Here is a 461,373-nt window from a genome sequence, read left to right as displayed (position 1 = left end):
CCAGATTCCGGCTTCCTTGGTCGACACGTCATGGGGCTTGCGCCCGATGAAGAAGTCGACGGCGATGAGGGCGCACAGACCAAAGATGGTCAGCGCCCAGAGGGTCCATGAAACGTCCACTGCGCCTCCGGCAGTTCGCTACGGCTACTGATCAGCGTCGTCGCTGCCGGAGGTCTCTTCCACCCGGGCGCACGGGATGCGCGCCTGGGCCGGCGCCCCGGGACCGGTCACAGTCCGTACTGACGGGCACGCCGCGTATGGGAGTACTCCCCTCCGCCCAAAGAACAGTACAGGGAACACCAAGGAAAGGTAAAGAGGAGGGTAAAGAACCCTCAAAACGCCAGGTCGGTGGATAGGGCCGGGTGAGTGGGTGGAAGGGCAGGCTGCTCAGCGGTGGCCGGTGCGGCGCGCGGCGGCCACCCGGTCCAGCACCTGTTCCAGGACGCGGCTGCCGGGCGGGGTCCTGAGCGGCTCGTACGTCCAGGCGTGGCCGACCCAGGGATCGGCCAGATGGTCGTCGGCGACCGGGGTGATCCGGAGCAGCGACCGCCACAGCGGGTCGAGCACCGGCCCGTACGCGGAGGCGTCCTCCCGGTCCGCGACCATCAGGAGATGGACCCCGACGGAGGGGCCCTCGTCGGCGAGGTAGCGCAGCTGGGTGACGGCCCGGTCGTCGAAGCCGTGCGGGAAGTCGTTGACGATCAGGAGCTGCTCGGCCGGGTCCAGGTCGGGCGGCAACGAGTCCGCGGCCCCGGCCCTGAGCGCCATCTGCACCAGGTCGACGCGCCGGGTGAGATGGGCGAGGACCGAGGACACTCCCCCGGGCCCGGCCGCGGGCGGGCCCGCCAGCACCCCGGAGGAGACCAGCGGGGCCAGTGCCGCGGCGGCGGAGCCCGCCGGGTCGATGACATGGACCGAGAACTCGTTGGCCGGGTAGACGGCCAGCAGCCGGGCCGCGTGCAGGACGGCGCTCTCCATGGCCAGCCGGCGCAGCTGGCCGGAATCGGTCAGCGCGGCGGCCTCGGAGGCCGTGCGGCCGCTGTCGATCCAGATCCCGCGCTCCAGCGGCAGCCGGACGAGCAGCGGAATGCGGATCCCGGTGGACTCCGGCAGATGCAGGTCACCGATCCGCAGCGCCATGGGGATCTCCATCGGGGCGCGGTAGCCGTGCCAGGAGGGGTTGTCCCAGCCCGCGTACGCGGCGGGCAGCGCGGGTTCCACCACGGCGGCCTCGGCGGCGAGCTGGGCGAGATCGCGGTCCAGTGCCTCGCGGGCCCGGCCGGTCAGCTCGTCGCGCTTGGCGCGGGCCTCTTCACGGGCCCGGTCGCCCGTGCCGCCGATCCGGCTGCGCGGGTCGGACAGGGTCCGCTCCAGCTCCTGGTCCATCCGGGACTCGGCGAAGTCGACGGCGCTGCGGTACGCGGCGACGGCCCGGGCCAGGTCCTCGAACATGCCCCAGACCTGGTTGTAGAGCCGCTCGTCCATGGACCAGCCGGTGGCGTCCCCGGCGACGGGGGCCGCGGGCCGGCCCGGCTCGGCGGGCGGCGCGGTGGGCGGAGGCGGCGGGGGCGCCGTGGACTGGCGGCGCGGGTGCGCGTAGTCGATGGGCCCGCCCGCGGTCGGAGTGGCGGGGGCGACGGGTGTGGCCGGCTGTGTGGCGGGGTCGTCCAGAGGATCGGGCTGAGGGGCGGGCTGGGGCCGCCCACCGCCCTGGGACGGCGGCTGGCCGCCGGCGTGTCTGACCCGGTCGCCCTCCGCGGTGCGGGGCGGGGCGGGCGCCACCGAGCGGGCCAGACCGCGGGCGACCGCTTCCTGGATCGACCGGGCCAGTTCGGCCGCACCGGACACCCCCTGGTCGGCGAGCATCGCGGCGAGACCGCCGGCGTAGCCCTGGCCGACCGCGCGGACCTTCCAGGCTCCCTGCCTGCGGTAGAGCTCCAGGGCGGCGACCGCGGACTCGGTGTCCAGTCCGGTCAGGGTGAAGGTGGCGATCTCGGCGCCGTCGAGTCCGGTGACCGCGACGAAGGGCGAGGCGACGGCTCCGAACCTGGTCGGGCCGCCCGCCTCCAGCGGAAGCGCCAGCAGCACCGTGACGCGGTGCACGGCCTCGGGCAGGGCGTCGAGGTCGACGGCCAGCCGGTGCTCCGCCGCGGCCTGCCTGGACACCTCCAGACCCGGCAGCTGCGGTGATCCGGGGTGGGCTATCCACTCGATCCCGTGCACCGTGCCGCTCTCGTCCCCGAGGGTGGCTCCGGCCACCACGGGGGCGCCGGCCGAAACCCGGATCTCCAGACGGGTCTGGGGCAAGGTGTGGTTCTGCCCCCGGACCAGCTCGGCCGTCATTGCCCTGTCCCCTCGACGAGTTACCGCTGCGCGTTGCGATGGCGTGCGCAGTACATGACGTGCGCGTAGTACATGACGTGCGTCATACGTGCCGTACGTGGTGCGTGACGGCGGTGGTGCGTGACGTGCGTGGTGCCGGGAGGTCCCGCGATGCGGTGCAGCTCCCGGCGGCCGATGCCGCCGGGAGCTGCGCGTACCGCTGCGGACCGTGGTCCGGCGCCGCCTACAGGTGCGGCAGGATCGCCGGCATCAGGTCCTGGAACGTGCGGCCGTTGGCCGGGGTGCCGATGGCGGTCATCTGCCAACCGCTCCCCGAGCGGTGCACCTTCGCCATGATCTGGGCGGTGTACTGCCCGCCGCCGTCCAGCGTGTAGCGGGCGAGCTCCTGGCCGTTGGTCTCGTCCACGATGCGGCAGAAGGCGTTCTGCACCTCCTGGAACGTCTGGCCGGTGAAGGAGTTCACCGTGAAGACGATCTGGTCGATGTGGACCGGCACGCGCTGGAGGTCGACCAGGATCGCCTCGTCGTCGCCGCCCGAGCCGGCGCCGCCGACCAGGTTGTCGCCGGTGTGCTTGACCGAGCCGTCATCGCTGACCAGGTGCCGGAAGAACACGACGTCGACCGGCTGCTTGTCGGCGAACAGGACCGCCGAGGCGTCCAGGTCGATCTCCCGGGTGCGCGAGCCGAACAGACCGCGGCGCGGAGCCGCCTGCCAGCCGAGCCCCATCCGTACCGCGGTCAGGGTCCCCCCGTCGCTCTTCTGCAGGCTGATGGCCTGACCCTTGGTCATATTGACCGTCACGCGCTGTCCCCTCTCCGCTGTCCCCGCAACCGTCCTTGCGCGGTTTTCCAGCACCCTACGCAGTCACGCCCGAGGCGCAGCCACTGCGGGCCGTTTTGTGTCGGTCCTGCAACACACCAGGTGCGGTGGGGTCAGGCCAGACCCGCCTCCCGCATCTGGCGCAACTCCTTCTTCAACTCCCCCACCTCGTCGCGCAGTCGGGCGGCCACCTCGAACTGCAGATCGGCGGCGGCCGCGCGCATCCGGTCGGTCATCTCCTCGATGATCCCGGCGAGCTCGGTGGCCGGACGGTCCGTGACCGCCGCCTTGTCCCCGGCCGCCTTTCCGGCCTTCCCGGCACCGGCCTTGACGCCGAGCGTGGGAACGGGGGCCTTGGCACCCTTCGCCTGCCGGTAGCCGGTGCCGAGCAGCTGCTCGGTGTCGACCTCCTCGCGGGCGATCGTCGCGACGATGTCGTTGATCTTCTTGCGCAGCGGCTGCGGGTCGAGTCCGCGCTCGGTGTTGTACGCGATCTGCTTCTCGCGGCGGCGGTTGGTCTCGTCGATGGCCTGCGCCATCGCCGGGGTGACCTTGTCCGCGTACATATGGACCTGCCCCGACACGTTACGAGCGGCGCGTCCGACGGTCTGGATCAGTGAGGTGGCCGAGCGCAGGAAGCCCTGCTTGTCCGCGTCGAGGATGGCCACGAGCGACACCTCGGGCAGGTCGAGGCCCTCGCGCAGGAGGTTGATCCCGACCAGGACGTCGTACTCGCCGGAGCGCAGCTCGCGCAGCAGCTCGATGCGGCGCAGGGTGTCGACGTCGCTGTGGAGGTAGCGGACCTGGATCCCGAGCTCCAGGAAGTAGTCGGTGAGGTCCTCCGACATCTTCTTGGTGAGGGTGGTGACCAGGACCCGCTCGTCCTTCTCGGTGCGCTTGCGGATCTCGTGCACCAGGTCGTCGATCTGGCCCTCGGTGGGCTTGACGACGATCTCCGGGTCGACGAGGCCGGTGGGGCGGATGATCTGCTCCACGAAGCCGTCGCCGCGGGAGAGCTCGTACTTGCCGGGGGTGGCGGAGAGGTAGACCGTCTGGTTGATCCGGCCGAGGAACTCCTCCCACTTCAGCGGGCGGTTGTCCAGGGCGGAGGGCAGCCGGAAGCCGTGGTCGACCAGGGTCCGCTTCCGGGAGGCGTCGCCCTCGTACATCGCGCCGATCTGCGGCACGGTCACGTGCGACTCGTCGAGGACGAGGAGGAAGTCCTCGGGGAAGTAGTCGAGGAGGGTGTGGGGGGCGGTGCCGGGATCGCGGTCGTCGAAGTGCAGCGAGTAGTTCTCGACGCCGGAGCAGGTGCCGATCTGGCGGAGCATCTCGATGTCGTACGTGGTGCGCATCCGCAGCCGCTGGGCCTCCAGCATCTTGCCCTGCTTCTCCAGCTCGGCGAGACGCTCCTCCAGCTCCTTCTCGATGCGGCCGACCGCCTTCTCCATGCGCTCGGGGCCCGCGACGTAGTGGCTGGCGGGGAAGACGTGCAGCGACCGGTCCTCGCTGATGATCTCGCCGGTGAGGGGGTGCAGGGTGGAGAGCGCCTCGATCTCGTCACCGAACATCTCGATGCGGACGGCGAGCTCCTCGTAGACCGGGAAGATCTCGATGGTGTCGCCACGCACCCGGAAGGTGCCCCGGGTGAACGCCAGGTCGTTGCGGGTGTACTGCATCTCGACGAAGCGGCGCAGCAGCTGGTCGCGGTCGATCTCGTCGCCCACCTTGAGCTGGACCATCCGGTCCACGTACTCCTGCGGGGTGCCGAGGCCGTAGATGCAGGAGACGGAGGCGACCACGACGACGTCACGCCGGGTGAGCAGCGAATTCGTCGCGGAGTGGCGCAGCCGCTCGACCTCCTCGTTGATCGAGGAGTCCTTCTCGATGTAGGTGTCCGACTGCGGGACGTACGCCTCGGGCTGGTAGTAGTCGTAGTACGAGACGAAGTACTCGACGGCGTTGTTCGGCAGGAGCTCGCGGAACTCGTTGGCCAGCTGGGCGGCGAGGGTCTTGTTCGGCGCCATCACCAGGGTGGGGCGCTGCAGCTTCTCGATCATCCAGGCGGTGGTCGCCGATTTTCCGGTGCCGGTCGCGCCGAGCAGCACGACGTCCTTCTCACCTGCACGGACGCGCCGCTCCAGCTCGGCGATGGCCGCCGGCTGGTCGCCGCTGGGCTGGTAGGGACTGACGACCTCGAAAGGCGCCACCGAACGTTCGATCTTCGAAACGGGCCGCATGCAACCACCGTACGACCCCCCACTGACAACGGGGCCGGGTCAGCGCCCGCGACGGCGCGCGGTCACCAGTCCCGGGGCTGTCCGGAGTCCTGGCGCTGGGAGTGGAACGAGGCCGGGTCGGCGTGCGTGCCGAACCGGGGGATCTGGCGCTGGGCCGGGATTCCGGGGGCCCGGACGCCGGGGGCGGCCACCGGGTCGTCCCAGTCCGGTGTGCCCATGACCACCAGCGGGTCGAACATGACGACGACGGCGGCGAGCACCAGGAAGCAGGCCGGTCCGATCAGCATCGGGACGAGGAGCGCGGTCGCGCTGTCGCCGGAGGTTCCGGTGTGGGCGGCCGGGTGCAGCTGGACCCTGAGGGCGGCCATCCCGGTGTAGTGCATTCCGCTCACCGCGATGCCCATCACGACGCTGGCGCCGAGGCTGGGCAGGAAGCCGTGGATGGAGACGGCGGCCCAGAGCGCGGCGGTCGAGGCGACCACGGCGATGACGACGGACAGCGAGACGGTGATCGTGTCGTACTCGAACTGCCCATCAAGTCGCATTCCGGCCATGCCGAGGTAATGCATGGAGGCCACACCGAGCCCGGTGATCGTTCCCCCTGTCACCAGTGCCATGGGGGTGGCGCCCCGGTACCCGACCAGGAAGATCCCGATGCCGACCATGACGATCGCGACGGCGAGGCTGGCGAAGGTGATCGGCCTGTCGTAGCCGATCGGCGCCTCCTCGACGGTGAAACCCACCATCGCGATGAAGTGCATCGTCCAGATCCCCGAGCCTATGGAGGTGGCCCCCAGTGCCAGCCAGCCCGCCTTGAAGGAACGCTCGGTGCGCAGCGACCGGGTGGTGCAGCGCAGACCCAGTGCCGCGCCGAGGCAGGCCATGAGAAACGCGGCCACGGGAGTGACCATCCCGTAGCCGAAACCGTTGATGGTGCCCTGCATGCTCGTACGCCCTTCGCAGAAGCCCGGGTTCGGATGACCCTAAGGCGCGAGGCCCGGCAATCAAACAGAAGATCTGCATTTTATCGACAGGGGTAGCGGCCCGTGACCCGGTCCCCGGGCCTCGTTCACATCGTGGCCATCCTTCGCCCGTCCCCCGTTCGAGGGCGGCTGGGACGCTCGGGCCGTCCGTAACTCTGACGCAAGGAGTTCACGTGTACGCAGGCACCGCAACCGCCTCCGTCGCTGCCGCCGCCCTGCTGGGTGCCGGCGCGCTGCTCATGCCGGTCACGACCGACGACGCACCGGCTGCGGGCACCGCCGCGGCCGGTCACCCCGGGACGGCGGCCCGCGCCGCGGCCCTCCGCGCGACGGCTGCCACCGGACCGGGCGTCCGTACGGCGGGTGACGTCGGCCGGGCCCGGACCGGGGCCCCGCTCGTCATCGCTCACCGGGGCGCGTCGGCCTACGCGCCCGAGAACACCCTGGCGGCCGTGGAAAAGGCGGACGTCCTGGGCTTCGACTGGGTGGAGAACGACGTCCAGCTCACCAGGGACGGCGTGCTGGTGGTCATGCACGACACCGGTCTGAAGAGGACGACGGATGCCGAGGAGGTGTTCCCCGGCCGCGCACCGTGGGCGGTCAAGGACTTCACGGCCGCCGAGATCGCCCGGCTGGACGCGGGCAGCTGGTTCGGCCCGCAGTACGCCGGGGCCCGGGTACCCACGCTCCGGCAGTACCTGGAGCGCATCGGGCGCAACCAGCAGAACCTGCTCCTGGAGATCAAGAGCCCCGAGATCTATCCGGGGATCGAGCGGGCGACCCTGGGCGTCCTGCGTCAGGAGGGGTGGCTGGACCGCGAGCACGTCCGCGGCCGCCTGGTGATCCAGAGCTTCGGCGCCGACAGCGTGCGCAGGGTGCACGAGCAGCGTCCGGACGTCGTGACGGGCTTCCTCGGCACCCCGGCGGTCGCCGACCTGCCGTCGTACGCGGCCTTCACCGACCGGATCAACCCGGCGTACGCCTCGGTCTCCGCCGACTACGTGGCGGCGGTGCACGCGCTGAAGGGCCCCCACGACAAGCGGCTCCAGGTCAACGCCTGGACGGTCAACGACGCGGAGAACGCGCTCCGGGTGGCCGGCCTCGGCGTGGACGGCATCATCACCAACGCTCCCGATGTGGTGCGCGAGGCCACGGGCTGACCGCCCGGGCCCCGGGGGCACCGGCCCGACGGCCGCCACCGGCCTCCCGTTGTCAGTGGCCGGCCGTACGGTGGTTCCCATGAACAGCGACGGGGTTGTCGAGTGGGCCGTGGTCGACAGTGACATCGGCCCGCTCATGCTGGCCGCGACCGAGGCCGGGCTGGTGACCGTGGTCTTCCACGCCCGGCCCGCGGTACGGGACAAGGCGCTGGACCGGTTGCGCACCCGGCTCGGCGTAGAGCCGGTGGAGTCGCCCGGCTCCGCCCGGCTCGCCGAGCCGATACGCCAGCTCACGGCGTACTTCGCGGGCACGCTGCGGGAGTTCTCGCTCGACCTGGACTGGTCGCTGACGGGCGGCTTCAACCGCCAGGTGCTCCGCGAGCTGGCCGCGGGCGTGCCCTACGGCGCGGTCGCGGGGTACGGGGACCTCGCCGACCGGGTCGGGCAGCCCGGGGCCGCCCAGGCCGTCGGCGCCGCCATGGGTTCCAACCCGCTGCCCCTGGTGGTCCCCTGCCACCGGGTGGTGGAGAGCGACGGCGGGCTCGGCGGATTCGGCGGCGGGCTGGAGACCAAACGGCAGCTGCTGGCGCTGGAGGGCGTGCTGCCCCAGCCGCTGTTCTGAACCCGGTCCGCACCCGCGCCCCGGCCCCGTAGCTCGCCGTACCCGGTCCCCTCGCGTCGCCGCACCGACCCCGTTTCGACCAGACGTGCCTACTGGCACACTGCGTCAGTGACCAACACCCTCGACGCCCCTGACACCCCCGGTGAGCACGGCTCCGCCGGAGGTGTCACCGCGGCCGGACTGCCCGCACTCCGGCGCAGGACGTCCGCCGTCCTCATCGCCGGCCAGATACTCGGCGGCCTCGGCGTGCCCGTCGGCATCGCCCTGGCCCCCGTGCTGGCGACCGAGGTCAGCGGCTCCGAGGCGCTGTCGGGTCTCGCCCCCACCGCGTCGGTGACCGGTACGGCGCTGCTGTCGCTGCCGCTGGCCGCGCTGATGACGTCGAGGGGCCGCCGCCCCGGGCTGGTGCTCGCGTATCTGATCGGCGCGTTCGGCGCCGGTCTCGTGGTGCTGGCGACCGTGCTGGAGAGCTTCCCCATGCTGCTGCTCGGCATGGCGGGGTTCGGTGCGGGATCCTCGGCGAACCTCCAGGCCCGGTTCGCCGCCGCCGATCTGGCCGAGCCGGAGCGGCGCGGCCGGGCGATCTCCACCGTCATCTGGGCCACCACGATCGGCTCGGTCCTCGGGCCCAACATCGCGGCACCCGCGGGCCGGGTCTTCCGGGGCACCGCCGTTTCGGAGACGGCGGGCCCGTTCGTCTGGGCGGCCGGGATCTTCCTGCTCGCCGCCCTCGTGATCGGGGTGCTGCTGCGGCCCGACCCGCTGCTCACGGCACGTGCCCTGGCCCCGCAGGAGAACCGGTCGGCCGGCGACCGTTCGCTGCGCGCGGGCCTCGCGGCCGTACGGGCGTCGCCGATGGCACGGCTCGCCCTGGTCACGGTGACCGTCTCGCACACCGCGATGGTCTCGATCATGGTGATGACCCCGGTCGACCTCGGCCACCACGGCGCGGACCTCCAACTGATCGGCCTGGTGATCAGTGGCCACATCGCCGGGATGTACGCGTTCTCGCCGGTGATGGGCTGGCTGTCGGACCGCATCGGCAGGCTCGCCGTCATCGGTCTCGCGGTCGGGCTGCTCTCCTGCGCCGCACTGCTCGCGGGGACCGCGGGCGCCTCACACGGCAGGACCGCGGCCGGCCTCTTCGTGCTCGGGCTCGGCTGGTCCGCGGGCCTGGTCGCCGGTTCCGCGCTGCTCACCGACTCCGTACCGCAGCCCGCCCGCGCGGCCGTACAGGGCCTGTCGGACCTGAGCATGAACGCGTCGGCGGGCATCGGCGGCGCGCTCGCCGGGGTCATCGTGTCCCAAGCGAGCTACGGCTGGCTGAACCTCACGGGCGCCTGTCTGCTGCTGCCGATGGCCGCGCTCGCGCTGCGCCGGTCCCTCACCCGCACCGCCACGGCCTGAACCGGGGGTCCGAGCGGCAGCCGCAGACCCCCTCGTCAAAGGGTTCGGAGAGGTTCAGAGGGTGATGTGGTACGCCTTGCGCAGCGTCTCGTGCACGGTCCACGTCGTACGGTCGCCCTCGCGCAGCACGCAGGCGTCGCCGGGTCCGATCTCCAGCGTGGCGCCGCCCTCGACCGCCACGGTCGCGCGGCCGCTGACGACCACGAACAGCTCGTTCGCCTCGGTGTCCGTGACGACTCCGGGCGTGATCTGCCAGATCCCGCGCAGCTGCTTGCCGTCCGTCGACTCCCACAGCACCTTGCCGGTGACCTCGGGGTCACCGGCCACGATCTGCTCGGGGTCGAGCGGTTCCGGTTCGAGCACGGCGTCGGGAATGTGCACGGAGAAGGAGGCGGAAGCTTGATCAAATGTGGTCATGGCCGGTCACCTTAGCGACCGCCTCGGGACGTCTCGCCACCAGGACGGGCTGAAAGAAGTCCGACTCGTCCGGCTCGTGCCACACGGGCTCCCGCAGCCCGGCCCGCGCGGTGAACTCGACGATCTGCGCCTGGGACAGCGCCCAGTACGAGGTGCGCCTCGTGCGCACTCCCCAGCGCTCCCCCGGCACCTCGCCGTCCGGCGTCTCGCCGGGCAGCAGCTGGAAGTGCTCCAGGTCGTAGCGCTCGCCGTCCGGCCTCCAGTGCCACAGCTGGAACGTGACCACCCGCCCGTCGGCGCCCTCCCTGACCTGCGGCGGCGTGGACGCCGGGCGCTCCCGGCGCAGCCGGTCGTACGGCCGGGTGGACAGCAGCAGCACCCCGCCGGGCCGCAGCACCCTTCGCATCTCGCCGAGCGCGGCCAGCACCGCCTGCGGGGTGAGCAGGTGCGGCAGGGAGTTGTCGGCGCACACGACGACATCGAACGAGCCGTCGCGGTACGGCAGCCGCGTCATGTCGGCGGCCGTGACACGCAGGTCCAGCCCCCGCGCGGCCGCCTCCTTCGCGGCGCGGGCCGCGGCCACGGGGCTCAGATCGCTGCCCGTGACCCGGTGTCCCCGGGCGGCCAGCCCCAGGGCCTGGGTCCCGATGCCGCAGGCGCAGTCCAGCACGTCGTACGCGAGGTCCCCGCCGCAGCGGTCCCTGCCGCCCGGGGCGGCCTCCTCGATCAGCGCCGACAGGGCGGCCGCCTGACGCGCGATGCTCGCCTCCCAGTCCGCGTACATCAGGTCGTATCCGGCGGCCAGGTCGTCGTAGAAATGCCGCACGGCGGAGACGGGACGATCCAGGGGGACGAGGTGATCCGTCGAAGGCTGCATGGGCCGACGCTAACGCGCGCCGGAACGGGAATCCGCCGGATACCCCCGACGCTCCCCGCCACGGTCGGGGCACGCGTTTGAAGGCGCCCCACCCGCGACAGAGATGTGGACATGTCACTCACTGCGCCGCTCGGCGCCGCTCCCCACGCGCCCGTCCTCTCCGCGGAGGTGCGGGCCGCGCTCGACGCGCACCGGCCCGTCGTCGCACTGGAGTCGACGATCATCGCCCACGGCCTGCCGCGGCCGCGCAACCTGCGGGTCGCCGAGGAGCTGGAGGAGATCGTGCGGTCGGCCGGTGCCGTGCCCGCCACCGTCGCCGTGCTGGACGGCCGGGCCCGGGTCGGCCTGGACAAGGCCCAGTTGGAGCGGGTCGCCGAGGACCCGGCGATGCGCAAGCTGGGGCACCGGGACCTCGCACCGGCGCTGGCGGCCGGAGCGAGCGGCGCGACGACGGTCTCCGCGACGGCGTTCCTGGCGGCGGGAGCGGGCCTGCGCGTCTTCGCGACCGGCGGGCTGGGCGGCGTGCACCGGGGCTGGACCGAGTCACAGGACGAGTCCGCGGACCTGAGGCTGCTCGCGGGCACCGGCATCACCGTGGTCTGCGCGGGTGTGAAGTCGATCCTGGACGTGCCCGCCACCCTCCAGCGCCTGGAGACCCTCGGGGTCGGAGTGCTCGGATACGGCACCGACCGGTTCCCCGGCTTCTACCTGAGCAGTTCGGGCGAACCGGTCGACTGGACCGTGCGGTCACCCGAAGAGGTCGCCGGGGTGATGCGGGCGCAGGACGCGCTCGGCGGCCCGCCGGCGGCACTGATCGTGGCCAATCCCGTACCGCAGGAGGAGCAGTTGGATCCGGTCCTGCACGACCGGGTGCTGGCGGAGGCGCTGGCGGCGTGCCGGGAGCGCGGCATCGCGGGGCAGGCCGTCACGCCGTTCCTGCTCGACCATCTGATGCGGGGCACCGGAGGGGCTTCGCTGGAGGCCAATCTGGCGGCCGTCCGCGGCAACGTGGCGCTCGCGGCACGGATCGCCACCGCCTGGAGCGCCCGGTGACCGGCGGTCTGCTCGTCATCGGGGACGTGGTCACGGACGTGGTGGCCCGGCACGGTGCGGCGCTGGTCCACGGTACGGACACGGCGGCCAGGATCCGGACCCGGCCGGGCGGGGCGGGCGCCAACACAGCCTGCTGGGCGGTGCGTTCGGGCTGCCGGGAGGTACGGCTGCTGGCCCGGGTCGGCGCCGACTCCGCGGCCTGGCACCGCGATGCGCTGCGGCGCGCGGGCGTGCGGGAGCTGCTGGCCGTGGACGACGCCGCGCCGACCGGCACGGTCGTCGCCCTGGTCGACTCCGCCGCGGAACGCACCTTCCTCACCGACAGCGGCGCGGTCCTGCGGCTGTCCCCCGACGACTGGTCGCCTTCGATGCTCGACGGCATCTCCCACCTGCACCTCTCCGGCTATCTGCTCTTCGCTCCGGCCAGCCGCGCGACGGCCCTGCTCGCGCTGCGGGAGGCCGGGCGGCGGAACATCCCGGTGAGCGTCGACCCGGCGTCGGCGGGGTTCCTCGCCGAGCTGGGCGTCGACCGGTTCCTGGAGCTGGTCGAGGACGTGGATCTCCTGCTGCCCAACGCGGACGAGGCCCGGCTGCTCACCGGGCTCCCGGAACCCGCGGACGCCGCGGCGAAGTTGAGCCTGCTGGTCCGCCAGGCCGTCGTCACGCTCGGCCGGGACGGCGTCCTGCTGGCGACCGCGGGTGCGGTGACCGGGCGGATCCCCGCGGAACCGGTGCGGGACCCGGTCGACTCCACCGGGGCGGGCGACGCGTTCACCGGTGGCTTCCTCGCGGCGCGGCTGGCGGGCCACGACGACACGGCGGCCGCGGCGGCGGGGTGCCGGGCGGGGGCGCAGGCCGTCATGACCGTCGGCGGACGGCCGACGCCGGACGGGGAGGGTGGATGAGACGGTGGATGAGGCGCCGGGAGTGACGCCGGACGGCCGTCGTCCTACCCGTCCTGCCGAAGTCCGGTCCAGGCGGGATGGCGCGGGTCATCGGCCCGGACGACCGCGTCCGCGCTCCCGGCGGGCGCCACCTCGTCCTCGTACCGGGCGAACGCCGGCAGGGTCCACTGCTCGTCCTCCTGCGTGCGCCGCCGCAGCGCGCCGGGCGACAGGCGCAGGTGAACGCTCAGGTCGAACGGGAACCAGTGCCCCAGCAGCAACGGCCCGTGCACGACCAGCACCCCGCCCTCGGGCAGCTGCCGGTAGGGGCTCCGCGTGGCCCGGTCGGTCACCGGATCCCAGAGATCGGGCAGCACCCGCCCGCTGCCCCCGGCCTCCAGCGGCCCGAACACCTCGCGCCACAGCGCTCCGGTGTCGAACCAGCTGCCGTAGTACGAGTCGGGGTCCCGTCTGCCGTACTCGTACCGCAGGCTGGCCGGGCGCAGGAACCCCGCGGTGGACAGCGGGAGCACGGCCCGGCCGCGCAGTCGCAGCGCCTGCGCGAGCGACTCGGCCAGCTCGCCGGTGCCGGCGGCCGGTGCCCCGTCGACGGCGATCTTGAGCCAGGGCCCTCCGTCGGCCGGTTTCAGCGCGTCGGCGTGCGCGGCCAGGGAGTCCGCCAGCCGTTCCCAGGTGATCGCTTCGAATCGCACGGATCCATCATCACCCCGGTCGCGGGGCCGGCCGGCGCCCCGCCTCAGCGCCGGCCGTCGTCGGACGGGTTCCGGGGCGTGCCCGGGGCGCGCGGGGGCGGTGGCGGAATCCGGTCGGCGAGGGCGAGGCGGCGTTCGTGCACCAGCCGCACACAGACGTGCAGCTCGGGCGGGGGCTCGATGCCGCATCTCCGGACGAGCACCACCGCCGCGACGGTGCGGTCAAGGACGGCGAGTTCGTCGACCTCCTCGCGTACGGCCTCGGGGAGGGCCTGCCACAGGACCGTGCTCCGGCAGTCGGAGGCCAGGTGCCTCACCCGCTCGGCGAGCGGGTTCAGGGCCGGTTCGCGCGCCGCGGCGGCGTCGGCCAGGCAGATGACGTCCGCGGCCCACTCCCCGGTGGCCGGGTCCGCCGCACCGATGCGCGCGAAGCCGCGCTCCAGCAGGCCCCGGGCGGTCTCCGGCTGTCCGCGCAGCACCGCTTTCACCGCGGCGACCCCGTTGGCGAGGGCGCTCGCGGGACGCGACCAGTCGTCGCCGCGCGCCGCCGGACCCTCCTGGCCGCAGCCGGGCAGGCCCGCTACGGAACGCGCGGTGATCTCCAGGTCCAGCCGCCAGAACAGCGGCAGGTCCTCGAAGTCGACGAAGAGCAGACGCCGTTCGCGGGAGTTGAGGAGGTCGGGGTCGGCCCGCACCGAGCGGACCGGACGGACCGCGCCGAGCACTTCCGGGACGGCGGCCACGCACGCGTCGAACTGCTCGTCGGGGACGGTCCACGCGAGGTCGATGTCGCTGTACGCGTCGGCCGTCCCCCGGGCGAGGGAGCCGCGCAGCTCCGCACGCGACCCAGGGCGGCTGCCGGCGAGCGCGTCCAGGACCTCCCGGGCCAGCGCGGCTCGGTGTGCCGGGTCGAGATCCCCGGGGTACTCCGTCCCGCTCACGGCCGGCCACCGCCGCTCCCCGACGCCCCACGAGCCCCAACCGCCCTGCCGTCCTCACCCTCCCCTTGAACCTCAGCCACCCCTCGGACCTCACCCGTTGCCGAAAATCCTCGCCTCAGCACGCATGCTCCCCTTACGGTCGTACTCATGGATCTCGCATTCGCCCGCGTGTTCGCCGCACAGTGGCAGGACGACTGGAACTCCCACGATCTCGAACGCATCCTGACGCACTATCACGAGGATGTGACCTTCAGCTCCCCCATGATCGCGCGGTTCACCGGGGACGCCTCCGGCACGGTCCGCGGCAAGGCCGAACTGCGCGCGTACTGGGCGCGCGGGCTGGAGCTGATCCCCGACCTCGCGTTCGAGGTGATGGACGTGCGGGCGGGCGTCGACACCCTGGTCATCGACTACCGGAACCAGATCGGCGGCCGGGTCTACGAGGTGCTGACCTTCCGCGACGGCCTGGTGAGCGCCGGCCTCGGCGCGTACGGGGAGACACTCGCCCGCTGACGGTCGGCGCCCGGTGGCGCGATGGCCGGCCGGGGCGCCAGAGGGCGGGTGCCGCGGACTACTTCTTCTTGCCGCAGTCCACCGCGTCGGCGTCGTCCGAGAGTTCACTGCCCACGGGCAGCAGATACGTCACCCACAGGACGACGGGCTCGGAGCCCAGGTTGCGCCCGATGTGGCGGTGCTTCGCCCCGGCCGGCTCGATGAAGGACGTACCCGCGGGCGTCACCTCGACCGAGCAGTCGTCCAGGGTGCGGGTCAGTGTGCCGGACTTGACGACGGCGATCAGCTGACCTCGGTGGGTGTGCCAGCCCGTGGAGCCGCCCGGCTCGACCGTGATCGTCCGGAAGGTGACGTCGGTACGCCCCTTCGGCGCCTTCACCTTCAGCTTGCCCACCGAGGTGCCCTTCGCGACGACGGTGCCGCTCACGCCGCTGCCGGGGGTGGCGACGGCCGCTGCCGGTACGAAGCCGAGCGCGGCCACACAGCCCACGATGACGAGCCCCTTCCCCACTCGCCCCAGCCGCCCCTGTCGTTCGCGCCGCTCCTGCTGCTCCTGTTCGTGCCGCTCCTGCGGTCTGCCGATCCTCACGGGCAACTCCTCTCGATCAGTGTCCCGGACATCCCAAATGCCCCGACACTACCCAGAAGTTGACCGGCTGAATCACGCCACTTCGACCGTCATGCGCCACGCAGCTCCGCGGCCAGCGGCCCGTCGCCCGACACCTCGATCCGCCCCTCCTTCACGGCCTCGGCGAACGTCAGCTCGCCGCGGCCCAGGGCGAGGCACAGCTCCGCGTCGAGGGCGATGCGTGCGTCGGCGCGGGCCGCGGGCCCGTCCCCGTACACCGGCTCACCTGCCACCGGCTCCCCCGTACGGACGTGGAACTCGCCCTCGTCGAGACGCACATCGACCACCCCGCCGGCGGCTCCCCCGGCCGCCCCCTCCAGCGCGCGCAGCAGCGGAAGGGCGAACCAGTGCGCCCGGACCGCGTCCGTGGGCCGCCGCTCCACGAGGGCGGGCGCCCCCCACTCGGCGAGCGCCGCGAGGACGGGCAGCAGCCCGTGTCCGCGCTCGGTGAGTTCGTACACCACGGCGGCGGCGGGCGGCGGCAGCTTGCGGCGGGTGACCAGCAGGCCCTGCTCCATGTCCCTGAGCCGGGACGCCAGGACGTCCGTGCTGACGCCGGGGAGGTCGGCGTGCAGATCGGTGTAGCGGCGGGGACCGGCCAGCAGTTCACGGACGATCAGCAGGGTCCACCGGTCGCCGACGGCGTCCAGCGCCCGGGCGCCGGCGCAGAACTGGTCGTAACTCCGGCGGCGGACCGGGCGGGTCGCGGGCTGTTGCTGACGTGGCATGCGACGCAGTCTAGACATGTTGTTGGACTTTCCAAGCCCGAGCTTGGTAAAACCAAGTATCGCAATCGGGTCGGGGAGGCACCGCATGGAATTCCGCCAGTCCAGCAAGCTCAACGAGGTCTGTTACGAGATCCGGGGCCCGGTCATCGAGCACGCCAACGCCCTGGAGGAGGCGGGCCACAGCGTGCTGCGGCTCAACACGGGCAATCCGGCACTGTTCGGCTTCGAGGCGCCGGAGGAGATCGTCCAGGACATGATCCGGATGCTGCCGCAGGCCCACGGCTACACGGACTCGCGCGGCATCCTGTCCGCCCGCCGGGCCGTGGCGCAGCGCTACCAGGCGATGGGGCTCACCGAGGTCGGTGTCGACGACATCTTCCTCGGCAACGGCGTCTCCGAGCTGATCTCGATGGCGGTGCAGGGGCTGCTGGAGGACGGTGACGAGGTGCTCATCCCGTCCCCCGACTACCCGCTGTGGACCGCGGTGACGACGCTGGCGGGCGGAAAGGCCGTGCACTACACCTGCGACGAGGCCTCGGACTGGAACCCCGATCTCGCCGACATGGCCGCGAAGATCACCGATCGGACCAGGGCCGTCGTGATCATCAACCCGAACAACCCGACCGGCGCCGTCTACCCGCGCGAGGTCCTCGACGGAATCCTCGATCTGGCCCGCAGGCACGGCCTGATGGTGTTCGCCGACGAGATCTACGACCAGATCCTCTACGACGACGCCGAGCACCACAGCGTCGCCGTCCTCGCCCCCGACCTGGTCTGCCTCACCTTCAGCGGGTTGTCGAAGACGTACCGCGTCGCCGGATTCCGTTCCGGCTGGATGGTGGTGTCGGGCCCGAAGCAGCATGCCCGCAGCTATCTGGAGGGGCTGACCATGCTCGCCTCCATGCGGCTGTGCCCCAACGCCCCGGCGCAGTACGCGATCCAGGCCGCGCTCGGCGGCCGCCAGTCGATCCGGGAGCTGGTGGTGCCCGGGGGCAGGCTGTACGAGCAGCGCAACCGCGCCTGGGAGAAGCTGAACGAGATCCCCGGGGTGTCCTGCGTGAAGCCGAAGGGGGCGCTGTACGCCTTCCCGCGCATCGACCCGAAGGTGCACCCGATCGTCGACGACGAGAAGTTCGTCCTGGACCTGCTGCTCCGCGAGAAGATCCAGGTCGTCCAGGGCACCGGCTTCAACTGGCCGCGGCCCGACCACTTCCGCATCCTGACCCTCCCGTACGCTGACGATCTTGATGCGGCGATCAGTCGCATCGGCCGATTCCTGACCGGCTACCGGCAGTGACCCCGGGCACTGGAGACGGCCAGGGACGGCCGAAGGCGGCCGACGACGACCGGAGACCGATCGTGAGCTGCTCCACCTGCCAGGTCCCCGTGCACACCCAGTTCGCCTCGTTCGACCTCGTCGGGCCGATCGTCGAGGGCGGACTCGACCCGGCCACCGACCCCGCCTGGGCGGATTCGGGCGCGAGTTCACCCGCGGAGTACGCGCGCTGGGCCGGGCATCTGTGCGGGATGACATGTCTGCGCATGGCTCTCGGCGCCGATGCCCCGCCGCTCTTCGCGCTACGGGACGGGGCCCTGGAGCACGGCGCGTACACGGAGGACGGCGACGGCGGGATCCGGGGCCTGGTGTACGCCCCGTTCGCCGCGTACGTACGGGAGAAGCACGGCCTGGACGCCACGGTCCACCGGCATCTCGCACCGGAGGAGATCCCGGCGCTGCTGGACGAGGGCCGGTCCGTCATGGCATCGGTGCACTACGGGATCCGCCACCCGCGGCGGCCGGCGCCGGGACGCGGCGGGCATCTGGTGCTCGTGACGTCCCGCACCGCCGACGGGACGGGCGTCCACTTCCACAACCCGTCCGGCACGACCGCCGGTACCCGCGCGGCGGAGCTGCCGCTGGCCGACTTCGAGCGCTTCTTCGCCGGGCGCGGGGTGTCCCTGCGCACGGCGGGCGACGCACCGGCCGCGGGCCCGGGAACGGGAGCGGGCCCGGGGGCGTAGCCGGCCCCCGAGCCCTGTGATTGCCGCCTGTACGGCACGCCGGCACTTTTAAAGGTCCCGTATCAGTTTTATGTCGCCGCGTCCTGCCTTTAGACGACCGCAGACCGAAGCTCCGCGGGCCGGAGTCGAACCGGCATCTCGACGCACACGGGCACGGGCCCGGTTGATCCGGCGATAGGCGGCGCATGCTGAGTCTGGAGCAAGAGTCTGAGATTGATCGCGGCCTGCCTCTGCCATTTGGGCTACCCCGGCCCGTGTCCGTACGGCACGTACGGACGTGTGGAAGTGCCGGGGGGAGGACTCGAACCTCCACTTGAACCGCGTCTTCACGACAAACTTCAGTTTCAGCTTTGCGCTCCTCGCGCACCCCGGCCGCGTCGACCGCCGCCGGGGATTCCATGGTCGGTCACCCGAAGAGGTAACCGAAGACCGCATCACCCACCCGCTGGTCCGTGACGTCCACGCCGTTGGCCTCCTCGCGGGCGAACTTGACGGCCTGCTGGAGCTTCTCCACCCGGTCGAGCAGTTCGTTGATCCGCCGCGCGGGCAGCGCCCCGGAGAACTTCACCGTCGTCCAGTAACCGATCGGGATGTCCTCGTAGTACACCTCGACCTGCGCCGGATGCTTGTCGGTGGCCTCCGCCTTCACGTGGTTGCGGGGCACCTTCTTCGTCCGCAGGGTCCGCACCGGCTCGGTCTTCCAGGAGTCGGTGGACGGGTCCTGGGCCCATGCCTCGGAGGCGTCGAGCACCGGGAGCTTGCGGACGAAGGTGTTGATGTCCGTGAGCTGCTTCTCCAGGAAGAGCAGGTACGACACCGGTACGCCGCTCACCAGGACGCGCCCGTCGACCGAGATGTCGGCGCGGGCCGCGCAGTTCGCCCAGTCCTTCGTGGCGGTCACGTCGAAGAGGCGGGTGAGGGTCGCCGCGGTCTCCCGCAGCACGTCCTCGGCCTTGATCTGCACCAGGGTCGACTCGGGCGGCAGCTGCTCGCCCTCCTCGTCCTTCGGCTGGTAGGTCCGGGAGATCCCGGCCAGCAGACCGGCCTTCTGGAGGCCGTGATGCGCCGCCGTCAGGTCCTGGTGAGCCTTGGACTTGACGCCCTTCTCCACTGCGATGATCTGATTGAGTTTCGCCACGTCCAGGAAGCTAGCAACAGCAACACGGGGCGCACCAGCGGTTTTTGTCCGCGCGGGAGGCGCCCGGCCGTTCCGGGTGCACGATGTGCGCCCGCCCGTTCGGGTGGTTTCCGTGCGGCGCCCCTGTTCCGCCGCCGTCCGGCGGGGGCCGCTTGCCACAGTGAGCCCCGCGCGTCCGCGCGCCTCCCCCGCACCCGGAACGAAGGGCTTCCCCATGCCTCGCCTCCCCCACACGACCTCCGCAGCCGGCCCGACAGCCGCCCCGGGCTCCTCCGACGCCTCCCCGGACGTCCGCCGCCGCCCGCGCCGGCGCGCCGCGCTCGCCGCCGCCGCGGCCGGCCTCGCGGTCCTGGCCGTGGGCACACCGGTCGCGTACGCCACGCTGGGCGCGGGCTCCCCCTCGGACGCCCGGCCGGCGACGGCGGCTCGCGGCAAGGACTACATCGAGACGCGGCTGTTCTTCGGCACCGAACGCCCGGACGGCGAACCCGATGTGACCGACCGGCAGTTCCTGGAGTTCATCGACGGCGAGGTCACTCCGCGCTTCCCCAACGGGCTGACCATCCAGGACGGCCGTGGTCAGTGGCGGGACTCCAACGGGGTCATCGAGCGCGAGCGCAGCTATGAACTGACCCTGCTCTACCCGGCGTCCGAGGCCCGGATGCGCGACCCGCAGATCGAGCGGATCCGCGACGCCTACGAGAAGGCGTACGCCCAGGACTCGGTGGCCCGCGTCGAGGAGCGCACGACTGCCGACTTCTGAGCCGCGCCCGCTGCCCGTCCGGTCCGGTGCGCTGCGGTGGCCGGGCCGTCGGGTACTGTGCCGCGGCCGGGTACCGGGACACCGGACTTCCATCAGCAGGGAGCACGCCGTATGGGCACACCGATACGTCACTTCACCGCGACGACCGAGCAGGGGCAGGCCTTCACGGTCAATCTGGAGCGGGACTTCCGGTACGACCCGTACCGCGACTTCCTCGTCTGCACGCACTGCGACTGGTCGCCTTCGCTCCTGACGACGCGGCAGATCATCGACATGGCCGGGGAGCACCTGGCGTCGGCCCACGGCGCCGGCCGGGGGCTGGGGCAGCAGGACAACGAGTCGTTCCGCAAGGCGCGGCTGATCGTGCTGCCGGTCGTCGCCGTGCTGCTGATCGGTCTGCTGATCTTCCTGAACAGCTGACCCACCGGCGGAGTCAGCCGCCGCTCAGCTCCAGGAGCGCACCCACCGGGTCGGAGTCCGGTGCGGCCCTCGGCCACCACTCGTCGGCGCCGGGGTCGGATTCGTAGCCGTACCACCGCCCGTCGTGGCCGAAGCGGAGCTGGAGCGCGCCGCCGGGGTGGGTGAGGTGGTTGCGCCACGGCTGGAAGCGCGGGAAGCCGGCCGCTGCGAGGGCCGGGCGGGCCCGGTCGAAGGGTCCTGCCGGGGGGTCCCACGGTGTCTCCAGGACGGCGAGCCCCTCGGGTCCGCCCTGGCGCCAGGCGGCGACGGCGCGGGCCAGGTCGGTGGTGTTGCGGCCGGTGGCGGACGCGAGCTCGCGGTAGAGGGCGCGGGTGGTGGCGGTGAGGCCGGCCGTGGGACGGGCCGCGGCGAGCCGGACCGCGTCCTGCCAGGCGGTGAGACCGGCGATCGGGTCGGCGCCGGTGGCGAGCAGCGCGTGGGCGCGGGCGGCCGCGTCGGTGGCGAGCTGGTCGAGGGCGAGCGGGTCCCGGGCGCCGGGGAACTCCGGGTACGAGGGCGGCTGGCCCGGATGCGGCTCCGTCGGGAACGGGGCGGGCAGCGGCGGCAGGAAGCGGTCGGCGAGCGCCTCCTGCGCGGGTACGGACGGAGCGGGGGGTGCGGCGGGCCGCTCCCGCGCGGAGTGTGAGGCGTTGCGACGGCCCAGGTCCTCCACGAGCTCCCGCTCGCCGCGGCCGCGCAGCAGCAGGAGGACGAACGGGTCGGCGTCCAGGAGCCGGGCCATCTGGTAGCAGAGCGCCGCCACGTGCTTGCAGGGCCAGCCGCGGTCGGGGCAGGAGCAGCCGGGGTCGAGGTCGTCGGCCGCGGGGAGCAGGGTGACTCCGGCGGCCGCCGCCGTGTCGGCCAGGGAGTGCGGCATCTCCTTGGCGAGGAGGGCGGCGAGATGGCCGGGGCGGGCGGCGACCGCGTCGAGGAAGGTGTCCCAGTCGGGGTCGGTGAGGGTGCGCAGGCGGAGCTCGGCGCGGTAGGGGCGGGGACGGCTGCCGTGGACGTAGGCGACGACGCGTCCCGGGGTGACGGTCACCGCGGCGACGTTCCCGCTGTCCGCGTACGCGCGTCCGCGGGCGAGCCTCGGCGGGTCCATCGACAGGGACTCCAGCGCGGCGACCCAGGCCCGGCCCCACCAGCTGTCCGCGAACGGTTCGTCGTCGCCGGAGGTGCGTGCGGGCACGGCCTCGAAGGTCCGTCGCAGGTCGTCGGGGCCGGGCCGGGAGCGGGCGACGGGCCGCGCGCCGGCGGAGCCGTGAGGACCGGAGGCGGCGTGGGGGCGGGGGCTCATGACGGCCTCCGGAGCGAGACGAGGTCGGCCAGGTCGCGGTCGCTGAGCTCGGTCAGCGCGGTCTCCCCGGTGCCGAGCACGGCGTCGGCCAGGGCGCGCTTGGCCTGGAGCATCTCGCCGATCCGGTCCTCGACGGTGCCTTCGGCGATAAGCCGGTGCACCTGGACGGGCTGGGTCTGCCCGATGCGGTAGGCGCGGTCCGTGGCCTGTTCCTCGACGGCCGGGTTCCACCAGCGGTCGTAGTGGATGACATGGGCGGCCCGGGTGAGGTTCAGCCCGGTGCCCGCCGCCTTGAGGGAGAGCAGGAACACCGGCACCTCGCCGGACTGGAAGCGGTCCACCATCCGTTCCCGTTCGGGCACCGGGGTACCGCCGTGCAGGAGCTGGGAGGGGATCGCGCGCGAGGTGAGGTGCGCGGAGAGCAGCCGGGCCATCGTCACGTACTGGGTGAAGATGAGCACCGAGCCGTCCTCGGCGAGGATCGTGTCGAGGAGTTCGTCGAGCAGGGCGAGCTTCCCGGAGCGGCCGGCGAGGCGGGTCGGCTCCTCCTTCAGATACTGCGCGGGGTGGTTGCAGATCTGTTTGAGGGAGGCCAGCAGCTTCATGATCAGGCCGCGCCTGGCGATGCCCTCCGACGCCTCGATGTACGCCATGGTCTCGCGCACCGTGGCCTCGTAGAGCGTGGCCTGCTCGCGGGTGAGGAAGACGGGGTGGTCGGTCTCCGTCTTGGGCGGCAGCTCGGGGGCGATGCCGGGGTCCGACTTCTTGCGGCGCAGCAGGAAGGGGCGGACCAGCCGGGAGAGGCGCTCCACCGCTTCGTCGTTGGCGATGCCGGCGGCCGTTCCGGTGTTCTCCACGATGCGGGCGTGGCGGGCCCGGAACGCCTTGAGGGGGCCGAGGAGTCCGGGGGTGGTCCAGTCGAGCAGCGCCCAGAGCTCGGAGAGGTTGTTCTCGACGGGGGTGCCGGTCAGGGCGACCCGGGCCGGGGACGGGATGGTGCGCAGCGCCTTCGCGGTGGAGGAGTGCGGGTTCTTGACGTGCTGCGCCTCGTCGGCGACGACCAGTCCCCAGCTGTGCGCGGCCAGTTCGGCCGCGCTGGAGCGCATCGTGCCGTACGTGGTGAGGACGAAGCCGCCGTCGGGTTCGGCGAGGCTGCGGTCGGTGCCGTGGAACCGCCGCACGGGGACGCCGGGCGCGAAGCGGTTGATCTCCCGGTGCCAGTTGCCCAGCAGGGACGCGGGGCAGATCACCAGGGTGGGCGCGGGATGCGCGCGGTGCAGATGGAGGGCGATGAGGGTGATCGTCTTGCCGAGGCCCATGTCGTCGGCGAGGCAGCCGCCGAGGCCCAGCGACGTCATCCGGTCCAGCCAGGCCAGGCCGCGCAGCTGGTAGTCGCGGAGGGTGGCGTCGAGGCCGGGCGGCGGTGCGATGAGGGTGTCGTCCTCGACGAGGCGGGCGCGCAGCGCGGCCAGCGCGCCGACCGGCACCGCCTCGACCTGCTCGCCGTCCACCTCGGCGCTGCCGGTCAGGGCGACGGCCAGGGCGTCCACCGGGTCGAGCAGGCCGAGTTCCCGCTTGCGGGCCTTGCGCACGAGCGCGGGGTCGACGACGACCCACTGGTCCCGCAGCCGCACCACGGGCCGGTGCGCCTCGGCGAGCACGTCCATCTCGGCCTCGGTCAGCCGCTGGTCGCCCAGCGACAGCTGCCAGTTGAAGGAGAAGAGCTGCTCGGCGTCGAAGAACGAGGTGCCGTCGGTGGCCGAGCCGGGGGCCGGCCGGACGACCGCCGCCGCGGTGAGGGAGCGGGCGAGCTCCCGGGGCCAGTGCACGCTGACTCCGGCTGCCGCCAGCCGTGCCCCTGCCGTGCCCAGCAGTTCCTGCAACTCGTCCTCGGTGAGGGCGAGTACGTCGGGGACGGGCTGGTCCAGCAGCCGTTCCAGCGGGGGCCAGACGCGGGCGGCGCGGCGCAGGGCGAGCACGGCGTCGATCCGGGCCCGGGGGCCGAAGGGTTCGCCCGCCGTGCCGTCCCAGAGCGCGGCCGCGTCGACGACGTAGGTGGGGTCGGCGAGGCTGTGCACCTGGGTGATGGCGGCGCCTGCGTGGCGCGCGCCGGCCGGCCCCTCGCCGCCGGGGGCGTCGTCCGTCCCGGCGGAGCGTTCCGTGTCGAAGAGCTCGTATGCCGAGAGGTCCAGGCGCAGCGACACCCGGACGCCCGCGTCCAGTCCGGCCGCGACCTCGACGGCCCACTCCCGGGCGCCGGGCAGGTGGCGGCCCTCCTGGGCGGCGAAGGGCGCGCCCATGGCGAAGGCGGCCGCGGGGGTGCGGGGCAGGCTGTCGGCGACCGCGTCCAGGTAGGCGGAGATCAGCGGCTCGGGGTCGGGGACCTGGAGGGGTGTCCGGTCCGGGAAGGGCGTCGCGTACCCCTCGGCGGGCATGGCCGCGGCGACGGCACGCAGATGCGCGACGTCCTCGGCGTCGCGCGGTCCGGCCCGCCAGGCGTCGTGGTCGTCGGCGGTCAGGCCGGGGAGCATCCGGCCGCGGGACACCAGATGGAGGGCGTGCAGGGTGGCGGCGCCCCAGCAGCGGGTGGCGGGGTGGGCGGACCGCAGGTGGCGGGCGCGGGCCAGCAGGGGCACGGCCTCGGCCGGCGGAACGAGCAGGGCGGGCACGGTGACGGCGGCGATGTCGTCCCCCTCGCCGTGGTGGCGCACAACCGTGATCTCGGCGGCCCGCACGCCTGTGCCGTCGGCCTCCACGGCCCCGGCGGCATCCCCCCGGTCGCCGGCGCCGGGCCCCCACACGTCGGCCGGGTCCGGCAGCGGGCGCCCTTCGGGGTCCCAGAACGCGATGCGGCCCTCGCGCGGGAGTGCGGCGGGCAGGAAGACGGCGGCACACCGCAGCAGACGGCCGACGGCCGCGTCCCGCGGTGGCGGTGCGATGCCCACGTCCATGCGCACGCCCCTCCCTTCCCGTCCGGCACCCTGCTGCCGGGCCTTCGCGTCCTCGGTCCTCCGCAGGTGGTCGTACCTGGTCAGCGCGGGAACCCTCTGACTCGCGAGTCTAGGCGGGGGCTCTGACAACGCGGACCGGCCGCCGCCGGGCCCGCAGCTCGTACGGGTCCGGCGGCGGCCGGCGGGCGGGGACGGCCGGGTCAGTGCCGGGCGAGCGGGGGCGTGGACTCCCTCGGTGCGGGCCCGGCGCCGTTGGGCGGCCGGGGCGGCTCGGGGGCGGGCCGCTCGGACCGCCGGTCGGCCGGGGGCTCCGGCTCCGGCGTCGGCGTCGGGGTCGGCGGTGACACGGGCGGATCCACCTGTGTCTGTGGCGGTCCCTGTGTCACCGACGGGGGCTCGGGCTGCGCTGTCTCAGCTGTCTGAACCGCCTGAGCCGGCTGCTGCGGTGCCGGCTGCTGGGCGCGTTCCAGGAAGCGGAGCAGCTCCACCGGGAACGGCAGCACCAGCGTGGAGTTCTTCTCCGCCGCCACCGCCACCACGGTCTGCAGCAGCCTCAGCTGCAGCGCGGCGGGCTGGGCGGACATCTCCGATGCCGCCTCGGCCAGCTTCTTGGACGCCTGGAGTTCCGCGTCCGCGTTGATGACCCGGGCCCGCCGCTCACGGTCCGCCTCCGCCTGCCGGGCCATGGAGCGTTTCATCGTCTCCGGCAGCGAGACGTCCTTGATCTCGACCCGGTCGATCTGCACGCCCCAGCCGACGGCGGGGCTGTCGATCATCAGCTCCAGGCCCTGGTTGAGCTTCTCCCGGTTGGAGAGCAGGTCGTCCAGGTCGCTCTTTCCGATGATCGAACGCAGCGACGTCTGCGCCATCTGCGAGACGGCGAAGCGGTAGTCCTCCACCTCGACGACGGCGCTCGCCGCGTCGACCACCTTGAAGTAGATGACCGCGTCCACCCGCACCGTGACGTTGTCCCGCGTGATGCCGTCCTGCGCCGGCACGGGCATGGTCACGATCTGCATGTTGACCTTGCGCAGCCGCTCGACGCCGGGGAGCACCATGGTGAATCCGGGCCCGCGCACGTCGTCGCGGAGCCGGCCGAGCCGGAGCACCACGCCCCGCTCGTACTGCTTGACGACCCGGGCGGCCGCCGCCGTGTACACGGCGCCTGCCGATACCGCCGCGACCGCTGCGATCAAGAGCTCCTGGACCATGACGGCCCCCTGCCAGCCGGAAGAACCGGAACATCTGCCTCACACCACATGAAGCGCTATTACCACGTTATGCCCCATTTGGACACCGGGCGAACCTCTCCTCGCCCACCCGCCCCCGCTCGTCCCCCGCCCGGCCGTCTCCCGGATGCCGGGCCTGCCGGGAGCGGGCAGGGTGACCAGCGTCAGCACGTCCCGCCGTGGCGTACGGGGAGGCGTGACGGCGTGCGTACGGATGAGCCGGACGAGACAGACGAGGACCCGCCCATGCCCGTGAACGACCACCGACGCCGCCGTCTCGGCATCGCCGCCGGGACCGCGCTCCTGACCCTCACCGTCGCAGGCTGCTCGGGCCTCGGCCGTACCGCCGTGGGTCCCGTCACCTACACGACCGAGCGGGATGCCGTGATCATGGTGAACAGCCCCTCGGTGAAGGGCTGTCACCGGCTGGCCCCCGCGGGTGCCAAGGAAGTGGCCAACGGCACCCTGATCGACATCATCCTGTACCGGACGAGGGACTGCACCGGTCCGGGTACGACGTACCTCGCGACCACGTTCTCGGACGTCAACGCACCCACGGCGCTGCCCTGGCGCAGCTTCAGCACCGTCCACTGAGCCGACGGGCGCGGGCACGCACCACACGCCCGCCCGCGCCCGCCTCACGCGCCGCGGCGGAACCGTGCGACCAGGGCCGCCGTGCCCTCCCGGCGGTCCCGTGCGATCAGGACCATCACCACGACGAGGACCGCGGGCATGACCGCGTTCGGCGGGTCGAGCAGGGTCAGCTGGACGACCGACGCCCCGGTCAGCAGCGCGCAGAAGGCGATTGCCGCCACTCCGGCGAGGAGCGGGATCAGCAGCGCGACCGCCCCGGCCGTCTCCAGTCCGCCGATGACGTACATCGCGGCGTGGCTCCAGCCCATCCGGCCGAAGGACTCGACGGCGGACTCATGGGCGATCAGCTTGGCGATTCCGCTGAAGCCCAGGAACAGGGCGAGTGCGTACCGCGCGACGTTGAGCGCGACGGCGCCCCGTCCGCGGCCGGCCGCGGACGCGCCGGACACGGGCCCGTCCGAGGCGGGCGCAGCAGCGGCGGGAACGGCGGCGGCCGGTGCGGAAGCGGCTCTGGCGTTCTGGGACATGACGGTCTCCTCGGGGAAGCGGTGCGCGGTGTCGCTCACACCAGTACAGACCGTGCCCCGGTCCGTAAGTCATCGCCCCGCCGGCCACCGATTGCCTTCACCGCGCGGCTACTTGGGCACGGCCAGTACCCAGATCCCGTCCTCGGTGAGGTAGCGCTCCACCCGCAGGCCCGCCGCGTCGAGATGGCCCTCGAACTGCTCCTTCGACATCGGCCGCGAGAGGAAGGTCTGCGTCCAGCGCGCGTCCGCGAACTCGTACTCGGCACGCACCGATTCAACCCCGTCCCCCACCGGTTCGGAGGAGAGGATCCGCGTCGTGTACCCGGCCGGGTGGACGCGCTCGCGCGGCACGTCGTGGTAGTCCTCGCCCTCGCGCTGGAAGAGCACCGATCCGCCGTCCCTCACGTATCTCCGGCAGGTGCGCAGCAGCCCGTCCCGCACCCGGTCGTCGCCCGAGTGCACCAGGAACGACGCCAGCATGACCACGTCGAAGGTCTCGTCACCGAGGTCCAGCGACTCGATGGGCCCGCACACCGTGCGTGCGCCGCGCACCCGTTCCAGCATCTGCGGCGACTCGTCCACCGCCGTGACGTCGAAGCCGCGCTCGATCAGGGGGTGCGTCACGCGGCCCACGCCGCAGCCCAGTTCCAGAATGCTCGATCCGGCGGGGACGGCCGCGGCGACGATGTCCGGCTCGTCGTTCACCGCCAGTCGCGAGTACAGCTCGACCGCGCAGCCGTCGGGCGTGATCGCGCCGGGCCCCGTCCCCGCATAACCCTCACGTACCACTCGTTCGCTCATGCCCTTCCGAACGAGCCGTCGGCTCCCCCCGTTCCCCGGCCCGCTGCCGAACGGCGGGCGACCAGGGCCGCGCTGAGGTGCTGGAGGTCCGTCGGGCGGGCCGGGAAGAGGCCGGTGAGACGGCCGATGCGGCGGACGCGGTAGTCGACGGTGTTGGGGTGGACGTGCAGCGCCGCCGCGGCAGCCCTGCGGTCCAGGCCGTGGGCGAGGTAGGTCTCCAGCGTGTGCAGCAGCTCCGGTTTCGCCTCCAGCGGGAGCAGCAGGCGTGCGAGCCCGTTCAGCGCCTCGCTTGGCCTGCTCAGCTGGTACTCCAGCAGGACGTCGGCGAGCCGGTACAGACCGGCGGGCCGGCCGGAGCGCGCGACGAGATCGACGATCTCGGCGTTACGGGCCACGGCGGCCGGCACCGCCGCCGGCTGGGCGGTCTCCGCGGCGGCGGTGACCGGTACCCCGGCGGCCCGGGTGGCCTCGGCGATCAGCTCGCCGAGCCCGCCGGGCCCGCTCCAGGGCGGCGGCTCCGCAACGGGCAGCAGGACGGTGCCGCCGGTCGCGTCGAGAGCGGTCAGCGCGGGCGTACCGGCGAACCGGTCCAGGGCCGTCCGGATGCGGCGGATCTTGCGGCGCGCGGCCACCCCCCGTCCGGGGCCGGGGGCCTGGCCCACCTCGTCGTCGTGCGGGGCGAGCGCGAGCGTCATCGTCAGATAGCGGGCCGCGGGGCGCAGACCCGTGCGCCGGGTGAAGCCCTCCAGGTCCTCGCCGGTCAGCAGGGCGGCCATCAGGGCGTGCCGGCCACCGTGTTCCTGGCTGTCGAGGATCTGCCGGGCCTCCAGATACGCGCCGCTCACCGCGGAGGTCAGCTGCTGCTGGACGACCATGATGCGGTTCATGATCTCCAGGACGACGGGGAGGTCGTCGGGGCCGGCGTCCTGAGCGGTCTCCTCCCAGCACATCGCGATGCCCACCTGGTACGCGGTGAGGATGGCGTCGAGCGGCACGCCCTCCTCGGCGCGCTGGGCCGCCGAGTCGCGCTGCTGGGCGAGTTCGGCGTCGGTGGCCGCCCTGCGGTGCTCGACGACGTCGGCGAAGAGCCGCAGATTGTGCTGGACGATGTCCGCGATGTCGCCCGCGATCTCCTCGTGGGGCAGCTCCGCGTAGACCGGCAGATCGCTGAGCAGCCGGGCGACGACGCGGCTCGTGAGGGCGGGGGCGCGGGCCCGCAGCTGGGCCGCCACCGGGCGGCCGCCGATGCACAGCGGCCGCTGCCCGACGGCCTTCCGGCCGGTGCGACCGCCCCCGACGGCGGTCCGCTCTTTGTCATGCGTCACAAAAGCCCCCGCGGAAGTCTGCGTTACCCACCAGTTAAACGACGGCGTTCGAGTCTGCATGATGACCGGCGACACCCGCCATGCCCCGCCTCGCCCCCACACCGGAGGTCGCCGTGAACTCGTCGTACAGCAACGCATTCTGTCGGACCGTCAGAGCCTCCGTCGCGGCGCTCGCGCTGGCCGGTCTGGCGGTCGGGACGAGTGCCTCCGGCGCCTGGGCGGCGGACGGCGGCACCACGTCGTACGTCGCGCTCGGCGACTCCATGGCCTCCGGCCCCCTCATCCCGGACATCACCGGCCCGGTGGCCTGCGGCCGTTCCACGCACAACTACCCGCACGAGCTGGCCGCGAGCATCGGCGCCTCGCTGCACGACGTCACCTGCAGCGGGGCCGCGTCCAAGCACATGACGGAGAAGCAGTCGCTCTCCCTGCTCGACATCCCGATGGGCTCGGCGCCGCCCCAGTTCGACGCCCTGCGCGCGGACACCGATCTGGTGACCCTGACGATCGGCGGCAACGACACCGGTCTGGTCGGCATCGCGCAGGACTGCATGCAGCTCGACCCGACCGCCACCCCGTGCAAGGACAAGCTGACCGAGGGCGGCGTGGACCAGGTGGCCCAGCGCATCGCCGAGTTCGCGCCCCGGCTGGCCACCGTCCTGGACGGCATCCACCAGCGTTCGCCGCAGGCCCGGGTGATCGTCACGGGCTACGGGCTCTACATCAAGCCGGGCGGCTGCTGGCCGCTGCAGCCGGTGCTCCCGGTGGACGCCGACTTCCTCCAGGGCAGCGTCGACCGGATGAACACCGTGATCGCCCAGCAGAGCGCGGCACACGGCGCCGAGTACATCGACCTCGCCACCCCGAGCAAGGGCCACGACTCCTGCCAGGCGCCGTCGGCCAAGTGGGTCGAGGGGTACGTGCCGACGGCCGCGGCCGCCCCGCTGCACCCCAACCGGCAGGGCGAGGAGAACTACGCCCGCATCATCGGCGCACACCTCCAGGGGAGCTGACCCGTGCGGCAGCGGCTCCTCAACGGACTGCTCGCGGCGGCGCTCGGTGCGGCCGCCCTCCTCGCCCCGCCCGCCCACGCGGCTCCGGCGGGCCACCACCCGCCGGAGCGGGGCTGTGATCCGCTGGCACCCGCCGAGTGCCTGCTGCCGTTCCCCAACGACTGGTACACCCGGCCGGACCCGGGCACCGACACGGGCCGCCGGGTGGACTTCGGCCCGGCCGGGCTGCCCCGCCCCGTGACCGGGCAGCCCGTCGACCCGGCCGCCTGGAACCGGTCCGACGGCTTCTCCCCCGGTTCCGCACTGATCGCCCAGGTGCCGGGCCTGGACCTGGCGGCGACCGGTGCGGCCCCGCTCACCGGCATCGGCCGCTCCCTGGACCGGGACGCGCCGGTCGTGCTCCTGGACACCACCACCGGTGAGCGGTGGCCGTACTGGGCCGAGCCGGACTCCAACGCCACCGACCCCGCGCGCCGGGCGCTGCTCATCCACCCGGCCCGCAGCCTCCACGACGGCCACCACTACGCCGTGGCCCTGCGCCGGCTCAAGGACGCGGCGGGCCGCACGATCCCGGCGGCCGCCCCGTTCGCCGCCGTCGCGGGCCGGCGGCTGCCCGCCCACGATCCGCTGCGCGCCCGCCAGGACCGGCTGCGCCCCGCCCTCGCCGCCCTGCGCCGGGCCGGGGTCACCACCCAGGACCTCCATCTGGCCTGGGACTTCACCGTCGCGTCCACCCGCAGCCTCACCGGCGACCTGTTCACCATCCGGGACGACGCGTTCCGCCGGCTCGGCAACCGCTCGCCCGGCTTCGCCGTCACCCAGGTCACCGACTTCACCGCCGGCCAGGACGCCCGGATCGCCCGCGAGGTCACCGGAGAGATCACCGTGCCGGGCTATCTCGCCCTGCCCGGCGGCCCGCCCGGCTCCGTCCTGCACCGCGACCGCGACGGCGTACCCCGCCGGCTCCCCCTCAGCACCCAGCTCGCCACGTTCCGCTGCGAGATCCCCCGCTCCGCCTTCCGCACCCCCTCCCACCCCTCCCTCTACGGGCACGGGCTGCTGGGCTCCCGCTCCGAGGTCGGCGCGGGCAACGTCAAGGACATGGCCGCCGAGCACGACTTCACCTTCTGCGCGACGGACTGGATCGGCATGGCCAAGGAGGACATCCCCGTCGTCCTCGGCGCGCTCGCCGACCCGAACCTCTTCCCCGCCGTGCCGGAGCGCAGCGAACAGGGCATGCTGAACGCCCTGTTCCTCGGCCGCGCCCTGATCCACCCCGAGGGGCTGGTCACCGACCCCGCGTTCCGCACCACAGACGGCCGCCCGCTCGTCGACACCCGGCACGGTCTCGCGTACGACGGGAACAGCCAGGGCGGCATCCTGGGCGGCGCGCTGGTCGCCGCCTCGCCCGACATCCGGCGCGGCGTCCTGGGCGTCACCGCCATGAACTACGGGCTGCTCCTCAACCGCAGCGCCGACTTCGCCCCCTTCCAGCAGGTCCTGGACCTGGCCTACCCGGACAAGCTGCGCCAGCAGCTCGTCCTCCAGCTGTTCCAGATGGTGTGGGACCGCGGTGAGACGAACGCGTACGCGAACCACCTCACCGACCACCACCAGGTGCTGATGCACATCGCCTACGGGGACCACCAGGTGGCGAACGCGGCGGCCGAGGTGGAGGCGCGCACGATCGGCGCCCGGCTGCTGTCGCCCGCGCTCGCCGACGGCCGGAGCCCGGACACCGTCCCGTACTGGGGCATCCGGCGCATCGGCCCCGGTCAACTGCCCTACCGGGGATCGGCGATGACCGTCTGGGACAGCGGCACCCCCACACCCCCGCTCACCAACACCCCGCCCGCCGGGCCCGATTACGGCCACGACCCGCACGAGGATCCCCGCAACTCGCCCGCCGCACGTCAGCAGAAGGCCACCTTCCTGACCACCGGGCGTGTCATCAATGTCTGCGGCACCGCCCCGTGCACCGCCACACCGACCTCCTGACGCCCCCTCCCCGCCGGGCACGACCTCCCGCGGGGGACAGACAAGGAGCACCATGCGTACGCACCGCATAGCCGGAGCCGCCGTCGCGGCCGCCCTTCTCGCCGGTACGGCACTGGCCCCGTCCGCGCTCGCCGCACCGCCCGCCGCCTCGGCCACCGCACAGGCCGCGGTCCCCTTCACCTCCGCCGGCGCCGTGCGCGCGGCCGACGGCGGCCACACCCTCTCCTGGGCCTCACCGGCCGCCTCGGTGACCGTCACCGCCGTCACCGGCCCCGACGCCACGACCGGGATCGCCCTGGGCACGGCGCCCGGCACCGGTTCGCTGACCGTCCCGGCGGGAACGCTCCCGGAGGCCGGGCGCTGGTACTTCCGGCTGGTCCCGGACGGCGGCAGCCCCCTGGTCGTCGCCGACCGCTCCCTCGGGCTGGCCTCGGCGCGCAACTTCCGTGACATCGGCGGCTACCGCACGGCGGACGGGCGCTGGGTGCGCTCCGGTCTGGTCTACCGCTCCAACAAGCTGAGCGGCCTCACCGACGCCGAGCAGCAGCGGCTGGTCTCCCAGCGCCTCACCCTCGACGTCGATCTGCGCAACGTCCAGGAGCGCAAGGACGACCCGGACCGGCTGCCCGCGGGTGTCGCGTACCAGGTCGCCGACGTCGTCTCGCTCAGCCACGGCATCCGGTTCCACGACTCGGCGCTGATGACACTGGCCGAGGCCATCGCGGCGGGCCTCTTCTCCGGTTCGTCCGACCTGGGCCAGTCCATCGGATACCCGTTCATGGTCAACTTCGTGGGCGCCGACTACGCCTTCCACGACCTGGTCACCGCCGTGGCCACGAACGGCTCCGGAGCCACGGTCTTCCACTGCAGCGCCGGCAAGGACCGCACGGGCTGGGGCACCGCCGTCCTGCTCACCCTGCTGGGGGTCCCCCGGGCGACCGTCGAGGCGGACTTCCTCGCCAGCAACCAGTACACCGGCGACCCGAAGGCCGTCGAACTGAGCTGGCTGCGCGCGGCGTTCGCCGAGGTCGACCACATCTACGGCGACTTCGACACGTACGTGCGCGAGGGGCTGAAGCTCGACGCGGCGACCGTTCAGACGCTGCGCGCCAAGCTGCTGACCGGCTGACGCGCACACCGGCTCAGCAGGCCGGGTAGCGGCCCTCCGGCCAGCTCACCGGGTGCGCGAACTCCAGGGACAGGTCGTCGGCCAGCTCGGCGATCACGGCCCGTCCCTCGGTGCGCACCAGCCAGGCCGGAGGGAGTCCCGTCTCGCCGTGGCGGGCGCCGAGCAGATTGCCGCAGACCGCGCCGGTGGAGTCGCTGTCGCCCGAGTGGTTGACCGAGAGCAGCAGGGACTCGGCGACCTGGCCGGCCTCGGGCAGGACCAGGGCGCAGTACACGGCGATGGCCAGGGCCTCCTCGGCCACCCAGCCCGCACCGAGCGACTCCACCTTCCCGGCGCTCGGCGCGCCCTGCGCGGCCAGGTCGACGGCGCCGCGCAGGGCAGCGGTCGTCTCCTCGTGCCCGGGGTGGCGGGCGAGCAGGTCCATGGCCCGCAGGACCGATCCCGGCAGGGAGTCGCCCGCCAGCAGATGGGCGACGATCGCCGCGAGCGCTCCGGCCGCGTAGGCACCGGTGGGGTGGCCGTGGGTGATCTGCGCGCACCGGGCGGCCAGCGCGAAGCCCCCGGCCGGGTCCTCGCCGGTCAGGCCGAAGGGGGCGGAGCGCATGACCGTGCCGCAGCCCTTGGAGTCCGTGTTCACCGGGCCCGGCACCCCGAGCGGGCCCTGCGGGTCGGGGGTGTGCGCGGAGGTGAGTCCGCTCAGGCAGGCGTTTCCGGGGGCCCGGCGCGCGTACAGCCAGGGCTGCTGCCTGAGCCATCCGGTCCGGACGAGGTCGCCCCCGTCACGGGCCGGCGGCGCGGGATGGTTCTGGGTGTCCAGCCAGCGCAGATAGGCGTGCTTCATGACCGCCGTCTCGGCACCGCCGATCCCCTTGGACATGGCCCGGGAGTGCGCCCTGATCAGTCCCTCGGCCGTGAAGAGCGTCATCTGGGTGTCGTCCGTGACGCGTCCGACGGCCCCGTCCTCGTCGGCGGTGAGCCCCTGGACGCCCTGCTCGCCGTGCGCGCGGCGGATGCCGGCGAGCGACAGGAACTCCACCGGGTTGCCCAGGGCGTCCCCGATCGCCCCGCCCAGCAGACACCCGCGGATCCGGGACCTGCGCACGGCCGCGTCCCCCGTTGCTGTGCCGTTCACGGCCCCGCCCCCACTCTTTGCCGTCGGATCGCCGCACGAGTGCCGTCGCGGGTCCATGCTGGTAGGTGAGGCGATCGCCATGCGTACCGGTAATGAGCCCATGACCGCCCGCAGCCCGCTGCGGATGCGGCTCTGGCTGAGTCTATGGGGCCTGGCCTGGGCCGTCTTCGGCCTGACGGCCTTCACTGTCACCGGCCGGCCGGGCTGGGCGGCGGCCTGCGGGGTGCTGCTGGTGCTGGTCCTGGTGGATCTGGCCGTGATCGTCCACCACCTGCGCCGGGGGCCGCACGGCCGGCCGGACCGCACGATCCCGCCGTACGCACCCGGTCCCGGCGGACGGGGACGTTACGGGCACTGAGCGCCGGACTCCGGACATGCGGGCCCGGCCGTAGGGGCCGGGCCCTCAGCCGTCCGCATCGAAGCGGGCCGCCTTCAGGTACTCCGGGTTCGGGTCGAGCGCCGCCGCCAGCCGGAAGTGGCGCGTGGCCCGCTCCGGGTGGCCGGACCGCTCGAAGGTGCGCGCGAGGGCGAAGTGCGCGAACGCGTTGTCCGGCTCCCGCTCCAGCACGAGCTCGAACTCAAGCTCGGCGGGGCGCAGTTGGGCGGCCGCGAAGAAGGCGCGGGCGCGCAGCAGCCGGGCAGCGGTGTTCTCCGGGTGGGAGGCGATCACCGAGTCGAGCAGTTGCACGGCACCCCGCGGGTCGCGCGCTGCCAGCAGCTGCTCGGCCGCGCGGAAGTCTATGACGTGGGTCTCCGGGTTCCTCTCGGGCACAGTCGCATCCTTCCCTCGTCCACCGCGGGGTGAACGTCGGCCCGGCCGCCGGAATTCCGGCCCCGGGGTCAGCCGGCCGCGGCCCGCCGTTCCAGTTCCGACCAGAGCGCGCGGACCTGCGGTTCCAGGGCCTCGACCGGTCCGTCGTTGTCGATGATCAGATCGGCCACCGCGCGCCGCTGCTCGCGGGTGGCCTGGGCCGCCATCCGGGCGCGCGCCTCCTGCTCCGTCATCCCGCGCAGCCGCACGAGGCGGTCGAGCTGGGTCTCCGGGGCGGCGTCGACCACGACGACCAGGTCGTAGAGGGGGGCGAGGCCGTTCTCCGTGAGGAGGGGCACGTCGTGGACGACGACGGAATCGGGTCCGGCGGCCCGTTCGAGTGCGGCGGAGCGGGCGCCCACCAGCGGGTGGACGATCGCGTTGAGAGCGGCCAGCCGCTCGCTGTCGGCGAAGACGACCGAGCCGAGCTTCGGCCGGTCCAGCGTGCCCTCGGGGGTCAGGATGCCGGTGCCGAACTCCTCGACGACGGCGTCGAGCCCGGGGGTTCCGGGCTCGACGACCTCACGGGCGATCCGGTCGGCGTCGACGAGGACGGCCCCGTAGCCGGTGAGCATCCGGGACACTTCGCTCTTGCCGGCGCCGATCCCACCGGTCAGACCCACTTTCAGCATGGGCGGCAGCCTAGTACCCGCCGCCCGGTGGTGCGGTGAGCGGGCCGACCGGTCTCAGCCGTCACCCTCGCGCTCGGCCAGGAACTTCTCGAATTCGAGGCCGATCTCGTCGGCGGACGGCAGGTCCACCGGTTCGGCGACCAGATTGCCGCGGGTCTCGGAGCCGGCGACCGCGTCGTACTGGTGCTCCAGGCCCTCGACCAGCGAGACGAGCTCCTCGTCGCCCTGGTCGATCTGGCGGTCGATCTCCGTCTGGGTGCGGTGCGCCTCGGTGCGCAGCGAGTGGGCGACGGTCGGCAGGACCAGTCCGGTCGCCGCCGTGATCGACTCCAGTGCGGTGAGCGCGGCGTCGGGGTAGGCGGAGCGGGCGACGTAGTGCGGCACATGGGCGGCGACACCGAGCACGTCGTGTCCGGCCTCCATCAGCCGGTACTCGACGAGGGCGGCGGCGGAGCCGGGCACCTGCGCCTCGTCGAACGGGCTGCGGTGGCCGGGCATGAGGTCGGTGCGGTTGCCGTGCGGGGTGACGCCGACCGGGCGGGTGTGCGGGACGCCCATCGGGATGCCGTGGAAGGTGACGGCGAGACGGACACCGAGCCGCTCCACGATCTGCTCGACGGCGGCGGCGAACCGCTCCCACTCCACGTCGGGCTCGGGCCCGGACAGCAGCAGGAAGGGCGCCCCGGTCGCGTCCTGGACCACCCGCACGTCCAGCGTCGGGGTCTCGTACGCCGACCAGCGGTCGCGCTTGAACGTCAGCAGCGGGCGCCGTGCGCGGTAGTCGACGAGGCGGTCGTGGTCGAACCGGGCCACGACCTGGTGGGGCAGCGATTCGAGCAGGCCGTCGACGATCTGCTCACCGGTCTCACCCGCGTCGATGTAGCCCTCGAAGTGGTAGAGCATGACCAGGCCGGCCGACTCCTGGGCGAGCGCCATGTCGACGACAGCCAGGCCCTTCGGCTCCCATTCGTACAAACTCTGCGGATCAGGCACGGTTACCGCTCCTCCTTGTGTTCCTGAAGAAGAACGTCCCGGGGGGCACGGGCATTCCCGCCCGTGCCCCTTCACATGGTGTTTACCCAAGTACCCGCGTATGCAGTGCGGTGACCGCCTTCCGTGCGGAGGTGAACGCTCCGTGCTGCCAGGCGTCCGCGTAGCTCAGGTAGTCACCGGCGAAGTAGACCCGTCCGGCCGCCCGGTTGAGCGGTGCGAAGACGGGGGCGTCGGGGCCGCCGGACAGCGAGTGCCAGGAGGCCTCGAGGTACGGGGTCTGGCGCCAGTGGTGGGAGAACGACGTGGCGAGTTCCGTGCGGTACTTCTCACCGTGGATCTTGACGCCCTGGGCGAGGGCCCGCGCCTCCCGCTCGCGCGGGGTGAGCGCGGCGTACGCGTCGGCGTTGGAGCCGGTGTTGTAGTAGCCGATGATGGTGCCGCGCCGGCCCTGGTGGCCGTAGGACGGGTACCAGATGTGGGCCAGGTCCATGTCGGTCTCGGTGATGCCGCCGTAGATCTGCTGGTCGCTCTCCCACCAGCGGCTGCGGTACTCCAGCCCGATCTTCCCGGCCGACGACGGCTTGCAGGCCTCCAGGGCCGTCTGGACGGCCGGGCCGAGGTTGTGGGCGGTCTTGGCCAGGATGTTGGGCGGCAGGGCGGCGACGCAGTAGTCCGCCTCGATGCTGCGGGTGCGGCCGGACTGCGTGTAGGTGACGGTGACGCCGTGGGCGGTGTCGGTGATCTCGGTGACGGCGGCGCCGGTACGGATCCGGCGCTCCCCGATCGCCCGGGTGAGCGCGGCGGGTATCCGGTCCATGCCGCCGACGGGCTGGAACATCAGCATCGCCTGGTCGTACTCGAACTCGAAGGCGAAGTACCGTCCGACGCCGCTGGCGAAGACCTCGGATGCGGTGGGTACGGACCCGAGCTCCTCGCCGGGGGTGCCGGCGGCCGCGGGGTCGACGCGGTAGCCGCGTCGGGGGCTGCCGGTGTAGTCGAGGGTGTCGCCGATGTCGCCGAAGTCCTTGAGGAAGTCGAGCAGCCGCTCCTGGTCGTCGGCGGTGATCTGCCGGTCGAGCGCGCCCTTGTCGGTGGCCTTGGAGAGGAGTTCGGCGACGTAGCCGTACACGTCGGCCTTGGCGGTGCGGTAGCGGACGGGGGCCTTCATCCCCGACTTCTCGTTGTAGATGTAGGCATTGGCGTTCACGTTGGTGAACACCTCGATGGGGACGCCGAGTTCGCGGCAGTAGTCGAGGGTGACCATCCACTGCGGGATCCGGCCGGGTCCGGCGTTCATGTACTGGCCGTCGGAGAACCGCGCGGTCTGCTTGACGCCGTGGATGTCGGTGGTGGAATCCCCGCCGCGTACGGTGAAGTTGCGGCCGCCCGTACGGCCGCGGGCCTCCAGGACCGTACAGTCGTAGCCCGCCTTGCCCAGCTCGTAGGCCGTGGCGAGACCGGCGATGCCGCCGCCCACGACGACGACCTTGGCCGCGGCCTTCCCCTTCAGGTGGAAGTCACCGCTGCTGGGGGCGCGGAAGGCGGGTTCGCGGCCTGCGGCCTGGGCGGTGGGGGCGAGGCCGAGCGCCCCCATGGTGGCGAACATCGCGCCCGCCCCGCCGGACAGACCGACGTTGCGGAGGAAGGTGCGGCGGCTCGCGGGCGAGTGGTGCGAAGCGTGAGTCATGTCCCGGCTCCCCTTCGGATCTTGAGGTTGCCGGGATCCTGGCAAGGGCGTGTTACGGGCCGTCAGCTATTCGTGTATCCCGCACGTTTCCCTGTGTTCACCCTGCCCGCAGCATCGACGCACATTGGTCCAGACCTTGACATGGCCCGACCTCGTCCCTACCGTCACTGGGCAGCAAGTTCAGACACTCGCCCCATATTCATGTACGAGAACGTCCTGAACCTCTCACGGGAAGGCACCCCCATGCGCACCCGCACGCTGCTCCCCGCCCTGCTGGCCACCGCGCTCGCCACCGGCGCGCTCACCCTCGCCTCCGCCCCGACGGCCGGTGCCGCGACGGTCATCGAGGTGAGCACCGCCGCCCAGCTCAAGTCGGCCCTCACCGCGGCCGCCCCCGGCGACACGATCCACCTCGCGGACGGCACGTACACCGGCAACTTCAAGGCCCTCGTCCCCGGCACCGCCTCCGCGCGCATCACCCTGACCGGCTCCTCCGGCGCGGTCCTCACGGCCGGCGGCGGCTACGGGCTGCACTTGAACGGCGCCTCGTACTGGACGGTGAAGGGCATCACCGTCACCGGCGGCCAGAAGGGCATCATGGCCGACGGTGCCAACGGCGTGATCATCGATGCGGTGACCGTGCACGACCTCGACATGGAGGGCGTCCACTTCCGCAAGTCCAGCAGCGACGGCGTCATCCGGAACTCACGGATCTACGACACCGGGCACGACGGCCGGGGCATGGGCGAGGGCGTCTACGTCGGCTCGGCGGGCGACCTCTCCGACCGCAGCGACCGGGTCCAGATCCTGGACAACACGATCGGACCGGACGTCGGCGGCGAGAACGTCGACATCAAGGAGGGCACGACCGGGGCCCGGATCATCGGCAACACCTTCGACGGGAGCGGGCTGACGGGCGCCAACTACGACGACTCCTGGGTCGACGTGAAGGGCAACGACGTCCTCGTCCAGGGCAACCACGGCTCCCGTACGACCAACAACGGCTACGAGACGCACACCCAGCAGAGCGGCTGGGGCTGCGGGACCGTCTTCCGGGACAACGCCTCGGACCTGTCCGGCTCCACGGGCGACAAGCGGATCGCGGTCAACGTCACGAACTACGGCGCGAGTTGCCCCACCACCGTCTACGCGAGCAACACGGTGACCGGCGGCAACGGCCTGACCAACATCGACGTCACCCCGTAACAGCCCGAACAGCCCGCCGCGGAAACGAGTGAGGCCCGCTCCCCGAAGGGAGCGGGCCTCACTTTCACCTACTGCAGCCGATGACCGGCCGGAGGGTCAGAGCGTCAGCTCTGGCCGCCCGCCAGCTTCTCGCGCAGGGCAGCCAGGGCCTCGTCCGACGCCAGGGCGCCGGAGTTGTCCGCGGACTCCGAGGAGTACGAGCCGCCGCCACCGCTGCCGCCCGAGGCAGCCGGAGCGCTGCCGGCCGGGGCGGCAGCGCCCTCGGCAGCAGCGGCCTCGTCGGCCTCGCGGGACTTGATGACCTGGGCCTGGTGCTGCTCGAAGCGCGTCTGCGCCTCGGCGTACTGCGTCTCCCAGACCTCGCGCTGAGCCTCGAAGCCCTCGAGCCAGTCGTTGGTCTCGGGGTCGAAGCCCTCGGGGTAGATGTAGTTGCCCTGGTCGTCGTACGACGCGGCCATGCCGTACAGGGTCGGGTCGAACTCGACCGAGGCCGGGTCGCCACCGAAGGACTCGTTGGCCTGCTTCAGCGAGAGGCTGATGCGACGACGCTCGAGGTCGATGTCGATGACCTTGACGAAGATCTCGTCGTTGACCTGGACGACCTGCTCCGGGATCTCCACGTGGCGCTCGGCCAGCTCGGAGATGTGGACCAGGCCCTCGATGCCCTCGTCGACGCGCACGAACGCACCGAACGGAACGAGCTTGGTGACCTTACCGGGAACGACCTGCCCGATCTGGTGCGTACGGGCGAACTGCTGCCACGGGTCTTCCTGCGTCGCCTTGAGCGACAGGGAGACGCGCTCGCGGTCCATGTCCACGTCGAGAACCTCGACGGTGACTTCCTGGCCGACCTCGACAACCTCGGAGGGGTGGTCGATGTGCTTCCAGGACAGCTCGGACACGTGCACGAGACCGTCGACGCCACCCAGGTCCACGAAGGCACCGAAGTTGACGATCGAGGAGACGACGCCGGAGCGGACCTGACCCTTCTGGAGGGTCGTGAGGAACGTCTGGCGGACCTCGGACTGGGTCTGCTCGAGCCAGGCACGGCGGGACAGGACCACGTTGTTGCGGTTCTTGTCCAGCTCGATGATCTTGGCCTCGAGCTCCTTGCCCACGTACGGCTGGAGGTCGCGGACGCGGCGCATCTCGACGAGCGACGCCGGCAGGAAGCCACGGAGGCCGATGTCGAGGATGAGACCACCCTTGACGACCTCGATGACGGTACCGGTGACGATGCCGTCTTCTTCCTTGATCTTCTCGATGGTGCCCCAGGCACGCTCGTACTGAGCGCGCTTCTTCGAGAGGATCAGGCGGCCTTCCTTGTCCTCCTTCTGGAGAACCAGGGCCTCGATCTCGTCGCCGACCTTGACGACCTCGTTCGGGTCGACGTCGTGCTTGATCGAGAGCTCGCGGCTCGGGATGACACCTTCGGTCTTGTAACCGATGTCGAGGAGAACCTCGTCCCGGTCAACCTTGACGATGACACCGTCAACGATGTCGCCGTCGTTGAAGTACTTGATCGTCTCGTCGATCGCCGCGAGGAACGCGTCCGCGTCGCCGATGTCGTTGACCGCAACCTGCGGAGTGGTGGCGGTGGTCTCGGTGCTGCTCGTCATGTGGGAAAGGGCTCCGGTACGGACAGTGAGTCGAAGTTACTGCTACGCCGTGAGCCCGTATCGCCTCTGCAGAAGCCGGACAGCCTGGGAAGCGCCGATCCCGAACCGGGAGGCGCCTCGTGAACCGAGGGGACATACATACAGATGCGAGCGCGGCCTGCTAGGTCTGAGGCGCGCAGGCTCGCAGCGCAACTTGTAGCATACGGGGGCAGCAGGGCAGGGTCAATGCGCGAAGGCGCACACCAAGGGCGGAACGACCCATACCCGGCACAACTCAGGTTCACCGAGGCCACATCGGCCCCGGAGATGTTCCGGACACACGGGTTCCGTACTCACGGATCCCCCCTGGTACGTACCGCGTACGACGGGGTGAAGGCAAACTACAACGACGGACACGATGAGCCAAGAGATCTACGCGGCCGAACCAGAGGCGACACGGCGCGGCGCCGGCGAGGCGGAGAGCAGCCGGGCCAGTCGCGGCTGGTGGGACCGCAATGCCGACGAGTACCAGAACGACCACGGCGGCTTCCTCGGCGACGACCGCTTCGTCTGGGGACCCGAGGGGCTCGACGAGGCGGACGCGGCCCTGCTGGGCCCGGCCGGTTCGCTGAAGGGCCTGGACGTCCTGGAGATCGGCGCCGGCGCGGCACAGTGCTCGCGCTGGCTGGCCGCCCGGGGTGCCCGGCCGGTCGCCCTCGACCTCTCCCACCGCCAGCTCCAGCACGCCCTGCGGATCGGCGGGGGCATCCCCCTGGTCGAGGCGGACGCCGGGGTGCTGCCGTTCCGCGACGGCTCCTTCGACCTGGCCTGCTCCGCGTACGGCGCGGTGCCGTTCGTCGCCGACCCGGTGCAGGTGTTCCGTGAGGTCCACCGGGTGCTGCGCCCCGGCGGCCGCTGGGTCTTCTCCGTCACGCATCCGGTCCGCTGGGCGTTCCCGGACGAGCCGGGGCCCGAGGGCCTGTCCGTCGCCGCCTCGTACTTCGACCGCACCCCTTATGTGGAGCAGGACGAGCGGGGCGACGCGGTGTACGTGGAGCACCACCGGACGCTCGGCGACCGGGTGCGGGACGTGGTGGCGGGCGGTTTCCGCCTGGTCGACCTGGTGGAACCGGAGTGGCCCGCCTGGAACAGCCAGGAGTGGGGCGGCTGGTCGCCGCTGCGCGGCAACCTGATCCCGGGCACCGCGATCTTCGTCTGCGTACGGGACTGACCGCCGTCCGGTGAACGGGCCGGGCCCCGCCCGTACGAGACTGGGGGCGTGATCCGCACCGACGCACTGGACCAGCTGCCCGTCCGCACCGCCGTGCCCGCGCTGCGGCAGGCGCTCGACGACCGCGGTGCCGCGGTGCTCTGCGCGCCGCCGGGCACCGGCAAGACGACGCTCGTCCCGCTGGTCCTGGCCGGTCTGACCGGCGACGGACCGGTGCGCCGGGTCGTGGTCGCCGAACCCCGGCGGATCGCCGCCCGGGCCGCGGCCCGGCGGATGGCGTGGCTGCTCGGCGAGCGGCCGGGCGAACGGGTCGGCTTCACGGTGCGCGGCGAGCGCGTGGTGGGTCCGCGGACCGTGGTCGAGGTGGTCACCACCGGGGTGCTGCTCCAGCGGCTCCAGCGCGACCAGGAGCTGGCGGGTGTCGACGCGGTGATCATCGACGAGTGCCACGAACGGCATCTGGACGCGGACACGGTGGCCGCGTTCCTCCTGGACGTGCGGGAGGCGATCCGTCCCGATCTGCGGCTGGTCGCCGCGTCGGCGACGACGGACGCGCAGGGCTGGGCCCGGCTGCTGGGCGACGCGCCGGTCGTCGAGGCGCAGGGGGTGTCGCACCCGGTGGAGGTGGTGTGGGCGCCGCCGCTGCGGCCGGTGCGGCCGCCGCACGGGATGCGTGTCGATCCGGCGCTGCTGGGCCATGTCGCCGCCGTGGTGCGGCGGGCGCTGGCGGAGCGGGACGGCGACGTGCTGTGCTTCCTGCCCGGCGTCGGTGAGATCGGCCGGGTGGCGGGGCAGCTGTCCGGGGTGGCCGCGGAGGTGCTCCAGGTCCACGGGCGGGCCCCGGCCGCCGTGCAGGACGCGGTGCTGGCCGGTTCGCCCGAGGGGCGGCGGGTGGTGCTGGCGACCTCGGTGGCGGAGTCCTCGCTGACGGTTCCGGGTGTGCGGACCGTCGTCGACTCGGGTCTGGCCCGGGAGCCGCGCACCGACCACGCGCGGGGGCTGAGCGCGCTGACGACGGTACGGGCCTCGCAGGCGGCGGGCCGGCAGCGGGCGGGCCGGGCCGGCCGGGAGGCGCCCGGGACGGTCTACCGCTGCTGGGAGCAGGCGGAGGACGGGCGGCTCGCCCGCTTCCCGTCCCCCGAGATCAAGGTGGCCGACCTGGCGGCGTTCGCCCTCCAGGCGGCCTGCTGGGGCGATCCGGACGCGACGGGGCTCGCCCTGCTCGACGCACCGCCGGCCGGTGCGATGGGCGCGGCCCGCGAGGTGCTGACGGCGGTCGGCGCGGTGGAGGCGGACGGGCGGGTCACCGGGCGGGGGGTCCGGATGTCCCGGCTGGGTCTGCACCCGCGGCTGGCCAGGGCGCTGCTGGACGGGGCGGCCGAGGTCGGCGGGCGCCGGGCCGCGGAGGTCGTGGCGCTGCTGAGCGAGGAGCCGCCGCGGGACTACGGGGACGACCTGGCCGCCGCGTTGCGCACCGCCCGGCTGGGCAAGGACGGTTATGCCGCCCGCTGGCGCCAGGAGGTGCGGCGGCTGTCCTCCTCCCTGAAGGACGCGGGTCACGGCGGGCCGGGTCCGGACGATGCCGCCGTGGGGCTGGTCGCCGCGCTGGCGTTTCCCGAGCGGGTGGCGCGGGCCCGGGGCGAGGGGGCGTTCCTGATGGCGTCCGGCACGGGCGCGGAACTGCGGGACGGCTCACGGCTGCGCAGCGCCCCGTGGCTGGCGGTCGCGGTCGCGGACCGTCCGGCGCACGCGGCCTCCGCGCAGGTGCGGCTCGCCGCCGTCATCGACGAGGACACGGCGCGGCTGGCGGCCGGGCATCTGCGGTTCGCGGGCGAGGAGGTGCGCTGGGACGGCCGGGACGTGGTGGCCCGACGGGTGGAGCGCCTGGGCGCCGTCGAACTGGCGACGCGCCCGCTGAAGCGGCCGGACCCCGCGCTGGTGCGCGAGGCCCTGGTGGAGGGGCTGCGCCGGGAGGGGCTCGGGCTGCTGCGCTGGAGCCGCGACACCGGGCAGCTGCGCGAGCGGCTGGCCTTTCTGCACCGGGAGCTCGGCGCGCCGTGGCCGGACGTCTCGGACGAGGCGCTGCTGGACCGTACCGAGCCGTGGCTGGAGCCCGAGCTGTCGCGGGCCCGGCGCCGCTCGGACCTGGCCGGGATCGACGCCGGGCAGGCGCTGCGCAGACTGCTGCCGTGGGCGACGGGTGAGGCGGCCCGGCTGGACGAACTGGCCCCGGAGCGGATCGAGGTGCCGAGCGGTTCGCGGATCAGGGTGGAGTACGGCGGTCCGCAGCCGGTGCTCGCGGTGAAGCTCCAGGAACTGTTCGGCCTCCAGGAGACCCCGCGGGTGGCGGGCGTCCCGGTGCTGGTGCACCTGCTCTCGCCCGCGGGCCGCCCTGCGGCGGTGACGGCGGATCTGGCGTCGTTCTGGCGGGAGGGCTACAAGGCGGTGCGGGCGGAGCTGCGCGGCCGCTATCCGCGGCATCCGTGGCCCGAGGACCCGACGACGGTGGCGGCGACCCGCTTCACGAAGGCGCGGCTCAAGCGGGAGTAGGGGCGGGTTCCGGTTCCTTGCGCCCGGCCGTCTCCGCCTCGTCCGGCCGCCGCGAGCGGGCCTCCAGCCACAGCGACAGGGCCAGCAGGAGGACGGCGAGGACGAGGAAGCCCCAGGGCAGGTACGAGGTCAGCAGCAGGACCAGCAGGCGCTGGGACTTGACCAGGTCGGTGATCGAGACGATGTAGTCCTCGCGCATCTTCACGTGCCCGGCGAACACGGTGACGGTGTCCTGGGACATGCCCATCGCCTTCGCGTTCCGCAGCTCCTCCTTGTGGACCTCCTCGCCGTTGACCGGCGCCCCGGTGACCGGGTCGACCCAGAACATCCGCTTGGTGGTGTACCAGCGGGTCATGCCGGTCTTGGCGATCTGCGCCGGGGTGATGCCCTTGATCGGCATCGTCTTCGGCATCGGGACCTTCGTCCACGGGATGGTCTGCTCGAAGTAGTAGACGTCCAGGCCGCGGAACTTCTGGGTGCCCTCGTAGTGGATGGGCGCGCTGGTGCGGGTCTGGGCGTCGAAGTACTCGTAGTCGCGCTTCTCGGTGAGGAAGGGCCACTTGAACTCGATGCCCTCGCGGCTGACCGGGTCCCCGTCGACCGACTCGCCGGTGGCGTGGACGGGGTCCTGGCTGTGGGCGTCGAAGATGTAGCGCTCGGGGATCTTGGAGACCATCTTGCCGTCGGGACCCTGGATGTAGGAGAGCGCGTCCCACACGACGACGTCGCGGCCGGCGCTGCGCTCGATCTTGTCGGACTCCTCCACATTGCCCTTGAGGGTCTGCACGATGGTGATCTTGTCGACCTTCTCGGACTTGAGCGTGCTGTAGTTGAGCAGGGTCGCGGGCTTCGCCTCCAGCACCGTCTCCTGGTACTGGTTCGGCGGTATCTTCGCCAGCCGCGGGAAGGCGTACCAGCGCAGCAGCGGTGACATCGCGGCGAAGAAGACGGCGAAGGCCAGGAGTACGAGGCTGGCTCGGCGGCGCATGGGGGTCCTCCCTCTGCATTCCGTGGTGCGGACGGCTAGTTCTTCGGACCCGGGACCGTGGTCAGCAGGGGTTTGGGTGAGGTCTCGCCGGGTGGGGCGCCGATCGCACTGATGGTGAGCACGAGGGCGAGGGCGGCGGCCAGTCCGATGGCGGCGGCGACTAGGGCACGCATGCTCGGCCTCCCGGAAGCACGGAACTGATGGGTCGTCAGGGCTGGGGCACCGTAGCAACCCGGACGCGAGATGAGAACACGTAGAACAGCCCCTTGGCCGGGTCCCGGCGAAGGGGCTGTTCGGGGCGTGTGGAGCCCTGGTGCGGACGGGTCAGGCGGCGGCGGGGGCCTCGACCGTCAGCTCGATGACGACCGAGCCGCCGCCCTCGGTGGTGAGGCGCAGCTTGTACGTGCCCGCGGCGCCGTCGGCGTAGATCTTCGGCAGGGTGACCGTGCCGTCGGCCCCGGTGGTGAGCGCGAGGGTGCGGACCGGGTCCCCCTCGTCGTCCGTGAAGTACGGGCCCTTGTCGTTCTCCGCCGGCTTCTCGTCGTCGGTGATCATGGTGGCGGTGACGGCGACCCGGTCGGCGGCCGCGCCCTTGAACGTCGCCTTGGCGGTGACGTCGGCGAAGGTCTGGCCCGCGACGGCGGTCAGCTTCGCGGTGCCCGTCCTGGCGATGGCGTCGGCCTGCCGGGCGGTGACGGCCGCCTGGTAGGTGACGGCGGGCAGCGAGGTGCCGGTGGCCGTCGCGCGCACGGTGAACGCACCGGTCTTCTCGCCCGCCTTCAGCACCGGCGCGGTAACGGTGCCGTCGGCCCCGGTGGCCAGGGTGACGGACTTCTTCCCGCCGTCGAACGCGGCGTCCGTGTCACCGGCGACGGTGAAGGTCACGGACACCTTGGCGAGCGGCTTGCCGAGGTTGCTCTTCGCCCGGGCCTTGATCCGCTCGGCGAACGCGTCGCCCGCCGTCGCGGTCAGCTCGCCGGTGCCCGCGTTCTGCACGGCGGCGAGGTCCGGGGTCGGCGTGGGCTCGGGCGTCGGCGTCGGGGTCGTCGGCGTCGTCGGACGGCCCGGGTCCGTGGGCGTGGGGCTCGGCTTCATCGGAGGCTTGGGGGTCGGCGTCGTCGGAGGCTTGGGGTTCGGCGTCGGCGATCCGGACGGCGAGGAGGACGGCGACGGGGAGCCGCCCGAGGTGCCGGGGCCGAGGTCCGGATGGGTCCCCGTGCCGGTCTCGGCCGGCAGGACACCGGTACCGTCCGGCACCTCGTGGGTGCCGCGGTTGTAGTAGTCGAACCAGGTGCGGACGGTACGCAGATACTCGTCCGAGTGGTTGTAGCTCAGGACCGCCCGGTCCAGGTCGGCGGCGAGCGACAGGTCGCGCGAGCCGGCGCAGAGGTAGCGCCCGGCGGCGAGCGCCGCGTCGTAGATGTTGTTCGGGTCCCTGCGGCCGTCGGCGTTGCCGTCCTGGCCCCAGGTCTCCCAGGTCGACGGGATGAACTGCATCGGGCCGACCGCCCGGTCGTGCGTCGAGTCGCCGTCGTAGACACCGTTGTCGGTGTCCTTGATCAGGGCGAAGCCCTGGCCGTTGAGGGCCGGTCCGAGGATCGGGGAGAACGTGGTGCCCTGCGCGTCGACGCGGCCGCCGCGGGCCTGGCCGGACTCCACCTTGCCGATCGCGGCGAGGAGCTGCCACGGCAGCCGGCAGGCGGCGTCCGTGCCCGCGATGGTCTGCTGGGCCTTCTTGTACGCCGCCAGGACCGAGGCCGGTATGCCCGATTCCGCACTGCCTGTCACGGGCAGATTGGTGGAGGTGCCCGGCTTGTTGGGCGTGTTCAGCGGCGGCAGGTCCGTGAAGTAGGGCGAGTTGCCCGACGCGGCGCCGTCGCCCGAGGGCGTCGATCCGGCGGCCGGCTGCTCGCCTCCCTCGGACGCCACCAGGGGTGAGCCGGGGGCCTGCGATGCGGAGAGTGCCGCCACAGCGGCGGCTGCCACGGCAGTCGTGGCCGCCCCTCTGCGAAGTCGGCGACCGAATTGCGCTGCCATAACGTGTGGGCCCTCCCCGTCGTCGGCTGTCCGCGCTCCCCTGCGCCTGGACTCAGGCGACCCTACGGCAACTTGTGCCGCCCGAACACAGCGGCCGTACCGCTTCTTACCGGTTTCTCACCTTCCGGTCCGCAAGTTGTCCAATGGGTGACGGGCCGGTGAAGACGGCTCCCGCATACTTCCCCCATGCCGTTCACGCTCAGCCACGCCGCCGCCGTCCTCCCCGGGATCCGCCGCAACGGAACCGGGCGCGGACCGCTCCTGGCCTCGGCCCTCGTCGCCGGCTCGTTCGCCCCCGACATGACGTACTACGCGGACACGGCGGTCCCGGGTGCCATGGAGTTCGGGCAGGTCACCCACGCGTGGTGGGGTGTGTTCACCGTCGACGTCGTGATCACCGCGGCGACCGTGGCGCTGTGGCTGCTGCTGCGCGAACCGCTCGTGGCACTGCTGCCCACGAGCCAACAGGGGCGCGTGCACACCTGGGTACGCGGCGAGCGGCGCACCCCGCGGGAGGGGCCGCGCGGTCTGCGGGACGGTGGCTGGTTCCTGGTGTCCGCCGTCATCGGGGCCGGGACGCACGTCGTCTGGGACGCGTTCACCCACCACGACCGGTGGGGGGTGCGGCTGGTGCCCGTACTGGACCGCGACGTGTCCGGATATCCGGTGTTCCAGCTGGTGCAGTACGGCAGTTCGGCCCTCGCGCTGACCGTGCTCGCGTGGTTCGCCGTGACGGGGCTGCGCCGGACCGGGAACCGGCCGGTGCCGGCGTCCGTACCGGTCCTGGACCGCGGGGCGCGGTGGTGGGCGGCCGCGGTCATCGGGCTGTGCGTCCTGCTGGGCACCGTGCACCGCTGCGCGCGCTGGTACGCCTACTTCGGGCACATCGACACACCGCTCGACATCATCCCGACCGCGTGCTTCGGCGCGGGGGCCGGGCTGGCGGCCGGACTCGTGCTGTACGCGGTGTGGATGCGGCTGCGGGGCCGGGGCACCGCGGCACCCTCACTCCCCGTCGCCGGCCGGGCCCGGGACACGAGCCGGACCGGCGACTGAGGACGGAGCGCCCGGCGACGGGCGCCCGCCCCGCATCGGGCCTCAGTGTGCGGCGGACTCCCAGTCCGTGCCCACGCCGACCGACACATCCAGCGGCGCCCGCAACTGCACCGCCGTCGCCATCTCGTGGCGCAGGATCTTCTCCACCTGCTCCCGCTCACCCGCGGCGATCTCCAGCACGATTTCGTCGTGGACCTGGAGCAGCATCCGTGACGTCAGCTTCGCCTCGGTGAGTGCCCGGTCGACGTGGAGCATGGCGACCTTCACGATGTCCGCGGCCGTGCCCTGGATCGGTGCGTTGAGCGCCATCCGCTCGGCCGTCTCGCGGCGCTGGCGGTTGTCGCTGTTGAGGTCCGGCAGATAGCGGCGGCGGCCGAAGACCGTCTCCGTGTAGCCGGTGGCCCGCGCCTCCTCCACCACGCGGTGCAGATAGTCGCGGACGCCGCCGAACCGCTCGAAGTAGGTGTCCATCAGGCCCCGGGCCTCGCCCGCCTCGATGTTCAGCTGCTGGGAGAGACCGAACGCGGACAGGCCGTACGCCAGCCCGTAGCTCATGGCCTTGATCTTGCGCCGCATCTCGGGGTCGACCGCGGTCTTCTCGACACCGAAGACCTGCGAGGCGACCGTGGTGTGCAGGTCCTCGCCGGAGGTGAACGCCTCGATCAGGCCCGCGTCCTCGGAGAGGTGCGCCATCACGCGCAGCTCGATCTGGCTGTAGTCCGCCGTCATCAGCGTCTCGAAGCCCTCGCCGACGACGAAGCCCCGGCGGATCGCCCGGCCCTCGTCGGTGCGGACGGGGATGTTCTGCAGGTTGGGGTCGGTGGAGGAGAGCCGGCCGGTCGCGGCCACGGTCTGGTTGAACGTGGTGTGGATCCGGCCGTCCGCGGCGATCGTCTTGACCAGGCCCTCGACCGTGACCCGCAGCTTCGCCTGCTCGCGGTGGCGCAGCATGATGACCGGCAGCTCGTGCTCGGTCTGCGCGGCCAGCCACGCCAGCGCGTCCGCGTCCGTCGTGTACCCGGTCTTCGTCTTCTTCGTCTTCGGCAGGCCCAGCTCGCCGAAGAGGACCTCCTGGAGCTGCTTGGGCGAACCGAGGTTGAACTCGCGGCCCACCGCGGCGTGCGCCTCCTTCACCGCCTGCTGCACGGCGCCCGCGAACTGCTGCTCCATGCCCTCCAGATGGGGCCGGTCCGCCGCGATGCCGTGCCGCTCCAGGCGGGCCAGCAGGATCGACGTCGGCAGCTCCATGTCGTGCAGCAGCTCGGCCGCGCCGACCTCCTTGAGCCGCGTCGTGAACGCGTCGCCGAGGTCGAGGACGGCACGGGCCTGCGTCATCAGGGCGTCGGCCTCGGCCTGGTCGTCCGCACCGAACGCCAGCTGGCCGTCGGACGCGGCCGCCGGGGCGAGCTCCCGGCCCAGGTACTCCACCGCCAGGGCGTCCAGCGCGAAGGAGCGCCGGCCCGGCTTGACCAGATACGCGGCGAGCGCGGTGTCCATCGACACGCCCTCGATCCGCCAGCCGTGCTCCGGGAAGACGCGCATCGCGCTCTTCGCGTTGTGCATGACCTTCGGCCGGGACGCGTCCGCGATCCAGGCGGCGAACGCCTGCTCGTCGGCCTCGTCGACCTGCGCCGGGTCGAACCAGGCGGCGGCCCCGCCGGCCGTGGCGAGCGCGATCTCCGTGACCGTGCCGCTGCCGAGCGCCCAGGTGTCCACCGTGGCGACGCCGAGCGGCTGCGCGCCGTGCTCGGCCAGCCACGGAGCGAGCTCGCCGGCCCCCAGCACCGCACCGTCCAGCTCGATGCCCGCGGCCGGAGCCGGGGCCTCGTCCTCCGCCTTGCCCGGGTCCACCGCGAGCAGCCGCTCACGCAGGCTCGGGTTGCGGATCTCCAGCACATCGAGCACCCCGGTGACCGCCGTGCGGTCGTAGGGGGCGCGCTCCAGATCGGCGGGGGTCTTCGGCAGTTCCACGTCGCGGACCATCTCGGTCAGCCGCCGGTTCAGCCGCACCGCGTCCAGGTGGTCGCGGAAATTCTGCCCGGCCTTCCCCTTGACCTCCTCGGCCCGGTCCACCAGCTCGTCGAACGAACCGAACTGGTTGATCCACTTCGCGGCCGTCTTCTCGCCGACCCCGGGGATGCCCGGAAGGTTGTCCGACGGGTCACCGCGCAGCGCCGCGAAGTCCGGGTACTGCTGCGGGGTGAGGCCGTACTTCTCCTCGACCTTCTCCGGAGTGAACCGCGTCAGCTCCGACACACCCTTGGTCGGGTACAGCACCGTCACGTTCTCCGTGATCAGCTGGAACGAGTCCCGGTCGCCCGTGACGATCAGGACCTCGAAACCGGCCGCCTCCGCCTGCGTGGCCAGCGTCGCGATGACATCGTCCGCCTCGAAGCCGTCGACCGCGAACCGGTCGGCGTGCATCGCGTCGAGCAGCTCCCCGATCAGCTCGACCTGGCCCTTGAACTCGTCCGGGGTCTTCGACCGGTTCGCCTTGTACTCCGGGAACTCCTGCGAGCGCCACGTCTTGCGCGACACGTCGAACGCCACCGCGAAGTGCGTCGGCGCCTCGTCACGCAGCGTGTTCGCGAGCATCGACGCGAAGCCGTAGACCGCGTTCGTCGGCTGCCCCGCCCCCGTCGTGAAATTCTCCGCAGGCAGCGCAAAGAACGCCCGGTACGCCAGGGAGTGCCCGTCCATCAGGAGCAGGCGCGGTCGGTTGTCTGCCGTCTTCTTCGATGCCGTCTCAGCCACACCCCGATCCTGCCACGTACCACTGACAATCCGGACCGGCCGCCGTCTCCGGCCGTCCTGCGGCGGCTCGCCGGGCGGCCCTCCCCCGCCGCGTGCCAGGATCGGAGACAAGGAATCACGCACCGCGGACCGCGCCCCGGCCCGCCGCAGGCCCGAAGGGGAGCACGATGGCCACCAAGCCGCCCACCGGAGACCCGGTCCAGGACGCACCGCAGGTCGCACCCGCCCCGCACGCCGCCGCCGGGCTGCCCGCCGTCGCCCACAGCCTGCGCATCGCCCAGCAGCAGATGGGCGTGCGCCGCACCGCGCAGACCCTCCTCAAGGTCAACCAGAAGGACGGCTTCGACTGCCCCGGCTGCGCCTGGCCCGAGGGCGACAAGCGGCACACCGCCGAGTTCTGCGAGAACGGCGCCAAGGCCGTCGCCGAGGAAGCCACGCTGCGCCGCGTCACCCCGGACTTCTTCGCCGCCCACCCGGTCGCCGATCTCGCCACCCGCAGCGGCTACTGGCTCGGCCAGCAGGGGCGTATCACGCAACCCATGTACCTGCCCGAGGGCGCCGACCGGTACGAGGCCGTGACCTGGGAGCGCGCCTTCGCCGTCATGGCCGAGGAGCTCGGCGCACTCGCCTCCCCCGACGAGGCCCTCTTCTACACCTCCGGGCGCACGAGCAACGAGGCCGCGTTCCTGCTCCAGCTGTTCGCCCGCGAATTCGGCACCAACAACCTCCCCGACTGCTCCAACATGTGCCACGAGTCCTCCGGCTCGGCCCTCACCGAGACGATCGGCGTCGGCAAGGGCTCCGTCTCCCTGGAGGACCTCCACCACGCCGACCTGATCATCGTCGCCGGGCAGAACCCGGGCACCAACCACCCCCGGATGCTCTCCGCCCTGGAGAAGGCCAAGTCCGCCGGAGCGAAGATCATCTCGGTGAACCCGCTGCCCGAGGCCGGCCTGGAACGCTTCAAGAACCCGCAGACCCCCGTCGGCATGATCAGGGGGGCGGCCCTCAACGACCTGTTCCTGCAGATACGCATAGGTGGCGACCAGGCACTCTTCCGGCTCCTCAACAAGATGATCCTCGCCGCCGAGGGAGCCGTCGACGAGACCTTCGTGGCCGAACACACCCACGGCTTCGAGGAGTTCGCCGCCGCGGCGGCCGAGGCGGACTGGGATCAGACCCTCACCGCCACCGGCCTCGAACGCGCCGCCATCGAGGAGGCCCTCGCCATGGTCCTCGCCTCCCGGCGCACCATCGTGTGCTGGGCCATGGGCCTCACCCAGCACAAGCACTCCGTGCCGACCATCCGGGAAGTCGTCAACTTCCTCCTGCTGCGCGGCAACATCGGCCGGCCCGGCGCCGGGGTCTGCCCCGTCCGCGGCCACTCCAACGTCCAGGGCGACCGCACCATGGGCATCTTCGAGAGGCCGTCGACGGCGTTCCTCGACGCCCTCGACAAGGAGTTCTCCATCACCTCACCGCGGCACCACGGCTACGACGTGGTCCGCTCCATCCAGGCCCTGCGCGACGGCGACGCCAAGGTCTTCTTCGCCATGGGCGGCAACTTCGTCGCCGCCACCCCCGACACCGACGTCACCGAGGCCGCGATGCGCACCGCACGCCTCACCGTCCACGTCTCGACGAAGCTCAACCGCTCCCACGCCGTCACCGGCACCCGGGCCCTGATCCTGCCCACCCTGGGCCGCACCGACAAGGACGTCCAGGCCGGCGGCAAGCAGTTCGTCACCGTCGAGGACTCCATGAGCAAGGTGCACGCCTCCCGCGGCAACCTCACCCCCGCGAGCCCCCACCTGCTCTCCGAGCCCGCCATCGTCGCCCGTCTCGCCCGCGCCGTGCTCGGACCCGGATCCGCCACCCCCTGGGAGGAGTTCGAGAAGGACTACGCGACGATCCGCGACCGCATCTCCCGCGTCGTCCCCGGCTTCGAGAACTTCAACCAACGCGTCGCGCACCCCGGCGGGTTCACCCTCCCCCACGCCCCCCGCGACTCCCGCCGCTTCCCCACCGCCACCGGCCGGGCCAACTTCACCGCCGCCCCCGTCGAGTTCCCCGAACTCCCCGAAGGCCGGCTCCTGTTGCAGACGCTGCGCTCCCACGACCAGTACAACACCACCATCTACGGCCTCGACGACCGCTACCGCGGCATCAAGGGCGGCCGCCGCGTCGTCCTCGTCAACCCGGACGACGCCGCCGCCCTGGGCCTCGCCGACGGCGCCTACGCCGACCTCGTCGGCGAATGGAAGGACGGGGTGGAACGGCGCGCCCCCGGCTTCCGCGTCGTCCACTACCCCACCGCCCGCGGCTGCGCCGCCGCCTACTACCCCGAGACCAATGTGCTCGTCCCCCTCGGCTCCACCGCGGACACCAGCAACACCCCCGCCAGCAAGTCCGTCGTGGTGCGGTTCGAGAACCTGCGCTGATCCCCGGAGACAGCCGCGCTAAGCGCCCGCTCAGCCGTCTGATATGAACAGGGAGCACAGCCAGGACCAGCGCACAGCACCGAACCACCGCAGAGAGACGGAGCCGGACCCATGGGCGAGCACACCACACCCACGTTCCCCCAGGAGATCATCGACGAGTACGCCACCCTCGGCGTCGACCTGCCCTCCCTCTTCTCCGCGGGCCACCTCGGCGAACGCATGGGCGTCACGATCACCGAGGCCTCCGCGGACCGCGTCGTCGCCACCATGCCCGTCGAGGGCAACACCCAGCCCTACGGACTCCTGCACGGCGGCGCCTCCGCCGTCCTCGCCGAGACCCTCGGCTCGGTGGGCGCCATGCTCCACGGCGGCCCCGCCAAGCTCGCCGTCGGCGTCGACCTGAACTGCACCCATCACCGAGGGGTACGGAACGGCCTCGTCACCGGCGTCGCCACCCCCGTACACCGCGGCCGCACCACCGCCACGTACGAGATCGTCATCACCGACGAACAGGACAAGCGGGTCTGCACCGCCCGCCTCACCTGCCTCCTGCGCGACGCCCCCAAGGCCGACGCCTCCTGACCCCGCGGCACCCGCACCACCCCCTGCCCGGCCGGATCCCCAATCCGGCCGGGCAGTGTCATATCCGGGCACAACCACCGCCACGCACACCGAACTTGCACAACCACCGCAGCCAACGCCCTTGACCACCAACCCCGTTCCGTGGCCCACTCATCAGCCACGCCCGCCTGCGCACCCACCACACCGCGTCGACCCCACCAGCCCGGCTGTAACACTGCGTAACAACCGCGCAATGTGCAGCCGCCCGGCACCCCACGCCCCACCCGGCCCCGCAGGCACCGGGCGCCCCGGCACGCCCTCCCGCACCGCCGCGCACCCCCCACCGGGCGACAGCACCAAGATCGCTCCAAGCCCCTTAGCAGAGCTGCGCGTTCTCAGCATGCGGTCACTTCACCGTCCGGCAGAAAGCCGTACATGTCCACACAGCCACCTCAAGCCTTGCTCAAGGGCATAACAAGACAGTCACATCCTGCTCCACTCCCATCCCCGACCCCCACCCATGCCCTTAGAGTCACCGCCAGTCACCGCGCCGCCGGGCGCGTCTGCAGCACGGCCCTGTACCAACCAGTACGGCCCGGCGAACGACACGGCACCTCAAGCAGAGGAGGCCGCGCCAGGGAAAGGACTTTTCGTGCGACACCGTTCTTTGCTCATCCTCACCACAGTGCTCACCACAGGAGCACTGACACTCACCGCCTGCGGGTCGCGCGACGACGACAAGAAGGACAGCAGCAGCGGCGACACCCAGACCGTCGTCATCGGCGTCGACGCCCCGCTGACCGGTGACCTCTCCGCCCTCGGCCTCGGCATCAAGAACTCCGCCGACCTCGCCGCCAAAACGGCGAACAAGGACAAGACGGTCCCGGGCATCAAGTTCGAGATCCAGCCGCTCGACGACCAGGCCCAGCCCTCCGTCGGCCAGCAGAACGCCACCAAGTTCATCGACAACAAGAGCGTTCTCGGCGTCGTCGGCCCGCTGAACTCCGGCGTCTCCCAGTCGATGCAGAAGCCGCTCAACGACGCCGGCCTCACCCAGGTCTCCCCCGCCAACACGGGCACCGAGCTGACCCAGGGCGACAACTGGAAGACCGGCGACAAGAAGCGCCCCTTCAAGACCTACTTCCGCACCGCCACCACGGACCAGATCCAGGGCGCCTTCGCCGCGAAGTACCTGTACAACAACGCGAAGATCAAGCAGGTCTACCTCATCGACGACCAGAAGCCCTACGGCGCCGGTCTCGCAGCCTCCTTCAAGGCGACGTTCACCGGACTCGGCGGCAAGATCGCCGGCTCCGACCACGTCAACCCCGACGACCGCGACTTCAACGCCGTCGTCACCAAGGTCAAGAAGTCCGGCGCCAAGGCCGTCTACTACGGCGGTGAGTACCCCGCCGGCGCCCCCCTGAGCCAGCAGCTCAAGGACAGCGTCCAGATCCCGCTCATGGGCGGCGACGGCATGTACAGCGCCGACTTCATCAAGCTCAACAAGAAGGCCCAGGGCGACATCGCCACCTCCGTCGGCAAGCCCGTCGAGGAGCTCGAGTCCGCCAAGAAGTTCATCGCGGACTACAAGACGGCCGGATACAAGGACGCCTACGAGGCCTACGGCGGCGGCACCTACGACGCCACCTGGTCGATCATCGAGGCCGTCAAGGCCGTCGTCGCGGCCAATGACGGCAAGCTCCCCGACGACGCCCGCACCAAGGTCCTCGACGCGATGAGCAAGGTCAACTTCGAAGGCGTCACCGGCCCCGTCTCGTTCGACGAGTTCGGCGACACCACGAACACCATGATGACCGCCTACCAGGTCGACGGCGGCAAGTGGGCGTCCAAGCTCAGCGAGGCCTACAAGCCGTAACAAGCTCCCGGTCACGCAACGACTGACACCAGACCGCGCGGGAGCGCTACGAGCGCTCCCGCGCGGTGCCATATCCGAACCACTCCACGGAGGCCCTGCGGTGCACGAACTGCCGCAACAGCTGGCCAATGGACTCATCCTCGGCGCGATGTACGGACTCATCGCGATCGGATACACGATGGTCTACGGAATCATCCAGCTCATCAACTTCGCCCACGGCGAGATCTTCATGATCGGAGGCTTCGGAGCTCTCACCGTGTACCTCTGGATGCCGGCCGGCTCCAACCTCCTCGCGATCGTCCCCCTCATGATCATCGGCGGCGTCATATGCTCCGTCGCCATCAGCGTCGCAGCCGAACGCTTCGCGTACCGGCCGCTGCGCACCGCTCCCCGGCTCGCCCCGCTGATCACCGCGATCGGACTCTCCCTCGCGCTCCAGCAGGCCATCTGGAAGTGGTACCCCAACGCCACCAAGGACCGCCCCTTCCCCCAGTTCAAGGGCGAAGCGTTCGACGTCTTCGGCGCCCACATCCAACGCGGTGACCTCTTCGTCCTCATCGCCGCACCCATCTGCATGATCGCGCTGGGCCTCTTCGTCTCCAAGACCCGCTCCGGCCGCGGCATGCAGGCGACCAGCCAGGACCCCGACACCGCCAAGCTCATGGGCATCAACACCGACCGCATCATCGTCATGGCCTTCGCCATCGGTGCCGCGTTCGCCGCCGTCGCCGCCGTCGCCTACGGGCTCAAGAACGGCCAGATCGGCTTCAAAATGGGCTTCCTCATGGGGCTCAAGGCCTTCACCGCAGCCGTACTCGGCGGCATCGGCAACATCTACGGCGCCATGCTCGGCGGAGTCGTACTCGGCGTCGCCGAATCCCTCGCCACCGGCTACATGAGCGACGTCCCCGGCATGGACCTCTTCGGCGGCGGCGCCTGGAAGGACGTATGGGCCTTCGTCCTCCTCATCGTCGTCCTCCTGCTGCGGCCCCAGGGCCTGCTCGGCGAACGCGTCGCGGATCGGGCGTGATACGGATGACCACCCAGAACACACACGTCCCCGCACCCGCCGCCCGCATCGCCACCCTCATCGGCGCCGCGGCAGCACTCGCCGGCACCTTCCTCCCCTGGACCTGGACCTCCGAGTTCCCCGGCGACCTCACCGTCACCGGCTACCCCGGCGGCCTCCAGATCCTCACCCTCACCGCCTCGGTCCTCACCCTCCTCTTCACCCTCAGCGGATACGGCATCCCGGGACTCCGCTGGCTCACCCCCGGCGGCACCAACAGCCCCGTCCGCCTCCTCGCCCTCGCCACCCTCGGCACCACCGGCTACACCATCGGTGCGATCGCCTACGAACTCGGCGGCGTGGTCAACCTCGAACCCGGAGCCTGGGTCAGCGGCATCGGCGCACTCATCGCCCTCCTCGCCGCCCTCGCCCTCCCCAGCGACGAGCCCCTCCCCGCCGACGAACCCCGGCCGGGCGCCTGGCAGCGCTTCCGCAACAGCCTCGCCGCACCCTCCGCCGGCCGTGCCAAGGCACTCCCCGGCTGGGTGGAGATCCTCATCATCACCGCGGCCTTCGGCGCCGCCCTCTACGTCTTCACCTTCGGCGTCGACATCCCCACCGAGGAATCCGAGGAGTTCATCGGCTTCCTCATCACCGCGGGCTTCGCGTTCACCGCGCTCACCCGGGCCGGACTCATCGCCCGCATCACCGCGCTGACCACGAAGCACCGCAACGTCACCCTCACCGCCGCCCTGGCCGCGGCCTTCTGCTTCCCCTTCACCCAGGACACCGCGGAATACGCCCTCATCGGCGCGAACATCCTCATCTTCGCCACCGTCGCACTGGGCCTCAACGTCGTCGTCGGCCTCGCCGGCCTCCTCGACCTCGGCTACGTCGCCTTCCTCGGCGTCGGCGCCTACACCGCGGCCCTCGTCTCCGGCGCACCCCTCTCCGCCATCGGCGTCCACTTCCCCTTCTGGGCCGCCGTCCTCACCGGAGCCGTCGTCTCCCTGATCTTCGGCGTCCTGATCGGCGCCCCGACCCTGCGGCTGCGCGGCGACTACCTCGCCATCGTCACCCTCGGCTTCGGAGAGATCTTCCGCGTCACCGTCAACAACCTCAACGGCAACAGCGGACCCGACCTCACCAACGGCTCCCAGGGCATCCCCAGCATCCCCGACCTCAACCTGTTCGGGATCGACTTCGGACTCAGCCACGACATCGGCCCCTTCACCCTCAGCAGGCCGGCCAACTACTACCTGCTGATGCTCGTCGTCACCGCCGTCGTCGTCCTCGTCTTCCGCCGCTCCGGGGACTCCCGCATCGGCCGCGCCTGGGTCGCCATCCGCGAGGACGAGACCGCAGCCACCGCCATGGGCATCAACGCCTTCCGGCTCAAGCTGCTCGCCTTCGCCCTCGGCGCCACCCTCGCCGGACTCGCCGGAACCGTCCAGGCCCACGTCAACTACACCGTGACGCCCGAGCAGTACCAGTTCGCCGGCTCCGTACCCCCGAACTCCGCCTTCCTCCTCGCCGCCGTCATCCTCGGCGGCATGGGAACCCTCAGCGGACCCTTCGTCGGCGCCGCGCTGCTCTACCTCATCCCGGCCAAACTGCAGTTCATGCAGGACTACCAGCTCTTCCTCTTCGGCATCGCGCTCATCCTCCTGATGCGCTTCCGCCCCGAAGGCCTGGTCGCCGACCGCAGGAAACAGCTCGAATTCCACGAGAACGACGAGCTCATCGACGTACCCGAACCACGGCAGTCCGAAGACAGCGGCGCCGGCATCGCCAAGGCGGGGGCGTGACCACCATGACCACCACCACGAAGACCGCGACCACCGTCCTGGACGCCAGCGGCGTCACCATGCGCTTCGGCGGACTCACCGCCGTACGCAACGTCGACCTCACCGTCAACGCAGGCGAAATCGTCGGACTCATCGGCCCCAACGGCGCCGGCAAGACCACCTTCTTCAACTGCCTCACCGGCCTCTACGTCCCCACCGAGGGCAAGGTCAGCTACAAGGGCACCGTCCTGCCGCCCAAGCCCCACCTCGTCACCAAGGCCGGCATCGCCCGCACCTTCCAGAACATCAGGCTCTTCGCCAACATGACCGTCCTGGAGAACGTCCTCGTCGGACGCCACACCAGGACCAAGGAAGGCCTCTGGTCCGCGCTCCTGCGCCTCCCCGGCTACACCAAGGCCGAGAACGGCAGCCGCGAACGCGCCATGGAACTCCTGGAGTTCATCGGCCTCCAGGACAAGGCCGACCACCTCGCGCGCAACCTCCCCTACGGAGACCAGCGCAAGCTGGAGATCGCCCGCGCCCTCGCCAGCGACCCCGGTCTCCTCCTCCTGGACGAGCCCACCGCCGGCATGAACCCCCAGGAGACCCGGGTCACCGAAGAGCTCATCTTCGCCATCCGGGACCAGGGCATCGCCGTCCTCGTCATCGAGCACGACATGCGCTTCATCTTCAACCTCAGCGACCGCGTCGCCTGCCTCGTCCAGGGCGAGAAACTCGTCGAAGGCACCGCCGAAGTCGTCCAGAGCGACGAACGCGTCATCGCCGCCTACCTCGGCACCCCCTTCGAAGGCGCCCCCGGCGCCGAAGAAGTCGCCGAGGTCGAAGCGGCCGAAGCAGTGGCGGGAACGGGCCCCGACACGACCGCCGCCACCACGAAGGACACCACCACCGAGGAGGAGGACACCCGATGACCGCACTGCTCGAGGTCGAGGACCTCCGCGTCGCCTACGGCAAGATCGAAGCCGTCAAGGGCATCTCCTTCACCGTCGACGCCGGCCAGGTGGTCACCCTCATCGGCACCAACGGCGCCGGCAAGACCACCACCCTGCGCACCCTCTCCGGACTGCTCAAGCCCCTCGGCGGCCGCATCCTCTTCGAGGGCAAACCACTCAGCAACATCCCCGCACACAAGATCGTCTCCCTCGGAATCGCCCACTCCCCCGAGGGCCGCCACATCTTCCCCCGGCTGACGATCACCGAGAACCTCCTCCTCGGCGCCTACCTCCGCAACGACAAGGCCGGCATCGAGAAGGACATCCAGCGCGCCTACGACCTCTTCCCCATCCTCGGGGAACGCCGGAAGCAGGCCGCCGGAACCCTCTCGGGCGGCGAACAGCAGATGCTCGCCATGGGACGCGCCCTCATGTCCCAGCCCAAACTGCTCATGCTCGACGAGCCCTCCATGGGCCTCTCCCCGATCATGATGCAGAAGATCATGGAGACCATCGTCGAGCTCAAGGCCGCGGGCACCACGATCCTGCTCGTCGAGCAGAACGCCCAGGCCGCCCTGTCCCTCGCGGACCAGGGCCACGTCATGGAGATCGGCAAGATCGTCCTCTCCGGCACCGGAGCGGACCTCCTCCACGACGAGTCCGTCCGCAAGGCGTACCTCGGCGAGGACTGACCGCGATACGAAGAAGGCCCGTGCCCCGGATGTCCGGGGTGCGGGCCTTCTCTGTGTACACGTACGAGCGCGGCTACTCCGCCGCCCGCTTCTTCTCCTCGGCGTCCTCGATCAACGCCTCCGCGAGCTGCTGCATCGACAGCCGCCGGTCCATCGACGTCTTCTGGATCCAGCGGAACGCGGCGGGCTCGGACAGCCCGTAGTCCGTCTGCAGAATGCTCTTCGCGCGGTCCACGAGCTTCCGCGTCTCCAGCCGCTGCGACAGGTCCGCGACCTCGCCCTCCAGCGCCTTCAGCTCCGCGAACCGCGACACCGCCATCTCGATGGCCGGCACCACGTCGCTCTTGCTGAACGGCTTCACGAGGTACGCCATCGCCCCGGCGTCCCGGGCCCGCTCGACGAGGTCGCGCTGCGAGAACGCGGTGAGCATCAGGACGGGCGCGATGGACTCCTCGGCGATCTTCTCGGCGGCGGAGATCCCGTCGAGGACCGGCATCTTCACATCGAGGATGACCAGATCCGGCTTGTGCTCCCGGGCCAGCTCGACAGCCTGCTGCCCGTCCCCGGCCTCACCGACGACCGAGTACCCCTCTTCTTCAAGCATCTCTTTGAGGTCGAGGCGGATGAGCGCCTCGTCCTCGGCGATGACGACGCGGGTCGTCAGCGGCGGGACGTGCGACTTGTCGTCGTCGGCGACGGGCTGGGGCGACTCGGGGGTGGTCACGGGGCTCCTTGGTTCAGGGCAGGTACAGCTCCCACGAGCCTACCTAGCTACGATATGGTGGCACTACGCAGGGCAGGGGACACCCTTCCTTTCCAAGGCCCCAGTACTCCAACTGGTTAGAGAGGCCGCTCTCAAACAGCGGACAGTGTGGGTTCGAATCCCACCTGGGGCACTTTTCCTTAGATTCCAAGGTTGAGCGAAAATGGCGTAGATTCACGTGATCGTGTGGCTGCAGGGCCGTTCCGGCCCTCGGGTGTAAAGATCCGTCCAAGCTCGGCCGTGTGTACGACCTTGAAACACGCAAGCACGCGCTGGCTCTCCTTGATCAGGGCTTCAGCCAGAACTCCGTAAGCAAGCAGACCGGCATTTCGCGAGCCGCAATCCGTTCCTGGCTCGCGCGAATAGAGCCCCTAGGCTACGACCGTGGCCGCGAATGCCCTCGATGTGGCGATACGCCCAGGCCCCCGGACACCCCTGCCGCCTACTCATACCTGCTCGGCCTTTACCTCGGCGACGGCTGCATCAGCGCAACCAAGCGAGGCGTGTACAGCCTCCGCATCGCATGCGCCGATGCCTGGCCCGGTCTCATCAACGCCTGCGTCGACGCCGTACAGATCACGCGACCGACCAACAAGGTATGTCTCGTGCCGAGTCAGGGCTGTCAGTACGTCACATCCTTCAGCAAGCACTGGCCCTGCTTCTTCCCTCAGCACGGGCCCGGCAAGAAGCACCATCGCGAAATCGCCCTCACCACCTGGCAGCAGGAAATTGTGGACGCACATCCTTGGGAGTTCATCCGAGGCCTCATCCACTCCGACGGTTGCCGGATCACGAACTGGACCACACGCGTAGTCGGCGGCGAGCAACGGCGCTACGAGTACCCCCGCTACTTCTTCACCAACCTTTCGACCGACATCCTGGGACTCTTCACCAGCACGCTCGACCAGGTCGGAGTCGAGTGGAAGAACACCAACGGGAAGAACATCTCCGTCGCCCGACGGGCATCCGTAGCGCTCATGGATGCACACGTCGGGCCGAAATACTGAGCGAGCCCCCTACTTCGGGCTGTCGTCCTCGCCGATGTGGTGCACGCGTACCAGGTTCGTCGAGCCCGCGACGCCCGGCGGGGAGCCTGCCGTGATGACGACCACGTCGCCCCTCCGGCAGCGGCCGATCTTCAGCAGTTCCTCGTCGACCTGCGCCACCATCGCGTCCGTCGAGTCCACGTGCGGCCCCAGGAACGTCTCCACGCCCCACGTGAGGTTCAGCTGGGAGCGGGTGGCCGGGTCCGGGGTGAAGGCGAGGAGCGGGATGGGTGAGCGGTAGCGGGAGAGGCGCTTGACCGTGTCGCCGCTCTGGGTGAAGGCGACCAGGAACTTCGCGCCGAGGAAGTCGCCCATCTCCGCTGCCGCGCGGGCGACCGCGCCGCCCTGGGTGCGGGGCTTGTTGCGGTCGGTGAGGGGCGGGAGGCCCTTCGCGAGGATGTCCTCCTCCGCCGCTTCGACGATGCGGGACATCGTGCGGACCGTCTCGATGGGGTACTTGCCGACGCTCGTCTCGCCGGAGAGCATCACCGCGTCCGTGCCGTCGATGACGGCGTTGGCGACGTCGGACGCCTCGGCGCGGGTGGGCCGGGAGTTGTCGATCATCGAGTCGAGCATCTGCGTCGCGACGATGACCGGCTTGGCGTTGCGCTTGGCCAGTTTGATCGCGCGCTTCTGGACGATCGGGACCTGCTCCAGGGGCATTTCGACGCCGAGGTCGCCGCGGGCGACCATGATGCCGTCGAAGGCGGCGACGATGTCGTCGATGTTCTCGACGGCCTGTGGCTTCTCGACCTTGGCGATGACGGGGAGGCGGCGGCCTTCCTCGTCCATGATGCGGTGGACGTCCTCGATGTCGCGTCCGCTGCGGACGAAGGAGAGGGCGATGATGTCGGCGCCGGTGCGCAGGGCCCAGCGGAGGTCTTCGATGTCCTTCTCGGAGAGGGCGGGGACGGAGACGGCGACGCCGGGGAGGTTGAGTCCCTTGTGGTCGGAGACCATGCCGCCCTCGATGACGGTGGTGTGGACGCGGGGGCCGTCGACCTGGGTGACTTCGAGGGTGACGCGGCCGTCGTCGATGAGGATGCGTTCGCCGGCGGTGACGTCGTGTGCGAGGCCGGTGTAGGTGGTGCCGCAGGTGTGGCGGTCGCCTTCCATCGGTTCGACGGTGATGGTGAAGTCGTCGCCGCGTTCAAGGAGTACGGGTCCTTCACGGAAGCGCCCGAGGCGGATCTTCGGGCCTTGAAGGTCGGCGAGGATGCCGACGCTGCGTCCGGCCTCGTCGGATGCTTTGCGTACGCGGTGGTAGCGCTCTTCGTGTTCGGCGTAGGTGCCGTGGCTGAGGTTGAGGCGGGCGATGTCCATTCCCGCCTCGACCAGGGCTTTGATCTGGTCGTATGTATCGGTGGCGGGTCCCAGGGTACAAACGATTTTGGCTCGGCGCATGGTTTGAGCCTAGACCTTACCTACGGGTAGTTAATTGGCTGCGCATGACTCCTCAACAACCTTTGGGTGAAGGGTTTTTGACAAGTGTTGAATTGTGCGGCGGGGTGCTCGGATGAGCATTCCGCCGGGGCGCTGGAGGCTGTCGGCGGCTGGTCATCGGATGGAAACCTGCCGGGGGTGTTGCCGGGGGCGGTGTGTGGGTGATTATCTACGCGCGTTGTCCGCGCGTGCGTGGGATCTACGCGCGTTGTGTACGGAGTGAACTGCGATGTGGGAGAGAACGAGATGCCGCTGAACCGAAGGACGTTCCTGGGTACGTCGGCCGCGGCCGGTGCGGGTGTGGCGATCGCCGGCGGGGCGGCGGCCCCGGCCGAGGCGCATGGTCACGGGCACGGCCACGGGCGTCCGCCGAAGCGGTACTCGTTCACCGTGATGGGGACGACGGATCTGCACGGGAACGCGTTCAACTGGGACTACTTCACGGACAAGGAGTTCGACGACAAGGACCACAACGACGTCGGTCTGGCGAAGATCTCGACGCTGGTGGACCAGGTGCGCCGGGAGAAGGGCCGCCACAACACCCTGATGATCGATGCGGGTGACACGATCCAGGGCACGCAGTTGTCGTACTACTACGCGAAGATCGATCCGATCACGGCGAAGCACGGTCCGGTGCATCCGATGGCGCAGGCGATGAACGCGATCGGGTACGACGCGGCGGCGCTGGGCAACCACGAGTTCAACTACGGCATTCCGGTGCTGCGGAAGTTCGAGGAGCAGTGTGATTTCCCGCTGCTGGGGGCGAACGCGCTGGACGCGAAGACGTTGCGGCCGGCGTTCGCGCCGTATGTGATCAAGAAGCTGCGTACGCCGCACGGCCGGGATGTGAAGGTGGCGATCCTGGGTCTGACCAACCCGGGGATCGCGATCTGGGACAAGGTGAACGTGGGCGGGAAGATGGTGTTCCCGGGTCTTGAGGAGCAGGCGGCGAAGTACGTGCCGCGGCTTCGTTCGATGGGTGCGGACGTGGTGATCGTGTCGGCGCACTCGGGGAACAGCGGGACGTCGTCGTACGGCGATCAGATTCCGTACGTGGAGAACGCGGCGGGTCTGGTGGCGGAGCAGGTGCCGGGGATCGACGCGATTCTGGTGGGTCATGCGCATCTGGAGATCCCCGAGTACTTCGTGGAGAACAAGGAGACCGGTAAGAAGGTCGTGCTGTCGGAGCCGTTGAAGTGGGGGCAGCGGCTGACGCTGTTCGACTTCGACCTGGTGTGGGAGAAGGGCCGTTGGGTGGTCGAGAAGGCCGGTTCCCAGGTGCTGAACTCCAACACGGTGGCGGAGGACCGGAAGATCACGAGGCTGCTGGCGGACGAGCACAAGAAGGTCGTGGCGTACGTCAACCAGGTGATCGGCACGTCGGCTGCGGCGATGACGACGGCCGAGGCGGCGTGGAAGGACGAGCCGATCATCGATCTGATCAACGTCGTCCAGACGGAGACGGTGAAGGCGGCGCTGGCGGGTGGCGAGTACGCGGCGCTGCCGGTGCTTTCGCAGGCCTCGTGCTTCTCGCGTACGGCGCAGATTCCTGCGGGGAATGTGACGATCAAGGATGCGGCGGGGCTGTATCCGTTCGAGAACACCCTTGAGGCGCGTTTGGTGACGGGTGCGCAGATCAAGGACTATCTGGAGTTCTCGGCGCGGTATTACGTGCAGACGGCGGCGGGTGCTCCGGTGGATCCGGAGAATCTGACGAACGCGGGCAGCACGCCGGACTACAACTATGACGCGGTGTCGGGGCTGACGTACGACATCGATATCGCGAAGCCGAATGGTTCGCGGATCGTGGGTCTGTCGTTCGAGGGGAAGGCGATTGATCCGGCGGCGCAGTTCGTGCTGGCGGTGAACAACTACCGGGCGAGCGGCGGGGGCAACTTCCCGCATGTGCCGGCTGCGAAGCAGCTGTGGGCGAATTCCGAGGAGATCCGGAACACGATCATCGCGTGGGTGCAGGCGAAGGGTTCGGTGGACGGTGCCGAGTTCGCTTCGGTGGACTGGCGTCTGACGCGGGACGGTACGCCGGTGTTCTAGCCGGGTGCGGGTCCGTGTGTGCGGGGCGGCCGCTCTCTTCCTTCGTGGGAGGGGGCGGCCGCCCTTCTCTGTGTGCGGGGTGGGTCAGTTGGTGCGGACGAGAGGGATGAGGGCGGGGTTCTGGGCCGGGATGTGGGGGTGGGGGGTGAGGCCGAAGGTGGTGAAGGCGGTGCGTTGCGGGAGGGGGTAGGGGGTGGTGCCGGTGAGGTTGTTGAGGATGGTGGCGCTGCGCCAGGCGGCGAGGCCGAGGTCGGGGGCGCCGACGCCGTGGGTGTGGCGTTCGGCGTTCTGTACGTAGATGTTGCCGGTGATGGTGGGGTCGAGGTCGAGGCGGTACTGGTCGTCGATGCGGGGGCGTCCGGCGGCGTCGCGGCGCAGGTGGGTGCCGAGGCTGCCGAGGATCTGGTCCAGGGGGCGTTCGCGGTAGCCGGTGGCGAGGACGACGGCGTCGGTGGTGAGGCGGGTGCGGGTGCCTTGCTGGGTGTGTTCGAGGTGGAGTTCGACGCGGGTGGTGGCGACGCGGCCCGCGGTGCGTACGGAGACGCCGGGGGTGAGGGTGGCGTCGGGCCAGCCGCCGTGGAGGGTGCGGCGGTAGAGCTCGTCGTGGATGGCGGTGATGGTGTCGTGGTCGATGCCCTTGTGGAGTTGCCATTGGTCGGGGACGAGTTGGTCGCGTACGGATTCGGGGAGTGCGTGGAAGTAGCGGGTGTAGTCGGGGGTGAAGTGTTCGAGGCCGAGTTTGGAGTACTCCATGGGGGCGAAGGCGGGGGTGCGGGCGAGCCAGTGGAGCTTTTCGCGGCCGGCGGGGCGGGCGCGGAGGAGGTCGAGGAAGATCTCGGCGCCGGACTGTCCGGAGCCGATGACGGTGATGTGTTCGGCGTCGAGGAGCTGCTGGCGGTGGTGGAGGTAGTCGGCGGAGTGGATGACGGGGACGGAGCCTGCGTCGGCGAGGGGTTTGAGGGGTTCGGGGATGTGGGGTTCGGTGCCGATGCCGAGGGCGATGTGGCGGGTGTGGGCGCGGCCGAGGGCTTCGGCTTCGCCGTCCTGGTCGAGCTGGGTGAAGTCGACTTCGAAGTGGGCGTGTTCGGGGTTCCAGCGGATGGCGTCGACCTGGTGGCTGAAGTGGAGGCTGGGGAGTTGCTGGCTGACCCAGCGGCAGTAGGCGTCGTATTCGGCGCGTTGGATGTGGAAGCGCTCGGCGAAGTAGAAGGGGAAGAGCCGGTCGCGGGTGCGTAGGTAGTTCAGGAGGGTCCAGGGGCTGGTGGGGTCGGCGAGGGTGACGAGGTCGGCGAGGAAGGGGACTTGGAGGCTGGCGCCGTCGATGAGGAGGCCGGGGTGCCAGTGGAAGGCGGGGCGCTGGTCGTAGAACGTGGCGGTGAGGGGTTCGCGGATGCCGTGGGCGAGGGCGGCGAGGGAGAGGTTGAAGGGGCCGATGCCGATCCCGACGAGGTCGTGCGGCTGGTCGGTCTGGGGGGTGGGCCGGTCGGACCGGGCTGGCCGGGCTGTCATCGGTTGGGGCTGCCTTCCGTGATGTCTGTGGCGAGGTGGGTGACGAGGCCGAGGAGTCGGTCGAGGTCGTCGGGGGTGGTGTGGGGGTTGAGGAGGGTGGCCTTGAGCCAGAGGCGGCCTTGGATGTGGGTGCGGCCGAGTACGGCGTGGCCCCGGTCGAGGAGGGTGCGGCGGATGGTGGCGACGGTGTGGTCGTCGGTGTCGGTGGGGCGGAAGAGGACGGTGCTGATGGTGGGGCGGTCGTAGAGGTCGAGGGCGGGGTTCTTGGTGATGAGGTCGGCGAGTCGGTGGGCGGCGGTGCAGGTGCGGTCGATGAGGTCGGCGAGTCCGGTGCGGCCGAGTGCCTGGAGGGTGACGGCGATCTTGAGTACGTCGGGGCGGCGGGTGGTGCGCAGGGATCGGCCGAGGAGGTCGGGGAGTCCGGCTTCGGTGTCGTCGTCGGCGTTGAGGTAGGGGGCGTGGTGGTGGAGGGCGTGGAGGTGGTGGCGGTCGGGGACGGCGAGGATGCCGGCTGATGCGGGTTGCCAGCCGAGTTTGTGGAGGTCGAGGGTGACGCTGTGGGCGCGGTCGAGGCCGGTGAGTTTGGTGCGGTGGGTGGGGCTGAGGAGGAGTGGTCCGCCGTAGGCGGCGTCGATGTGGAGTTCGGCGCCGTGGGTGTCGCAGAGGTCGGCGATGTCGGTGAGGGGGTCGATCTGGCCGGTGTCGGTGGTCCCTGCGGTGGCGGTGACGAGGAGCGGGCCGTGGCCCTGGTGGCGGGTGAGGGTGTCGCCGAGGGCGGTGAGGTCGATGGTTCCGTGGGGGGCGGGGACGGTGAGGGGTGTGGGGAGGCCGAGGAGCCAGGTGGCGCGGGTGATGCTGTGGTGGGCGTTGCTGCCGGTGATGGTCTGGATGGCGCCGTGGCGTTCGCGGGCGAGGAGCAGGGCGAGTTGGTTGGCTTCGGTGCCGCCGGTGGTGACGAGGGCGTCGGGTGCGGGGTGGCGGGGGTAGATCTCGGCGGCGAGGGCGGCGGTGGTGTCGGCTTCGAGGGCGGAGGCGGCGGGGGCCTGGTCCCAGGAGTCCATGGAGGGGTTGAGGGCGGAGGCGGCGAGGTCGGCTGCGGTGGCTAGGGCGAGGGGCGGTGTGTGGAGGTGGGCTGCGCAGAGCGGGTCCGCGGGGTCGGCCGCGCCTTCGGTGAGGGCGCCGATGAGGGTGGCGAGTGCGTGGTGGGCGCCGGTTCCGTGTTCGGGGATGACGGGGTCGAGGGCGGCGCGCAGCTGGGTGGTGACGGTGTCGGGTCCGCCCGCGGGGAGGGGGCCGTCGCGGCGGCGGGCGCCTTCTTGGAGGGCGGTGAGGACGGTGTCGATGAGGGGGCGCAGGGCGGTGGGTCCGGTGGTGGATCCGGCGAGGGGTGGGGTGGGCATGGCTGGCTGGCCCTTCGGGTGCACACGGGTGGACATGCCAGCTTGTCCGGGTTTCGGTGGGCGCGGCCGGTGAGCTCGGTGATCTGAACTCGAAAGGGGGATGGGCCGGCGCTTGGGGGTGTTGGCGTGGGGTGCGGGTGGTAGGGGTGCGCGGGCAGTTGGGTCGGGACGGGGAGCCGGACACGGAGTCGCATGGGAGGGGGCGGGTTCGGTTGCGGTCGTGCCCGGATACGGGTGTGCCCGGCCCGTCCTCGGGTGAGGGCGGGCCGGGCACGGGTGGTGCGGGTGGTGCGGGTGGTGCGGGGCCTCGGGTCAGTGGGCGGTGCGGACGGTGAGGGCGCGGCGCAGGTCGTCGATCTGGTCGGCGAGCTTGCGGTGCAGGGCGGGGATGAGGGCCCGGTCGGTGAGGGCCTGTTCGCCGAGGCGGAGGCTGTCTGTGTCGACGGCGTACGCGGGGAAGGCGTAGCGTCCGGCGGCTTCGGCGATGGCGGGGCCGCGGCGTACGGCGAGCGCGGTGGCGTCGGGGTAGTAGCGGGGCACGTACGAGGTGACGAGGTCGGTCTGTTCGGGCTGCCAGAAGCCTTGGGCGGTGGCGGTGAACAGGTAGTTGGACAGGGTGTCGTCGCCGAACATGGCGTTCCAGGCGGCGGCCTTGGCCTCGGGGGTGGGCAGGGCGGCGCGGCAGCGGGCGGCGCCTTCCTGGCCGGTGGCGCTGGGGTCGGCTTCGAGTGCGGCGGCGATGGCGGTTTCGTCGGTGGCGCCGAGGACGGCGAGGCGGGTGAGGATGCGCCAGCGCAGTTCGGGGTCGAGTTCGGGGCCGCCGGGGACGGTGCCGTCGGTGAGCCAGCCGTGGATGGTGTCGGGCTGGGTGGCGGCGGCGATGAAGTGGCGGACGGCGGTGAGGCGGAGTCCGGGGTGGCTGCCGTCCTCGGTGCGGCGGATCAGGTCGCGGGTGAGGGCGGTGAGGGTGGCGAGGGCGGCGGGCCGGTCCTCGGGGGTGACGTAGCGTGCGGCGACCTGGGTGTCGGCGAAGGCGAGTACGCCCTGGAGGAGGGCCAGGTCCGTCTCGTGCGGGAGGTGGGTGCGGGCCGTTTCGAGGTAGGTGGCGGGGGCGAGTTCGCCGTCGCGGACCATGTCGCGGGCGGCGTTCCACACGACGGCCCTGGTGAGGGCGTCGGGGATGCCGGAGAGGCTGTCCAGGACGGTGCGCCAGGAGTCCGGGTCGAGGCGGATCTTGGCGTAGGTGAGGTCGTTGTCGTTGAGGACGACGAGGGCGGGGCGGCGGCCGGGGCGGGTGACGGCGCCGTCCTGGGTGGCGTTCTCCTCGGTGGCGCTCTCCTGGGGGATGCCGATGTCGAAGCGGTCGCGCAGGACGAGCCGGTCGGGGCCGGACTGGGTGTCGATGGTGTGGTCGTAGGTGCCGACGGTGATGCGGTGGGGGCGGGTCCCGTGGTGGTCGACGGCGAGGGACCAGGTGGTGTCGGCCTCGTCGACGTGCGGGGTGAGGGTGTCGACTCCGGTGGTGCGCAGCCACTGGTCGGCCCAGGCGTGGACGTCGCGGTCGGTGGCGGAGGCGAGGTTGTCGATGAAGTCCGCGAGGGTGGCGTTGGCGAACCTGTGGCGGGCGAAGTGGGTGTTGATGCCCGCGAGGAAGTCCTTCTCGCCGAGCCAGGCGACGAGCTGGCGCAGGGCGGATGCGCCCTTGGCGTAGGAGATGCCGTCGAAGTTGAGCATCGCGGACGCGGTGTCGGGGACGGCGGCGGGGTCGGGTGCCACGGGGTGGGTGGAGGGGCGCTGGTCGGCGTCGTATCCCCAGCCCTTGCGGGCGACGCCGAAGTCGACCCAGGTGTCGGTGAAGCGTGTGGCTTCGGCGAGGGTCTGGTAGCCCATGTACTCGGCGAAGGACTCGTTGAGCCAGATGTCGTCCCACCAGGCGAGGGTGACGAGGTCGCCGAACCACATGTGGGCCATCTCGTGGGCGATGACCATGCCGCGGGTCTGGCGTTCGGTGTCGGTCACGGCCGAGCGGTAGACGAACTCGTCGCGGAAGGTGACGAGGCCGGGGTTCTCCATGGCGCCCGCGTTGAACTCGGGGACGAAGGCCTGGTCGTAGGAGTCGAACGGGTAGGGCTCGTCGAACTTCTCCTGGAACCGGTCGAAGCAGGCGCGGGTGATGTCGAGGATCTCGTCGGCGTCGTCGTCGAGGTGGGGGGCCAGGGAGCGGCGGCAGTGGATGCCGAAGGGCAGTCCGGCGTGTTCGGTGGTCACGGAGTGCCAGGGGCCGGCGGCGACGGCGACGAGATAGGTGGAGACCGGCGGGGTGGGGGCGAGGGCCCAGCGGCCTTCGCCGGTGTGCTCGGCGATGCCGTTGCCGAGGACGGTCCAGCCTTCGGGGGCGGTGACGGTGAGGGCGAAGACGGACTTGAGGTCGGGCTGGTCGAACGCGCCGAAGACGCGCTGGACGTCGTCCATGAAGAGCTGGGTGTAGACGTAGGTCTCGTCGTCGGTGGGGTCGGTGAAGCGGTGCATGCCTTCGCCGGTGCGGGAGTAGCGCATGGCGGCGTCGATGTGCAGTTCGTGGGGGCCTGCGGTGAGCGCGGTGAGGGGGAAGCGGTTCTCGTCGAGGTCCGCGGGGTCCAGTGCGTGTCCGTCGAGGCTGATGGAGCGCAAGGTGGCGGGCTTGATCTCGACGAAGGTGTCACCGTCGGCCAGGGCGGTGAACCGGATGACGGTTCGGGAGTCGAAGGTTTCCTCCCCCGCGGTCAGATCGAGGTCGATCGTGTACCGCTGTACGTCGAGGAACTGGGCTCGGGCCTGCGCTTCATCGCGCATCAGTACGGACATGGGGGCCATGCTGCCGTATGCGGGGTGCGGTGTGCAGGCGGGTTCTCGCTGGGCTGACGGGGGCCGACGTCGTCCTTTGAGGGCTAAGATTCTTGATGACGGTGTACCTGTACGGAGGAGTGCCCGGGATGGCGAAGAACCAGGCGTCCGCGGGGTCCGCGGCATCTGCGGGGCCGGCCGGGTCCGCGCCGCGGGAGGACGCGGTGGCGTCGATCGTGGCGGACTGGCGGCGGGAGCGGCCCGAGCTGGACACGGCTCCGCTGGAGGTGTTCGGCCGGCTGCACCGGGCGTTCCTGCGGTACAGCGCGGCGATCTCGCGGCCGGTGGAGCGCAAGGGGCTGTCGATGGCCGGGTTCGATGTGCTGACGGCGCTGCGCAGGGCGGGGGCGCCGTTCCGGCGTACGGCGGGTGAGCTGGCCGATTCCGGGCTGATCAGCTCGGCGGGGGTCACGTTGCGGATCGACCGTCTGGAGAAGGACGGGCTGATCCGGCGGGAGCGGGATCCGGAGGACCGCCGGGTGGTGCACTCGCGGCTGACGGACGAGGGGCTGTCGGTGATCGACGAACTGTTCTCGGAGCATCTGGACAACGAGCGGCGGATGCTGGCGGGGCTGACCGCGGCGGAGTGCGGGCAGTTGGCGGGGTTGCTGGAGAAGCTTGAGCGGTCTGTGCTGGCTGCGGAGTCGGGGGCGTAGCGGTTTGGCGGGGGCGGGCTTGGCGGGGGCGCTCCGCGGGGGCACCGGGGCCCCGGTGCGGGGGGTGTCCTCAATCGCCGGACGGGCTTGATTTGGGCACTGTTGCCCCGGGTGCACGTGTCCTCAATCGCCGGACGGGCTTGATTTTTGCCGGTGTCCGGCTTGAGCGTGCCGGTGGCGGGCTGTGCTGCCGGCGATTGAGGACCCGAGGCGGTCAGGCCTTCGTTGCCTGTGCTTCCGCCTCCGTGCGGTACATGCGGCGGACGCGGACCACGCCCAGGTCGTGCTGGTAGAGGTTCTCCGCCTGGTCGGCGTCCGTGCGCAGGTCCTCCAGCATGATGCGGTCCTGTTCGAGGACCTCCCAGTGGCGGTCCTCCAGGAGCGTCTTGTAGAGGAAGCGCCAGGTGTCGCGCTGCCAGTCCGTGACCTTGCGGTAGCGCCAGAAGAAGACGGCGCAGCGGTTCTCGTCGATGGGCGTGGCCATGCCGACGATGCCGAAGGGTCCGCCGGGGCCGGCGGTCGGCGGGTACGGGATGGTGAGGTCGACCCAGTCGACGCCGGTGCGGCAGAGTTCGACCCAGTCGAAGTTGACGCCGGTCTGGTCGGTCTTCTCGAAGAAGAAGCCGCGCTCGGTCTCCCGGATGCGGAAGCGTGCGGTGGTCTGGCCCTCGGCCATGCTGTGCGAGTCGCGGTGGAGAAACGATCCGTGCATGGGGTCGAGGAGGTTCTCCACCGCGTAGCGCCAGTTGACGTTCCACTCGGCGTAGCAGAGGAACGCGGAGGTGCCGGGGTCGGTGAGGGGTTCGGGAAGTACGAGCGGTGCCGGTTCGGGGTGCTCCTCGTCGCCGAAGTAGGCGAGGATGCCGCCGCCGGTCTCGATGACGTGCGGGGCGGCGACGAGCTGCTTGCCTTCGAGGTTGCAGCCGGGCAGGCCGGGGACGGCGGCGACGGTGCCGGTGCCGTCGACCTGGACGCCGTGGTACCAGCAGGCGATGCGGTCGCCGAGGTGCTTGCCGAGGGAGAGGCGGGCGCCGCGGTGGGGGCAGCGGTCCTCCAGCATGTGGAGGGTGCCGTCGGCACGGCGGAAGAGGACCCATTCCTCGCCGAGGAGGGTGAGGCGCTTCATGCCGCCCGCGGGGACGAAGCCGGAGGGGCAGACGGCGTACCACTGGTTGCGGATGCCGGTGGCGAAGAGCTTGTCGGCGGTGCGCCGGCCGGGGCGGGCGACCTCGGAGGGGCGGGTGGGGGTGCCCGGGTCCGCGGTGGTGGTGTCGGTGGTCATGATCGGCTCACGCTCCCAGTCGTCGCATCTCGTTGCGGAAGGTTTCCTCGGTCCACGGGGTGCCGTCGGGTGCGGGCAGGTCGCGGGCGTTGAGTCCGGCGACGAGGCCGGGCAGGTCGTGGGCTCCGCTGCCGAAGACCTCTTCGATCACCGCGGCGAGCTTCTTCTCGTACGGGGTGGGCTCGGTGGTGCGTGCCTGGTTCGGGTCGAGGTACTGCGGGGTGGTCGGGGTGGTCATGTCCGCATCCCTTCGGTAGGGGTTCGTTCGGAGGGGTTCAGAGGTCGAGTACGAGGCGGGGGGTCCGGGCGCGGGAGACGCAGAGCATCATCGAGGCGCCGGCTTCGCGTTCGGTGTCGGTGAGCAGGAAGTCGCGGTGGTCGGGGGTGCCTTCGAGGACCTTGGTCTCGCAGGTGCCGCAGATGCCGTCGCGGCAGGAGGAGGCGACGGGGATGCCCGCGCTCTCCAGTGCGTCGAGTGCGGAGGTGCCGGGAGCGACCTCGACGGTGCGTCCGGTGCGGGAGCAGACGAGGTCGAAGGCGCTGTCCGCGCCGTCGCGGGGTGCGGCGGCGGGTGCGGCGAAGCGTTCGGTGCGGGCGCCGGGGTGGCGTTCCTCGACGGCGGCGAGGAGGGGTTCGGGTCCGCAGCAGTAGACCTGGGTGCCGGGGGCGAGGTCGCCGAGGAGGGTGTCGAGGTCGAGGTGGCCGTGTTCGTCCTGCGGGACGAATTCGACTGTGCCGCCCGGGAGTCCGGCCAGTGCGGTGAGTTCGGCGCCGAAGGCCAGGGAGGTGCGGGTGCGGCCGCCGTGGACGAGGCGCCACGGGGTGCCGGTGCGGGCGGCCTCGCGGGCCATGGCGAGGAGCGGGGTGATGCCGATGCCGCCGGCGATGAAGAGGTAACCGGTGGCGTCGCCCGCCGGGTCGAGCTCGAAGTGGTTGCGGGGACCCTGGACATGGAGGGTCTGGCCGGGGCGGAGCTGGGTGTGGACGTGGGCGGAGCCGCCGCGGGAGGCGGGTTCGCGGAGGATGCCGATGCGCCAGCGGGTGGTGTCGTCGGGGTCGGAGCACAGGGAGTACTGGCGGATGTGTCCGCCGGTGTGCACGTCGATGTGGGCGCCGGGCCGCCAGGCGGGGAGCGGGTCGCCCGCGGGGTGGACGAGTTCGATGCTCAGGACTCCGTCGGCCTCCCAGGTCATGCGGTGGACGAGCAGGTCGAGCCGGGGTTCCTCGGCGGGCGTCATGACGGGTTGCCTCCTTCTCCTGAGGTATCGGTGGCGGTCGCGGGGAGCTTGACCGGCGGGGTGAACGGGGTGTTCATCGGGCCGAGCGCGGCGAGGTCGATCTCGACGAGGGTGGGGCCGGGGGACGCGGTGGCGGCCCTGATGACGGGTCCGGCGTCGGCTTCGGCGGCGATCCGGGCGTACGGGAGGCCGACGGCGGCGGCGAGGAGGGCGAAGTCGGGGGTGGTGAGGTCGACTCCGGAGCGGCGGGGGAAGTGGTTGTCCTGCATGTTGCGCAGGACGCCGTAGCCGCCGTCGTTGAAGACGAGGAGCGTGAGGTCGGGCTTCTCCTGGGCGAGGGTGAGGAGTTCGCCGAGGTGGACGGCGAGGCCGCCGTCGCCCGCGATGACGACGGTGGGGGTGGAGGGGCGGCCGAGTGCGGCGCCGATGCCCATGGCGAGGCCCTGTCCGATGCCGCCGCCGCGGGGGAACACGTTGGTGGCCGGGTCGGTGATCTCCAGGAGCCGGTTTCCCCAGGTGGAGGAGGGGATGGTGACGTCGCGGGCGATGACGGAGCCGGGCGGGCAGGCGTCGCGGATCGCGTCGTTGACGGCGGCCTGGGGTCCGATGGCGTGGCGCTGTGCGGTGCGGGCGTCGGTGCGGGCCCTGCGTACGCGGTCCGGCCAGCTCGTCTCCGTACCGCCGCTGGTGACGCGTCCCAGGAGTGCGGCGAGGACGGTGGCGGCGTCGCCGTGGAGGGCGCAGGTGGCGGGGTACACGCGGCCGGGGGCTGCCGGGTCCAGGTCCAGCTGGATGTGGACGGGCGGGAGTCCGAGGCTGTAGTCGGCGGTCTCGTTGGAGCGGAAGTGGGTGCCGATGGAGAGCAGGACGTCGGCCTCGGCGAGCAGGGCGCGGCCGGCGGGTGCGGTGGCGTAGTTGCCGAGGACGCGGTCGTCGGATTCGGGGACGGAGCCGCGGCCGGAGTTGGAGGTGACGAGTCCGGCGTTCAGTGCGTCGAGGAGCGCGGCGAGTTCGGGGCGGGCGCTGTTGGCTCCGCCGCCGGCCCAGACGAGGGGGCGGCGGGCGGCGGACAGCAGGGCGGCCGCTTCGTCGAGGAGTGCCGGGTCGGGCAGGGCGGGGACGGCCGGCTTCGGCACGGGGGTGCCGGTGAGCTGCTGGGGGGCGAACTGCAGGTCGATGGGCCATTCGACGCTGACCGGGCCGTGCGGTGCGGTGAGGGCGCGGGCCGCCGCGTCGCGGAGGATGTCGCCCGCGTCCACGGCGTCGGTGACGGTGACGGCGTGGGTGGAGACCGCGCGGAGCATGCCGAGCTGGTCCTTGGTCTCGTGGATGAAGCCGCGTCCGGAGCCGAGGTGTTCGCTGTCGATCTGTCCGGTGATGTGCAGGACGGGGGTGCCGGAGCTGAGGGACTCGATGAGGGAGCCCGCGGCGTTGCCCGCTCCCGTGCCGGTGCTGGTGAGGGCGCAGCCGAGGCTGCCGGTGGCGCGGGCGTAGCCGTCGGCGGCGTTGACCGCGGCGGCTTCGTGGCGGACGGGCACGAAGCGCAGGTCGCGGTCGACGGCTTCGACGAGCGGCAGGTTGTGCACGCTGACGATGCCGAACACCGTGTCGACGCCGAGTCCGCGCAGCGTCTCGACGAGCAGGTCGCCGCCGTTGGGTGGGGTCATGTCGGGTGCTCCTGGGTCTCTGGGACGGGGGGTTACGCGATGGCGCGGTTGACGCCGCCGCAGACGTCGACGGTGGTGCCGGTGATGTACGAGGCCCTGGGTGAGAGGAGGGCGGTGACGGCGTACGCGACTTCGCCGGCGTTGCCGAGGCGGCCGAGCGCGATGCCTCGGTCGGCGGCGAGGCCGGTCTGCCAGGCGGTGTAGTCGAGTGGGCTGCCGGAGGCGGCGTAGCGGCGTTCCCACTGTCCGGTGTCGATGAGGCCGAGGCAGACGGAGTTGACGCGGATGCCGTCGGGGGCGAGTTCCTTGGACAGGGAGGTGGAGAGGTTGAGGATGCCGGCGCGGGCGGCGCTGGTGGTCATCAGCGCCGTCTCGGGCTGTTTGGCGAGGACGGCGTTGATGTTGACGACGGAGGCGTGGCCGGCGGCGCGGAGGTGGGGCAGGGCGGCGTTGAGGGGGTTGAGGACGCCGAAGAACTTGAGTTCCAGTTCGTCGCGCCAGTCGTCGGCGGTGGTCTCGGCGAAGGGTTTCATCCGGGAGGCGCCGGCGTTGTTGACGAGGCCGTCCAGCCCGCCGAGGTGGTCGGCGGCGGCCTCGGTGAAGGCCTGTACGGCGGCTTCGTCGCGGACGTCGCAGGGGGCGTGGTAGAGCACGTCCGGGCCGGCGAGGCCGTCGAGGGCCCGGGCGAGGGCGTCGGCGCGGCGGCCGCAGGTGGCGACGTGGGCGCCCTCTTCCAGCAGCATGCGGATGGTGGCGAGGCCGACGCCGGAGCTGCCGCCGGTGACGAGGATGCGGTGGCCTTTCAGGCGGAGGTCCATGGGGTTCCTTGCGGGTTGGGGGCGGGGTGCGGGTGCGGGGGCTCCGCGGGGCACCGGAACCCCGGTGCGGGGGTGTCCTCAATCGCCGGACGGGCTTGAAGGTTGTGCCGGACCGGCTTGGAGGTTGCGCCGGACCGGCTTGGATGTGTGCCGGACCGGTTTCGTTTCTCACTGCATCGTGAAGCCGCCGTTGACCGCGAAGGTCTGGCCCGTGATGTAGCCGGATTCGTCGCCGATGAGGAAGGCGATCAGGCCGACCAGGTCGGCGGGTTGCTGCGGGCGGGAGATCGCCCGGTTCAGGCGGTACAGCTCGTGGCGTTCTGCGGGGATGTCCACGGCGGACTCCCCCTCCGTGAGGCCGGGGGCGACGGCGTTGACGGTGATGCCGAAGTCGCCGGTCTCGCGTGCCATGGCCCGGGTCAGGGAGATCACGGCGCCCTTGGAGGCGATGTAGTGGGCGAGCCGGGGCGATCCGTACAGGGCGGCGTCCGAGGCGAGGTTGACGATGCGTCCGCTGCCGTGGTCCCGCATGAGCGGGAGGAGGGCGCGGGCGACGAGCCAGGGGCCGCGGGCGTTGACCGTCATGATGCGGTCCCAGGCCTCGACGTCGATCTCGTGGAACGGTTTGCCGCCCACCGCGTTGGCGAGGCCGGCGTTGTTGACCAGTCCGTACAGCCTGCTGCCGTCCTCGGCGAGGGTGGCGGCCAGTGCGGCGGTGGAGGCCGGGTCGGCGACGTCGAGCGGGTGGAAGTCGGCGGTGATGCCCTCGGCGCGCAGTTCCTCGGCGGCCTGCGTGCCGGTCGTCGCGTCGAGTTCGGCGATGACGACGCGGTGGCCGTCGTTGCCGATCCGGCGGGCCGCGGCCAGTCCCAGGCCGCGGCCGGCGCCGGTGACGACGACCGTACGGGGGGTGTCGTCGGCGGCCATCAGTCGCGGGTGATGCCGTGCATCGGGGAGTGCTCGGGGTAGGTGGGGACCTGCGGCTTCCGGGTGCCGATGATGACGCAGAACAGGGCGTCGGTGTCGCCCTCGTTCTTCAGCGAACGGGCCACTCCGGCGGGGACGACGATCATGTCGCGGTAGCCGAGGGTGCGGTATTCGGCCTCGTCGGAGCCGCGGTGGATGCCGACCCTGACCTGGCCCTCCAGGACGAAGAAGGCCTCCTCGACGTCGTGGTGGGTGTGCTCGGGGCCTTCGGCGCCCGGCGGGAGCAGCATGTTGGAGAGGGTGAAGCCGCCGGACGGGAGGATGCGGTTGTCGTTCTCGTGGTTGCCGGTGGCGCCGGAGCCGACGTAGCGGATCTGGGCGCGCCGGTACTGGGCGCCGGCCTTCTCCTGGAAGGAGAGGGTGTTCCAGTCGGGTTCGCGGGAGTCCTTGGTGGCGATGAGGGAGTCGGTGAACTTCGCGAGGTCGCCGTCGGTCTCGTACGGGGTGTTGTCGATGGGCACGGGTGCTCCTCGGTTCGGTGGTGGGGGTTGGGGGTGGCGTCGTTACGCGGGGACGCGGGCGACGACGTGGAGGTGGGCGCGGACCCAGGCGTTGAAGGCCTCGGGGCGTTCCTGGTTGGCGAGGTGTCCGGCGCCGGAGAGGGTGACGTAGACGGACTTGGTGAGTCCGCCGGCGATGGCCTGTGACTCGTCGGTTCCGGTGACGGTGTCCTGTTCGCCGCACAGCACGAGGGCCGGTGCGGTGATGGCGGGCAGGTCGTCGGTGAGGTCGGCCTCGGCCATGGACGCGGCGGCGTATCCGTAGCCGGGGCTGCGGACGGAGGAGGCCATGGTGGCGACGACGCGTGCGACGAGCGCGGGGGGTGCGGCGGCGGAGACGAGGCGTGGTCCGCGGGCGGCGGCGAACGCCTCGGGGCCCTGGGCGGCCAGCTGTTCGGCGCGTCCGCGCATGGCCGTCGCCCTGTCCGGGTCGGTCCCGGAGCCCCGGCTGGAGTCGGCGACGACGAGCGAGGCGACGAGGTCCGGGTGGCGGGTGGCGAGGCGCAGCGCGATGACGCCGCCCCAGGAGACGCCGAGGACGTGGGCGGGGCCGCCGTGGGCGCGGATGAGGGCGGCCGCGGTGTCGGCGTAGCCGTCGAGGCCGGGGGCGTGGCCGGGGTCGGCGGAGTCCGCGTAGCCCGGGGCGTCCCAGGCCACGACCCTTACCTGGTCGGCGAGTTGGTCCAGTTGAGGGGCGAAGGCGGCGGACGAGGAGCCGATGCCGTGCAGGCAGAGGAGCAGCGGGGCGGCGGGGTCGCCGGCCTCCCGCGTGTGCACCCCGGCAACGGTGGCGGCGGTCACAGGATCTGTCCTGCCCGGCCGACGACGGCGCCGAGGCTGCGGAGCACGGCGTGCGGGACGACCTGGCTGGTGGCGGGGTTGGCTTCGTCGGGCCGGTGGGCGACCTCGAAGCGGTAGCTGCCGTGCGGTCCGGCCGCCTCGATGACGTGCCGGGTGAGGGTGGCGGCCGGGTCGGCGACGACGACGACCTCGACGAGTGCGGGGTCGCCGGTGGCGAGGGCGACGGACGCGGCGACGTTGGTCGACTTGGGGAACTTGACGGGTACGTCGCGTGCGGTGCCGCGCATCACCTCGACGGGTCCGGCGGCGGTCCGCAGCCGCTCGGTCAGTTCCGCGTCCATCCACGGCTGGTGGAGGGTGGCGGGAAGCTTGGTGGTGGTGAGGGTGACGGAGGTGAGGGGGCCGAGTCCGCGGACGGCCTGGAGGAGGTCGAGTCCGCCGACGGCTCCGCCGGTGAAGTAGACGCGTCCGGGTCCGGCGGCGCGCAGCCGGCCGGTGAGTTCGGGGTCGACGAGAGCGCCGGTGGAGGCGATCAGCAGGTCGGCGCCGCTGTTCAGGACGCGTTCGGCCCATTCCCGTACGACGGCCTGGCCCGCTGCTTCGACGATGAGGTCGCAGACGGTGAGGGCGTCCTCGAAGGACAGCTGGGGTGCGGGGGCGTCGACGAGGGGCCGGTTGTCGATGATGCAGGTGAGTTCGGCGCCGGGGATGTGTCCTTCGGCCAGTGCGGTGCCGACGACGCGTCCGATGGCTCCCCAGCCGACGAGGCCGATACGGCGCACGGGGCGGGCGGGGCGGGCGGAGGCGTCCGGCCGGGGGGTGAGGGTGGCGGTCATGCGGTCACCTCTTCCGGTGCGTCGGTGGGGGTGGTGGTGAGGGGGCCGGGGTCGGGTGTTCCGGCCATGTGGCGGCGGATTCCGGGCGAGGGCGGTCCGGCGGTTCCCCAGAGGTCGGAGAGGTCGGGGGTGCGGCGCCAGACCTTGGCGATCCAGGCGTCCTCGACGATCTGCGCGACCTCGGAGGTGTATTCGCAGACGAGTCCGGCGGGGTCGGTGAAGTAGGAGAAGGTGTTGTTGCCGGGGCCGTGCCGGCCGGGCCCCCACTGGGGGGTGATGCCGTGGTGGCGGAGGCGGCCTAGGCCGCGCATGAAGTGGTCGACGGATGTCATCTCGTACGCGACGTGGTTGAGGGAGGTCCACTCGGCCTGGTTGAACGCGATGCAGTGGTGGTCGGCGTTGCAGCGCAGGAACGCCATCTGGTGTTCGGACCAGTCGGAGACGCGCAGGCCGAGGACCGAGGTGTAGAAGGCGACGGCGGCGTCGATGTCCGTGGTGTTGAGGACGGTGTGGGTGACGCCGACGGGGACGGCGGCGTCCCGGCCGCGCGGGGTGACGGCGTGGGTCTGGGCGCTGAGTTCGATCAGCCGGCCCTCGGGGTCGGTGAAGCGGAGTCCGTAGCCGCCGCCGACCTGGTCGAGGGGTCCGGGTCCGGCGACCGGGACGATGGAGCGGGCCAGGAGCCGGCGGGCGGCCTCGTCGATCTCGGCGGGGGTGGCGACGGCGAAGGTGATGCGGCCGAGGCCGTTCTGCTCACCGCGGGCGAGGTGGAGGACGTGGTGCTCCTCGCCGGTGCCGCGCAGCCAGGTGGCGTCGTGTTCGCGTTCGACGGGTTCCAGGCCCCAGACCTCGGCGTAGAAGTCGGCGGACTCGGTGAGGGCGGGGGTGCGGAGCTCGACGGAGCGCAGGGCGCGCAGCCGGGCGACGGGTTCGGGCAGCGGGTGTGGGGTGTTCTCGTACGGCATGGGGGGCTCCGGCTTCTTCTCGCTCGGCTTCACTGGGCGGCCCAGGGCAGCGGGGTGGTGTCGGTGGCCCAGTAGAGGGACTTCTGCCGCTGGTAGCCGCGGACGAGGTCGCGGCCCTTCTCGGTACCGATCCCGCTGTCCTTCAGCCCGCCGAACGGGGTGGAGATGCTGAACTGCTTGTACGTGTTGATCCAGACGGTGCCCGCGTCGATGCGGCGGGCCAGGCGCCAGGCGCGGGCGTGGTCGCGGGTCCAGATGCCGCAGGCCAGTCCGTAGACGCTGTCGTTGGCCAGGCCGACGAGGTCGTCCTCGTCGTCGAAGGGCAGGGCGACCAGGACCGGGCCGAAGATCTCCTCCTGGCAGACGCGGGCGGTGTGGGGCAGGCCGTCCAGGACGGTGGGGAGGTAGTAGGCGCCGTCGCGGTAGCGCTCGCCTTCGGGGGCCGCTCCCCCGCAGCGGACGGTGGCGCCTTCCTCGCGGGCCAGGTCGACGTAGGCGGCGACGCCGTCGCGGTGCTTGTGGTGGACGAGGGGGGCGACCTGGGTGTCGGGGTCGGTGCCGGGTCCGACGCGCAGTTTCTCGGTGCGGGCGACGAGTTCGCCGAGGAACTCGTCGTAGCGGGAGCGGGCGACGAAGAGCCGGGAGCCGGCGATGCAGCTCTGTCCGGTGGAGGAGAAGACGCCGTACATGACGCCGGCGACGGCCTGTTCCAGGTCGGCGTCCTCCAGCACGATCGTCGGGGACTTGCCGCCGAGTTCGAGCGAGACGGGGATGAGCTTGTCGGCGGCGACGTGGGCGAGGGTGCGGCCGGTGGCGGTGCCGCCGGTGAAGGTGATCTTCCCGACGGCCGGGTGGCGGACGATCGCGTCGCCGATGACGCTGCCGCGGCCGGGCAGCACGGACAGCAGGGCGGTGGGCAGTGCGGCCTCGGTGAGGGCCTGGTGGACCAGCCGGCCCAGCGCGAGGGCGACGAGCGGGGTCCATTCGGCGGGCTTGAGGAGGACGGCGTTGCCCGCGGCGAGGGCGGGGGCGAGCTTCTGGGCGTCGCTGGCGATCGGCGAGTTCCAGGGGGTGATCGCGCCGATGACGCCGATGGGTTCGTGGACGCTCATCGTGACGTACGGGCCGCGGGACGGGGTGAGGGCGTCCTCGGCGGTCTCCAGGGCGGCGGCGGTGTAGCGGAAGGTGCCGGCGGCGCTCAGGACGAGGGCGCGGGTCTCGGTGCGGCACTTGCCGGTGTCGGCGGTCTGCAGGGCGGAGAGCCGGTCGGCGCTCTGCTCGACGAGGTCGGCGATCCGGTGGAGCAGCCGGGCGCGGAGGTGAGCGGGGAGGGTGCGCCAGGCAGGGTCGTGGGCGGCGCGGGCGGCTGCGGTGGCGGCCTCCTCGACGTCGTCGAGGGATGCGGCGTGCACGGTGGCGATGACCTGGCCGGTGGCCGGGTCGACCGTCTCGATGAGGGCGCCACGGCCCTGCCGCCACTGCCCCGCGACCAACACCTCGTCGGCAAGCATCAGTTGGCCTCCTGCGATCGAATCGGTTACCTCAGGCCTAAAAATCTAAGTGCTTAAGTAATTCCCCGCAAGCCCCCTCGGCAAAATCTCCTTTTGCCTCCGGAGGGGTTGACGGCCACCAGTCCCGGCCGGATAAAACTTAAGCACTTAAAAGCTAGGCACTTACAGAGGTCAGTGGGTGATCTCACGGGCTCACGAGCATCGGGCGGCCGTTCCCACCCGTACGCTCAGCTCATCCCCGTCCCCTCTGCGACCCCGTACACCTGGCTCCCCAACCGCTCCGGCCCCACGCGGAGCAGGAGGAACCCTGGATGAGCACCGACACCGCGCAGGGCGCCGAACCGGATCCCTTGCCGGCCGGCCCCACCGAAACCGCCCTCACCACCCGCGCCGGCATCGCCGCCCGCTTCGAGCGCCTGCCGCTCTCGCGCTGGCACGTCACCGTCCGCCTGATCGTGGGCGTCGTCACCTTCTTCGAGGCGTTCGACCAGCTGCTGATCGCCTACGCGCTGCCCGAGCTCCGCGACGAGTGGCACCTGACCACGGGTGACGCCACCGCGGTCCTCACGGTCGGCTCGGCCGGCATGCTCGTCGGCGCCCTGCTCTCGGGACGGCTCGCCGACCGCTACGGCCGGGTGAAGGTGATCGCGTACTGCGTGGCCGCGTCCGGTCTGGCGAGCCTGGCCCTCACCGCCTGCACCTCGCTCACCCCGTTCCTGGCCCTGCGCTTCCTCCAGGGGCTCGCGATCGGCGGCGAGGTGCCGGTGGCGGCCGCCTTCATCAGCGAGATCACCCGGAGCTTCAAGCGGGGCCGCTTCGTCCTGCTGTACGAACTCGTCTTCCCGGCCGGCCTCACCGTCGGCGCCCTGGTGGCGGCCTGGGTGGTCCCGGCGGCGGGCTGGCGCGTGATGTTCGCCGTCGCCGCCGTACCCGGGCTGCTGGCCTTCCTCGTCCAGCGCAGGGTGCCGGAGTCCCCGCGCTGGCTCGCGGACCGCGGCCGGCTCACGGAGGCCGACGCGGTGATGAGCGGGATCGAGGCGAAGGTGTCGGCGGCCACCGGGCAGCCCCTGCCCCCGCCGGTGGCCGCCCCGGCCGCGCCCGCCCCCTCACCCGCACCGGCCGCCGGGACCGCCACCCCCGCGGAACGCGCCGCGACGGGTGTGCGCGGCCTGTTCACCGGCCGCTACCGGCGCCGCACCCTGGTCGTCGGCGCGATCTGGTTCACCGGCTACTTCGTGAACTACGGCGTGACGTCCTGGCTGCCCAGCATCTACAAGGACGAGTACGGCCTCGGCCTCTCCGACGCCCTGCTCTACTCCACCGTGACCTCGGTCGCCGGACTGCTCGGCTGCCTGTTCGTCGCCCTCACCGTGGACGTGCTGGGCCGCCGCCGGATCTTCGCCGTCTGCCTCGGCGCCTCGGCCGCGCTCCTGCTCACCCTGGCGGCGCTCGGCGCCCACTCCCCCGTACAGGTCCTGATCTGGACCTCGCTGTCCGCGGTCGGCTTCTTCGGCTCCAACATCTGCCTCTACCTGTACACACCCGAGCTGTACCCGACCCGGATGCGCGCCCTCGGCTGCAGCGTCGGTGGCGCGGTCAACCGCCTCGGCGTGATCCTCGGCCCGATCCTGGTGGGCGTCGTCTACGCGGCGAACGACAGCGTCGTCGCCGTGTTCGTGATGCTCGGCGCGGTGGCCGTGATCGGCGCGGTGGTGGCGGGGACCCTGGCCGAGGAGACGGCCAACCGGCCACTGGAGGAGATCTCCCCCTGAGGCCCCCGGGCCGGGACCGCTACTCCCCCGCGCCGCCCGTCCTGCTCGCCGACTCCTCCGCGATCCGCTCGTGGTGGCGGATGACCTCGGCCACGATGAAGTTCAGCAGCTTCTCCGCGAACGCCGGGTCCAGGTGCGCGCTCTCGGCCAGCTGACGCAGCCGGGCGATCTGCCGGGACTCCCGGTCCGGATCGGCCGGCGGCAGCTGGTGGGCGGCCTTGAGGTGGCCGACCTGCTGGGTGCACTTGAAGCGCTCGGCCAGCATGTGGACGACTGCCGCGTCGATGTTGTCGATGCTCTCGCGCAGCCGGTTGAGTTCGGCGCCTACGGAATCGTCGATGTCGCTCGTGGTCATGGTCAGCGAGCTTAGACGCCGGGCTGCTGGATGATCGTCGGAGGGTGTTCCGGGTCCGGGACCCGGTCGCTCCAGCCGCCCGGCACACTGCGGCCCTGCTGCTCGCGGAAGCGGACCGGGGCCATGCCGACCCGGCGGGCGAACAGCCGGGAGAAGTACGCCGGATCGTCGTAGCCGACGCGCCGGGCGACCGCCGCGACCGGCAGGTCACCGGTGGCGAGGAGCTCCTTGGCGCGGCCGAGCCGGATGGTGAGGAGGTAGTCCTTCGGGCTGCAGCCCGCCCCCCGCCGCACCGCCGTGCGCAGTTCGGCGGGTGTCATGCCGTGCCGGGCCGCGTGCTCGGCGACGGACAGCGGCTGGAACGCGTCCCTGGCCAGGGCGTGCAGCACCGGGTCGCCGTCCGGGCCGACATCGGCCCTGGCCCGGCGCAGCGCGACGAGCAGTTCGTGGACGGCCGCGCCGGTCTCCACCTCCAGCAGCGGATTGCCGCGCCGGGCGGCCCGGACCATCCGGCCGATGGCGGCGCGCGGTGCCGCGGTGTCGGACAGCGGGACGAGGGGGCGGTCCGGTTCGATGTAGCCGAGCTCGGTGTACGTGGTGGTGGCGGGCCCGGTGAAGTCGACGAAGCTCTCGTCCCAGCCGGTGGCCGGGTCGGCGCCGTAGTGGTGCGGGGTGCCGGGGGTGAGCCAGATCAGGCTGGGCGCGGTGACGGGGACCCGGCGGCCGTCCGGCCCGGCGAACCATCCGCTGCCCGTGTGCACGACGACGGCCACGTGGTGGTCCAGGGTGCGGGGGCCGACGGTCGGCAGCGTGCCGTGCTGCAGGCCGACGCCCAGACAGACCAGGCCGAGGCGGTGGTGCAGCGGGCTCGGCGTGAAGAAGCGCATCCAGGTGTGGTACATCGGCCCTCGCTCCTGTCCGCTCCCGTGTGACGTGCGGCGTCGTGTGCTGTGTCCAAACAGCAGTGATCTTTGTCCATGGACCGGCCGCACGCCAGGGGGTGAGGCTGGCCCGTGACCTTCCTCCCGGGTTCGCCCGCTCCGTCACCCGTACCGCACACGGCCCGTACCGGGCCGCGGAGCGCGGCGTGGCCCGGGACCGCGCGCACAGGAGAGAACGAGCACGATGGCTGACTTCACCGTGGGGGACGACCACTTCCGGCTCGACGGGAAGCCCGTACGGCTGCTGTCGGGGGCCCTGCACTACTTCCGGGTGCACGAGGCGCAGTGGGACCACCGGCTGTCGATGCTGCGGGCGATGGGCCTGAACTGCGTCGAGACGTACGTGCCGTGGAACCTCCACGAGCCGCGGCCGGGCGAGTTCCGGGACGTCCCGGCGCTCGGCCGGTTCCTGGACGCGGCGCACCGGGCCGGTCTGTGGGCGATCGTCCGCCCGGGTCCGTACATCTGCGCGGAGTGGGAGAACGGCGGGCTGCCGGCCTGGGTGACCGGGCGGTTCGGCCGGCGGGTGCGGACCCGGGACGCCGGCTACCTGGACGCGGTGCGGCGTTGGTTCGACGAGCTGCTGCCGCAGGTGGCGGAGCGGCAGACCGGCCGCGGCGGTCCGGTGATCATGGTGCAGGCGGAGAACGAGTACGGCAGCTACGGCACCGACGCCGTCCATCTGCGCCAGGTGGCCGATCTGCTCGTCGCGCACGGGCTGAGCGTTCCGCTGTTCACCTCCGACGGGCCGGAGGACCACATGCTCACCGGTGGTTCGGTGCCCGGACTGCTCGCGACGGCGAACTTCGGGTCGGGGGCGCACGAGGCGTTCCGGGTGCTGCGCCGCCACCAGCCCGCAGGTCCGCTGATGTGCATGGAGTTCTGGTGCGGCTGGTTCGAGCACTGGGGTGCGCCGCCGGTCGTACGGGATCCGGCGCAGGCCGCCGGTGCGCTGCGGGAGATCCTGGAGTGCGGGGCCTCGGTGAACATCTACATGGCGCACGGGGGGACGAACTTCGGCGGCTGGGCGGGCGCCAACCGGGCCGGCCCGCTCCAGGACCAGGAGTTGCAGCCGACGGTGACGTCGTACGACTACGACGCGCCGGTCGACGAGTACGGACGGCCGACGGAGAAGTTCCGTCTGTTCCGTGAGGTCCTCGCGCAGTACGCGGACGGGCCGCTGCCCCCGCTGCCGCCGGAGCCCGTGGGGCTGACGCCGGTGCGGGCCGCGCTGACCGAGTGGGCACCGCTGCCCGCCGTGCTGGAGGCGCTGGGCGACGAGGAACGGGCGGAGTCCGGCGTGCCGCCCACGTTCGAGGAGTTGGGGGTGGACCGCGGTCTGGTGCGCTACCGGGTCGCCGTGCCGGGTCCGCGCCGCCCCTACACCCTGGGGATCTCGGGCCTGCGCGACCGGGCGGTGGTGTACGTGGACGGGGTCCGCAGGGGCGTCCTGAGCGAGGAGGACAGCACCCTGCCGGAGCCGGTGGCCGGGCCCGCCGATGTGGAGCTGTGGGTGGAGTCGCTGGGCCGGGTCAACTACGGGCCGCGCCTGGGCGAGCCGAAGGGGATCACCGGAGGTGTGCTGCACGAGCGCCAGTTCCTGCACGGGGTGCGGGCGCGGGCGCTGCGGCTCGACGCGTTCGACGAACCGGCCGCGGTGGCGGGTGTTCCGTTCGTGCCGGTCGACGGGTCCGGGGGGACGGGTCTGTACCGGGGCACGTTCGAGGCCGGGGACGTGTCGGGGACGGGGCACGCCGGGCTCGAACTGCCGGGCTGGACGCGTGGATTCGTCTGGGTGAACGGCTTCTGCCTCGGGCGGTACTGGGCGGCGGGCCCGCAGCGCACCCTGTACGTGCCGGGTCCCGTGCTGCGCGACGGGGTCAACGAGGTGTGGGTGCTGGAGCTGGAGGGTGCGGCGGCACCGTACGTGTCGCTGGGGCCGGGGGTGCCGGTGCGGGCGCCCGTGCGGGCGGCCCCGGACGCCTGACGCGTCCCGCCCGCCGCGGTCTACAGTGGTGCGGAGTCGAGCGCCACGGCGCGGGGGGGAGGGACATGTCGGACAGCCCCCACGGCAGCCCGGTGGTGCACGGTTTCCCGCATCTGGCCACCGTCCGCTCCGCGATCACCGCGCTGTACCGCCGCCTCTCCTACGACGGCGTGCACCGCTTCGCCCCGAGCCTCGCCCCCGCCGACGCGGCGTTCGCCGACGCGGACGACCTGCATCTCGGTGCGCAGCGGGTGGCGCGGGCGATGGTGCAGCACCTGCGGCTGCCGGATGCCCGGATGATCGTGGCGTTCCGTGCGATGGAGCATGCGGGAAGCGTCGAACTCGCGGCGGGGCCGGAGTACTTCATCGAGCTGAACGACCGGTTCCGCACCCATCGCCGGGACATCGGCGCCGCGTTGTCGCACGAGGTCATGCATGTGCTGCTGCACCGGCTCGGCCTGGAGTTCCCGGGCACCCGGGACAACGAGATCCTGACGGACACGGCGGCGGCCTATCTGGGGGCCGGCTGGCTGCTGCTGGACGCGTTCCGGGAGGACGCCACGTCCAGCCAGAAGCTCGGCTACCTCACCCCGGAGGAGTTCGGGTACGTGCTGGCCAAGCGGGCGCTCGCCTTCGACGAGGACCCGTCGCCGTGGTTCACCAGTCCGCAGGCGTACACGGCGTACACCAAGGGCCGGGCGCAGGCCCTGCGGGAGAGCACACAGCCGCCGCTGACGGCCGCGGGCTGGGCGGGCCGCCGCCGGTACGCCAAGGACCGGCGGTACGCGCAGGACCATCCGGGCGCGGTTACGGGCCCGGGGCCGGAGGTGCCGTACTCCTTCGAGTCCGGCGGGGACGGGCTGCGGGTCGCGTTCGCCTGCCCGACCTGCCACCAGCGCAACCGGGTTCCGGTGCGCGGCCGGGTGCGGGCGCGGTGCGCGCTGTGCAGGACCGTGCTGGACTGCACGACCTGAGAACGGCCCGCTCCGGGCAAGTGGCCTTGCCGCGCGGCGTATTACAGTCGAAATGTGACAGAAGATCCGATGGCGGCAGCAGCGGGCGGACACCGCCTGTTCGATGCGTTGTACGAGGGTGAGAACGCCGTCGTACGGCTGCTCCGCAGCGGTGTGTCCGCCGAGTCGGTGGACGAGGACGGTGCGAGCGCGCTCTATCTGGCGGCGGTGTCGGACCGTCCGGGGGTGGTGCGGCTGCTGCTCGCAGCGGGCGCGGACCCGGACCGGGCCTGTGGTCCGGAGGCGGGCGACCTGCCGCTGTGCGGGGCGGCGTGCGGCGGGCACACGGAGGTGGCCGAGGCACTGCTGGCGGCCGGTGCGCGGCCGGATCTGCGGGAACAGTTCGGGTTCACGGCGCTGCGCTGGGCGGTGGGGCTGGGTCACGCGCGGACCGCCGAGGTGCTGCTGGCGTACGGCGCCGATCCCTGTCTGCCGGGCCCCGAGGGCGAGTCGCCGCTGCTGCTGGCGGCCCGGCGGGGCTCCCTGCCGACGGTCCGCGCCCTGCTGAGGCATGGTGCGGGAGCGGTGGAGGGTGCCGTCGAGGAGGCGCTGGGCGAGGCGCGGCGCATGCTGGACACCGACCTGGAGCAGGAGATGCGGGCGGGTCTGCGGGAGTTGTACAGGGACGCGTACGACGTGGTGGTGCGCCGGACCGTGGTCGACGACGGGGAGACGCTGACCGTCGAACTCGTCCGCGAGGGCCGGCCGGCCGCCGGCCGGGACCAGCAGACGGGGCACGGTGCGATCGCCACGGTCCTGGAGGCGGAGCTGGGTGTGCGCGCTTCCTTCGAGGAACTGGCGCGACGGGCGCTGCGGTCCGGGGGCCCGGGGCTGGACAACTGGCAGGCATCGGCGGAGGCGCTGTGCGGGCGCGGCGACGAGGAGACCCGCCAGGCGGCGGCCGCGTGGTGTGCGAGCGGTGAGCCGTTGCTGCGGGAGTTCGGCGCGGAGGTGCTGGCGGGGCTGGATGCACGCCTTCCGGGGACGCTGCCCCCGGATGCCGGCTCCTCAGTCACCGGAGAGGCCTGATTCCAAGCCCGTCCGGTGTGCGAGGACGGAAGCGGCACGGCGGGCGAACCCGCGCGACGCTCCGTCCTCGCACACCGGACGGGCCGAAGACCCCGGTTACGCCGCGCGGCGTCCGCGCGAGGGCGCACCGCTGCGGCCGGTACCGCCCGAGCGGCCCGTGCCACCGGCACGACCCGCTCCGCCGGTGCCCTGCGCGCCGCCGCCACCGGCAGCACCCGCGCCGCCGGAGCCACCGCGGCGGCCACGGCCACGGCTGCCCGAGCGGAAGCCGCCACCGGTGCCCGTGCCCGCACCACCCGCGCCGGAGCGCGTGCGCGGCTTCGGCTGGGTGGGCTGCGGGACCTCGATCACGATCGCGACGCCGGACGGCTCGCGTGCCCCGGTGATCCGGGTGAGCTCCTCGTCGCTGGACTTGATCCGGGTGGTGCGCGGCGCGATGCCCGCGTCCTGCATCAGCCGGGTCATCTCCCGCTTCTCCTCGGGCAGCACCAGCGTGACGACGCTGCCGGACTCCCCGGCGCGCGCCGTGCGCCCGCCGCGGTGGAGGTAGTCCTTGTGGTCGGTGGGCGGGTCCACGTTGACGACCAGGTCGAGGTCGTCGACGTGGATGCCACGGGCCGCCACGTTCGTCGCGACGAGCGCGGTGACCTGGCCGTTCTTGAACTGGTCCAGGGTCCGGTTGCGCTGCGGCTGCGAACGGCCGCCGTGCAGCGCGGCAGCCCGTACGCCGCTGGCGAGCAGCCGCTTGGCGAAGCGGTCGGCGGCGCGCTTGGTGTCGACGAACATGATGACGCGGCCTTCACGGGCGGCGATCTTCGTGGCGACGGCCTTCTTGTCGGTCTCGTCGATCACGTGGAGCACGTGGTGCTCCATGGTGGTGACGGCACCGGCGGACGGGTCGACGGAGTGCACGACGGGGTCGGTCAGGAACATCTTGACCAGCCGGTCGATGTTCTTGTCCAGGGTGGCGGAGAACAGCATCCGCTGTCCGCCCTCCTCGACCTGCTTGAGCAGGGCGACGACCTGCGGCATGAAGCCCATGTCGGCCATCTGGTCGGCCTCGTCGAGGACCGTGATGGCGACGTCGTCCAGGCGGCAGTCGCCGCGCTCGATGAGGTCCTTGAGGCGGCCCGGCGTGGCGACGAGCACCTCGGCGCCGCGGCGCAGGGTGCCGGACTGCTTGCTGATCGACATGCCGCCGACGACGGTGGCCATCCGCAGGTTGACCGCGGTGGCGTACGGCGTCAGCGCGTCGGTGACCTGCTGCGCGAGCTCACGGGTCGGGACGAGGACGAGCGCCAGCGGTGCCTTCGGCTCGCAGCGGCGTCCGGCGGTGCGGGCCAGCAGCGCGAGGCCGAAGGCGAGGGTCTTGCCGGAGCCGGTGCGGCCGCGGCCGAGGATGTCCCGGCCGGCCAGCGAGTTCGGCAGGGTGGCGCCCTGGATCGGGAACGGGTCGGTGACGCCCTGCGCGGCAAGGGTTTTCAGCAGGGCGGCGGGCATGTCCAGCTCGGCGAACGCCTCGACGGCGGGCAGTGCGGGGGTCATGGTTTCGGGCAGGGCGAACTCACCCTGCGGCGGCGTGGCCCTGCGACGGGGTGACGCCTTGCCGGATCCCTTGCCGGAACCCTGTGCGGTTGCCTTTGCCTGGGCCGTGCCACGCCCCCTCGACGGGCGATTGCGGGCGGGACGGTCCTGACGTTCGGAGCGGGTCATACGGAATTGCCCTCCTGGGGGATTCCTGGGGAACTACGTGGGACTGCTGGGGACTGCTCAAGAATTCCGGGTCCGCGCGGATCTGCGGAGGTGACCGCTGCGCACGGAGCGCGGAGCTCTCTCGGGCACCCGGGGTGCTTCGTCGCACCCGGTGCGGGGCGCCGGTCCGGCGCCCGTCTTTGCGTTGCTTCCCAGGGACAGCACAAGCCGGGACCCGCACCTTCACGGTGCGGGCCCCGGCTGCGAGGTACGCGTCCGGCAATTAGGCCGGGACGATGTTCTCCGCCTGCGGGCCCTTCTGGCCCTGCGTGACGTCGAAGGAGACCTTCTGGCCCTCCTGGAGCTCACGGAAGCCCTGGGTGGCGATGTTGGAGTAGTGGGCGAAGACGTCGGCGCCGCCGCCGTCCTGCTCGATGAAGCCGAAGCCCTTTTCCGAGTTGAACCACTTCACGGTTCCAGTAGCCATGTCATTCTCCTAAAACAGGTGCAGTGCCGGAAATCCGCACTTTACGAATTCCAAGTCGCCGCATTGAGCCCCACCCGGAGAAAGCCGGAAAACAATAAAGCGCCTGAGGAAGCATTCCCGTCAGGCGCACATAAAGTTCATGGGTACCAAAACTGCAACCGGACCACCGTAGCACGATCTGCCGACCAGCGGTGGAACGCGCCACGCCGCCGGCCGGCGGATATCCGTGCGAACCCTTGGGGCGTCCGGCCCGGAGCCGTTCGGGGCGCGGGTGGATTTCCCGCCCCGGCCGGTTCAGCCGCGCAGGGCGATCCCGTCCAGGACCATCGAGAGGTACTGCCGGGCGATTTCCTCGGGGCTGTGCCGGCCGCCCGGCCGGTACCAGGAGGCGGCGACCCAGACGGTGTCGCGGACGAACCGGTAGGTGAGGCGGATGTCGAGGTCGGCGCGGAAGGTCCGGTCGGCGACGCCGCGCTCCAGGGTGCCGAGCCAGGCCTTCTCGAACCTCTGCTGGGACTCGACCAGGTAGTGGAACCGCGGCTGGGCCGCCAGGTGCCCGGACTCCTTCTGGTAGATGGCGACGGCGGCCCGGTGCCGGTCGATCTCGCGGAAGGACTCGGTGACGAGCGCCTCGATGGTCTCCCGGGGGCCGAGCCCGGCGCCGAGGACGGTGTCGTACCCCTCCCACAGTTCGTTCAGGAAGGTGGAGAGGATCTCGTCGAGCATCGATTCCTTGGAATCGAAGTGGTAGTAGAGGCTGCCCGCGAGCATGCCGGCCTCGTCCGCGATCCTGCGGACGGTGGTGGCGTTGTATCCCTGGGCGGCGAACACCTCGGCGGCCGTGGCGAGCAGTTCGCCGCGGCGCTCGGGCGAGGGGGTCGCCTGGGGCTTCTTCTTGGTAGGCACCCGCCCATTCTCCGCCCGGCGGGCGGCGCGGCGGACACCGCGTCGCCCGCCTCCCGCAGCGGTCAGGGCGCGGTGGACGCCGGCCCGTCGTCGTTGCCCCGGCGGATCGTGCGGAGCGGGTGACCCGGACGCCAGGTCCGGATGAGCAGGGTGTCGCCCCCTTCGAGCCCGATGCGCACCACCTCGGTCAGCTCGACCCGGAAGAGGTGGAAGGGTTCCGGCGGCTTCACCTCGGCGATGAAGCGGGCGAGCACCTCGGGGTCGGTCACCTCCACCGCGCGTCCCGAGATCCGCACGTCGCCGTCGGCCATCTCGGCGTCCGGGCCCGGGTTGGCCTGCACCGCGAAGCGGGGGTCGCGGCGCAGGTCCAGCGCCTTGCGCGAGTTCGGCATCATGCCGAGGAAGGGCTCGCCGAGCCGGAAGTCCACCTCCAGGCCGGTGACCCGCGGCGAGCCGTCGCTCCGGAGGGTCGCCAGGACGTGGTGCTTGTACTGCTCGAACCGCTGTCGCACGGTGTCGGCGAAGTCCGGCTCCGCCGACCGGAAATCTGCCCAGGAGGATGAGGTCATGGCTCCATGGAACCCGGGAAACCCGACATCTTCTGTCCGGATTCCGCGAGGACGGTGCGGACCACCCGATCGGATGCCCGGCGGGCAGCCCCCGGGGTACCGCCAGTACCGCTACCGGCCGCCGGTCTCGTCACCCGACAGGGTGACCAGCGCCGCGTATCCCTGCGTCCGCAGTACGCAGGACGCCTCCCTGCTCCGCAGCAGCACCGCGTCGTAACGGCCGAGCACGGTGTCCGTCCCGTCGACGACGGCGCCGTCCTCGATCGCCACGGCCAGCACCGCCCCGCCCTCCGGCGCCGCCAGCCGCAGGGTGCCGCGCACCACCGCCGTCTCCGCCCGGACCCGGTCACGGCGGTACATCACGTTGAGGTTCACGACCGGGCCCGCCAGGAGCCGGCCGTCGGTGTCCAGGTCGCCCGGGAAGTCGTGCGGCCAGTACGGCTCGTCGACGATGTGGTGCTCGCCGCCCACCATCAGGTCCATCCCGGCCCCCTCCACCACGGTCAGGGTGCGGTCGACGCCCGGGAACACGGAGAACGGCCCGTCCGCCGCCACGTCCGCCAGGCTGACCCGCCAGTCGAAGGCGCCGGTCGTGGCGCCGGGGGACGCGGCGATCTCCCGGGTGACGCCCCCGCCGTTCTTCCACGCCAGCGGTGTGCGGCCGGCCGCGCGCAGGATCCGGAAGGCCTCGGCGGTCATCAGGGGGCTCCGATCGTCGGGGGTGGGGGAACCCGAGCCTAAACCCGGGTGTGTACCCCTCCCCCGGGTTCGCTATCTTGATCGCCGCCGCCCCACCGGCTTCTTGTCCGTACACCGATGAAGGAGCCGGCCATGGAAGCCGCCGTCACCACGTGCTACCGCCACCCGTCGTACGAGACGTATGTGAGCTGCACCCGCTGTGAGCGCTTCATCTGCCCGGACTGCATGCGCGAGGCCGCCGTCGGCCACCACTGCGTGGAGTGCGTGAAGGAGGGGCGGCGCTCGGTGCGGCAGGCGCGCACGGTGTTCGGCGGCGCGGTGTCCCGGGACGCGGTGCCGCTCGTCACCTACGTGCTGATGGGCCTCAACATCCTGGCGTACCTGGGCGAGCTGGTCCGGCCGGGGATCGTCGACCGGTTCGCGATGACGGGTGCCGGGCTGACCGGCCCGGACGGCGCCCAGTACGTCTACGTGGACGGCGGATTCCCCGGATTCGACGTGACCGGTGTGGTCGACGGTGAGTGGTACCGGCTGCTGACGGGGGCCTTCCTGCATCTGCCGCCGGGCGAGTCCTCCTTCGGCTCGCTGCCGTTCGGCGTGCTGCACATCGCCTTCAACATGTACGCGCTGTGGAATCTGGGCCGGGTCGTCGAGGAACAGCTGGGGCGGGCCCGCTATCTGGCGCTGTACCTGCTGTCGGCGCTGGGCGGCTCGGTCCTGGTGTATCTGATCGCGCCGCTCGACTCCTCGGTGGGCGCGTCCGGTGCGGTCTTCGGTCTCGCCGCGTCGTTCTACGTCATCAGCCGGCGGCTGGGCCGGAACATGCAGGCGGTGAACCGGTTCCTGGCCGGGTTCCTGATCTGGATGGTGATCTCCGCGGGTTTCACCTCGTGGCAGGGGCATCTGGGCGGGCTGCTGACCGGTGCGCTGGTCACGGTCGTCTACGCGTACGCCCCGGCGCAGCGCCGCACGGCGGTCCAGGCCGCCGGGTGCGTGGTGCTGCTGGCCGTGCTGGTGCTGCTGGTGGTCCTCAAGACGTCGGCGCTGACGGGCTGAGCGGGGAGCGGTTCCGCGGTCTGACACGATGACCGCATGCGGAACGATCACTCCACGCCGCGGCCCGGCGGCGGGAGCGCGGCTGTGCTGTCATCCCTGGTCCGACGGCTGCACCCGCTCGACTGGCTGGCGGCCGGGCTGCTCCTGGCGGGACTGCTCGCCGCGGTGACCGGGCTGCTGCCCGCCGGCCCGGCGGCCGATCAGATGCGGCGGATCGGGCCGCTGCTGGCGTTCCTGGCCACCGTGATCGTGATGGCGGAGCTGGCGGGCCGGGCGCAGGTCTTCGATGTGGTGGCGGCCTGGGTGGCACGGGCCGGCCGGGGCCGTTACGCGCTGCTGTTCGGGCTGTGCGTGGCGTTCGCCTCGCTGACCACGATCACCCTGAACCTGGACACGACCGCGGTCCTGCTCACGCCGGTGATGCTGGCGCTGGGGACCCGGGTGGGCATCGCCGGGGTGCCGTTGGCGATGACGACGGTGTGGCTGGCCAACACGGCGAGTCTGCTGCTGCCGGTGTCGAACCTGACGAATCTGCTGGCCGCGGACCGGGTGGCGCTGTCGCCGGCCGGTCTGGCCTCGGTGATGTGGCTGCCCCAGCTGGCGGCGATCGGGGTGACGGCGCTCTGTCTGTGGGTGTTCTACTGGCGCCGCGGCCGGCGCGGGGCGGAGCGCTACACACCGCCCGCCCTGCCGGTGCCCGGCGATCCGGTGCTGCTGCGGATCTGCGCGGTGGCGTGCGTCGGGTTCCTGGTGGCGATCCTGGCGGTGGATGTGCCGCTGTGGTCGGCGTCGCTGGCCGCGATGGTGGTCGTGGTGGCGGCGTTCGCGGTGCGGCGCCGGGAGGAGCTGCGGCTGTCGCTGGTCCCGTGGCGGCTGCTGGTACTGGTCCCGGGGATGTTCCTGGTCGTGGAGACGGTCAACGCGCACGGGCTGCACGAACTGCTGGTGCGGGCGCTCGGCTCGGACAACGGCTTCCTGGGCATGCTGCGGTCGGCCGGGGTGGGTGCGGGGCTCGCCAACGTGCTGAACAACCTGCCTGCGTACGTGGCGGGCGAGGCGGTCATCCCGGCGGGGAACCACGACCAGCTGCTGGCCCTGCTGATCGGGGTCAACGCGGGTTCCGTCGTCACTCCGTGGGGTTCGCTGGCGACCCTGCTGTGGTTCGAGCGGTGCCGTCAGCAGGGGACGCGGATCGCGTTGGGGCGGTTCGTCCTGACGGGTCTGGTGCTGGCGGTGACGGCGACGGCGGCCGCCACCTGCGCGCTGGCTCTGGTCACCTGAGGCAGCTGGGAGACCTGAGGGGCCGGGGCCGTGAACCGGCCCGGGATGCGCCACGGCGCCTGCCGAATCGTCCGGTCGGGGACGGGCAGGCGCCGCGTTCAGTTCCGTACGCCGTTGTACGGGACGTCTTGTGTGCCGTGTCAGACCATCAGGGAACGGTCCGTCGGGCGGATCGGGGCCGGCAGTGCGCTGGCTCCGGTCAGGAAGCGGTCCACTCCGCGGGCCGCGGAGCGGCCCTCGGCGATGGCCCACACGATGAGGGACTGGCCGCGGCCGGCGTCACCGGCGACGAACACGCCGTCGACGTTGGTGGCGTAGTCGTCGTCACGGGCGACGTTGCCGCGGGCGTCGAGCTCCAGACCGAACTGCTGGACCAGGCCGTTGGCCTGGTCGGTGCCGGTGAAGCCCATCGCGAGGGTGACCAGCTGTGCGGGGATCGACCGCTCGGTGCCGGGCTTCTGCTCCAGCTTACCGTCCTTGAACTCCACCTCGACGAGGTGGAGGGCCTGGACGTTGCCGTCCTCGTCGCCCTCGAAGTGGGTGGTCGAGACGGAGTAGACCCGCTCGCCGCCCTCCTCGTGCGCGGAGGTGACCTTGTAGAGCATCGGGAAGGTCGGCCAGGGCTGGTTGGCGTTCCGGTCCTCGCCCGGGCGGGGCATGATCTCCAGCTGGGTGACGGAGGCCGCGCCCTGCCGGTGGGCGGTGCCGACGCAGTCGGCGCCGGTGTCGCCGCCGCCGATGACGACGACGTGCTTGCCCTCGGCGGTGATCGGGGAGACCGTCAGGTCGCCCTCCTGCACCTTGTTGGCGAGCGGCAGGTACTCCATCGCGAAGTGCACACCGTTCAGCTCACGGCCCGGGACGGGCAGGTCGCGGGAGACGGTGGCGCCGGCGGCGATGACGACGGCGTCGTAGCGGCGGCGCAGCTTCGCGGCGTCGACGTCCTTGCCGACCTCGACCTCGGTGCGGAACTTGGTGCCCTCCGCGCGCATCTGCTCGATGCGGCGGTTGATGTGCGACTTCTCCATCTTGAACTCGGGGATGCCGTACCGGAGGAGTCCCCCGATGCGGTCCGCGCGCTCGTAGACGGCGACCGTGTGGCCGGCCCGGGTCAGCTGCTGGGCGGCGGCGAGTCCGGCCGGGCCGGAGCCGATGACGGCGACGGTCTTGCCGGAGAGGCGCTCGGGCGGCTGCGGGGTCACGTCGCCGCGGTCCCACGCCTGGTCGATGATCGAGACCTCGACGTTCTTGATGGTGACGGCCGGCTGGTTGATGCCGAGCACGCACGCCGACTCGCACGGGGCCGGGCAGAGCCGCCCGGTGAACTCCGGGAAGTTGTTCGTGGCGTGCAGGCGCTCGGACGCGGCGGTCCAGTCCTCGCGGTAGGCGTAGTCGTTCCACTCGGGGATGAGGTTTCCGAGCGGACAGCCCTGGTGGCAGAACGGGATGCCGCAGTCCATGCAGCGGCCGGCCTGCTTGCTGATGATCGGGAGCAGCGAGCCCGGAACGTAGACCTCGTTCCAGTCCTTGACGCGCTCGCCGACGGGGCGGGTCGTGGCGACCTCGCGGCCGGTGGTCAGGAAGCCCTTGGGGTCAGCCATTGGTCGCCGCCTCCATCATCTTCTCGGTGGTCTCCTGCTCGGAGAGACCGGCGAGCTCAGCGGCGTCCTTGGCGGCGAGCACTGCCTTGTAGGTGGACGGGATGATCTTGCTGAAGCGGGACACGCCGCCAACTGCGCTGTCCCACTCGGCGAGGAGCTTCTCGGCGACCGTGGATCCGGTCTCCTCCTGGTGGCGGCGCACGACGTCGTGCAGCCACTGCTTGTCGCTGTCGGAGAGCTCCTCGACCGCGCCGAGGTTCCCGACGTTGACGTTGTCGCGGTCCAGGTCGATGACGTACGCCACGCCGCCCGACATGCCGGCCGCGAAGTTGCGTCCGGTCTCGCCGAGGACGACGGCGTGTCCGCCGGTCATGTACTCGCAGCCGTGGTCGCCCACGCCTTCCGAGACGACGGTGGCGCCGGAGTTGCGGACGCAGAACCGCTCACCGGTACGGCCGCGCAGGAACAGTTCGCCGCCGGTGGCGCCGTAGGCGATGGTGTTGCCCGCGATGGTGGAGTACTCGGCGAGGTGGTCGGCGCCGCGGTCCGGGCGGACGACGACGCGGCCGCCGGAGAGGCCCTTGCCGACGTAGTCGTTGGCGTCGCCCTCCAGGCGCAGCGTCACACCGCTGGGCAGGAAGGCGCCGAAGGACTGGCCCGCGGAACCGGTGAAGGTGATGTCGATGGTGTCCTGGGGCAGGCCCGCACCGCCGAACTTCTTCGTGACCTCGTGGCCGAGCATGGTGCCGACGGTCCGGTTGATGTTGCGGATCGCGATCTGCGCGCGGACCGGCTGGGCGGCCTCGGCGCTGTCGGCGTTCAGGGCGTCGGCGGCGAGCTTGATCAGCTCGTTGTCGAGGGCCTTGGCCAGACCGTGGTCCTGCTCGGCGATCTGGTGCCGGACGGCGCCTTCGGCCAGCTCGGGGACGTAGAACAGCGGGGCGAGGTCGAGGCCCTGGGCCTTCCAGTGCGTGATCGCACGGTCGGTGTCCAGCAGCTCGGCGTGGCCGACGGCCTCCTCGATCGTCCGGAAGCCGAGCTCGGCGAGGATCTCGCGGACTTCCTGGGCGATGAACTCGAAGAAGTTGACGATGTACTCGGCCTTGCCGGAGAACCGGTCGCGCAGGACCGGGTTCTGGGTGGCGATGCCGACCGGGCAGGTGTCGAGGTGGCAGACGCGCATCATGACGCAGCCGGAGACGACGAGCGGCGCGGTCGCGAAACCGAACTCCTCGGCGCCCAGCAGCGCGGCGATGACGACGTCGCGGCCGGTCTTGAGCTGGCCGTCGGTCTGCACGACGATGCGGTCGCGCAGGCCGTTGAGCAGCAGCGTCTGCTGGGTCTCGGCGAGGCCGAGCTCCCAGGGTCCGCCCGCGTGCTTCAGGGAGGTGAGCGGGGAGGCGCCCGTTCCGCCGTCGTGGCCGGAGATGAGGACGACGTCCGCGTGCGCCTTGGAGACACCGGCGGCGACCGTGCCGACACCGACCTCGGAGACCAGCTTCACGTGGATGCGGGCCGCCGGGTTGGCGTTCTTGAGGTCGTGGATCAGCTGAGCCAGGTCCTCGATGGAGTAGATGTCGTGGTGCGGCGGCGGGGAGATCAGACCGACGCCCGGGGTGGAGTGCCGGGTCTTGGCGACCCACGGGTAGACCTTGTGGCCGGGCAGCTGGCCGCCCTCGCCGGGCTTGGCGCCCTGCGCCATCTTGATCTGGATGTCGTCCGCGTTGACCAGGTACTCGCTGGTGACTCCGAAGCGGCCGGAGGCGACCTGCTTGATGGAGGAGCGGCGTGCCGGGTCGTAGAGCCGGTCGGCGTCCTCGCCGCCCTCGCCGGTGTTGGACTTGCCGCCCAGCTGGTTCATGGCGACGGCGAGGGTCTCGTGCGCCTCGCGGGAGATCGAGCCGTACGACATGGCGCCGGTGGAGAAGCGCTTGACGATGTCGGAGACGGACTCGACCTCGTCGATGTCGACGGCCTCGCGGTCCGAGGTGAAGCCGAAGAGTCCGCGCAGCGTCATCAGGCGCTCGGACTGCTCGTTCACCCGGCCCGTGTACTGCTTGAAGATGTCGTACCGGCGGTTGCGGGTGGCGTGCTGGAGGCGGAAGACCGTGTCCGGGTCGAACAGGTGCGGCTCGCCCTCGCGGCGCCACTGGTACTCGCCGCCGATCTCCAGCGCGCGGTGCGAGGCGGAGATGCCGGAGGCGGGGTAGCCCTTGGCGTGCCGGGCGGCGACCTCCTTGGCGACGACGTCGAGTCCGGCGCCGCCGATCTTGGTGGCGGTGCCGTTGAAGTACTGGTCGACGAAGTCCTCGTCGAGGCCGACGGCCTCGAAGACCTGGGCGCCGCGGTAGGAGGCGACGGTGGAGATGCCCATCTTGGACATGACCTTCAGGACGCCCTTGCCCAGCGCGTAGATCAGGTTGCGGATGGCCTGCTCGGACTCGATGCCCTCGATGAAGGTGCCGGCCCGGACCAGGTCCTCGACGGACTCCATGGCGAGGTACGGGTTGACCGCGGCGGCGCCGTAGCCGATCAGCAGCGCGACGTGGTGGACCTCGCGGACGTCACCGGCCTCGACCAGCAGGCCCACCTGGGTGCGCTGCTTGGTGCGGATGAGGTGGTGGTGGACGGCCGAGGTGAGCAGCAGCGACGGGATCGGCGCGTGCTCGGCGTCGGAGTGCCGGTCGGACAGGACGATCAGGCGGGCGCCGTCCTCGATGGCGGCGTCGACCTCGGTGCAGATCTCCTCGATCCGCGCGGCCAGCGCCTCACCGCCGCCGCCGACCCGGTAGAGACCGGAGAGCGTGGCGGCCTTCATGCCCGGCATGTCGCCGTCGGCGTTGATGTGTATGAGCTTGGCCAGCTCGTCGTTGTCGATCACCGGGAAGGGGAGCGTGACGCTGCGACAGGACGCGGCGGTCGGCTCCAGCAGGTTGCCCGACGGGCCCAGCGTGGAGTGCAGCGAGGTGACGAGCTCCTCGCGGATGGCGTCCAGCGGCGGGTTGGTGACCTGGGCGAACAGCTGGGTGAAGTAGTCGAAGAGCAGCCGGGGGCGCGCGGAGAGCGCGGCGATCGGCGAGTCGGTGCCCATGGAGCCGAGCGGCTCGCCGGCGGTGCGGGCCATCGGGGCGAGGAGGACGCGGAGCTCTTCCTCGGTGTAGCCGAAGGTCTGCTGGCGGCGGGTGACGGAGGCGTGCGTGTGCACGATGTGCTCCCGCTCGGGGAGGTCCTCCAGCTCGATCTCGCCCGTCTCCAGCCACTCCTGGTAGGGCTGCTCGGCGGCGAGGGACGCCTTGATCTCGTCGTCCTCGATGATGCGGTGCTCGGCGGTGTCGACGAGGAACATCTTGCCGGGCTGGAGGCGGCCCTTGCGGACGACCTTGGCGGGGTCGATGTCCAGGACGCCGACCTCGGAGGAGAGGACGACGAGGCCGTCGTCGGTGACCCAGTAGCGGCCGGGGCGCAGACCGTTGCGGTCGAGGACCGCGCCGACCTGGGTGCCGTCGGTGAAGGTGACGCAGGCCGGGCCGTCCCAGGGCTCCATCATCGTGGAGTGGTACTGGTAGAAGGCGCGCCGGGCCGGGTCCATCGAGGCGTGGTTCTCCCACGCCTCGGGCACCATCATCAGGACGGAGTGCGGCAGCGAGCGGCCGCCGAGGTGGAGCAGCTCCAGGACCTCGTCGAAGGAGGCCGAGTCGGAGGCGTCCGGGGTGCAGACGGGGAAGATCCGGTCCAGCTGCTCCGTACCGAAGAGGCTGGAGGCGAGCTGGGACTCGCGGGCCTTCATCCAGTTGCGGTTGCCCTTGACCGTGTTGATCTCGCCGTTGTGCGCGACGAAGCGGTACGGGTGGGCGAGCGGCCAGCTCGGGAAGGTGTTGGTGGAGAAGCGGGAGTGGACCAGCGCGACCGTGGTGGCGAAGCGGCGGTCGGAGAGGTCCGGGAAGAACGGCTCCAGCTGCCCGGTGGTGAGCATGCCCTTGTAGACGATCGTGCGGGCGGAGAGCGACGGGAAGTAGACCCCGGTCTCACGCTCGGCGCGCTTGCGCAGCACGAAGGCCTTGCGGTCCAGGACGATGCCGCTGCTCTCGCCGTCCGCGACGAAGAGCTGGCGGAACTCGGGCATGGTGGCGCGGGCGCCGTTGCCGAGGATGTCGGGGGTGACCGGGACCTCGCGCCAGCCGAGGACCTTGAGGCCTTCTTCGGCGGCGATCTTCTCAAGACTGCGGACGGCCTCGGTGGAGTCGTCCGCGGGCAGGAATGCGATGCCGACGGCGTAGGCACCGGCCTCGGGGAGGTCGAAGGGGACCTCTTCGCGGAGGAAGGCGTCCGGGACCTGGAGCAGGATTCCGGCTCCGTCACCGGAGTCGGGCTCGGATCCGGTGGCGCCTCGGTGTTCGAGGTTGCGCAGTACGGTCAGCGCCTGCTCGACCAGCTCGTGGCCGGCCACACCGGTCAGAGTGGCTACGAAACCGACACCACAGGCGTCGTGCTCGTTGCGGGGGTCGTACATCCCCTGCTGGGCGGGGCGACCGTCCATGGGCGACCAGGCGTCGGTGCGCATCGGCTCTCCCGTCGTCGTCGTGGCATATGCAGTGCCGAGGGACGACGTTGGCCCTCTGCGAAATTTCGTGCAGATTACATGATGGGACGCTTCTCAAGAAGCGGATAGCTCGTTCCAACATACGGACACCGTCGTGACGGTGAGGTGGGTCGCAGTCGGAGGATCGGCGCCCGGGAGACCGCAGAGAGCAGGCGTCGTTGCCTGCGGTGTCTACGGCTCATGCCCGGCGGCAAAGCAAACGAAACCGCCGGGTAACGACTACTTATGTGTAGCCCTGCATAGAGTCTCATTTTACGTCGCGTACGCCCGATCCGCCCAGTGGCGCTGATCAGGACGTACGTCACACGGATGGCACACACGTTACGGCCACGTGCACCGGAGGGTGCACGTGGCCGCGGGACATCGCCGCTCCGGGGCTCAGCCCCCGACGGCGACCCCGAACAGGGCGCCCAGGCCGTAGGTGATCGCGGCGGCGGCGCCGCCCAGCACCAGCTGCCGCAGCCCGCTGAACCACCAGCTGCGGGCGGTGACCCGGGCGACCACCGCGCCGCAGCCGAAGAGCCCGGCCAGGGCGAGCAGCACGGCCGGCCACATCGCGTCCGCGCCCAGCAGATACGGCAGCACCGGGAGCAGCGCGCCCAGCGCGAAGGCGCCGAACGAGGACACGGCGGCGACGAGCGGCGACGGCAGGTCCCCCGGGTCGATGCCCAGCTCCTCGCGGGCGTGGATCTCCAGGGCCTGCTCCGGGTCGCGCGACAGCTGCCGGGCGACCTCGCGGGCCAGCCCGGTCTCGACCCCGCGGGACTCGTAGAGCGCGGCGAGCTCCCGCTCCTCGTCCTTGGGGTGCTTGCGCAGCTCCCGCCGCTCGACGTCGAGCTCGGCCTCGACGAGCTCGCGCTGCGAGGCGACGGAGGTGTACTCGCCGGCCGCCATCGAGAAGGCGCCGGCGGCCAGTCCGGCCAGTCCGGTGATCACGATGGTGCGGTGCGAGACGTCCCCGCCCGCGACTCCGGTCATCAGGGCGAGGTTCGAGACGAGCCCGTCCATGGCACCGAACACCGCGGGGCGCAGCCAGCCGCCGTTCACATCCCGGTGGGTGTGGTTGTCCCGGTGCGCCTCGTGCAGTACGGCGTCGGTCTCGATGATGGACACAGCTCTCCCCTTCTCCGGCAGCGGATTTCACCCGCCCCGGCCCCTCGACACCCTCGAAAGTACGCACGAAAAACGGCTCCTGCCAGCAAGGCAGGCCGTACTTACCACCCTGTGTGACCAGGTAGGTACGGCTTGCCTTGCTGTCCGAAGGGCGTCATCCGAGTGGCCCTTTTGTAGTGATTACCGGCCTCTGTCGGGGCTCCGCGTGGCACAGATCCCACAGGTACGAGAACTGGCTCGGCACGAGCGAAGGGTCGACGCGATGGAGCTGATCGCAGGAAATCCGGCAGAGCGGCGGACGGACGGCGCGCGGGCGGCGGTGCGCGGGGCTCCGGGCCCTGCCGGCGTGGCCCGGGGCGGCGCCGCCGACCGGGCCAGGGGTGCGCTCCTGGGGCTCGCGGTCGGCGATGCGCTGGGCGCTCCGGCGGAGAACATGCGGCCCTCCGAGATCCGCCGCCGCTGGGGCCGGATCGAGGGCTTCGTGAGCGACGACCCGGCGGGGACGGACGACACGGAGTACGCGATCTTCTCCGGTCTGCTGCTGGCCCGGCACGGCTCCGCGCTGACCGTCACGCATGTCGAGCGGGCCTGGCACCTGTGGATCGCCGATCTGGACGAGGGACCGTTCCGCGGCGCCGGTTTCAGCGAACGGGGCACGCTGGAGAACCTGCGCCGGGGCCTGGCCGCCCCCATCTCCGCCCAGCACCGGCACGCCTGGAGCGACGGTCTCGCGATGCGGGCGGCGCCCTTCGGTGTCTTCGCGGCGGGCCGGCCGGCCGAGGCGGCCCGGCTGGTCGCGGTGGACGGCCGGGTCAGCCATGACGGCGAGGGCATCTACGGCGGCCAGGCGGTGGCGGCCGGGGTGGCGGCCGCGATGACCGGGGCCGGGGTCACCTCCATGATCGCCGCCGCGCTCTCCGTCGTACCGATGGACTCGTGGACGGCCCGTTCGCTGCGCCGGGCGGTGACGGCGGCGCAGCGCCCGTATCCCGACCGGCTGACGATGGAGCGGGCGGTGCGGTCGGCCGTCGTCGTGGGCGGATATCCGTGGACGGACCTGGCACCGGAGGCGGTGGGGCTGGCCTTCGGCGCGTTCGCGGCGGCACGCGGCGACTTCCGTACGGCGGTGCTGACCGCGGTCAACATGGGCCGCGACGCCGATACGACGGCAGCGGTGGCGGGCGCCCTGGCCGGCGCGCTGCACGGGGCGTCCGCCATCCCGCGCAACTGGGCGGACGCGATCGGCCCGGTCCGCGGCAGCTGCCTGCCGTCGATGCGCGGCTACCACGTGCTGGACATCGCGGAACTGCTGACACCGGACGAGACGGACGACCCTGCCGAGGACCCGGACGGGCCGGGGCCGGTGGCGGCGACGGACGGGGCGGACGGCCTGGGCGCGGACGGCGCCGGAACGGTGGCGGGACGATGACCACGGCGAACCGCACCTCCCCCACCACGCACCCCGGTGCCGCCGCTCCGGCCCGGGACTCCACCGGGCGCCGGGCCAGGATCGAGGGGCTGCTGCTCGGGCTGGCCGCCGGGGACGCCGCCGGGTGGCCGGCCGCGCGGCACCGGGCCGCCCGGATGCCGGAGTGGACCCGGCGGCTGACCCGCGAGCTGGACACCTTCGCCGAGCAGAACGCGACGACCACACTGCCGGTCCCCATCGCGCTCAACCAGCCGCCCGAGCCACTGCGGCTCGGCCCGTCCGACGACGCCGAATGGGCGGCGTTCGCCGCCGGGACGGTGCTCACCTCCGCGGCCGGAGCACTGCAGGACCTCTCCCCCGGGCGACGGATGCGGGCGGCCGTCGACGCGGCGTGGAACGCGCTGGCCGCCGAGGTCGCCGCGGCGGCCGCCCGGGCGCCCGAGGTGGAGTCGGCGGTGCTGCCGCTGCGGGCCCGGATCTCGGTGCGGGCCGGGCTCGGCAACCTCGCCGCGGGCCTCCGCCCGCCCGCGACCGGCCACGACAACCCGCACTACTTCGACGACGCGGCGTGCGTGCGGGCCGCCGTGCTGGCGGTGGTGCACCCCGGCGATCCCGGGGCTGCGGCCGACCTCGCGGAGTTCGACGCCCGCTACACGCAGGACGGCGACGGGGTGCACGGGGCGCGGGCGATGGCCGCCGCGATCGCCGAGGCGCTCGGCGGGGCGGACGTGGACACCGCGGTGAACGCCGCGCTCGACCAGCTCCCCGACGGCACCGAGATCGCCCGCAACGCCGCCCACGCGGTCCGGATCGCCCGGGACTTCGCCGGTGAGAAGGCCGGCGCGTTCGCCCTCGTCCCCGTGCTGGAGCATCAGATCGTCGACCACGTCTACAGCTACGGGATCGCCGCGGCCGAGACCGTCCCGGTCGCCCTCGCCCTGGCCACCGCGGCCCGCGGCGAGATCGCGCAGGCGGTGCCGTCGGCGGCCTGCCTCTCCCGGGTCGCGGACTCCGCGCCCGCGCTGGCCGGGGCGCTGACCGGGGCGCTCGGCTCCGTCGGCTCCGTGCCCGACGGCTGGCGCGAGGCGTGCCGCACCCTGGCGGGGTGTGCGCTGCCCCGTTTCGCGGGCACGGATCTGATCGAACTCGCCGGGCTGCTCGCAGACACGGAACCGGTGCCCCCGGGTGGACAATTCGGACATGACATCCACCGCGCCCACGGCGCCCACGAGGTCCGCACCCGCCACGACACCAGCGGCGCCCACCCTCGATGACCGGATCGCCGGCGCGCTCGTCGGCGCCGCCGTCGGCGACGCGCTCGGCGGTCCGGTCGAGGGCTACTCCCCGGAGCAGATCGTGGCGCGCCACGGCGGGCGGGTCACCGGTGTCGTCGGCCCCTGGGCCGGCGAGGACTGGCGCACCGCCCGCCCCGTCGCCCCGTACCACAAGGGCGACGGGCACGTCACCGACGACACCCTGATGACCCATGCGCTGGTCCGGGTGTACGGGAAGGTCCGCGGCCATCTCGACGCGTACTCCGTCGCCGACCACCTCGTGCCGGAGCTGATCTCGAACCCCCGCTGGATTCCGGAGCTGGAGGCGGAGGCGCTGCCGCTGCAGCGGATCTTCCTCGCCGAGAAGTGGATCGTCGCCCGGCTGCACTACGGCCACGTCGACCCGCGCGAGGCGGGCTCGGGGAACATCGTCAACTGCGGTGCGGCGATGTACATGGCGCCGGTCGGCCTGGTGAACGCGGCGGATCCGCGGGCCGCGTACGCCGAGGCGCTGGATGTCGCGGGCGCCCACCAGTCCAGCTACGGCAGGGAGGCGGCCGGTGTCTTCGCGGCCGCGGTGGCGGCGGCCTGCGTGCCGGGGGCGACGCCCGCGAGCGTCGTCGGGACGTGCCTGTCGCTCGCCAAGGACGGCACCCGGGCCGCGATCGAGGCGGTCTGCGAAACGGCCGCCGGTCACCGGGACTTCGAGACGGCCATCGTCCCGCTGCGGGAGGCCGTCGCCCCCTTCGACACGGTCGGCCCCGACTACCGCGCCCCCTCGCTCGGCGCCCGCCGCCCGTCCCGGCTGCACGCCATCGAGGAACTCCCCGTCGCCCTCGGGATGCTGCTGGTCGCGGACGGGGACTACCGGCAGTCGGTGCTCGGTTCGGTCAACTACGGGCGGGACTGCGACTCGATCGCCACGATGAGCGGCGCCATCGCGGGCGCGCTGCACGGCGAGCGGGCGGTCCCGGCGGACTGGGTGCGCACGGTCGGCGAGGCCAGCAGGCTCGATCTGCACGCCCCGGCACTCGACCTGGCGGACGTCGCCCGTGAGGTGTTCGCCCGGGACACTGCCGCCCGCCGCACCCACGAGGCCGCCTTCACCGCGCTGGCGGGCCGGCCGTGACCACCACGGTGCGCGCCACCTGGGTGCAGCCGGAGGACCTGGTCGGGCACGAGCTGCGGCAGGCGGCCGAGGACGGGCGGGACGCGCGGGACATCGAGCGCCGGTGGTACGAGGCCGGCGGCTCGCCCGCGCCGGACCGCGCGGGCGCCTCCGCTGCCCCGGCCCCGCCCGGGCTGCGCGCGGTCGCCGAGCACCTGCTGGACGAACTCGCCCTGCTGGAGAGCCCGCTGGCCGACGACGAACCGACCGGCATCGACGCGATCCGGGCCGCCTGCCCGCAGTGGCCGCGCCCCCGCACCGAACCTGCCGCCGTGGACCGCGAACGGCTGCACGCGGCCTGGCTGGGCCGGGCCGCGGGCTGTCTGCTGGGAAAACCGGTCGAGAAGCTGCCGCTCGAAGGCATCCGCGCCCTGGCCCGGGCCACCGGCAACTGGCCGCTGAGGACCTGGTTCACCGCCCGTGGCCTGCCCCCGGCCCTGGCCGCCACCTATCCCTGGAACCGGCGCTCCGCAGCCACCTCGCTGGCCGAGAACATCGACGGGATGCCGGAGGACGACGACCTCAACTACCCCCTGCTCACCGTGCTGCTGATCCAGCGCCACGGCCCCTCGTTCAGCACCGCGGATCTCGCCAGGCTCTGGCTGGAGGAGCTTCCGGCGGGCCGGACGTTCACCGCCGAGCGGATCGCGTACCGCAACCTGCTCGACGGTCTCGAACCACCGGACACCGCCCGCCACCGCAATCCGTTCCGGGAGTGGATCGGGGCGCAGATCCGGGCCGACGTGCACGGCTGGACCCACCCCGGCGACCCGGCCGCCGCGGCGGAACAGGCGCACCGCGACGCGGTCCTCACCCACACCGGGAACGGGGTGTACGGCGCGATGTTCACCGCGGCGGCGCTGGCCGAGGCCGCCGGCGGGGAGGCCGATGTGCACGGGTGCCTGGCCGCCGGCCTGCGGGTGGTGCCCGCGCACTCGCGGTTCGCGCGTGCCGTACGGGACGGGATCACCGCCGCCCGCCAGGAGCGGGACTTCGATACGGTCGTGGACCGGCTGCACGCGGCGTACGGCCGGTACCACTGGGTGCATGTGCTGCCCAACGCGGCCCTGCTCGCCGCCGCCCTGACCCACGCCGGCGGCGACTTCAGCGGCTCGGTCTGCCGGGCGGTGTCCGGCGGCTGGGACACCGACTCCAACGGGGCGACCGCCGGTTCGCTCGCCGGTCTGCTGGCCGGGCGGCCGGACGCGCTGCCCGAGCGGTGGACCACCCCGCTGAAGAACCGGCTCGCCACGTCCGTCCCCGGTTTCGACTCGGTCGGCTTCGACGCCCTCGCCGATCTGACCCACCGGCTCACCCACGAGGAGGCACTCCGCCCATGACCAGAGTCGCGGTGCTCGGCAGCACCAATATGGATCTTGTGGCCTACGTCGACCGGGCCCCGGAGCGCGGGGAGACCGTCACCGGAAGGGAGTTCCGCACCGTTCCCGGCGGCAAGGGCGCCAACCAGGCCGTCGCCGCCGCCCGCGCGGGCGGCGACGTGATGATGATCGGCGCGGTCGGCGACGACGAGTACGGCGCCCGGATGCGGGAGAACCTGGAGCACTCGGGCGTCGACACCGACCTGCTGCACACCGCCGCGGGACCCAGCGGCACCGCGCACATCGTGGTGGACGGCAAGGGCTCCAACGCGATCGTCGTCATCTCCGGCGCCAACGGCACCGTCACCGCGCTCGGACCGGGCGAGATCGCCGCGATCGCCGAGGCCGATCTGCTGCTGCTCCAGCTGGAACTGCCGATGTCCGCCGTGATCGAGGGGGCCAGGGCCGGTCACGCCCAGGGCGTGCGGACCGTCCTCACCCCCTCCCCCGTACAGGATCTGCCCGCCGAACTCCTCGACTGCGTCGACCTGCTGATCCCCAACGAGCACGAGGCGGCCGAACTGTCCGGGCAGTCCGAACCGCACGCGGCCGCCGAGGTCCTGCTCAGCCAGGTCCCGGCGGTCGTCATCACGCTCGGCGCCAAGGGCTGTCTGTACGCGGCGCGGGGCAGCCGGACCGTCCACTTCCCCGCCCCCGAGGTGACCGCCGTCGACACCACCGGCGCCGGGGACACCTTCGTCGGCACGCTCGCCGTGGCGATCGGCGAGGGCCGGCCGGTGCCGCAGGCCATCGCCTGGGCCTCGTCGGCCGCCGCGCTCTGCGTACAGAAGCCGGGCGCCTCGGTCGCCATGCCGTACCGCAGCGAAATCGACGCCGCATGAGCGCCCCGGGCGAGGCGCCCCTGACCGGGCTGCGCGTCCTCGATCTCGCCACGCTCTTCGCCGGCCCCCTCTGCGCCACCGTGCTGGGCGACTTCGGCGCCGACGTGATCAAGGTCGAGCATCCGGCCAAGCCCGATCCGTCCCGGGGGCACGGGCCGGCCAAGGACGGGATCGGCCTGTGGTGGAAGCTGCTCGGCCGCAACAAACGCAATCTGACCCTCGACCTGTCCTGCCCGGACGGCCGTGATCTCCTGCTGCGGCTCGCCGCCGACACCGATGTGATCATCGAGAACTTCCGGCCGGGCACGCTGGAGCGGTGGGGGCTCGGCCCGGCGGAGCTGCACGCGGTCAACCCGCGGCTGGTGCTGGTGCGGGTCACGGGCTTCGGTCAGTTCGGTCCGTACGCGCACCGGCCCGGCTTCGGCACGCTCGCGGAGGCGATGAGCGGGTTCGCGGCGATCACCGGGGAGCCGGACGGCCCGCCGACACTGCCGCCGTTCGGTCTGGCCGACTCGATCGCCGCGCTCGCCACGTCGTTCGCCGTGATGGCCGCGCTGGCCGGCCGGGACCGCACCGGCGAGGGCCAGGTCGTCGACATGGCGATCATCGAGCCGATCCTGACGGTGCTCGGCCCGCAGCCCCTCTGGTACGACCAGCTGGGGTACGTCCAGCCGCGCACCGGCAACCGTTCGCGCAACAACGCCCCGCGCAACACCTACCGCACCTCGGACGGCCAGTGGGTGGCCGTCTCCACCTCCGCGCAGTCCGTCGCGGAACGCGTGATGCGTCTGGTGGGGCGGGCGGAGCTGATCGACGAGCCGTGGTTCGCCTCGGGTGCCACCCGCGCCGAGCACAGCGACGAGCTCGACGAGGCGGTCGGCCACTGGATCTCCCGGCGCACCCGGGAGGAGGCGATCTCCGCGTTCGAGAAGGCGGAGGCGGCGATCGCGCCGATCCATGACGTCCGGGACGTGATGGAGGACCCGCAGTACCGGGCCCTGGACTCCATCACGGAGGTCGACGACCCGGAGCTGGGCCCGCTGCGGATGCAGAACGTCCTCTTCCGGCTGTCCGGGACGCCCGGGTCGATCCGCTGGGCGGGCCGGCCGCACGGGGCGGACACCGAGGAGATCCTCACCGGCCTCGGTCTGAGCGGCCCGGAGATCGCGGCCCTGCGGGCGGAGCGTGTCCTGTGACCGCCGAGACCCCGCTGACCTGGCTGTACGTCCCCGGCGACCGGCCGGACGTGGTCCGCAAGGCACGGGACTCGGGGGCGGACGTGGTGATCGTCGACCTGGAGGACGCGGTCGCCCCCGACCGCAAGGAGTACGCGCGGTCGGCCACCGCCGAACTGCTCTCCGCACCGGCCTCCCCCGCCGCGGCCCCGGTCCACGTCCGGGTCCACACGGAGGCGGACGTGCTGGCCCTGGCGGGGCTGCCGGGCCTCGCCGAGCTGCGGCTGCCGAAGATCACGCACGCGGCGTCCGTCCATCACATCGCGGCGCTCGCCCCCGGCGTCGCGCTCTGTCCGCTGCTGGAGTCGGCGCTCGGCATCGAGCACGCGTACACGGTGGCCGCCGCCCATCCCCAGGTGCGCTCCATCGCCCTGGGCGAGGCGGACCTGCGGGCCGATCTGGGGGTCCGGGACGACACGGGGCTGGACTGGTCGCGCAGCCGGGTGGTGGTCGCGGCCCGGGCGGCCGGTCTCGCCCCGCCCACCCAGTCGGTGTTCCCGGACGTCCGGGACCTGGACGGGCTGTGGACGTCCTGCGCCCACGGCCGGGCCCTCGGCTTCCTCGGCCGGGCGGCGATCCATCCCCGGCAGCTCCCGGTGATCGAGCGGGCGTTCCGGCCGACGCCGCAGGAGGTGGAGGCCGCGCACGAGATCGTCGAGGCGGCCCGGGAAGAGGCGGGCGCGCTGGCCCTGCCGGACGGCCGCTTCGTCGACGCGGCGGTGGTGGCCCAGGCCCACCGCACGCTGGCCCTGGCGGAATCGAGCCCGTCCGGCGATTGAGGGCACCTGGCGCCCGCGGGCAGCGCATGACGAGGGGCCGCCGAATCATTCGGCGGCCCCTCGAAGTGGTGGGTGCGGTCGGTGTCAGCCCTTGGCCGTCTCCGCCTCACCGTTCGTCTTCGGCGCGTCCTCCTCGGACGCGGACTCGACCGGCTTCACGTCGCCGGGCTCCCGGTCCTCGCCGGACTCCCCGTCTTCGGCGTCCCCGGCATCGGCCGCGTCCGTGGACACGGGCGTCTGGGGCGTCTCCGGCTCGACGATCTCCTCGCGGCCCGGCCTCACCCTCGCCGAGATCACGATGTACACCACCGCGAGCACGAACACGATCAGCGCGGTCCACACGTTCAGACGCAGGCCCAGGATGTGGTGGGCCTCGTCGACGCGCATGTACTCGATCCAGGCGCGGCCCGCGCAGTACGCGGCGACGTACAGCGCGAACGCCCGTCCGTGTCCGAGCTTGAAGCGGCGGTCGGCCCAGATCACCAGGAGCGCCACACCGATGCACCACAGCGACTCGTACAGGAACGTCGGGTGGTAGGTGCCGGCGACCCGGTTGGGGCCCTCGCTGATCTTCAGCGCCCACGGGACGTCGGTCTCCCGGCCGTACAGCTCCTGGTTGAACCAGTTGCCCCAGCGGCCGCAGGCCTGGGCCAGGGCGATTCCGGGGGCGAGCGCGTCGGCCCAGGCGGGCAGCGGGATCCCGCGGCGGCGGCAGCCGATCCAGGCACCGACCGCGCCGAGCGCGATCGCACCCCAGATACCGAGGCCGCCCTGCCAGATCTTGAAGGCGTCCACCCAGTTCTCACCGTCGCTGAAGTACAGCTGGTAGTCGGTGATGACGTGGTAGAGCCTTCCGCCGACGAGGCCGAAGGGCACGGCCCAGACGGCGATGTCGGCGACAGTGCCGGCTTTGCCGCCTCGGGCGACCCAGCGCTTGTTGCCGAACCAGACGGCGACGAAGACACCGATGATGATGCAGAACGCGTAGCCGCGGAGCGGGATCGGTCCGAGATCGATCACGCCGGTCGACGGGCTGGGGATGTAGGCAAGATTCATGGCATCGTCGACGCTACCCTGCCGGGCGGGACGTACGGCAACCCGCCCGACAACGTCTGGGTAACGAGCCGGTCATCGATTCCCCCGGGCGGGCGCCGCTCAGGAGCCCGACGGGGAGGGTGTGACGGTGCCCGGCTTCTTGCCCTTGTTGGCCTCGGCGACCCACTTCTTCAGGTTGGCGACGGTGATGGCCTCGTTCCCCTTCTTGGGGAAGATCGACTCGCCGTTGAGCAGGGCGGTGGGCGTGCCCTGGAATCCGCCGTTCTGGAATGCGGTGTTGGACTTCTGCACCCAGGCGTCGTGCTTGCCGTCCTCGACACAGCTGCGGAAGGCGGGCGTGTCGAGCCCGTCGACCTTCTTCGACAGGTCGATCAGCTTGCCGTTGTCACCGAAGGCGTCGTCGGACTCCTGCGGCTGATTGCGGTACAGGACGTCGTGGTAGGCGGGGAACTTGCCGACGTCCTGGGCGCAGGCCGCCGCGTTGGCCGCCCTGAGCGAGCCGCTGCCGCCGAGATTGCCGTCGATCAGCGTGGCGAAGTGGTAGTCGACCTTCAGCTGCCCGCTCTGCTCCAACTGGTGGATCGTGTCGCGGAACGCGTTCTCGAACTGGGCGCAGACCGGGCAGCGGAAGTCCTCCCAGACCGTGAGCGTGGACGGGGCGTCGTCCGCTCCCACCGGAATGGTCAGGCTGTCCTTGCCGGTAGCCCCGGACGGCGCGACGGCCGGACCTGACGCCTTGGCCTTGTCACCCTTGCCACCGGTGTTCGCCGCGATCACACCGACGACGGCGGCCAGCCCCAGCACCCCCACCACGGCCGCGGAGACGATCAGCGTGCGGCGGCGGCGCTCGCGCGCCCTCGCCTGCTCGCGCTGCTGGATCAGCCGGTCACGCGCGGCCCTTTTTCCCTCTTGGTTCTTCTCGCTCACACCCGCAGCAACGAACCGGGGAGGCACTCGCGTGCCTCCCCGGTCCCAGGTCCACCCATTCGGGTTACGCCCGGCGTCAGCGCTTTCGAACACCCTCGGCCAGATCGGCCGCCAGCGAGCGGACGGCCACGAGACCGGCCGCCTCGTCGGGGGCGTCGAGCATCCGCTTGACGAAGGCGGATCCGACGATGACGCCGTCGGCGAAGCCCGCCACCTCCGCGGCCTGCTCGGCGTTGGAGACGCCGAGGCCCACGCAGACCGGGATGCCGGTGGTGGCGCGGGTGCGCCGCACCAGGTCCTGGGCCTGTTCGCCGACCGAGGCGCGGGTGCCGGTGACGCCCATGAGCGACGCGGCGTACACGAAGCCGGAGCCGGCCGCCGTGATGGTGGCGAGCCGCTCGTCCTTGCTGCTGGGCGCGACGACGAACACGGTCGCGAGGCCGTGCTTGTCCGCGTGCTCGCGCCACAGCGCGGACTCCTGGACCGGCAGGTCGGGCAGGATGCACCCGGCGCCGCCCGCCGCGGCGAGCTCGGCGGTGAAGCGCTCGACGCCGTACCGGTCGATCGGGTTCCAGTACGTCATGACGAGGATCGGCGCGCCGGTCGCCTCGTGCGCCTCACGGACCGTGCGCATCACGTCGGCGATCCGCACGCCGCCGCGCAGCGCGATGTCGTCGGCGGTCTGGATGACGGGTCCGTCGAGCACCGGGTCGCTGTGCGGCAGCCCGACCTCGACGACGTCGGCGCCGCCCGCGACCACGGCCTTGACGGCCTCGATGGCGCCGTCCACGGTCGGGAAGCCGGCGGGCAGGTACGCGATCAGCGCGGCCCGGTCCTCGGCGCGGGCCGCGGCGAGCGTGGTGTTCAGCAGCTCGATGTTGCCGCTCACTTGGCGTCCCCCTCGATCTCCGCGATGTCGCTGTCCGCGGCGGCCTCGACCGCCGCGTCCGTGTCGTACAGCCCGAAGTAGCGGGCCGCCGTGTCCATGTCCTTGTCGCCGCGGCCGGACAGGTTGATCAGGATCAGTCCGTCCTTGCCGAGCTCCTTGCCGACCTCCAGGGCCCCGGCCAGCGCGTGGGCGCTCTCGATCGCCGGGATGATGCCCTCGGTGCGGGAGAGCAGGCGCAGCGCCTGCATGGCCGCGTCGTCGGTGACCGCGCGGTACTCGCCGCGGCCGACGTCCTTCAGGTAGGCGTGCTCCGGGCCGATGCCCGGGTAGTCCAGACCGGCCGAGATGGAGTACGGCTCGGTGATCTGGCCCTCGTCGTCCTGGAGGACGTAGCTGCGCGAGCCGTGCAGGATGCCGGGCTCGCCCGCGGTCAGGGTCGCCGCGTGCTCGCCGGTCTCCACGCCGTGTCCGGCGGGCTCGCAGCCGATGAGGCGGACGCCGGCGTCCGGGATGAAGGCGTGGAAGAGGCCGATGGCGTTGGAACCGCCGCCGACGCAGGCGACCGCGGCGTCCGGCAGCCGGCCGGCCTTCTCCAGGATCTGCCGCCTGGCCTCGACGCCGATCACGCGGTGGAAGTCGCGGACCATCGCCGGGAAGGGGTGCGGGCCCGCGACCGTACCGAAGAGGTAGTGGGTGCGGTCCACGTTGGCGACCCAGTCGCGGAACGCCTCGTTGATGGCGTCCTTGAGGGTGCGGGAGCCCGACTTCACGGCGATGACCTCGGCGCCGAGCATCCGCATGCGCGCCACGTTCAGCGCCTGGCGCTCGGTGTCGATCTCGCCCATGTAGATGGTGCATTCGAGGCCGAAGAGCGCGCAGGCGGTCGCGGTGGCGACGCCGTGCTGGCCGGCTCCGGTCTCGGCGATGACGCGGGTCTTGCCCATGCGCTTGGTGAGCAGCGCCTGGCCCAGCACGTTGTTGATCTTGTGCGAGCCGGTGTGGTTGAGGTCCTCGCGCTTGAGGAAGATCCGGGCGCCGCCCGCGTGCTCGGCGAAGCGCCGGACCTCGGTGAGGGCGCTGGGGCGGCCGGTGTAGTCGACCATGAGCGCGTTGAGCTCGGCGGCGAAGGCCGGGTCGGCCTTGGCCTTGTCGTACTCGACGGCGACCTCGTCCACGGCGGCGACGAGCGCCTCCGGGATGAACTTTCCGCCGTACGCGCCGAAGTACCCCTCGGCGCTGGGGATCAGACCCTCCGGGTCCGGAATGAAGAAGTCGGACGACATCTCGACGTGCTCCTCGGCATGGCAGTGGGTGGGTTCACCGTATGCGCCGTGAGCGGAGCGCCGCCGCGGCCGTGGCCGGGCGGTGCGGTCGTGCGGGTCCGCCGGTGGGGCGGGGACGACGGCCGGGGCTCGCTCTACTGCGCGGACCCCGTGCGCCATCGCATGCCGTTGACCTGGCCGGGCTCGTCGCCGATCACGTACCGCACCCGCCGGCCGTGCACGCGGCGGGCGGGTGCGCGGCAGCCGCGGGGGCGGCAGCCGCGTGCCAGCGGCGCGTGCGGGTCCCGCAGCTGCCGCGGACCGGCGGGGCGCAGGCCCGGCCGGGGGCGGAAGGCGGAACAGTCGGCGGACACGGGTGCGGTCAGCTCCGTCCGTGCCGGAGCGCCGGGTGGGCGCCGGCGGCGACCAGGTCGGCGACGGCGGACCGCGGGTCGCGGCCGGTGACCAGGGACTCGCCGACCAGCACGGAGTCCGCGCCGGCGTTGGCGTAGGCGATGAGGTCGTGCGGGCCGCGGACGCCGGACTCGGCGACCTTGATGATGTGGTCCGGGATCTCCGGGGCGACGCGCTCGAAGACGGAGCGGTCGACCTTGAGGTCCTTCAGGTTGCGCGCGTTGACGCCGATGATCCTGGCGCCGGCCTCCACCGCGCGCTCCGCCTCCTCCTCGTCGTGCGCCTCGACCAGCGGCGTCAGGCCGATGGACTCGGCACGCTCGATCAGGGAGACGAGCGCCTCCTGGTCGAGGGCGGCGACGATCAGCAGGGCCAGGTCGGCGCCGTACGCGCGCGCCTCCCACAGCTGGTACGAGGTGACGATGAAGTCCTTGCGCAGGACCGGGATGTCGACCTTGGCCCGGACGGCCTCCAGGTCGGCCAGCGATCCGCCGAAGCGACGCTCCTCGGTGAGGACCGAGATGACGGACGCACCGCCCGCCTCGTAGTCCGCGGCGAGCGCGGCCGGGTCGGCGATCGCGGCCAGGGCGCCCTTGGAGGGGCTGGAGCGCTTGACCTCGCAGATGACGGTCACGCCCTCGCCGCGCAGGGCGGCGACTCCGTCCTTCGCCTGGGGAGCGCGGGCCGCGCGTTCCTTGAGCTCGTCGAGGCTGACGCGCGCCTGCCGCTCCGCGAGGTCGGCGCGGACGCCGTCGATGATCTCGTCGAGCACACTCACGCGAGAGGCCCCCTTCCGGGACGTTGACAAGGGAACAGGATGAGACATCCCGATGGTATCCGCAGGAGGCCGATGGGCCCGCATCCGCCCACTGGATGTCCCACTACCTGGGCATTCACGGCGCGAGCGCCGATCCGAACGGCAGGTTCCGGACGACCGTGAAGATCAGCAGGACGGCACCGATCCCCCACCAGTGGACCGGTTTCGGTTCGAACCGCAGCGGCCGCCCGGAGGCCGCCCGGACCGCCCAGAGGACCCAGAGCACGGCGAAGGCCGCGTAGCCGATGACGGCGAGGGCGTTGGAGCCGAGCGCCGCCACGATGTCGCCGTGCGCGAAGGCGTGGGCACTGCGCAGCCCGCCGCAGCCGGGGCAGTAGATGCCGGTGAACCGGAGCAGCGGACACACCGGGTAGTGGCCCGGTTCGTTGGGGTCGACGGAGCCGACGTAGCCGAAGGCGCCGACGACGACGGCCAGGACGGCGGCCGGGGTGGCGATCCGCCGCAGCCGCGAGGCCGGGACGGGAGCGGGCGGGAAGACCGGCGGGAGGCCCTGGTGGCCGGGCACCGGCGCGGGGCCGGCCGACGGAGGGGCTGCGGGAGAAGGCGATGCGTCCACCCGGTGATTGTCGCCGCTGACGCGGAAAGGCGCAGCCCGGACCGGGCTGCGCCTCGCGCGTGCGTCCTCGGGACGGGTCAGGAGGTCTGCGCCTGACCGGCGCGGGCCCTGGCCGCCGCCAGTTCCGACGACTCCTTCGGCATGCCGAGGCCGGCGGCCTTCATGGCCAGGCCGACGATCCCGCCGACGAAGACGACGACGATTCCGGCCCAGAACCCGAGCGGGTTGGCCGCGACCATGAAGACGCCCGCGATGCAGAAGCCGATGAAGGCGATGATGACACCGGTCCAGGCGGCCGGGGTGTGTCCGTGGCTGCTGCCCGCCATGAGTTGCTCCTCGTTGATGTTGCGCTGTTGGTATCGCTCGGGGTCGCCGCGACCGTGCCGCTGTGGGCGCCGGAGTGCCGCGAGCTCACGGCCATTGTCCCGCACGTGCGGGTGCGGCGTGAGCGTGGGGGTCATGCCTCGCGCGTCGGGTCCTCGCCGCGGTCCAGGGCCTTCCACAGGTCCTCGGGCCGGTCGGGGTCCGGGGCGGCGCGGGGGGCCTTGCGGGGGCGCGGGGTGCCGTCGCGCTCGTACCGTCCGGACATCGTGGGCCAGCGGCTGCCGAAGCGCAGGGCGAGGAGTCCGGCCAGCAGGATCAGCAGGCCGCCGGCCGCGGTGATGTAGGGCCAGGCGGTGTGGCTGAGTGCGTGGATGGCGGCGGAGGTGTCACCGGTGGTCTGCGCGGCCTTCTCGTCGAGTGCGGCGCTGTCGGACGCGCCGATGTAGGCGCTCAGCGCGGCGCCGAGGCCGCTGAGGGCCAGCAGTCCTGCGACGGCGAGCCGGCCGGCGCCGCGGACGGCGAAGACGGCGACGAGGGCGGCCAGGCCGACTATGGCGAGGGCCGCGGGGAGGCCGGTGACGTCCTGCCCCTCGGCGCTCAGTGCCAGGGTGCCGCCGCCGACCGCGGCCTTGCCCTCGGCCCAGGTCTGGCCGGAGGCGAGCAGGACGACGGTGGCACCGGCGGCCCCGAGGAGCAGGCCGGCGGCCAGGCTTCGGCGGCTCCCCGCGCTGTCGGGCGCGGCGGCGGCTTCGGCACGGGGCTGGGGTACGGGGACAGCACTCACGTACTCCACTATCCCTTACGGCCCCGTGATGGCGGACCGCCCCCCGTGTGCCGGTCGTCTCACCGGATCGTCAGTGCCCGCCGAGCCGGTTGGCGGTGTGCACGGCGCGCAGCACCGCCGCGGCCTTGTTGCGGCACTCGGTGTCCTCGGCGACCGGGTCGGAGTCGGCGACGACGCCGGCCCCGGCCTGGACGTACGCGGTGCCGTCGCGCAGCAGCGCGGTGCGGATGGCGATGGCGGTGTCGGAGTCCCCGGCGAAGTCGAGGTAGCCGACGCAGCCGCCGTACAGCCCGCGGCGGGTGGGTTCGAGCTCCTCGATGATCTGCATCGCGCGCGGCTTGGGGGCGCCGGAGAGGGTGCCCGCGGGGAAGCACGCGGTGAGGACGTCGAAGGCGGTACGGCCCTCGGCGACGCGGCCGGTGACGGTGGACACGATGTGCATCACGTGGGAGTACCGCTCGATCGACATGAAGTCGACGACCTCGACGCTGCCCGGCTCGCAGACGCGCCCCAGGTCGTTGCGGCCGAGGTCGACGAGCATCAGGTGCTCGGCGCGTTCCTTCGGGTCGGCGAGGAGTTCGTCGGCGAGCGCCTGGTCCTCCTGCGGGGTGGCGCCGCGGTGCCGGGTGCCGGCGATCGGGTGGACCATCGCGCGGCCGTCCTCGACCTTGACGAGGGCCTCGGGGCTGGAGCCCGCGACGTCGAAGCCGTCGAAGCGGAAGAGGTACATGTACGGGGAGGGGTTGGTGGCGCGCAGCACCCGGTAGACGTCCAGCGCGCTCGCCGTGCACGGGGTCTCGAAGCGCTGGGAGGGGACGACCTGGAAGGCCTCGCCTGCCCGGATGCGCTCCTTCACGTCCTCGACGGCGTCCTGGTAGGCCTTGCCTCCCCACAGGGCGGTGTAGGGCGGGAGCTCGGAGGGCGGCAGGGCGGCGGGGGCGTTCTCGACCGGGCGGCGCAGGTCCCGCTCCATGGCGTCGAGCCGGGCGACGGCGTCGGCGTGGGCCTCGTCGACGCCGGTGGCCAGGTCGTTGTGGTTGATCGCGTTGGCGATCAGCAGGACGCTGCCGTCCCAGTGGTCGAGGACGGCGAGGTCGGAGGTGAGCAGCATCGTCAGCTCGGGGAGCTTCAGATCGTCGCCGCCGCTCTCGCCGATCTTCTCCAGCCGGCGCACGATGTCGTAGCCGAGGTAGCCGACCATGCCGCCGGTGAACGGCGGGAGCCCCGATTCCTGGTCGTGCGGGGTGTGCAGGGTCTCGATGGTGGCGCGCAGGGCCTGCAGCGGGTCGCCCTCGACGGGGACGCCGACCGGCGGGGTGCCGAGCCAGTGGGCCTCGCCGTCGCGGGTGGTGAGGGTGGCGGCGCTGCGTACGCCGATGAAGGAGTAGCGCGACCAGGTGCGGCCGTTCTCCGCGGATTCCAGGAGGAAGGTGCCGGTGCGCTCCCCCGCCAGCTTGCGGTAGAGACCGACCGGGGTGTCGCCGTCCGCGAGGAGCCGGCGGGTGACGGGGATGACGCGCCGGTCGACGGCCAGCTTGCGGAACGTGTCGAGATCCATGGCGGCTGACCCTACTGTCCGAGCGTGAGGACGTCGGCGTCGAAACAGGTGCGGTCGCCCGTGTGGCAGGCGGCGCCCGTCTGGTCGACCTTCACGAGGACCGTGTCGGCGTCGCAGTCCAGGGCGACGGACTTGACCTGCTGGATGTGGCCGGAGGTGTCGCCCTTCACCCAGTACTCCTGGCGGCTGCGCGACCAGTAGGTGCAGCGGCCGGTGGTGAGGGTGCGGTGCAGGGCCTCGTCGTCCATCCAGCCGAGCATCAGCACCTCGCCGGTGTCGTACTGCTGGGCGATGGCCGGGACCAGTCCGTCGGCACCGCGCTTGAGGCGGGCGGCGATGGCGGGGTCGAGGTCGCTGGCGGGCCGGGGGGTGCCGGGCGTGGGCGTGCTGGTCATCTGCCCATTGTGCCGTGGCTGCGGAGGGCTTCCGGGCGTGCGTCCACTGGGCGGACGGTGGACGGCGGTCGTACGCTGGCGGACATGTCGACCCATGCGAAGCGCGAACGACTTCTGCTCGCCGACCTGTTGGAGGCCGTGGGCCCGGAGGCCCCGACCCTCTGCCACGGCTGGAAGGCCCGTGATCTGGCGGCCCATGTGGTGGTGCGGGAGCGGCGGCCCGACGCGGCGGCCGGGACCCTCATCGGACCGCTGAGGAACCGCAGCGAGAGGGTCACCGCGGAATTCGCCGCGAAGCCGTACGAGGAACTGATCCAGCTCATCCGTACGGGTCCGCCGCGGATGTCCCCGTTCGGGCTGAAGCAGCTGGACGAGGCGGCGAACACGGTCGAGTTCTACGTGCACACGGAGGACGTCCGCCGGGCACAGCCGGACTGGTCGGCGCGGGAGCTGGACCCGGTCTTCGCCGACGTCCTGTGGTCGCGTACGGAGAAGGCGGCGCGGATGCTGGGCCGCAAGGCCCCGGTGGGGCTGGTGCTGCGCCGCCCGGACGGCCAGACGGCGGTGGCGCACAAGGGCACCCCGGTGGTGACGGTGACCGGTGAGCCGGGCGAGCTGCTGCTGTTCGCGTTCGGACGGCAGGACGCGGCGCGGGTGGAGCTGGAGGGCGAACAGGACGCGATCGGCCGGCTGACGACGGCGAAGCTGGGGATGTAGGGCCGGCCGCCCGGGGCGGCCTCAGCCCGGGAGTTCCGCGCGGCGCAGCCGGGTGAAGGCCAGGCCGCCCACCGCGCCCGCCCCGCACAGCACGGCGCTGGCGACGAAGACCGGTCCGGTGCCCCAGAGGGCGACGGCCGCGCCGGTGACGGGGTAGCTGAGCGGCGCGAGCGCGTGGGTGAAGAGCGTCGAGACCGAGGTGACCCGGCCCAGGTAGCCGGGGTCGGCGGCGGTCTGTGTGAGCGCGCCGCACAGGGCGCCGCCGAGGCCGGCGAAGAGTCCGATGAGGAACGCGACCCCCGCGGCGAGCGGCACGGACGGCGCGAACGCCAGGGCCCCGATGGCGACCGCGCCGACCAGCACGGTCAGGCACATGACGAGTCCGGCCCGGGGGACGCGGCCCCGCACGGTGAGCAGCAGGGCCGAGGCGCCCGCGCCGGCGCCGAAGGCGGCGACGACCCAGCCCATGCCGGACGCACCCCAGCCGCGTTCGTCGCTGAGCAGGATCAGGCCGAGGTTGAGGGGTCCGACGAAGCCGAGTTCGCTGACGGCGACGACGAGCATCAGCGGTCCGAGGAGGGGGTGGCGGCGGATGTAGCGCAGTCCGTCGGCCAGTTCGCGCCGGGCGGTGCCTGCGGGTGCCGCCTCGGCCTGGTCCGTCACGGGCAGCGGGCTGATGCGTACGGCCAGCAGCAGCGGCAGCGAGACGGCGAAGAGGACGCCCGCGGCGGCGAAGGCGAGGACGGGTCCGCCGAGGGCGACCGCGACGCCGCCGAGCGGGGCGCCCACCACGTTGGCGGTGCGGGTGGCGAGGCCGCGCAGTCCCTGGACCCGGGCGAGCTGGGAGGCGGCGGTGATCCGGGGCGGCAGGGCGCCGACGGCGGGCAGGAAGAGGGCGTCGACCGCGCCGAAGACGAGTGCGACGGCGATCAGCATCCACACCGTGGGCGACGTGAGGAGCAGGGTGCCGGCCAGGCCGAGGATGACGAGACAGCGGGCGGTGTCGCTGGCGACGACGACGCGGCGCGGCCCGAGCCGGTCGGCGAGCACTCCCCCGCCGAGCAGCAGGACGGCCCGGGGTATGGAGCCGGCGGCGAGCACCAGACCAGTCTGCGAGGCGCTGCCGGTACGGGCGGCGGCCCAGGCGAGGGCCATGTAGTAGACGCTGTCGCCGATCGTGGACGCCGTGTAGGCGCCGAGCCAGCGCAGGACGTTGCCGTCGCGGTGGGCGGGGCGTCCGGGGGCTTCGGTGGCGCTGAGGGTGACGGTCACGGGGCGTCCTCTCGGAGCAAGCCGGGGTCGGGCTGAAACGGTCAGGAACGGTCCGGGTCCGGGACGGTCAGGTCCGGAACGGTCAGGTCCGGAACGGGAAGCCGTACAGGTGCAGCGCGACGTTCTCGCGGTCCTCCGTGTCGCCCGCCTCGTCGCGGGTACGGCCCTGCTCCTCGTACCGGTTGATGACCGCGTGCAGTTCGCGTTCGAGCGCGGAGAGCTCGTCGGGGGTCAGCCGGGCCAGGTACTCCGAGGTGTAGGAGGCCTTGCGCCACTTCGCCGTCCAGGTGCGGTACGCGTCGAGGAAGCGGCGGTACATCTCGATGTGCTGGTCGAACGAGAGCCGGCTGACCGCGGTGTGGGTGGCGGCCTTCTCCGGCGCGTCGCTGAAGTCCTCGTCGTGGAAGCGCAGCCCCTTCGACGCGGCCTGCCACCAGCGCTCGCGGCCGTCCCTGCCCTCCCGGTCGGCCTCCTCGATCAGGCCGTGGTCGGCGAGCTTGCGCAGGTGGTAGCTGACGAGCGAGACCTGCTCGTCGACCTGCTCGGCGAGCTGGGAGGCGGTGGCCTGCCGGGCGATGTAGAGCGCGCGGTAGAGCTTCATCCGCAGGGGGTGCCCGAACGCCTTGAGCGTGCCGAGGTCGGACACCCGGCGTGATTCGTTGCTTGCCATGCCCTCCACGGTAGATAGGAAAGAAAACTTGCGCAATATCTATTGCGCAATAAAAGTTGCACGACGGGCCGAGCCCTCTGCCGCCGGCCGCTCCCGCCGCCCGGTACGGGACCCCAGGTACCCCAGGAGGAAGCCGGCCGGGATCGTGATCAGGCCCGGCGTCTGGAGCGGGAACCAGTGGAAGTCGCGGGACGGGAACAGCGCGATGGGGGTGCCGGAGAACGCGGGCGAGAACACCATCAGGACCGCGATCAGCGGCAGCGTGCCGTAGACCGTCCAGCGCACCCCGCGCGCGTCGAAGCCCGGCCGGAACAGTGCGTACAGCAGGACCGGCGGGAGTACGGAGGCGGCGGCCGCGAAGGAGAGCGAGAGCAGCACCTGCGGATTGCGCTCGTGGGTGTACGTCGACACGTAGACGGAGAGCGCGCCGACCAGCACGACGGCCAGCCGGGCGCGGAGGATCTCGCGCCCGGCGGACCGGTCGGAGCGGGCGGCCGTACGGGCCCGGGCCTTCGCCGCGAAGTCGCGGGCCAGGGACGAGGCGGCGGCCAGGGTGATGCCGGCCACGGCGGCCAGCGTGGTGGCGAACACCGCGCAGGCCACGAACGCGAACAGCAGGGACTCGCGCGGCCCGCCGGCGCCCGGGTCGAGCGCGCCGGTCACCAGCAGCAGCGCCGTGCCGCCCGCCGGGTCCGCGGCCTGGATGACCTTGTGGCCGAGCAGGGCGGCCGCGCCGAGGCCGACCACGACGACACCGGCGCACAGGAAGGCCACCGGGGCCGCCGCCCAGACGGTGGCGCGGCGCACGGTCCAGCTGTCGCGCATGGGGTGCAGCCGCATCATGATGTGCGGCATGCAGGCGGCGCCGAGGACCAGGGTGAGCTGGAAGCCGAGCAGGTCCAGGGTGCCGGAGAGGGTGTGGCCGAACTGCAGACCGGGGCGGGCGTACGCGCCGCCGGCCCCGCTGCCCTGCCGGGCGGCGTCGAACAGGGCGAACGGGTTCCAGCCGTAGCGGGCGAGCACCAGGCCGGCCAGCAGGGTCACCGCGGCCAGCACCACCGCGACCTTGACGATCTGGATGTAGCCGGTGCCGCGCATGCCGCCGACGGCGGAGTAGCAGACCATCAGGGCGCCGCTGGCGACGGTGCAGCTGGTGAGCGCGCCGTCCGGCAGCCCGAACATCGAGGTCATCACCCGCCCCGCGGTGGCGAGTTGCACCAGCAGCAGGGGCGTCAGGACGACCAGGGTGGTGATCCCCAGGGCGCGGCGTACGGTCGGGTCGCCGAGCCGGTCCGCGAGGAAGTCGCCGAGGGTGAACACGCCCTTGCGGCGCATCGGTTCGGCCAGGATCCGCATGACCAGGACCAGGGACGCGACCGTGGCGAGGGCGAAGAGGATGCCGTCGAAGCCGGCGAGCGCGACCGAGCCGGTCGTGGAGAGCAGGGTGGCGGCCGAGATGTAGTCGCCGGCGATGGCCAGTCCGCTCCCGGCCGGACCGAGGGCGGAGCCGCCGCCCGCGTAGAAGTGCTCCGGGTCGTCCTGGTCCGCGGCTGCCAGCCCGCACAGCAGCAGCGACACGGCGACGAAGCCGAGGAAGACGACGACGGCCAGCGACCGGGCGTCGAAGCCGCCGCTCACCGGCGCGCTCCCGGGGCCGGGGCGCAGGGGGCGGCGGGTGCGGGGGCGTTCGTGAGCGCGCGGGGTGCGTGGAGCGCGCGGGATTCCGGGGGCACGGGAGGCATGCCGGTTACGGCATCAGGTGCCCGGATCCGCGTACAGCGGGCGGGGCGGGTGCGCTGCGCGCGTACAGCGGGTGGCGGGGAGGACTGTGCGGGAGCACACGCGCCGGCCGCGCGTGCGCTCCCCCGTTCCCGGTCCGTGCTCTCGGCCCGCGTTCCCAGTCCGCGTGCCAGGCGCCCTCGTCCGCGGTCTCAGTCCGTGAGCAGGCGCCGTGCCGCCAGGGCGAGGGAGACCTCGACCGCGTCGGACGGGCGGGTCAGGCAGCGGCCGGTCAGCTGCTCGAACCGGCGCAGCCGGTTCAGGACGGTGTTGCGGTGGCAGTAGAGACGGGCTCCCGCGCGCTGCGCCGAACCGTCCGAGTCGAGCCATGCCGTGAGCGTCTCGATCAGCACGTCGCGGTCGGCGGGGTCCAGCCGGTCCAGCGGACCCAGGACCCGGGCGGCGAGCGCGGAGCCGAGTCCCGGGGACGAGACGACCAGGGCCGCGGGCAGCTGCTCGTCGAGCAGGACGACGCCGCCGCCGGCCGGGCAGGCCCGCAGCGCGGTCTCGGCGAGCCGGCGGGCGTCCCCGACCGCCGCCAGTCCTTCGACGGCGGAGCTGATCCCGACCCGGGCGCCCGGCGGGACGGACAGGCCGGCGGCCAACGCCGCCAGTTCCGCGTCCCCGTCGACCGCGCCGGCCGGCGCCTCGGGCCCTTCGCTCCCCCCGGCCGACGCGGTGCCGGCCGTGTCGGCGACCGGTGCGGCGGCCTCGGCCGCCCCCTCGCCCCAGGTCAGCGGGACGATCGCGAACTCCGCCTCCGGTCCCGGGTGCCAGAGCGCGTCCGTGCCGGCGGGCAGCGTCATCGGAGGGTGCGTGGTGCCGTGCGGGGCGCGGCGGGCGGTGGCGACCGCGAGCACCGCGTACCTGCCCTGCTCCGGCAGCCCCAGCATCGCCGCGGCCTCCGGCAGTTCGGCGATCTGCGCGGTGCCGTCCAGCAGCGCCGCCGTCATCAGGCGCTGGCGGTTCTCCCGCCGCCAGACCAGCCGGCGCTCCGTCTGCCGGTAGGCGTCGGCGACGACGCCGCAGTGCTCGTCCACGAAGTTCCAGACGTCCGCCGCGACATGCACCAGCAGCCGGATGTCCTCGGGGTGGCGGCGCGCGGTCTCGTCCACGAGGTCCTGCCAGACCATCGCACCGCCCATCCGGAAGGCGTGCAGGACCGCGTCGAGCGGCAGACCCTGCTCGGCCCTGACCTCACCGATACGCCGGGAGGTGCGGTGGGCGGCGTCCCGGAACTCGCGGGGCTGGATCAGCGACTGGACGTTGTGCCGCAGCGAGTGGTGCACCTCCTGCCAGATGTCCGCCGCGTCGGCCTCGATCGCCGAGCGGTAGGCGGGTTCCTGCTCGCGCAACGCCTCGACCAGCCGGTCCGTCAGCTCGGGCAGCGCCTCGACCAGCACCCGGGCGGCCCGGTGCAGTACGGCGACGGCCTCGCGATCGGCCAGTGAACGGAAGCGGCGCGGCATCGGCGCGACGGGTGGCGGCCCGTGCAGCGCCCTGACCCGTGAACGTACGACCTGCGGCATGGCGGCCTCCACCGGGATTCGGCCGGCTCCGGAAATCGGCCGGCTCCGGTTCGCCCAGCCCGGCATTGGGCATGAGCACACCGAATCATCCTGACGCCCGCAGAATGGCATACCGCCCAGTCGGTACCTAGGGGTCTGCGGCGTTCTTCTCATCACGGTCCTGCAACCTCCCGGCCCGGCCCCCGGCGCCGGACCCCTGCGGCCGCCCGGCGGTTCCTACCTGCCCAGCACCCTGGCCAGCTCCGTTCTCGACCGCACGCCGAGCGCGGCGAAGACATTGCGCAGGTGGTGGTCGACGGTCCGCGTGCTCACCGAGAGCCGCAGCGCCACCTCACGGTTGGTGGCCCCCTCGGCGACGCACCGGGCGATCCGCTGCTGCTGCGGGGTCAGCACGGCCAGCGGATCGGGTCCGCCGGCCGCGGCCGGCGCCTCCACGGCCTCGCCCGCGGCACGCAGTTCACCGCTCGCCCTGGCCTCCCAGGCGCGTGCGCCGCACCGTTCGAAGGCGACCAGGGCGTCCCGCAGCGGACCCCTGGCCTCCCGGGTGCGGCGGCGCCGGCGCAGCCAGGCCCCGTACAGCAGCTGGGTGCGGGCGTGCTCGAAGTCGCCGCCCGCGCGGTCGTGGTGGGCGAGCGCCTCCTCGTACCGTCCGGCCGCGTCGGCCGGTGCCGCCAGCAGGGCCCGGCAGCGGGCCAGCTGGGCGGGGGCCTGGGGGTCGGTGGTCCGGGTGGTCCAGACGGCGAACTCCGCGACGGCGTCGGCCACCGGGTCCCCTCCCCTGCCCCGGTCCGCCCGCCCGGCCAGGACGGACGCCTCGACGTAGCAGGGAACGGCGAGCATCCGGGTGGCGAAGTGCCCCCGCCGGGGGCCGGGCCTGACGAGCGGGTCGAGGCGGGCCGCAGCCTCGCCGGAGCGCCCCGCCGCCAGGTCCGCGCGGGCGAGCGCCCAGGAGGCGAGGGTCGCGGCCTGCGCGAGGCCGTGCGGTCCCGCCCCGGCCAGGGCCGCGTCCGCGTGGGTGGCGCAGGCCTCGGTCCCGTCCTCGACGGAGGCGGCGAGCGCGAGCACGGCGTGCAGGTGGGATGCGGTGTTGGGCTGCCCGGTACGCCGGGCGGCGTGCAGACCCTCCAGCGCGTGGGCGCGGGCGCGGGCATGGCGGCCGGCCCGGAGCTCGGCGTACGCCAGGTGCTCCAGCGCCTGCGGCAGCAGCGCCTCGGGCCCGGCGGCCCGGACGGCGGCCAGGGCCCGGGCCCCTGAGCGGCACGCCCCGTCGACATCGCCCACCACCAGGGCCGCCACCCCGCCGCGCAGCAGGACGGCGGGGTCGTGCGCCCGGCCGGTGGATTCGACGCAGCGGCGCAGCAGCGCCTGCCCTTCGGCGACGCGTCCGCGCAGCACGGCGCACATGCCGTCGCGGTACTGCACGAGGGCCGGATCGGCCGCGGAGGCCGGGATACGGGTCAGGGCGTCGAGGTACGCGAGGGCGTCGCCCATCGCCCAGGCGGCCTCGGCCGCGCCGAGGCGGGCGTCCAGGGCGCGCCGCGGGTCGTGCGGGGCGAGCAGCGCGGCGGCGGTGAGGAGGGCCTCGTGAGCGTCGGTCGCCGGTCCGTCGCGCAGGGCGAGCAGGCCGCGCACCAGGTGGGCGCCGTCGTGCGCGGGGCGCGCGCCGACCCGTGCCAGCAGTGCACGGGCCCTCCCGGCGTCGCCCGCCAGCCGGGTGTGCTCGGCCGCCGCCGCGTACCGGGCGGCCCGCACCGCCTCGTCGGTGGAGAGCCCGGCGGCGCGGGCGAGTGCGGCCGCCCGTTCGGCATGCTGCCGCGGCGCCACGGCCGCCGCCTCCAGCGCGTCGGCCAGCGCGTCATCGGGCCCCGCCGCGGCGCAGGCCCGCTGGACGAGCGCGGGCAGCAGGGCGGGCCCGGACGCCGGGCGCCGCGGAGAGGGAAACGGAAGCGGATGGGGATGTGCGGGAGGCAGTGCCTGAACCGGCGTCAGCAAGGTGGCGAGCAGGCCGTGCACCGCGCGGCGGCGCTGCGGGGAGGCGCGGTGCAGGACCGCCCGGCGCACCAGGGGATGGCTGAAGTGGACGCGCTCCCCCGCCCGTTGGAGCGCGCCCGCGGTCCCGGACGGGGTGAGCAGCGCGAGGTCGAGCGCGGCGGGACCGAGGCCGGCCGATACGGCGGCGCGGAGCAGGAGCGCACCATCGGTGCCGGCGCCCTCCGGCTCGTGCTCCTGCGCCGCGGCCGCGAGCAACAGGAGGGTGCGGGTGTCCGGGGGCAGCCCGTCGAGGCGGGCCGCGTGGGCGTCCAGGACGTCCTCCGCACCGGGCAGCGGCCAGGGCAGCGCGATGCGGCCGGCCAGGTGGTCGGGGGTGAGCCGGGCGGCGAGTCCGGCGAGCAGCCGGGGGTTGCCGGCCGCCTCCCGCAGCAACTCGCCGCGGACCACCGGGTCGACCTGGTCCGCGGCGCCGGCGGCCTCGGTGATCCGGTCCAGGAGCGCCGCCGCCGCATCGTCGTCGAGGGGGCCGAGCCGCAGCGCGGGCAGCCCCGCGAAGCTCGTCTCGTCCCCGGCACCGATCACCACCGCGACCCGGCTGCCCGCGCCGAGTCTGCGGGCGGCGAAGACGAGGGCGGCGCGCGATTCCTGATCCCAGCCGTGCGCGTCGTCCACCGACACCAACAGCGGACGTTCCGCGCCGAGTTCACGCAGCAGGACGAGCAGTTCGGTGGCGGTGATGCCGTCGCGCAGCACCCGGTCGGGCGACAGCGGGAGCGGGCCGGGCGCGGAACAGAGCAGGGCGTGCAGCCCGCTGTACGGCAGTCGCCGCTCGGCGGGAGCGGCGGTGGCGGACAGCACGGGGCCGGTGCGCCGCTCCCGGTGCGCGGCCACGGCCCTGTCCAGGAGCGCGGTGCGGCCGAAGCCGGGCAGCGCGGTCAGGACCAGCGCGCCGCCGTCACCGTGCCGCAGCCGCCCCAGGAGGGTTTCCAGGATGGCGAGTTCACCGCTGCGGCCGTACAGCCGGAGCGGACTGTGCACGGTCGTCGATGGAGTCACGACCGGCACGTTACTTCCGCGTAAACAACGTCGGAAGGTGTGCGTCCGCCCGCGCCCCGCCCCGGGCCCGTTGCGGGGCGCCGTCCCAAGGCGGGCGGGACTTGGCTGTGCACCGGCACAGTGCGGACCCGGTTGCGGGGGCGCCGCCCGTAGCGTCGTGCCATGACAGATGAATTCCGTACGGACGACGGTCTGACGCTGCGTTACTGGTCTTGGTCCCGGGGTCCCGGGTCCGGTCTGCCCCCGGTGATCCTGCTGCACGGTTTCGCCGCCGATGCCCGGCTGAACTGGGAGGGTCCGGGTGTGGTGGAGGCGCTGGTGTCGCGGGGCCGTCAGGTCATCGCGCCCGACGCCCGGGGCCACGGCGCCTCGGACAAGCCGCATGACGACGCGCTGTACGGCGAGGCGCTGATGGCCCGGGACGTCCGGCGGCTGATCGACCGCACGGGCGCCGGTGAGGTCCATCTGGCGGGTTACTCGATGGGCGCGGTCGTGGCGCTGCTCGCGGCGGCCGCCGACGAGCGGATCACCCGGCTGGTGGTCGGCGGGATCGGCGCGGGTGCGGTGGAGGTCGGCGGGCTGGACACCCGGGTCATGCCGCCGGAGCTGGTGGCGGCGGCGCTGACGGCCGATGACGCGGCCGACGCCCCCGAACGCACGCGGGCCTTCCGGGTCCTGGCCGACACGACGGGTGCCGACCGGCCGGCCCTGGCCGCGCAGATCCGCTCGGTGCACCGGGGCCCGCTGCCGCTGGACCGCATCCGGATACCGGTGCTGGTGCTCGCCGGTGCGGCCGATCCGCTGGCCGTACGGCCCGCAGTGCTGGCCGACGCCATCCCCGGGGCGCGGCTGGAGGTGCTGCCCGGCGACCATCTGACAGTCGTCCGGGACCCCGGATTCGCCGCCTCCGTCGCCGGGTTCCTCACCGAGGACGACTGAACGTCCCGGGGCGGGCCCCATGCCGAAGGGCCGGACCGCTGTGCGCGGTCCGGCCCTCATCGGGCGTCAGGGACTAGGAGGTGTGCGGGCAGTTGCCCCGCGACTCGGCGACCGTCAGGCTCACCGCCGGCAGCGGGCACAGGAACTGCTCGTAGCGGGTGTCGTTGTCGATGAAGCGCTTCAGCCACGAAATGCTGTACTTCGCGATCGTGGTGTTGGAGGAGTTCGGGGTGAAGTGCGTGGCCCCGCGCAGTTCCACGTACGCCTTGTCCAGGGTGCTCGGCAGCGACTGGTAGAAGGGCTCCGAGTGCGTGGCGACGGGGGCGATGGTGTCGCCGTCCGCGCCGAAGATCAGGGTGGGGGTGCGGACCTCGGGCCAGGTGGTGTCGAGGTTCCAGCCGGTCAGCGGGATCGCCGCCTTCAGCGAGGTACGGCTCTTCGCGGCCTCCAGGGTGCCGCCGCCGCCCATGGAGTGGCCCATGACACCGAGCCGGGAGGTGTCGATCCGGGTCCGCACCGAACTGGTCTTCGTCAGGTAGTCCAGCGCGGCCAGGAGCTGACGGCCGCGGCTGTCGGGCTGGTCCAGCGTGGTGTTGGTGTCGATGGTGAAGACGACGAAGCCCTGCGAGGCGAGCCGCGGTCCGAGCCAGGCGATGCTGGACTGGTAGGCGGTGAAGCCGGGCGAGATGGCGACCGCGCCGAAGGTGCCGTCCGTCGTGGACGTCGGGTAGTAGATGGTGCCGCCGCCGAAGCCGCTGACGCTCAGCGAGGAGACGCTGGTCTGCGAGACCGCGTACGAGCCGCGGCTCGCCTCGATGCTCGTGTTGCTGGGGGCCGGGCCGCGCTCGTAGGGGTTGTCGGCGGCCTGGGCGCCGGGGATCAGCGCGGTGCACAGGCCCGCGGTGGCGACGGCTGCGGCCAGCAGGCCCTTGACGACGCGGGAGCGGCTCTTGGACATCCGGTGGCGCGGGGAGATGTCGCCGGAGGGGAGGTGCTGCACGAGGGGGGATCCTCTCGGTCGTGGCGGGAGCCACGCCGGGCAGGGGCCGAGCCCCCGTCACCTGACACCGGGGTCGCTCGGGGTGCACCGCGTGGAACCGCCGTTGTTCTCTGGCGGTCGCCACTCTGGCGGTGCACCCCGGCGGCGCACATCGGCAACTTCACCGGTCCTCCGCCCGCGCGTCCTCAGCGGACCGGGTGACCGGCCTCCCGCAGAGCGCCCTTGACCTCGGAGATCCGCAGATCGCCGAAGTGGAAGACGGACGCGGCGAGGACCGCGTCGGCCCCGGCGTCGATGGCCGGGGCGAAGTCCGCGAGCCGGCCCGCGCCGCCGGAGGCGATGACGGGCACGCTCACGTGCTTGCGGACGGCGGCGATCATCTCGGTGTCGTAGCCGTCCTTGGTGCCGTCGGCGTCCATCGAGTTGAGCAGGATCTCGCCCGCGCCGAGTTCGGCTGCCCGGTGCGCCCATTCGACGGCGTCGATGCCGGTGCCCTTGCGGCCGCCGTGCGTGGTGACCTCGAAGGTGCCCGCCGGGGTGCGGCGGGCGTCCACGGACAGGACGAGCACCTGGCGGCCGAAGCGTTCGGCGATCTCCCGGATCAGCTCCGGCCGGGCGATGGCCGCGGTGTTGACGCCGACCTTGTCGGCGCCGGCCCGCAGCAGCTTGTCGACGTCGTCGGGGGTGCGGACACCGCCGCCGACGGTGAGCGGGATGAAGACCTGCTCGGCGGTGCGGCGCACCACGTCGTAGGTCGTCTCCCGGTCGCCGCTGGACGCGGTGATGTCGAGGAAGGTCAGCTCGTCGGCGCCCTCGGCGTCGTACAGCTTCGCCATCTCGACGGGGTCACCGGCGTCGCGCAGGTTCTGGAAGTTGACGCCCTTGACGACCCGGCCCTTGTCGACGTCGAGGCAGGGGATGACACGGACCGCGAGCGTCATCGCGCACCTGCCCGGTAGGCCTCGACCTCGACCTCGACGACCAGGCTCGGGTCGACGAGACCGGACACGATGAGCATGGAGGACGCGGGACGCACCGCGTCGAACAGCTCCTTGTGGGCGCGGCCGACCTCGTCGGTGTCCCGGGCGTGCGTGACGTACATCCGGGTACGGACGACGTCCTCGCGGCCGAGGCCGAGCTCCTTCAGCGCCTCGAAGGCGACCTGGAAGGAGGTGACGGTCTGCTCGTAGGGACCGCCGGCCGAGATCGCGCCGCCCACCACCGACGTGCAGCCGGCCACCAGCACCAGCCCGTTCGGCAGTTCGACGGCGCGGGAGTAACCGAACTTCTCCTCCCAGGGGGCGCCGGAGGAGATCCGGCGTACGGAGTCCGTCATACGGAGACCGCCTCCAGGGCCTCTTCGAGCGTGAACGCCTTCGCGTACAGCGCCTTGCCGACGATCGCGCCCTCGACGCCCGCCGGGACGAGCGAGGAGATGGCCCGCAGGTCGTCGAGCGAGGAGACGCCGCCGGAGGCGACGACGGGCTTGTCGGTGGCGGCGCAGACGTTCTTCAGGAGCTCCAGGTTGGGGCCCTGGAGCGTGCCGTCCTTGGCGATGTCGGTGACGACGTAGCGGGCGCAGCCCTCGGAGTCGAGGCGGGCGAGCGTCTCGTAGAGGTCGCCGCCGTCGCGGGTCCAGCCGCGGCCGCGCAGCGTGGTGCCGCGGACGTCGAGGCCGACCGCGATCTTGTCGCCGTGCTCGGCGATGACCTTGGCGACCCACTCCGGGGTCTCCAGGGCGGCGGTGCCGAGGTTGACGCGGCGGCAGCCGGTGGCGAGGGCGGCGGCGAGCGAGGCGTCGTCGCGGATGCCGCCGGAGAGCTCGACCTTGATGTCCATGGCGCCGGCGACCTCGGCGATGAGGGCGCGGTTGTCACCGGTGCCGAAGGCGGCGTCCAGGTCGACGAGGTGCAGCCACTCGGCGCCGGAGCGCTGCCAGGCGAGTGCGGCCTCCAGCGGGGAGCCGTAGGAGGTCTCGGAGCCGGACTCCCCGTGCACCAGGCGGACCGCCTGGCCGTCGCGGACGTCTACGGCGGGAAGCAGTTCAAGCTTCGGCATTACAGCGTCTCGATCCAGTTGGTCAGCAGCTGGGCGCCGGCATCGCCGGACTTCTCGGGGTGGAACTGGGTGGCCCACAGCGCGCCGTTCTCCACGGCCGCCACGAACCGTTCGCCGTGCGTGGCCCAAGTGACCTTGGGGGCGCGGATCTTGGCGTTGGTGACTTCGAGGGACCAGTCGTGCGCCGCGTAGGAGTGCACGAAGTAGTACCGGGCCTCGGGGTCGAGTCCGGCGAACAGCCGGGAGTCCCCGGGGGACTCGACGGTGTTCCAGCCCATGTGCGGGACGACGTCGGCCTTGAGCGGGCCGACCGTGCCGGGCCACTCGTCGAGCCCCTCGGTCTCCACGCCGTGCTCGATGCCGCGCTCGAAGAGGATCTGCATACCGACGCAGATGCCCATGACGGGGCGGCCGCCGGAGAGCCTGCGGCCGATGATCCATTCGCCGCGGGCCTTCCTCAGGCCCTCCATGCAGGCGGAGAACGCTCCGACGCCGGGCACCAGCAGCCCGTCGGCGTTCATCGCCGTGTCGAAGTCGCGGGTGATCTCGACGTCGGCGCCGACATGGGCGAGGGCGCGTTCGGCGGACCGCACGTTGCCGAAGCCGTAGTCGAAGACGACGACCTTCTTCTTGGTGTCCACGTTCCGCCCCTCAGTCCCAGAGTCCCTGGATCCGCATGACGCCCGCCACCAGGCACATCACGGACGCGATCGAGAGCAGCACGATGACGCCCTTGGGCATCCCCTGCTTCGAGAAGGAGTAGACCCCGCCGGCCAGGAAGAGACCGACCAGGATCAGGACGGTGTTGAGGCCGGTCACAGCGCGCCCTTCGTGGAGGGGAGGATGCCGGCCGCGCGCGGGTCGTGCTCGCTGGCGTAGCGCAGGGCCCGGGCGAGCGCCTTGAACTGGCACTCCACGATGTGGTGCGCGTTGCGCCCGTACGGGACGTGGACGTGCAGGGCGATCTGTGCCTGGGCGACGAAGGACTCCAGGATGTGCCGGGTCATCGTCGTGTCGTACTCGCCGATCATCGGCGCCATGTTCTCGGGCTCGGTGTGCACGAGGTAGGGGCGGCCGGAGAGGTCGACGGTGACCTGGGCGAGCGACTCGTCCAGCGGGACGGTGCAGTTGCCGAAGCGGTAGATGCCGACCTTGTCGCCGAGGGCCTGCTTGAAGGCGGCGCCGAGCGCGAGGGCGGTGTCCTCGATGGTGTGGTGCGAGTCGATGTGCAGGTCGCCGTCGGTCTTGACCGTGAGGTCGAACAGTCCGTGGCGGCCCAGCTGGTCGAGCATGTGGTCGTAGAACCCGACCCCGGTCGCGACATCGACCTTGCCGCTGCCGTCGAGGTTGATCTCGACGAGCACGGAGGTTTCTTTGGTGGTCCGCTCCACTCTTCCTACGCGGGCCTCGCGAGTCATGCGTCGTGCTCCTTCTTCAGTTCGCGTACCGCATCGAGGAACGCGTCGTTCTCTGCCGGGGTCCCCGCGGAGACCCGCAGCCGTCCCGGTACGCCGTTGTCCCGGACCAGGACGCCCCGGTCGAGGATGTACTGCCAGGCGGTGTGGCTGTCGGCGAAGCGGCCGAACTGGACGAAGTTGGCGTCCGAGTCGGTGACGTCGAAGCCGAGAGCGCGCAGCTCGGTGACGATCCGGTCGCGCTCGCCCTTGAGCTGCGCGACGTACCCGAGGAGCGTATCGGTGTGCTCCAGGGCGGCGAGCGCGGTGGCCTGGGTGACCGAGGACAGGTGGTACGGCAGCCGCACCAGCTGGACGGCGTCGACGACGGCCGGGTCCGCGGCGAGGTAGCCGAGCCGCAGCCCGGCGGCGCCGAACGCCTTGGACATGGTGCGGGAGAGCACCAGGTGCGGGCGGCCCTCGATCAGCGGGAGCAGCGAGGCGTGGTGGCTGAACTCGCCGTACGCCTCGTCGACCACGACCATCGACGGGCCCGCGGCCTGCGCGGCGTCGTACAGCGCGAGGACGGTCCCGGCGTCCACGGCGGTGCCGGTGGGGTTGTTGGGCGAGGTGATGAAGACGACGTCGGGGCGCTCCTGCGCGATGACCGCGCGGGCCGCGTCGACGTCGATGGTGAAGTCCTCGTTGCGCGGTCCGGAGATCCAGCCGGTGCCGGTGCCGCGGGCGATGAGGGCGTGCATCGAGTACGAGGGCTCGAAGCCGATGGCGGTACGGCCCGGCCCGCCGAAGGTCTGCAGCAGTTGCTGGAGCACCTCGTTGGAGCCGTTGGCCGCCCACACGTTGGCGCGGCCGACCTCGTGCCCGGCGGTGCGGGTGAGGTAGCGGGCGAGCTCGGTGCGGAGCTCGACGGCGTCCCGGTCGGGGTAGCGGTTGAGGTCGCGGGCGGCCTCGCGGACCCGTTCGGCGATCCGGTCGACCAGCGCCTCGGGGAGCGGGTAGGGGTTCTCGTTGGTGTTCAGCCGGACCGGTACGTCGAGCTGGGGGGCGCCGTACGGCGACTGGCCGCGCAGTTCGTCGCGGACGGGGAGGTCGTCGATGCGGGTGTTCCCGCGAGGGGTGTCGCTGTTCGTCACTGCTGCGGAACCTTCCACCCGAACCTGGCCTTGAGAGCGGCGCCGTGGGCGGGGAGGTCCTCCGCCTCGGCGAGGGTCACCACGTGGTGGGTGACCTCGGCGAGCGCGTCGCGCGTGTAGTCGACGATGTGGATGCCGCGCAGGAAGGACTGCACGGACAGGCCCGAGGAGTGGCAGGCGCAGCCGCCGGTGGGCAGGACGTGGTTGGAGCCGGCGCAGTAGTCGCCGAGGGAGACGGGCGACCAGGGGCCGACGAAGATCGCGCCGGCGTTACGGACCCGGCCGGCGACGGCCGCGGCGTCGGCGGTCTGGATCTCCAGGTGCTCGGCGGCGTACGCGTCGACGACCTTGAGGCCGTCCTCCAGGTCGTTGACCAGGACGATCGCGGACTGCCGGCCGGCCAGCGCGGGTTCGATCCGGTCGGTGACGTGCTTGGTCGCGGCGACCTGCGGCTTCAGCTCGGCCTCGGTGGCGGCGGCGAGCTCCTCGGAGTCGGTGACCAGCACCGCGGCGGCCATCGGGTCGTGCTCGGCCTGGCTGATCAGGTCGGCGGCGACGTGCACCGGGTCGGCGGTGCCGTCGGCGAGGATGGCGATCTCGGTGGGGCCGGCCTCGGCGTCGATGCCGATGCGGCCCTTCAGGAGACGCTTGGCGGCGGCGACGTAGATGTTGCCGGGGCCGGTGACGAGGTTCACCGGCAGGCAGTCCTCGGTGCCGTACGCGAACATCGCGACGGCCTGGGAGCCGCCGGCCGCGTACACCTCGTCGACACCGAGCAGCGCGCAGGCGGCCAGGATCGTCGGGTGCGGCAGTCCGCCGAACTCCTTCTGCGGCGGGGACGCGACGGCGATGCCCTCGACCCCCGCCTCCTGCGCCGGGACCACGTTCATCACGACGGACGACGGGTAGACCGAGCGCCCGCCCGGCACGTACAGCCCGACGCGCTCGACCGGCAGCCACTTCTCGGTGACGGTGCCGCCGGGGACGACCTGGGTGGTGTGCGTGGTGCGGCGCTGCTCGCGGTGGACGAGCCGGGCGCGGCGGATCGACTCCTCGAGGGCGGCGCGCACGGCGGGGTCGAGCGTCGTCAGGGCATCGGTGATCGCGCCGGCCGGGACCCGGACCGAGTCCAGCCGCACCCCGTCGAGCCTCTCCCCCCAGTCGATCACTGCCGCTGAGCCACGATGGCGTACGTCCTCGCAGATGGGCCGCACCGTCTCCAGGGCGGCTTCCACGTCGAACTCGGCACGGGGCAGCAGGTCGCGCAGGGCGCCGCCCTCGGGGAGGGCATCGCCGCGCAGATCGATTCGAGAGATCACACCGCAATTCTCGCAGACCGCCTCCGGCGCCCGGACGCCCGTATCACTGGCTGATACATGTCCCCGGTGTCACGGCTGACTATCAGCGTTCACACCGTCACTCAGAGGGAATAAAGGGATTACGGCTCCGAGCGGAAGGAGCGTCGGTGACCGAACCGCACGACGGGGAATTTCCGGACGGCCTCAGCCCGGCAGAGCTGGGCATGTGGCAGTCCTTCCGGACAGGCACCACCTACGACCTGCGCGCCCTCGACGGGGCGCGCGACGACCCCTTCGCCCCGTACGCCTGGGGCCCGGAACGCAGCGTCGAGGCCCGGGTGATGGCCCGGCTGCTGCTGAGCGGCCCGCCGCCCCGGCCCGGCCGGGTGGCCGCGCTGAAGCTCCGGGGGCTGCGGATCACGGGGAAGCTGGATCTCGCCGGCGGGCGCGTCGATCCGTACGTGGAGCTGACCGGCTGCCGCTTCGACGAGGAGGTGCTGCTGCCCGAGTGCCATTTCACGACGTTGCGGATGGTGGGGTGCGCGGTGCCGCGGCTGGAGGCGGCGCGGCTGCGCACCGAGGGCGATCTGCATCTGCCGCGGTGCCGGATCGAACGCGGGGTCCGGCTCACGGACGCCCAGATCGGCACGGACCTGCTGATCAACCAGATCGACCTCGGCTCCGACCGGCAGGGCCGGGCGCTCCTCGGTGACGGGCTCACGGTCGCCCAGGACCTCCAGGCCGAGATGATCGAGACGCTCGGCGAGCTGAGCCTGCGCGGGGCGAAGGTCGGCGGTTCGCTGAGCCTGCGCGGCAGCCGGCTCCGGGGGACACAGGGACGCCGCGCGCTGAACGCCCCGCAGCTGAGCGTGGAGCGGACGCTGTACATGAGCGAGGCGTGGGTCAGCGTCGACACCGGGAACCAGGGCACCACTCCCCCGTACGGCATCGTCAACTCCCCGACCCCGGCCCGCGGCACCCGCGCGCAGGTCTTCCGGTGCCGGGGCGGGGTGCGGCTGGACGACGGGCGGTTCGGCGACGCGGTGGACCTGCACAAGGCGGTCTTCGTGCTGGCCGGCCACGAGGAGCTGTCGCTGCGCCGGATAGTCGCCCCGGAACTGCGCTTCAATCCGGAACGCCCGGCACAGGGCCGGGTGGTGCTCAACGGCGCGAAGATCGTCACCCTGATCGACGTCTCGACCAGCTGGCCGGGCCCGGGCGGTCTGGCGATGGGCGGGTTCGTGTACGAGAACCTCGTCCCGTACGGGCACTTCCCGCTCTCCCGCCGGCTGGAGTGGGTGGCCGCGGCGACCCCCGAGTACGTGCCGGAGCCGTACGAACGGCTCGCCGCCGTGCTCCGCAGCAGCGGGGAGGACGCGGACGCCCGTGAGGTGCTGCTCGCCAAGCAGCGGCGGCGCCGCGAGACGCTGCCGCCCGCGGCGAAGCTCTGGGGCTTCCTCCAGGACTGGACGGTGGCGTACGGCTACCGGCCGGGTCGGGCCGCGGTGTGGATGGCGGTGCTGTGGGCGGCGGGTGCGGTGGGGTTCTCGCGGTACGAGCCGGCGTCGATCACGGGCACCGAGCATCCCGAGTGGAATCCGGCGCTGTACGCGCTGGATCTGCTGGTGCCGGTGATCAATCTCGGCCAGGACGGCTACTGGCGGCTGGAGGGCGGCTGGCAGTGGGCCGCGGCCGCCCTGGTCCTGCTGGGATGGATACTGGCCACCACCGTCGCGGCCGGCGCCTCACGGATGCTGCGGCGCGGCTGATCCCGGGCGGCCCGCCGACCGGCGGGTCATCCGGACCACGCCCCCTGACGCCCACGGGCCGGACGGCGCCGGACGAACCCCACGGGCACCGGTACCGAACACCCGTCACACCGCCGCACCTCTACCCCGGGAGCGACAGGAACAGGCCAGATTCCACGATTTCCTTTACTCTCTCTTGACCGTCTCCAGCGCAACCCATCCACTCGGCACCAAAGCTTCACAGCGCCCCTCTGGCGCCACCCCGGACCAGCGCTTTTCAATGGTCTGCACCATGCCTTTCCTCCGCGCTCTGCTACGTACGGCGCGCATGATCCGGCACACCCCGGAGCTGTCCTACGGGTTGCCCGCCGATCATGCGGTGATGCTCGACGCCCCCGACGAGCGGCTCTCGCCCGCGCTGGTGGCCGCGGCCCTCGGGGAGTACGAACCGGCCGCCAAGCTGTTGGCCACCACCCGGGACGCCGCCGAGTGGGAGAGCCGGGACCGCTATCTGAACCGGCTCGTCGCCTTCGCCCGCAACCGGGACGGCTGGCTGCGCAACTGGCTGGCCGCCGCCCCGCACGATCCCGACGCCACCCTCGTCAAGGCCCAGCTCGCCGTCGAACGGGCCTGGGAGTCGCCCGCCCGGGCCGAGCAGCTGCGCGCGGTCGGGCCGATGATCACGGCGGCGGCGGAGGGCGATCCGCGCGATCCGGTGCCCTGGCGCCTCGCGCTGGACCACGCCCGCGGCACGCATGCCACGCACACCACGTTCGAGACGCTGTGGGAACAGGCCCTGCAACGCTCCACGCACCACTACGGCTGCCATGTGGCGGCCCTCCAGTACCTCTCCGCCGCCTGGTACGGCTCGCACCGCGAGTGCTTCGACTTCGCCGAGCAGGCCGCCGAGGACTCGCTGCCCAGCTCCCTGGTGCAGGCGCTGCCGCTGCGGGCCGCGTTCGCGGTGCTGACCGCGGGGCCGGGGACCCGGAGCACCTCGGTGCAGGAGGAGCGCATCGACCGCGCGGCGGATCTGGCCGTCTCGCTGTCCGCCGCCTTCGCCCCGGGCGATCCGTGGCCGGCCGAGGTGCGCAATCTGCTCGCGTACGTGCTGGTGGCGCGGGGCCGCTGGGACGAGGCGCTGGAACAGTTCCGGCAGATCGGACCCCATGCGGCGTCCTTCCCGTGGGCGTCGGTGTCCGACGATCCGCTCGGCAGATTCCTCGACGCGCGGGACGGAGCACGGCTCCGGGTGGCCGCCGGGACGCCGCTCGGCCACCGGGCCGACCGAGGACGGCCCCACGGCCATTACGCTTGACCGTTGTGACCACCGCTCGCCTGCCTCTGTTCCCGCTGAACGCGGTGCTGTTTCCCGGCCTCGTGCTGCCGCTGAACGTCTTCGAGGAGCGTTATCGCGCCATGATGCGCGAGCTGCTGAAGACCGATGAGGACGAGCCGCGCCGCTTCGCCGTGGTCGCCGTCCGCGACGGCCGGGAGACCGCGCCGACCGCCGCGGGCATGCCGGACGCGGTGACCACCCCGGTCGAGCGCGGCCCGGCGGACGGCTTCGGCCCCGACCCCCTCCAGACGTTCCACCGGGTGGGCTGCGTCGCCGACGCGGCGAAGATCCGGGAGCGTTCGGACGGCAGCTTCGAGGTCCTGGCGACCGGCACCACCCGCGTCAAGCTCCTCTCCGTCGACTCGAGCGGCCCGTACCTCACGGCCGAGCTCGAAGAGCTGGAGGAGGAGCCGGGCGAGGAGGCGGGCGCACTCGCCGAGGGCGTCCTGCGGGCCTTCCGCAGCTACCAGAAGCGGCTGGCGAGCGCGAGCGAGCGCTCCCTGACGACGGGGGCGGACCTGCCCGACGACCCGTCGGTCGTCTCCTACCTGGTCGCCGCCGCCGCGGTCCTGGACATCCCGGCCAAGCAGCGCCTGCTCCAGGCCCCGGACACCGCGACCCGGCTCCGCGAGGAGCTGACGATCCTGCGTGCCGAGACCGCCGTCATCCGTCATCTCCCGTCGCTGCCCGCGGTGGAGCTGACCCGCGCCCCGACCCACCCCAACTGAGCGACCGGAGGGCCGCCGCGCCGTGGCGAAGAAGACGAAGAAGCAGTCCCAGACGGGAGGCACGCCCGCGACGGTCGCACTGACGGCGGCGGGCACCGCCTTCACCGTGCACGCGTACGAGCACGACCCGGCGTCGGCCTCCTACGGCGAGGAGGCGGCCGAGGCCCTGGGCGTCTCCCCCGACCGGGTGTTCAAGACCCTGGTCGCCGACGTGGACGGCCACCTGACGGTCGCCGTCGTCCCGGTCGCGGGCTCCCTGGACCTCAAGGCCCTGGCCGCGGCGGCCGGCGGCAAGCGGGCCACGATGGCGGACCCGGCGGCGGCGGAGCGCACCACGGGCTACGTCCGGGGCGGCATCTCCCCCCTGGGCCAGCGCAAGCGCCTCCCCACGGTCCTGGACGCGTCGGCGCGGTCCCACCCCACCATCTGCGTATCGGCGGGCCGCCGCGGCCTGGAGGTGGAACTGTCCCCCACGGACCTGGCCGCCCTGACGGACGCAACCTTCGCCCCGATCGGCCGCGCGTAGCCGTTCACGGCGGCACCGTTCCGTTGAGGACCGGTGGATCAGGAGCCGGACCAGCCCGAAAACCCGGCCCGTCCGGCGATTGAGGACCGGGGCCCGGGTCGGAGCCCCGGTTACGGGTAGGGGACGAGCCCCGCGCAGCGGCCCCGCTCACGCCCCCGTCGGCGGAGCGGGCGGCCCCGACTCGGGCGAGGACGACGGCGACGGCGCGGGCGCGTCCCCGGACGGCGCGGCCACAGGCGCGTGGTACACCCCCCACTCCGGCTCCGGATCCCGTGGCCCGAACATCGCCGTCAACCCCAGATGCACGGCCATCGCCGCCAGCGAGAACGCCAGCAGCGCCCCCTTCGCATGCAGTTCGAGCGGTGCGTCGAAGATCACGCCCTTGCCCACCTCACGCGCGTGGGCGACCACGTCGTCGGTCGGCCCCAGCCGGGTGCCCAGCTGCCACGCCAGGACCGAGCCGAGCACACCGCCCACCGCGAGCCCGGCGACGATCGCGATGCCGCCCCGCCGGTTGAACCAGAAGACCAGCGCAGCGGACACCGCGCCGAAGGCCAGCGCGAGGAGCACGAACGTACCGTCGGCACCGATCGCCTCCTCGCCCTCGCTGTCGCTGAGGAAGACGGCCGTGTCGTCGGAGACCAGCGGCACCCTCGGTGCCAGCCACAGCCAGAGCAGTCCGAGCGCCACACCGGCGACCGTCACGGCGACAGCGATCAGCGCCGCCCTGCGCAGTTCCGTGCGGAGTTCCCGCTCCTGCGGCGACTGCAGCAGGACTCCGGGGTGCGAACCCGTGGGGCTGCCGCCCTTCGGCGGCTTCTGCCACGGCTCGTGGGGCGAGGGCTGGTGCGGCGGCGTCAGAGGTGCTGTCACCGTGCCATCGTGCCAGGCGTCCCTGTGGCGCGCCTCACCGGACCGCTGCCCTGCGGTACGCCCAGGTCGCCACGGCCAGCGAGAGGACGCCCACGCCGGCGCAGACGGCGAGGTCGAGGGCGACGACGGCCCAGTCGGGGTGGGCGTCGAAGGACCGGGAGAGCGCCTCCACGCCGTACGTGGACGGCAGCAGGTCACGGGCCCAGCCGATCGGCTCCGGCAGCCGGGCCGCCGGGAGCACGCCCAGCAGCAGCGCCGCGGACATGCCGAGCTGCCCCAGGAGGGTCGCGAGCTCCTGCCGCGGCGCGAGCAGCCCGAGAGCGGCGCCGAGTCCGGAGAGGGCCGCCCCGGAGAGCGGGATCACCGCGACGAGCACCCACAGATGGGTCATCGGCAGCCCGAACAGCACACTGCCCGTCACGGCCGTGACGATCGTGCCGGGCACCGTGAAGGAGGCGTACGCCCCGGCCGCCCCGAGCACGACCGCGGCGGGCGGCACCGGCAGGGTGGCGTAGTGGTCGAGCCCGCCGCCCGCCCGCAGCTGCCCGAAGTACTGGGCGAGCAGGTTCAGCGCGACGAAGGCGACGACCAGGACGGTGGACCCGGCGACGACGGCCCGCGCCTCGGAACCCCCGTCCACGACCCCGCGCATCAGGACCATGATCCCGATGGACTGGAAGGTCGCCACGAAGAGCAGCGGGATGCGGGCGACCCTGGCCCGGGACAGCTGGGCGCGGTAGACCGCGGCGAGCGAGGGGAACAGCCGGGCCCGCGGCGCGAGGGGCGCGGCCACCGGGCCGCCCTGCCCGTCGCGGACGTCACCGGCCGGGCCGGACGGCCCACGGGACACGGTTGTCCCGGCGGGCCCGGCCTGCCCGGACACCGCTTCCGCAGGAACGATGCTCGTCACCTGGCGCTGCTCCTGTTCGGTCCCTGTCCGGCCGTGCACCCGCACCGGTCCGTCTCGGCCGCGTCGGCCCCCGCACTGATCCCGCTCATGACACTCATGACACTCATGACGCTCATGCCTTCACCAGCCCCTTGGTCGCGTCCCCGCCGAGCGCCAGGTAGACATCCTCCAGGCTGGGCGTCGCCAGGGTGAAGTCGTCGAGCGCGGCGAAGGCCGCGCCGCCGGTCACCGCGGCGACCGCGGCCCGTGCCTCGTCCGGCCCGAGCCGCAGCACCCAGCGGCGCCCGGACTCCTGCGCGGACGCCCGCAGCGCGGCCACCTCGGGGACGTCCAGCGGCGCCCGCTCGCGCCACACCAGCTCCACCCGGACCTCGCCCGCGACCCGCTCCTTGAGCCCGGACGGGGTGTCGCAGGCGATGACCCTGCCGCGTTCGATCACGGCGACCCGGTCGAGGACGGTCTCGGCCTCGATGACGTTGTGGGTGACCAGCAGCACCGTCGCGCCGCGCTCGGCGCGCCTGCGGTCGACGGCCGCCCAGACGGCGCGCCGGGCGACGGGATCCATCCCGGTCGTCGGCTCGTCGAGGATGAGCACCGGCCGCTCCCCGACCAGCGCGGCCGCGACACAGGCGAGCCGTCGCTGCCCGCCGGAGAGCTTCTTCAGCGGACGGCCGGCGATCTCGCCGAGGCCGAGTTCGTCGAGTACGGCGTCGCGTTCGGCGCGGGCCTCGCGTACCGGCAGGCCGCGCAGCCGCCCGGTGGTCTCGGCGGCGAGGGAGACGGTGAGCTCGTCGAGCGCGGTCGACTCCTGGCCGAGGTAGCCGATCAGCCGGGAGGCCCGCTCGGGGTGGCGCACGAGGTCGTGGCCCAGCATGTCGACGCTGCCGGAGTCGGGCCGCATCAGCCCGGTGAGCTGGCGCACGAGGGTGGATTTCCCGGCGCCGTTGGGGCCGAGCAGTCCGAAGATCTCACCGCGCCGGACGTCCAGGCTGATGCCGTCGGTGGCGCGTACCTCGGGAGTCGCGGGCGTGCCGCGCCGGCCCCGGGCCGCGGGGTAGGTCTTGACCAGATCACGCACCGCGCACACAGTGCCGTTCGCCGCCTGCGCCTGTGCTGTGCCCGTACTCACGAGGTACGAGGGTACGGGGTCCGGGCACCCGCATTACGCCCGGGGCCGCACCGATCGGACATCAACGCGGCAATCGCGGGCCGGGTTGAGCCCCCGGGTCCCGATGCGGCCTCAGTCCCCGGACGCCGCCGCTTTCTCCTGCTTCCCGGTGCCGGGCTTCTCCGCGGCGGGCCGTTCGGCGGCGCCCGGCGGGGTGTGCTCCGCCGCCGCCCGTACGTCGATCTCGCGCCAGAATCCCGCCCGGATCGCGTAGCGGTCGTGCTCGTCGATCTGGTCGTCCTTGTGGGCGAGCAGGCCGAATCGGGCGGCGTAGCGCAGAAGTTCGCCGTCGATGCGGTGCGGGATGCGGGGGTACATGGTGGACAGCTTCTGCAGGTGGACGGTCTCCGGCAGCCGCTCCATCCAGCGCCGGGCGAAGACCTGCCCCACCTCGAAGGGGTCGCCGCCGACCGTGGTGATGTCCTCCTCCCGGTCCGCCCAGCGCTGTTCGGCGCTGGTGAGCTGGGCGAGCGTCGGCAGGGACGCGGTCTCCGGAGGCTCGCCGAGGGGGCCGCCGCGCTCCACCCAGCCCCGGTCGGACGACCAGCGCAGGGTCGCACCCGCGGCGGGCGGCGCGGCGGGGTGGGCGGGGTGCTGGGCGGCCGGCTGGGCGCCGGGGCCGCGCAGCGTGCCCGCGAGGTCCTTCGGGGTCGGGACACCCCTGCCGCCGTGGCCGTTCGCGGCGTGTCCGGTGGCCTCGTCGGGCGGGGCGGACGTGCCGTTGCGGACGGCCTCGGCCTGCGCCTGGGCCTCCGAGGCCCGCTCGGCGGAGGCCGCGAGGGCCGCCTCGGGCAGCGGTGCGGAGAGGATCGCGGCGATCTCGGGGTTGCGCGGGGCGGGCGGCGGCGCGCACGGGCCGCCGGTCTCCTTGGCCTGTACCGCCCGGGTGATCCAGGCCCGGTCCAGCACCCGCCGCTCGTCGGCCTCGGCGACCAGGTCCTCGGACTGGTTGTAGTCGCCGTCGGCGGCCTGGACGGCCCAGAGGTGGACGGCGACGCCGTGTTCCTTGGCGGACATCAGGCCGGGCAGCAGATCGCCGTCGCCGGTCACCAGGACGACGTCCGAGCAGGCCCGGTTCCTGGCGAGCTCGGTGAGCTCGGCGTGCATCGCCGCGTCGACACCCTTCTGCGCCCAGCGCCCGTCACTGCGGGTGAGGGCTCCCAGCCGTACCGTCACCCGCGGCATGACGCGCAGCCGGCGGTGCTCGGGCTGCGGTACGCGGTCGGGGGCGCCGTCGAACCAGTAGATCCGCAGCAGGGGCTGTTCCGTATCGGCCTCGGCGCGCTCGCGCAGTCCCTGGATCAGGGCCGCGTGGTCGACGGTGATGCGGGAACGGGCGGGCTCTCCGGCCAGCAGGCTCGCGGCTGCGCCCAGCAGGTAGCCGGCGTCCACCAGGACGACGCAACGGTCCACGCGTTCCACCCTCTTCCAGGAATTCGGGAACGGTCCGGCGGGTCCGGTCATGGGTCGACCCGCTTACTCAGGGTTTCCTTCGAGTCTGCCCGACCACGCCGGGGTTAACGGCCGGAACTCGATCATCGGCGTGGCGGATCCGGAAAAGCGCGCATGATACCTCCTCGCTACGCACGGTAATGATCCAACATGCGATGTTTATCCGGTTATGTGAATCTGACAGCGGTCCTGGCCCCGAGAGTCCCCCTAGGAGGAACACCATGGCCAAGAACAAGAACCGCAAGCAGGGCAGCCAGCAGGACCGCGCTTCCGAGTCGGAGCGCGGTGCGCAGGAGGCGCGGTCGACGGCTTTCGAGTCGCAGAACCAGCCCCAGGCGCAGTCCCAGGGCAGCCCTGCCGATGTTGCGCGTAAGCATCAGCGGCGCTTCGGCCACAACTGACCGGACTTCTCCGGTACGGCCACAGGCCGGTAGCCGAGAGGGGCGCACCCGCTTTCGCGGGGCGCCCCTCTCGTGCGTGTGCGGACGGCCGCTCAGCCGGCCAGGCAGGACGGGCCGAGCAGCACCTTCAGGTCTCCGAAGAGCGCCGGGTCGGCCTTCACCCGGTGCCGGTCGAGCCGGAGCACCGTGGTCTTGCGGGGGCCCTGGAGCCTGATCCGTACCTCGGTGTCGCCGCGGTGGCTGCTGAGCACCTCGCCGAGCCGGCTGACCATGGGCGGGGTGATCTTGACCGTGGGGATGGTCAGCACCACGGGGGCGTTGGTGCCCGCGTTCGAGATGTCGGGGACCTGCATCTCCATGGCGACGAGGCGGGGCACGTCCTCGCGCTTGTCGAGGCGTCCCTTGACGAAGACGACGGTGTCCTCGACGAGCTGGGTGGAGACCAGCTGGTAGGTGGCGGGGAAGAACATGCACTCGATCGAGCCGGCCAGGTCCTCGACGGTGGCGATGGCCCAGGCGTTGCCCTGCTTGGTCATCTTGCGCTGGAGGCCGGAGATGATGCCGCCGATGGTGACGATCGCGCCGTCGCTGTGCTCGCCGCCGGTGAGCTGCGAGATCGCCGCGTCGGACTTGTCGCTCAGCACGTGCTCGATGCCGAAGAGCGGGTGGTCGGAGACGTAGAGCCCGAGCATCTCGCGCTCCTGGGCCAGCAGGTAGGACTTCTCCCACTCGATGTCGGAGAACTCCACGTCGAGCCCGAAGCCCGGCTCGTCGCTGTCCTCCTCGCCGCCGCCGAAGAGGTCGAACTGCCCCTCGGCCTCCTTGCGCTTGACCTGCACCACGTTGTCGATCATGGGCTCGTGGTGGGCGACGAGGCCCTTGCGGGTGTGGCCCATCTCGTCGAAGGCACCGGCCTTGATGAGCGATTCCACGGTCCGCTTGTTGCAGACGACCGCCTCGACCTTGTCGAGGAAGTCGGGGAAGGTGCTGTACTTCCCCTTCGCCTTGCGGCACCGGATGATCGAGTCGACGACGTTCTGGCCGACGTTACGGATGGCCGTCAGCCCGAACAGGATGACGTCGTCGCCCTGGGCGGCGAAGTTCGACTCGGACTCGTTGACGTTCGGCGGGAGCACCTTGATGCCCATGCGGCGGCACTCGTTGAGGTAGACCGCGGACTTGTCCTTGTCGTCCTTGACCGAGGTGAGCAGCGCCGCCATGTACTCGGCGGGGTAGTTCGCCTTCAGGTATCCGGTCCAGTAGGTGACCAGGCCGTACGCGGAGGAGTGCGCCTTGTTGAAGGCGTACCCGGCGAACGGGACCAGCACGTCCCACAGCGCCTTGATCGCGGCGTCGGAGAAGCCGTTCTTCTTGGCGCCCGCCTCGAAGAGGACGAAGTTCTTCGCCAGCTCGTCGGCCTTCTTCTTGCCCATCACTCGGCGCAGGATGTCGGCCTCGCCGAGCGAGTACCCGGCGACGATCTGGGCGGCCTTCTGCACCTGCTCCTGGTACACGATCAGGCCGTAGGTGAGGCCGAGGACCTCCTTGAGGGGCTCCTCCAGCTCCGGGTGGATCGGAGTGATCTCCTGGCGGGCGTTCTTGCGCTCGGCGTAGTTCGTGTGCGAGTTCATGCCCATCGGGCCCGGCCGGTACAGGGCCGAGACGGCGGAGATGTCCTCGAAGTTGTCGGGCTGCATCTGGCGCAGCAGGGAGCGCATCGGCCCGCCGTCGAACTGGAACACCCCGAGCGTGTCGCCCCGGCAGAGCAGTTCGTACGTCTTGGGGTCGTCCAGCGGCAGCGACAGCATCTCCAGGTCGATGCCCTTGTTGGCCTTCACCATCTTGATGGCGTCGTCCATGATCGTCAGGTTGCGCAGGCCCAGGAAGTCCATCTTGAGCAGGCCGAGCGACTCGCACTGGGGGTAGTCCCACTGTGTGATCGTCACGCCGTCGGTGTGCCGCACCCAGATCGGCGCGTGGTCGACGATCGGCTCGCTGGACATGATGACGCCTGCGGCGTGCACGCCCATCTGCCGGACCAGGCCCTCGACGCCCTTGGCGGTGTCGATGACCTTCTGGACGTCCGGCTCGTTCTCGTACATCCCCCGGATCTCGCCGGCCTCGCTGTAGCGCGGGTGCTTGGGGTCGGTGATGCCGTTGAGGTCGATGCCCTTGCCGAGGACATCGGCGGGCATGGCCTTGGTGAGCCGGTCACCCATGGCGTAGGGGTAGCCGAGGACGCGGGCGGAGTCCTTGATCGCGTTCTTGGCCTTGATCTTGCCGTAGGTGCCGATCATGGCGACCTTGTCGGCGCCGTACTTCTCGGTCACGTACCGGATCACCTCGACGCGCCTGCGCTCGTCGAAGTCGATGTCGACGTCGGGCATGGAGACGCGCTCGGGGTTGAGGAACCGCTCGAAGATCAGCCCGTGCTCGATCGGGTCGAGGTCGGTGATGCCCATCGCGTACGACACGATCGAACCGGCGGCGGAGCCTCGGCCGGGGCCGACCGCGATGCCGTTGTTCTTGGCCCACATGATGAAGTCGGCGACGACCAGGAAGTACCCCGGGAACCCCATCTGGATGATGATGTCCATCTCGTACTCGACCTGCTTCTGCCGGTCCTCGGGGACCCCGCCGGGGAAGCGGCGGTTCATCCCGACCCGGACCTCCTCCTGGAACCAGGTGATCTCCGTGAAGCCCTCGGGGATGTCGAACTTCGGCATCAGGTCGCGCTTCTCGAACATCCCGGTGGTGTCGATCTGCTGCGCGACCAGCAGGGTGTTGGCGCAGCCCTCCTGCCAGGCGTCCGAGGAGTCGACGGCGTACATCTCGTCCGTCGTCTTGAGGTAGTAGCCGGTGCCGTCGAAGCGGAAGCGGTCCGGGTCGGAGAGGTTCTTGCCGGTCTGGATGCAGAGCAGCGCGTCGTGGGCGGTCGCCTCGCTGGCGTAGGTGTAGTGCGAGTCGTTCGTCACGAGCGGCGGGATGTCCAGCTTCTTGCCGATTTCGAGGAGCCCGTCACGGACCCGGCGCTCGATCTCGATGCCGTGGTCCATCAGCTCCAGGAAGTACTTGCCCTCGCCGAAGATGTCCTTGTAGTCGGAGGCCGCCTGGACGGCCTCGTCGAACTGTCCGAGCCGCAGCCTGGTCTGCACCTCTCCGGAGGGGCAGCCGGTGGACGCGATCAGGCCCTCGGACCACTGGGAGATGGTCTCCTTGTCCATGCGCGGCCACTTCTGCAGCCAGCCCTCGGCGTAGGCGTCGGAGGACAGCTTGAAGAGGTTGTGCAGCCCCTTGGCGTTCGACGCCCAGATCGTCTTGTGGGTGTAACCGCCCGAACCGGAGACGTCGTCGCGCTTCTGGTGCGGCTGGCCCCACTGGATCTTCCGCTTGTGCTTGCGCGACTCCGGGGCGACGTACGCCTCGATCCCGATGATGGGCGTCACATTGGCCTTGGCGGCCGAGTGGAAGAAGTCGTACGCGCCGTGCAGGTTGCCGTGGTCGGTCATCGCGATATGGGACATGCCCATCTCGTTGCACGCCTCGAACATGTCCTTGAGCCGCGCGGCACCGTCCAGCAGCGAGTACTGGGTGTGGACGTGAAGGTGCGTGAAAGGCGGCTTGGTCACGGCGCTGTGCCTCCGGGGAACTGCGGATGTCGGCTGGGGGGACAGCGTGGAAGTCTACGTCTCCCGGGTCACGAGTGACGGGCACTCCGCGATACGGTCGCGCGTTGGAAGAGCGGGGACACCCGTCCCTTTTGTCATGTACGTCGTCATGCAGGCCAGGTACCAGGAGGCACCCAGAGATGTCGGACACGCAGACCGGCGCAGCGCAGCGCGGGGAGCAGATCCTCGAGGTCTTCGACACCGCTTTCGGTGAGCTGCTGGCCGCCGATCCGGCTGCCTTCCGGGTGAAGTTCCGGAAGATGGCGGGCTCGTCCTTCGCCTTCTACCGGGGCACGGCCTGCCTGTTCTACAACGACCTGGAGCGGGAGCGGCACGGCGGCCCGTATCTCGACGAGCGCACCGGCCGGGTGTGGATCCACGGCGATCTGCACGCGGAGAACTTCGGCACGTACATGGACGCCAACGGCCGGCTGGTCTTCAACGTGAACGACTTCGACGAGGCCTATGTGGGCCCGTTCACCTGGGACCTCAAGCGGTTCGCCGCCTCGGTCGCCCTGATCGGGTACGCGAAGGCGCTGGGTGACGACCAGATCACCGAGCTCGTCCGGATCTTCGCGGCGGCCTACCGCGAGCGGATCCACGCCCTGGCGACGGGCGCGAAGAACGACGAGGTGCCGCCCTTCACGCTGGACACCGCCGACGGCCCGCTGCTGGGCGCGCTGCGGGCCGCCCGCTCGATGACCCGGTTCTCGCTGCTGGACTCGATGACCGTGATCCGTGACTTCGAGCGCCGCTTCGCGGACGGCGGCGGCGCGATCGACCTGGACGCGGCGACGCGCTACAAGGTCCTGGCCGCGTTCGACGGCTATCTGGAGACGCTGCCGGAGTCGAGCCTGACCCGCCCCGACTCCTACCGGGTCAAGGACGTCGTCGGCCGGCGCGGGATCGGCATCGGATCGGCCGGGCTGCCCTCGTACAACATCCTTCTGGAGGGCAACAGCGACGCCCTGGAGAACGATGTGGTGATCTACCTCAAGCAGGCGCAGACCCCGGCGGTCTCCCGGCACATCACGGACGCCGCCGTGCGCGACTACTTCCAGCACGAGGGCCACCGCACGGTGATCTCGCAGCGGGCGCTGCAGGCGCACGCCGACCCGTGGCTCGGCTGGACCGAGCTGGACGGCGCCGGCCAGCTGGTCGCCGAGGTGTCGCCGTACGCGGTGGATCTGGACTGGTCCGACATCGACGAGCCCGAGGAGATCGCGGCGGTCGTCGCCGACCTCGGCCGGGCGACGGCGACGATGCACTCGGCGGCGGACGACGAGAGCGGCCACTCGCTGGTGCCGTTCTCCACCGAGCGGGCGATCGACGCGGCGATCGCGGCGGACGAGGAGGGCTTCGCGGACCTGCTGGTGGACTTCGCCCACAGTTACGGGGCCCGGGCGAGGGCGGACCACCAGATCTTCGTGGACCTCTTCCGCAACGGCCGGATCCCTGGGCTGTAAGCCTTCCCACAGACGAAGCGGCCCTTAGGGCTCGCCTACAGGTTCGCATGCGACACTCCTCGACGATGGACATATCCGGGACGCAGCTCAGAGTGGTGCGCGCGGCGCTTTTCACAGCGCTCGTCGTGACGCTCTCCGCTGCGTCCCATGTGCTGCTCTCCCGGGTCCCGCTGCCGCTGACCCTGGTCGCCGTGCTGGCGGGCGCCGTCTTCGCCGTGGCGTACGCGCTGGCCGGCCGGGAGCGCGGCTTCGGGGCGATCGCGGGGCTGCTGGTCCCGCTGGAGCTGGCCGCGGACACGGTCTTCACCACCGGACAGCACCTCTGTTACGGCGCTGCGGGCGGGCCGATCGCGGGTCCCCTGCGCTCGGTCGGTGTCGACGTGCTGTGCGGGGGCGGTGATGTCGGAGCGGGCGCGTCGCGGCTCGGCGGTGTCGGCGAGGTGGGCACCCCGCTGGCCTCGGTGACCGCGGGCGGCCACGGCGCCGCCGCCCTGCTGGCCTCCCCCGGCCCGCTTGTCCCCTGGCTGCTGCTGGCCGCCCATGTGTCGGTCGGGCTGCTCGCCGCCGCCTGGCTGCACCGCGGCGAGCTGGCGCTCGCGGGCCTGCTGGGCGCGTTCGCCCTGCTGGCGTTCCGGCCGCTGCTGATCGCGGTCGCCGTCGCGGGAACGGCCCGCCGCACCGCGGGCCGCGAGATCCGCACCGCGGGCCACGGCCCGCACCTCCTCGTCCACGCGCGCCTCCTCGTGCACTCCGTGGGACGGAGGGGACCGCCGAGCCGGGCCTGTGCCACCGCCTGAGCACGCGAGTCCCTGACGACGTACGACCACGCACCCCACGGAGAACCCACCATGAGCAAGCGCAACAGCCAGGCCAACAAGTCCGCCGCCCGCGAGCGGCTGCGCGCCGAGCGCGAGCGCCAGGCGAAGAAGGACAAGACCCGCCGGCAGGTCGTCGTCGGCGTCTCCGTCGTCGCCGTCCTCGCGATCGCCGCCGGCGTCGGTTACGGCGTGATGAAGCTGAACGAGCCCGACCACTGGGACGAGGCCAAGGACGCCAAGAACGTCACCGCCCCGAAGAACACCTCGGGCACGAACGGCACGACCGTCGTGGTCGGCAAGTCGACCGCCAAGAAGACCCTGGAGCTGTACGAGGACTCCCGCTGCCCGGTCTGCGCCTCGTTCGAGCAGACGGTCGGCGAGACGGTCCACAAGGACGTCGACGCAGGCAAGTACAAGATCAAGTACATCGGTGCCACGTTCATCGACGGCGCCAACTCGGCCAACGGTGAGGGCTCGAAGAACGCGCTGAGCGCCCTGGGCGCCGCGCTGAACGTGAGCCCCGAGGCGTTCCTCGACTACAAGTACGCGCTCTACTCCACGAAGTACCACCCCGAGGAGACGGACGACAAGTTCAAGGACGACTCGTACCTGATCAAGGTCGCCGACACGGTGGACGCGCTCAAGGGCAACGCCGCCTTCCAGAAGGACGTCAAGGACGGTACGTACGACTCCTGGGCGATGAAGATGTCCGCGACCTTCGACAAGAGCGGCGTCGAGGGCACCCCGACCCTGAAGATGGACGGCAAGACGCTGACCGGCTCGGACAAGAAGAACGCCCCGATGACGGTGGCGGACTTCAACAGCGCGATCACCGCCGCGCTGAAGGGCTGACAGCCGCCCGGCTCCGCGCGGAACGGGCGGGTGAACCCACCGGGTTCACCCGCCCGTTCGCGTCCGCGGCCCGCCCGGCCCGTCCGGATCCGGCCACGCCGGGCCGTGTTGACGGTGGATGACGGCCCTGTGTCGGGTGGCGTTCCGCACGGATCCAATGGGGACACACCGGTCTCCGGATGAACCCGGTAGATGACGTCCGCCTCCCAAACTCCGGAGCGGACAGCAGAATTTCTTCCCGTTGCACCGGTTTGCACCATGAATGATTGGGCCGGATCGCCCCTCGCCCACATATGACATGCCCACGTAATCTCCCCGGCGGCGGGTGAGGAAATCCCTCCCCCACACATCCGCTAGGAGTCCCTGTGCGCACTCTCGCTCGCATTTCTCCGCGTCTGCGTCACCACGCGATCGGCACCGCCGTCCTGGCCGGAACCCTGGCCCTGGCCCCCCTCACCGTCCCCTCCGGTGCCACCGCCGCGTCCGGGAAGGCCACTGCCACGTCCCTGTCCGCCGAGGCCTGCGCGGACGCCCCGGCCGGCGCCACCGCCCGCGAGTCCCGCCCCACGGGCCCGGAGCGCGCCTCGGACCCCAACGAGCTGACCACCGCCCAGGCCGCCGCCATCGACCGGCAGATGAAGCAGAGACTCACCGAGCGCCGGATCCCCGGCGCCGCGCTCGCCGCCGGTGCGACCGTCCCCGTCTACTTCCACGTCATCCACTCAGGCAGCACGGGCAAGCTCAGCGCCGCCGACATCAGCAGCCAGATGAGCGTGCTGAACGCCGCGTACAGCGGCTCGGGCACCGGCAACACCCCCACCGGCTTCCAGTTCTCGCTGGCCGGCACCGACTACACGGACAACGCGTCCTGGTACAACGTCTCCTCGGGCTCGTCGGCCGAGAGGTCGATGAAGACGGCCCTGCGCAAGGGCGGCAAGAACGCGCTCAACGTCTACACCGCCAACCTCGGCGGCGGGCTGCTCGGCTGGGCGACGTTCCCGAGCTCCTACAGCTCCAGCCCGTCCATGGACGGCGTGGTCATCCTGGACGCCTCGCTGCCGGGCGGTTCGGCCGCCAACTACGACGAGGGCGACACCGCGACGCACGAGGTCGGCCACTGGATGGGGCTCTACCACACCTTCCAGGGCGGCTGCGGCGGCAGCGGCGACTACGTCTCCGACACCCCCGCGGAGAAGAGCGCCGCGTTCGAGTGCCCGACCGGGCGCAACACCTGCACCGGCACCGGTGTGGACCCGATCCACAACTTCATGGACTACACCTACGACTCCTGCATGTACCAGTTCACCCCGGGCCAGGTGCAGCGGATGAGCGACAGCTGGACCGCGTACCGCGGCTGATCCCTTCCGCTCCCTTCCGCACGGACCGAGGGGCCCCGCGCACCGTTGTGTGCGCGGGGCCCCTCGCACACTCACAGCGTGGCGAGGAAGCCGATCGCGACCTTCCAGGCCAGCTCCGCCGACGCCTGGTCGAAGTCGGGCAGTTCGGCGTCGGTGAACAGGTGGCCCGCGCCCGGGTAGCGGTAGACCTCGACATCGGCACCGGTCCGCTGCATCTGCAGGTACCAGGAGTTCAGCCAGTCGTGCGTCTCGAACGGGTCCGGGTCGGCGACGTGCAGCTGCACGGGCAGCTCGTCCACCGAGGCGGTCTCCGCGATGTCCGACGTGCCGTGGAACAGCAGCAGTCCCCGCGCCTTCGCATCGCCGAGCGCGAGCGTCTGGGCGACCGACGCCCCCAGCGAGAAGCCCGCGTAGACCAGCCCGCGGTCGGAGTAGGGCGCCGCGGCCAGCACGGCCCGCTTCAGCAGCTCCTCCTTGCCCGTCTCCTCCTTGAAGGCCAGCCCGTCCTCGATGGTTTCGAAGGTGTGCCCGTCGAAGAGATCGGGCACGTGCACCTCATGCCCGGCGGCGCGCAGCCGGTCGGCGGCCGCATGCACCGCGGGGCGCAGTCCGTACGTCGAGTGGAAAAGCATGATGTTCATGAGGCCCATGGTGCCAGTTACGGTCGAGAGCATGGAGAGCGACAGCATGGAGAACGTACTGCGACCGCTGATCGTCCTCGGCGGCACCGCCGTGATCACGCTGGTGGCGGGCTGGCTGCTCGACCTGCTGCTCAGGCGCGCCGACGGCCGGCACCACGAGACGCCGTTGTGGGGCCTGCTGCGGCGCTGCCGGCTCCCGTTCCAGCTGACGCTGGGCGCGGCGCTGCTGCGGGCCACCTACCCCCACACCCGGCTCGACATGGTCCGCGAGCACCGGACGGGCATCGGCCAGGTGCTGACCCTGGTACTGATCGGGGCGTCGGCCTGGCTGGTGGTGCGGATCGCCGTCGCGGTGGTGGACTCGGTGTACGCGCGCTACGCGGCGAACACCCGGGACCCGGCACGGGTGCGGCGGGTCCGGACCCAGGTGACGCTGATCCAGCGGGTGGTCATCGCGATCGTGACGACCGTGGCGGTCGCCGCGATGCTGCTGACGTTCCCCGCCATGCAGACGGTCGGCACCTCGATGCTGGCCTCGGCCGGTGTCCTCGGCATCGTCGCCGGTGTCGCCGCCCAGTCCACGCTCGGCAATCTCTTCGCCGGCCTGCAGATCGCCTTCGGCGACATGGTGCGGATCGGCGACACGGTGGTGGTGGACGGGGAGTGGGGCACGATCGAGGAGATCACCCTGACCTTCCTCGCGGTGCGGACCTGGGACGAGCGGCGGATCACGATGCCGGTCTCGTACTTCACCAGCAAGCCCTTCGAGAACTGGTCGCGCGGCGGGGCCCAGATGACCGGCTCGGTCTTCTTCCACCTCGACCACGCGGCGCCCGTCGCCGCGATGCGCGAGCAGCTGCGGGACATCCTGGGCGAGTGCGCGGCGTGGGACGGCCGGGACTGGTCGCTGGCGGTCACCGACACCACACCCTCCACGATCCAGGTGCGCGCGGTGGTCACGGCGAAGGACGCGGACGACATCTGGACGGTGCGCTGCGCGGTCCGGGAGCAGCTGATCGGCTGGCTGCGCGACCACCATCCCTACGCGCTGCCGCGGATCGCCACGGCCCCCGCGGCGCTGCCGCCCGGTGACGCGTGGCCGGCCGTGCACGGCGCGGACGAGAAGCCCGCGGGCTGGGGCCGGGCGCCGCGTACCGGACGCGGCTGACCTTCCGCGCCGGGGCGGGTCAGCGCAGGCTGCGTACGTCCAGCTGCCGCAGCACCCGGTCGACGACCTCGGGGTCCGCGCCCGCCTCGCTGCGCGCGGAGAGCACCGCGTGGCGGGCGGCCGACATCATCTCGCGCTGGATGCGGCTGACCGCCTTGAACCGCTCGGCGCGCTGGGCGTACGCCTCGCGCCGCTCGTCGTCGACCATGTCGGGGCTGATCCGCGCCCCGACGTCGTAGGCCAGTCGCTGGAGGCGTTCCACGACGTCCTCGGGGAACTCCTCGACCTCCTGGATCTCCTTGAGCCGCTGCTTGGCCGCCTTGGCGGCCCGGATCGCGAGGTCCCGCTCCAGCGCCTCCTCGGCGTCGGTGTCCGCCTTCACCCGCAGCTTGCGCACCAGCCACGGCAGGGTCAGACCCTGGAAGACCAGCGTGACCATGATCACGGAGAAGGCGATGAAGACGATCTCGTCACGGCCGGGGAACGGCTTCCCGTCGTCCGTCTTCAGCGGGATCGCGAGTGCCAGCGCGACCGAGGCCACCCCGCGCATCCCCGCCCACCACATGACGACGGTCTCCCGCCAGCCGGTGGGGATCTCCTCGCTGACGTCGCGGCGGGTGTGCAGCCGCTTGGCCAGCCAGGTCGCGGGGAGGAGATAGAGCAGCCGGACGCCGACGACGACGGCGACGACGGCCAGGCCCCAGCCGGTCATCTCCAGCCTGCGGCCGTCGGCCGTCCCGAAGACGTTGTGCAGTTCGAGGCCGATCAGCCCGAAGGCGACACCGGTGACGAGGGTGTCGACGATCTCCCAGAACGTGCGGCCGGTGAGCCGGCCGAGCACGTCGTCGGCGTCGGCGGTGTACTCGGCGAGGAAGAGCGCGGTGGTCAGGACGGCGAGCACGCCGGAGCCCATCAGCTCCTCGGCGAGCACGTAGCTGACGAACGGCACCAGCAGGGTCAGGCCGACCTGGAGGGTGGCGTCGCCGAGCAGGCCCATGAGTTTGATGGTGAGCCAGCCGAGCGCGACGCCCACCGCGACGGCGACGACCGCGGACAGGATCAGCAGTCCGAACGCCTCGGGCAGCGAGAAGGTGCCGCTCACCGCCGCGGCGATGGCCACGTGGTAGAGCACGATCGCGGTGACGTCGTTGAACAGGCCCTCGCCCTCCAGGATGGAGACGAGGCGGCGGGGCAGTCCGACCGATCCCGCGACGGCGGTGGCCGCGACCGGGTCGGGCGGGGCGACGAGCGCGCCGAGCGCGACGGCGGCGGCGAGCGGCAGCCCGGGAACGATCGCGTTGGCCACCGCGGCCACGGCCGCCGTCGTCAGGAAGACGAGGGCGACGGCCAGCAGGAAGATCGGACGCTTGTTGGCGGTGAACTGCCGCCAGGAGGTGCGCTGCACGGAGGCGTAGAGCAGCGGCGGGAGCAGCGCGGGAAGAATGATCTCCGGCGGGATGTCCACGTTCGGCACGAAGCTGAGGAAGGCCATCCCGACCCCGGCGAGGGTCATCAGCACCGGTGCGGGAAGGCCGAGCCGTTCGCCGAGTGGCACGGTGACCACGGCTCCCAGGAGCAGCAGGAGCAGCAGTGCCATTTGGTCCACGGGGTGCCTTCCGGAGCGCTCCGGCCGGGCCCGGTCTCGGCACGGCCAAGGGCCCTCAGCCTGCCATGGGAGTCAGGTAACCCGTGGCCAGGGGGTGCGCCGGGGTGTCAGATCGTCCGGCGCATCGCCCGGTGCGCGATGCCCGCGTCCGGGAACTCGGGGCCGTAGGCCGCGTACCCGAGGCGCTCGTAGAAACCGAGCGCGTGCGTCTGGGCGTGCAGGTCGACGGCGGCCAGACCGAGCTCGCGGGCGGCGTCCTCGATGGCCCGCACCAGCGCCGCGCCGACCCCGAGGCCGCGCGCGCCGCTGGTCACCGCGAGCCGGCCGAGCGAACCGACGGTGAGGTCGCCGCCGGTCTTCGTCTCCGTGCCGGGGCCGTGCAGCAGCCGTCCGGTGCCCAGTGCCGTGCCGTCCTCGGCGACGGCTATGACGTGGACCGCGTGCGCGTCGTAGGAGTCGTACTCGATCTCCTCCGGCACGTTCTGCTCGCCGACGAAGACGTCCTTGCGGACCTGGAAGCAGGCGGCACGGTCCTGCTCACCGGTGACGGTCCGGGTGGTGTAGGCGATCATTCGCTCTCCGCCGCGATCCGGTCGAGGGCCTGCTGGAGGTCGTCCGGGTAGGTGCTGGAGAACTCCACCCAGCTGCCGTCCGCGGGGTGCTCGAAGCCGAGCCGGACCGCGTGCAGCCACTGCCGGGTCAGCCCCAGCCGCTTGGCCATGGTCGGGTCCGCGCCATAGGTGAGGTCGCCGACGCAGGGGTGGCGGTGGGCGGACATGTGCACCCGGATCTGGTGGGTGCGGCCGGTCTCCAGCTTGATGTCCAGGAGGCTGGCGGCGCGGTACGCCTCGATCAGGTCGTAGTGCGTCACCGACGGCTTGCCCTCGGCGACGACCGCCCACTTGTAGTCGTGCGTGGGGTGGCGGCCGATGGGGGCGTCGATGGTGCCGCTCATCGGGTCCGGGTGGCCCTGGACGAGCGCGTGGTACTTCTTGTCGACGATCCGGTCGCGGAACTGGGCCTTCAGCAGGGTGTAGGCGCGCTCGGACTTGGCGACGACCATCAGCCCCGAGGTGCCCACGTCCAGCCGGTGGACGATGCCCTGGCGCTCGGCGGCGCCCGACGTCGAGATCCGGTAGCCGGCGGCGGCGAGGCCGCCGATGACGGTGGTGCCGGTCCAGCCGGGGCTGGGGTGCGCGGCGACGCCGACCGGCTTCATGATGACGACGATGTCGTCGTCGTCGTGGACGATCTCCATGCCCTCGACGGGCTCGGCGACGATCTGCACCGGAGCGGGAGCCTGCGGCATCTCCACTTCCAGCCAGGCGCCGCCCCGCACCCGCTCGGACTTCCCGACGACCGAACCGTCCACCTGCACCTTCCCGGCGGCGGCCAGCTCGGCGGCCTTGGTGCGGGAGAAGCCGAACATGCGGGAAATGGCGGCGTCGACACGCTCGCCTTCCAGGCCATCGGGTACGGGCAGGGTTCGGATCTCGGGATGCGTACTCACCTGTCGAGTATGCCTTGCGCGTCCTAGTCCTTGTGCACGGTGCCGTCGGGGTCCAGGCCCTTGAAGGACAGCAGCACGATCAGGATGCCGCCGCAGACGATGGCGGAGTCCGCCAGGTTGAAGACGGCGAAGTGCGCGGGGGCGATGAAGTCCACCACCGCACCCTCGAAGACACCGGGCGCGCGGAAGATGCGGTCGGTGAGGTTGCCGAGGGCACCGCCGAGCAGCAGGCCGAGCGCGATCGCCCAGGGCAGGCTGTAGAGCTTGCGCGCGAGCCGGGCGATCACCACGATGACGGTCGCCGCGATGATCGTGAAGATGATCGTGAAGGCCTCGCCGAGGCCGAACGCGGCGCCCGCGTTACGGATCGCGTCGAGCTTCAGCCAGTCGCCGAAGATCTCGATGGGCTCCTGGTGCTCCAGCTTCGCCACCACGAGCATCTTGCTGCCGAGGTCCAGCAGGTAGGCGAGCACGGCGACGCAGAAGAGCAGGATGATCCGGCGCCGGCGGGTGGCCGGCGAACGGTCGACCGATGTCTCCGTCTCGCCGTCGTCCGCCACCGGACCGGCGTCCTGCCCGTCCGGCTCGACGGCGTCGGGGGACCCGCTCGCGCCGGCCCGGTCCGGCTCGGCTCCTTCGCGTCCCTCAGCCTCGGGGATGTCCGGCGTACCGATGATGCGCTCCGCCTCTGCCACGTGAGTCCCTCAACCTAGTTCCCGACGGAGAGGCTGTCGGGTGATCTGCGATCGGAAAGCGGACGCGGTCCGGTGCGTGCGGTTCCAAGGCGCCGAGATGTCCTGGCAGCGGAGCTACCGGGGCATTTCGGCAACGCGGGAAGCGTGCGTGCCAGGGCGTGGCCGCCCGATCGCGGATCACCCGACAGCCTCTGGGGACGAGGGTACGACACACCGGTGGGGATCAGCCGCGTCGCTCCTGCTTCTGTTTGTCCTCGACGCAGAGGGTGGCCCGGGGGAACGCCTGCATGCGCGCCTTGCCGATCGGATTGCCGCAGATCTCACAGAGTCCGTACGTGCCCGCGTCGAGGCGGGCCAGGGCCCGCTCGGTCTGCTCCAGCATCTCCTGGGCGTTGGCGGCGAGCGACATCTCGTGCTCGCGGGTGATGTTCTTGGTGCCGGTGTCCGCCTCGTCGTCCCCCGCCCCGTCGCCGGAGTCCCGCATCAGCCCGGCCAGCGCCAGGCCCGAGGCCTCCAGCTCGTTGCGCAGCCGGGTGATCTCGCCGGTCAGCTCGCTCCGGGCGGCCGAGACCTCCTCCGCCGTCCAGGGGTCCTCCCCCGGCCGTACGGCCAGCTCTCCCGGGGTCGTCGCCGCGGCCCGGGCCGGGGGCACGGGCGCGGCGCTCCTGCCGGTGGTCCGGGTCCTGGCCGCGCTCTTCTTGGCTACCACCGTGTGGGCTCCCGTCTGCTCGGCGGCCTCGGCCGCCCCCGTGGCCGCGGACGCGGCCTTCTTCGAAGCCTTGGCGGCCGTGGTCCGCCCGGCCGCGGCCTTCTTGGCCGCCGCCTTCTTGACCGTCTTCCCGGCCGTCTTCTTCGTGGTCCTCTTCGCGGCCCCGGCGGCCCCGGTGGTGCTCGCCGCCGCGTCCTCCGGCCCGGTCCCCGCGTTCGCGTCGGACGTCTTCTTCGCCACCATGGCCGCGGCCCCTTCACGCATTGTGATCTTGCTCGCGAGTCGTGCTGGGACGATAAGTCGACCCCAGCCCCGCGGCAACGGGGCACGCCGCCGCATGGTCCCTCCCCGTGTCCGGATCACTCCGCGCCTGAAACCGTTGTTCCCAGCTCCCCGCCGGGTAATCCGCCTTCCGGCCGCCCGCCGGAGGGTGCCGGGACCCGATGCGCCCCGTCTGGCCATTCGGGTCACTCCGGGGCCGCCGGAAATCCGGTCGGCCGCCGCGCCCCGCGGCCCGTACACTGGCCCCAGCGAGAGGCGTGGATGGGACGAGTAGCGTCGTACGCAGCCAGGAGCGACCCGGGGACGGTGGAAGCCCGGGGGCGAGCGCGTCGTGAAGATCACCCCGGAGCCGTCGGAAGAACGCCCGCCAGGGCCAGTAGAACCGGCATCGCACCCCAATGAGGGGGCCACGGGCGGCACGCCCGGGGCCAAGGAGGGTGGTACCGCGGGATCCGGCATCGGTTCTCGTCCCTCCGACGGAAGTGGAACACGTCCGCCGGAGGAAGCCCGCACATGACATCGCCGCAGTACCGCCAGGTACCCGCCCAGGTCGACCTGCCCGCGCTGGAGCACGCCGTGCTCGACTTCTGGCGCGAGAACAAGGTCTTCGACCGGAGCCTCGAACAGTCCGAGGGCCGCCCCGAGTGGGTCTTCTACGAGGGCCCGCCCACGGCCAACGGCATGCCGGGCGCCCACCACATCGAGGCCCGCGTCTTCAAGGACGTCTTCCCGCGCTTCCGCACCATGCAGGGCTACCACGTCGGCCGGAAGGCCGGCTGGGACTGTCACGGCCTGCCGGTCGAGCTCGCGGTCGAGAAGGAGCTGGGCTTCAACGGCAAGAAGGACATCGAGGCGTACGGCATCGCCGAGTTCAACGCCAAGTGCCGTGAGTCCGTGACCCGGCACACCGACGCCTTCACCGAGCTCACGACCCGGATGGGCTACTGGGTCGACCTCGACGACGCGTACCGCACGATGGACCCCGAGTACGTCGAGTCCGTGTGGTGGTCGCTGAAGGAGATCTTCAACAAGGGCCTGCTCACCCAGGACCACCGCGTCGCCCCGTGGTGCCCGCGCTGCGGCACCGGCCTCTCGGACCACGAGCTGGCGCAGGGGTACGAGACGGTCGTCGACCCGTCGGTCTTCGTGCGCTTCCCGCTCACCTCCGGCCCGCTGGCCGGCGAGGCGGCGCTCCTGGTGTGGACGACGACCCCCTGGACCCTGGTCTCCAACACGGCCGTCGCCGCACACCCCGAGGTCGAGTACGTCGTCGCGACGGACGGCCAGGAGAAGCTGGTCGTCGCCCGGCCGCTCGTCGAGAAGGCGCTGGGCGAGGGCTGGGAGCTGACCGGTGACTCCTTCACCGGCCGCGAGATGGAGCGCTGGACCTACGAGCGCCCGTTCACCCTGATCGACTTCCCGGCGCCCGCGCACTACGTCGTCAACGCCGAGTACGTGACGACCGAGGACGGTACGGGTCTGGTCCACCAGTCCCCCGCCTTCGGCGCCGACGACCTCCTGGTCTGCAAGGCGTACGGACTGCCGGTGGTCAACCCGGTCCGCCCCGACGGCACCTTCGAGGAGAACGTGCCGCTGGTCGGTGGCGTCTTCTTCAAGAAGGCCGACGAGGCGCTCACCGAGGACCTGGCCGCCCGCGGCAAGCTCTTCCGGCACGTCCCGTACGAGCACAGCTACCCGCACTGCTGGCGCTGCCACACGGCGCTGCTCTACTACGCGCAGCCGTCCTGGTACATCCGCACGACCGAGATCAAGGACCGGCTCCTCGCGGAGAACGAGAAGACCAACTGGTTCCCCGACTCGGTCAAGAACGGCCGCTTCGGCGACTGGCTGAACAACAACGTCGACTGGGCGCTGTCCCGGAACCGCTACTGGGGCACCCCGCTGCCGATCTGGCGCTGCGAGGACGACCACCTCACCTGCGTCGGCTCGCGCGCCGAGCTGACCGCCCTCACCGGCACCGACCTCTCCGGCCTGGACCCGCACCGGCCGTTCATCGACGAGATCACGTTCACCTGCACGCACGAGAACTGCCAGCTGGAGGCGTACCGCGTCCCCGAGGTCATCGACGCCTGGTACGACTCGGGCTCGATGCCGTTCGCGCAGTGGGGCTACCCGTACAAGAACAAGGAGATCTTCGAGAGCCGCTACCCGGCGCAGTTCATCTCGGAGGCCATCGACCAGACGCGCGGGTGGTTCTACACGCTGATGGCGGTCGGCACGCTCGTCTTCGACAAGTCCTCGTACGAGAACGTGGTGTGCCTGGGCCACATCCTGGCCGAGGACGGCCGGAAGATGTCCAAGCACCTGGGCAACACCCTCGAACCGATCCCGCTCATGGACCAGCACGGCGCCGACGCCGTCCGCTGGTTCATGGCGGCGGGCGGCTCCCCGTGGGCGGCGCGCCGGGTCGGCCACGGCACGATCCAGGAGGTCGTCCGCAAGACGCTCCTCACGTACTGGAACACGGTCGCCTTCCAGGCCCTGTACGCCCGTACGTCGAACTGGGCGCCCTCCGCGGCCGACCCGGCACCGGCGGACCGCACGGTCCTGGACCGCTGGCTGCTCAGCGAGCTGAACGCCCTGGTGGACCAGGTCACCACCGCGCTGGAGGGGTACGACACCCAGCGCGCCGGCAAGCTGCTGTCCGCGTTCGTCGACGACCTGTCCAACTGGTACGTGCGCCGCTCCCGCCGCCGCTTCTGGCAGGGCGACAAGGCGGCGCTGCGCACCCTGCACGAGGTCGTCGAGACGGTCACCCGGCTGATGGCCCCGCTGACCCCGTTCATCACCGAGCGGGTCTGGCAGGACCTCGTCACACCGGTCACCCCGGACGCGCCGTCGTCGGTCCACCTCTCCAGCTGGCCGAAGGCGGACCTGTCCGCGATCGACCCGGACCTGTCCACGCAGATGGCGCTGGTCCGCCGCCTGGTCGAGCTGGGACGCGCCACGCGTGCCGAGTCGGGCGTGAAGACCCGGCAGCCGCTGTCCCGCGCCCTGGTGGCGGCCTCGGGCTTCGAGAACCTCTCCCCGGAGCTGCACGCGCAGATCACCGAGGAGCTGAACGTCTCCTCGCTGGCCTCCCTGTCCGAGGTGGGCGGCTCGCTCGTCGACACGACGGCGAAGGCGAACTTCCGGGCGCTGGGCAAGCGGTTCGGCAAGGGCGTCCAGGCGGTGGCGAAGGCCGTCGCGAACGCGGACGCCGCGGCGCTCTCCCTCGCCCTGCGCGAGGGCACGGCGTCGGTCGAGGTCGACGGCGAGCAGGTCACGCTGGCTCCCGACGAGGTCATCATCACGGAGACCCCGCGCGAGGGCTGGTCGGTCGCGTCCGACTCGGGCGCGACGGTCGCGCTCGACCTGGAGATCACTCCGGAGCTGCGGCGTGCGGGCCTGGCCCGTGACGCGATCCGGCTGATCCAGGAGGCGCGCAAGAACAGCGGCCTGGACGTCGCGGACCGCATCGCCGTCCGCTGGACGTCCACCTCCCCCGCGACGGCCGAGGCCCTGACCGAGCACGCGTCCCTGATCGCGGACGAGGTCCTGGCCCTGGACTACGCGCAGGGCGAGGCGGACGCGGCGTACGGCGAGCCCTTCGAGGACGAGGGCCTGTCCCTGACGTTCCGCCTCCGCAAGACGGAGCGGTAGCCGCAGCACACGAAGGGCCCGGCCGGACACGTTCCGGCCGGGCCCTTCTGCGTCTCGGCCGCCAATCCAGCCCCGCCGGCGTTTGAGGCGCGGGGGTCCGGGGGCGGAGCCCCCGGTTACGGGAAGGGGCGGGCAGGGGACAGGCCCCGCGCAGCGGCCACCCACAACCCCACCGCACTCGCACCCGCCCACAGCAAAGGGCCGGGCCCCGGGGAATCCCCGGGGCCCGGCCCTCAGCCTGCCGACGGCTACGCGCTCAGCGAGCGCGAACCGCTCAGTTGTCGTCCTCGTCGATCAGGAACCCGCGCATCGGCGAAGGCGCCTGCTGCATCGGCTGCGGCGCCTGCGGCCGCACCGGTGCCATCGGCTGCGTCATCGCGGGCGACATCTGCTGCTGGCCACCGTAGGAGGGGCCACCGCCCATGGACGGGTTGCCGCCCATCTGCTGGTTGCCGTGACCGCCGTGGTTGCCACCCATGGTGTGACCCATCGCACCGGCACCGGCCGGGGCCAGCGAGGGCGACGGCGGCAGCGAGGCGGCAGCCGGCGTCCGCGGCGGAGCCAGCGAGTCGTCGGCCTGGGTCTCCAGCTGACGCAGCTGGCTCTCCAGGTAGGACTTCAGACGGGTCCGGTACTCGCGCTCGAAGCCACGCAGGTCCTCGACCTTGCGCTCCAGCGTCGCGCGGGCCGACTCCAGCGAGCCCATCGCCACGCGGTGCTTCTCCTGCGCGTCCCGCTCCAGGGCGTCAGCCTTGGCGCGCGCGTCGCGCTCCAGGCCCTCGGCACGGCTGCGCGCCTCGCCGACGATCTTGTTGGCCTCGGAACGGGCCTCCGCGATCGCCTGGTCGGCGGTCTGCTGCGCCAGGGACAGGACACGGGCGGCGCTGTCGCCACCGGGGCCCTGCTGCTGCATCTGCGGCGGCTGCTGCATCTGCTGCATCTGCTGCATCTGCTGCTGCTGGGGGTTGTGACCGCCCATGGGGCCGCCCATCGGGCCACCCTGCATCGGGCCGGGGCCGTGCGGGCCCTGCGGACCGGGGCCGTGCGGACCCTGGGGGCCGTGGCCGCTGGGACCGGCGGGCAGCTGCGGAGCACCACCGGGCAGCTGGGGCGGACCCATCTGCGGGGGCTGCTGCTGGACCGGCGGACCAGATATGGCGGCGGGCACGGGCGCACCGGGGCGATCCTGCTGCTCGGGCGGCTTGCGCATGCCCTGCTGCTGCTGGTTCTGCGCGGCGGCACGCGTGGCGGCGGCCAGCTTGGCGCGCAGGTCCTCGTTCTCACGGAGCAGGCGGGTCAGCTCGGACTCGACCTCGTCGAGGAAGGCATCGACCTCGTCCTCGTCGTAGCCTTCTCGAAGGCGGACCGTCGTGAACTGCTTGTTCCGCACGTCCTCGGGGGTCAGCGGCATCTCTTCTTCACCTCTACGTAGTCGTCGGCAGTCGGCAGGACCGTATCGCTCACAGCCTGGTCACGATGCTGATCAGGATGGAAACGATGATCATCAGAACGAAGAAGGACAGGTCGAGTGCCACGCCCCCGAGACGCAGCGGCGGAATGAACCGCCGCAGGAGCTTGAGCGGTGGATCGGTGACCGTGTAAGTGGCCTCAAGGACGACCACCATCGGCTTGCCCGGCTGCCATGAACGTGCGAACTGGAAGACGTAGTCCATGACCAGCCGGAAGATCAGCACGATGAGGAAACACATCAACGCGATGTAGACAACACTTTGTGCGACGCCCATCCTCGCGCTTCCCTCTCCCCTGGCTCTCGTAGCTCCGGCCTCGCGGCCGGGTTGTTCCCGGTGTCGTGTTCTCAGCTCTGGTTGAAGAATCCGCCCTCTGCGATGCGGGCCTTGTCCTCCGCCGTGACATCGACGTTAGCAGGCGACAACAGGAACACCTTCTGCGTCACTCGCTCAATGCTGCCATGGAGACCGAAGACAAGTCCCGCGGCAAAGTCGACAAGTCGCTTTGCGTCCGTATCGTCCATCTCCGTGAGATTCATGATCACCGGAGTGCCCTCACGGAAGTGTTCCCCGATGGTACGGGCCTCGTTGTAGGTCCTGGGGTGCAGCGTGGTGATGCGGTACGGCTCCCGCTCGGACACGACCTTGGGCATGATCACCGGTGCGTTCTTCTCCATGTTCGGACGTTCAGGTGTGATGGATGCCACGGGGGCGATCCGGGCGGGTCGCTCTCTTTCCGCCGGGATCTGAACCGGCTCCCGCTGCGCCGGAGGCTGTACCACTCGTACCGGTTCGTCCCGCTCCCGGTCACGCTCCACCTGATGCGCGGGCTGGTGCCGGCGCCGGTCGCGCTCGGGCTCCGGCTCGGGTTCGAATTCGTCGTCGGGGTCGAACCCCGGACCGTCGTACCCATCGTCCTCCACGAGGCCGAGGTAGACCGCCATCTTGCGCATCGCGCCGGCCATGCTCTGAGTCCTCCGCTCTGTGGTGGATCGGCATCTGTCACCAAGTGCCCGCGATCCACTGTGGCCTGCCCGCCATAGGCGGTAATGACCATATTTTCTGCTGTGGTCCGACTTGCTTGGCGACGTTACCCGAGCCCGGGTCGGACTCCGAGTACCGCAGTACCGACGCGCACATGTGTCGCTCCGGCCGCAACCGCGTCCTCGAGGTCCGCACTCATCCCTGCAGAGACCATGTTCGCAGCCGGATGGTTCCCGCGCAGCCGGGATGAGAATTCCATCAGCCGGTCGAACGCCGCCCGTTGCCTTCCGGCGAACGGTCCGGCCAGCGGGGCGACGGTCATCAGACCGTCGAGCCGCAGTCCGGGTGCGGACGCGACCGCGTCGGCCAACTCCTCGATCCCGTCGGGGGCGACACCGCCGCGCTCCCCCCGCTCTCCGCTCTCCGCGTCGAGCGCGACCTGGATGAGACACCCGAGTTCACGGCCGCCGCGGCCGGCCGCGGCCGAGAGCGCGGTCACCAGCTTCGTACGGTCCACCGACTGCACGACATCGGCATAACTCGCCACAGATCGCACCTTGTTCGTCTGCAACTGACCGACAAAGTGCCATGTGAGGGACAGATCCGCACAATCGGCGGCTTTGGGGGCGGCGTCCTGGTCACGATTCTCCGCGACATGGCGCACACCGAGTTCGTGCAGGATCCGCACATCGCTCGCGGGGTAGGTCTTGGTGACCACGATGAGGGTCACTTCTTCCCGATCGCGACCGACCGCGGCGCAGGCGGAGGAGATCCGTTCCTCCACGTGCGCCAGATTCGCGGAGAGTTGTTCCTTACGGTCCGTCATGCCCTATCCGTCCAGCCAGACATATCCAGCGAGCCGCCCGGTGGTGCGGTCGCGTCGGTACGAGAAGTGGTCGCCCGATTCGATGGTGCAGACGGACGACCTGTGCCGGTCGGTGACCCCGAGGTCCGCCAGCTGCGCGTGGACTCCGGCGGTGACGTCGACCGCCGGCGTTCCCCAGCTGGTCTCGGACCACGAGGCGGGGACGACGGCCGCGACCTCGTCCCGCATCTCGGCCGGCACCTCGTAGCACCGGCCGCAGACGGCCGGTCCGGTGCGGGCGACGATCCGCGAGGCCTCGGCGCCGAGCTCCACCATGGCCCCGATCACTGCGGGCACCACTCCGGCGACCAGTCCGGGCCGGCCCGCGTGTGCTGCTGCGACGATCCCGGCGACCGGGTCGGCGAGCAGTACGGGAGTGCAGTCGGCGGTGAGAACCGCGAGCGGGAGTCCGCGTCGCGCGGTCACCACCGCGTCCACGGCGGGAATCTCGCGGGCGTCACCCCAGGGTCCTTCGACCACGGCGACATCCCGGCCGTGCACCTGGTTCATCCAGACGACCTGTGCCGGATCGAGTCCGCGGGCCCGTGCGGCCCGCTCCCGGTTGGCGAGAACGGCGGCGGCGTCGTCGCCGACCGCGCCGCCGAGGTTGAGCTCCGCGTACGGAGCGGCGCTCACCCCTCCCCACCTGTCGGTGAAGGAGAAATGAGCGCCGCCGTCCGAAGGAACAGAATCCTCATGGCTCACTGAGTGGTGCGGGCCTATCACTTCAAGAAGTCCGGAACGTCCAGCTCTTCGGCCTGGGAGTCCTGGTAGGGACGGGCCGGCGGGACGTGCGGCGGGGTGACCGGGGGAAGGTGGCTCTCATGAGCGGCCGGCACCGGCTCCGACTGGACCGGCGGCTCCTCGCGCGGGGGCACCGAGCCCAGTCCGCCCGTCTGGCGCGCGGGCTCGGCGGCCCGGGCCGGCGTCGCCGGCTCCTCGCGCTTGGTGGAGTTCGCACCCAGGACGTTCTCCCGCCGGGCCGGCGGCTGTCCGCCGTCGAAGCCCGCCGCGATCACGGTGACCCGCACCTCGTCGCCCAGTGCGTCGTCGATGACCGCACCGAAGATGATGTTGGCCTCGGGGTGCGCCGCCTCGCTCACCAGCTGGGCGGCCTCGTTGATCTCGAAGAGACCGAGGTCGCTGCCGCCGGAGATGGAGAGCAGGACACCGCGGGCGCCGTCGATGGACGCCTCCAGGAGCGGCGAGGAGATCGCCATCTCCGCGGCGGCCACCGCGCGGTCGTCGCCGCGCGCCGAGCCGATGCCCATGAGCGCCGATCCGGCCTCGGACATGACCGACTTGACGTCGGCGAAGTCGAGGTTGATCAGACCCGGGGTGGTGATGAGGTCGGTGATGCCCTGGACACCCGAGAGCAGCACCTGGTCGGCCGACTTGAACGCGTCGAGCACGCTGACCTGACGGTCCGAGATGGACAGCAGCCGGTCATTGGGAATGACGATGAGGGTGTCGACCTCTTCGCGGAGTTCGGCGATGCCGTCCTCCGCCTGGTTCGCGCGACGCCGGCCCTCGAAGGTGAACGGGCGGGTGACCACGCCGATCGTCAGGGCGCCGAGCGAGCGCGCGATGTTGGCGACGACGGGTGCGCCACCGGTTCCGGTGCCACCACCCTCGCCTGCGGTGACGAAGACCATGTCGGCCCCCTTGAGGACCTCCTCGATCTCCTCACGGTGGTCCTCTGCCGCCTTGCGACCGACGGCCGGGTTCGCCCCGGCGCCGAGGCCACGGGTGAGTTCACGGCCGACGTCGAGCTTGACGTCGGCGTCGCTCATCAACAGGGCTTGCGCATCCGTGTTGATCGCGATGAACTCGACGCCCTTGAGACCGACCTCGATCATTCGGTTGATGGCATTGACACCACCGCCGCCGACACCGATGACCTTGATGACTGCGAGGTAGTTCTGCGGTGCTGCCACGTCGAAGGCCTCTCGCCTCGAGTTACGTGTCGTCGCTTGGCGGTAGTCCCGCCGCGACGACGGATGCCGATTGGGACGGTCCGAACGCCGACCCAAACCCTAACGTTGAAGTTTAGGGTTACCAGTGTGTCTGCTTCATGGACTCTTCCGAACAGGACACTAAGTCGACAAGTGGCGCACGTTCAACGAACACGCCGAACCTCCCGTTTTTCTTTTCACCCTATGTGATCACCCGTAGCGCTGACCAACCAGGGTGCTGGCCAGGCCGAATGTGCGTCAACTGCCCGACACCGCGGGTGCGGTGGGTGCACTCACGTCGAAGTGTCCCGCTTTGGGAGCGGCTTTCATGAGTGCGGTGAGGACTTTCGCCTTCACCGCACCTTCTTCGCTGCTCCCCCAGATCACCGTGCGGTCCCCGGTGAGTTCCAGGGAGACCGCATCGTACGAGGTGACCCGCACGACCTGGGTGTCCTTGGCGATCCCGACCGGAAGACCGCCCGCGACCCGGACCGCTTCCCGCACCAGCCGGTCACTGCCGAATCGGCGCAGGCTCGCGGACCGACCAGGGGTCAGTTCCAGCAGGGGTACGCGCCCGGGCACCTTGTCCACCGTGGCGAAGCGCACGCCTTTGGCGTCCACTTCAATGAACTTTGCGCCCTTTTTCACCAACAGGACCGGCTTTCGTTCGGTCACTTTAAGTCCGATGCCGTGCGGCCATGACCGTACGACATCCACCGAGTCGATACGAGGCAACTTCTGGCGCAATCTGCCGGCGATGGCGCCGGTGTCCACGGAGACGAGCGGAGCGCCCATCGGCACCGCCGCCGCGTTCTCCACCTCGGCCGGTGTCAGTACGTCGACCCCGGTGATCCGGACCTGTTCGGTGCGGAGCCAGGAGGAGCCGTAGAGCGCCCAGACGGCGCCGGAGCCGAGCAGCAGCACGGCCGCGGCGATCACGATCAGCAGGGTGCGCCGGGACATCCGGCGCCGCTGTTCGCTCGGCGGGCGGTCCGGGGTGTCCTCCTGCTGCCCTGCACCGCGCTGGGCGGTCGTCGGTCCGGCCACGCTCGCCTCCTTATGCCGGGTCCGGGGGCACCGCCCCCGGACCCGTGGGCCTCACGCGCCTCGGCGTGCGGCAATCGCCTCGTACACCATGCCGACCAGCAGATCGTCGGCGTCCCGGCGGCCGAACTCGGCGGCGGCGCGGGACATTTCGTACAGCCGGTGCGGATCCGACAGCACCGGAAGGACGTTGCCCTGCACCCACTCGGGGGTGAGCGCCGCGTCGTCCACCAGCAGACCGCCGCCGGCGTTGACCACCGGCTGGGCGTTGAGCCGCTGTTCGCCGTTGCCGATCGGCAGCGGGACGTAGGCGGCGGGCAGCCCGACGGCGGAGAGTTCGGCGACGGTCATCGCGCCCGCACGGCAGAGCATCATGTCGGCCGCCGCGTACGCGAGATCCATCCGGTCCACGTACGGTACCGGGATGTACGGCGGCATCCCGGGCATGTTGTCCACGCGCGGCATTTCGTTCTTCGGGCCGACCACGTGCAGGATCTGGATCCCGGAGCGCTGCAGCAGCGGCGCCACCCGCTGGACCACCTCGTTGAGGTGGCGGGCGCCCTGCGAGCCGCCGGAGACCAGCAGCGTCGGCAGGTTGGGGTCGAGCCCGAAGGCGGCACGCGCCTCGGGGCGGACCCGGGCCCGGTCCAGGGTGGCGATGGTGCGGCGCAGCGGGATGCCGATGTAGCGGGCACCGCGCAGCTTGCTGTCGGGGGTGGAGACGGCGACCCCGTGCGCGTACCGCGAACCGATCTTGTTGGCCAGGCCCGGCCGGGCATTGGCCTCGTGCACCACGATCGGCACTCCGGCGCGCTTGGCGGCGAGGTAGCCGGGCAGGGCCACGTAGCCGCCGAAGCCGACCACGCAGTCCGCCTTGGTGCGCTCCAGGATCTGCTCGGCCGCCTTGATGGTGCCGCGCAGCCGGCCCGGCACGGTGATGAGCTCAGGGGTGGGCTTGCGCGGCAGCGGCACGGCCGGGATCAGGGCGAGTTCGTACCCCCGCTCGGGTACGAGCCTGGTCTCGAGTCCGCGCTCCGTGCCGAGAGCGGTGATTCCCACGCTCGGGTCCTGCCTGCGCAGGGCGTCCGCGAGGGCAAGCGCGGGCTCGATGTGGCCGGCGGTCCCCCCACCGGCGAGTACGACATGCACCGAAATTCACCGCTCTCCGGACGGACGCTTCTTGACGCGCCGTCTCATCGTCTTCCATCTCACCCCGGGCCTCCGCATGGCCAGGGCCGCCTTCGCGGCGGGATCCGCTCGCGCGAACGCGATCAGCAGCCCGACAGCGAACATGGTCGGCAGCAGGGCCGAACCCCCGTAGGAGAACAGCGGAAGCGGGACACCGGCGATCGGCAGCAGGCCGAGCACCGCACCGATGTTGATCACGGCCTGGGCCGTGATCCAGGTGGTCACACCTCCCGCTGCGTACCTCACGAAGGGGTCCTCCGTGCGTCCGGCCACGCGGATACCCGCATAGCCTAGAGCCGCGAAGAGGGCGAGTACCGACAGCGTCCCCGCCAACCCCAGTTCCTCCCCGGTGATGGCGAAGATGAAGTCGGTGTGAGGTTCGGGGAGTTGGCCCCATTTCTCCACGCTTGCACCGAGCCCGGATCCGAACCATCCGCCGGACGCCAGCGCGTAGATGCCGTGCACGGCCTGCCAGCACGAGCCGCCCGGGCCCGGTTCGCTGGCTCCCATGCAGTCCAGCCGGGACATCCGGTTCGGACTGGTCTTGATCAGCAGGAAGGCGATCAGGCCGGCGGCGGCGAGCACGCCGGCGAACAGCCGGGTGGGCGCTCCGGCCAGCCAGAGCAGTCCGAAAAGGATCGCAGTGAGAATGATCGCAGTGCCCATGTCACCGCCGAGCATGATCAGCCCGAGCAGCATGAACGTGACCGGGACCAGCGGCACCAGCATGTGCTTCCACTGGTTCAGCAGCCGCTTGTCCTGTTTGCGGGCGAGCAGGTCGGCCCCCCACAGGACGAGGGCCAGCTTGCCGAACTCACTGGGCTGGAGCTGGAAGGGGCCGCCGAGGTAGAGCCAGTTCCGGTTGCCGTTGACCGACATCCCTATCCCCGGCACCTGGACCAGCACCATCAGGAAGACGGCGCCCATCAGCAGCGGGTAGGACAGCGCCCGGTGCAGCTTGACGGGCATCCGGGCGGCCATGGCCATCAGTCCGGCGCCGATGACGGCGGCGAGGAACTGCTTGCGGAAGAAGTACGTGCCCGGCTTGTCGAGCTCCAGCGCCTTGATCATCGAGGCGGAGTAGACCATCACGAGCCCGAGCACGGTGATCAGCAGCCCGGCGCCCAGGATCAGGTAGTACGCCGTCAGCGGGCGGTCCCAGGCCCGGCGTGCCTGCTCGTACAGCCGCCGCGCGCCTCCGCCCCGGGGGGAACGGGGGCTGCCGGAGGTCCTGGAGCGGGCCGCCGGGGGCCGCCTGGAGGCGGCGGCCGGCCGGACGCGCAGGGCGAGTCCGGCGGGGAGCGGTGCGCCCGCGGCCGCCAGGAGGGGTGGACGGAGCGCCCGGCTGATCGCCGAGGTCGCCCGTGAGCGGTCCCTGCCGCGTGCGGCAGAGCTCTCTTCGGCCGGCATGGTCCCTGTCCCCTCCACTGCTCGTGCCCGGGGCTTCGGTGCCGAGGGCCCGGGCCCCGGCGCGGTCGCGCGTACCCGGGTGTTCCGGGACCGTACGGCGTGGAGGCCGGGCCCGTCAGTCGTTCTCGGCGGCCTGTGCGCGGACGGCGTCCGCGAAGGCCTCGCCCCGCTTGTTGTAATTGACGAACATGTCCATCGAGGCACAGGCCGGGGCCATCAGTACGGTGTCTCCCGGCCGGGCGAGCCGTGCCGCCTCGCGGACCGCCTCGGACATCGCCCCAGTGTCGGTCCGGTCGAGGTCGGTCACCGGGACCTCGGGGGCGTGTCGCGCGAGGGCTTCGCGGATCAGGGCGCGGTCGGCGCCCATCAGCACGACGCCCCGCAGCCGCTTCGCGCACCCGGTCACCAGCTCGTCGAAGCTCGCGCCCTTGGCCAGCCCGCCGGCGATCCAGACGATGGAGTCGTAGGACGCCAGGGAGGCTTCGGCGGCGTGGGTGTTGGTGGCCTTGGAGTCGTCGATGTACGCCACCCCGGCGACGTCCGCGACGTGCTCGATGCGGTGCGGGTCGGGGCGGAAGGCCCGCAGCCCGTCGCGCACGGCGGCGGGCTCCACGCCGAAGGCGCGGGCCAGCGCCGCTGCCGCCAGCGCGTTGGCGATGTTGTGCGGGGCGGGCGGGTTCACGTCCGCGACCTCGGCGAGCTCCTGGGCCTGCTTCTGCCGGTTCGTCACGAAGGCGCGGTCGACGAGGATGCCGTCGACGACCCCGAGCTGGGAGGGCCCCGGGGTGCCGAGGGTGAAGCCGATCGCCCGGCAGCCCTCCTCGACGTCCGCCTCGCGCACCAGTTCCTCCGTGGCGGGGTCCGCCACGTTGTAGACGCAGGCGACGGTGTTGCCCTCGTAGATCCGGCCCTTGTCCGCGACGTACGCGGCCATGGAGCCGTGCCAGTCGAGGTGGTCCGGCGCCAGGTTGAGGACGGCTGCGGAGTGGGCGCGCAGCGAGGGCGACCAGTGCAGCTGGTAGCTGGAGAGCTCGACGGCCAGGACGTCGTACGTCTCCTCGCCGAGGACCGCGTCCAGCAGCGAGACCCCGATGTTGCCGACCGCGGCGGTGCGCAGCCCGGCCGCCTCCAGGATCGAGGCGAGCATCCGTACGGTCGTGGTCTTGCCGTTGGTGCCGGTGACCGCGAGCCAGGGGGCCGGTTCCCGGCCGTCCCGCCCACGCAGCCGCCAGGCGAGTTCGACGTCGCCCCAGATGGGGACGCCCGCCTCGGCGGCCGCGGTGAAGAGCGGCTTGTCGGGCTTCCAGCCCGGGGTGGTGACGATGAGCTCGGTGGACTCCGGCAGGGTGGCCCCGTCGCCGAGGCGCACGGTGATGCCCTGCGCCTCCAGCTCCGCGGCCTGGGTGCGCGAGCGCTCGTCGTCCCCGTCGTTGACCACGGTGACGACGGCGCCGAGGCCGTGCAGCACCCGGGCCGCCGGGATCCCGGAGACCCCGAGTCCGGCGACCGTGACGTGCTTGCCCTGCCAGTCCACGTTGCTCACTTCTTGGCTGCCCATCCTGCGTAGAAGAGGCCGAGGCCGACGATCACGCACATGCCCTGGATGATCCAGAAGCGGACCACGACAAGGACTTCGGACCACCCCTTGAGTTCGAAGTGGTGCTGCAGTGGCGCCATCCGGAAGACGCGCTTGCCGGTCATCTTGAACGAGCCGACCTGGATGACGACGGACATCGTGATCATCACGAAGAGGCCGCCGAGCACCGCCATCAGGAACTCGGTGCGGGAGCAGATCGCCAGACCGGCGAGCGCTCCGCCGAGGGCGAGCGAGCCGGTGTCGCCCATGAAGATCTTGGCGGGCGACGTGTTCCACCACAGGAAGCCGAAGCAGGAGCCCATCAGCGCGGAGGCCACGACCGCGAGGTCGAGCGGATCTCGCACTTCGAAGCAGGCGCTCGGGTTGGTGAGGGTGGCCGCGTTGGCGCAGGACTCCTGGAACTGCCAGAGCCCGATGAAGGTGTACGCGCCGAAGACCATCACGGACGCACCGGTGGCGAGGCCGTCCAGACCGTCCGTCAGGTTCACGCCGTTGGACATGGCGAGAATCATGAAGAGCGCCCAGAGCACGAACAGCACCGGGCCGATCGACCAGCCGAAGTCCTCGACGAACGAGAGCTTGGTGGAGGCGGGGGTGTTGCCGCGGGCGTCGGCGAACTGGAGCGAGAGCACCGCGAAGGCGATGCCGACGATCAGCTGGCCGGCCATCTTCGCCTTGGCGCGCAGGCCCAGCGAACGCTGCTTGACGATCTTGATGTAGTCGTCGAGGAAGCCGACGAGTCCCATGCCGGCCATCAGGAAGAGGACCAGCACACCGGAGAAGCGCATGTCCTCGCCGGTGATGACCTTCGCCAGCACGTACGCGATGATCGTCGCCAGGATGAAGGCGATGCCGCCCATCGTGGGCGTGCCCTTCTTCGATCCGTGGCTGCGCGGGCCGTCGTCCCGGATGAACTGCCCGTATCCCTTGCGGGCCAGCAGCTTGATCAGCAGCGGGGTACCGACCAGGGTCAGGAAGAGCCCGATGGCCCCCGCGAAGAGGATCTGCCTCATCGGCCGGCGACCTCGCCCTCGGTCGCGTTCTCCAGCAGTGCCGTAACGACCTGCTCCAGGCCGACCGACCGGGACGCCTTCACCAGCACGACGTCTCCCGGGCGCAGTTCACTGCGCAACAGGTCGACGGCAGCCTGTGCGTCGGACACATGCACCGACTCCTCACCCCACGAACCCTCGTTGTATGCGCCCAGTTGCAGCCAGGAGGCTTCTCTGCCCCCGACCGCGACGAGCTTGCTGACGTTGAGCCGGACGGCGAGCCGTCCGACCGCGTCGTGCTCGGTGAGCGAGGCGTCGCCGAGCTCGGCCATCTGGCCGAGCACCGCCCACGTACGACGCCCCTTCCCCATGGCGGCCAGCGCGCGGAGCGCGGCCTTCATGGATTCGGGGTTGGCGTTGTAGGCGTCATTGACGAACGTCACGCCGTCCGGACGCTCGGTGACCTCCATGCGCCAGCGGGAGAGGGTGCCCGCCTCGGAGAGCGCCACGGCGATCTCGTCTGCGGACAGGCCCAACTCATGGGCGACGGCGGCCGCGGCGAGCGCGTTCGACACGTGGTGCTCACCGTACAGGCGCATGGTCACATCGCTGCACCCGGTGGGTGTGTGGAGCCTGAACGCGGGGCGGCCGTCCTCGGTGAGCCGGACGTTCTCACCCCGTACGTCCGCATCCGCGGCTTCACCGAAGAACAGCACCCGGGCCTTGGTCCGGGAGGTCATCGCGCGGACGAGGGGGTCGTCGGCGTTGAGGACGGCGAGGCCGTCCTCGGGGAGGGACTCGACCATCTCGCCCTTGGCCTGGGCGATCTGCTCGCGGCCGCCGAACTCGCCGATGTGGGCGCTGCCGACGTTGAGGACGAGCCCGATCCGGGGCGGGACGAGTCCGGTGAGGTAACAGATGTCGCCGATGTACCGGGCGCCCATTTCGAGGACGAGGTGCTGGGTCTCCGCGGTGGCACGCAGCGCGGTGAGCGGCAGACCGATCTCGTTGTTGAGGTTGCCCGCCGGGTAGACGGTCGGCCCCTTGCGCTCCAGGAGCTGGGCGATGAGGTCCTTGGTGGAGGTCTTGCCGGCGGATCCGGTGAGCGCGACGACGGTGGTGCCGAGGCGGCCGACGACGGACCGGGAGAGGGCGCCGAGCGCCGCCACCACGTCGTCCACGACGATCGCGGGTACACCGACGGGGCGGGAGGCCAGGACGACGGCCGCACCGGCCTCGACGGCGCGCTGCGCGTAGTCGTGGCCGTCGACGCGTTCACCGGCGAAGGCGACGAAGAGGCTGCCTGGCTTCACCTCCCGGGAGTCGATGACGACTGGCCCGCTGACGATGACGGCCGGATCCGGTATGTCGTACGACTGCCCGCCGACGATTTCGGCGATCTCGGCGAGGGAAAGGGCGATCACTTGGTCATCCCTGACTGTTGTTCTCGTGGGTGGGGGCACGGTGGGTGGCGCTCTCGTGTCCCAGGGACCGCTCGATGGCCTCGCGCAGGACCACCCGGTCGTCGAAGGGGCGTACCACTCCGTGGATGTCCTGGCCCTGCTCGTGGCCCTTGCCGGCGATCAGTACGGTGTCGCCGGGTCCGGCGCGGCCGACCGCGGCGGCGATGGCGGCGGCCCGGTCGGCGTCCACCAGGACGTCACCGCGTTCGTGCACGGGCACTTCGGCGGCGCCCGCGAGCATGGCGGCGAGGATGCCGAGGGGGTCCTCGGAGCGGGGGTTGTCGGAGGTCAGTACGGCGGTGTCGGAGAGGCGCGCCGCGGCGGCGCCCATCGGGCCGCGTTTGGTGGTGTCGCGGTCCCCGCCGCAGCCGAGGACGATGTGGAGCTTGCCCTCGGTGACCTTCTGCAGGGAGCGCAGCACCGATTCGACGGCGTCGGTCTTGTGCGCGTAGTCGACGAGCGCGAGGTACGGCTGTCCGGCGTCGACCCGCTCCAGTCGGCCGGGCACCCCGGGCACGGCGGCGACGCCGTCCGCGGCGGTCTGCGGGTCGATGCCCGCGACGGCGAGGGTGACGATCGCCGCGAGGGTGTTGGCGACGTTGAACGGGCCGGGCAGCGGGGCCTTGGCGGTGGCCCGTTCGTCCTTGGGGCCGACGACGGTGAAGGTGGAGCCGAGCTGGCCCACCTCGACGTCCTCGGCGCGCCAGTCGGCGTCCGGGTGGCCCTCGGCGGAGAAGGTGGTGACCGGGACGGATGCCTCGGTGATCAGCCTGCGGCCGTACTCGTCGTCGAAGTTGACGACGCCCTGCCTGCTGCGCTGCGGGGTGAACAGCGACGCCTTGGCCTGGAAGTAGTCCTCCATGCCGGAGTGGAACTCCATGTGCTCCGGGCTGAGGTTGTTGAAGACGGCCACGTCGAAGACGCAGCCGTCGACCCGGCCGAGCACCAGGGCGTGGCTGGACACCTCCATGGTCACCGCGTCGACGCCGCGTTCGCGCATGACGGCGAACAGGGCCTGCAGATCGGTGGCTTCGGGGGTGGTCCGCTCGGACTTGATGCGCTCGTCGCCGATCCGCATCTCCACGGTGCCGATCAGCCCGGTGCTGCGTCCGGCGCCGCGGAAGCCGCCCTCGATGAGGTAGGCGGTGGTGGTCTTGCCGGAGGTTCCGGTGATGCCGATCTGGAGCAGGTCGGTGCCGGGGTGGCCGTAGATCTCGGTGGCGAGTTCGCCCATCCGGCCCCGCGGGTCCTCGGTGACCAGGACCGGGAGTCCGGTGGCCGCGGCGCGTTCGGCGCCCGCCGGGTCGGTGAGGATGGCGGCGGCGCCGAGGCCGGCCGCCTGGGCGGTGAAGTCGGCGCCGTGCAGGCGGGCGCCGGGCAGGGCCGCGTACACGTCTCCGGGGCGTACGGCCCGGGAGTCGTGGGTGATGCCGGTGACTTCGCCGGTGCCGGGCGGCTGGACTCCCAGCCGGGCTGCCAGCGTGACCAGGGAGGTCGGCCGCAGCCGATCCGGGCGGGGCGCTCCCGGGTAGTTCACAGGGGCGTCCTTCTGGGTGGTTCGGGACTGTTCAGCGTGGGGCACGGCGGTGAGCGTACCGGGCCCACCCGGCCTCTCGCGAAGTGAGGGGGCGGCGGTGCGGTCGTTCCCGTTCCGGTTCCCGGGGTCGGGGGTGATGGTTGTCACTGGTGGTCTCCGCGCGTTCACTCGCCGGGTTTGAAGGACACCGGCAGCCGGGCCGGCTTACTGCCGGAGGGTGCGGTCTGCAGCGTCTTCAGCGCGAACTCCATGACCTGCTTGTAGATGGGACCGCAGGTCTGGCCGCCGAAGTGGCTGCCCCTGGTGGGGTTCTGGATGGCGCAGTAGACGGTGATCTGGGGGTTGTCGGCGGGGGCGAAACCGGCGAAGGAGGCGGTGTAGCCGTGGTAGCCGCCGCGTACCGGATCGACTCGGTTGGCCGTACCCGTCTTGCCCGCGACCCGGTAGCCGGGGATCTTGGCCTTCGTTCCGGTGCCCTCCTGGTCGTCGACCACCGACTCCAGCATGGTGGCGAGCGTCTTTGCGGTCTTCTCGCTGACCACCCGGGTCTGGCCGGGGGCTTCGGTGGGGGTGAAGCGTCCGTCGGCGCCCTTGGTGCCGCGGATGAGCGTCGGTTCGATCCGGACTCCGCCGTTGGCGATCGTCGAGTAGATCGAGGCGGCCTGCATCGCGTTGAGCGAGAGGCCCTGCCCGAAGGGGATCGTGTACTGCTGCGAGGTCGACCAGTCCTGCGGCTTGGCGAGGATGCCGGGGGTCTCACCCGGGTAGCCGAGTCCGGTCGGTGAGCCGATGCCGAACTTGCGCAGGTAGGAGTAGAGCACCTTGTTGGCCGCGGCCTGGGTCTTCCCCAGCTGGCCGGTGGCCATGATGGTGCCGATGTTGCTGGACTTGGCGAGTACGCCGTTGAGCGTGAGGTACCAGGTGGCGTGGTCGACGTCGTCCTTGAAGAGCCGGTCGCCGCGGTGCAGCCGGTTGGGCACGGTGACATGGGTCCCGGGGGTGGCGGCGCCCTCCTCCAGCACGGCGGCCATGGACATGACCTTGCTGGTGGAGCCGGGCTCGTAGACGTCCTGGAGGGCCGCGTTGCCGAGCGAGGCGGCGTCGGCCTGCGAGAGGTCGTTGGGGTCGAAGCCCGGGGCGTTCGCCATGGCGAGGACCTCGCCGGTGCGGGTGTTCTGCACGATGACGTAGCCGCGGTCGGCCTTGGACTCCTTCACCTGGTCGGAGATGGCCTTCTGGGCCGCCCACTGGATGTCGCGGTCGATGGTCAGCTCGATGTCGGAGCCGGCGACGGCCGGAACCTCCTTGGTGCCCGCGGTGGGCACCCGGCGGCCGCCGGACTGGGCGTACTTGATGGTGCCGTCCTCGCCCGCGAGCTCCTTGTCCAGCTGCGATTCGAGGCCGCCCGCGCCCTTGCCCTCGGCGTTGACGTACCCCAGTATCCCGGCGGCGAGCCCGCCGTTGGGGTAGACCCGCTTGGTGGTGGACTCCTGGAAGACACCGGCCAGCACATTGGCGCCGGTGCCGCCGGCCGCCTCGTCCTTCTCGGCCTTCTCGGCGAAGACGGACTTGAGGTCCTTGATCTGCTTCCAGACCTGCGGGGTCTGGCGGCGGGCCAGGACCGTGTATCGGCTCTTGGGCTTCGACAGCTTCTTCGTCAGCTCGGCCGCGTCGACCCCCAGGATGGGCGAGAGCAGCGCGGCGGCCTGCTGGGGGGCGTCGGGCGCCTTGCTGTCGGCCGGGGTGAACATCTTGGGGTCGGCGGTGATGTCGTACGCGTCGACGCTGGTGGCCAGCGCGATGCCGCCGCGGTCGGTGATCTGGCCTCGCTCGGCGGCGACGGTGTAGCTGAGGTAGCGGTTCTGTTCGGCCTTGGCCGCGTACGCGTTGGCGTCGACGGCCTGGACCTGGAGGAGCCGCACGACGAACGCGATCATGACGAGCGTCAGCGCGAGGCTGACCAGCCGCAGCCGGGGCCGGGGGCTGCCGAGGCGCAGCGGACGGCCCGAGCGGCCGCGCGGGGTCCGGCCGCGCGGTGCGGCGGCGGGCCGTCGCCGTGGCTCGGGGCGGGCGGCGGACCGGGGGCGGCCGGAGCGGGCCCCCGCGTTGCGCGGGCGTGCCGGGCCGGGTACCCGACGGCGCGGTGGTTCCTGGGAAGGCACTGCGTCACCTGCCGGGGGTCGTGGAGGGCTGGACTGCCGGGGTACGCGGCTTCGCCGATGTGCCCGGCTTCGGCGTCGCGGTTCCGCTCGCGGACGCGCCGGGCTTCGCCGCGGGGGTACTCGGCCCGGTGGCGGCGGGCGTGGCGGTGGCGGTGGGCGAAGGGCTGGGGCCGGACGGGGTCGGTGAGGCGACCGGGGGCGGCTCGGGGGCCTCGGGCTTCGGCGGCGGCGCGGTGACCGGCGCGGCGCCGGCGGCCGAGGGCACGCCGCGGACCGTGCCGTCCGGGTCGAGGAAGGCGGGGCTGCCGCCGGGGACCATGCCCAGCTCCCGTGCCCGGCGGGCCAGGGCGTCGGGCTCGGACGCGCTGTCGACGTCGCGCTGGAGCGCCTGCTGGTCGTCGGTGAGTTCGGTGGTCCGCTTCCTCAGCTCGCTCAGCCGGAACGATCCTTCGTTGAGCGCGGAGTTCAGCAGCAGCAGGGTGATCAGACCACTGCCCAGGAGCAGGACGACCAGCAGGACGAACGGGGTCCGGGCCGCGGTGCTCGGCCCGGACGGCATCAGCCGGGTCAGCCGTGCCGCGCGCCCCTTCAGCCGGCCGTCCGGTTTGCTCACCGCGCCGCTCCGTCCCCGGGCCGGGTCCGTGACGTGTCCGGTCGCCGCCGGCTCATCGCTCCTCCTCGCGGATGCGCTGGGCGCCGCGCAGCCGGGCGGGGGCGGCGCGCCGGTTCTCGGCGACCTCCTCCTCGGTGGGCAGCTCCGCGCCGCGGGTCAGCAGCTTCAGCCGGGGCTGGTAGCGCTCGGGGACGACCGGCAGTCCGGGCGGCGCGGTGTTGGCGGCACCCGCCGCGAACACCTGCTTGACCAGGCGGTCCTCCAGCGAGTGGTAGGACAGCACGGCGATGCGGCCACCGACGGCGAGGCTCTTCACCGCGGCCGGGATCGCCCGCTCCAGCACGGTGAGCTCGCCGTTGACCTCGATGCGCAGCGCCTGGAAGGTGCGCTTGGCGGGGTTGCCGCCGGTGCGCTTGGCGGCCTGCGGCAGGGAGTCCCGGATCAGTTCGACGAGCCGGGCACTGTTGCTGAACGGCTCCTTCTCGCGTTCGCGGACGACCGCGGAGACGATCCGCTTGGCCTGCTTCTCCTCGCCGTACGCCCGCAGGATGCGGACCAGTTCGCCCGGCGGGTAGGTGTTGAGGACCTCGGCCGCGCCGATGCCGGTCGTCTGGTCCATCCGCATGTCGAGGGGGGCGTCCTGGGCGTAGGCGAATCCGCGGTCGGCCTCGTCCAGTTGCATGGAGGAGACGCCGAGGTCGAACAAGACGCCCTGGACCTTGGGGACGCCGAGCCGGGCGAGGACCTCGGGCAGTTCGTCGTAGACGGCGTGCACCAGGGTCGCCCGGTCGCCGTAGGGGGCGAGCCGTTCGCCCGAGAGGCGCAGCGCCTCCTTGTCCCGGTCGAGGGCGATCAGCCGGGCTTCGGGGAACGCGGAGAGCAGTGCCTCGCTGTGTCCGCCGAGGCCCAGGGTGCAGTCGACGACCACGGGCGGCTGCGGGCCCGGTGCTTCCAGAGCCGGGGCCAACAGGTCCAGGCACCGCTGGAGCATCACCGGGACGTGTCGGGTCTGGCTCATGCGCCCTCTCAGGCTCAGGTCCCGGGTGGCTGCACGTACGGCCTGGTCCCCGCCCGCTCGCGAAGGGGAGGTCCGCCGGCGCCGGGGAAGGGGCGTCAGCCGACCGGCGAGCGGGAGAGGGCCGGGCCGTACGTACGCCGCGCACACGGGGAAAACATCGGAATGTGCAGGGTGTCGGTAACTTCCCGTCACTTTAGTCCACCCTGCCATTCGATCGATTCCCGATCAATCAACCCGACAGCGCGTCGGCCCTCGCTTTGTTCACCCGAGCGGGTGACCGAGTGTGAGGCTTGTGGGTTACCTCACAACAAGCGCCGTTGACGTTCTTTGTCCCGTTCCACAGCACGCCCGCCCCGCCGACGAGGGATAACGTCGTATCCATGTCGACTTCTGCGCACACCCCTGCCACGGACCAGGCCCGCACCGGCGGCACCGTCACCGACCGGCTCGTCGAGTCGAACGTCCAGTACGCCTCCGAGTTCAGCGACCCCGGCATGGACGCCAAGCCGGTGCTCCGCGTCGCCGTCGTCGCCTGTATGGACGCCCGCCTCGACCTCCACAAGGCGCTCGGCCTGGCGCTCGGTGACTGTCACACCATCCGCAACGCGGGCGGCGTGGTCACCGACGACGTGATCCGGTCGCTGTCGATCAGCCAGCGGGCCCTCGGCACGCGCAGCGTGATACTGATCCACCACACCAACTGCGGCATGGAGTCCATCACCGAGGAGTTCCGCCAGGAGCTGGAGATGGAGGTCGGCCAGCGGCCGGCCTGGGCGGTGGAGGCGTACAGCGACGCGGACCAGGACGTGCGTCAGTCGATGCAGCGCGTGCGCACCTCGCCGTTCCTGCTGCACACCGACGACGTGCGCGGCTTCGTCTTCGACGTGACCACCGGACTGCTGCGCGAGATCCTTCCGGTTTCCTGACGCGAGGGCGCCGGACGAGCACATTCCGGCAGTGAAAATCCTCCCCGATCCGACATATCGGCCCCGGTTGTCCACAGGCGAGTGACACGAAGCGGTAACGGCAACAAGAATGCGGGTGTGACACCCCGTCGGACCCGTCCGACGCGGTGTCCGTGTTTCGGGGTGGGCCGGGCCGCACAAGGGCGCCGGCCCGTGACTGGGGAATCCCGTGCTCCTGGTGAGCGTGGGGCAGGGCCGAGGAGGGCCGGGTGACGACCTATGACGATCGAGCGAGCCTCACAGATCTGACCACCACAGCGGAGCGGGTGCGCAGGTCGGTGGAAGGTGTGATCGAGGGCAAGCCTGAGGTCGTACGCCTTTCGCTGACCGTGCTGCTCGCGGAGGGACACCTGCTGATCGAGGACGTCCCCGGAGTCGGCAAGACCATGCTGGCGAAGGCGCTGGCCCGGTCCATCGACTGTTCGGTGCGGCGCATCCAGTTCACACCGGACCTGCTGCCCTCGGACATCACCGGTGTGTCCATCTTCGATCAGCAGCGCCGCGACTTCGAGTTCAAACCGGGCGCGATCTTCGCCCAGATCGTGATCGGCGACGAGATCAACCGCGCCTCGCCCAAGACCCAGTCCGCGCTGCTGGAGTCGATGGAGGAGCGCCAGGTCACGATCGACGGGCACACCTACGAGCTGCCCGACCCGTTCATGGTCGTGGCGACGCAGAACCCGGTGGAGATGGAGGGCACGTATCCGCTGCCCGAGGCCCAGCGCGACCGGTTCATGGCCCGGGTGTCGATCGGCTATCCCAGCGCGGAGGCCGAGCTGCAGATGCTCGACGTGCACGGCGGCGTCTCGCCGCTGGACGACCTCCAGCCGGTGGCGCACGCGCACGACATCGTGAAGCTGATCGAGGCGGTCCGCACCGTCCACGTCGCCGACGCCGTCCGGCGGTACGCGGTGCAGCTCGTCGGAGCCACCCGCAGCCACCCCGACCTCCGGCTCGGCGCATCGCCGCGCGCCACGCTCCACCTGCTGCGCGCCGCCAAGGCGTCCGCCGCGCTGAGCGGCCGGGACTACTGCCTGCCGGACGATGTGCAGGAGCTGGCGGTCGCGGTGCTCGCGCACCGGCTGCTGCCCACCGCGCAGGCGCAGCTCAACCGCCGCACCGCCGAGCAGGTCGTGCTGGAGATCCTGCAGCAGACCCCGGTGCCCACGGCGTCGGGCGGCGCGGCCGCCCCGGTCCCGCAGCACCGGCCCGGCTCGGTGTACGGCGGCCGGCAGCAGCCCGGCGCACGGCGGCTCTGATGGCCGCCGGGGGGCCGACCGCGATGGACGACAGCGACGACAAGGGCGGTCTGCGGGCCGCCCTGGGCGGTCTGACCACCCGCGGCCGGTCCTTCCTCGCGGCCGGTGTCGCCGCCGCGGTCTGCGCGTATGTGCTGGGCCAGGCGGACCTGCTGCGGGTCGGCCTGCTGCTCGCGGTGCTGCCCCTGGTCTGTGTGGCGGTGCTCTTCCGGACCCGGTACCGGGTCGCGGGGACCCGGCGGCTCTCGCCGTCCCGGGTGCCCGCGGGCAGCGAGGCCCGGGTCCATCTGCGGATGGACAACGTCTCGCGGCTGCCCACCGGTCTGCTGATGCTCCAGGACCGGGTGCCGTACGTGCTCGGCCCGCGGCCCCGGTTCGTCCTGGACCGGGTGGAGGCGGGCGGGCGGCGCGAGGTGTCCTACCGGGTGCGGTCCGATCTGCGCGGGCGCTATCCGCTCGGTCCGCTGCAGCTGCGGCTGAGCGATCCGTTCGGGATGTGCGAGCTGACGCGTTCGTTCAGCGCCTACGACACCCTCGTCGTCATCCCGCGCACCGAGCCGCTGCCCCCGGTCCGCCTCGCGGGCGAGGCCTCCGGTTACGGCGAGGGCCGGCAGCGGTCGCTCGCGCTGGCCGGCGAGGACGACGTGATCCCGCGCGGCTACCGGCACGGCGACGACCTGCGACGCGTCCACTGGCGGTCCACCGCGCGCTACGGCGAGCTGATGGTGCGCCGCGAGGAGCAGCCGCAGCGGGCCAGGTGCACGGTGCTGCTGGACACCCGGCGGGTCGCCTACCAGGGCACCGGGCCCGACTCGGCCTTCGAGTGGGCCGTCTCCGGCGCGGCCTCCGCCCTGGTGCACATGCTGGAACGGGGCTTCGCGGTCCGCCTGCTGACGGACGACGGCACCGCGGTGCCGGGCGAGGGCGAGAGCGGTTTCGCCGGTTCGACCCAGGACTCGGCGGACTCGGCCGGACTGATGATGGACGCCCTCGCCGTGGTCGACCACTCCGACGGAGGCGGTCTCTCGCGCGCCTACGACGTGCTGCGCGGGGGCAACGAGGGCCTGCTGATCGCCTTCCTCGGCGAACTGGACGAGGAGCAGGCGGCGGTGGCGGCCCGGATGCGGCAGCGCAGCGGCGGGGCCGTCGCGTTCGTCCTGGACAGCACGGCCTGGGTGCACGGCGAATCGCCCGCCTCCCAGGCCGCCTCCGAGGAGCGGCTCCGTTCGCTGCGCGAGGCGGGCTGGACGGCGGTGCCGGTCCGGCCGGGCACGGACCTGGCCCGGCTCTGGCAGCAGGCGAGCCATCACGGTTCGCTGACCCAGTCCGCCGCGGTGGGCGGCACAACAGGCGGCACCACGGGTTTCTCCGGTGGTTGGTCATGAGGGGACGGTCATGAGCGGTCGTGGTCGGCTGGCGCTCGGCGCCTTTGCGGCGACGCTGATGGCGGCTTGTTCGATGCTGCCGCTGGTCGACCCGGTCACCTGGATCCTGCAGGCGTCGTTCCTGCTGGCCATCCAGTGCGGCGTGGGTGCGCTCGGCCGGCGGGTGCCGCTGCCGCGGCTGCTGACCGTCGGCGCGCAGGCGGTCGTCCTGGTGCTGCTGCTGACCGTGGCGTTCGCCCGCGAGCAGGCGCTCGCGGGCTTCGTCCCCGGTCCGCAGTCCGTGCAGCAGCTGGCGGACCTGCTGACGACGGGTGCGGACGACGTCGGGCGGTACACGATCCCGGCCCCGGACACGGCGGGCATCCGGCTGATGCTGGTCGGCGGCGTGCTGCTGGTGGGGCTCGCGGTGGACGCGCTGGCGGTCACGTTCCGCAGCGCCGCACCGGCCGGGCTGCCCCTGCTCGCGCTGTACTCCGTCGCCGCCGGGCTCTCCGACGGCAGCGCGGACTGGCTGTGGTTCCTGCTGGCCGCCTGCGGCTATCTGCTTCTCCTGCTGGCCGAGGGGCGCGACCGGCTCTCCCAGTGGGGGCGCGTCTTCGCCGGGACCAACAGGCCCCGGGACGGTCTGCCCTCGGGGATCGACGCCTCGGGCCGCGGGGCGCTCGCCCCGGTCCGCACGGGCCGCCGCATCGGGGCGCTCGCACTGGGAATCGCCCTGGTCGTACCCGCGGCCCTGCCCGCGCTCGACAGCGGACTGCTGACGGGGCCGGGCGCCGGTAACGGCAAGGGGGGCGGTGGCGGCACCATCTCCGCGGTGAACCCGCTGGTCTCGCTGCAGAACAACCTCAACCAGCCGGAGAACCGGGAGGTGATGTCGTACCGCACCAACTCGGACAGTGTGCAGGACTTCTACCTCCGGATCCTGGCCCTGGACCAGTTCAACGGGAACGAGTGGCGGGCCTCGACGCGCCGGCTGAAGGACGTGCCGAAGCGGCTCCCGACCCCGGCGGGTCTGGCACCGGACGTGGCCGTCACGGAGGTCCGGACGAACATCTCCGCGTCCTCCTCGTACCAGCAGACGTATCTGCCGCTCCCCTACCCGGCGACGGAGGTGAAGGTCGGCGGGCGCTGGCGGTACGAGCCCGAGGGCCGCACCCTCGTCGGTGACGACGGGGAGACGACCAAGGGTGCGCAGTACGAGGTCTCCAGCCTCGTGGTGCAGCCGACGGCCGGGCAGCTCGCGGGTGCGGGCGAGGCCCCGGCGGCCCTGCGCCGCGAGTACACCAAGGTGCCCGACTCCCTGCCGAAGGTGGTCAAGGAGACGGCCGAAGAGGTGACGAAGGGCGCAGCCAACGGCTACGAGCAGGCGGTGAAGCTGCAGAACTACTTCGCGTCGGAGGGCGGCTTCACGTACGACACCTCGGTGAATTCGGGTACCGGCAGTGCCGCGATCGGCCGCTTCCTGAAGGACAGGCGGGGCTTCTGCGTCCACTTCTCGTTCACGATGGCCGCGATGGCCCGGACGCTCGGGATTCCGGCCCGGGTCGCGGTGGGCTTCACGCCCGGGGCCGCGCAGTCGGACGGTTCGATGTCGGTGGGGCTGCGCGACGCGCACGCCTGGCCCGAGCTGTACTTCGAGGGCGTCGGCTGGACCCGCTTCGAGCCCACGCCGACGCGCGGCTCCACTCCGGCGTACACCCTGCCGGACGCACCGACCGGTGATGCCGCGGACCCGGCCCAGCCGGAGACGGGCGCATCGACGGCGGCCCCGGCCACACCGTCCGCCTCGGACAGCTGCCCCGCGCAGATGCGGCGGCAGGGTGAGTGCGGCAGCTCGGCGCTCCCGGGGGCCGTGACGCCCACGGACACGGGGACGCCCGCGGGCACCGTGCTCGGCTGGACACTGGTGGCCGTACTCGTCCTGCTGGTCCCGTTGCTGCCCATGTTCTGGCGCAGCCGGACACGGGCCCGCAGGCTGGGCTCCTCCACCGGGCGCACCCCCGCGGACGCGACCGCGAGAACGATGGCGGCGTGGCAGGAGATCACCGACACCGCGTGGGACCACGGCATCGATCCGGACGAGTCGCAGACGCCTCGGAAGGCGGCGGCACGGATGGTGCGGCTGGGGCGGCTCGACACCGAGGCGGCCGCGGCCGTGCACCGGGTGGCGGGCGCGGTGGAGCAGGTGCTCTACGCGCCGGAGCCGCGGCCGGTGTCGGGGCTCGCGGAGGACGCACAGGCGGTACGGGCGGGTCTGCGGCTCTCCGCCGACCGGTTCGCCCGGTTCCGCGCGGTCGTGGCACCGCGATCGGCCGTACGGGTGGTGTGGGCCCTCTCGGAGCGCCGGGCGGCCCTCGCCGGGAGGTGGCGGCTGCCGCAGCGGCCGGCTTGGCTGAGGCGCCCGTCCGGCCAGCAGGGCTGACACCTCACCCTTCGCGGGCAGGCCCTTCCCGGGGGCCTGCCCGCGATGCGTTCCGGCGCGGGACGGGCCGGCGGCAGGCCGCGCGGCACACGACACCCGACGCCCGGCTTCCGGCTTCCGGCGCCGCGGCGGCCCGACGGCGCCGGAGCGGACGGCCCGGCGCCCGGTGATCCGGGCACGCGTGAGGTGATCCGGGCACGCGTGAGGGGCGGCCGCAGAAATGCGGCCGCCCCTCACCCATAAGTGTTCCGAGCGCCTACTGGCCCTGCTCATCGCGGCGGCGCTGCCACCGTTGTTCGATCCGGTTCATCACGGACCGGCGCTGTTTGGGCTGTCGGCGTTCGCCCGCACCACCCGCGCGGACTGCTGCCTGTTGCTCGCCCGGCTTGGGCGCCTTGCGCCAGCCGGTGACCGCGAGCACCGCGCAGCCCAGCATGACGAGGAACCCGACCACGCTGATCCAGATCTGCTGTGCGACCATTCCGGCCATGAGGAGCGCGATTCCCACCAGGAAGCCAGCAACTGCCTGGTAGACCCGTCGCCGGGTGTATGTACGCAGCCCACTTCCCTCGAGCGCTGTCGCGAACTTGGGATCTTCGGCGTACAGCGCTCGCTCCATTTGCTCGAGCATTCGCTGCTCGTGCTCCGAGAGCGGCACGGAGTCCTCCTCGTCGTCGGCCGCCGGGGGGCGGCCGGTATGCGGCCCTTCCAGGATAGGCAGGGAATCGCCCCCGTGAAACCCGCCCTCTTTGTCAATCAGCCAGTCCGGGCCGCCACGACGGCTCAGCTGCTGAGGCGTTGATTCCCCAACCTCCGCTCCGTCATGCCGGATGGTGTCCCCCGATCATACGGGGCCAAGGCCCTGATCGGGGCTGCTGGGGCGTACTCCGTCTGCAGCTGCGTTGCTGATCAGCCGCGCTGCCGTCGCGATCCGGCCGGCGGCTCAGGCCCGCCTGGTGCCCAGGACGTGCAGCTGGGTGGCCACCGAGTGGAACGCGGGCTCTTCGGCGACCGCCGCCTCCAGCTTGAGCAGGGCCTCCATGGCGCCGGGTTCGGTGTCCACCAGGACACCGGGCACGAGGTCGGCGAAGACGCGCACGCCGTGGACGGCGCCGACCTCCACGTCCGCGCCCTCGACGAGTTCGGTGAGCTGCTGCGCCGTGTAGCGCCGCGGCACGGGGTCGCCCGCGCCCCAGCGGCCGTCCGGGTCGCTGAGCGCCTGCCGGGCCTCGGTGAAGTGGCCGGCGAGCGCCCGGGCCAGGACGGCGCCGCCGAGCCCGGCGGCGAGCAGGCTGAGGGCGCCGGACGGGCGGAGCGCCTCCACCGCGTTGCGCACGCCCTCGGCGGGGTCGTCCACGTACTCCAGGACTCCGTGGCAGAGCACCGCGTCGTAGCCACCGCGCTCGGCCACGTCGAACAGGCCGAGGATGTCGCCCTGGACTCCGCGGACCCGGTCGTCCACCCCGGCCTCGGCGGCGCGGCGCTCCAGCGCGAACAGCGCGTTGGGGCTGGGGTCGACGACGGTGACCCGGTGGCCGAGACGGGCGACGGGCACGGCGAAGTTGCCCGTGCCGCCGCCGGTGTCCAGTACGTCCAGGGCGTCCCTGCCGGTCGCCTTGGCCTGTCGGTCGAGAGCGTCCTTGAGGACTTCCCAGACCACGGCGGTACGGAGGGAGGCGCGGGGGCGCAGCTGGTCCGACACGGCAGTTGACTCCTCGGCACGGTGCCGCCGCTGACGGCGGAGCGTGAACGGCGCAGGTGATAGGTCCCGTCCACCCTATTGCCTCGCGCCGCCGTCCCCGTCATCCCGCATCGGGCCGCTCCCCGCGGGGCTGCGGGAGCACCGGCTGGAGCACCAGCAGCCGCTCCACCAGGCGGAGGAACATCGCCGCGTCCCGGAGCAGGTCGTCCGCGTCGCGCCGGCCGGCCGCGCCGGGGATGCCCGCCTCCGCGCGGGCCCGGCGGCGGGCGCCGGAGGCGAACAGGGCGCTCCACTCGGTGAGCTCGGGGGCTATCTCCGGCAGGACCTCCCAGGCACTGCGGATCTTCTCCCGCCGCCGCGGTGAGGTCTCGGGGCGTCCCCGGACGGCGAGCACCGCGGCGGCGGTGCGCAGCGCGGCGAGGTGGGCGGTGGCGTAGCGCTCGTTCGGCACGTCGAGAACAGCTGCCTCTTCGAGGCCGGCGCGGGCCTGGGCGAGGAGATCGAGAGCGGCGGGCGGCGCGGTGGTGCGCCTGAGTACGGGGTGGACGTCGTGCGCCGGACCGGTCGGTGAGGGGGCAGGGCCGTCTGCGCGGCGTCGCGGAGCGGCTGCTGCGGACGAGTGGGCCATGACAGAACCTCCTGTCTCGTAACGGCTTCGTGGCCGTCTGTATCCATCGTGACGGCCCCCACTGACAATCGGCCCCGATCCCCCTTTGACCTGGCCTTTTGCTTCGCTCGCAAGTTCGGGCTACCTTTTTGCACTGACCAGTCAGTTCAAAAGAAGGGGGAGGGTCTGTGGAGAGCGCGCACGGGGCGGCTGTCACCGCCGACGGCCTCGGCCTCAAGGGGCCGCGCGGCTGGGCCTTCCGGGAGGTGACGTTCAGCGTCTCCCCCGGGTCCCTGGTCGCGATCGAGGGCCCGTCCGGCTCGGGCCGCACCTGCCTGCTGCTCGCGCTCACCGGCCGGATGCGTGCCACCGAGGGCGAGGCGACGGCCGGCGGTCTGCGCCTGCCGCGCCGGGCCGCCGCCGTCCGCCGCATCGCGGCGCTGGGCCCGGTGCCCGGCGTCAGCGAACTGGACCCGGCGTTCACGGTCGCCGAGCACCTGCGGGAGCGCGCCCTGCTGCAACGCCGCTTCGACGCCTCGCTCCGCGCCCTGCTGCGACCGCGCCGCGAGCGCGTCGCCGCCGCCCGGGCCCGGATCGACGGGGCGCTGGAGGCCGCCGGGCTCGACCCCGCCGCCCTTCCCAAGGCCGAGCGGACCTCCGTACGCGATCTGGAGCGGCTGGAGGCGCTGCGGCTCTCCGTCGCCCTCGCCCTGATCGGCCGGCCGCGGCTGCTCGCGGTGGACGACGCCGACCTGAAGCTCTCCGACGCCGAACGCGCCGAGGCCTGGGAGCTGCTGCGCTCGCTCGCCGCCGGCGGCACGACCGTGCTGGCCGTGTGCAGCCAGGCTCCCGAGGACGCCGTCACCGTACGCACGGGCAGCACCGGGGCGACCGCCCCCACCGACACCGGGGAGCCCGCACCGCAGGCGGACCCCGCACACGAGGAAGGGACGGCCGATGCGCTCGCCGAGACTGGCCACGCTTGAGCTGAGGCGCTTCGGCAGGGGCAGGCTGCCGAGGGCCGCCCTCGCCGCCCTCCTGCTGCTGCCGCTGCTCTACGGCGCGCTGTACCTGTGGTCGTTCTGGGACCCGTACGGCCGCCTGGACCGCATCCCGGTCGCGCTGGTCAACGACGACAAGGGCGCCACCGCCGAGGGCAAGCGCCTCGCGGCCGGGGACGAGATCACCGGCAAGCTGCTCGACTCCAAGGTCTTCGAGTGGCACGAGGTGAGCGCCGCCGAGGCCCACGAGGGCGTCGAGGACGGTACGTACTACCTCTCGCTGACCATGCCGGCGGACTTCAGCAGGCGCATCGCCTCCAGCGCCGGCGACTCCCCCGAGACGGGCGCGCTCCAGGTGCGCACCAACGACGCGAACAACTACATCGTCGGCCAGATCTCCCGGACGGTGTTCTCCGAGGTCCGCACCGCCGCGTCGGCCAACGCGTCGCGGGGCTTCCTCGACCGGATCTTCATCAACTTCTCCGATCTCCACGACGCGACGGCCAAGGCGGCCAAGGGCGCGACCGATCTCAAGGGCGGCATCGGCAAGGCGAAGAAGGGCTCGAAGGACCTCGCGGACGGGCTGAAGGACGCGAAGGCCGGCAGCGGCCGGCTGGCCACCGGCATCGTCACGCTCGACAAGGGCGCGGGCGATCTGGAGACCGGCTCGCGCCAGGTCGCCGACGGCACCCAGCTGCTCGCCGACAAGGTCAACGGGGTGGCCGCCGACATCCGCCCGTTCCTGAAGGACAACGGCAAGACGATCGGCGACACGGCCCGGCTCGTCGCCGACTCCTCGCAGACCGTGCGGGACAACCTCGACCTGCTGGTGAAGGCGGCGCCCACCGCCGCCACCGCCGCCCACACGGCCTCCGACGACCTCGCCGACGTCCACCGCACCCGGTGCGTGGAGCAGCCGCTCCCCGACCCCACCGTCTGCGCCCCGCTGAAGCGGGCGGTGACGGCCGCGGCCGATGTCGCCGCGGTGGCCGACGACGTGAACGTCCTGGTCAGGAACCAGAACGGGGACCTCAAGAAGCTGCGCACCCAGCTGGCCACCCTCCAGAAGCAGGCGAACGCACTCGCCGACCGCTCGCCGCACCTGGACGAGGACCTGGAGAGCGCGGTCAAGAAGGTCAACGCGCTCAACACCGGCGCGCACAAGGTCGCCAAGGGCGCGGACAAGCTGCACACCGGCCTGGCCACGGCCAGAACGGGCTCCGCCGACCTGAACACCGGGGTCGGCGCCCTGAAGAAGGGCGCGACGAGCCTGGACAGCGGGATGGTCCGGCTCGGCGACGGCTCGGCGACGCTCGCCCAGGGGCTCACCGACGGCGTGGACAAGATCCCCGACTACGACAAGAAGGACCGCGACGCGCGCACGGGGGTCATGGCCGACCCCGTACAGCTGGCCTCGCAGTCGCTCCACGCGGCCCCCAACTACGGCACCGGCTTCGCCCCGTACTTCATCCCGCTGTCGCTCTGGGTCGGCGCGATGGTGGCGTACATGCTGATCCAGCCGCTCAACCGGCGCGCCCTGGCCGCCGGGGCGCCGGCCTGGCGGATCGCCTTCGCGGGCTGGCTGCCGGTGGCCGCGATCGGACTGCTCCAGGTGGCCGCGCTGATGTCCGTACTGCACTGGGGGCTCGGCCTGCAGATGACCCGCGCCACCGGGACGATCGGCTTCCTCGCCCTGGTCACCTGCTGCTTCGGCGCGATCGTGCAGTGGCTGAACGCCCGCTTCGGAGCCGCCGGACGCATCCTCGTCCTCGCCGTGCTGATGCTCCAGCTGACCTCGGCCGGGGGCACGTACCCCGTACAGACCAGCCCGGGCTTCTTCAACGCCATCCACCCCTACCTGCCGATGAGCTACGTCGTCGAGGGCCTGCGCCGGCTGATCACCGGCGGCGGACTCGGCCCGGTCTGGCAGGGCTGCGCTGTGCTCCTGGCCTTCACCGCGGGGGCGCTCGCGCTCACGGCCCTCTCCGCACGCCGCAGGCAGGTGTGGACGCTGGACCGCCTCCACCCGGAGCTGAGTCTGTGAGCTCTCCGGGACCTGTGAGAATCAGGAGCATGGAAAGCAGTAGCACCACGCGCCGCCAGGCCACCCGGCAGAAGCTCTACGAAGCCGCCGTGACCCTCATCGCCGAGAAGGGCTTCTCGGCGACCACGGTGGACGAGATCGCCGAGCGCGCCGGGGTCGCCAAGGGCACGGTCTACTACAACTTCAAGAGCAAGACGGAGCTCTTCGAGGAGCTGCTGCGCCACGGTGTCGGGCTGCTCACCTCCTCGCTGCGCTCGGCCGCGGAGGAGACCGACGAGCGCGGCGGCAGCCGGGTCGAGGCGCTGGACGCCATGATCCGCGCCGGTCTGGCCTTCATCGACCGCTATCCGGCCTTCACCCAGCTGTACGTGGCCGAGCTGTGGCGCACCAACCGCGCCTGGCAGGCCACCTTGCTGGTGGTGCGTCAGGAGGCCGTCGCCGTGGTCGAGGGAGTGCTCAGGGAAGGTGTCGCGGGCGGTGAGCTGAGCGAGGAGATCGACATCCCGCTGACGGCGGCCGCTCTGGTCGGCATGGTGCTGGTGGCGGCACTGGACTGGCAGGCGTTCCAGCCGGAGCGGTCGATCGACGACGTGCACTCGGCGCTGTCGCTGCTGCTGCACGGGCGGGTCAGCGGGCGCTGACACCGGCGGCCCCCCGTACGGCTCCCGGACGTGACGAAGGCACCGGCCGGACGGGGCTCGATCCCCCCGAGCCTCGTCCGACCGGCGCCTTCCGTGCTGCCGGAGAACCTCCCCCGTGACCCCGTGCGTTCCCCCGTGGTCCCGAGTCCTCCGCCGTGCACCCCCGTTGGGAAGAAGTGCCGCGCCCGCTCCGCCGCCCCGTGCCGGCGGTACCGGCGCAGCGCCCCTCCCGTGCTCCCCACTCTGCCGTTTGCGCAGGTCGCGGCCCATCCGCGTCCCTACTCATCTCACCCTCTAGGTACGGATACTCAGACCTGCGCACCCGAGCCCTCCCGCGCCCGTGCGCCACCTGGTTACGATCACGTCCGTGTCCGTACTCCCCCTGGTGTTCACGAGTGGCTGGGCGAGCGGGATCAACGCCTACGCGGTGGTCCTCCTGCTCGGCATCTTCGGTGCGACCGGTGTCACCGACGAGGTGCCGGCGTCGCTGCAGCGCACCGATGTGCTCGTCGTGGCCGGCGTGCTCTTCCTGTGCGAGGTGGTGGCCGACAAGATCCCGTACGTGGACTCGGTCTGGGACACGGCGCACACCGTCATCAGGCCGGTCGCCGGCGCCGTCGTGGCGGCGCTGCTGGCGGGCGACGACGGTTCGCTGCCGGAGCTCGCGGCCGGGGCCATCGGCGGTTCCACCGCGCTGATGAGCCATCTGGTGAAGGCCGGCACCAGGATGGCGGTCAACACCTCCCCCGAGCCGTTCAGCAACATCGCGGTGAGCGTCGCCGAGGACCTGGGCGTCGCCGGAATCATCACGTTCGCCATATTCCATCCGTGGATCGCGGCGGGCATCGCCGCGGTGCTGCTGGTCCTCGGCCTGGTGATACTGGTCTTCCTGGCCTCCCGGATCCGCCGTTTCCTGCGCCGCAGGGCGCAGCGGCGCGAGGAGAGGCGCCTCGCGGAATCCGTATCGCACCGGCCTGACGGCTGAGCTGTCCGAGGCGGCCGTTAAGGTCGCTGGCATGGCACGTATTGCGGTGATCGGCGCCGGGATGGGCGCGATGTCGGCGGCGGCCCGGCTGGCCGTGGCAGGCCACCGGGTGACGGTGTACGAGCGGTCGCAGAGTTACGGCGGCTCGCTCGGCCGCCATGCCCGCGACGGCTTCGCGTTCGACACCGGACCCGGTCTGCTCCATCTCCCCGCCGTCTACCGCGACCTGTTCGTGAAGACCGGCAAGGAGCCGCTGGAGCGCTGCGTCACCCTGACCCAGGTCGACCCGGCGAGCCGCCACGTCTTCGCGGACGGCACGGACGTGTCCCTGCCGAACGCCTCGCGGGCCGGCACCGTCGCGGCCCTGGACGCCGCGCTCGGCGGCGGCGCGGGGGGCAGCTGGGGCGCGTTCCTCGACCGGGCCAGGGACGCGTGGGACCGGTCGCGGCGGCCGCTGCTGGAGGAGCCGTTGCGCCCCGACTGGCAGGTGCTGGGCCGCGATCCGTATCCGGCGCCGGTGCGGCGCCGGCTGCTGCGCCCGGCGCTGCGCGCGGGCACGGTGGCGGAGATCGGTTCCTGGGAGCTGGCCGACCCCCGGCTGGCCGCCGTGCTGGACGGGTACGCGCTGTCGTACGGCCTGGATCCGCGGCGCGCCCCGGCGAGCGCGGCCCTGCTGCCGTACATGGAGGAGACGTTCGGCAGTTGGTACGTCTCCGGTGGCATGCGGGCGCTGGCGCAGGCGGTGTACGAGCGGTGCCTGGCCCGGAAGGTGGAGTTCGTCTTCGGCGCCGAGGTGGCCCGGGTCCTGGAGAAGGACGGCCGGGCGGCGGGCGTCGAGCTGACGGACGGGACGGTCGCGGAGGCCGCCCATGTGGTGCTGGGCGCCCGTCCGCGTCCGGGGCTGACGCCCGCTCAGGAGCTGTGGCGGGACGGTGATGTGACGGTGCAGCCGCGGGCGGAGGGTTCCGGGCCCACCGGCCGGTTCCTGGTGCTGCTGTCGCTGCGCGGCGCCCGGCCGGCCGGCGCCGCGCACCGGACGCTGGTGCATCCGGCGGACCGGACGGCCGAGCAGGAGGCGGTGTTCGGTGGCCGGCTCGCCGCGGATCCCACCGTGACGGTGCTGCGCCCCGACGATCCGTCGACCCGTCCCGACGACGCCCACGAGGCCGTGACGCTGACGGCGACGGTCGCCCCGCACGGCCCGGTGGACTGGACCGACGAGGCCGTGCGGACCCGTTACGCGGACACGCTGATCGACGTGGCGGGCGCGGCCGTGCCGGGCCTGCGGGAGCGGGTGCTGCGCATGGAGGTGCGCACGCCCGCGGAGACCGAGGCCGAGACCGGTGCGGAGGGCGGGGCCGTTCCGGCGCCCGCGCTGGCGGGCGCCGCGGGCGGCTTCCTCCACGCGGGCAACCGCACCCGGCTGCCCGGGCTGTTGCTGGCGGGCGGCTGGGCGCATCCGGGCGGCGGGCCCGCGCACGCGGGGATGTCCGGCTCGCTGGTCGCGGGGATCGTCGTCGAGGGGGACGGATTCCGCGGCTCGCAGTGAGACCGCGGACCCGGAGGGTTCAGTAGCGGTACTGGTCGTTGTAGCCCGTGTCGTAGCCGTTCGGGTACGGCGTCGGCTGGGCGGGCTGCTCCGGCGGCATCGGCGGGTACTGCTCGCCCTCGCGCTGCTGCGGCACCCAGACCCCGCCCGGCGGGGTGTCGGGGGCGTAGGGCTGGGACTGGGCCGGCTGCTGGGCGTACGGGTCGGCGAACTGCTGGCCGTTGCCGTAGCTGTCGTAGTTCTCGTCGTGCCCGTAGCCCCCGTACGTGCCGTACTGCTGCGTCCCCGCGGTGGTGCCGATGTACGGGTCGGAGTAGGCGGCGTACTGCTGCTGGTCCGTGCCGTAGTCGTACTGACCGGTGCCGGCGCCGGCGTAGGTGTCCTGGCCCGCTCCGGTGTACGGGGATTCCTGGCCCTGGGCCGGATACGCGGAGTAGTCGGTGTACGGGTCGTACGCGGCGTACTGCGGCTGCCCCTGGGGCTCGTGGTGCTGGTCCTGCTGCGGGCGGGGATCGGTGTAGATGCCGTACTGCCCGGTGTCGTCAGGCAGCGGCTCCGGCTCGTAGACCGCGGCCGGTCCGGACAGCGGTGCGGCCGCCGGCGGCGCCGGGGTCTCGTGGCCGTACTCCATCTCCAGGTCCGAGACCTGGAGCGTGGGCTCCCGCTCCGCGCCGGCGCGACGGCGGCGGCTCTCCCCGGGGCTGCCCCCTATGGCCCAGCCCGTCGAGAAGCCGCGGCGGAAGGAGAGCGTGACGTACGTCTGCCCCGTCGCGAAGGCGATCGCGCCGAGGGCGATGACGGGCACGGACGGCATCAGGACGCCGATGACCACACCGACGAAGCCGGTGAAGGCGAGCAGGCGCCAGCGCAGGCGTGCCTTGTACTGCAGCAGCACCTCACCGAGCAGCCACAGCGCAACGATGCCGAACGCGATGTAGAGGACCGTCCAGCCCATGCCCGCCCCCTTCTACGGCCACCGCCCCGGGGTGGTGGCGGGTACGGCCGGTCACGACTGCTTGTGCAGTCCGAGATTCTCGTAGATTTCGAGCGTCGCCGTCGAGTTGTTCAACGTGATGAAGTGCAGTCCGGGGACACCCTCGGAAAGCAGCTTCGCGCAGAACCGCGTTGCGAAGTCGATGCCAATGGAGCGTACAGCGGCGGGATCGTCCTTGGCGGCGAGGATGCGTTCTTTCAGGTCCGCGGGCAGGGTCGCGTTGCTGAGCTGGGCGAATCTCTCCAATTGCCGGACGCTGGTGAGGGGCATGACCTCGGGGATGACCGGGGTGTCGCAACCCGCAGCGACCACCCGGTCACGCATCCGGAGATAATTCTCCGGGTCGAAGAACATCTGCGTGATCGCGTAGTCCGCACCGGCGCGGCACTTGTCCACGAAATGCCGGATGTCGCTGTCCCAGTCGGCCGAGCGCGGATGCCGTTCGGGAAATGCCGCGACGCCGACACAGAAATCGCCGGATTCCTTGATCAGCCGGACGAGGTCCGCCGCGTACCGCACACCCTGCGCATGCTCGACCCACGGTCCCATCGGGTCGCCCGGCGGATCTCCGCGCACGGCGAGGATGTTCCGGATCCCGGCGTCCGCGTACTGGCCCACCATGTTGCGCAGCTCGGCGATGGAGTGGTTGACCGCCGTGAGGTGCGCGACCGGGGTGAGGGTGGACTCGGCCGCGATGTCCTGGGTCGCCTTCACCGTCCCGGCCCGGGTGGAGCCGCCGGCGCCGTAGGTCACGGAGACGAAGCTCGGCTGCACCGCCTCGACCCGGCGCAACGCGTTCCAGAGATTCCGCTCGCCCTTCTCGGTCTTGGGCGCCCAGAACTCGAACGAGTACGAGGTCTTGCCGGTCGCGAGCATCTCACGCACGGTGCGCGCGTGATCTGTCCTGGTGGAAGGTGTGCCAAGGGCCATACCGGCAGGTTAACCAGGGCACGGCGAGCACCCAACCGAACTGGGGCGATTTGGCTTGATTGCCCGAACTTTGTCCACGCTTCGGACACTCCTGTCCCGAACCGGCCGGTCGGGTTCCGGGTCAGGCGCCGGCGCGGTCCCGGATCCGGGCGGCCAGGTCCGCGGCCGCTGCGGCCGGATCGGCGGCCTCGGTGACGGCCCGCACGACGACGACCCGGCGTGCTCCGGCGTCCAGCACCTGGTCGAGGTTGCCCGCGTCGATCCCGCCGATGGCGAACCACGGGCGGGCGGGGGCGAGCGAGGCGGCGTACCGCACCAGGTCCAGGCCGGGGGCGTGCCGGCCGGGCTTGGTCGGGGTGGGCCAGCAGGGGCCGGTGCAGAAGTAGTCGACGCCGGGCTCGGCGACGGCCGCGTCGACCTCGGCCTCGGCGTGCGTGGAGCGGCCGATGACCACGTCCTGGCCGATGACGGCGCGGGCGGCCGGGACCGGCAGGTCGCCCTGGCCCAGGTGCAGCACATCGGATCCGATGGCGTGGGCGACGTCGGCCCGGTCGTTGACCGCGAGGAGCTTGCCGTGCCGCTTGCAGGCGTCGGCGAAGAGCGCGAGGTGTTCGAGCTCCTCTGCTGCCTCCATGCCCTTGTCGCGCAGCTGGATGATGTCGACACCGCCGGCGAGGACCGCGTCGAGGAACGCGGGCAGGTCACCCTGGCGCCGGCGGGCGTCCGTGCACAGGTAGAGCCGGGCGTCGGACAGCTGCGCGCGAGGCGTGGACATGGTGCGGTTCCCCCCGGGGAAGGCGATGGCGGTGGTTCGGTGGTGCGCACGGGGAATGCGGGCCGCGCGGCGCGGCCCGCATTCCCCGTGCGGCGGTCGGTCAGACGGCGAGCGCCTGGGCGCGGCGCTTCACCTCCGTGCCGCGATTCTCACTCAGTGCCTGCGCGGGCGTGCCCGGCAGGCTCGGGTCGGGTGTGAAGAGCCATTCCAGCATCTCCGCGTCGGAGTAGCCGTCGTCCCTCAGGAGCGTCAGGGTCCCCGAAAGGCCCTTGACCACCTTGTCGCCGTCGATGAAGGCGGCAGGCACCTGGAGCGCCCGGTTCTCACCACGGCGCACGGCGATGAGCTGGCCCTCCTTGACCAGCTGGCGCACGCGCGTCACCTCGACATCGAACATTTCGGCGATGTCGGGCAGGTGGAGCCAGGCGGGGACGAGAGCATCGATCTTTGCGTCAATCTCGGTCACGGGGACAAGCGTGCCATCCCGGACCGACAGTCGGTACCCGGGCCGACCGTACGGGGGTCGGACACCTGGTCAGAGCGTGGCCGATTTCAGCGGCACGGAGGGGTCGGCGACCCGCTCCGGGTCGAGTTCCGCCCCTGATTCGACGAGTTTGCGGCCCTGCGCGAGATCGCGCGGACGGCCGACCGCCAGTACGGCGACGAGCGCACCGGCGCGCAGCCAGCAGACCGACCACGCGGGGTCCGCCGGATCACCCCGCCACACCAGCGCGTCGGCCCCCGTGTGATGGCCCGCGTACTGGACGAAGCGGCCGAACTGCTCGGACCAGAAGTAGGGCACGGGGTCGTAGACGGGGGGCTGCCCCCCGTCCTCCCGGACGACGGCGGCGGCGACCGTGCGGGGGCCCTGGAGGGCGTTGTCCCAGTGGTGGACGAGCAGCCGTTCGCCGTACCGGGCCGAGGGGAAGGAGGCGCAGTCCCCGACCGCGTACACGTCGGGGAGCGAGGTGCGCAGCGACGCGTCGGCGGTCACCGATCCGTCCGGGCCGAGCGCGATACCCGATCCGGCCAGCCAGCCGGTCGCGGGCCGGGCTCCGATGCCGACGACGACCGCGTCGGCCGGGAGGGTGCGGCCGTCCGCGAGGGCGACCCGGCCGGGCTCGACGCGGGCGACCCGGGCGCCGGTGAGGAGCACGGCGCCGCTCTCGGTGTACCAGCCGGCCATCGGGGCGGCGACCTCGGCGGGCAGCGCGCCGGCGAGCGGGCGGTCCGCGGCCTCGACGACGGTGACGGCACAGCCGGCCGCCCGGGCGGCGGTGGCGAACTCGGCGCCGATCCAGCCGGCGCCGACGACCACGACGTCGTGCTGCCGTTCCAGGACCGGGCGCAGCCGGGCGGCGTCGTCCAGTGTGCGCAGGAGGTGGACGCCCGGGACGCCCTCGGAGCCGGGCAGCACCAGGGGTTCGGCGCCGGTGGCGACGACCAGGGCGTCGTACGGGACGGGCCCGTCCGGGGTGTCCAGTTCGTGGTCGGCCGCGCGCAGTGCCGTCACGTCGAGCCCGAGCCGCAGGGTGATGCCGAGCGCCTCGAAGTCGATGTCGAAGGCCGAGTCCTCGGCCTTGCCGAGGAGGACCGCCTTCGACAGCGGCGGCCGGTCGTACGGCTGGTGCGGTTCGGCGCCGATCAGCGTAACGGGGCCGGTGAAGCCCTGTTCGCGCAGGGCCACCGCGGTCTGCACGCCCGCCATGCCCGCTCCGGCGATCACGACGCGGCGGCCCGGCCGCGCTGCCTGCTGCTGTCCGGTCTGTTCGCTCACCTGTCCACCTTAATCACCTGACGGTCCGTCAGGCAGGTGGTTCCCGGATCGTCGCCCCGGACGCTCTCCCCGCGCCCGCGTCCACCGCGCCACGGCTCCCTTACCGGCCACGCGGGACGGGGTCTAGGGTGGCCCGTGCAAAGAACTCGCGGGAGCCCGGGCGCACCGGGCTGAGAGGGAGGCTGAACGGCCTCCGACCGTACGAACCTGATCCGGGTCATGCCGGCGAAGGGAGGGGCTGGACGCCCATGCGTATCCACCACACGAGCGGGTCCGACGTCCTCGTCATCGGGGGCGGCATCATCGGCCTGGTCACCGCCTGGCGGGCGGCGCAGCGCGGTCTTTCCACCGCCGTCGTCGATCCGGATCCGGGCGGCGGGGCCGCCCGGGTCGCGGCCGGCATGCTGGCCGCCGTCACCGAACTCCACTACGGCGAGGAGATGCTGCTCGGTCTCAACGTCGCCTCCGCCGTGCGCTACCCGTCGTTCGCGGCGGAGCTGGAGGCCGCGAGCGGACAGGACATCGGCTTCCGGACCTGCGGCACCCTGGCCGTCGCGCTGGACGCCGACGACCGCGCCCATCTGCGGGACCTGCACGCCCTGCAGCGGCGTTCGGGGCTGGAGTCCGAGTGGCTCACCGGCCGTGAGTGCCGCCGGCTGGAACCGATGCTGGCCCCGGGCGTACGGGGCGGGCTGCGGGTCGACGGCGACCATCAGGTCGACCCGCGCCGGCTGGCCGCCGCGCTGCTGACGGCGTGCGAGCGGGCCGGAGTCGTCTTCCACCGCCACCGGGCCGAGCGGCTCACGGTGGCGCGCGACCGGGCGACCGGAGCCGGGCTGGCCGACGGCACGCACCCGGCGGCCGATCAGGTCGTGCTCGCCGCGGGCAGTCTCAGCGGCCGGCTCGCGGGCGTGCCGGAGCACGTCCTGCCGCCGGTCCGCCCGGTGAAGGGCCAGGTGCTGCGGCTGACCGTACCCACCGCGTACGCCCCCTTCCTCTCCCGCACCGTGCGGGCCGTGGTCCGGGGCAGCCACGTCTATCTCGTACCGCGCGAGAACGGCGAGCTGGTCGTCGGCGCCACCAGCGAGGAGATGGGCTGGGACACCACCGTCACGGCGGGCGGCGTGTACGAGCTGCTGCGCGACGCCCACGAGCTGGTGCCGGGCATCACCGAGCTGCCGCTCACCGAGACGCGCGCCGGTCTGCGCCCCGCCTCCCCGGACAACGCCCCGCTGCTCGGCCGCACCGCCCTGCCCGGCCTCCATCTCGCCACCGGCCACCACCGCAACGGGGTGCTGCTCACCCCCGTCACCGGTGATGCCATGGCGCAGCTGCTGGCCGACGGCGAGCTGCCCGAGGTGGCCCGCCCCTTCTCCCCCGGCCGTTTCTCCCCCACCGCCGCCCCCGCACGTCAGGAGCAGCCCGCATGAGCGAGCCCGTCCCCCTCCCCGCCTCCGTCTCCGTGTCCGTGAACGGCGAGACCGTCGCCGTCGCGCCGGGCACCACGCTGGACGCCCTCGTCGCCTCGCTGACCGGTGCGCCGTCGGGCGTCGCGGCCGCCCTGAACGAGACCGTCGTACCGCGCGGCCAGTGGCCCGCGGCCGCGCTCGCCGACGGCGACCGGGTCGAGGTCCTGACCGCTGTCCAGGGAGGCTGACCGTGTCCGACGACCTCTTCACCCTCGGCGGCACCGTGTTCGGCTCGCGGCTGATCATGGGAACGGGCGGGGCGCCCAGCCTGGATGTGCTGGAGCGCTCGCTGACCGCCTCCGGCACCGAGCTGACCACCGTCGCGATGCGCCGGCTGGACCCGACCGTGCAGGGCTCCGTGCTCTCCGTCCTGGAGCGGCTCTCCATCCGGGTGCTGCCGAACACCGCGGGCTGCTTCACGGCCGGCGAGGCCGTGCTCACCGCCCGCCTCGCCCGCGAGGCGCTCGGCACCGACTGGGTCAAGCTGGAGGTGGTGGCCGACGAGCGCACCCTGCTGCCGGACCCCGTCGAGCTGCTGGACGCGGCGGAGACGCTGGTGGACGACGGCTTCACCGTGCTGCCCTACACGAACGACGACCCGGTGCTGGCCCGGAAGCTGGAGGACGTGGGGTGCGCGGCGGTCATGCCGCTCGGCTCCCCCATCGGCTCCGGTCTGGGCATCCGCAATCCGCACAACTTCCAGCTGATCGTCGAGCAGGCGCGGGTGCCGGTGATCCTGGACGCGGGCGCCGGCACCGCGTCGGACGCGGCGCTCGCCATGGAGCTGGGGTGTGCGGCCGTGATGCTGGCGTCCGCGGTGACCCGGGCCCAGGAACCCGAGCTGATGGCCGCCGCGATGCGCCATGCGGTGGAGGGCGGGCGGCTCGCGTACCGGGCGGGACGCATCCCGCGCCGGCACTTCGCGGAGGCGTCGTCACCGGCGGCGGGGCGTGCGGTGCTGGATCCGGAGCGCCCGGCGTTCTGAGCCGGGCGCCCGGCCGGTGCGTGAGGCGGATCTCATGGACCGGTCGCGGCCCGACCGGGGCCCGGGCCACGCCCCGGTCGGTGACGGCGGATCGCATGTCCCTGTCACGGCTCGGCTGCAGTACGGCCCCGGGATCGCCCCGGCCAGTCGGCCGTGTCCGCGGTGGCTCGTAGACTCGGCTGCGTGGATACGACCCTCCAGGACCCTCTCGTCGGGCAGCTGCTCGACGGCCGCTACCGCGTCGATGCCCGCATCGCCGTGGGCGGCATGGCCACGGTCTACCGGGCCATGGACACCCGGCTCGACCGGGTGCTCGCCCTCAAGGTGATGCATCCGGCGCTCGCGACCGACGCCTCGTTCGTCGAGCGCTTCATCCGCGAGGCCAAGTCGGTGGCCCGGCTGGCGCACCCCAACGTGGTCGCGGTCTTCGACCAGGGCGCGCAGGAGCAGTACGTCTACCTCGCGATGGAGTACGTCGCCGGCTGCACGCTGCGCGACGTGCTTCGCGAGCGGGGCGCCCTTCAGCCGCGGGCCGCGCTGGACATCCTGGAGCCGGTCCTCGCCGCGCTGGGCGCCGCCCACCGGGCGGGTTTCATCCACCGGGACATGAAGCCGGAGAACGTGCTGATCGGCGACGACGGCCGGGTCAAGGTCGCCGACTTCGGCCTGGTCCGGGCGGTCGGCTCGGTCACGGACACCACCGGCACCATCCTGGGCACGGTCTCCTATCTCGCCCCCGAGCAGATCGAGCACGGCACCACGGACACCCGCGCCGATGTGTACGCCTGCGGCGTCGTGCTGTACGAGATGCTCACGGGCGCCAAGCCGCACACCGGGGACTCCCCCGCGCAGGTCATCTACCAGCATCTCAACGAGGGCGTCCCGGCTCCCTCGGCCGTCGTCCCCGGACTCGCGCCCGGGCTCGACCACCTGGTGGCGAGCGCCACCGCCCGTGACCCCGAGGCCCGTCCGTTCGACGCGGTGGCGCTGCTCGCCGAGTCCCGCGTGGTCCGGTCCGGCCTCACCGACGCCCAGCTGGACGCGGTGCCGCCGCAGGCCGTGGCCGAGGTGCACGACGACGCCGAGGACCGTACCCGGGTGATCCCCCGGGTGCTGCCGCCCGGCCAGGGCACCGCGCACCACACCAGCCGGCTGGAGATGCCCCCGCCGCTGCCCCCGCAGCCGCCGGCCCGGCCGGGCCGGCGCGGGGCGCCGCGGCGCGGCGTCATCGCGGTGGTCCTGGCCCTGCTGCTGGTCCTGGGGGTCGGCGGTGGCGTCTGGTACATCAACGTCGGACAGTTCACCCGGGTCCCCTCCCTGCTGGGCCAGAGCCAGAAGGCGGCCGAGGGACGGCTCTCGGACGCCGGTCTGGAGCTGAAGGGCGTCCGGCGGGCCTACAGCGACACCGTCGACCGCGGTCAGGTGATCAGCAGCGACCCGAAGTCGGGTGCCAAGATCCGGGGCAACGGCTCGGTCGCGCTCGTCGTCTCGCGCGGGCCCGAGATCGTCCAGGTCCCCGACGTCGCGGGCATCGAGCTGTCCGACGCCAAGCGGCGGCTGGAGAAGGCGGGCCTGGCGCCCGGCATGATCACCAAGGAGTTCAGCGAGGACGCGGCGGCCGGTGAGGTGGTTCGTACGGACCCGGAGGCGGGCGCCGAGCGCCACCCGGACACCGCGGTCGCGATCGTGGTCTCCAAGGGCAGCCCGGTCGATGTCCCCGACGTCACCGGCGAGTCGGCCGACGACGCCACGGCGGAGCTGGAGGACGCCGGCCTCAAGGTCGTCGTCGCACCGGGCCGGGTCAGCTCCCCGGAGGACGAGGGCAACGTCGCCCGCCAGTCGGTCCCCGAGGGCACCGAGGCCGCCGAGGGCGACACCGTCACCCTGACCGTGTCCAGCGGCCCGCGGATGATCGACGTCCCGGACGTCACCGGCAAGGACGTCGACGACGCCCGCGGCGAGCTGGAGGACGCGGGCTTCGAGGTCAAGGTCGACCGCCCGTTCCTCTCCTTCAGCGACACCATCGCGAGCCAGTCCGTGGACGGCGGCGACCGGGCGCCCGAGGGCAGCACCATCACCATCAAGACCAAGGGGCTCTAGATCACCATGCGCAACCCTGTCGGCGGTCACGTCCCGGTGGCCGGCGGCCTCGCCAAGGTCGGGCTCCCCTACGCCCGCGGGATGGGCGCGGAGGCCGTCCAGGTCTTCGTCGCCAATCCGCGCGGCTGGGCGACCCCGGCCGGGAATCCGGCGCAGGACGAACAGTTCCGCACCGAGTGCGCCGCCGAGTCGATACCGGCGTACGTCCACGCCCCGTATCTGATCAACTTCGGCTCGCACACCCCGGCGACCGTCGAGAAGTCCGTGGAGTCGCTGCGCCACTCGCTGCGCCGGGCCCGCGAGATCGGCGCCCTGGGCGTCGTGGTGCACACCGGTTCGGCGACCAACGGCCGGCCGCGCGAGGAGGCGCTGGCCCAGGTGCGCACCCACATGCGGCCGCTGCTGGACGAGCTGACGCACGACGACGACCCGTTCCTGCTGCTGGAGTCGACCGCGGGCCAGGGTTTCTCGCTCTGCTCACGGACCTGGGACTTCGGACCGTACTTCGACGCGCTCGACGCCCACCCGAAGCTCGGCATCTGCCTCGACACCTGCCACATCTTCGCGGCGGGCCACGATCTGGCCGGGCCGGGCGGCATGAAGGAGACGCTGGACCTGCTGGTGGAGACGGTCGGCGAGGGCCGGCTGAAGCTGATCCACGCCAATGACTCCAAGGACGTGGCCGGGGCCCACAAGGACCGGCACGAGAACATCGGCGAGGGCCACATCGGCGAGGAGCCGTTCCGGGAGCTGTTCTCGCACCCGGCCACCGAGGGGGTGCCGCTGGTCATCGAGACCCCCGGCGGCACGGCGGGGCACGCGGCGGACGTGACCCGGCTGAAGGAGCTGCGCGGGCGGGACTGACCGGGCGGACACCCGTTGAGGAATACCCCAGGGGGGTATACGGTTCCTATGGTCGACAGGAACCGCTCCTCGGCATTGGGGGAACACCATGCAGGACCACGCAGAGCACGGGCAGCACACCGGTCACGCGGGCCACGGTGAGCACGGGGCCGGCGGCACGAGCTGGGCGACGGCCGCCCGGGCGACCCTCCACTGCCTCACGGGATGCGCCATCGGCGAGGTCCTCGGCATGGTGATCGGCACGGCGTTGGGCTGGGGCAACGTACCGACGATGGTCCTGGCGATCATCCTGGCGTTCTTCTTCGGCTACACACTGACCCTGCGGTCCGTCCTGAGGTCGGGCATCGACTTCGGGACCGCGTTCCGGATCGCCCTCGCGGCCGACACGCTCTCCATCGCGGTGATGGAGCTGATCGACAACGGGGTGATCGTCCTGTGGCCCGGCGCCATGGACGCGATACTCTCGGACGCCCTGTTCTGGGGAGCGCTCGCGATCTCGCTCGCCGTCGCGTTCGTCGTCACCACACCGGTGAACAAGTGGATGATCGGCCGCGGGAAGGGCCACGCGGTGGTGCACCGCTACCACCACTGAGCGAGCGCGGCGGGAGGTGCGGGGTCAGAGCTCGGGGCCGTCCCCGGGCTCCTCCTGGTAGGAGTAACGCTGCTCCCGCCAGGGATCGCCGATGTTGTGGTAGCCGCGCTCCTCCCAGAAACCCCGGCGGTCGGCGGTCATGTACTCGATGCCCCGGACCCACTTGGGGCCCTTCCAGGCGTACAGGTGCGGCACGAGGAGGCGGAGCGGGAAACCGTGTTCGGCGGTGAGCAGTTCGCCGCCCTTGTGGGTGGCGAACAGGGTCCGCCCTGAGGTGAAGTCGTCCAGCCGGAGGTTCGAGCTGAAGCCGTACTCCGCCCAGACCATCACATGGGTGACCTGGGGGGCGGGCGGTGCGAGAGCCACGACGTCACGGGCGAGCACCCCGCCCCATTCGGCGCCGAGCATGCTGAATTTGGTCACGCAGTGAAGATCGGCGACGACCGAGGAGAAAGGCAGTGCGGAGAATTCCTGATGGTTCCAGCAGTGCTTCTCGCCGTCGGCGGTGGCACCGAAGACCCGGAACTCCCAGCGGTCGGGCTTGAACTTGGGCACCGGACCGTAATGGGTAACCGGCCAGCCGCGCTGCAGTCGCTGTCCCGGCGGAAGCTCGGACTGCTCTGATGCGCGGTGTTCCCGGCTTTCCGGCTGACCCATGACTCCATGGTGACAGACAGGCAGGGGTGGTCATGACCAGGGCAGAGGCGATTCGGGCAACTCCTACTAAGCGTGCACTTACTGGACGACCACCGGGTGCGATGCGAGGATGCGGCCAACTTGCCCAGTTCACCGGTTGGAAGGAGCCTCTGCGATGCAGGGCGACCCCGAGGTCCTCGAGTTCCTGAACGAACAGCTGACCGCCGAATTGACTGCCATCAATCAATATTTTCTGCACGCGAAGATGCAGGACAACTTCGGCTGGACGAAGCTCGCGAAGTACACACGCGCCGAGTCCTTCGACGAGATGAAGCATGCCGAGATCCTGACCGACCGCATTCTCTTCCTCGACGGGCTGCCGAACTACCAGCGCCTTTTCCATGTACGGGTGGGCCAGACGGTCACCGAGATGTTCCAGGCGGACCGCCAGGTCGAGGTGGAGGCGATCGACCGCCTCAAGCGCGGCATCGAGCTGATGCGCACCAAGGGCGACATCACGTCCGCGAACATCTTCGAGTCGATCCTGGCGGACGAAGAGCACCACATCGACTATCTCGACACCCAGCTGGAACTGGTCGAGAAGCTCGGCGAGCCGCTCTACATCGCGCAGCTGATCGAGCAGCCGGAGAGCTGACCGGAGCCGGGCGGCGTCAGGCGGCGTCGGGAAGCGACAGCGACGCGGGAACGGGGCCGGTGCCGGTGGCGACGACCTGATCGGCATCGGGAACGGCGCCGGCCGTGAGACGGTCCGCGGTGCCCGGCGTCCGCTTCTGGTCCAGCAGATCACGACGCGGGCAGGCGCCGCGGCCGAGCATCGCCTGGATGGCGCGGACACAGCCGCCGCAGTCGGTCCCCGCCTTGCAGGCGGAGGCTATCTGGCGGGGCGTGCAGGCGCCCGCTTCCGCATGCTTCTTGACCTGCTGCTCCGTAACGCCGAAGCACGAGCAGACGTACATGCGGTTCACCTCCCGGCGGGATGGATCGTGGCTGCCGCCCCTTAATCGGTGAGGCTAACCTAACCTTACCCGCCGCTCAAGGCCCGCAAAAGCCCCGGAACGCACTGTGGGGCACGGATCACATCGATCCGTGCCCCACAGTCGTACGTGTGCTACCTGCCGTGATGCCTACTGGTCCCGGTACATCTCGGCGACCAGGAACGCGAGGTCCAGCGACTGGCTGCGGTTGAGCCGCGGGTCGCAGGCGGTCTCGTAGCGCTGGTGGAGATCGTCCACGAAGATCTCGTGGCCGCCGCCCACGCACTCGGTGACGTCGTCACCGGTGAGCTCGACGTGGATGCCGCCCGGGTGCGTGCCGAGGCCCTTGTGCACCTCGAAGAAGCCCTTGACCTCGTCCAGGACGTCGTCGAAGCGGCGGGTCTTGTGGCCGGACGCGGCCTCGAAGGTGTTGCCGTGCATCGGGTCGGTCACCCAGGCCACCGTCGCGCCGGACGCGGTGACCTTCTCGACCAGCTCGGGGAGCTTGTCGCGGACCTTGTCGGCGCCCATCCGGACGATGAAGGTCAGCCGGCCGGGCTCGCGCTCGGGGTCGAGGCGCTCGATGTAGCCGAGTGCCTCGTCGACGGTGGTCGTCGGGCCGAGCTTGATGCCGATGGGGTTGCGGATCTTCGAGGCGAACTCGATGTGCGCGCCGTCCATCTGGCGGGTGCGCTCACCGATCCACACCATGTGGCCCGAGGTGTCGTAGAGCTGGCCGGTGCGCGAGTCGGTGCGGGTGAGCGCCGACTCGTAGTCCAGCAGCAGGCCCTCGTGCGAGGAGTAGAACTCGACGGCCTTGAACTCGGCCGGGTCCGTGCCGCACGCCTTCATGAAGTTCAGCGCGTTGTCGATCTCGCGGGCCAAGGCCTCGTAGCGCTGGCCGGACGGGGACGACTTCACGAAGTCCTGGTTCCAGGCGTGCACCTGGCGCAGGTCGGCGTAACCGCCGGTGGTGAAGGCGCGGACGAGGTTCAGCGTGGAAGCGGATGCGTGGTACATCTGCTTCAGCCGGTCCGGGTCCGGGATGCGGTCGGCCTCGGTGAAGGCGAAGCCGTTGACGGAGTCGCCGCGGTAGGTCGGCAGCGTCACGCCGTCGCGGGTCTCGGTCGACTTGGAGCGCGGCTTGGAGTACTGACCGGCGATCCGGCCCACCTTGACGACGGGCACGGAGGCCGCGTAGGTGAGGACGGCGCTCATCTGGAGCAGCGTCTTCAGCTTGGCGCGGATGTGCTCGGCCGACACGGCGTCGAAGGCCTCGGCGCAGTCACCGCCCTGCAGCAGGAACGCCTCGCCCTTGGCGACGGCTCCCATGCGGGCGCGCAGCTGGTCGCACTCGCCGGCGAAGACGAGCGGCGGATACGACGCGAGGTCCGCGAGTACATCGCGCAGGGCCTCGGAGTCGGGGTACTCGGGCTGCTGCGCCGCGGGAAGGTCTCGCCAGGTGTTGCCACCGGCGACGGAGGTATTGGCGTTCACGGTCACGCCTCCACATTACGGGGTCGCGTCCACCGTTTTTCCGGGTGCTCAACGGATGAGACGGTCCCCGGCCCTGCCAGTGACGAGGACCACAACAGGGCCTGCTAGCCTCACGTCTTTCTGAATTGAACAAGTGGACCACAGGGGTGGGGCTTTGAAGCGGAATCACCGCAGGGACCTCAGGAAGAGACGACTGCTGTACGGGGTGGGGGCGGCGGTCGTGGCGACCGCCACGATCGGCACCCTGGCCATGGCCTCGCAGGACACCACCACCGCGGACGGCAAGCAGGTGTCCGCGGCGGGTGCGCTGCAGAAGCAGTTCGCGGACGCGGCGTCCGAGTTCGACGTCCCGCAGAGCGTGCTGATGGCGGTCTCGTACCGGCAGACGCTGTGGGAGAGCCACGACGGCGAGCCGAGCACGAGCGGCGCGTACAACGTGATGGGGCTGACCAGTGTGTCGCCCGACGACGTCGAGCAGCCGGACGACAAGGCACGTCTGGCGCACATGAACATGAGCGGCCGGCCGGAGTTCGAGAAGACCTTCGACGCCGCCAAGGCGCTGCGCAGCCTGCCGAAGAAGACCGTGGACACCGACGACCCGCGGCTGCACACCCTGGACGAGGCCGCCGGTCTCATCGACTCCGGCACGGACGCGGTCCGCAACGACACCGAGGAGAGCATCCGCGCGGGGGCGGCGCTGCTCGCCGAGTACCAGCGGGATGCGACGGACTCGCTGCCGGACGACGCGGCCCACTGGTATCCCGCGGTGGCGCGCTTCAGCCAGTCGCCGGACAAGAAGGGCGCCGACCTCTTCGCGAAGCGCGTCTTCGAGTCGATCAGGACGGGTGAGCAGGCGCTCACCCAGGACGGCCAGCAGGTCACGCTTCCCGCCGACCCCTCGGTCGAGCCGGTCAAGCCGTCGAACGTGCCGCTCGCCGCGACCTTCGCGAGCACCGCCGCGGTCCCGACGCCCGAATGCCCGGCCGGTCTGAACTGCAACTTCGTTCCCTCGAAGACGTCGAGCACGGGCAAGCGCAGTTACACGCCCGCCGTGCGGCCCGCGCAGGGCGTCGACATCCGGCAGATCGTGATCCACGACACCGAGGGCGACTACGCAACCTCGCTCAACACGCTCACGAGCCCGGACTCGGCCGTGAGCGCGAACTACCTCGTCCGCGCCTCGGACGGTCTGGTCACCCAGCTGGTCGAGAACAAGAACCTGGCGTGGCACGCGGGCAACTGGACCCTGAACATGCACACCATCGGGGTGGAGCACGAGGGCTACGCCATCAAGGCGGGCAGCTGGTACAGCGAGTCGCAGTACGAGTCCACCTCGGCCCTGGTGAAGTTCCTGGCGGACAAGTACGGCATCCCGCTGGACCGCGAGCACATCATCGGACACGACGATGTGCCCGTACAGCTCGACCGGAACAGCTCGGACACCCACTGGGACCCGGGACCGTTCTGGGACTGGAACCACTTCATGGACCTGATGGGCGCTCCGACGGGCGCCGGTGGCGCCGGCGGTCCCGTCAAGGCGGGTCAGCTGGTCCGTGTGGTGCCGCCGTTCACCACGGCCAACCAGCCCAAGCTGACGGTCGGCACCAAGGCGGTCACCACGCAGCCGGCCAACTTCGGCTACCTCTACACCTCGCCGTCGACGACCGCGACCACGCTGAGCGACCCGTACTTCTCGGCGCTCTGGAGCGAGGGCTCGAACTGGTCCAACAAGGTCCGCGCAGGCGGCACCTACGTCGTCGCCGAGGCGAAGACCGACTGGACGGCGATCTGGTACGGCGGGAAGAAGGGCTGGTTCCACAACCCCGGCGGCCAGTACACCGTGCCGCTCGCGTCCGCCCCCCGCCTGGTGAAGGCCAAGGCAGGTGTGACGGTCCGGATCTACGGACGCTCCTACCCGGAGACCGCCGCCTACACCGCCGCGGGCCTGGAGGCTCCGACGGACAACCCGGACTACCTGACCAAGTACACGCTCCCCGCCGGCCAGGCGTACGCGCAGGCGGGCCCGGAGGTGAAGGGCGACGACTGGTTCGGCTCCGCCCAGAAGAACGTCGTGGGCACCACCGGCTACCTTCCGATCCGCTACAACCACCGCATGGCGTGGGTGAAGGCGAGCGACGTCACGACCGGCACCAGTGTCGCCCCGGACGCCGGCACCAACCGGTACAACATCCTGGGCCGCGACTCCGCCGGTGTGCTCTGGCAGTACCAGGGCACCGGCAGCGCCACCACGCCGTTCTACGGCCGCTACCGGGTGGGTCCGGGCTGGCAGGGCTACAACGCCCTCACGGCGATGACCGCGCTGCGGGCCGACGGCACGGGCGACATGGTGGCCCGGGACACGAGCGGCTACCTCTGGTACTACCGGGGCGGCAGCAGCCCGAGCAAGCCGTTCATGACCCGGCTGAAGGTCGGCGGCGGCTGGGGTGTCTACAACGGCATGTGGGGCGCCCGCGATCTGAACGGTGACGGCAGGGCCGACCTGATCGCCCGCGACGCGTCCAACGTCCTCTGGTTCTACCAGGGCACCGGCGACCCGGCGAAGCCCTTCGCGACGAAGGCACGGGTCGGCGGCGGCTGGGGGGTCTACAACACCCTGGTCCCCACCGGTGACCTGACCGCGGACGGCAAGGCGGACCTGGTGGCCCGGGACAAGGACGGGGTGCTGTGGCTCTACAGGGGCACCGGCGACCCGGCCGCGCCGTACGCCGCGCGCAGCCAGGTCGGCAAGGGCTGGGGGGTCTTCAAGGACCTCCTCGGTCCGAGCGACCTGAACCGTGACGGCATCCCGGACCTGATCGCCCGGGACAGCGCGGGCGTGCTCTGGTACTACCGGTCCACGGGTGACCTGGCGAAGCCGTTCGCGCCGATGGCGAAGGTCGGCGGCGGCTGGGGCATCTACAACACGCTGGTCTGATCCTCGTCGGATCAGGCCGGTGAAGGGGTCCGGTCCGCCCGCTGGGCGGATCGGGCCCCTTCGTGCGTCGTGATGGGTTAGGGTTCGGGCATGTTCGCGCACTCGACCCGTAATTGGTGGTGGACCGCTCATCCGGCGGCCCACTGATCGCGCGTACACACCGACGCAGAGGCCGCCCGAGGGGCGGCCTTTTCCGTGTTGACGGGCCGTTCCTCCCAGCTGATTCACGTTGATTCCAGTGGAAGGAACACCACCGATGGCACCGCACGCGATCATCTCCAGACTCCTGGGCGACGACTGCCCGCCGTTCGCCCTGCTGCGCAGGCGCACCCCCGGTCACGACCACGACACCGTCGAGGTGCTGATCGGCCGGGTCCGGGAGGTGGACCGGCTCGCCGGGATCCCGGTGGGCGAGGCGCCCGCGCTCGCCCTGGTGCCGTTCCGGCAGATCGCCGAGCGCGGCTTCGACGTCCGCGACGACGGCACTCCGCTGTCCGTGCTCCTCGCGGACGAGACGTACACGATGACGCTCGACGAGGCGCTGGAGCTGCTCCCCCGCCATGCGGTGCGGGTCGAGGACGGTGCGTTCGACGTGTCCGACGAGGAGTACGCGGGGACGGTGCGGCGGGTCATCGAGGACGAGATCGGCCGTGGCGAGGGCGCGAACTTCGTCATCCGGCGCACCTTCCGCGGTGAGATCCCGGGGTTCGGCCGGGCGGACGCGCTGGCGTTGTTCCGGCGGCTGCTGGCCGGTGAGCGGGGCGCCTACTGGACGTTCGTCGTGCACACCGGGGACAGGACGCTTGTGGGGGCCAGCCCCGAGGTGCACGTCCGGATGTCCGGCGGGACGGTCGTGATGAACCCGATCAGCGGAACGTACCGCTACCCCGCCGAAGGGCCGACCGCCGAGAACCTGCTGGCCTTCCTCGGTGACCGCAAGGAGACCGAGGAGCTCTCCATGGTGGTCGACGAGGAGCTCAAGATGATGTGCACCGTCGGCGACATGGGCGGGGTGGTGATCGGTCCGCGGCTCAAGGAGATGGCCCATCTCGCGCACACGGAGTACGAGTTGCGCGGGCGTTCCTCGCTGGATGTGCGGGAGGTGCTGAAGGAGACCATGTTCGCGGCGACGGTCACCGGCTCCCCCGTGCAGAACGCCTGCCGGGTGATCGAGCGGTACGAGTCCGGCGGGCGCGGCTACTACGCGGGCGCGCTGGCGCTCCTGCGACGGGCCCCCGACGGCACGCAGACGCTGGACTCGCCGATCCTGATCCGGACCGCCGACATCTCGGCCGCCGGGGAGCTGCGGGTACCGGTCGGGGCGACGCTGGTGCGCCACTCGGACCCGGAGAGCGAGGTCGCCGAGACCCATGCGAAGGCGGCCGGTGTGCTGGCCGCGCTGGGTGTGCGGCCGGGCCGGCCGAAGGCCGAGGGGGCGCGGCCGCGGCTGGCCGACGACCCGCGGGTGCGGGCGGCCCTGGATGCCAGGCGGGACGGGCTGGCGCCCTTCTGGCTGCGGATGCAGGAGCGCACCGACACGCTGTCCGGCCATGCGCTGGTGATCGACGGCGAGGACACGTTCACCTCGATGCTGGGGCATCTGCTGCGCGCATCGGGTCTCGACGTGTCGGTGCGCCGCTACGACGAGCCGGGGCTGCGCGAGACCGTCCGGGCGCACGAGGGGCCCGTCGTGCTGGGCCCGGGGCCGGGCGATCCGGGCGACCGGACCGATCCGAAGATGGTCCTGCTGCGCGCGCTGGCCGCGGAGCTCGTCCGGGACCACCGGCACGGGCTGCTCGGGGTGTGCCTGGGCCATGAGCTGATCGCGGCGGAGCTGGGGCTGGAGATCGTCCGCAAGACCGTGCCGTACCAGGGGGCGCAGACCCGGATCGACCTGTTCGGACGCCCGGAGACCGTCGGCTTCTACAACAGCTTCACCGCGCGCTGCGACGAGGCTGCCGTCACCGAGCTGTCGGCGCACGGAATCGCGACGAGCCTGGACCCGGCGACCGGGGAGCTGCACGCGCTGCGCGGGCCCGGCTTCGCGTCGGTGCAGTTCCATCCGGAGTCGGTGCTGACGCTGCGCGGGGCGGCGATCGTCGGCGAGCTGCTGGCGGGGCTGCCGGTGCGCGGCTGAACCCGTCCGGTCCGGGCCCTGGCGTCGTCAGGTCCCGGACCGGGCCGGGACCAGGACGTTGTCGCTGCGGCGGCCCGCCAGGTAGTCGTCGACGTTCTGGACGGTGGCGCCGATGATCTGGCCCAGCGCGTCCTCGGTGTAGTACGCCTGGTGCGAGGTGACGAGCACGTTGGGGAAGGTGACGAGCCGGGCCAGGGTGTCGTCGTCGACGCCCTCCAGGGACTTGTCGAGGAAGAAGAGCCCGGCCTCCGCCTCGTACACGTCGAGTCCGACGCCCAGGAACCGGCCCGCCCGCAACTCCCCGACCAGGGCGGCGGTGTCGATGAGTCCGCCGCGGCTGGAGTTGATCAGGATCGCGTCGTCCCTCATGCGTGCCAGGGCGTCCCTGCCGATGATGTGGTGGGTCGAGGGCAGCAGCGGGACGTGCAGGCTGATCAGGTCGGACTCGGCGAGGAGCTGCTCCTTGTCGACGTACCGCATGCCGAGCTCGGTGCAGGCCGGGTTCTCGGCGACGTCCCAGCCGAGCAGATTCATGCCGAAGCCGTGGGCGATCCGGGTGAAGGCCTCGCCGATCTTGCCGGTGCCGATGACGCCGGCGGTGCGGCCGTGCATGTCCCGGCCGAGGAGCCCGTCGAGGCGGAAGTCGAAGTCCCGGGTGCGGGTGGTGGCGCGGACGACGCGGCGGTTGACCGCCATGGCGAGCGTCCAGGCGAATTCGGCGACGGAGTAGGGCGAGTACCAGGAGACCCGGGCGACCCGCAGGGCGAGGCGTTCGGCGACGTCCAGGTCGATGTTGTTGAAGCCGGTGGAGCGCTGGGCGATCATCTGGGTGCCGCCGGCGGCGAGGGACTGCAGGACCTTGCCGCCCAGGTCGGCGTTGACGCTGGTGGAGATGATCTCGTAGCCCGCCGCGATGGGTGCGGTGTCCTGGTTGAGGAAGACGTCCAGACAGCGCACCTCGTGCTTTCCGGCGAAGGCCTTCTCGATCAGCGGCTTCTCGTCGGACTGCACTCCGAATGCCAGGATTTCCACGACGTCTCCGTGACTGGTGCGGGCGAGGTGCGGGGCCCGCCCGCGCGCACCGGCGAGCGCGGGCGGCCCCGCGAGGCCGGTCATCGCGAATATATGTCCGCCGGGCCGGCCGCGCCGCTCAGCCGAAGAAGACCCCCACCTCCGCGTAGAGCGCCGGGTCGACCGTCTTGAGCCGGGCGGTCGCCTCGGCGATCGGCACCCGCACGATGTCCGTGCCGCGCAGGGCGACCATCTTCCCGAAGTCGCCGTCGCGCACCGCGTCGATGGCGTGCAGCCCGAAGCGGGTGGCCAGCCAGCGGTCGAAGGCACTGGGGGTGCCGCCGCGCTGGACATGGCCGAGCACGGTGGTCCTGGCCTCCTTGCCGGTGCGGTTCTCGATCTCCTTGGCCAGCCACTCACCGACACCGGAGAGCCGGACATGGCCGAAGGAGTCGTGCGAGGCGTCCTTGAGGACCAGTTCGCCGTGGGCGGGCATCGCCCCCTCGGCGACCACCACGATCGGCGCGTAGCTCGCCCGGAACCGGGAGGTCACCCAGGCGCAGACCTGGTCGATGTCGAAGCGCTGTTCCGGGATGAGGATGACGTTGGCGCCGCCGGCCAGCCCCGAGTGGAGCGCGATCCAGCCGGCGTGGCGGCCCATCACCTCGACGACGAGGACCCGCATATGGGACTCGGCCGTGGTGTGCAGCCGGTCGATGGCCTCGGTCGCGATGCCGACGGCGGTGTCGAAGCCGAAGGTGTAGTCGGTGGCGGACAGGTCGTTGTCGATGGTCTTGGGCACGCCGACGCAGGGGACGGCGTACGTGTCGGACAGGGTGGCCGCCACCCCGAGGGTGTCCTCGCCGCCGATCGTGACGAGCGCGTCGACCTCGTACTTGGCGAGGGTCTCGCGCACCCGGCGGACACCGTGCTCGGCGTTGAGCGGGTTGGTGCGCGAGGATCCGATGATGGTGCCGCCGCGCGGCAGGATGCCGCGCACCGCCGGGATGGAGAGCGGGACCGTCTCACCCTCCAGCACCCCGCGCCAGCCGTCCCGGAAGCCGATGAAGTCGTAGTCGTACTCCTGCACGCCCTTGCGGACGAGGGCGCGGATGACCGCGTTGAGCCCGGGGCAGTCGCCGCCCCCGGTCAGTACTCCGACCCGCATGGAAGCATCCCTTCGCCGAAGTGAGCTCACTCGGTTCCACGCTGAGACTGCCCGGCACATGAGGGGTGGAAGAAGGAGCGGGGCTGGGTGCGTGCAGCTGCAAGGCGGAGGAGTGAGCCATGGCAGAGCCATGGTGATTGACGACAACGCCGGAGGGGGTCCCCCCTGCTCGAGTGAAGCCGAGAGCTTGGGGGAGTGCGTGCCCAGCCCCGCGACGCCACCCCTCATGTGCCGGTCAGTCTAAGGGTGATCCAGGTCACAGAGGGATGGGTCGGACGGTCAATTCCCGTGCAATGTCCGGGTGTTGATCTCAGACGTCGTCGAGTCCGCGCTCGATGGCGTACCGCACGAGCTCCACCCGGTTGTGCAACTGGAGCTTGCCCAGGGTGTTCTGGACGTGGTTCTGCACGGTGCGGTGCGAGATGACGAGGCGCTCGGCGATCTGCTTGTACGAGAGTCCCTTGGCCACCAGCCGCAGCACCTCGGTCTCCCGGTCGGTGAGCTGCGGGGCCTTCGGCTCGTCCGAGGCGACGGGTGCGGGCTCGGAGGCCAGTCTGCGGTACTCGCCGAGGACGAGCCCGGCGAGGCCGGGGGTGAAGACCGGGTCGCCGACGGCGGTGGAGCGGACCGCGTCGGTCAGCTCCCGGGTGCTCGCCGACTTCAGCAGATAGCCGGTGGCACCGGACTTGACCGCCTCCAGGACGTCGGCGTGCTCGCCGCTCGCGGAGAGCACCAGGACCCGCAGTCCCGGCTGCGATCCGACGAGTTCCTTGCAGACCTGGACGCCCGGCATCCCGGGCAGGTTGAGGTCGAGGACCAGGACGTCGGGGGTGACGGCCCCGGCCCGGCGGACGGCCTGCGGGCCGTCGCCCGCCGTCGCCACCACGTCGAAGCCGGACTCGGCGAGGTCGCGGGCGACGGCGTCGCGCCACATCGGGTGGTCGTCGACGACCATCACCCTGATCGGCCGCTGCTGCCCGGCGTTCTCCTCGTGTGCTGCGCTCATCGGACTGAACCCGCCTTCCCCCGTGAAACCTTCGGAACCTTCAGTTCGACCTCGGTGCCCTGGCCGGGCACCGAGATCAGTTCTGCCGTGCCGCCCAGATCGCGCAGCCGCCCGCGGATGGAGAGGGCGACGCCGAGGCGGCCCTCGCCCTCGGCCTGGGCGAGCCGCCCGTCCGGGATGCCCGGTCCGTCGTCCCGGACCGTGACGATCACCTCGTCGGGCCAGTCCTCGACCAGGATCCACGCCTGGGCGCTCTCCCCCGCGTGCACCCGGACATTGTCCAGTGCCGCGCTGACGGCGGCCGCCAGTTCGCCGGCCGCCCCGGGCGCGAGCAGCACCGGGGCACCGGGCTCCGCGAAACTGACCCGGGAGCCGGCGTGCGGGGCGAGCAGGGCGCGCAGATCGGTCTCGGCCGGCACGTCGGCCTCGTCGTCGTCCGTCTCGACGGTCCGTACGACGGCGCCCTCGGCCGCGTCCTCGGAGAGCCGGGTGGGCGGTACCAGGCCGCTGGAGACCAGGGTGCGCAGGGCGACCTCCTGTTCCCCGGCCATCCGGCCCAGCTCGGCCGCCTCGCCGCCGAGCGCCGTGCCGCGGCGCTGCACCATCGCGAGGACCTGGAGCACGCTGTCGTGGATGTCCCGGGCAAGCCGTTCGCGCTCACGGGTGGCCGCCTCGATCTCCAGGGCGCGGGCGAGGGTGCGCTCACTGGCGCGGGCGACCTCGACGACGTACCCGATGGCGATGGAGGCGACCCAGACCAGCAGGACGTTGTGCAGGGTGTCGCGGCTGGGCTCGGCGCGCTCGATCAGGTTGGCGACGGCGACGAAGGTGGAGGCGAAGGCCGCCCACCGCCAGCCGCCCTTGATCGCGAAGGCGAGGACGGAGCCCGCGGTCCAGATGGACGGCAGGGTGGGGCCGTCCATGTGCTGGGCCTGGAAGTCGGCGAGCGGCGTGATGAGGATGCCGGTCAGCGCGAGCGTGAGGTCGGCGCCCAGGAAGCGCTTGGTGCAGGCGACCGCGCCCGCCACCTTCGGCAGGGTGGCGAGCGTCCAGACGGCCATGACCGTCAGGAAGACGACGGCCACCCACGGCCGCTCGTACTTCTCGCGGCCGAAGACCGCGAGCAGGATCGCGTAGAGCATCGTCAGGACGCGGTACGCGGTCAGGGCACGCCACAGCGGCTGCTCGACCGACATCCGCACGACCCGCACCCGTCTGGCCATCTTCTTCTCCCCCCGCCCCGGACTTCCGCGCGCGCTCAGGCGCCGCGGTCCCCGTCCGTCCCCCGCTGCTCGTCCCGGCCGCCGGACGCGGCCTGCTTCGCGGCCTCCGCCTGCCGCTTCGCCTCGTCCGCGAGCTGCCGCTTGGCGGCCGTCGCGTAGATGTCGACGTACTCCTGCCCGGACAGCTTCATGATCTCGTACATCACCTCGTCGGTGACCGAGCGCAGGATGAAGCGGTCGCCCTCCATGCCGTGGTAGCGGCTGAAGTCGAGCGGCTTGCCGATCCTGATCCCCGGGCGCATCAGCTTGGGCATCACCTGCCCGGGCGGCTGGATCTTCTCCGTGTCGATCATCGCGACGGGGATGACCGGGGCGCCGGTGGCGAGCGCCACCCGGGCGAGACCGCCGGGCTTGCCGCGGTACAGGCGGCCGTCGGGCGACCGGGTGCCCTCCGGGTAGATGCCGAAGAGCCCACCGCTCTCGATGACCTCGATACCGGCCTTGATCGCCGCCTCACCGGCCCCGCGGGCACCGGAGCGGTCCACCGGGAGCTGTCCCACGCCCTTGAAGAAGGCGGCCGTGAGCTTGCCCTTGACCCCGGGCGCGGTGAAGTACTCGGCCTTGGCGATGAAGGTGACCTTGCGGTCCAGGACGGCCGGCAGGAAGAAGGAGTCGGAGAACGACAGATGATTGCTCGCGAGGATCGCGGGTCCCTGCGCGGGAATGTTCTCCAGGCCCTCCACCCACGGCCTGAAGGCGAGCTTCAGAGACCCGCCGATGGAGAACTTCATAGCGCCGTAGATCAACTCGGGTGCCTCCTGTGTGCTGTCCGACAGACCTTAACCCGTGCGGTCGCCCGTGCTCCCCGTGACGGCCCTGGTCGGTGTCGGCCCGGTCGCGTACGGTGAAGTAATCCTTCTGCACTCCCCCCTTCCGCTCCCCTTCGAGCCTCACGAACAGGAGACCCCGGTGCCGGTCCTTCCTGGAGCCGAGCCGTTCCGCCACGAGGGCGGAGAGGTCGGCGTCCTCCTCTGTCACGGATTCACCGGTTCCCCGCAGTCGCTGCGCCCCTGGGCCGACTATCTGGCGGAGCGCGGACTCACGGTCTCGCTGCCGCTGCTGCCCGGGCACGGCACCCGCTGGGAGGACATGCAGGTGACCGGCTGGCAGGACTGGTACGCGGAGGTGGACCGGGCGCTGCGGGAGCTGCTGGAGCGGTGCGAGCAGGTCTTCGTCTTCGGCCTCTCCATGGGCGGCGCGCTGGCGCTGCGGCTCGCCGCGAAGCACGGTGACGGGGTCCGGGGTCTGGTGCTGGTCAACCCGGCCAACAAGGTGCACGGCCTGTCGGCGTACGCGCTGCCGGTCGCCCGGCACCTGGTGCGGACGACGAAGGGGCTGACGAGCGACATCGCGCTGGCGGGGTCCCACGAGGTGGGCTACGACCGGGTGCCTCTGCACGCGGCGCACTCGGTGCGGAAGTTCTTCCGGCTGGTCGACGCCGAGCTGCCCCAGGTGACCCAGCCGGTCCTGCTGCTGCACAGCCCGCAGGACCATGTGGTGCCGCCCGCCGACACCGCCCGGATCCTGAGCCGGGTGTCCTCGACGGACGTCGAGGAGATCCTGCTGGAACAGAGCTACCACGTCGCGACGTTGGACCACGATGCGGAGCGGATCTTCGACGAGAGCCACTCGTTCATCGGCCGCCTCGCTCCGAGCGTCGGAAAGAAGGGGAGCACGTCCGGTGGCTGAGCACGACGCGGAGCGCGCAGGCAGCGACGAGGAGCGCGAACCCCTCCCCGCCGGGGGAGCGGCCGTTCCCGACGAGGAGGGCGGTGCGCCGGCCCCCGAGGCGGCGGCCGGCCCCTCGGGCGCGGACGGAGAACGCCAGGTCGACGAGGACGCCGTCTGGCAGGCGATCGTCGCCGGGTACGGGGAGGAGCCGCCGGACCCGCCGGGGGCCCGCCCCTTCCGGTCGATCGAGGATCTCGCGCTCCCGGAGGAGGACACCGTCGCCCCGGACCCGGACAAGGGCCTCGGCAAGAGCCGGCCCAAGCCGCCGGAGAAGCCGCTCGGCAGTTCGGTGGTCTTCGCGCCGGGCGTCGGCGGCCCGCGCGACTACGAACCGGCCGAGCCCGCCGCGGGCGACATCGACGACGATGACGACAGCGGCGAGGGGCACTTCGTGCCGCCGGAGCCGCCGCCGTTGCCGGAGGCCGACGTCACGGCGAAGTTCGCCTGGCTCGCGGTGGTCGGCGGTCCGGTGCTGCTGCTGCTCGCGGTGCTGCTCCAGTGGGAGATGACGTGGTGGCTGACGACGGTCTGCGTCGGCGGCTTCCTGGGCGGTTTCGTGACGCTGGTGGCCCGGATGGAACACGACGACGAGGACGGCGACGACCCCGGCCGCGGCGCGGTGGTCTGAGCCGGGACGCTACGGCCGGGCCGCGGGCACCCGCAGCGCGGCCAGCACCGGCAGGTGGTCGGTCGCGGCCAGCAGGTCGGGCGGCCACACCCCGGGCAGTCCCGCCGGGACCCCGCAGCCGAGCACCTCGATGCCACCGGTCGCGAAGACCGCGTCGATCCGCCGCTGCGGTTCGTGCGGCGGAAAGGTGTGCTCGCCGCCCCGGGGACGTACCTCCCAGCAGTCCTGGAGCCGCCCGGCGAGCAGCCGGAAGGCGCGCCCGCTCGGTACGTCGTTGAGGTCACCGGCGACGACGACGTGCTCCACGTCCATCGCGTCCACCGTCTCCAGCAGCCGCTCCGCCTGGGCGAGGCGCTCCTGACGCTGCAGGCTCAGATGGCAGCTCAGCACCCCGATCCGGGTGCCCGCGATCCGGACCACCGCGGTGGCGAAGCCCCTGCGGTGCAGCCCCGGGGTGAGCGGCAGCAGGATGTCCTCGGTGCGCTCCACCGTGGCGCGCAGCGAGCAGAGCAGCAGCGGGCCGGCCGCGGTGGCGCCGCCGCCGAGGATCACCAGATCACTGGCGGCGGCCAGCCGGGCGGCGCGCTTGCGCCAGCGGAAGAAGCGCGGCGCCTCCTGGATGAGGACCAGGTCGGGTGCGCAGGCGCGGATGACGCGGACCAGCGCCGGGAAGTCGTCGCGCATCGAGCGGATGTTGTAGCTGAGCACTCTGACGACGGCCGAGCCGTCCTGCTCGGTACGGGAGTCTGGCAGCGACATCATGGCCATGCGGATCACGATACGACGGACGCCCGCCGCTCCCCGAGAGGGGCGCGACGGGCGTCCGTCATGTCCGTGGTGCCGGGTCGGTCAGCCCTGCCGGGCCAGGTCCGCCGCGCCCACCAGACCGGCCTTGCCGCCCAGTTGGGCCGCGAGCACCTGGGCGTGCGGGCGCCACTCGCCGCCGATCAGCCAGCGCCGGAACGACTTGCGGATCGGGTCGAGGACCAGTTCGCCCTCGTCCGACACGCCGCCGCCGACGATGAAGGCGGACGGGTCGAAGAGCGAGGCGAGGTCGGCCAGTCCGGCGCCGGCCCAGCGGGCCAGCTCACGGAAGGAGTCGACCGCCACCGGGCAGCCCTGCCGGGCGGCCTCGCTGATGTGCTTGCCCTCGATGCCCTCGACCGTGCCGTCACCGAGCGCCAGCAGGATCGTGGCGTTCTCGGGGGTGGCGTTGGCGCGCTGCTTCGCGTACCGCACGAGCGCCCGGCCGGAGGCGTACTGCTCCCAGCAGCCCTGGCTGCCGCAGCCGCAGAGCAGCCCGTCCGGGACGACCCGGATGTGGCCGAACTCGGCGGCCACGCCGAAGCGTCCGCGGCGCAGCTTGTTGCCGATGATGATGCCGCCGCCGAGGCCCGTGCCGAGCGTGATGCAGATGACGTCGTCATGGCCCTGACCGGCGCCGAAGCGGTACTCGCCCCAGGCCGCCGCGTTGGCGTCGTTCTCCACGACCACGGGGAGGCCGACGCGCTGCTCGACCTTGTCCTTCAGCGGCTCGTGCCGCCAGTTGATGTTCGGTGCGAACAGCACCGTGGCCCGCTTGTCGTCGACGTATCCGGCTGCGCCGATGCCGACCGCCTCGACGGGATGCCCCTCGCTCGCGCCGGACACCGCCGCCGCGATCGCGTCCACGATGCCTTCGGCCGTCGGCGGGGTCGGCACCTTGAAGGTCGAGAGGATGTGGCCCTCTTCGTCGACCACTCCAGCTGCGATCTTCGTGCCGCCGATATCGACGCCGATGGTGAGTCCCATGAATCCCTCAGTTTCGGTCGAGCCCCGCTGAGGCAACCGTACCCGAGGCCGGACCCCGCCCTGTCGTCGCCGGTCAGTCCAGGTCGATGTGTTCGCCGGCGCCGGGCCCCTCGTCACGGGGGTCGGTGGGGCCCTCCGCCTTCGTTTCCGTGCCTGCGGGGTCCCCCGCGCCCTGGGTCCAGCGACGTTCCTGACCCTCGACGGCGGAGCGGTAGGCGGCGAGCAGTTCACTGCCGGCCGCGGCGATGTGCTCGAAAACGTCCGGATTGCGTTCGATGACGGGCTCGACGGCGGACTTCGCCTGCTTGATGACCTGCTGCACGGCTCCCTGGGCCGCCACCCCGAACAGCGGCGACTGGAGGGAACCCAGCTTGTCGGCCACGGCGTCGACCAGCTTGCGCAGTTCCTCGGCGGCGGAGCCGGGCGGCGGGCCGTACTCGGCGCGGCGGCGGGCCTTCTCGGCGGCGAGGTCCTCGGCGCAGGCCTGCGCCCACGCGTCGTCGTCGGCGGGACGATCGGTGGCTTCGCTCATGGCGGACTCCTGCGACGTGGGTGACCGGCGGCCCGGCGTCCGGGACGCCTTCTACCGACGTTACCCGAACGGTGGTACGCCGTTCAGCCCGTCCTCGGCCACAGGCCGGGATCCGGCGTGAACCTGACCCGCAGCACACCGTCCGTGAGGGCCGCGCCGGAGACGGTGCAGCGGCGCAGGGCGGACTCCAGGGGCACGATGCGGTGGAAGGTTCCGACGGTGAGGAGCAGCTCGCTGCCGCGCCGGACGAGCTGGAGGTCCTTCTTGACGGCGCCGGGAAGCCGCAGGCACCAGACGAGTATCCCGTCGCCGCCGTCCGGCCCGTCCGGGGCGCCGGCCTCCTCGATCCACCAGGGGTCATCGGCGCGGCCGCCGCCGCGCGTGTCCGGTGCCAGGGACGGCGCGCCGTCCGTGCCGTCCAGGCCGGTGAGGTCGTCGGGGCCGTGCGGGTCGCGGCCCAGGTGCGGCACCAGGACCGAGGGGGCCTCGGCCGTCCATTCCTCGCGCCAGTGGCCGAGGCACTTCTCCTGCTGTGCGGCGAGCGCGGCGAACCAGGGGTCGGACGAGTGGCGGGGCAGCACCCGGTTGGCGACCACGGCATCGACGCGCAGCCCGTGCAGGGCGAGCCCGGTCCGGGCGGTGCGCAGGGCGTCCTCGGCCGCCGGGCCCGGTTCGGCGACCAGCCGGAGCGTGGTCGCACGGTCCTCGATCAGCTCCTGGACCTCGGCGAGTTCGGCGTCGCGCCGGGCGGCGGCCTCGTACAGCCACTGGGCGGGCATGGGCACCCCGGCCAGCTGGGCGAGCATGGGGCGCAGGGCGCGTGCGGCCTGGCGTTCCTGCGGCAGCAGCCGCCGCAGGTAGCGGCGCAGCTGCTCGGGCAGGGCCAGTACGGCGAGGGCTTCGCGCAGCGGCGGCAGGTCGACGACGAGGAGGTCGTACCCGGCGCGGGACCAGTCGCCCCGGGCGGCGCGGCGCAGCGCGTGCAGCAGGGCGAGTTCGGTGCTGCCGGGGAGTTCGGTGAGCTCCTCGCCGTCCATGCGGTTGCCGCCGAGCAGATCGAGCACGCCGGACAACTCGTCCTGGAGTGCGAGGAGTTCGCCGCGGAAGTGCTCGCCGGAGTCGATCCGGACGGATGACAGCGTGTCGTTGACGCGGGTGGGCGCGGTTTCGGCGGGGAAGCCGGGTATGGCGTCGGCGGAGAGCAGCAGCGTGCGGGCGCCGCTCCGGGCGCCGGCCAGGGCGGTGGCCGCCGCGACGGTGCTGCGGCCCGCGCCGCCGAGGCCGGTGACCAGGACCGTACGCACCCCGGTCAGGCCTTCGGGACGGACTCGACGCGCTTCTTGAGTCCGGCCAGGGCGCGGTCGATGATGACCTTCTCGGCCTTGCGCTTGATCATGCCGAGCATCGGGATCTTGACGTCGACGGTCAGCCGGTAGGTGACCTCGGTGCGGTCGCCGTCGCCGAGCGGCGCGAGGGCGTAGGAGCCGTCGATGGCGCGCAGCATCTGGGACTTGACCAGGGTCCAGCTGACCTCGTAGTCGCCGATCCAGGTGTACGCGAGGGTGTGGTCGTCCTTGATCGCGCCGGCGTCCAGGACGAGGCGGACCTTCTCGGCGCGGCCGCGGTCGTCGGTGCCGAGCACCTCGGCCTCCTTGACCTCGCCGGTCCACTCCGGATAGCGGTCGAAGTCGGCGATCACGCCCATGACGTCGGCCGGTGCCGCCTCGATCGTGATGCTCGAGCTGGTGTGTTCAGCCATCGCTGTGGCCCTCCAGTGCGGTGTACCGGTCGGTCGGCAGAGGCCTGCCGCCAGAAGGCTATCGCGTGCGCGCTGCGCCGGGTCGCAGGGTCCGGCCCGGGCAGGGGCGGGGGGTCACCACTCCAGGGCCCAGGGCCGGCCGGTCGAGGCGAAGTGGCCGACGTTGACGCACTCGGTGACGCCGATCCGCATCCGGCGGACCAGCGGCTGGTGGACGTGGCCGAAGACGGAGTAGCGGGGCCGGGTGCGGCGGATGGCGGCGAGCAGCGCCCGGCTGCCGCGCTCGAAGCGGCGCGCCACGGTGTCGTACGTCAGCTCGGGGACATCGGGCGGGATGTGCGTGCAGAGGACGTCGACCTCGCCCACCGCCTCGATCTTGGCGGCGTACTCCTCGTCGCTGATCTCGTACGGGGTGCGCATCGGGGTCCGCAGGCCGCCGCCGACGAAACCGAAGACCCGGCCGCCGATCTCGACGCGGTCGCCGTCCAGGACGGTGGTGCCGGGGCCGGCGTACTCGGGCCACAGGTCGGGGATGTCGACGTTGCCGTAGGTGGCGTACGTCGGGGCGGGCAGGGCGGCGAACATCTCGGCGTACTGCTTGCGCACGGCGGCGATGATCGCGGCGTTGCGGTCCAGGCCCGCCCACAGCTCCCGGCCGAAGTCCCGGGCCTCCTCGAAGCGGCGCTCGGTGCGCAGGGCGACGATGCGGTCGGCGTTCTCCACGCCGAACAGGTCGGGGAAGATGCCGCGCGAGTGGTCCGCGTAGTCGAGGAAGAGCACCAGGTCACCCAGACAGACGAGGGCGTCGGCGCCCTCCCCGGCGCGGGCGAGCGCCTCGGTGTTGCCGTGCACGTCACTGACCACGTGGATGCGGGTGCGCCGTCCGGCGCCGGCGTCCCTGCTGTTCGGTCCTGCTGCCATGACGATCACCCTAGAACTCCGGCGTCCACCTGGGTAGGGGCCGCCGGACCTGCGGTTACTTCCGAGTGCCGGCCGGGGTGCACTACTCTGCGCGCAAGGACCACCGATATGTGTGACGCATAAGACATCTGGCCTGAACCCCCTATCCGGAACCGAGTACCGGTGGGTAACGTCCGGGCAGTCCAGTCGTGCTCACCCCACTGAGCACCCGCCATTCTTGGACCGCGCCGGTGCGTCACACAGAGCCGTGGCACCGGAGCCCGATGAGGAGCAGCAGTCTTGCGCGAGTTCAGCCTTCCGGCCCTGTACGAGGTCCCCTCGGACGGCAACCTGACGGATCTCATCCGCCGCAATGCCGCTCAGCATCCCGACGTCGCGGTGATGAGCCGCAAAGTGGCAGGCGTCTGGACGGACGTCACCGCCACCCAGTTCCTGGCCGAGGTCAGAGCCGTCGCCAAGGGGCTGATGGCCGCCGGTGTCGAGCCCGGCGACCGGGTCGCCCTGCTCTCCCGCACCCGTTACGAGTGGGTGCTGCTCGACTTCGCGATCTGGAGCGCGGGCGCGGTCACCGTGCCGGTGTACGAGACCAGTTCCGCCGAGCAGATCCAGTGGATCCTCGGTGACTCCGGCGCCACCCTGTGCATCGTGGAGTCCGATGCGCACCAGGCGTCCGTGGTCTCGGTCCGGGCCGGTCTGCCCGGGCTGAAGGGCATCTGGCAGATCGAGGGCGACACCATCCGGCAGATGTCGGCGGCCGGCGAGGAGATCTCGGACGAGGCGCTCGACCTGCGGATGACGAGCGCCAAGGCCGACGACCCGGCCACCATCGTCTACACCTCCGGCACCACCGGCCGCCCCAAGGGCTGTGTGCTGACGCACCGCAGCTTCTTCGCGGAGTGCGGCAACGTGGTGGAGCGGCTCAAGCCCCTCTTCCGCACCGGCGAGTGCTCGGTACTGCTCTTCCTGCCCGCCGCGCACGTCTTCGGCCGGCTGGTCGAGGTCGCCTCCGTGATGGCGCCGATCAAGCTCGGCTGCGTACCGGACATCAAGAACCTCACCGATGAGCTGGCCGCTTTCCGGCCGACGCTGATCCTCGGTGTGCCGCGGGTCTTCGAGAAGGTCTACAACTCGGCCCGGGCCAAGGCGCAGGCCGACGGCAAGGGCAAGATCTTCGACAAGGCCGCGAACACCGCGATCGCCTACAGCCGCGCGCTGGGCACCCCGCAGGGGCCGTCGGTGGGCCTGAAGTTCAAGCACAAGGTGTTCGACCGGCTCGTCTACAGCAAGCTGCGGGCCGTGCTCGGCGGACGCGGTGAGTACGCGATCTCCGGCGGCGCGCCGCTGGGCGAGCGGCTCGGCCACTTCTACCGCGGCATCGGCTTCACCGTCCTGGAGGGCTACGGCCTGACCGAGACGTGCGCGGCCACCGCCTTCAACCCGTGGGACCGGCAGAAGATCGGTACGGTCGGCCAGCCGCTGCCTGGCTCCGTGGTGCGCATCGCCGACGACGGCGAGGTGCTGCTGCACGGCGAGCACCTGTTCTCCGGCTACTGGAACAACGAGACGGCGACCGCCGAGGCGCTGGCCGACGGCTGGTTCCACACCGGTGACATCGGCACGCTCGACGAGGACGGCTACCTCGCGATCACCGGCCGCAAGAAGGAGATCATCGTCACGGCGGGCGGCAAGAACGTCGCTCCCGCCGTGATCGAGGACCGCATCCGCGGGCACGCCCTCGTCGCGGAGTGCATGGTCGTCGGCGACGGGCGCCCGTTCGTGGGCGCCCTGGTGACGCTGGACGAGGAGTTCCTGGGCCACTGGGCCGAGGAGCACGGCAAGCCGGTCGGTTCGACGGCCCTGTCGCTGCGCGAGGACGCGGAGCTGCTGGCCGAGGTGCAGCGCGCGATCGACGACGGCAACGCCGCGGTGTCCAAGGCCGAGTCCGTACGCAAGTTCCGCATCCTGGCCGCCCAGTTCACCGAGGAGGCGGGCCACATCACGCCGTCGCTGAAGCTGAAGCGGAACGTGGTGGCGAAGGACTTCGCGGACGAGGTGGAGTCGATCTACCGCGCCTGATCCACTCGTGCACGGAGGGGCCCGCGCCGAGGGTGGCGCGGGCCCCTCCGTACGTTCAGAGCAGTTCCCGGAGCCTCTCCGCGAGCAGGTCCCAGCGCCACTTCTCCTCGACCCAGGCCCGGCCCCGCTCCCCCATCCGCTGCCGCAGCTCCGGGTCGCCGAGCAGCGCGACGATCCGCTCCGCCGACTCCTCGGCCGAGCCGCCGCGCACCACCCATCCCGTCTCGCCGTCGAGCACGGCGTCCGGGGCGCCGCCCGAGTCGCCCGCCACCACCGGCAGTCCGGTCGCGGACGCCTCCAGGTAGACGATGCCCAGGCCCTCCACGTCGAGGCCGCCGCGCCGGGTGCGGCACGGCATCGCGAAGACGTCACCGGCCCCGTAGTGCGCGGGCAGTTCCTCCCACGGCACCGGGCCGGTGAACCGCACCGAGTCCAGCACCCCGGTCTCCGCCGCCAGCTTCTCCAGCTCGCCGGCGTACGGTCCGCCGCCGACGATCAGCAGGACGGCGTCGGGCACCTCGGCCAGGATCGCCGGCATCGCGAGGATCAGGGTGTCCTGGCCCTTGCGGGGCACCAGCCGGGACACGCAGACGACGACGGGCCGGTCGGTGAGCCCGAGCCGGGCCCGGACCCGGTCGCCGCCGGAGTCCGGGTGGAAGGTCTTCTCGTCGACGCCGGGCGGCAGCTGCACCATGCGGGCCGCGGCCGCCGGGGTGAGCGCGGCGGCGATCCGGGAGCGGGTGTACTCGCCGAGGTAGGTGATCGTGTCGGTGCCCTCGCCGATCCGCCGCAGCAGCTGCCGGGAGGCGGGCAGCTGGGCCCAGCCGGCCTCGTGCCCGTGGGTGGTGGCGACCAGCCTGCGGGCACCGGCCCGGCGCAGCGCAGGGGCCATCAGCCCGAGCGGGGCGGCGGCGCCGAACCAGACGGAGGAGCAGCCGTGGGTCCGCAGCAGCTGCGCCGCGCGCCGGGTCACCCGCGGGGTCGGCAGCAGCATCGTCGTGCGGTCGCGGACCACGGTGAAGGGCTGCCCGGCGTCGAAGGCCGCGGTGGCCGCCGCGCCCTCGGCGCCGCGCTTCCAGGTGGAGGCGTAGACGACGACCTGTTCCGGGTCCAGCCGGAGCGCCATGTTGTGCAGGAACGCCTGGATGCCACCGGGGCGGGGCGGGAAGTCATTGGTCACGATCAAGGTCTTGTCCATCGCCGCCGACAGTACCGGGCGGCCGGGTGCGGGATTCCCCGCGACGCCACGCGGAGTCCCGGACCCGGTTCTGTGGCTCCCGCACAGACGGGCGGGGCATCATGGCCTGTCGTACCACTGGCGGACGGGCAAGGGCGGGTCATGACGGGTTCGAGCGGCACACGGACGAGTGCCTTCGCGGTGTGGGCGCTGACCAGGTCCGTGCTCCTGCTCTGCGTCGTGAAGGTGATCACGCTGCCCGGCCCGGACGTGACGAGCGACGTGTCGGTGATCTACCACGGCTGGTACGACGTGCTGAGGTCGGGCAGCTACCCGCAGTCCGACGTCACCTGGCAGTACCCGCCGGTCGCGGCGCTCGCCATCCTCTCCCCCGCCCTGCTGCCCTTCCTGGACTACGCGTCGGCCTTCTTCGTCCTCGCGTTCCTGTGCGACGCGCTGGTGCTGGGCCTGCTGCTGCACGCGGGCCGGGGCGCCGGCCGCAGGACGGCCGGGGCCTGGGTGTGGGTGGCGGGGGTGCCGCTGCTGGGGACGACCGCGTACGCCCGGTACGACGTGATGGTGACGGCCGTGGCCGTGGCGGCGCTGCTGGCCGGGGTCCGGCATCCGCGGGTGATGGGGGCGCTGGCCGCCTTCGGCGCGCTGCTGAAGGTGTGGCCCGCGCTGCTGCTCGCCGGTACCGCGCGCGGGCGGCGGACCCGGCTGGCGTGGGCGACGGCGGCCGGGGTGGCGGCCGGTCTGCTGCTGCTGTGCGCCGCGGCGGCGCCCGGCGCGCTGGCGTTCCTGGGTTTCCAGCGGGACCGGGGCACCGAGGTCGAGTCGCTGGGGGCCCTGGTCTTCCATGTGGCGCGGCAGTTCGGCTGGCAGGGCCGGGTGGAGCTGCACTACGGCTCGCTGGAGTTCCTGGGCCCGCACGTACCGCTGGTGAGCACCCTCGCGCTCGGGCTGAGCGTGGTCGCGTTCGGCTGGCTGCTGGTGTGGCGGCTGCGGGCGCGCACCTTCGGGGTGAGTACGCCGGCGGACGCGGCCTTCACCGCGGTGCTGCTGTTCACCACCACGAGCCGGGTGATCAGCCCCCAGTACATGCTGTGGCTGGTCGGCCTGGCCGCGGTCTGCCTGGTCTTCCGGGCGAGCCGGATGGCGCTGCCCGCCGTCCTGGTGCTGGTCGCGACGGGCGTCACGCAGCTGGAGTTCCCGCTCGGCTTCGTCCACGTGGTGACCAGTGACGCGACGGGCGTGACCCTGATGTTCCTGCGCAACGGGCTGCTGGTCGCGGCGACACTGCTCGCGTGCGGGCGGCTGTGGCGGGACACCGTGCGCGGCCCGGTCCGGGACGGTGCGCGGTCCGACGAGGTCACGGCGGCCGGCGCGGAGCCCGTCGCGCCCCCGTTCAGCCGAGCCGGCTCCGCAGATACTCCCGCCAGCGCGCCGTGAAGTCCTGCGGGGTCGTGCCCAGGACCTCGTGCAGGGCCTGCTCGACCGCCCCGTCCCGCCCGGAGTGCGCCCCCACGGCCCGGTAGAAGGCCAGCAGCTTGTCCTGGCCCCAGTGGCCCGCGATGAGCTCGCAGGCCAGCCAGCCGCCCTCGTAGGCCCTCGCGAGGCGGTCCGCGTCGCCGGCGAAGCCGAAGTCCTCGTCCGTGGGCAGGGCGGCGGGTACGTCGCCGCCGCGGACGGCGTCGGCCAGTTCGGGCGCGACCTCGGCGGCGGTGCGGCCCTGCGTCCGGTAGGCGGCCCAGTCGGCGAAGCCCTCGGAGAGCCAGACCGGGGTGGCGGCGGAGGTCCGGGTGCGGGTCGCCACATGGGTGGTCTCGTGGGTGAGGACGACGCGCTGTCCGAAGGCGCCGAGCATCGCGTACGCCTCCGGGTTGACGATCACCCGGTCGGCGGGGGCCTTGCCCGAACCGCCCGTCTCCCCGGTGGTGACGGCCGCTATGCCCCGGTAGTTCGCGGCGGGCGAGCCGAGCAGCTCCGCCATGTCCGCCACGGTGTCCGGCACCAGCACCACCACGCGCCCGGCCCAGTGGTCCGGCCAGGCCCCGGAGACGTCGGGCACCGCCCGGTCCGCGGTGGCCGCGATCCCGTCCAGCTCCGCCCGGGAGCGGCCGACGCCGAGCACCAGGCTGTGCGTGCCGCGCACGACGTCGATGTCGCCCTGCTGCCAGAGCTGTCGTCCGCCGCCGTCGGCGGCCCGGTCGGCGGTGATGTACCAGCGGCCGTCGGCCCGGTCCCGCTCCAGGTCGACGACCCGGTCGACGGAGACCGGCGCGCTGTCGTACCCCTTGATCCGGTAGCCGAGCCGGACGTCGGCGGTGGCCCGGTCGGCGCCGTGCGCGGCGAGACCGGTCAGCCGGTACGTCCAGGAGCCGAGCGGCACGTCCGCGAGGTGGCCGAGCTCCCGGCGCTGGGCGGTCCGCAGGGCCGTGGCGTCCGGATCGACGACGGCGGCGTAGGCCGCCGGGTCGTGGTGCAGCACGGCGGCCGCGCGGCGGTCCAGCGTGGCGCGGATGTCACGCGCGGCGGGGTCGGGGACCTCGTCGGCGGCCGGGGCGGTGCAGGCGGCCGCGCACAGCAGCACGGCGAGCACCGCGCCCGCCGCGCGCCGTCGTCCACCGCGCGCCCGCCCCGCGGTACGCCCCTGATCAGCCACATGACGAGGGTACGGTCAGACCCGGGTGACCGAGGAGACGGGCATCATGCCGACGGGGTCGTAGCGGACCGGGGCGCCCGGGTACGGGGCGTGGATGACCTGGCCGTTTCCGACGTACATGCCGATGTGGCTGGCGTCCGCGCGGTAGGCGACGAGGTCCCCGGGGCGGGCCTCGGAGAGCGGCACCATGTGACCGGCGTACCGCTGGGCCTGCGAGGTCCGCGGCAGACTCACCCCGGCCCGGGCGTACGCCCACTGCATCAGGCCGGAGCAGTCGAACCCCGAGGGTCCGTTCGCGCCCCAGACGTAGGGCCGGCCCAGCGCCTGCTGGACGGCCATGACGGCGGCGGCCGCCCGGGACGAGCCGGCGGGCAGACCTGCCACGGGTCCTGCGCTCCCGTCGTCGCGGCCGGTGCGCGAGGCCCGTTCGAGGGCTTCCCGGTCGGCGCCGGGCAGCGACTTCAGCACCTGCCTGGCCTGGACGAGCTTGCGCTCGACGGTGCGCTTGTGGCGGGTGACGGCCTCGCGGTTGCGCTCCAGGCCGGCGAGCGCGCGGGCGGCCTCCGCACGGGTCTGGGCGAGCACCCGCTGCGCCTTGCGGATCCGGTCCAGCGTGGTGGCGCGGTGTTCGTCGGCCCGGCCCAGGGCGGCGGCCGCGTCGAGGTAGCCGTCGGGGTCGGAGGAGAGCAGCAGCGCGAGCGAGGGGTCGATGCCGCCGGACCGGTACTGCTCGCGGGCGGCCGAACCCAGCTCCGCGCGCATCCCGTTGATGCGTTCCTGGCCCCGGGCGGCCCGGTCCTGGGCCCGGCTCACCTCGCCGCGCAGCCGGCCGACGTTCTCACCGGCCTTGTTGTACTGCTCGGTCGCCCGCTCGGCCTCGGCGTAGAGGCGGTCGACCCGGGCCCCGGCGGCCTGCCGGGTGTCGTGCGGCTCGGCGTTCGCGGTGGCCGCCCCGAGCGCCGCGGCGGCGGTCGCGGCGGCGGCCGACAGGACAGTGACCCGGACGCTCCGGCTGACGCCGGGCTGTGTGGAACGGCGATGGGACACCACAGGACGCCGTACTCCCTTCCGCTGTACGCAGACGTGCGCAGCCCCTGCCACCCGGGGCGGGCGGACCGACGCACGGGAGCTGCTCAGCAGGCAGACAGTAGTCGGGCGATCACGGAGCGGACAAAGACCGCGCCGGGCGGACAGGGGGCGCAAACGACGGCGCCCCGCCGGTGACCTGTGGTCTCCGGCGGGGCGGGGCGTCAGTACGGGGCGCGGGAATTCGCCCGTTCGGGCGTGATCAGATGCGCACCGCGGTCTGGTAGCTGCCGACCGTGTTCATCGACTCGTAGCGCACCGAGGCACCCGGCTTGGGCGCGTGCAGCACGGTGTTGTTGCCCGCGTAGAGGGCCACGTGCGAGGTGTTGCTGAAGAAGACCAGGTCGCCCGGCTTGAGCTGGCTGCGGGCGATCTGGGTGCCCTGGTTGATCTGGGTGTACGTGGTGCGGGTGATCTGGGCACCGGCCTGGGCGTAGGCCCACTGGGTCAGACCCGAGCAGTCGAAGGAGCCGGGGCCCGTGGCGCCGGAGACGTACGGCATGCCGACCCGGGTGCTGGCGGCCTGGAGGGCGGCCCCGCCCAGACCGGACGCGGGGGCCTCGTTGCCGAGGTCGACCCGGTCACCGGCGGCGCGGCTGGCGCGGAGGTCGTCCTGGCGCATCTTGGCGCGCTCGGCGGCGGTGAGGGTGTTGAGCACCTTCTGCGCCTCGGCGAGCTTGGCCTGCTGCTTCTTCTTCTTCTCGCCGAGCGTCTTGCGGACATCCGCGAGGTCGCTCAGCTTGTCCTGCGCCTCCTTGCGCTCCTGCGCGAGGGACCGCTGCTTCTCCTGGATCTTCGACAGCGACTCGGCCTGCTTGGCGGTCAACTGGTCGAGCGCGGAGGCCTGGTCGAGGAAGCTGTCCGGGTCCGACGCGAGGAAGAGCTGCACGGAGGGGTCGATGCCTCCGGAGCGGTACTGCGCGGCGGCGAGGGAACCGAGGCCGGAGCGGAGCGAGTTGAGATCCTGCTGACCGCGGGCGACCTTGTCCTGCAGCGCGTCGATCTGCTTCTCGAGCTTCTCCTGCTTCTCCTTGGCCCCGCTGTACTGCTCGGTGGCCTCCTCCGCCTCGTGGTAGAGCTTGTCGACCTTCGCCTTGACCTCGCTCTTGGTCGGCTTGGGGTCGGCGTGGGCGGCCTGGGAGGTCAGGGCCACGGCTGCGGCGGCAGTTGCGGTGAGCACGGTCACGCGGGTGCGGCTCGGCTGCTTGGGACGACGGTGGGACGCCACGAAGGCGAGCTCCTTCTTCCTCGAGCCGCCTACCGGGAAGTGGGGGAGGTGAGTCCCCGGCTCCGTGCACGTCACGGACTCGGCGGTTCCTTCGCTGCCACCCCGGATGGGTGATCAACCGTTCGAAGGTTCGAGGCCCGACCTTAGTGACCGTCTTGTGATCAGTTCAAATCCTCGCGGGAAAAATCTCGTCACACGAGGTACTTCTTTACTCACATCACACAGGGTGTAGCGGTGACTTGACGGTCCGTTCCGTGATGTCCGGAACGTCATGACAAGCCGGACTAGACGCGCGAAAGCCGCTTCAGGAGCAAGACGGACGCAACGGGCCTGGCCCCCGCCTTCGCCACTCCGTCGGCCACCTCGCGGTCGGTGGAGACCACCACGACGGGCCTTCCGGACGGTTCGGCACGGGCCAGTTGCCTGATGACCTCGTCGGCCGTGACACCCGGCTTGCTGAACAGCACCCGCACGCCGCGCGGCGGTGCGAGCAGCACCGGCGCCGCCAGTTCGGCCCCGTCGAAGACACAGGTCATCTCGGCGCCCGTCTGGGCCGCGAGCACCGAGAGGCCGCCCAGCAGCCGCAGCCGCTGCTTCTCCAGCGGCATCTGCGGATAGCCGGTCTTGGTCACGTTGTAGCCGTCCACGATCAGATGGGCCTGCGGCAGCGCGAGCAGTTGGTCGAGCAGTGCCGGGTCCGTCTCCGAAAGAGCCCTCGCGGCAATGTCCTTGGGCGACATCCGCCCCGGCTCGACCGCGTCCACGCTGTCCGCGGGCCGCATCGACGAGGGCGGCAGCGCCAGTTCGCGCCGCAGTCCGCCGGCCGCCTCGATGACCGTGTCGAGCAGCAGCCGCAGCCGCATGTCCTCGACCGAGCGCCCCTCCCTGGCGGCCCTGCGGCCCGCCTCGACGGACGCCTCCGCCTCACCGAGCCTCGCCCGCAGCCGCCGCGTCTCGCTCTCCGCCGCGGACACCTGGGCGGCCGCCTCGGCCCGCACGGCGTCGCTCTCGGCCTTGCCGCGGCGCAGCGCCGCCTCGCCGCGCTTCACCTCGTTGGCCGCGCTGCGCAGTTTGCGCTGGAGCGAATCGGCCTCCTTGCGGGCCGCCTCCAGCTCACCGCGGAGCCGTTCGGTGTCGCTCTTGGTCTGGGCGCGCGCCTGGGCGAGTTCCTCGCGCAGCCGCTCCAGTTCGAGCCGGCTCTCCTCGTCGGCGCGCTCGGCGTGGACCCGTTCGGCCTCCTCGCCCGCGGCGGCGACCAGCTTGACCCAGCCCGCGGGGCGCAGCACATAGGCCGCGGCGGCCACGTCGACGGGGTCGGCGGCGGCGGGCGGGGAGCCCGCCACGAGCGCGGCGGCCAGTTCCGGCTGGGACTCCGTCAGCCGTTCACCGATGCGCCGGCGGAAGGGCGCGTCGCCCTCCAGCGCGGCCGCCATCGCGTTGCCGGCGAACTTCGCCCGCCGGGTCGGGGTGAAGCGGGCGTACTGTCTGAGCTGAGCCGGGAGTTCGGAGACCGTGAGCCCGCCGAACGCGTCCGAGACCAGCGCGACGACCCGCCGCCGCACGCCTTCGGGCAGCGGGCGGTCGAGCGCCTCCACGGCATCGTCGGCCGCATCGGCCGACGCGGCGCCGCCAGCGGGCTGCTCCACCATCCGTCACCTCGTTTTATGTCCGCACGGCCCCGTCAGGAGTCGGCACCCGGCCTGTCGACTAGTTCGATCTGGTCCACCGCGTTGCACCAACGACACCGCACCGACTCGATGGTCTCACTGACGACCTCGCGTTCTTCGACACTGGACTCACCGGCCAGGTCGAGGTGCACGTACTCGACGACCTTGGACGAGCGCGTCACGTCGAACCGCGTCAGGTTTCCGCAGAGCGTGCAGCGCCAGCGGGTCCCGTCGGTCGGCTGGGGAACCGTCGTCATCGTTGTGTCCTCTTATCTCGAGCCGTGAGCCGCCGGACAAGGATCTCGCGGTGCGCCGTCGAACTGCGGATGTCCTGCTGCAACCCTACGGCCTCGGCGCATCCCACCGGCACGGCGAGGCGCTCTGTCCCGTTCCCTCCGCTTGCGTCATGCTCTGTTCATGATCGATCGGCGGGCTGCGGCCGGCAGAATCCTGCGGGCGGCCACCTCGGGCGGGCCGCCGGTGACGTACGCCCTCATCGCCCTGTGCTGCGTGGTCTTCGTGATCAGCCCGCTGTCCGGGTTCAACCCGGTCTACGGCAGCGCGGACGCCCTGCTCGCCGCGCAGGCCGGGTACTTCGAACGCTGGGGCGTGATCCCGAGCGAGCTGTGGGACGGGTCGGGGCACGCCGTGCTCACCCCGCTCACCGCCCTGTTCGTGCACGGCAGCTGGCTGCATCTGCTCGGCAACATGCTGTTCCTGTACGTGTTCGGGGCGATGGCCGAGGAACGGATGGGCCACACCGAGTTCGCCTTCTTCTACCTCGGCTGCGGCTATCTCGCCCTGCTCGCCTACGCGGCCGCGCACGCCACGTCCGACCAGACCCTCGTCGGCGCGTCGGGGGCGATCTCGGCGGTGCTGGGCGCCTTCCTCTACCTCTTCCCCCGGGCCCGGGTCACCAGCCTGTTCCCGTTCCTGCTGTTCCTGCCGCTGCGCTTCCCCGCCTGGATCGTGCTGGTCTTCTGGTTCGTCCTGCAGTGGCTGGCGGCCGAGGGCGCGGGCAGCGGGCCGGGCGTGGCCTACCTCGCCCACGTGGTCGGCTTCGCCACCGGGTTTCTCTATGCGTGGGGGCGCTACAGGCGTGAGGCCGGAGCCTTGCGCCGGGAGCAGGCCGGATAAGGGAGCGGGGTCCGGTGCGTGCAGCTGCAAGGCGCAGGAGGCACTGCGGAGCAGTGGCGACTGACGACAACGCCGCAGATGCGCGTGCCGGACCCCGCGAGCCCGGCACGCTCCCGGCGCAAGGCTCTAGAGTGAAGTCCCCAGCCACGGCCACCGAGGGAGAAAGCCAGCCGTGATCACCGCGATCGTGCTCATCAAAACCAGCGTGGACCGGATTCCCGAGATCGCCGAGGCCATCGCCGCGCTGGACAGCGTCAGCGAGGTCTTCTCGGTCACCGGTACCTACGACCTGATCGCCATGGTCCGGGTCTCCAAGCACGACGATCTCGCCGACGTCATCCCCGGCCGGATCAGCAAGATCCCCGGTGTCGAGGGGACCGACACACACGTCGCGTTCCGTACGTACTCCCAGCACGACCTGGAAGCCGCGTTCGCCATCGGCCTGGACGGCTAGCAGGGCAGCACTTCGGCCGGGCACGGACAGCTGTCCGTGCCCGGCCGAAGTGCTGTCCGCCTCAGACCTGCGCGGTGCCGCGGTCCGGGACGCAACGGCCGTCCTCGGTGCGGTACTTCCACTGGGCGCCCTCGCTGACCAGCTCGCGGACGGCGCGCAGGAAGCGCTCGATGTGCTCCTCCGGGGTACCGGCGCCGAAGCTGACGCGGATCGCGTTGAGGGACCGCTCGCCCGGCTCGGCCTCCGGCGCGCCGCACTCGCCGACGTCCTGCGGGTCGCTGCCGAGCAGGGTGCGCACCAGCGGGTGGGCGCAGAAGAGTCCGTCGCGCACCCCGATGCCGTACTCGGCGGAGAGTGCCGCGGCGAAGTGGGAGCTGTTCCAGCCCTCCACCACGAAGGAGATGACGCCGACCCGCGGGGCGTCGTCGCCGAACAGTGAGAGCACCTTGACCTCGGGGACCTCGGCGAGTCCGGCGCGGACCGCGCTGACGAGGTGCTGCTCGCGGGCGACCAGGCTGTCGAATCCGGCCTCGGTGAGCGCCTTGCAGGCGGAGGCGATGGAGTAGACGCCGATGACGTTGGGAGAGCCGGCCTCGTGGCGGGCGGCGGTGGTGTGCCACTCGACGTCCACTCCGCCGTCGGTGCGCCGCGCGACCTTGCGGGAGGCGCCGCCGCCGGCCAGGTAGGGCTCGGCGCTGCGCAGCCAGTCGGAGCGGCCGGCGAGGACGCCGGAGCCGAACGGCGCGTACAGCTTGTGGCCGGAGAAGGCGACCCAGTCGACGTCCAGCTCGGCGATGTCGACGGGGTGGTGCGGGGCGAGCTGCGCGGCGTCGAGGACGATCCGCGCGCCGTGGGCGTGCGCGGCGGCGGCGAGCTCCTTGACCGGCCACAGCTCACCGGTGACGTTGGAGGCGCCGGTGACGCACACCAGCGCGGGGCCGTACGGGTCACGGTCGGCGAGCGCCCGCTCCAGCGTGGCGACGGCCTGGGCCGGGGTGCGCGGGGCGTTCAGGTAGGTCACCCGGGCGTCGCGCCAGGGCAGCAGCGAGGCGTGGTGCTCGGTCTCGTACACGAAGACCTGGCAGTCGGCCGGCACGGCCGCGGCCAGCAGGTTGAGCGAGTCTGTGGTCGACCGGGTGAAGATCACCTGGTCGTCGGGGCGGCAGCCGAGGAACTCGGCGACGGTGACGCGGCTGGACTCGAAGAGGTCCGTGGAGAGCTGCGAGAGGTAGCCGGCGCCGCGGTGGACGCTGCCGTAGTACGGGGCGTAGGCGGCGACGTCGTCCCACACCCGCTGCAGGGCCGGGGCGCTGGCGGCGTAGTCGAGTGCGGCGTAGGTGACCTCACCGCCGGTGACCAGCGGGACCGTCACATCCTTGCCCAGAACGGGCAGCGGGGAACAAATGGACTGGTCGGCGGCAGCGGTGAAGACAGACATGACGAACTCCCGTAACAGGCAGGCGAAATCCGCGTGCCTGCGACGACGCGGCAGCACGGAGGGAAGAAAGAAGGGTGTGCGGAGGAGGGCCGAAAAGCCCTATCGCATTCGCTTGCTCACAAGAGGCTCCCTGAGGACCAGGACCCCACGGGTGGACATCTCACGATGTCGAGGGGTCCGCGCTTGCCGCAGACCTCGCTGCCTACGGCCTGGTCTTCACCCGGGGCACCCCGCCACGGACGGAGGGTTGCCGGACAGCGGGCCGGGGCCGTAGTCGCTGTCACTCATGACCTGCGCAGCATCTTGCCATACGTACGCAAACGCGCAAGGCGCAGTCCATGATCTGGACTGCGCCCTGCCTCACACTCCGTGCCCTCAGGCGTTGCTGGCCACGACCCAGCGCTCCAGCACCCGGCCCGCCGCGCCCGAGTCGATGGACTCGGCGGCCTTCACGATCCCGCCGGCGATCTGCTCGGCCAGCGTGCCCTCCCCCGGGTCCAGCGCGACCAGGGCCGCCGCCGAGTTGAGCAGGACGGCGTCCCGTACGGGCCCCGTCTCACCGGCGAGCAGCCGGCGGGCCACATCGGCGTTGTACGAGGCGTCGGCGCCGCGCAGCGCGTCCACCGGCACCAGCTCGAGACCGACGTCGCGCGGGTCGAACGCCTCCTCGCGCACCACGCCGTCCCGGGCGATCCAGACCCGGGAGGTCGCGGTGGTGGTCAGCTCGTCCAGGCCGTCGTCGCCGCGGAAGACCAGGGCGGAGTTGCCGCGCTCGGCGAGGACGCCCGCGACGATGGGCGCCATCCGCAGGTCGGCGACGCCGATCGCCTGCGACCGCACCTTGGCCGGGTTGGTGAGCGGGCCGAGGATGTTGAACGTGGTCGGCGCGCCGAGCTCCGCCCGGGCCTTCGCCGCGTACCGCAGTGCGGGGTGGAACTTGACCGCGAAGCAGAAGGTGATGCCCGCTTCCTCGGCCACCTCCACGACCCGCTGCGGGGGCAGTTCCAGGTTGACGCCGAGCTTGCCCAGGACGTCGGAGGAGCCGCTGGCCGACGACGAGGCGCGGTTGCCGTGCTTGACGACCTTGGCCCCGGTGCCCGCCACGACGATCGCCGACATGGTGGAGATGTTGACCGTCTTGGCCATGTCGCCGCCGGTGCCCACGATGTCGACGGTACGGCCGGGCACATGGATGGTGGTGGCGTGCTCGTACATCGCGCGGACCAGGCCGGCGACCTCCGTGACGGTCTCGCCCTTGGCCCGCAGCGCCACCGCGAATCCGGCGATCTGCACGTCGGTGGCCTCGCCGCTCATGATGCGGTCCATGGCCCAGGCGGTGTCGTCCTCGGTCAGGTCCTCGCCGCGCAGCAGGGGGGTCAGCACGCCGGGCCAGGAACGAGCCGCCACGCTGTCGCCGCCGACCGGGGTCACAACGTTCATGGTCCGCTCCTGGGGGGTCCACAGCCGATTAGGGGATGGGACCACCCTATCGAGCCCCAGGGGCAGCAAAGAGCCCCGTCCATCGAATGGACGGGGCTCCCGCTGTGGCGATCAGTTCAGGTGATCAGTGGTGGCCGTGGCCGCTGGTGATCTCCTTGTACTCCTCGGCGGTGGGCTTGGCGATCTGGTTGTTCTCGCCGTAGTAGCCCTTGCTGAGCTTGGCCCGCACCCTGGCGACCGGGGAGACCTTGCGCTCGACACCGTTCTCGTCGACCGTCGGGCCGATCTCGACCGGCTTGTACTGCTCGTGCGCGGTGAGCGTGTGCAGCTGCGCGGGCGAGAGCGGCTCGTGGACCTCGACGAACTCACCGTGCGGCAGGCGCTTGATGAGGCCGGACTCGCGTCCGTGCAGCACCTTCTCCTTGTCGCGGCGCTGAAGGCCGAGGCAGATCCGCTTCGTCACGATGAACGCGAGGACCGGGCCCACGAAGAAGAAGATCCGGACGAACCAGGAGATCGAGTTCAGCGACAGGTGGAAGTGCGTCGCCCAGAGGTCGTTACCACCGCCGACGAGGCCGACGAAGTAGACCGTGATCCAGGCGACACCGAAGGCCGTCCGGGTCGGGGCGTTGCGCGGGCGGTCCAGGATGTGGTGCTCGCGCTTGTCGCCGGTGACCCAGGACTCGATGAACGGGTACATCGCGATCGCACCCAGGATCACACCGAAGAGGACCAGCGGGATGAACACGCCCAGGACGAGCGTGTGACCCCAGAGGTTGATCTCCCAGCCGGGCATCACTCGGATCAGACCCTCGGCGAAGCCCATGTACCAGTCGGGCTGGGCGCCGGTGGACACCTGGTCCGGGCGGTACGGGCCGATGGCCCAGATCGGGTTGATCGAGGCGATGCCCGCGATGACGGCGATGACACCGAAGACCAGGAAGAAGAAGCCTCCGGCCTTCGCCATGTACACCGGCAGCAGCGGCATGCCCACGACGTTCTTGTTGGTCCGGCCGGGACCCGCGAACTGCGTGTGCTTGTGGTAGAAGACCAGGATCAGGTGGCCCACCAGCAGCCCGAGCATGATGCCCGGCAGCAGCAGGATGTGGATCGAGTAGAACCGGGCGACGAAGTCGCCGCCGGGGAACTCTCCGCCGAACAGGAACATCGAGATGTACGTGCCGACGATCGGCGTGGCCAGGATCGCGCCCTGGGTGAACCGGACACCGGTACCCGAGAGCAGGTCGTCCGGGAGCGAGTAGCCGGTGAAGCCGGTGAACATCCCGAGGACGAACAGCAGGAAGCCGAACATCCAGTTGATCTCGCGCGGCTTGCGGAACGCGCCCGTGAAGAAGACGCGCATCATGTGCACGAACATGCCGGCCAGGAAGATCAGCGCGGCCCAGTGGTGGATCTGCCGGACGAGCAGACCACCGCGGACGTCGAAGCTGATGTTCAGGGTCGAGGCGTAGGCCTCGGACATCCGGATGCCCTGCATGGGCTCGTACGGGCCGTGGTACACGACCTCGTTCATGCTCGGGTGGAAGAACAGCGTCAGATACACACCCGTGAGGATGATGATGATGAAGCTGTAGAGGCAGATCTCACCGAGCATGAAGGACCAGTGGTCCGGGAAGATCTTGCGCATGTTGGCCTTGGCCAGGGAGTAGATCCCGAGCCGGCCGTCCGCCCAGTCGGCAACCTTCTCACCGGCGGGCGCCTTGCGCTTCGTATCGGTCGCAGTACTCATCCGCGCTCCCAGAATGCAGGACCGACGGGCTCTTCGAAGTCACCGAGCGCCTCGAGGTTGCCCTCGCTGTTCACGCCGATCCGCAGCTGCGGGAGAGCGTGACCGGCCGGACCGAAGATGACGCGGGCGCCGTCGGAGAGGTCGAAGGTGGACTGGTGGCACGGGCAGAGCACGTGGTGCGTCTGCTGCTCGTACAGGCTGATCGGGCAGCCGACGTGGGTGCAGATCTTGGAGAAGGCCACGATTCCCTCGTGGGCCCACTCGCGCTCGCGCTTGTCCTTGATGTTGTCCGGCTCGATGCGGATGATCATCAGCGCGGCCTTGGCGATCTGCGTCTGGAAGTCGTGCGCGTCCTCCTCCAGGCCCTCCGGCATGGCGAAGGTCAGCGAACCGACGACGACGTCCTCGGGGCGCAGCGGCTCATTGGTGTTCATGTTGATGAGCTGCTTGCCCTTGGCCCACAGGGTCGAGCGGAGCTTCTTCTCCGGCAGCGGACCGAGGTCGCGCAGCAGCACCACACCGGCGAGCGGCACCAGGGCCAGCGCGCCGAACATGGTGTTGCGGATCAGCTTGCGCCGGCCGAACGCGGACTCCTCGGCGCCTGCCGCGAAGTCGGCGAGAACCTTCGCCTTGACCTCGGGCTCGGCCGAGATCGCGTGCCGCTCGTCGGCGACCTCCACGTCCGACATCAGGGTGCGCGCCCAGTGGACGGCGCCCGCGCCGATCGCGAAGAGCGCCACGCCCAGGGTCAGCCCCAGGGAGAAGTTGAGCGCGCTCACATGACCGAACGGGAAGATGTAGACGATCTTGTCGACCGGGAAGATGACGTAGGAGGCGATGAAGCCGACCGTCGCCAGCATGGACAGCGTGAACATGAACGCGACCGCGCGCTCGGACCGGTTGGCGGCCCGTTCGTCGATGTCCTGGATGCGCGGCTTGTGGGCCGGCAGCCCCGGGTCGGCGAACGGGTCGTCCGTACCCTCTACCGCGCCGTGCGCGGAATCCTGCTCTGCGGGCAGGTTCTCTTCTGGAATCTCTTGGCTACTCATGACTTCTTGGCCTTAGCGGTGTGGGCCGCGACCCAGATGGCAACTGCGATCAGTGCGCCGAGCCCGAAGATCCAGCCGAAGAGACCCTCGCTGACCGGACCGAGGCCGCCGAGCGAGAGCCCGCCGGGGCTCTCCGACTCGGCACCGTTCACGGTCTGGATGTACGCGATGATGTCCTTCTTCTGCTGATTGGGCATCGTCGAGTCGGGGAAGGACGGCATGCTCTGCGGGCCGGTCTGCATGGCCTCGTAGATGTGCTTCGGGTCCACGCCTTCGAGGCTGGGGGCGTACTTGCCCTTCGTCAGGGCACCGCCCTCGCCGGTGAAGTTGTGGCACTGCGCGCAGTTGGTGCGGAACAGGTCGCCACCCTTGGCGATGTCCGCACCGTCAGGGCTGACCTGGCTCTTGGTGGGGACGATCGGGCCGGCGCCGAGCGACGCGACGTACGCCGCGAGCTGGTCGATCTCGGCCTGGGTGTAGATGACCTTCTTCTTCGGTACCTGGGCGCCCGGCTGCTGTGCCGGCATACGGCCCGTACCGACCTGGAAGTCCACGGCGGCGGAGCCCACGCCGACAAGCTGGGGCCCGTCGGTGGTGCCCTGACCGCCGGTTCCGTGGCAGCTGGCGCAACCGACGGAGTACAGCTTCTTGCCCTCGTCGATGGCGAGGGACTGGGCGGTTTCGTCGGCCTGCGCCTTACTCGCGGGCGCAAACGCGGCGTACAGCCCCCCAGTAGCCGCAAGCGCGAGGAGTAGTACGACGACCGCCGCCAACGGATGGCGTCGTCGTGCGGAGAGCTTTTTCACGGATTACCCCGGTGTCAGGATCTTCTGCGTCGATGATGTGGTTCGGGCTCTGGCCCGGTTACTTGATCATGTAGATCGTGGCGAACAGGCCGATCCACACGACATCGACGAAGTGCCAGTAATAGGACACGACGATGGCTGCGGTCGCCTGCTCATGGGTGAACCTCTTGGCTGCGTATGTCCTGCCCAGAACGAGCAGGAAGGCGATGAGGCCGCCTGTCACGTGCAGACCGTGGAAGCCGGTGGTCAGGTAGAACACCGAGCCGTACGGGTCCGAGGACAGCGAGAGGCCGTCCTTCTTCACCAGCTCGGTGTACTCGAAGACCTGGCCTCCGATGAAGATCGAACCCATCACGAAGGTGATCACGAACCAGGCACGGAGCTTCTTCACATCGCCCCGCTCCGCGGCGAAGACGCCGAGCTGGCAGGTGAGTGAGGAGAGCACCAGGATCGTGGTGTTCGTCGCCGAGAACGGGAAGTTCAGGGCTGACGCCATTTCCTTCCAGTGATCCGCTCCGGTCACCGATCGCAGGGTGAAGTACATCGCGAAGAGGGCCGCGAAGAACATCAGCTCGGAACTCAACCAGATGATGGTTCCGACGCTGGTGAGGTTCGGCCGATTGACCGACGGGTGCGCGTGCCCGGTTTCTACTGTCGTTGCTGTCGCCACGACCGACATTATGTCGGTCGCTTATCCCGCCCTCACTCCGGGGGGTGCCGTTCGGTGTGTCAGAGGGGTGTGTCCTCCCCGAACGGCCCATGGATCCGCTGTCCCGGGCGATGCTGACAGCCCATCGGGCGGAGTACGATCCGCGCATCGGGCAGCCCTCACGCACCGGGGGCCCCGACAGCCCCGAAGACACGGATGTCACGGAGGAACCATGCAGCCGACCGCCACGGTCCTGGTCTACAGCGACAACGCACACACCCGTGAGCAGGTGAGGCTGGCAGCCGGGCGCAGGCCTGCCGCAGACGTGCCGCAGGTGGAGTTCCTGGAGTGCGCGACCCTGCCCGCCGTCCTGGACGCGCTGGAGCACGGAGGCGTCGACGTCTGCGTGTTGGACGGCGAGACGGCCCCGGCGGGCGGCATGGGGGTCTGCCGGCAGATCAAGGACGAGATCTTCCGCTGCCCGCCCGTGCTGCTGCTGATCGGGCGCCCCCAGGACGCCTGGCTGGCCACCTGGAGCCGCGCGGACGCCGCGGTGACCCTTCCGGTCGAACCGGTCGAGTTCGCGGACGCCCTGGCCGCCCTGCTGCGCAGCAGGCTCTCCGTGGGGGCCTGAGGCCCCTCCCGCCCGCCGTTCCGAGGCGCGGCGCACCCCCGGCCGTCAGACCTGGGGGCGCAGCCGCGCCGCCCGGACCGTGTCGACACGGTCCGGCGTGGCGTCGTTGTTGAGCGCGCTGCCCTTCTGCCACTTGGCCCAGGACAGGTTCCAGTCGCCGTAGCCGTTGTCGAACGGCGTCATGGTCTCGCCCTCGCTGCCGACGACCTTCACGATGTCGCCCTCGCGCACGGTGTTGAAGAACCACTCGGCCTCGCTGGTGCTCATCCCGGTGCAGCCGTGGCTGACGTTCGCGGATCCCTGTGATCCGGTGGACCACGGGGCCGCGTGCACGTACTCGCCGCTCCAGGTGACCCGTGTCGCGTAGTAGACCGGCAGGTCGTACGAGTCCTCCGAGCCCTCCGCGATGCCGATGGACTCCCCGCGCATACGTACGTAGTACTCCTTGCCCAGCACGACCTTGACGCCGTTGCGGGTGGAGAAGCCGGGCTTGCCGGTGGTCACCGGGATGGTGTTGATCACTTCGCCGTTGCGCAGCACCGTCATGGAGTGCTCCGAGGCGTCGGTGATGGCCTCGATGCGGTCGCCGGTAGTGATCTTCAACGCTTTCGCGGGGGCTCCGTAGAGCGCGTTGGTGACCTTGATGCCGGTCAGGTTGCTGCTGACCTCGATGCTGGCCTTCGCCGGCCAGTAGTCCTTGGGCCGGTAGTGCAGCGTCTTGTCGTCGACCCAGTACCAGGAACCGGTGACGGCGGGCGTGGAGCGCACCCTCAGGGCGCGCTCGACGGTGGCGCGGGAGGCCTTGTCGGTGACCGGGGCGCTGAGTTGCGCCGTGACGGGCTGTCCGACGCCGTAGGTGCCCGCCTGCGGGCCGAAGGTGACCTTCAGGAACTTCTTGGCCGCCGCGGTCGAGAAGGAGAGCGTACGGCTGCCTGGAGCCCCGTCGTCGTCCTCCATGCTGACCTTGACGGTGTACCGGGTCCCCGCGGCCAGCGGGGCGGTGGAGCGCCAGCGGTGGCCGTCGGCGTCGAGCTCGCCCGCCAGATGGCGTCCTTCGGTGTCCACGGCCGTCACATCGGTGATCCGGCCGTCGTCGCTGTCGACGCTGACTTCGAGCGGCTTGTCCGGGTCGACCTTCTCGGCGCCGTCGGAGGCGTTGGAGGAGATCTCGTCCGCCGCGTCGTACGGCTGTGCCGAGAGCGGATGGCTGCCGGACTCCCCGCAGGCGGCCGCCCCTGCCACCAGGGTCGCGGCCAGCAGAGTGCAGCTCACTACGGGACGGATACGCGGCGTGTGGTTCATGAACCCACGCTAAGAAGATTCATCCGTTTCAGCGCGCCGGGTGACTGCAAACGGGGGGCCCGCACTTCTCGTGGAAGTGCGGGCCCCCCGTCAGGTGGAGCGGTGTCACGGGTGGAGCGGTGTCACTGGGTGCGGTTCTCACCGCGGTAGTACTCGAAGACCCAGCCGAACAGACCGATCAGGATGACCGGGGCCGAGAAGTAGAGCAGCCACCAGCCGAAGACGACTCCCATGAAGGCGAGTGCGCCGCCGACCGCCAGCGAGAGCGGCTGCCAGCTGTGCGGGGAGAAGAACCCCACGTCGCCGGCCTCGTCCGCAACATCGGCTTCCTTGTTGTCCTGCGCCAGTGCGTCGACCCGCCTGGCCGTGAAGGCCAGGTAGAAGCCGATCATGACGCTCAGGCCGAAGGCCAGGACGAGCGCGGTGGTGCCGACCGGCTCCTTGGACCACACGCCGTAGGTGATGGCCATGACGAGGATGAACAGCGCCAGACCGAGGAACATCTTGCCCTGGACCTTCACTTGCCCGCCTCCTTGCCACCGGCGAGGGCCTTGTCACCCTCGGAGAGGTGATCGAGCTGCTCGAGCGCCGTGATCTCCGGGTGGTGCAGGTCGAACGCCGGGGATTCGGAACGGATCCGCGGCAGCGTGAGGAAGTTGTGCCGCGGCGGCGGGCAGGACGTCGCCCACTCCAGCGAACGGCCGTAGCCCCACGGGTCGTCGACCTCGACCTTCTTGCCGTACTTGGCGGTCTTCCACACGTTGTAGAAGAACGGCAGGATCGACAGGCCGAGCAGGAACGAGGAGATCGTCGAGATCGTGTTCAGCGCGGTGAAGCCGTCGGCGGCCAGGTAGTCCGCGTAACGACGCGGCATACCCTCGGCGCCCAGCCAGTGCTGCACCAGGAACGTGCCGTGGAAGCCGATGAACAGCGTCCAGAAGGTGATCTTCCCGAGCCGCTCGTCGAGCATCTTGCCGGTGAACTTCGGCCACCAGAAGTGGAATCCGGAGAACATCGCGAACACCACGGTGCCGAAGACGACGTAGTGGAAGTGCGCGACCACGAAGTACGAGTCCGAGACGTGGAAGTCCATCGGCGGCGAGGCCAGGATGACGCCGGTCAGACCACCGAAGGTGAAGGTGATCAGGAAGCCGACGGCCCAGAGCATCGGTGTCTCGAAGGACAGCGAGCCCTTCCACATCGTGCCGATCCAGTTGAAGAACTTCACCCCGGTGGGCACCGCGATGAGGAACGTCATGAAGGAGAAGAACGGCAGGAGCACGCCTCCGGTGACGTACATGTGGTGCGCCCACACGGTCACGGAGAGACCGGCGATGGAGATCGTCGCGGCCACCAGGCCGATGTATCCGAACATCGGCTTGCGGCTGAACACCGGGATCACTTCCGAAATGATCCCGAAGAAGGGCAAGGCGATGATGTACACCTCTGGATGTCCGAAGAACCAGAAGAGGTGTTGCCAGAGCAATGCCCCGCCGTTGGCCGCGTCGAATACATGCGCACCGAATTTACGGTCCGCCTCCAGCGCGAAGAGCGCCGCCGCCAGCACCGGGAAGGCCAGCAGGACCAGCACACCGGTCAGCAGGACGTTCCAGACGAAGATCGGCATGCGGAACATCGTCATGCCGGGGGCGCGCATGCAGATGATCGTGGTGATGAAGTTGACCGAGCCGAGGATCGTGCCGAAGCCGGAGAAGGCCAGACCCATGATCCACATGTCGGCACCGACACCCGGCGAGCGGACGGCGTCCGACAGCGGGGAGTAGGCGAACCAGCCGAAGTCGGCCGCACCCTGCGGGGTGAGGAAGCCGGCCACGGCGAGGATCGAGCCGAAGAGGTACAGCCAGTACGCGAACATGTTCAGCCGCGGGAACGCCACATCGGGCGCACCGATCTGCAGCGGCATGATCCAGTTCGCGAATCCGGCGAACAGCGGCGTCGCGAACATCAGCAGCATGATCGTGCCGTGCATCGTGAACGCCTGGTTGAACTGCTCGTTCGACATGATCTGCGTGCCGGGACGGGCCAGCTCGGCGCGCATGAAGAGCGCCATCAGTCCGCCGATGCAGAAGAACGCGAACGATGTGACCAGGTACATCGTGCCGATCGTCTTGTGGTCAGTGGTGGTCATCCACTTGATGACGACGTTTCCCGGCTGCTTGCGCCGGACCGGCAGCTCGTCCTCGTACGAGTCGTCTGCTGCCGCGGCACCCTGAGGTTCGTTGAGGATGCTCACAGTTTGTTCGTCTCCGCATTCCTGGCCGGGTCAGTCTGCTCGATACCGGCCGGCACGTAGCCCGTCTGGCCCTTCTTCGCCAGCTCCTTCAGGTGCGCCTGGTAGCGCTCCGGGGAGACGACCTTGACGTTGAAGAGCATCCGGGAGTGGTCGACGCCGCACAGTTCGGCGCACTTGCCCATGAAGGTGCCCTCCTGGTTGGGAGTCACCTCGAAGGAGTTGGTGTGGCCCGGGATGACGTCCTGCTTCATGAGGAACGGCACCACCCAGAAGGAGTGGATGACATCACGCGAAGTCAGGATGAAGCGGACCTTCTCCCCCTTGGGCAGCCACAGGGTGGGGCCGGGGTTGCCGTTCTGCGGGTTCCGGTCTCCCGGGACGCCGACGTCGTAGACGCCGTCCGCACCCTTCGGGAAGTCCTTGCGGAACCGGTCCGGGATGGCGTCGAGCTCCTTGGGGACCTCGTTGCCCGTGGCGGCGGAGCCGTCCACGTTCTCGATGTAGTTGAAGCCCCAGCTCCACTGGTAGCCGACCACGTTGACGGTGTGGGCGGGCTTCGGGGAGAGCTCGAGGAGCTTCGTCTCGTCGCGGGCGGTGAAGTAGAACAGCACCGAGACGATGATCAGAGGGACCACGGTGTACAGCGCCTCGATGGGCATGTTGTACCGGGTCTGCGGAGGTACCTCCACCTTGGTGCGGCTGCGCCGGTGGAAGATGACGCTCCACAGGATCAGGCCCCAGACCAGCACGCCCGTGGCGAGCGCTGCCGCCCACGAGCCCTGCCAGAGGGAAAGGATCCGTGGGGCCTCTTCCGTTACCGGCGTAGGCATACCAAGGCGGGGGAAGTCCTTGTATGTGCAACCGGTTGCGGTCGCCAGGATCAGTCCCGCAGTCAGCACCTGCGGCAGCTTCCGCCGCATCGGGCGCCGCGACGAGCGGTCGGAGCCGTTGGGACTCACGTAGCGCCTTCCCGAGAGTCTCGCCCGCACGGTCGGCGCGCCCGTCTCGTTTGTCGGTCGCCGCCCCTGACGCGGGCAGGGGTTTGGATGTTTATGCGGACCAAACCCTACTGGACGCTATTTGGGGTCGCGCGGGGAGGGTGCCCAACGCGCCGCCCGACTCCCCGAAGGGGTGGAATCCGGGGCTCCGGCCGCCATCTGACGCCCCCTCTCCCGACTGTCGGGGCAGCCGGTCCGGGGCCGGGGTCCGGGCCGGGCTAGCGTGGCCGGGTGCCCTACTTCGACACTGCGTCCGCCGCCCCGCTCCATCCCGTCGCCCGCCAGGCGCTGCATGCCGCGCTGGACGAGGGCTGGGCCGACCCCGCCCGGCTCTACCGCGAGGGACGGCGGGCCCGGCTGCTGCTGGACGCGGCCAGGGAGGCCGCCGCGGAGGCCGTCGGATGCCGTCCCGACGAGCTCACCTTCACCTCTTCGGGCACCCGCGCGGTGCACTCCGGAATTTCCGGAGCTCTCGCGGGGCGTCGGCGTGTCGGCCGCCATCTGGTGGTGTCGGCGGTCGAACACTCGTCGGTGCTCCATTCGGCCGCCGCCCACGAGGACCGGGGCGGGCAGGTCACCGAGGTGCCGGTGGACCGGGCGGGTGCGGTGGGTACGGAGGCGTACGCGTCGGCCCTGCGCGAGGACACCGCGCTGGCCTGTCTGCAGTCCGCCAACCACGAGGTCGGCACCGAGCAGCCGGTGGCCGAGGTGGCCGGGCTCTGCCGGGCGGCGGGGGTGCCGCTGCTGGTGGACGCCGCGCAGTCGCTGGGCTGGGGGCCGGTTCCGGACGGCTGGTCACTGCTGGCGGCGAGCGCCCACAAGTGGGGCGGCCCGGCCGGGGTCGGACTGCTCGCGGTGCGCAAGGGCGTCCGGTTCGCCGTCCGAGGTCCGGCCGACGAGCGGGAGTCGGGGCGGGCCGCCGGCTTCGAGAACATCCCGGCGATCGTGGCTGCGGCCGCGTCCCTGCGGGCGGTGCGGGCGGAGGCGACCGCGGAGTCGGCCCGGCTGCGGGCACTGGTGGACCGGATCAGGACCCGGGTGCCCGGACTGGTGCCCGATGTGGAGGTGGTCGGCGATCCGGTGCGGCGGCTGCCGCATCTGGTCACCTTCTCCTGTCTCTATGTCGACGGAGAGACCCTGCTCCATGAGCTGGACCGGGCCGGTTTCTCCGTTTCGTCCGGCTCGTCCTGCACGAGCAGCACGCTGACGCCGAGCCATGTGCTCAAGGCGATGGGCGTGCTCTCGGAGGGCAACGTCCGGGTGTCACTGCCCACGGGCACCACCGACGAGGACGTCGACCGCTTCCTGGCGGCGCTGCCCCCGGTGGTGGCAGCGGTACGGGAGAAGCTGGGCGCCCCCGCGGCGGCCGCCCCCTCCGCCGCCTCGGCGCCCTCCCTGGTGGTGGACGCGCTCGGGCGGCGCTGCCCGATTCCGGTGATCGAGCTCGCAAAGGTGATCGGAGAGGTACCGGTGGGCGGCACGGTGACCGTCCTGTCCGACGACGAGGCGGCGCGCCTGGACATTCCGGCCTGGTGCGCGATGCGGGAGCAGGAGTACGTGGGTGAGGAGCCGGCGGACCGGGGCTCGGCCTATGTGGTCCGCCGGCTGTCCTGACTACGCGAGGTGCGTGCGCACCTCGGCCGCGGCCTCGTGGCCGTACGCCTTGGTGAAGCGGTCCATGAAGCGGGTGCGGTGCAGGGTGTACTCCTGCGTGCCGACCGTCTCGATGACCAGGGTGGCGAGCATGCAGCCGACCTGCGCGGCCCGCTCGAGGCCGACGCCCCAGGCGAGTCCGGAGAGGAATCCGGCGCGGAAGGCGTCGCCGACGCCGGTCGGGTCGGCCTTGGTCTCCTCCTCCGCGCAGCCGACCTCGATCGGCTCGTCACCGGCGCGCTCGATCCGTACGCCCTGGGCGCCGAGGGTGGTGACCCGGTGGCCGACCCTGGAGAGGATCTCCGCGTCGGTCCAGCCGGTCTTGGACTCGATGAGCCCCTTCTCGTACTCGTTGGAGAAGAGGTACGTGGCGCCGTCGAGGAGGATCCGGATCTCGTCGCCGTCCATCCGGGCGATCTGCTGCGAGAAGTCCGCGGCGAACGGGATACCGCGGGTGCGGCACTCCTCGGTGTGGCGGAGCATGCCCTCCGGGTCGTCGGCGCCGATCGACACGAGGTCGAGGCCGCCCACCCGGTCGGCGACGGCCTTCAGCTCGATCAGCCGGGCCTCGCTCATGGCGCCCGTGTAGAAGGAGCCGATCTGGTTGTGGTCGGCGTCCGTCGTGCAGACGAAGCGGGCGGTGTGCAGGACCTCGGAGATCCGCACCGAACCCGTGTCGACGCCGTGGCGGTCGAGCCAGGCGCGGTACTCGTCGAAGTCGGAGCCCGCGGCGCCGACCAGGATGGGGGCGGTGCCGAGCAGCCCCATGCCGAAGCAGATGTTGGCGGCGACACCTCCCCGGCGGACGTCCAGGTTGTCGACCAGGAAGGAGAGCGAGACCGTGTGCAGCTGATCGGCGACCAGTTGGTCGGCGAATCGGCCGGGGAAGGTCATGAGGTGGTCGGTGGCGATGGAGCCGGTGACTGCGATACGCACGGGGAGACTGCTCCTGCGGAGGTCGAGGGAACGGTGTCCGTGTTCCCGGGTCGGCGTGACAGTTAACGCTACCGGTTCCTGCAGTCAGGCGAAGGGGGGAAAACTACCCGATAGTAGGGCTTTCCTCCTGAGGTCGGGGGTGCTTACGGTGCGGATATGTCGAACCACATCGCTACGCGCGAGTCCGAGACCACGCTGGCCGAGCTGCGCGGGGACTGCGCACGGATGGCTCCGCACTGGGTGGTACCCGCGAAGACCGCTCCCACCCCTGTGCCGCCCGCGCTGATCCACGGCGTGACCGTGCCGCCAGCCTCGGCCAGGCTGATCGACGCGACGGCGGAGTACGGCGGCTGAGACCGGCCGCCGGCGGTCCCCGGACCGGCCTCCTCCTCGCAACTGCCGCCCCGGGAGGGAACCGTGCGCGCCCGCGCCCCGTCCCAACGGTGTTCCGCATCAGCGGGACGGGCCCCGCAGGGTCCTGGCGTACGACGGCGAAGGAGCGAACCGGTGAGCACCGAGCGACCCGACAACGATGTGACCGGCAACCGGCGGCGGTCGCCGCTGGCCGTGGCTTCGGTGGCGGCGGCCGTACTTCTGGCCGGTGGCGGCGGCGCGTACTGGGCCATGGCGGCGGACGGCCATGGCGGCGGCGAGTACAGCGGCTCGGACGGTTCCGGCGCCACTCCCCCACCGCTCGCCCTGGACGAACGGGCGGACGGACCGGTCACGCCCTCGCCCCGGCCCTCCGCTCCGACGCAGGGCATCGCGCCGGGCGAGCCCGATCCGCACGGCGGGCGCATCGTCTACCGCGCCTCCGGCAAGCTTCCGGACGGCCCGGACCGGGCCGCGGTCCGGCGGCCGAGCGGGACCGTGTCGGCCGCCGAGGTGGCCCGGCTGGCGAAGGCACTGGGTGTGCAGGGCACCCCGCAGGCCGAGGGCACGTCCTGGAAGGTGGGCTCCGACGGGGACGGTTCGGGGCCGGTGCTGCGGGTGACCAAGCAGGCCCCCGGCACCTGGACGTTCGCCCGGTACGGCTCCGGCGGCACGGACAACTGCGAGAGCGAGAAGGTCTGTTCGAGCAAGCGGGTGGCGCCGGGCGGATCGGGCACGCCGGTGAGCGAGAAGGCCGCGAAGGCCGCCGCGGTCCCCGTACTGAAGGCGGTCGGCCAGGACGACGCCGCTCTCGACGCCCGCCAGCTGATGGGTTCTGTACGGGTGGTGAACGCCGACCCGGTGGTCGACGGGCTGCCGACGTCCGGCTGGGCGACCGGGATCCAGGTCGGCCCCGACGGTGAAGTGACTGGTGGCAGCGGGCAGTTGAAGGGCCTGGAGAAGGGCGCCGAATACCCGGTGATCAGCGCGGGCGAGGCGGTGAAGCAGCTGAACGCCAGCCGGCCGCCGAGCGGCGGGAACACCGGCGGCTGTGCGAGCCCCGCACCGCTGGAGGACGGCACGAAGTCGTCCGGCGTCAGCTGCGGCGCCCGGACCGGGGCGGAGACGCCCACGACGACGGTGACGGTCGACAAGGCGGCCTTCGGCCTGGCCGCCCGGTACGTGGAGGGCAAGCAGCTGCTCGTACCGTCCTGGATCTTCACGGTCCGGCCGGCCGCGGGCGGCACGGGCAGCACCGTGACCCAGGTGGCGGTGGACCCGGAGTTCCTGGCGGACACCCCGCCCGGGAAGACCCCGGACAACGGCGGAACGAAGACGTCCGGGCGCAAGGTCCTGTCGTACAGCGCCGACGGGCGGACCCTCTCGGTGACCTTCTGGGGCGGCGTCTGCAGCAAGTACACCGCGAGCGCGAGCGAGAACGGCTCCACGGTGTCCGTCTCGGTGACGGAGTCGAAGCCGGAGAAGGGCAAGGTCTGCGTCATGATCGCCAAGGAGCTGACCCGCAAGGTCACCCTGGATGAGCCGCTGGGCGAGCGGAAGGTCGTCGACGCGGCATCGGACGTCGCGGTGCCGCGCGCCTGACACGACGCGCCTGACTCGTACACGGCACCACGCGCACACGGCTACGGCGGCGGCCCCGGGATCGGAATCCCGGGGCCGCCGCCGTACGTTCGCTACCGCTTCCTCCGCGTTTAGCTGAAGGAGTCGCCGCAGGCGCAGGAACCCGTGGCGTTCGGGTTGTCGATCGTGAAGCCCTGCTTCTCGATGGTGTCCACGAAGTCGACGGAGGCGCCGCCCAGGTACGGGGCGCTCATCCGGTCGGTGACGACCTTGACGCCGTCGAAGTCCTTCACGACATCGCCGTCCAGCGAACGCTCATCGAAGAAGAGCTGGTAACGCAGGCCCGAGCAGCCGCCGGGCTGGACGGCGACGCGCAGTGCCAGGTCGTCGCGGCCTTCCTGCTCCAGCAGGCCCTTGACCTTGGCTGCGGCGGCGTCGGACAGGAGGATGCCGTCGCTCACGGTGGTGGTCTCGTCCGATACGGACATCTGCTTCTCTCCCGGGTTGTACGGAGACTGCTTGCCGACGTTGCAACCGTCGGGACCGCGGATTCATTCCGGGCCGAGCGCTTGCCTGTTCCATTCATGCTCGCACACCGGCCCGGCGGGCGGATGCGTCACATCGACGCTATCGGCATCGTCAAAGTGACGTGAACCGGTTATGATAGATAACGTCAATTCGACGAAAAGGCTCCTCCGCAGAGAAGAAAGGGTGCGTGACGTGACCACGGCCCACCCCGTCCAGGATCTCGATGTCCAGCCGACGCCCCTCGCCCTGCTCCTGCTCGGCCGCGACGCCGACCCCAAGAGCGAGCGTGGCGTCGAATGCCCCGGCGACCTGCCCTCCCCGTCCGACCCGGACCTGGTGGAGCGCGCCCGCGCGGCCAAGGAGAAGCTGGGGGAGAAGGTCTTCGTCCTCGGGCACCACTACCAGCGCGACGAGGTCATCCAGTTCGCGGATGTGACGGGAGACTCGTTCAAGCTCGCCCGCGACGCGGCGGCCCGGCCGGAGGCGGAGTACATCGTCTTCTGCGGTGTGCACTTCATGGCCGAGTCCGCGGACATCCTGACCACGGCCGACCAGAAGGTCGTGCTGCCGGACCTGGCGGCGGGCTGCTCGATGGCCGACATGGCCACCGCCGAGCAGGTCGCCGAGTGCTGGGACGTGCTCACCGAGGCCGGCGTCGCCGAGCAGGTCGTGCCCGTCTCGTACATGAACTCCTCCGCGGACATCAAGGCCTTCACCGGCCGCCACGGCGGCACGATCTGCACCTCGTCGAATGCGAAGCGCGCCCTGGAGTGGGCCTTCGAACAGGGCGAGAAGGTCCTGTTCCTCCCGGACCAGCACCTGGGCCGGAACACCGCCGTACGGGACATGGGGATGACCCTGGAGGACTGCGTCCTCTACAACCCGCACAAGCCGAACGGCGGCCTGACCGCCGAGGAGCTGCGCAACGCGAAGATGATCCTGTGGCGCGGGCACTGCTCGGTGCACGGGCGCTTCTCGGTGGAGTCCGTCAACGACGTGCGGGCCCGTATACCCGGGGTCAACGTGCTGGTGCACCCGGAGTGCAAGCACGAGGTCGTGGCGGCCGCGGACTACGTCGGCTCGACGGAGTACATCATCAAGGCCCTGGAGGCGGCCCCGGCCGGCTCGAAGTGGGCGATCGGCACGGAGCTGAACCTGGTGCGCCGGCTGGCCAACCGTTTCGCCGCGGAGGACAAGGAGATCGTCTTCCTCGACAAGACGGTCTGCTTCTGCTCGACGATGAACCGGATCGACCTGCCGCACCTGGTGTGGACGCTGGAGTCGCTGGCCGAGGGCAACCTCGTCAACCGGATCGAGGTCGACCCGGAGACCGAGAAGTACGCCAAGCTGGCGCTGGAGCGCATGCTGGCGCTGCCGTAGGCACAGCGGAAGGCCCCGGCACCGGATTCCGGTGCCGGGGCCTTCCGCATGCCCGGTCAGGCCTTCGCGGGCTCCGGCTCGTCGGAGGAGGTGGTCTCCTCCGATTCGGCCGGGGCCGGGATTCCGGCCTTCTTCGCCCGCTTCGCGGCCTTCTTCTTCGCGCGGCGCTCCTTGAAGAGCTCCACCATCGCGTACAGCGTCGGCACCAGGAGCAGCGTCAGCAGCGTCGAGGTGACCAGACCGCCGATGACCACGACGGCCAGCGGCTGCGAGATGAAGCCGCCCTCGCCGGTGACGCCGAGCGCCATCGGGAGGAGGGCGAAGATCGTCGCCAGTGCCGTCATCAGGATCGGGCGGAGCCGGTGACGGCCGCCCTCGACGATGGCGTCGACCACGGCCATGCCCTGGGCGCGGTACTGGTTGATCAGGTCGATCAGCACGATCGCGTTGGTCACCACGATGCCGATCAGCATCAGCATGCCGATCATCGCCGGGACGCCCATCGGGGTGCCCGTGATGAGGAGCAGGCCGATGGCGCCCGTGGCGGCGAACGGGATGGAGACCAGCAGGATCAGCGGCTGGACGAGCGACCGGAAGGTCGCGACCAGCAGCATGAAGACGATCGCGATGGCCGCCAGCATGGCCAGGCCCAGCTTCGTGAACGCGTCGTCCTGGTCCTGGGTGACGCCGCCGATGGTGGCGGTGGCGCCGTCCGGGAGATCCAGGGCGTCGATCTTCGTCTGGAGCGAGGTGCTGACCGCGCCGGTGTTGTCACCGGTGGGCTTGGCCGTGATCGTCGCGGCGCGCTGGCCGTCGATCCGGGTCATGGAGACCGGTCCGGGGACCAGCTGCACATCGGCGATGGACCCGAGCCTGACCGCTCCCAGCGGGAGGTTCTTCAGCTCCTCCATCGTGGTGGCCGGGTGGGCCGACTTGATGACGACGTCGCGCTCGGTATCGTCCATGATCGCCTTGCCGGACGGGGTGCCCCGTACGGCGGAGGCGACGGCCGCGCCCAGCGTGGCCTGGCTGTAACCGGCGTCGGCGGCCTTGGCGTTGGCCTTGACCGAGACGCGCGGGATGCTCTGCGCCAGGTCGCTCTGGACGTCGGTGACGTCCTTGAGCTCGGCCACCTCGGCGCGCACCTCTTCGGAGGCCTTCTTCAGGGTGTCCGCGTCGGCGGCCTTGACCACGACGCTGAGGTCCTGGCTGCCGAAGCCGTCGCCCGCGGCGATGGTGGTGTCCCCGATGCCGTCGAGCTTGGCCAGGGCCTCGTCGATGCGGTCCTGGGTGGCGTCGTAGTCGGCGGAGTCCTTCAGGGTGACCTGGTAGGACGCCTGGTTGGCGCCGGTGCCGCCGCCGAAGGCCGCCATGAAGCCGGACGATCCGACGGTGACCTGGTAGTCCTTGACGCCCTCGTCACCGGCGATGACCTTCTCGACCTTCTTGGCCGCCTCGTCGGCGGCCGCCAGGCTGGTGCCCGGGGTGAGCTCCTGCTTGATGGACAGGACCTCCTGCTCGCCCTGGTCGAAGAAGTTCGTCTTGAGCAGCGGGACCATGCCGAAGGTGCCGAACAGCACGGCGACGGCGATGACGATGCTGGTGATGCGGCGACGGGTGGCGAAGCGCAGCACCGGGACGTAGATCCGCTGGAGCCTGCTGCGGGCTTCCTTCTCCTCGGCCTCGCGGCGCGCCTTGTCCGGGTCCTCGGCGCTGCCCTTGGGGGCGCGCAGGAACCAGTACGACAGGACGGGGACGACGGTCAGCGAGACCAGCAGGGAGGCCAGCAGGGCCGCGGTGACGGTCAGCGAGAACGAGCCGAAGAGCTGGCCGACCATACCGCCGACCAGGCCGATGGGCAGGAAGACGGCGACGGTGGTGAGCGTGGAGGCGGTGACCGCGCCGGCCACCTCCTTCACCGCGGTGGTGATCGCCGACTGGCGCTCCTCGCCGTAGCCGAGGTGACGCTTGATGTTCTCCAGGACGACGATCGAGTCGTCGACGACCCGGCCGATCGCGATGGTCAGCGCGCCCAGGGTGAGCATGTTGAGCGACAGGTCACGGGTCCAGAGCACGATCAGCGCGAGGACCACGGAGAGCGGGATGGAGACCGCGGTGACCAGGGTCGAGCGCAGCGAGGCCAGGAAGACCAGGATCACGATGACCGCGAAGAGCAGGCCGAGCGCGCCCTCGGTGGTCAGACCCGAGATCGCCTTGGAGACGGCGGGGCCCTGGTCGGAGACGACGGTCAGCTCGGCGCCGGCGCCGAGGTCCTTGCGCAGGTCCGGGAGCTTGTCCTTGACGGCGTCCGAGATGGCGACGGCGCTGCCGTCCTTGTCCATCGTCGCCATGACGGCCAGGCTCGGCTTGCCGTTGGTGCGCGTGATGGAGACCGCGGTGGACGGCTCCTGCTTCACCGTGGCGATGTCACCGACCCGGACCGGCTTGCCGGGCTTGCCGGTCGCCGGGTCCTGCCCGGAGACCCGCAGGTCCTCGAACTGCTGGAGGGTGGTGAACGTGCCGCCGACCTGGACGGTGCGGCTCTTGCCGGCCTCGGAGAAGGAACCCGCCGGGACGGTCGCGCCGCCGGCCTGGAGCGCCTGGGCGAGCGAGGTCGCGTTCAGTCCGGCCGCCGCGAGCTTCTTGTCGTCGGGGGTGATGGAGACCTGGAGGTCCTGCACCCCGTCGACGGTGACCTGGCCGACGCCGTCGATGTCCTCCAGGGCGGGGACGACCGTGCGGTCCAGCTGGTCCGCGAGGGCCTGCTGGTCCTTGTCGGAGGTGACGGCGAGGACGACGGTCGGGATGTCGTCGGTCGAGCCCGCGATGACCTGCGGGTCCACATCGTCGGGCAGCTGGATGCGGGCGCGGTTCACCGCCTGCTGGATGTCCGCGACGAGCTGCTTGGTGCCCTCGTCGCCGAAGTCGAACGTCGCCATGATGACGGCGTTGCCCTCGCTGGCGGTGGAGGTCATTCCGGTGACGCCGTCGACGGCCTTGATCGAATTCTCGAGCGGTTCGACGACCTGCTTCTCGACCACATCGGGGGACGCACCCTGGTACGGGGCGAGCACCGACACCATCGGCAGTTCGATGGTGGGCAGCAGCTGCTGCTTGAGCTGCGGGATCGCGATCGCTCCGAATACGAGCGCGACGATCGAGATCAGCCCGATCAGGGCCCTTTGCGCGAGGCTGAATCTGGACAGCCAGGACATGGGTGGGTCTCTCTTCTGTGGCTTACGCGGCAGGTGGGCGGGTAACTCGGGGACAGACCCGGCCCACCTATACGATCGCCCATCGCCTGAGCCGAAGGCGTCGGTCCCAGGTCGCTTTCTTATGCCGCGCATACCGCAGGTGGAGTACGCCGCGGCTGCACCCTCACTCCACCCGTGGCCGAACCAGGCCCGATTCGTACGCAATTACGACCAGTTGGGCCCGGTCGCGGGCGCCCAGCTTTGCCATCGCCCTGTTGACATGGGTCTTGACGGTGAGCGGACTGACCACGAGCCGCTCGGCGATCTCGTCGTTGGACAGTCCGCCCGCGACGAGGACCAGCACCTCGCGTTCGCGGGTGGTGAGGGCATCCAGCCGTGCGGAGTACTCGGCGGCTCCCGGCCCGCCGTCGCCCGAACTCCCGCCCTGGGCGAGGAAGGTGGCGATCAGCCCCTTGGTCGCGGCGGGCGACAGCAGCGCCTCGCCGCCCGCGGCGATCCGGATGGCGTTGAGGAGTTCCTCCGGTTCCGCCCCCTTGCCGAGGAAGCCCGAGGCGCCGGCCCGCAGGGACTGCACCACGTACTCGTCCACCTCGAAGGTGGTGAGCATGACCACGCGCACATCCGCGAGTTCCGGGTCGGCGCTGATCATCCGGGTCGCGGTGAGACCGTCCGTGCCGGGCATCCGGATGTCCATCAGGACCACGTCGGCGCGGGTCGAGCGGGCCAGGTCCACGGCCTGCGCCCCGTCCGCCGCCTCGCCGACCACCTCCATGTCGGGCTCCGAGTCGACCAGGACGCGGAACGCGCTGCGCAGCAGCGCCTGGTCGTCGACGAGCAGGACCTTGATGGCCGCTGTCATGCGTGCTCCCCCGTCCGGTCCGCCGCGCCCGGATGGTCCGGCTCCCGCGCACGGGTCTTGAGGGGCAGGATCGCATGAACCCGGAAGCCGCCCCCGTAACGGGGTCCGGCGGTGAGGGTGCCGCCCAGTGCGGTGACCCGCTCGCGCATGCCGAGGAGGCCGTGGCCGCCGCCGGCCGGGTCGCCGGTGGCGCGGCCGGCCGTTCCGCGGCCGTTGTCCAGCACCATGACCTCGGCCGTGCCACCGACCCGTACGACGCTCACCTCGGCCTTGGCGCCGGGGCCCGCGTGCTTGCGCACATTGGTCAGCGCCTCCTGGATCACCCGGTAGGCGGCCAGGTCCACGGCGGCCGGCAGCGGCGGCTCGTCCTTCGCCGAGCAGGCCACCTCGACGGGCAGCCCGGCCCGTCGCACGGTCTCCACGAGCTCGTCGAGGACGGCGAGGCCCGGGGCGGGTTCGGTCGGCGCGGCCGGGTCGCCGGACTGGCGCAGCAGCCCCACGGTGGCCCGCAGTTCGTTGAGCGCGGAGCGGCTCGCCTCCCGGACGTGGGCGAGCGCCTCCTTGGCCTGGTCGGGGCGTTTGTCCATGACGTGGGCCGCGACCCCGGCCTGCACGTTGACCAGGGCGATGTGATGGGCGACGACGTCGTGCAGGTCGCGGGCGATGCGCAGCCGTTCCTCGGCCACCCGGCGCCTGGCCTCCTCTTCGCGGGTCCGTTCGGCCCGCTCGGCACGCTCCCTGATCGCGTCGACGAACGCGCGCCGGGAGCGGACCGCGTCGCCCGCCGCGGCCGCCATCCCGGTCCAGGCGAAGATCCCGAGGTTCTCCTGGCTGTACCAGGGGGCCGAGCCGAAGAACATCGCGGCCGCGGTGAGCGCGGCCATGGTGAGCAGCCCGACCCGCCAGGTCGTCGGCCGGTCGGTGCGGGCGGCGACGGTGCACAGCGCGATGACGGCGCTCATCACCACCGGGGCGGGCGGGTCCTCCACCACCAGCTCGACGACGGTCAGCACCCCGGTGGCGGCGAGCACGGCCATCGGCCTGCGGCGCCGCCAGACCAGGGCGAGGGCGCCGAGCACCATCAGGAACACGCTGCCGGGTTCGGGTGTGCGGGTGCCGAAGGTGGGCCCGTGGTGTGCGTTCGGATCGGCGAAGGAACCGATGAACATGGCCACGAACACGGCCAGGGCGAGCGCGCCGTCCAGCGCGAGGGGATGGTCGCGCAGCCAGTTCCGGATGCGCAGAACCCCGGTTCCGAGGGTGGTCACGTCAAGCTACGTTACGGCGTGTCGCGGGGATTCCGGTCCGCGCGGGCGGGAGATGCCGGGAGAACCGGTGTGGACCACACACAACTGTGCCCCCTGTCCGGCGGGGCCGGTCACGGGGCACGGTCGTGCGGGTGCTGGTGCTGCCGGTCGTCAGCCGGGAATCAGGCCGTCGTCGCTGAGCATGGCGCGGACCTCTTCGAGGGTCGCGTCGGGCGACGGCAGGATCAGCTCGGACGGCTCCAGGGAGTCGTCCGGCAAGGGTGTGCCGAGTTCGCGCACCCTGGCGAGGAGCGCGTGGAGCGTGGTGCGGAAGCCTGGTCCGTCACCGCTCTCCATTTCGGCGAGCAGTTCGTTGTCGAGTTTGTTGAGCTCGGCGAGATGACTGTCGGCCAGGACTGCCTGGCCCTCCCCCATGATCCGTACGATCATGACGCTGCCTTAATTCTTGTCGAACTTGTGCGGGGTCTGGGTCGGGGACTGCTGCTGGGCGGCGTCCTGCGGGCCGCCCTCGATGGCCTGCTTCGAGGGGGAGCCGCCGGCCAGTTCGGCCTTCATGCGCTGCAGCTCCAGCTCCACGTCCGAACCGCCGGAGATCCGGTCCAGCTCGGCGGTGAGGTCGTCCTTCGCCGTGCCGGTCGGGTCGTCCAGGGCGCCGGAGGCGAGCAGCTCGTCGATCGCGCCCGCGCGGGCCTGGAGCTGCTGGGTCTTGTCCTCGGCCCGCTGGATGGCCAGGCCGACGTCGCCCATCTCCTCGGAGATGCCGGAGAAGGCCTCGCCGATCCGGGTCTGCGCCTGGGCGGCCGTGTAGGTGGCCTTGATCGTCTCCTTCTTCGTACGGAAGGCGTCGACCTTGGCCTGCAGCCGCTGGGCCGCCAGAGTGAGCTTCTCCTCCTCGCCCTGCAGCGTGGTGTGCTGCGTCTCCAGGTCGGTGACCTGCTGCTGGAGGGCGGCGCGGCGCGACAGCGCCTCGCGGGCCAGGTCCTCGCGGCCGAGCGCGAGCGCCTTGCGGCCCTGGTCCTCCAGCTTGGACGTCTGGCCCTGCAGCTGGTTCAGCTGCAGCTCCAGGCGCTTGCGCGAGGTCGCCACATCGGCGACACCGCGGCGCACCTTCTGAAGCAGCTCCAGCTGCTTCTGGTACGAGTAATCGAGGGTCTCGCGCGGATCCTCGGCCCGGTCCAGGGCCTTGTTTGCCTTCGCGCGGAAGATCATCCCCATACGCTTCATGACACCGCTCATGGGCTTCGCGCGCCCCCTTCTGACTTAACGGGTCTCCAGCACTCCAACAGAACCCACAGTACGGGCCCTGCCTCTATTACCGCACTGTTCGAGCAAGGATGGGGTCCTCCCCAAGGACGACTGCCACCGGTGACCACTCCGGCCCAGGGAGTAGGTGAAGGTCAGGGAAACCGGTGGTGACGCCCGTATCGTCCCGCTCGCACACCAGCGAGGACGCAGGCCGTTGCCGGATCGTTCCCGGCCGGCCTGGGGTCGTGGCGATCGACCCCGTACCCTTGGGCCTTGTGTTCCGTAGCCGCTCCAAGGAAGAGAAGGCCCCCACCGACAAGGTGACGGCGGACCTCTCCAAGACGTCCCGCGACCCGCAGGCCCCCAAAGGTCGCCCCACCCCCAAGCGCAGCGACGCCCAGTCGCAGCGCCGCCGTGCCTCCAGTGGTGCGCCGACCGACCGCAAGGAGGCCATGAAGCGCCAGCGCGAAGCGCGCCGTGTCGACATGGCCAAGCAGCGCGAGGCGCTGGCCAGTGGCGACGAGCGCTATCTGCCGGCCCGCGACAAGGGTCCGGTCCGCCGCTTCGTCCGCGACTTCGTGGACTCGCGCTTCTGCATCGCGGAGTTCTTCCTGCCGCTCGCCGTGGTCATCCTGATCCTCAGCGTGATCCAGGTGCAGGGCATCCAGAACATCTCGCTGCTGCTCTGGCTCGGCGTGATCGTGCTGATCGTCATCGACTCGATCGGGCTCACGTTCCGGCTGCGCAAGCAGCTGAACGAGCGCTTCCCGGACACGCCCAAGCGTGGCGCGGTCGCCTACGGCCTGATGCGTACGCTCCAGATGCGCCGGCTCCGGCTGCCGAAGCCGCAGGTCAAGCGCGGAGAGCGGCCCTGAGTACGGATCTCTCCGGTCCGGCCGGCGGCGTGTCCGCCGGTCGGCCGGGTGATGCGGTCCCCGGTTTCGCCGGGGCTTCGCCGGCCTGGCTGAAGGGGCTCGGCGGACTGCGCAACACCGTCCGCCAGGAGCTGGTCGCCCGGCAGCTGGACGAGCAGATCGCGGCGCGCTTCCCGGTCGGGCAGCGGCTGCGGATCCTCGATGTCGGCATGGGCCAGGGCACCCAGGCGCTGCGCCTGGCCCGGGCCGGTCACACGGTCACGGGTCTCGAATCCGACGCCGAGATGCTGCGGGTCGCCCGCGAGGCGCTCGGCGGCGAGCCCGCCGGCATCCGTGAGCGGGTCCGGCTCATCGAGGGCAACGGCCAGGACACCGGGGTCCACTTCCTGCCCGGCAGTTTCGACGTGGTGCTCTGCCACGGCGTCCTGATGTACGTCCAGGAGCCCGACGCCATGGTGGCCGGTCTGGCCCGGATGCTCGCCCCGGGCGGACTGCTGTCGCTGCTCGTGCGGAACGCGGACGCGCTGGCGATGCGGCCCGGGACCGCCGGGGACTGGGAGGCGGCGCTGACCGCGTTCGACACGGACCGGTACACCAACCGCCTCGGGCTCTCCGTGCGCGCGGACCGGCTCGACGCCCTCACCGCGACGCTCGCCGGGATCGCCGCACCGCTGCGCGCCTGGTACGGGGTGCGGGTCTTCACGGACAACGTGAGCAACGACGCGGAACTGCCGTCGGCGGCGGAGCTGGAGCGGGTGCTGGCCGCGGAGGACCGGGCGGGACGCACGGATCCGTACCGCAGGGTGGCCGCGCTGCTGCACCTGTGCGGCGTGCGGGGCTGACACCGCCCCGCAGGACGGCCCTTCGGCCGGGGGCTCCCCGGGCGGGTGCGCCCGGCAGGCCGCCAATGGGGTTAAACGTAATAATCCGGACATGGATGCCTTTCACTCCCGCAGCCGTGTGCGCCGGCTGCTGCTGCCCCTGTCCGCAGGTGTCTGTGCGATCGCGCTGGTGAGCGGTTGCTCCGACTCGAATTCCCCAGCCTCCGACGCCTCCGCGACGAAGTCCGGTTCGACCCAGCAGGGCTCGGCCGCGAAGGCCACCGGTGATCTTCAGAGCGAATACCAGTCCGTCATCGAGGACGTGCTTCCCTCGGTGGTGCAGATCGACGCCTCGGACAGTCTCGGCTCCGGCATCGTCTACGACGCCAAGGGCCACATCGTCACCAACGCCCATGTCGTCGGCGACGAGAAGACCTTCAAGGTGACCGTGGCCACCGGCGAGAAGGTGCTGAGCGCCTCGCTGGTCGCCGCCTATCCCGAGCAGGATCTCGCGGTCATCAAGCTCGACGACGTCCCGGACGGGCTGAAGCCCGCGAAGTTCGGCGACTCGGAGAAGGTCGCGGTCGGCCAGATCGTGCTGGCGATGGGCTCGCCCCTTGGCCTGTCCAGCAGCGTCACCCAGGGCATCGTCTCGGCGCTCGGCCGGACCGTGAGCGAGACCCGCGCCGGCGGCGGCACGGGCGCGACCATCGCCAACATGGTGCAGACCTCGGCGGCGATCAACCCGGGCAACAGCGGCGGCGCCCTGGTGAACCTGGACAGCGAGGTCATCGGCATCCCGACGCTGGCGGCCACGGACCCCCAGATGGGTGACAGCGCGGCGCCTGGCATCGGCTTCGCCATCCCCGTCTCGATGGTGAAGACGGTCGCTGACCAGATCATCAAGAGCGGCAAGGTCACCGACTCCGGCCGGGCCGCGCTGAACATCACCGGCCGGACCGTCGTCGACGACAGCTACCAGCCGGCGGGGGTCGCGCTCGTCAGCGTGACGAAGGGCGGCGCCGCGGAGAAGGCGGGGCTGCGGGCCGGCGACATCATCACCAAGATCGGCAGCACTCCCGTCACCACGATCACCTCCCTCTCGGAGGCGCTGGCGTCGGACAAGCCGGGCCAGAAGGTCACCGTGACGTACCAGCGCGCCGGTGCGGACCGGACGGCCGAGGTCACGCTCGGCGAGATCTGACTCCCCGGCACACGGTCCGGACAACGCCGGGCGGGCCCTCTCGGGCCCGCCCGGCGTTCGTTCCGTTCAGCTCTGCTCGGCCTGGAGGCTCATCGGGCCGTAGATCTTCGTCGTGTCGTCGAAGAGCGTCGCCTGGTCCGCCCCGCCGTCGAGGAGTTCCTTCCAGTACTCACCGATCCAGGACTCCGCGTCACCCTGCGTCGTGAATTCGTCCGGCTGCAGGGCCGGCTCCGTCTCCGTACCGTCGGACTTCTCGAACCGCCACGTCCACGCCATGTCCGCCTCCTGGGTCACTTTGTTCCGTCCCGCAGCCTAGTGCTTACGACCAGCGCGGGAAGGGGCCCCGGCACCTCCGGTCACCCCCACGTCGCGCACCCGGTGCGGGGACGCGGGAGGATCGGGGCGTGGAACTGACTCTGCTCGGCACCGGAGCCCCCGACGGGCTGCCGCGGCCCGACTGCCCCTGCGCCGCCTGCGCCACCGCCCGCGGGGCGCGTGCGCGGGCCGCGACCGCTCTGCTGGTCGACGACGCGCTGCTGCTCGACCTCACCCCCGGGGCGGTGTTCGCCGCCGCCCGTGCGGGGCATTCACTCACCGGCGTACGGCAGGTGCTGCTCACCCATCCGCACGACGGCCCCGCCGTCGAGCTGCCCGCCGGGCTGCCCCCGGCCGGCCGGGTGCCGGACGGACGGGTGCTGACGCTGATCAGCGGACACCGGGTGCGGGCCGTTCCGATGGACGCGCCGGGCACCGGGTACGAGGTGACGTCACCGGAGGGCGAGCGGCTGCTCTACCTGCCGCCGGGCGCCGCTCCGGCAGGTCTCGCCGACCGGGTGGCGGAGGCGTACGACATGGTCGTCGGTGACGTCGTGGGACGGCCCGACGCGGTGGCCCGGCTGCGCGCCGTCGAGGCGGTCGGACCGGACACCGAGCTGATCGCCGTCCATCTGGACCACGACGCCCCGTCCGGCCCCGAGCTCGACCGCCGGCTCGCCGCCGCCGGGGCGCGGGCGGTGCCGGACGGCACGACGCTGACCGTCGGCGGGTACCACGCGGCGGCCGAGGTCCCCCGGCGCACGCTGGTGACCGGCGGCGCGCGGTCCGGCAAGTCCGTCGAGGCCGAGCGGCGGCTGGAGACGTACCCCGAGGTCGTGTACGTGGCGACCGGCGGCGGCCGGGAGGGCGACGCGGAGTGGGCGGCCCGGATCGGGCTGCACCGGGAGCGCAGACCGGCGGCCTGGCGCACCGAGGAGACCTGCGAGCCGGCGGAGCTGCTGGCATCGGACGGGCCGCCGCTGCTGATCGACTGCCTCTCGCTCTGGCTGACGGACGCGATGGACCGGGTGGATGCCTGGGACGACGAGGCCTGGGCAGGCGGAGGTGAGCGGGCGCTGCGGGAGCGGACCGCCGAGCTGGTGGCCGCGGTCCGCGGGACGCGGCGCACCGTCGTCGTGGTGACCAACGAGACCGGGTCGGGCGTGGTGCCCGCGACCGCCGCCGGCCGGCGCTTCCGGGACGAGCTGGGCCGGCTGAACGCCGCGGTCGCCGACGAGTGCGAGCAGGTGCTGCTGGTGGTCGCCGGGCAGGCGCTGACCCTGCGCGGCTGAGCGACCGCCCGCCGGAAGAAACGGAACGGAACAGGAGGAGCGGACATGGCACGTGTGCGGCCGATGCTGAACGGGGTGCCGGAGACCCTGCTGTGGACGTTGTACAACCGGGCGTACGAGGCGGGCCGGCCCTATCCGGTGCTGGACGACCCGATGGCGCTCGAGTTGCTGGCGAACCTGGACTATCCCTTCGAGGAGCGGTTCGGGGTGCCCGGCCCGTTCCACTCGCAGGCGCAGGGGCTGCGGTCGCGCTGCTTCGACCTGGCCGTGCAGGAGTACCTCGACGACCGGCCGCGGGCCACCGTGGTCGCGCTCGGAGACGGTCTGGAGACCGGGTTCTGGCGGGTGGACAACGGCCGGCTGGACTGGCTGAGCGTGGAGCTGCCCGAGGTCGCCACCCTGCGCCACACGCTGCTGCCGCCCTCGGACCGGCTGCGGACGCTGTCCGGGTCGGCGACGGACCTCTCCTGGCTGGACGAGATCGAGGACCCGGAGGGCCGGGGCGTGGTCGTCACGGCGCAGGGGCTGCTGATGTATCTGCGCCCCGCCGAGGTGCGCCGCGTACTGGCCGCCTGCGCCGAACGGCTGCCGGGCGGGATCCTCGTCCTGGACACGATGTCGAGGTGGCTCGCGAAGGGCACGGTGGCGGGCACCTCGAAGGTGGGCGCCATGACGATCCCGCCGATGCGCTGGGCGATGGACCCGGGTGAGCGCGGGAAGCTGCGCGGCGCGCATCCGGGCATCACCGAGGTGCGGGCGCTGCGTCTGCCGCGCGGGCGCGGCGCCATGGGCGAACTGATCCGGGTCCAGAACCTGCTCCCCGGGGTGCGGACCCTGACACCCGCGATGACCCTGCTGCGCTTCGGGGACCGGGCGGCGCACTGAGGGAGGGCCGGAAAACGCGGCAGGTACTGTTCCCGTCAAGAGGCTCCGAGGCCACCCGGCGGCCTCCGAGCCCGCGCCGGGCTCCCCGGCCACCCCACACGACCCGCGAGGCAGACCCCCGTGAATCTGGACGACTTCTCCGACCTGATCGAACGCCCCGACGGGGGTGTGCGGCGAGATGCCGAGGAACGCCGGGAGCGGTTCATCGTGCCGCCCGGCGCCCTCGGCCGCCTCGACGAACTGGGCGAATGGCTCTCGGCCGCGCAGCAGGCCGTGCCGGTCAGGGCGATCGAACAGCCGCGCGTGGTGCTCTTCGCCGGTGATCACGGGGTGGCGGAGCTGCGGGTGTCCGGCCGTGCGGCCGGCAGCGCGCACGAGCTGGTGCGGGCGACGCTGGACGGCTCGACGCCGCTCGCGGTGCTGGCCCGCAGGTTCTCCGTGCCCGTACGGATCGTCGACGCCGGTCTGGACTGCGATCCGCAGCTGCTGCCGGACGCGGTGGTGCGGACCCGGGTGCGGCGCGGCAGCGGCCGGATCGACGTCGAGGACGCGATGACAGCCGAGGAGGCCGAGCAGGCGGTGCGCCTCGGTATGGCGATCGCCGACGAGGAGGCCGACTCGGGCACCGATCTGGTGGTGCTCGGCGATCTGAGCGTCGGCGGTACGACGGCCGCGGCCACCCTGATCGCGGCGCTCTGCGGCACCGACGCCTCGGTGGTCACCGGGCGCGGCGGCACGGGGATCGACGACCTGGCCTGGATGCGCAAGTGCGCGGCGGTCCGTGACGCGCTGCGCCGGGCCCGTCCGGTCCTGGGCGACCAGCTGGAGCTGCTGGCCACGGTGGGCGGTGCCGATCTGGCGGCGATGACGGGGTTCCTGCTGCAGTGCGCGGTGCGCCGGCTGCCGGTGATCCTGGACGGCGTGGTCTCGGCGGCCGCGGCGCTGGTCGCGCAGCGGGCCGCGTTCCGGGCGCCGGACTGGTGGCTGGCGGGGCAGTTGAGCGGTGAGCCGGCGCAGGCGAAGGCGCTGGACCGGATGGCGCTCAACCCGCTGCTGGACCACGGCGTCATCGTCGGTGAAGGAAGCGGGGCACTGCTCGCCCTTCCGTTCGTCCAGGCCGCGGCCGCGCTGGCGGCGGAGCTGCCCGAACGCGCATCGGAGGACGACGCGGACGAGACGAAGGCCGCCGAGTACACCGACGACAGCGAGGAGGCGGCCGCCGGCGGAGGGGCCGCGGTGGCCGACCCGGCCTGATCCACCCCTGAGGGTCGAGGACTGCGGCCGCCCGGACACCGGCCGCAGGGCGCCTCCTCATGAAGCGCGATGCCCCATATGATCGCTTTTCATGGGAGAGGTCCGATTGGCCAGCGAGGAATCCGGGCGGGGCACCGCCCGGCCGCAGAGCACCGAACGGTCGCGACGCAGCGCGGCGTTCGCCATCTGGTACCTGCGCGTCGTGTCGTTCATCAATTTCCTGAGTGCCGTCTGGGTCACCTTCGGCCAGGACCTGCGCCGCCACAACACCGAGAACTACTTCACGCCCTATCTGCTCACCGCGGGCTTCTCGTCCGGGGTGGTCGCGCTGTTCCTCGCCGTCACGATGCGGCGGCGCAAACGGGCCGCGTGGATCGTGAACACGGTGCTGAGCGGACTCACACTGCTGCTCTTCGCCGCGGTGATCGGCTTTCCGGAGGTCCGCCGGTACCCGCAGAACTGGATCTCGCTGGCGCTGACCGCCGTCTTCGTCCTCGCCCTGGCCCTCGGCCGGCGCGAGTTCTACGCGAAGGGCGACCGGTCCAACCCGAAGCTGGCCGCGCTGGTGGCGGTCGGCGGACTGCTGGTCACCTCGCTGATCGCCGCCGGCCTGGTCACCGTCACCAACACCGCGCACGACGACTACCGTTCGACGTTCCTGGACCGCTGGCGCTACGGCGCGCTGCGCCTCGTCTCCGTCGCGGCGGACGACTCCCGGTTCCCCGGCATCTCCACTCCGGGCTGGGTCAACGTCGTCATCAACATCCTGTCCACCCTGCTGCTGATCGCCGTCGTGTACGCGGCCTTCCGCTCCCGCCGCGCGGTCGACCCGATCACGCCCGAGGACGAGACGGCGCTGCGCGCCCTGCTCGACAAGCACGGTGAGCGCGACTCGCTGGGCTACTTCGCGCTGCGCTGCGAGAAGAGCGTCATCTGGTCGCCGACCGGGAAGGCGGCCGTCACCTACCGGGTGGTCGGCGGGGTCTCGCTGGCCTCCGGCGACCCGATCGGCGACCCCGAGGCCTGGCCCGGGGCGATCGGCCCCTGGCTGGCCGAGGCCCGCGAGCACGGCTGGATCCCCGCGGTGATGGGGGCGAGCGAGGAGGGCGGCACGATCTACGCCCGGCACGGCCTCGACGCCCTGGAGCTGGGCGACGAGGCGATCGTGGAGACCGCCGACTTCACCCTGGAGGGGCGGGCGATGCGGACCGTCCGGCAGGCGTACAACCGGGTCAAGCGGGCCGGTTACGAGGTGACGGTGCGCCGGCACGCGGACATTCCCGGGGCCGAGATGGCCGAGTTGGTGCGGCGGGCCGACGACTGGCGCGACGGCGCGACCGAACGCGGCTTCTCGATGGCCCTGGGGCGGCTCGGCGACCCGGCCGACGGGCAGTGCGTGATGCTCGAATGCCGCGACACCGCCCCCGGCGACGACGGCGGTCCCGGGGAGCTGCGGGCCGTGCTGAGCTTCGTGCCCTGGGGGCCCAACGGCCTCTCCCTCGACCTGATGCGCCGTGACCGGGACGCCGAGAACGGACTGATGGAGTTCATGGTCATCGAACTCCTGCAACGGGCCGGGAAGATCGGCGTCACGCAGGTGTCGCTGAACTTCGCGATGTTCCGCTCGGTCTTCGAACGCGGCTCGCGGCTCGGCGCGGGACCGGTGCTCCGGCTGTGGCGTTCGCTGCTGAGCTTCTTCTCCCGCTGGTGGCAGATCGAGTCGCTGTACCGCGCCAACGCCAAGTACCGGCCGATCTGGGAGCCGCGCTACCTGCTCTTCGAGAAGAGCGCGGACCTGCTGCGCATCGGCGTCGCCGCGGGCCGCGCCGAAGGGTTCCTGGAGGCACCCGGGCTCCCCAAGTGGCTGCACCGCTCGCAGCTCGGACCGCGTGGATGAGAGCGGTGCGCGCGCTCGGCCGGGCGGCCCGCCGGGAGTGGGGTCCGCTGTGGACGACCGTGCGGACGGCACTCGCGGCCGACCGGCTGCGGGCCGTCCCGATGACGCTGGCCGCGGTCGCCCTGACGGCGCTGGTCCAGGTGGTGCAGAACCGGTCCTGGGGCTACGGGCCGGTGCAGACGCTGGGGTCGGTGCGCGCCGAGGACCCGCTGTGGGCGGCGCTGCTGCGCACCCCGCTGTCGCTGTTCGTCCCCGCGCTCGATCTGCCGGTGTGGGGTGCGCTGGCGCAGGTGCTGCTGGTGTTCGGGATCGCCGAGATCTGCCTCGGCCGGTGGCGGACGCTGCTGATCGCGTACGTCGCGACGCTCGCCGGAACGCTGTACGCGCGGATCGGCATCGCCGTCGGGCCGGACGGGTTCCTCGGCCGGCCCGGCTCCGACGCGCTGGTCGTCGACACGGGCCCCTCGGCGGCGGTGGTCGCCCTGGCCGTCTGCGTCTGCTGGGTGTACCGGGCCTGGTTCACCGGCGGTCTGGTGATCGCGGCGATGGTGGCCGAGATCGCCCTCAAGGACAACCTGGCGGGCAAGGAGCACCTGGCGGCCATCGCGGCGGCGCTCGCCCTGTGCGCGGCCCGGGCCCTGCGGGACGGGCGGCGGGCGCGGCACCGTCAGGGCTTGGGCGAGGGGGCCGGGACCCGGTCGGGTGCGCCGCCGATCAAGTCCTGAAACCTCCTTCGCGGTCCGGCCCAGCGGACGTCGTGGTGGTAGGCGCGCAGCACCGCCTTGGAGCGGGCCCGGTGCCGGTTGCGGTAGAACCGCTTCGCCCACATCGAGGTGGGCCGGGCCAGCCGGACCGCCCCGATGAGGGCGACGAACGGGACCAGGGTGCCGAGCACCGCCATCCGCGCCTTGCCCTTGAACAGGGCGATCAGCACGAAGCAGAAGTTGACGACGAGGGTGAGGACGACGCCGAGCCGGCCCTGTTGCTGATCGTCGCTCAGATCGTCCACGCCGAGCGGGGAGAACCCGCCGAGCACCAGCAGCACCAGGGCGGCGGTCAGGATCACCACCTCCACGCTCTGCCGGCCCTGCTCGGTCCAGTACACGTCGTCCATGTGCAGGATCAGGGCGAACTCGTCCAGCACCAGCCCCGCCCCCATCCCGAAGACCACCGCGCAGGCCCCGGCCGCGAAGCCGTGCTTGCCGCTGGCCACCGCGCCGAATCCGCCGACCACGCTCAGCACCACGCCCGGCACCACGTGATGGACATGGACCCCGCCCGGTGTGATGTTGCCGAACGGCCCCTTGCCGGCCCGGATCATCCGGGTGATGACCCGGGTGATCGCGAAGGTCAGCACGAAGGCGGTCAGCGCCAGGAGCAGGGGCAGCTTCCCCGGCTCGACGATGTTCCGGTCGAACCAGTGACCCATCCCACCCACTCCCGCTCCATCACTTATGCACGTCTATGTACGGCTTCGCCCAATCTATCGGCCGCGCCCAGCGATTAGCCTGCGCGCCGTGACCTCCCTGAACAGCCACGGCCTGCGTTTCGCCTTCGGCACCCTCACCGTGCTCCCCGTCCGTGTCACCCGCTGGGACCGCGGGACCGCCCGGGCCGGCATGCTGTGCGCCCCGCTGGCCGGCCTCGTCGTGGGGGCGCTCGCGGCGGTGCCGGGCAGCCTGTTGCTGCTGTCCGGCTCGGGGCCGCTGCTCGCCGCGGTCGCCTCGGCCGCGGTGCCGGCGGCCCTCACCCGGGGGCTGCACCTCGACGGACTCGCGGACACCGCCGACGGACTGGGCAGCGGCAAACCGGCCGACGACGCGCTGCGCATCATGAAGCAGTCGGACATTGGGCCATTCGGTGTGATCACCCTGGTGTTCGCCCTGCTCGCCCAGGTGGCGGTCCTTCAGCAGCTGTACGCCCGGGGCTGGGCCGAGGGCGCGGTCGCGGCCGCCGCGTCCGCGGTCGTCGCCCGGCTCGCCCTGACCCTGGCCGCCCGCCGCGGTGTCCCGGCGGCCCGCCCCGAGGGGCTCGGCGCCGCGGTCGCGGGCACGGTCCCGGCCGCCGGCGCGGCCGTGGCCGCGCTCGTGGTGGTGGCGGGCTGCGCGGGCGCAGGCGCGCTGTTCGGCGGGTACGGGGCGCTGCGCTACGCCCTGGCCGCCCTCGCCGCGCTCGCGGTGGCCCAGGGGCTGCTGCGGCACTGCGTGCGGCGGTTCGGCGGGGTGACCGGCGATGTGTTCGGAGCCCTGGCGGAGACGGCGGCCACGGTGACCCTGGTGGGACTGGCGCTCGGCTGAGCCGCCGCGAGGCCGTCCGGCGGACCGTCAGGCCCCCGCCGCCGGGCACCTCTCACGCCAGACGCCGAGCTCGTACTTCTTGAGCAGCGAGCTCAGCCCCAGCCGCCGGGACTGTGCGCAGAACCGCGCCACGGGCAGCTCGTACTCCACGTGGAAGACCGCCTTGCCCGCCTTCACGAACGGGGAGAGCTCCGCGCACTCCTCGTACTGGGCGCACTGCTCGTTGACCGCGAAGTCGAAGTCCCCGACGAGCTCGGGAATCTGCGGCAGGTCGTTCTTCAGACCGACCGCGAGGTGGTGGCGGTGGGCGATCCGGGCGACGAGCCGGTTGTAGCGCAGCTGGTCGGCGGCGGTCAGCGGGAAGCCGGTCCGGTTGCGGTAGCCGTCCATGTTGTCGGGCTCCACCGCGTCGAAGCCCTTCTTCGCGCACATGGCGATCCGGCTCTCCATCAGCGGCTCCAGGACGTCGGTGCGGCGGATGTCGAGCCAGCGCTCGCCCTTCCAGCCGTTGCCCTTGCCGAGGACCGCGGTGGGGAACCGCGCCGCGTCCGGGCGAAACTCCTCCCAGGCGCCGGTGGACAGGTAGCAGATGACCTTGCGCCCCTTGCGGTGCAGGGCCGCCACCTGGTCCGCCGCGTGGTCGAAGCCGTCGATGTCGTACACCGGCGCGTCCACCGTGGTGTCCAGCCGGCCGGAGAGCTGCCACTGCCAGTCGGTGCCCGGCGCGGGCTGCCAGCGCGCCCCGGCGGACGGGCCGGACGGGCCGGACGGCGGGGCGGGGCGGGGCGCCGACGTGCAGCCGGCCAGCATCACCAACAGAATCAGTACGGCGACGGACACCGCGGGCGGCCGTCCGGTCCCGTGCGTGGCCACCCGGTCGTGCATCGTTCCCCCTGTCCGCAGGACGTCGGCCAACGCCGTTGCGGTCGTGGTCCGTTCCCCCGGGACGATCTTCCCGGGGTGACAACGGTACGACCGCGCCGGTGCGCCGACGGCCCGCCGCCGTAATGGGGCAGCAAAGGCGCGCGTAGGCTCATTCCCGGCACATTGCGGCGGCGTCTACGATGCGCCGGGCACGGTCGGCCCGCCCTCTCAGCCAACACTGGCCAGCACGGCCCGTCACAGAACTCAACGGAAGCGAGATTTCACCACCGTGACTGCTCTCACTCTCAGCACTGCCGGTGCGGCGACGCTGCGCGCCGACGCGCTCGTCGTCGGCGTCGCCAAGGGCGCCGGCTCCAAGTCCGGTGACCTGGTCCTCGCACCGGGCGCCGAGGCCGTGGACAAGGCGTTCGACGGAAAGCTCGCCACCGTCCTGGCGACCCTGGGCGCCTCCGGTGCCGAGGGCGAACTCACCAAGCTCCCCGCGCCCGACGGCCTGAAGGTCCCGGTCGTCATCGCGGCCGGACTCGGCCCGGTCCCGGGGAAGGACGGCTCGTACGACGCCGAGGCGCTGCGCCGGGCCGCGGGCTCCGCCGCCCGCTCCCTCATCGGCGCCAAGAAGGCCGGCTTCGCCCTGCCCGTCGGCTCCGTCGAGGACGCCGCGGCCATCGCGGAGGGCGCGCTGCTGGGCGCGTACGCCTTCACCGCCTACCAGGGCGGCGAGAACAAGCTCGCCCCCAAGGGCGCCAAGGCCCAGGGCGCGAAGCAGCCGCTGGCCGAGGTCGCCCTGCTCGGCACCAAGCCGCGCGACAAGGCGTTCAAGGCCGCCGCCGAGCGCGCGGTCGCGCTGGTCGAGGAGATCAACCGCGCCCGCGACCTGATCAACACCCCGCCGAACGACCTGTACCCCGAGTCCTTCGCCGCCGTGGCCACGGCCGCCGGCAAGGAGCACGGCATCAAGGTGCAGGTCCTCGACGAGAAGGCACTCGTCAAGGGCGGCTACGGCGGCCTGCTGGGCGTCGGCCAGGGCTCGGCCCACGGCCCGCGCCTGGTGAAGCTCGCCTACACGCACCCCAAGGCGGAGAAGACCCTGGCCCTCGTGGGCAAGGGCATCACCTACGACTCGGGCGGCATCTCGCTGAAGCCGGCCGGCCACAACGAGACGATGAAGTGCGACATGAGCGGCGCCGCCGCCGTGTTCGCGACCGTCGTCGCGGCCGCCCGGATCGGCCTGCGGGTCAACGTCACCGGCTGGCTGGCGCTCGCGGAGAACATGCCCTCGGGCAACGCCACCCGCCCCGGTGACGTGCTTCACATGTACAGCGGCAAGACCGTCGAGGTCCTGAACACGGACGCCGAGGGCCGGCTCGTCCTCGCCGACGCGCTGACCCGCGCCTCGGAGGAGAACCCTGACGCGATCGTCGACGTGGCGACCCTGACCGGCGCGATGGTGCTGGCGCTGGGCAACCGCACGTTCGGCATCATGGCGAACGACGACGCCTTCCGTACCTCGATCCACGAGATCGCCGAAGAGGTCGGTGAGGCCTCCTGGCCGATGCCGCTCCCGGCGGACCTGCGCAAGGGCATGGACTCCCCGACCGCCGACATCGCCAACATGGGCGAGCGGATGGGCGGCGGCCTGGTGGCCGGTCTGTTCCTGCAGGAGTTCGTGGGCGAGGGCATCGCCTGGGCCCACCTGGACATCGCGGGCCCGGCCTTCCACGAGGGCGCGCCGTACGGCTACACACCGAAGGGCGGCACCGGATCCGCGGTCCGCACCCTGGTGAAGCTGGCGGAGCGCACCGCGGCCGGAGACCTCGGCTGAGGTCGTCGCTGACGTACGGCCCCGGGCATACGTCCGGGGCCGTACGTGTTCTCCCCACGGCACCGCCGCAGAGGTCGCAACGGTTTCGCTCTCGACGAAATCGGTACGTCCCTACGCAGCGGTAACCCGCTGGGACGGACGATCATCCGTCTCAGACACGGGCCCCGCGTCCCGCCCACCGTCAACAAGTGCGAAGATGGGTTCTCGGCAGGACAGGGCCCCCACCACAGGGCCGAAAGACAAAAGCGGCCGAACACCAGCCGACCGGCCGGTCACACCCCGATGACGGGGCCCGGCGTACGGCGCACATGCATGGAGGACGTGACGTGGCGAACGACGCCAGCACCGTTTTCGACCTAGTGATCCTCGGCGGTGGTAGCGGCGGTTATGCCGCGGCCCTGCGCGGAGCGCAGCTGGGCCTGGACGTCGCCCTGATCGAGAAGGGCAAGGTCGGCGGCACCTGCCTGCACAACGGCTGCATTCCCACGAAGGCCCTGCTGCACGCCGGCGAGATCGCCGACCAGGCGCGCGAGGCCGACCAGTTCGGTGTCAAGGCCACCTTCGAGGGCATCGACATGGCGGCCGTCCACAAGTACAAGGACGACGTGATCTCGGGCCTGTACAAGGGTCTGCAGGGTCTCATCGCCTCCCGCAAGGTGCACTACATCGAGGGTGAGGGACGTCTGTCCTCCGCGACCTCGGTGGATGTGAACGGCCAGCGCATCCAGGGCCGCCACGTGCTCCTGGCGACCGGCTCCGTGCCGAAGTCGCTCCCGGGCCTGGAGATCGACGGCAACCGCGTCATCTCCTCGGACCACGCGCTGAAGCTGGACCGCGTACCGAAGTCCGCGATCGTGCTGGGCGGCGGCGTCATCGGCGTCGAGTTCGCCTCGGCGTGGAAGTCCTTCGGCACCGACGTCACCATCGTCGAGGGCCTGAAGCACCTGGTCCCGGTCGAGGACGAGAACAGCTCGAAGCTTCTTGAGCGCGCTTTCCGCAAGCGCGGCATCAAGTTCAACCTCGGTACGTTCTTCCAGGGTGTCGAGTACACCCAGGACGGCGTCCGGGTGACCCTGGCCGACGGCAAGACCTTCGAGGCGGAGCTGCTGCTCGTCGCGATCGGCCGCGGCCCGGTCTCGCAGGGCCTCGGCTACGAGGAGGCGGGCGTCGCGATGGACCGCGGCTACGTCCTCGTCGACGAGTACATGCAGACGAACGTCCCGACCATCTCGGCCGTGGGCGACCTGGTCCCGACCCTTCAGCTGGCGCACGTCGGCTTCGCCGAGGGCATCCTCGTGGCGGAGCGTCTGGCCGGCATGAAGACCGTGCCGATCGACTACGACGGTGTCCCGAAGGTGACGTACTGCCACCCCGAGGTCGCCTCCGTCGGCATCACCGAGGCCAAGGCCAAGGAGCTCTACGGCGCGGACAAGGTCGTCGCGCTGAAGTACAACCTCGCGGGCAACGGCAAGAGCAAGATCCTCAAGACCGCGGGCGAGATCAAGCTCGTCCAGGTCAAGGACGGTGCCGTGGTCGGCGTCCACATGGTCGGTGACCGTATGGGCGAGCAGGTCGGCGAAGCCCAGCTGATCTACAACTGGGAGGCGCTGCCGGCCGAGGTCGCGCAGCTCATCCACGCCCACCCGACGCAGAACGAGGCGATGGGCGAGGCCCACCTGGCACTCGCCGGCAAGCCCCTGCACTCCCACGACTGACCAGTCGACCGGGCGCGACGACCGACCACTTCCGCATTTTCGTTAGGAGCAACTGAAACCATGTCGGTTTCCGTAACCCTTCCGGCGCTCGGCGAGAGCGTCACCGAGGGCACTGTCACCCGCTGGCTGAAGGCCGAGGGCGAGCGCGTCGAGGCCGACGAGCCGCTGCTCGAGGTGTCGACCGACAAGGTCGACACCGAGATCCCGGCCCCCGCCTCCGGCATCCTGGCCTCGATCAAGGTCGCCGAGGACGAGACCGTCGAGGTCGGCGCCGAGCTGGCCGTCATCGACGACGGCACCGGCTCCCCGGCCCCCGCCGAGGCTCCGGCCGCCGAGCCCGAGGCCGCCCCGGCCCCGGCGCCCGCCGCCGAGGCCCCCGCCGAGGCCCCGGCCCCCGCGGCCGAGGCTCCGGCCGCCGCCCCGGCCGGTGGTGCCTCCGGCACCGACGTCACCCTCCCTGCGCTCGGCGAGAGCGTCACCGAGGGCACCGTCACCCGCTGGCTGAAGGAGGTCGGCGAGGAGGTCACGGAGGACGAGCCCCTGCTCGAGGTCTCCACGGACAAGGTCGACACCGAGATCCCGGCCCCGGTCTCCGGCGTGCTGCTGGAGATCGTCGTCGCCGAGGACGAGACCGCCGAGGTCGGCGCCAAGCTCGCCGTCATCGGTGCTCCGGGTGCCGCCCCGGCCGCGGCTCCGGCCCCCGCCGCTCCGGCTCCGGCCGCAGCTCCGGCACCGGCCCCCGCCGCAGCTCCGGCACCGGCACCGGCTCCGGCAGCCCCCGCACCGGCCGCTCCGGCACCGGCTCCGGCGGCTCCCGCCGCGCCCGCCGCCGCTCCGGCACAGGCCGCTCCGGCGCCCGCCGCCGCAGCCCCGGCTCCGGTCACCCCGGCGGCCCCGGCCGCTCCGGCCGCGACCTCCGGTGACGACGGCGCGTACGTCACGCCGCTGGTCCGCAAGCTCGCCGCCGAGAACGGCGTCGACCTGGGCTCGGTCAAGGGCACCGGCGTCGGTGGCCGTATCCGCAAGCAGGATGTCGTCGCCGCCGCGGAGGCCGCCAAGGCCGCCGCTGCCGCCCCGGCACCCGCCGCCGCTCCGGCCGCCGCCTCCAAGGCGCCGAAGCTGGAGGCCTCCCCGCTGCGCGGTCAGACGGTCAAGATGACCCGCATGCGCAAGGTCATCGGCGACAACATGATGAAGGCGCTGCACTCGCAGGCCCAGCTGACCTCGGTCGTCGAGGTCGACGTCACGAAGCTGATGAAGCTGCGCAACAAGGCGAAGGACGGCTTCGCGGCCCGTGAGGGCGTCAAGCTCTCCCCGATGCCGTTCTACGTCAAGGCCGCCGCCCAGGCGCTGAAGGCCCACCCGGTCGTCAACGCCCGGATCAACGAGGACGAAGGCACGATCACGTACTTCGACTCGGAGAACATCGGCATCGCCGTGGACGCCGAAAAGGGTCTGATGACCCCGGTCATCAAGGGTGCGGGCGACCTCAACATCGCCGGTATCTCGAAGAAGACCGCCGAGCTGGCCGGCAAGGCCCGCGGTGGCGGTCTGACGCCGGACGACATGTCCGGTGCCACCTTCACCATCAGCAACACCGGTTCGCGCGGTGCGCTGTTCGACACCGTCATCGTGCCGCCGAACCAGGCAGCCATCCTGGGCATCGGCGCCACCGTCAAGCGTCCCGCGGTCATCGAGACCGAGGAGGGCACCGTCATCGGTGTCCGCGACATGACGTACCTCTCGCTCTCCTACGACCACCGTCTGGTGGACGGCGCGGACGCCGCCCGCTACCTGACCGCGGTCAAGGCGATCCTGGAGGCCGGTGAGTTCGAGGTCGAGCTCGGCCTCTGAGCACCGCGGCTGTAACCAGCCTCACCAGCGGCGCCCCCGTCCGGAACACTCCCGGGCGGGGGCGCCGCCGTATTGTCTAGACACCACCGGTCGCTCCGGCCGCCGAGTTGGTGCAGGCAGCACCGGTTTGCCCCGAAGGAGCCACTCATGACCCCGCCCGTCGTCCACTCGCTGCGCGAACAGATCCGCGAGCACATCGTGGACGGGATCGTCAGCGGGCGCTGGAAGCCGGGCGAGCGGATCGTGGAGCGGCGCATCGCCACCGAGCTGGAGGTCAGCCAGACGCCCGTGCGCGAGGCGCTGCGGGAGCTGGAGACGCTCCGGCTGATCGAGTCGGCACCCAACAAGGGCGTCCGGGTCCGCAACCTCACCGCGGCCGATCTGGAGGAGAGCTACCCGGTCCGGGCCGGCCTGGAGCAGATCGCGGCGGAACTCGCGGCCGACCGCCTCGGCGAGGACTGCTCGCTGCTCTCCCCGCACGTGACCGCGCTGTACGAGGCGGACCGGCTGGCCGACGGCGAGGCACAGGTGCGGCACACGGTCGGCTTCCACCGGGAGATGGTCCGGGCGGCCGGCAACGCGGTCCTGCTGCACACCTGGGAGGGGCTGGGCATCGAGGTGTTCACCGCGCTCTCGATCCGCTGGCTGGGCACGGTGCAGAAGTCGTACGCCGAGGAGCACGAGGCGCTCATCGAGGCGTTCCTGCGGAGGGACCCGGAGATCGGGGTGCTGGTGAAGGCGCACGTGCTCGGCTGCGCACCGCGCGCCTGAGACCGGCGCGCACCGCGGTGCGCATGTGTCGCGAGGGGCGCTCTCCTGTGCAGGTGGGCGCCCTTTTTGACCGATAAATCCCGTCACTCCGTGCCCCGTTTCACGGCACCGCATGCCACTTTCTTCATATCGAGAAGTTTTGCCTTTCATCCTTTGATCGATCATCGATCGGCGACTTACAGTTCACTCCGCGGGCCCACCGGCCCCATCGCCCTGTCCTGCCAGTCAGGGACTTCTCCACCCCCCTCCTCACCGGAAGGCGGCGATCATGACCGACCCCGTAGGAAAGCTTCCGAGCGAGCTCGACCAGCTCCCGGACCGCGACCCGGAGGAGACCGCTGAATGGGCGGCCTCCCTGGATGCCGTCACCAAGGCCGCGGGCCCGCACCGCGCCGCGTATCTGATGCGTCGCTCGCTCCAGCACGCCGAGGGCGCCGGTCTCGCGCTGCCCAAGCTGCTGGAGACCGATTACGTCAACTCCATCCCCACCGCCGCGGAGCCCGACTTCGACGGCGACCTGGAGATGGAGTCCCGGATCACCGCGTGGAACCGCTGGAACGCGGCCGCGATGGTCACCCGTGGCTCCCGCTTCGGCGTCGGCGGCCACATCGCCACCTTCGCCTCGGCGGCCTGGCTGTACGAGACCGGCTTCAACCACTTCTTCCGCGGCAAGGAGGGGGACGGCTCCGGCGACCAGCTCTACATCCAGGGCCACGCCTCCCCCGGCATCTACGCCCGCGCCTTCCTCGACGGCCGGCTCAGCGAGCAGCAGCTCGACAACTTCCGCCAGGAGGCGGGCGGCGACGGCCTGCCGTCCTACCCGCACCCGCGGCGGCTGCCCTGGCTGTGGGAGTTCCCCACCGTGTCGATGGGCCTCGGCCCGCTCTCGGCGATCTACCAGGCGCGCTTCAACCGCTACCTGGCCAACCGCAACATCAAGGACACGTCGAACTCGCACGTCTGGGCCTTCCTGGGCGACGGCGAGATGGACGAGCCCGAGTCGACCGCGGCCCTCGCCCTCGCGGCGCGCGAGCAGCTCGACAACCTGACCTTCGTCATCAACTGCAACCTGCAGCGCCTCGACGGTCCGGTCCGCGCCAACTTCCGGGTCGTCCAGGAGCTGGAGGGCGCCTTCCGCGGCGCCGGCTGGAACGTCGTCAAGACGCTCTGGGGCACCGCCTGGGACGAGCTGTTCCAGCTCGACACCACGGGTGCGCTGGTGCGCCGGCTCCGTGAGGTCCCGGACGCGCAGTTCCAGACGTACGCCACCCGCGACGTCGCCTACATCCGCCAGCACTTCTTCGGCACCGAGCCCGCGCTCGCCGAACTGGCGAAGCTGCTCACCGACGCGAAGATCGCCGAGTGCTTCCACACCTCGCGCGGCGGCCACGAGGCCCGCAAGGTGTACGCGGCGTACCGCGCGGCGCTGGCGCACAAGGGTGCTCCGACGGTGATCCTGGCGCAGACGGTGAAGGGCTACACGCTCGGCCCGGGCTTCGAGTCGCGCAACGCCAACCACCAGATGAAGAAGCTGGACGGCAAGCAGTTCCGCGCCATGCGCGACCTGCTGGACCTGCCGATCCCGGACTCGAAGCTGGACGAGGGCCTGGTGCCGTACGGCCACCCGGGCGCCGACTCCGCCGAGGTCCGCTACCTCCAGGAGCGCCGTGCCGCCCTCGGCGGTCCCGCCCCGGCCCGCCGGGTGCACGCCGTGGCGCTCCCGCAGCCCGAGGAGCGCGCGTTCGCCGCGCTGAAGAAGGGTTCCGGCAAGCAGGAGCTGGCCACCACGATGGCCTTCGTCCGCCTCGCCAAGGACCTGATGCGGGACAAGGAGACCGGCAAGCGCTGGGTTCCGATCGTCCCCGACGAGGCCCGCACCTTCGGCATGGAGGCGCTGTTCCCGTCGGCCGGCATCTACTCGCCGCTGGGCCAGACGTACGACCCGGTCGACCGCGACCAGCTGATGTACTACAAGGAAGCCAAGGACGGCCAGGTCCTCAACGAGGGCATCACCGAGGCCGGCGCCATGGCCGACTTCATCGCCGCCTCCACGTCGTACGCGACGCACGGCGAGCCGATGATCCCGTTCTACATCTTCTACTCGATGTTCGGCTGGCAGCGCACGGGCGACCAGTTCTGGCAGCTCGGAGACCAGCTCGGCCGCGGCTTCGTGGTCGGCGCCACGGCGGGCCGCACCACGCTGACCGGCGAGGGCCTCCAGCACGCGGACGGCCACTCGCACCTGATCGCGTCCACGAACCCGGCGTCGCTCAACTACGACCCGGCGTTCGCGTACGAGATCGCGGTGATCGTCCAGGACGGTCTGCGCCGGATGTACGGCCCCGAGGCCGAGAACGTCTTCTACTACCTGACGGTCTACAACGAGCCGAAGCCGCAGCCCGCGATGCCGGAAGGCATCGAGGAGGGCATCCTCAAGGGCCTCTACCGCTTCAAGGAGGGCACGCCCGCGAAGGCGGACGCGCCGCGCGCCCAGCTGCTGGCCTCGGGTACGGCGATCCACTGGGCCCTGGAGGCCCAGGAGCTGCTGGCCGCGGACTGGGGTGTCACGGCCGACGTCTGGTCCGCCACCTCGTGGGGCGAGCTGCGCCGGGACGCGCTGGAGTGCGACGAGGCGCTGCTCCGCGGTGAGCTGCGGACGCCGTACGTGACCCAGGCGCTGGAAGGCGCACCGGGTCCGGTCCTCGCGGTCAGCGACTGGATGCGCCAGGTGCCGGACCAGATCAGCCAGTGGGTGGAGCAGGACTGGACCTCGCTCGGCACGGACGGCTTCGGTATCTCCGACACCCGTGACGCGGCCCGCCGCCACTTCGGCGTCGACGCCCAGTCGATCGTGGTCGCGGCCCTGGCCCAGCTGGCCCGCCGCGGTGAGGTGCCGGCGTCTGCGGTCAAGGAGGCCCGGGAGCGGTACGGGCTCTGACGGCCCGGAGGACGGGGCGCGGTTCTCTCCCGCGCCCCGTCCTCCGCATGCATCTGCCCCACTCCGGCACCGGCTTTGTCCTCAAGCGCCGGACGGGCTTGATTTTGCACAACTGAGCGCTGTTCCTGTGCGGCTCGACGACCCGCGCCGCACCCACCCCCTGCCGCGGCCACAATGGCCGCATGCGCGCTGCCCGCCTCATCCGAATGGTGCTGCTCCTGCAGTCCCGTACCGCCATGACCGCCGCCGAGCTCGCCCATGAGCTCCAGGTGTCGGAGCGGACCGTCACCCGGGACGCCCAGGCGCTCTCCGAGGCCGGGATCCCCGTCTACGCGGAGCGGGGCCGTGCGGGCGGGTACCGGCTCGTCGGCGGTTACCGCACCGGGCTCACCGGGCTGGCCCGGGACGAGGCCGAGGCGCTCTTCCTCTCCGGTCTGCCCTCCGCCCTGCGCGAGATGGGTCTGGCCGACGCCGGTTCCGCCGCCCGGCTCAAGGTCTCGGCGGCCCTGCTGCCCTCCCTGCGGGACGCCTCCGCGGGCGCCGCCCGGCGCTTCCACCTGGACGCGCCCGGCTGGTACCAGGAGCCGGTCACTCCGGAGCTCCTGCCCGTCGTGGCCGAGGCCGTGTGGGACGACCGGACGGTCCGCGCCCGCTACCGGCGGGCCGGCCGTGACGCCGAGGTGGAGCGGGAGCTGGCACCGTACGGGCTCGTCCTCAAGGCCGGGGTCTGGTATCTGTGCGCCCGTGCGGAGGACGACTTCCGGGTCTACCGGATCGACCGCTTCACGGACGTGACCGTTTCGGACAGCCGGTTCGTCCGGGACGAGGGCTTCGACCTGCCCGCGTTCTGGGACGAGCGCGCGGCCCAGTTCGCCCGGTCGATCCTGCGGACCGAGGTGACGCTGCGGCTCTCGGAGGCCGGGGTGCGCCGGCTTCCGCACGCCGTGGACCGCGTCGCGGCCCAGGACGCGCTGGAGGGGGCCGGGCCGCCCGCGGCCGACGGCCGGGTGACGGTCACCCTGCCGGTCGAGTCCCTGGACGTCGCGTTCGGTCAGCTGCTGGCCCTGGGACCGGAGTTGGAGGTGCTGGAGCCGACCGCACTGCGTACCAGGTTCGCGGCTGCCGCCGAACGACTGCACCTGCTCTACCGCGACCCCCTGTAAGGCTTCATTTCGGTGTCTCCGCGTGCATCGCCCGCCGCCAGGGCAGATGCTGGACCCGTGATGGACGAGACGGAATTCTGGGAGCTCATCGACAGCACCCGCGAGGCCGCCGACGGCGACCCCGAGGACCATGCCGACCTGCTCGTCGAACGGCTGGTGCAGCTCGATCCCGATTCCGTGCTGGACTTCGCCCGGCACTTCGAGGCCCGCTACAACCGCGCGTACCGCTGGGACCTGTGGGCCGCCGCCAGTGTGCTGCTCGGCGGCGCGAGCGACGACGCCTTCGACTACTTCCGCTGCTGGCTGATCGGCCAGGGCCGTGAGCTCTTCGAGGGCGCGGTGCACGATCCGGACAGCCTGGCCGAACTCCTCGACGACTTCGACGAGGAGATGGACGGGGACGCGGAGGAGCTGGGCTACGCGGCCGACGAGGCGTACGAGCAGCTCACCGGGGTCGTCACGCCTGATCTCGGGCTGCCGCCGCAGGCCGCCGAGCCGGAGGGCACCCCCATCGGCTTCGAGGACGACGCGGCCCTGGCGGCGCGGCTGCCCGCGCTGTGGCAGCGGTTCGGCGCCGGTTGAGCCGCGGGCGGACCGGCCCCGGCCGCCGCCCCGGTCACGGGCCTAGCGGGCGGCCCATCATCACGTCGTCCACGTAACGCCCGCCGAGGAAGAACTCGCCGGGCAGGACGCCCTCGACGGCGAACCCCCGGTCCTCGTACAGCGCACGGGCGGGCGCGTTGTGCCCCAGCACCCGCAGGGTGATCCGGTTCGCGCCCTGGCGGCGCGCCGCCCGGCACGCGGCGTCCAGCAGCGTGCGGCCCAGCCCCCGGCCGCGCGCCCAGCCGGCCACGGCGAGCCCCTGTATCTGCCGGACGTGCGCGTTGCAGGCCAGTGGCGTGGGCGGCACGACGCGGACGTACCCGGCGACGACCGTCTCGCCCGCCGGGTTCACCGCTTCGGCCACCAGGACGTCCTGCGGCCGGTGCCGGTCGTCGAAGAACGGCTCGTACGGCGGCTGCGGGCGCGGCTGCACGGCGTGCAGCGTCGACCAGGTGCTCCGGTCGAGCTCCCCGAGGGCGGGGCCGTCGTCGAGGACCGCGGGGCGGACGAGGGGCAGGGGGAGGTCGGGGGACTCAGCCATGGCCGTCACTGTGCCACGCCCCGTACTCCGGGGGACATGGGGCAGGATGGGTCCCATGCCGCACTCCCGTATCGCTGTCACCGGATCGACCGGACTCATCGGAGCGGCGCTGGTGCGCTCGCTGCGGACCGACGGGCACGAGGTGGTCCGGCTCGTCCGGCGCCCGGCGCGGTCCGGCGACGAGGTGGAGTGGGACCCGAAGCGGGGCCATGTGGACGTGGCCGGACTGGTGGGCTGCGACGCCGTCGTCCATCTCGCTGGGGCCGGGGTGGGCGACCACCGCTGGACCGAGGCGTACAAGCGGGAGATCCGGGACAGCCGGGTGCTGGGCACGGCAGCGATCGCCGACGCCGTCGCCTCGCTCGACGTCCCGCCGAAGGTGCTGCTGTCCGGGTCCGCGATCGGCTTCTACGGCGACACCGGGGACCGGGCGGTCGACGAGGGCGCGCCGCCCGGTGACGGGTTCCTGCCGTCGGTGTGCGTGGAGTGGGAGGAGGCCACCGCCGCGGCCGAGGAGGCCGGGGTGCGGACCGTGCACGCCCGGACCGGGCTCGTCGTCGCCCGTGAGGGCGGCGCCTGGGGCCGGCTCTTCCCGCTGTTCCGCGCCGGGCTCGGCGGGCGGATGGGCAACGGGCGGCAGTACTGGAGCTTCATCGCGCTGCACGACCACATCGCGGCCCTGCGGCACATCCTCGACACCCCGGAGCTGTCCGGGGCGGTGAATCTGACCGGCCCCTCCCCCGTCACCAACGGCGAGGTGACGGCGGCGATGGGCCGGGTGCTGCGCCGGCCGACGCTGTTCACCGCTCCCGCGCCGGCGCTGCGGATCGCGCTCGGCGACTTCGCCGAGGACGTGCTGGGCAGTCAGCGGGTGCTGCCGGGGCGGCTGCTGGACTCGGGGTTCGCCTTCGCCTTCCCCGGGGTCGACGCCGCGATCCGCGCGGCCCTGCGCTGACCCGTACGCCCCGCCCCGCTCCACCGCCGTCCGACGCGGACAGCCGTGCGACCCCGTGCACCGGTGCTCCGGGACGCGCGCGACTGCGCGCGATCCCGCCACACTCCTAGCCTCATGGCGAACTCACGCATTCCGGTGGCCTGTTGAGGGCAAGAGCCTCCCACCAGTTGCGCCGACTCGGGGAGGGGCACGTGCTCAGCACGGCACACCACGCGGACGTCGTCATCATCGGGGCCGGGATAGCCGGCCTGTCAGCGGCCCACCGGCTGACCGGTGCGGGAGTGAGTGTCAGCGTCCTGGAGGCCGGCCCCCGGGTCGGCGGCCGGATGATGACCGACGAGGTGGACGGGTTCCGGCTCGATCACATCGGACCGCTCCTCACCACCTCGTATCCGGAGCTCTACGCGACGCCCGGACTCGAAGGACTCGTCCTGCGGAACTTCGATCCCGGCGTGCTGGTCCACAGCGAGGGCCGCCGCCACCGGACCGGGGAGGTCCGCGGCACCAGGGGCTCGCGCAGCGCGCGGGGCGCACTCAAGGCGGCACGCGCCCTCGCGAGCGCCCCCCGGTCACCGGCGGGCGGCGCCCTCACCGGGGCCATGGGCGGGGCGATCGACCAGGCCCGGCTCGGCGTGGCGCTGGCCCGGCTGGCGGCCGCGCCCCGGGCCCGCGTCCTGGCCCGGCCCGAACGGGCCGCGCTCGACGCCCTGTCCGGCCGCGGCCTGTCCGCACGGACGCTCAACGGCTTCGTGCGCCCGCTGCTCACCGCGCTCCTCAGCGACCCCGGGCTCATCACGTCGAGCCGGTGCGCCGACCTCGCCCTGCGTGGCTACGCGAGCGGCCGGCTCTGTGTCCCGGAGGGGGGGTCGGTCACGCTGCCCGACCTGCTCGCGGCGGCGCTGCCGCCCGGCACGGTACGGACGGGCGTGCACGTCACGGCGGCCGACATCACCTCGGTGCGCACCAAGGAGCACGGCGAACTGGGCTGCCGCTCCCTGCTGCTGGCGACCGGTGCGGGCGCCGCGGCCGAGCTGCTGCCCGGTCTGCGGGTGCCGCCCTTCCACCCGGTGACGGTGGTCCACCACACCGCCCCCGCTCCCCCGCCGACGGGCGCCTCGCTGCTGCTGGACGCCGACCGGTCGGGTCCGGTCGCGCACACCGCGGTGATGAGCGCGGTCGACCCGGCGCGCGCACCGCACGGCCGGACGCTGATCAGCTCGACGGTGCTCGGCACCCCGCCGACCGATCTGGACCGCACGGTCCGCGCCCAGCTGGCCGGGCTCTACGGCGTGCCCACCGACGACTGGGAGCTCCTGGCCGTCCACCACGATCCGGAGGCGGTGCCCGCGATGGTGTCCCCGCACGATCCGCAGCGGCCGGTCCGGCTGCTCGCGGGCCTGTACGTGTGCGGTGACCACCGCGACACCGGCACGGTCCAGGGCGCGCTGTCCTCGGGCGGCCGCGCCGCCGCGGCCATCCTCTCCGACCTGGGCGTACGGCCGGCCCCCGGCGATTCCGAAGTGCTTCGCGAGGCCGCCTGATCCGCGCGGTTCACCCCAGTGCGGCGACCCGCTCGCGGTAGCCGCGGACGGCGGCGGCGTCCCGGAAGGGTTCGAGCCGCCGCTCGAAGTCCCGTACGTACTCCGTGGCGCGCACCGACCGCATCTCGGCGGCCTGCTGGGCGGCCTCGGCGCCCAGCCGGCAGGCCTGGTCGAGCTCGCCGAGCCCGAGCCGGGCCGAGGCCAGCACGACCCGGCAGAACAGCCTGCTGCGGGCGTACGCGGGGGCGCGCAGTTGGAGCGAGCGCTCGGCGTGCTGGGCGGCGGCCCGGTACTGCTGGAGGTCGCGGTGGCAGTGCCCGAACTCGTCGGCCAGCTGGGCCTCGTCGAAGTAGCGCGCCCAGTGCGGCACCTCGTCGCCGGGGCGTGCGGCCTCCAGTGCGCGTTCGGCCCGGGCCAGCGAGGCCGTGCACGCCTTCGCCTCGCCGAGCACCCCGTGGCCGCGCGCCTCGACCGCGTGCAGCAGGGCGAGGACCGCGTGCGGGGCGGCCGAGCCGACGCCCTGCTGGGCCACCCGTGCCAGCTGCACCGCCTCCCGGCCATGCCCGAGGTAGACGGCCTGCCGGCTCATGGTGATCAGGACGAAGCTGCCGTAGGCCCGGTCGCCGGCGGCCTGCGCCAGCCGTAACGCCTGGACGAAGTAGCGCTGGGCGAGACCGTGGGCCGCGATGTCGTACGAGGTCCAGCCGGCGAGCCGGGTCAGGTCGGCCGCGGCGGCGAACAGCCGCCGCCCGGTGGCCTCCCCGTACGTGCCGCGCAGCATCGGCTCCGTCTCGTGCTCCAGGTACCGGACGAGGGCCTGCCTGGCGTGGCCGCCGCCGTAGGCGTTGTCGAGGGTGCGGAAGAGCTCGGCCACTGACCGCAGGGCGGCGACGTCGCCGCTGCCGACCTTCTGGCCGGATCCCCGCTCGGTCTGCCGCTGCCTGGGAACGCCCGGGCCGACGGGCCCGAGGGAGGCCGGCGCACCGGCCGGGGCGTGCGGTCCGGCGGGCCGGGACGGCACGGGCCCGCGCAGTCCGTGCCGGGCCCCGAGCGGGGCGCCGCCCTGCTCGGGCACCCCGGCGGCGATGGGACCGCTCCCGCTCTGCCCGGTCCCCGCGGTGCCGTACGCGCCGTGGGGACCGGGCGCCGTGCGCGGGCCGCCGGGCGCCCCGTACGCCCGGCCGGTCCTGGCCGCTCCGGCGCCCGCGACCGGTCCCGGGTCTCCTCCGCGGCCCACCCACTCGTCCGCCCGCCCGATCAGCCAGTCCCGGCTCGGGACGACGAGACCGGCCGGGGTGAAGGCGATCTTGCGCAGCTCCGCATGGCTGCCGGAGTCCTTGCGCCACAGTCCGCTGACGATGTCGACCGCCTCGGCGGGGGTGGCGGCGAACTCCAGCCCGGCGTAGACGGGCGCACAGGCGTCCAGCCCCAGGTCCTGGGCGGAGAGCCGGCGCCCCAGCCGCCGGGTGAAGACCTCGGCGATCAGCGCGGGGGTGGTGCCCCGTGGCTGCTGGCCGCGCAGCCAGCGGGTCACGGAGGTCTTGTCGTACCGCAGATCGAGGCCGTGTTCGAGGCCGAGCTGGTCCACCCGGCGGGCGAGGCCGGCGTTGGAGAAACCGGCTTCGGTGATGAGCGAGGCGAGTCGGCGGTTGGGGGTGCGCTGCGGAGGTCGATCCGACATCAGCTGTACGGTCTCCTGCCTTCGGGGCCGGGCGGGCAGGCCCTAGGGAACGGCGTGAATTTAGCGGCCTCCGGCCCTTCCTCAGCCACCTTCGCTTCACATTCATCCGATCGTGTGAGGATTGAGGATGGCGCTGACGGGAACCACCTGCCGGGCCCCCGCTCCGACGCCGGTCGTACAGTGGCCGGAGGCGCGATTCGGTGCATGGTGACGTGACGGCGGGGCATCCCCGGCCTCCGGCACCGCAAGTAGAGAGGCTGCTGTCGTGACTGAGCTTCGGTTCGTCCGTCTGGGATTCGGCGAGGAAGCCGTCGACTACCAGGAGGCCTGGCAGAAGCAGCGCGAGGTGCACGCGGCACGGTTCGAGGACACCGTCCCCGACACCTGCCTGCTGCTGGAGCACCCGCCCGTCTACACGGCCGGCCGGCGCACGGCCGACAGCGAGCGCCCGCTGGACGGCACCCCGGTCATCGACGTGGACCGCGGCGGCAAGATCACCTGGCACGGCCCGGGCCAGCTGGTCGGCTACCCGATCCAGAAGCTGCCGCGCCCGGTGGACGTCGTCGCACACGTCCGCAGGCTGGAGGAGGCGCTGATCCGCACGGCCGCCGAGTTCGGCGTGGAGACCAGCCGGGTCGAGGGCCGCAGCGGTGTCTGGGTGCTGGGCGACCCGGTCGAGCGGCGCCCGGCGGTCGGCGGGCTCTCGCTCGACTTCGACCCGCGGCTGCAGGACGAGGAGTTCGACCCCCGGCTGAACGGCCCGGAGTACGCCCCGTCCAACGCCGGCCAGCGCCGCGAGGACCGCAAGCTGGCCGCGATCGGCATCCGGGTCGCCAAGGGCGTGACCATGCACGGCTTCGCCCTCAACGTGAACCCGGACAACACCTCGTTCGACCGGATCGTGCCGTGCGGCATCCGGGACGCCGGCGTCACCTCGCTCGCGTACGAACTGGGCCGCGACCTCACCATCGCGCAGGTGCTCCCGGTCGCCGAGAAGCACCTCCGGGACGTGCTGGAGAACGCCGAACTCGCGCCGCGCGTCATCGAGCGCACGGCCGAGGCCGTGGCCACGGCATGACCCTCGGAGCACCCCTCCGGGAATAGGCCCTGCCGGCCACAGGTTGGGCAGACGTAAAGCCGTTTGAACTACGGGCGTACCCTGGTGTTCGCCGAAGAATCCAATGCAGCGAGAGCAAAGGGGAGTGCCGGAGTGTCCGCTGTCGCACCCGACGGGCGCAAGATGCTGCGCCTCGAGGTCCGGAACAGCCAGACCCCCATCGAGCGCAAGCCCGAGTGGATCAAGACCCGGGCGAAGATGGGCCCCGAGTACAACCAGCTGCAGAAACTCGTGAAGAGCGAGGGTCTGCACACGGTGTGCCAGGAGGCCGGCTGCCCCAACATCTTCGAGTGCTGGGAGGACCGCGAGGCCACGTTCCTCATCGGCGGTGACCAGTGCACCCGGCGCTGTGACTTCTGTCAGATCGACACGGGCAAGCCGCAGGAGCTGGACCGCGACGAGCCCCGCCGTGTCGGTGAGTCCGTCGTCACGATGGACCTGAACTACGCCACCATCACCGGCGTCGCGCGCGACGACCTGGAGGACGGCGGTGCCTGGCTGTACGCGGAGACCGTGCGCCAGATCCACGCGCAGACGGCGGAGCGGGAGGGCGGCTACACCAAGGTGGAGCTGCTGATCCCCGACTTCAACGCCGAGCCCGGGCAGCTCGCCGAGGTCTTCTCCTCGCGCCCCGAGGTGCTGGGTCACAACGTGGAGACGGTGCCGCGGATCTTCAAGCGGATCCGCCCCGGCTTCCGCTACGAGCGGTCCCTGGAGGTCATCACCCGCGCCCGCGAGGCCGGTCTGGTGACCAAGTCCAACCTGATCCTCGGCATGGGCGAGACCCGCGAGGAGGTCAGCCAGGCCCTCCGGGACCTGCACGACGCGGGCTGCGAGCTCATCACGATCACGCAGTACCTGCGGCCGACGCCGCGCCACCACCCCGTCGAGCGCTGGGTGAAGCCCCACGAGTTCGTGGAGCTGAAGGAGGAGGCCGACGCCATCGGCTACTCCGGCGTGATGTCCGGGCCGCTGGTCCGCTCCTCGTACCGCGCGGGGCGGCTGTTCCAGCAGGCGATGGAGCGGCGCGGCGCGGCCGCCCCGGCGCCCACCGCCTAGGAGCGTCCGTGTGAATCCGGGCACAAGAAGCTACTGAGCAGTAATGGCTGATCCGACGCGGCCCATGCGCTCCTCGCAGGTCGGAGGCGCGTATGGGCCGCGTCGGCGTGCGCGGCGCACGTATCAAGGATTCATTGGTGTTTGACCGACCGGTCATGCGCTGGTAACACCAAGCAGTGACCCTGGATACACGCAGCGCAGTGGCTCTTCCCGCCGCTGCCGCTCCTGCGTCCCGTATCCAGTCCGCGCAGCACACCCCGCCCGCCGGCACCGCCCGGTGAGCGCATCCGTTCCGAGGGGACTTCCACGATGCAGGCCGTGCCGGTACGCGCCACCGCCCTTCCGTCCGTCACCGACGCCCTCCGCGCCGTCGAGTCGCTGCTGCTGAGCAGCGGCCAGCGCACGGCCCGCCGGAACGCCTGGACGGCCGTCCTCGAGGACCGCCGCCGGGCCAAGGACCGGGTCGAGTCCGAGTACGTACTGGAGGCCGTGGCCGACCACCGTTCCTAGGCCACGTAAACTTCATTGCATGGCGAGGAAGGCAAACACCACTGAAGGCGCGGACAGCGCCGAGAACGCGGGGCGGCTCAAGCAGATCGCCCTGACCTACAAGATGACCAGGCGGACCGACTCCAAGATCGGTCTTGTCGTCGCGGGTGTGGGAATCGTCACCTTCGGTGTCCTCCTCGCGATCGGTTTCTTGATCGACCACCCGATCTACGTGGGCATTCTGGGCTTCGTGCTCGCCCTCCTCGCGATGGCGATCGTCTTCGGGCGACGTGCGGAGCGGGCGGCCTTCGGGCAGATGGAGGGACAGCCCGGTGCCGCGGCGGCGGTGCTGGACCGCGTGGGCCGCGGCTGGACCACGACGCCGGCGGTCGCGATGAACCGCAGCCAGGACGTCGTCCACCGGGCCGTGGGCAAGGCGGGCATCGTGCTGGTGGCCGAGGGCAACCCGAACCGGGTGAAGGGCCTGCTGGCGGCCGAGAAGAAGAAGATGGCCCGCATCGTGATCGACGTACCCGTGCACGACATCATCGTCGGCAATGACGAGGGTCAGGTGCCGCTCAAGAAGGTGCGCACCAAGATGCTGAAGCTGCCGCGCGTCCTGACCGGCCCGCAGGTGACGGCCGCCAACGACCGGCTGCGCGCGATGGGCGACCTGATGAGCAACATGCCGCTGCCGAAGGGCCCGATGCCGAAGGGCATGCGGATGCCGCGCGGCGGAAAGATGCGCTGACCCGGACGCCGGGCGGACCGGGAGTACGAACGAAGAGGGCGGGTCGCGAACCACAGGGTTCGCGACCCGCCCTCTTGCTGTGCGCCGCGGCCGGTCCAGTACGGACGGGGGCGCGGAGCCGAACTCAGCTGCGGACCTGGACGGCGCGGGCCACCCGGTCGTGCAGTCCGCGGCCGTCGCGGTCCCAGACCAGGGCCGGGATCACCAGGCACAGCAGCACGCTGCGCGCCAGGACCCGTCCGGCCCCCAGGCGCCCGCCGCCCTCGGCGACCACCTTGATGCCCAGGAGACGCTTGCCGGGCGTGCAGCCGATGGTGCCGACGGTGAGCACACTCAGTACGAGGAAGATGCCGAGCGCCCAGTTGCCGGCCGCCTGCTGGTCACCGCGAGCGAACAGCCCGTATGCGATCAGCATGCACAGCGCCCAGTCGACGAAGATCGCGCCGAAGCGGCGGCCGAGGGGCGCCATGGCCCCGGGTCCCTGCTCGGGCAGCCCGAGCCGCTTTCCGCGGTAGCCGAAGTCGGCGCCCATCTCCTCGGCGGCCGCACGCGGCCCGGAGAGCCACGATCCGATTGCTTGCCTGTTGTCCACCCGACCACGGTACTGCGCCCGCCTCCGGAGCCTGCCGTCCGGGGCCCGCCACCACCCCGGACACCGCACCGAAACCGGTCCGGAATCCGCCCGGAACGGGCCGTCGCGGCCCCCACGAGGTGCCGGTCACACCCGGCTCGGTTAACTTCGGCGAAACAAATGGGTCATGCTTGAGAAATCCGGTCTGCCTATGGTCGGGTCCAGCGTGTGCCACCGCACTGGCCACACAACGAGCTGCAACCCCGTCCCGCCCGGGCCGGGAGTAGGAGGAGTTGGATGTTCCAGAACGCCGACGACGTGAAGAAGTACATCGCCGACGAAGACGTCAAGTTCATCGACGTCCGGTTCTGCGACCTGCCCGGTGTGATGCAGCACTTCACCATCCCGGCGGCGGCCTTCGACCCGACCGAGGAGCTCGCCTTCGACGGCTCGTCGATCCGAGGCTTCCAGGCCATCCACGAGTCCGACATGGCGCTCCGCGCGGACCTGTCGACCGCCCGTGTCGACCCGTTCCGCCGCGACAAGACCGTCAACATCAACTTCTTCATCCACGACCCGATCACCGGCGAGCAGTACAGCCGTGACCCGCGCAACGTGGCCAAGAAGGCCGAGGCGTACCTCGCCTCCACCGGCATCGCCGACACCGCGTACTTCGGCCCCGAGGCCGAGTTCTACGTGTTCGACAACGTCCGCTTCCAGACCTCGGCGAACGAGTCGTTCTACCACATCGACTCCGAGGCGGGCGCCTGGAACACCGGGTCGACGGAGAACAACCGCGGCTACAAGGTCCGCTACAAGGGCGGTTACTTCCCGACCCCGCCGGTCGACCACTTCGCCGACCTGCGTGCCGAGATCTCCCTGGAGCTGGACAAGAACGGCCTCCAGGTCGAGCGCCAGCACCACGAGGTCGGCACCGCCGGCCAGGCCGAGATCAACTACAAGTTCAACACGCTGCTCGCCGCGGCCGACGACCTGATGCTCTTCAAGTACATCGTGAAGAACGTCGCCTGGCGCAACGGCAAGACCGCGACCTTCATGCCGAAGCCGATCTTCGGCGACAACGGCTCGGGCATGCACGTCCACCAGTCCCTGTGGGCCGGCGGCGACCCGCTGTTCTACGACGAGCAGGGCTACGCGGGCCTCTCGGACATGGCGCGCTACTACATCGGCGGCATCCTGAAGCACGCCCCGTCGCTGCTGGCGTTCACCAACCCGACGGTGAACTCCTACCACCGCCTGGTCCCCGGCTTCGAGGCCCCGGTCAACATGGTCTACTCGCAGCGCAACCGCTCCGCCGCGATGCGCATCCCGATCACGGGCTCCAACCCGAAGGCCAAGCGCGTCGAGTTCCGCGCCCCGGACCCGTCGTCCAACCCGTACCTCGCCTTCTCGGCCCTCCTGATGGCCGGCCTGGACGGCGTGAAGAACAAGATCGAGCCGGCCGAGCCGATCGACAAGGACCTCTACGAGCTGGCTCCCGAGGAGCACGCCAACGTCCAGCAGGTCCCGACGTCCCTCCCGGCCGTCCTGGACGCCCTGGAGGCGGACCACGAGTACCTCCTCGCGGGCGGCGTCTTCACGTCCGACCTGATCGAGACGTGGGTCGACTTCAAGCGGACGAACGAGATCGCCCCGATCCAGCTGCGCCCGCACCCGCACGAGTTCGAGCTGTACTTCGACCTCTAAGCCGCGAGGCCACGAGGCCGGGCGGACCTGGCGTTCGTTCCACTGCCACGGTGCCACCTGCGCACATATGCCGGAGGGCCGTTACCCCGACGCCGGGGTGACGGCCCTCCGGCATGTCCGCACCCCGGGCCCGGCCGGGACCACGGGTCTACCCCCGCGCCGCCCCCTCACCGAGCGGCTTGGCGTACCAGTGCTCCGCCTTGCCGTGTCCGTCGTAGGGGCCGGTCTCCCGGTAGCCGTGCGCCGTGTACAGGGCCCGCGCCTCGGTGAGTTCGGTGTTGGTCTCGCACACGATGCGGGAGGCGCCCAGCCTGCGCGCCGCCGCCTCGACGGCGCGGAGCAGGCCGCGCCCCAGGCCCGCCCCGCGTCCTGCCGGGCGTACGAACATGCGCTTCAGCTCCGCTGTCGCCGGGACGCCCGGCAGCAGCCGGACCCCGGCGTATCCGAGGATCTCGCCGCCGGCGTCACGGGCGACGAGGAACGTGCCGTCCGGCGGGCCGAGACCGCTGTGCGGATCCTCGTCGATCACCCGCCGGAGCTCCCCCTCCGTGACCGGGCGGCCCAGCACCCGCAGTCCCATCTCGCGGAAGTACTGCGCCATCAGCTCGTCCACACCCGTGCCGGTGACGGGTTCCTTCGTCGATCGTCCACGCAGGCATGCACGTCATGGTCCGAGCCTCGCCCGCGGTTGTCCACAGGCCGGCGCGGTCAGTGCCGCAGCGCCTTGCCGACTTCGATACTGACGTCCCCGTCGAGCTTGCGGTTGCTGCGGGCCGTCGCGTCCTTGGTGCCCTTGGAGGCCACGTCGTCGACCGTCACCACGACCGTGTCGAGCAGATTGCCGTTCGGGTCCTTGAAGTTGACCTGCACCGCGTAGGTCTGCTTCGAGCCGGTGCTGTTCGTCACGGTGATCTTCGAGGTGACGTGGCCGTCCTTGTCGGTGGCCGGGGCGCCCGCCTTCACGTCGCCGCCCGCGTTCACGCCGTCCTTGAAGTCGTTCAGCTTGTCGCCGGCTGCGGCCGTCGCCGATGCGACCACGTCGGCGCCCTGCGAGGCCACCGACGCGGCCGCCGACGCCGCCTTGGACACCGTGCTGGACGCGCTGTCCCCGTCGTCCGAGCAGGCCGTCGCCGCCGTTGCCAGGGCCATCGCCACCAGCACCGCGCTCGCGCCCCGTACGCCTCGACTCGTCATCGTGCCTCCCAGCACTCGTCCGTCGCCCCAAGTCAAGGCGGCGGCGGGTGGGGGCGCATGCGGTGTAGGCCGGACGGGTGAGCGGGCCGGGCGGTGGGGTCGCGGAGCGGGGGCGGACGGCCGAGGCTGGGGGGATGACCGAGCAGGCTGCGCACGACGAACCGGCCCCGACGGCCCCGCAGCCACCGCCGCCGCGGCGGCGGCTGTGGCCGTGGGTGGTGCTGCTGATCCTCGTGCTGCTCGCCCTCGCCGCCGGTGCCGTCTCCGCGGTGCTGTCCCGTGAGGTCGCGGCCGAGGGCTCGCGGACCGTGCACATCCGGTACGAGGTCACGGGCGCGGCCGAGGACGTGACGCTCACGTACAGCACCTGGCGGGACGAGGAGCTGTCGACCGGGCGGCTGACCCTGCGGAGTCTGCCGTGGGCCGGGGAGCTGGACACCAAGGGCTTCATGAGCGGTGGTTCGTTCGTCGTCCGGCTCGGGAAGTCGGGTGGCGAGGTGGCCTGTTCGGTGACGGTGGACGACGGCACCCGGCGCACCGCCAGGGCCTCCGGCGCGTTCGCCACCGCCGCGTGCGACGGGTTCTGAGACGCGGCCGCGCCCCCGGTCGTCCGGGGGCGCGGCCCTGGGCGGCAGGGGTGGGTGTCAGCGGCCGTAGCGGATGAGCGCGCGGACCATGCGGCAGGTGGTGTCGGACGGCGGGTGGATGCCGAGGCGCTCGGCGGTCGTGCTTATCCGGGCGTTGCTCGCGGTCGACGGGTAGTAGACGCCCGTGTCGAGCAGGGCGATCGCCAGCCGCATCGCCTTCAGCCGGCGATTGTGGGAGACGTACCACTCACGGGGACGGCCGGCGGGGAGCGGCTTCTTCTTCAGGGGTGTGTGGAGCGGCTTGGTCGTGACTGCGGCAACGGCCATTGGCAACCTCCTGGCGCGGTGGTGGAACCCTCACGAACTACCCCCATTTTACTGCCCCCCACTGACAATCGCCCCTGGCCAGAGGGGTTTTCGGGGGTCCATCCCGTACCTTTGGCCCCATGGAGATCTGGATCAATCCCGCCTGTTCCAAGTGCCGCAGCGCGGTGCGGCTGCTCGACGCGGAGGGCGCCGACTACACCGTCCGCCGCTACCTGGAGGACGTGCCGTCGCCGGACGAGATCCGGGCCGTGCTCGACCGGCTGGGTCTTGAGCCGTGGGACATCACGCGCACACAGGAGGCGGACGCGAAGGAGCTGGGTCTCGGGGAGTGGCCGCGCGACGCGGACGCCCGGGAGCGGTGGATCGCCGCGCTCGCCGGCCACCCGAAACTGATCCAGCGCCCGATCATCACCGCCGAGGACGGCACGGCCGTGGTCGCGCGCACGGATGAGGCGGTCCGGGACGCCCTGGGGCGCTGAGCCGAGGGGTCAGAGGGGGCTCGCGGACGCGTCCTAGCGGGCCGGGCCGTCGAGGAACCGCAGCATCCTGCGGTTCAGCTCGCCCGCCGCCGGTTCGTGCAGCGGCAGCGCGTGGTGCGAGACGCCGGGCAGTACGACCGTCTCGGCCCGCGGCAGCAGCCGCTTCACCGCGGTGGCGACCCGGGGCGTGTCCTGGGCGCGGCTCTCTTCGGCGAGCAGGATCAGGGCCGGTACGCCGAGGGCGCGCAGGGCGTCGGCCGACGGGCGGGGTCCGGTGACCGGCCGGACCGCCGGGAGGCCCGCCGCCGCCTCGCGCAGTCGCAGCCAGGCCGGGTCCAGCGGGGCGTGGCCCGTCTCCCAGGCGAGGAAGGCGCGCGTGCGGGCGGCGTCGGGACGCAGCAGCATCGGGAGCGCGTGCAGAAGGTAGCCGGGACGGAAGCCGGCGAAGCAGCCGGTCGGGTCGACGAGGACCAGCTTCCGGAGCCGGTGAGGTGCGTGCAGGGCGTACTGGAGGGCGATCCAGCCGCCGTAGGAGTGGCCGCACAGGGCGGCGGGTCCGGCGTCGAGGGCGTCCAGGACCGCGTCGAGCCAGCCGTGCAGATCCGCCGGGGTCCGGATCGGGCGCTCCCCCACCGTGCTGCGGCCCGGCTCGCCCACCAGGTCGACGGCGTGGACCCGGTGGCTGCGGCCCAGGCTCGCGGCCTGGGCGTACCAGACGGTGGAGGTCGCGCCCCCGCCGGGGAGCAGGAGCAGCGGCGGGGCGTCCTCGGGACCGCAGCTGTTGAGGTGGGTGGTGCCGTACGGGGTGGAGACCGCTGTCGAGGCCGTGCCGGCGGGCCACTCGGTGGCCAGGATCTCGTCGTAGGCCGTGCGGAAGGCGTCGGAGGCGGACACGGACGCGGTGCGTTTCATGGGGTGCTCCCTGAGCTCCGTACCTCTGCATATTATCTCGCTGAGCGAGATAATAGAGCGAGGAGCCGCACATGAGCGAGCAGGGGACCGAGATGGAGATCATCCATCTGCTGCGCAGGGTCACGGTCGAATTCGGTCTGCGCCAGGCCGAGTTCGCGGCCCGGCACGGTATGCATCCCACCGATGTGCGGGCCCTGGTCTGTCTGCTCGACGCCGAGCGCGGCGGGACCGGTTTCACGGCCGGCCGGCTCGGCGCCGAGCTGGGGCTCAATTCGGCCGGGACCACGTCGCTCATCGACCGGCTGGAGCGCCTGGGCCATCTGACGCGTACCCGCGACCCCGAGGACGGGCGGCGGGTGCTGCTGGGCGTGACCCCGCAGGCGGTGGAGCTGGGGTGGGCGGCGTTCGGGCCGATGATCGGGAGCGCGGTGGCGCTGCTGCGGGAGTTCGACCCGGGCGAGGCCGCCGCCGTGCGGCGGTTCCTGCACGGCTTCCACGCCGCGGTGTCGGAGCCGGGGCGGGAGTGACACTCCCGGCCCGGCTCGGCCCCGGGGCCTACGCCCCCGCCTGTGCCTCGGCCTCCGCGAGCAGTTCGGTCAGCCGGAGGCCGAACCGTACGTCGCAGGGGTGCGCCTCCCCCGTGCGCACCGATTCGATCAGCGCGTCCACCGCTGCCCGGAACGCGCCGACGGCGCCGTCCCACCGGGGCAGTCCGACGACGCCGTGCTCGCCCCGGAGCGCGATGCCCACGCCGGCCGCGGCCGCGGGTGCGGCCAGGGTCAGAGTGACCGTGCTGGAGGCGCCGGAGGTGTGGCGCAGGACGAGGTGGTGGGTGTCGGCGGGGCCGCGGGCCGCGGTCAGGGAGGTGACGTCGCCCAGTACCGGGATGAGGACCGAGAGCGCGTGCGGGCCGACGTCCCAGAGGCCGCCCTTCTCGTGGCGCCAGGGGGACGCGGCGTACTCACTGTCGGCGCCGGGGGCCCACAGGGCGCCGATCCACTCGGCGTGGGCGGTGAACCAGCCGCCCGCCGCGTGCTGTTCGGTGATCCAGGCGGCGGTCTCCGGTGCGAAGCGCAGGGTGCAGAAGACGATCGAGCCGACCCGGGCCTGTTCGGCCGCCTCGGCCACCTGACGGGCGCCCTCGACGGTGGTGGCCACCGGCTTGTCCATCAGCAGGTGGCAGCCGGCCGCCGCGGCGCGGGCGGCCAGGGGGGCCTGGACGTCCGGCGGCAGCGCGAACGCGACGGCGTCGCTCGTGGCGAAGAGCTCGTCGAGCCCGGCGTCGCCGGTGTACGCCTCGGTGCCGTGCGCGGCGGCCAGCTCCCCGGCGGCCTCGGCACGGCGGCCCCACACCCCGCTCAGCACGGCGCCGGGGTGGGCGGCGAGGGCGGGGGCCTGGGTGTTACGGGCCCAGGGGCCCGTACCGACCAGGCCGATGCGCAGGGGGGTCACGGATGTCGTCATGGGACCAGTGTGCCCGGTGCGGCACCGGGGCCGTTCGAATCCGGTGGCGGGGCGTGCGGGCGGGCGGTTACGTTGGCGGGGCCGGCCGCGGGACTCCGGTGCGACTTCCGGGACTTGCCTCTGAAGCAAATATTTCGCTGCTCGCGCCCCCATTCCCCGGCCGGCTTCCGCCTGCGCGTACCGCCTCGCGGACACCACGGGGGATTCATCATGACGACCGAGACCTTCGCCGAGGACGTGCTCCTCTTCGTCAACGCGGCGGTCACCGCGACCGGCCAGCGCGAGTTCCACTCGGCCGCGGGCCGGCAGCAGCTCTCGCTGGACTTCCTGCACGAGTACGTACGGGTCAACTACCGCCGGGTGTACGCCGCCTCACTGGCCCTGGACATCAACGACCACAACGCCGTGCGCATCGTGCAGGGGCTGCTGGAGTACGCCTCCGAGGCCTCGCCGGCGGAGAAGCGCGCCGAGGGCCGGCTGATCGCCGCCCGGCTGGCGAAGCTGCCGCCGCAGCGGGTCTACCGGCTCTTCCGCGGGCTGCGCGCGGCCAAGGTCAACAACCGGCGCACCCGCGCGATCATGCGGGACTGGCTGGCCGCCCGGCCCGATCCGGCGCACGACGCGGTGAAGTACCGCGCGGGGCTGAGGACCGCGGTGCGCCACGCCCATCTCCCGCTCGACGACGGCGCCGCTCCGGCCGGTGAGCTGGGCGCCTTCCTCTTCCGGCCGGGGAAGCTGCCGCGCTACCGGCACGGGCTGCTCGACGCCTGGCGCCGCGCGCACTACGAGCAGGGCGCCGTCGCCGAGCTGCCGTTCACCGTCGCCGAGGGCTTCGCCGCCCGGCACGGCATGAAGCGTGCCGCGTTCCTGGAGCGGATGGCACCCCGGATGACGCGGCTGGAGCGGCTGCGCACGCAGGGGCAGCGGGGCGGGGCCGCCCCGCAGGAGCGTGCGGCGGGCACCGATCTGACCGTGATGCCGCTGACCCGGCTCGCGCTGTACGTCCTCTCCCTCGACGCGCCCGCACGTCTGCGTCACCGCGACGAGCTGACGCTCGCCCTGCGCACCGCCGCCCGCCGCGCGGCGGGCCCGCACGCCGGGAGGTGGGGGCGGGTCGCCGCCGTGCTCGACGACAGCTACTCCTCGTCCGGCTCGGGCGAGAAGCGGCGCCGGCCGCTCGCCGTGGCGCTGGCCTGCCACTTCCTGCTGGAGGCACTCGCCGCGCCCGGCGCGTACGCCCCGCTGTGGACCAGCGGTGCGCGGGATCCGCTGCTGGTCAGGCCATGGGGGCCGACCCCGCTCGGCCTGCGGGTGCTGGACGCGCTGGAGCACGGTCCGGAGCGGCTGGTCATCGTCTCGGACGGCTGGGACAACGCCCCGCCGGGACTCGCGGGCGAGGTGCTGCGGGTGTGGCGGACCAGGCTCGATCCCGGCCGGAGCACCTCTGTGGTGCATGTGAACCCTGTATACGACGCGGACGGTTTCGACGTCCGGCGGCTGTCGCCGGGGGTGCCGACGGCCGGAATCCGGGACGCGGAGGACCTGCCGGCACTGGTGGAGATCGCGCAGTTCTCCGAGGGGCGCACCGGCCCCGCCGAGCTGTACGCGTACCTGGACCGGCAGGTCGCCCGGTTCGTGACCGCCGCCCCTTCGGGAGGACCGCTGTGAACAGGCTCGAACTGACCGGTCTCACCACCGGCCCGTCGCAGGTGTGGGGCGGCATCCGGCTCGTCCCTCTGGTCCGCGAGGCCCCCGTGGCCGGGCTCCGGCTGGGGCGGGAGGTCTACGAGGGGTACGGGAGCGGTGTGGTGGAGGTGGGTCCGCGGACGCACTACACCTCGTACATCCCGCACGGACTCGTCGCGGACTGGTCGGGCGAGGGCACGGACAGTGCCGCGTACGGGACGCAGCTGGCCGGCCGGGACGGGACCGGCTCCCCCGGCTCCCCGCCCAGGACGCTCACGCTGCCGCGCCACCGCCACCACCGGCTGGCCAAGCGGCAGCCCGGGAACCGGCTGCGCTTCCTGCCGCAGCACCTGGCGATGGAGGGTTATCTCGCGCTGCACTTCGGCGGGCCGTCGACCGCCTGGGAGGAGTGGTCGCGCCAGGCGCTGCGCGACGGGCTGTCGCCGCGCGAGGAGGACGCGTACCTGGGATGGTCGGTGCGCGGACTCGGCGACGCGCTGCGGACGTTCGAGATCCATCCCGGCCAGTGCGGGGTGATGGTGTACGCGGCCGACGCGCTCGCCGCCGCCTTCGTGGTGCCGCACCCCGACGACTACCGGCTGCTGCACCCGACGCTCGTCCAGGACCTGTACGGGGAGCTGGTCCACCAGTACGCGATGTACGGGGCGCCGGTCGCCGCGTTCGGGGCCCGGATCGCGGACGGCCCCCATATGACGCTCGCCGGTCTCCGGGCCGCCGCGCGGGGGCAGGAGCGGGCGTGGAGCGAGGCGCACGACACGCTCTTCGCCCGGGAGCTGCTGGACACCTCGTACGGCTTCGACCGGGTGTACCGGATGGGGTCGTTCACGCTGTGGCGGTTCCTGCCGCCGTTCCTGCGCAACGGGGGCGGGCAGCACATCGGCGAGACGATCACCGACCACAAGGGCCGGGTCGCCTATCTGAAGACGTTCCGGCTGTCCGAGGCGCAGATCAGGCGCGGTCACCTGCTCCGGCGGCTCGCCGACGCGGACTGGGAGCTGTCGCGTGCGGCCGTGGCCCTGGGCACCGGCGAGACGGAGCTGACGCGGCGGATCCGGGACGCCGGCTTCGAGTCGCTGCTGCGGGACCGAGGCCGGTAGGGCGCCCCACGACCGGCCCGTCTTCCGCAGGAAACCTCGGTAACACGGGGTTCACACGAGGGCAACGGTCGGGAAATCGCGTCTTGCGAAGCTGCGCTGCATAGACCGCAGCACCCCCAAAGGATGGCTTCCGTGACGTTCAAGGCTGAGTACATCTGGATCGACGGCACCGAGCCGACCGCCAAGCTCCGTTCCAAGACGAAGATCATGCCCGGTACCCCGTCGTCCGACGTGGCGGAGCTGCCCATCTGGGGCTTCGACGGGTCGAGCACCAACCAGGCCGAGGGCCACGCCTCCGACCGGGTGCTGAAGCCGGTCTTCACCTGCCCGGACCCGATCCGCGGCGGTGACGACGTCCTCGTGCTGTGCGAGGTCTTCCACATCGACATGACCCCGCACGAGACCAACACGCGGGCCGAGCTGCGTCCGGTCGCCGAGCAGTTCGCCGGCCAGGAGCCGATCTTCGGCATCGAGCAGGAGTACACCTTCTTCGACGGCCACCGGCCGCTCGGCTTCCCCGAGGGCGGCTTCCCGGCCGCGCAGGGCGGCTACTACTGCGGCGTCGGCGCGGACGAGATCTTCGGCCGTGAGATCGTCGAGAAGCACCTCGACAACTGCCTGAAGGCCGGTCTGGCCATCTCCGGCATCAACGCCGAGGTCATGCCCGGGCAGTGGGAGTTCCAGGTCGGACCGGTCTCGCCGCTGGAGGTCTCCGACCACCTGTGGATCGCGCGCTGGCTGCTGTACCGCACCGCCGAGGACTTCAACGTCTCCGCGACGCTGGACCCGAAGCCGGTCAAGGGCGACTGGAACGGGGCGGGCGCGCACACCAACTTCTCCACGAAGGCGATGCGCGAGGGCTACGAGGCGATCATCACCGCGGCCGAGTCGCTCGGTGAGGGCTCGAAGCCGATGGACCACGTCAAGAACTACGGCGCGGGCATCGACGACCGGCTGACCGGTCTGCACGAGACCGCCCCGTGGAACGAGTACAGCTACGGCGTCTCCAACCGCGGCGCCTCGGTCCGTATCCCGTGGCAGGTCGAGCAGGACCAGAAGGGCTACATCGAGGACCGCCGCCCGAACGCCAACGTCGACCCGTACGTCGTCACGCGGCTGATCGTCGACACCTGCTGCACCGCGCTGGAGAAGGCCGACCAGGTCTGATCCCGCCGCACCGTCCGTACGAAGGGCGCCCTCCGCTCGGCCGGTGGGCGCCCTTCGGCGTGCCCGGGGCGCGCTGCGTCCCCAAATCACCGGGTCCGAGGGCGGGTTGAGGGGCCGGGGTGAGGAACGTAACGCAAAAGGTCCGTATCGACGGGTGAGAGAGGACTGCTCGACCGTCGTGTTCTCTGGTTCAATGGGGGCATGGCCAGCATCCAGCACACCTCGACAGGTCGCAGCGACCTCGAGCCTTTCTGGCCTTCCCGTCAGCACCACGACTTCGACCGGGTGTGTTGCCGCGCGTTGAACGCGCTGGCCCTCTAAAGCCGCTCACCCCGGTCTTCGGTCCGCGCGCACGAAGCAAGTCCGTCCACAGACGACTCCCTCGCGCGAAAGAGCTGACCCTCATGGCGAACACTCGTACCTTCTCCGCCGCAGCCGCTGCCACCGCAGCGCCGTCGGCGACCGCTGCGGCCGCCTCCGCCCGTCCCCTGTCCCCCAACCGGCACCGGCTCCGGGCCGTTGATCCGGACGAGGTCGTCCAGCCGGCCGATGTCTCCGCGTTCCTGACCCCGGGCGCCACCTGGCTGCCCGCGCCCCAGCACACGGTGCCGGCGCTGCCGGGCCGGCCTCCGATGGTCGGATACCTGGTGCTCGTCCCGGCCGACCAGCAGCCGGCCCTCGCGGCCGCGGCCGCCGGGGTCGCCAGGGCCGGCCGGTTCGAGGTGCCGGAGACCCTGGACGACCGGGGTGCCGGTCCGGTCCGGATCGACTCCGTCCAGCGCACCGCCGCGGTGAACGGGAACACGCTCGACCTGACCTACCTGGAGTTCGAGCTCCTCGCCCATCTGGTGGCGCACCCGCACCGGGTGCACACCCGCGACCAGCTGGTCACCACGGTCTGGGGGTACGGGCACGTGGGCGACGGGCGCACCGTCGACGTCCATGTCGCCCGGCTGCGCCGCAAGCTGGGCGTCGAGCACCGCCGGTCGATCCAGACGGTGCGGCGCGTCGGTTACAAGTACGCACCCTGAGACGGGCCGGAGGGGCCCTGTTCCGGCACGTTCCGGAACAGGGCCCCTCCGTGTGTCCGGGGTCAGCCGTGCAGGCCCGTCCCCACCGGGGCGGCCGCGGGAGCGGGCGCCTGCTCCGGCTCCTCGTGGTCCAGGCTCGGCAGCCGGGACAGTCCGCGCGGGGTCCGCCAGTTCCGCTCGCCCAGCAGCGCCATCACGGAGGGCAGCAGGACCATCCGTACGATCGTGGCGTCCAGCAGCACCGCGACGGCCAGGCCGACGCCCATCTGCTGCATGTCCTGCATGGACAGCGTCCCGAAGACCGAGAACACCGCCACCATGATCACGGCCGCTCCGGTCACCGCACCGGCCGTGCGCCGGATGCCCTCGTCGATCGCGGCCCGGGTGGAGAGCCCGCGGCCGTGGGCCTCGCGGATCCGGGAGACCACGAACACGTGGTAGTCCATCGAGAGTCCGAACAGGACGACGAGGACGAACAGCGGCATCCAGGACTCGATCGCGCCGACCCCCTCCGAGCCGATCAGCGAGGCACCCCAGCCGTGCTGGAAGACCGCGGTCATCACGCCGTACGCGGCGGCCACCGAGAGCAGGTTGAGCAGGATCGCGGTGACGGCGATGACGTAGCTGCGGAAGCAGAACAGCATCAGCAGGAAGGTCACCGCGGTGATGAAGAGGAAGACGGGCAGGATGCCGGCCTTCAGCTGGTCGTTGAAGTCCGTGGACCCGGCCACCTCACCGGTCACGTACGCGTGGGCGCCCGTCCCTTCGAACGCGGCCGGCAGCTTCTTGTCGCGCAGTTCGGTCAGATCGTCCTCGCCGCGCGGCATCGGGATCTCGATCTCGGCGACGTTCTGCGCCCGGTGGACGGTCACCTGGTCGAAGCCGGCGAGTGCCTTGCGCACACCGGGTGCCTCGATGTCGTCCGCCTCGACGACGACCTGGGCCGGGGCCGGGCCGCCGGGGAAGGTGTCGCTGATGTGCCGGTAGGCGACCGAGAGCTGGGAGTCGGAGCCGAACTGCTTCTCCAGGCCCAGTTCCTCGGTCTTCATGCCGAGCGCGGGCGCGGCCAGCACGAGCAGGACGACCGCGGAGACGGCGGCGAAGAACTTCGGCCTGGCCAGGACCGGCCGCAGGAGCTTGCCGGCGAGGCGGCCGCTCTCCTTCTTGCCGCGCTTGTTGCGCCGGTTCAGCAGCGGTACGCGTCCGGCGTCGATCCGGTCGCCCAGCCAGGAGAGCAGCGCGGGCAGCACGGTCACGGAGCCCATCATGGCGATGAAGACCACGATGATCGTGGCGATGGCGAAGCCCTTGAACAGCAGCAGTCCGGACAGGAACATGCCGGCCATCGCGACCATGACGGTCAGCCCGGACACCAGCACGGACCGGCCGCTGGTCGCCGCGGCGATCCGCAGCGCCGTCTCCGCGTCGCGCCCCGCGGCCCGCTCGTCCCGCTCGCGCCGCAGGTAGAAGAGGCAGTAGTCGACGCCGACGGCGAAGCCCATCAGGAACATCACGGAGTACGTGGTCTGGAAGAGGTGCAGTTGGTGGCTGGCGAGCGACAGCAGACCGAAGGCGGCCATGCACGCGGTCAGGGCGAGCCCGACGGGCAGCAGCGCCGCGACGACGGCGCCGAAGGCGACCAGCAGGATGCCCAGGGCCAGGGGTACGGCGGTGAACTCGGCCTTCTGGAAGTCGTCGGTCAGCAGGTCACCGAGCCACTTCCCGGCACTGGCGTCCCCGAACTGGTGGACGGTGACGTCCGTCCGTTCCTTCTGCACCCCGGACACGGCGTCCAGGACGGGCTGCACCCGGTCGGACGCGGTGGCCGCCTCGCCCTTCATCTCGAAGGTGATCAGGGCGTCCTTGCCGTCCTCGGAGGCGACCGGCTTCGCGAGGCCGGTCACCTCACCGGTCTTCCCGAGGGCCGTGGTCAGCTGCTGGGCCGCGGTCCGCCAGCCGTCCGGCTCGGCCGACGACACCATGACCATCTCGCCCGCCCGGTGGCTGAGGCCGGCGTCGGAGAGGATCTGCTCGGCGCGGGCCGAGTCGCCGGCGCCGTTCTCCGCGTCGGTCATCTCGACCATGCCGGACGCACCGCCGATGCCCGCTGCGAGCACGACGAAGAGCAGCCAGCCGAGAATGGCCGTCTTGCGATGGTGTGCGCTCCACACACCGATGCGTGCCGCGAGATTACGCCTCATGGCGTGTTCGCCCCCTGTGTTGGACGTTGGACTGGACACCCATGAATCTAGGAATCCGGGGCCCGCCGCCCCAGCCGCCGAAGCCCCCTCTTCCCGCGACGTAGGGCGAGGTCGCGGGGGTGGTGCTGGGTACACCCCGCCCGGGTGGCGAAACGGCTGCCGCCGCGGTCGCGGGAGAGGACAGACTGGGCGGGAACCGGGGCTGACACGAGCACCGGCAAGGGAAGAGGGACCGATATGAACAGGCCGACCGGACGGACAAGGGCCGCGCTGCTGGCCGCTGGGCGCGGGCTGGTGCTGTCGATCACCGCGTTGGCGGGGTCGGTCACGCTGTTCGTGCTGACGCTGGTCTCCATGGCCCTCATCCCGCTGGGTATCGGTCTCGTCACCACCCCCCAGATGCTGGCGGCGGTCCGCAAGCACGCCAACCAGCGGCGGCTGCTGGCCATCACCTGGTCGGACGTCCGCATCCCGGTCCCGTACCGGCCGCTGCCGAAGGATGTCCGCAGCGGTTTCACCGGGCAGGTGGAGCGGACCACGCTGATGCTGAAGGACCCGGCGACCTGGCGGGACATGCAGTGGCTGCTGGCCGATATGACGGCCGGCTCCGTGGTGGCGTTGCTGGCAGCAACGCTGATGATCTACCCGGTGGAGGGCTTCGTCCTGGCGGCCGGGCTGTGGCGGGTCTTCAGGGACGACACGTACTGGTACGCGTTCGTGCCGGTCGACAGCCAGGCGACGGCGCTCGTGGCCGCCGCGACCGGCGTGGCGTTCTTCGCGGTCGGTGTGGCGCTGAGCGAGCGGCTGCTGCGGACCCACTTCGTGATCGCGCGCTCGCTGCTGGCTCCGACGCACGAGCAGGAACTGGCCCTGCGCATCGACCGGCTGACCGAGACCCGGCACGAGGCGGTCGACACCGCCGCCTCGGAACTGCGCCGCATCGAGCGGGATCTGCACGACGGGGCGCAGGCCCGGCTGGTCGCCATGGGCATGAACCTGGGCACCATCGAGGCGCTGATCGAGAAGGACCCGGCGCAGGCGAAGAAGCTGCTTGCGACGGCCCGCGAGTCGTCGGCGGAGGCGCTCACGGAACTGCGCGACCTGGTGCGGGGCATCCATCCGCCGGTTCTCGCCGAGCGTGGGCTCGGGGACGCGGTCAAGGCGCTGGCGCTGCGGCTGCCCATCCGGACCGAGGTCGATGTGGAGCTGAGCGGGCGTGCGGACGCCCCGGTCGAGTCGGCCGCGTACTTCGCGGTCAGTGAGCTCCTGACGAACGCGGCGAAGCACTCGGGCGCCGACAGGATCTGGGTGGACGTGCACGACGCCGACGGGCATCTGCGGATCTCCGTCACGGACAACGGAAAGGGCGGCGCCGAGACCGGAACGGGCTCGGGCCTGAGCGGAGTCGAACGCCGACTCGGTACATTCGACGGCATCATGGCCGTCAGCAGCCCCGCGGGCGGTCCCACCATGGTGACCATGGAGATCCCTTGCGAGTTGTCCTAGCCGAAGATCTCTTCCTGCTGCGCGACGGCCTGGTCCGCATGCTGGAGGCGTACGACTTCGAGATCGCGGCCGCCGTCGAGACCGGGCCCGAACTCACCAGAGCCCTCGCCGAGTTGAAGCCGGACGTCGCTGTCGTCGACGTCCGGCTTCCGCCGTCCCACACGGACGAGGGGCTGCAGTGCGCGCTGGCCGCCCGGCGGGCCAGACCCGGCCTGCCGGTGCTCGTGCTCTCCCAGCACGTCGAGCAGTTGTACGCGCGCGAGCTGCTGGCGGACGGCAACGGTGCCATCGGTTATCTGCTCAAGGACCGGGTCTTCGACGCCGACCAGTTCATCGACGCGGTGCGCCGGGTCGCCGCCGGCGGCACCGCGATGGACCCGCAGGTCATCTCGCAGCTGCTGTCGCGGCGTTCGCAGGACAAGCCGATGGGCGGGCTGACGCCGCGCGAGCGGGAGGTCATGGAGCTGATGGCCCAGGGCCGTTCGAACGCGGCGATCGCCTCGCAGATGGTGATCACGGAGCGGGCGGTGGCCAAGCACACCTCGAACATCTTCGGGAAGCTCGGCCTGCCGCCGTCCGACGACGACAACCGCCGCGTTCTGGCCGTACTCGCCTACCTGGACCGCGGTTAGCGCGCGGTGGTGAGGTGCAGGGTGGTGGCGCCCAGGTGCGGCTTCGCCCTGGATTCCAGCACCTTGACCCGGACCGCGCCGGCCGTGACGGCCGCGGGCAGCGGCAGGATCCGCTCGTGCCCGATGGTGGTGCCCTCCGCGATCCGCTGCCACGTTCCGTCGATCCGGGCCTCGACCGCGAACTTCTCCACCCGCTGTCCGTGCCGGATGTCCTCGCGGACGGCGACCCGGTCGAAGGTGTACGGGCCGGGGCCCTGCTTGCGCACGTCGGCGCCGTAGACCCGGCGCACGTCGGCGCCGTAGGCGGTCAGGGACGCGACGTCAGCGGCGGCGATCCGGCCGTCCGGCGCGGGCGGGACGTTGAGCAGGAGCGAGGCGTTGCGGCCGACGCTCTTCTCGTACAGGTCCATCAGCTGCGCGGGGGTCTTGGGCTTCTCGTCGGGGTGGTAGAACCAGCCGGGCCGGTTGGAGACGTCGGCCTCGGCCGGGTACCACTGGAGGTAGTTGATGCCCGGTTCGAGGAGCCTGCCCCTGGACCCGATGTCGGGGTCGGTGGAGTCGTTGGGGAGGCTGCCGAGGCCCGTCCACGGGTCGGTGACGTGCGGGGTGACGCTCCACTCGGTCTCCCGGGCGACGCCTGACTCGTTCCCTACCCAGCGGACGCCCTGCGGGCCCTGGAAGACGACGGTGTTCGGCGACAGCGCCTTGACCATGTCGAACCACTGCTTGACGTCGTACTTCTGGGTGATGCCGGAGCCGGACCAGGGGTTGGCGCCGTCCAGCCAGAGTTCCTCGACCGGGCCGTACTGGGTGAAGATCTCGTACAGCTGGTTCAGGTAGTACGCGTCGTAGTCGTCGGCCTTCACCTTGAAGGTGGGCAGCTTGCCGCTCCGCACCCGGGCGGCGCGGTCGTCACCGGGGACGAGGGTGGGGATGGTGCGCTCGGTGACGGCGCTGCCGTTGCCGAAGCGGCCTTGGCCGGCCGGGGCGCGGTCGCCGTCCTCCAGCGCCATCCGCTCGGGCAGGCTCAGCGGCTTGCCCTCGGCCTGCTTGGCGCGGATGGTCTCGACCCACTCGGCGTGCCAGGCGTGCGGGAGTTCGGCGCCGTCGGAGGGCGAGAGGTAGAGGCCGACCTTGAGGCCCGCCTTGCGGGCGGCCTTCACATAGGCGGCGACGACATCGGGGCTGCCGGGGCTGAGGGCGACCGAGTGATCGGTGTAGCGGCTCGGGTAGAGGACGAACCCGTCGTGGTGCTTGACCGTGAGCATGACCTGTTCGACGCCCGCGGCCTTGTAGGCGCGCATCCACTGGTCGGCGTCGATGCTCTTCGGCGCGAAGAGCTTCTCGTCCTCCGTGCCGGAACCCCACTCGCGGCCGGTGAAGGTGTTCATCCCGAAGTGCGTGAAGGCGGTGACCTCCCGCTGCTGCCAGGCGAGCTGTCCCGGTGTGGGGACGATGTTCGCCGCCTTCTCGATGATCCGGCCGGGGCTGTCGCAGGACTCGACGGTCATCTGCGAAGCGGGTCTCACGGGCGCGCCGCACGGAGCGGCCGACGGTCCGGTCCGGGCGTCCGCGGACTGCTGCGCCGTGGCCTGTACGGGGACGAGCGCGGCGGCCGCCGCCAGTGCGAGCGCGCTGAGCACATGGGTGCGTCGTGCCATGGTTCCCTCCCATTCCCGACCACGAGTGGTCGGATCTCTTGGGTGCCGACGCGTGCATGGTGCCGCAATGAGTGGCCCACGGGAAGGGTGTGCGCTACATACGTCCTATCTCTCGCCGCTAAAGTCCAAGCCCGGTCGCACCGTTCAGCCGTTGAACCAGGCGGCCATGTCGAGCCGGAAGGCGTCCGGTCCCGCCATGGCGCGCAGGTCGGCCTCCATGGCGCGGACGCGCTCGGCCCCGAGCACCCGCATCCACTCGGCGCGCAGCCGGTCGAAGCCCTCGGCGGACCGGACCAGCATGTCGACGCCGCGCGGGGACAGCCGGACCAGCTTGCGGCGGCCGTCCTGCGGATCGTCGAGGCGTTCGACGTATCCGAGGGCTTCGAGCTTCTCGACGGTCTTCCCGGCGGCCTGTTTGGACACCCCCAGCCGCCGGCCGATCTCACTGGCGGTCGACCCGCCCCGGCCCACCGCCTGGAGCGCGTACCCGTACGCGGGACGCATGTCGGGGTGACCCTGCTCGGCCAGTTCGCGGTGCAGGCCGTCGATGACCGAACGGAATCCGGCGAAGAGCAGCAGGGGCAGCTCGAAGCCCGCCCCGTCATCGGCGGGGGCACCGTCCGCACGCTCAGCCATTGCGAAACTCGACAACCTGGTTTACCTTTTCGTCAATCACGTTGTCGAGTTTATCGCGAGAGGCCAGCCATGTCCGCCACCGCATTCCCCGATCTCACCCCCGCGTCCGCCCCCGCCGCCGCCCGTCCCGCCATGGCGGCCGTCGCCGAGAAGCAGGGCTACCTGCCCACCGCGGTTGCCCGGCTCGCCTCGTCCCCCGAGGTGCTCAACGGCTTCCTGAGGATGAGCGCGCTCTTCGAGTCGACGACCCTGGACCCGCTCTCCCGCGAGGTCCTGATCATGACGGTGGCGGTCCGCAACGGCTGCCACATCTGCGTGGCCATGCACACCGCGAAGCTCACCGCCCTCGCGGCCGACGCCGGCCTCATCACCGCACTCCGCGACGGCACCGGCCCGCTCCCGGACGAACGGCTGGAGGCCGTCCGGCAGTTCACCCTCGCCGTCATCGCGACGAGCGGGGCCGTCGACGAGGCGACGCTCCAGTCCTTCCGCTCGCACGGGTACACCTCCCGCAATGCGCTGGAAGTGGTCCTGGGTATCGGCACCTACACCCTGTCGACCCTGGCCAACCGGATGACGGATGCCCCGATCGATCCCCAACTCGCGCAGTTCGCCTGATACTTGCCGACCAAAGATTCCGTGGCCCGTTGAACGGGACGCGGACCGGCGCCGTATGGAACGTCACGCTTCTCCCCCGCGAAGCCTGAGGAGTCCGAGGAGTTCCATGGGACGCACATCGCGCAAGAAACGCTCCACCCTGGCCAACCGGGCGATCATCGCCTCGGCCGCACTGATCCTGGGCGGGGGTGGGCTGGCCGCGGTCAACGTCTACGCCTCTGCGGGCGAGGGCTCGTCCGGCCCGTCCCACGGCAGGAACTGGCAGCCGGTCCGGCAGGCGTCGACCATCGACTGCCCCGAGGTGGTCAACGAGATCCCCGAGGTTCCCGGTCCGGCCCGGGCGGAGGTCGACCGTGAACTGGCCGCCATGGACACCCAGATCACCGACGCCTACCGGGAGTTCGCCGACCGCAGGGACAGCATGGCCCGGGATCCCGACCTCGCCCGGAACGCCGTGCTCGACCCGCTGAAGGCCCGGCGCACCGCCAGCATCGACCGCATCGTCACCGCGATCGGCCGCAGCGGCCAGCGCCCGCGGGGGCTCGGCTCACTGGCCCCGTGCAGCATGCGCGCGGACGACGAACCGCAGGCCCCCGGGCAGGAGGCGTCCCAGGACCCGTCACAGAAACCATCCCAGGACCCGTCGCAGAACCCCGGGAGCGACGGGCCCGACGACGGCCAGGGTCAGGACCAAGGACAAGACCAGGGCCAAGGTCAGGGACAGGGACAGACCGGCAACGGTCCCGAGGACTCCGACTTCGTCGACATCCGGTCCGTCCAGCCGAACGTCGACCGGCCGGCCCGGCTCCGCGGCGCCTCGCGCGGCACCTTCACCACCGAGTGCGGGCGCAACCAGAACGGGAAGTTCAACCCGGACAACGTCATCGCCGCGCCCGGCGTCAGCAACGGCGCCCACCACATGCACGACTACGTGGGCAACCAGGCCACCGACGCCTTCTCCGGCGACGACGACCTGGCGGCCGGTGACACCACCTGCCGCAACCAGGGCGACCGGTCGACGTACTACTGGCCCGTGCTCCGGCTTCAGGACGGCACGGCGGAGAACGACGCGGACGCCGACGGCGGCGGCAGGGACCAGAACACTGGGGCGATCCAGACGCCGTCCCAGGTCACGCTGAAGTTCGCCGGGAACCCCACCGGGAAGGTCACGGCCATGCCGCGCTTCCTGCGCATCATCACCGGCGACGCCAAGGCGCTCACCAACGGCGACGCCAATGCCAACGCCTCCTGGAGCTGCACCGGATTCGAGGACCGGCAGCTGAAGGACAAGTACCCGATCTGCCCGGAGGGCAGCCAGGTCGTGCGGTCCTTCGCCTTCCAGAGCTGCTGGGACGGACAGAACACCGACAGCGCGAACCACCGCACGCATGTGGCGTTCGCGCAGGACGACGGGCGGTGCCAGGACGGCTTCAAGGCCATTCCGCAACTGGTCCAGCGCATCGTGTACGACGTGCCGCCGGGGCCGGGATTCGCCGTCGACTCCTTCCCGGAGCAGTTGCACAAGCCGGTCACCGATCACGGTGACTTCATCAACGTCTTCGACGACAAGCTGATGCGGAAGGTGGTGAGCTGCATCAACGACGGGCGCAAGTGCCGCTGAGGGCCACCTCGCCGGTGTACCGCCCTCCCGGCTCCCCCCGCCTGCGCGGTCAGCTCCCGCGGTGACCGGAGTGTTCCGTCTCGCTCCCCCCACTGCCACCACTTCCCGAGTGGTGCGGCGAGGCGGTCTCCACCGTCCCCCCGAGCCGGCCGCGCAGTGCCGCGATCACCGTGGCGTCCGAGACGGCCACCCATCTGCGGCCGACCAGGTACGCGCCGCCGTAGTCGTTGGCCTCGTTGATCCACTCCCGCTGGCCGCGGTCGGTGGCGAAGGTGGCGAGGACGTACCGTCCGTCGTCCGTGGTGCAGTTGGCCTGCCGCAGCTCCTGGGCGTCGGTCTGGAGCTTCGGCTCGCAGTGGGCCCGGGCGGCGAGTTCCTCCAGGGTGCCGGTGGCGGTCGGCGGGATCTTCGTCCCGTCGCCGTCATCGGTGCATCCCGCGAGCAGGGCCAGACCGGCGCAGCCGGCCACGACGGCGGCGAGGCACCGCGCGTCCCGTATCCTTCGCGTCCCGCGCCGCATCACCATCCGGCCATCGTGCCGCGTCGGTGCACGTCCTGGCAGCCGAACGGGAGAAGGCCGGGATCGCCCCGGGCGGGGCAGGCCGTCGGCACTCCCCGGAGTGACCATCGCACGATTCGCTCGTTCTGCTGAATGTGCGCCCACTGCCAGAGGTACCGTCAGCCGTCGCCCCGGTCGATGCGGAGCACGGGGCCGCGCTGCTCGAGCACTACCCGCGGCTGGTCCGGCTCGGCTATCTGGTCCTGCCGCAGACGCCGAGCCGCGGCCGGCGCGTCCTGGCCGCCCACGCCCTGGCGCAGCGGTCGCTCCAGGCGGCCCGCCGGGCCGGGCTCCCGGACGCCGGCTCCGTCCCGCCGCCCCGCCGTCCCGGACGCGCTGCGGTGGCCGATCCCGGCTACGCGTACGTCCGGTTGCAGGTACTGCGCGGCGCGCTGGCCGCAGGGCGGCCGTTACGTCTGCGGGCCCGGCCGCACCGTGCCCAGTTGCCGCCCCTCCTTCCGCTGGTGTGGGGTCTCCGGCTGTTCCCGCACTCGGGCGGTGCCGATGAAATCGCCCTGGAGGAACGGCTTTCGGAGCTGAGCGGTGCGGGGCGTGCCGCGTTCGTGCTGCGGGGTCTGGAGGGGCTGGCGGACGGGGAGGTCCGGCGGGAGCTGGCGGATGCGGGGGTGGCCGATCCGCATGCGGCGCTGACGGAGGCGGACGGGGTGCGGGCGCCGTACGCGCTGCTGGGCTCGCCCGGGTTCGACCCGTGCTCGTTGCAGGCCCGGCCGCCGGATCTGCCGCGCCGCCGCAGATACGCCCGCGCGGCGCTGGCCGCCGTCGCAGCGCTGTTCGTGTGCGGGGCGCTGCTGGGTCTGCCCGGCGACGGCCTGGGCCGCGGCAGCCTGACCGCCCCGCCCTACGCACTCAACCCGGCCGCCGAACAGGCCCTGGACCCGGCAGCGCTGCGGGTGGTGCCGGCGACGTTCTGGGAGCGTTCGCCGCGCACCGACTTCACCGCCTGGCCCACCCGGGGCGACCGCACCGAGGACACCCGGCTGCTGCGGCGGGCGCTGACGGTGTGGGCGCGGCCCGGCGGCGGTGTGCGGACGTCGGCGACGCCGCGGACCCCGGTGGGACCGCCGATGGGGGCGCCGCAGCTGCTGTACGCGGGCGAGGTCGGGGCTTCGGCGGTCGTGCTGTTCCACGACGGGCTGCGCGTCGTGCGGTACGCGGAGGCGCGCAACGCCGATCCCGCGGAGGGGGCGGCCCTCGACTTCGCCCGGGTCGACGGGGCGGACGTCACCTCGGCGGGCGCCCTGGTCGTGGACCGGGCCCGGGACGGGGTCCGCTATCTGACCGCTCCCTGGGTGCGGCAGGTGCGGGTCCGGGATCTGCTCGCGCCGCAGCGGGCGCCGCACGCGCTGCACCGCTCCTCCGACGGGGTGACCGGCCCGCTGGCGGACCCGGCGGCCGGCTCCGGCTGCCGGTCCTGGACGGCACTCGAACTGTCCGACGCCACGGCGGTGCGGCTGGTGACGGATCTCGGTGAACTCGCCCCGGCCCGGCTGACCTCGGGCCCGCCGGCGACACCGCACGACGTCTCGGGGCACGCGGAGCACGAGAGCTGGGCGCGGACCGCCTGCCTGCTGAAGGCGGTGCGCTCGCACGGTGTGCGGACGGTCAACTCCTGGACGTACGCGACGCAGTCGCTGCCCGAGGGCGGCGGTGCGGCCCAGTGGCTGTGCACCCGGGCGGAGACCTGGCGGGGCACCGGGAGCCGGGTCCTCGCCCAGTTCCAGGCCCCGTCCGCGCGGCCGCCCGGCAGCAGGCCGCCCGGGGCGGTCGCGGCGCGCGCCGAGGACTCCCCGGCGTGCGGGGCGCGTACGCCCCGGGTGCTGGCGGGCGTGCTGTGGAAGTCGCACGGCGGCCGGTGGTACGTACTCGCGGCGGGCAGCCGTCAGTTCACCTCGCTGACCACCTCGGGCGGGGTGGCGGGCCGCGCGCGGGGGCGGCTGCTCGCGGTGCCGGCCCGGGCGGGCGACCGGGCGCAGCTGAACGGGCGGCTGGCGGACGGCAGCCGGGTCGGGGCGCTGCACTGAACGTGGCCGAGCGGATGCCGCGGGGGCGGCCGGGGAGTCGTCCGGGATTTTCGTCGCACGCCCCTGTTCCCCGGGCTTACCCCTCAGTACATTGACAACATGTCTAACACGCAGCCAGCGGCGGTCGCGTCGGAGTGGACCCCGCTCAAGGCCCGCCGGGTCTCCTTCGCCTGGGACAGGACGCCCCTGCACTGGGTACCCGGCGACCCGTTCACCACGCACACCATCAACGTGCTCCATCTGCTGCTCCCGGCGGGGGAACGCTGGTTCATCCACGTCTACCGCCAGGTGCTCCCGTACATCCACGACGAGCAACTGCGCCAGGACGTCATCGGGTTCATCGGGCAGGAGGCGATGCACTCCCAGGCCCACGACGACGTGCTGCCGCACCTGCGGGAGCTCGGGCTCGACCCGACGCCGTACACCGCGCAGATCGACTGGTTCTTCGAGAAGCTGCTCGGCGACCGGACGCTGCCGCCCGGCAGGGCGCGCAAGTGGTGGCTGATGGAACGGGTGGCGACGATCGCGGCGATCGAGCACTACACCGCGTTCCTCGGCGACTGGATCCTGAACGCCGACGCACTGGACCGGCGGGGCGCCGATCCCACCATGCTGGACCTGCTGCGCTGGCACGGCGCGGAGGAGGTCGAGCACCGCTCGGTCGCCTTCGACGTGTTCATGCACGTCGACGGCGGTTACCGGCGGCGGGTGCGGACCTGGGCGACGGCGTTCTCCGCGCTGGCCTTCCTCTGGCAGCGCGGCGCCCGGTTCTTCATGGAGAACGACCCGAGCCTGCTGGACGGCAAGGCGTCCTTCGGGCAGTTCTACCGCAGCGGCCGCCGCGGCACCCTGCCCAGCACCCCGTCGATGCTGCGGTCCATCCCGCGCTACCTGAGCCGCGGTTACCACCCCTCGCAGGAGGGCAGCACGGCGCAGGCCGTCGACTATCTCGCCCGTTCGCCCGCCGCGGTCGCGGCCGAGGCCCGTACGACGGAAGCCCGTTGACCATGCCGCGTTCCCTCCCTCTCCCCCTCCCCCGGCTGCGTACCGTCGTCGTGGTGGCCGGTGCCGCGCTGCTCGCCAGGCGGGCGATGCGCCGGCGCATCGAGGCGTCCCCGCTGTGGCCGCTGCCCGCGCTCGACGAGCCCGTCTCCGGCCATGCGCAACGCCGTTCCACCACCGGACGGCGGCTGCTGGTCACCGAGCGGACCGAGCCCGCGGACGGTGTCGTGCGGCTCCGTCTGGAGGGCCCGGACCTGCCGTCCTGGCAGCCGGGCGCGCATCTGGACCTGGTGCTGCCGTCCGGTCTGGTCCGCCAGTACTCGCTGTGCGGCGACCCGGCCGACACCGGCGCGTACACGGTGGCGACCCGGCTGGCCGAGGACGGCCGCGGCGGCTCCCGCGAGGTGCACGCCCTGCTCCACGAGGGCCAGGAGGTCGAGGTGCGCGGCCCGCGCAACCGTTTCCCGCTGGCCGACGCCCCCGCGTACCTCCTCGTCGCGGGCGGGATCGGCATCACCCCGATCCTGCCGATGCTGCACGCTCTCGCCGCTTCCGGCGCCGACTGGCGGCTGCTGTACGGGGGCCGCAGCCGGGCGACCATGCCGTTCCTGGCGGAGATCGAGGAGCTGGGCGCCGACGGCGGCCGGGTCACGGTCGTCCCGCAGGACGAGGCGGGCCACCCCGACATCGCGGCGGCCCTCGCGGACACGGCCGAGGGCACGGCGGTCCACTGCTGCGGTCCGGAGCCCCTGATGGACGCGGTCGCCGCGGCGCTGCCGCCCGGCCGCACCCTGCACCTGGAGCGGTTCGCCGCGACGGGCCCGGACGCGGCGGGTTCGCCGCCCTTCGAGGTGGAGCTGCGCCGCTCGGGCCGCACGGTCCCGGTCGCGGCCGGCCAGTCGGTGCTCGCCGCGGTGCGCGCGGAGCTTCCGCATGTGGCGTACTCCTGCGAACAGGGCTTCTGCGGTACGTGCCAACAGCGCGTCCTGGAGGGCGACATCGAGCACCGTGACGATCTCCTGTCGGACGCGGAGCGGCGCGACGCGATGCTGATCTGCGTGTCACGGTGCCGGGGCGAGCGGCTGGTGCTGGACCTCTAGACGGACGCCGGACCTGCCGGTCGGTACCCTGTTCCACATGACGACCGGGGTGCGGCGCAGGATGGGCGTCGAGGAGCGCAGACAGCAGCTGATCGGTGTCGCGCTGGAGTTGTTCAGTCACCGGTCCCCGGACGAGGTGTCGATCGACGAGATCGCCGCCGCCGCCGGGATCTCCCGGCCGCTGGTCTACCACTACTTCCCGGGCAAGCAGAGCCTGTACGAGGCCGCGCTGCGCCGGGCCGCCGACGAGTTGGCGGCCCGGTTCCTGGAACCCCGCGAAGGCCCGCTGGGCGCACGGCTGTTGCGGGTGATGCAGCGGTTCTTCGACTTCGTCGACGACCACGGGCCCGGCTTCGCCGCGCTGATGCGGGGCGGACCCGCGGTGGGCTCCTCGACGGCGAACGCGATGATCGACGGAGTGCGCCAGGCGGCCTGCGAACAGATCCTGGCCCACCTCGGTGTCGAGGAACCCCCGGCCCGGCTGGAGCTGGTGGTCAGGTCCTGGGTCTCGCTCGCCGAGTCGACGGCGCTGATCTGGCTGGACGGGCGGCGCATCCCGCGGGCCGAGCTGGAGATGCAGCTCGTCCACGACTTCGCGGCGCTGGCCGCGGTGAGCGCCGCGTACAACGAGGAGATGGCCGGTGTCGTGCTGCGGGTCCTCGCGCAGGAGCCGGCCGACGGGCCGTTCGGAGAGCTGCTGACGCGGCTCTCCTCGCTGGCACCCGCCGTGCCGGCCGTGCCCCCGCAGCGGCTGCGGTAGCGCGGCGCCCTCCCCCGGGTCTCAGTTCTTGCGGTAGGACGGGTCGAGGTCGCGGGTCTCGGCCGAGAGGTGGAGCGTCAGCCCGTCGGCCGGCCGGATGTGCGCGGCCAGCAGCTCCACCACGGACTCGGTGAGCTGCGCCCGGACCTCGGGGGTGCGGCCGGGCAGCAGCGCGATGTCGACGTGCACGATCGCGTCGCCGGCGGGGGCGTCCGCGACCACCGTCTCCTCGACCCGGCGGAAGCGGGTCTTGCAGGCGGCGATCTTGGTGGTGACGGTCTCGGCGATCAGCGGGTGCAGCGCGCCCGCGAAGCCGGGACGGTCGAAGGTGTCGTCGAGCTCGGCGGAGTAGTCGACGGTGATCTGCGGCATGGCGGGCTCCTGAACAGGCGTGGAAGGCTTGGTGGCCCCCACCCTTCCCGCACGGGGGAACACGCACAAGCGGGATTCACCAGGGGCTGTCCCGCAATCCCTGGCGGGCGCACGGAATGGCGGGACAGCCCTCAGGCGAGAAGTTCGCCGTGGAGGGCGAGGGCGAGGCCCGCCTCCGCGCTGTCGGCTCGGCCCCGTTCGAAGGCGCGCCGGTACGCGGCGTCGCCGATGGCCGCGCGTGCCTGGCGTTCGCAGGCCTCGCGCAGCGGGCCCAGCTCCGGGGTGCCGCGCTGGGGGTGGCCGACCATCCGCCAGTAGACCTGCCCGGTGCCGTACACCCGGGCGGCGTGGGCACCCTCGCCCTGAGCGGCGAGCGCGGCGGCCAGGAGGTCCAGGCCGAGCGCGATGCCGAAGCTGTCGCGGAGCCGGTGCTTGCCCGTGAGCATCGACCGGGCGTGCGCGGCGGCCGCCTCGGCACGGTCCTGGAGCAGGGCGATCAGGGCGAGCTGGTAGTCGACGTAACTGAGCGTCCAGCACTCGTCCTTGGCCTCGCAGGCAGCGCGCAGGACGACGGCCGCCTCGGCCGCCTCGTCCAGCCGGCCCAGTCCGGTGAGGGCGAAGACGGTGATCAGGTGGCAGCGCAGCCGGTAGGCGGATTCGAGCGGGGTGCCGGCCCCGGTGGTGCCCAGCACCCGGTCGACCTCGTGCAGCCCCTTGTCCGGCTCGCCGGTCATCAGATGGGTGAGCCCGCGCAGATAGGCGGCGGCCAGGACGCCTTCGTCGGTCCCGTCGTCGGCGGCGGCCCGGACGCACTCCTCGCCGATCCGCTCGGCGGCCGGGTAGTCGCCCTGGAGCATCACGCAGATGCCGAGCACCCACAGGACGCGGGTGCGGTGGGGGCCGGCGGCCGGTCCGGCGTCCAGGGCGCGCTGCGCGTAGCCCCGGGTCTGCGGGAGGTGGCCGCAGCAGCACCAGAAGAAGCCGATCCGGCCGGCCATCTCCTGAGCCGCGGAGGTGTCGTGGGCGAGGAGGTGGTCCAGGGCGGCGCACAGGTCGGCGTGCGACTCGGCGATGCGGTGGTACCAGAGGATCTGGTCGTCGCCGGTCCAGCCCGCGTGGGCGTTGCGGGCCAGCTGGAGGAAGCAGGCCGCGTGCCGGTCGGCGGCCGCGCGCTCCTCGCCGAGTTCGGCGAGCCACATCCGGCCGTACTCGCGCAGGGTGTCCAGCATGCGGTGGCGTACGCCGTCGTGGGCGACGACCGACTTGGCGACCAGCCCGCGCAGCGCTGTCCGTACGCCGTCGGCGGTGAGCGGTCCCCCGGTGCAGACGGCGACGGCCGTGTCGGCGTCGAAGTCGCCGCGCAGCACGACGAGCCGGGCCCAGAGCAGCCGTTCCTTCGGGGTGCACAGTTCGTGGGACCAGCCGATGGTGGTGCGCAGGGTGCGGTGGCGCGGCGGCCGGAGCGTGGCGTCGGCGAACATGTCGAGGCGCGAGCCGAGCCGGGTGGCGATCTCCTCGGCGCTGCGGCGCCCGACGGCCGCGGCGGCGAGCTCGATGGCGAGGGGGATGCCTTCGAGGCGGCGGCAGATCTCGGCGGCGGCCGTGGCGGTGCCCGGTTCGTCGAGGGTGCCGGGGGCGGCGGCCTCGGCCCGGTCCCGGAACAGGGCGAGGGCGTCGGCGGTGCCCTCCACGGGCAGCGGCTCCACCTCGACGAGCTGTTCGCCCTTCATGTCCAGGGGCTGCCGGCTGGTGACGAGGACGGTGAGTCCCGGCGAGGTGGTGAGGATCTCGCCGAGGAGGTGCGCGCAGGCGGGGCGCAGATGTTCGCAGGAGTCCAGGACGAGCAGGAGGTGTTTGTCGGCGAGCCATTCGCACAGCACGTCGATGGGCATCCGCAGGGTGTGGTCGCTGAGGCCGACGGCGTCGGAGACGGTGGCGAGGAGCAGTTCGTCTCCGTGGAGGGGGGCGAGGTCGGCCCAGCGGACGCCGTCGCGGTATCCGGCGTCCGCGCGCCCGGCCGCGCGGACGGCCAGCCGGGTCTTGCCGACCCCGCCGGTGCCGGTGAGGGTGGTCAGCCGGCTCGTGGCGAGGGCGTGTTCGATCCGGTCGAGCTCCGCCTCCCGTCCGACGAAGCTGGTGGTCTCCTCGGGGATGTTGCTCAACATCGTCACCGTCGCTGAACAGGTGGAGGCCGGCCCCGGCCCCCGTGCCCCGTACGGCACCCGCCGGCGACGGCCGACGCGGGGTGCGTACGGGGCGGGGGGCCGGGACCGGCCGGGTGGAGTGGGAGGGCGCGCCCGGGAGGGTGGTGCTGCGGCTCTCCCCGGCGGCTGCCCCTACGGTAGTCCCGTTGCGGGTCAGCGCAGCGAGAACACTGCCACCGTCCGTCCCGGAACGGTGAAGCTTCCCGAACTCCTCTCGTACGTCGACTTCTTGACGGTAAGATCCGCGCCCGCCGCCTGGACGGGGTGCAGGGCGTAGTACTTCCCGGCCAGGGCGGCGACCTTCTGGGTGGTGGCTCCGGGGGCGGCGTTGAGGACGACGACCAGCCTGCCGAGCCGCATGGTGATCACGCCCGGGGTCTCGTCCTTGCCGGAGAGCGGGAAGGAGAGGGTGGACTGCACCTGGCCGGCGGTGGAGAGGCCGAAGTCCTTCTCCGTGGCGCGGATGGTGAGCAGGTCCTGGTACGCGGCCGAAGCACCGTCGATCTGTGCGCAGCCGGGGCTGATCGCGGCGTTGGCCAGCAGCGGCCTGGCGTAGGGCCACTTGGCCTGGTTGTCGGCTGCGGGCGGCAGTCCGCGGCCGAAGCCGTTGCCCGCGCGGCAGTCCCAGTGCAGGGCGTTGAACCAGTCGCCGCTGTCGAAGGAGTTGCGGTCCAGGGACTTGGAGCGCAGCAGGTCCGTGCCGGCCTGGGAGAGCGAGGGACCCTGGGAGAGGGTGGCCGTCGCCATGGCCAGGACCTGCATCCGGGCCCGGTCGGCTGCCGAGGTGCCCGCCGGGAGCTTGAAGGCGAGGGTGTCGTACAGCGTCTCGTTGTCGTGGGCGTCGGAGTAGGCGAGGGCGTCACCGGGGGCGGCGGCGTATCCGGCCGGGGCTCCGTTGTAGTCGACGCCCGAGCCCTTGACCGTGGTGCCGGAGGAGTCGGTGAAGGTGTAGCCGGCGAGGTTGCCGGTGAGTCCGACCTTGATCAGGTCCTGGTAGTGGAGCAGCCGGGCCTTCTGCTCGGCCTCGGTGCCGTTGTGGGTGGAGGTGTTGGGGTCGGTGTAGAGGCCGGTGGCGAAGCCCTGCACGCCGGGGTCCTCGTCGAACGGGGAGCCGCCGCGCACGGCGTCGCGGGCCCGGTCGGAGAAGGTGGCGATGCCGGTGCCGGCCATGTTCTTCTGCGTGGCCTGGACGAAGCGGGCGTCGTCGGCGATCTCTCCGAAGTTCCAGCCCTCCCCGTACAGGATGATCTTCTTCCCGTCGACGCCGTCCCTGGCGACGGTCAGCGCGTCGAGTGCCTTGCGGACGGCCAGGATGTTGGCCTTGGGGTGGTGGCCCATCAGGTCGAAGCGGAAGCCGTCGACCTTGTACTCCTTGGCCCAGGTGACGATGGAGTCGACGACGAGCTTGCCCATCATGGTGTTCTCGGGCGCGGTGTTGGCACAGCAGGTGGAGGTGGCGACCGTGCCGTCCTCCAGGAGCCGCTGGTAGTAGCCGGGCACGATCCGGTCGAGGACGGACTTGCCGTCCTGGCCGGAGGCGACGGTGTGGTTGTAGACGACGTCCATGACGGTCCGCAGCCCGGCGCCGTTCAGCCCCTGCACCATCTGCCGGAACTCGACGGTGCGCTGGGTGCCGTCGGGGTCGGAGGCGTAGGAGCCCTCGGGGACGGTGTAGTGCAGCGGGTCGTAGCCCCAGTTGAAGGCGTCCTTCGCGGCGGCCTTCGCCACGCAGGCCTGCTGCTCCTCGGAGTCGGGGGCGTAGACGGACAGGTCACAGGCGGGCTTCTGCTGGTCCTTCTTCTTCTCGGGGATGGTGCCGATGTCGAAGGCGGGCAGCAGGTGGACGTAGTTGGTGCCGGAGTCGGCGAGCTCCTTGAGGTGCTTCATCCCGTCGGAGCGGGTGTCGGTGAAGGCCAGGTACTCACCGGGGTGCTTGGAGGTGGGGTCCGCGATGGAGAAGTCGCGGATCTGGAGTTCCTGGATCTGTGCGTCGCGCAGCGGCACGGCGGCGGGCTTGCGCAGCCCGTCCCAGCCCCTGGGCGCGAGCCTGCCGTCGTCGAGGTCGACCACGAGGCTCCGGGCGGAGTCGGTGGTCAGGGCGGTGGAGTAGGGGTCGGTGACCTTGTTGGTGACGAGCTTCTGGACGGTGGGCGCGAAGACGTCCACGGCGTACCGGTAGGGCTTGCCGTTCCAGCTCTTCTTCCCGGTGACGGACCAGACGCCGGTGCGGTCGTCGCGCCGCATCGGGACGGTCCTCCCGTCGAGTTCCAGGGAGACGGTGCGGGCGGTGGGCGCCCAGACGGACAGGGTGGGGGTGCCGTGCCGGAAGACCGGGCCGAGGGAGGCGCCGGCCGCCTTCGTCCCGTAGAGGTCGTCGAGCACGCCGGCGCTCTGGACGCCGGTGGCGGCGAGCAGGGCACCGTTGGCGGCACGCTGGGTGGCGATCAGCTGGCCGCGCAGGGCCTCGCGGACCCTGTCCCGGTCACGGGCGTCGACGGTGAAGGCGGGGTAGTCCTTGAGGTGCGGGTACTTCGCCTTCTGCGCGTCGGTCAGTGCGGAGGGGCTGAGCCGCAGCCACTGGCCCTCGTCGGAGAGTGCGCCGTCGACGACGGAGATCCCGCCGTCCGACGCGTAGACGAGCTGCTGGCTGGTGGCCTCGGTGGCCTTCACCTTCCAGACGACGGTGTCGGAGTCGATCCACTGCGCCTCGGCCTTGGTGAGGTCGGGGGTGGGGACTCCGCCCGTCTGCGGGAGCAGATAGCCGGCCGTGCCGCCGAGCATCCAGACCTCGTGGCCGTAGCTCGCGATGTCGAGTGACTGGTCGCTGGGCAGGTCCTTCTCGTCACCGCGGTGCAGGATGTAGCTGAGCGAGGTGGCCCCGTCGGCGAGCGGGACCTCGAAGGTGACGCCGGAGGCGTCCTTCTTCACCGGCTGGAGCGGCTTGGACCAGTCGGTCGGTTCCTTGGCGCCGGTCCACGTGTGCAGGCCCCAGCCGTCGTAGTCGCCGTCGGCCCGGTAGTAGTGCAGGACGGCCTTGGTGGTGTCGGGTGCGGGGTAGGCGCCGTCGGGGGCGGTGTCGGCCTGGCCGTCCTTGCCCTGCTCGATCCAGACCTGTCCGGTCTTCGCGAGGTCGACGGTGCGCTCCGCTCCGTCTGCCGTACCGGCCTTCTCGACGGTGTACGGAACCGAGGAAGCGCCCTCCGGCACCTTGATCCAGGCGAAGGCGCCGTAGGCGTCCCGCCCGGTGAAGGCGGCGGTGGTGTCGCCGGACCTGGCCTGCCAGCCGTCGTAGTCGCCGTCGGCGCGCTTGTAGTGGACGACTGCGTAGTCGCGTTCGACGGCGACGGGCTTCGCCGGGGCGGGGGCCTGTCCGGCGGCCGACGCGGCGAGCGCGCTCGCGGTGCGTCCGGTGCGGTCGACGACGACGGCCTTGTAGCGCAGCGGTGTGCCGGCGGCGACGGTGTCACCGATGGTCTGGGTGACCTTGTACGGGGCGTGGTCGGCGGTGCCGAGCGTGGTCCACCTGCCGTTGCCGGTCTGGGCGGCGAAGACGACCCGGTTGAGGGAGCCGCCGTCCACGTCGGCACTGATCTCGACGGTGCCGGTGGCTCCGGCGGCCGGTGCCTTCAGCGTGAGGGAGGGCTTGGCCACGGGGCCGCCCAGCGGCTTCTCGGCGCGCAGCACGATGCTGGACAGAGCCGGCACGGTGACGGTGATCCTCTTGTCGGCGCCGCTGCGGACCGTGCCGGAACCGCCGTACAGCGTACGGAAGTTCATTCCGGCGGATTCGGTGGACAGCTCGACGGTCCTCGCCGCGGTGCCGTTGTTGGTGGCGACGACGTACTCGTTGCCGCGCTCGGGGTCCGTACGGGAGAAGGCGTAGACGGAGCCCTCGGCGTAGCGCTCGGTCTGGACGCCGTCGCGCAGCGCCGGGTTCTTCGCGGTCAGCTCGGAGAGCGCGGCGATGGACCGGTAGAGCGGGTGACTTGTGTCGTACGCGTCGGAGGCGTGCGTGCGGTCGGTGCCGAGCTCGTCGTCGTCGAGGTAGTCCGCGGTCTTCGAGGCGAACATCGTCTGGCGGGCGTCCTTGTCGCCGCCCGCGCCGGTGAAGCCCTGCTCGTCGCCGTAGTAGACGACGGGGTTGCCGCGGCTGAGGAACATCAGCTCGTTGGCGAGCTCGGCGCGCTTGACCAGCTCCGCGTCGTCGGCCTTCGGGTTGTCCTGCTTGAGGAAGGTCCCGATGCGGCCCATGTCGTGGTTGCCGAGGAAGGTCACCTGCTCGTAGGCGTTGGCCTTGTCGGTGGTGTACCGGTAGTCGTCGCCGAAGACGGCGGCGAGCTTCGAGGCCGGGGCACCCTGCGAGGCGTACTGGCGGGCCGCTTCCTGGAAGGGGAAGTCGAGCGTCGCGTCCAGCCGCCCCTGGGTGACGTAGGGGGACGTGATCGCGGTGTCGGCGGAGTAGACCTCGCCGAACATGAAGAAGTCCTCGCGGCCGTGCTTGGCCGCGTAGGTGTCGAGCGCGGTCGCCCACTGGGTCCAGAAGTCCATGTCGACGTGCTTGACGGTGTCGATCCGGAAGCCGTCGATGTCGAAGTCGCGGACCCACTTCTCATAGATCTTCTCCATGCCGGAGACGACCTCGGGACGCTCGGTCCACAGGTCGTCGAGCCCGGAGAAGTCGCCGTACGTGGTGGACTCGCCGGCATAGGTCGAGTCGCCGCGGTTGTGGTACATCGTCGGGTCGTTGAGCCAGGACGGCGTCTTGCCGCCGGTCGTGACCGGCTTGTACGGGAAGGAGTCGGCGTCCGTCTTCGCCATGCCGGCGGCGTCGTCGAAGGGCCGGCCGTTCCGGTCGAGATACGGGTAGGCGCCCTTGGGCTTGTAGCCGTAGGTCTTCTCGGCGTAGTCGACGGTGTCGGCGGTGTGGTTGGTGATGACGTCGAAGAAGACCTTCATGCCCTTGCGGTGGGCCTGGTCGATCAGCTTCGTCAGGTCGGCGTTGGTCCCGAAGTGCGGGTCGACCTGGGTGAAGTCGGTGATCCAGTAGCCGTGGTAGCCGGCCGACGCGTCCTTGCCGGTGCCCTGGACGGGGCGGTTCCTGAAGATCGGGGCCAGCCAGATGGCGGTGGTGCCGAGCCCCTTGATGTAGTCGAGGCGGCTGGTCATCCCCTTGAGGTCGCCGCCCTGGTAGAACCCCTTGTCGGTGGGGTCGTACCCGGTCTCCAGCCGCGAGCCGGTCAGCCCGCCTCTGTCGTTGCCGGTGTCGCCGTTGGCGAACCGGTCGGGCATGACGAAGTAGAACTGCTCGCGGGTCAGGTCGTGGCGGCCGGGCGTGGCTGCCAGCTTCGCGTCCGACGGCGCGGCGGGCGGCCGGGCCGCGGCGGCGGGCAGCGCGGGCACGAGGGCCGCGCACAGGGCGGCCGCGACGACGGCGACGGCCGTTCTTCTCGCGGGCACGCGCGGGGACGGACGTATCACTCGGGCTCTCCTCGAAGGGGTGTGCGGGTACGGGGCCGGACGGGCCGGTGAGGGCCCGTCCGGTGGGTGGCGCCGAGGGGGTCAGCCGCGCCAGACATCCGCGGTCAGGGCGACCTTGCCGGAGGCCGGCACGGTGGCCGTGCGGTTGGCTCCGCTCTCCCAGGTGACGTTGCCGTTCGCGTCCTTGCGGACGTACTTGTACTCGAACGTCGTACCGGCGGGCAGGCTCACGTCGAGCTTCCAGACGGGGTACGTGGCCGGGTCGAGCTTCGGTGCGGACGCCGGGTTCCAGTTGCCGAGGGCGGACTGGTTGCCGGTGACGTAGATGTTCTGGCCGGGCTGGGTGGTGGCGTTGACGCCGAACGAGGCGCCGGACGTGCCCGTACCGGGGTCGGTCGGGTCCGTCGGTCCGGTGCCGCCGCCGGTGCAGGTGCGGGCGCCCGTCTGGAGGGCGAGGGCGGTGTTGGCGCCGAGCGTGGCGGTGAACTGGCCGGAGCCGTTGACCGTGACGCCGTTGCCGGACTGGATGTCGCAGTAGTCGCCGGCGGGCAGCGAGGTCTGGAACGTACGGGTCAGCGAGGAGCCCTCGTGGTTGATCGCGACGTACGCCTTGGAACCGCGGCCGAAGGCGATCTGGTCGCCGCCGTTGTCCCACCAGTTGGTGACGGCCTCACCGCGGGCGGTGTTGCGGAGGCCGACCATGGAGGCGATCTCGCGCCAGGCGTGCTGGCACTTCCAGCCGTCGCTGTAACAGGCGTTCACCGTGCCGCCGCCGGGCGGACCGGCGTCCTTGTCGGACCACTCGTAGCCGGAGTGGACGTCGGGCGAGCCGTAGGGCCAGGCCAGCATGAACACGCTGGCGAGCGTGTAGTCGGCGCCGTCCTTGTAGTTCAGCGTCTCGCCGTTGCGCTCGGTGTCGTGGTTGTCGACGAACACCGCGGCCTTCGAGGAGGACATGAAGCCCCAGCCCTCGCCGAAGTTCTTCAGGTTGGCGAGGTTCTCGTTCTTGAAGACCTGCTTGAGGCTGCGGGCGTAGCGGAACTCCTGGACGTCGCCGGTGCCGGCGTACTCGTCGGGCGAGACGGCCTCGCCACCGCCGTAGATCGCCTCCTGCTTCCAGTAGACCCCGGAGTTGCTCAGCCGGGACTTGATGTTGGCGAGGTCACCGGCGGGGATGTGCTTGGCCGCGTCGATGCGGAATCCGTCGACGCCGAGCGAGAGCAGGTCGTTGAGGTATCCGGCGATCTTTCCGCGGACGTAGTCCTCACCGGTGTCCAGGTCGGCGAGGCCGACGAGTTCGCAGTTCTGGACGTTGGCGCGGTCGCCGTAGTTGTTGATCTGCGACTGGCAGTCGTTCATGTCGTTGACCGAGTACAGGCCGGGGTAGTCGTACTTGCTGTACGAGGACCCGCCCGTGCCCGTGCCGGAACCGGCCGACATGTGGTTGATGACCGAGTCGGCCACGACCTTGACGCCCGCGCTGTGGCAGGTGCTGACCATGTTCGCGAACGAGGTGCGGTCGCCGAGCCGTCCGGCGATCCTGTAGCTGACCGGCTGGTACGAGGTCCACCACTGGCCGCCCTGGATGTGCTCCTGCGGCGGGGAGACCTGTACGAAGCCGTAGCCGGCCGGGCCGAGGGAGTCGGTGCACGCCTTGGCCACCGAGTCGAACTTCCACTCGAAGAGCACGGCGGTGACGTCCTTGGAACCCGGAGCGGAGGCCTGCGCGTTCGTGGCGGGGACCACGAGGGCGGCGGCGCCCGCTATCAGCGCGAGCGCTGCAGACAGGGGTCTGCGTGCCATGTCTTTCCTCCTGCGGTGGGGGAAATGCGGGTGACGGTGACGAGGCCTCTCACGGCAACGCGCCCTGCCCTCAAGGCTCCTGAATGTTCTTGCTGCAAGAATGCAAAACTTGCCGCGGGGAGACCGTACGAGCCCGCCGAGTCCCGGTCAACCCTTTGGACATGAGCTGCTCACATCCGCGAAATACCGCAGATTTCTTCCTGCAAGGTCTTACGCAAGACATTGCAGCGCTGTTACGTTTCTCCCGACTCCGGTCCGGTCGGCCGGGGGTCCCGATGCCTCGGGCCCCACGCGCCCGGCCGGCCGGGCCGGTCACGTACAAGAGGGGCACCTGGGGGTCACACTCCCCGCCGACCCGTCCGGGTCGACTCCCGGTGCCCCTCCTGCACGCCCGGGCCCGGTCCGGGGGCGCCCGCACGCACGGCGAGGCCCCGGATCCCCCCTCCGGACCCAGGACCTCGCCGTTCTTCCCTCTCCCGCTCCCCCGCGGGTACGCCTCAGGCGCTGCGCAGAGCCGCCGTGGACCCCCGTACCACCAGCTCCGGCTGGAAGACGTACTCCGTGCGCTGCACGGGACTTCCGCCGATCTCCTCCAGCAGGGCGCCCACCGCGGCCGCCGCCATCGCCTGGACGGGCTGGCGGACCGTGGTCAGCGGCGGGTCGGTGAACGCGATGAGCTGCGAGTCGTCGAAGCCGACCACGGACACGTCGCGCGGGACGTCGAGTCCGCGGTCCCGGGCGGCCCGCACCACGCCCAGCGCCATCAGGTCGCTGCCGCAGACGATGCCCGTGCACCCCTGGTCGAGCAGCGCGCCGGCCGCCACCTGGCCGCCCTCGACGCTGAACAGCGTCGAGCACACCAGGAGTTCGGCCTCGCTCCGGTCGAGGCCCAGCAGCGAGACCGCGGCGTCCACGAACCCGTCCCGCTTGCGGCGGGAGGGCACGTAGCGCTGCGGTCCGATGGCCAGGCCCACCCGGCGGTGGCCGAGTTCGGCGAGGTGGCCCACGGCCATCCGTACGGCAGCGTTGTCATCGGGCGAGACGAACGGGGCGCTGATCCGCTCGTTGTAGCCGTTGATCAGGACGAACGGCACGCCGCGGTCGGTCAGCGCGGCGTAGCGCGCCGGGTCGGCCGAGGTGTCGGCGTGCAGTCCGGAGAGGAACACGATGCCGCCGACGCCGCGTTCGACGAGCTGCTCGACGAGCTCGTCCTCGGTGGCGCCGCCGGGCAGCTGGGTGCAGAGCACCGGCGTGTAGCCGTGCCCGGCCAGGACCTGCTCCACGGACTGCGCGAACGCCGGGAAGATCGGGTTGGTGAGCTCGGGCGTCACCAGTCCGATCAGCCCGGCGCTGCGCTGCCGCAGTCGTACCGGACGTTCGTAGCCCAGGATGTCGAGCGCCGCGAGCACCCGCTGACGCGTGGTGTCCGCGACGCCCGGCTTGCCGTTGAGCACCCGGCTGACGGTCGCCTCGCTGACCGAGGCCTGCCCGGCGATGTCCGAGAGCCTCAGCGCGGTGCCGGCCCTGGGCGGGGGGACGGTCACACCGTCCACCACACCGTGGTGTCGGCGGGCAGCTCGGCCTCGGCACCGTCGGTGTGGACCGGGGTGCTGGACAGCAGGACGCTGCCGCGTACGGGGATGCGGACCGGGGCGCCCGTCGTGTTCACGGTGCAGACGAAGCCGGGGCGGGCGAAGACCAGGACGCCCTCGGGGGCGTCGAGCCACTCCACCGCGGTGCCGGCGCCGAGCCCGGGGTGCACCCGGCGGGCGGCGAGCGCGGCACGGTACAGCTCCAGGGTGGAGCCGGCCTCGCCGGTCTGCGCCTCGATGCTGAGCTCGCCCCAGCCGGCGGGCTGCGGCAGCCAGCTGCCGCCGTCGCCGAAGCCGTGGCTGCTGCCCTCGCGGGTCCACGGGATCGGCACCCGGCAGCCGTCGCGGAAGCCGTCCTGGCCCTCGGCCCGGAAGAACGACGGGTCCTGGCGGGCCTCGTCGGGCAGGTCGGTGACGTCGGGCAGGCCGAGCTCCTCGCCCTGGTAGACGTAGGCGGAGCCGGGCAGCGCCAGCATCAGCAGGCTGGCCGCACGGGCCCGGCGCAGGCCCAGTTCGCGGTCGCCCGCGGTCCGGATCTGGGTGCCGAGGCCGGGCGGGTTGGCGAACCGGGTGGCGTGCCGGGTGACGTCGTGGTTGGAGAGCACCCAGGTGGTGGGGGCGCCGACCGGACGCATGGCGTTCAGCGAGGTGTCGATGACGGTGCGCAGCTCGGCGGCGTCCCAGGCGGTCGCCAGGTACTGGAAGTTGAAGGCCTGGTGCATCTCGTCGGGGCGCACGTAGTTGGCGGTGCGCTCGACGGTCGGGGTCCAGGCCTCGGCGACCGCGATCCGCCCGCCCGTCGCCCGCCGCCGCCCCTCTGACGAAGGCCCTTCGGGCCCCATCGCATCGGGGTACTCGTCGAGGATGGTGCGCCAGCTGCGGTAGATCTCGTGCACACCGTCCTGGTCGAAGAACGGCATGACGTCGTTCCCGAGCAGCTTCAGCTGGTCGTGCGTGCCCAGGTCCGGGAGCCCCTCGGCCTTGACCAGGCCGTGGGCGACGTCGACGCGGAAGCCGTCGACGCCCATGTCGAGCCAGAAGCGCAGGATCGAGCGGAACTCGTCGGCGACGGCGGGGTGTTCCCAGTTGAAGTCGGGCTGCTCGGGCGCGAAGAGGTGGAGGTACCACTCGCCGGGGGTGCCGTCCGGGTCGGTGGTCCGGGTCCAGGCCGGTCCGCCGAAGATGGACTCCCAGTCGTTGGGCGGGAGTTCGCCGTCGGCGCCCTTGCCGGCGCGGAAGTGGTAGCGCTCGCGCAGGGCGGAGCCGGGGCCCTCGGTGAGCGCGCGCTTGAACCACTCGTGCTGGTCGGACGAGTGGTTGGGCACCAGGTCGACGATGATCCGCAGGCCCAGGTCGTGGGCGTCCCTGATCAGGGCGTCGGCGTCCAGCAGGGTGCCGAACATCGGGTCGATGGCCCGGTAGTCGGCGACGTCGTAGCCCGCGTCGGCCTGCGGGGAGGCGTAGAAGGGGCTGAGCCACACCGCGTCGACGCCGAGGTCCTTGAGGTACGGGAGCCGGGCGGTGACGCCTGCGAGATCGCCCATGCCGTCGCCGTTGCCGTCGGCGAAGCTGCGCGGATAGACCTGGTAGATCACCGCGTCCTGCCACCAGCCGGTGCGGTGGCCCGGGGCGCCGTCGGACGTGCCGGTGGAGGGGGCAGCGAGGTGCTGGGTCATGTCGTCCCTGGGGTGTCTGGGTGGGGAGTGGCGCCGGGACCGGGTCGGGATGCCGGCGCCACCGTGACTGGTGCGTGCGGGTCGTGCTGCTGCGGGTGGCCGTCAGCCCTTGACGGCTCCGGCGGACATGCCGGTGACGAGGTGCTTCTGCGCGAACAGGAAGACCAGGGCCGCGGGTATCGCGATGAGCACGGACGCGGCGGTCATCGGACCCCACTGCGCCCCGTACTGGTTGACGAACAGCTGCAGTCCGCCCGCGAGCGTGAGGTTGTCCTCGCCCACCATGAAGGCGGAGGCGTACGCCACCTCGCCCCAGGCGGTGATGAAGGAGTAGAACGCGGTGACGGCGAGGCCCGGCTTGGCCAGCGGCAGGATGAGCCGCCAGAACGTGCCGAACGGGGTGAGGCCGTCGACCTGGCCGGACTCGTCGATCTCGCGCGGGATGGTGTCGAAGAAGCCCTTCATCATCCAGGCGCAGAACGGCACCGAGATGGTGAGGTAGGTGATGACCAGACCGGCGGGCTTGTTGAGCAGCCCCATGCCCGCCATGATGTTGTAGATCGGCACGATGAGGACGGCGACCGGGAACATCTGGGTGATCAGCAGCGTCCACATCAGTCCGCGCTTGCCGGGGAAGCGGAAGCGGCTGACCGCGTAGCCGGTGGAGGCGGAGACGATCACGCCGATCAGAGTCGTGAGACCGGCGACGACCACCGAGTTGCCGAACCAGGTCAGGAACTTCGTGTTCTGGAGCAGGTTCGTGTAGTTCTCGAACGTCGTCTCTTTGAAGAAGTCCGTGGTGGTCGCGAACGCGGCGGGCTTCAGCGAGGTGAGCAGGACCCAGAGCACGGGGAAGACCGCGATCACGGACGCGACGATCAGCGTCAGGTGCAGTGCGGTGGAGGCCAGCGGTGAACGCTCGCCGCGCCGCCGGACCTTGGGCGCGGAGTGCCGCGCGGCGGGGGTGGGTGCGGTGGTGGTCACCAGTCGTCTCCCTGGGTGCGGAGGACTCGCCGGTACACGGTGGCGAAGAGCAGCAGGAGTACGAGGATCAGCACGCCCCAGGTGGAGGACTGCGCGAAGTCGCGCGGGCTGATCTCGAAGGAGAACTTGTACGCCTGGGTGACCAGGATCTGGGTGGCCTCGCCGGGTCCGCCGCGGGTCAGCAGGTAGATCACCGGGAACATGTTGAAGGTCCAGATGGTGGAGAGCAGGATCACCGTCGTGGAGACGGGCCGCAGTCCGGGCAGCGTGATGTGGCGGAAGCGCTGCCAGGCGGTGGCGCCGTCCATCTCGGCGGCCTCGTAGTGCTCGCTGGGTATGGACTGGAGCCCGCCGAGGAGGGCGACCATCATGAACGGCACACCGAGCCACACGTTGACGGCGATGACGGAGATCTTCGCCCAGGTGGGGTCGTCGAGCCAGGCGATGCCGTCGAAACCGCCGCCGGAGAGGATCTTGTTGAGCAGCCCGCGGTCCTCGTTGTAGAGGAAGCGCCAGGCGAAGACGGAGACGAAGCCGGGGATGGCCCAGGGCAGGATGAGGGCCATCCGGTAGGCGGAGCGGCCGGCGATCCTGCGGTTGAGGATGTTCGCGAGCGCCATGCCGAGGGCGAAGGTGATGGCCACGCAGGAGACCGTCCACACCAGGGTCCACCCGAGCGTGCCGAGGAACTGGTCACCGGTGAGCGCGGCGGTGTAGTTGTCCAGGCCCACGAACTCGTACGTGGCGGGCATGTGGTTGACACCGATGGACCGCGCGACGTTGCGCTCGTTGGCGTCCGTCAGCGACAGGTAGATGCCGCGGACCAGCGGGTACCCGATGATCACGCCGATCACGACGACGACCGGGGCCACCATCGTCCAGGCGTACCAGTGCGTCGACAGAGCCCGCCGGAGCCTGCTCGGCGGCGGGGGGTTGCCAGTACCGCGGCTCCGGCCGCGGGCGACGTCGTCGCCCGCGGCCTTCGCCACCGACTGGCTGGTGTGGACAGCCATCAGCCGGCCTGCCTTCCTGGGTTACTTCCAGCCCTTGAGGAGCTTGCGGTAGGAGTCGCCGGTCGTCTTGACGGCCTTCTCCGGGGAGGTCTGGCCGGTGAGGACCTTGGTGTACTCGGTGACGAGCGGGGCGAAGAGGCTGCCGGTCTCCGGGATCCAGGGACGCTCGACGGCGGACTCGACGACCGGCTTGAAGAAGCCGACGATCTCGTTGTCGACCACGGCCTCCTCGGCGTAGGCCGAGGTACGGGTCGGCAGGAGGTTGAGCTCCTTGGTGACCTGGGCCTGGGTCTTGACGGAGGTCATGTAGTCGACGAAGGCGTAGGAGGCGTCGAGGTTCTTGGAACCGGCGTAGACGGCCAGGTTGTGACCGCCCTGCGGGGCGCCCTGCGCGGCGGAGCCGGCCGGGACCGGGGCGACGCCCAGGTTGGCCTTGTCCTTGAACTCCTTGCCGGCGTACGTGTCGGCGACGGCCCACGGGCCGTTGATCATCATCGCCACGTCGCCGTCCTTGAAGGACGACTGCATGTTCTCCCAGCCGTCCGTCGCGTCGGTCTTGGCGGTGCCGGAGTCGACGAGGTCCTTGACGACCTTCATGGCCTTGACGCCGGCCGCGTTGTCGATGGTGACGGACTTGTTGGAGGCGTCGACCATGTCGCCGCCCTCGCCGTACAGGAAGGACAGGAACCAGTACGCGTCGTCGCCGCGCAGGTACAGACCGGTCTTGCCGGTCTTGTCCTTGATCTTCTTGGAGACGGTCTTCAGCTCGTCGATCGACTTCGGGACCTCGACGCCGGCCTCCTTGAAGATCTTCTTGTTGTAGAAGATGCCCATGGAGTCGATGACCTGCGGCACCGCGTACGTCTTGCCGTCGTACTTGGTGGACGCGGCGGCCTGCTTCAGGAAGTCGTCCTGCTTCACGAGCGCGGCGGTTCCGTCGAGCGGGGCCAGGTAACCCAGGTCCGCGAACTCGGGCGTCCAGGCGACCTCGGAGCGGATCACGTCGGGGGCGCCGGAGCCGGACTGGGCGGCGTTCTTGAACTTGTTCTGCGCATCACCGAAGGGAACGTTGACGTACTTGACGTCGACCTTCGGGTGCTCCTTCTCGAAGCCCTCGGCGATCTTCTTGAAGACCTTGTCCTCGCTGCCCGCCGTGGAGGTGTCCCACCAGGTGACGGTGCCGGAGAGCTCGCCCGAGCCCTTGGAGGTGCCGTTGGAACTGTCGTCGTCGCTGCCGCAGGCGGTCGCCGCGAGCGCCAGGGCCGCGACCAGGGCGGTGGCCGTTATGCCACGTCGCATCTGAACTCCTTCAACTGCCGTACCGCTCCGTCGCGGCGCCGGGTCGACGTGAACGTAACAAGGATGAAAGACGGCCGAAAGAGTTTGCGGAAGATTTCTGCAAGCTCCGGCGATCGTTACATTCGCGTGTCCTCACGGTTGCCGTCAAGCCTCTTGACGGGAGCCCCCACACCCTGGCAATAGCAGGCCACCACCCATGATTCCGCAGTGTGACGATCCGACCGCGGCCCGCGGATCCGCCTCGCAAGACCTTGCAAGTTGTTGCTGCGGGGTGGTGAAGGCCGCCCCCTCCGGCCGCCCGGCCGGGGCCGCACCCGGGCACCCCCGCCCGAATCCTGTGCATGGTGGGCAATCCGACCCACTCCCGGTACAGTCCATTCCCATGACCGCACGGCTTGCCGATATCGCAACTCAGGCGGGGGTCAGCGAAGCTACGGTCAGCCGTGTACTGAACGGCAAGCCCGGTGTTGCTGCGGCCACCCGCGAATCCGTCCTCGCCGCGCTCGACGTCCTGGGCTACGAACGGCCCGTTCGGCTGCGCCGGCGCAGCGCGGGCCTGGTCGGCCTGATCACGCCCGAGCTGGAGAACCCCATCTTCCCGGCGCTCGCCCAGGTCATCGGCCAGGCGCTGACGCGACAGGGATACACCCCGGTGCTGGCGACCCAGACCCCCGGCGGCTCCACCGAGGACGAGCTCACGGAGATGCTGGTCGACCGCGGCGTCTCCGGGATCATCTTCGTCTCCGGACTGCACGCCGACACCTCGGCCGACATGCAGCGCTACGAACAACTGCGCGCCCAGGGTGTCCCCTTCGTCCTGGTCAACGGCTTCTCCCCCAAGGTGCAGGCGCCGTTCATCTCCCCGGACGACCGGGCCGCGATGCGGCTGGCGGTGACGCACCTGGTGTCGCTGGGCCACACCCGGATCGGCCTGGCGGTCGGCCCGAAGCGCTTCGTGCCCGTGCTCCGCAAGATCGAGGGCTTCCACGCCACGATGCAGGAGCAGTTGAAACTCACGGCGGACGAGGTCGAGGAGCTGATCCAGCACTCGCTGTACACGCTGGAGGGCGGCCAGGCCGCCGCCTCGGCGCTGATGGAGCGGGGCTGCACGGCCGTGGTGTGCGCGAGCGACATGATGGCGCTCGGTGCGATCCGCGCCGCCCGCCGGCTCTCCCGGGACGTACCGCGGGACCTGTCGGTCGTCGGCTACGACGACTCCCCGCTCATAGCGTTCACCGATCCGCCGCTGACCACGATCCGGCAGCCGGTGACGGCGATGGGCCAGGCCGCGGTGCGCACGCTCCTGGAGGAGATCGGCGGCACACCCGCCCCGCACAGCGAGTTCGTCTTCATGCCGGAGCTGGTCGTCCGCGGCTCGACGGCTGCGGGACCCGGCCCTGACGCGGCCTCCGGCGCTCCGGCCGTTCCAGGATCCCACGCGCGTTCGTAACCCGCAGGACGTGCAGCCCGCCCCCGACCGGAGGATCATCGGGCGGAGGGGGCAAATCTGGCAGACTCTGTGCCTATGGGTGAATTGAGCGTGAAACGACAGGAAGGCCGCACGGAGGCCACCCCGTCACCCATCGTGAACGAGGCGGCTCCCCAGGCGAACACACGGCAGCAGGGCGGCGGGAACCGGGTCGGCAGACTGCTCGACCGGGGCCTGGCGGGACTGCGGTCCCCGAGGTCGCCCCGGCGGCCCCGCATCTGGTTCGAAATCCTGCTGATCGCGGTCAGTTACTGGCTGTACTCACTGGTGCGCAACGCCGTACCCGAGCAGAAGGCCGCGGCGCTCTCCAACGCCGACTGGCTCTGGTCGGTCGAACGGTTCCTGGGCATCGCCTTCGAGCAGTCGGTCAACCACGCGGTCAACTCGGTGACATGGCTGATCGTGTCGATGAACTACTACTACGCGACACTGCACTTCGTCGTCACCATCGGGGTGCTCATCTGGCTGTTCCGACGCCACCCGGGCCGCTACGCACCCGCCCGGCTGGCGCTGTTCGCGACCACGGCGGTGGCGTTGCTCGGTTACTACCTGTATCCGCTGGCCCCGCCCAGGCTGATGAACGGCGGCCACTTCATCGACACGGTCATGGTCCACCAGACCTGGGGTTCGATGGCGTCGGGCAACTTCAAGCAGATGTCGAACCAGTACGCGGCGATGCCGTCGATGCACATCGGCTGGTCGCTGTGGTGCGGCCTGACCGTCTTCGCACTGGCCTCCGCCCCGTGGGCGCGCATCCTGGGCCTGGTCTACCCGACCGTGACCCTGCTCGTGATCGTGTCGACGGCGAACCACTTCTGGCTGGACGCGGTGGGCGGCATGGCGTGCCTGGCCTTCGGTTACGCGGTGACGTACGCCTGGTACGGAGCGCTGCCGCACCACCTGCCGAAGCTGATCCCCCCGAAACCGGCCCGCCGCCCCCGCCTGGCCGCGGTGACCAGGCGCCCGCGCTTCCACCAGAAGGCAGCGGCCGCCTCAAGCCCGTCGGGCGACTGAGGAGCGGGGCCGGGGAGGAAATCAAGCCCCTCCGGCAGGGCGGAAATCAAGCCCCTCCGGCGATTGAGGAGCGGGGCCCGGGGCAGAGCCCCGAAACCCCGGCGCACCCGCACCCGCACAGCGCCACCCCAGGAACCCGGCCCCGCAAGGGGCCCCCTCACGCCGCCCCGTAGAACCGCTCGTCCACCACCGCCCGGGCCCGCCGCGTGATCCGCCGGTAGTCGTCCAGCATGTCCCCGACATGCCCGGGCTCGTACCCCAGATACCGCCCCACCGCGGTCAGCTCGCGCGGCCCGGAGGGGAACGTGTCGCCCGGCCGTCCGCGCACCAGCATCACCGCGTTGCGGACCCGCGTCGCCAGTACCCACGCCTCGTCCAGCGTCTGCGCGTCCTCCCCGGAGATCAGCTCCGCCGCGCACGCCGCCGCCAGCGCCTCCCTCGTTCGGGTGGTCCGCAGGCCCGGCTCCGCCCAGCCGTGCTGCATCTGCATCAGCTGGACCGTCCACTCGACGTCGCTGAGCCCGCCCCGCCCCAGCTTCGTGTGGAGGGTCGCGTCCGCCCCGCGGGGCATCCGTTCGGACTCCATCCGGGCCTTGAGCCGTCGGATCTCACGGACGGCGTCCTCGCCCAGCCCCTCCACCGGATACCGCAGCGGGTCGATCAGGCCGATGAACTCGCGGCCCAGGTCCGCGTCGCCGGCCATCGGCTGGGCGCGCAGCAGGGCTTGGCTCTCCCAGCCCAGCGACCAGCGCCGGTAGTACGCCTCGTACGACTTCAGCGTGCGCACCATCGGCCCGGTCTTGCCCTCGGGGCGCAGATCGGCGTCGATGATCAGCGGCGGGTCCGCGGTGGGCAGCTGGAGCAGCCTGCGCATCTCGGCGACCACCCGGTTCGCGGCCCGGCCGGCCTCCTGCTCGTCGACGCCCTCGCGGGGCGCGTGCACGAACAGGACGTCCGCGTCGGAGCCGTATCCGAGCTCGTGGCCGCCGAAGCGGCCCATGCCGATCACCGCGAACCGGGTGGGCAGGGTGTCGCCCCACTCGGCGCGGACGGCGGCGCGCAGCGCCCCGGCGATCGTGACGGCGTTCAGGTCGGTGACGGCGGTGCCGACCCGGTCGACGAGCGCCCCGGGGTCGGGTTCGGCGGGGCTCTCCTCGGTGCCGTAGGAGCCGATGAGGTCCGCGGACGTCGTACGGAACAGTTCGCGCCGGCGCACTCCTCGCACCACCGCCACCGCCGATTCGGCGTCCTCGGCCCGCCCCACAGCGGCCAGTACCTCCTGCTCCAGGGCGTCCCGGCCGCGCGGCTTCAGCCCCTGCGGGTCGCCGAGGATCGCGACCGCCTCGGGGGCGCGCAGCAGCAGGTCGGGGGCGAGCCGGCCCGCGGACAGGACACGTGCCAGATTCTCCGCCGCCGCGCCCTCGTCGCGGAGCAGCCGCAGGTACCACGGGGTCTTGCCGAGCGCGTCGGACACCTTGCGGAAGCCGAGCAGCCCGGCGTCCGGGTCCGCGGAGTCGGCGAACCAGCCGAGCAGCACCGGCAGCAGGGTGCGCTGGATGGCTGCCTTGCGGGAGACCCCGGACGACAGCGCCTCCAGGTGACGCAGGGCGGCCGCCGGGTCCTCGTATCCGAGGGCTTCGAGCCGGTGCGCGGCGGCCTTGGTGCTGAGCCGGGACTCACCGGGCGCGAGCTGGGCGACGGCGTCCAGCAGCGGCCGGTAGAACAGCTTCTCGTGCAGCCGCCGCACGACGGACGCGTGCCGCTTCCAGGCCTGGTTCAGCTCGGCGATGGGGTCGGTGCGCATACCGAGGGAGCGGCCGAGCCGGCGCAGGTCCGGCTCGTCCTCCGGCACCAGGTGGGTGCGGCGCAGCCGGTAGAGCTGGATGCGGTGCTCCATCTCGCGCAGGAAGCGGTAGGCGTCGTCCAGCTGGGAGGCGTCCACCCGTCCCACGTAGCCGCCCTCGGCGAGCGCGCCCAGGGCCTCCAGGGTCGATCCGCTGCGCAGGGTGGTGTCGCTGCGGCCGTGCACGAGCTGGAGCAGCTGGACGGCGAACTCGACGTCCCGCAGCCCGCCGGGGCCGAGCTTGATCTCGCGCTCGACGCGGTCGGCGGGGATGGTGTCGACGACGCGGCGGCGCATCTTCTGCACGTCGGGGACGAAGTTGTCGCGGTCCGCGGCCTGCCACACGAGGGGCGAGACGGCCTCGACGTACTCGGCGCCCAGCTCGGGGTCGCCGGCCACCGGCCGGGCCTTGAGGAGCGCCTGGAACTCCCAGGTCTTGGCCCAGCGCTGGTAGTAGGCGAGGTGCGAGCTGAGCGTGCGCACCAGCGGCCCGTTGCGGCCCTCCGGCCGGAGGTTGGCGTCCACGGGCCAGATGGTGCCCTCGACGGTCGTGTCGGCGCAGACCCGCATCATGTGGGCGGCCAGCCGGGTGGCCGCCTGGACGGCCCCGTTCTCCGCGGCGTCGTCGAGAGGTTCCGCGACGAAGATGACGTCGACGTCGGAGACGTAGTTCAGCTCGTGGCCGCCGCACTTGCCCATGGCGATGACGGCGAGGCGGCACTGCGCGGCGTCGGCGGGCGCTGCCGTGCGGGCGATGGCGAGCGCGGCCCGGAGCGTCGCGGTGGCCAGGTCGGCGAGCTCGGCGGCGGTCTCGGCGACGTCCGTCGTCCCGCACACGTCGCGTGCCGCTATCGACAGCAGGCAGCGGCGGTAGGCGACGCGCAGCGAGTCCGGATCGTCGGCCCCGGCCAGCTCGCGTTCGAATTCGGGGACGCCGGGATGGAGATCGGCCGCCTCGTACGTGACGAGGGCCTGCCAGTCGCGCGGGTGCCGGGCCAGGTGGTCACCCAGTGCCTCGGACGCGCCGAGAACGCCGAGGAGCCGGTCCCGCAGGGGCTTGGCGGTGACGAGCGTGTCCAGCAGGATCTGCCGCTCGTCGGCCTCCTCCGCCTCGACGAGCCGCACGACGCCGCGCAGCGCCAGGTCGGGGTCGGCGGTGGCCCCGAGGGCTTCGAGGAGGACGGGGTCGGAGCGTACGGAGGACAGATCCGGCAGGTCGAGGAGCCGCTCGGCGGCGGACGGGTCGGTGAAACCGTGCCGCAGCAGTCGGGTGAAAGTGCTGCTCCTGCGCCCCGGCAACGTCGTCATTCCGCGCTCTCCTGCTCGCCGCCCGATCACCTGCCACTTCTACGAGCCTAGCCGCGCACCGATGAATACGGAGCGGGTGCGCAGTCCGTACTTCGCAGGCAGCATCGCTTTCAGGACCGACCAGGAGGACCGACCATGTCCGCACCCGAGCCCGTCGCCGAGCTGGACCCCCGCTACAGCAGCCCGGGGGCGGCACCCGGCGCCTGGGAGGACGCGCGGCGGCTGCTGTCCGGTGCCGAGCTGTACTGGCTGAGCACGGTCCGCCCGGACGGCCGCCCGCACGTCACCCCGCTGATCGGTGTCTGGTGGCAGGGCGCGCTGCACTTCTGCACGGGCGCCGACGAACGCAAGGCCCGCAACCTGGCGGCCAACGACGAGGTGGTCCTGACGACCGGGACCAATTCCTGGTCGGCGGGGTACGACGTGGTCGTCGAGGGCCGGGCGGAGCGGGTGGCCGACGGGGAGGCGCTGGCCCGGCTGGCGCAGGTGTGGGAGGAGAAGTACGGGCCGGACTGGCGCTTCGACGTGGCCGACGGCGTGTTCGTGGGTGCGCAGGGCAACCGGGCCGAGGTCTTCGCGGTGTCCCCGCGCACGGTGTTCGGTTTCGGCAAGGGCGACCCGTTCACGCAGACCCGGTGGCGCTTCGTCTGAGCGGGCGGTCCGAACGGGCCCGGTGCACGGGCCCGTTCGGGTTCCCGGCTCAGGAGGCCGGCAGGGTTCCGATGACGACGGTGGCGTACAGCTCGTCGGAGGTGACGACGCGCGGGACCAGTCCGCTGCCGCGCACGGTCTCCTCGGCCCGTGCCGCCTGCCGTTCGCTGGTCTCCACCAGCAGACTGCCGCCGGGGGCCAGCCACCGCGGCGCCTCGGCGGCCACCCGGCGCAGCACGTCGAGGCCGTCGCCGCCCCCGTCGAGGGCGACGAGCGGCTCGTGGACGCGGGCCTCGGCGGGCAGCAGGGCTACGTCGCCGGTCGGTACGTACGGCACATTGGCGAGGAGCACGTCGACGCGTCCGCGCAGGGCGCCGGGCAGCGGGTCGAAGAGGTCTCCCTCGTAGACCCGGCCGAGGCCGCCGACGTTGCGGCGGGCGCAGCGCACCGCGGCGGGTTCGACGTCGGCGGCGTGGAGTTCGACCCCGTCCAGGGCGGCGGCGAGCGCGGCGCCGAGCGCGCCGGAGCCGCAGCAGAGGTCGACGACGACGGCCGGGCTCGAGGCCAGTGCCACGGCCTGGTGGATCAGGAACTCGGTGCGGCGGCGGGGAACGAAGACACCGGGGTCGACGGCGATCCGCAGTCCGCTGAACTCGGCCCAGCCGAGGACGTGTTCCAGGGGGTGGCCGCAGACGCGCCGTTCCACCATGGCGGCGAGTTCGGCGGGGCGGTCCGCGGTGGCGGCGATGAGCTCCGCCTCGTCCTCGGCGAAGACACAGCCGGCGGAGCGGAGGGTGGTGACGAGGGAGGAGAGGGCGAGCGGTGACAGGGGGACCGGCATGGAGCGGAGCCTTTCGGGAAACGCCGAGGGGTGCTCCGCGACCGGTTACGTCCGGCCGGCCACGCGATCGTGGGAGGGGAGCACCCGGCCTGATACAGCGGTAATGGGTCCCACCTCCTTCGGTACGTCCCCGTGCGGGGAAGCGAAGACTACCTCAGCCCGGCTCCGGGCCCCTTCCGGCCGCGCTCAGCGCTTCCGGGGCCGCCAGTCGTTGCCGCCGTCGATGAGGCGGTTGTGGACGGCGATCGAGGTGTTGGCGGCCCTGATGTCGCGGATCTCCGCGCTGTGGTGGCGCTCGATCTGCTGGCCGTCGAAGTTCTCCGTCCGGCGCCGCCGTTCCTTCAGCGTCAGCTTCACGACCAGGAAGACGATCGTGGTGAACAGCAGTCCGAGCACAACGAGAACCTCGGTCATCGGTCGTCCCCCGTCCACGGTCCGCTCCGACAATGGCGGCCGTACCGCCATTGTCGGTGACGTGACAGGTCCGGTCCAGCGCATTGACGAGGCGGTGTGCTGCTCGGACCGGCGGATAATGGCTGCCATGGAACGCCCTGTGGGACTGCGGGAACGCAAGAAGGAAGCCACCCGGCAGGCCGTGCACGAAGCGGCCCTGCGGCTGACCGTCGAGCACGGCTTCGACCAGGTCACGGTGGAGGCCGTGGCGGACGCGGCCGGGATCTCCCGCAGAACGTTCTCCAACTACTTCACGGGCAAGGAGGACGCCCTGCTGCACGGCGAGGAGCAGCAGATCGGGGAGCTGGTGCGGGCCGTGCGCGAGCGGCCGGCCGAGGAGAGCGCCTGGACGGCGCTGCGGGCGGCCGTGCGGCAGTTCGGCGAGCGGGTCGCGCCCCCGGAGCGCGAGTGGGCCGTCCGGACCCGGCTCGCCATGCGCCATCCTTCGCTGCTGGCCCGCCAGCTCGCCAACCACGCCGCACTGGAGCGCGATCTGGCCGAGGCGGTGGCGGCCCGTCCGAACGGTTCCGGGGAGCCGGTCCGCCCGCTGGTCCTGGCGGCGGCGTTCCTCTCCTCGCTGCGGATCGCGATGCGGATGTGGATCGAGGAGGATCTGGCGCGGGAGCCCGCCGAGGTGATCGACGAGATCCTGGACGAGATGGGCCGGAGCTTCGCCTGAGAGCGGACACCCGGCGGCCGCCCTCACTCTCCCCTCACTCTCCCGTGGCCGCCTCCTCCGTCTCCGCCTCCGTCGGCACGCAGAGCACGGGCACGGTCGACAGGTGCAGGAGCTTGTGCGGGGTGGAGCCGAGCAGGGCTCCGCGGATCGGGCTCTCGCCCCAGCTGCCCACCACGATGACGCGCCCTCCGTGCCGCGCGGCGGCCTCGATCAGGGCCTGGGCCGGGGCGCGGTCGATCACCTCGACGGTGGCCGGCACGCCCGCCTCTCCGGCCGCGGCGAGCGCCCGCTCCAGGCCCGAGCGCCCGGCCTGGCGGACGGCGTCGTAGGCGGCCCGGTACTCCTCGCCGGTGGGACCGGGCGGCGCCGCCCCGTAGACCAGGACGAGGGGTTCGCCGTAGGCGGCGGCCACCTCGATCGCGATGCGCAGGGCCCGGGCCGCGCCGGGCGACTCGTCGTAGCCGAGGACGACGGACATCTCAGCGCTCCTCACCGTGCACGAGGCGGGGGTCGACCACACCGCGCCGTTCGTTCCAGAACACCGACGACCGCAGCCGCCACACCACCATGAGCACCACACCGATCAGGCTGATGCCGATACCGATGACGAGAGGCGGGCCGAGGCCGAACCACGAGGTGCCGCTGTAGGAGTTCGCCGGGTCGGACATGTCGATGACGGACCGCACGAGCAGCCAGGTCAGCAGCCCGGAGCCGACCACCGGGCCGAGGCCGATGAGCAGGAAGCTCCGTACGCTCTCGGTCAGATGGCGGCGGTAGTAGACCGCGCAGGCCACCCCGGTCAGGGCGTAGTAGAAGGCGATCAGCAGGGACAGGGCCGTCAGCGAGTCGAAGAGGGCGTTCTCGCTGATCTGGTTGACGACGAGGTACCAGGCGATGGCGATGCCGGCCACCCACCAGGTGCTCACGTCGGGGGTCCGGAACCGCGGGCTGATGCGGGCGAAGTGCGCGGGCAGGGCGTGCCGGCGGGCCATCGAGAGCGCGGTGCGGGAGGCCGGGATGATGGTGGTCTGGGTCGAGGCGAGCGCGGAGGTGGCGACCGCGAGCAGCACGATCCAGTCCCAGCCGCCCATGACCTCGCGGGCGAGCAGGGCGAAGACGAACTCCTCCTCGCCGGCGTTCTCGGCCAGATAGGCCGTTCCGGCGAAGGCGACGACCGCGAAGCCGACGGACAGGTACGTCACCAGCAGGATGACGGTGGACCACACACCGGCCTTGCCGGGCGCGGTCGCGGAGTCCTCGACCTCCTCGGTGAGGTTGACGGCGGACTCCCACCCCCAGTAGATGAACACGCCGAGCAGCAGGCCGCTGGTGAGGGCCGCGCCGCCGGCGCCGAAGGGGTTGAGCCACCCGGCCGACGGGTGGATGGAGTCGAACGAGGTCGTGCCCGCGTACACGCGGTAGAGCGCGACGACGACGAAGGCGAGCAGGAAGGCGACCTGGGCCAGGATCAGCACGTTCTGCACCTTGGCCGAGAGTTCGGTGCCGATGACGCACAGGCCCGTCATCACGATGATCAGCAGCACGGTGAGCAGCTGCCGTACGAAGGTGTTGTCGGCCCAGCTGTCGAGGCCGACGGCCAGCAGACCGAAGCTGACGGCGACGTCCGCGAGGGACCCCACCACGAGCACCCCGGTCATCGTGATGGCCCATCCCCCCAGCCATCCGGTCCACGGGCCCATCGCACGCGTCACCCAGGAGAACGTCGTCCCGCAGTCCTGGTCGACCTTGTTCAGGTAGTAGAAGGCCGAGGCGATGAAGAGCATCGGCACGAAGGAGGCGAAGAGCACTCCGGGTGCGTAGATGCCGACGAGCGCGACGATCGGCCCGATGACGGCCGCCACGGAGTAGGCCGGGGAGGTGGCGTTCAGCCCGATGACGAGCGCGTCGACGAAGCCGATCGCGTTGGCCTTCAGTGTCGCCGGCCGCGCCGGTCCGGCAAGGTCCTCTGCCATGCGCCCTCGCTACGGTCACGGGCCCGGAAGAATGTGGAATGTGCGTTTCTCATGCTATTGAGGCGATTCCGGGTGCGCACATTCGACAGGCCCGCCGTTCAGCGGATGTACGCACCACGGATCACTGCTCGCGCAGGCCCCACGGTGCGCCGTACTCGGTCAGCAGGTCGAGGAACGGGCGCGGCGGCATGGCTTCGGGCCCGAGCACCCCGCTGCCGCTCCACACCCCGCTCGCGACGAGTTCGAGGGCGGCCACCGGGTTGATCGCGGTCTGCCAGACGACGGCCTGGGAGCCGTACTCCCGCATCGACCACTGGTTGTCGACGACGTGGTAGAGGTAGACCTCGCGCGCCCGCCCGTCCTTGCGGCCCTTCACCCAGGTCCCCGCGCAGGTCTTCCCGTGCATCCGCTCGCCGAGTCCGGCCGGGTCGGGCAGACAGGCGGCGACCACGTCACGCGGCGAGACGGCGGCCCGTCCGATGTCGCTCGGTACGGACACGGGGTCGGTCCGGTCGAGTCCGAGCATGTGGAGCGTGCGGAGCACCCCGATGAACTCGTCGCCGAGCCCGTACTTGAAGGTGACCTTCCGGGCCTTCAGCCACCGCGGCACGAGCAGCACCTCCTCGTGCTCCACGTTGACGCACTCCACGGGGCCGATGCCGTCGGGGAAGTCGAAGACCTCCGGCTCGCTGAAGGGGGCCGTGGTGTACCAGCCGCGCTCCTGCTCGTAGACGACCGGTGGGTTCAGGCACTCCTCGATGGTGGTCCAGATGCTGAAGGACGGGGCGAAGTCGTAGCCGTCCACGGTCAGGTTCGCCCCGTCCCGGATGCCGATCTCGTCGATCTCGTCGAAGAGTTCGTCGGAGGCGTACCGGGCGAACACGTCGGAGAGCCCGGGCTCCACCCCCATGCCCACGAGCGCGAGCCGTCCGGCGGCCTCCCACTCCGCGGCCCGTTCGAACTGGGCGTCCCCGAGCTTGACCCCGCACTCCTCGTACGGACGGGAGGGGTGCGGCCGGGACAGGGACATGGCCATGTCGAGATAGTGCGCGCCATGTCCGAGAGCGGCCTCGAACAGGGGCATCACGAAGCGGGGGTCGGTGGCGTTGAGCAGGACGTCGCAGCGGTGCTCGTCGAGGGCCGCCGCCACCGCCGCCCGGTCCGATGCGTCCAGCCGGACGGCGCCGAACCGGTCGCCCCGCTCCCCCAGCGCCGCGACGGCGCTCTCGGCCCGTCCGAGGTCGTAGTCGGCGACCGTCATGTGGGCGAAGAACGGACGGCGGGCCGCGATCCTGGTGATCGCCGTGCCGACACCGCCCGCTCCGACCAGGAGGACACGCATGGGACACCACTCCTTCGGTCCGGCGGAGTGGGGACGCTAGCAGCCCAGGGGCACGGGGGCGCGCAACCGGCCGGGGGTGTCCGGAACACCGCCGCCCGAACCGCTCAGCTCGCCGTCTCCCCGATCACCGGGCAGTGGGTGCCGGTGTAGATGGTCGGCATGCAGCGGTTGCAGTGGATGCACAGCGAACGGGTGGCGGTGTCCCCGCCGATGCGGTGCAGCAGGTCCGGCTCGCGCAGCAGGGCGCGGGCCATCGCGACGAACTCGAAGCCCTCGGCCATGGCGCGGTCCATGCCCTGCCGGTCGGTGACCCCGCCGAGGAGGATCAGCGGGAGCCGGAGCGCGGCGCGGAACTGCCGGGCGGCGTCGAGCAGGTAGAGCGGCCGGTAGGGGTACGTACGGAAGAAGCGGCCGCCGACCGCGCGGATGGCGAGGCGTTGCGGGAACGGGAAGGTGGCCGCGAACGCGCGGACGGGGGCGTCGCCGCGGAAGAGGTACATCGGGTTCAGCAGGGAACTGCCCGCGGTCAGTTCGAGGGCGTCGACGCTGCCCTCCTCCTCCAGCCAGCGGGCGACCTGGAGGCTGTCGTCCAGGGTGAGACCGCCGCGCACCCCGTCCTTCATGTTCAGCTTGGCGGTGATGGCGATCCGGTCGCCCAGCGCCTCGCGCACCGCGCGCGTGACACCGAGCGCCACGGCGGCCCGGGCACGCAGGGAGCCCCCGAAGGCGTCGGTGCGGCTGTTCAGACGGGGGCTGAGGAAGGCGCCCGCGAGGTAGTTGTGCCCGAGATGGATCTCCACCGCGTCGAACCCGGCCTCGGCCGCCAGCAGCGCCGCGTCGGCGTGGGCCCGGACGACCCGGTCGATGTCCTCGGCGGTGGCGGCCTTGTTGCGCCGCATGCTGAGGGCGTTGAATCCGGCCGTCGGCGCGAGGGAGGCCGCCTTGTTGGAACGCCCGTCGGCCACCGGCCCGGCATGCCCCAGCTGCGCACAGACGGCGGCCCCGGTCCCGTGCACCGCCGCCGTCAGCCGGCGCAGCCCCGGCAGCGCCTCGGGCCGCATCCACAGCTGACGCCGCTCGGTACGCCCCTCCGGCGACACCGCGCAGTAGGCGACGGTGGTCATGCCGACGCCGCCCTCGGCGGGGCGCAGGTGGTAGTCGATGAGCTCCTGGGTGACCAGCGCATCGGGGGTGACGCCCTCGAAGGTCGCGGCCTTGATCACCCGGTTGCGCAGCCGCAACGGCCCCAGCCGCCCCGGCCCCAGCACATCCGGCCCACACCCGGCCGTCGCCTCCGCACTCCCCGCCACTCCCGGTCCGTCCGCCATGGCGCGCAGCATCGCAGAGAACTGACGAATAGTCAGTAACAGGGACGACGGGGAACCGGACAGACGTGTGGCCCCTGCCCGGGTCGGTCCGGGGAAGGGGGGCAGGTCAGACCGTGGGGTGTTCGGTCGGCAGGGGGGCGCGTACGAACTGAGTACATCGCTCGTCGCAAGCACGCATCGCGTGGAAATTCCTCCGTGCTTCAGTGAGGCTCAGCCGGCCGTTGGGGCCGCCCCGAACTCGGTCCGCATCGTGGTCGTCCTGCCCGTCGTCCTCCCAGAAGCACACCGGGCAGATCTCGAAGTTGCCGCGTTCGCCGAGCGTCAGGGAGCCGCAGCAGGGACAGGGGTGCGGACCGTCCTCGGCCTTCCCGTGGATGTTGAGGAACGGAGTGTTCATCACGGCATCCTGCCTGGCATCGCCGTTGATCGCGAGGGAATTGGTGCGGGCTGCCCAGCCGGCGGAGCCATGAGCTCTGGAGTCACGGCGCTTCCGGAAGTTGACGGCTGACCAGCGGTAATGGGATGCCAGGGCGAAGCCTCGGGCTATCCATGACACCGCCGTTCTGCCCGGCGCCGTGCATGCCGGACGACACGGCCTGGTTCGGTTACGGACGATGGTGGGCAGCACGCTCGGTACCGGGCTCCAGCGCCCGGGACAGGGTCACGTAGACCGGGTACTCAGGGTCGCCCACCTCCATGAGCGCGACCTGATCGACTTCGTGCCGGGCGAAACGATGCAGGTACTGCAAGAAGAGTTCCAGCTCATCGCCGGAGAGCGGTCTTGCCTGCGGACTCTCGCCTCAGCACCTGCTCGTAGTCGCACAGTTGGACACTCAGCCCGTACCTCTAGAGGCCACGCAGGCCCTCATACAGCTCGTCGTAGGCAGACCAGCAGTCAATGCTTCCGTCGTCATACAGACTGCCCATGTACCAGTCATCGTCGTCGACGGGCTTCACAAGGCACAGGCTGTGGAAACCGAGAACGATCTCTGCCTTCATCGTCTCGTCGGCTCCGGCGACGTCGACCCACTTCACGGTCCGGTTTGGATCCAGGACGACAGCTTCCCGGTCGCCGGATACATCGCGGATCCGCTGAAGAGTCCACCCTGGTGGCAGCTGTGCGTCCGTCATCAGAAAAACACCTCCACCCGGTGTACCTGAGTCGCGCGTCCCGGCCTGACGGCCCCCGGACGGCCCAAAGCTGATCATGACTGCGGGCGAGGCACCCAGTGCTGGATCGGGCGCCCCGCCCGCGTTGTGCCGTCTACGTCGCCGACCTGCGCCTACAGCACCGGCAGCAGGTTCTTCAGCTCGAAGGCCGTGACCTCGCTGCGGTACTCCTCCCACTCCTGCTTCTTGTTGCGCAGGAAGAAGTCGAAGACGTGCTCGCCGAGGGTCTCGGCGACCAGTTCGCTCTTCTCCATCAGGGAGATCGCCTCGCCGAGGTTCTGCGGCAGGGGCTCGATGCCCATCGCGCGGCGCTCGGCATCCGACAGGGCCCAGACGTCGTCGTCGGCGCCGGCCGGGAGTTCGTAGCCCTCCTCGATGCCCTTGAGGCCCGCGGCGAGGAGCACCGCGTAGGTGAGGTAGGGGTTGGCGCCGGAGTCGATGGAGCGGACCTCGACGCGGGCCGAGCCGGTCTTGCCGGGCTTGTACATCGGGACGCGGATCAGCGCGGAACGGTTGTTGTGGCCCCAGCAGATGTACGACGGGGCCTCGCCGCCGGCGCCCGCGGCGCGGGAGGAGCCGCCCCAGATGCGCTTGTAGGAGTTGACCCACTGGTTGGTCACCGCGGAGATCTCCGCGGCGTGCTTGAGCAGGCCCGCGATGAAGGAGCGGCCGACCTTGGAGAGCTGGTACTCGGCGCCGGACTCGTAGAACGCGTTGCGGTCGCCCTCGAAGAGGGAGAGGTGGGTGTGCATGCCCGAGCCGGGGTACTCCGAGAACGGCTTCGGCATGAACGTCGCCTGCACGCCCTGCTCCAGCGCGACCTGCTTCATGACCAGGCGGAACGTCATGATGTTGTCGGCGGTCGACAGCGCGTCCGCGTACCGCAGGTCGATCTCCTGCTGGCCGGGAGCGCCCTCGTGGTGGCTGAACTCGACCGAGATGCCCATGGATTCGAGCATGGTGATCGCCTGGCGGCGGAAGTCCATGCCGACGTTCTGCGGGGTGTGGTCGAAGTAGCCGGAGCTGTCGGCCGGGGTCGGCCGGCTGCCGTCGACCGGCTTGTCCTTCAGCAGGAAGAACTCGATCTCCGGGTGGGTGTAGAAGGTGAAACCCAGGTCGGAGGTCTTGGCCAGGATGCGCTTGAGCACGTAGCGCGGGTCGGCGAAGGAGGGCGAGCCGTCCGGCATCAGGATGTCGCAGAACATCCGGGCCGTGCCGGGGGCCTCCGCGCGCCAGGGCAGGATCTGGAACGTACCCGGATCCGGCTTGGCGATCATGTCCGACTCGTACACCCGGGCGAAGCCCTCGATGGCCGAGCCGTCGAAGCCGATTCCCTCGTCAAACGCCTGTTCCAGCTCGGCAGGGGCCACGGCCACGGACTTGAGGTAACCCAGCACGTCGGTGAACCACAGCCGGACGAACCGGATGTCGCGCTCCTCGAGTGTCCTGAGGACGAATTCCTGCTGCTTGTCCATAGCCACATCCTTGCAGTTCAGACGGTCCGTGCACCACCGCCGGGGGTAGGGGAGGCACTCCAGTATCACGACCCCGGATTTCACCCAGATTACGCACCCGACGTGAGATGGAGCACTCGGCCACCCACTACGATCGTCGGCCATGGCGTGCAAGGGGTGCGGCGGCCTCGCAACTGCCCCGCGCACACCGCCTTCCCGACCCGTTCCGCCCCTCATCGACCCTTCGCAGAAGGACCCACGACATGAGCTTCGACCGCAGGACCCGCATAGAGCAGATGCGCAACGCCGACCGCGCGCGAGACCGCCGCACCCGGGTGCTGGTCATAAGCCTCAGCGCCGTCGTCGTCGCAGGTCTCGTCACCTTCGGTACGTACACGCTGCTCGACAGGTCAGAGGCCTCGGCGGACCAGAAGGCCGCGGACGCCAAGGACGCGAAGCAGTCCGGGACGGAGGAGGAGCAGCCGGCCGACGGGCCGGTCAAGGGCGAGAAGACGTGGGACGCGAAGAAGCTGACCCGCAACCACGTCACCGAGACCGTCTCGTACCCGATGAAGCCTCCGGTCGGCGGTGACCACAGCCCCGTCTGGATGAACTGCGACGGCGAGGTATACAAAAAGGCGATCCCGGACATGAACGCCGTGCACGCGCTGGAGCACGGTTCGGTGTGGGTGACCTACACGGACAAGGCCTCGGCCGCCGACGTGGACAAGCTCGCCGAGCGGGTCGCGAAGACCCCGTACTCGCTGATGAGCCCGTACAAGGACCAGGATGGCACCCTCATGCTGAGCGCCTGGGGCAAGCAGGTCACGGTGGACAGTGCCGACGACCCCAGGGTGGCGCAGTTCTTCGCGAAGTACGTGCAGGGCCCGCAGACTCCCGAGCCGGGTGCCGCGTGCACCGGCGGGCTGGCGGCTCCGTGACCGTGACGCAAGGTGGCCGGCGCGTGCGGTGGGCGGCGGGTTCCGCCGTCGCGCTCGCGGTGCTGTTCGCGGGGGCGGCGACGGTCGCCTCGGCGCGGGACGAGGGGGCGGGCCACCACACCGCCGCCCCCGCCGCGGCGACTCCGGCGTCAGCCTCCGCGGACGCCGGGTTCGCCCGGGACATGGCGGTCCACCACCAGCAGGCCGTGGAGATGTCCTTCATCGTGCGTGACCGCACGGAGAACGAGGACGTGCGCCGGCTCGCGTACGACATCGCCAACACGCAGGCCAATCAGCGGGGCATGCTGCTCGGCTGGCTGGACCTGTGGGAGCTGCCGAAGGCGGCCACCGGGCAGGAGCCGATGGCCTGGATGGCCGGCGGCGGGCACGAGGGCCACGACATGGCCGGGATGCCGGGCATGGACGGGGGCGGTTACCGAGCCCATGACGGGGCCCTCATGCCCGGCATGGCGACCCGGACCGAACTCGCGGCACTGCGCCGGGCGAGTGGCAGGCAGGCAGAGATCCTCTACCTCCAGCTGATGACCGACCACCACAAGGGCGGTGTCGACATGGCCCGCGGCTGCGCGGAGCTGTGCACCGTGAAGGTGGAGAAGCGGCTGGCCCGGGGCATGGTCGAGGCCCAGCGGTCCGAGCTGGACGTGATGGCCGGGATGCTGGCGGAACGCGGGTCCGCGCCGCGGTCCTGACACCCGTACGCCGCTTTGCGCCGGAAGGTTCCCTTTCCTCGCAGATACACCCGAATGGGTGATAGCGGTCGCGTACTCCGAACGGGCCCATGACGATGGGTTCGCTCGGGGTCTTACGGCAGTGCCCATCGGCACGCAGGAGGAGTCCCCATGACCACCGCCAAGGACATCATGCACACCGGCGCCACCTGGATCCCGGCACACGAGACCCTCGACCGCGCCGCCCAGATGATGCGCGACCACAAGGTGGGCGCGCTGCCCATCTCCGAGAACGGCGATCAGGACCGGATGATCGGCATCCTCACGGACCGCGACATCGTGGTCGGCTGCGTGGCCATGGGCCGGGATCCGTCGAAGACGACCGCCGGCGACCTCGCCCAGGGCACGCCGCGGTGGATCGACGCGGAGGCCGGTGTGGAGGCGGTGCTGGAGGAGATGCAGAGCCACCAGATCCGGCGGCTGCCGGTGGTCGAGAACAAGAAGCTGATCGGCATGATCAGCGAGGCCGATCTGGCCCAGCACCTCTCCGACGACCAGATCGCCGGCTGGGCGGAGAAGGTCTACTCCCGAAGCTGACCGCGCACCGCCGGTGCGACCGGTACGACGGCCCGTCCTCCCGCCGCGCGCGGGGTGACGGGCCATCGCCGTTCATATACCCGGTGGGGGTAGGGTGGCCGGCATGTCCGGGACGAGGAGTGCGACCTGCGGGCGGCTGCTGCTGTTCGCCGCGCTGCTCTTCGGGATCTTCACCATGCACACCGTCGGGCACCCGGCGGAGCACACCGGTCCGGTTCCATCTGTGCGGATGTCGCACCCGATGGCCGGGACGACGGCCGACGGGGCGCACACCGCCGCGGACCGCCTCCCGGCGGTGGCCGCGGGGCACGGGCATCCCGCGCCGGCCCACGGCATGGATCCGATGTCCGTCTGCCTGGCCGTGCTGGGCAGCTGGGGGCTCTGGGGGCTCGCCCTGCTCACCACGCTGCTGGTGGCACGCCGGTCCGCCGCCGGGTCCCCCGGATCCGCCGCCGCCCGCGCACCGCGGATGCCGCGGCCCCCTCCCCCGCCCAGACCTCGCAAGGCCGTCCTCACCGGTCTGTCGGTGCTGCGGATATAGGCGGGCGTTCAGCGCCCCCCGTCCGTCCTCAGCACACCGACACATCCTTGAGGTGCACTCAGTCATGCCCGCACAGCACACCCGACGCGCCGTGCTCGGCGCTTCCCTCGCCGTTGCCGGTACGGGAGTTCTCGCCGCCTGCGCAGGCCGCGGCGACACCCCGGACCACTCCGCCATGGACCACGGCGCCCCCTCCGGCACCGCCGCCCCCGAGGGATACGTCTCCCCCGGCGGCCCCGAGGTCGCGGCGGCCGAGAAGCGGCGGGGCGCCGGCCCCGAGCGCAAGGTCGCCCTGACCGCCACCGCGTCCCGGCTCGACCTGGGCGGCGGGCGCACCGTCAGCTCCTGGGCTTACGGGGACCGGCTTCCCGGACAGGAGATCCGGGTCACCGCGGGCGACACGCTCGCCCTCACCCTCGCCAACCACCTGCCGCAGGCGACCTCCCTGCACTGGCACGGGCTCGCCCTGCGCAACGACATGGACGGGGTGCCGGGACTGACCCAGCGCGCCGTCGAGCCGGGCGCCGGCTTCGCCTACCGGTTCGCGGTGCCGGACCCCGGCACGTACTGGGTGCACCCGCACTCGGGCGTCCAGCTGGACCGCGGCCTGTACGCGCCGCTGATCGTGGAGGACCCGAAGGAGCCCCTGAGTTACGACAAGGAGTGGGTCGTCGTCCTCGACGACTGGCTCGACGGGGTGGACGGCTCGACCCCCGACGCGGTGCTCAGGGAGCTCACCGGCGGCAGCGGCCACAGCGGGCACGCCATGCCCGCGCCGTCCTCGTCCGGCGACGGCGGCCCGTCCCGCATGCTGATGGGCGCCACCAGCGAACTGCTGGGCGGCGACGCGGGCGACGTCGGCTATCCGTACTACCTGGTCAACGGCCGTACGCCCCAGGACCCCAGCGCCTTCACGGCCCGGCCGGGCGACCGGATCCGGCTGCGGATCATCAACGCGGGCGGCGACACCGCCTTCCGCATCGCGCTCGGCGGCCACCGGATGACGGTGACGCACACCGACGGCTTCCCCGTCCGGCACACCGCGACGGACGCCCTGCTGCTGGGGATGGGCGAGCGGTACGACGTGCTGGTCACCGCCGGCGACGGGGTGTTCCCGCTGACCGCGCTGGCCGAGGGCAAGGACGCCACCGCGCTGGCCCTGCTGCGGACCAGGAGCGGCGCGGCACCCGGCGCGGCCGTGCGGCCGAAGGAGCTGGACGGTGAGCTGGTGACGGCTGACCGGCTGGTCCCGGACCGGTCCGTGGCGCTGTCCGGCCGCACGCCCGACCGGACGGTGCGGATCAGGCTGACCGGTTCCATGGCGGCGTACGACTGGGCCTTCGACGGGAAGCCGTACACCGCCGACCAGCGCCATCCGGTGCAGGCCGGTGAGCGGGTCAGGATCGAGTTCCGGAACACGACCGCGATGTGGCATCCCGTCCATCTGCACGGGCACACCTTCGCGCTGGCGGGCAGCGCGTCCGGGGCCCGCAAGGACACCGCGATCGTGCTGCCCCGGCAGACGCTCACGGTCGACCTCGACGCGGACAACCCGGGCCTGTGGATGCTGCACTGCCACAACCTGTACCACGCGGAGGCGGGCATGATGACGGTCCTCGGCTACCGCCGCTGACCGTCCGCCCGGCGGGCCCGGAAGGGTGCCGGAGATCCTGACCGGGCTCGCGGCAGAGATCTCCGGCACCCTCCCAGCACTTTTCGCGCGGGCCCGCCAGGACATCGCGTCAGTCAGACGATTACACTGGGCGGCGTGCCTCAACTACGCCTCGCACTGAATCAGATCGACTCGACCGTCGGCGATCTCGCCGGGAACAGCGAGTCGATCGTCCACTGGACCCGGCACGCCGCCGAACAGGGCGCCCATCTGGTGGCGTTCCCCGAGATGGTGCTGACCGGTTACCCCGTCGAGGACCTGGCCCTGCGGTCGTCCTTCGTCGAGGCGTCGCGGGACGCGCTGCGCGCGCTCGCCGCCCGCCTGGACGCGGAGGGCTTCGGGGACATCCCGGTCGTCGTCGGTTACCTCGACCGTTCCGAGTTCCCCGCGCCCCGCTACGGCCAGCCCGCCGGGTCCCCGCGGAACGCCGCCGCGGTGCTGCACCGCGGGCAGATCGCGCTGAACTTCGCCAAGCACCACCTGCCCAACTACGGCGTCTTCGACGAGTTCCGGTACTTCGTGCCCGGCGACTCGATGCCCGTCGTGCGGGTGCACGGCGTGGATGTGGCGCTCGCGATCTGCGAGGACCTCTGGCAGGACGGCGGCCGGGTTCCGGCCGCGCGCGCCGCCGGAGCGGGTCTGCTGCTGTCGGTCAACGCCTCGCCGTACGAGCGGGACAAGGACGACACCCGCCTCGAACTGGTCCGCAAGCGGGCCCAGGAGGCCGGCTGCACGACCGCGTACCTCGCGATGATCGGCGGCCAGGACGAGCTGGTCTTCGACGGGGACTCGATCGTCGTCGACAAGCAGGGCGAGGTCATCGCCCGTGCACCGCAGTTCGCCGAGGGCAGCGTGATCCTGGACCTCGACCTGCCGGCCGCCTCGCCCGAGGCGCCGGCGGGCGTGGTGAACGACGGGCTGCGGATCGACCACGTGGTCCTCTCCGAGAAGCCGCTGCCGCCGTACGAGGCGGAGCTGGCCGGAGGGTACGCGGACCGGCTCGACGACGACGAGGAGCTGTACTCGGCTCTCGTGGTGGGCCTGCGGGCGTACGCGGCGAAGAACGGCTTCAGCAGTGTGCTGATCGGGCTCTCCGGCGGGATCGACTCCGCGCTGGTCGCGGCCATCGCCTGCGACGCGCTCGGCGCACCGAACGTGTACGGCATCTCGATGCCGTCGAAGTACTCCTCGGACCACTCCAAGGGCGACGCGGCCGAGCTGGCGCGGCGTACCGGGCTGAACTTCCGGACCGTACCGATCAAGCCGATGTTCGACGCGTACATGGGGTCGCTGGGGCTCACCGGTCTCGCCGAGGAGAACCTGCAGTCGCGGCTGCGCGGCACGATGCTGATGGCCGTGTCCAACCAGGAGGGCCAGATCGTCCTGGCGCCGGGCAACAAGTCGGAGCTGGCGGTCGGTTACTCGACGCTGTACGGCGACTCCGTCGGCGCGTACGGGCCGATCAAGGACGTCTACAAGACGTCGGTCTTCCGGCTGGCGAAGTGGCGCAACCGGGCCGCCGAGGAGCGCGGGCAGACCCCGCCGATCCCGGAGGCGTCCATCACCAAGCCGCCCAGCGCCGAGCTGCGGCCGGGTCAGGTCGACACGGACTCGCTGCCCGACTACGACGTGCTGGACCGGATCCTGGAGATGTACGTCGACCGGGACCAGGGGCTGGACGCGATCGTCGCGGCCGGGTTCGACGAGGCGCTGGTGGCGAAGACGCTGCGGATGGTGGACACCGCGGAGTACAAGCGGCGGCAGTACCCGCCGGGGACGAAGATCTCGCCCAAGGGCTTCGGGAAGGACCGGCGGCTGCCGATCACGAACCGGTGGCGCGAGTCCGGCTGACGCCGGGGGGCGGTGTATGGCCGCGGGCCCGTCCGGCCGAGGGTTTGTCCTCAATCGCCGGACGGGCTTGATTTGCAGGGCGTGGGCTCGGTTCTGCCGGGGCGTGGGCCCGATGCGGCCCGGTCAGTGGGCGTCCGCCGCGGACTTCCGCGGGGCGGGTTCGGACGCCCGGGCCACCACCCTCGACGGGGTGCGCTCCCGGTCCAGGACGCCCGCCGTGACCGCGACCGCGAGTCCCGCCACGGCCAGGACCGCGCCGACCAGGGCCGGGGAGGTCCAGCCCCAGCCTGCCGCGATGGCCACACCGCCCAGCCACGCACCGCCCGCGTTGGCCAGGTTGAACGCGGAGTGGTTGGAGGCGGACGCCAGGGTCGGGGCGTCCTTCGCCTTGTTCATGACGAGCATCTGCAGCGGCGTGGTCGTCATGAAGCCGACCCCGCCCAGCAGCACCACCATCACCAGAGCGGCCCACTGCACATGGGCGGCGAACGGGAAGACGGCCAGGATCACGGCGAGCGCGCCCAGTGACCCGTACAGCGTGGGGCGCAGCGCCCGGTCCGTGAGCGGGCCCGCGGCGAGTGCGCCGAGGGTCATGCCGATCCCGAAGAGCGCCAGCACCAGGGTGACGGAGGACTCCCCGAAGCCCATCGCCTCGGTCGTCATCGCCGAGAGGTAGGAGTACACGGCGAAGACCCCGGCGAAGCCGAAGACCGCGGTCAGGAGTCCGAGGAGGACCTGGCGGTTGCCGAGGGCGCGCAGTTCGTGGCGCACGTTCTGGTGGGCCTCGACGGGGATCGGGGGGACGAGGCGGGCGAGCGCGGCCATCGCGCACAGCCCGATGACCGCGACCACGAGGAACGTGGCCCGCCAGCCGAGGTGCTGGCCGAGCAGCGTGGCGGCCGGGACTCCGACGATGTTGGCGACGGTCAGGCCGAGGAACATCGTCGCCACGGCGCGCGCCTGGCGCCCCTCGGCGACCAGCCGGGCGGCGACGACGGCCCCGACGCCGAAGAACGCGCCGTGCGGCAGCCCGGCGAGCAGCCGTCCGGCGAGCAGCCAGCCGAAGCCGGGGGCCAGCGCGGAGGCGAGGTTGCCGACGGTGAAGAGCGCCATCAGCAGCAGGAGCATCCGTTTCCGCGGGAGCCGGGAGCCGACGGCGGTGAGCAGCGGGGCGCCGAGCACCACGCCGATCGCGTACGCCGAGACGAGGTAGCCCGCGGTGGGGACGGAGGTGCCCAGATCGTCCGCGACGTTGGGCAGCAGGCCCATCATCACGAATTCCGTAGTACCGATGCCGAAGGCGCTCACCGCGAGTGCGAGCAGTGCCAGTGGCATGAAGAGAGACCTTTCCGAAGTGGGCCCCGTGCGCTCCGGCCCGGCGGGCCTTCGGGAGCGGGAGGGCAGGAGGGAACGCGGCCGTACGCGCGCCGGCGCGGGCCGGCCGGGGCCGGATCGCACGGCGGCGGACCGGCTTCTTCGCCGGCGGCCTTGTTCCCGATCGGAACAAATTCTCTCAGACGAAGTGCGCCCGGAGGTAAACGGACCGTTTCGTCAGAGTTTGACGCGGGCGGCGATCGGAAGATGGTCGCTGTCCGTGGCCGGGAGCGTCCAGGACGACATGGGCTCGACGCCCTTCACCATGATCTGGTCGATCCGGGCCATCGGGAACGACGCCGGCCAGCTGAACCCGAAGCCGTCACCGGCCGCGCCCTGGGTGGAGCGCATCTGGGAGGTGACCGCGTTGAGCGAGCGGTCGTTCATGGTGCCGTTGAGGTCGCCGAGCAGGGCGACCCGCTCCAGCGGCTCGTCGGAGATGGCCTCGCCGAGGGCGTCCGCGCTCTGGTCCCGCTGGCTGGCGGTGAATCCGGCGTGCAGCTTGACCCGTACCGAGGGCAGATGCGCGACGTAGAAGGCGATCGGTCCCTCGGGCGTGGTGACGGTGGTCCGCATGGCGCGGACCCAGCCCATCTTGATGTCCACCGGGCGGGTGTCGCTGATCGGGTACTTGCTCCACAGTCCGACGGTCCCCTGCACCGAGTGGTACGGGAAGCGGTCGGCGAGCGCCGATTCGTACCGGGCCACCTGGCCGCCGGGGAGCTCCTGGAGCGCGATGACGTCGGCCCCGGAGCCGGCGACCTGCTGGGCGGTGCCGGCCGGGTCGGGGTTGTCCGCGTTGACGTTGTGGGTGGCGATGGTGAGGTCGCCGCCGCTGCCCGACTTGTCGTTGAGCAGCAGCCCGCCGAAGAGGTTGAACCAGACCACGACCGGCAGCAGCAGGGCGATCAGCGCGGTCGCCGAGCGGCGCACCAGGCCCAGGACCAGCAGCAGCGGGACGAAGACGGCGCACCACGGCAGGAACGTCTCGGTGAGGCTGCCCAGGTTGCCGATGGTGTTCGGGATCTGCGCGTGCAGGAGCATCACGAGGGTCAGCACGAGCGAGCAGCCGGCCAGGACGATGCCGCGCCGCCAGATGCCCCGGTCCCGGGTGAGTCTGTCGCGCAGGTCCTGGAAACGGGAGCCGGAGCGCTGCGGTTCCGCGCCGCCGTTTCCGGTGTCCGTCCTGTACGCCTGAACCATCGCGCTGTCCTCACTGCCTTGCCGTACACATCGCCGCGCCTCACGACCCTAGGCGATGGGCGATGCCTTTCCGGCCGTCGGCGACGACCGTACTGCCACGAGGACGACCCGGACGGTACGGCGGGTTCCGGCCAGGGGTGGTTCGGGGGTGCTTGTGACAGAACGATCACATCCGACCGGGCCCGGGCGCGTCAGCCGCGGCCGGTGCCCTCACCGGGCGGTGCGGCGCCGTGGCGGGGCCCGAGGCCCTCGACCAGCAGGCGGACGATGCGGTCGGCGAGGTCCTCGGGCAGCGGCGCGTCCGGCCGGTGGATGGTGCGTACGAGCATGGGGCCGAGGAACAGGTCGTCCATCAGCTCCACGTCCGTGTCGCCCCGCAGTTCCCCCGCCGTGACGGCCCGGCCGACGGCGGCGAGCATCGCGGCCCTGCGGGGTGCGATCACGGTGCACTGGTACTCGGCCCACAGCCGGGGGTGGCTCTTCATCTGCGCGAAGACGTTGTGCAGCAGGACCGAGGAGCGCTGGGCGAGACCGCGGGTGCGCATCGACTCCAGCAGGACCCGCAGGTCACCGAGGCCGCCGGTGCCGGAGACCTCGGGTTCCGGGGGCTCGATGTCGCGCAGGACGTCGACGAAGAGCTCCTCCTTGTCGGCCCAGCGGCGGTAGATGGTGGCCTTGCCGACCCCGGCGGTACGGGCGATCCGCTCGATGGAGAGGCCGGCGAGGGGTTCGCCGGCCTCCAGGAGTGCGACGACGGCGTCCAGGATGGCCCGCTCGGCCGCCGCGCTGCGCGGGCGGCCGCGGCGGGGCTCCGACTCGTCGCCGGGGCGGGGTTCCTGGTCCCGGTCGCCGGGGACCCGGGGGTCCCGCTCCCGGCCGTCGCGGGCCCCCCGGTCCTGCTCGCCGGGGGCCCGGCCGTCCCGGTCCGGTGCCTGAGCCTGCACGTGAAACCACCTTTCGCCGCCCCCGATTCTCGCCGACGCGGGCGACGCCCGCCGCCGGCCGTGTGCGGCCGCCGGTCTCAGCGCGCGGCACGCGCGGGAACCGCCTCCTCCTCCTGGGCGGGCGGCTGCCCGGCGGGCGGCCTGCCCGGCAGGAACAGCGCGACCACGATCGCTCCGACGAGGGCGACGCACGCCGAGCCGATCGCCGTGACGTGCATGGCGCTCAGGAAGGCGTCGTGCGCGGCGGCGACCAGCGGGGTGCCGGCCGGGCCCATCTTCTCCGCGACACCGAGTGTCGCCTCGATCGACTCCCCGGCCACGTCCCTGGCCGCGGCCGGGACCGCGTCGAGGTGACCCTCGATGTCGCCGCGGTAGACGGTGGACAGCACCGAGCCGAGGACGGCGATCCCGAGGGCGCCGCCGACCTGCCGGAACGTGTTGTTGACGGCCGAGCCGGAGCCGGCCTTCTCGCGGGGCAGCGCCTGCATCACGGCGACGGTGACGGGCGGCATCACATGGGCCATGCCCGTGCCCTGGACGAAGAAGACCACGCACATCACCCACACCGGGGTGGTGGCGTCGAACAGGACGAACGCGGCCAGTCCGCCGGCGACCAGCAGCATGCCGACGGTGCACACGGCACGGGCGCCGAACCGCTCGACGACGAGCCGGGCGCGCGGGGCGAAGATCATCTGCGCGACGGCCAGCGGCAGGATCAGCAGCCCGGACTGCAGGGCGCTCCAGCCGCGCACGCTCTGCATGTAGAAGGCGGAGAAGAACGTCACGCCCATGAGGGCGAAGAAGACCAGCGCGATGGCGGCGACGGCGGCGGAGAAGGCCGGCTTGCGGAAGTACGAGACGTCGATGGCCGGGCTGCTGCTGCGCTTCTCGTGCAGGACGAAGACGACGAGGACGGCCAGGCCGCCGATGACCGGCAGCAGCACGGAGGCGTCGGTGAAGTCGGCGAGCTCGCCGCCGCGGATGATGCCGTATACCAGCAGCACCAGGCCGATGATGGAGAGCACCACGCCGACCGGGTCGAGCCGGCCCGGCTTCGGGTCCCTGGAGTCCGGTACGAGGATCACCATCGCGATCAGCGCGACGACCACGACGGGCACGTTGACCAGGAAGATCGAGCCCCACCAGAAGTGTTCCAGGAGCAGCCCGCCGGTGATCGGGCCGATCGCGATGCCGAGGCCGACGCTGCCGGCCCAGATGCCGATGGCCTTGGGCTGCTCGTCGCGTTCGAAGACGTTCATCAGGACGGCGAGGGTGGCCGGCATCACGAAGGCGGCCCCGAAGCCCATCACGGCGCGCCAGGTGATGAGTTCACCGGGCGATCCCGACATGGCGGCGAGGGCGGAGCCCAGGCCGAACAGGACGATGCCGAAGAGCAGGACCTTCTTGCGGCCGATGCGGTCGCCGAGCAGGCCCGCGGTGAAGAGCAGCCCGGCGAAGACGAGGGTGTAGGAGTTGATGGCCCACTCCAGCTCGCTCTGGGTGGCTCCCAGACCGGTGGGCGAGGGCGAGGCGATCGTCTTGACCGCGACATTCAGGATCGAGTTGTCGAGCACCACGATGAGCAGGCTGAACATCAGAACAGCGAGGATCGCCCAGCGGCGGCGGTGGACCGCCTCGGGGACCTGGGGCACGGCGACGGGAGCGCCGGACGGTATGGACATGCCGAGAGCCTAACGCCATTTCGATACGAGACCGTCTCGTATTGGAAAGTCTTTACCGGGCCTGTACGGCACCCGGTGCCAGGCCGGTGCGCGGGCCCACTTCCCGTGAACGGCTCCGGGATGCCACCATGGAAGCGATCCGGGGACGCCGTCAGGGCGCCTCGAGATGACGAAGGAGCCGTTGGCAATGTCGCTTCAGGCTGCGCACAACCAGTCCGCCACACCCCCCGCGGGAGCCCCGTCCGACAGCAGCAAGGCGCTGTACGGAGGAAAGAGCAACCGCCGGGTCACCGTCCACGACATCGCCGCCGCCACCGAGCGCGGCGAGAAGTGGCCCATGCTCACCGCCTACGACGCGATGACCGCGTCCGTCTTCGACGAGGCCGGCATCCCGGTCATGCTCGTCGGCGACTCCATGGGCAACTGTCACCTCGGCTACGAGTCCACCGTGCCCGTCACGATGGACGAGATCGCCATCCTGTCCGCCGCCGTCGTCCGGGGCACCCGGCGTGCCCTGATCGTCGCCGACCTGCCCTTCGGCTCCTACCAGGAGAGCCCCGTCCAGGCCCTGCGCAACGCCACCCGGCTGATCAAGGAGTCCGGCGTCGGCGCGGTCAAGCTGGAGGGCGGCGAGCGCAGCCACGAGCAGATCAGGCTCCTGGTCGACGCCGGCATCCCGGTCATGGCGCACATCGGCCTGACCCCGCAGTCCGTGAACGCGATGGGCTACCGGGTGCAGGGCCGCGGCGAGGAGGCCGCCCAGCAGATGCTGCGCGACGCCAAGGCCGTGCAGGACGCGGGCGCGTTCGCCGTCGTCCTGGAGCTCGTACCGGCCGAACTGGCCGCCGAGGTCACCCGCACCCTGCACATCCCGACCATCGGCATCGGCGCCGGTCCGGACACCGACGCCCAGGTGCTGGTCTACACCGACATGGTCGGTCTGACCGGCGGCAAGGTGCCGCGCTTCACCAAGCAGTACGCCAACCTGCGCCAGGTCCTGGGCGACGCGGCGAAGGCATACGCGGACGAGGTCGTCGGCGGCACCTTCCCGGCGCCGGAGCACACCTTCCACTAGTGCCGTGAGGGGCACCAGGCCCTGAGGTCGCACGGCCCGACGACCACTGCCGCACCACCGACAGCCCGCCGACTTCCCCCATCGGCGGGCTGTCGCACTGCTGTCGGCGGACTGTCGGCGGGTTGTCGGTGGCGCCTGGTCTGATGGTGGACATGACGCGAATCGACAAGAACCCCAGCAGCGGCGGCAACGCCGTCGAGGTACGGGGGCTGGTCAAGCACTACGGCTCGACCAAAGCTCTGGACGGCGTGGACCTCGATGTGCGCGAGGGCACCGTCCTCGGCGTGCTCGGCCCCAACGGCGCCGGCAAGACCACCCTCGTCCGCTGCCTGTCCACCCTGATCCAGCCGGACGCCGGACACGCGATCGTGGCGGGCTACGACGTGGTGAAGCAGCCCCGCGCGCTGCGCCGCACCATCGGCCTGACCGGCCAGTACGCCTCGGTCGACGAGAAGCTCTCCGGCTGGGAGAACCTCTACATGATCGGGCGGCTGCTCGATCTCCCCCGCAAGAAGGCCCGTTCGCGCGCCGACGAACTGCTGGAGCGCTTCTCGCTCACCGACGCGGCGAGGAAGGCCGCGATGGAGTACTCCGGCGGCATGCGGCGCCGGCTCGACCTGGCCGCCTCCATGATCGGCAGCCCGGCCGTCCTGTACCTGGACGAACCGACGACGGGGCTCGACCCCCGTACCCGCAACGAGGTCTGGGACGAGGTGCAGCGCATGGTCGCGGAGGGGGCGACCGTGCTGCTCACCACCCAGTACATGGAAGAGGCCGAACAGCTCGCCAACGAGCTCACCGTCATCGACCAAGGCAGGATCATCGCCCGCGGCGGTGTCGACGAGCTGAAGGCCAAGGTAGGCGGCCGCACCCTGCAGATCCGCCCCGCCGACCCGGCGGACCTGGCCCCGATGGCGCAGGCGCTGCGGGAGACCGGTCTCGACGGCGTCGCGGGCGCCCAGGCGGTCCCGGACGAGGGGCTGCTGTTCGTCCCGATCCTCAGCGACGAGCAGCTCACCGCCGTCATCGGCCTGCTCGGCACCCGGGGCTTCGCACTGGCGCACGTCGCCACCGCACTGCCCAGCCTGGACGAGGTGTTCCTCGCCATCACCGGCGACAAGGCCCACGTCACCGACACGACTCCCCAGGAGGTCGCGGCATGAGCACCACGACTCTGACGCCCACCCCCACCAGTACCGCCCCGTCCGCCCCGGCCGGGAAGATCCACGACGAGGGCCGGATCGGACTGCGGAACAACCTGCGCCACATCGGGGCGCTGGTGCGGCGCAACCTGCTCCAGATCAAGAAGGATCCGGAGTCGATGTTCGACGCGCTCCTGATGCCGGTCATCTTCACGCTGCTGTTCGTCTACGTCTTCGGCGGCTCGGTCGGCGGCAGCATGGGCGGCGGCCGGCAGGAGTACCTGAACTACCTGATCCCCGGTCTGATGGCGATGATGGGCATGAACATCGCCATGGCGGTCGGCTCCGGTGTCAACGACGACTTCCGCAAGGGCGTCATGGACCGGTTCCGCACGATGCCGATCGCCCGTTCCTCGGTGCTCATCGCGAAGATCGTGGTCGAGCTCGGCCGCATGATGGTCGCCACGCTCATCCTGCTGGGCATGGGCTTCGCCCTCGGCATGGAGCTCCAGGAGTCGGTGCTGGGCCTGATCGGGGCGATCGCCCTGTCGGCCGCCTTCGGCGCCGCCATCATGTGGATCTTCATCCTGCTCGGACTGACGCTGAAGACCTCTCAGGCTGTCCAGGGAATGGGGATGCTCGTGCTGATGCCTCTCCAGTTCGGCTCCTCGATCTTCGCCCCGACGAAGACGATGCCCGGCTGGCTCCAGACCTTCACCGACTACAACCCGCTGTCCAACCTGGCCGACGCCGCGCGCGCCCTGATGATGGGCGGGCCGCTGGCCCACTCGGTCTGGGTGACGCTCGGCTGGACCGTGGTCATCACCGCGGTGACGGCACCGCTCGCGGTGGCCAAGTTCCGCAAGAAGTCCTGACCGGACGGTCAGTTCCGGTACGCGTCGACGAGGGCGGCGGCCTCCTCCAGGGAGAGGCCGCCGCCCTCGGCGTACGCCGCCTCGTAGCCGGTGTCCCCGAGCACGGCACGGGCCAGCTCCTCGGCACGGGCGAAGTTCTCCCGTTCCATGGACGTCAGGAAGTGCCCCTCGGGCAGCAGCTCCCGGCCGGCGGCCAGCAGTCGCGCGGCGACGGCCGCCCCGCGCTCCTCGCCGAGCCCGCCCAGCGCCCAGGCCAGGGTGACCAGATGGATCACGGCCATCTGCGGCGCCACCATCTGCGTCAGCGGGTCACCCAGGCGGGCCAGCGCCTGCCTGCCCTGCGCCAGCGCGCCGGCGTACTCACCGTCCTGGTTGTCCAGCCAGGCCAGACCGCCGATCACGAAGCCCTCGAAGATCGCCATCGTCTGGGACTTGAACTCGTCGAGCAGCACCGCGAACTGCTCGCGCGCCTCGGCGGTACGGCCGCTGCGGCCCAGCCACATGGCCAGGAAGAGCCGCGCCGCCGGTCTCGCCTCGTGCCCCGTGTGCCGCCCGTCGGCGAGCACCTCGCGCAGGATCTCCTCACCCTCCGGACCGCGGCCGAGCTCGGTGAGCACGGCGGCGTACCGGGTGCGGAGCACCGACACCTGGGCCAGGGCGCCGAGCTTCTCCGCGTAGCCGATCGCGGCCTGGTAGTCCTCGGCCGCGCGGGGGTAGTCGCCCGTCTTCTCGTTCGCCTCGCCGCGGGAGGAGAGCGCCTCGGCCATCCCCCAGTCGTCGCCGAGACGGCCGAAGATCTCCAGGCTCTCGTCGGCGTCCACATGGGCCGCGCCCGCCCAGTCGGGGCGGTTGGCCAGCACGTTGGCACGCATCTGGAGTGCCGCGGCGAGTTCCCACTCGAAGGCGAACTCCCTTGCGGCGCGGACCGTTTCGTCCAGGAGGTGACGCAGGTCCTGCACGCCTCCGGTGAGCATGACGGCGAAGAACCACAGCGATGCGGGGCTCCGGCAGGTCTGCGGCTGGCCGGCCCGGTAGGTCGCGGCGATCCCCCGCAGCCGCTCCATGCTGGCCTCGTTCGTCCACTCGTCCATCGCGTGGTCCATGCTGACCAGCTGGACCAGCGCCACCTGGCGCCTGGCCTCCTGGAGCAGTTCGGGTCCCATCGGCGGGGGCGCGTCGGTGCAGCGCTCGTGGATCGAGGGCGCGGGCCGCACGGGCGTGGCGAACGGGTCGGGCCCGAGGGCCGCGGTGGCGTCCGCCCAGTGCAGCGCGTCGCTGCGCAGATTGCGGATCTGCCAGTACCAGGACAGCGAGATCACCATGCACAGCGCCTCCTGCTCGTCGCGGGCGGCGACGGCGTGCCGCAGCGCGGTGCGCAGGTTCTCGTACTCCCGGCGCAGGAGCTCGATGGCGGCCCGCTGTCCGGGGCCGCGGAGCAACGGGTCGGTGGTACGGGCCAGTTCCCGGAAGTACACCTGGTGGCGGCGCTCGACGTCCTCCCGCTCCCCGGACTCCTCCAGCCGCTGCGCCGCGTACTCGCCGACGGTCTCCAGCAGCCGGTAGCACATCGCGCCGTCCGCCGTCGGTGCAGCCACGACCAGGGACTTGTCGACGAGGGAGCCGAGCAGCCCGGCGACCTCGTGCGCCTGCTCCGGTCCGTACGCGCAGACCGCCTCGGCCGCTTCGAGGGTGCAGCCGCCGGCGAAGACGGAGAGCCTGCGCAGGGTGCTGCGCTCCTCCTCGGCGAGGAGGTCCCAGGACCAGTCGACGACGGCCCGCAGGGTCTGCTGGCGCGGGAGCACGGTGCGGCTGCCGTTGGTCAGCAGCCGGAACCGGTCGTCGAGCCGCTCGGCGATCTGGTGCGGGGTGAGCATCCGCAGCCGGGCGGCGGCGAGTTCGATGGCGAGCGGCAGGCCGTCCAGCCGGCGGCAGATCTCGGCGGTGGCCACCGCGGTCGCCCCGTCGGCGTCGACCCGGAAGCCGGGCAGGGCGGCGGCGCCGCGCTCGGCCAGCAGGCGCAGGGCCGTCGGGGCGGGCAGCGGCTCGACGGGCCGGACGAACTCGCCGGGCACACCGAGGGGTTCGCGACTGGTGGCGAGGACGGTGAGACCCGGGCAACGGGCCAGCAGGTGGTCGGCTAGGGCGGCGGCGGCCCCGATCAGATGCTCGCAGTTGTCCAGGAGCAGCAGCATGCGGCGGCGGGAGCAGTACTCGGTGAGGCGGGCGAGCGGTTCGCCGGCGCCCCGTTCGGCGGCCCGGAGCTCCTCGGCGCCGGCGCCGCGCAGCACGGTCTCCCGGGCACCGAGTGCCCCGAGCACCGCCTCCGGCACCGCGTCGGGATCGTCGACGGGCGCGAGCTCGGCCAGCCAGACCCCGTCCGGCCACACCGCCGGGTCGACGGACTCGGCGGCCTCCTGGGAGAGCCGGGTCTTCCCGGCCCCGCCCGGCCCGAGCAGGGTGACCAGCCGGGCCCGGGAGAGGTCGCCGCGCAGCGCGTCGATGTCGCTCTCGCGTCCGACGAAGCTGGTGAGCCTGGCCCGGAGGTTGCCCTGGCGGACGACGGGGGCGGGAGCGACGGGGGCCGGCCGCGGGGCGGTGCGGGGCGGTTCCTGGCGGAGCAGTTCGGCGTGCAGCGCGCTGAGCGCGGGCCCGGGATCGGTGCCGAGGCGGTCGGCGAGGACGGTGCGCACCTCGTCGTACGCGGCCAGGGCCTGGGCGGTGCGTCCCGCGTCGCGCAGGGCCCGCAGCCGCAGTGCCTGGAGGGGTTCGTCGAGGGGGTGCTCGCCGCAGAGCGCGGCCAGCTCCGGCAGCACCTCGTCGGCCCGGCCGAGCGCGAGCGCCGCGGTGATCCTGGCCCGGCGGGCGTCGAGCCGGCGGGCCGTCCAGCGCGTCGCGACGGTGTGGCGGTCGGGGAGGTCGGCGAGGACCGGTCCGCGCCACAGGCCCAGCGCGTCGTCGAGGACGCTCAGGGCCTTGGCCGGATCGCCCGCCTCCAGCGCCCGGGTCCCCTCCCCCGCGAGCCGCTCGAACCGGTACAGGTCGATGCTGTCCGGTTCGGCGGCCAGCCGGTAGCCGCTGTCCGCCGACGCGACCTCGGCATGGCCGAGTATCCGCCGCAGCCGGCCCACGAGGGCCTGCAGGGCGCCCGGCGCGTCGGCGGGCGGCTCCCCGTCCCACACCTCGTCGACGAGCACCGCGACGGGCACCGTCCGGCCGGGGCGCAGCGCGAGCACGGCGAGCAGGGCGCGCAACCGCGCCCCGCCGATGGCGACGGCCGTGCCGTCGTCGCGGAGTGCCTGGGTGGTACCGAGGATGCCGTAGCGCACGCGCCCATTGTCCGTGACGGGGGCCGTGCCCCGCACCGGCGCCCGGCCGGTCCCGTCCGTCCCGTTCCCCGCCCTGTCGCTCATCCCCCCACCCTTCACGGAACCACCGGCCGGATGCGAGACGTTTGTCCCGTGTCGCCTGTACGGTCGGGGCTCGCCGCCCGCCCGCTCCCGCCCTTCCCGAAGCCACCAGGAGCCCGCCGATGACCACCGCAACAGCCCGCAGCGACCGGCGGATCAGCCCGGTGTTCCTCGGCATCGCCGCCGTGACGGCGGTGTCCGGCTGGGCGGTGTGGACGGACTTCGCCGAGCAGCCGGGCTTCGCCACGTTCCTCTTCGTCACGGCGGCCTGGGTCGTCTCGCTCTGTCTCCACGAGTACGCCCACGCCAGGACGGCGCTGCACAGCGGCGACATCTCCATCGGCGCCAAGGGATACCTGACCCTCAACCCGCTGAAGTACACCCATGCGCTGCTGAGCATCGTGCTGCCCGTGCTGTTCGTGATCATGGGCGGTATCGGGCTGCCGGGTGGCGCGGTCTTCATCGAGCGGGGCCGGATCCGCGGCCGCTGGAGGCACAGCCTGATCTCTGCGGCGGGGCCCCTCACCAACGTCCTGTTCGCGCTCGTGTGCACCGCGCCGTTCTGGCTGGACGCGCTGGACGGCGTCCCGGTCGCCTTCCGGTACGCCCTGGCCTTCCTGGCGCTGCTCCAGGTGACGGCCGCGATCCTGAACTCGGTGCCGGTGCCGGGGCTCGACGGTTACGGGGTGATCGAGCCGTGGCTCTCGCACTCGGTCCGGCGCGCGGTGGAGCCGATCGCACCGTTCGGGCTGATCGCGGTCTTCGCCCTGCTGTGGGTCCCCGAGGTGCACGCGGCGTTCTTCGACGCGATCGACGCGCTGCTGCGGTCGCTGGGCGTCAGCGAGTTCGAGACGTACTGCGGTCTCGACGCCTACCGCTTCTGGCAGACGGCGAACCCGGTGTGTGCGATGAACGGGTAGCTCTAGGCGCTCCGCGCGGGCCGGGCGGCGCGCTGACGGCGTACGTAGTACCAGGCCATGTTGGACGAGAGCCCGACCAGCAGCACCCAGACGATCCCGATGAGCCAGCTGCCCTGCACGAAGGAGATCACGGCGGCCGCGACGGCGAGGACGCAGACGGCGATGGCGTAGAGAGCGAGGCGGGGCATGGGGGTGGCTCCTGTCGGGGGGTGGTGCGCGGTCCCGTCCAGTGTCCCCCATGCCTCCGGCCGCTCCGAGCAGGGTGCCGCGCCGGCTCAGACGTCGGTGGTGCGCAGTCCGGCGTGTGCCTTGTAGCGGCGGTTGACGGAGATCAGGTTGGCGACGAGCGACTCGACCTGGTGGGCGTTGCGGAGCCGGCCCGCGAAGATGCCGCGCATCCCGGGGATGCGGCCGGCCAGGGCCTGGACGGTGTCGGTGTCGGCGCGGGCCTCGCCCAGCACCAGGACGTCGGTGTCGATCTCCTCGATCGTCTCGTCCTGGAGCAGCACGGCCGAGAGGTGGTGGAAGGCGGCGGTGACGCGGGACTCCGGGAGCAGGGCGGCGGCCTGCTCGGCGGCGCTGCCCTCCTCGGGCTTCAGGGCGTAGGCGCCCTTCTTGTCGAAGCCGAGCGGGTTGACGCAGTCGATGACGAGCTTGCCGGCGAGCTCGTCGCGCAGGGACTCCAGGGTCTTGGCGTGCCCGTCCCACGGCACGGCCACGATCACGACGTCGCTGTCGCGCGCGCACGCGGCGTTGTCGGCCCCCCGGACGCCGTGGCCCAGCTCGTCGGCGGCGGCCTGCGCCCGGTCGGCCGCACGGGATCCGATGATCACGTCCTGGCCCGCGCGGGCGAACCGGTAGGCGAGTCCGCGGCCCTGCGGGCCGGTGCCGCCGAGCACACCGATGGTCAGACCGGACACGTCGGGGAGGTCCCAGGGGTCCTTGGCAGGGGGCTTGGGCGCGCTGCCGCTGTCATTCGTAGTCATGGCCCCGACACTACTGCCAGGTACGGGGAGCGGGGGCGGTCTCTCCCGGCCGGTGGGACGGGTCGCCCCATGGGTCCCGTTCGGGTGGTTCCGCCGGCGTTCGCCGGTGCCGGGGACGGGGTTGGTGCATGATGCCGGGCCATGGATGCCGTACGTGTGGCGCTGCTGCGTGAGGTGCTGGCCGGGACCCAGTGGCCGGCGGCCACCCGCCGGTTCGCGGGGGCACTGCGCTCGTCCGTCGTGCCGCACGGCGGGGGGCTGCTGCTGGTGGGGACCGAGGCGTACGAGCCGTGGCACCTGGCGGCCCATCTGGTCGACGAGTCCACCTGGTCGGGGCTGCCCGAGCTGACGCCGACGCTGGTACGCCACCGGGTGGAGCCGGGCGACCCGGCGCACCTGGCCGTGGGGCTCGGCCGGATCGAGACGGCCGGGCGGGGCGAGACGCTGCTCGTGGTGGTGCCGGAGCGGCCGGGCGAGGGGCTGCTGGAGCGGGTGCACGACGCCCGCCGGGCGGGGGCGACGGTGCTCTCGCTGGACAACGGCGATCCGGAGGTGCGGGGGCTCGCCCACGAGGCCCTGTCCGTGACGGGCGGCGACGACGTGGACCTGGACACCGTCCAGCACCTGGTCAGCGCGGCGGCCGGGGAGAACAGCGCGCCCGTGCCGCGCGGCCGGCTGCGCTTCCGGGACCGGCTGTCCCGGCTCGCCGACCAGCTGACCGCGCCGCCCCCGCCGCGGTGGTAGCGGGGCGGGCCCCGCCGTGTGACGCGTCCGCCCTCACCTGGTGAAACGTATTTGCTCCCGGCCGGTGTCACGGCGGAGCATGGCTCCTCGTGACCCCTCGCCCCTCCCTCGCCGCCAGAGTCGCCGCGCTGCTCCCCGATCTCTCGCCCTGGCGTTCCTCGGCGGACTTCCGTCTGCTGTGGGTGCAGGGGATCGTCACCTACTTCGGCAGTTTCATGGCGCTGATCGCGCTGCCGCTCCAGATCAAGGACCTGACCGGGTCGCCGCTCGCCGTGGGCGCGATGGGTGCGGTCGAGCTGGTGCCCCTGGTCGTGTTCGGGCTCTACGGCGGTGCGCTCGCCGACGCGGCCGACCGCCGAAAGGTCATTCTGGCCACCGAGGCGGGGCTCGGCCTGCTCGCGCTCGTCCTGCTGGTGAACGCGGCCCTGCCCGACCCGATGCTCTGGCCGCTCTACGTGGTGGCCGGCGGGGTCTCCGCGCTCGCCGGGCTCCAGCGGCCCGCGCTCGACTCGCTGATGGCCCGCATCGTGCCGCACGACCAGCTGGGCGCAGCCGCCGCGCTGAACTCGCTGCGCTGGCAGGCCGGCGCGATCCTGGGCCCGGCGCTGGCCGGCCTGGTGGTGGCGTACGCCGGGCACGCCACGGCGTACGCGGTCACCGTGGTCACGTTCGCCGTCTCCGTGGTGCTCTGCCGCAGGCTCGCGCCCGCCCCGCCCGCGGAGAAGGGGACGAAGCCGTCCCTGCGGGGCATCGCGGAGGGCGCGCGCTACGCGTGGAGCCGGCCGGTGCTGCTGGGGACGTACGCGATCGACATGGCGGCGATGTTCTTCGCCTTCCCGAACACGATCTTCCCGTTCCTCGCCGACGAGCTGGACGCGGAGTGGTCGCTGGGACTGATGTACGCGGCGGGCTCGGTCGGCTCCCTCGTGCTCGGCCTGACCAGCGGCTGGACCGCACGGGTGCGCCGGCACGGACTGTTCGTGGTGTTCGGTGCGGCCGTCTGGGGGCTGGCGATCGCGGCGGCCGGCTGGTTCGGCGACATCTGGCTGGTGCTGATCTGCCTGACGGTCGCCGGCGCGGGCGACATGCTCAGCGGCCTCGGCCGCTCGACCATCTGGAACCAGACGATCCCGGAGGAGCTGCGGGGCCGGCTGGCGGGCATCGAGGTGCTCTCGTACAGCGTGGGCCCGCAGCTGGGCCAGGTGCGGGCCGGCGGCATGGCGGGGTGGACGGGGACCCGTACCGCGGTGTGGAGCGGCGGTGTGGCGTGCGTGGCCTCGGTGGCGCTGCTGGCCGCCGCACTGCCGAAGCTGCTGACGTACGACTCGGAGACCGACGAGGACGCGCTGCGCCGACGGGCGCAGAGCGAGGAGACGCTGCGGGCGGCGGCGCCGACGGGCTGAGCCCGGGGCGCTCGCGCCCCGGACCCGTCAGCCCTCAGCCGTTCGTGTCCTCGTCCGGCCCCTGGCGGTCGTGCCACTTCGGGTCGGTCTCCCACTCCAGGTTCCTGGCCTGTGCCGTCTCCATGGCGTGCTGCGCCTCCTGGCGGGAGGTGTACGGGCCGAAGCGGTCCTTGGCCGGGCACTCGGGGCCCTCCTCGACCTTCTTGTGCTCCAGGCAGTAGAACCACTCGCCCGGCTTGCCGACCGTGCGCTTCTTGAACAGGGCCATCTCCGGCTCCTTTCCTTGATGCCATGCTGCCCCAGGCGCGCTGGTTAGACTCGCTGGCATGTCTGGCCAGTCGCTGCTTGTACCAGGGGAGCTCACTCCCGTCCGTTCCGTGCCCGGAAACATCCGGCGCCCCGAGTATGTCGGCAAGCCGGCCCCGACGCCGTACACCGGCCCGGAGGTCCAGGACGCCGACACCGTCGAGCGCATGCGCATCGCGGGACGCATCGCCGCGCAGGCGATGGGCGAGGCCGCGAAGCACATCGCGCCGGGGGTCACGACGGACGAACTCGACCGGGTCGCGCACGAGTTCATGTGCGACCACGGCGCCTACCCGTCGACGCTGGGCTACCGCGGTTTCCCCAAGTCGCTGTGCACCTCGCTCAACGAGGTCATCTGCCACGGCATTCCGGACTCCACGGTGCTGCGCGACGGCGACATCGTGAACCTCGACGTGACGGCGTACATCAACGGTGTGCACGGCGACAACAACGCCACCTACCTCTGCGGCGACGTGGACGAGGAGTCGCGGCTGCTCGTGGAGCGCACCGAGGAGTCGCTGCGGCGGGCGATCAAGGCGGTGCGGCCGGGCCGCCAGGTCAATGTGATCGGCCGGGTCATCGAGTCGTACGCCAAGCGCTTCGGATACGGGGTGGTGCGGGACTTCACGGGGCACGGGATCAACTCCTCGTTCCACTCCGGGCTGATCATCCCGCACTACGACAGCCCGCACGCCACCACCGTGATGCAGCCCGGCATGACGTTCACCATCGAGCCGATGCTGACGCTCGGGTCCCACGACTACGACATGTGGGACGACGGCTGGACCGTGGTGACGAAGGACCGCAAGCGCACCGCCCAGTTCGAGCACACGCTGGTGGTGACGGAGACGGGCGCCGACGTCCTCACGCTCCCGTAGCCCCTCCCCTTCATCCTGACGGCCGCCTCTCACCGGGGCGGCCGTTCTCGTTTCTCCGGCCGTCTCCCGGGCAGTTTTTACCGACAGGCCGTCGGGAAGCAGTTGACTTAGGTAAGCCTAAGTAGGAAGATCGAGCCATCGGCACACGCTGCGGCGGACAACCTCGGCAGGCCGATATTTCCGTCTCTTTCTGGACTTCCCGTCCCCCTCGGTCCCCGGAGGCCCGCCTTGGACGCAACCGTCACCGCCACGCCCTTCTCGACGCTGATCCGTACCGCGTCGCACGAGCAGCACACCGAGGCCGAGACCTCGACCTTCATGAGCGATCTGCTCGGCGGGCGGCTCGGCGTGGACGCGTACACGCGCTACACCGAGCAGCTGTGGTTCGTGTACCGGGCACTGGAGGACGGCGCCCGGGCGCTGGCGGCGGACCCGGTCGCCGGGCCGTTCATACAGTCCGAGCTGATGCGCACCGCCGAGCTGGAGCGCGATCTGGCGCATCTGCGGGGCGCCGACTGGCGTACGGGCCTGGAGCCGCTGCCGGCGACGGCCGCGTACGCCGGCCGGGTCGCCGAGTGCGCCCGCGACTGGCCCGCCGGGTACATCGCGCACCACTACACCCGCTACCTCGGCGACCTCTCCGGCGGGCAGATCATCCGCGACAAGGCGGAGAAGACCTGGGGCTTCGCGCGCAAGGGCGACGGGGTGCGGTTCTACGTCTTCGAGCAGATCGACAACCCCGCCTCCTTCAAGCGGGGTTACCGCGAGCTGCTGGACGCGGTGAACGCGGACGATCTGGAGAAGCAGCGGATCGTGGACGAGTGCAAGCGGGCGTTCGCGCTGAACACCGAGGTGTTCCGGGAGCTGGGCGAGGTGTTCCCGCTCAGCGCGTAGTCCTTGGCGGTCGGCGGCGGGGTGCCCGGGCTCGGGTGCTCCGCCGCTTCGTCGTGTCCTCAGTCGCCGGGCGGGCTCGGTCCTGCCGTTGCGGGCCCGATGCCGCCGGCCGGTCAGCCCTGAGCCGCCAGCACGACCCGGCCGCCGATCTCCACCGCGCCGTCCGGAGCCGGGGCCGTGAGGATCTGGGAGCCGCGCCCCTGCCTGATGTTCAGGGCGCGGCCCAGCTGCGCGCTGAGCAGCAGCGCCGCCGCCCCCGTCGCCTCGTCCTCCACGATCCCGTCGTCCCGGCGCGGGAACGCCCGCGCCCGCACCCGGCCCGCCGCCTCGTCCTCCCAGGCCCAGGCGTAGAGCCAGCCCTCGCCGGGCGGCGGGGCCGGCAGCGCGTCGACCTCGGCGACCGAGGCGTACCGCTGGAGCGTGCGCGGCGGCGCCCACTCGGGGCGGGCGGTGATCCAGCTGAACTCGCCGTCCTGGCGGGCGAAGACCTCCCCCACCTCCAGTTCCAGGATCTCCAGGTCCAGCAGCCAGGCGGCGCCGACCACGGGGTGCCCGGCGAACGGCAGGCGGAGCCCAGGGGTGTAGATGTCCAGCCGGCCGCGTTCGGGGTCGTCCACGAACACGGTCTCGCTGAAGCCGAGCTGACGGGCGAGTTGCTGCCGGGACGCCTCGTCCGGGTGGTCGCGCCCGTCGCGTACGACTCCGAGGGCGTTGCCGTGCCGGCCGTCGGGGCCGCAGAACACGCGCAGGACGTCGATGCCTCTGCCGGCGGGTACGTCGTAGTCGCTCACGTCCGCATTCAAGCACCGCCCGGGTGCCTGCCCGTCGGAGGGCAGGCACCCGGGCGGTGGTGTCGCGCGGTGGGGCGGGTCAGACGGTGCGGCGACGGCGGGCCACGACGACCGCTCCGGCGCCGGCCGCCACGATGACGCCCGATGCGGCGATGAGCGCGCCGGCCGGGAGGCCGGCGCCGGTGGAGGCCAGGGCGCCCGAGCCGCCGACCGTGCCGCCGCCGCCCACGGAACCGCCGGCGGCCGAACCGGAGGTGGTGGACGAGCCGCCCGTCGAGCCGCCGGTGGACGGGAGTTCGGCGTTCTTGTCGAGGGCGACCGCGACGGTCAGCGCGTCGAGCCGCTCACCCGCCGGGTACATCCCGCCGAAGGCCTTGGTGCCGTCGGCGGTCAGGGTCGCGGGCACGGCCGAGAGCGTCACCACGCCGTTCCTGGCGGTGAGTCCGCCGGCGGGCAGCTTGAGGTCGGCGACGGCCAGACCGGTGTAGGTGGCGACCTTCTTCGTCGCACGGTCCTTGGTGGACACGTCGGCGATGAGCCTGCCCTTGGTTCCGTCCGCCTGGATCTCCAGGTTGGTGAGGGACAGGTCGAGGGTGTACGCACCGTCCTCCTCGTGCCCGAGGAAGCGGACCTTGCCGTCGAACAGGGCGCTCAGGGTCTGCTTGCCGGCGTCGAAGCGGCCGGTGGCGTCGGGGAAGCGGTACCCGTTGCCGGACGCGGTGGCGCCGGCCGTCGTCTCGGCCTTGCCGTGGGCGATGGGGCCCGTGACGTACGAACGGAAGGACGCCTTGACGCCCCAGTCCAGGGTGCCGTCGACGATCGCGCCCGGGTCGGCGGCCGGCTTGTCGGTCGCCGTGGTGCTCGGGCTCGGCTTCGGTGCGGACTCCGTCGGCTTGGCGGTCGGCTTCGTGGTGGGCTTCTCGGTCGGCTTCTCCGTGGGCTTTTCGGTCGGCTTCTCCGTCGGCTTCTCGGTCGGCTTCTCGGTCGGCTTCTCCGTGGGGGCGGCGACCGCCTTCACGGTGAGCGTGGCGGGGTCGAGCACCTCGCCTTCCTTGTACTGGCCGTTGAAGGCCGCGGAGCCCGCCTTCGTCAGCTTCGCCGGGATGTCCTTGAAGACCATCGTGCCGCCCGCGCCCTGCCCCGGCCGGACGGCCGACAGGTCGAGGTCGGCGACCGCCACGTCGTTCGCGGTGCCCTGCGGGGTCGCCACGTCGGCGGTGATCGCGCCGCCCTTGCCGGCCGTGGAGAGCTTGACGTCCGAGAGCGTGATGTCCAGGACGCCGCCGTGCGCCGAGAAGTTGACGCCGCCCTGGAAGGCGGTGTCGGTGCCGTGCGTGGTCATGTCGTACGTGCCCTTGCCGTTGACAAAGGTGAACACACCGTTGCCCGCGGCCTGGGTGGCGCCGTCCTTGACCGTGATCTTTCCGGCGGCGCCGATGTACTTGCGGAAGGACTCCTTGAAGCCCCAGTCCAGCGTGCCGTCCTTCAGCTCCATCTCCGGAGCGGCAGCGGCGCCCTGCGGGGACGATTCGGCCGCGAGTGCCGGGAGGGCGAAGGCGGCGCCGAGGGCGGCGGCCGTGGTTACGGCTGCGGCGAGGGCTATGGGGCGGCGGGTGGCTGCCATGGTCGGGGGTCTCCTCAGGAATGAACAGGGATCAACGGGGGTGGTGTGGGGGGAGGGAGGGGGGGTGCGGGGGTCAGGAAGCAGGGGGCGTCGTGGAGCGGTTGCGGCGTACGAGGAAGAGCACGCCGGCCGCTGCCGCGGCGAGCACACCGGCGCCGCCGAGGGTCACGTACAGCCAGCTGTGCGAGGTGTCGTCCGCCACCGTGGCCGCGGCCACGGTGGTCTTCGCCGGAGCGGTGCCCGACGGCTCCGCCGAGGGGACGGGTTCGCTGCCCAGGTCGGGGAGGGCGGGCAGCTTCGCCGCCGCTTCGACGGCCACGGCGAGCGAGACCGGGTCCATCGCGGTGCCCGCCTTGTAGAGGGAGCCGAAGGCCTTGGCGCCCTCCGCGGTCAGGGTGGCGGGAGCCTCTGTGAGGACCGCGAGGCCGTTCGTCGGGGCGAAGTCCTCGGCGGTGAAGGTGATGAGGGGTACGGCCCTGCGGGTGTCGCCGTCGCTCCGGACGTCGGCGCTGAGCGTGCCCCGGCCCGCCTTCAGCCCGACCGCGAACCGGGAGAGCGTCAGATCGAGGCCGTGCGCCCCGGCGAAGCGGACACTGCCCGCGAAGTCCGCCGCCAGGGCCTGCTTCTCCGGGTCGTACGTGCCCGTGCCCTTCGGGAAACGGAAGAGTGCTCCGCCGTCCTGGGCGCCTCCGGCCAGGGTCCACTTCCCCCGGCCGATCGAGCCGGTGACGTACTCGCGGAAGGTGCGGCGCACGCCCCAGTCGACGGCGGCGTCCTCGATGCGGCCCGCGGTCTCCTTCGGCTTCGCGCTGCTCTTCGGCTGCCCGGGAGAGGTCGAGGCGGCGGGCTTTCCCGCCGGGGCCGAGGTGTCCACGGAGAGGCTGACCGCGTCCAGCGGGGTGCCTGCCGTGTAGTAGCCGGCGAAGGACCTGGCGCCCTGTGAGGTCAGCGTCGCCGGGACGTTGTTGAGGGCCACGGGGGTGGCCCCGCCCCTCATGTCGATCCCGGACAGGCCGAGCGTGGCCAGCGGGACCTGGGCGGCGGAGGTGACGCGACCGGTCCCCCGGTCCTTGCTGACCATGTCCGCGTACACCGTGCCGCTGCCGCCCTGGATCCGGACGGTGGGACGGCTGATGGTGAGGTCCAGTTCGTTGCCGCCGTCGGGCTTCTTGTGCCCGGTGAAGTGCACACCGCCCGAGAAGCCGGCCCGGAAGGCGCCGCTCGCCGGATCGTAGGAACCGGTCGCGGAGTGGAAGCGGAACTGGCTGCCGCCGACCGTGGCGGCGCCGCCCGTCAGGCTCCAACTGCCTTGCGCGATGGGGCCCGTGACGTAGCTCTGGAACGAGGACTTGATGCCCCAGTCCAGGCGGCCGCCCTGCACCGTACGGTTCGCCGCTTGCGCGGTGGCCGCCGGGAGCAGGGCTCCCAGCAGGACCGCGAGAAGCGCGACGGCGAGCGCGCGGGCAGGTCGGTACGGCGGCATGGACCCCTCCGAGGTCTAGAAGATGAGGTAAGGCTAACCTAAGGTATGTACATCTTGTGTCGGTACCCCTTTCCGTCACATTTCTCGCAATCTCCCATCAACTGCACGCCGCAGAACGACAGGACGGTGCCCAGTGCGCATCTCGCAGGACGTCGCCCCACCGGGCCGGGACACCGCGCGACCGGGACGCCGGCGCACCGGCGCCCTGACGGCAGCCCTCGCCCTGGCCTCGGCCCTGGTACTGGCCGGCTGCGGGGACACCGGGGCTCCCGTGGCGAGGACGGCGGGCGCCGGGACCCCGGCGGCCGCGGACACCGACCGGATCGAGCCGCTGACCGGCACGCCCGCACCGCGGCTGCCCGTCACGGTGACGTCGGCGGACGGGAAGCGGACCACGATCACCTCGGCGGACCGGATCGTGCCGCTGACCGGCAGCCTGAGCGAGATCGTCTTCACGCTCGGCCTCGGAAAGCAGGTCGTGGCCCGCGACATCACCGCCACCTTCGAACAGGCGGCGAAGCTCCCCGTGGTGACCCGGGCCCATGACGTGTCGGCGGAGAGCGTCCTGTCGCTGCGGCCCACCGTCGTCCTCGCCGACACCACGACCGGACCGGCCGAGGCCATCGGCCAGATCCGGGACGCCGGCATTCCGCTCGTGGTCGTCGAACCGGCCAAGGAACTCTCCGACGTCGGCCGCCGGATCGACACGGTGGCCGCAGCCCTCGGCGTACCGGAGTCCGGCGACGAGCTCACCGAGCGCACCCGGGACCGTATCGACGCCGTACGGAAGTCCGTCCCCGCACCGGCCGGCGGCGCCGGGAGGCCGCGCGTCGCCTTCCTCTATCTGCGCGGCTCCGCCTCCGTCTATCTGCTGGGCGGCCGGGAGTCCGGGGCGAGTTCGCTGCTCGAAGCGGCGGGCGCCGTGGACGCGGGCAAGGCGTCCGGGCTGAAGAAGGACTTCACCGCCATCACCAGCGAAGCCCTGGCCAAGGCGGCGCCCGACGCGATCCTCGTGATGACGAAGGGGCTCGACTCGGTCGGCGGCGTCGACGGGCTGGTGAAGATTCCGGGCGTCGCCGAGACCCCGGCCGGGATGGACCGGCGGATCGTCTCGGTCGACGACGGAGTGCTGCTGAACTACGGGCCGCGCACCGACCGGGTGCTGAGCGAACTGGTCGCCCAGCTCTACCCCGGGGACGGTGCGGCCAAGTGACCACCGCACACGAGGCATCCGCCGGCCGGGCGGTCCCCCGCGCGCGCCGCTCCACGGCCGTCACCCTGACCGCCGGACTGCTCGCCGCCCTGGTCGTGTGCTGCCTGCTGTCCGCCGGGCTCGGCGCGTACAGCATCCCGCTCGGCGACGTCCTCGGCTCCGTCCAGCACCGGATCGGGCTGGGCGGTCACGCCCTGGACCGGGTCGGCGAGAGCGTCCTGTGGAACGTACGGCTGCCGAGGGTCGTCCTCGCGCTGCTGGTCGGCGCCTCGCTCGGCTGCGCGGGGGCACTGATGCAGGGCGTGTTCGGCAATCCGCTCGCCGAGCCCGGCGTCATCGGGATCTCCGCGGGGGCGGCGGTCGGCGCGGTCGCCTCGATCGCGCTGGGGCTGAGCTTCTTCGGCAACTGGACCATCACCGTCTGCGCGTTCGTCGCCGGACTGCTCACCGTCCTGCTGGTGTACGCGCTGTCGCGGTCGGGCGGCCGGACGGAGGTGGTGACGCTGATCCTCACCGGCATCGCCGTCAACGCCTTCGCGGGCGCCCTGATCGGCCTGTTCATCTTCTTCGCCGACAACGCGCAGATCACCCAGATCACCTTCTGGCAGCTCGGCTCACTGGCCCAGGCCACCTGGCCCAAGGTGCTGGCCGTGCTGCCGTGCGCGGTCCTCGGCCTCGTCATCGCTCCGTTCTATGCCCGGAAGCTGGACCTGCTGGCGCTCGGCGAGCGGCCCGCCCGGCACCTCGGGGTCGACGTCGAACGGCTGCGCATGGTGCTGGTGCTCGTGGTGGCGCTGCTGACCGCCGCCGCTGTGGCGGTCGCCGGGATCATCTCGTTCGTGGGACTGCTGGTGCCGCACCTGCTGCGGATGGCGAACGGTCCCGGCCACCGCTTCCTGGTGCCCGGCAGCGCGCTGGGCGGCGCGCTGGTGCTCGTCGCCGGCGACCTCGCTGCCCGGACCGTCGCCGACCCGGCCGAGCTGCCGCTCGGCGTACTGACCGCGCTCTTCGGCAGCCCGTTCTTCTTCTGGCTGCTGCGCAGGACCCGTCGCAAGCAAGGTGGTTGGGCATGAGGACGCTGCGGAACCTCTTCGCGGTACGGGGGCGGACCCTGCCCGTGCCCGTCTCCCCCGGCGACCCGCTCGCCGAGGCGCGCGGGCTGCGGGTCCGCCTGGGCGGGCGGCAGGTGCTCGGCTCCATCGACCTGACGGCCCACGCGGGCGAGGTGCTGGCGCTCGTCGGCCCGAACGGGGCCGGCAAGTCGACCCTGCTGGCCGCGCTCGCCGCCGACCTGCCCGCCCAGGGCGGGGAGGTACGGATCGACGGGCGCCCGGTCACCGCCTGGTCCGCGCCCGAACTGGCCCTGCGCCGGGCCGTGCTGCCGCAGTCCGCCGCGCTCTCCTTCCCGTTCCCCGTGGAGGACGTCGTCCGGATGGGGCGGGCGCCCTGGGCCGGGACGGACCGGGCGGACGAGGACGACCCCGCGGTCCGCGCGGCGATGGCCGCCACCGAGGTCACCGAGTTCGCCGCGCGCCCCTTCTCCGCGCTCTCCGGCGGCGAGCGGGCCCGGGTCGCGCTGGCCCGGGTGCTGGCGCAGCGCGCCCCGCTGCTGCTGCTCGACGAGCCGACGGCCGCGCTCGACCTGCGCCACCAGGAACTGGTGCTGCGGATCTGCCGGGAGCGCGCCGCCGCCGGGGACGCGGTCGTCGTCGTCCTGCACGATCTGGGGCTCGCGGCCGCGTACGCGGACCGGACCGCGGTGCTGCACGACGGGCGGATCTCGGTGGCGGGCCCGCCGGCCGAGGTGTTCACGAGCGCGATGCTCAGCGGGGTCTACCGGCAGCCCGTCGAGGTGTTCCCGCATCCGCGGACCGGGGTGCCCCTCGTCGTGCCGGACCGGGCCTCTTGACCCTCGCTTGACCCGTTACGGGTTCGCTCATGGGTCGACCGTGATCCCCCCGTTCCTGTGCGTCCCCAGTGAGAGTTGAATCACTGCACGGAGGGGTATCGGTCAGGTAAGCCTCGGTTAAGTTAGGTCCGCCTCACCCGGCTCCGTCCGGCCGCGTTTCCGCTCTCCCCTCATCCCCATCCTCCTCCTTCGTCCTCATGTGGAGCCCGTATGCGAGCCGTTCGTTTCTCCGTCGTCACCGCTGCCGCCACCGTGGCCGCTCTGACCGCTGTCACGGGCTGCGCCGAGAAGAGCGACGGCAAGGGCGAGGGCGCCGTCCAGGTCGTCGCCAAGGACGACTCCTGCGACGTGTCGAAGACGAAGCTGCCGGCCGGTCACGTCGAACTGGCCGTCCAGAACAAGGGCTCCAAGGTCACCGAGGTCTACGTCCTGTTCCCGGACGACCGCATCGTGGCCGAGCGGGAGAACATCGGCCCGGGCACCAAGGCCACCATCACGGCCGAGATCAAGGCCGGTTCGTACGAGATCGCCTGCAAGCCCGGTATGAAGGGCCACGGCATCCGGCAGAAGATCGAGGTCAGCGGCGGCAAGGCGGCCAAGCGCAGCCCCGAGATGGACAAGGCCGTCGCCGCCTACCGCACCTACGTCCAGGCGCAGGCCGACGAGACCCTGCCGAAGGTCAAGGTCTTCACGGACGCCGTCGCCGCCGGCGACCTGGAGGCCGCGAAGAAGGCGTACGCCGACTCCCGGATCGGCTGGGAGCGCACCGAGCCGGTCGCCGAGTCCTTCGGTGACATCGACCCGAAGGTCGACGTCCGCGCGGACGGCCTGGAGGACGGCCAGAAGTGGACCGGCTGGCACCGCCTGGAGAAGGCGCTGTGGCAGGACAAGAAGCTGGGCGCCGAGGAGAAGGCCCTCGCGCCGACCCTCCACAAGGACCTGCTCGACTGGCAGAAGCGGGTCGGCACGGCGGACATCACCCCGACCTCGATGGCCAACGGTGCCAAGGAGCTCCTCGACGAGGTGGCGACCGGCAAGGTGACCGGCGAGGAGGAGCGCTACAGCCACACCGACCTGGTCGACTTCAAGGCCAACGTCGAGGGCGCGGAGCAGTCCTACCAGCTGCTGAAGCCGATCGCGTCGAAGAACGACGCGGCGCTGACCGCCACCCTGGACAAGCGGTTCGCGGCTCTGAACACGCTGCTCGACAAGTACCGCGAGGACAAGAGCTCCTACGCCTTCACCTCGTACGAGAAGGTCGGCAAGGCGGACCGCAAGGAGCTGTCCGACGCGGTCAACGCGCTGGCCGAGCCGCTCTCCCGGCTCGCCGCAGCGGTGACGAAGTAACCGGCCGGAAAGAGGTCCCGGGCATGTCCGAGCAGGATCAGCAGCCGACCGGCGACGCCGCCGGGACCCCCGGCCGTGCCCCCTCGCGGCGGGCGCTGCTCGGCTGGGGCGGCGCCGGGCTCGCGCTCGGTGCCGCGGTGGCCGGCGGTACCGCGGCCGCGGTGCGGTCCGGGGACACCGCCGTGACCGCCGCGGACAGCGGCGCCGCGGTGCCGTTCCACGGGGCGCACCAGGCCGGGATCGCCACCGCCGTCCAGGACCGGCTGCACTTCGCCGCGTTCGACGTCACGACGGAGGACCGGGCCGAACTGGTCGCGCTGCTCAAGGAGTGGACCCGGGCGGCCGAGCGGATGACGGCCGGGCACGCGGTCGGCGACGGCGCCTACGGGGGCCTGGCCGAGGCGCCGCCGGACGATACGGGCGAGGCGCTCGGCCTCAGGCCGTCCCGGCTGACGCTGACCGTCGGCTTCGGCCCGTCCCTGTTCGCGAAGGGCCGCTTCGGCCTGGAGGACCGGCGCCCCGGCGCGCTCGTCGACCTGCCGAAGTTCCCGGGCGACAACCTCGACCGGGCCCGCAGCGGCGGCGACCTGTGTGTCCAGGCCTGTGCGGACGACCCGCAGGTGGCGGTGCACGCCATCCGCAACCTCGCCAGGATCGGCATGGGCCGCACCGCGATCCGCTGGTCCCAGCTGGGCTTCGGCAAGACCTCGTCGACGACGCCCGACGCCCAGACCCCGCGCAACATGATGGGCTTCAAGGACGGCACCCGGAACATCTCCGGCACCGACACCGCGGCCCTGGACCGGCACGTGTGGGCCGACGGGAAGGACGCCGGCTGGATGGCCGGGGGTTCGTACCTGGTGGCCCGGCGCATCCGGATGCACATCGAGACCTGGGACCGGACCGGACTGCAGGAGCAGGAGGACGTCTTCGGCCGCGACAAGGGCGAGGGCGCCCCGGTCGGAAAGGCGAAGGAACGCGACGAGCCGTTCCTGAAGGCGATGCTGCCGACCGCCCATGTACGCCTCGCGCACCCCGACACCAACGACGGGGCGACGATCCTGCGGCGCGGCTACTCCTTCACCGACGGCACGGACGGCCTGGGCCGGCTCGACGCCGGGCTGTTCTTCCTCGCCTACCAGCGCGACACCCGCACGGCGTTCGTACCGCTGCAGCGGCGCCTGGCGGCACACGACGCACTCAACGAGTACATCCAGCACGTGGGTTCGGCGCACTTCGCCGTCCCGCCGGGCGTCCGGGACACGGACGACTGGTGGGGCCGGGCGCTGTTCTCGTAACGGGACTCGAAGCGGAAAGGGAACCGAGACGTGTTCAGTAACTACCTGATCGGCCTGCGCGAAGGGCTCGAAGCCAGCCTGGTCGTCTGCATTCTCATCGCGTACCTGGTGAAGACCGGCAACCGGAGCAGGCTGCTGCCGATCTGGATCGGTGTCGCCATCGCCGTCGTCGTCAGCCTGGCCTTCGGCGCCGGTCTCGAATTCGGTTCGCAGGAGATGACGTTCAAGGCCCAGGAGGCGCTGGGCGGTTCGCTGTCGGTCCTCTCGGTGGGCCTGGTCACCTGGATGGTCTTCTGGATGCGGCGCACCGCCCGGCACCTGAAGGCGGAGCTGCACGGCAAGCTCGACGCGGCGCTCGCGATGGGGACCGGTGCGCTGGTCGCCACGGCGTTGCTGGCGGTGGGCCGGGAGGGGCTGGAGACCTCGCTGTTCGTGTGGCGTGCGGTGCACGCGGCGGACGACGGCTGGCATCCGATGATCGGCGCGCTGCTCGGCATCCTGTCGGCCGTGGTGCTGGGCTGGCTGTTCTACCGCGGTGCGCTGCAGATCAACCTCGCGAAGTTCTTCACCTGGACCGGCGGCATGCTGGTGGTCGTCGCGGCGGGTGTACTCGCCTACGGAGTCCACGACTTGCAGGAGGCGGAGTTCATCGGCGGGCTGCAGAACCGGGCGTTCGACATCAGCGCCACGATTCCGCCGGACAGCTGGTACGGCACGCTGCTGAAGGGGACGTTCAACTTCCAGCCGGATCCGACCGTTCTCCAGATCACGGTGTGGGCGCTGTATCTGATCCCCACCCTCGCGCTGTTCCTGTCCCCGGTAGGGTTCGGACGGTCAGTGGGGGCGACGGATCAGAAGGCGCGGAAAGCAACGGATGAAAAGCCTGAGGCCGGTTCGGCTGGCGACGGGGCTCGCGGCAGCGACGGTGCTGAGCATGACGGCGAGCGGGTGCGTGACGGTGCACGGCGAGCTGGAAGTCGTCCCGGCGGCGACGCGGTCTGAGGCCGCGCAGGCCCTGAAGAACTTCACCGCCGCGTACAACGCGGCGGACAAGGCCTACGACCCCGCGCTGGACGAGGACGAGGTCACCGGTGCGCTCGGCGCGGTCAACCAGGCGGGTCTGCGGGCCCGGCAGAAGAACAATCCGGACGGCAACGCGAACCACCGGCCGCTGGAGCTGACCGACGCCACCTACGTCATCCCCGAGAAGGCGGGCTGGCCGCGGTGGTTCCTCGCGGACACCGACTCCAACCGTGACCAGGACGGCGGGAAGCTGGACACCCGCTGGCTGTTCGCCTTCGTCAAGTCCGGCCCCGGCCAGGGCTGGAAGGCCGCCTATCTCGCGGTCGTCGCCCCGTCCCGGATCCCCGACTTCGCTAAGGACGACGAGGGCCGGGCGAAGCCGGTGGCGGCGGACGGGCCCGGACTGGCGGTCGCCCCGAAGGACCTGGGCGCGCAGTACACGGGCTACCTGCAAAAGGGGACGCCGGACGCGTTCGCCCCCGGCACGGCCACCTCGGTCTGGCGCCAGAGCCGGCTGAACACGCGGCGGGCGGGTTTCTCGTACCAGTACATCGACCAGCCGCTGAACAGCGGCCTGTTCGCGCCGCTCGCCCTGGAGACGGACGACGGCGGCGCACTGGTCTTCTTCAGCAGCAAGCACTTCGAGCAGCAGACCGCGGCGCAAGGGCTGCGCCCGACGGTCAGCCGGGACGTCGAGGCGCTGCTGACCGGTGAGGTGCGGAGCACGCTCACCAAGGAGCGGATCTCGGGCCAGCTGGTGTACGTCCCGAAGAAGGGCGCAGGCACGGGCAAGGTGATCATGCTGAACCGGCTGCCGGGCCTGACGTCGGCCAAGGGTTCCTAGCAGCGGGCGGACGCACCGCGCCGACGGCGCCGGTCCGGCAGCACCGGGCGTGCGGGCGGAAGGCCCCGGACGCCCGGTCCGGGGCTCCCGCACGATCGCGGCGGGACGTCCCCTACCGGCTCAGCGGCCAGGCCACCGAGTCGTGGTCGACGTCGCTCTGCTCCGCGGAGCCCACGAACCGCGCACAGGCGTCCGTCAGGGTCTCCAGCAGCGTCAGCGGGTCGGGCAGCGGGTTCTCCGGCCCCCGCACCCAGCTGACGTCGAGTTCACCCGGGAGCATGGCCGGCGGCAGCAGCACGTAGCTGCCGCGGCAGTGCCAGCGCAGTCCTGGGTGCTCGTCCATCGTCTCGGGGTGGCAGTCCAGCTCGCACGGCCACCACTCGTCCTCGTCCTCCGGCGTACCGCGCGTCGCGGTGAAGAAGAGCATCCGGTCGTCGCCGGAGCGGGCCACCGGGCCCACGTCGATTCCGGCGGCGAGGAGCCGCTCCAGCGCCTGGGTGCCGGCCGAGAGCGGGACGTCGAGCACGTCGTGGATCATGCCGGTGGCCGTGATGAAGTTGGCCTGCGGCTGGCTGAGGGCCCAGCGCTCGATCTGTGCCCGGTCGGTGGTGGACTGGGTCTGCCAGGCGAAGGAGACCGGGTGCCTGGCCGGGGTGGGACAGCCGATGCGTTCGCACGAACATCGGTAGCCGACCGGGTGGGCGGCGGGCGCGATCGGCATCCCGGCCTCGGCGACAGCCAGGAGCAGCGCCTCCCGTGCGGTGCCGTCGACATCGCCCTGCTGCGGTTTGGGCCGTCGGCGCAGCCAGTGGGAAAACCTGCTCTCCGAGCCGCGACCGCGACTGAAATCGGCGCCCATCTATCCCCTTACCTCAGCGTTGCCCCTGCCCATGGTCCCACCATCCTGCGCTTCGGGTGGCCAGAGTCCTGAAGCGGGGTACGACCACCGATGGCCTCAGCTGACCGCTATCGCACTGTTTGTCGGGAAATGGCGGCCGAATTTCCGGTGATCGGAGCCCCTGGAAGGGGGCGGCCGGCGCCCGTGCACCCCACCGGGGGGCCGGATCTCACACAGCTGTACGGAACCACCCGATCGGTTCACTGCGCCGCGGCCCGGGACGGCGCACCATGGGCTTCACGCACACACCCGTGCGACGCACCGGCCGCAGCGGCCACCAATGCCGCCGCGACGATTCGTGAGGAGCCCTCATTGCCCACACGTCACCCCGCCGCCGCCCCTCATGAGGGCGCTTCGCGCCGCACCCCCGGCCGTCGGTCCACACCCCGCCGCTACCTGATGTGCGCCCCGGCGCACTTCAAGGTGACGTATTCCATCAATCCCTGGATGGACCCCACCAAGCCGGTCGACCTCCCGCTGGCCCAGACCCAGTGGGAGGACCTGCGCGACCGCTACCGCGCCCTCGGCCACACTGTCGAGCTCCTGGAGCCCCGCCCCGACCTGCCGGACATGGTCTTCGCCGCCAACGGGGCCACCGTCATCGACGGCCGGGTGCTGGGCGCCCGCTTCGCCTACCAGGAACGCTTCCCCGAGGCGGCCGCCCACCGCGACTGGTTCCGGAGCCACGGCTTCACCGAGATCCACGAGCCCGACCACGTCAACGAGGGCGAGGGCGACTTCGCGGTGACCTCCTCGTACGTCCTGGCGGGGCGCGGCTTCCGGTCCAGCCCGCTCTCGCACGACGAGGCGCAGGAGTTCTTCGGGCGGCCGGTGATCGGCCTCGATCTGGTCGATCCGCGCTACTACCACCTGGACACGGCGCTGAGCGTGCTCGACGACGCGGCCGACGAGATCATGTACTACCCGGGCGCCTTCTCGCCGGGCAGCCGGGCCGTGCTGGCCCGGCTCTTCCCGGACGCGCTGATCGCGAGCGAGGCGGACGCGGCCGCGTTCGGGCTGAACGCGGTGAGTGACGGGCTGCACGTGCTGCTGCCGCAGGCCGCCACGGGTCTGTTCGACCCGCTGCGGGACCGCGGCTTCGAGCCGGTGCCGATGGACCTCGGCGAGCTGCTCAAGGGCGGCGGCAGCGTGAAGTGCTGCACCCAGGAGCTGCGCGGCTAGCCGCGGGCCGGATCAGGGGCCCGAGGGCTCCTGGTCCGGGTCCTGCGGGGGCGGCCAGGCGTCGCCCCAGTCGATGTCCCGGGCGGCGCGGTAGAGCGCGCCGTGCCGCTTGGTGACCGTGGCCCGCCGCAGGCCCTCGTCGCGGGTGCACAGCTCCAGCAGCACCTGGCCCTTGCGGATCTGCGGCCGGCGGGTGATCCGTTCCGCCACGGGCCGCGGGGTGAAGCGGGTGGCCACCACGTAGCTGAACTTCTCGTCCTCGTACGGCAGCGAGCCGCCCTTCACCTTCCGGTGCAGCGAGGAGCGGCTGACCCGGGCCGAGAAGTGGCACCAGTCGGTGCCCGGCTCGATCGGGCAGGCGTCGCTGTGCGGGCACGGGGCGGCGACGGTGAGCCCGGCGGCGGTCAGCCGGTCCCGGGCCTCGATGATGCGCGCGTAGCCGTCGGGGGTGCCCGCTTCGACGACCACGACGGCCTGCGCGGCGCGGGCCGCGTCGTCGACGAGCGCGGTGCGGGCCTGCGGGGTGAGCTCGTTGAGCACGTAGGAGACGGTCACCAGGTCGGTGGCGCCGAGGGCGAGGTCCTGGCCGATCCGGGCCCGCTGCCACTCGGCGGCCCGCAGCCCGGGGATGCCGGAGACCCCGGCCAGCTCGCGGCCCAGCGCGAGGGCGGGCTCGGCCCAGTCCAGGACGGTGGTCCGCGGTCCCTCCCAGGCCCCGGCGACCGCCCAGCTCGCCGCGCCGGTGCCGCCACCGACGTCGGTGTGGGTGGCCGGTGCCCAGTCCGGGGCGGCCTCGCGCAGGGCGTCGAGGGCGGACCGTACCGCCTCGAAGGTCGCGGGCATCCGGTACGCGGCGTACGCGGCGACGTCCGAGCGGTCCCGGAGCACCGGGGTGTCGGTGGGAATGGTCCCCCGGTAGTGGGCGATGAGCCGGTCGACGGCCTGGGTGGCCTGCCTGGGCGGCAGCCCGTCCAGGAGTCCGGCGAGGGCCGCGCGCAGGGCGTTCGCGGTGGGGAGGGTGGCGTTCACCGACGAATTGTAGGCGGACGCGGACGGCCCGGGGCCCGGCACGGAATCGGGACGGAACGGCTACGGAACCGAACGGCGAAGCCACTACGACCAGTTGCTACGCTGACCGGCGCGAGGTCGCGTCATGTTCATCGGGGGGACCATGAGACTGCAGTTCGGGCGCCTGGCTCCGGTCGGCGGAGGGACAGTGAGGCAGCGAGTCGTGCGCCTGGCCCTGGTCGGCGGGGTGCTGGTGCTGGCCCTGCTCCTCCTGCTGTCCACCTGCGGCGGCGGTGGCGGGAGCGGCAAGAAGGACGACGCCAAGCCGAAGAAGCCCAAGCGGACGAGTGCGGGTCCGGCGACGCAGCTGACCGTTCCGGCGGCGTACACCACACAGCGCGGCTGGGAGCTCATCGGCACCTCGCCCGACTACGCGCTGTCCCGGACGACGGGGCGGCTGGCCTATCTGGTGCGGACCGCGGAGGGCGAGTACCAGCTGCGGACCATCGACTCGGAGACCGGGCGGGCCGGCTGGAGCGGGGACGCCTGGCGCCCGCCGGCCGCGACGCACTTCCCGAAGCTGCTCACCGTCACCACGGACGACCAGGAGTACTTCGTGACCTGGGCGTACGGAAAGGTCGGCGAGGACGCTCCGGCGCCCGCCGACCGGATCGTCTCCCTCGACGTGTACACCGTGGAGGACGGCAGCCGGCAGCGCGTCGAGGTGCCGTGGAGGTCGGTGCCGACCGTCAACGTGACCGGCCCCGGCATCGTGATCGGCGACGGCGGGTCCACGAGCGTGGTGGTGGACCCGGCGACCGGCCGGGTCTCCAAGGTCCCCGCCAAGGCGCTGAAGTACCCCAAGGGCTGCGCGTCCTGCAAGCAGCTCACCGAGGTACGCGGACTGACCTCGAAGGGCCTGCTGGTGAGCGGGTCCCGGGAGTTCTGGGTGCAGGGCGGCTGGTTCAGCCGGAACGTGGCGCCCAAGGGCACCGACCGGCAGAGCGGCATCCCGACCTCCGTGGCGCCCGGGGTGGTGCTGGCGAGGTGGCAGCTCGCGAAGGGCTCGAAGCTCGCCGCGACCCATGAGCTGTGGGCGGTGCACGACGCGGAGACGGGCAAGGCGCTGGTCTCCGTGCAGTGCCACAAGCCGGCGATCGCGCCGGGGCAGTACCCGCAGGCCGTCGTCTCCCCGTCGGGCGACTACCTGGTGGCCGGGAACCTCGCCTTCGACCTGGAGAACGGCAAGGGCTTCTGCTTCGAGGACACCGAGGGCTCGAAGACGCTCGCGCTGGCGTCCGTGACCGACGACGGAACGGCGTACGGGGCGACGAACGTGCGCAACGCGGCGGACGCGCTGGCCGGCGGCGGCTTCCCGGTCGAGGCGCAGATCTCGGCGGGGACGGCGGACCCGCTGGCCCCGAACGTGCGGATGCCCGGCGCCGAGGGCGCCGAGGGGGTCGGCCTGTTCCGCTGGACCGACGACAAGGACCGGCTGCACCTGATCGGCTACCCGCGGGAGGACTGACCTCCCGCGGCGGGAGCCGCGCGGCCTCAGATCCGCGCGGCCACCTGCTGCCAGGGGCGGCACATCGCCAGGAAGCAGACCAGCGCGCCCACGGCGCAGACCAGCTGCACGACGGCCATGGGTACGGCCGTGGCCTCCCCCGCGATCCCGACGAGCGGCGAGGCGACGGCGCCGATCAGGAACGAGGACGTGCCGAGCAGTGCGGAGGCGGAGCCGGCGGCGTGCTTGGTGCGCATCAGCGCCTGGGCGTTGGTGTTCGGCATCGCCAGGCCCATCGCCGACATCAGCACGAACAGTCCGGTCGCCACCGGGAAGAGCCCGACGTCCCCGAAGACCCCGGACGTCATCAGCAGGAGCGCCGTCGCGGCCAGCACGATGACGCCGAGCCCGAAGCCGAGCGCCTTGTCGAGGCTGATCCGGCCGACGAGGATCTTGCCGTTGATCTGGCCCACGGCGATCAGTCCGACGGAGTTGATGCCGAAGAGCAGGCTGAAGGTCTGCGGCGAGGCACCGTAGATCTCCTGGACGACGAACGGGGACGCGCTCACGTAGGCGAAGAGCGCGGCGAAGGCGAGGCTGCCCGCGATCATGTAGCCGCTGAAGACGCGGTCGGCGAGCAGGGCGCGCATGGTGCGCAGGGCGTCGCCGATGCCGCCGGTGTGGCGTTCGGAGGGCGGCAGGGTCTCGTGCAGCCACTTCCAGACGACCAGGGTGAGCAGGACGCCGACCACGGTGAGGACGGCGAAGATGCCGCGCCAGTCGGTGATCCGCAGGACCTGGCCGCCGATGACCGGGGCGATGACCGGCGCGACGCCGGAGATCAGCATCAGCGTCGAGAAGAACCTGGCCATGTCCACGCCGTCGTACAGGTCGCGCACCACGGCGCGGGCGATGACGATGCCTGCGGCGCCCGCGAGGCCCTGGACGAGGCGGAAGCCGATGAGGAGTTCGGCGGTCGGGGCGAAGACGCAGATCGCGGTGGCGAGGACGTAGACGACCATGCCGAGCAGCAGCGGGCGGCGCCGGCCCCAGCGGTCGCTCATCGGTCCGACGACGACCTGGCCGAGCGCCATACCGGTGAGGCAGGCGGTGAGGGTGAGCTGGACCGTCGACGCGGGTGCGTGCAGCGCGTCGGTGACGGCGGGGAGCGCCGGGAGGTACATGTCCATGGAGAGCGGCGGCAGCGCGGTCAGTCCGCCGAGGACCAGGGTGACGAGGAGTCCGGTGCGCCGGGCCGCGGTGGTGGCGGCGGGTCCGGGTGGAGGGGTGGCGGGCCTGCCGGGAAGTCCGGCCCCGGCCGCGGTGTGGGTGGTGGGTATCTGCTGGGCCCGGCTGACGCCGCTCTCCGGCATTCTCATCTCCATAGTTGTTGAATCCGCCTCTATGCTCTCAGCTCAGCCGGAATGGTCGATACCTTTTTGGGAGCGTGCATGAGCAGGACTGTCCGTTGGGGCGTGCTGGCGACCGGTGGGATCGCGGCGACGTTCACCGCCGACCTGCAGGCGATGCCCGATGCGGAGGTGGTGGCCGTGGCCTCCCGTACGGACGCCTCGGCGAAGGCGTTCGCGGAGCGGTTCGGGATACCGAAGGCGTACGGGAGCTGGGCCGGGCTCGTCGCCGACGAGGACGTCGACGTGGTGTACGTGGCCACGCCGCACTCCGCGCACCGGGAGGCGGCCGGGCTCGCCCTGGAGGCCGGCAAGCACGTGCTGTGCGAGAAGGCGTTCACCATCAACGAGCGCGAGGCGCGGGAGCTGGTGGAGCTCGCCCGGGACCGCGGTCTGTTCCTGATGGAGGCGATGTGGACGTACTGCAACCCGGTCATCCGGCGGATGACGGAGCTGGTGCGGGACGGGGCGATCGGCGAGATCCGGACCGTGCAGGCCGACTTCGGCTTCGCGGGTGACTTCGGTCCCGAGCACCGGCTGCGCGATCCCGCGCTGGGCGGCGGCGCCCTGCTGGACCTCGGGGTGTACCCGGTGTCGTTCGCGCAGCTGCTGCTGGGTGAGCCGGACCGGGTGCAGGCCGATGCGCTGCTGTCGCCGGAGGGTGTCGACCTGAACACCGGGATGCTGCTGGGCTGGGAGTCGGGCGCGACCGCGCTGCTGTCCTGCTCGCTGGTCGGACACCATCCGACGGCCGCCACGGTCATCGGGACGGCCGGGCGGATCGACTTCCCGGAGGGCTTCTTCTATCCGCGGGGCTTCGTGCTGCACCGGGCGGGCGGCGAGCCCGAGGAGATCACCTCGGGGCCCGGGCCGCAGGGCCTGACGGGGATGCAGTTCGAGGCGGCCGAGGTGATGCGGGCGGTCCGGGCGGGCGAGACGGAGTCGCCGCTGGTGCCGCTGGACGGTTCGCTGGCGGTCATGCGGACGCTCGACGCGGTACGTGAGCGCGTCGGCGTCCGCTACCCCGTGGACGGCGCGGTGCGGTAGGGCCTGGGGCCCCTCGCGGTCAGGCCGGGTTGAGGCCCTGGTCGCCCACCTCCGTGACGAACGAGGCCGCGGTCGTCACGGGGGCGCCGGGCGTGGTGACGGCGGACACCGTGCGGTAGTCGGCGCGTGCCCGGCGCTCCTGGAGGGTGACGACGGCGTAGCCGCGGCGGCCGTTGTAGAACTTCATGTGCGGGTTGGCGGTCGTGAGGTTCGACCAGTTCGCGGGCTTCTCCGATCCGTCCTTGCCGCTGGCGACGGACGTCGCGACGATCTCGGTGCCGACGGTGCGGGACGAGGGGTCGTCGAAGTCCTGCTTCAGGTCGAAGGCGTAGCCGACGTGCACATCGCCGGTGAGGACCATCAGGTTGTCCACCCCGGTGGCCTCGGCGCCCCGCAGGATCCGGTCGCGGGACGCCGGGTAGCCGTCCCAGGAGTCCATGGAGAGCTTGTAGGCGTCGGTGGGGACGTCGCGCCGCTGGGCGAAGGTGACCTGCTGCGGGACGACGTTCCAGGTGGCCCGCGAGTGGCGCCAGCCGTCGATCAGCCAGCGCTCCTGGGCGGCTCCGGTCAGGGTGCGCGAGGGGTCCTCGGACTCGGGCCCGGGGGTCTGCCAGCCGTCGCCGTACGCCTGGTCGCTGCGGTACTGGCGGGTGTCGAGGATGTCGAACTGGGCGAGCCGGCCGAACTGCAGGCGCCGGTAGAGCTTCATGTCCGGGCCGTGCGGCTGCTGCGGGGTGCGCAGCGGCTGGTTCTCCCAGTACGCGCGGTAGGCGGCGGCCCGGCGGATCAGGAACTCCTCGGGCGGCACGCTGTTCTCGGGGGTGTCGCCGGCGTAGTTGTTCTCGGTCTCGTGGTCGTCCCAGGTGACGACGAAGGGGTGCGCGGCGTGGGCGGCGCGCAGGTCGGGGTCGGACTTGTAGAGGGCGTACCGCAGCCGGTAGTCCTCCAGCGTGGTCGTCTCCCGGTTGAAGAGGGCGGGCAGGGTGCGGTCGGTGTAGTTGCGGGCCCCGCCGGTCGCGGTGACGGCGTACTCGTAGAGGTAGTCACCGAGGTGGAAGACGACGTCGACGTCCTCCTGGGCGAGGTGCTTGTACGCGGTGAAGTAGCCGTCGTGGTAGGCCTGGCAGGAGACGGCGGCCAGGCTCAGTTCGCGCTTGTGCGCGCCGGGGGCGGGCGCGGTGCGGGTCCGGCCGACCGGGCTGGTCCACTGCCCGGCGCGGAAGCGGTAGTAGAGGACCCGGTCCGAGTCGAGGCCTCTGACCTCCACGTGGACGCTGTGGTGGAACTCCGGGTGGGCGAGGGCGGTGCCGCGCCGGACGATGCGCTGGAAGCGCTCGTCGCGGGCGAGCTCCCAGCGCACCTCGATCCGGGCGGCGGGCAGTCCGCTGTCGGGCTCGAACGGGCGGGGCGCGAGCCGCGTCCACAGCAGGACGGAGTCGGGCAGCGGGTCACCGGATGCGACGCCCAGGGTGAACGGGTCGTCGCCGATCTGCCGGCCGTCGAGCTCGGCGGCGCTCGCCGATCCCGCGGCCGGCAGTCCGACCGAGAAGGCGAGTGCGGCGGCGGCTCCGGTGACGGTGAGAAAGCGGCGGCGGCCGGTGTGCCGGGCCGCGTCGCGCAGCTCCTGCTGGTGCGATGAGTACGTCATCTGTCCCTCCCCTGACTGGTGATGTGGGGGAAGTCCACCGGGCCGGCACATCGGGCGGTTGTCGTGCTCGCGTCGCACGGGCGTCGCCTGGATGAGGAATGCGGCAGGAATGGATCCCCAGGGGCAAACACCGCGTATGCGGCCAAAACCATGATCATTAAGACCGGGGGTGCCGCCTCAGGGAATCGCCGGTACCGTGCACGGAAATCACCCCCCGGGGACGTGAACCCCCCGTCCGGACGCACGATTTGACCCCGGCGCGCCCACCGGCACCGGGGCCGGGGGCCGCTGGGCGTACGCTGCCGCACCATGAGCAACAAACTGTTGAACTCCACGACGAAGGCGGCCGTGGTCACGGGCGCGGGCTCCGGGATCGGCCGGGCGGTGGCGCTCGCCCTGAGCGGCGCCGGCTGGTCGGTGGCGCTCGCGGGCCGCCGCCCCGGGCCGCTCACCGAGACCGCCGCGCTGGCCGGACCGGACGCCCGGGTGATCACCGTCCCCGCCGACGTGTCGCGCCCGGACGACGTGGACGCCCTCTTCTCCGCCGTACGGGAGTGCTTCGGCCGCCTCGACCTGCTCTTCAACAACGCGGGCACCTTCGGGCCCCGCTCCGTGCCGGTCGAGGACCTCGGCTACGACGACTGGCGCACGGTGGTCGACGTGAACCTGACGGGGGCGTTCCTGTGCGCGCAGGCGGCGTACCGGCAGATGAAGGAACAGGATCCGCAGGGCGGGCGGATCATCAACAACGGCTCGGTCTCCGCGCACGCGCCGCGCCCGCACTCGGTCGCCTACACCGCGACCAAGCACGCCATCACCGGCCTGACGAAGTCGCTCTCGCTTGACGGGCGCCCGTACCGGATCGCCTGCGGACAGATCGACATCGGCAACGCCGCGACCGAGATGACCGAACGGATGCAGACCGGCATCCTCCAGGCCAACGGCGAACTGGCCGTGGAGCCGGTGATGGCCGCCGCGGACGTGGCCAGGACGGTGGTCCACATGGCGGATCTGCCGCTGGAGGCCAACATCCCGTTCATGACGGTGATGGCGACGGCGATGCCGTACGTGGGCCGGGGCTGACGGATCCGGGCCGGAACCGACTCCGAGCGACCACAACTGACCGGCCCTCACACCGGAAACGACCGATACCCGCCGGACCGGCGCCCCACCCGGTCCGGCAAGCGCGTGCTGCCCTTATGCTCACAGTTCTTCACCGGAACTCCACACAAGGAACACAGCATGCGCATACGCACCGCGGTGCCCCTCGCCTTCGCCGTCACCACCGCCCTCACGGGCTCCCTGCTCCTCGCCACCCCGGCCTCGGCCGCGAAGCACCAGGGCGGGGTGCACCTGGGGAAAATCCAGTACGACAGCCCCGGCAAGGACACCCGGTCCACCACCTCGCTCAACGCCGAATGGGTGGAGATCCACAACAACACCAAGGCGAAGGTGCAGCTCAAGGGCTACCGGCTGAAGGACAACACCGGATACACCTACACCTTCCCCTCCTACGCCGTCGGCGCCGGCAGGACCGTCCGGGTCCACACCGGCAAGGCGAAGAACAGCTCGGGCCACGTGTACTGGAACCGCGGCTCGTACGTGTGGAACAACACCGGTGACAAGGCGCGGCTGATCAAGCCGAATGGCAAGCTCCTCGACTCCTGCTCCTGGACGAAGGCGAGCAAGGGCACCAGGAACTGCCACTGACCCGCCCGCCGCGGTCCGCGGGCATCCGGGTCCCGCCCGGTGAGGGGGCGGGCGGGACCAGGGGGGAATGCCCCGGACCGCGGCACGGTTGTGCCGCACATGACTGAGCTTCCCGAGACCGCGATCCTGCGCTACACCGCCTTCTCCAGCGACCCGGAGGGCGGCAATCCGGCCGGGGTCGTGCTGGACGCGTCCGCTCTGGACGACGCGGGCATGCTCGCCGTCGCGGCGGAACTCGGCTACAGCGAGTCGGCGTTCCTGACCGGTCCGGCCGAGGCGTCGGCGCCCGGCGCGCGCGGCTATTTGATCCGCTACTTCAGCCCGAAGGCCGAGGTTCCCTTCTGCGGACACGCCACCGTGGCGACCGCGCTGGCGCTCGCCGAGCGGGACGGCCCCGGCGACCTGGAGTTCAGCACCGCCGCCGGACCGGTGCCGGTGACCGTCGCCCGCGAGGGCGCCGAACTGCGGGCGACCCTCACCAGCGTGGAGCCGCACGTCACCGAGGTCGCCCCGGAGGACGTGACGGAGGCGCTGGCCGCCCTGGACTGGCCGGCCGCCGACCTCGACCCGGCACTGCCGCCCCGGATCGCCTACGCGGGCGCCCGCCATCTGGTGCTGGCCGCCGCGACCCGTGAGCGGCTGGCCGCGCTCTCCTACGACTTCGCACGCCTCGAAGCGCTCATGCACCGGCTGGACCTGACCACGCTCCAGCTGGTGTGGCGGGCCTCGGAGACCGTCTTCCACGTCCGCGACCCGTTCCCGGTCGGCGGTGTGGTCGAGGACCCCGCGACGGGAGCCGCGGCGGCCGCCTTCGGCGCGTACCTGCGCGCCCTGTCCCAGGTCCCGGAGACCGCGGGACTGACGCTGCACCAGGGGGAGGACATGGGCCGCCCCGGCACCCTGACCGTCACCCTGCGCGCGGGCGACGCCCGGGTACGGGTGAGCGGTACCGGCACCGCGATCCCGGCACCGGCCGGCGCCTGACGGCCCGCCGCGGCCGGCCTCAGCGGGCGAGGAACTCCCGGTACCAGGGGGCGTGCGCGGCGAAGGACGTGCGGAAGTCCGGGCCCGGGGGGCAGCCGAGGTCCCGGCCGACGCGTCCGTCGGCGAACCAGTGGTCCACGGTGAGCATCTCGAAGTGGTGCTTGGCGTACGGCACACCGGCCAGCCGCGCACGGGCCTCGTCCAGCCCGATCTCCGTACCGGCCCAGGGCAGTCCGAGCTCGCCCAGCACCGTCGACAGCAGCTCGGAACAGGTCACCGGGTCGGGGTGATTGACGTGGTAGACACCGGCCGGGGCCTCGGGTGCGAGCGCCGCCCCGAGCAGGGCACGGCCCAGGGTCTCCACATCGATCAGCGAATGGCGCGCGTCGCAGCCGGCCGGGGCGGCCGACAGGTACCGCAACAGGGCGACCAGCCCGGGAATCGCCCACCGGTCCCCCGGCCCGTGGACGATGTGCGGGCGGAGCACCGCTCCCCCGGCCGCCAGGACGTGCTTCTCGCCGGCGGCCCGGGTGAGGCTTATGGCGGAGGCCGGGGCGGGCTCGGCCTCGCCGGGGAGCAGCGCAGCGAAGGGGCCGCGGCCGTAGACGGCCGCGGTGCCGAGCTGGATGATCCGGCCGGCTCCGGCGCGCACGGCCTCGTCGACCAGGCCACGGGTGCCGTGGTCGTTGACGGTGCGGGCGGTGGGTTCGTCCGAGCCGACCTGGGCGGCGCAGTGGATCACGGCGTCGACGCCGTCGCAGCTGCCGCGCAGCGACGCGGGGTCGGCGAGATCCCCGTACACGGTCTCGAAGCCGGACCCGGGTGCCGTCGTGGCGGGGACGTCCGGCGCGGTCCGGTGGGTCATCAGGCGCAGCCGGACGCCGGGCGTCGCGAGGGCGGCGGAGACCACCCGGCTGCCGATGAAGCCGGCTGCTCCGGTGATGAGGATGCGAGGGGTCATGAGAGGTCGCTCCGGGCGTCGCCGGCGCCGGCCCGGTGGGGGTCCGGCGCGCGGAGGGTGCAGGTGAAAGCGGGTTCGCCGTCCTGGACGGCCCGTATGAGTACGCCGGCGGGCGATTCCTCGTCGGCGGGGAGCGGGGTGGCCTCGATCAGGCAGGGGCGGTCCAGCTCCACGTACTGCAGGAAGTCGGCCTGCATCTCGGTGGGCAGGAAGGTCCGGCCGGGGGCGATGGCGTGTGCGGCCTGCCGGGCCGCCTCCAGCAGGAGGATGCCCGGCACATGGTCGTTGGGGCGGCCGAAGAGTGTCGGATGCCGGGTGTCGAGCCGCAGCAGCCAGGTGCCGGGATCGGGGGCGGGTGCGAGGACGACGTCCCGTTCGGAGGTCCTGCCGACCGTGCTCGGGGCGACGGCGGGCAGGAGGGGTATCGGGGTGCCGAGCACGGCGGCGCGGTGGCCGCGCATCCGCTGGTAGACCCCGGCCGATGTGCAGCTGATCCGGCCGCCGCCGGAGGCGAGTACGGTGCCGTGGCGGTGCAGGAGGAGTTCGAGGTGCATGGAGCCGAGGCTCCGGCCGCGGCGGCGGATCCGGGAACAGGACACGTCCACCGTGATGTCCCAGGGGTCGTCGCCCAGCTCCAGCCGTCCGGACACGGAGGTGTACCGCAGCTCCCACATCACGAAGGCGTCGCCGACCGGCACCCCGAACTGGTCGTGGGCGATCAGCATCGTCGTCTGCCGCATGGTCTCCGCTATGAGCAGCGGGTCCTGGTGGCGTCCGTCGACGGGGCTGAAGAACCGGTGGTCCCGCGGCCAGTGGGCCGACACCGAGAACTGTGTGTCGGTGAGCCGGGTCAGGCCGGTGGGAAAGACGTCCTGCCGGTCGGTCCGGTGGACCAGCTGTCTCAGCCGGTCGGGTGAGCCGCCTCTGGCGCCGGGCTCCTCCGCACCCGCGACGGGGGCGGCCCCCTGTCCTGCGGCGGCGGAGGCCTCGTCACGGCCGGTGCCCGCGGAGTGACCGGCGTGCTCGGCGCTCTCCACCGACATCGAAGCGCTGCGTGAGGTGAGCTGAACCATGAAGTTCCCCCAAGTGGATCCGAGTCAAGGGGCCGAGCCGCCCCGCAGTAAGATACTGACAGCCCCGTTTTTCTTTCCAGCCAACCCCCTGTGGCCACGACCACGCCACCACTAGAGAGAAGCTGATGGCACAGCAGGCGCGCGCGATCCAAACCCGCCGGTCGATCCTGGTGGCGGCCGCCGACGTGTTCGACGAGCGCGGCTACAGCAGTGCCACGCTGAGCGAGATCCTGGCGCGTGCGGGGGTGACCAAGGGCGCGCTGTACTTCCACTTCGCCTCGAAGGAGGATCTCGCGCTCGGGGTGATGGACATCCAGCTGCACAGCGATCCGCTGCCGCCGCAGCTGACGAAGCTCCAGGAGCTGGTGGACCAGGGCATGCTCCTCGCCTACCGGCTGCGCCATGAGCCCCTGGTCCGCGCTAGCGTCGGCCTGGCCATGGACCAGGCCGTGGAAGGCCTCGACCGGGGTACGCCGTTCCGTGGCTGGATCGACCGGCTCGAACACCTGCTGATAGCGGCCAAGGGCCAGGGCGAGCTGCTGCCGCACGTCGATCCGGGCGAGGCCGCCGAGATGCTGGCCGGTGCGTTCTCCGGCATCCAGGTGATGTCCCAGGTCCTGTCCAACCGCGAGGACCTGGGCCGGCGGATCTCGGTCCTGCTGCATTACGTACTGCCGAGCCTGTCCACGCCGGCCGTCCTGGCCACGCTGGACATGGCCGAAGACCGCGGTGAGCGTCTGCTCCGGAGCCTCGAAACCGTACCGAGCCAGGTCGGCGCCCCCAACTGACCCACCCGGCGGGCCTCCTGACGACCCGAAACCAAACCGGACGGTCCGCAACCACTCGTCCGCCCGGACCGGCCACGGCCGTCTCCAAGACCGTTCCCCGGTCCGGTGCCGACCCCATCCGCCCTCCGCTCCGTATTGTCGGTTCCCCACCGTCAGCCGTCCGGCAGGAGCAGCCGATGTCCGTCCGTCGTGTCGTCCCCAACATCCCGGCCGGCCCCGCCGACGCTACCGCCGACGCCCCCGCGGCGCTGCGGGCCAGCGCCGACTTCTACGGGCTCCTGGGCTTCGAGGAGGTCATGAACCACGGCTGGATCATGACCCTCGCCTCGCCCTCCCACCCCACGGCCCAGATCAGCGTCATGACCGCCGACCTGACCGGTCCCGTCACCCCGGATCTGAGCGTGGAGGTGGAGGACGTGGACGCCGCGTACACCGCGATGACGGACAGCGGCGCGGAGATCGTGTACGGCCCGCGCGACGAGGAGTGGGGCGTGCGCCGCTTCTTCGTACGGGATCCCAACGGGCGCGTCATCAACGTGCTGAGCCACCGGCACTCCTGAGCCGGCCGGCTCTCTCACGGGGCTACTGCCGCTGCGGCTCCGGTTCCGCCGCGTCGACCGCGGCCAGCCAGGCGTCGGCGATCAGCCGGTGCCCGAGCGGACTCGGGTGGACTCCGTCGCGCGCCAGCTCCACGGCCTCCCGCTCCTGCGCCGCACGGTTCAGGACGTGGTCCGCGCGGACCACGTCGGCCCCGTGGGCCAGGGCGGCCCGGAGGACGGCGTCGGTGCGCGGCGCCAGGTCCTCGAACCAGCCCTCCTGCTCCGGGGTGACCGGCAGCAGGAACGGGGTGATGACGACGAGCCGCGCGGAGAGCTGTTCCGCGGTGTCCGCGAGCAGCCCGCCGAGGCACGCCTCGAACGCGTCGACCGGGCTGGGGAGCCCGCTGTCGTAGTACCGCCAGGTGTCGTTGATGCCGATCTTGACCGTGACCACGGTGGGCCGGAGTCCTATGCAGTCGGTGGCCCAGCGGGATTCGAGGTCGTACACGCGGTTGCCGCTGATCCCCCGGTTGATCACGCGGGGAGCGGTGGCGGTTCCGCCCTGCGCACGCTCCCGCAGGGTCTGCGCGACCGCGTCGACGTATCCGTTGCCGAGCGAGGCGGAGTCCGCCCGGTCGCGGCCCGCGTCGGTGATGGAGTCACCGATGAACAGGAGTGTGTCGGAACCCTTGATGTGCATGTCTGCCGTCCTGGCGTCGAAATGGACCGGTCCGGGGGCCCGTGACGAGCCGCACCCCCGGGTGAGCAGTCAACTACACGCGCCGGGGAGATCCTTGTGGCCGGGGCGGGTCTGCTCCTCGTCCGCCAGTTGGTAGCCGTCCGCCTGCGAGCGGAACATGTGCGCGTACTTTCCGTCCAGGTCGAGAAGGGCGGAGTGCGTGCCTTCCTCCACCACCCGGCCCTGCTCCAGGACCAGGATCCGGTCCGCGTCGCGGACGGTGTTGAGCCGGTGGGAGATGAGCAGGCTGCTCCGCCCCCGCCGGTGTTCCCGGAGTCCGAGGTGGATCTCGCGCTCGGCGACCGGGTCCAGCCCGGAGGAGGGTTCGTCGAGGATCAGCAGGTCGGCATCGGTCCGCAGAAGTGCCCTGGCCAGGGCGACGCGCTGCCATTGGCCTCCGGACAGGAGCACACCCGTCCTGTCCGGAGCCGGGTCCGGTTCCGGCTCCGGGGGTGCGGAGCGTGACAGGCGGCGTCGCCCGCGGCCCACCGTGGTGGTCGGGGCGGGCTCGGGCAGGTGCATCCGGCTGAGCCAGGTGTCGTATCCGTGGGGCAGCGCGTGGAGGACGGTGTCGATGCCGGCCCGGTCGGCCGCCCTGCGCAGCCTCGGCCGGTCCCCGGCAGCGCCGAGGTCGCCGATGGCGATGTTGTCGGCGGCGGACATGTCGTACGCCATGAAGTCCTGGAACACCACGCCGATGCGGCGCCGCAGCGAGGTCAGGTCGACGGCCGACAGGTCGGTGTCGTTCCAGGTGACCTCGCCCCGCGTCGGCCGGTAGAGACCGGCCATGAGTTTGACGAGCGTGGACTTGCCCGCGCCGTTCAGGCCCACGAGGGCCACGGACTCGCCGGGGCGGATCTCCAGGTCCACTCCGCGCAGGACCCATTCATGGCTGGGGTGGTAGCGGAACCAGACGTCGCGAAGGGCGATGCCCTCGGTGAGGGGCGGCGCCTCGCACAGATCACCGGCCGGTGCCGGGCCCGGACCGACCAGCTCGCTGTAGTGGCCGAAGAGTGTCAGGGACTGGCTGATGGTGCCGTAGACCCCGGTCAGTGAGGAGATGGTCAGCTGGACGGTGGCGAGTGCCGCGGTGACGATCGCCAGCTGCCCGATGCTCCCCCGCCCCGTGTCGATCAGGTGCACGGCGATGGCGATCGAGACCCCGGCAAGGCCTGCCGACAGCAGGGCGAGGGCGGATTCGACCCGAAGGACGGTCCGGTCCACGCGTCGCTCACCCGCTTGGGCCGATCCCAGGTCGCCGAGCATCCGCTCCCGGAAGAACCGGCCGAGTCCGTACAGGCGGATCTCCTTCGCGGCCCGCACGTCGGTCAGCAGGGCCGCGTGGAAGATCTGGCGCCGGAGGAAGGGAGTGACCAGCTGCGCCATGTCGCTCCGCCGGCGGCCCAGCTTCACCTGGGCGTAGAGCGCCGGGAGGGTGGCGGAGAGCACCAGAAGAGCGATGAGCGGGGAGAAGGCCCACAGGACGGCGACGAATCCTCCGACGGTCAGCATGCTCTGCACCGTGCCGAGCACCATGCCGGCCACGAGCTGGGGACTGGTCTGGCTGGCCTGTCTGGCGAGTTGCAGACGGTCCTGGAAGGCGGGGTCCTCCAGCTCGGCGAGTCCTTGCGCACGGCTGACCGCGGTGAAGAGTTCGGTCTGCGTGTGGAGGGTGACCAGCCGGTCCGCCTCCCTGTCGCCGTACTGAGCGGTCTGCGCCGCGATCGCGACCACTGCCCCGGTGACCGAGAGGACGGTGACGGACACCCAGAGCGGAGGACCCCCGTGGCGTCCCAGCTGGTCCAGGATCGCCTTGGCCGCCCAGGCGGTGACCACGGGTGCGGCGCCGGACAGCACGGCGGTGAGGAGCAGAAGCGCGGCCGGACCGGGTGCGGCACGCAGATACAGCAGGCAGGAGCTGCGGAGCAGGCGAAGGGCGGAAGGGGCGGAGGCCGCGCGTGCGGTACGCAACCGTGGCCCGGCTCCGCCCGGAAGGCGGCCGCCGGGGCTCTCGGTTCGCGTGCTCCTGGAACGCCGGTTCTTCGGGTGCGGGCTCGTGGCCCGGAGGTCGTGGGCGGTCAAGGGTCTCAGTCCGCCCGCAGGGGCAGCGGCAGGGAGTCGAGATCCTGCAGCTCCGCGGCCAGGGTGCCGTCCTCGCCCGTCAGCCAGTAGGTCGGGGTCGCGTCGACCTGGCAGGCGGTCATGAACGCGAGCGCGTTCTCGCCGGTGAGCAGGGTCCCGACGGGCGAGAGGAGTTTGCGCAGGCCACGCGCGTCCGCGCCGTCGTCCAGCAGCACCAGGAGCACCTGCGTGCCGGAACTCTCCAACTCGGCCGCACGCAGAGCCAGTTCCGGAGCGTGGTCCACGCAGGCCGAGCAGGTCGTGGAAAGGAACGCGATCAGGGTGCGTCGCCCGCGGAGGAAGTCCGGGGTCAGCGAGGTGCCGTCATCGGCCATGACGTCGAAGGCGGGCACGGGGCTGCCGATCGCCGGGCCGCCTCCTGAGGCAGGGTCCACGGGCATGCCGAGGAGGCGGAGCCGGCGTATCACCGCGGTGCTCACGGCGAGGTTGAGCAGGCAGAGCAGACCGAGTACGACGACAGCGGCCGTCAGGACAGTCATGGCGGAAATCTCCTCCGGATGGGCAGGAACGGTCGGGGGTGAAGCCGGGGGCGGCAAGCCGGCTGAGGGGGATGGCGGCGCGATCGCCCGGCAGCGTGGACGCGCGCCGGTCGGGCGTACGTCAGGCCGGGCCCGCCAGCAGCTCCGTGAGGTCGTCCCACAGGACCACGACCCAGCTGAGCGCGGCCGCGGCCACGAGGGCGACGAGCAGGGCCGGGGCGGGGTGACGAACCACGCCGTCCGCGTATGTGCCGGCCAGGCCCAGGCAGGCCACCACCACGAGCACTCCGTTGCGCAGGAGTTGCGCCCCACGGACGGGCGCGCGGGAGCTGCCGAAACAGTGACAGGCCACCTGTGTCCCCCGCCGCACGGCCCGGGCCAGCACGAGGCTGAAGACCAGCAGCAGGGCGAGCGCCCCCATGAGGGCCGTGGCGGCGGTGGCCGGCGCGAGCAGCAGCACGGCCAGCGCGCCTTCGGCCGCCGGCACCGCCGTCAGGAGCGGCGACGACGGCCCGAAGGCGATCACCCTGGATGCGAGCGGGCCCCCAAGAGCCACCGCGGCTTCACGGAACTCCCCGTACGCCCGCGGGGACCGGACCTTGGCCGCGGCGGAGAGCGCGAAGACCATCGCCAGGACCAGACGGGCCTCCAACTGCGCCCAGAACCACACGGCTGACACGATGCCTCCGTTCGCGCCGGATACTGTCGAAGGCGCGTGGGGGGCGAATTGCGGTCGCCCCCCACGCGCTGCCGATTCGACGCGGTCCCGTACTACCGCGTCAGCGTGTCAGCCGCTGCTCAGGGGCAGGTGGCCGACTGGTAGGGCGCCCCGCTGATGCTGACCCGGCACTGCCGTGCGCTGCCGGTACAGGCGTTGCGCTGCTGCAGGACGTAGGTCGAGCTGGCGAAGATCGTCTTCCATGGGTCCCAGCAGGCTGCGGACGCCTTCGCGGCCGGCAGGACTGCCCGCAGGATCCGGTCGCCCACCCGGTCGAACGTGCGAAGCATGCAAACTCCTCAGGTCGGTTGATCCGTGGTCCCGGTGCACACCGCGGACGCATCACGGCAGCGGGTGAACCGGCCTTGCAGTTGTGCAATTACTCATCGAGCCCTGCAACCCTGCGTGCATTCGACGCAAAAAAACAAGCACTTAATGAAAGGATCATGAATTCTGGATCCCAGGGCATCACATATCGCCAACTGGGGCGCATAACAGGCACGTTGATCCGATAGGTGCGTGCATCGTATTGACGCTCCCGGACTCCCGGTGTGAACATCTCCTCCCGTCAGGCACAAGCGACTGCCCGGCTTCGGCCTGCGACGGACGCGGCACCGGGGGGGCGGCCGCCGATCCAGCCAGGGGGAGCTCGTGTGGCACACGGTCAGGGCACAGATCGGATTCCGGTCCGGACGGGCGGTGGCACTGCTCGTCGCACTGGTCGTGGCGGTCACCTCCTTCACCGTGCTGACCGCGACCGCGGGCCGTCAGCGCCTTGAGGTCCGGGGCACGGTGGCAGCGAACTCCCGTGGCGCGTACGACCTGTTGGTGCGGCCACCCGGAGCGCGGTCCCGGCTCGAAACACAGCAGAAGCTGGTTTCGGCCACAGCGCTGAGCGACCTCCAGGGAGGCATCAGCCAGGAGCAGTGGCAGCGGATCCTGAAGGTCCCGGGGGTTCAGGTCGCGGCACCCGTCGCCGTCGTCGGCTACATGCCGTCGACCGTCTATCTGCCGGTCGACGTATCGAAGTTCGTCCGCCCGGGCGGGAAGGCCCAGCTCTGGCGCCTGAAGCCGGAGCTGATCTCCGAGCGGGGCCTGACGACGGTCCCGGCCGAGAGCTCCTACCTCTACGTGACGCCGCAGCGGCTCGATCACCCGAAGAGCGAACAGGGCGGAAGCGGGAAGGGCACGGAGCTGAGCGGGCAGATCGATCTGGTCGGCGCGGACGGGGAACGGCGGCAGGTCTGCAGCGTGGCGACGGGGAACGACCCGAAGACCAATCGGGCCGAGGGCCTGGTCCCCGCCTGCGGGTCCACCCACGCGCGCAACAACGTCAACCAGCCCGGCGCGGCCAGTCCGAAGGCCACCGGGACGGGCATCGACCCCCCGGCCGGCATCGGCTACGTCACGTGGCGCTTCCCGTATCTGGTGGCGGCGGTGGATCCGGTCCAGGAGGCCCGCCTGGTGGGCCTGGACAAGGCGGTCCTGGAGGGCTCGTACTTCGCACCGGACCAGAAGACGGCGGTCGTCGAGCGCGACGGTTCGCGGTTCGCGGACGTCCCGGTGCTGCTGGCCGACCGGTCCCCGGTCGAGGAGAAGCTGCGCGTCGAGGTCGAGGAACTCTCCCCCGAGGCGGCCGAACACATCTCCTCGGGAGAGAACTCGGGCACCCTGGCCCGGTCGCTGCCCGGCGCTCCCGCCCTGCGCAGCCACAGCGTGGAGTTCACGTCCGACGCCGCGTACGAGGCCATGAGCCGCGGGCTCGGCCAGCAGGACCTGTCACCGGGAAAGCCGTTCGCCTGGAGCAACCTGAGCTACTTCCTCAGCGCCTCCCCGGTCACCTACGCCTCCTCCGGCGACCAGTTGGCCGCCCGCTCCGTCCGGCAGGGCCCCATGCAGGAACCTGACCTGGGGGAGGGCGAGCTGGGCGACGGATCCGATCTCGGGGACACGGCCTTGCGGTCGCTGGACCAGCACGTCTCGCACATGTACGTGGGCAGCAACACCACCGATGAGCCCATGCCCCTGATCAAGCCGATCGGCCGTTTCGATCCCGACCGGCTCACGGCCGGACAGAGCCGCTTCGGTGCGGTGCCGCTGGAGACGTTCTTCCCTCCGCAGGCCGAAGGCGCCGACGCGGCCTCCAAGGCGGCGCTCAAGGGCAAGCCGCTGCTGCCCAACGGCAACGTCGCGGGTCTCCTGTCGGTCGCCCCCTCCATGATCACCACGCTCTCCTCCCTGCCGCTCTTCCACGACCCCAGGCAGTTCAGCGGGATCGACCGCCAGGGTGGCGTGAACACCTCCAAGCCGATCAGCGTGATCCGCGTCAGGCTGGACGGCACCCTCGGCACCGACGCCCTCTCCCGCGAACGGGTACGGCTGGCCGCGGAACAGATCCGGACCCGCACCGGGCTGGCCGTCGACATCACCATGGGCTCCTCACCGACCGCCGTCGACGTCGTCAACCCGGCCGGCAAGTTCGGACGCCCCGAGCTGACTCTTCGCCAGATGTGGTCCCGCAAGGGGGTGGCCACCGCGATCGCCGACGCGGTGGACCGCAAGTCCCTCGTCCTGTTCGTGCTGGTCCTCGCGGTGTGCGCGTTGTTCGTCACGGGGGCCACGTCCGCGGCGGTGCGGTCCCGCCGCACCGAGCTGGGGGTGCTGGCCTGTGTGGGCTGGCCGGCCCGGAAGCTGTTCGCGCTGATCCTGGCCGAGGTGGTCACGATCGGTGCGGTGGCCGGGCTGGCCGGAGCCGCACTGGCCGTGCCGGCGGGGGCCCTGGCAGGGGTGGAGGTGCAGTGGTCGCGGGCGCTCCTCGCGATTCCGGCGGCGGTGGTGCTGGCCGCTCTGGCCTCGCTGTGGCCGGCCCTGCAGTCCGCGCGCTCCCACCCGGGTGAGGCGATACGCCCCTCGGTGAGCGCGCGCGCCCACCGTACGAAGGTCACCGGCGTCTCCAGCCTCGCCTGGGCCAACGTACGCCGGGTGCCCGGGCGGACGGCGCTCGGCGCGACGGCGCTGGCCGGCGGGGTGGCGGCGCTGGTGATCCTCATCGGGATCGGCGCCGCGTTCGAGGGGGAGGTCGCCGGCTCCCTGCTCGGGAACGCCGTCACGGTCCAGGTGCGCACGACCGACTACGTCGCCGCCGCGATCACGGCCTTCCTCGGCGCAGCGAGCGTGGCCGACGTCCTCTACACCAACATCCGTGACCGCGCGGCCGAGTACGCCCTGCTGCGGGCCACCGGCTGGCCGGACGGCTCCCTCACCCGGCTGGTGCTCAGCGAGGCGGCCCTCACGGCCACCGCCGGGGCGGTGGCCGGCGCCGGACTCGCGCTCTGCGCCTGCTCGGCGCTGACCGGCGGGTACAGCCCGGTACTCGGATGGGTCGCCGGAGCCGTGGCCGGTGCGGCGGTCCTGACCACCGTCGCCTGTGCGGCGCTGCCCGCGCGGACACTCCGGACGGGTTCGACAGCACAGACGCTGGCGGAGGAGGAGTGACGGGGTCACCGCACGGATCCGCACGGCAGGTCCCCCGCTCGTGCCGGGAACCCGGAGCCGTAGTGCCGGCCGGTGAGGACCAGGCCGTGGTCCCGGGCATGCGGCCCGCCGATCCGTACCGCGGCCGCCGCCGCACAGCGCCACCCGGAACCGTCCTCCCGGCATCGGCCGCGCCGCGGGAGGACGCGATCAGGTCCGCCGCCCCCGCCGCACGGCCGGACACCGGGGACGAGCCACGGAGCCACCGAGGAGAACAGCAGTGAGATTCCGCAACCCGAAGACCCGGACCACCACTCCCCCGGCGGCCGCGAGCGCCCCGGGAGCCGTGATCACCGCCGAATCCGTCCTGAAGGTGTTCGGATCCGGTACGGCCGACCCGGTCACCGCCGTCGATCACGTCTCGCTCACGCTGGAGGCGGGCAGCAGTGTGGCGCTCATCGGGCCGAGCGGGTCGGGCAAGTCGACCCTGCTGCACCTGCTCGGCGCGATCGAGGCCGCCGACGGCGGGAGCATCACGGTCGGCGGCACCGAGATCACGGCAGCCGGACGGGCCGAACTCACCCGCTACAGGGCGGGCATCGGCTTCGTCTTCCAGCGCTTCCACCTCCTGCCCGCGCTGACCGCCCGGGACAACGTGGTCGCCCCCGTACTGCCCTACCGCAGCCGCGCTTCCGCACTGGGACGGGCCGGCGAACTCCTCGCCGCCGTCGGCCTGGCAGGCCGTGAGGACCGGCTGCCGTCGCAGCTCTCGGGCGGCCAGCAGCAACGCGTGGCCATAGCCCGCGCCCTGATCAACCAGCCGGCCCTGCTGCTGGCCGACGAACCCACCGGCAACCTCGACTCCGCCACGGGCACGGAGATCATCGAACTGCTCCTGCGCCTCAACACCGAACAGGGCACCACCCTCGTCCTGGCCACCCACGACATGAGCATCGCCGCACGCTGCGGGCGCGTCGTAAGCATGCGGGACGGCCGGGTCCTGGAGGACCGCCTCACCACCCCGGCCCCCGTGCCGGAGCATGAGCCGGAACACCCGGCAGGACCGGCCCTACGGCCATGACCCGGGCCGCCGCCACCCCATGGATCCTGGGCGGGGCGATCGCCCTCCTGGCGGCGGCCCGCTCGTCGCTGCTTCTGATCACGGTCGAGGGCATCAGCATGGAGCCCTCCTACGCCGACGGGGACGTACTGCTCATGGTGCGCCGCCCGTTGGCCCGGCCGCGGCGGGGGCAGGCGGTCGTCCTGCGGGAACCAGCGGGGGACGGTGTGGCAGCACCAGGGGCGGCCGGCAGCGGATACGCCGTCAAACGACTGGCCTCCACGTCCGGCCAGCCGGCCCCCGCGGGAACCGCCGGTGTCGGCCACCGGATGCCGGTGCCGGCCGGTCACGTGGCGGTACTCGGCGACAACGCGTCGCGCAGCACGGATTCCCGCGAGTGGGGCGTGCTGCGGAACGACCAGGTGGTGGGCGTGATCCTGGGGCGAGTACGGAGGGGCGGCAAAGGGGCAGGACCCGGAGCCCGTTGAAACCGGGCGGGTCGGTTGCCGGTCCGGCGTCGTAGTCTGTTCGCATGCCCATTCCCCCTGCACCCGCCACACCTGCGCGCTCGCTGGCCGCGGTGAACGCGGACATCCGTGCGCTGTGGGCTCGTGGCGGCCGCCTGTCGCCGGAGGGGCGGCGGGAGTACGAGAGGCTGCTTGCCGAGTGGGCGGCCGTGGTCCGCGGCGACGCGGCCGAGGCGGCGTAGCGCTGGCGCGTGATGCCCGCAGACAGCCGCCCGCGGCGCTGTGACCGGGAGGATCCGCCCGGCCGGCGGGTGCCGGACGCTGTGGCGCCGACCGCCTCCGTGACCGGATCAGGCGGCCAAGCGGCAGACGAGTCGGGCTGTACGCCGGGTTCTGTCGCCCGGTCGCCTCGCGGCGGCCGGGGAGACGGCCATCCATCTAGGACCGGCATTGCTGCCGGTCTCGTGCGGTCTACCCGCGAACTCGGGCGGGCCGCCCTCGAACGTTCGCGCAGGGCCGTCTCGCGACGGCCCCTCTTGACCTTGCTCCGGGTGGGGTTTACCTAGCCGCCTGAGTCACCTCAGGCGCTGGTGGTCTCTTACACCACCGTTTCACCCTTACCGGGGACCGAAGTCCCAGGCGGTCTGTTTTCTGTGGCACTGTCCCGCGGGTCACCCCGGGTGGCCGTTAGCCATCACCCTGCCCTGTGGAGCCCGGACGTTCCTCGGGAGGATCCGAAGATCCTCACGCGGCCGTCCGCCCGGCTCGTCTGCCGTGGCGCCCATGCTACCCGTCCGCCGGGGGCCGCCCGACAGGGCGATCCGGCGGCTCAGACGAACGCGTCGGTCTCCAGGTCCAGCGCGAAGGGCGCCGGCAGACGGACGGCCTTGCCGAACGGGACCGTGCAGTGCTGGCGGTAGTCGTCCCCCTGCGGGTCGCTGAACAGCGTGACCGAGGACTCCTCGCGGTCGACCAGCAGGTGGAGGGGGACGGGTCCCCGGGCGTAGCAGTGCCGCTTGCCGGTGCGGTCGGCAGCCGGCTTGGACGAGGTGACCTCGACGACCAGGGCCACGCATTCGCACGGCATCCAGGGGTCCGCTCCGCGGTACAGGCGCAGTCCGGTGGGGGCGAAGGTGCCGTCGGGGATGACGTGGTTCTTGGGACACCCCCCGCCACTGCGCAGCTTCAGCCCCTTGTTCCCGGAGAAGTCCATATCCGTCCGGGCATGCCTGATCACCTGCTTCATGATCATGCTGATGCAGTCCTCATGATCCCCGTCCGGCGGCGGCGTCACGACGATCTCCCCCTCGATCAGCTCGGCCCGGAAGCCCTCCGGCGTGTCCAGCGCCAGGAAGCCCTCAAGCAGGACGTCCGCCTGCGAGAGCGGTTCGTGCGGCATGGCAGACATGTCACGCCCCTTCCTCGGTCGCTCGCCGGAATGGGACATCGGGGAAGCCGCCGTCCGTGAGAGGGGAGTGGTTCCCCCGATCGTGGCACAGGACCGCGCGCAGTCGTCAGAGGCGGACCGGAGCGAAGGCCGCGATGCCCGCCGTCCAGGCCGCCGCGACGTCGGCGTCCGTGGGGAAGCGGCCGTTGAGCTCCATCACGACCATCCCGTGGGCGAAGGCCCAGGCCGCCCTGGCGCGCCCCTCGTCACCGTCCAGGGCGCGGAAGAGCGGGGCGGCGGCGCGGTCCTCCAGGTCCTGCGGGAGGGGGTGGCCGGTGGTGAGGCGGTAGAGGTGGGGGTGGGCCAGGGCATGGGCGCGGTAGGCGGTGGCCAGGGCGGGGAAGGAGCCGGGGGCCGCGGCCTCGGCTGCTTCGAGCACCCCGGCGGTCTCCCGGAGCATGGCGTCGGCCAGGGCGCTCACCACGGACGACTTGTCCGGGAAGTGCTTGTAGAGGGAGGGCGCGGTGATGCCCACGCAGCCCGCGAGGCGGCGCATCGTGAGGGCGTCGGGGCCCTCCTGTTCGAGCAGGCTGCGGGCGGCGGCGAGGATCTGGCGGGCGCGTTCGGTGGACGGCGGGGCCGCGAGATCGGTCATGCCGGTCCTCCCTTCCTGCGGGGCACACGGTGCGGGGCCGAAGGCGTGATCGTACGAGACGGGGGCCGGGGTGGTGGGGACCAGGGCAGCGCGGGCGTCGCCTTGACCTTGTCGCAGCGTCAGGGTTTCTACTGGGGCCATGCGCATCGGAGAGATCGCCGCGCTCGTCGGGCTCACCCCGAGGGCCGTGCGGCACTACCACCGGATCGGCCTGCTGGCCGAACCCGCCCGCCGGGCCAACGGCTACCGCTCGTACACCGTGCGCGACGCCGTGCTCCTGGCCCGGATCCGGCGGCTGACCGAGCTGGGGCTCGGGCTGGACGAGGTGCGCGAGGTGCTGGCCGAGGACGCGGGGCGGGCCCTCCGGGACGTCCTGCGGGAGCTGGACGCCGATCTGGCGCGGCAGGAGCGGGAGATCCGGGAGCGACGGTTGCGGCTGGCCCGGTTGCTGGAGGGGCCGGTGACCGGGGCCGGTCCGGTGTCGCCCGCCCTGGCCGAACTGCTGGCCGCCGGGCCCGTCACCGACTCCCCGGCCGCGGCCAAGGACCGGGAGCACCTGGAGCTGCTGGACTCGGCCGTCGGTGACAGCGGGATCTTCGCCGTGCTGCACACGCTGGCCGCCGATCCGGCGGTCCTCGGGCTGTACGAGGAACTGGACGCGCTCGAGACGGCGGCCGTCGACGATCCGCGCATCGCGCCGCTGGCCGGCCGGATGGTCGCGCTGATGCCCCCGGAGGTGCTGGCGGCGATCCCGGACTCCGGTCCCGTGCGGACGGGGTTCGAGGAGGCGCTGCTGGCGGACTACCCGCCCGCGCAGGCCGAGGTGGTGCGCCGGGTGATGACCGCGCTGGCGGAACACATGGAGACGAGGGGGAGGACGGAGCCGTGAGAGGGATGCGAGGGGCGCGGTTCGTGGCCGCGGCGGTGCTGCCCGCCGAACTGGTGCTGGCGGGATGCCTGGTGGCCGGGGTACGGATACCGGGCGCGGTCCTGGCCGGTGCGGAGGGGATCGTTCTGGTGGCCTTCGCGCTGGAGGCCGTCGTGCTGGGACGGCTGTGGCGTGCGGGCCGGCGGGGTGGTGCCGGGCGGCGGGAGGCGCTGGGCGGGGCCCTGCGGGCCGTCGTCCCGGTGGCGGTGCGCCGGCTCGTCGCACACGAGCTGCGGGCCCTGCACAGTCTGGGGCTGTGGGCGCTGCGTCGTCGCCACGCCGTACCGGACACGGCGCTCGCCGTCCCGTACACCGGGCCGCAGACCGCGATGATGTACGGCCTGGTCTTCGTCTCCGTGGTGGAGACGGTGATGCTGGCCCTGCTGATCCCGTGGCCGGCGGTGCACCGGATTCTGCTCGTCGTGGATGTGTACGGGGTGCTGCTGGTCCTCGCGATGCACGCCGCCTGTGTGACCCGGCCCCATGTCGTGGGCGCCGACGGCTCGCTGCGGCTCCGCTACGGCGCGCTCTTCGATCTCCGCATCCCCGCCGCGTCGATCGCCGCCGCCCGGGTGGAGCGGCGCTTCCCCGAGGGCCGGCTCGCCCAGCTCCGCCCGGACGGCGTGCTCGATCTCGGGGTCGGCTCGCAGACGACGGTGACGGTGGAACTGACCGCGCCGCTCGGCTTCGTACGTCCGCTCGGCGGGCGCGGGCGGGCGAACGCGGTCCGCTTCCACGCCGATGACCCGCGCGCCGCGGTGGCCGCGCTCACGCGGGGGCGAACAGCACCTTCGACGAGCCAGGGTCCGCCTGGGTGAGCCGGACCCGCAGCCGCTCCCCCAGCGGGAGCGGCGCGGTGCCGCCCTCGATGCGGGCGACGATCGCCGGGTCGTCGATGTGGATGGTTCCGGTGGTCGGCTCCTGCTCCCTGACGTCCACCACGTACGCGTCGAAGACCGCGCCGATCCGGTCCTTGAGCAGCGCCGCCTCGACGAGGTCCACGCACTCGCGCTCCACCGTGTTGGCCCGCCGCGTGCCGTCCGCCATCTCCTTGGGCAGGGCGGGCAGCGCGGCCCGTACCCACTCGGGCGCTTCGCGGTCCGCCGCGGCCGCGACGCACAGTTCGGCCGCGTACCGGTCGACGAGGCGGCGCAGCGGCGCGGTGCAGTGGGTGTAGAGCTCGGCGACGGCCGCGTGCACGGCGGGGGTGGGCAGGTCGCCGTTCTCGAAGACGGTGTACCCGGCGCCGCGCAGCAGCGTGGTGCACTCCTGGAGGAACGCCGCGTGGTCGGCGCGCTCCGGGTCGAGCGAGCGGACGACCTGCGCGTACGGGACGTGGTGCGGCCAGTCGATGTGCAGCGCCTCGGCCGAGCGGCGCAGCCGGGCCACGGCGCCGTCGGGGGCGACCGGGAGCGTCCGCAGGATGCCGGTCCCGGACTCGGTCATCAGGCGGGCCGCCGCCATGCCGGTGAGCAGGGAGATCTGGGCGTTCCAGCCGTCGGCGGGCAGCGGGGCGCGGTATTCGAGGCCATAGTTGCCGTCGTGCTCGACGATCTCCTGCTCGGGCACGTTGAGGGAGATGCCGCCGCGGGCCAGTTCCTGTTCCTCGCGGAGCGTGCCGATGTCCCTGAGCAGGGCGAGGGACTCCTCGGCGGTGCCCGCGTCGATCTGCCGCTGCACGCCCGCGTAGTCGAGCTTGGCGCGGCTGCGGACGAGGGCCCGGCGCACCCGGGTGGTAACGGCGCGGCCCTCGGCGTCGAGGTCGATCTCCCAGAGCACGGCGGGGCGGGTCTCCCCCGGCAGCAGGCTGGCGGCGCCCTCGGAGAGCGATTCGGGGTGGAGCGGCACCTTGCCGTCGGGGAAGTAGAGCGTGGTGACCCGGCGGTGGGCCTCGGTGTCGAGCGCGCCGCCGGGGCGGACGAAGGCGGCGACGTCGGCGATGGCGTAGTGCACGCGGTAGCCGTGGGGGCGGCGTTCCAGGTGCATCGCCTGGTCGAGGTCGGTGGAGGTGGGCGGGTCGATGGTGAGGAACGGCAGCTCGGTGGCGTCCTCGTGCCCGGAGACGACCGGGTTCCGCACCGCGTCGGCCGCCTCCGCGAGCACGTCGGCGGGGAAGCCGTCGGGGAGCTCCAGTCCGGTGCGCAGCGCGCGCAGAGCCGTCCGCAGCGGGGTGTCGGCTGCGCCGGTCATATGGAGATGGCGGCGGGGCATGGACCGAGCGTATGACCGGGCGGGGCGGGCGGCATCCCGGGTGGCGGAGGGGCGGGGCGGTGCCTCCCCGTACGCTGGCGGCCAGGGGTTCGCACGGGTCCTGCCGGTACGGCCGCCGGGACCGTGCGCAGGCCGGGGCCCCTTTTCCGTACGTACGAAGGAGAACCGCCGTGCTCGTGCTGTTGCCGCCCTCCGAAGGAAAGGCCGCCTCGGGGCGCGGAGCGCCGCTGAAGCCCGAGTCGCTGTCGCTGCCCGGTCTGGCCGCGGCGCGGGCCGCCGTGCTGGACGAGCTGGTGGAGCTGTGCGCGGCCGACGAGGAGAAGGCCCGCGAGGTGCTGGGGCTCAGCGAGGGGCTGCGCGGCGAGATCGCGAAGAACGTGGAGCTGCGGACGGCGGGGACGCGTCCGGCCGGGGAGATCTACACCGGTGTGCTGTACGACGCGCTGGATCTGGCGTCGCTGGACACGGCCGCCCGCCGCCGCGCCGCGAAGTCGCTGCTGGTCTTCTCGGGGCTGTGGGGCGCGGTGCGGGTGGGTGACCGCATCCCGTCGTACCGCTGCTCGATGGGGGTGAAGCTGCCGGGGCTCGGTGCCCTGGGGGCGTTCTGGCGTACGCGGATGGCGGAGGTCATGCCGGAGGCGGCCGGGGACGGTCTGGTGCTGGATCTGCGGTCGTCCGCGTACGCGGCGGCGTGGAAGCCGAAGGGCGAGGTGGCGGAGCGCACGGCGAGCGTGCGGGTGCTGCACTCCCAGCTGGTGAACGGGGTGGAGAAGCGGTCGGTGGTCAGCCACTTCAACAAGGCGACGAAGGGGCGGCTGGTCCGCGATCTGCTGCAGGCGGGCGCCCGGCCGAAGGGGCCCGCGGAGCTGGTGACGGCCCTGGGGGACCTCGGTTACGTGGTGGAGGCCCAGGCGCCCGCCCGGCCCGGGCGGGCGTGGGAGCTCGACGTGGTGGTGACGGAGATCCACTGACACCGGAATTCGGGTCGCATTGCAACATGTGCAACGCTCGTTGCGCATCATGCGGTGTTCGCGGCAGGATGAGGTCATGACCTCATCCGTGCTGGATCTTGCCCCCGTCGTACCCGTCGTCGTCCTGGAGGACGCCGCCGACGCGGTGCCGCTCGCCCGGGCCCTGGTCGCGGGCGGACTCCCGGCGATCGAGGTGACGCTGCGGACCGCCGCCGCCCTGGACGCGATCAAGGCGATCGCGGCGGAGGTCCCGGACGCGGTCGTCGGCGCCGGCACGGTGATCTCGGCGCGCAACGTCGCCGACACCGTGGCCGCGGGCGCCAGGTTCCTGGTGAGCCCGGGCTGGACGGACGCGCTGCTGGACGCGATGAAGGCGTCGGGGGTGCCGTTCCTGCCGGGTGTCTCGACGACGTCCGAGGTCGTCGCCCTGCTGGAGCGCGGGGTCACCGAGATGAAGTTCTTCCCGGCCGAGGCGGCGGGCGGCACGGCCTATCTGAAGGCCCTGTCCGCCCCGCTCCCGCAGGCCCGCTTCTGCCCGACCGGCGGCATCTCGCTCGCCTCGGCGCCCTCCTACCTGGCCCTGCCGAACGTCGGCTGCGTGGGCGGCAGTTGGATGGTGCCCGGCGACGCGGTGGCGGCCCGGGACTGGGCCCGGGTGGAGCGGCTGGCCGCCGAGGCCGCGGCGCTGCGCGGCTGACGTAACGGCGGGCGACGGCCCGCCGCGGGACCGGGCGGCAATCGGCCGGACTTCTCATGCATGCTCCCCGGCAGCCGGGGCACGAGACCTATCAGGGACGTGACCCGGACTCCGGGACACCCGGGTTCCGCCAGGCAATCCCCCGGCCCGGCGGAACCGCCCCGGCCCCATCGGCCCTCCCCCCGGCCGATGGGGCCGAGTGCTGTCCGGGGGCAGGACCCGGGCGGCGCGGGCGTGCCGGGCGCCGCCGGGCAGGCGGGACCTTCAGAGCACGCGCTAGCGCAGGTGGGACGTGTCGTTCAGCAGCCGTACGGAGGCGTTGCCGTCCGCGTAGTAGGCAACGGCCGACACGGACGCCGCCGAGAGCTCCATCCGGAACAGCGACTCGGGCGGGGCGCCGAGGGCAAGCCGGACCAGGGTCTTGATGGGCGTGACGTGCGTGACCACCAGGACCGTGCGGCCCGCGTAGCGGGAGACGAGGCGGTCGCGGGTGGCGGCGACCCGGCGGGCGACCTCGGCGAAGCTCTCGCCGCCGCCGGTCGGGGCCGCCTTCGCGGAGGCGAGCCAGGCGTCCAGATCGGCGCCGTACCGCTCCCTGACCTCACCGAAAGTCAGGCCCTCCCAGGCCCCGAAGTCCGTCTCGCGCAGCCCGTCCTCGATCCGGACCTCCAGACCCAGCCGGGCCGCGACCGCGCCCGCCGTCTCGCGGCAGCGCCGCAGCGGGGAGCAGACGATCTCCTGCACCGTGCCGCGGGCGGCGAAGGCCTCGGCCGCGTGGGCGGCCTGCTCGCGGCCGGTGGCGGAGAGTTCGGGGTCGGTGCCGCCGCTGCCGGAGAACCGCTTCTCCGGAGTGAGGGCGGTCTCACCGTGGCGCAGCAGCACGAAGGTGGCGGGCGCGCCCAGATCGGGGGCGGCACCCCAGCCGACCTGCGGGGTCCCGGCGGCGGACTGCGGGGCCTCGGCGGCCGGCCGGTTCAGTGCGGCCCTGGCCCTCGCCGCTCCGGCCGCCGCGTCGCCGGGCGGCCCGGAGACCGGCGGCAGGGCGGCGGCCACCGAGGACCTCGGGGTGTCGAGTGCCGCCGTCGAGGACGACGGCTCCCACTGCCGGCCGCGCTTGCCCGCGTCCATCGCCTCGTTGGCGAGCCGGTCCGCGTGCTTGTTCTTCTCGCGCGGGATCCACTCGTAGGTGACGGCGGACGCCGGCAGGATGCGTGCCGCCTCCGCCGCGAGCGGCTTCATGTCCGGGTGCTTGATCTTCCAGCGGCCCGACATCTGCTCCACGACGAGCTTGGAGTCCATCCGGACGTGCACCCGCGGCCCGCTGTCGCCCGAGGCGTCCGGCACCAGTGCCTTCGCGGCGCGGAGTCCGGCGATGAGGCCCTTGTACTCGGCGACGTTGTTCGTCGCGACGCCGATGTACTCGGCGGCCTCGGCCAGGGTCTCCCCCGTCGCCGGGTCGATGACGACCGCGCCGTAACCGGCGGGCCCCGGGTTGCCCCGGGAGCCGCCGTCGGCCTCGACGACGAACTGGCGCGGCTGCGTCATTACAGACCCGAGTCCGAGGTGCGGACCAGGATGCGGTGGCAGTTCTCGCAGCGCAGCACCGTGTCGGGGGACGCGGCCTTCACGTCGTTGACCTCGGTGATGTTCAGCTCCAGACGGCAGCCCTCGCAGCGGCGCTGGTAGAGGCGGGCGGCGCCCACCCCGCCCTGCTGGGCGCGGAGCTTGTCGTACAGCTTGAGCAGGTCGGCGGGGACGGAGCCGGCGACGACCTCGCGCTCCTTGGTGACCGTGGCGGTCTCCGTGTCGAGCTCCTGGGTCGCGGCGTCCCGGCGCGCGGTCGCGTCGTCGACCTTGGCCTGCACGGCGGAGACCCGGTCGGTCAGCTCGGCGACGCGCTCCTGCGCGGACTCGCGGCGCTCCATGACCTCCAGGACGACGTCCTCCAGGTCGCCCTGGCGCTTGGCGAGGGAGACGATCTCGCGCTGGAGGCTCTCCAGGTCCTTGGGCGAGGTGACCGCGCCCGAGTCCAGCCGCTGCTGGTCGCGGGCGGCGCGCTGGCGCACCTGGTCGACGTCCTGCTCCGCCTTGGTCTGCTCGCGGGCGGTGTCGCTCTCCTCGGTCGTGGAGGCGACGAGGAGGTCGCGGAGCTGGGCGAGGTCGGCCGTGAGCGACTCGATCTCGGCGTGCTCGGGCAGGGAGTTGCGCCGGTGCGCGAGCTGGGAGAGGCGCTGGTCGAGGGCCTGGACGTCGAGGAGTCGGATCTGGTCGGCGGGCGCGGCGTTCAGTTGGGGGCTCCAGAAGAGTGGTGGGTGGTCCAGGGGTCGGTGACCTGCTTCGAGACATGGACCCGCAGGTCCCATCCGTGGCGGTCGGAAATCGCGTCGAGCTGTGCCGCGGCCTGCTCGCACCACGGCCATTCGGTGGCCCAGTGTGCGGCATCGACCAGGCCGAGCGGCGAGTGCTGGACGGCCTCGGAGGCCGGGTGGTGGCGCAGGTCGGCGGTGAGGAAGGCGTCCACGCCCGCCGCGCGCACCGCGTCGAAGAGGCTGTCGCCCGATCCGCCGCTCACCGCGACGGTGCGGACCAGCGCCTCCGGGTCGCCCGCGAGGCGGATGCCCTGCGCGGTGGCGGGCAGCCGGGCGGCGGCGCGGGCGGCGAACGCGCCGAGGGTCTCGGGGTGGTCGAGTGTGCAGATCCGTCCGAGGCCGCGGCGGCCGGCGGGGTCCGTGGGGTCCGGGACGAGGGGCCGCTCGACGCGCAGGTCGAGGGCGCCGGCCAGGGCGTCGGAGACGCCGGGGTCCGCGGAGTCGGCGTTGGTGTGCGCGACGTGCAGCGCGATGTCGTGCTTGATGAGGGTGTGCACGACCCGGCCCTTGAAGGTGCCGGCCTCGACCGTCGTCGTACCGCGCAGATAGAGCGGGTGGTGGGTGACGATCAGCTGGGCGCCGATCTTCATCGCCTCGTCGGCGACCGCCCGGACGGGGTCGACGGCGAGGAGCACCCGGCGGACCTCGGCGTCCGGATCACCGCAGACGGTGCCGACCGCGTCCCATCCTTCGGCCCGCTCGGGCGGCCACAGGGCGTCGAGCTCGGCGATGACTTCAGACAGACGGGGCACGGAGGAAAGGCTACCTGCCCTCCGTGCCCCGCAGGCCATGGCGGCCCGACCCGTGGGGACGGAGGGAGGGCAGGTCATGAATCGTTACGTCACGAGGTCCGCGCGGGGGCGCCGCCGGACCCGTGAGGGGGCGGTCACTTCACGAGATCGGCGCGGAGGTCGTCGAGGACCAGGTTCGCGGCCGTGACACCGAGGCCGAGGTACCAGGTCTCGTCGGAGACGTTCTTCGCCCGGCCCTCCTTGACGGCCTTCAGGTTCTTCCACAGCGGGTTGGCCTGGGTGGTGTCGCGCTTGGTCGCCTTCACGGCGCCGTACACACCGGTGAAGATCCAGTCGGCGTCCGCCTCGTCGATCTTCTCCGGGCTGATCTCCGCCGCGAGGTCGTTGATCTGCTGGTTCCTGGGCCGCGGCAGACCGGCGTCCTCGAGGATGGTGCCGATGAAGGAGGCCTTGGCGTAGAGGCGGATCCTGTCCGGCAGGTAGCGGACCATGGAGACGGTCGGCTTCTTCGGGCCGATGTCCTCGCCGAGCTTCTTCGCGTTGGCCTCGTAGGCGCCGAGCTCCGACTTCGCCTTGGCGGTCTTGTCGAGCGCCGCGGCGTTGAGGAGGTAGTTCTCCTTCCAGGTGAAGCCCGGGCGGATGGAGAACACGGTCGGCGCGATCTTGGACAGCTCGTCGTACTTGTCGGCGGCGCGCAGCTGGCTGCCGAGGATCAGGTCCGGCTTCAGACCGGCGATCGCCTCAAGGTTGAGGTTGTTGATCGTGCCGACGTTCTTGGGGTCGCCCGCGTCCTTCTTCAGGTACGACGGGATCGCCGCGTCGCCCTCGGAGGGGGCGTAGCCCACCGGCTTCACACCCAGCGAGACGACGTTGTCGAACTCGCCGACGTCCAGCACGACGACCCGCTTCGGGGCCGCCTTGAGCTCGGTCTTGCCCATGGCGTGCGTGAGGGTGCGGGGGAACGTGCCCGCCGGGGCGTCGGTGCCGTAGGCCGCGGTCTTCTCCGCCGCGTCGCCGAAGTCCTTGCCGCCCGTCGCGACGGCGGCCTTCTTGTCCCCGCCGGCCCCCTCCTTGCCCGAGGCTCCGGACGCACCGTCGTCGCTCCCGCAGGCCGAGAGGGACAGGGCGGCCACAACGGCCAGACCGACTGCGGCGGTGCCGCGGCGTCGAAGGGACATCACTTGCTCCAGTCGAGGGTCACACAGGTAACGCTTAGGAATGCCTAACCTTAGGCACCCCCCTCCTCGCGGAGCACAACCACCCCCTCCCCCTCAGGCGAATCCGGGCATCACCACCCTTATGTGTGAAGTGGTGAGTCTCGTGTTGTTCGGCAGGAAGTGCGAAAACTAGCTTCGGTTGCCGGAGGTGATGAGTCGATGACTGCCTGTGCCATCGAGGACGGGACCGCTGAGGCGGCCGGAACCGGCGAGACGGTGGAGCCGGAGTCCGACGAGCCGGACGGGGCCGCGACGGCCCCGGACCCGGCCGGGGGCCCTGCCCATCCGGTGGAGCCGCCCATGCCGGTGGAGCCGCCCGGCGAGCCGCCGGAGCAAGTCCCTGCTGAAACGGTCCTGCCCACGTTCACGCTCACTGCCGACGGCGCTTACGGCGCCCGTCTCGCGACCGCCCGCGGCGCGGACGCCCGGACGGCCTGGTTCGCCGAGCGCTGGACCCTGGACGGCCCCGAGCCGTACGCCGTGCCGCTGCCGATGGACCAGCCGGAGGAAGCCGGCTCGCGGGTGGTGCCGCTGGCCGACGGCCGGGTGCTCATCCAGCGCCGGGCCGACGGCCGGCACTCCTTCTCGCTGCTCTATCCGACGGGCCCCGGCACCGGCGAACTCCCGCTGGGCGCGGTCGAATGCGACGGGCTGACCCTGCTGCCGCCGTCACCGGACGGCCGCAGCGTGTACGCCCTGTCGACCGGTCCCTACTCCACCGGGCTCTGGCTGGTGGCGGGCGGCGCGTTCGGTCCGGAACACCTCGCGGACCTCCCGGGGCACTGTTCCGGCGGGGTCTGGCTGGACCGGGCGGGCCGGCTGCTGGCCCTGGACCGGGAGCCCGCGGGCGGCGGACCGGTGAAGGCGGTCGCGGTGGACCTGGGGCGGGGCGCGGAGATGACGCCGCTGCTCCAGATCGCGCCGGACAGTGACGACCGCCTGCTGCTCGCCGACCCGGACAGCGGTCTGCTGCTGATCCGTTCGGACGCACCGGGGCACGACCGGATCGGCTGGGGGGTGCTGGGCAGTTGTCTGCCGGTGCGTTTCCCCGAGTGCCTGCGGCTGCCGGACGCCGCGGTGACGCCGTTCGCGGTGCAGCCGGGGCAGATGCTGATGCCGGAGAGCTGCGCGGTGGCGCTGCGGATCGACGCGGCGGCGGGCAGCTGGGCCGGGATCTGGCGCCCGTCGGACCGCCGGCTGCACCAGCTCGCCGCGCCCGAGGGCTGGCTGGCCGGCAGCGGGGTCTGGTCGCGCGACGGCGTACTCAAACTGCCGTACGCGGACGGGGAGACGGACTGCGCGGTGGCGCTCCTGACGGTCCCGGCCGACCTGGGCGCGGCCGGGGAAGCGGCTCCTGCGGCCTGCGCGGAAAGCGGTACGCAACCCTCCGCGGCCGGGGCGCCTCCTCCTGTGTGCAGACCCGTTCCGCTGGGGCAGGCGCCTCTCGTGGGACGTACGGCGTCTGACTAGAGTTGGGCCGGGGATCTCACGCGATCGCACCCCGCGGTCGCCGACGGTGACCGTTCGCGGGCGGCGGTGGCGTGAGGGTCCCGGATACACACGTAAGCGATAGCAACGGGGTGACTTCCCAGATGTCTGAGGCGCGAACCGACACGACCCAGACGCAGCCGCCGGGGGCGGACGCGGAACGGGCCGAAGCCGGCGGCTCCGGAAAACACCGAGGGGGTGTGGCGGCGGACGACTCGGCAGCACAGCCGATCGGCCGCCACCGCCGCCCCTCGGAAGGGGGCGGCAGGGCGGCCTGACCGCCGCCCGGAATCGACGAACGAGGGAGCGGAGGGCCCCCGCAGCCGACCGGCTGCGGGGGCCCTTCGCTGCGTGCGGCGGGCGCTGCGGCTCAGCCCCGCTTCAGGCCGAGCACCTCCGCCGCCGCGAACGTCTCGTTGGGCGGCCGGTCCGCGTAGTACGGGGTGATCAGCTCGTCCAGCTCGTCGAAGGAGAACGTCTCCTTCGCCGCGTCGAACTTCGCCGCCACCTTGGGGCGTTCGACGATCGCGACCATTCCGCCGTGCACCACGAGCAGTTGCCCGTTGACCTTCGCTGCCGCCGGGGAGGCCAGGTAGCCGACGAGCGGCGAGACGTGTTCGGGCGCGAGCGCGTCGAGCCGGCCGTCCTGCGGCTCCTCGAAGCCCGCGAAGACGTCCTCGGTCATCCGGGTCCTGGCGCGCGGGCAGATGGCGTTGGCGGTCACGCCGTACTTGGCCAGCGCCAGCGCGGTGGACGTGGTCAGCCCGACGATGCCGCCCTTGGCCGCCGCGTAGTTGGGCTGTCCCGCCGAACCGGCCAGGAAGGCCTCCGACGAGGTGTTGACGATCCGGCCGTAGACCGGTCCGCCGGACTCCTTGGAGCGGGACCGCCAGTGCGCGGCGGCGAAGTGTGTGGTGTTGAAGTGGCCCTTGAGGTGCACCCGCAGGACCGAGTCCCACTCGTCCTCGGTCATCGAGAAGATCATCCGGTCGCGCAGGATGCCCGCGTTGTTGACCAGGACGTCGAGCTTGCCGTAGGTGCTGACGGCCAGTTCGACCAGCGCGCGGGCCTGCTCGTGGTCGGAGACGTCGCCGAGGTGCGCGACCGCCCGGCCGCCGGCCGCCCGGATCTCCTCGGCGACCTCCTCCGCGGGGGCGGCCGACGCCTCGCCCGAGCCGTCGCGGCCGGGCTGCCCGTAGTCGTTGACGACGACGGCCGCGCCGAGCCGCGCCAGTTCCAGCGCTTCGGCCCGGCCGAGGCCGCGGCCGGCTCCGGTGACGATCGCGGACAGTCCGTCCAGGGGAAGTGACATCGGATCTCGGGGTCCTCTCGGGAGGGGGTGGGGCTGCGCGGCGGGGTCAGAGCTCGATGCAGGTGCGCAGCGACTCGCCGGTCCGCATCTGGTCGAGGGCGTCGTTGATCCCGTCGAGCCGCACCCGGTGGGTGATCATCGATTCGAGGTCGATGCGGCCGGCCCGCCAGAGCGCGATGGCCCGCTCGTACGACCGGAGCACGTCCCCGCCGCCGTACATGGAGGGCAGGATCCGCTTCTCGTCGAAGAACAGCTCGAACATGTTGACCTGGAAGTTGTCGTCCATGGCGCCCGCGCCGACGATGCAGAGGGTGCCGCCGCGCCGGGTGTTCTCGTACGCGGTGCGGGCCGTGACCGACTTGCCGACGACCTCGAAGACGTAGTCGAAGCCCTCGCCCGCGGTGATCCGCGCCCTGGCGTCGGCGAACGCGTCGGGCGAAACCGCCTCGGTCGCGCCGAACCGCAGCGCGGCCTCGCGCCGGGAGGCCACCGGGTCCACGGCGACGATCTGGGCGGCGCCCTGCACCCTGGCCCCCTGGATCGCCGAGATGCCGACGCCGCCGCAGCCGATCACCGCGACCGACGAACCGGCCTCGACCTGGGCGGTGTTGATGGCGGCGCCGAGTCCGGTGGTGACCCCGCAGCCGATCAGCGCGGCGATCTCGAAGGGCACGTCGTCGGGGATCGGCACCGCGCAGTCCGCGCCGACGACGACCTCCTCGGTGAAGGTGCCGGTGCCGGCGAAGCCGAAGACATCACCGCCGGGACGCTTGAAGTTGGGGGTGCCCGCGTTCATGAATCCGGCCAGGCACAGATGTGTCTGGCCGCGCTTGCAGGACGGACAGACACCGCAGGCGGGCAGCCAGCAGACCAGCACCCGGTCGCCCGCGCTGAGCCCGGTCACCCCGTCGCCGACGTCGATGACCTCGCCGGCGCCCTCGTGGCCGGGGACGAAGGGGGCGGGCTGCGGCAGCACCCCGTTCATCGCGGAGAGGTCGGAGTGGCACAGGCCGGTGGCCCGGATGCGGAGCCTGACCTTGCCGGGGCCGAAGCCCACCGCCTCGACGTCGTCGAGTACTTCGAGTTTGTCCTGGCCTGTCTCGTGCAGTACGGCTGCGCGCATGGTGCGGCTCCCCTCACGGGCCTGTGGTGCTCTTGAATTCGGTTCGGATTCGGTTCAGGAGTGCTCGACGAAGGTGTCCCCGAGGACCACGGCGTCGTCCCGTTCCGCGGCCCTCACCTCGACGCGGACCTGGTTCGGCGCGGTCCACATCTCGATGCGGAGGGTCTCGCCGGGGAAGACGACCCCGGCGAACCGGGTGCGGTAGGAGCGGACACGGCTCGCGTCGCCGCCGAGCACCGTGTCGGTGACGGCCTTGAGCGTCATCCCGTAGGTGCACAGACCGTGCAGGATCGGCCGGTCGAAGCCGGCCAGCGCGGCGAACTCGGGGTCGGCGTGGAGCGGGTTCCAGTCCCCGGACAGGCGGTACAGCAGCGCCTGGTCCGGCCGGACCGGCCGCTCCACCAGATGGTCGCCCGGGACGGCCGGACAGTCCGTCCGCCCGGACGGGCCGCGCTCGCCCCCGAAACCGCCCTCGCCGCGCACGAAGATCTGGGAGTCGCTGGTCCACAGCGGACCGTCCTCGTCCGCGGCCTCGCTCCGCAGCACCAGCACGGCCGCCTTGACCTTGTCGTACACCGCGGCGACCTTCGTGGTCTGTACGGCGCTGCCCCGCACCGGGAGCGGACGGTGCACCCGCACGCTCTGCCCGCCGTGCAGGACGGCCGCGAGGTCGACGTCGACGCCGGGCGAGGAGAGTCCCCCGGCCATCCCCGCGCCGGCGCCCGCGACGGTGGCGAAGGAGGGCAGCACCTGGAGCCGGGACTCCAGCGTGTACCGCAGCTCACCGGCGTCCACGGCGGGGTCGGCCAGGTCGGGGCGGGCGCCGGCGCCGATCCCGAGGTGGTAGAGCTGGACGTCCTTGTGGTCCCAGCTGATGTTGCTGGTCCGGGGTTCGGCAGCGAGAGCTTTTTCGGCATCAATGGGCATGGGGAAGCTGCTCCTCGACGGTGGAAGACCTCGGCGCGGCCGTCCGCACCGTCGGCCGCACCGAGGTCGTGCGGGGACCGGAGACCACGCCCGTTCTAGAACGCGTTCTAGCCGGTTGGCCCTATGTATAACGCAGGGCCCAGCAGTTGGGAAGACTGCTGACGTCTCGTCAGATTCCTTGCCGGGCTGCCCGTTCACCCCGTTCCCCGGCCTCCGCGGGCCATGACATTTGTCATCACCGAGTCCGTACATGCGCATCTGCCGGGGCGCGCTCACGCTCCGTAGCGTGATCCTCATGAAGCAGACGACGGGGAAGCAGCGGACGACAGGGAACGAGACGGCGGTGGACTTCAGCGGGGTGGTGAAGTCCTTCGGCCGGGCCGGGGCGAGTGTGCGGGCCGTGGACGGGATCGACCTGACCGTGGCACGGGGCGAGACGGTCGCCCTCCTCGGGCGCAACGGCGCCGGAAAGTCCACGGCGATCAGCCTGCTGCTCGGGCTGAACGAGCCGGACGCCGGCACGGTCCGGGTGTTCGGCCGCACCCCCGACCGGGCGGTGGGCGCCGGCCTGGTCGGTGCCATGCTCCAGGACGGCCGCCCCATCCAGCGGGTGACCGTCCGGGAACTGATCGCCTTCGTGGCCTCCACCTACCCGAAGCCGCTGCCGGTCGCCGACGCGCTGGAGCTGGCGGGGGTCGCGGAGTACGCGGACCGGCGGATCGACAAGCTCTCCGGCGGCCAGATCCAGCGCGTCCGGTTCGCCGTCGCGCTGGCCGGCAGTCCGGAACTGATCGTGCTGGACGAGCCGACCGCCGCCCTGGACGTGGAGGGGCGGCGCGCGTTCTGGGACTCCATGCGGGCCTATGCCCGGCGCGGCAACACCGTGCTCTTCTCCACGCACTACCTGGAGGAGGCCGACGAGAACGCCGACCGGATCGTCGTCATCGACCGGGGCCGGATCGTCGCGGACGGCAGCGGCGAGACCATCAAGGCCGCGGCCGGCCACAGCAAGGTCTCCTTCGACCTCGCGGGCCGGCCCACCGCGGGCCTGGAGCTGCTGCCCGGTGTCGTCACCGTCGAGGTGACCGGCGACCGCGCGGTGCTGCACACGGACGACTCCGACGCCACCGTCGTGGAGCTCGCCCGGCTCGGCCTGGTCCGGGACCTCCAGATCTCCCTGGCCACGCTGGAGGCCGCGTTCCTCTCCCTCACCTCCCCCGGGGCCACCGCCCCGGGGACCACGCACCAGGACGCGAAGGAGTCCGTCTGATGTTCCGCTACATCATGCTCGAGATCCGCCGGACCCTGCGCGACGCCACCTTCCTCATCTTCGGTGCCGGAATGCCCGTGATGATGTACCTGATCTTCACGAACATCGGCGGCGACGACGGATCCGACGGCTGGAAGACCAGCTCGATGGTCGGCATGGCCGCGTACGGGGCGCTCGGCTCGGCCATGGCGATCGGCACGGGCGTCTCGTCCGACAAGTCCCTCGGCTGGCTCCAGCAGTTGCGGGTCACTCCGCTCTCCCCGACGCACGCGGTCGTGGGCCGTGCGGTCAGCGGCTCGGTGACCGTGCTGCCGACGATCCTGACGGTGCTGCTGGCCGGCGGACTGCTCAACGGCGTACGGATGGCGGCCTGGCAGTGGATCGTCCTGGTCCTGCTGCTCTGGCTCGGCGCGCTGCCCTTCACCCTGCTCGGCCTGGGCAACGGCTTCCGGCTCACCCCGCAGGGCACCGGAGTGGTCAACGTCGCCTGTCTGATGGGATTCGGCGTGGTCGGCGGGCTGTGGTTCCCGCTGGAGATGCTGCCCGAGTGGCTGCGGTCCATCGGCAGGTTCACCCCGGCCAACCGGTTCGCCGACCTGGGCTGGGCGACCACCGAGGGCCACGCACCGGGCGCCACGACCCTCCTCGTGCTCTCTTCGTGGCTCCTCCTGTTCGGCATGTACGCCGTGATCTCGTACCGTCGGTCCGCGAGGACCGTGTGACGGGAGCGAACATGCCAGCGAACGGACGACAGGCGCGGAAGGAACGGCGCCGGATGCGGAAGGAGGGGCGGCACCCCGGCCCGCCGGGGCCGTACGCCCTGCTGCCCTGGCTGCTGATGGGCCTGGGCTCCTTCTCCAACCTCTTCCAGGGCGAGACCCCCAACCCCTGGATCGGCGGAATCGGACTCCTCGCCTTCAACTCCCTCTACATCTCCGTGGTGTTCCGGGGATTCGTCAAGGAGAAGCGCGAAAGCCCGGTGTCGTACGTCCTGCTGGGCGCGATGGCCGCCATCACCTTCGGCCTGGCGATCGGTTACGGCGGCAGCTGGCTGCTCTACTTCCCGCTGCTCTCACTGGCCTGCGGGACGATCCTGCGCCACCGCCTGCTCGCCGTCGGACTGCTCGGCCTCGCCGTGGCGGCCTGCCTGATCGCGGTGTGGCGCGACGACAGCACGTCGACGCCGTGGACGCTGGGGTACGGGACGTTCATCTCCGGCGCGGTGACGGCCGCGATCCTCACCCTGTCGGAGACCGTGATGGAACTGCGCTCCACCCGGCAGGAACTGGCCCGTACCGCCGTCGAGAAGGAGCGGCTGCGCTTCTCCCGCGACCTGCACGACCTGCTGGGCCACACGCTCTCGGTGATCGTCGTCAAGTCGGAGGCGGCGCGCAGGCTGGCGCCGCGCGACATGGACGCGGCCCTCCTCCAGGTCGCCGACATCGAATCGGTCGGACGCCAGGCACTCACCGAGATCCGCGAGGCGGTCACCGGCTACCGCGAGGGCAGCCTGGCCACCGAACTCGACCGGGCCAGGTCCGCCCTGACCGCCGCCGGCATGGAACCCTCCGTCCGCCGCTCGGGCCCCCCGCTCGCCCCGCAGACGGAGGCGCTGCTGGGCTGGGTGGTACGGGAGGCCGTCACCAACGTCGTCCGCCACTCCACGGCCACTGCCTGCACGTTCGTCGTCGACGGCACCGCCGACCGGGTCCGCCTGACGGTCACCGACGACGGCCGCACCCCGGCCCCGCCGCCCACCCCCGGCATCGGCGGCACCGGCCTGAAGGGCCTCGCCGAACGCCTCGCCACGGCCGGCGGCTCACTGGAGGCGGGCCCCGCCCCCTCGGGCGGCTTCGTGGTCACGGCCGAACTCCCGGCGGACGCACCGGGGGAAGCGGACGGCGACGGGGGACCGGCCCCTACCCTGACCCTGTGAACGAGATGCCGCAGGACCACCGCCCGACCCACTCCGTACGCGTCCTGCTCGCCGAGGACCAGGGCATGATGCGCGGCGCGCTCGCCCTGCTGCTCGGTCTGGAGCCCGACATCGAGGTGGTGGCCCAGGTCGGCGCGGGCGACGAGATCGTGGCCGCCGCGCTGACGTCGCGGCCCGATGTGGCGCTCCTCGACATCGAACTCCCGGGCCGCAGCGGCCTGGACGCGGCCGCCGATCTGCGTGAGGAGGTGCCGGACTGCCGGGTGCTGATCCTCACCACCTTCGGCCGGCCCGGCTATCTGCGGCGTGCGATGGAGGCCGGCGCGGCGGGGTTCCTGGTCAAGGACGGACCGGTCGAGGATCTCGCGGAGGCGATCCGCCGGGTGCTGCGCGGGGAGACCGTCATCGACCCGGCCCTGGCCGCCGCGGCCCTGAGCGCGGGCCCGAGCCCACTGACCGCGCGGGAGCGCGATGCGCTGGTCGCGTCGGTGGACGGCGCGACGGTCGCCGACATCGCGCAGAAGCTGCACCTGTCGGAGTCGACGGTCCGCAACTACCTGTCGTCGGCGATCGGGAAGACGGGCACCCGCAACCGGATGGAGGCGGTCCGGGCCGCGCGGCAGCAAGGCTGGCTCTGAGGTTCGACCGCTCGTCGTCCGATGTCGCACGGGGCCGGCGGATCTCGATGGTGACCCAATGCATCGATCACGTAACCGAGTTGAACAAGCTCGTGTTTCGGCGGCGCCGATCCGGTGACAATGTGATCGTGTCCACAACACCTGACCTCGAACTCGATGACGGTACGCCCGTCCGCTTCCTGCTGACGCCGCCGGGCGGGGTGTCCGCTCCTGCGGCCCCCGTCGCACAGGACGACGGGGACCTTCCCGAGGGCATGGGGCGAGCGGTGCCCGTGGGAGCCGGCGGCCGGGCCGTCGCCAGCTTCTCGGTCGGGGCCCTTCGAGGGGCGCTCAAGCCCGTCGGGCCGCTGCTCCAGGAGGTCCACGATGCCGTCGTGGCGACGCCCGAGCCGCCCACGGAACTGAGCGTGACCTTCGGCGTGCAGGTCGGGCAGGACCTCAAGCTCGGCATCGTCGGCGGCAACGGCCAGGCCCACCTCACGGTCACCGCCAACTGGCGGCCGGTTCCGTCCCGGGGGGCCGACGCGACGCCGGCCTCCGAGTGACGCATGGAGTGGTTCGGAGTCACGGGCGGTGCCCACCACGACGATCCGTCCCGGCTCGTGGTGACGGTACGGCGGCCCGGCGACGGCGGCACCGCGGGCGCGGGATTCGTCCTTGGCCCCGATACCGTCCTGACCTGCGCCCACGTCGTCAATGACGCACTCGGCCGGCCCATGCTCGAAGCGAGACCGCCGCGGCTGGAGGAGATCCCGGTCGAGGTGCGCGGGGAGTCGACCGAACGGTACGAGGCGCGCCTGCTCCACTGGGTCGCCCCGCGGGCCAGGGACGGCGGCGCGGTGCGCGAGGGGGACAGCGAGTGGCTCGGCGATCTGGCCGTGTTACGCGTCGACGGGCCGGCCGGAGGACTGCCCGCCGCGCCCGGCAGGGCCGACATGTCGGCCGACCAGGAAGTGAGCGCCTGGCACGGCGGCGGCCGTGCCGCCACCCTGGCCCGCCTCACCGTCGCCTCGCTCCACGACTCGCTGGGCTACCTCGACGGCAGAGCAACGGGCATGGCGGTCGGCCCGGGTTACAGCGGCGGTCCGCTCTGGTGCCGGCACGAACACGCCGTGGTCGGCCTGGTCGTGGCGCACTTCATGCCACCACGGGACGCGGCCACCGGACTGCCTCTTCCGCACAGTTCACAGCACCTCATCCGACGCAGCTGGGCCATTCCCTGGCAACGCGTCAGAACAGAGCTGGACGCCGTGGGCCTGCGCGACGTCCTGCCCCCGCAGTCGCCGGACCCCGAGGATCCCGCGCTGCTCCTCCTGGTGGAGGCCGTCGGGGACATCCTGTACTCACCGAGCCAGCGCACGGACGTGGCGAAGCGGCTGGCCCTGGCCTGCGGGGTCCGGCACGGGAGCGATGTCACCCCGCCCACGCCCGAGGAATTCGCCCTGTTCCTGCTCGCTCATCCGAGGGCCCTGGCCGCTCTCTCGGCCATCCTGCGGCGCTCCAGCCACCCGGCATCGGCCGACCGTGTACTGGCCGCGGGCTCCCTGTGCGGTAGCGCCAGGATGCTGACCCCGCAGGAGTACGCCGGTCTGCGCAAGCATCTGCGGACCATGGACCGTGCCGTGCTCGCACGGATACCCGAGGCGGCACGGGCCGCCCTGCCCCATGTGGCGGCCTTCCCCGGCGGCGAGTCCCTGGACGCACTCCTCAACCGGCTGGAGGCGCTGCCCGGGGACGGCCACTCCGTGAGCGGGGAGCGCCGGGTCCCGGCGCTGCTGCGGGTCCTGGAGTACGTCGGCGCACTCTCCCCGCCGGCGAAGCGGGCGGAACTGCGCATGTGGGCCGATGGCGTCGCCCAGCGTCTCGGTATCGCGCGGCCGGCCCTGAGCGAGCGCCGGTCGGACGCCCAGGCCTGGGGACGCGCGGTGCGTGACCGCTCCGTGCGGATGCGGGTTCTCGTCCAGGTGACGCGCGCCGAGCGGGGACGTCACCGGCTGCGGATCTGGTGCGACGAGGGGGCGGGGCTCCGGCAGGTCTCCACGGACAGCCTGGTGGCCTATTCGGCGACGGACGGGGCGCGGGAGGTCCTGCGGGTCCTCGACTCCCTGACGCCGCCGGCCGACGACGAGCGGCCGCCGCTGGTCGAGGTGCTGGTGGACCGGGCGAGCCTCAACCTCCCGGTCGACGAGTGGGCGGCGCACGATCCCGACGAGATCGTGCCCGGCGTGCTCGGTGTGGAGTTCCCTCTGGTCGTGCACTGTCCCGAACTCCTGCGCAAACACGGGCGGTTCATCTCGCACTGGCGCAGCCGGTGGAGCCGGCTCGATTCGGGGAAGACTTTCGTCGTCTCGGAGTCCATGGACCGGGACGTCCTCTACTCCCGACTGGTCAACCAACTCGACACGGTGCGCGTCTCCGTGGATGTACCGCCCGGGCTGCGGGACGGCATCGTGCAGACATGTCTCGCTCTGGGCATTCCTGTAGTGGTGTGGGACCGCGGCCGGGACGGCGCTTCGCACCTCGTCCAGCACATGGCGGACGTCGCCACCCGGGAGCTTCCCGACGGCGTACGCGACTACCGGGCGAACGCCCAGGCGAGCCCGCCCGAGTTCCCCGGCCGCCCGGTCCTCGCCTGGGCGGACGCCGACCGCACCGTGCCCCGCCTCCACCTCACCGAACCACAGGAGAGCGCATGACATCCGCTCCCGAGCCCGACTGGCGGCTCTTTCACGGCGACGGGGAGCCCCGGGACGTGGCCCTGCCCCCGGCCCCGCCCTGGCGGCGCTTCACACCGGTCCGGTCGACGCACCCCGACATGCCGTACGTGATCGAGGAGCAGCACGCGAACATCGTGAACGCGGCGCTGCACCTGCGCCGTCCGCTCCTGGTCACCGGGCCGGCCGGTACGGGCAAGTCCTCGCTCGCCCATGCCGTCGCGCATGAGCTCCGGCTGGGCGAACTGCTGCGCTGGCCCGTCAACAGCCGCTCCACCGTGAAGGACGCGCTCTACCAGTACGACGCGATCGGCCGGCTGCGCGAGACGACGCTCAGCCGGGACCGCGGCGAACACGAGCCGTCCATCGGCACCTTCGTACGGCTCGGCCCGCTGGGGACCGCCCTGGTTCCGTCGGCCACGCCGCGCGCGCTGCTCATCGACGAGATGGACAAGGGTGACGTCGATCTGCCCAACGACCTGCTGACGGTCTTCGAGGAGGGTGTGTACGACATTCCGGAGCTGACCCGGCTGCCGGAGGACATGGCCGACGTGGAAGTCCAGACCCTCGACCACCGGGGCACCGTCACGGTGCACCAAGGGGTGGTCCAGTGCGCGGAGTTCCCGGTCGTCGTCATCACCAGCAACGGCGAGCGCGACTTCCCTCCCGCGTTCCTGCGCCGCTGTGTGCGGCTCGACCTCCCCGTGCCGGACGAGGGGAGGCTGCGCGCCATCGTCACCGCCCACCTCGGCGCCGACGCGCTTCGGGCGGCCGACGACCTGATCGACGCCTTCCTCCGCCGCCGCGCCCCGGGGGAGCTGGCGACCGACCAGTTGCTCAATGCGGTGTTCCTCCGTACCGGCGGCGTCGACCTGGACGCGGAGGGCCTGCTGGACGCCGTCCTCCACCAGCTCACCGGGGCGATGTGACATGACCGGTGGCGGGGCGCGGCTGGCCGAGGCACTGCGGGTCCTGTCGGCCTGCGGCCACGAGCTGGACGCGGATCAGCTCCTGGACGTGCTGTGGCTGGCGCGCAGCCTGCCCGCGGGTCCCGGCGCCCCTCTCCACCGGGAGCAGCCCCGGGTCGGCCCACCCGCACCGGGTACCGGTCCCGAGCCCGACCGGGTGTCCCTCCGCCGGCCCACGCCGGAGCCCGACGACCGGGATCTGCCCGATCTGACGGCCCCGTCCCTGTACGCGGCGGCACGCCAGGCCCCGGTGCCCGAGCCGTCGCCCGCGCACCCCGGCCGCGATTCCCGCAAGGCCATGCCCGTGCGCGTCCCCGAGGAGAAGGCCCTCCCCGACGAGCTCGAACTCGGGCGTGCGCTGAGGCCGTTGCGGCGGCGCCGGGACAGCCGCCACCACCTGGAGATCGACGAGGAGCTCACCGCAGCCGAGTTCGCCCAGACCGGTCTGGTCGACGTGGTGCAGCGGCCGGTGCGGGAACGCTGGCTGAACCTGGTCCTGCTCGTCGACGACGGACTGTCCATGCTGCTGTGGCACCGGCTCGGGGCCGAGCTGCGCACCCTGCTGGAGCGGCTGGGCGCCTTCTCCACCACCCGCGTCCTCGGGCTCGACGCGTCGGACGTGCGGCCACGCCTGCACGCGCGTCCCTTCCGGTCCGACGGTCCCGAGCTGCCGCTGAGCACGGTGAACGATCCATCGGGCCGGACCCTGTTGCTGGTGGTGAGCGACGGAATGGGTGCGTCATGGCGGTCCGGCGCGATGCATGCCCTGCTCGCCGAACGGGCGGCCCGCGGTCCTGTCGCGGTGCTGCACACACTGCCGTCCGGCATGTGGGAGGCATCGGGGATCTCCGCCGAGCTGTGGCAGGCGACCACCCGGCGGATCGGGGGCGCCAACTCCTCCTGGCAGATCGTCGATCCGGTGCTGCCGCCGGGGATCGCCCGCTTCGAGGGCGTACCGGTGCCGGTGCTGGCACCGGATGCCTCGTCGCTGCGCGACTGGGCCCGGCTGCTCGCTTCGCCCGGCACGACCGTCGAGTTGCCCCTCCTGGTCCGCCCGGGGCGGTACGGGGCGGCGACCCAACGGAGCCCGGACAGCGCCCAGCACTTCCGGGACGCGGCCACTCCGGAGGCGTACCGTCTCGCGGCTCATCTCGCGGCGGTCTCCCCGCTGTCGGTTCCGGTGATGCGGCTGGTGCAGAGCGCGGTCCCCTGGAAGGCCAGCACCACCCATCTGGCCGAGGTCTTCCTCGGGGGTCTGATCCGGCCGCACCCGGCTCCGGTGCCGGGCCCGCTGCCGGCCAAGCACCGGGTCTTCGACTTCTCCGAGGAATCCAAGGCCGTGCTGCTCGACGCTATTCCGCCGGCCGAGCTCCTGCGGACGAGTCGCCGGATCGGCCGCCGCCTCGATGAACTGGCGGGCAACTCCCCCGACTTCCCGGCCTGGCTGTCCCATCCGGACGGGTCCGCTCAGCTACCGGGTTCGCACCAGCCGTTCACAAGCGTGGAGCGGCGTCTCCTCACCCGGTTCGGGGTGTCGTTCGGCGAGCCCTCGCCCGGCATCGGCCCGGATCCGGAGCGAGAGGCCACCCCCGATGCCGACAGCTGGGGTCCGCTGCTGCCCGAGGACCCACGCCGGCTCGGCGACTTCGTGCTGCGGGGCCGGCGCCGCGGGCACCGCACCGTGGTGTACCAGGGCTTCGACGCGCAGCGCACCGAGGCCGCGCTGCGCGTCCCGCGGCCCGATCTGCCGGGTGCCGGGCGGCTGATCGAGGTGGAGGCGGAGGCCCTGGCCCGGCTCCAGGGCCAGTACGCGCCCACCCTGCTGGCCACCGGAACGCAGGACGGCGCACCCTGGCTGGCCATGACCACCATCGCGGACCAGTCTCCCCAGGACGCCGCCCAGCCCCCGCGACTCGACGAGATCTTCAGCCAGGCGCTCACCGAGGGTGTGGCCCCGTTCGACACCCTGCGCGGGCTCCTTGTCTCCTTCTACCTGGCGAACGCGCTGGCGCTGTGCCACATCAACGGGCTGGTGCCTGCGGACTTCACCGCCGACGGCGTGTTCGTGCTGCGCCGCACGGTGGTGCTGGCCAACCTCTCGGACTGCGTCGTGGACGGGGAGTACCTGGAGCCGGGCCCGGTGCCGACCCGCGAGGACAACGTGCACTCCCTCGGCGGGCTCCTCCAGCTCATCAGCAGCAAGGCCGGCTGGGACATGCCGAACCTGCCGGAGGGGATGCATCTGTGGCAGGGCGACACCTGGGAGCAGTTGCGCCGCCTCGTGCTTCGCTGCATCGACGCGGACCCGGCCCTGCGCCCCACGGCGAGCGAGGTCGCCGAGGTGCTCGGCAAGTACATCGCCCGGACGCGCCCCCGGCGCGAGGGCGCCGGGACACCGTACCCGCCGGCCTCCGTCCGCCGCCTGCCAACCGCTCCGCTCGACCTGCCCCCGCGTGACGGCACCTCCCCGTCCGACGGACCCGGGCCGCGCCTCGCCCGGTTCGGATCCGCCCGCCGGAACGCGGAGGAGCAACTGGAGCGGCTGCGGGTCCCGCTGTCGCACGGCAGACGGCTGACCCTGGTGGGTCCCTACCACTACAGCGGCCGGGCGACCACGACGATGGTCCTCGGCAACCTGCTGGCCGCGGTGCGGGGCGAGCCCGTCCTCGCTCTCGACGCCGCCGCGTCCGTGGGGTCGCTCGACCCGTTCCTCGTCGACCGCAACCGGGCCGTGCTCCGCAACGTGGCGGAGCTGCCGCACTCCGCTTCGTACGACGAGGTCCGCGCACGCACGACACGGCTGCCCTCGGGCCTGGAGGTGATCGCTCATCACCGCGGCCACATCAGTACGAACCCCACGCACGCACAGGACTACGCGCAGGTGCTGATGCGCACGGCGCCGTACTACCCCTTCGTGCTGAGCGACTGGGCCCCCCTGCACCTGAACGAGCCGGCGAACGTGCTCCTGGACCACACCGACACCCTGATCATCTGCTGCAGCAGCACGGACGTGTCCCTGGTCGCGGCGGCAGACGCGCTGGCGGGCGTGCGGGGGGCAGGGCGTGCACACCTGGCGGATTCGGCGATCATCGTGGTGACCGAGGTCGACGGCCGGCGGGGACGGCGGCTGCCCGACGGTCTGGCCCCCCGCCTCCGGGTCGACCCGGACCATGTGGTGCACATCCCCTTCGACGCCGCGCTCCAGTCGGCCTCCTGGGACCTGGGCCGGCTGCGGCCTGCCACCACGGAAGCCTTTCTGGGCCTCGCGGAGTTGGTCCTTCCCCCCGTGGCGGGACCGTCGCCCTGACCGTCCCCGTCTGTGCGGTCCTCAGGCCCTGACCGACCGGTGCCGCGGCAGCCAAAGCACCATCAGCAGGACGCCGCCGAGCAGCACCGCGCCCGCCGTCCGGAAGGCGAGCGCGTAGCCGGCCGTGAGCTCGACGGCGCCGGCCGAACCCTCCGTGCGGGCCGCGGCGACCGTGGAGAGTACGGCGAGGCCGAGGGCGCCGCCCATCGTGCGGGAGGTATTGACGAGGCCGGAGACCAGGCCGGCTTCGCCGGGGGCGGCGCCGGAGGTGGCGAGGGAGGCGAGCGGGGTGGACGCGAGGCCGGTGCCCGCCATCATCAGGATGCCGGGCAGACAGACCGCGGTGAGGTAGGAGCCGTCGGCCGTCATCGTGGACTGCCAGCCGAAGCCGGCGGCGGCCACCGTCGTGCCGATGAGTGCCAGGTTCTTCGCGCCGGTCCGGGCCATCAGCCGGGGCGCGCACTTCGAGCCGACCACGACGGCGACCGAGGTGGGGATCAGGGCGAGTCCGGCCTCCAGCGCGGAGTAGCCGAGCACGTTCTGCGCGTACACGGTCATGAAGTACCACATCGAGAACGTCGCCGAACCCATCACGAGCATCGCCACGTTGGCCGATGCCACCGCTCTCGTCCCGAGCACCCGCAACGGCATCAGCGGCTTCGCCGTGCGGGCCTCGACCAGGACGAACAGGGCGAGCAGGGCCGCTCCGCCCAGCAGCGGCAGCAGTGTCGCGCCCGCCGTCCAGCCGGACTCCTCGGTCTGCACGATGCCGTATGCGACCAGCGCGAGGCCCGCCGTGACGAGGAGTGCGCCGAGCAGGTCGATGCGGCCGCGGTCACCGGCCCGGCCCTCGGCGAGCCAGAGCGCGGCGCCGGTCAGGACGAGCACTCCGACGGGCACGTTGATGAGCAGGACCCAGCGCCAGGACAGCGCGTCGGTGAGCACCCCGCCGATCAGCCCGCCGGCCGCGCCGCCGCCCGCGCCGACGGCCATCCAGGTGCCGATGGCCTTGGTCCTGGCGGGTCCTTCGGGGACGGCGGCGGTGAGCAGGGTGAGGGTCGCGGGGGCGAGCACCGCGGCGCCGAGTCCCTGCGCGGCCCGGGCGGCGAGCAGCTGCCAGCCCTCCTGGGCGAGTCCGCCGGCGAGCGAGGCGGCGGTGAACAGGCCGAGGCCGACGAGGAACATCCGCTTGCGGCCGTAGAGATCGGCGGCCCGCCCGCCGAGCAGCATGAAGCCGGCGAAGGCGATCGAGTAGGCGTTGAGCACCCACTGCAGTCCCGCGGCGCTCAGCCCCAGGTCGGTGCGCATGGACGGGAGGGCGACGTTGACGACGGAGACGTCGAGGACGACCAGGAACTGCCCGGTGCAGGCGGCGAGCACGACCGCCCAGGTGCGGGTCCTGGTCCGGCGGGTACGGAGTGCGGGCGTCGTGACGTCAACCATGGCGTCATACTCGCAGCCGCCCTGCACCCCGTACATCGGTTTCCGGACCGGACCGGCCTCGGTCCTCGGGCGTAGGACCGTCCTCCGGCCGTTCTCAGCCGCGGCGCAGGAGCGTCACCACCGCGGCCCCGCCGAGCCCGATGTTGTGGGCGAGTGCGGTCCGTGCGTCCGGCACCTGGCGGGCCCCGGCCTCGCCCCGCAGCTGCCAGGTGAGTTCGGCGGCCTGGGCGATGCCGGTGGCGCCGAGCGGATGCCCCTTGGAGATCAGCCCGCCGGACGGATTGACCACCCAGCGGCCGCCGTGGGTGGTGGCGCCGGACTCGACGAGCGCCCCGGACTCGCCCTCGCCGCACAGGCCGAGCGCCTCGTAGGTGAGGAGCTCGTTGATGGAGAAGCAGTCGTGGAGCTCGATGACGTCGAGGTCGGCGGCGGTGAGCCCGGAGGTCTCGTACACCTGGCGGGCCGCTTCCCGGGACATGGGCAGGCCGACCGCGTCGATGCAGGTGCCGGAGGCGAAGGATGCCTCGGTGTCGGTGGTCATGGCCTGGGCGGCGATCTCGACGGCCCGGTCGCCGAGGCCGCGTTCCTCGACGAAGCGCTCGGAGACGACGACGGCCGCCGCCGCCCCGTCGGAGGTCGGTGAGCACTGGAGCCGGGTCAGCGGGCGGTGGATGGGTTTGGCGGCGAGGACCTCGTCGACGGTGTACGGGTCCTGGAACTGGGCGTACGGGTTGCCCGCCGAGTGGCGGTGGTTCTTGGCGGCGACGGCGGCGAGCTGCGCCTCGGTGGTGCCGTAGCGCTCCATGTGCTCACGGGCGGCGTTGCCGAAGATCTGGGCGGTGGGCGGGGTCATCTCGAAGCCGTGGGCGGCGGCCATGATGCCGTAGTGCCGGGCGACCGGGGACGTCTTGAAGTCGCCCGCGCCGCCGTCGGCCCCGCCGCCGCCGAGCGATCCGCGCGCCATCTTCTCGAAGCCGAGCGCGAGAACGCAGTCGCTGCCGCCGCCCTCGACGAACTGCCGGGCCATCATCAGGGCGGTGGAGCCGGTGGCGCAGTTGTTGTTGACGTTGTAGACGGGTATCCCGGTCAGCCCGAGTTCGTAGACGGCGCGCTGTCCGGCGGTGGAGGCCTGGAAGCAGTAGCCGACGGCGGCCTGCCGGATGTCCTCGTACGTGACGGAGGCATCGGTCAGCGCCGCGGTCCCGGCCTCCCTGACCATGTCCCAGTACTGCCAGTCGCGGGTCTCGGGCTTCTCGAACTTCGTCATCCCGACGCCGACGATGTATGCCTTCATGGCCTTGCCAGTCATGGTGTCCTCTCAGTCCCTCGGCAGGCCGAGGATGCGCTCGGCGACGACATTGAGCTGAACCTGGGTGGTGCCGCCCGCGATGGTCAGGCAGCGGGACATCAGGAAGCCGTGCACCGCCCGCTCCCCCGCCCCCTCGCACACCGCCCCGTCCGGGCCGAGCAGTTCCAGGGAGAGTTCGGCGATCTTCTGCTGGTGGACGGTCTGGACGAGCTTGCGTACGGAGGCGCCCGCGCCCGGTTCGAGGCCGGAGACCTGCTGGAGCGTGGTGCGCAGTCCGATGCAGGCCAGTGCGTGGGCCTCGGCGGCGAGTGCGCCGATCCTGGCCCGGCAGGCGCCGTCGAGTCCGGCCGCGCGGTCGATCAGCGCTTCCAGGCCGGTGTCGAAGCTCATCTGGTCGGCCATGTGGACGCGTTCGTTGCCCAGGGTGTTGCGGGCGACCTTCCAGCCGCCGCCGGCCTCGCCGACCAGGGCGTCGTGGGGCAGCAGGACGTCGTCGAAGTACACCTCGTTGAAGAGGGAGTCGCCGGTGATCTCCTTCAGCGGGCGGATGTCGATGCCCTCGGTGTTCTTCATGTCGACGAGGAAGTAGCCGAGCCCCTGGTGCTTGGGGGCGTCCGGGTCGGTCCTGGCGAGCAGGATGCCGTGGTCGGCCCACTGGGCGGCGCTCGTCCACACCTTCTGGCCGTTGATCCGCCAGCCCTCGGGGGTCCGTTCGGCCCGGGTGCGCAGGGAGGCGAGGTCGGATCCGGCGCCGGGTTCGGAGAACAGCTGGCACCACTGGAGGTCGCCGCGCAGGGTGGGCAGCAGGTAGCGGTCCTGCTGGGCGGGGGTCCCGTGGGCGATCAGGGAGGGCACCACCCAGGTGGCGATGGAGAGATCGCTCAGCTTCACGCCCTGCTCGCGCAACTCCTGCTGCACGGCGAGCTGTTGTACGGGCCCGGCGTCCAGTCCATAGGGCGCGGGCAGATGCGGTGCGGCGTAGCCGGTGGGGGCGAGGGCGCGGCGGGCGTCCCGCGGGCCGAGGCCGCGGGCGGCGGCGACGGCCTCGCGGGCCGCCGCGCGGTGCGAGGCCGCCTGCTCCGGCAGTTCCAGGGCGAGTTCGCGGCGCGCGCCCGCCCCGGCCAGCCGGACGGCGCGCTGCCGGTGCTCGTCCGCGCCGCCCAGCAGCTGGCGCGCCACCAGGGCGCGGCGCAGATACAGATGGGCGTCGTGCTCCCAGGTGAAGCCGATCCCGCCGAGGATCTGGATGGCGTCCTTGGCGCAGCTGTAGGCGGCGTCCAGCGCGGTCGCCGCGGCGAGCGCGGCGGCCAGGCCCCGCACCTCGTCGGGCTGGTGGGGTTCACCGGCCGCACGGGCGGCGTCCCAGGTCAGCGCGCGGGCCTGTTCGACGCGTACGAGCATGTCGGCGCACAGGTGCTTGACGCCCTGGAACTGTCCGATGGGCCGGCCGAACTGTTCGCGGACCTTGGCGTACTCGGCGGCGGTGTCCAGGCAGCGGGCCGCGGTGCCGCAGGCCTCGGCGGCGAACAGGACGGCGGCGAGATCGCGGACGAGGCCGGAGCCGGTGCGCAGGACGCGTCCGGCGGGGACCAGGACGCCGTCGGCCCGGACCGCGGCGGTGGGCCGGGTGGGGTCGGCGCCGTGGTGCGGGCGCACGGTCAGTCCCGGTGCGGCGGTGTCGACGGCGAACCAGCGGATGCCGGTGGCCGAGGCGGCCGGGAGCAGGAGCAGGCAGGCCTCGGCGCCGGAGAGGACCGGTGGCGGTTCGCCGTCCAGGAGGTGGCCGTCCTCGTGCTCGACGGCGGTGAGCGATCCGGGCCCGAGGGCGACGGCGCCGATGCGGGTCCCGGCCGCCAGGTCGCGTACCAGCGCGTCGGCGCCCGCGGCGTGCAGGACGGCCGAGGCGAGGGCGCTCGGCAGACAGGGGCCAGGGAGTGCGGCGCGGCCTGCCTCCTCAAGGACGACGGCCAGGTCGAGGAGGTCGCCGCCCCCGCCGCCGTACGCCTCGGGCAGATGGATGCCGAGCAGCCCCTGCTCGCCGAGCCCGTCCCAGTACGCGGGGCGTGCGCCGGGGGCGGCGGGGGCTTCCGCGTCGAGGAGTCTGCGGATTTCTCCGGGCGGTACGGCCCGCGCCAGCCATCCCCGTACGGCCTGCGCGAGCTCCCTGTGTTCTTCGGTGATTCCGATGCCCATGCGGATCCTCGCCGGTCGCAGCCACTGGAACGGCGCAAGAGTAGAACACGTTCCAATCTGACGGAAGGTCAGATGAGCACCCAGTTGCGGCCGCGCCGGAAACCGGGCCGGCCGTCTTGACCTGTTCTTGCCTTATTACCGGAATACCTCGGACATCCGGAAGGTTTCACCCTGCACGTACTTGGCGGTCAGTGCTGCCCGCCGCAGGGACCGCGCTCCCGTCCTCACCCTCCCTCTCCTGCCGCCCGGAGGCCGCACGCATGCCACAGACGACGCACGAAACGCCCACCGCGGAGCTTCCTGATCCGCGGGCGCCGAAGGCGGGCCGCGGGATCGTTCCCGTGCTCGCCTTCGCGGGCATCACCGTCGCGGTGATGCAGACCCTGCTCGTCCCCGTCATCAAGGACCTGCCCGCCCTTCTGCACACCGACCCGTCGAACGCCACCTGGGTGATGACGGCGACCCTGCTCGCCGGAGCCGTCTCCACCCCGATCATGGGGCGGCTCGGCGATCTGAACGGCAAGCGCAGGATGCTGCTGGCCAGCCTCGCCGTGATGGTGGTCGGCTCGCTGATATGCGCGTTCACCGACGATCTCGTCATCATGATCGTGGGCCGTGCGCTCCAGGGCTTCGCCATGGGCGCCATCCCGCTGGGCATCGGCATCATGCGCGACGAGCTGCCGCGCGAGAAGCTCGGCTCCGCGATGGCGCTGATGAGCTCCTCGATCGGGGTGGGCGGCGGACTCGCGCTGCCCGCCGCCGCGCTGGTCGCCCAGCACACCGACTGGCACACCCTCTTCTTCGGCTCGGCCGGCCTCGGCGTGCTGGCCATGGGGCTGACCGTGCTGACGGTGCCCGAGACCTCGCTCCGGGCCCCCGGACGGTTCGACGTCACCGGGGCGCTCGGCCTCTCGCTCGGCCTGGTCCTCCTGCTGCTGCCGATCACCAAGGGCAGCGACTGGGGCTGGACCTCGGGCACCACCCTCGGACTGATCGCCGCCGCCCTCGTCGTCCTGGTGCTGTGGGGCCTGTTCGAGCTGCGGAGCGACGCACCGCTGGTCGACCTGCGGACCACGGCCCGCCGCGAGGTACTGCTCACCAACCTCGCCTCGATCATGGTCGGGGTCGCCTTCTACGCCGTCTCGCTGGTCCTGCCGCAGCTGCTCCAGCTGCCGGCGTCGACCGGTTACGGCCTCGGCCAGTCCATGGTGGTCGCCGGCCTGTGCGTGGCCCCGCTCGGCCTGACGATGATGCTCGTCGCCCCGCTGTACGCCCGGATCTCCGCCCGGTACGGCCCCAAGATCACTTTGATGCTCGGCATGCTGGTCATCGCGATCGGCTACGGCGCCGGGCTCGGCCTGATGAGCGCCGCCTGGCAGACCATCGTGATCGCGGTGCTGCTCGGGGCCGGTATCGGACTCGCGTACTCCTCGCTGCCCGCGCTGATCATCGGGGCCGTCGACGCCTCGGAGACGGGCGCGGCCAACGGGCTGAACACCCTGATGCGCTCGATCGGCACCTCGGTGTCGAGTGCGGTGATCGGCATGGTGCTGGCGAACACCTCGGTGCGGATGGGCCCGGTCTCGGTGCCCAGCATGGAGGGCTTCCGGACCTCGTTCATGATCGCGACGGGGGCGGTGCTGGTCGGTCTCGTGCTGGCGGCGTTCCTGCCCTCGCAGCGCTCGGCCGCCTCGCCGGTGCTGCTGGCGAGCAGCGCGGGCGACGACGCCGCGCGCGAGGCGGGGGAACCTCTTCCCCCCGTCCCGCACCCGTACCTCGGTTCCGACGGCTTCCACGGCCGGGTGCTGGAGGCGGACGGGACGCCGGTGGCCGGTGCCAACGTCACCCTGATCGACCGGCACGGCCGGCAGGCCGGGCTCACCACCACGGACGCGGAGGGCCGCTACGCGCTCGCCGCCCCGGGCAGCGGGAGCTTCGTCCTGGCCGGATCGGCCGCCGGATACGCGCCGCGGGCCCGCCCCGCGTCGTACCCGGCGGACGGGCCGCGGAGCGAGACCGATCTGGTGCTGACGCTCAGCGCACCGGAGCGTCGAACCGCGGCGCGGTCGTGAGCAGATGAGAGACGTCCGTCCCCACCGGGAGCTCCTGCGGCTGCGCGCCGCGGGTGAACAGCCTGGCGGGGCGGGCGCCCTGGACCCGGGCCTGACGCCCGTTGACCCGCAGCCATGACCCCTCGCGCAGCCCGAGCACCGGGACGTCGTTCTCCTCCAGGAACTCCCCGAGCCGCTCCTCGCGGGTCTCGCCCTTGTGGGTGCTGTCCGGGTCCGGGTCCAGGTAGTGCGGGTTGATCTGGAACGGGACGAGGCCGAGCGTCTCGAAGGACGGCGGCTGCACGATGGGCATGTCGTTGGTCGTGCGGAGCGTGGGCGCCGCCATGTTCGTCCCCGCGCTGGCTCCCATGTACGGGAGGCCCTCGCGCACCGCCTCGGTGACGGCGTCGCGCAGACCGGTCCTGTAGAGCGCGCTCAGCAGCCGGAAGGAGTTGCCACCGCCGATGAACACGGCGTCGGAGGCGGCGAGTTCGGCGACCGGGTCGGCGTTCTCGTGGACCCCGCGGACGGTGATCCCGGCCGGCTCCAGGGCCTCGCGGACGCGTGCGGTGTACGTGGCGTAGTCGGCGAGCGCGTACGGCACGAAGGCCAGCCGGGCGCCGGACGGCAGGAAGGCCGCGACCGTGTCGAGGGCGTGTTCCAGGTAACCGCAGCCGTGCTGGGTGGAGTTGGAGAGCAGGAGCAGATTCACGGGGTTCCTCTTGGGGTTCTCTTCGGGTCAGATCGTGCGGAGCTGTTCCCGGGTCAGGCGGCCCGGGTCCGGCGGGTCTTCGGCTTCGGGCGCTGCGGCGGGTGGGTGAGGCGCCGCTCCAGCATCTCGGCAGCGTGCCGCAGCGCTTCGAGGCGGCTCTCGTGCGCCCCCTCGAACCGTTCCTCGGCGCCGCCCAGGCTGAGGCTTCCGTAGGGTTCACGGCCGAGGAAGACCGGGACGGCGAGGGTCGCGACGCCGGTGTCGTACTCGCCGACCGTCCAGGCGTACCCCTGGGCCCGGACCTTCAGGAACTCCTGCTCCAGCTGGTCCGGATCGGTGACGGTCCGGTCGGTGAACCGGGCCATCGGGCGCCCCCGGAAGAGCCGGTGGCGCTGCTCGTCCGGCAGGTAGGCGTAGAACGACTTGCTGGTCGCCCCGGCGTGCGCCGGGTAGAGCTCACCGACCAGCGGGTAGTAGCGCAGCGGCCCGGTCTCGCCCTCCTCGGCGGCCACGCACCGCATGTGGAAGCTGTCCGGCAGGCAGAACAGCACGGTGTCGCCGGTGACCCGGCGCAGCTCCTCCAGGACCGGCCCGGCGAGCAGCTCCAGGGAGCCCGAGCGCTCCCAGAGCCTGCCGAGGCGCAGCACGGCGGGGCCGATGCGGTAGCGCCGGGTGGCCGGGTCGGAGACCAGGAAGCCGCGCCCGGCGAGGGTGGCGAGCAGCCGCTGGGCCACCGAGGTGTCCCAGCCGAACTCCTCGGCGACCTCGGTGACGCCCCAGTCGGGTCTGGTCCGCTCGAACGCGAGCAGCACGAGGAGCGCCCGGTCGACGGTTTGCAGGGCCCCGGCGGGGGTGCGCCGGTCCAGATCGAAGTCCGCCATCGTCATCTCACCATTCAGACCTGAATTGCAAATAACGGGAAACAGTTGCGTTCAACGCTATCCGATCCCGAATCTGCTCTCAGCACCCCGTCCGGCGTCCCACTCCCTGCCGGGCGCCGGACGGGTGTGACGGATGCGCGAGAAAGGCCCCCCATGTTGAAGTACGTGCTGGACGTCGTCGGTCTTCTGGACGACCCCCAGGCCAGTGGCAAGACGGTCGTCGAGTACCTCGACTCCGTAGCGGGGGCCGAGGGCTCGTCCGCGGAGGTGGCCACGGTCGCCGGCGAACGGGGCTCGACGGACTTCGTGATGGTCCGCATCCCCGGCTCCCGGGGACGCACCGCCGGAGGCAGCGCCCGCACCCTGGGCGTCGTCGGCCGGCTCGGCGGCATCGGCGCCCGGCCCGAGGTGACCGGCCTGGTCTCCGACGCCGACGGAGCGGTCTCGGCCGTCGCCACCGCCGCCAAGCTGCTCGACATGCGCCGCCGCGGCGATGTGCTGCCCGGCGACGTGATCGTCGCCACCCACATCTGCCCGGACGCGCCGACCGAGCCGCACGACCCGGTGCCGTTCATGGGCTCGCCCGTGGACATCGCCACCATGAACCGCCACGAGGTGACGGACGAGATGGAGGCCGTGCTCTCCATCGACACCACCAAGGGCAACCGGATCATCAACCACAAGGGCCTCGCCCTGTCGCCCACCGTCAAGGAGGGCTGGGTGCTCCGGGTCAGCGAGCAGCTCGGTGAGCTGCTGGCCGTGGTGACGGGTGAGCCGTTGGTCACGTACCCCGTGACGACTCAGGACATCACGCCGTACGGTAACGGGGCACACCACATCAATTCGATCCTCCAGCCCTCCACCGCGACGGCCGCTCCCGTCATCGGTCTGGCCATCACCTCGGCCGCCGCGGTGCCCGGCTGCGGCACCGGCGCGAGTCACGAGACCGACATCGCGTCCGCCGCCCGCTACGCCGTGGAGGTCGCCAAGGCCTACGGCGGCGGCCACCTGGACTTCCACGACGCGGTGGAGTTCGACAACCTCGTCAACCGCTACGGGTCGCTGGCTCACCTGCAGACCTTCGGCCGCACACCCCAGGAGTCCTGATGGCTGCCACCCCACAGGCCGGCGCCGTGGCCCCCGAGGCCAAGAGCATCGGCAGCGACGACTACTCGCTCTCGCGCGTCCCGCGCGACAAGCGCTTCGGTTTCTGGTCGATGCTGCTCCAGTGGCTGGCCCAGTCCGGTTCGATCTCGCAGTTCACGCTCGGCGCCACCATCGGCGTCGGCATGACCTTCGGCAACGCCTTCCTCGCCTTCACGCTCGGCGCGGTGATCCTGGAGATCGTGATCTTCGCGATCGGTCTGGCCGGGATGCGCGAGGGTCTCGCGACCCCGATGCTGACCCGCTGGGTGGGCTTCGGCCGCAACGGCTCCGCGCTGGTCAGCTTCGTCATCGCGGTCAGCCTGGTCGGCTGGTTCGGCGTCCAGAACACGATCTTCGGCAACAGCGTCTCGGCGCTGGTCGGCGGACCGTCCTGGATGTGGTGCGTGCTCGCCGGGATCGCCATCACCGCGCTGGTGATCTTCGGCTTCAAGTACATGGCGAACTTCGCGAAGGTCGTCACCCCGCTGTTCTTCGCGATGGTCGCCTGGTCGGTCGTCAACACGCTCAACGACCACTCCTTCAGCGACCTGATCCACTCGCCGCCGCCCGGCGACACGATCCCGCTGGCCGTCGCCGCCACCGCCATCGCGGGCGGCTACATGACGGGCGCGATCGTCTCCCCGGAGATGACCCGCTACAACCGCAAGGGCTCGCACGTCTTCCTGCAGAGCGCCTCCTCGATGATCCTCTCCGAGTACATCGTCGGCCTGACCGGAGTGCTGCTCGGCCACCTGGTGAAGAGCAACGAGGTCTCGCACATCGTCCTCTCCACCTCCGGCGCCTTCGGCGTGATCGTGGTCCTGATGTCCACCGCGAAGATCAACGACTGGAACCTGTACGGCTCCTCGCTCGGCGTCGTCAACTTCTTCCAGGTCGTCTTCGGCAAGCGCGTCCACCGCGGCGCGGTCACGATCGTCCTCGGCATCGCGGGCACGGTCCTGTCCGCGGTCGGGATCATGACCCACTTCACCGAGTTCCTGACGATCCTCGGCGTCGCCATCCCGCCGATCGGCGGCATCATCGTGGCCGAGTACTGGGTCGTGAAGAAGATGCGCAAGCCGCTGGACGAGACCCGGGAGTCCGAGACCCTGCCGAAGACCTCGCCGACCTGGGTCCCGATGTCGATCGTCATCTGGATCGCGGCGTTCTGCGTCGGCAAGTTCTACGACGGCGGCATCCCGGCCCTGAACTCGCTGGCCACCGCCTTCGTCCTGTACAGCGTCCTCGGCCTGCTGGGCTGGGTGCGGCCGTACGGCACCTCCACCCTGGACGACGAGGGTTCCGAGAACGACTCGGCCCCCGCCGCCCCCGCCACCACCTCCGTGGGAGCAGCATGAGCACCGCCCCCGGCGCACCCCTGGTCCCGGCCTCCGACGAGGCCCAGGCCGAGGTCGTCGACCTCTGCGCCGAACTGATCAGGTTCGACACCTCCAACCCCACCAGCAACGAGCGCGCGAGCGCCGACTGGGTGGTGGGCCGCCTCGCCGAGGTGGGCATCGACTCCGAGCTCGTCGAGTCCGCCCCGGGCCGGGCCAGCGTCATCGCCCGGATCGCGGGCCGCGATCCCGAGCGCGGCGCCCTGATGGTCCACGGCCACCTGGACGTGGTCCCCGCGGACGCCTCCGAGTGGCAGGTGCCGCCGTTCTCCGGCGAGATCCGGGACGGCTACCTGTGGGGCCGCGGCGCGATCGACATGAAGGACACGGTGGCCGTCATGCTGGCCACCGCCCGGCACTTCGCCCGCACCGGTACGCAGCCCTCCCGGGACCTGGTCCTCGCCTTCCTCGCCGACGAGGAGGCGGGCGGCAAGTTCGGCGCCCACTGGCTGGTCGAGCACCGCCCGGAGCTGTTCGCCGGGGTCACCGAGGCGATCGGCGAGGGCGGCGGGTTCTCCTTCGCGATCGACGACACCCGTCGCCTCTACCCGATCGAGAACGCCCAGCGCGGCATGGCCTGGATGGAGCTCACCGCGACCGGCCGGGCCGGCCACGGCTCCTCCCCCAACGACGAGAACGCGGTCACCGACCTCGCCGAGTCGCTGACCCGGATCGGCCGCGAGACCTTCCCGATCCGGCTGATCGAACCGGTCCGCGCCCTGCTGGAGGAGGCTGCCGGTCTCTACGGTGTCGAGTTCGACGAGAACGACATCGAGGGCAGCCTCGCGAAGCTCGGCCCGGTCTCCGACTTCATGCAGGTGGTGCTCCGCAACTCCGCGAACCCCACCATGTTCAACGCCGGTTACCAGACCAACGTGATCCCCGGGAAGGCGACCGCCCGTGTCGACGGCCGCTTCCTGCCCGGCCACGAGCAGGAACTGATCGACACCATCGACAGGCTCCTCCTCCCGTCGGTCACCCGCGAGTGGGTCAACCACGACATCGCGATGGAGACCACGTTCGACGGCCCGCTCGTCGACGCGATGTGCGACGCGGTGCGCGCCGAGGACCCGGACGGCCACCCGGTGCCGTACTGCAACCCCGGCGGCACGGACGCCAAGGCCTTCACCCACCTCGGCATCCGCTGCTTCGGCTTCAAGGGCCTGAAGCTCCCGCACGACCTGGACTACGGCCGCCTCTTCCACGGCGTGGACGAGCGCGTCCCGCTGGAGGGACTGCGCTTCGGCGTCCGCGTCATGACCCGACTCTGGCAGAGCTGCTGACCCCTGCGTCACGGCTCCGCCGGGGGCCTGCCCCGACCCGGGCCCACCCCACCCGTACGCCCCCGCCGGTTCATCCGGCGGGGGCGTACGGCACGATGGCGCCCGTCGAACCGACCGCCGTGCATCCCGTCCCACCAGGAGGAACCCCGTGGCCGCCGAGCCCAAGCCGGAGATTCTCGCCGCGTTCCAGGCCGCCAAGGGCTTCATGCCGGTGGTCGAGGGACTCGCGCTGTACACCGCCGCCACCGATGCGGCCGCGCTCGGACTGCCGCTGCTGGAGGTGGGCACGTACTGCGGACGCTCCACCATCCTGCTCGCCGACGCCGCACGCGCGGCCGGCGTCACGGCGCTCACCGTCGACCACCACCGGGGCAGCGAGGAGCAGCAGCCCGGCTGGGAGTACCACGACCCGACGGTGGTGGACCCCGAGGTGGGCCGGATGGACACCCTGCCCACGTTCCGCCGGACGCTGCACGCGGCCGGTCTGGAGGAGCACGTGGTGGCGCTCGTGGGACGTTCCCCGCAGGTGGCGGCCGTCTGGGGCGGCCCGCTCGGCCTCGTCTTCATCGACGGCGGCCACACCGACGAGCACGCGAACGGCGACTACGAGGGCTGGGCACCGCATGTCGCCGAGGGCGGGCTGCTGGTGATCCACGACGTGTTCCCGGACCCCGCGCACGGCGGCCAGGCCCCGTACCGGGTGTATCTGCGGGCGCTGGCGTCGGGCGCCTTCACCGAGATCTCCGTCACGGACTCGCTGCGGGTGCTGCGCCGTACCGGGCCGGGGTTCTGAGGCCCCCGGACACCGCGCGGACTCCCGGATAGCATCGCCGGGTGCGTCACGACGAGAGTGCTCCCCCCACCCCACACCGCCCGTCCCTGCCCGCCGCCGCGGTGCTGACCGTCCTGTGCCTGGGCCTCGCCGGCTGCGGCGCGGACGGCGGCGGCACCGCGCAGGCACAGCCCGGGAAGGGCGGCGACACGGCCCCGTCCTCGGCGGCCGCGTCCACACCCGCCGCGACGGCCTCCCCGTCGCCGTCGCGCACCGGCCCGTCCCCGTCGAAGAGGCCCACCGCACCCGCGGCGTCCGGCCCGCTGTCCGGCAGGACGGTCGTCATCGACCCGGGGCACAACCCGGACAACCACCTGCACACCGCCGAGATCAACCGCCAGGTGGACATCGGCACCACGCACAAGGAGTGCGACACCACCGGCACCTCCACCAACTCCGGTTACGCGGAGGCCCGGTTCACCCTCGATGTGTCGCACCGGCTGCGTACGCTGCTCCAGGCCCAGGGGGCGAAGGTGCTCCTGACGTACGACGACGACCGGCCGTTCGGGCCGTGCGTCGACGAGCGGGCCCGGATCGGCAACAAGGCCGGGGCGGACGCGGTCGTCTCGGTCCACGCGGACGGATCGGCGGCCGGGAACCGCGGCTTCCATGTGATTCTTCCCGCATCGGTGCGCGGCGGCGGCGCGGACACCTCGAAGATCGTGGGCCCGTCGCGCGAACTGGGCACCCGCATCGCCGGACTCTTCGTACGCGCTACCGGAAGTGCGCCTTCCAATTACATCGGCGGCAATACCGGCTTGGACACCCGCAAGGATCTCGGCGGACTGAATTTGTCGACCGTCCCCAAAGTCTTCATCGAATGCGGCAATATGCGTGATCCGAAGGACGCCGCCCTGCTCACCAGCACGGGCTGGCGTCAGAAGGCGGCCCAGGGCATCGCGGACGGCATCAGCAGCTACCTGAACGGGTAGTAAGAGGTGGTTCTGCGATGAATTCGGGAGGATGCTCGTCCAACGTCCGGGCAGGAACACAACCCGCCCGGGCAGACGATAGATTCATCCGTACGATGGGGGGCCGCTCCCGAGCTTCGCGCCGTACCCGCCGTACCGGTGGCAGCGACAAACGCCCCGACGAGACGACCGACTAAGGACCTTCACGTGAATATCCGCTCCCTCACTCGAGGCGATGGCGTGGTGATCGGAGCAGCGGTCGTGCTGTTCATCGCCTCTTTCCTCGACTACTTCGACTACGGAAGCACCAGCGTCGACGCGCCGAACTCCTGGGACTCCCTGGGCAACGGGATCGGCGTCTACATGGTCGGGGTGATCGGCGCGGCACTGATCGTGCTCTCCCGCTCGCAGCCCCAGCCGCGCAAGGTCCTGGGTCTCGACCTCGCCGCGTTCGGTGTCGCCGCCACGGTCTTCACGGCGTGGAACATGTTCTGGACCATCATCGACCTCGGCCAGATCGACGCCGGTGCCGGACTGATCCTCGGCCTGATCGCCTCCCTGGCCCTGGCCTTCGGCGCGGTCGCCTCCCCGCTGATCCCGGCGCTCAAGGCCCCGCTCGCGGGCGCCCCGAAGCCGCAGGCCGTGCAGCCGCCGTACGGTGGCCAGCCGCAGCCGGGCCAGGGCTACGGCTACCCGGGCGCCCAGCAGCCCCCCTACGGCGGTCAGCCGCAGGCCCAGGCTCCGTCGTACGGCGGCCAGCCGCAGCCCGGTCAGCCCGGTCAGCAGGGCCAGCCCGAGCCGCAGCAGGCACAGGCCCCCGCCCAGCAGGCCGCGCCCGCAGGGGACTTCACCCCGTTCTGGTTCGCCGTGCCGGTGGCCCGTCCGCTGTACGGCGAGGACGGTTCGCCGGCCCCGATCGCCGAACTGGCGCCGGGCACCTGGTATCTCGCGGTCGAGCAGCGCGGTCCGGGCCTCATCGCCCAGACGCAGGACGGCCGTCGCGGAGTCCTCCAGGACACGACGGGCATCCAGCGCGGCTGAGACGCCGGCGCCACGGCGCACGCACCACCGACAGCGGCCCCCCGCCCCTTCCGGGCGGGGGGCCGCTGTCGTACCCTCCCTCCCACCACACCTGACGCACCGTCAAACTCCTTGGGAGGCAGCGACATGCGGCTCGGACTCGCTCTCGGATACTGGGGCCGCGGCCCGAACCCGGCCCACCTGGACCTCGCCCGCGAGGCGGAGGACCTCGGCTACTCCTCGGTGTGGACGGCGGAGGCCTGGGGCTCGGACGCCTTCACCCCGCTGACGTGGATCGCCGCCCACACCTCCCGTATCAAACTGGGCACCGCCATCGCACAGATGGCAGCCCGCACCCCGACCGCGACCGCGATGCACGCCCTGACCCTCGACCACCTCTCCGGCGGCCGGATGATGCTCGGCCTGGGCCTGTCCGGCCCCCAGGTCGTGGAGGGCTGGTACGGGCGCCCGTTCCCCCGCAGCCCGCTCACGGCGACCCGCGAGTACGTCGACGTGGTCCGCCAGGTCCTGCGCCGCGAGGTGCCTGTGGAGTTGAACGGCCGGTTCCACTCCCACCCGTACAACGGCCCGGACGCCACCGGCCTCGGCAAACCGCTCAAACCGATCACCCATCCCCTCCGCGCGGACCTCCCGGTGCTGCTCGGCGCCGAGGGCCCGAAGAACATCGCCCAGACCACCCGGATCGCGGACGGCTGGCTCCCGCTGTACTGGTCACCGCTGCGCACCGACGTGTACGAGGCCTCGCTGAGCGACCTACCCGAGGGGTTCATGATCGCGCCGATGGCCCGCGCGCACGTCTGTGACGACGTCGCGGAGGGCCTGCTGCCGGTGAAGGCGATGCTCGGCTTCTACATCGGCGGCATGGGCGCGGCGGCCCGCAACTTCCACGCGGACCTGATGGCGCGGATGGGGTTCGAGGAGGAGGCACGGCACATCCAGCAACTGTTCCTGGAGGGCCGGAAGCAGGAAGCGGTCCTGGCCGTCCCGGACGCCTTCGCCGACGAAATCTCGCTCGTCGGCCCCAGGGAACGGATCGCGGAACGACTGGAGTTGTGGCGCAAGGGCCCGGTGACGGACCTCTTGGTGACGGCGCCGGACCCGCATACGTTGCGGGTACTGGCGGAGCTCAACCACTAGAGCGCGCCCCTAGCCGGACACGGGCGCCACCTGCTCATCCACCCACGCGGCGAAGGTGGTGACCGGGATGCCCAACTCCCGGGCGAACGCGGGCCGGGCGGGCTGGAGGACCACGTTGTTCCACTCGTGTCCGGCACCCCACGCCGGCATGCCCGCGGCGAGAGCCTCCTCCACGCTCATGGAGGGCGCGGTCACGGGCACTCCCCAGGCGGCGGACAGGGTCTGCGCGATCTGCTCCATCGTGCGCAGGTCACCGGCGAGTTCCAGTTCGACCTGATGGAACCGGTCGGGGTCCCGGAGCGCGTGCGCCGCGGCCGTACCGATGTCCCGCACGGCCACGAGGGCCAGTTCGGTGTCCGGCTTCAGTACCGTCAGCAGTCCGCCGCGGGGCCCCTTGGGTGCCAGCAGGGGCAGGTTCTCCATGAAGAAGGCGGGCTTGATCACCGCCCAGCGGTCAAAACCCGCGTCCCGCACGGCCTCCATGATCGCCTGCTTGGTCCGGAAGTAGTCGGCCATCGCCGCCCAGCGGCCCTCGGCCCAGCCGGCGACCTGGGTGTGCTCACCGACGCCACTGGTCGAGGACTGCACGAACTGCCGCACCCCTGCGGCCTTCGCCGCGTCCACCAGGTTGGTGGCCTGGGCGAGTTCGCCGGCGAAGTCCACGCTGGTCTCGGTCATGGGCGGCATCTGCACCGAGAACACCGCGCGAACCCCGTCCACCGCTGGCCCCAGTGAGGCCGGGTCGGAAAGATCCGCCCGCACCAGCTGGGCACCCAGTGCCTCGATCGCCCGGGCGGGCTTCGACGACGGATCGCGCACGAGCGCACGTACGGGCACCTCGGCGGCCAGAAGGGCACGAGCCGTGGCCCCGCCTTGCTGGCCGGTGGCGCCGGTGACCAGGACGATATCGCTGCTGCTGGGCATGGTGGCTGCTCCTCGCGGACCGGAGATTGAAAACGGCGGGGCCCGCCGTTTTACCTGTGGCTAAGATATGGCGGGGCCCGCCGTTTAGCAATGGGGAGATCATGACCGGTCAGCGCTCGGACGCCCGACGCAACTATCAGCGCATCCTCGCCGTCGCCGAGGCCGAGGTCGCCGCGCACGGCGCGGAGGCGTCCCAGGAGCAGATCGCCCGCACCGCGGGCGTCGGCTCGGCGACCGTGCGCCGCCACTTCCCCACCCGCCGCTCCCTTCTCGAAGCGGTCTTCCAGGAGCGCATCGAGGGCCTGTGCGAACGCGCCCACCGGCTGAGCACGACCGAGGACGGCCGCACCGCACTCCTGGAGTGGCTCCACGCCTTCGTCCAGTACGCGGTCTCAGCGCGCGGATTCGCCCACATCCTCAGCTACGAGCCCCCCACGGAGGAGCCCTCCCCGAGCAGCTGCGGCAGCAGAATCGAGGTGGCCGGAACTCCCCTGCTCCAGCGGGCCATTCGCGAGAAGGCGGTCGCCCCGCACGTCACCTTCCACGACCTGCTGACCCTCGCCGTAGGAATCGCCCTGGCCACCGAGCACCACAAAGACCCCGCCACCCAGGCCGACCGTCTCTTCCACCTCGCCGTGGAGGGGCTCAGCCCTGAGCGGGGTGGGGGCGGGGTGCGCGGCTCATCCGGCGTCGCCGGTGACAACTCCTGAGCTCAAGACCCCGCCCCCGCACCCCCCGGAACCCGTCCCTCCCGCGTCCAGCCGAGGAGTTCGTCAGCCGTCCAGGTGTTGACGACCCTCTCCGGCGGCACCCCGCACTCCTCGGCGCGGGCGCAACCGTGGATCTGCCAGTCCAGCTGGCCGGGTGCGTGCGCGTCGGTGTCGACGGCGAACAGGGTGCCCGCGTCCACGGCCCGGCGCAGCAGCCGCCGGGGCGGGTCCAGCCGTTCGGGGCGGCTGTTGATCTCGACCGCCGTGCCCGCCTCCGCGCAGGCGGCGAAGACCTCGTCCGCGTCGAACCGCGACTCCGGGCGGCCCCGGCCGGTGATCAGGCGGCCGGTGCAGTGGCCGAGGATGTTCGCCTGCGGGTGGCGTACGGCGGCGACGAGCCGCCGGGTCATCGGGGCGGGGTCCATCCGCAGCTTGGAGTGGACGGAGACCACCACGAGGTCCAGCTGCTCCAGCAGTTCGTCCTCCTGGTCGAGGGAGCCGTCGAGGTGGATGTCGCACTCGATGCCGGTCAGGAGCCGGAACGGCGCCCAGCGCTCGTTGAGTTCGGCCACCACGGCGAGCTGTTCGCGCAGCCGCTCGGGCGAGAGGCCGTTCGCGACCTTCAGTCGGGGCGAGTGGTCGGTGAGCACCGCCCAGTCGTGGCCGAGGGCGGCGGCCGTGCGGCCCATCTCCTCGATGGTGCTGCCGCCGTCCGACCAGTCGGAGTGCAGGTGGCAGTCGCCGCGCAGCAGCGCGAGCAGGCTCTCACCGCCCTCGGCGAGCGGTCCGCTCTGTGCGGTCTCGGTCTCCAGTGCCTCCAGATAGGCGGGCACCTCCCCGGCCACCGCCTCCCGGATGACCTGGGCGGTCCTGGGACCGATGCCCTTGACCCGCTCCAGCGAGCCGTTCGTCACCCGCCGCACGGCCTCGCCGTCGTCCATCGCCGCCACCGTGCGGGCGGCGGTACGGAAGGC

405 protein-coding genes, 2 tRNA genes, 1 other RNA gene and 2 riboswitches (2 of these 410 running past the window's edge) are annotated in these 461,373 nt (G+C 71.9%); of the genes, 182 read left to right on the top strand and 226 right to left on the bottom strand.

Annotated features, from left to right (window positions below; genetic code table 11):
- The 5 genes from OG521_29955 to OG521_29935 form a co-directional block, all read right to left on the bottom strand.
- A protein-coding gene (locus OG521_29955; GenBank protein WUW24758.1) for a TerC family protein crosses the window boundary here: on the bottom strand, positions 1-120 show its beginning. 894 nt of this gene lie to the left of the window's left edge; only the first 120 of its 1,014 coding nucleotides appear in the window; the start codon lies at positions 118-120; its stop codon lies off the left edge, out of view.
- Between the two features lie 267 nt (positions 121-387).
- On the bottom strand, positions 388-2,343 hold the full coding sequence (locus OG521_29950; GenBank protein ID WUW24757.1) for a TerD family protein: 1,956 nt from the start codon (positions 2,341-2,343) through the stop codon (positions 388-390).
- Between the two features lie 223 nt (positions 2,344-2,566).
- On the bottom strand, positions 2,567-3,145 hold the full coding sequence (locus OG521_29945; GenBank protein ID WUW24756.1) for a TerD family protein: 579 nt from the start codon (positions 3,143-3,145) through the stop codon (positions 2,567-2,569).
- 131 nt (positions 3,146-3,276) lie between these two features.
- Positions 3,277-5,403 carry an excinuclease ABC subunit UvrB gene (gene uvrB, locus OG521_29940; protein ID WUW24755.1) on the bottom strand — a complete coding sequence of 709 codons (2,127 nt, stop codon included), beginning with the start codon at positions 5,401-5,403 and terminating at the stop codon, positions 3,277-3,279.
- Positions 5,404-5,465: 62 nt separating this feature from the next.
- Positions 5,466-6,347, bottom strand: a complete 882-nt coding sequence (locus OG521_29935) for a hypothetical protein (protein WUW24754.1) — start codon at positions 6,345-6,347, stop codon at positions 5,466-5,468.
- A gap of 212 nt (positions 6,348-6,559) precedes the next feature.
- On the opposite strand from OG521_29935, the gene OG521_29930 reads away from it, so the two are divergent.
- The 3 genes from OG521_29930 to OG521_29920 all read left to right on the top strand — a co-directional run bounded on the left by OG521_29930 (position 6,560) and on the right by OG521_29920 (position 9,575).
- Positions 6,560-7,546 (top strand): glycerophosphodiester phosphodiesterase family protein, encoded by a 987-nt coding sequence (locus OG521_29930; protein WUW24753.1) that lies wholly within the window; start codon positions 6,560-6,562, stop codon positions 7,544-7,546.
- Positions 7,547-7,625: 79 nt separating this feature from the next.
- The gene (locus OG521_29925) at positions 7,626-8,168 is read left to right on the top strand and encodes a methylated-DNA--[protein]-cysteine S-methyltransferase (GenBank protein WUW24752.1); all 543 of its coding nucleotides are present in this window, start codon (positions 7,626-7,628) and stop codon (positions 8,166-8,168) included.
- A gap of 108 nt (positions 8,169-8,276) precedes the next feature.
- Positions 8,277-9,575, top strand: coding sequence for an MFS transporter (locus OG521_29920; protein WUW24751.1), 1,299 nt, complete (start codon positions 8,277-8,279; stop codon positions 9,573-9,575).
- 54 nt (positions 9,576-9,629) lie between these two features.
- On the opposite strand, the gene OG521_29915 is transcribed toward OG521_29920, so the two are convergent.
- The gene (locus OG521_29915) at positions 9,630-9,992 is read right to left on the bottom strand and encodes a cupin domain-containing protein (GenBank protein ID WUW24750.1); all 363 of its coding nucleotides are present in this window, start codon (positions 9,990-9,992) and stop codon (positions 9,630-9,632) included.
- Positions 9,979-10,869 (bottom strand): class I SAM-dependent methyltransferase, encoded by an 891-nt coding sequence (locus OG521_29910; protein WUW24749.1) that lies wholly within the window; start codon positions 10,867-10,869, stop codon positions 9,979-9,981. The genes OG521_29915 and OG521_29910 overlap by 14 nt, the downstream gene beginning before the upstream one ends.
- 111 nt (positions 10,870-10,980) lie before the next feature.
- Here OG521_29910 and OG521_29905 point away from each other — a divergent pair, with 111 nt between their 5' ends.
- Both OG521_29905 and OG521_29900 read left to right on the top strand, forming a co-directional pair.
- The gene (locus OG521_29905) at positions 10,981-11,922 is read left to right on the top strand and encodes a pseudouridine-5'-phosphate glycosidase (GenBank protein WUW24748.1); all 942 of its coding nucleotides are present in this window, start codon (positions 10,981-10,983) and stop codon (positions 11,920-11,922) included.
- Positions 11,919-12,827 carry a sugar kinase gene (locus OG521_29900; GenBank protein WUW24747.1) on the top strand — a complete coding sequence of 303 codons (909 nt, stop codon included), beginning with the start codon at positions 11,919-11,921 and terminating at the stop codon, positions 12,825-12,827. The genes OG521_29905 and OG521_29900 overlap by 4 nt, the downstream gene beginning before the upstream one ends.
- Positions 12,828-12,871: 44 nt before the next feature.
- On the opposite strand, the gene OG521_29895 is transcribed toward OG521_29900, so the two are convergent.
- On the bottom strand, positions 12,872-13,519 hold the full coding sequence (locus tag OG521_29895) for a uridine kinase (GenBank protein ID WUW24746.1): 648 nt from the start codon (positions 13,517-13,519) through the stop codon (positions 12,872-12,874).
- Between the two features lie 44 nt (positions 13,520-13,563).
- On the bottom strand, positions 13,564-14,460 hold the full coding sequence (locus OG521_29890) for a nucleotidyltransferase domain-containing protein (protein WUW24745.1): 897 nt from the start codon (positions 14,458-14,460) through the stop codon (positions 13,564-13,566).
- 147 nt (positions 14,461-14,607) lie between these two features.
- Between OG521_29890 and OG521_29885 the strand changes: the two genes are divergently transcribed.
- Entirely contained in the window at positions 14,608-14,973 is a 366-nt protein-coding gene (locus OG521_29885) for a nuclear transport factor 2 family protein (protein ID WUW24744.1), read from the top strand.
- Positions 14,974-15,031: 58 nt separating this feature from the next.
- On the opposite strand, the gene OG521_29880 is transcribed toward OG521_29885, so the two are convergent.
- Both OG521_29880 and OG521_29875 read right to left on the bottom strand, forming a co-directional pair.
- Positions 15,032-15,556, bottom strand: coding sequence for a cupin domain-containing protein (locus OG521_29880; GenBank protein WUW26851.1), 525 nt, complete (start codon positions 15,554-15,556; stop codon positions 15,032-15,034).
- Between the two features lie 95 nt (positions 15,557-15,651).
- A complete protein-coding gene (locus OG521_29875; GenBank protein WUW24743.1) occupies positions 15,652-16,329 on the bottom strand; it encodes a helix-turn-helix transcriptional regulator in 678 nt (225 codons plus the stop codon).
- 85 nt (positions 16,330-16,414) lie between these two features.
- Between OG521_29875 and OG521_29870 the strand changes: the two genes are divergently transcribed.
- Together OG521_29870 and OG521_29865 are read left to right on the top strand one after the other, a co-directional pair.
- Positions 16,415-17,626 carry a pyridoxal phosphate-dependent aminotransferase gene (locus OG521_29870; protein WUW24742.1) on the top strand — a complete coding sequence of 404 codons (1,212 nt, stop codon included), beginning with the start codon at positions 16,415-16,417 and terminating at the stop codon, positions 17,624-17,626.
- A gap of 62 nt (positions 17,627-17,688) precedes the next feature.
- Positions 17,689-18,351, top strand: a complete 663-nt coding sequence (locus tag OG521_29865) for a peptidase (GenBank protein WUW24741.1) — start codon at positions 17,689-17,691, stop codon at positions 18,349-18,351.
- 286 nt (positions 18,352-18,637) lie between these two features.
- On the opposite strand, the gene OG521_29860 is transcribed toward OG521_29865, so the two are convergent.
- A tRNA-OTHER gene (locus OG521_29860) sits at positions 18,638-18,724 on the bottom strand.
- Between the two features lie 33 nt (positions 18,725-18,757).
- Positions 18,758-19,489: a hypothetical protein gene (locus OG521_29855; protein WUW24740.1), complete on the bottom strand. Its 732-nt coding sequence runs from the start codon at positions 19,487-19,489 to the stop codon at positions 18,758-18,760.
- 214 nt (positions 19,490-19,703) lie between these two features.
- Between OG521_29855 and OG521_29850 the strand changes: the two genes are divergently transcribed.
- Positions 19,704-20,252 (top strand): DUF3574 domain-containing protein, encoded by a 549-nt coding sequence (locus OG521_29850; GenBank protein WUW24739.1) that lies wholly within the window; start codon positions 19,704-19,706, stop codon positions 20,250-20,252.
- A 111-nt stretch (positions 20,253-20,363) separates the two neighbouring features.
- Complete coding sequence (locus OG521_29845) at positions 20,364-20,672, top strand: hypothetical protein (GenBank protein WUW24738.1); 309 nt, start codon at positions 20,364-20,366, stop codon at positions 20,670-20,672.
- Between the two features lie 13 nt (positions 20,673-20,685).
- Here the strand turns inward: OG521_29845 and OG521_29840 are convergent, their stop codons facing one another.
- From OG521_29840 to OG521_29830, 3 genes are all read right to left on the bottom strand, one after another.
- Entirely contained in the window at positions 20,686-22,008 is a 1,323-nt protein-coding gene (locus OG521_29840) for an SWIM zinc finger family protein (GenBank protein WUW24737.1), read from the bottom strand.
- The gene (locus OG521_29835; protein ID WUW24736.1) at positions 22,005-24,959 is read right to left on the bottom strand and encodes a DEAD/DEAH box helicase; all 2,955 of its coding nucleotides are present in this window, start codon (positions 24,957-24,959) and stop codon (positions 22,005-22,007) included. The genes OG521_29840 and OG521_29835 overlap by 4 nt, the downstream gene beginning before the upstream one ends.
- A gap of 200 nt (positions 24,960-25,159) precedes the next feature.
- A complete protein-coding gene (locus tag OG521_29830) occupies positions 25,160-26,170 on the bottom strand; it encodes a slipin family protein (protein WUW24735.1) in 1,011 nt (336 codons plus the stop codon).
- Between the two features lie 264 nt (positions 26,171-26,434).
- Between OG521_29830 and OG521_29825 the strand changes: the two genes are divergently transcribed.
- Positions 26,435-26,782, top strand: coding sequence for a hypothetical protein (locus OG521_29825; protein WUW24734.1), 348 nt, complete (start codon positions 26,435-26,437; stop codon positions 26,780-26,782).
- Positions 26,783-26,826: 44 nt separating this feature from the next.
- Here OG521_29825 and OG521_29820 read toward each other — a convergent pair whose 3' ends face one another.
- The 3 genes from OG521_29820 to OG521_29810 form a co-directional block, all read right to left on the bottom strand.
- Positions 26,827-27,348, bottom strand: coding sequence for a DoxX family protein (locus OG521_29820; GenBank protein WUW24733.1), 522 nt, complete (start codon positions 27,346-27,348; stop codon positions 26,827-26,829).
- A 69-nt stretch (positions 27,349-27,417) separates the two neighbouring features.
- Entirely contained in the window at positions 27,418-28,110 is a 693-nt protein-coding gene (locus OG521_29815; GenBank protein WUW24732.1) for a class I SAM-dependent methyltransferase, read from the bottom strand.
- Positions 28,107-29,363 (bottom strand): helix-turn-helix domain-containing protein, encoded by a 1,257-nt coding sequence (locus OG521_29810; GenBank protein WUW26850.1) that lies wholly within the window; start codon positions 29,361-29,363, stop codon positions 28,107-28,109. The genes OG521_29815 and OG521_29810 overlap by 4 nt, the downstream gene beginning before the upstream one ends.
- Positions 29,364-29,548: 185 nt before the next feature.
- Here OG521_29810 and OG521_29805 point away from each other — a divergent pair, with 185 nt between their 5' ends.
- The 3 genes from OG521_29805 to OG521_29795 are packed head-to-tail and all read left to right on the top strand — an operon-like array spanning position 29,549 to position 33,575.
- Positions 29,549-30,448 (top strand): SGNH/GDSL hydrolase family protein, encoded by a 900-nt coding sequence (locus tag OG521_29805; GenBank protein WUW26849.1) that lies wholly within the window; start codon positions 29,549-29,551, stop codon positions 30,446-30,448.
- Positions 30,449-30,451: 3 nt separating this feature from the next.
- Positions 30,452-32,446, top strand: coding sequence for a hypothetical protein (locus OG521_29800; GenBank protein WUW24731.1), 1,995 nt, complete (start codon positions 30,452-30,454; stop codon positions 32,444-32,446).
- Between the two features lie 52 nt (positions 32,447-32,498).
- The gene (locus tag OG521_29795; GenBank protein ID WUW24730.1) at positions 32,499-33,575 is read left to right on the top strand and encodes a tyrosine-protein phosphatase; all 1,077 of its coding nucleotides are present in this window, start codon (positions 32,499-32,501) and stop codon (positions 33,573-33,575) included.
- A 13-nt stretch (positions 33,576-33,588) separates the two neighbouring features.
- Here OG521_29795 and OG521_29790 read toward each other — a convergent pair whose 3' ends face one another.
- Positions 33,589-34,707 (bottom strand): ADP-ribosylglycohydrolase family protein, encoded by a 1,119-nt coding sequence (locus tag OG521_29790; protein WUW24729.1) that lies wholly within the window; start codon positions 34,705-34,707, stop codon positions 33,589-33,591.
- A gap of 79 nt (positions 34,708-34,786) precedes the next feature.
- On the opposite strand from OG521_29790, the gene OG521_29785 reads away from it, so the two are divergent.
- On the top strand, positions 34,787-35,065 hold the full coding sequence (locus tag OG521_29785; GenBank protein ID WUW24728.1) for a DUF6343 family protein: 279 nt from the start codon (positions 34,787-34,789) through the stop codon (positions 35,063-35,065).
- Between the two features lie 45 nt (positions 35,066-35,110).
- Here OG521_29785 and OG521_29780 read toward each other — a convergent pair whose 3' ends face one another.
- The 4 genes from OG521_29780 to OG521_29765 all read right to left on the bottom strand — a co-directional run bounded on the left by OG521_29780 (position 35,111) and on the right by OG521_29765 (position 38,749).
- Positions 35,111-35,479, bottom strand: a complete 369-nt coding sequence (locus tag OG521_29780; protein WUW24727.1) for a tetratricopeptide repeat protein — start codon at positions 35,477-35,479, stop codon at positions 35,111-35,113.
- Positions 35,480-35,547: 68 nt separating this feature from the next.
- Entirely contained in the window at positions 35,548-36,150 is a 603-nt protein-coding gene (gene coaE / locus OG521_29775; GenBank protein WUW24726.1) for a dephospho-CoA kinase, read from the bottom strand.
- A gap of 54 nt (positions 36,151-36,204) precedes the next feature.
- On the bottom strand, positions 36,205-37,143 hold the full coding sequence (locus OG521_29770; GenBank protein WUW24725.1) for a PAC2 family protein: 939 nt from the start codon (positions 37,141-37,143) through the stop codon (positions 36,205-36,207).
- Between the two features lie 82 nt (positions 37,144-37,225).
- On the bottom strand, positions 37,226-38,749 hold the full coding sequence (locus OG521_29765) for an FAD-dependent oxidoreductase (protein ID WUW26848.1): 1,524 nt from the start codon (positions 38,747-38,749) through the stop codon (positions 37,226-37,228).
- 324 nt (positions 38,750-39,073) lie between these two features.
- On the opposite strand from OG521_29765, the gene OG521_29760 reads away from it, so the two are divergent.
- Complete coding sequence (locus OG521_29760; protein ID WUW26847.1) at positions 39,074-40,036, top strand: right-handed parallel beta-helix repeat-containing protein; 963 nt, start codon at positions 39,074-39,076, stop codon at positions 40,034-40,036.
- Positions 40,037-40,140: 104 nt separating this feature from the next.
- Here the strand turns inward: OG521_29760 and rpsA are convergent, their stop codons facing one another.
- Positions 40,141-41,655 carry a 30S ribosomal protein S1 gene (rpsA, locus tag OG521_29755; GenBank protein ID WUW24724.1) on the bottom strand — a complete coding sequence of 505 codons (1,515 nt, stop codon included), beginning with the start codon at positions 41,653-41,655 and terminating at the stop codon, positions 40,141-40,143.
- Between the two features lie 397 nt (positions 41,656-42,052).
- Between rpsA and OG521_29750 the strand changes: the two genes are divergently transcribed.
- Together OG521_29750 and hrpB are read left to right on the top strand one after the other, a co-directional pair.
- Positions 42,053-42,865, top strand: coding sequence for a methyltransferase domain-containing protein (locus OG521_29750; GenBank protein ID WUW24723.1), 813 nt, complete (start codon positions 42,053-42,055; stop codon positions 42,863-42,865).
- Positions 42,866-42,913: 48 nt separating this feature from the next.
- A complete protein-coding gene (gene hrpB, locus OG521_29745; GenBank protein WUW24722.1) occupies positions 42,914-45,415 on the top strand; it encodes an ATP-dependent helicase HrpB in 2,502 nt (833 codons plus the stop codon).
- Here hrpB and OG521_29740 read toward each other — a convergent pair.
- The 3 genes from OG521_29740 to OG521_29730 form a co-directional block, all read right to left on the bottom strand.
- Positions 45,402-46,403: a DUF3068 domain-containing protein gene (locus tag OG521_29740; protein WUW24721.1), complete on the bottom strand. Its 1,002-nt coding sequence runs from the start codon at positions 46,401-46,403 to the stop codon at positions 45,402-45,404. The two genes, hrpB and OG521_29740, sit on opposite strands and share 14 nt — an antisense overlap.
- A 35-nt stretch (positions 46,404-46,438) precedes the next feature.
- Positions 46,439-46,576 (bottom strand): SPW_0924 family protein, encoded by a 138-nt coding sequence (locus OG521_29735; protein ID WUW24720.1) that lies wholly within the window; start codon positions 46,574-46,576, stop codon positions 46,439-46,441.
- A 151-nt stretch (positions 46,577-46,727) separates the two neighbouring features.
- On the bottom strand, positions 46,728-48,440 hold the full coding sequence (locus OG521_29730) for a lytic transglycosylase (GenBank protein WUW24719.1): 1,713 nt from the start codon (positions 48,438-48,440) through the stop codon (positions 46,728-46,730).
- Positions 48,441-48,626: 186 nt separating this feature from the next.
- On the opposite strand from OG521_29730, the gene OG521_29725 reads away from it, so the two are divergent.
- Positions 48,627-49,496, top strand: a complete 870-nt coding sequence (locus OG521_29725; protein ID WUW24718.1) for a DUF4184 family protein — start codon at positions 48,627-48,629, stop codon at positions 49,494-49,496.
- A gap of 42 nt (positions 49,497-49,538) precedes the next feature.
- Here OG521_29725 and polA read toward each other — a convergent pair whose 3' ends face one another.
- Positions 49,539-52,250: a DNA polymerase I gene (gene polA, locus OG521_29720; GenBank protein WUW24717.1), complete on the bottom strand. Its 2,712-nt coding sequence runs from the start codon at positions 52,248-52,250 to the stop codon at positions 49,539-49,541.
- A 167-nt stretch (positions 52,251-52,417) separates the two neighbouring features.
- On the opposite strand from polA, the gene OG521_29715 reads away from it, so the two are divergent.
- From OG521_29715 to OG521_29685, 7 genes are all read left to right on the top strand, one after another.
- Complete coding sequence (locus OG521_29715) at positions 52,418-54,691, top strand: FdhF/YdeP family oxidoreductase (protein ID WUW24716.1); 2,274 nt, start codon at positions 52,418-52,420, stop codon at positions 54,689-54,691.
- A 111-nt stretch (positions 54,692-54,802) separates the two neighbouring features.
- Positions 54,803-55,273, top strand: coding sequence for a hotdog fold thioesterase (locus OG521_29710; GenBank protein WUW24715.1), 471 nt, complete (start codon positions 54,803-54,805; stop codon positions 55,271-55,273).
- A 646-nt stretch (positions 55,274-55,919) separates the two neighbouring features.
- Entirely contained in the window at positions 55,920-57,131 is a 1,212-nt protein-coding gene (locus OG521_29705) for a branched-chain amino acid ABC transporter substrate-binding protein (GenBank protein WUW26846.1), read from the top strand.
- Between the two features lie 100 nt (positions 57,132-57,231).
- Entirely contained in the window at positions 57,232-58,161 is a 930-nt protein-coding gene (locus OG521_29700; GenBank protein ID WUW24714.1) for a branched-chain amino acid ABC transporter permease, read from the top strand.
- Between the two features lie 5 nt (positions 58,162-58,166).
- Positions 58,167-59,948: a branched-chain amino acid ABC transporter permease gene (locus tag OG521_29695; GenBank protein WUW24713.1), complete on the top strand. Its 1,782-nt coding sequence runs from the start codon at positions 58,167-58,169 to the stop codon at positions 59,946-59,948.
- Positions 59,949-59,953: 5 nt separating this feature from the next.
- The gene (locus OG521_29690; GenBank protein WUW26845.1) at positions 59,954-60,859 is read left to right on the top strand and encodes an ABC transporter ATP-binding protein; all 906 of its coding nucleotides are present in this window, start codon (positions 59,954-59,956) and stop codon (positions 60,857-60,859) included.
- Positions 60,856-61,572, top strand: a complete 717-nt coding sequence (locus OG521_29685) for an ABC transporter ATP-binding protein (protein ID WUW24712.1) — start codon at positions 60,856-60,858, stop codon at positions 61,570-61,572. The genes OG521_29690 and OG521_29685 overlap by 4 nt, the downstream gene beginning before the upstream one ends.
- A gap of 73 nt (positions 61,573-61,645) precedes the next feature.
- Here the strand turns inward: OG521_29685 and OG521_29680 are convergent, their stop codons facing one another.
- Positions 61,646-62,296 carry a response regulator gene (locus tag OG521_29680; GenBank protein ID WUW24711.1) on the bottom strand — a complete coding sequence of 217 codons (651 nt, stop codon included), beginning with the start codon at positions 62,294-62,296 and terminating at the stop codon, positions 61,646-61,648.
- Positions 62,297-62,393: 97 nt separating this feature from the next.
- On the opposite strand from OG521_29680, the gene OG521_29675 reads away from it, so the two are divergent.
- Positions 62,394-62,468 (top strand) — tRNA-Leu (locus tag OG521_29675).
- Positions 62,469-62,577: 109 nt separating this feature from the next.
- Positions 62,578-63,342: a transcriptional regulator gene (locus OG521_29670; protein WUW24710.1), complete on the top strand. Its 765-nt coding sequence runs from the start codon at positions 62,578-62,580 to the stop codon at positions 63,340-63,342.
- Between the two features lie 9 nt (positions 63,343-63,351).
- On the opposite strand, the gene pyk is transcribed toward OG521_29670, so the two are convergent.
- Positions 63,352-64,785, bottom strand: a complete 1,434-nt coding sequence (gene pyk / locus OG521_29665; GenBank protein WUW24709.1) for a pyruvate kinase — start codon at positions 64,783-64,785, stop codon at positions 63,352-63,354.
- Positions 64,786-65,070: 285 nt separating this feature from the next.
- Here pyk and OG521_29660 point away from each other — a divergent pair, with 285 nt between their 5' ends.
- Entirely contained in the window at positions 65,071-66,876 is a 1,806-nt protein-coding gene (locus tag OG521_29660; protein WUW24708.1) for a 5'-nucleotidase C-terminal domain-containing protein, read from the top strand.
- Positions 66,877-66,960: 84 nt separating this feature from the next.
- Here OG521_29660 and OG521_29655 read toward each other — a convergent pair whose 3' ends face one another.
- The 3 genes from OG521_29655 to pepN form a co-directional block, all read right to left on the bottom strand.
- Positions 66,961-68,385 carry a SidA/IucD/PvdA family monooxygenase gene (locus tag OG521_29655; protein WUW24707.1) on the bottom strand — a complete coding sequence of 475 codons (1,425 nt, stop codon included), beginning with the start codon at positions 68,383-68,385 and terminating at the stop codon, positions 66,961-66,963.
- On the bottom strand, positions 68,382-69,785 hold the full coding sequence (locus OG521_29650; protein WUW24706.1) for an aminotransferase class V-fold PLP-dependent enzyme: 1,404 nt from the start codon (positions 69,783-69,785) through the stop codon (positions 68,382-68,384). Before OG521_29650 ends, OG521_29655 begins: the two co-directional genes overlap by 4 nt.
- A gap of 312 nt (positions 69,786-70,097) precedes the next feature.
- The gene (pepN, locus tag OG521_29645; GenBank protein ID WUW24705.1) at positions 70,098-72,629 is read right to left on the bottom strand and encodes an aminopeptidase N; all 2,532 of its coding nucleotides are present in this window, start codon (positions 72,627-72,629) and stop codon (positions 70,098-70,100) included.
- Positions 72,630-72,757: 128 nt separating this feature from the next.
- On the opposite strand from pepN, the gene OG521_29640 reads away from it, so the two are divergent.
- Positions 72,758-73,324, top strand: coding sequence for a MarR family transcriptional regulator (locus OG521_29640; GenBank protein WUW24704.1), 567 nt, complete (start codon positions 72,758-72,760; stop codon positions 73,322-73,324).
- A gap of 214 nt (positions 73,325-73,538) precedes the next feature.
- Here the strand turns inward: OG521_29640 and OG521_29635 are convergent, their stop codons facing one another.
- From OG521_29635 to OG521_29585, 11 genes are all read right to left on the bottom strand, one after another.
- Positions 73,539-74,606 (bottom strand): aromatic ring-hydroxylating dioxygenase subunit alpha, encoded by a 1,068-nt coding sequence (locus OG521_29635; GenBank protein ID WUW24703.1) that lies wholly within the window; start codon positions 74,604-74,606, stop codon positions 73,539-73,541.
- 7 nt (positions 74,607-74,613) lie between these two features.
- Complete coding sequence (locus OG521_29630; GenBank protein WUW24702.1) at positions 74,614-74,844, bottom strand: hypothetical protein; 231 nt, start codon at positions 74,842-74,844, stop codon at positions 74,614-74,616.
- Between the two features lie 37 nt (positions 74,845-74,881).
- Positions 74,882-75,844 carry a PDR/VanB family oxidoreductase gene (locus tag OG521_29625; protein WUW24701.1) on the bottom strand — a complete coding sequence of 321 codons (963 nt, stop codon included), beginning with the start codon at positions 75,842-75,844 and terminating at the stop codon, positions 74,882-74,884.
- A complete protein-coding gene (locus tag OG521_29620) occupies positions 75,841-77,511 on the bottom strand; it encodes a thiamine pyrophosphate-binding protein (protein WUW24700.1) in 1,671 nt (556 codons plus the stop codon). The genes OG521_29625 and OG521_29620 overlap by 4 nt, the downstream gene beginning before the upstream one ends.
- Positions 77,512-77,543: 32 nt before the next feature.
- Positions 77,544-78,329, bottom strand: a complete 786-nt coding sequence (locus OG521_29615; GenBank protein WUW24699.1) for an SDR family oxidoreductase — start codon at positions 78,327-78,329, stop codon at positions 77,544-77,546.
- A gap of 168 nt (positions 78,330-78,497) precedes the next feature.
- Positions 78,498-79,256, bottom strand: coding sequence for an SDR family oxidoreductase (locus OG521_29610; protein WUW24698.1), 759 nt, complete (start codon positions 79,254-79,256; stop codon positions 78,498-78,500).
- Positions 79,256-79,771 carry a cupin domain-containing protein gene (locus tag OG521_29605; GenBank protein ID WUW26844.1) on the bottom strand — a complete coding sequence of 172 codons (516 nt, stop codon included), beginning with the start codon at positions 79,769-79,771 and terminating at the stop codon, positions 79,256-79,258. Before OG521_29605 ends, OG521_29610 begins: the two co-directional genes overlap by 1 nt.
- Positions 79,772-79,819: 48 nt before the next feature.
- Positions 79,820-80,617, bottom strand: a complete 798-nt coding sequence (locus tag OG521_29600) for an alpha/beta hydrolase (GenBank protein WUW24697.1) — start codon at positions 80,615-80,617, stop codon at positions 79,820-79,822.
- On the bottom strand, positions 80,614-81,453 hold the full coding sequence (locus OG521_29595; protein ID WUW24696.1) for a DUF108 domain-containing protein: 840 nt from the start codon (positions 81,451-81,453) through the stop codon (positions 80,614-80,616). The genes OG521_29600 and OG521_29595 overlap by 4 nt, the downstream gene beginning before the upstream one ends.
- On the bottom strand, positions 81,450-82,418 hold the full coding sequence (locus OG521_29590) for a VOC family protein (protein WUW24695.1): 969 nt from the start codon (positions 82,416-82,418) through the stop codon (positions 81,450-81,452). Before OG521_29590 ends, OG521_29595 begins: the two co-directional genes overlap by 4 nt.
- 29 nt (positions 82,419-82,447) lie before the next feature.
- The gene (locus OG521_29585; GenBank protein WUW24694.1) at positions 82,448-83,929 is read right to left on the bottom strand and encodes an aldehyde dehydrogenase; all 1,482 of its coding nucleotides are present in this window, start codon (positions 83,927-83,929) and stop codon (positions 82,448-82,450) included.
- Between the two features lie 311 nt (positions 83,930-84,240).
- Here OG521_29585 and OG521_29580 point away from each other — a divergent pair, with 311 nt between their 5' ends.
- Positions 84,241-85,701 carry an MFS transporter gene (locus OG521_29580; protein ID WUW24693.1) on the top strand — a complete coding sequence of 487 codons (1,461 nt, stop codon included), beginning with the start codon at positions 84,241-84,243 and terminating at the stop codon, positions 85,699-85,701.
- Positions 85,702-85,720: 19 nt separating this feature from the next.
- Here OG521_29580 and OG521_29575 read toward each other — a convergent pair whose 3' ends face one another.
- Both OG521_29575 and OG521_29570 read right to left on the bottom strand, forming a co-directional pair.
- Entirely contained in the window at positions 85,721-86,056 is a 336-nt protein-coding gene (locus tag OG521_29575; protein ID WUW24692.1) for a chorismate mutase, read from the bottom strand.
- An 11-nt stretch (positions 86,057-86,067) separates the two neighbouring features.
- The gene (locus tag OG521_29570; protein ID WUW24691.1) at positions 86,068-86,958 is read right to left on the bottom strand and encodes an AraC family transcriptional regulator; all 891 of its coding nucleotides are present in this window, start codon (positions 86,956-86,958) and stop codon (positions 86,068-86,070) included.
- A gap of 223 nt (positions 86,959-87,181) precedes the next feature.
- Here OG521_29570 and OG521_29565 point away from each other — a divergent pair, with 223 nt between their 5' ends.
- From OG521_29565 to OG521_29555, 3 genes are all read left to right on the top strand, one after another.
- Positions 87,182-88,984 (top strand): beta-galactosidase, encoded by a 1,803-nt coding sequence (locus tag OG521_29565; protein WUW24690.1) that lies wholly within the window; start codon positions 87,182-87,184, stop codon positions 88,982-88,984.
- A 65-nt stretch (positions 88,985-89,049) separates the two neighbouring features.
- Positions 89,050-89,958, top strand: a complete 909-nt coding sequence (locus tag OG521_29560) for a hypothetical protein (protein ID WUW24689.1) — start codon at positions 89,050-89,052, stop codon at positions 89,956-89,958.
- Between the two features lie 54 nt (positions 89,959-90,012).
- Positions 90,013-91,026 (top strand): ankyrin repeat domain-containing protein, encoded by a 1,014-nt coding sequence (locus OG521_29555; GenBank protein ID WUW24688.1) that lies wholly within the window; start codon positions 90,013-90,015, stop codon positions 91,024-91,026.
- 96 nt (positions 91,027-91,122) lie between these two features.
- On the opposite strand, the gene OG521_29550 is transcribed toward OG521_29555, so the two are convergent.
- The 5 genes from OG521_29550 to OG521_29530 form a co-directional block, all read right to left on the bottom strand.
- Entirely contained in the window at positions 91,123-92,739 is a 1,617-nt protein-coding gene (locus tag OG521_29550; GenBank protein ID WUW24687.1) for a DEAD/DEAH box helicase, read from the bottom strand.
- A 262-nt stretch (positions 92,740-93,001) separates the two neighbouring features.
- Complete coding sequence (locus OG521_29545; GenBank protein WUW24686.1) at positions 93,002-93,205, bottom strand: cold-shock protein; 204 nt, start codon at positions 93,203-93,205, stop codon at positions 93,002-93,004.
- A 294-nt stretch (positions 93,206-93,499) separates the two neighbouring features.
- Positions 93,500-94,111: a TetR/AcrR family transcriptional regulator gene (locus tag OG521_29540; protein ID WUW24685.1), complete on the bottom strand. Its 612-nt coding sequence runs from the start codon at positions 94,109-94,111 to the stop codon at positions 93,500-93,502.
- 62 nt (positions 94,112-94,173) lie between these two features.
- Positions 94,174-94,680 carry a pyridoxamine 5'-phosphate oxidase family protein gene (locus OG521_29535; protein ID WUW24684.1) on the bottom strand — a complete coding sequence of 169 codons (507 nt, stop codon included), beginning with the start codon at positions 94,678-94,680 and terminating at the stop codon, positions 94,174-94,176.
- Between the two features lie 111 nt (positions 94,681-94,791).
- On the bottom strand, positions 94,792-95,379 hold the full coding sequence (locus OG521_29530) for a HutD family protein (protein ID WUW24683.1): 588 nt from the start codon (positions 95,377-95,379) through the stop codon (positions 94,792-94,794).
- A 132-nt stretch (positions 95,380-95,511) separates the two neighbouring features.
- On the opposite strand from OG521_29530, the gene OG521_29525 reads away from it, so the two are divergent.
- Together OG521_29525 and OG521_29520 are read left to right on the top strand one after the other, a co-directional pair.
- Positions 95,512-96,435, top strand: a complete 924-nt coding sequence (locus tag OG521_29525; protein ID WUW24682.1) for a rhomboid family intramembrane serine protease — start codon at positions 95,512-95,514, stop codon at positions 96,433-96,435.
- A 36-nt stretch (positions 96,436-96,471) separates the two neighbouring features.
- On the top strand, positions 96,472-97,716 hold the full coding sequence (locus OG521_29520; protein ID WUW24681.1) for an SLC13 family permease: 1,245 nt from the start codon (positions 96,472-96,474) through the stop codon (positions 97,714-97,716).
- Positions 97,717-97,856: 140 nt separating this feature from the next.
- On the opposite strand, the gene OG521_29515 is transcribed toward OG521_29520, so the two are convergent.
- From OG521_29515 to OG521_29505, 3 genes are all read right to left on the bottom strand, one after another.
- A complete protein-coding gene (locus OG521_29515) occupies positions 97,857-99,317 on the bottom strand; it encodes a glutamate synthase subunit beta (GenBank protein WUW24680.1) in 1,461 nt (486 codons plus the stop codon).
- Positions 99,310-103,878, bottom strand: a complete 4,569-nt coding sequence (gene gltB / locus OG521_29510; GenBank protein WUW24679.1) for a glutamate synthase large subunit — start codon at positions 103,876-103,878, stop codon at positions 99,310-99,312. Before gltB ends, OG521_29515 begins: the two co-directional genes overlap by 8 nt.
- Positions 103,879-104,295: 417 nt before the next feature.
- On the bottom strand, positions 104,296-105,030 hold the full coding sequence (locus OG521_29505; GenBank protein ID WUW24678.1) for a VIT1/CCC1 transporter family protein: 735 nt from the start codon (positions 105,028-105,030) through the stop codon (positions 104,296-104,298).
- Between the two features lie 262 nt (positions 105,031-105,292).
- Between OG521_29505 and OG521_29500 the strand changes: the two genes are divergently transcribed.
- From OG521_29500 to OG521_29470, 7 genes are read left to right on the top strand one after another with little or no spacing between them, the layout of a single operon-like run.
- Positions 105,293-106,459: an ADP-ribosylglycohydrolase family protein gene (locus tag OG521_29500; protein WUW24677.1), complete on the top strand. Its 1,167-nt coding sequence runs from the start codon at positions 105,293-105,295 to the stop codon at positions 106,457-106,459.
- On the top strand, positions 106,456-107,733 hold the full coding sequence (locus OG521_29495; protein WUW24676.1) for an ADP-ribosylglycohydrolase family protein: 1,278 nt from the start codon (positions 106,456-106,458) through the stop codon (positions 107,731-107,733). Before OG521_29500 ends, OG521_29495 begins: the two co-directional genes overlap by 4 nt.
- On the top strand, positions 107,660-108,862 hold the full coding sequence (locus OG521_29490) for an ADP-ribosylglycohydrolase family protein (GenBank protein WUW24675.1): 1,203 nt from the start codon (positions 107,660-107,662) through the stop codon (positions 108,860-108,862). Before OG521_29495 ends, OG521_29490 begins: the two co-directional genes overlap by 74 nt.
- Positions 108,859-110,241: an ADP-ribosylglycohydrolase family protein gene (locus OG521_29485; protein WUW24674.1), complete on the top strand. Its 1,383-nt coding sequence runs from the start codon at positions 108,859-108,861 to the stop codon at positions 110,239-110,241. Before OG521_29490 ends, OG521_29485 begins: the two co-directional genes overlap by 4 nt.
- Complete coding sequence (rbsK, locus tag OG521_29480) at positions 110,238-111,122, top strand: ribokinase (protein ID WUW24673.1); 885 nt, start codon at positions 110,238-110,240, stop codon at positions 111,120-111,122. Before OG521_29485 ends, rbsK begins: the two co-directional genes overlap by 4 nt.
- Positions 111,119-112,318 (top strand): CoA transferase, encoded by a 1,200-nt coding sequence (locus OG521_29475; protein WUW24672.1) that lies wholly within the window; start codon positions 111,119-111,121, stop codon positions 112,316-112,318. The genes rbsK and OG521_29475 overlap by 4 nt, the downstream gene beginning before the upstream one ends.
- Positions 112,315-113,136 (top strand): CoA ester lyase, encoded by an 822-nt coding sequence (locus tag OG521_29470; GenBank protein ID WUW24671.1) that lies wholly within the window; start codon positions 112,315-112,317, stop codon positions 113,134-113,136. Before OG521_29475 ends, OG521_29470 begins: the two co-directional genes overlap by 4 nt.
- Positions 113,137-113,220: 84 nt before the next feature.
- On the opposite strand, the gene lgt is transcribed toward OG521_29470, so the two are convergent.
- The 11 genes from lgt to hisI form a co-directional block, all read right to left on the bottom strand.
- A complete protein-coding gene (lgt, locus tag OG521_29465) occupies positions 113,221-114,192 on the bottom strand; it encodes a prolipoprotein diacylglyceryl transferase (GenBank protein WUW24670.1) in 972 nt (323 codons plus the stop codon).
- A gap of 99 nt (positions 114,193-114,291) precedes the next feature.
- Positions 114,292-115,119, bottom strand: coding sequence for a thioredoxin domain-containing protein (locus OG521_29460; protein ID WUW24669.1), 828 nt, complete (start codon positions 115,117-115,119; stop codon positions 114,292-114,294).
- Positions 115,120-115,195: 76 nt separating this feature from the next.
- Positions 115,196-116,008, bottom strand: a complete 813-nt coding sequence (gene trpA, locus OG521_29455) for a tryptophan synthase subunit alpha (protein ID WUW24668.1) — start codon at positions 116,006-116,008, stop codon at positions 115,196-115,198.
- Entirely contained in the window at positions 116,005-117,291 is a 1,287-nt protein-coding gene (trpB, locus tag OG521_29450; protein ID WUW24667.1) for a tryptophan synthase subunit beta, read from the bottom strand. The genes trpA and trpB overlap by 4 nt, the downstream gene beginning before the upstream one ends.
- Before the next feature lie 134 nt (positions 117,292-117,425).
- Positions 117,426-117,605, bottom strand: a complete 180-nt coding sequence (locus OG521_29445) for a tryptophan synthase subunit(beta) (protein WUW26843.1) — start codon at positions 117,603-117,605, stop codon at positions 117,426-117,428.
- Positions 117,606-117,652: 47 nt separating this feature from the next.
- Entirely contained in the window at positions 117,653-118,462 is an 810-nt protein-coding gene (trpC, locus tag OG521_29440; GenBank protein ID WUW24666.1) for an indole-3-glycerol phosphate synthase TrpC, read from the bottom strand.
- Between the two features lie 115 nt (positions 118,463-118,577).
- Positions 118,578-119,078, bottom strand: a complete 501-nt coding sequence (locus tag OG521_29435; GenBank protein WUW24665.1) for a DUF2752 domain-containing protein — start codon at positions 119,076-119,078, stop codon at positions 118,578-118,580.
- Positions 119,079-119,155: 77 nt separating this feature from the next.
- On the bottom strand, positions 119,156-119,404 hold the full coding sequence (locus OG521_29430; protein ID WUW24664.1) for a hypothetical protein: 249 nt from the start codon (positions 119,402-119,404) through the stop codon (positions 119,156-119,158).
- Positions 119,405-119,535: 131 nt separating this feature from the next.
- On the bottom strand, positions 119,536-120,195 hold the full coding sequence (locus OG521_29425) for a TIGR02234 family membrane protein (GenBank protein ID WUW24663.1): 660 nt from the start codon (positions 120,193-120,195) through the stop codon (positions 119,536-119,538).
- A gap of 61 nt (positions 120,196-120,256) precedes the next feature.
- Positions 120,257-121,744, bottom strand: a complete 1,488-nt coding sequence (locus OG521_29420; GenBank protein WUW24662.1) for an anthranilate synthase component I — start codon at positions 121,742-121,744, stop codon at positions 120,257-120,259.
- An 11-nt stretch (positions 121,745-121,755) separates the two neighbouring features.
- Positions 121,756-122,139 (bottom strand): phosphoribosyl-AMP cyclohydrolase, encoded by a 384-nt coding sequence (gene hisI, locus OG521_29415; protein WUW24661.1) that lies wholly within the window; start codon positions 122,137-122,139, stop codon positions 121,756-121,758.
- An 84-nt stretch (positions 122,140-122,223) separates the two neighbouring features.
- On the opposite strand from hisI, the gene OG521_29410 reads away from it, so the two are divergent.
- Positions 122,224-122,856, top strand: a complete 633-nt coding sequence (locus OG521_29410) for a TIGR03085 family metal-binding protein (protein WUW24660.1) — start codon at positions 122,224-122,226, stop codon at positions 122,854-122,856.
- A 21-nt stretch (positions 122,857-122,877) separates the two neighbouring features.
- On the opposite strand, the gene OG521_29405 is transcribed toward OG521_29410, so the two are convergent.
- From OG521_29405 to OG521_29385, 5 genes are all read right to left on the bottom strand, one after another.
- Positions 122,878-124,128: an MFS transporter gene (locus tag OG521_29405; GenBank protein WUW24659.1), complete on the bottom strand. Its 1,251-nt coding sequence runs from the start codon at positions 124,126-124,128 to the stop codon at positions 122,878-122,880.
- 82 nt (positions 124,129-124,210) lie between these two features.
- Complete coding sequence (locus OG521_29400) at positions 124,211-124,798, bottom strand: helix-turn-helix domain-containing protein (GenBank protein WUW24658.1); 588 nt, start codon at positions 124,796-124,798, stop codon at positions 124,211-124,213.
- A 39-nt stretch (positions 124,799-124,837) separates the two neighbouring features.
- Positions 124,838-126,436 carry a cation acetate symporter gene (locus OG521_29395; protein WUW24657.1) on the bottom strand — a complete coding sequence of 533 codons (1,599 nt, stop codon included), beginning with the start codon at positions 126,434-126,436 and terminating at the stop codon, positions 124,838-124,840.
- Between the two features lie 293 nt (positions 126,437-126,729).
- Entirely contained in the window at positions 126,730-128,106 is a 1,377-nt protein-coding gene (locus OG521_29390) for a helix-turn-helix domain-containing protein (GenBank protein WUW24656.1), read from the bottom strand.
- A gap of 216 nt (positions 128,107-128,322) precedes the next feature.
- Entirely contained in the window at positions 128,323-131,154 is a 2,832-nt protein-coding gene (locus OG521_29385; protein WUW24655.1) for a LuxR family transcriptional regulator, read from the bottom strand.
- Between the two features lie 162 nt (positions 131,155-131,316).
- On the opposite strand from OG521_29385, the gene OG521_29380 reads away from it, so the two are divergent.
- The gene (locus OG521_29380) at positions 131,317-132,093 is read left to right on the top strand and encodes an alpha/beta hydrolase (protein WUW24654.1); all 777 of its coding nucleotides are present in this window, start codon (positions 131,317-131,319) and stop codon (positions 132,091-132,093) included.
- A gap of 73 nt (positions 132,094-132,166) precedes the next feature.
- Here OG521_29380 and OG521_29375 read toward each other — a convergent pair whose 3' ends face one another.
- From OG521_29375 to hisD, 9 genes are all read right to left on the bottom strand, one after another.
- Entirely contained in the window at positions 132,167-133,051 is an 885-nt protein-coding gene (locus OG521_29375; GenBank protein WUW26842.1) for an alpha/beta hydrolase, read from the bottom strand.
- A gap of 227 nt (positions 133,052-133,278) precedes the next feature.
- Positions 133,279-134,034, bottom strand: coding sequence for an imidazole glycerol phosphate synthase subunit HisF (hisF, locus tag OG521_29370; GenBank protein ID WUW24653.1), 756 nt, complete (start codon positions 134,032-134,034; stop codon positions 133,279-133,281).
- Positions 134,031-134,429 carry a RidA family protein gene (locus OG521_29365; GenBank protein WUW24652.1) on the bottom strand — a complete coding sequence of 133 codons (399 nt, stop codon included), beginning with the start codon at positions 134,427-134,429 and terminating at the stop codon, positions 134,031-134,033. Before OG521_29365 ends, hisF begins: the two co-directional genes overlap by 4 nt.
- Entirely contained in the window at positions 134,426-135,151 is a 726-nt protein-coding gene (priA, locus tag OG521_29360) for a bifunctional 1-(5-phosphoribosyl)-5-((5-phosphoribosylamino)methylideneamino)imidazole-4-carboxamide isomerase/phosphoribosylanthranilate isomerase PriA (protein WUW24651.1), read from the bottom strand. The genes OG521_29365 and priA overlap by 4 nt, the downstream gene beginning before the upstream one ends.
- The gene (gene hisH / locus OG521_29355) at positions 135,151-135,792 is read right to left on the bottom strand and encodes an imidazole glycerol phosphate synthase subunit HisH (GenBank protein ID WUW24650.1); all 642 of its coding nucleotides are present in this window, start codon (positions 135,790-135,792) and stop codon (positions 135,151-135,153) included. Before hisH ends, priA begins: the two co-directional genes overlap by 1 nt.
- Before the next feature lie 10 nt (positions 135,793-135,802).
- A complete protein-coding gene (locus OG521_29350) occupies positions 135,803-135,970 on the bottom strand; it encodes a hypothetical protein (protein ID WUW24649.1) in 168 nt (55 codons plus the stop codon).
- The gene (gene hisB / locus OG521_29345; GenBank protein WUW24648.1) at positions 135,967-136,569 is read right to left on the bottom strand and encodes an imidazoleglycerol-phosphate dehydratase HisB; all 603 of its coding nucleotides are present in this window, start codon (positions 136,567-136,569) and stop codon (positions 135,967-135,969) included. The genes OG521_29350 and hisB overlap by 4 nt, the downstream gene beginning before the upstream one ends.
- On the bottom strand, positions 136,566-137,699 hold the full coding sequence (locus OG521_29340) for a histidinol-phosphate transaminase (protein WUW24647.1): 1,134 nt from the start codon (positions 137,697-137,699) through the stop codon (positions 136,566-136,568). The genes hisB and OG521_29340 overlap by 4 nt, the downstream gene beginning before the upstream one ends.
- Positions 137,696-139,018 (bottom strand): histidinol dehydrogenase, encoded by a 1,323-nt coding sequence (gene hisD, locus OG521_29335; protein WUW24646.1) that lies wholly within the window; start codon positions 139,016-139,018, stop codon positions 137,696-137,698. The genes OG521_29340 and hisD overlap by 4 nt, the downstream gene beginning before the upstream one ends.
- A gap of 146 nt (positions 139,019-139,164) precedes the next feature.
- On the opposite strand from hisD, the gene OG521_29330 reads away from it, so the two are divergent.
- The 4 genes from OG521_29330 (at position 139,165) to ybaK (ending at position 143,338) form a co-directional block, all read left to right on the top strand.
- Entirely contained in the window at positions 139,165-140,766 is a 1,602-nt protein-coding gene (locus OG521_29330; GenBank protein WUW24645.1) for an oxidoreductase, read from the top strand.
- Positions 140,767-141,025: 259 nt separating this feature from the next.
- Positions 141,026-142,063, top strand: coding sequence for a hypothetical protein (locus tag OG521_29325; GenBank protein ID WUW24644.1), 1,038 nt, complete (start codon positions 141,026-141,028; stop codon positions 142,061-142,063).
- Between the two features lie 5 nt (positions 142,064-142,068).
- Complete coding sequence (locus tag OG521_29320; protein ID WUW24643.1) at positions 142,069-142,812, top strand: LON peptidase substrate-binding domain-containing protein; 744 nt, start codon at positions 142,069-142,071, stop codon at positions 142,810-142,812.
- A gap of 22 nt (positions 142,813-142,834) precedes the next feature.
- Positions 142,835-143,338, top strand: a complete 504-nt coding sequence (gene ybaK / locus OG521_29315) for a Cys-tRNA(Pro) deacylase (GenBank protein WUW24642.1) — start codon at positions 142,835-142,837, stop codon at positions 143,336-143,338.
- 147 nt (positions 143,339-143,485) lie between these two features.
- Here ybaK and OG521_29310 read toward each other — a convergent pair whose 3' ends face one another.
- The 4 genes from OG521_29310 to OG521_29295 form a co-directional block, all read right to left on the bottom strand.
- Positions 143,486-144,211 (bottom strand): ABC transporter permease, encoded by a 726-nt coding sequence (locus OG521_29310; protein ID WUW24641.1) that lies wholly within the window; start codon positions 144,209-144,211, stop codon positions 143,486-143,488.
- A gap of 34 nt (positions 144,212-144,245) precedes the next feature.
- The gene (locus OG521_29305; protein ID WUW26841.1) at positions 144,246-145,004 is read right to left on the bottom strand and encodes an ABC transporter permease; all 759 of its coding nucleotides are present in this window, start codon (positions 145,002-145,004) and stop codon (positions 144,246-144,248) included.
- Between the two features lie 229 nt (positions 145,005-145,233).
- Positions 145,234-146,208, bottom strand: a complete 975-nt coding sequence (locus tag OG521_29300; GenBank protein ID WUW26840.1) for an ABC transporter ATP-binding protein — start codon at positions 146,206-146,208, stop codon at positions 145,234-145,236.
- A 153-nt stretch (positions 146,209-146,361) separates the two neighbouring features.
- Positions 146,362-147,711: an NYN domain-containing protein gene (locus tag OG521_29295; protein WUW26839.1), complete on the bottom strand. Its 1,350-nt coding sequence runs from the start codon at positions 147,709-147,711 to the stop codon at positions 146,362-146,364.
- A 251-nt stretch (positions 147,712-147,962) separates the two neighbouring features.
- Here OG521_29295 and OG521_29290 point away from each other — a divergent pair, with 251 nt between their 5' ends.
- Complete coding sequence (locus tag OG521_29290; GenBank protein ID WUW24640.1) at positions 147,963-148,142, top strand: hypothetical protein; 180 nt, start codon at positions 147,963-147,965, stop codon at positions 148,140-148,142.
- 92 nt (positions 148,143-148,234) lie between these two features.
- On the opposite strand, the gene dnaE is transcribed toward OG521_29290, so the two are convergent.
- The gene (gene dnaE, locus OG521_29285; protein WUW24639.1) at positions 148,235-151,771 is read right to left on the bottom strand and encodes a DNA polymerase III subunit alpha; all 3,537 of its coding nucleotides are present in this window, start codon (positions 151,769-151,771) and stop codon (positions 148,235-148,237) included.
- 179 nt (positions 151,772-151,950) lie between these two features.
- On the opposite strand from dnaE, the gene OG521_29280 reads away from it, so the two are divergent.
- From OG521_29280 to OG521_29265, 4 genes are all read left to right on the top strand, one after another.
- On the top strand, positions 151,951-153,276 hold the full coding sequence (locus OG521_29280; GenBank protein WUW24638.1) for a DUF2252 domain-containing protein: 1,326 nt from the start codon (positions 151,951-151,953) through the stop codon (positions 153,274-153,276).
- Between the two features lie 65 nt (positions 153,277-153,341).
- A complete protein-coding gene (locus OG521_29275; protein WUW24637.1) occupies positions 153,342-154,073 on the top strand; it encodes a hypothetical protein in 732 nt (243 codons plus the stop codon).
- A gap of 51 nt (positions 154,074-154,124) precedes the next feature.
- Entirely contained in the window at positions 154,125-154,946 is an 822-nt protein-coding gene (locus tag OG521_29270) for a DsbA family protein (protein WUW24636.1), read from the top strand.
- A gap of 365 nt (positions 154,947-155,311) precedes the next feature.
- Complete coding sequence (locus tag OG521_29265) at positions 155,312-156,304, top strand: zinc metalloprotease (protein WUW24635.1); 993 nt, start codon at positions 155,312-155,314, stop codon at positions 156,302-156,304.
- Positions 156,305-156,375: 71 nt separating this feature from the next.
- Here OG521_29265 and OG521_29260 read toward each other — a convergent pair whose 3' ends face one another.
- Positions 156,376-156,954 carry a dienelactone hydrolase family protein gene (locus tag OG521_29260; protein ID WUW26838.1) on the bottom strand — a complete coding sequence of 193 codons (579 nt, stop codon included), beginning with the start codon at positions 156,952-156,954 and terminating at the stop codon, positions 156,376-156,378.
- A gap of 37 nt (positions 156,955-156,991) precedes the next feature.
- Between OG521_29260 and OG521_29255 the strand changes: the two genes are divergently transcribed.
- Positions 156,992-158,113, top strand: a complete 1,122-nt coding sequence (locus OG521_29255; GenBank protein WUW26837.1) for a mechanosensitive ion channel family protein — start codon at positions 156,992-156,994, stop codon at positions 158,111-158,113.
- 19 nt (positions 158,114-158,132) lie between these two features.
- On the opposite strand, the gene OG521_29250 is transcribed toward OG521_29255, so the two are convergent.
- The 5 genes from OG521_29250 to OG521_29230 all read right to left on the bottom strand — a co-directional run bounded on the left by OG521_29250 (position 158,133) and on the right by OG521_29230 (position 162,897).
- Complete coding sequence (locus tag OG521_29250) at positions 158,133-159,719, bottom strand: Na+/H+ antiporter (GenBank protein ID WUW24634.1); 1,587 nt, start codon at positions 159,717-159,719, stop codon at positions 158,133-158,135.
- 107 nt (positions 159,720-159,826) lie between these two features.
- Positions 159,827-160,291 (bottom strand): GNAT family N-acetyltransferase, encoded by a 465-nt coding sequence (locus OG521_29245; GenBank protein ID WUW24633.1) that lies wholly within the window; start codon positions 160,289-160,291, stop codon positions 159,827-159,829.
- Positions 160,288-161,229 (bottom strand): RluA family pseudouridine synthase, encoded by a 942-nt coding sequence (locus tag OG521_29240; GenBank protein WUW24632.1) that lies wholly within the window; start codon positions 161,227-161,229, stop codon positions 160,288-160,290. Before OG521_29240 ends, OG521_29245 begins: the two co-directional genes overlap by 4 nt.
- 23 nt (positions 161,230-161,252) lie before the next feature.
- Complete coding sequence (lspA, locus tag OG521_29235; GenBank protein WUW24631.1) at positions 161,253-161,924, bottom strand: signal peptidase II; 672 nt, start codon at positions 161,922-161,924, stop codon at positions 161,253-161,255.
- Positions 161,925-162,147: 223 nt separating this feature from the next.
- Complete coding sequence (locus OG521_29230; GenBank protein WUW24630.1) at positions 162,148-162,897, bottom strand: TraR/DksA family transcriptional regulator; 750 nt, start codon at positions 162,895-162,897, stop codon at positions 162,148-162,150.
- A 531-nt stretch (positions 162,898-163,428) separates the two neighbouring features.
- Here OG521_29230 and ileS point away from each other — a divergent pair.
- A complete protein-coding gene (ileS, locus tag OG521_29225; GenBank protein WUW24629.1) occupies positions 163,429-166,578 on the top strand; it encodes an isoleucine--tRNA ligase in 3,150 nt (1,049 codons plus the stop codon).
- A gap of 274 nt (positions 166,579-166,852) precedes the next feature.
- On the opposite strand, the gene OG521_29220 is transcribed toward ileS, so the two are convergent.
- From OG521_29220 to rsmH, 16 genes are all read right to left on the bottom strand, one after another.
- Positions 166,853-167,989, bottom strand: coding sequence for a DivIVA domain-containing protein (locus tag OG521_29220; protein ID WUW24628.1), 1,137 nt, complete (start codon positions 167,987-167,989; stop codon positions 166,853-166,855).
- 49 nt (positions 167,990-168,038) lie between these two features.
- Positions 168,039-168,323 carry a YggT family protein gene (locus OG521_29215; protein WUW24627.1) on the bottom strand — a complete coding sequence of 95 codons (285 nt, stop codon included), beginning with the start codon at positions 168,321-168,323 and terminating at the stop codon, positions 168,039-168,041.
- 71 nt (positions 168,324-168,394) lie between these two features.
- A complete protein-coding gene (sepF, locus tag OG521_29210) occupies positions 168,395-169,012 on the bottom strand; it encodes a cell division protein SepF (GenBank protein ID WUW24626.1) in 618 nt (205 codons plus the stop codon).
- 125 nt (positions 169,013-169,137) lie between these two features.
- The gene (locus OG521_29205) at positions 169,138-169,857 is read right to left on the bottom strand and encodes a YggS family pyridoxal phosphate-dependent enzyme (GenBank protein WUW24625.1); all 720 of its coding nucleotides are present in this window, start codon (positions 169,855-169,857) and stop codon (positions 169,138-169,140) included.
- A gap of 3 nt (positions 169,858-169,860) precedes the next feature.
- On the bottom strand, positions 169,861-170,601 hold the full coding sequence (pgeF, locus tag OG521_29200; protein WUW24624.1) for a peptidoglycan editing factor PgeF: 741 nt from the start codon (positions 170,599-170,601) through the stop codon (positions 169,861-169,863).
- Positions 170,602-170,618: 17 nt separating this feature from the next.
- Positions 170,619-171,833, bottom strand: coding sequence for a cell division protein FtsZ (ftsZ, locus tag OG521_29195; protein WUW24623.1), 1,215 nt, complete (start codon positions 171,831-171,833; stop codon positions 170,619-170,621).
- A 276-nt stretch (positions 171,834-172,109) separates the two neighbouring features.
- Positions 172,110-172,898: an FtsQ-type POTRA domain-containing protein gene (locus OG521_29190; GenBank protein ID WUW24622.1), complete on the bottom strand. Its 789-nt coding sequence runs from the start codon at positions 172,896-172,898 to the stop codon at positions 172,110-172,112.
- 51 nt (positions 172,899-172,949) lie between these two features.
- Positions 172,950-174,044: an undecaprenyldiphospho-muramoylpentapeptide beta-N-acetylglucosaminyltransferase gene (gene murG, locus OG521_29185; GenBank protein ID WUW24621.1), complete on the bottom strand. Its 1,095-nt coding sequence runs from the start codon at positions 174,042-174,044 to the stop codon at positions 172,950-172,952.
- A gap of 6 nt (positions 174,045-174,050) precedes the next feature.
- Positions 174,051-175,493, bottom strand: coding sequence for a putative lipid II flippase FtsW (gene ftsW / locus OG521_29180; GenBank protein ID WUW24620.1), 1,443 nt, complete (start codon positions 175,491-175,493; stop codon positions 174,051-174,053).
- A gap of 115 nt (positions 175,494-175,608) precedes the next feature.
- Positions 175,609-177,036, bottom strand: a complete 1,428-nt coding sequence (murD, locus tag OG521_29175) for a UDP-N-acetylmuramoyl-L-alanine--D-glutamate ligase (protein ID WUW26836.1) — start codon at positions 177,034-177,036, stop codon at positions 175,609-175,611.
- Positions 177,033-178,103, bottom strand: a complete 1,071-nt coding sequence (mraY, locus tag OG521_29170) for a phospho-N-acetylmuramoyl-pentapeptide-transferase (protein WUW24619.1) — start codon at positions 178,101-178,103, stop codon at positions 177,033-177,035. The genes murD and mraY overlap by 4 nt, the downstream gene beginning before the upstream one ends.
- Positions 178,100-179,506, bottom strand: a complete 1,407-nt coding sequence (locus tag OG521_29165) for a UDP-N-acetylmuramoyl-tripeptide--D-alanyl-D-alanine ligase (protein WUW24618.1) — start codon at positions 179,504-179,506, stop codon at positions 178,100-178,102. Before OG521_29165 ends, mraY begins: the two co-directional genes overlap by 4 nt.
- A 4-nt stretch (positions 179,507-179,510) precedes the next feature.
- Positions 179,511-181,229, bottom strand: a complete 1,719-nt coding sequence (locus OG521_29160) for a UDP-N-acetylmuramoyl-L-alanyl-D-glutamate--2,6-diaminopimelate ligase (GenBank protein WUW24617.1) — start codon at positions 181,227-181,229, stop codon at positions 179,511-179,513.
- 17 nt (positions 181,230-181,246) lie between these two features.
- Complete coding sequence (locus OG521_29155; GenBank protein ID WUW24616.1) at positions 181,247-183,244, bottom strand: penicillin-binding protein 2; 1,998 nt, start codon at positions 183,242-183,244, stop codon at positions 181,247-181,249.
- Between the two features lie 4 nt (positions 183,245-183,248).
- Complete coding sequence (locus OG521_29150; GenBank protein ID WUW26835.1) at positions 183,249-183,803, bottom strand: cell division protein FtsL; 555 nt, start codon at positions 183,801-183,803, stop codon at positions 183,249-183,251.
- Between the two features lie 106 nt (positions 183,804-183,909).
- Entirely contained in the window at positions 183,910-184,875 is a 966-nt protein-coding gene (rsmH, locus tag OG521_29145; GenBank protein WUW24615.1) for a 16S rRNA (cytosine(1402)-N(4))-methyltransferase RsmH, read from the bottom strand.
- A 380-nt stretch (positions 184,876-185,255) separates the two neighbouring features.
- Between rsmH and OG521_29140 the strand changes: the two genes are divergently transcribed.
- From OG521_29140 to OG521_29125, 4 genes are all read left to right on the top strand, one after another.
- Positions 185,256-185,801, top strand: coding sequence for a carbonic anhydrase (locus OG521_29140; GenBank protein ID WUW24614.1), 546 nt, complete (start codon positions 185,256-185,258; stop codon positions 185,799-185,801).
- Between the two features lie 248 nt (positions 185,802-186,049).
- The gene (locus OG521_29135; protein WUW24613.1) at positions 186,050-187,099 is read left to right on the top strand and encodes a MoxR family ATPase; all 1,050 of its coding nucleotides are present in this window, start codon (positions 186,050-186,052) and stop codon (positions 187,097-187,099) included.
- Complete coding sequence (locus OG521_29130; GenBank protein WUW24612.1) at positions 187,099-188,484, top strand: DUF58 domain-containing protein; 1,386 nt, start codon at positions 187,099-187,101, stop codon at positions 188,482-188,484. The genes OG521_29135 and OG521_29130 overlap by 1 nt, the downstream gene beginning before the upstream one ends.
- Before the next feature lie 10 nt (positions 188,485-188,494).
- Positions 188,495-190,906, top strand: a complete 2,412-nt coding sequence (locus tag OG521_29125) for a DUF3488 and transglutaminase-like domain-containing protein (GenBank protein ID WUW24611.1) — start codon at positions 188,495-188,497, stop codon at positions 190,904-190,906.
- Positions 190,907-191,162: 256 nt separating this feature from the next.
- On the opposite strand, the gene OG521_29120 is transcribed toward OG521_29125, so the two are convergent.
- The 3 genes from OG521_29120 to OG521_29110 all read right to left on the bottom strand — a co-directional run bounded on the left by OG521_29120 (position 191,163) and on the right by OG521_29110 (position 193,236).
- Positions 191,163-191,564, bottom strand: a complete 402-nt coding sequence (locus OG521_29120) for a DUF3040 domain-containing protein (protein WUW24610.1) — start codon at positions 191,562-191,564, stop codon at positions 191,163-191,165.
- Between the two features lie 285 nt (positions 191,565-191,849).
- Positions 191,850-192,608, bottom strand: coding sequence for a methyltransferase (locus OG521_29115; protein ID WUW24609.1), 759 nt, complete (start codon positions 192,606-192,608; stop codon positions 191,850-191,852).
- A gap of 100 nt (positions 192,609-192,708) precedes the next feature.
- Positions 192,709-193,236 (bottom strand): SAV_6107 family HEPN domain-containing protein, encoded by a 528-nt coding sequence (locus OG521_29110; protein ID WUW24608.1) that lies wholly within the window; start codon positions 193,234-193,236, stop codon positions 192,709-192,711.
- 167 nt (positions 193,237-193,403) lie between these two features.
- Between OG521_29110 and OG521_29105 the strand changes: the two genes are divergently transcribed.
- The 5 genes from OG521_29105 to OG521_29085 all read left to right on the top strand — a co-directional run bounded on the left by OG521_29105 (position 193,404) and on the right by OG521_29085 (position 199,435).
- On the top strand, positions 193,404-194,201 hold the full coding sequence (locus OG521_29105) for an ATP-binding cassette domain-containing protein (GenBank protein WUW24607.1): 798 nt from the start codon (positions 193,404-193,406) through the stop codon (positions 194,199-194,201).
- The gene (locus OG521_29100) at positions 194,173-196,260 is read left to right on the top strand and encodes a YhgE/Pip domain-containing protein (protein WUW24606.1); all 2,088 of its coding nucleotides are present in this window, start codon (positions 194,173-194,175) and stop codon (positions 196,258-196,260) included. The genes OG521_29105 and OG521_29100 overlap by 29 nt, the downstream gene beginning before the upstream one ends.
- 29 nt (positions 196,261-196,289) lie before the next feature.
- Complete coding sequence (locus OG521_29095) at positions 196,290-196,901, top strand: TetR/AcrR family transcriptional regulator (protein WUW24605.1); 612 nt, start codon at positions 196,290-196,292, stop codon at positions 196,899-196,901.
- A gap of 367 nt (positions 196,902-197,268) precedes the next feature.
- The gene (locus OG521_29090; GenBank protein WUW24604.1) at positions 197,269-197,886 is read left to right on the top strand and encodes a DUF4126 domain-containing protein; all 618 of its coding nucleotides are present in this window, start codon (positions 197,269-197,271) and stop codon (positions 197,884-197,886) included.
- A 31-nt stretch (positions 197,887-197,917) separates the two neighbouring features.
- Positions 197,918-199,435: an NAD(P)/FAD-dependent oxidoreductase gene (locus OG521_29085; GenBank protein ID WUW24603.1), complete on the top strand. Its 1,518-nt coding sequence runs from the start codon at positions 197,918-197,920 to the stop codon at positions 199,433-199,435.
- A 19-nt stretch (positions 199,436-199,454) separates the two neighbouring features.
- On the opposite strand, the gene OG521_29080 is transcribed toward OG521_29085, so the two are convergent.
- The 5 genes from OG521_29080 to OG521_29060 form a co-directional block, all read right to left on the bottom strand.
- A complete protein-coding gene (locus OG521_29080; protein ID WUW24602.1) occupies positions 199,455-200,390 on the bottom strand; it encodes a hypothetical protein in 936 nt (311 codons plus the stop codon).
- A 51-nt stretch (positions 200,391-200,441) separates the two neighbouring features.
- Complete coding sequence (gene metF / locus OG521_29075) at positions 200,442-201,359, bottom strand: methylenetetrahydrofolate reductase [NAD(P)H] (GenBank protein WUW24601.1); 918 nt, start codon at positions 201,357-201,359, stop codon at positions 200,442-200,444.
- Between the two features lie 121 nt (positions 201,360-201,480).
- On the bottom strand, positions 201,481-202,134 hold the full coding sequence (gene thiE, locus OG521_29070; GenBank protein WUW24600.1) for a thiamine phosphate synthase: 654 nt from the start codon (positions 202,132-202,134) through the stop codon (positions 201,481-201,483).
- 100 nt (positions 202,135-202,234) lie between these two features.
- Complete coding sequence (locus tag OG521_29065) at positions 202,235-202,600, bottom strand: Rv2175c family DNA-binding protein (GenBank protein WUW24599.1); 366 nt, start codon at positions 202,598-202,600, stop codon at positions 202,235-202,237.
- A 69-nt stretch (positions 202,601-202,669) separates the two neighbouring features.
- Positions 202,670-203,842: an FAD-dependent oxidoreductase gene (locus tag OG521_29060; protein ID WUW26834.1), complete on the bottom strand. Its 1,173-nt coding sequence runs from the start codon at positions 203,840-203,842 to the stop codon at positions 202,670-202,672.
- Between the two features lie 207 nt (positions 203,843-204,049).
- Positions 204,050-204,163: riboswitch (TPP riboswitch) on the top strand.
- Between OG521_29060 and thiO the strand changes: the two genes are divergently transcribed.
- The 6 genes from thiO to OG521_29030 all read left to right on the top strand — a co-directional run bounded on the left by thiO (position 204,160) and on the right by OG521_29030 (position 209,921).
- Positions 204,160-205,341 (top strand): glycine oxidase ThiO, encoded by a 1,182-nt coding sequence (gene thiO, locus OG521_29055; protein ID WUW24598.1) that lies wholly within the window; start codon positions 204,160-204,162, stop codon positions 205,339-205,341. (Overlaps the previous riboswitch by 4 nt.)
- Entirely contained in the window at positions 205,338-205,568 is a 231-nt protein-coding gene (gene thiS / locus OG521_29050; GenBank protein WUW24597.1) for a sulfur carrier protein ThiS, read from the top strand. The genes thiO and thiS overlap by 4 nt, the downstream gene beginning before the upstream one ends.
- Before the next feature lie 2 nt (positions 205,569-205,570).
- Positions 205,571-206,365, top strand: coding sequence for a thiazole synthase (locus tag OG521_29045; protein ID WUW24596.1), 795 nt, complete (start codon positions 205,571-205,573; stop codon positions 206,363-206,365).
- 183 nt (positions 206,366-206,548) lie between these two features.
- The gene (gene pknB, locus OG521_29040; protein WUW24595.1) at positions 206,549-208,465 is read left to right on the top strand and encodes a Stk1 family PASTA domain-containing Ser/Thr kinase; all 1,917 of its coding nucleotides are present in this window, start codon (positions 206,549-206,551) and stop codon (positions 208,463-208,465) included.
- Between the two features lie 6 nt (positions 208,466-208,471).
- Positions 208,472-209,329, top strand: coding sequence for a deoxyribonuclease IV (locus OG521_29035; GenBank protein ID WUW24594.1), 858 nt, complete (start codon positions 208,472-208,474; stop codon positions 209,327-209,329).
- Between the two features lie 88 nt (positions 209,330-209,417).
- Positions 209,418-209,921 (top strand): DUF4396 domain-containing protein, encoded by a 504-nt coding sequence (locus OG521_29030; GenBank protein ID WUW24593.1) that lies wholly within the window; start codon positions 209,418-209,420, stop codon positions 209,919-209,921.
- 24 nt (positions 209,922-209,945) lie between these two features.
- On the opposite strand, the gene OG521_29025 is transcribed toward OG521_29030, so the two are convergent.
- Positions 209,946-210,578, bottom strand: a complete 633-nt coding sequence (locus OG521_29025) for a sulfite oxidase-like oxidoreductase (GenBank protein WUW24592.1) — start codon at positions 210,576-210,578, stop codon at positions 209,946-209,948.
- Between the two features lie 154 nt (positions 210,579-210,732).
- On the opposite strand from OG521_29025, the gene bfr reads away from it, so the two are divergent.
- Positions 210,733-211,212 carry a bacterioferritin gene (gene bfr, locus OG521_29020; protein ID WUW24591.1) on the top strand — a complete coding sequence of 160 codons (480 nt, stop codon included), beginning with the start codon at positions 210,733-210,735 and terminating at the stop codon, positions 211,210-211,212.
- A 16-nt stretch (positions 211,213-211,228) separates the two neighbouring features.
- On the opposite strand, the gene OG521_29015 is transcribed toward bfr, so the two are convergent.
- Both OG521_29015 and OG521_29010 read right to left on the bottom strand, forming a co-directional pair.
- Positions 211,229-211,534 carry a (2Fe-2S)-binding protein gene (locus tag OG521_29015; GenBank protein ID WUW24590.1) on the bottom strand — a complete coding sequence of 102 codons (306 nt, stop codon included), beginning with the start codon at positions 211,532-211,534 and terminating at the stop codon, positions 211,229-211,231.
- A gap of 168 nt (positions 211,535-211,702) precedes the next feature.
- Positions 211,703-213,055, bottom strand: a complete 1,353-nt coding sequence (locus tag OG521_29010; protein WUW24589.1) for a 3-deoxy-7-phosphoheptulonate synthase class II — start codon at positions 213,053-213,055, stop codon at positions 211,703-211,705.
- A 148-nt stretch (positions 213,056-213,203) separates the two neighbouring features.
- Between OG521_29010 and OG521_29005 the strand changes: the two genes are divergently transcribed.
- Positions 213,204-215,984, top strand: coding sequence for an N-acetylmuramoyl-L-alanine amidase (locus OG521_29005; GenBank protein WUW24588.1), 2,781 nt, complete (start codon positions 213,204-213,206; stop codon positions 215,982-215,984).
- 256 nt (positions 215,985-216,240) lie between these two features.
- Entirely contained in the window at positions 216,241-218,121 is a 1,881-nt protein-coding gene (locus OG521_29000; GenBank protein ID WUW24587.1) for an anthranilate synthase family protein, read from the top strand.
- A 27-nt stretch (positions 218,122-218,148) separates the two neighbouring features.
- Here the strand turns inward: OG521_29000 and OG521_28995 are convergent, their stop codons facing one another.
- The 5 genes from OG521_28995 to OG521_28975 all read right to left on the bottom strand — a co-directional run bounded on the left by OG521_28995 (position 218,149) and on the right by OG521_28975 (position 223,335).
- Positions 218,149-219,153, bottom strand: coding sequence for a 2-hydroxyacid dehydrogenase (locus OG521_28995; GenBank protein WUW26833.1), 1,005 nt, complete (start codon positions 219,151-219,153; stop codon positions 218,149-218,151).
- 118 nt (positions 219,154-219,271) lie between these two features.
- Entirely contained in the window at positions 219,272-220,300 is a 1,029-nt protein-coding gene (locus OG521_28990; protein WUW24586.1) for a 6-phosphofructokinase, read from the bottom strand.
- A gap of 310 nt (positions 220,301-220,610) precedes the next feature.
- Positions 220,611-221,306, bottom strand: a complete 696-nt coding sequence (locus OG521_28985) for a response regulator transcription factor (protein WUW24585.1) — start codon at positions 221,304-221,306, stop codon at positions 220,611-220,613.
- Positions 221,303-222,529 carry a DUF5931 domain-containing protein gene (locus tag OG521_28980; GenBank protein ID WUW24584.1) on the bottom strand — a complete coding sequence of 409 codons (1,227 nt, stop codon included), beginning with the start codon at positions 222,527-222,529 and terminating at the stop codon, positions 221,303-221,305. The genes OG521_28985 and OG521_28980 overlap by 4 nt, the downstream gene beginning before the upstream one ends.
- Positions 222,530-222,564: 35 nt before the next feature.
- Positions 222,565-223,335 carry a 1-acyl-sn-glycerol-3-phosphate acyltransferase gene (locus tag OG521_28975; protein ID WUW24583.1) on the bottom strand — a complete coding sequence of 257 codons (771 nt, stop codon included), beginning with the start codon at positions 223,333-223,335 and terminating at the stop codon, positions 222,565-222,567.
- Between the two features lie 163 nt (positions 223,336-223,498).
- On the opposite strand from OG521_28975, the gene OG521_28970 reads away from it, so the two are divergent.
- On the top strand, positions 223,499-224,278 hold the full coding sequence (locus tag OG521_28970; GenBank protein WUW24582.1) for an alpha/beta fold hydrolase: 780 nt from the start codon (positions 223,499-223,501) through the stop codon (positions 224,276-224,278).
- Positions 224,271-224,948, top strand: coding sequence for a hypothetical protein (locus tag OG521_28965; GenBank protein ID WUW24581.1), 678 nt, complete (start codon positions 224,271-224,273; stop codon positions 224,946-224,948). The genes OG521_28970 and OG521_28965 overlap by 8 nt, the downstream gene beginning before the upstream one ends.
- A 9-nt stretch (positions 224,949-224,957) precedes the next feature.
- Here the strand turns inward: OG521_28965 and OG521_28960 are convergent, their stop codons facing one another.
- The 6 genes from OG521_28960 to OG521_28935 all read right to left on the bottom strand — a co-directional run bounded on the left by OG521_28960 (position 224,958) and on the right by OG521_28935 (position 229,951).
- Complete coding sequence (locus OG521_28960) at positions 224,958-225,716, bottom strand: endonuclease/exonuclease/phosphatase family protein (GenBank protein WUW24580.1); 759 nt, start codon at positions 225,714-225,716, stop codon at positions 224,958-224,960.
- 81 nt (positions 225,717-225,797) lie between these two features.
- Positions 225,798-226,739 carry an ROK family glucokinase gene (locus OG521_28955; protein ID WUW24579.1) on the bottom strand — a complete coding sequence of 314 codons (942 nt, stop codon included), beginning with the start codon at positions 226,737-226,739 and terminating at the stop codon, positions 225,798-225,800.
- A gap of 73 nt (positions 226,740-226,812) precedes the next feature.
- Positions 226,813-227,271, bottom strand: a complete 459-nt coding sequence (locus tag OG521_28950) for a DUF5304 domain-containing protein (GenBank protein WUW24578.1) — start codon at positions 227,269-227,271, stop codon at positions 226,813-226,815.
- 83 nt (positions 227,272-227,354) lie between these two features.
- The gene (locus tag OG521_28945; GenBank protein ID WUW24577.1) at positions 227,355-228,575 is read right to left on the bottom strand and encodes an ArsA family ATPase; all 1,221 of its coding nucleotides are present in this window, start codon (positions 228,573-228,575) and stop codon (positions 227,355-227,357) included.
- Between the two features lie 5 nt (positions 228,576-228,580).
- Complete coding sequence (locus OG521_28940) at positions 228,581-229,030, bottom strand: SRPBCC family protein (GenBank protein ID WUW24576.1); 450 nt, start codon at positions 229,028-229,030, stop codon at positions 228,581-228,583.
- 114 nt (positions 229,031-229,144) lie between these two features.
- Positions 229,145-229,951 (bottom strand): metallophosphoesterase, encoded by an 807-nt coding sequence (locus tag OG521_28935; protein ID WUW24575.1) that lies wholly within the window; start codon positions 229,949-229,951, stop codon positions 229,145-229,147.
- Positions 229,952-230,230: 279 nt separating this feature from the next.
- On the opposite strand from OG521_28935, the gene OG521_28930 reads away from it, so the two are divergent.
- The gene (locus OG521_28930; GenBank protein ID WUW24574.1) at positions 230,231-232,027 is read left to right on the top strand and encodes an AMP-dependent synthetase/ligase; all 1,797 of its coding nucleotides are present in this window, start codon (positions 230,231-230,233) and stop codon (positions 232,025-232,027) included.
- A 55-nt stretch (positions 232,028-232,082) separates the two neighbouring features.
- Here OG521_28930 and OG521_28925 read toward each other — a convergent pair whose 3' ends face one another.
- A complete protein-coding gene (locus OG521_28925; protein ID WUW24573.1) occupies positions 232,083-233,225 on the bottom strand; it encodes a glycosyltransferase family 4 protein in 1,143 nt (380 codons plus the stop codon).
- 141 nt (positions 233,226-233,366) lie between these two features.
- On the opposite strand from OG521_28925, the gene OG521_28920 reads away from it, so the two are divergent.
- A complete protein-coding gene (locus OG521_28920) occupies positions 233,367-234,656 on the top strand; it encodes a DUF2029 domain-containing protein (GenBank protein WUW24572.1) in 1,290 nt (429 codons plus the stop codon).
- Here the strand turns inward: OG521_28920 and OG521_28915 are convergent.
- From OG521_28915 to OG521_28895, 5 genes are all read right to left on the bottom strand, one after another.
- The gene (locus OG521_28915; protein ID WUW24571.1) at positions 234,613-235,869 is read right to left on the bottom strand and encodes a hypothetical protein; all 1,257 of its coding nucleotides are present in this window, start codon (positions 235,867-235,869) and stop codon (positions 234,613-234,615) included. The genes OG521_28920 and OG521_28915 overlap by 44 nt on opposite strands.
- A gap of 15 nt (positions 235,870-235,884) precedes the next feature.
- Positions 235,885-236,919 carry an NlpC/P60 family protein gene (locus OG521_28910; protein ID WUW24570.1) on the bottom strand — a complete coding sequence of 345 codons (1,035 nt, stop codon included), beginning with the start codon at positions 236,917-236,919 and terminating at the stop codon, positions 235,885-235,887.
- Positions 236,920-237,157: 238 nt separating this feature from the next.
- Positions 237,158-238,183 (bottom strand): NlpC/P60 family protein, encoded by a 1,026-nt coding sequence (locus OG521_28905; GenBank protein WUW24569.1) that lies wholly within the window; start codon positions 238,181-238,183, stop codon positions 237,158-237,160.
- Between the two features lie 284 nt (positions 238,184-238,467).
- Positions 238,468-239,832 carry an NYN domain-containing protein gene (locus tag OG521_28900; protein ID WUW24568.1) on the bottom strand — a complete coding sequence of 455 codons (1,365 nt, stop codon included), beginning with the start codon at positions 239,830-239,832 and terminating at the stop codon, positions 238,468-238,470.
- Between the two features lie 32 nt (positions 239,833-239,864).
- Positions 239,865-240,107 carry a hypothetical protein gene (locus OG521_28895; protein ID WUW24567.1) on the bottom strand — a complete coding sequence of 81 codons (243 nt, stop codon included), beginning with the start codon at positions 240,105-240,107 and terminating at the stop codon, positions 239,865-239,867.
- 160 nt (positions 240,108-240,267) lie between these two features.
- Here OG521_28895 and OG521_28890 point away from each other — a divergent pair, with 160 nt between their 5' ends.
- On the top strand, positions 240,268-240,987 hold the full coding sequence (locus tag OG521_28890) for a rhomboid family intramembrane serine protease (protein WUW24566.1): 720 nt from the start codon (positions 240,268-240,270) through the stop codon (positions 240,985-240,987).
- 172 nt (positions 240,988-241,159) lie between these two features.
- Complete coding sequence (locus OG521_28885; protein ID WUW24565.1) at positions 241,160-241,441, top strand: Lrp/AsnC ligand binding domain-containing protein; 282 nt, start codon at positions 241,160-241,162, stop codon at positions 241,439-241,441.
- Between the two features lie 61 nt (positions 241,442-241,502).
- Here OG521_28885 and OG521_28880 read toward each other — a convergent pair whose 3' ends face one another.
- The 6 genes from OG521_28880 to OG521_28855 form a co-directional block, all read right to left on the bottom strand.
- Positions 241,503-242,879: an aminotransferase class V-fold PLP-dependent enzyme gene (locus OG521_28880; protein ID WUW24564.1), complete on the bottom strand. Its 1,377-nt coding sequence runs from the start codon at positions 242,877-242,879 to the stop codon at positions 241,503-241,505.
- Between the two features lie 174 nt (positions 242,880-243,053).
- Positions 243,054-243,171: riboswitch (SAM riboswitch) on the bottom strand.
- Positions 243,172-243,254: 83 nt separating this feature from the next.
- Positions 243,255-244,319 (bottom strand): anthranilate phosphoribosyltransferase, encoded by a 1,065-nt coding sequence (trpD, locus tag OG521_28875; GenBank protein WUW24563.1) that lies wholly within the window; start codon positions 244,317-244,319, stop codon positions 243,255-243,257.
- 124 nt (positions 244,320-244,443) lie between these two features.
- Entirely contained in the window at positions 244,444-246,069 is a 1,626-nt protein-coding gene (locus tag OG521_28870) for a ubiquinol-cytochrome c reductase cytochrome b subunit (protein WUW24562.1), read from the bottom strand.
- Positions 246,066-247,118, bottom strand: a complete 1,053-nt coding sequence (locus OG521_28865; GenBank protein ID WUW24561.1) for a Rieske (2Fe-2S) protein — start codon at positions 247,116-247,118, stop codon at positions 246,066-246,068. The genes OG521_28870 and OG521_28865 overlap by 4 nt, the downstream gene beginning before the upstream one ends.
- On the bottom strand, positions 247,115-247,924 hold the full coding sequence (locus OG521_28860) for a c-type cytochrome (GenBank protein WUW24560.1): 810 nt from the start codon (positions 247,922-247,924) through the stop codon (positions 247,115-247,117). The genes OG521_28865 and OG521_28860 overlap by 4 nt, the downstream gene beginning before the upstream one ends.
- 58 nt (positions 247,925-247,982) lie before the next feature.
- On the bottom strand, positions 247,983-248,603 hold the full coding sequence (locus OG521_28855; GenBank protein WUW24559.1) for a heme-copper oxidase subunit III: 621 nt from the start codon (positions 248,601-248,603) through the stop codon (positions 247,983-247,985).
- A gap of 202 nt (positions 248,604-248,805) precedes the next feature.
- On the opposite strand from OG521_28855, the gene OG521_28850 reads away from it, so the two are divergent.
- Positions 248,806-249,207, top strand: coding sequence for a hypothetical protein (locus OG521_28850; GenBank protein ID WUW24558.1), 402 nt, complete (start codon positions 248,806-248,808; stop codon positions 249,205-249,207).
- A 45-nt stretch (positions 249,208-249,252) separates the two neighbouring features.
- Here the strand turns inward: OG521_28850 and OG521_28845 are convergent, their stop codons facing one another.
- The 4 genes from OG521_28845 to coxB form a co-directional block, all read right to left on the bottom strand.
- Complete coding sequence (locus OG521_28845; protein WUW24557.1) at positions 249,253-250,509, bottom strand: Ig-like domain-containing protein; 1,257 nt, start codon at positions 250,507-250,509, stop codon at positions 249,253-249,255.
- A gap of 122 nt (positions 250,510-250,631) precedes the next feature.
- Positions 250,632-251,030, bottom strand: coding sequence for a cytochrome c oxidase subunit 4 (locus tag OG521_28840; GenBank protein WUW24556.1), 399 nt, complete (start codon positions 251,028-251,030; stop codon positions 250,632-250,634).
- A complete protein-coding gene (gene ctaD / locus OG521_28835; GenBank protein WUW24555.1) occupies positions 251,027-252,763 on the bottom strand; it encodes a cytochrome c oxidase subunit I in 1,737 nt (578 codons plus the stop codon). Before ctaD ends, OG521_28840 begins: the two co-directional genes overlap by 4 nt.
- Positions 252,760-253,722, bottom strand: coding sequence for a cytochrome c oxidase subunit II (gene coxB / locus OG521_28830; GenBank protein ID WUW24554.1), 963 nt, complete (start codon positions 253,720-253,722; stop codon positions 252,760-252,762). The genes ctaD and coxB overlap by 4 nt, the downstream gene beginning before the upstream one ends.
- A 270-nt stretch (positions 253,723-253,992) precedes the next feature.
- On the opposite strand from coxB, the gene OG521_28825 reads away from it, so the two are divergent.
- Positions 253,993-255,375, top strand: a complete 1,383-nt coding sequence (locus OG521_28825) for a cysteine desulfurase/sulfurtransferase TusA family protein (protein WUW24553.1) — start codon at positions 253,993-253,995, stop codon at positions 255,373-255,375.
- On the opposite strand, the gene OG521_28820 is transcribed toward OG521_28825, so the two are convergent.
- Complete coding sequence (locus OG521_28820) at positions 255,376-256,350, bottom strand: carbohydrate kinase family protein (protein WUW24552.1); 975 nt, start codon at positions 256,348-256,350, stop codon at positions 255,376-255,378.
- 156 nt (positions 256,351-256,506) lie between these two features.
- Here OG521_28820 and OG521_28815 point away from each other — a divergent pair, with 156 nt between their 5' ends.
- Together OG521_28815 and OG521_28810 are read left to right on the top strand one after the other, a co-directional pair.
- Positions 256,507-256,704 (top strand): hypothetical protein, encoded by a 198-nt coding sequence (locus tag OG521_28815; protein ID WUW24551.1) that lies wholly within the window; start codon positions 256,507-256,509, stop codon positions 256,702-256,704.
- Between the two features lie 153 nt (positions 256,705-256,857).
- Complete coding sequence (locus tag OG521_28810; GenBank protein ID WUW24550.1) at positions 256,858-258,324, top strand: hypothetical protein; 1,467 nt, start codon at positions 256,858-256,860, stop codon at positions 258,322-258,324.
- Between the two features lie 110 nt (positions 258,325-258,434).
- On the opposite strand, the gene OG521_28805 is transcribed toward OG521_28810, so the two are convergent.
- A complete protein-coding gene (locus OG521_28805) occupies positions 258,435-258,791 on the bottom strand; it encodes an iron-sulfur cluster assembly accessory protein (GenBank protein ID WUW24549.1) in 357 nt (118 codons plus the stop codon).
- A gap of 223 nt (positions 258,792-259,014) precedes the next feature.
- On the opposite strand from OG521_28805, the gene nadA reads away from it, so the two are divergent.
- Entirely contained in the window at positions 259,015-260,211 is a 1,197-nt protein-coding gene (gene nadA / locus OG521_28800) for a quinolinate synthase NadA (protein WUW24548.1), read from the top strand.
- A 56-nt stretch (positions 260,212-260,267) separates the two neighbouring features.
- On the opposite strand, the gene OG521_28795 is transcribed toward nadA, so the two are convergent.
- The 5 genes from OG521_28795 to OG521_28775 all read right to left on the bottom strand — a co-directional run bounded on the left by OG521_28795 (position 260,268) and on the right by OG521_28775 (position 266,777).
- Positions 260,268-263,426 carry an efflux RND transporter permease subunit gene (locus OG521_28795; protein ID WUW24547.1) on the bottom strand — a complete coding sequence of 1,053 codons (3,159 nt, stop codon included), beginning with the start codon at positions 263,424-263,426 and terminating at the stop codon, positions 260,268-260,270.
- Positions 263,427-263,589: 163 nt separating this feature from the next.
- On the bottom strand, positions 263,590-264,285 hold the full coding sequence (locus tag OG521_28790; protein WUW24546.1) for a response regulator transcription factor: 696 nt from the start codon (positions 264,283-264,285) through the stop codon (positions 263,590-263,592).
- Positions 264,282-265,553, bottom strand: coding sequence for a histidine kinase (locus OG521_28785; protein ID WUW24545.1), 1,272 nt, complete (start codon positions 265,551-265,553; stop codon positions 264,282-264,284). The genes OG521_28790 and OG521_28785 overlap by 4 nt, the downstream gene beginning before the upstream one ends.
- Positions 265,554-265,703: 150 nt before the next feature.
- Complete coding sequence (locus OG521_28780) at positions 265,704-265,982, bottom strand: hypothetical protein (GenBank protein ID WUW24544.1); 279 nt, start codon at positions 265,980-265,982, stop codon at positions 265,704-265,706.
- Positions 265,983-265,991: 9 nt separating this feature from the next.
- Positions 265,992-266,777, bottom strand: coding sequence for a PspA/IM30 family protein (locus tag OG521_28775; GenBank protein WUW24543.1), 786 nt, complete (start codon positions 266,775-266,777; stop codon positions 265,992-265,994).
- A gap of 296 nt (positions 266,778-267,073) precedes the next feature.
- Here OG521_28775 and OG521_28770 point away from each other — a divergent pair, with 296 nt between their 5' ends.
- From OG521_28770 to OG521_28760, 3 genes are all read left to right on the top strand, one after another.
- Positions 267,074-267,673: a DUF3043 domain-containing protein gene (locus OG521_28770; GenBank protein WUW24542.1), complete on the top strand. Its 600-nt coding sequence runs from the start codon at positions 267,074-267,076 to the stop codon at positions 267,671-267,673.
- A gap of 89 nt (positions 267,674-267,762) precedes the next feature.
- The gene (locus tag OG521_28765) at positions 267,763-268,515 is read left to right on the top strand and encodes a methyltransferase domain-containing protein (protein ID WUW26832.1); all 753 of its coding nucleotides are present in this window, start codon (positions 267,763-267,765) and stop codon (positions 268,513-268,515) included.
- Positions 268,516-268,606: 91 nt separating this feature from the next.
- Positions 268,607-269,698, top strand: a complete 1,092-nt coding sequence (locus tag OG521_28760; GenBank protein WUW24541.1) for a trypsin-like peptidase domain-containing protein — start codon at positions 268,607-268,609, stop codon at positions 269,696-269,698.
- Positions 269,699-269,764: 66 nt separating this feature from the next.
- Here the strand turns inward: OG521_28760 and OG521_28755 are convergent, their stop codons facing one another.
- Positions 269,765-269,974 (bottom strand): hypothetical protein, encoded by a 210-nt coding sequence (locus OG521_28755; GenBank protein ID WUW24540.1) that lies wholly within the window; start codon positions 269,972-269,974, stop codon positions 269,765-269,767.
- A 128-nt stretch (positions 269,975-270,102) separates the two neighbouring features.
- Between OG521_28755 and OG521_28750 the strand changes: the two genes are divergently transcribed.
- From OG521_28750 to OG521_28730, 5 genes are all read left to right on the top strand, one after another.
- A complete protein-coding gene (locus OG521_28750) occupies positions 270,103-271,305 on the top strand; it encodes a bifunctional adenosylcobinamide kinase/adenosylcobinamide-phosphate guanylyltransferase (protein WUW24539.1) in 1,203 nt (400 codons plus the stop codon).
- 45 nt (positions 271,306-271,350) lie between these two features.
- Complete coding sequence (locus OG521_28745; GenBank protein WUW24538.1) at positions 271,351-272,190, top strand: class I SAM-dependent methyltransferase; 840 nt, start codon at positions 271,351-271,353, stop codon at positions 272,188-272,190.
- 120 nt (positions 272,191-272,310) lie between these two features.
- Positions 272,311-273,444 (top strand): nicotinate-nucleotide--dimethylbenzimidazole phosphoribosyltransferase, encoded by a 1,134-nt coding sequence (cobT, locus tag OG521_28740; protein ID WUW24537.1) that lies wholly within the window; start codon positions 272,311-272,313, stop codon positions 273,442-273,444.
- A 91-nt stretch (positions 273,445-273,535) separates the two neighbouring features.
- The gene (locus tag OG521_28735) at positions 273,536-275,341 is read left to right on the top strand and encodes a phosphatidylglycerol lysyltransferase domain-containing protein (protein ID WUW24536.1); all 1,806 of its coding nucleotides are present in this window, start codon (positions 273,536-273,538) and stop codon (positions 275,339-275,341) included.
- Complete coding sequence (locus OG521_28730) at positions 275,338-276,066, top strand: hypothetical protein (GenBank protein WUW24535.1); 729 nt, start codon at positions 275,338-275,340, stop codon at positions 276,064-276,066. The genes OG521_28735 and OG521_28730 overlap by 4 nt, the downstream gene beginning before the upstream one ends.
- On the opposite strand, the gene OG521_28725 is transcribed toward OG521_28730, so the two are convergent.
- Positions 276,009-276,770, bottom strand: a complete 762-nt coding sequence (locus tag OG521_28725; protein ID WUW24534.1) for a hypothetical protein — start codon at positions 276,768-276,770, stop codon at positions 276,009-276,011. The genes OG521_28730 and OG521_28725 overlap by 58 nt on opposite strands.
- A gap of 88 nt (positions 276,771-276,858) precedes the next feature.
- Here OG521_28725 and OG521_28720 point away from each other — a divergent pair, with 88 nt between their 5' ends.
- Positions 276,859-277,638 carry an adenosylcobinamide-GDP ribazoletransferase gene (locus OG521_28720; GenBank protein WUW24533.1) on the top strand — a complete coding sequence of 260 codons (780 nt, stop codon included), beginning with the start codon at positions 276,859-276,861 and terminating at the stop codon, positions 277,636-277,638.
- Between the two features lie 27 nt (positions 277,639-277,665).
- On the opposite strand, the gene OG521_28715 is transcribed toward OG521_28720, so the two are convergent.
- Entirely contained in the window at positions 277,666-278,523 is an 858-nt protein-coding gene (locus tag OG521_28715; GenBank protein ID WUW24532.1) for an endo alpha-1,4 polygalactosaminidase, read from the bottom strand.
- Between the two features lie 268 nt (positions 278,524-278,791).
- Here OG521_28715 and OG521_28710 point away from each other — a divergent pair, with 268 nt between their 5' ends.
- The 7 genes from OG521_28710 to OG521_28680 all read left to right on the top strand — a co-directional run bounded on the left by OG521_28710 (position 278,792) and on the right by OG521_28680 (position 289,368).
- Positions 278,792-280,345 (top strand): leucyl aminopeptidase, encoded by a 1,554-nt coding sequence (locus OG521_28710; GenBank protein ID WUW24531.1) that lies wholly within the window; start codon positions 278,792-278,794, stop codon positions 280,343-280,345.
- 326 nt (positions 280,346-280,671) lie between these two features.
- The gene (lpdA, locus tag OG521_28705) at positions 280,672-282,060 is read left to right on the top strand and encodes a dihydrolipoyl dehydrogenase (GenBank protein ID WUW24530.1); all 1,389 of its coding nucleotides are present in this window, start codon (positions 280,672-280,674) and stop codon (positions 282,058-282,060) included.
- Between the two features lie 60 nt (positions 282,061-282,120).
- Positions 282,121-283,914 carry a 2-oxoglutarate dehydrogenase, E2 component, dihydrolipoamide succinyltransferase gene (gene sucB, locus OG521_28700; GenBank protein WUW24529.1) on the top strand — a complete coding sequence of 598 codons (1,794 nt, stop codon included), beginning with the start codon at positions 282,121-282,123 and terminating at the stop codon, positions 283,912-283,914.
- Positions 283,915-284,061: 147 nt separating this feature from the next.
- Entirely contained in the window at positions 284,062-284,685 is a 624-nt protein-coding gene (locus tag OG521_28695) for a GntR family transcriptional regulator (protein ID WUW24528.1), read from the top strand.
- 268 nt (positions 284,686-284,953) lie between these two features.
- Positions 284,954-287,623, top strand: a complete 2,670-nt coding sequence (gene aceE / locus OG521_28690) for a pyruvate dehydrogenase (acetyl-transferring), homodimeric type (GenBank protein WUW24527.1) — start codon at positions 284,954-284,956, stop codon at positions 287,621-287,623.
- Positions 287,624-287,805: 182 nt separating this feature from the next.
- A complete protein-coding gene (locus OG521_28685) occupies positions 287,806-288,786 on the top strand; it encodes a WYL domain-containing protein (protein ID WUW24526.1) in 981 nt (326 codons plus the stop codon).
- A 60-nt stretch (positions 288,787-288,846) separates the two neighbouring features.
- Positions 288,847-289,368: a DUF4240 domain-containing protein gene (locus tag OG521_28680; GenBank protein ID WUW26831.1), complete on the top strand. Its 522-nt coding sequence runs from the start codon at positions 288,847-288,849 to the stop codon at positions 289,366-289,368.
- Between the two features lie 34 nt (positions 289,369-289,402).
- Here the strand turns inward: OG521_28680 and OG521_28675 are convergent, their stop codons facing one another.
- Entirely contained in the window at positions 289,403-289,930 is a 528-nt protein-coding gene (locus tag OG521_28675) for a GNAT family N-acetyltransferase (protein ID WUW24525.1), read from the bottom strand.
- A 55-nt stretch (positions 289,931-289,985) separates the two neighbouring features.
- Here OG521_28675 and OG521_28670 point away from each other — a divergent pair, with 55 nt between their 5' ends.
- Together OG521_28670 and OG521_28665 are read left to right on the top strand one after the other, a co-directional pair.
- Positions 289,986-290,885, top strand: coding sequence for a TIGR01777 family oxidoreductase (locus OG521_28670; protein ID WUW24524.1), 900 nt, complete (start codon positions 289,986-289,988; stop codon positions 290,883-290,885).
- 191 nt (positions 290,886-291,076) lie between these two features.
- Positions 291,077-292,426: an FAD-dependent oxidoreductase gene (locus OG521_28665; GenBank protein ID WUW24523.1), complete on the top strand. Its 1,350-nt coding sequence runs from the start codon at positions 291,077-291,079 to the stop codon at positions 292,424-292,426.
- 10 nt (positions 292,427-292,436) lie between these two features.
- Here OG521_28665 and OG521_28660 read toward each other — a convergent pair whose 3' ends face one another.
- A complete protein-coding gene (locus OG521_28660; protein WUW24522.1) occupies positions 292,437-294,107 on the bottom strand; it encodes a regulator in 1,671 nt (556 codons plus the stop codon).
- A gap of 265 nt (positions 294,108-294,372) precedes the next feature.
- Between OG521_28660 and lipB the strand changes: the two genes are divergently transcribed.
- The 4 genes from lipB to OG521_28640 all read left to right on the top strand — a co-directional run bounded on the left by lipB (position 294,373) and on the right by OG521_28640 (position 297,523).
- Complete coding sequence (lipB, locus tag OG521_28655; protein ID WUW24521.1) at positions 294,373-295,185, top strand: lipoyl(octanoyl) transferase LipB; 813 nt, start codon at positions 294,373-294,375, stop codon at positions 295,183-295,185.
- Between the two features lie 132 nt (positions 295,186-295,317).
- On the top strand, positions 295,318-296,283 hold the full coding sequence (gene lipA / locus OG521_28650) for a lipoyl synthase (protein WUW24520.1): 966 nt from the start codon (positions 295,318-295,320) through the stop codon (positions 296,281-296,283).
- Positions 296,284-296,592: 309 nt separating this feature from the next.
- The gene (locus OG521_28645; GenBank protein ID WUW24519.1) at positions 296,593-296,793 is read left to right on the top strand and encodes a hypothetical protein; all 201 of its coding nucleotides are present in this window, start codon (positions 296,593-296,595) and stop codon (positions 296,791-296,793) included.
- 19 nt (positions 296,794-296,812) lie between these two features.
- The gene (locus tag OG521_28640; GenBank protein ID WUW24518.1) at positions 296,813-297,523 is read left to right on the top strand and encodes a DUF4191 domain-containing protein; all 711 of its coding nucleotides are present in this window, start codon (positions 296,813-296,815) and stop codon (positions 297,521-297,523) included.
- A gap of 124 nt (positions 297,524-297,647) precedes the next feature.
- Here OG521_28640 and OG521_28635 read toward each other — a convergent pair whose 3' ends face one another.
- Positions 297,648-298,115, bottom strand: a complete 468-nt coding sequence (locus tag OG521_28635) for an RDD family protein (protein ID WUW24517.1) — start codon at positions 298,113-298,115, stop codon at positions 297,648-297,650.
- Between the two features lie 276 nt (positions 298,116-298,391).
- Between OG521_28635 and glnA (OG521_28630) the strand changes: the two genes are divergently transcribed.
- Entirely contained in the window at positions 298,392-299,801 is a 1,410-nt protein-coding gene (gene glnA / locus OG521_28630) for a type I glutamate--ammonia ligase (protein WUW24516.1), read from the top strand.
- 148 nt (positions 299,802-299,949) lie between these two features.
- On the opposite strand, the gene OG521_28625 is transcribed toward glnA (OG521_28630), so the two are convergent.
- Complete coding sequence (locus tag OG521_28625) at positions 299,950-300,402, bottom strand: GNAT family N-acetyltransferase (GenBank protein WUW24515.1); 453 nt, start codon at positions 300,400-300,402, stop codon at positions 299,950-299,952.
- A 107-nt stretch (positions 300,403-300,509) separates the two neighbouring features.
- Entirely contained in the window at positions 300,510-300,995 is a 486-nt protein-coding gene (locus OG521_28620; protein WUW24514.1) for a hypothetical protein, read from the bottom strand.
- A 134-nt stretch (positions 300,996-301,129) separates the two neighbouring features.
- On the opposite strand from OG521_28620, the gene OG521_28615 reads away from it, so the two are divergent.
- Entirely contained in the window at positions 301,130-301,582 is a 453-nt protein-coding gene (locus tag OG521_28615; protein WUW24513.1) for a hypothetical protein, read from the top strand.
- 57 nt (positions 301,583-301,639) lie between these two features.
- Here OG521_28615 and OG521_28610 read toward each other — a convergent pair whose 3' ends face one another.
- Entirely contained in the window at positions 301,640-301,909 is a 270-nt protein-coding gene (locus tag OG521_28610) for a hypothetical protein (GenBank protein ID WUW24512.1), read from the bottom strand.
- Between the two features lie 119 nt (positions 301,910-302,028).
- On the opposite strand from OG521_28610, the gene OG521_28605 reads away from it, so the two are divergent.
- Positions 302,029-302,388 carry an arsenate reductase family protein gene (locus OG521_28605; protein WUW24511.1) on the top strand — a complete coding sequence of 120 codons (360 nt, stop codon included), beginning with the start codon at positions 302,029-302,031 and terminating at the stop codon, positions 302,386-302,388.
- A gap of 33 nt (positions 302,389-302,421) precedes the next feature.
- On the opposite strand, the gene OG521_28600 is transcribed toward OG521_28605, so the two are convergent.
- Positions 302,422-303,300: an alpha/beta hydrolase gene (locus OG521_28600; protein WUW24510.1), complete on the bottom strand. Its 879-nt coding sequence runs from the start codon at positions 303,298-303,300 to the stop codon at positions 302,422-302,424.
- A 71-nt stretch (positions 303,301-303,371) separates the two neighbouring features.
- On the opposite strand from OG521_28600, the gene OG521_28595 reads away from it, so the two are divergent.
- Entirely contained in the window at positions 303,372-303,827 is a 456-nt protein-coding gene (locus tag OG521_28595) for a MarR family transcriptional regulator (protein WUW24509.1), read from the top strand.
- 28 nt (positions 303,828-303,855) lie between these two features.
- Here OG521_28595 and OG521_28590 read toward each other — a convergent pair whose 3' ends face one another.
- Positions 303,856-304,764 (bottom strand): Gfo/Idh/MocA family oxidoreductase, encoded by a 909-nt coding sequence (locus tag OG521_28590; protein ID WUW24508.1) that lies wholly within the window; start codon positions 304,762-304,764, stop codon positions 303,856-303,858.
- A gap of 210 nt (positions 304,765-304,974) precedes the next feature.
- Here OG521_28590 and OG521_28585 point away from each other — a divergent pair, with 210 nt between their 5' ends.
- From OG521_28585 to OG521_28570, 4 genes are all read left to right on the top strand, one after another.
- Positions 304,975-306,432, top strand: coding sequence for a hypothetical protein (locus OG521_28585; GenBank protein WUW24507.1), 1,458 nt, complete (start codon positions 304,975-304,977; stop codon positions 306,430-306,432).
- A complete protein-coding gene (locus OG521_28580) occupies positions 306,429-307,568 on the top strand; it encodes a hypothetical protein (protein WUW24506.1) in 1,140 nt (379 codons plus the stop codon). Before OG521_28585 ends, OG521_28580 begins: the two co-directional genes overlap by 4 nt.
- A 132-nt stretch (positions 307,569-307,700) precedes the next feature.
- A complete protein-coding gene (locus tag OG521_28575) occupies positions 307,701-308,735 on the top strand; it encodes a glutamine synthetase beta-grasp domain-containing protein (GenBank protein ID WUW24505.1) in 1,035 nt (344 codons plus the stop codon).
- A gap of 404 nt (positions 308,736-309,139) precedes the next feature.
- Entirely contained in the window at positions 309,140-309,766 is a 627-nt protein-coding gene (locus tag OG521_28570; protein WUW24504.1) for a winged helix-turn-helix domain-containing protein, read from the top strand.
- A 62-nt stretch (positions 309,767-309,828) separates the two neighbouring features.
- Here OG521_28570 and OG521_28565 read toward each other — a convergent pair whose 3' ends face one another.
- Positions 309,829-311,967, bottom strand: a complete 2,139-nt coding sequence (locus tag OG521_28565) for an MMPL family transporter (GenBank protein WUW24503.1) — start codon at positions 311,965-311,967, stop codon at positions 309,829-309,831.
- Positions 311,968-312,204: 237 nt separating this feature from the next.
- Here OG521_28565 and OG521_28560 point away from each other — a divergent pair, with 237 nt between their 5' ends.
- Both OG521_28560 and OG521_28555 read left to right on the top strand, forming a co-directional pair.
- Positions 312,205-313,473: a sensor histidine kinase gene (locus OG521_28560; protein WUW24502.1), complete on the top strand. Its 1,269-nt coding sequence runs from the start codon at positions 312,205-312,207 to the stop codon at positions 313,471-313,473.
- Positions 313,458-314,105 (top strand): response regulator transcription factor, encoded by a 648-nt coding sequence (locus tag OG521_28555; protein ID WUW24501.1) that lies wholly within the window; start codon positions 313,458-313,460, stop codon positions 314,103-314,105. Before OG521_28560 ends, OG521_28555 begins: the two co-directional genes overlap by 16 nt.
- Here OG521_28555 and OG521_28550 read toward each other — a convergent pair.
- Positions 314,102-315,766, bottom strand: a complete 1,665-nt coding sequence (locus OG521_28550; GenBank protein WUW24500.1) for an alpha-L-fucosidase — start codon at positions 315,764-315,766, stop codon at positions 314,102-314,104. The genes OG521_28555 and OG521_28550 overlap by 4 nt on opposite strands.
- Positions 315,767-315,910: 144 nt before the next feature.
- On the bottom strand, positions 315,911-316,402 hold the full coding sequence (locus tag OG521_28545; protein ID WUW24499.1) for a MarR family winged helix-turn-helix transcriptional regulator: 492 nt from the start codon (positions 316,400-316,402) through the stop codon (positions 315,911-315,913).
- 69 nt (positions 316,403-316,471) lie between these two features.
- Between OG521_28545 and OG521_28540 the strand changes: the two genes are divergently transcribed.
- Both OG521_28540 and OG521_28535 read left to right on the top strand, forming a co-directional pair.
- Entirely contained in the window at positions 316,472-317,020 is a 549-nt protein-coding gene (locus OG521_28540) for a carboxymuconolactone decarboxylase family protein (GenBank protein WUW24498.1), read from the top strand.
- Between the two features lie 106 nt (positions 317,021-317,126).
- Positions 317,127-318,641: a DUF1996 domain-containing protein gene (locus tag OG521_28535; protein ID WUW24497.1), complete on the top strand. Its 1,515-nt coding sequence runs from the start codon at positions 317,127-317,129 to the stop codon at positions 318,639-318,641.
- 49 nt (positions 318,642-318,690) lie between these two features.
- Here the strand turns inward: OG521_28535 and OG521_28530 are convergent, their stop codons facing one another.
- Complete coding sequence (locus tag OG521_28530; protein ID WUW24496.1) at positions 318,691-319,167, bottom strand: hypothetical protein; 477 nt, start codon at positions 319,165-319,167, stop codon at positions 318,691-318,693.
- 128 nt (positions 319,168-319,295) lie between these two features.
- Here OG521_28530 and OG521_28525 point away from each other — a divergent pair, with 128 nt between their 5' ends.
- From OG521_28525 to OG521_28510, 4 genes are all read left to right on the top strand, one after another.
- Positions 319,296-321,242 (top strand): hypothetical protein, encoded by a 1,947-nt coding sequence (locus OG521_28525; GenBank protein ID WUW24495.1) that lies wholly within the window; start codon positions 319,296-319,298, stop codon positions 321,240-321,242.
- Positions 321,243-321,341: 99 nt separating this feature from the next.
- Positions 321,342-322,247 (top strand): metal-dependent hydrolase, encoded by a 906-nt coding sequence (locus OG521_28520; GenBank protein WUW24494.1) that lies wholly within the window; start codon positions 321,342-321,344, stop codon positions 322,245-322,247.
- A 2-nt stretch (positions 322,248-322,249) separates the two neighbouring features.
- A complete protein-coding gene (locus tag OG521_28515; GenBank protein WUW24493.1) occupies positions 322,250-323,344 on the top strand; it encodes a PDR/VanB family oxidoreductase in 1,095 nt (364 codons plus the stop codon).
- A 37-nt stretch (positions 323,345-323,381) separates the two neighbouring features.
- Complete coding sequence (locus OG521_28510) at positions 323,382-324,104, top strand: TetR/AcrR family transcriptional regulator (GenBank protein WUW24492.1); 723 nt, start codon at positions 323,382-323,384, stop codon at positions 324,102-324,104.
- Between the two features lie 21 nt (positions 324,105-324,125).
- Here the strand turns inward: OG521_28510 and OG521_28505 are convergent, their stop codons facing one another.
- The 9 genes from OG521_28505 to OG521_28465 form a co-directional block, all read right to left on the bottom strand.
- Positions 324,126-324,476 carry a 5-carboxymethyl-2-hydroxymuconate Delta-isomerase gene (locus OG521_28505; GenBank protein WUW24491.1) on the bottom strand — a complete coding sequence of 117 codons (351 nt, stop codon included), beginning with the start codon at positions 324,474-324,476 and terminating at the stop codon, positions 324,126-324,128.
- A gap of 131 nt (positions 324,477-324,607) precedes the next feature.
- The gene (locus OG521_28500; protein WUW24490.1) at positions 324,608-326,641 is read right to left on the bottom strand and encodes a regulator; all 2,034 of its coding nucleotides are present in this window, start codon (positions 326,639-326,641) and stop codon (positions 324,608-324,610) included.
- Between the two features lie 192 nt (positions 326,642-326,833).
- Positions 326,834-332,158 carry a pullulanase-type alpha-1,6-glucosidase gene (gene pulA, locus OG521_28495; protein WUW24489.1) on the bottom strand — a complete coding sequence of 1,775 codons (5,325 nt, stop codon included), beginning with the start codon at positions 332,156-332,158 and terminating at the stop codon, positions 326,834-326,836.
- 81 nt (positions 332,159-332,239) lie between these two features.
- On the bottom strand, positions 332,240-333,961 hold the full coding sequence (locus tag OG521_28490; GenBank protein ID WUW24488.1) for an alpha-amylase family glycosyl hydrolase: 1,722 nt from the start codon (positions 333,959-333,961) through the stop codon (positions 332,240-332,242).
- 497 nt (positions 333,962-334,458) lie between these two features.
- Positions 334,459-335,517 carry a LacI family transcriptional regulator gene (locus OG521_28485; GenBank protein WUW24487.1) on the bottom strand — a complete coding sequence of 353 codons (1,059 nt, stop codon included), beginning with the start codon at positions 335,515-335,517 and terminating at the stop codon, positions 334,459-334,461.
- The gene (locus OG521_28480; protein ID WUW24486.1) at positions 335,502-337,229 is read right to left on the bottom strand and encodes a glycoside hydrolase family 13 protein; all 1,728 of its coding nucleotides are present in this window, start codon (positions 337,227-337,229) and stop codon (positions 335,502-335,504) included. Before OG521_28480 ends, OG521_28485 begins: the two co-directional genes overlap by 16 nt.
- Before the next feature lie 102 nt (positions 337,230-337,331).
- A complete protein-coding gene (locus OG521_28475; protein WUW24485.1) occupies positions 337,332-338,213 on the bottom strand; it encodes a carbohydrate ABC transporter permease in 882 nt (293 codons plus the stop codon).
- The gene (locus OG521_28470) at positions 338,210-339,226 is read right to left on the bottom strand and encodes a sugar ABC transporter permease (protein WUW24484.1); all 1,017 of its coding nucleotides are present in this window, start codon (positions 339,224-339,226) and stop codon (positions 338,210-338,212) included. Before OG521_28470 ends, OG521_28475 begins: the two co-directional genes overlap by 4 nt.
- Before the next feature lie 21 nt (positions 339,227-339,247).
- On the bottom strand, positions 339,248-340,525 hold the full coding sequence (locus OG521_28465; GenBank protein ID WUW24483.1) for an extracellular solute-binding protein: 1,278 nt from the start codon (positions 340,523-340,525) through the stop codon (positions 339,248-339,250).
- Between the two features lie 382 nt (positions 340,526-340,907).
- On the opposite strand from OG521_28465, the gene OG521_28460 reads away from it, so the two are divergent.
- The gene (locus OG521_28460; protein ID WUW24482.1) at positions 340,908-341,975 is read left to right on the top strand and encodes a LacI family transcriptional regulator; all 1,068 of its coding nucleotides are present in this window, start codon (positions 340,908-340,910) and stop codon (positions 341,973-341,975) included.
- A gap of 135 nt (positions 341,976-342,110) precedes the next feature.
- Positions 342,111-343,028, top strand: a complete 918-nt coding sequence (locus OG521_28455; protein WUW26830.1) for a phosphatase PAP2 family protein — start codon at positions 342,111-342,113, stop codon at positions 343,026-343,028.
- Positions 343,029-343,185: 157 nt separating this feature from the next.
- Here the strand turns inward: OG521_28455 and OG521_28450 are convergent, their stop codons facing one another.
- Complete coding sequence (locus OG521_28450) at positions 343,186-346,179, bottom strand: bifunctional [glutamine synthetase] adenylyltransferase/[glutamine synthetase]-adenylyl-L-tyrosine phosphorylase (GenBank protein ID WUW24481.1); 2,994 nt, start codon at positions 346,177-346,179, stop codon at positions 343,186-343,188.
- A 135-nt stretch (positions 346,180-346,314) separates the two neighbouring features.
- Between OG521_28450 and OG521_28445 the strand changes: the two genes are divergently transcribed.
- Positions 346,315-346,830, top strand: a complete 516-nt coding sequence (locus OG521_28445) for a pyridoxamine 5'-phosphate oxidase family protein (protein WUW24480.1) — start codon at positions 346,315-346,317, stop codon at positions 346,828-346,830.
- Between the two features lie 49 nt (positions 346,831-346,879).
- On the opposite strand, the gene OG521_28440 is transcribed toward OG521_28445, so the two are convergent.
- Entirely contained in the window at positions 346,880-347,671 is a 792-nt protein-coding gene (locus tag OG521_28440) for a putative protein N(5)-glutamine methyltransferase (GenBank protein ID WUW24479.1), read from the bottom strand.
- A gap of 186 nt (positions 347,672-347,857) precedes the next feature.
- On the bottom strand, positions 347,858-348,085 hold the full coding sequence (locus OG521_28435) for a hypothetical protein (GenBank protein ID WUW24478.1): 228 nt from the start codon (positions 348,083-348,085) through the stop codon (positions 347,858-347,860).
- Between the two features lie 127 nt (positions 348,086-348,212).
- Between OG521_28435 and OG521_28430 the strand changes: the two genes are divergently transcribed.
- Positions 348,213-348,803, top strand: coding sequence for a TetR family transcriptional regulator (locus OG521_28430; protein ID WUW24477.1), 591 nt, complete (start codon positions 348,213-348,215; stop codon positions 348,801-348,803).
- 34 nt (positions 348,804-348,837) lie between these two features.
- Here OG521_28430 and OG521_28425 read toward each other — a convergent pair whose 3' ends face one another.
- The 7 genes from OG521_28425 to glnA (OG521_28395) form a co-directional block, all read right to left on the bottom strand.
- Positions 348,838-349,281 carry a universal stress protein gene (locus OG521_28425; protein ID WUW24476.1) on the bottom strand — a complete coding sequence of 148 codons (444 nt, stop codon included), beginning with the start codon at positions 349,279-349,281 and terminating at the stop codon, positions 348,838-348,840.
- A gap of 1 nt (position 349,282) precedes the next feature.
- Entirely contained in the window at positions 349,283-350,776 is a 1,494-nt protein-coding gene (locus OG521_28420; GenBank protein ID WUW24475.1) for an APC family permease, read from the bottom strand.
- Positions 350,777-350,897: 121 nt separating this feature from the next.
- Positions 350,898-352,118, bottom strand: coding sequence for a saccharopine dehydrogenase NADP-binding domain-containing protein (locus OG521_28415; GenBank protein WUW24474.1), 1,221 nt, complete (start codon positions 352,116-352,118; stop codon positions 350,898-350,900).
- Positions 352,119-352,222: 104 nt separating this feature from the next.
- Positions 352,223-353,446, bottom strand: coding sequence for an NADH:flavin oxidoreductase (locus OG521_28410; GenBank protein ID WUW24473.1), 1,224 nt, complete (start codon positions 353,444-353,446; stop codon positions 352,223-352,225).
- 106 nt (positions 353,447-353,552) lie between these two features.
- The gene (locus tag OG521_28405) at positions 353,553-353,843 is read right to left on the bottom strand and encodes a CPCC family cysteine-rich protein (protein ID WUW24472.1); all 291 of its coding nucleotides are present in this window, start codon (positions 353,841-353,843) and stop codon (positions 353,553-353,555) included.
- 449 nt (positions 353,844-354,292) lie between these two features.
- Positions 354,293-354,577, bottom strand: coding sequence for a hypothetical protein (locus OG521_28400; protein WUW24471.1), 285 nt, complete (start codon positions 354,575-354,577; stop codon positions 354,293-354,295).
- A 152-nt stretch (positions 354,578-354,729) separates the two neighbouring features.
- On the bottom strand, positions 354,730-356,091 hold the full coding sequence (gene glnA / locus OG521_28395) for a type I glutamate--ammonia ligase (GenBank protein ID WUW24470.1): 1,362 nt from the start codon (positions 356,089-356,091) through the stop codon (positions 354,730-354,732).
- 242 nt (positions 356,092-356,333) lie between these two features.
- On the opposite strand from glnA (OG521_28395), the gene OG521_28390 reads away from it, so the two are divergent.
- The 6 genes from OG521_28390 (at position 356,334) to OG521_28365 (ending at position 362,361) form a co-directional block, all read left to right on the top strand.
- Entirely contained in the window at positions 356,334-357,011 is a 678-nt protein-coding gene (locus OG521_28390; protein ID WUW24469.1) for a DUF3105 domain-containing protein, read from the top strand.
- Between the two features lie 2 nt (positions 357,012-357,013).
- On the top strand, positions 357,014-357,721 hold the full coding sequence (locus OG521_28385; protein WUW26829.1) for a DUF305 domain-containing protein: 708 nt from the start codon (positions 357,014-357,016) through the stop codon (positions 357,719-357,721).
- A gap of 150 nt (positions 357,722-357,871) precedes the next feature.
- Positions 357,872-358,297, top strand: coding sequence for a CBS domain-containing protein (locus OG521_28380; protein WUW24468.1), 426 nt, complete (start codon positions 357,872-357,874; stop codon positions 358,295-358,297).
- A gap of 103 nt (positions 358,298-358,400) precedes the next feature.
- On the top strand, positions 358,401-358,838 hold the full coding sequence (locus OG521_28375; GenBank protein ID WUW24467.1) for a DUF6153 family protein: 438 nt from the start codon (positions 358,401-358,403) through the stop codon (positions 358,836-358,838).
- A 64-nt stretch (positions 358,839-358,902) separates the two neighbouring features.
- A complete protein-coding gene (locus OG521_28370) occupies positions 358,903-360,471 on the top strand; it encodes a multicopper oxidase family protein (GenBank protein ID WUW24466.1) in 1,569 nt (522 codons plus the stop codon).
- A 135-nt stretch (positions 360,472-360,606) separates the two neighbouring features.
- Positions 360,607-362,361 (top strand): NAD+ synthase, encoded by a 1,755-nt coding sequence (locus tag OG521_28365; GenBank protein WUW24465.1) that lies wholly within the window; start codon positions 360,607-360,609, stop codon positions 362,359-362,361.
- Between the two features lie 123 nt (positions 362,362-362,484).
- Here the strand turns inward: OG521_28365 and OG521_28360 are convergent, their stop codons facing one another.
- From OG521_28360 to OG521_28345, 4 genes are all read right to left on the bottom strand, one after another.
- Positions 362,485-363,696, bottom strand: a complete 1,212-nt coding sequence (locus OG521_28360) for an MFS transporter (GenBank protein WUW24464.1) — start codon at positions 363,694-363,696, stop codon at positions 362,485-362,487.
- Between the two features lie 216 nt (positions 363,697-363,912).
- Positions 363,913-364,938 carry an endonuclease/exonuclease/phosphatase family protein gene (locus OG521_28355; GenBank protein ID WUW24463.1) on the bottom strand — a complete coding sequence of 342 codons (1,026 nt, stop codon included), beginning with the start codon at positions 364,936-364,938 and terminating at the stop codon, positions 363,913-363,915.
- A 191-nt stretch (positions 364,939-365,129) separates the two neighbouring features.
- Entirely contained in the window at positions 365,130-365,882 is a 753-nt protein-coding gene (locus OG521_28350; protein WUW24462.1) for a TetR/AcrR family transcriptional regulator, read from the bottom strand.
- Positions 365,883-365,959: 77 nt separating this feature from the next.
- On the bottom strand, positions 365,960-367,564 hold the full coding sequence (locus OG521_28345; protein WUW24461.1) for an MFS transporter: 1,605 nt from the start codon (positions 367,562-367,564) through the stop codon (positions 365,960-365,962).
- Between the two features lie 187 nt (positions 367,565-367,751).
- Here OG521_28345 and panB point away from each other — a divergent pair, with 187 nt between their 5' ends.
- From panB to OG521_28330, 3 genes are all read left to right on the top strand, one after another.
- A complete protein-coding gene (panB, locus tag OG521_28340; GenBank protein WUW24460.1) occupies positions 367,752-368,639 on the top strand; it encodes a 3-methyl-2-oxobutanoate hydroxymethyltransferase in 888 nt (295 codons plus the stop codon).
- A gap of 143 nt (positions 368,640-368,782) precedes the next feature.
- Positions 368,783-369,802: an ATP-binding cassette domain-containing protein gene (locus OG521_28335; GenBank protein ID WUW26828.1), complete on the top strand. Its 1,020-nt coding sequence runs from the start codon at positions 368,783-368,785 to the stop codon at positions 369,800-369,802.
- Complete coding sequence (locus OG521_28330; protein WUW24459.1) at positions 369,799-370,656, top strand: ABC transporter permease; 858 nt, start codon at positions 369,799-369,801, stop codon at positions 370,654-370,656. The genes OG521_28335 and OG521_28330 overlap by 4 nt, the downstream gene beginning before the upstream one ends.
- 8 nt (positions 370,657-370,664) lie before the next feature.
- Here the strand turns inward: OG521_28330 and OG521_28325 are convergent, their stop codons facing one another.
- Entirely contained in the window at positions 370,665-373,982 is a 3,318-nt protein-coding gene (locus OG521_28325; protein WUW24458.1) for a winged helix-turn-helix domain-containing protein, read from the bottom strand.
- A gap of 203 nt (positions 373,983-374,185) precedes the next feature.
- Here OG521_28325 and OG521_28320 point away from each other — a divergent pair, with 203 nt between their 5' ends.
- Positions 374,186-374,983 carry a site-2 protease family protein gene (locus OG521_28320; GenBank protein ID WUW24457.1) on the top strand — a complete coding sequence of 266 codons (798 nt, stop codon included), beginning with the start codon at positions 374,186-374,188 and terminating at the stop codon, positions 374,981-374,983.
- A gap of 2 nt (positions 374,984-374,985) precedes the next feature.
- Here the strand turns inward: OG521_28320 and OG521_28315 are convergent, their stop codons facing one another.
- Complete coding sequence (locus OG521_28315; protein ID WUW24456.1) at positions 374,986-375,171, bottom strand: hypothetical protein; 186 nt, start codon at positions 375,169-375,171, stop codon at positions 374,986-374,988.
- 87 nt (positions 375,172-375,258) lie between these two features.
- Entirely contained in the window at positions 375,259-375,969 is a 711-nt protein-coding gene (npdG, locus tag OG521_28310) for an NADPH-dependent F420 reductase (protein ID WUW24455.1), read from the bottom strand.
- A gap of 141 nt (positions 375,970-376,110) precedes the next feature.
- Here npdG and OG521_28305 point away from each other — a divergent pair, with 141 nt between their 5' ends.
- Complete coding sequence (locus OG521_28305; GenBank protein WUW24454.1) at positions 376,111-376,713, top strand: hypothetical protein; 603 nt, start codon at positions 376,111-376,113, stop codon at positions 376,711-376,713.
- An 89-nt stretch (positions 376,714-376,802) separates the two neighbouring features.
- Positions 376,803-378,116 (top strand): MFS transporter, encoded by a 1,314-nt coding sequence (locus tag OG521_28300; GenBank protein WUW24453.1) that lies wholly within the window; start codon positions 376,803-376,805, stop codon positions 378,114-378,116.
- 34 nt (positions 378,117-378,150) lie between these two features.
- Here the strand turns inward: OG521_28300 and OG521_28295 are convergent, their stop codons facing one another.
- On the bottom strand, positions 378,151-378,384 hold the full coding sequence (locus tag OG521_28295) for a hypothetical protein (protein WUW24452.1): 234 nt from the start codon (positions 378,382-378,384) through the stop codon (positions 378,151-378,153).
- A gap of 58 nt (positions 378,385-378,442) precedes the next feature.
- Between OG521_28295 and map the strand changes: the two genes are divergently transcribed.
- Entirely contained in the window at positions 378,443-379,300 is an 858-nt protein-coding gene (gene map / locus OG521_28290; protein ID WUW24451.1) for a type I methionyl aminopeptidase, read from the top strand.
- A gap of 228 nt (positions 379,301-379,528) precedes the next feature.
- Positions 379,529-380,194: a biliverdin-producing heme oxygenase gene (locus OG521_28285; GenBank protein ID WUW24450.1), complete on the top strand. Its 666-nt coding sequence runs from the start codon at positions 379,529-379,531 to the stop codon at positions 380,192-380,194.
- 113 nt (positions 380,195-380,307) lie between these two features.
- Here the strand turns inward: OG521_28285 and OG521_28280 are convergent, their stop codons facing one another.
- The 3 genes from OG521_28280 to OG521_28270 form a co-directional block, all read right to left on the bottom strand.
- A complete protein-coding gene (locus OG521_28280) occupies positions 380,308-380,985 on the bottom strand; it encodes a PhzF family phenazine biosynthesis protein (GenBank protein WUW24449.1) in 678 nt (225 codons plus the stop codon).
- A 79-nt stretch (positions 380,986-381,064) separates the two neighbouring features.
- The gene (locus OG521_28275; GenBank protein ID WUW24448.1) at positions 381,065-382,609 is read right to left on the bottom strand and encodes an HtaA domain-containing protein; all 1,545 of its coding nucleotides are present in this window, start codon (positions 382,607-382,609) and stop codon (positions 381,065-381,067) included.
- A 73-nt stretch (positions 382,610-382,682) separates the two neighbouring features.
- Entirely contained in the window at positions 382,683-384,092 is a 1,410-nt protein-coding gene (locus tag OG521_28270) for an HtaA domain-containing protein (protein WUW24447.1), read from the bottom strand.
- A gap of 133 nt (positions 384,093-384,225) precedes the next feature.
- Between OG521_28270 and OG521_28265 the strand changes: the two genes are divergently transcribed.
- From OG521_28265 to OG521_28235, 7 genes are all read left to right on the top strand, one after another.
- Complete coding sequence (locus OG521_28265) at positions 384,226-385,305, top strand: ABC transporter substrate-binding protein (protein WUW24446.1); 1,080 nt, start codon at positions 384,226-384,228, stop codon at positions 385,303-385,305.
- Entirely contained in the window at positions 385,302-386,378 is a 1,077-nt protein-coding gene (locus OG521_28260; GenBank protein ID WUW24445.1) for an iron ABC transporter permease, read from the top strand. Before OG521_28265 ends, OG521_28260 begins: the two co-directional genes overlap by 4 nt.
- Positions 386,375-387,214 (top strand): heme ABC transporter ATP-binding protein, encoded by an 840-nt coding sequence (locus OG521_28255; protein ID WUW24444.1) that lies wholly within the window; start codon positions 386,375-386,377, stop codon positions 387,212-387,214. Before OG521_28260 ends, OG521_28255 begins: the two co-directional genes overlap by 4 nt.
- Before the next feature lie 210 nt (positions 387,215-387,424).
- Positions 387,425-388,561 (top strand): cupredoxin domain-containing protein, encoded by a 1,137-nt coding sequence (locus OG521_28250; protein WUW24443.1) that lies wholly within the window; start codon positions 387,425-387,427, stop codon positions 388,559-388,561.
- Between the two features lie 23 nt (positions 388,562-388,584).
- A complete protein-coding gene (efeB, locus tag OG521_28245; protein WUW24442.1) occupies positions 388,585-389,859 on the top strand; it encodes an iron uptake transporter deferrochelatase/peroxidase subunit in 1,275 nt (424 codons plus the stop codon).
- Positions 389,860-389,889: 30 nt separating this feature from the next.
- A complete protein-coding gene (locus OG521_28240) occupies positions 389,890-390,861 on the top strand; it encodes an FTR1 family protein (GenBank protein WUW24441.1) in 972 nt (323 codons plus the stop codon).
- On the top strand, positions 390,794-391,726 hold the full coding sequence (locus OG521_28235) for a hypothetical protein (protein ID WUW24440.1): 933 nt from the start codon (positions 390,794-390,796) through the stop codon (positions 391,724-391,726). The genes OG521_28240 and OG521_28235 overlap by 68 nt, the downstream gene beginning before the upstream one ends.
- Positions 391,727-391,838: 112 nt before the next feature.
- Here OG521_28235 and OG521_28230 read toward each other — a convergent pair whose 3' ends face one another.
- Positions 391,839-392,585: a bifunctional DNA primase/polymerase gene (locus OG521_28230; protein ID WUW24439.1), complete on the bottom strand. Its 747-nt coding sequence runs from the start codon at positions 392,583-392,585 to the stop codon at positions 391,839-391,841.
- Positions 392,586-393,023: 438 nt separating this feature from the next.
- Here OG521_28230 and OG521_28225 point away from each other — a divergent pair, with 438 nt between their 5' ends.
- Positions 393,024-393,806, top strand: a complete 783-nt coding sequence (locus OG521_28225; GenBank protein ID WUW26827.1) for an amidinotransferase — start codon at positions 393,024-393,026, stop codon at positions 393,804-393,806.
- Between the two features lie 12 nt (positions 393,807-393,818).
- On the opposite strand, the gene OG521_28220 is transcribed toward OG521_28225, so the two are convergent.
- On the bottom strand, positions 393,819-394,835 hold the full coding sequence (locus tag OG521_28220; GenBank protein ID WUW24438.1) for a small ribosomal subunit Rsm22 family protein: 1,017 nt from the start codon (positions 394,833-394,835) through the stop codon (positions 393,819-393,821).
- Positions 394,836-395,022: 187 nt separating this feature from the next.
- Here OG521_28220 and OG521_28215 point away from each other — a divergent pair, with 187 nt between their 5' ends.
- A complete protein-coding gene (locus OG521_28215) occupies positions 395,023-396,342 on the top strand; it encodes a hypothetical protein (GenBank protein ID WUW24437.1) in 1,320 nt (439 codons plus the stop codon).
- Between the two features lie 26 nt (positions 396,343-396,368).
- Here the strand turns inward: OG521_28215 and OG521_28210 are convergent, their stop codons facing one another.
- The gene (locus OG521_28210; GenBank protein WUW24436.1) at positions 396,369-397,694 is read right to left on the bottom strand and encodes a multidrug effflux MFS transporter; all 1,326 of its coding nucleotides are present in this window, start codon (positions 397,692-397,694) and stop codon (positions 396,369-396,371) included.
- A gap of 78 nt (positions 397,695-397,772) precedes the next feature.
- Here OG521_28210 and OG521_28205 point away from each other — a divergent pair, with 78 nt between their 5' ends.
- Complete coding sequence (locus OG521_28205; protein ID WUW24435.1) at positions 397,773-398,777, top strand: Gfo/Idh/MocA family oxidoreductase; 1,005 nt, start codon at positions 397,773-397,775, stop codon at positions 398,775-398,777.
- A gap of 19 nt (positions 398,778-398,796) precedes the next feature.
- Here OG521_28205 and OG521_28200 read toward each other — a convergent pair whose 3' ends face one another.
- Positions 398,797-400,425, bottom strand: coding sequence for an alkaline phosphatase D family protein (locus tag OG521_28200; protein ID WUW24434.1), 1,629 nt, complete (start codon positions 400,423-400,425; stop codon positions 398,797-398,799).
- A gap of 309 nt (positions 400,426-400,734) precedes the next feature.
- Between OG521_28200 and OG521_28195 the strand changes: the two genes are divergently transcribed.
- From OG521_28195 to OG521_28185, 3 genes are all read left to right on the top strand, one after another.
- Entirely contained in the window at positions 400,735-401,508 is a 774-nt protein-coding gene (locus OG521_28195) for an SDR family oxidoreductase (GenBank protein WUW24433.1), read from the top strand.
- Between the two features lie 159 nt (positions 401,509-401,667).
- Complete coding sequence (locus tag OG521_28190; GenBank protein ID WUW24432.1) at positions 401,668-402,135, top strand: lamin tail domain-containing protein; 468 nt, start codon at positions 401,668-401,670, stop codon at positions 402,133-402,135.
- 99 nt (positions 402,136-402,234) lie between these two features.
- Positions 402,235-403,119: a PhzF family phenazine biosynthesis protein gene (locus OG521_28185; GenBank protein ID WUW24431.1), complete on the top strand. Its 885-nt coding sequence runs from the start codon at positions 402,235-402,237 to the stop codon at positions 403,117-403,119.
- A 19-nt stretch (positions 403,120-403,138) separates the two neighbouring features.
- Here OG521_28185 and OG521_28180 read toward each other — a convergent pair whose 3' ends face one another.
- Both OG521_28180 and OG521_28175 read right to left on the bottom strand, forming a co-directional pair.
- On the bottom strand, positions 403,139-404,080 hold the full coding sequence (locus OG521_28180; GenBank protein ID WUW24430.1) for an NAD-dependent epimerase/dehydratase family protein: 942 nt from the start codon (positions 404,078-404,080) through the stop codon (positions 403,139-403,141).
- The gene (locus OG521_28175; protein ID WUW24429.1) at positions 404,077-405,153 is read right to left on the bottom strand and encodes a ScbA protein; all 1,077 of its coding nucleotides are present in this window, start codon (positions 405,151-405,153) and stop codon (positions 404,077-404,079) included. The genes OG521_28180 and OG521_28175 overlap by 4 nt, the downstream gene beginning before the upstream one ends.
- A gap of 125 nt (positions 405,154-405,278) precedes the next feature.
- Here OG521_28175 and OG521_28170 point away from each other — a divergent pair, with 125 nt between their 5' ends.
- Complete coding sequence (locus OG521_28170) at positions 405,279-405,941, top strand: TetR/AcrR family transcriptional regulator (GenBank protein ID WUW24428.1); 663 nt, start codon at positions 405,279-405,281, stop codon at positions 405,939-405,941.
- 176 nt (positions 405,942-406,117) lie between these two features.
- Complete coding sequence (locus tag OG521_28165) at positions 406,118-406,501, top strand: VOC family protein (GenBank protein WUW24427.1); 384 nt, start codon at positions 406,118-406,120, stop codon at positions 406,499-406,501.
- A 22-nt stretch (positions 406,502-406,523) separates the two neighbouring features.
- Here the strand turns inward: OG521_28165 and OG521_28160 are convergent, their stop codons facing one another.
- The 5 genes from OG521_28160 to OG521_28140 all read right to left on the bottom strand — a co-directional run bounded on the left by OG521_28160 (position 406,524) and on the right by OG521_28140 (position 410,848).
- A complete protein-coding gene (locus OG521_28160; protein WUW24426.1) occupies positions 406,524-407,180 on the bottom strand; it encodes an SGNH/GDSL hydrolase family protein in 657 nt (218 codons plus the stop codon).
- 69 nt (positions 407,181-407,249) lie between these two features.
- On the bottom strand, positions 407,250-409,190 hold the full coding sequence (locus OG521_28155) for an ABC transporter ATP-binding protein/permease (GenBank protein WUW24425.1): 1,941 nt from the start codon (positions 409,188-409,190) through the stop codon (positions 407,250-407,252).
- 116 nt (positions 409,191-409,306) lie between these two features.
- Positions 409,307-409,840 carry a redoxin domain-containing protein gene (locus OG521_28150; GenBank protein WUW24424.1) on the bottom strand — a complete coding sequence of 178 codons (534 nt, stop codon included), beginning with the start codon at positions 409,838-409,840 and terminating at the stop codon, positions 409,307-409,309.
- A 121-nt stretch (positions 409,841-409,961) separates the two neighbouring features.
- Complete coding sequence (locus tag OG521_28145) at positions 409,962-410,519, bottom strand: hypothetical protein (protein WUW24423.1); 558 nt, start codon at positions 410,517-410,519, stop codon at positions 409,962-409,964.
- Positions 410,520-410,638: 119 nt separating this feature from the next.
- Entirely contained in the window at positions 410,639-410,848 is a 210-nt protein-coding gene (locus OG521_28140) for a hypothetical protein (protein ID WUW24422.1), read from the bottom strand.
- 409 nt (positions 410,849-411,257) lie between these two features.
- Here OG521_28140 and OG521_28135 point away from each other — a divergent pair, with 409 nt between their 5' ends.
- The 4 genes from OG521_28135 to OG521_28120 all read left to right on the top strand — a co-directional run bounded on the left by OG521_28135 (position 411,258) and on the right by OG521_28120 (position 415,801).
- The gene (locus OG521_28135) at positions 411,258-414,053 is read left to right on the top strand and encodes a hypothetical protein (protein ID WUW24421.1); all 2,796 of its coding nucleotides are present in this window, start codon (positions 411,258-411,260) and stop codon (positions 414,051-414,053) included.
- A 259-nt stretch (positions 414,054-414,312) separates the two neighbouring features.
- Complete coding sequence (locus OG521_28130) at positions 414,313-415,113, top strand: ABC transporter ATP-binding protein (protein ID WUW24420.1); 801 nt, start codon at positions 414,313-414,315, stop codon at positions 415,111-415,113.
- Positions 415,110-415,580: a signal peptidase I gene (gene lepB / locus OG521_28125; GenBank protein WUW24419.1), complete on the top strand. Its 471-nt coding sequence runs from the start codon at positions 415,110-415,112 to the stop codon at positions 415,578-415,580. Before OG521_28130 ends, lepB begins: the two co-directional genes overlap by 4 nt.
- Positions 415,581-415,624: 44 nt before the next feature.
- Positions 415,625-415,801 carry a hypothetical protein gene (locus OG521_28120; GenBank protein WUW24418.1) on the top strand — a complete coding sequence of 59 codons (177 nt, stop codon included), beginning with the start codon at positions 415,625-415,627 and terminating at the stop codon, positions 415,799-415,801.
- A gap of 124 nt (positions 415,802-415,925) precedes the next feature.
- On the opposite strand, the gene rnpB is transcribed toward OG521_28120, so the two are convergent.
- The 3 genes from rnpB to OG521_28105 all read right to left on the bottom strand — a co-directional run bounded on the left by rnpB (position 415,926) and on the right by OG521_28105 (position 417,601).
- Positions 415,926-416,327, bottom strand: an RNA gene (gene rnpB / locus OG521_28115) — RNase P RNA component class A.
- A 61-nt stretch (positions 416,328-416,388) separates the two neighbouring features.
- Positions 416,389-416,958, bottom strand: a complete 570-nt coding sequence (locus OG521_28110; protein ID WUW26826.1) for a Uma2 family endonuclease — start codon at positions 416,956-416,958, stop codon at positions 416,389-416,391.
- Between the two features lie 115 nt (positions 416,959-417,073).
- The gene (locus OG521_28105) at positions 417,074-417,601 is read right to left on the bottom strand and encodes a TetR/AcrR family transcriptional regulator (GenBank protein ID WUW24417.1); all 528 of its coding nucleotides are present in this window, start codon (positions 417,599-417,601) and stop codon (positions 417,074-417,076) included.
- Between the two features lie 139 nt (positions 417,602-417,740).
- On the opposite strand from OG521_28105, the gene OG521_28100 reads away from it, so the two are divergent.
- Positions 417,741-418,490: a MerR family transcriptional regulator gene (locus OG521_28100; GenBank protein WUW24416.1), complete on the top strand. Its 750-nt coding sequence runs from the start codon at positions 417,741-417,743 to the stop codon at positions 418,488-418,490.
- A 5-nt stretch (positions 418,491-418,495) separates the two neighbouring features.
- Positions 418,496-419,347, top strand: a complete 852-nt coding sequence (locus OG521_28095) for a hypothetical protein (protein WUW26825.1) — start codon at positions 418,496-418,498, stop codon at positions 419,345-419,347.
- Here OG521_28095 and OG521_28090 read toward each other — a convergent pair.
- On the bottom strand, positions 419,298-420,719 hold the full coding sequence (locus OG521_28090; protein WUW26824.1) for an RNB domain-containing ribonuclease: 1,422 nt from the start codon (positions 420,717-420,719) through the stop codon (positions 419,298-419,300). The genes OG521_28095 and OG521_28090 overlap by 50 nt on opposite strands.
- 191 nt (positions 420,720-420,910) lie before the next feature.
- Here OG521_28090 and yaaA point away from each other — a divergent pair, with 191 nt between their 5' ends.
- A complete protein-coding gene (gene yaaA, locus OG521_28085) occupies positions 420,911-421,711 on the top strand; it encodes a peroxide stress protein YaaA (GenBank protein WUW24415.1) in 801 nt (266 codons plus the stop codon).
- A gap of 76 nt (positions 421,712-421,787) precedes the next feature.
- Complete coding sequence (eda, locus tag OG521_28080) at positions 421,788-422,408, top strand: bifunctional 4-hydroxy-2-oxoglutarate aldolase/2-dehydro-3-deoxy-phosphogluconate aldolase (protein ID WUW24414.1); 621 nt, start codon at positions 421,788-421,790, stop codon at positions 422,406-422,408.
- Positions 422,409-422,684: 276 nt separating this feature from the next.
- Here the strand turns inward: eda and OG521_28075 are convergent, their stop codons facing one another.
- The 4 genes from OG521_28075 to OG521_28060 all read right to left on the bottom strand — a co-directional run bounded on the left by OG521_28075 (position 422,685) and on the right by OG521_28060 (position 426,707).
- A complete protein-coding gene (locus tag OG521_28075) occupies positions 422,685-423,953 on the bottom strand; it encodes a bifunctional RNase H/acid phosphatase (GenBank protein WUW24413.1) in 1,269 nt (422 codons plus the stop codon).
- On the bottom strand, positions 423,953-424,696 hold the full coding sequence (locus OG521_28070) for a C4-type zinc ribbon domain-containing protein (GenBank protein WUW26823.1): 744 nt from the start codon (positions 424,694-424,696) through the stop codon (positions 423,953-423,955). The genes OG521_28075 and OG521_28070 overlap by 1 nt, the downstream gene beginning before the upstream one ends.
- Entirely contained in the window at positions 424,693-425,529 is an 837-nt protein-coding gene (locus OG521_28065) for a Nif3-like dinuclear metal center hexameric protein (protein WUW24412.1), read from the bottom strand. The genes OG521_28070 and OG521_28065 overlap by 4 nt, the downstream gene beginning before the upstream one ends.
- A 134-nt stretch (positions 425,530-425,663) precedes the next feature.
- Positions 425,664-426,707 (bottom strand): iron-siderophore ABC transporter substrate-binding protein, encoded by a 1,044-nt coding sequence (locus tag OG521_28060; GenBank protein WUW24411.1) that lies wholly within the window; start codon positions 426,705-426,707, stop codon positions 425,664-425,666.
- Between the two features lie 198 nt (positions 426,708-426,905).
- Here OG521_28060 and OG521_28055 point away from each other — a divergent pair, with 198 nt between their 5' ends.
- Positions 426,906-428,216, top strand: a complete 1,311-nt coding sequence (locus tag OG521_28055; GenBank protein ID WUW24410.1) for a hypothetical protein — start codon at positions 426,906-426,908, stop codon at positions 428,214-428,216.
- A 388-nt stretch (positions 428,217-428,604) separates the two neighbouring features.
- Here OG521_28055 and OG521_28050 read toward each other — a convergent pair whose 3' ends face one another.
- The 3 genes from OG521_28050 to OG521_28040 are packed head-to-tail and all read right to left on the bottom strand — an operon-like array spanning position 428,605 to position 431,596.
- Positions 428,605-429,546, bottom strand: coding sequence for a 3-oxoacyl-ACP reductase (locus OG521_28050; protein ID WUW24409.1), 942 nt, complete (start codon positions 429,544-429,546; stop codon positions 428,605-428,607).
- 46 nt (positions 429,547-429,592) lie between these two features.
- Complete coding sequence (locus OG521_28045) at positions 429,593-430,669, bottom strand: Zn-dependent alcohol dehydrogenase (GenBank protein WUW24408.1); 1,077 nt, start codon at positions 430,667-430,669, stop codon at positions 429,593-429,595.
- A gap of 54 nt (positions 430,670-430,723) precedes the next feature.
- Positions 430,724-431,596 carry a MaoC/PaaZ C-terminal domain-containing protein gene (locus tag OG521_28040; protein ID WUW24407.1) on the bottom strand — a complete coding sequence of 291 codons (873 nt, stop codon included), beginning with the start codon at positions 431,594-431,596 and terminating at the stop codon, positions 430,724-430,726.
- A gap of 343 nt (positions 431,597-431,939) precedes the next feature.
- Here OG521_28040 and OG521_28035 point away from each other — a divergent pair, with 343 nt between their 5' ends.
- The 8 genes from OG521_28035 (at position 431,940) to OG521_28000 (ending at position 442,429) form a co-directional block, all read left to right on the top strand.
- Positions 431,940-432,866, top strand: a complete 927-nt coding sequence (locus tag OG521_28035) for an ABC transporter ATP-binding protein (GenBank protein ID WUW26822.1) — start codon at positions 431,940-431,942, stop codon at positions 432,864-432,866.
- Positions 432,866-433,588 carry an ABC transporter permease gene (locus tag OG521_28030; protein WUW24406.1) on the top strand — a complete coding sequence of 241 codons (723 nt, stop codon included), beginning with the start codon at positions 432,866-432,868 and terminating at the stop codon, positions 433,586-433,588. The genes OG521_28035 and OG521_28030 overlap by 1 nt, the downstream gene beginning before the upstream one ends.
- 11 nt (positions 433,589-433,599) lie before the next feature.
- Positions 433,600-434,802 carry a sensor histidine kinase gene (locus OG521_28025; protein ID WUW24405.1) on the top strand — a complete coding sequence of 401 codons (1,203 nt, stop codon included), beginning with the start codon at positions 433,600-433,602 and terminating at the stop codon, positions 434,800-434,802.
- A 5-nt stretch (positions 434,803-434,807) separates the two neighbouring features.
- Positions 434,808-435,440, top strand: coding sequence for a response regulator transcription factor (locus tag OG521_28020; GenBank protein WUW26821.1), 633 nt, complete (start codon positions 434,808-434,810; stop codon positions 435,438-435,440).
- 128 nt (positions 435,441-435,568) lie between these two features.
- The gene (locus OG521_28015; protein ID WUW24404.1) at positions 435,569-435,985 is read left to right on the top strand and encodes a hypothetical protein; all 417 of its coding nucleotides are present in this window, start codon (positions 435,569-435,571) and stop codon (positions 435,983-435,985) included.
- 3 nt (positions 435,986-435,988) lie between these two features.
- Positions 435,989-438,136, top strand: a complete 2,148-nt coding sequence (locus OG521_28010) for a serine protease (GenBank protein WUW24403.1) — start codon at positions 435,989-435,991, stop codon at positions 438,134-438,136.
- Complete coding sequence (locus OG521_28005) at positions 438,133-439,083, top strand: ATP-binding protein (GenBank protein ID WUW24402.1); 951 nt, start codon at positions 438,133-438,135, stop codon at positions 439,081-439,083. The genes OG521_28010 and OG521_28005 overlap by 4 nt, the downstream gene beginning before the upstream one ends.
- A gap of 1 nt (position 439,084) precedes the next feature.
- A complete protein-coding gene (locus OG521_28000) occupies positions 439,085-442,429 on the top strand; it encodes an SAV_2336 family protein (protein ID WUW24401.1) in 3,345 nt (1,114 codons plus the stop codon).
- 21 nt (positions 442,430-442,450) lie between these two features.
- Here OG521_28000 and OG521_27995 read toward each other — a convergent pair whose 3' ends face one another.
- From OG521_27995 to OG521_27985, 3 genes are all read right to left on the bottom strand, one after another.
- On the bottom strand, positions 442,451-443,872 hold the full coding sequence (locus tag OG521_27995) for a DHA2 family efflux MFS transporter permease subunit (GenBank protein ID WUW24400.1): 1,422 nt from the start codon (positions 443,870-443,872) through the stop codon (positions 442,451-442,453).
- Positions 443,873-443,966: 94 nt separating this feature from the next.
- The gene (locus OG521_27990) at positions 443,967-445,166 is read right to left on the bottom strand and encodes a lipid-transfer protein (GenBank protein WUW26820.1); all 1,200 of its coding nucleotides are present in this window, start codon (positions 445,164-445,166) and stop codon (positions 443,967-443,969) included.
- Between the two features lie 24 nt (positions 445,167-445,190).
- Positions 445,191-447,374: an acyl-CoA dehydrogenase gene (locus OG521_27985; GenBank protein ID WUW24399.1), complete on the bottom strand. Its 2,184-nt coding sequence runs from the start codon at positions 447,372-447,374 to the stop codon at positions 445,191-445,193.
- Between the two features lie 260 nt (positions 447,375-447,634).
- On the opposite strand from OG521_27985, the gene OG521_27980 reads away from it, so the two are divergent.
- On the top strand, positions 447,635-449,446 hold the full coding sequence (locus OG521_27980; GenBank protein WUW24398.1) for an MFS transporter: 1,812 nt from the start codon (positions 447,635-447,637) through the stop codon (positions 449,444-449,446).
- On the opposite strand, the gene pepE is transcribed toward OG521_27980, so the two are convergent.
- Both pepE and OG521_27970 read right to left on the bottom strand, forming a co-directional pair.
- A complete protein-coding gene (gene pepE / locus OG521_27975) occupies positions 449,409-450,137 on the bottom strand; it encodes a dipeptidase PepE (protein ID WUW24397.1) in 729 nt (242 codons plus the stop codon). The genes OG521_27980 and pepE overlap by 38 nt on opposite strands.
- A gap of 53 nt (positions 450,138-450,190) precedes the next feature.
- Positions 450,191-451,024 (bottom strand): IclR family transcriptional regulator, encoded by an 834-nt coding sequence (locus tag OG521_27970; protein WUW24396.1) that lies wholly within the window; start codon positions 451,022-451,024, stop codon positions 450,191-450,193.
- Positions 451,025-451,171: 147 nt separating this feature from the next.
- On the opposite strand from OG521_27970, the gene OG521_27965 reads away from it, so the two are divergent.
- The 7 genes from OG521_27965 (at position 451,172) to OG521_27935 (ending at position 458,765) form a co-directional block, all read left to right on the top strand.
- Complete coding sequence (locus OG521_27965; protein WUW24395.1) at positions 451,172-452,125, top strand: DUF1177 domain-containing protein; 954 nt, start codon at positions 451,172-451,174, stop codon at positions 452,123-452,125.
- On the top strand, positions 452,125-453,522 hold the full coding sequence (locus OG521_27960) for a cytosine permease (protein WUW24394.1): 1,398 nt from the start codon (positions 452,125-452,127) through the stop codon (positions 453,520-453,522). Before OG521_27965 ends, OG521_27960 begins: the two co-directional genes overlap by 1 nt.
- Positions 453,519-454,844: a M20/M25/M40 family metallo-hydrolase gene (locus OG521_27955; protein ID WUW24393.1), complete on the top strand. Its 1,326-nt coding sequence runs from the start codon at positions 453,519-453,521 to the stop codon at positions 454,842-454,844. Before OG521_27960 ends, OG521_27955 begins: the two co-directional genes overlap by 4 nt.
- A gap of 205 nt (positions 454,845-455,049) precedes the next feature.
- On the top strand, positions 455,050-455,637 hold the full coding sequence (locus tag OG521_27950) for a class I SAM-dependent methyltransferase (GenBank protein WUW26819.1): 588 nt from the start codon (positions 455,050-455,052) through the stop codon (positions 455,635-455,637).
- A gap of 41 nt (positions 455,638-455,678) precedes the next feature.
- A complete protein-coding gene (locus OG521_27945) occupies positions 455,679-456,608 on the top strand; it encodes an N-acetylmuramoyl-L-alanine amidase (protein WUW24392.1) in 930 nt (309 codons plus the stop codon).
- Positions 456,609-456,827: 219 nt separating this feature from the next.
- Complete coding sequence (locus OG521_27940; protein ID WUW24391.1) at positions 456,828-457,628, top strand: DUF5336 domain-containing protein; 801 nt, start codon at positions 456,828-456,830, stop codon at positions 457,626-457,628.
- Positions 457,629-457,754: 126 nt separating this feature from the next.
- Positions 457,755-458,765 (top strand): LLM class F420-dependent oxidoreductase, encoded by a 1,011-nt coding sequence (locus tag OG521_27935; protein WUW24390.1) that lies wholly within the window; start codon positions 457,755-457,757, stop codon positions 458,763-458,765.
- A gap of 9 nt (positions 458,766-458,774) precedes the next feature.
- Here OG521_27935 and OG521_27930 read toward each other — a convergent pair whose 3' ends face one another.
- The gene (locus OG521_27930) at positions 458,775-459,689 is read right to left on the bottom strand and encodes an NmrA/HSCARG family protein (protein WUW24389.1); all 915 of its coding nucleotides are present in this window, start codon (positions 459,687-459,689) and stop codon (positions 458,775-458,777) included.
- A 101-nt stretch (positions 459,690-459,790) separates the two neighbouring features.
- Between OG521_27930 and OG521_27925 the strand changes: the two genes are divergently transcribed.
- Positions 459,791-460,399, top strand: a complete 609-nt coding sequence (locus OG521_27925; GenBank protein WUW24388.1) for a TetR/AcrR family transcriptional regulator — start codon at positions 459,791-459,793, stop codon at positions 460,397-460,399.
- A 2-nt stretch (positions 460,400-460,401) separates the two neighbouring features.
- Here OG521_27925 and OG521_27920 read toward each other — a convergent pair whose 3' ends face one another.
- On the bottom strand, positions 460,402-461,373 hold the 3' portion of the coding sequence (locus OG521_27920) for a PHP domain-containing protein (protein WUW26818.1). It continues 75 nt past the right edge of the window; the window shows 972 of its 1,047 coding nt (coding positions 76-1,047); its start codon lies beyond the right edge, outside the window; its stop codon occupies positions 460,402-460,404.

This window comes from Streptomyces sp. NBC_01463 (genome assembly GCA_036227345.1).
In the GTDB taxonomy this organism is placed as follows: domain Bacteria; phylum Actinomycetota; class Actinomycetes; order Streptomycetales; family Streptomycetaceae; genus Streptomyces.
This window is presented reverse-complemented; position numbering and strand designations above follow the sequence as displayed.

What these genes read in the sequence shown, in the direction of transcription:
- OG521_29950 (WUW24757.1), bottom strand. Translation starts at nt 2,343, where the DNA reads ATGACGGCCGAGCTGGTCCGGGGGCAGAACCACACCTTGCCCCAGACC.
- uvrB (WUW24755.1), bottom strand. Translation starts at nt 5,403, where the DNA reads ATGCGGCCCGTTTCGAAGATCGAACGTTCGGTGGCGCCTTTCGAGGTC.
- OG521_29935 (WUW24754.1), bottom strand. Translation starts at nt 6,347, where the DNA reads ATGCAGGGCACCATCAACGGTTTCGGCTACGGGATGGTCACTCCCGTG.
- OG521_29925 (WUW24752.1), top strand. Translation starts at nt 7,626, where the DNA reads ATGAACAGCGACGGGGTTGTCGAGTGGGCCGTGGTCGACAGTGACATC.
- OG521_29915 (WUW24750.1), bottom strand. Translation starts at nt 9,992, where the DNA reads ATGACCACATTTGATCAAGCTTCCGCCTCCTTCTCCGTGCACATTCCC.
- OG521_29910 (WUW24749.1), bottom strand. Translation starts at nt 10,869, where the DNA reads ATGCAGCCTTCGACGGATCACCTCGTCCCCCTGGATCGTCCCGTCTCC.
- OG521_29905 (WUW24748.1), top strand. Translation starts at nt 10,981, where the DNA reads ATGTCACTCACTGCGCCGCTCGGCGCCGCTCCCCACGCGCCCGTCCTC.
- OG521_29885 (WUW24744.1), top strand. Translation starts at nt 14,608, where the DNA reads ATGGATCTCGCATTCGCCCGCGTGTTCGCCGCACAGTGGCAGGACGAC.
- OG521_29875 (WUW24743.1), bottom strand. Translation starts at nt 16,329, where the DNA reads ATGCCACGTCAGCAACAGCCCGCGACCCGCCCGGTCCGCCGCCGGAGT.
- OG521_29870 (WUW24742.1), top strand. Translation starts at nt 16,415, where the DNA reads ATGGAATTCCGCCAGTCCAGCAAGCTCAACGAGGTCTGTTACGAGATC.
- OG521_29850 (WUW24739.1), top strand. Translation starts at nt 19,704, where the DNA reads ATGCCTCGCCTCCCCCACACGACCTCCGCAGCCGGCCCGACAGCCGCC.
- OG521_29845 (WUW24738.1), top strand. Translation starts at nt 20,364, where the DNA reads ATGGGCACACCGATACGTCACTTCACCGCGACGACCGAGCAGGGGCAG.
- OG521_29840 (WUW24737.1), bottom strand. Translation starts at nt 22,008, where the DNA reads ATGAGCCCCCGCCCCCACGCCGCCTCCGGTCCTCACGGCTCCGCCGGC.
- OG521_29835 (WUW24736.1), bottom strand. Translation starts at nt 24,959, where the DNA reads ATGGACGTGGGCATCGCACCGCCACCGCGGGACGCGGCCGTCGGCCGT.
- OG521_29830 (WUW24735.1), bottom strand. Translation starts at nt 26,170, where the DNA reads ATGGTCCAGGAGCTCTTGATCGCAGCGGTCGCGGCGGTATCGGCAGGC.
- OG521_29825 (WUW24734.1), top strand. Translation starts at nt 26,435, where the DNA reads ATGCCCGTGAACGACCACCGACGCCGCCGTCTCGGCATCGCCGCCGGG.
- OG521_29815 (WUW24732.1), bottom strand. Translation starts at nt 28,110, where the DNA reads ATGAGCGAACGAGTGGTACGTGAGGGTTATGCGGGGACGGGGCCCGGC.
- OG521_29795 (WUW24730.1), top strand. Translation starts at nt 32,499, where the DNA reads ATGCGTACGCACCGCATAGCCGGAGCCGCCGTCGCGGCCGCCCTTCTC.
- OG521_29785 (WUW24728.1), top strand. Translation starts at nt 34,787, where the DNA reads ATGCGTACCGGTAATGAGCCCATGACCGCCCGCAGCCCGCTGCGGATG.
- coaE (WUW24726.1), bottom strand. Translation starts at nt 36,150, where the DNA reads ATGCTGAAAGTGGGTCTGACCGGTGGGATCGGCGCCGGCAAGAGCGAA.
- OG521_29765 (WUW26848.1), bottom strand. Translation starts at nt 38,749, where the DNA reads ATGTTCGCCACCATGGGGGCGCTCGGCCTCGCCCCCACCGCCCAGGCC.
- OG521_29760 (WUW26847.1), top strand. Translation starts at nt 39,074, where the DNA reads ATGCGCACCCGCACGCTGCTCCCCGCCCTGCTGGCCACCGCGCTCGCC.
- rpsA (WUW24724.1), bottom strand. Translation starts at nt 41,655, where the DNA reads ATGACGAGCAGCACCGAGACCACCGCCACCACTCCGCAGGTTGCGGTC.
- OG521_29750 (WUW24723.1), top strand. Translation starts at nt 42,053, where the DNA reads ATGAGCCAAGAGATCTACGCGGCCGAACCAGAGGCGACACGGCGCGGC.
- OG521_29740 (WUW24721.1), bottom strand. Translation starts at nt 46,403, where the DNA reads ATGCGCCGCCGAGCCAGCCTCGTACTCCTGGCCTTCGCCGTCTTCTTC.
- OG521_29735 (WUW24720.1), bottom strand. Translation starts at nt 46,576, where the DNA reads ATGCGTGCCCTAGTCGCCGCCGCCATCGGACTGGCCGCCGCCCTCGCC.
- OG521_29730 (WUW24719.1), bottom strand. Translation starts at nt 48,440, where the DNA reads ATGGCAGCGCAATTCGGTCGCCGACTTCGCAGAGGGGCGGCCACGACT.
- OG521_29725 (WUW24718.1), top strand. Translation starts at nt 48,627, where the DNA reads ATGCCGTTCACGCTCAGCCACGCCGCCGCCGTCCTCCCCGGGATCCGC.
- OG521_29715 (WUW24716.1), top strand. Translation starts at nt 52,418, where the DNA reads ATGGCCACCAAGCCGCCCACCGGAGACCCGGTCCAGGACGCACCGCAG.
- OG521_29710 (WUW24715.1), top strand. Translation starts at nt 54,803, where the DNA reads ATGGGCGAGCACACCACACCCACGTTCCCCCAGGAGATCATCGACGAG.
- OG521_29695 (WUW24713.1), top strand. Translation starts at nt 58,167, where the DNA reads ATGACCACCCAGAACACACACGTCCCCGCACCCGCCGCCCGCATCGCC.
- OG521_29690 (WUW26845.1), top strand. Translation starts at nt 59,954, where the DNA reads ATGACCACCACCACGAAGACCGCGACCACCGTCCTGGACGCCAGCGGC.
- OG521_29685 (WUW24712.1), top strand. Translation starts at nt 60,856, where the DNA reads ATGACCGCACTGCTCGAGGTCGAGGACCTCCGCGTCGCCTACGGCAAG.
- pyk (WUW24709.1), bottom strand. Translation starts at nt 64,785, where the DNA reads ATGCGCCGAGCCAAAATCGTTTGTACCCTGGGACCCGCCACCGATACA.
- OG521_29660 (WUW24708.1), top strand. Translation starts at nt 65,071, where the DNA reads ATGCCGCTGAACCGAAGGACGTTCCTGGGTACGTCGGCCGCGGCCGGT.
- OG521_29655 (WUW24707.1), bottom strand. Translation starts at nt 68,385, where the DNA reads ATGACAGCCCGGCCAGCCCGGTCCGACCGGCCCACCCCCCAGACCGAC.
- OG521_29650 (WUW24706.1), bottom strand. Translation starts at nt 69,785, where the DNA reads ATGCCCACCCCACCCCTCGCCGGATCCACCACCGGACCCACCGCCCTG.
- pepN (WUW24705.1), bottom strand. Translation starts at nt 72,629, where the DNA reads ATGTCCGTACTGATGCGCGATGAAGCGCAGGCCCGAGCCCAGTTCCTC.
- OG521_29640 (WUW24704.1), top strand. Translation starts at nt 72,758, where the DNA reads ATGGCGAAGAACCAGGCGTCCGCGGGGTCCGCGGCATCTGCGGGGCCG.
- OG521_29635 (WUW24703.1), bottom strand. Translation starts at nt 74,606, where the DNA reads ATGACCACCGACACCACCACCGCGGACCCGGGCACCCCCACCCGCCCC.
- OG521_29630 (WUW24702.1), bottom strand. Translation starts at nt 74,844, where the DNA reads ATGACCACCCCGACCACCCCGCAGTACCTCGACCCGAACCAGGCACGC.
- OG521_29625 (WUW24701.1), bottom strand. Translation starts at nt 75,844, where the DNA reads ATGACGCCCGCCGAGGAACCCCGGCTCGACCTGCTCGTCCACCGCATG.
- OG521_29620 (WUW24700.1), bottom strand. Translation starts at nt 77,511, where the DNA reads ATGACCCCACCCAACGGCGGCGACCTGCTCGTCGAGACGCTGCGCGGA.
- OG521_29615 (WUW24699.1), bottom strand. Translation starts at nt 78,329, where the DNA reads ATGGACCTCCGCCTGAAAGGCCACCGCATCCTCGTCACCGGCGGCAGC.
- OG521_29610 (WUW24698.1), bottom strand. Translation starts at nt 79,256, where the DNA reads ATGGCCGCCGACGACACCCCCCGTACGGTCGTCGTCACCGGCGCCGGC.
- OG521_29595 (WUW24696.1), bottom strand. Translation starts at nt 81,453, where the DNA reads ATGACCGCCACCCTCACCCCCCGGCCGGACGCCTCCGCCCGCCCCGCC.
- OG521_29590 (WUW24695.1), bottom strand. Translation starts at nt 82,418, where the DNA reads ATGCCGTACGAGAACACCCCACACCCGCTGCCCGAACCCGTCGCCCGG.
- OG521_29585 (WUW24694.1), bottom strand. Translation starts at nt 83,929, where the DNA reads ATGCTTGCCGACGAGGTGTTGGTCGCGGGGCAGTGGCGGCAGGGCCGT.
- OG521_29580 (WUW24693.1), top strand. Translation starts at nt 84,241, where the DNA reads ATGAGCACCGACACCGCGCAGGGCGCCGAACCGGATCCCTTGCCGGCC.
- OG521_29575 (WUW24692.1), bottom strand. Translation starts at nt 86,056, where the DNA reads ATGACCACGAGCGACATCGACGATTCCGTAGGCGCCGAACTCAACCGG.
- OG521_29570 (WUW24691.1), bottom strand. Translation starts at nt 86,958, where the DNA reads ATGTACCACACCTGGATGCGCTTCTTCACGCCGAGCCCGCTGCACCAC.
- OG521_29565 (WUW24690.1), top strand. Translation starts at nt 87,182, where the DNA reads ATGGCTGACTTCACCGTGGGGGACGACCACTTCCGGCTCGACGGGAAG.
- OG521_29560 (WUW24689.1), top strand. Translation starts at nt 89,050, where the DNA reads ATGTCGGACAGCCCCCACGGCAGCCCGGTGGTGCACGGTTTCCCGCAT.
- OG521_29550 (WUW24687.1), bottom strand. Translation starts at nt 92,739, where the DNA reads ATGACCCGCTCCGAACGTCAGGACCGTCCCGCCCGCAATCGCCCGTCG.
- OG521_29545 (WUW24686.1), bottom strand. Translation starts at nt 93,205, where the DNA reads ATGGCTACTGGAACCGTGAAGTGGTTCAACTCGGAAAAGGGCTTCGGC.
- OG521_29535 (WUW24684.1), bottom strand. Translation starts at nt 94,680, where the DNA reads ATGACCTCATCCTCCTGGGCAGATTTCCGGTCGGCGGAGCCGGACTTC.
- OG521_29530 (WUW24683.1), bottom strand. Translation starts at nt 95,379, where the DNA reads ATGACCGCCGAGGCCTTCCGGATCCTGCGCGCGGCCGGCCGCACACCG.
- OG521_29525 (WUW24682.1), top strand. Translation starts at nt 95,512, where the DNA reads ATGGAAGCCGCCGTCACCACGTGCTACCGCCACCCGTCGTACGAGACG.
- OG521_29520 (WUW24681.1), top strand. Translation starts at nt 96,472, where the DNA reads ATGCGGAACGATCACTCCACGCCGCGGCCCGGCGGCGGGAGCGCGGCT.
- OG521_29515 (WUW24680.1), bottom strand. Translation starts at nt 99,317, where the DNA reads ATGGCTGACCCCAAGGGCTTCCTGACCACCGGCCGCGAGGTCGCCACG.
- gltB (WUW24679.1), bottom strand. Translation starts at nt 103,878, where the DNA reads ATGCGCACCGACGCCTGGTCGCCCATGGACGGTCGCCCCGCCCAGCAG.
- OG521_29500 (WUW24677.1), top strand. Translation starts at nt 105,293, where the DNA reads ATGGAGCTGATCGCAGGAAATCCGGCAGAGCGGCGGACGGACGGCGCG.
- OG521_29495 (WUW24676.1), top strand. Translation starts at nt 106,456, where the DNA reads ATGACCACGGCGAACCGCACCTCCCCCACCACGCACCCCGGTGCCGCC.
- OG521_29490 (WUW24675.1), top strand. Translation starts at nt 107,660, where the DNA reads ATGACATCCACCGCGCCCACGGCGCCCACGAGGTCCGCACCCGCCACG.
- rbsK (WUW24673.1), top strand. Translation starts at nt 110,238, where the DNA reads ATGACCAGAGTCGCGGTGCTCGGCAGCACCAATATGGATCTTGTGGCC.
- OG521_29475 (WUW24672.1), top strand. Translation starts at nt 111,119, where the DNA reads ATGAGCGCCCCGGGCGAGGCGCCCCTGACCGGGCTGCGCGTCCTCGAT.
- lgt (WUW24670.1), bottom strand. Translation starts at nt 114,192, where the DNA reads ATGAATCTTGCCTACATCCCCAGCCCGTCGACCGGCGTGATCGATCTC.
- trpB (WUW24667.1), bottom strand. Translation starts at nt 117,291, where the DNA reads ATGTCGTCCGACTTCTTCATTCCGGACCCGGAGGGTCTGATCCCCAGC.
- OG521_29430 (WUW24664.1), bottom strand. Translation starts at nt 119,404, where the DNA reads ATGGCGGGCAGCAGCCACGGACACACCCCGGCCGCCTGGACCGGTGTC.
- OG521_29420 (WUW24662.1), bottom strand. Translation starts at nt 121,744, where the DNA reads ATGGATCTCGACACGTTCCGCAAGCTGGCCGTCGACCGGCGCGTCATC.
- hisI (WUW24661.1), bottom strand. Translation starts at nt 122,139, where the DNA reads ATGACCAGCACGCCCACGCCCGGCACCCCCCGGCCCGCCAGCGACCTC.
- OG521_29410 (WUW24660.1), top strand. Translation starts at nt 122,224, where the DNA reads ATGTCGACCCATGCGAAGCGCGAACGACTTCTGCTCGCCGACCTGTTG.
- OG521_29400 (WUW24658.1), bottom strand. Translation starts at nt 124,798, where the DNA reads ATGGCAAGCAACGAATCACGCCGGGTGTCCGACCTCGGCACGCTCAAG.
- OG521_29390 (WUW24656.1), bottom strand. Translation starts at nt 128,106, where the DNA reads ATGCCGCAGGTCGTACGTTCACGGGTCAGGGCGCTGCACGGGCCGCCA.
- OG521_29380 (WUW24654.1), top strand. Translation starts at nt 131,317, where the DNA reads ATGACAGATGAATTCCGTACGGACGACGGTCTGACGCTGCGTTACTGG.
- OG521_29375 (WUW26842.1), bottom strand. Translation starts at nt 133,051, where the DNA reads ATGTCCAAGAGCCGCTCCCGCGTCGTCAAGGGCCTGCTGGCCGCAGCC.
- hisF (WUW24653.1), bottom strand. Translation starts at nt 134,034, where the DNA reads ATGACGCTCGCGGTCCGTGTCATCCCCTGCCTCGACGTCGACAAGGGC.
- OG521_29365 (WUW24652.1), bottom strand. Translation starts at nt 134,429, where the DNA reads ATGACGGACTCCGTACGCCGGATCTCCTCCGGCGCCCCCTGGGAGGAG.
- priA (WUW24651.1), bottom strand. Translation starts at nt 135,151, where the DNA reads ATGCCGAAGCTTGAACTGCTTCCCGCCGTAGACGTCCGCGACGGCCAG.
- hisB (WUW24648.1), bottom strand. Translation starts at nt 136,569, where the DNA reads ATGACTCGCGAGGCCCGCGTAGGAAGAGTGGAGCGGACCACCAAAGAA.
- OG521_29325 (WUW24644.1), top strand. Translation starts at nt 141,026, where the DNA reads ATGGTCTGCACCATGCCTTTCCTCCGCGCTCTGCTACGTACGGCGCGC.
- OG521_29290 (WUW24640.1), top strand. Translation starts at nt 147,963, where the DNA reads ATGGCCAAGAACAAGAACCGCAAGCAGGGCAGCCAGCAGGACCGCGCT.
- OG521_29280 (WUW24638.1), top strand. Translation starts at nt 151,951, where the DNA reads ATGTCGGACACGCAGACCGGCGCAGCGCAGCGCGGGGAGCAGATCCTC.
- OG521_29275 (WUW24637.1), top strand. Translation starts at nt 153,342, where the DNA reads ATGGACATATCCGGGACGCAGCTCAGAGTGGTGCGCGCGGCGCTTTTC.
- OG521_29270 (WUW24636.1), top strand. Translation starts at nt 154,125, where the DNA reads ATGAGCAAGCGCAACAGCCAGGCCAACAAGTCCGCCGCCCGCGAGCGG.
- OG521_29260 (WUW26838.1), bottom strand. Translation starts at nt 156,954, where the DNA reads ATGGGCCTCATGAACATCATGCTTTTCCACTCGACGTACGGACTGCGC.
- OG521_29255 (WUW26837.1), top strand. Translation starts at nt 156,992, where the DNA reads ATGGAGAACGTACTGCGACCGCTGATCGTCCTCGGCGGCACCGCCGTG.
- OG521_29245 (WUW24633.1), bottom strand. Translation starts at nt 160,291, where the DNA reads ATGATCGCCTACACCACCCGGACCGTCACCGGTGAGCAGGACCGTGCC.
- OG521_29230 (WUW24630.1), bottom strand. Translation starts at nt 162,897, where the DNA reads ATGCGTGAAGGGGCCGCGGCCATGGTGGCGAAGAAGACGTCCGACGCG.
- ileS (WUW24629.1), top strand. Translation starts at nt 163,429, where the DNA reads ATGACATCGCCGCAGTACCGCCAGGTACCCGCCCAGGTCGACCTGCCC.
- OG521_29220 (WUW24628.1), bottom strand. Translation starts at nt 167,989, where the DNA reads ATGCCGCTGACCCCCGAGGACGTGCGGAACAAGCAGTTCACGACGGTC.
- OG521_29215 (WUW24627.1), bottom strand. Translation starts at nt 168,323, where the DNA reads ATGGGCGTCGCACAAAGTGTTGTCTACATCGCGTTGATGTGTTTCCTC.
- sepF (WUW24626.1), bottom strand. Translation starts at nt 169,012, where the DNA reads ATGGCCGGCGCGATGCGCAAGATGGCGGTCTACCTCGGCCTCGTGGAG.
- OG521_29205 (WUW24625.1), bottom strand. Translation starts at nt 169,857, where the DNA reads ATGACGGACCGTAAGGAACAACTCTCCGCGAATCTGGCGCACGTGGAG.
- ftsW (WUW24620.1), bottom strand. Translation starts at nt 175,493, where the DNA reads ATGCCGGCCGAAGAGAGCTCTGCCGCACGCGGCAGGGACCGCTCACGG.
- mraY (WUW24619.1), bottom strand. Translation starts at nt 178,103, where the DNA reads ATGAGGCAGATCCTCTTCGCGGGGGCCATCGGGCTCTTCCTGACCCTG.
- OG521_29150 (WUW26835.1), bottom strand. Translation starts at nt 183,803, where the DNA reads ATGCCGTCCGGGCCGAGCACCGCGGCCCGGACCCCGTTCGTCCTGCTG.
- rsmH (WUW24615.1), bottom strand. Translation starts at nt 184,875, where the DNA reads ATGAGCCAGACCCGACACGTCCCGGTGATGCTCCAGCGGTGCCTGGAC.
- OG521_29140 (WUW24614.1), top strand. Translation starts at nt 185,256, where the DNA reads ATGTCGACTTCTGCGCACACCCCTGCCACGGACCAGGCCCGCACCGGC.
- OG521_29130 (WUW24612.1), top strand. Translation starts at nt 187,099, where the DNA reads ATGGCCGCCGGGGGGCCGACCGCGATGGACGACAGCGACGACAAGGGC.
- OG521_29125 (WUW24611.1), top strand. Translation starts at nt 188,495, where the DNA reads ATGAGCGGTCGTGGTCGGCTGGCGCTCGGCGCCTTTGCGGCGACGCTG.
- OG521_29110 (WUW24608.1), bottom strand. Translation starts at nt 193,236, where the DNA reads ATGGCCCACTCGTCCGCAGCAGCCGCTCCGCGACGCCGCGCAGACGGC.
- OG521_29100 (WUW24606.1), top strand. Translation starts at nt 194,173, where the DNA reads ATGCGCTCGCCGAGACTGGCCACGCTTGAGCTGAGGCGCTTCGGCAGG.
- OG521_29095 (WUW24605.1), top strand. Translation starts at nt 196,290, where the DNA reads ATGGAAAGCAGTAGCACCACGCGCCGCCAGGCCACCCGGCAGAAGCTC.
- OG521_29085 (WUW24603.1), top strand. Translation starts at nt 197,918, where the DNA reads ATGGCACGTATTGCGGTGATCGGCGCCGGGATGGGCGCGATGTCGGCG.
- OG521_29080 (WUW24602.1), bottom strand. Translation starts at nt 200,390, where the DNA reads ATGGGCTGGACGGTCCTCTACATCGCGTTCGGCATCGTTGCGCTGTGG.
- metF (WUW24601.1), bottom strand. Translation starts at nt 201,359, where the DNA reads ATGGCCCTTGGCACACCTTCCACCAGGACAGATCACGCGCGCACCGTG.
- thiE (WUW24600.1), bottom strand. Translation starts at nt 202,134, where the DNA reads ATGTCCACGCCTCGCGCGCAGCTGTCCGACGCCCGGCTCTACCTGTGC.
- OG521_29060 (WUW26834.1), bottom strand. Translation starts at nt 203,842, where the DNA reads ATGGCGGGCGTGCAGACCGCGGTGGCCCTGCGCGAACAGGGCTTCACC.
- thiO (WUW24598.1), top strand. Translation starts at nt 204,160, where the DNA reads ATGCGTATCCACCACACGAGCGGGTCCGACGTCCTCGTCATCGGGGGC.
- thiS (WUW24597.1), top strand. Translation starts at nt 205,338, where the DNA reads ATGAGCGAGCCCGTCCCCCTCCCCGCCTCCGTCTCCGTGTCCGTGAAC.
- OG521_29035 (WUW24594.1), top strand. Translation starts at nt 208,472, where the DNA reads ATGCGCAACCCTGTCGGCGGTCACGTCCCGGTGGCCGGCGGCCTCGCC.
- OG521_29030 (WUW24593.1), top strand. Translation starts at nt 209,418, where the DNA reads ATGCAGGACCACGCAGAGCACGGGCAGCACACCGGTCACGCGGGCCAC.
- OG521_29025 (WUW24592.1), bottom strand. Translation starts at nt 210,578, where the DNA reads ATGGGTCAGCCGGAAAGCCGGGAACACCGCGCATCAGAGCAGTCCGAG.
- bfr (WUW24591.1), top strand. Translation starts at nt 210,733, where the DNA reads ATGCAGGGCGACCCCGAGGTCCTCGAGTTCCTGAACGAACAGCTGACC.
- OG521_29015 (WUW24590.1), bottom strand. Translation starts at nt 211,534, where the DNA reads ATGTACGTCTGCTCGTGCTTCGGCGTTACGGAGCAGCAGGTCAAGAAG.
- OG521_29000 (WUW24587.1), top strand. Translation starts at nt 216,241, where the DNA reads ATGGCACCGCACGCGATCATCTCCAGACTCCTGGGCGACGACTGCCCG.
- OG521_28990 (WUW24586.1), bottom strand. Translation starts at nt 220,300, where the DNA reads ATGCGGGTCGGAGTACTGACCGGGGGCGGCGACTGCCCCGGGCTCAAC.
- OG521_28985 (WUW24585.1), bottom strand. Translation starts at nt 221,306, where the DNA reads ATGAGCGCAGCACACGAGGAGAACGCCGGGCAGCAGCGGCCGATCAGG.
- OG521_28980 (WUW24584.1), bottom strand. Translation starts at nt 222,529, where the DNA reads ATGGCCAGACGGGTGCGGGTCGTGCGGATGTCGGTCGAGCAGCCGCTG.
- OG521_28960 (WUW24580.1), bottom strand. Translation starts at nt 225,716, where the DNA reads ATGGCCATGATGTCGCTGCCAGACTCCCGTACCGAGCAGGACGGCTCG.
- OG521_28955 (WUW24579.1), bottom strand. Translation starts at nt 226,739, where the DNA reads ATGGGACTCACCATCGGCGTCGATATCGGCGGCACGAAGATCGCAGCT.
- OG521_28950 (WUW24578.1), bottom strand. Translation starts at nt 227,271, where the DNA reads ATGAGCGAAGCCACCGATCGTCCCGCCGACGACGACGCGTGGGCGCAG.
- OG521_28940 (WUW24576.1), bottom strand. Translation starts at nt 229,030, where the DNA reads ATGGCTGAACACACCAGCTCGAGCATCACGATCGAGGCGGCACCGGCC.
- OG521_28935 (WUW24575.1), bottom strand. Translation starts at nt 229,951, where the DNA reads ATGGCAGCAGGACCGAACAGCAGGGACGCCGGCGCCGGACGGCGCACC.
- OG521_28925 (WUW24573.1), bottom strand. Translation starts at nt 233,225, where the DNA reads ATGGACAAGACCTTGATCGTGACCAATGACTTCCCGCCCCGCCCCGGT.
- OG521_28920 (WUW24572.1), top strand. Translation starts at nt 233,367, where the DNA reads ATGACGGGTTCGAGCGGCACACGGACGAGTGCCTTCGCGGTGTGGGCG.
- OG521_28900 (WUW24568.1), bottom strand. Translation starts at nt 239,832, where the DNA reads ATGGTGGAGCAGCCCGCTGGCGGCGCCGCGTCGGCCGATGCGGCCGAC.
- OG521_28895 (WUW24567.1), bottom strand. Translation starts at nt 240,107, where the DNA reads ATGACGACGGTTCCCCAGCCGACCGACGGGACCCGCTGGCGCTGCACG.
- OG521_28890 (WUW24566.1), top strand. Translation starts at nt 240,268, where the DNA reads ATGATCGATCGGCGGGCTGCGGCCGGCAGAATCCTGCGGGCGGCCACC.
- OG521_28880 (WUW24564.1), bottom strand. Translation starts at nt 242,879, where the DNA reads ATGTCTGTCTTCACCGCTGCCGCCGACCAGTCCATTTGTTCCCCGCTG.
- trpD (WUW24563.1), bottom strand. Translation starts at nt 244,319, where the DNA reads ATGAACGTTGTGACCCCGGTCGGCGGCGACAGCGTGGCGGCTCGTTCC.
- OG521_28870 (WUW24562.1), bottom strand. Translation starts at nt 246,069, where the DNA reads ATGAGTACTGCGACCGATACGAAGCGCAAGGCGCCCGCCGGTGAGAAG.
- OG521_28865 (WUW24561.1), bottom strand. Translation starts at nt 247,118, where the DNA reads ATGAGTAGCCAAGAGATTCCAGAAGAGAACCTGCCCGCAGAGCAGGAT.
- OG521_28855 (WUW24559.1), bottom strand. Translation starts at nt 248,603, where the DNA reads ATGTCGGTCGTGGCGACAGCAACGACAGTAGAAACCGGGCACGCGCAC.
- OG521_28850 (WUW24558.1), top strand. Translation starts at nt 248,806, where the DNA reads ATGCAGCCGACCGCCACGGTCCTGGTCTACAGCGACAACGCACACACC.
- OG521_28845 (WUW24557.1), bottom strand. Translation starts at nt 250,509, where the DNA reads ATGAACCACACGCCGCGTATCCGTCCCGTAGTGAGCTGCACTCTGCTG.
- OG521_28815 (WUW24551.1), top strand. Translation starts at nt 256,507, where the DNA reads ATGTCGAACCACATCGCTACGCGCGAGTCCGAGACCACGCTGGCCGAG.
- OG521_28805 (WUW24549.1), bottom strand. Translation starts at nt 258,791, where the DNA reads ATGTCCGTATCGGACGAGACCACCACCGTGAGCGACGGCATCCTCCTG.
- OG521_28795 (WUW24547.1), bottom strand. Translation starts at nt 263,426, where the DNA reads ATGTCCTGGCTGTCCAGATTCAGCCTCGCGCAAAGGGCCCTGATCGGG.
- OG521_28790 (WUW24546.1), bottom strand. Translation starts at nt 264,285, where the DNA reads ATGACAGCGGCCATCAAGGTCCTGCTCGTCGACGACCAGGCGCTGCTG.
- OG521_28780 (WUW24544.1), bottom strand. Translation starts at nt 265,982, where the DNA reads ATGATCGTACGGATCATGGGGGAGGGCCAGGCAGTCCTGGCCGACAGT.
- OG521_28775 (WUW24543.1), bottom strand. Translation starts at nt 266,777, where the DNA reads ATGAAGCGTATGGGGATGATCTTCCGCGCGAAGGCAAACAAGGCCCTG.
- OG521_28760 (WUW24541.1), top strand. Translation starts at nt 268,607, where the DNA reads ATGGATGCCTTTCACTCCCGCAGCCGTGTGCGCCGGCTGCTGCTGCCC.
- OG521_28755 (WUW24540.1), bottom strand. Translation starts at nt 269,974, where the DNA reads ATGGCGTGGACGTGGCGGTTCGAGAAGTCCGACGGTACGGAGACGGAG.
- OG521_28745 (WUW24538.1), top strand. Translation starts at nt 271,351, where the DNA reads ATGGCACGTGTGCGGCCGATGCTGAACGGGGTGCCGGAGACCCTGCTG.
- OG521_28735 (WUW24536.1), top strand. Translation starts at nt 273,536, where the DNA reads ATGGGAGAGGTCCGATTGGCCAGCGAGGAATCCGGGCGGGGCACCGCC.
- OG521_28730 (WUW24535.1), top strand. Translation starts at nt 275,338, where the DNA reads ATGAGAGCGGTGCGCGCGCTCGGCCGGGCGGCCCGCCGGGAGTGGGGT.
- OG521_28725 (WUW24534.1), bottom strand. Translation starts at nt 276,770, where the DNA reads ATGGGTCACTGGTTCGACCGGAACATCGTCGAGCCGGGGAAGCTGCCC.
- OG521_28715 (WUW24532.1), bottom strand. Translation starts at nt 278,523, where the DNA reads ATGCACGACCGGGTGGCCACGCACGGGACCGGACGGCCGCCCGCGGTG.
- sucB (WUW24529.1), top strand. Translation starts at nt 282,121, where the DNA reads ATGTCGGTTTCCGTAACCCTTCCGGCGCTCGGCGAGAGCGTCACCGAG.
- OG521_28695 (WUW24528.1), top strand. Translation starts at nt 284,062, where the DNA reads ATGACCCCGCCCGTCGTCCACTCGCTGCGCGAACAGATCCGCGAGCAC.
- aceE (WUW24527.1), top strand. Translation starts at nt 284,954, where the DNA reads ATGACCGACCCCGTAGGAAAGCTTCCGAGCGAGCTCGACCAGCTCCCG.
- OG521_28685 (WUW24526.1), top strand. Translation starts at nt 287,806, where the DNA reads ATGCGCGCTGCCCGCCTCATCCGAATGGTGCTGCTCCTGCAGTCCCGT.
- OG521_28680 (WUW26831.1), top strand. Translation starts at nt 288,847, where the DNA reads ATGGACGAGACGGAATTCTGGGAGCTCATCGACAGCACCCGCGAGGCC.
- OG521_28675 (WUW24525.1), bottom strand. Translation starts at nt 289,930, where the DNA reads ATGGCTGAGTCCCCCGACCTCCCCCTGCCCCTCGTCCGCCCCGCGGTC.
- OG521_28670 (WUW24524.1), top strand. Translation starts at nt 289,986, where the DNA reads ATGCCGCACTCCCGTATCGCTGTCACCGGATCGACCGGACTCATCGGA.
- OG521_28660 (WUW24522.1), bottom strand. Translation starts at nt 294,107, where the DNA reads ATGTCGGATCGACCTCCGCAGCGCACCCCCAACCGCCGACTCGCCTCG.
- OG521_28645 (WUW24519.1), top strand. Translation starts at nt 296,593, where the DNA reads ATGCAGGCCGTGCCGGTACGCGCCACCGCCCTTCCGTCCGTCACCGAC.
- OG521_28640 (WUW24518.1), top strand. Translation starts at nt 296,813, where the DNA reads ATGGCGAGGAAGGCAAACACCACTGAAGGCGCGGACAGCGCCGAGAAC.
- glnA (WUW24516.1), top strand. Translation starts at nt 298,392, where the DNA reads ATGTTCCAGAACGCCGACGACGTGAAGAAGTACATCGCCGACGAAGAC.
- OG521_28625 (WUW24515.1), bottom strand. Translation starts at nt 300,402, where the DNA reads ATGGCGCAGTACTTCCGCGAGATGGGACTGCGGGTGCTGGGCCGCCCG.
- OG521_28620 (WUW24514.1), bottom strand. Translation starts at nt 300,995, where the DNA reads ATGACGAGTCGAGGCGTACGGGGCGCGAGCGCGGTGCTGGTGGCGATG.
- OG521_28615 (WUW24513.1), top strand. Translation starts at nt 301,130, where the DNA reads ATGACCGAGCAGGCTGCGCACGACGAACCGGCCCCGACGGCCCCGCAG.
- OG521_28610 (WUW24512.1), bottom strand. Translation starts at nt 301,909, where the DNA reads ATGGCCGTTGCCGCAGTCACGACCAAGCCGCTCCACACACCCCTGAAG.
- OG521_28605 (WUW24511.1), top strand. Translation starts at nt 302,029, where the DNA reads ATGGAGATCTGGATCAATCCCGCCTGTTCCAAGTGCCGCAGCGCGGTG.
- OG521_28600 (WUW24510.1), bottom strand. Translation starts at nt 303,300, where the DNA reads ATGAAACGCACCGCGTCCGTGTCCGCCTCCGACGCCTTCCGCACGGCC.
- OG521_28595 (WUW24509.1), top strand. Translation starts at nt 303,372, where the DNA reads ATGAGCGAGCAGGGGACCGAGATGGAGATCATCCATCTGCTGCGCAGG.
- OG521_28590 (WUW24508.1), bottom strand. Translation starts at nt 304,764, where the DNA reads ATGACGACATCCGTGACCCCCCTGCGCATCGGCCTGGTCGGTACGGGC.
- OG521_28585 (WUW24507.1), top strand. Translation starts at nt 304,975, where the DNA reads ATGACGACCGAGACCTTCGCCGAGGACGTGCTCCTCTTCGTCAACGCG.
- OG521_28570 (WUW24504.1), top strand. Translation starts at nt 309,140, where the DNA reads ATGGCGAACACTCGTACCTTCTCCGCCGCAGCCGCTGCCACCGCAGCG.
- OG521_28565 (WUW24503.1), bottom strand. Translation starts at nt 311,967, where the DNA reads ATGAGGCGTAATCTCGCGGCACGCATCGGTGTGTGGAGCGCACACCAT.
- OG521_28560 (WUW24502.1), top strand. Translation starts at nt 312,205, where the DNA reads ATGAACAGGCCGACCGGACGGACAAGGGCCGCGCTGCTGGCCGCTGGG.
- OG521_28550 (WUW24500.1), bottom strand. Translation starts at nt 315,766, where the DNA reads ATGGCACGACGCACCCATGTGCTCAGCGCGCTCGCACTGGCGGCGGCC.
- OG521_28545 (WUW24499.1), bottom strand. Translation starts at nt 316,402, where the DNA reads ATGGCTGAGCGTGCGGACGGTGCCCCCGCCGATGACGGGGCGGGCTTC.
- OG521_28540 (WUW24498.1), top strand. Translation starts at nt 316,472, where the DNA reads ATGTCCGCCACCGCATTCCCCGATCTCACCCCCGCGTCCGCCCCCGCC.
- OG521_28535 (WUW24497.1), top strand. Translation starts at nt 317,127, where the DNA reads ATGGGACGCACATCGCGCAAGAAACGCTCCACCCTGGCCAACCGGGCG.
- OG521_28530 (WUW24496.1), bottom strand. Translation starts at nt 319,167, where the DNA reads ATGGTGATGCGGCGCGGGACGCGAAGGATACGGGACGCGCGGTGCCTC.
- OG521_28520 (WUW24494.1), top strand. Translation starts at nt 321,342, where the DNA reads ATGTCTAACACGCAGCCAGCGGCGGTCGCGTCGGAGTGGACCCCGCTC.
- OG521_28515 (WUW24493.1), top strand. Translation starts at nt 322,250, where the DNA reads ATGCCGCGTTCCCTCCCTCTCCCCCTCCCCCGGCTGCGTACCGTCGTC.
- OG521_28510 (WUW24492.1), top strand. Translation starts at nt 323,382, where the DNA reads ATGACGACCGGGGTGCGGCGCAGGATGGGCGTCGAGGAGCGCAGACAG.
- OG521_28505 (WUW24491.1), bottom strand. Translation starts at nt 324,476, where the DNA reads ATGCCGCAGATCACCGTCGACTACTCCGCCGAGCTCGACGACACCTTC.
- OG521_28500 (WUW24490.1), bottom strand. Translation starts at nt 326,641, where the DNA reads ATGTTGAGCAACATCCCCGAGGAGACCACCAGCTTCGTCGGACGGGAG.
- OG521_28490 (WUW24488.1), bottom strand. Translation starts at nt 333,961, where the DNA reads ATGGCACGCAGACCCCTGTCTGCAGCGCTCGCGCTGATAGCGGGCGCC.
- OG521_28480 (WUW24486.1), bottom strand. Translation starts at nt 337,229, where the DNA reads ATGACCCAGCACCTCGCTGCCCCCTCCACCGGCACGTCCGACGGCGCC.
- OG521_28470 (WUW24484.1), bottom strand. Translation starts at nt 339,226, where the DNA reads ATGGCTGTCCACACCAGCCAGTCGGTGGCGAAGGCCGCGGGCGACGAC.
- OG521_28465 (WUW24483.1), bottom strand. Translation starts at nt 340,525, where the DNA reads ATGCGACGTGGCATAACGGCCACCGCCCTGGTCGCGGCCCTGGCGCTC.
- OG521_28460 (WUW24482.1), top strand. Translation starts at nt 340,908, where the DNA reads ATGACCGCACGGCTTGCCGATATCGCAACTCAGGCGGGGGTCAGCGAA.
- OG521_28450 (WUW24481.1), bottom strand. Translation starts at nt 346,179, where the DNA reads ATGACGACGTTGCCGGGGCGCAGGAGCAGCACTTTCACCCGACTGCTG.
- OG521_28445 (WUW24480.1), top strand. Translation starts at nt 346,315, where the DNA reads ATGTCCGCACCCGAGCCCGTCGCCGAGCTGGACCCCCGCTACAGCAGC.
- OG521_28440 (WUW24479.1), bottom strand. Translation starts at nt 347,671, where the DNA reads ATGCCGGTCCCCCTGTCACCGCTCGCCCTCTCCTCCCTCGTCACCACC.
- OG521_28435 (WUW24478.1), bottom strand. Translation starts at nt 348,085, where the DNA reads ATGACCGAGGTTCTCGTTGTGCTCGGACTGCTGTTCACCACGATCGTC.
- OG521_28430 (WUW24477.1), top strand. Translation starts at nt 348,213, where the DNA reads ATGGAACGCCCTGTGGGACTGCGGGAACGCAAGAAGGAAGCCACCCGG.
- OG521_28425 (WUW24476.1), bottom strand. Translation starts at nt 349,281, where the DNA reads ATGTCCGTCGTCCTCGGCTACGACGAGTCGCCCGGCGCGGCCCGGGCC.
- OG521_28420 (WUW24475.1), bottom strand. Translation starts at nt 350,776, where the DNA reads ATGGCAGAGGACCTTGCCGGACCGGCGCGGCCGGCGACACTGAAGGCC.
- OG521_28415 (WUW24474.1), bottom strand. Translation starts at nt 352,118, where the DNA reads ATGCGTGTCCTCCTGGTCGGAGCGGGCGGTGTCGGCACGGCGATCACC.
- OG521_28410 (WUW24473.1), bottom strand. Translation starts at nt 353,446, where the DNA reads ATGGCGGACGGACCGGGAGTGGCGGGGAGTGCGGAGGCGACGGCCGGG.
- OG521_28405 (WUW24472.1), bottom strand. Translation starts at nt 353,843, where the DNA reads ATGAACACTCCGTTCCTCAACATCCACGGGAAGGCCGAGGACGGTCCG.
- OG521_28400 (WUW24471.1), bottom strand. Translation starts at nt 354,577, where the DNA reads ATGACGGACGCACAGCTGCCACCAGGGTGGACTCTTCAGCGGATCCGC.
- glnA (WUW24470.1), bottom strand. Translation starts at nt 356,091, where the DNA reads ATGGACAAGCAGCAGGAATTCGTCCTCAGGACACTCGAGGAGCGCGAC.
- OG521_28390 (WUW24469.1), top strand. Translation starts at nt 356,334, where the DNA reads ATGAGCTTCGACCGCAGGACCCGCATAGAGCAGATGCGCAACGCCGAC.
- OG521_28380 (WUW24468.1), top strand. Translation starts at nt 357,872, where the DNA reads ATGACCACCGCCAAGGACATCATGCACACCGGCGCCACCTGGATCCCG.
- OG521_28375 (WUW24467.1), top strand. Translation starts at nt 358,401, where the DNA reads ATGTCCGGGACGAGGAGTGCGACCTGCGGGCGGCTGCTGCTGTTCGCC.
- OG521_28370 (WUW24466.1), top strand. Translation starts at nt 358,903, where the DNA reads ATGCCCGCACAGCACACCCGACGCGCCGTGCTCGGCGCTTCCCTCGCC.
- OG521_28360 (WUW24464.1), bottom strand. Translation starts at nt 363,696, where the DNA reads ATGCCACTGGCACTGCTCGCACTCGCGGTGAGCGCCTTCGGCATCGGT.
- OG521_28355 (WUW24463.1), bottom strand. Translation starts at nt 364,938, where the DNA reads ATGGTTCAGGCGTACAGGACGGACACCGGAAACGGCGGCGCGGAACCG.
- OG521_28345 (WUW24461.1), bottom strand. Translation starts at nt 367,564, where the DNA reads ATGTCCATACCGTCCGGCGCTCCCGTCGCCGTGCCCCAGGTCCCCGAG.
- panB (WUW24460.1), top strand. Translation starts at nt 367,752, where the DNA reads ATGTCGCTTCAGGCTGCGCACAACCAGTCCGCCACACCCCCCGCGGGA.
- OG521_28335 (WUW26828.1), top strand. Translation starts at nt 368,783, where the DNA reads ATGGTGGACATGACGCGAATCGACAAGAACCCCAGCAGCGGCGGCAAC.
- OG521_28330 (WUW24459.1), top strand. Translation starts at nt 369,799, where the DNA reads ATGAGCACCACGACTCTGACGCCCACCCCCACCAGTACCGCCCCGTCC.
- OG521_28320 (WUW24457.1), top strand. Translation starts at nt 374,186, where the DNA reads ATGACCACCGCAACAGCCCGCAGCGACCGGCGGATCAGCCCGGTGTTC.
- OG521_28315 (WUW24456.1), bottom strand. Translation starts at nt 375,171, where the DNA reads ATGCCCCGCCTCGCTCTCTACGCCATCGCCGTCTGCGTCCTCGCCGTC.
- npdG (WUW24455.1), bottom strand. Translation starts at nt 375,969, where the DNA reads ATGACTACGAATGACAGCGGCAGCGCGCCCAAGCCCCCTGCCAAGGAC.
- OG521_28305 (WUW24454.1), top strand. Translation starts at nt 376,111, where the DNA reads ATGGATGCCGTACGTGTGGCGCTGCTGCGTGAGGTGCTGGCCGGGACC.
- OG521_28295 (WUW24452.1), bottom strand. Translation starts at nt 378,384, where the DNA reads ATGGCCCTGTTCAAGAAGCGCACGGTCGGCAAGCCGGGCGAGTGGTTC.
- map (WUW24451.1), top strand. Translation starts at nt 378,443, where the DNA reads ATGTCTGGCCAGTCGCTGCTTGTACCAGGGGAGCTCACTCCCGTCCGT.
- OG521_28275 (WUW24448.1), bottom strand. Translation starts at nt 382,609, where the DNA reads ATGGCAGCCACCCGCCGCCCCATAGCCCTCGCCGCAGCCGTAACCACG.
- OG521_28270 (WUW24447.1), bottom strand. Translation starts at nt 384,092, where the DNA reads ATGCCGCCGTACCGACCTGCCCGCGCGCTCGCCGTCGCGCTTCTCGCG.
- OG521_28255 (WUW24444.1), top strand. Translation starts at nt 386,375, where the DNA reads ATGAGGACGCTGCGGAACCTCTTCGCGGTACGGGGGCGGACCCTGCCC.
- OG521_28250 (WUW24443.1), top strand. Translation starts at nt 387,425, where the DNA reads ATGCGAGCCGTTCGTTTCTCCGTCGTCACCGCTGCCGCCACCGTGGCC.
- efeB (WUW24442.1), top strand. Translation starts at nt 388,585, where the DNA reads ATGTCCGAGCAGGATCAGCAGCCGACCGGCGACGCCGCCGGGACCCCC.
- OG521_28235 (WUW24440.1), top strand. Translation starts at nt 390,794, where the DNA reads ATGACGGCGAGCGGGTGCGTGACGGTGCACGGCGAGCTGGAAGTCGTC.
- OG521_28230 (WUW24439.1), bottom strand. Translation starts at nt 392,585, where the DNA reads ATGGGCGCCGATTTCAGTCGCGGTCGCGGCTCGGAGAGCAGGTTTTCC.
- OG521_28225 (WUW26827.1), top strand. Translation starts at nt 393,024, where the DNA reads ATGTGCGCCCCGGCGCACTTCAAGGTGACGTATTCCATCAATCCCTGG.
- OG521_28210 (WUW24436.1), bottom strand. Translation starts at nt 397,694, where the DNA reads ATGCCGGAGAGCGGCGTCAGCCGGGCCCAGCAGATACCCACCACCCAC.
- OG521_28205 (WUW24435.1), top strand. Translation starts at nt 397,773, where the DNA reads ATGAGCAGGACTGTCCGTTGGGGCGTGCTGGCGACCGGTGGGATCGCG.
- OG521_28200 (WUW24434.1), bottom strand. Translation starts at nt 400,425, where the DNA reads ATGACGTACTCATCGCACCAGCAGGAGCTGCGCGACGCGGCCCGGCAC.
- OG521_28195 (WUW24433.1), top strand. Translation starts at nt 400,735, where the DNA reads ATGAGCAACAAACTGTTGAACTCCACGACGAAGGCGGCCGTGGTCACG.
- OG521_28190 (WUW24432.1), top strand. Translation starts at nt 401,668, where the DNA reads ATGCGCATACGCACCGCGGTGCCCCTCGCCTTCGCCGTCACCACCGCC.
- OG521_28185 (WUW24431.1), top strand. Translation starts at nt 402,235, where the DNA reads ATGACTGAGCTTCCCGAGACCGCGATCCTGCGCTACACCGCCTTCTCC.
- OG521_28180 (WUW24430.1), bottom strand. Translation starts at nt 404,080, where the DNA reads ATGACCCCTCGCATCCTCATCACCGGAGCAGCCGGCTTCATCGGCAGC.
- OG521_28175 (WUW24429.1), bottom strand. Translation starts at nt 405,153, where the DNA reads ATGGTTCAGCTCACCTCACGCAGCGCTTCGATGTCGGTGGAGAGCGCC.
- OG521_28170 (WUW24428.1), top strand. Translation starts at nt 405,279, where the DNA reads ATGGCACAGCAGGCGCGCGCGATCCAAACCCGCCGGTCGATCCTGGTG.
- OG521_28165 (WUW24427.1), top strand. Translation starts at nt 406,118, where the DNA reads ATGTCCGTCCGTCGTGTCGTCCCCAACATCCCGGCCGGCCCCGCCGAC.
- OG521_28160 (WUW24426.1), bottom strand. Translation starts at nt 407,180, where the DNA reads ATGCACATCAAGGGTTCCGACACACTCCTGTTCATCGGTGACTCCATC.
- OG521_28150 (WUW24424.1), bottom strand. Translation starts at nt 409,840, where the DNA reads ATGACTGTCCTGACGGCCGCTGTCGTCGTACTCGGTCTGCTCTGCCTG.
- OG521_28140 (WUW24422.1), bottom strand. Translation starts at nt 410,848, where the DNA reads ATGCTTCGCACGTTCGACCGGGTGGGCGACCGGATCCTGCGGGCAGTC.
- lepB (WUW24419.1), top strand. Translation starts at nt 415,110, where the DNA reads ATGACCCGGGCCGCCGCCACCCCATGGATCCTGGGCGGGGCGATCGCC.
- OG521_28120 (WUW24418.1), top strand. Translation starts at nt 415,625, where the DNA reads ATGCCCATTCCCCCTGCACCCGCCACACCTGCGCGCTCGCTGGCCGCG.
- OG521_28110 (WUW26826.1), bottom strand. Translation starts at nt 416,958, where the DNA reads ATGCCGCACGAACCGCTCTCGCAGGCGGACGTCCTGCTTGAGGGCTTC.
- OG521_28105 (WUW24417.1), bottom strand. Translation starts at nt 417,601, where the DNA reads ATGACCGATCTCGCGGCCCCGCCGTCCACCGAACGCGCCCGCCAGATC.
- OG521_28100 (WUW24416.1), top strand. Translation starts at nt 417,741, where the DNA reads ATGCGCATCGGAGAGATCGCCGCGCTCGTCGGGCTCACCCCGAGGGCC.
- OG521_28095 (WUW26825.1), top strand. Translation starts at nt 418,496, where the DNA reads ATGCGAGGGGCGCGGTTCGTGGCCGCGGCGGTGCTGCCCGCCGAACTG.
- OG521_28090 (WUW26824.1), bottom strand. Translation starts at nt 420,719, where the DNA reads ATGACCGGCGCAGCCGACACCCCGCTGCGGACGGCTCTGCGCGCGCTG.
- eda (WUW24414.1), top strand. Translation starts at nt 421,788, where the DNA reads ATGACCTCATCCGTGCTGGATCTTGCCCCCGTCGTACCCGTCGTCGTC.
- OG521_28075 (WUW24413.1), bottom strand. Translation starts at nt 423,953, where the DNA reads ATGACGCAGCCGCGCCAGTTCGTCGTCGAGGCCGACGGCGGCTCCCGG.
- OG521_28060 (WUW24411.1), bottom strand. Translation starts at nt 426,707, where the DNA reads ATGTCCCTTCGACGCCGCGGCACCGCCGCAGTCGGTCTGGCCGTTGTG.
- OG521_28055 (WUW24410.1), top strand. Translation starts at nt 426,906, where the DNA reads ATGACTGCCTGTGCCATCGAGGACGGGACCGCTGAGGCGGCCGGAACC.
- OG521_28050 (WUW24409.1), bottom strand. Translation starts at nt 429,546, where the DNA reads ATGTCACTTCCCCTGGACGGACTGTCCGCGATCGTCACCGGAGCCGGC.
- OG521_28045 (WUW24408.1), bottom strand. Translation starts at nt 430,669, where the DNA reads ATGCGCGCAGCCGTACTGCACGAGACAGGCCAGGACAAACTCGAAGTA.
- OG521_28040 (WUW24407.1), bottom strand. Translation starts at nt 431,596, where the DNA reads ATGCCCATTGATGCCGAAAAAGCTCTCGCTGCCGAACCCCGGACCAGC.
- OG521_28030 (WUW24406.1), top strand. Translation starts at nt 432,866, where the DNA reads ATGTTCCGCTACATCATGCTCGAGATCCGCCGGACCCTGCGCGACGCC.
- OG521_28025 (WUW24405.1), top strand. Translation starts at nt 433,600, where the DNA reads ATGCCAGCGAACGGACGACAGGCGCGGAAGGAACGGCGCCGGATGCGG.
- OG521_28020 (WUW26821.1), top strand. Translation starts at nt 434,808, where the DNA reads ATGCCGCAGGACCACCGCCCGACCCACTCCGTACGCGTCCTGCTCGCC.
- OG521_28010 (WUW24403.1), top strand. Translation starts at nt 435,989, where the DNA reads ATGGAGTGGTTCGGAGTCACGGGCGGTGCCCACCACGACGATCCGTCC.
- OG521_28005 (WUW24402.1), top strand. Translation starts at nt 438,133, where the DNA reads ATGACATCCGCTCCCGAGCCCGACTGGCGGCTCTTTCACGGCGACGGG.
- OG521_28000 (WUW24401.1), top strand. Translation starts at nt 439,085, where the DNA reads ATGACCGGTGGCGGGGCGCGGCTGGCCGAGGCACTGCGGGTCCTGTCG.
- OG521_27995 (WUW24400.1), bottom strand. Translation starts at nt 443,872, where the DNA reads ATGGTTGACGTCACGACGCCCGCACTCCGTACCCGCCGGACCAGGACC.
- OG521_27990 (WUW26820.1), bottom strand. Translation starts at nt 445,166, where the DNA reads ATGAAGGCATACATCGTCGGCGTCGGGATGACGAAGTTCGAGAAGCCC.
- OG521_27985 (WUW24399.1), bottom strand. Translation starts at nt 447,374, where the DNA reads ATGGGCATCGGAATCACCGAAGAACACAGGGAGCTCGCGCAGGCCGTA.
- OG521_27980 (WUW24398.1), top strand. Translation starts at nt 447,635, where the DNA reads ATGCCACAGACGACGCACGAAACGCCCACCGCGGAGCTTCCTGATCCG.
- OG521_27970 (WUW24396.1), bottom strand. Translation starts at nt 451,024, where the DNA reads ATGACGATGGCGGACTTCGATCTGGACCGGCGCACCCCCGCCGGGGCC.
- OG521_27965 (WUW24395.1), top strand. Translation starts at nt 451,172, where the DNA reads ATGTTGAAGTACGTGCTGGACGTCGTCGGTCTTCTGGACGACCCCCAG.
- OG521_27960 (WUW24394.1), top strand. Translation starts at nt 452,125, where the DNA reads ATGGCTGCCACCCCACAGGCCGGCGCCGTGGCCCCCGAGGCCAAGAGC.
- OG521_27955 (WUW24393.1), top strand. Translation starts at nt 453,519, where the DNA reads ATGAGCACCGCCCCCGGCGCACCCCTGGTCCCGGCCTCCGACGAGGCC.
- OG521_27950 (WUW26819.1), top strand. Translation starts at nt 455,050, where the DNA reads ATGCCGGTGGTCGAGGGACTCGCGCTGTACACCGCCGCCACCGATGCG.
- OG521_27935 (WUW24390.1), top strand. Translation starts at nt 457,755, where the DNA reads ATGCGGCTCGGACTCGCTCTCGGATACTGGGGCCGCGGCCCGAACCCG.
- OG521_27930 (WUW24389.1), bottom strand. Translation starts at nt 459,689, where the DNA reads ATGCCCAGCAGCAGCGATATCGTCCTGGTCACCGGCGCCACCGGCCAG.
- OG521_27925 (WUW24388.1), top strand. Translation starts at nt 459,791, where the DNA reads ATGACCGGTCAGCGCTCGGACGCCCGACGCAACTATCAGCGCATCCTC.